This is a genomic window from Marivibrio sp., assembly GCF_040218065.1.
GTDB lineage: Bacteria > Pseudomonadota > Alphaproteobacteria > UBA8366 > Aestuariispiraceae > Marivibrio.
The window spans coordinates 167291-628663 of the sequence record NZ_JAVJQE010000013.1 but is presented as its reverse complement, the minus strand read 5'-3'; the positions used below and the strand labels follow the sequence as shown (position 1 = coordinate 628663).

402 protein-coding genes, 5 tRNA genes and 2 pseudogenes (2 of these 409 only partly in view) are annotated in these 461373 nt (G+C 67.9%); 225 read left to right on the top strand and 184 right to left on the bottom strand.

All coding sequences use genetic code 11. The features are described 5' to 3' along the window. Window positions 1-627, top strand: the 3' portion of a protein-coding gene (locus RIB45_RS14825) for a phospholipase D-like domain-containing protein (RefSeq protein WP_350051171.1). The gene continues 825 nt to the left of window position 1, outside the view; the window shows 627 of its 1452 coding nt (coding positions 826-1452); the start codon falls outside the window, past its left edge; its stop codon occupies window positions 625-627. Window positions 628-696: 69 nt separating this feature from the next. Here RIB45_RS14825 and RIB45_RS14820 read toward each other — a convergent pair whose 3' ends face one another. The 6 genes from RIB45_RS14820 to RIB45_RS14795 all read right to left on the bottom strand — a co-directional run bounded on the left by RIB45_RS14820 (window position 697) and on the right by RIB45_RS14795 (window position 7204). Next, window positions 697-2328 carry a hypothetical protein gene (locus tag RIB45_RS14820; protein WP_350051169.1) on the bottom strand — a complete coding sequence of 544 codons (1632 nt, stop codon included), beginning with the start codon at window positions 2326-2328 and terminating at the stop codon, window positions 697-699. Window positions 2329-2432: 104 nt separating this feature from the next. Continuing rightward, the gene (gene radC, locus RIB45_RS14815; protein ID WP_350051168.1) at window positions 2433-3140 is read right to left on the bottom strand and encodes a RadC family protein; all 708 of its coding nucleotides are present in this window, start codon (window positions 3138-3140) and stop codon (window positions 2433-2435) included. Between the two features lie 31 nt (window positions 3141-3171). Then, window positions 3172-3987, bottom strand: a complete 816-nt coding sequence (gene map, locus RIB45_RS14810) for a type I methionyl aminopeptidase (RefSeq protein ID WP_350051167.1) — start codon at window positions 3985-3987, stop codon at window positions 3172-3174. 89 nt (window positions 3988-4076) lie between these two features. Next, window positions 4077-4814, bottom strand: coding sequence for a DNA/RNA nuclease SfsA (gene sfsA / locus RIB45_RS14805; RefSeq protein WP_502882573.1), 738 nt, complete (start codon window positions 4812-4814; stop codon window positions 4077-4079). A 28-nt stretch (window positions 4815-4842) separates the two neighbouring features. After that, window positions 4843-5631, bottom strand: coding sequence for a DsbA family protein (locus tag RIB45_RS14800; RefSeq protein ID WP_350051165.1), 789 nt, complete (start codon window positions 5629-5631; stop codon window positions 4843-4845). 160 nt (window positions 5632-5791) lie between these two features. Then, the gene (locus tag RIB45_RS14795) at window positions 5792-7204 is read right to left on the bottom strand and encodes a M48 family metalloprotease (protein WP_350051164.1); all 1413 of its coding nucleotides are present in this window, start codon (window positions 7202-7204) and stop codon (window positions 5792-5794) included. A gap of 55 nt (window positions 7205-7259) precedes the next feature. On the opposite strand from RIB45_RS14795, the gene RIB45_RS14790 reads away from it, so the two are divergent. Both RIB45_RS14790 and RIB45_RS14785 read left to right on the top strand, forming a co-directional pair. Next, window positions 7260-8948: a gamma-glutamyltransferase gene (locus tag RIB45_RS14790; RefSeq protein WP_350051162.1), complete on the top strand. Its 1689-nt coding sequence runs from the start codon at window positions 7260-7262 to the stop codon at window positions 8946-8948. Window positions 8949-8982: 34 nt separating this feature from the next. Further along, complete coding sequence (locus RIB45_RS14785) at window positions 8983-10137, top strand: pyridoxal phosphate-dependent aminotransferase (RefSeq protein WP_350051160.1); 1155 nt, start codon at window positions 8983-8985, stop codon at window positions 10135-10137. Between the two features lies 1 nt (window position 10138). On the opposite strand, the gene RIB45_RS14780 is transcribed toward RIB45_RS14785, so the two are convergent. The 5 genes from RIB45_RS14780 to RIB45_RS14760 form a co-directional block, all read right to left on the bottom strand. Beyond that, window positions 10139-11254, bottom strand: a complete 1116-nt coding sequence (locus RIB45_RS14780) for an AI-2E family transporter (protein ID WP_350051158.1) — start codon at window positions 11252-11254, stop codon at window positions 10139-10141. Between the two features lie 152 nt (window positions 11255-11406). Further along, a complete protein-coding gene (locus RIB45_RS14775) occupies window positions 11407-11742 on the bottom strand; it encodes a GcrA family cell cycle regulator (protein WP_350051157.1) in 336 nt (111 codons plus the stop codon). Window positions 11743-12140: 398 nt separating this feature from the next. Then, window positions 12141-12443 (bottom strand): hypothetical protein, encoded by a 303-nt coding sequence (locus RIB45_RS14770; protein ID WP_350051156.1) that lies wholly within the window; start codon window positions 12441-12443, stop codon window positions 12141-12143. 148 nt (window positions 12444-12591) lie between these two features. Then, window positions 12592-12933, bottom strand: a complete 342-nt coding sequence (locus RIB45_RS14765; RefSeq protein ID WP_350051154.1) for a DUF2794 domain-containing protein — start codon at window positions 12931-12933, stop codon at window positions 12592-12594. A 136-nt stretch (window positions 12934-13069) separates the two neighbouring features. Next, window positions 13070-13399, bottom strand: a complete 330-nt coding sequence (locus RIB45_RS14760) for a hypothetical protein (protein ID WP_350051152.1) — start codon at window positions 13397-13399, stop codon at window positions 13070-13072. Between the two features lie 233 nt (window positions 13400-13632). Between RIB45_RS14760 and RIB45_RS14755 the strand changes: the two genes are divergently transcribed. The 4 genes from RIB45_RS14755 (at window position 13633) to RIB45_RS14740 (ending at window position 17747) form a co-directional block, all read left to right on the top strand. Then, entirely contained in the window at window positions 13633-14286 is a 654-nt protein-coding gene (locus tag RIB45_RS14755; RefSeq protein ID WP_350051151.1) for a tetratricopeptide repeat protein, read from the top strand. After that, window positions 14283-15611 carry an outer membrane protein assembly factor BamB family protein gene (locus tag RIB45_RS14750; RefSeq protein ID WP_350051150.1) on the top strand — a complete coding sequence of 443 codons (1329 nt, stop codon included), beginning with the start codon at window positions 14283-14285 and terminating at the stop codon, window positions 15609-15611. The genes RIB45_RS14755 and RIB45_RS14750 overlap by 4 nt, the downstream gene beginning before the upstream one ends. Window positions 15612-15662: 51 nt before the next feature. Next, window positions 15663-17258, top strand: coding sequence for a ribosome biogenesis GTPase Der (der, locus tag RIB45_RS14745; protein ID WP_350051148.1), 1596 nt, complete (start codon window positions 15663-15665; stop codon window positions 17256-17258). Between the two features lie 63 nt (window positions 17259-17321). After that, window positions 17322-17747, top strand: coding sequence for a hypothetical protein (locus tag RIB45_RS14740; RefSeq protein ID WP_350051146.1), 426 nt, complete (start codon window positions 17322-17324; stop codon window positions 17745-17747). Window positions 17748-17775: 28 nt separating this feature from the next. Here RIB45_RS14740 and RIB45_RS14735 read toward each other — a convergent pair whose 3' ends face one another. The 11 genes from RIB45_RS14735 to RIB45_RS14685 form a co-directional block, all read right to left on the bottom strand. After that, window positions 17776-18501, bottom strand: a complete 726-nt coding sequence (locus RIB45_RS14735) for an SDR family NAD(P)-dependent oxidoreductase (protein WP_350051145.1) — start codon at window positions 18499-18501, stop codon at window positions 17776-17778. Window positions 18502-18505: 4 nt separating this feature from the next. Continuing rightward, window positions 18506-19996, bottom strand: coding sequence for an amidophosphoribosyltransferase (gene purF, locus RIB45_RS14730; RefSeq protein WP_350051144.1), 1491 nt, complete (start codon window positions 19994-19996; stop codon window positions 18506-18508). Window positions 19997-20030: 34 nt separating this feature from the next. Further along, window positions 20031-20759 (bottom strand): CvpA family protein, encoded by a 729-nt coding sequence (locus RIB45_RS14725; protein WP_350051143.1) that lies wholly within the window; start codon window positions 20757-20759, stop codon window positions 20031-20033. 86 nt (window positions 20760-20845) lie between these two features. Beyond that, window positions 20846-22264 (bottom strand): DNA repair protein RadA, encoded by a 1419-nt coding sequence (radA, locus tag RIB45_RS14720; protein ID WP_350051142.1) that lies wholly within the window; start codon window positions 22262-22264, stop codon window positions 20846-20848. Window positions 22265-22451: 187 nt separating this feature from the next. After that, window positions 22452-22826, bottom strand: coding sequence for a hypothetical protein (locus tag RIB45_RS14715; RefSeq protein ID WP_350051141.1), 375 nt, complete (start codon window positions 22824-22826; stop codon window positions 22452-22454). A gap of 134 nt (window positions 22827-22960) precedes the next feature. Continuing rightward, entirely contained in the window at window positions 22961-23848 is an 888-nt protein-coding gene (yghU, locus tag RIB45_RS14710; RefSeq protein ID WP_350051140.1) for a glutathione-dependent disulfide-bond oxidoreductase, read from the bottom strand. Between the two features lie 130 nt (window positions 23849-23978). Then, on the bottom strand, window positions 23979-24608 hold the full coding sequence (locus tag RIB45_RS14705; RefSeq protein ID WP_350051139.1) for a class I SAM-dependent methyltransferase: 630 nt from the start codon (window positions 24606-24608) through the stop codon (window positions 23979-23981). A 55-nt stretch (window positions 24609-24663) separates the two neighbouring features. Next, complete coding sequence (locus RIB45_RS14700) at window positions 24664-25449, bottom strand: ABC transporter ATP-binding protein (protein WP_350051138.1); 786 nt, start codon at window positions 25447-25449, stop codon at window positions 24664-24666. Further along, window positions 25446-26219 (bottom strand): MlaE family ABC transporter permease, encoded by a 774-nt coding sequence (locus RIB45_RS14695; protein WP_350051137.1) that lies wholly within the window; start codon window positions 26217-26219, stop codon window positions 25446-25448. Before RIB45_RS14695 ends, RIB45_RS14700 begins: the two co-directional genes overlap by 4 nt. Continuing rightward, window positions 26216-27373, bottom strand: coding sequence for an alanine racemase (alr, locus tag RIB45_RS14690; protein ID WP_350051136.1), 1158 nt, complete (start codon window positions 27371-27373; stop codon window positions 26216-26218). The genes RIB45_RS14695 and alr overlap by 4 nt, the downstream gene beginning before the upstream one ends. Before the next feature lie 213 nt (window positions 27374-27586). Further along, a complete protein-coding gene (locus RIB45_RS14685; RefSeq protein WP_350051135.1) occupies window positions 27587-28399 on the bottom strand; it encodes a class II aldolase/adducin family protein in 813 nt (270 codons plus the stop codon). Window positions 28400-28525: 126 nt separating this feature from the next. On the opposite strand from RIB45_RS14685, the gene RIB45_RS14680 reads away from it, so the two are divergent. From RIB45_RS14680 to RIB45_RS14670, 3 genes are read left to right on the top strand one after another with little or no spacing between them, the layout of a single operon-like run. After that, on the top strand, window positions 28526-29233 hold the full coding sequence (locus RIB45_RS14680) for a GntR family transcriptional regulator (protein ID WP_350051133.1): 708 nt from the start codon (window positions 28526-28528) through the stop codon (window positions 29231-29233). After that, the gene (locus tag RIB45_RS14675; RefSeq protein ID WP_350051132.1) at window positions 29230-30813 is read left to right on the top strand and encodes a class I adenylate-forming enzyme family protein; all 1584 of its coding nucleotides are present in this window, start codon (window positions 29230-29232) and stop codon (window positions 30811-30813) included. Before RIB45_RS14680 ends, RIB45_RS14675 begins: the two co-directional genes overlap by 4 nt. Next, window positions 30813-32552 carry a 2-hydroxyacyl-CoA lyase gene (locus RIB45_RS14670; protein ID WP_350051131.1) on the top strand — a complete coding sequence of 580 codons (1740 nt, stop codon included), beginning with the start codon at window positions 30813-30815 and terminating at the stop codon, window positions 32550-32552. The genes RIB45_RS14675 and RIB45_RS14670 overlap by 1 nt, the downstream gene beginning before the upstream one ends. Window positions 32553-32688: 136 nt before the next feature. Here RIB45_RS14670 and RIB45_RS14665 read toward each other — a convergent pair whose 3' ends face one another. The 4 genes and pseudogenes from RIB45_RS14665 to rpsF form a co-directional block, all read right to left on the bottom strand. Then, on the bottom strand, window positions 32689-34251 hold the full coding sequence (locus RIB45_RS14665; protein WP_350051130.1) for a replicative DNA helicase: 1563 nt from the start codon (window positions 34249-34251) through the stop codon (window positions 32689-32691). 482 nt (window positions 34252-34733) lie between these two features. After that, a pseudogene (gene rplI / locus RIB45_RS14660) lies at window positions 34734-35294 on the bottom strand (50S ribosomal protein L9); the annotation flags it as partial. Between the two features lie 13 nt (window positions 35295-35307). Next, the gene (rpsR, locus tag RIB45_RS14655) at window positions 35308-35550 is read right to left on the bottom strand and encodes a 30S ribosomal protein S18 (protein WP_350051129.1); all 243 of its coding nucleotides are present in this window, start codon (window positions 35548-35550) and stop codon (window positions 35308-35310) included. A gap of 34 nt (window positions 35551-35584) precedes the next feature. After that, the gene (gene rpsF, locus RIB45_RS14650; protein ID WP_350051128.1) at window positions 35585-36052 is read right to left on the bottom strand and encodes a 30S ribosomal protein S6; all 468 of its coding nucleotides are present in this window, start codon (window positions 36050-36052) and stop codon (window positions 35585-35587) included. 515 nt (window positions 36053-36567) lie between these two features. Between rpsF and RIB45_RS14645 the strand changes: the two genes are divergently transcribed. Then, window positions 36568-37938 carry a pentapeptide repeat-containing protein gene (locus RIB45_RS14645; RefSeq protein ID WP_502882572.1) on the top strand — a complete coding sequence of 457 codons (1371 nt, stop codon included), beginning with the start codon at window positions 36568-36570 and terminating at the stop codon, window positions 37936-37938. Here the strand turns inward: RIB45_RS14645 and RIB45_RS14640 are convergent. Further along, on the bottom strand, window positions 37889-39133 hold the full coding sequence (locus RIB45_RS14640) for a hypothetical protein (RefSeq protein WP_350051126.1): 1245 nt from the start codon (window positions 39131-39133) through the stop codon (window positions 37889-37891). The genes RIB45_RS14645 and RIB45_RS14640 overlap by 50 nt on opposite strands. A gap of 53 nt (window positions 39134-39186) precedes the next feature. After that, the gene (locus RIB45_RS14635; protein WP_350051125.1) at window positions 39187-40218 is read right to left on the bottom strand and encodes a tyrosine-type recombinase/integrase; all 1032 of its coding nucleotides are present in this window, start codon (window positions 40216-40218) and stop codon (window positions 39187-39189) included. A 289-nt stretch (window positions 40219-40507) separates the two neighbouring features. Here RIB45_RS14635 and RIB45_RS14630 point away from each other — a divergent pair, with 289 nt between their 5' ends. From RIB45_RS14630 to RIB45_RS14595, 8 genes are all read left to right on the top strand, one after another. Continuing rightward, entirely contained in the window at window positions 40508-40909 is a 402-nt protein-coding gene (locus RIB45_RS14630; RefSeq protein ID WP_350051124.1) for a hypothetical protein, read from the top strand. Window positions 40910-41033: 124 nt separating this feature from the next. Further along, window positions 41034-41981, top strand: a complete 948-nt coding sequence (gene fabD, locus RIB45_RS14625) for an ACP S-malonyltransferase (RefSeq protein ID WP_350051123.1) — start codon at window positions 41034-41036, stop codon at window positions 41979-41981. A 34-nt stretch (window positions 41982-42015) separates the two neighbouring features. After that, on the top strand, window positions 42016-42753 hold the full coding sequence (gene fabG, locus RIB45_RS14620) for a 3-oxoacyl-[acyl-carrier-protein] reductase (protein ID WP_350051122.1): 738 nt from the start codon (window positions 42016-42018) through the stop codon (window positions 42751-42753). Window positions 42754-43101: 348 nt separating this feature from the next. Further along, complete coding sequence (locus RIB45_RS14615) at window positions 43102-43338, top strand: acyl carrier protein (RefSeq protein ID WP_350051120.1); 237 nt, start codon at window positions 43102-43104, stop codon at window positions 43336-43338. 228 nt (window positions 43339-43566) lie between these two features. Further along, a complete protein-coding gene (fabF, locus tag RIB45_RS14610) occupies window positions 43567-44829 on the top strand; it encodes a beta-ketoacyl-ACP synthase II (RefSeq protein WP_350051119.1) in 1263 nt (420 codons plus the stop codon). A 48-nt stretch (window positions 44830-44877) separates the two neighbouring features. Continuing rightward, entirely contained in the window at window positions 44878-45945 is a 1068-nt protein-coding gene (gene mltG, locus RIB45_RS14605) for an endolytic transglycosylase MltG (RefSeq protein WP_350051118.1), read from the top strand. Between the two features lie 190 nt (window positions 45946-46135). Beyond that, window positions 46136-47422, top strand: a complete 1287-nt coding sequence (locus tag RIB45_RS14600) for a class I SAM-dependent methyltransferase (protein WP_350051117.1) — start codon at window positions 46136-46138, stop codon at window positions 47420-47422. An 88-nt stretch (window positions 47423-47510) separates the two neighbouring features. Further along, the gene (locus RIB45_RS14595; protein ID WP_350051116.1) at window positions 47511-48599 is read left to right on the top strand and encodes a hypothetical protein; all 1089 of its coding nucleotides are present in this window, start codon (window positions 47511-47513) and stop codon (window positions 48597-48599) included. A gap of 4 nt (window positions 48600-48603) precedes the next feature. Here the strand turns inward: RIB45_RS14595 and RIB45_RS14590 are convergent, their stop codons facing one another. Further along, window positions 48604-49371 (bottom strand): SDR family NAD(P)-dependent oxidoreductase, encoded by a 768-nt coding sequence (locus RIB45_RS14590; RefSeq protein WP_350051115.1) that lies wholly within the window; start codon window positions 49369-49371, stop codon window positions 48604-48606. A 106-nt stretch (window positions 49372-49477) separates the two neighbouring features. Between RIB45_RS14590 and RIB45_RS14585 the strand changes: the two genes are divergently transcribed. The 3 genes from RIB45_RS14585 to RIB45_RS14575 are packed head-to-tail and all read left to right on the top strand — an operon-like array spanning window position 49478 to window position 51901. Then, the gene (locus tag RIB45_RS14585; protein ID WP_350051114.1) at window positions 49478-50353 is read left to right on the top strand and encodes a YicC/YloC family endoribonuclease; all 876 of its coding nucleotides are present in this window, start codon (window positions 49478-49480) and stop codon (window positions 50351-50353) included. A 49-nt stretch (window positions 50354-50402) separates the two neighbouring features. Then, the gene (gene gmk / locus RIB45_RS14580; RefSeq protein WP_350051404.1) at window positions 50403-51068 is read left to right on the top strand and encodes a guanylate kinase; all 666 of its coding nucleotides are present in this window, start codon (window positions 50403-50405) and stop codon (window positions 51066-51068) included. Then, window positions 51065-51901, top strand: a complete 837-nt coding sequence (locus RIB45_RS14575; protein ID WP_350051113.1) for a CE1 family esterase — start codon at window positions 51065-51067, stop codon at window positions 51899-51901. The genes gmk and RIB45_RS14575 overlap by 4 nt, the downstream gene beginning before the upstream one ends. A 7-nt stretch (window positions 51902-51908) precedes the next feature. On the opposite strand, the gene RIB45_RS14570 is transcribed toward RIB45_RS14575, so the two are convergent. The 6 genes from RIB45_RS14570 to RIB45_RS14545 all read right to left on the bottom strand — a co-directional run bounded on the left by RIB45_RS14570 (window position 51909) and on the right by RIB45_RS14545 (window position 62420). Next, window positions 51909-53963 (bottom strand): hypothetical protein, encoded by a 2055-nt coding sequence (locus RIB45_RS14570; RefSeq protein WP_350051112.1) that lies wholly within the window; start codon window positions 53961-53963, stop codon window positions 51909-51911. Window positions 53964-54039: 76 nt separating this feature from the next. Beyond that, window positions 54040-55356, bottom strand: a complete 1317-nt coding sequence (gene purB / locus RIB45_RS14565) for an adenylosuccinate lyase (RefSeq protein WP_350051111.1) — start codon at window positions 55354-55356, stop codon at window positions 54040-54042. A 76-nt stretch (window positions 55357-55432) separates the two neighbouring features. Continuing rightward, window positions 55433-56473, bottom strand: coding sequence for a sodium:calcium antiporter (locus RIB45_RS14560; RefSeq protein ID WP_350051110.1), 1041 nt, complete (start codon window positions 56471-56473; stop codon window positions 55433-55435). 379 nt (window positions 56474-56852) lie between these two features. After that, window positions 56853-57978 (bottom strand): peptide chain release factor 2 gene (prfB, locus tag RIB45_RS14555; protein ID WP_350051109.1). Its coding sequence is split into 2 segments (ribosomal slippage): window positions 56853-57908 and window positions 57910-57978, totalling 1125 coding nucleotides; the frame shifts between segments, so codons are not numbered across the junction. A gap of 518 nt (window positions 57979-58496) precedes the next feature. Next, window positions 58497-61028 (bottom strand): penicillin-binding protein 1A, encoded by a 2532-nt coding sequence (locus tag RIB45_RS14550; protein ID WP_350051108.1) that lies wholly within the window; start codon window positions 61026-61028, stop codon window positions 58497-58499. Between the two features lie 159 nt (window positions 61029-61187). Further along, complete coding sequence (locus RIB45_RS14545; protein ID WP_350051106.1) at window positions 61188-62420, bottom strand: N-acetylmuramoyl-L-alanine amidase; 1233 nt, start codon at window positions 62418-62420, stop codon at window positions 61188-61190. Window positions 62421-63279: 859 nt separating this feature from the next. On the opposite strand from RIB45_RS14545, the gene RIB45_RS14540 reads away from it, so the two are divergent. Next, window positions 63280-65946: an Rne/Rng family ribonuclease gene (locus tag RIB45_RS14540; RefSeq protein ID WP_350051105.1), complete on the top strand. Its 2667-nt coding sequence runs from the start codon at window positions 63280-63282 to the stop codon at window positions 65944-65946. A 220-nt stretch (window positions 65947-66166) separates the two neighbouring features. On the opposite strand, the gene RIB45_RS14535 is transcribed toward RIB45_RS14540, so the two are convergent. Beyond that, a complete protein-coding gene (locus RIB45_RS14535) occupies window positions 66167-66649 on the bottom strand; it encodes a YHS domain-containing (seleno)protein (protein WP_502882571.1) in 483 nt (160 codons plus the stop codon). A 143-nt stretch (window positions 66650-66792) separates the two neighbouring features. Next, the gene (locus tag RIB45_RS14530) at window positions 66793-68745 is read right to left on the bottom strand and encodes an ABC-F family ATP-binding cassette domain-containing protein (RefSeq protein ID WP_350051103.1); all 1953 of its coding nucleotides are present in this window, start codon (window positions 68743-68745) and stop codon (window positions 66793-66795) included. A 253-nt stretch (window positions 68746-68998) separates the two neighbouring features. On the opposite strand from RIB45_RS14530, the gene ndk reads away from it, so the two are divergent. Then, window positions 68999-69421: a nucleoside-diphosphate kinase gene (gene ndk / locus RIB45_RS14525; RefSeq protein WP_350051102.1), complete on the top strand. Its 423-nt coding sequence runs from the start codon at window positions 68999-69001 to the stop codon at window positions 69419-69421. Window positions 69422-69543: 122 nt separating this feature from the next. On the opposite strand, the gene RIB45_RS14520 is transcribed toward ndk, so the two are convergent. The 3 genes from RIB45_RS14520 to purM form a co-directional block, all read right to left on the bottom strand. After that, a complete protein-coding gene (locus RIB45_RS14520) occupies window positions 69544-69687 on the bottom strand; it encodes a hypothetical protein (RefSeq protein ID WP_350051101.1) in 144 nt (47 codons plus the stop codon). A 122-nt stretch (window positions 69688-69809) separates the two neighbouring features. After that, on the bottom strand, window positions 69810-70496 hold the full coding sequence (gene purN / locus RIB45_RS14515; RefSeq protein WP_350051100.1) for a phosphoribosylglycinamide formyltransferase: 687 nt from the start codon (window positions 70494-70496) through the stop codon (window positions 69810-69812). Between the two features lie 10 nt (window positions 70497-70506). Further along, window positions 70507-71601: a phosphoribosylformylglycinamidine cyclo-ligase gene (purM, locus tag RIB45_RS14510; protein ID WP_350051099.1), complete on the bottom strand. Its 1095-nt coding sequence runs from the start codon at window positions 71599-71601 to the stop codon at window positions 70507-70509. 106 nt (window positions 71602-71707) lie between these two features. Here purM and RIB45_RS14505 point away from each other — a divergent pair, with 106 nt between their 5' ends. From RIB45_RS14505 to RIB45_RS14490, 4 genes are all read left to right on the top strand, one after another. After that, entirely contained in the window at window positions 71708-72883 is a 1176-nt protein-coding gene (locus tag RIB45_RS14505; protein ID WP_350051098.1) for a DUF2066 domain-containing protein, read from the top strand. After that, window positions 72880-73572, top strand: coding sequence for an HdaA/DnaA family protein (locus tag RIB45_RS14500; RefSeq protein ID WP_350051096.1), 693 nt, complete (start codon window positions 72880-72882; stop codon window positions 73570-73572). The genes RIB45_RS14505 and RIB45_RS14500 overlap by 4 nt, the downstream gene beginning before the upstream one ends. Window positions 73573-73637: 65 nt before the next feature. Then, a complete protein-coding gene (locus tag RIB45_RS14495) occupies window positions 73638-74417 on the top strand; it encodes an SDR family oxidoreductase (protein WP_350051095.1) in 780 nt (259 codons plus the stop codon). A 242-nt stretch (window positions 74418-74659) separates the two neighbouring features. Continuing rightward, window positions 74660-76240, top strand: coding sequence for a CYTH and CHAD domain-containing protein (locus RIB45_RS14490; protein WP_350051093.1), 1581 nt, complete (start codon window positions 74660-74662; stop codon window positions 76238-76240). Here RIB45_RS14490 and RIB45_RS14485 read toward each other — a convergent pair. After that, window positions 76215-76745, bottom strand: coding sequence for a SixA phosphatase family protein (locus tag RIB45_RS14485; protein WP_350051092.1), 531 nt, complete (start codon window positions 76743-76745; stop codon window positions 76215-76217). The genes RIB45_RS14490 and RIB45_RS14485 overlap by 26 nt on opposite strands. 308 nt (window positions 76746-77053) lie before the next feature. Here RIB45_RS14485 and RIB45_RS14480 point away from each other — a divergent pair, with 308 nt between their 5' ends. The 6 genes from RIB45_RS14480 (at window position 77054) to RIB45_RS14455 (ending at window position 84906) form a co-directional block, all read left to right on the top strand. Continuing rightward, window positions 77054-79252 carry an RNA degradosome polyphosphate kinase gene (locus RIB45_RS14480; protein WP_502882577.1) on the top strand — a complete coding sequence of 733 codons (2199 nt, stop codon included), beginning with the start codon at window positions 77054-77056 and terminating at the stop codon, window positions 79250-79252. Between the two features lie 46 nt (window positions 79253-79298). Next, window positions 79299-80837: a Ppx/GppA phosphatase family protein gene (locus RIB45_RS14475; protein ID WP_350051090.1), complete on the top strand. Its 1539-nt coding sequence runs from the start codon at window positions 79299-79301 to the stop codon at window positions 80835-80837. A gap of 98 nt (window positions 80838-80935) precedes the next feature. Continuing rightward, window positions 80936-81832, top strand: coding sequence for a LysR family transcriptional regulator (locus RIB45_RS14470; RefSeq protein ID WP_350051089.1), 897 nt, complete (start codon window positions 80936-80938; stop codon window positions 81830-81832). A 96-nt stretch (window positions 81833-81928) separates the two neighbouring features. Continuing rightward, entirely contained in the window at window positions 81929-82576 is a 648-nt protein-coding gene (gene wrbA / locus RIB45_RS14465; protein WP_350051088.1) for an NAD(P)H:quinone oxidoreductase, read from the top strand. A gap of 159 nt (window positions 82577-82735) precedes the next feature. After that, window positions 82736-83659, top strand: coding sequence for an EamA family transporter (locus RIB45_RS14460; RefSeq protein WP_350051087.1), 924 nt, complete (start codon window positions 82736-82738; stop codon window positions 83657-83659). A 38-nt stretch (window positions 83660-83697) separates the two neighbouring features. Beyond that, entirely contained in the window at window positions 83698-84906 is a 1209-nt protein-coding gene (locus tag RIB45_RS14455; protein WP_350051085.1) for a pyridoxal-phosphate-dependent aminotransferase family protein, read from the top strand. 5 nt (window positions 84907-84911) lie between these two features. Here RIB45_RS14455 and RIB45_RS14450 read toward each other — a convergent pair whose 3' ends face one another. The 6 genes from RIB45_RS14450 to RIB45_RS14425 all read right to left on the bottom strand — a co-directional run bounded on the left by RIB45_RS14450 (window position 84912) and on the right by RIB45_RS14425 (window position 92221). Beyond that, window positions 84912-85757 carry a 23S rRNA (adenine(2030)-N(6))-methyltransferase RlmJ gene (locus RIB45_RS14450; protein ID WP_350051084.1) on the bottom strand — a complete coding sequence of 282 codons (846 nt, stop codon included), beginning with the start codon at window positions 85755-85757 and terminating at the stop codon, window positions 84912-84914. 11 nt (window positions 85758-85768) lie between these two features. Continuing rightward, on the bottom strand, window positions 85769-86863 hold the full coding sequence (locus tag RIB45_RS14445; protein WP_350051083.1) for an ABC transporter transmembrane domain-containing protein: 1095 nt from the start codon (window positions 86861-86863) through the stop codon (window positions 85769-85771). A 2-nt stretch (window positions 86864-86865) separates the two neighbouring features. Further along, on the bottom strand, window positions 86866-87705 hold the full coding sequence (locus tag RIB45_RS14440; RefSeq protein WP_350051082.1) for a ferritin-like domain-containing protein: 840 nt from the start codon (window positions 87703-87705) through the stop codon (window positions 86866-86868). A 102-nt stretch (window positions 87706-87807) separates the two neighbouring features. Next, complete coding sequence (locus RIB45_RS14435) at window positions 87808-88416, bottom strand: hypothetical protein (RefSeq protein WP_350051081.1); 609 nt, start codon at window positions 88414-88416, stop codon at window positions 87808-87810. Window positions 88417-88612: 196 nt separating this feature from the next. After that, window positions 88613-89074, bottom strand: coding sequence for a thioredoxin-dependent thiol peroxidase (bcp, locus tag RIB45_RS14430; RefSeq protein WP_350051080.1), 462 nt, complete (start codon window positions 89072-89074; stop codon window positions 88613-88615). 135 nt (window positions 89075-89209) lie between these two features. After that, on the bottom strand, window positions 89210-92221 hold the full coding sequence (locus RIB45_RS14425; protein ID WP_350051079.1) for a bifunctional [glutamine synthetase] adenylyltransferase/[glutamine synthetase]-adenylyl-L-tyrosine phosphorylase: 3012 nt from the start codon (window positions 92219-92221) through the stop codon (window positions 89210-89212). Between the two features lie 164 nt (window positions 92222-92385). Between RIB45_RS14425 and RIB45_RS14420 the strand changes: the two genes are divergently transcribed. Further along, on the top strand, window positions 92386-95868 hold the full coding sequence (locus RIB45_RS14420; protein ID WP_350051078.1) for an AsmA-like C-terminal domain-containing protein: 3483 nt from the start codon (window positions 92386-92388) through the stop codon (window positions 95866-95868). A gap of 13 nt (window positions 95869-95881) precedes the next feature. Here the strand turns inward: RIB45_RS14420 and tyrS are convergent, their stop codons facing one another. Beyond that, window positions 95882-97144, bottom strand: a complete 1263-nt coding sequence (gene tyrS / locus RIB45_RS14415; protein WP_350051077.1) for a tyrosine--tRNA ligase — start codon at window positions 97142-97144, stop codon at window positions 95882-95884. A 124-nt stretch (window positions 97145-97268) separates the two neighbouring features. Between tyrS and RIB45_RS14410 the strand changes: the two genes are divergently transcribed. Together RIB45_RS14410 and RIB45_RS14405 are read left to right on the top strand one after the other, a co-directional pair. Continuing rightward, window positions 97269-98384, top strand: coding sequence for an anhydro-N-acetylmuramic acid kinase (locus tag RIB45_RS14410; RefSeq protein WP_350051076.1), 1116 nt, complete (start codon window positions 97269-97271; stop codon window positions 98382-98384). An 86-nt stretch (window positions 98385-98470) separates the two neighbouring features. Then, window positions 98471-98890, top strand: a complete 420-nt coding sequence (locus RIB45_RS14405) for a hypothetical protein (RefSeq protein WP_350051075.1) — start codon at window positions 98471-98473, stop codon at window positions 98888-98890. A 32-nt stretch (window positions 98891-98922) separates the two neighbouring features. Here the strand turns inward: RIB45_RS14405 and RIB45_RS14400 are convergent, their stop codons facing one another. Then, on the bottom strand, window positions 98923-99591 hold the full coding sequence (locus RIB45_RS14400) for an alpha/beta hydrolase (protein ID WP_350051073.1): 669 nt from the start codon (window positions 99589-99591) through the stop codon (window positions 98923-98925). A 352-nt stretch (window positions 99592-99943) separates the two neighbouring features. Between RIB45_RS14400 and cysE the strand changes: the two genes are divergently transcribed. From cysE to RIB45_RS14330, 14 genes are all read left to right on the top strand, one after another. Then, window positions 99944-100714 carry a serine O-acetyltransferase gene (cysE, locus tag RIB45_RS14395; RefSeq protein ID WP_350051072.1) on the top strand — a complete coding sequence of 257 codons (771 nt, stop codon included), beginning with the start codon at window positions 99944-99946 and terminating at the stop codon, window positions 100712-100714. 214 nt (window positions 100715-100928) lie between these two features. Continuing rightward, entirely contained in the window at window positions 100929-101408 is a 480-nt protein-coding gene (locus RIB45_RS14390; RefSeq protein WP_350051071.1) for an Rrf2 family transcriptional regulator, read from the top strand. A gap of 86 nt (window positions 101409-101494) precedes the next feature. After that, the gene (locus tag RIB45_RS14385; RefSeq protein WP_350051070.1) at window positions 101495-102604 is read left to right on the top strand and encodes a cysteine desulfurase family protein; all 1110 of its coding nucleotides are present in this window, start codon (window positions 101495-101497) and stop codon (window positions 102602-102604) included. Window positions 102605-102614: 10 nt separating this feature from the next. Beyond that, a complete protein-coding gene (locus RIB45_RS14380; protein ID WP_350051069.1) occupies window positions 102615-103820 on the top strand; it encodes a cysteine desulfurase family protein in 1206 nt (401 codons plus the stop codon). A 141-nt stretch (window positions 103821-103961) separates the two neighbouring features. Next, complete coding sequence (locus RIB45_RS14375) at window positions 103962-104279, top strand: ferredoxin family 2Fe-2S iron-sulfur cluster binding protein (protein ID WP_350051068.1); 318 nt, start codon at window positions 103962-103964, stop codon at window positions 104277-104279. Window positions 104280-104359: 80 nt separating this feature from the next. Then, a complete protein-coding gene (gdhA, locus tag RIB45_RS14370; RefSeq protein ID WP_350051067.1) occupies window positions 104360-105742 on the top strand; it encodes an NADP-specific glutamate dehydrogenase in 1383 nt (460 codons plus the stop codon). 11 nt (window positions 105743-105753) lie between these two features. Beyond that, window positions 105754-105957, top strand: coding sequence for a hypothetical protein (locus RIB45_RS14365; RefSeq protein WP_350051065.1), 204 nt, complete (start codon window positions 105754-105756; stop codon window positions 105955-105957). A 320-nt stretch (window positions 105958-106277) separates the two neighbouring features. Beyond that, complete coding sequence (locus RIB45_RS14360) at window positions 106278-106757, top strand: SUF system Fe-S cluster assembly regulator (RefSeq protein WP_350051064.1); 480 nt, start codon at window positions 106278-106280, stop codon at window positions 106755-106757. Window positions 106758-106790: 33 nt separating this feature from the next. Further along, a complete protein-coding gene (sufB, locus tag RIB45_RS14355; protein ID WP_350051063.1) occupies window positions 106791-108257 on the top strand; it encodes a Fe-S cluster assembly protein SufB in 1467 nt (488 codons plus the stop codon). 154 nt (window positions 108258-108411) lie between these two features. Next, window positions 108412-109164 carry a Fe-S cluster assembly ATPase SufC gene (sufC, locus tag RIB45_RS14350; RefSeq protein WP_350051062.1) on the top strand — a complete coding sequence of 251 codons (753 nt, stop codon included), beginning with the start codon at window positions 108412-108414 and terminating at the stop codon, window positions 109162-109164. Between the two features lie 30 nt (window positions 109165-109194). Beyond that, window positions 109195-110505, top strand: coding sequence for a Fe-S cluster assembly protein SufD (sufD, locus tag RIB45_RS14345; RefSeq protein ID WP_350051061.1), 1311 nt, complete (start codon window positions 109195-109197; stop codon window positions 110503-110505). Further along, window positions 110502-111770, top strand: coding sequence for an aminotransferase class V-fold PLP-dependent enzyme (locus tag RIB45_RS14340; RefSeq protein ID WP_350051059.1), 1269 nt, complete (start codon window positions 110502-110504; stop codon window positions 111768-111770). The genes sufD and RIB45_RS14340 overlap by 4 nt, the downstream gene beginning before the upstream one ends. A gap of 30 nt (window positions 111771-111800) precedes the next feature. After that, window positions 111801-112283 carry a DUF59 domain-containing protein gene (locus RIB45_RS14335; RefSeq protein ID WP_350051058.1) on the top strand — a complete coding sequence of 161 codons (483 nt, stop codon included), beginning with the start codon at window positions 111801-111803 and terminating at the stop codon, window positions 112281-112283. Window positions 112284-112332: 49 nt separating this feature from the next. Further along, on the top strand, window positions 112333-112680 hold the full coding sequence (locus RIB45_RS14330) for a HesB/IscA family protein (protein WP_350051057.1): 348 nt from the start codon (window positions 112333-112335) through the stop codon (window positions 112678-112680). Window positions 112681-112840: 160 nt separating this feature from the next. On the opposite strand, the gene RIB45_RS14325 is transcribed toward RIB45_RS14330, so the two are convergent. The 4 genes from RIB45_RS14325 to RIB45_RS14310 all read right to left on the bottom strand — a co-directional run bounded on the left by RIB45_RS14325 (window position 112841) and on the right by RIB45_RS14310 (window position 116200). After that, window positions 112841-113314 carry a GNAT family N-acetyltransferase gene (locus tag RIB45_RS14325; RefSeq protein WP_350051055.1) on the bottom strand — a complete coding sequence of 158 codons (474 nt, stop codon included), beginning with the start codon at window positions 113312-113314 and terminating at the stop codon, window positions 112841-112843. A gap of 5 nt (window positions 113315-113319) precedes the next feature. Next, entirely contained in the window at window positions 113320-114606 is a 1287-nt protein-coding gene (locus tag RIB45_RS14320) for an MFS transporter (RefSeq protein ID WP_350051053.1), read from the bottom strand. A 72-nt stretch (window positions 114607-114678) separates the two neighbouring features. Next, window positions 114679-115524 carry a hypothetical protein gene (locus RIB45_RS14315; protein WP_350051052.1) on the bottom strand — a complete coding sequence of 282 codons (846 nt, stop codon included), beginning with the start codon at window positions 115522-115524 and terminating at the stop codon, window positions 114679-114681. A gap of 31 nt (window positions 115525-115555) precedes the next feature. Then, entirely contained in the window at window positions 115556-116200 is a 645-nt protein-coding gene (locus RIB45_RS14310) for an MlaC/ttg2D family ABC transporter substrate-binding protein (RefSeq protein ID WP_350051051.1), read from the bottom strand. A 254-nt stretch (window positions 116201-116454) separates the two neighbouring features. On the opposite strand from RIB45_RS14310, the gene RIB45_RS14305 reads away from it, so the two are divergent. From RIB45_RS14305 to bfr, 5 genes are all read left to right on the top strand, one after another. Then, window positions 116455-119049 carry an MMPL family transporter gene (locus RIB45_RS14305; protein WP_350051050.1) on the top strand — a complete coding sequence of 865 codons (2595 nt, stop codon included), beginning with the start codon at window positions 116455-116457 and terminating at the stop codon, window positions 119047-119049. 275 nt (window positions 119050-119324) lie between these two features. Continuing rightward, on the top strand, window positions 119325-120173 hold the full coding sequence (locus RIB45_RS14300) for a sterol desaturase family protein (protein ID WP_350051049.1): 849 nt from the start codon (window positions 119325-119327) through the stop codon (window positions 120171-120173). A 258-nt stretch (window positions 120174-120431) separates the two neighbouring features. Then, complete coding sequence (locus RIB45_RS14295) at window positions 120432-120614, top strand: 2OG-Fe(II) oxygenase family protein (protein WP_350051048.1); 183 nt, start codon at window positions 120432-120434, stop codon at window positions 120612-120614. A 129-nt stretch (window positions 120615-120743) separates the two neighbouring features. Continuing rightward, window positions 120744-120959, top strand: a complete 216-nt coding sequence (locus RIB45_RS14290; protein ID WP_350051047.1) for a (2Fe-2S)-binding protein — start codon at window positions 120744-120746, stop codon at window positions 120957-120959. A 168-nt stretch (window positions 120960-121127) separates the two neighbouring features. Continuing rightward, complete coding sequence (bfr, locus tag RIB45_RS14285) at window positions 121128-121613, top strand: bacterioferritin (RefSeq protein WP_350051045.1); 486 nt, start codon at window positions 121128-121130, stop codon at window positions 121611-121613. A 19-nt stretch (window positions 121614-121632) separates the two neighbouring features. On the opposite strand, the gene RIB45_RS14280 is transcribed toward bfr, so the two are convergent. After that, window positions 121633-122145 carry a PAS domain-containing protein gene (locus tag RIB45_RS14280; RefSeq protein WP_350051044.1) on the bottom strand — a complete coding sequence of 171 codons (513 nt, stop codon included), beginning with the start codon at window positions 122143-122145 and terminating at the stop codon, window positions 121633-121635. A gap of 379 nt (window positions 122146-122524) precedes the next feature. Further along, window positions 122525-123090, bottom strand: a pseudogene (locus RIB45_RS14275) (transposase); the annotation flags it as partial. 387 nt (window positions 123091-123477) lie between these two features. Between RIB45_RS14275 and RIB45_RS14270 the strand changes: the two are divergent. Continuing rightward, window positions 123478-124275 carry a tetratricopeptide repeat protein gene (locus RIB45_RS14270; protein ID WP_350051043.1) on the top strand — a complete coding sequence of 266 codons (798 nt, stop codon included), beginning with the start codon at window positions 123478-123480 and terminating at the stop codon, window positions 124273-124275. An 11-nt stretch (window positions 124276-124286) separates the two neighbouring features. On the opposite strand, the gene RIB45_RS14265 is transcribed toward RIB45_RS14270, so the two are convergent. After that, complete coding sequence (locus RIB45_RS14265; RefSeq protein ID WP_350051042.1) at window positions 124287-124769, bottom strand: hypothetical protein; 483 nt, start codon at window positions 124767-124769, stop codon at window positions 124287-124289. Between the two features lie 56 nt (window positions 124770-124825). On the opposite strand from RIB45_RS14265, the gene RIB45_RS14260 reads away from it, so the two are divergent. Then, window positions 124826-126067: an SEL1-like repeat protein gene (locus RIB45_RS14260; RefSeq protein ID WP_350051041.1), complete on the top strand. Its 1242-nt coding sequence runs from the start codon at window positions 124826-124828 to the stop codon at window positions 126065-126067. Between the two features lies 1 nt (window position 126068). Here the strand turns inward: RIB45_RS14260 and RIB45_RS14255 are convergent, their stop codons facing one another. Beyond that, window positions 126069-126932 carry a hypothetical protein gene (locus tag RIB45_RS14255; protein ID WP_350051040.1) on the bottom strand — a complete coding sequence of 288 codons (864 nt, stop codon included), beginning with the start codon at window positions 126930-126932 and terminating at the stop codon, window positions 126069-126071. On the opposite strand from RIB45_RS14255, the gene RIB45_RS14250 reads away from it, so the two are divergent. Then, entirely contained in the window at window positions 126914-128239 is a 1326-nt protein-coding gene (locus RIB45_RS14250; RefSeq protein ID WP_350051039.1) for a hypothetical protein, read from the top strand. The genes RIB45_RS14255 and RIB45_RS14250 overlap by 19 nt on opposite strands. On the opposite strand, the gene RIB45_RS14245 is transcribed toward RIB45_RS14250, so the two are convergent. Next, window positions 128214-129401 (bottom strand): hypothetical protein, encoded by a 1188-nt coding sequence (locus RIB45_RS14245; protein WP_350051038.1) that lies wholly within the window; start codon window positions 129399-129401, stop codon window positions 128214-128216. The genes RIB45_RS14250 and RIB45_RS14245 overlap by 26 nt on opposite strands. A gap of 250 nt (window positions 129402-129651) precedes the next feature. Between RIB45_RS14245 and RIB45_RS14240 the strand changes: the two genes are divergently transcribed. Further along, complete coding sequence (locus RIB45_RS14240; RefSeq protein ID WP_350051037.1) at window positions 129652-129918, top strand: hypothetical protein; 267 nt, start codon at window positions 129652-129654, stop codon at window positions 129916-129918. A 565-nt stretch (window positions 129919-130483) separates the two neighbouring features. Here the strand turns inward: RIB45_RS14240 and RIB45_RS14235 are convergent. From RIB45_RS14235 to mnmA, 3 genes are all read right to left on the bottom strand, one after another. Beyond that, a tRNA-Met gene (locus RIB45_RS14235) sits at window positions 130484-130560 on the bottom strand. A 62-nt stretch (window positions 130561-130622) separates the two neighbouring features. Beyond that, a complete protein-coding gene (locus RIB45_RS14230) occupies window positions 130623-132134 on the bottom strand; it encodes an adenylate/guanylate cyclase domain-containing protein (RefSeq protein WP_350051036.1) in 1512 nt (503 codons plus the stop codon). Between the two features lie 165 nt (window positions 132135-132299). Further along, window positions 132300-133460, bottom strand: a complete 1161-nt coding sequence (gene mnmA / locus RIB45_RS14225) for a tRNA 2-thiouridine(34) synthase MnmA (protein ID WP_350051034.1) — start codon at window positions 133458-133460, stop codon at window positions 132300-132302. A 373-nt stretch (window positions 133461-133833) separates the two neighbouring features. Here mnmA and chrA point away from each other — a divergent pair, with 373 nt between their 5' ends. The 8 genes from chrA (at window position 133834) to RIB45_RS14185 (ending at window position 140391) form a co-directional block, all read left to right on the top strand. After that, a complete protein-coding gene (chrA, locus tag RIB45_RS14220; RefSeq protein ID WP_350051033.1) occupies window positions 133834-135057 on the top strand; it encodes a chromate efflux transporter in 1224 nt (407 codons plus the stop codon). 100 nt (window positions 135058-135157) lie between these two features. Next, complete coding sequence (gene hisG / locus RIB45_RS14215; protein ID WP_350051032.1) at window positions 135158-135838, top strand: ATP phosphoribosyltransferase; 681 nt, start codon at window positions 135158-135160, stop codon at window positions 135836-135838. Next, window positions 135828-137135 (top strand): histidinol dehydrogenase, encoded by a 1308-nt coding sequence (hisD, locus tag RIB45_RS14210; RefSeq protein ID WP_350051031.1) that lies wholly within the window; start codon window positions 135828-135830, stop codon window positions 137133-137135. The genes hisG and hisD overlap by 11 nt, the downstream gene beginning before the upstream one ends. Window positions 137136-137219: 84 nt before the next feature. Beyond that, a complete protein-coding gene (locus RIB45_RS14205) occupies window positions 137220-137714 on the top strand; it encodes a UPF0262 family protein (protein ID WP_350051030.1) in 495 nt (164 codons plus the stop codon). 43 nt (window positions 137715-137757) lie between these two features. Further along, the gene (locus RIB45_RS14200; protein ID WP_350051029.1) at window positions 137758-138195 is read left to right on the top strand and encodes an arsenate-mycothiol transferase ArsC; all 438 of its coding nucleotides are present in this window, start codon (window positions 137758-137760) and stop codon (window positions 138193-138195) included. After that, window positions 138192-138785, top strand: a complete 594-nt coding sequence (locus RIB45_RS14195) for a Maf family protein (protein WP_350051028.1) — start codon at window positions 138192-138194, stop codon at window positions 138783-138785. Before RIB45_RS14200 ends, RIB45_RS14195 begins: the two co-directional genes overlap by 4 nt. Next, window positions 138782-140182, top strand: coding sequence for a ribonuclease E/G (locus RIB45_RS14190; RefSeq protein ID WP_350051027.1), 1401 nt, complete (start codon window positions 138782-138784; stop codon window positions 140180-140182). The genes RIB45_RS14195 and RIB45_RS14190 overlap by 4 nt, the downstream gene beginning before the upstream one ends. Before the next feature lie 14 nt (window positions 140183-140196). Then, complete coding sequence (locus tag RIB45_RS14185) at window positions 140197-140391, top strand: DNA gyrase inhibitor YacG (protein WP_350051026.1); 195 nt, start codon at window positions 140197-140199, stop codon at window positions 140389-140391. A 188-nt stretch (window positions 140392-140579) separates the two neighbouring features. On the opposite strand, the gene fdhF is transcribed toward RIB45_RS14185, so the two are convergent. The 4 genes from fdhF to RIB45_RS14165 all read right to left on the bottom strand — a co-directional run bounded on the left by fdhF (window position 140580) and on the right by RIB45_RS14165 (window position 146800). Next, on the bottom strand, window positions 140580-143393 hold the full coding sequence (gene fdhF / locus RIB45_RS14180; RefSeq protein ID WP_350051025.1) for a formate dehydrogenase subunit alpha: 2814 nt from the start codon (window positions 143391-143393) through the stop codon (window positions 140580-140582). A 152-nt stretch (window positions 143394-143545) separates the two neighbouring features. After that, the gene (locus RIB45_RS14175; protein WP_350051024.1) at window positions 143546-144661 is read right to left on the bottom strand and encodes a response regulator; all 1116 of its coding nucleotides are present in this window, start codon (window positions 144659-144661) and stop codon (window positions 143546-143548) included. An 85-nt stretch (window positions 144662-144746) separates the two neighbouring features. Then, complete coding sequence (locus RIB45_RS14170) at window positions 144747-146468, bottom strand: NADH-ubiquinone oxidoreductase-F iron-sulfur binding region domain-containing protein (RefSeq protein ID WP_350051023.1); 1722 nt, start codon at window positions 146466-146468, stop codon at window positions 144747-144749. 101 nt (window positions 146469-146569) lie between these two features. Continuing rightward, window positions 146570-146800, bottom strand: coding sequence for a DUF3553 domain-containing protein (locus tag RIB45_RS14165; protein ID WP_350051022.1), 231 nt, complete (start codon window positions 146798-146800; stop codon window positions 146570-146572). Between the two features lie 88 nt (window positions 146801-146888). On the opposite strand from RIB45_RS14165, the gene RIB45_RS14160 reads away from it, so the two are divergent. From RIB45_RS14160 to RIB45_RS14135, 6 genes are all read left to right on the top strand, one after another. After that, window positions 146889-147518, top strand: coding sequence for a histidine phosphotransferase family protein (locus RIB45_RS14160; protein ID WP_350051021.1), 630 nt, complete (start codon window positions 146889-146891; stop codon window positions 147516-147518). 139 nt (window positions 147519-147657) lie between these two features. Beyond that, a complete protein-coding gene (locus RIB45_RS14155; protein WP_350051019.1) occupies window positions 147658-150528 on the top strand; it encodes a hybrid sensor histidine kinase/response regulator in 2871 nt (956 codons plus the stop codon). A gap of 144 nt (window positions 150529-150672) precedes the next feature. Continuing rightward, window positions 150673-151038: a response regulator gene (locus RIB45_RS14150; protein ID WP_350051017.1), complete on the top strand. Its 366-nt coding sequence runs from the start codon at window positions 150673-150675 to the stop codon at window positions 151036-151038. After that, window positions 151038-152186: a protein-glutamate methylesterase/protein-glutamine glutaminase gene (locus RIB45_RS14145; RefSeq protein ID WP_350051015.1), complete on the top strand. Its 1149-nt coding sequence runs from the start codon at window positions 151038-151040 to the stop codon at window positions 152184-152186. Before RIB45_RS14150 ends, RIB45_RS14145 begins: the two co-directional genes overlap by 1 nt. Further along, on the top strand, window positions 152183-153019 hold the full coding sequence (locus RIB45_RS14140) for a CheR family methyltransferase (RefSeq protein ID WP_350051014.1): 837 nt from the start codon (window positions 152183-152185) through the stop codon (window positions 153017-153019). The genes RIB45_RS14145 and RIB45_RS14140 overlap by 4 nt, the downstream gene beginning before the upstream one ends. A gap of 53 nt (window positions 153020-153072) precedes the next feature. Then, on the top strand, window positions 153073-153351 hold the full coding sequence (locus RIB45_RS14135; RefSeq protein ID WP_350051012.1) for a hypothetical protein: 279 nt from the start codon (window positions 153073-153075) through the stop codon (window positions 153349-153351). Window positions 153352-153479: 128 nt separating this feature from the next. On the opposite strand, the gene ctrA is transcribed toward RIB45_RS14135, so the two are convergent. Continuing rightward, window positions 153480-154190: a response regulator transcription factor CtrA gene (gene ctrA, locus RIB45_RS14130; RefSeq protein WP_350051011.1), complete on the bottom strand. Its 711-nt coding sequence runs from the start codon at window positions 154188-154190 to the stop codon at window positions 153480-153482. A gap of 150 nt (window positions 154191-154340) precedes the next feature. Between ctrA and fliI the strand changes: the two genes are divergently transcribed. The 3 genes from fliI (at window position 154341) to RIB45_RS14115 (ending at window position 157756) form a co-directional block, all read left to right on the top strand. Further along, entirely contained in the window at window positions 154341-155732 is a 1392-nt protein-coding gene (gene fliI / locus RIB45_RS14125; protein WP_350051010.1) for a flagellar protein export ATPase FliI, read from the top strand. A gap of 14 nt (window positions 155733-155746) precedes the next feature. After that, window positions 155747-156175, top strand: coding sequence for a flagellar FliJ family protein (locus tag RIB45_RS14120; protein ID WP_350051009.1), 429 nt, complete (start codon window positions 155747-155749; stop codon window positions 156173-156175). 330 nt (window positions 156176-156505) lie between these two features. Further along, on the top strand, window positions 156506-157756 hold the full coding sequence (locus RIB45_RS14115; RefSeq protein ID WP_350051008.1) for a M24 family metallopeptidase: 1251 nt from the start codon (window positions 156506-156508) through the stop codon (window positions 157754-157756). Between the two features lie 6 nt (window positions 157757-157762). Here the strand turns inward: RIB45_RS14115 and RIB45_RS14110 are convergent, their stop codons facing one another. The 4 genes from RIB45_RS14110 to RIB45_RS14095 all read right to left on the bottom strand — a co-directional run bounded on the left by RIB45_RS14110 (window position 157763) and on the right by RIB45_RS14095 (window position 161390). Continuing rightward, window positions 157763-158260, bottom strand: coding sequence for a hypothetical protein (locus RIB45_RS14110; protein WP_350051006.1), 498 nt, complete (start codon window positions 158258-158260; stop codon window positions 157763-157765). Window positions 158261-158374: 114 nt separating this feature from the next. Beyond that, the gene (locus RIB45_RS14105) at window positions 158375-159079 is read right to left on the bottom strand and encodes an SDR family NAD(P)-dependent oxidoreductase (RefSeq protein WP_350051005.1); all 705 of its coding nucleotides are present in this window, start codon (window positions 159077-159079) and stop codon (window positions 158375-158377) included. 64 nt (window positions 159080-159143) lie between these two features. Further along, window positions 159144-160433, bottom strand: a complete 1290-nt coding sequence (locus tag RIB45_RS14100; protein ID WP_350051003.1) for a M24 family metallopeptidase — start codon at window positions 160431-160433, stop codon at window positions 159144-159146. 27 nt (window positions 160434-160460) lie between these two features. Next, entirely contained in the window at window positions 160461-161390 is a 930-nt protein-coding gene (locus RIB45_RS14095) for a HalD/BesD family halogenase (RefSeq protein ID WP_350051002.1), read from the bottom strand. Between the two features lie 136 nt (window positions 161391-161526). Between RIB45_RS14095 and RIB45_RS14090 the strand changes: the two genes are divergently transcribed. Beyond that, window positions 161527-162363, top strand: a complete 837-nt coding sequence (locus RIB45_RS14090) for a LysR family transcriptional regulator (protein WP_350051000.1) — start codon at window positions 161527-161529, stop codon at window positions 162361-162363. 140 nt (window positions 162364-162503) lie between these two features. Here the strand turns inward: RIB45_RS14090 and RIB45_RS14085 are convergent, their stop codons facing one another. From RIB45_RS14085 to flgF, 6 genes are all read right to left on the bottom strand, one after another. Next, window positions 162504-165047 (bottom strand): sensor histidine kinase, encoded by a 2544-nt coding sequence (locus RIB45_RS14085; RefSeq protein WP_350050999.1) that lies wholly within the window; start codon window positions 165045-165047, stop codon window positions 162504-162506. 234 nt (window positions 165048-165281) lie between these two features. After that, a complete protein-coding gene (locus tag RIB45_RS14080; protein WP_350050998.1) occupies window positions 165282-166046 on the bottom strand; it encodes a transglycosylase SLT domain-containing protein in 765 nt (254 codons plus the stop codon). Between the two features lie 175 nt (window positions 166047-166221). Beyond that, window positions 166222-166992, bottom strand: a complete 771-nt coding sequence (gene flgH, locus RIB45_RS14075; RefSeq protein WP_350050997.1) for a flagellar basal body L-ring protein FlgH — start codon at window positions 166990-166992, stop codon at window positions 166222-166224. Next, window positions 166989-168005 (bottom strand): flagellar basal body P-ring formation chaperone FlgA, encoded by a 1017-nt coding sequence (flgA, locus tag RIB45_RS14070; RefSeq protein WP_350050996.1) that lies wholly within the window; start codon window positions 168003-168005, stop codon window positions 166989-166991. The genes flgH and flgA overlap by 4 nt, the downstream gene beginning before the upstream one ends. A 52-nt stretch (window positions 168006-168057) precedes the next feature. Further along, window positions 168058-168843, bottom strand: coding sequence for a flagellar basal-body rod protein FlgG (gene flgG, locus RIB45_RS14065; RefSeq protein WP_350050995.1), 786 nt, complete (start codon window positions 168841-168843; stop codon window positions 168058-168060). 63 nt (window positions 168844-168906) lie between these two features. Next, the gene (gene flgF, locus RIB45_RS14060; RefSeq protein ID WP_350050994.1) at window positions 168907-169632 is read right to left on the bottom strand and encodes a flagellar basal-body rod protein FlgF; all 726 of its coding nucleotides are present in this window, start codon (window positions 169630-169632) and stop codon (window positions 168907-168909) included. Between the two features lie 336 nt (window positions 169633-169968). On the opposite strand from flgF, the gene RIB45_RS14055 reads away from it, so the two are divergent. The 8 genes from RIB45_RS14055 (at window position 169969) to RIB45_RS14020 (ending at window position 179028) form a co-directional block, all read left to right on the top strand. Then, window positions 169969-170499: a flagellar basal body-associated FliL family protein gene (locus RIB45_RS14055; protein WP_350050993.1), complete on the top strand. Its 531-nt coding sequence runs from the start codon at window positions 169969-169971 to the stop codon at window positions 170497-170499. A 145-nt stretch (window positions 170500-170644) separates the two neighbouring features. Continuing rightward, window positions 170645-171748: a flagellar motor switch protein FliM gene (gene fliM / locus RIB45_RS14050; protein WP_350050992.1), complete on the top strand. Its 1104-nt coding sequence runs from the start codon at window positions 170645-170647 to the stop codon at window positions 171746-171748. Window positions 171749-171946: 198 nt separating this feature from the next. Beyond that, on the top strand, window positions 171947-172411 hold the full coding sequence (locus RIB45_RS14045) for a DUF6468 domain-containing protein (RefSeq protein ID WP_350050990.1): 465 nt from the start codon (window positions 171947-171949) through the stop codon (window positions 172409-172411). A 34-nt stretch (window positions 172412-172445) separates the two neighbouring features. Further along, complete coding sequence (locus RIB45_RS14040) at window positions 172446-173153, top strand: MotE family protein (RefSeq protein ID WP_350050989.1); 708 nt, start codon at window positions 172446-172448, stop codon at window positions 173151-173153. A gap of 240 nt (window positions 173154-173393) precedes the next feature. After that, complete coding sequence (locus RIB45_RS14035; protein WP_350050988.1) at window positions 173394-173780, top strand: response regulator; 387 nt, start codon at window positions 173394-173396, stop codon at window positions 173778-173780. 139 nt (window positions 173781-173919) lie between these two features. Then, entirely contained in the window at window positions 173920-174762 is an 843-nt protein-coding gene (locus RIB45_RS14030) for a hypothetical protein (protein WP_350050986.1), read from the top strand. Further along, on the top strand, window positions 174759-175496 hold the full coding sequence (locus RIB45_RS14025) for an OmpA family protein (protein WP_350050984.1): 738 nt from the start codon (window positions 174759-174761) through the stop codon (window positions 175494-175496). Before RIB45_RS14030 ends, RIB45_RS14025 begins: the two co-directional genes overlap by 4 nt. Then, window positions 175480-179028 carry a hypothetical protein gene (locus RIB45_RS14020; RefSeq protein WP_350050982.1) on the top strand — a complete coding sequence of 1183 codons (3549 nt, stop codon included), beginning with the start codon at window positions 175480-175482 and terminating at the stop codon, window positions 179026-179028. Before RIB45_RS14025 ends, RIB45_RS14020 begins: the two co-directional genes overlap by 17 nt. A 219-nt stretch (window positions 179029-179247) precedes the next feature. On the opposite strand, the gene fliP is transcribed toward RIB45_RS14020, so the two are convergent. The 4 genes from fliP to RIB45_RS14000 all read right to left on the bottom strand — a co-directional run bounded on the left by fliP (window position 179248) and on the right by RIB45_RS14000 (window position 181330). Beyond that, the gene (fliP, locus tag RIB45_RS14015) at window positions 179248-180003 is read right to left on the bottom strand and encodes a flagellar type III secretion system pore protein FliP (protein ID WP_350050981.1); all 756 of its coding nucleotides are present in this window, start codon (window positions 180001-180003) and stop codon (window positions 179248-179250) included. Next, complete coding sequence (locus RIB45_RS14010) at window positions 180000-180404, bottom strand: FliO/MopB family protein (RefSeq protein WP_350050979.1); 405 nt, start codon at window positions 180402-180404, stop codon at window positions 180000-180002. The genes fliP and RIB45_RS14010 overlap by 4 nt, the downstream gene beginning before the upstream one ends. A gap of 39 nt (window positions 180405-180443) precedes the next feature. Further along, window positions 180444-180728 carry a hypothetical protein gene (locus RIB45_RS14005; protein ID WP_350050978.1) on the bottom strand — a complete coding sequence of 95 codons (285 nt, stop codon included), beginning with the start codon at window positions 180726-180728 and terminating at the stop codon, window positions 180444-180446. A gap of 164 nt (window positions 180729-180892) precedes the next feature. Then, window positions 180893-181330 (bottom strand): EscU/YscU/HrcU family type III secretion system export apparatus switch protein, encoded by a 438-nt coding sequence (locus RIB45_RS14000; RefSeq protein WP_350050977.1) that lies wholly within the window; start codon window positions 181328-181330, stop codon window positions 180893-180895. Between the two features lie 221 nt (window positions 181331-181551). Between RIB45_RS14000 and flgB the strand changes: the two genes are divergently transcribed. The 4 genes from flgB to fliQ all read left to right on the top strand — a co-directional run bounded on the left by flgB (window position 181552) and on the right by fliQ (window position 183167). Further along, window positions 181552-181965 carry a flagellar basal body rod protein FlgB gene (flgB, locus tag RIB45_RS13995; RefSeq protein ID WP_350050976.1) on the top strand — a complete coding sequence of 138 codons (414 nt, stop codon included), beginning with the start codon at window positions 181552-181554 and terminating at the stop codon, window positions 181963-181965. Window positions 181966-182013: 48 nt separating this feature from the next. Continuing rightward, complete coding sequence (gene flgC / locus RIB45_RS13990; protein WP_350051401.1) at window positions 182014-182424, top strand: flagellar basal body rod protein FlgC; 411 nt, start codon at window positions 182014-182016, stop codon at window positions 182422-182424. Window positions 182425-182501: 77 nt separating this feature from the next. Continuing rightward, window positions 182502-182837 (top strand): flagellar hook-basal body complex protein FliE, encoded by a 336-nt coding sequence (gene fliE / locus RIB45_RS13985; protein ID WP_350050975.1) that lies wholly within the window; start codon window positions 182502-182504, stop codon window positions 182835-182837. A gap of 63 nt (window positions 182838-182900) precedes the next feature. After that, window positions 182901-183167, top strand: a complete 267-nt coding sequence (fliQ, locus tag RIB45_RS13980) for a flagellar biosynthesis protein FliQ (protein ID WP_350050974.1) — start codon at window positions 182901-182903, stop codon at window positions 183165-183167. Here fliQ and RIB45_RS13975 read toward each other — a convergent pair. Beyond that, complete coding sequence (locus tag RIB45_RS13975) at window positions 183164-183943, bottom strand: transglutaminase-like domain-containing protein (RefSeq protein ID WP_350050973.1); 780 nt, start codon at window positions 183941-183943, stop codon at window positions 183164-183166. The two genes, fliQ and RIB45_RS13975, sit on opposite strands and share 4 nt — an antisense overlap. A 51-nt stretch (window positions 183944-183994) precedes the next feature. Between RIB45_RS13975 and RIB45_RS13970 the strand changes: the two genes are divergently transcribed. The 5 genes from RIB45_RS13970 to RIB45_RS13950 all read left to right on the top strand — a co-directional run bounded on the left by RIB45_RS13970 (window position 183995) and on the right by RIB45_RS13950 (window position 190718). Beyond that, entirely contained in the window at window positions 183995-184759 is a 765-nt protein-coding gene (locus RIB45_RS13970) for a flagellar biosynthetic protein FliR (protein WP_350050972.1), read from the top strand. Window positions 184760-184801: 42 nt separating this feature from the next. Further along, window positions 184802-185878, top strand: a complete 1077-nt coding sequence (gene flhB / locus RIB45_RS13965; RefSeq protein WP_350050971.1) for a flagellar biosynthesis protein FlhB — start codon at window positions 184802-184804, stop codon at window positions 185876-185878. Further along, the gene (locus tag RIB45_RS13960; RefSeq protein WP_350050970.1) at window positions 185875-188136 is read left to right on the top strand and encodes a hybrid sensor histidine kinase/response regulator; all 2262 of its coding nucleotides are present in this window, start codon (window positions 185875-185877) and stop codon (window positions 188134-188136) included. The genes flhB and RIB45_RS13960 overlap by 4 nt, the downstream gene beginning before the upstream one ends. A gap of 215 nt (window positions 188137-188351) precedes the next feature. Then, entirely contained in the window at window positions 188352-189449 is a 1098-nt protein-coding gene (gene recA / locus RIB45_RS13955; protein WP_350050969.1) for a recombinase RecA, read from the top strand. A gap of 1002 nt (window positions 189450-190451) precedes the next feature. Continuing rightward, on the top strand, window positions 190452-190718 hold the full coding sequence (locus RIB45_RS13950; RefSeq protein WP_350050968.1) for a hypothetical protein: 267 nt from the start codon (window positions 190452-190454) through the stop codon (window positions 190716-190718). A gap of 177 nt (window positions 190719-190895) precedes the next feature. On the opposite strand, the gene RIB45_RS13945 is transcribed toward RIB45_RS13950, so the two are convergent. After that, complete coding sequence (locus RIB45_RS13945; RefSeq protein WP_350051400.1) at window positions 190896-191438, bottom strand: tetratricopeptide repeat protein; 543 nt, start codon at window positions 191436-191438, stop codon at window positions 190896-190898. A gap of 17 nt (window positions 191439-191455) precedes the next feature. Next, complete coding sequence (locus RIB45_RS13940) at window positions 191456-191845, bottom strand: hypothetical protein (RefSeq protein WP_350050967.1); 390 nt, start codon at window positions 191843-191845, stop codon at window positions 191456-191458. 205 nt (window positions 191846-192050) lie between these two features. On the opposite strand from RIB45_RS13940, the gene alaS reads away from it, so the two are divergent. Then, entirely contained in the window at window positions 192051-194729 is a 2679-nt protein-coding gene (gene alaS / locus RIB45_RS13935) for an alanine--tRNA ligase (protein ID WP_350050966.1), read from the top strand. Window positions 194730-194736: 7 nt separating this feature from the next. On the opposite strand, the gene RIB45_RS13930 is transcribed toward alaS, so the two are convergent. Next, complete coding sequence (locus RIB45_RS13930) at window positions 194737-196512, bottom strand: PAS domain S-box protein (RefSeq protein WP_350050964.1); 1776 nt, start codon at window positions 196510-196512, stop codon at window positions 194737-194739. Window positions 196513-196706: 194 nt separating this feature from the next. Next, window positions 196707-196994, bottom strand: a complete 288-nt coding sequence (locus RIB45_RS13925) for a DUF1330 domain-containing protein (protein WP_350050963.1) — start codon at window positions 196992-196994, stop codon at window positions 196707-196709. 54 nt (window positions 196995-197048) lie between these two features. On the opposite strand from RIB45_RS13925, the gene RIB45_RS13920 reads away from it, so the two are divergent. Both RIB45_RS13920 and RIB45_RS13915 read left to right on the top strand, forming a co-directional pair. Beyond that, window positions 197049-198236: a cyclic nucleotide-gated ion channel gene (locus tag RIB45_RS13920; RefSeq protein WP_350050962.1), complete on the top strand. Its 1188-nt coding sequence runs from the start codon at window positions 197049-197051 to the stop codon at window positions 198234-198236. A gap of 95 nt (window positions 198237-198331) precedes the next feature. Then, entirely contained in the window at window positions 198332-199564 is a 1233-nt protein-coding gene (locus RIB45_RS13915) for a threonine ammonia-lyase (RefSeq protein WP_350050961.1), read from the top strand. A gap of 328 nt (window positions 199565-199892) precedes the next feature. Here the strand turns inward: RIB45_RS13915 and RIB45_RS13910 are convergent, their stop codons facing one another. Continuing rightward, window positions 199893-200117 carry a hypothetical protein gene (locus RIB45_RS13910; RefSeq protein WP_350050960.1) on the bottom strand — a complete coding sequence of 75 codons (225 nt, stop codon included), beginning with the start codon at window positions 200115-200117 and terminating at the stop codon, window positions 199893-199895. Window positions 200118-200386: 269 nt separating this feature from the next. Between RIB45_RS13910 and RIB45_RS13905 the strand changes: the two genes are divergently transcribed. Further along, on the top strand, window positions 200387-201328 hold the full coding sequence (locus RIB45_RS13905; protein WP_350050958.1) for a LysR family transcriptional regulator: 942 nt from the start codon (window positions 200387-200389) through the stop codon (window positions 201326-201328). Between the two features lie 205 nt (window positions 201329-201533). Here RIB45_RS13905 and RIB45_RS13900 read toward each other — a convergent pair whose 3' ends face one another. The 4 genes from RIB45_RS13900 to RIB45_RS13885 form a co-directional block, all read right to left on the bottom strand. Then, complete coding sequence (locus RIB45_RS13900) at window positions 201534-201917, bottom strand: cupredoxin domain-containing protein (protein WP_350050956.1); 384 nt, start codon at window positions 201915-201917, stop codon at window positions 201534-201536. A gap of 27 nt (window positions 201918-201944) precedes the next feature. Then, window positions 201945-203573 carry a multicopper oxidase domain-containing protein gene (locus RIB45_RS13895; protein WP_350050955.1) on the bottom strand — a complete coding sequence of 543 codons (1629 nt, stop codon included), beginning with the start codon at window positions 203571-203573 and terminating at the stop codon, window positions 201945-201947. A gap of 96 nt (window positions 203574-203669) precedes the next feature. Continuing rightward, a complete protein-coding gene (gene rimO / locus RIB45_RS13890) occupies window positions 203670-205055 on the bottom strand; it encodes a 30S ribosomal protein S12 methylthiotransferase RimO (protein ID WP_350050954.1) in 1386 nt (461 codons plus the stop codon). A 442-nt stretch (window positions 205056-205497) separates the two neighbouring features. Continuing rightward, complete coding sequence (locus tag RIB45_RS13885) at window positions 205498-205986, bottom strand: redoxin family protein (protein ID WP_350050953.1); 489 nt, start codon at window positions 205984-205986, stop codon at window positions 205498-205500. A 335-nt stretch (window positions 205987-206321) separates the two neighbouring features. Here RIB45_RS13885 and RIB45_RS13880 point away from each other — a divergent pair, with 335 nt between their 5' ends. Continuing rightward, entirely contained in the window at window positions 206322-207443 is a 1122-nt protein-coding gene (locus tag RIB45_RS13880; RefSeq protein WP_350050952.1) for a hypothetical protein, read from the top strand. Window positions 207444-207815: 372 nt separating this feature from the next. Here RIB45_RS13880 and RIB45_RS13875 read toward each other — a convergent pair whose 3' ends face one another. Then, complete coding sequence (locus tag RIB45_RS13875) at window positions 207816-209591, bottom strand: methyl-accepting chemotaxis protein (RefSeq protein WP_350050951.1); 1776 nt, start codon at window positions 209589-209591, stop codon at window positions 207816-207818. Window positions 209592-209923: 332 nt separating this feature from the next. Here RIB45_RS13875 and RIB45_RS13870 point away from each other — a divergent pair. The 5 genes from RIB45_RS13870 to RIB45_RS13850 all read left to right on the top strand — a co-directional run bounded on the left by RIB45_RS13870 (window position 209924) and on the right by RIB45_RS13850 (window position 214396). Continuing rightward, window positions 209924-209999: transfer RNA gene (locus RIB45_RS13870), tRNA-Phe, on the top strand. A gap of 218 nt (window positions 210000-210217) precedes the next feature. Then, window positions 210218-210994: an enoyl-ACP reductase FabI gene (fabI, locus tag RIB45_RS13865; RefSeq protein ID WP_350050950.1), complete on the top strand. Its 777-nt coding sequence runs from the start codon at window positions 210218-210220 to the stop codon at window positions 210992-210994. 218 nt (window positions 210995-211212) lie between these two features. Next, entirely contained in the window at window positions 211213-211662 is a 450-nt protein-coding gene (locus RIB45_RS13860; protein ID WP_350050949.1) for a hypothetical protein, read from the top strand. A 168-nt stretch (window positions 211663-211830) separates the two neighbouring features. Beyond that, on the top strand, window positions 211831-213840 hold the full coding sequence (locus tag RIB45_RS13855; protein WP_350050948.1) for a peptidoglycan DD-metalloendopeptidase family protein: 2010 nt from the start codon (window positions 211831-211833) through the stop codon (window positions 213838-213840). Further along, entirely contained in the window at window positions 213824-214396 is a 573-nt protein-coding gene (locus RIB45_RS13850) for a bactofilin family protein (protein WP_350050947.1), read from the top strand. Before RIB45_RS13855 ends, RIB45_RS13850 begins: the two co-directional genes overlap by 17 nt. On the opposite strand, the gene RIB45_RS13845 is transcribed toward RIB45_RS13850, so the two are convergent. From RIB45_RS13845 to RIB45_RS13835, 3 genes are all read right to left on the bottom strand, one after another. Then, a complete protein-coding gene (locus tag RIB45_RS13845) occupies window positions 214393-215319 on the bottom strand; it encodes an alpha/beta fold hydrolase (RefSeq protein ID WP_350050946.1) in 927 nt (308 codons plus the stop codon). The genes RIB45_RS13850 and RIB45_RS13845 overlap by 4 nt on opposite strands. Before the next feature lie 10 nt (window positions 215320-215329). Beyond that, complete coding sequence (locus RIB45_RS13840; protein WP_350050945.1) at window positions 215330-216022, bottom strand: haloacid dehalogenase type II; 693 nt, start codon at window positions 216020-216022, stop codon at window positions 215330-215332. A gap of 272 nt (window positions 216023-216294) precedes the next feature. Next, window positions 216295-218274, bottom strand: coding sequence for a lytic transglycosylase domain-containing protein (locus RIB45_RS13835; protein ID WP_350050944.1), 1980 nt, complete (start codon window positions 218272-218274; stop codon window positions 216295-216297). Window positions 218275-218629: 355 nt separating this feature from the next. Between RIB45_RS13835 and dapA the strand changes: the two genes are divergently transcribed. Together dapA and smpB are read left to right on the top strand one after the other, a co-directional pair. After that, window positions 218630-219508 carry a 4-hydroxy-tetrahydrodipicolinate synthase gene (dapA, locus tag RIB45_RS13830; protein WP_350051399.1) on the top strand — a complete coding sequence of 293 codons (879 nt, stop codon included), beginning with the start codon at window positions 218630-218632 and terminating at the stop codon, window positions 219506-219508. 68 nt (window positions 219509-219576) lie between these two features. Then, window positions 219577-220062, top strand: a complete 486-nt coding sequence (smpB, locus tag RIB45_RS13825) for an SsrA-binding protein SmpB (RefSeq protein WP_350050943.1) — start codon at window positions 219577-219579, stop codon at window positions 220060-220062. 36 nt (window positions 220063-220098) lie between these two features. Here the strand turns inward: smpB and RIB45_RS13820 are convergent, their stop codons facing one another. From RIB45_RS13820 to RIB45_RS13810, 3 genes are all read right to left on the bottom strand, one after another. Continuing rightward, on the bottom strand, window positions 220099-220641 hold the full coding sequence (locus RIB45_RS13820) for a PAS domain-containing protein (RefSeq protein ID WP_350050942.1): 543 nt from the start codon (window positions 220639-220641) through the stop codon (window positions 220099-220101). Window positions 220642-220755: 114 nt separating this feature from the next. Beyond that, window positions 220756-221406 (bottom strand): uracil-DNA glycosylase, encoded by a 651-nt coding sequence (locus tag RIB45_RS13815; protein ID WP_350050941.1) that lies wholly within the window; start codon window positions 221404-221406, stop codon window positions 220756-220758. 83 nt (window positions 221407-221489) lie between these two features. Continuing rightward, window positions 221490-222206 carry a LabA-like NYN domain-containing protein gene (locus RIB45_RS13810; RefSeq protein WP_350050940.1) on the bottom strand — a complete coding sequence of 239 codons (717 nt, stop codon included), beginning with the start codon at window positions 222204-222206 and terminating at the stop codon, window positions 221490-221492. A gap of 298 nt (window positions 222207-222504) precedes the next feature. Here RIB45_RS13810 and rpoZ point away from each other — a divergent pair, with 298 nt between their 5' ends. The 8 genes from rpoZ to era all read left to right on the top strand — a co-directional run bounded on the left by rpoZ (window position 222505) and on the right by era (window position 230466). Beyond that, window positions 222505-222942 carry a DNA-directed RNA polymerase subunit omega gene (rpoZ, locus tag RIB45_RS13805; RefSeq protein WP_350050939.1) on the top strand — a complete coding sequence of 146 codons (438 nt, stop codon included), beginning with the start codon at window positions 222505-222507 and terminating at the stop codon, window positions 222940-222942. 173 nt (window positions 222943-223115) lie between these two features. Beyond that, entirely contained in the window at window positions 223116-224525 is a 1410-nt protein-coding gene (locus RIB45_RS13800; protein WP_350050938.1) for an SGNH/GDSL hydrolase family protein, read from the top strand. A 189-nt stretch (window positions 224526-224714) separates the two neighbouring features. After that, a complete protein-coding gene (locus RIB45_RS13795; RefSeq protein WP_350050937.1) occupies window positions 224715-226886 on the top strand; it encodes a RelA/SpoT family protein in 2172 nt (723 codons plus the stop codon). A gap of 21 nt (window positions 226887-226907) precedes the next feature. Continuing rightward, window positions 226908-227534, top strand: a complete 627-nt coding sequence (locus RIB45_RS13790) for a DUF2062 domain-containing protein (protein ID WP_350050936.1) — start codon at window positions 226908-226910, stop codon at window positions 227532-227534. Between the two features lie 3 nt (window positions 227535-227537). Beyond that, window positions 227538-227975, top strand: coding sequence for a holo-ACP synthase (gene acpS, locus RIB45_RS13785; RefSeq protein ID WP_350050935.1), 438 nt, complete (start codon window positions 227538-227540; stop codon window positions 227973-227975). 115 nt (window positions 227976-228090) lie between these two features. Continuing rightward, complete coding sequence (lepB, locus tag RIB45_RS13780; RefSeq protein ID WP_350050934.1) at window positions 228091-228858, top strand: signal peptidase I; 768 nt, start codon at window positions 228091-228093, stop codon at window positions 228856-228858. Beyond that, entirely contained in the window at window positions 228845-229537 is a 693-nt protein-coding gene (rnc, locus tag RIB45_RS13775) for a ribonuclease III (RefSeq protein ID WP_350050932.1), read from the top strand. Before lepB ends, rnc begins: the two co-directional genes overlap by 14 nt. After that, window positions 229534-230466, top strand: coding sequence for a GTPase Era (gene era / locus RIB45_RS13770; RefSeq protein WP_350050930.1), 933 nt, complete (start codon window positions 229534-229536; stop codon window positions 230464-230466). The genes rnc and era overlap by 4 nt, the downstream gene beginning before the upstream one ends. 54 nt (window positions 230467-230520) lie before the next feature. Here era and RIB45_RS13765 read toward each other — a convergent pair whose 3' ends face one another. Both RIB45_RS13765 and RIB45_RS13760 read right to left on the bottom strand, forming a co-directional pair. Then, a complete protein-coding gene (locus tag RIB45_RS13765) occupies window positions 230521-232311 on the bottom strand; it encodes an EAL domain-containing protein (RefSeq protein WP_350050928.1) in 1791 nt (596 codons plus the stop codon). Between the two features lie 101 nt (window positions 232312-232412). Next, a complete protein-coding gene (locus tag RIB45_RS13760) occupies window positions 232413-233684 on the bottom strand; it encodes an NAD(P)/FAD-dependent oxidoreductase (protein WP_350050927.1) in 1272 nt (423 codons plus the stop codon). Between the two features lie 129 nt (window positions 233685-233813). On the opposite strand from RIB45_RS13760, the gene RIB45_RS13755 reads away from it, so the two are divergent. The 3 genes from RIB45_RS13755 (at window position 233814) to RIB45_RS13745 (ending at window position 236948) form a co-directional block, all read left to right on the top strand. Beyond that, window positions 233814-234743, top strand: coding sequence for an aminotransferase class IV (locus RIB45_RS13755; protein ID WP_350050925.1), 930 nt, complete (start codon window positions 233814-233816; stop codon window positions 234741-234743). Further along, a complete protein-coding gene (locus RIB45_RS13750; protein ID WP_350050924.1) occupies window positions 234740-235492 on the top strand; it encodes a sulfotransferase-like domain-containing protein in 753 nt (250 codons plus the stop codon). The genes RIB45_RS13755 and RIB45_RS13750 overlap by 4 nt, the downstream gene beginning before the upstream one ends. Window positions 235493-235721: 229 nt before the next feature. Continuing rightward, window positions 235722-236948, top strand: a complete 1227-nt coding sequence (locus RIB45_RS13745; protein ID WP_350050923.1) for an MFS transporter — start codon at window positions 235722-235724, stop codon at window positions 236946-236948. Here the strand turns inward: RIB45_RS13745 and RIB45_RS13740 are convergent. The 4 genes from RIB45_RS13740 to RIB45_RS13725 all read right to left on the bottom strand — a co-directional run bounded on the left by RIB45_RS13740 (window position 236902) and on the right by RIB45_RS13725 (window position 240054). After that, on the bottom strand, window positions 236902-237474 hold the full coding sequence (locus RIB45_RS13740; RefSeq protein WP_350050922.1) for a PAS domain-containing protein: 573 nt from the start codon (window positions 237472-237474) through the stop codon (window positions 236902-236904). The two genes, RIB45_RS13745 and RIB45_RS13740, sit on opposite strands and share 47 nt — an antisense overlap. A 109-nt stretch (window positions 237475-237583) precedes the next feature. Continuing rightward, window positions 237584-238651, bottom strand: a complete 1068-nt coding sequence (locus tag RIB45_RS13735; RefSeq protein ID WP_350050921.1) for an alcohol dehydrogenase catalytic domain-containing protein — start codon at window positions 238649-238651, stop codon at window positions 237584-237586. After that, window positions 238648-239073, bottom strand: a complete 426-nt coding sequence (hisI, locus tag RIB45_RS13730; protein ID WP_350050920.1) for a phosphoribosyl-AMP cyclohydrolase — start codon at window positions 239071-239073, stop codon at window positions 238648-238650. The genes RIB45_RS13735 and hisI overlap by 4 nt, the downstream gene beginning before the upstream one ends. Before the next feature lie 36 nt (window positions 239074-239109). Further along, window positions 239110-240054, bottom strand: a complete 945-nt coding sequence (locus tag RIB45_RS13725; protein WP_350050919.1) for a GNAT family N-acetyltransferase — start codon at window positions 240052-240054, stop codon at window positions 239110-239112. A 23-nt stretch (window positions 240055-240077) separates the two neighbouring features. On the opposite strand from RIB45_RS13725, the gene RIB45_RS13720 reads away from it, so the two are divergent. Further along, the gene (locus RIB45_RS13720; protein WP_350050918.1) at window positions 240078-240284 is read left to right on the top strand and encodes a hypothetical protein; all 207 of its coding nucleotides are present in this window, start codon (window positions 240078-240080) and stop codon (window positions 240282-240284) included. 9 nt (window positions 240285-240293) lie between these two features. On the opposite strand, the gene RIB45_RS13715 is transcribed toward RIB45_RS13720, so the two are convergent. Both RIB45_RS13715 and RIB45_RS13710 read right to left on the bottom strand, forming a co-directional pair. Continuing rightward, a complete protein-coding gene (locus RIB45_RS13715) occupies window positions 240294-240839 on the bottom strand; it encodes a CoA-binding protein (protein ID WP_350050917.1) in 546 nt (181 codons plus the stop codon). Between the two features lie 8 nt (window positions 240840-240847). Further along, entirely contained in the window at window positions 240848-241660 is an 813-nt protein-coding gene (locus tag RIB45_RS13710; RefSeq protein WP_350050916.1) for an enoyl-CoA hydratase, read from the bottom strand. Window positions 241661-241816: 156 nt separating this feature from the next. Between RIB45_RS13710 and RIB45_RS13705 the strand changes: the two genes are divergently transcribed. The 5 genes from RIB45_RS13705 to RIB45_RS13685 all read left to right on the top strand — a co-directional run bounded on the left by RIB45_RS13705 (window position 241817) and on the right by RIB45_RS13685 (window position 245883). Continuing rightward, window positions 241817-242257 carry a PaaI family thioesterase gene (locus RIB45_RS13705; protein ID WP_350050915.1) on the top strand — a complete coding sequence of 147 codons (441 nt, stop codon included), beginning with the start codon at window positions 241817-241819 and terminating at the stop codon, window positions 242255-242257. A 262-nt stretch (window positions 242258-242519) separates the two neighbouring features. After that, window positions 242520-242984 carry a 50S ribosomal protein L13 gene (gene rplM / locus RIB45_RS13700; protein WP_350050914.1) on the top strand — a complete coding sequence of 155 codons (465 nt, stop codon included), beginning with the start codon at window positions 242520-242522 and terminating at the stop codon, window positions 242982-242984. 1 nt (window position 242985) lies between these two features. Continuing rightward, complete coding sequence (gene rpsI, locus RIB45_RS13695; RefSeq protein WP_350050913.1) at window positions 242986-243486, top strand: 30S ribosomal protein S9; 501 nt, start codon at window positions 242986-242988, stop codon at window positions 243484-243486. 190 nt (window positions 243487-243676) lie between these two features. Continuing rightward, window positions 243677-244990: an aspartate aminotransferase family protein gene (locus RIB45_RS13690; protein WP_350050911.1), complete on the top strand. Its 1314-nt coding sequence runs from the start codon at window positions 243677-243679 to the stop codon at window positions 244988-244990. A gap of 14 nt (window positions 244991-245004) precedes the next feature. Then, window positions 245005-245883 carry a bile acid:sodium symporter family protein gene (locus RIB45_RS13685; protein WP_350050910.1) on the top strand — a complete coding sequence of 293 codons (879 nt, stop codon included), beginning with the start codon at window positions 245005-245007 and terminating at the stop codon, window positions 245881-245883. 21 nt (window positions 245884-245904) lie between these two features. On the opposite strand, the gene RIB45_RS13680 is transcribed toward RIB45_RS13685, so the two are convergent. Continuing rightward, on the bottom strand, window positions 245905-248118 hold the full coding sequence (locus RIB45_RS13680) for a SulP family inorganic anion transporter (RefSeq protein ID WP_350050908.1): 2214 nt from the start codon (window positions 248116-248118) through the stop codon (window positions 245905-245907). 201 nt (window positions 248119-248319) lie between these two features. On the opposite strand from RIB45_RS13680, the gene RIB45_RS13675 reads away from it, so the two are divergent. Then, on the top strand, window positions 248320-248772 hold the full coding sequence (locus RIB45_RS13675) for a GNAT family N-acetyltransferase (protein ID WP_350050907.1): 453 nt from the start codon (window positions 248320-248322) through the stop codon (window positions 248770-248772). An 81-nt stretch (window positions 248773-248853) separates the two neighbouring features. Here RIB45_RS13675 and RIB45_RS13670 read toward each other — a convergent pair whose 3' ends face one another. From RIB45_RS13670 to RIB45_RS13650, 5 genes are all read right to left on the bottom strand, one after another. Then, a complete protein-coding gene (locus RIB45_RS13670) occupies window positions 248854-250245 on the bottom strand; it encodes a peptidoglycan DD-metalloendopeptidase family protein (protein WP_350050906.1) in 1392 nt (463 codons plus the stop codon). 90 nt (window positions 250246-250335) lie between these two features. Next, window positions 250336-251559 (bottom strand): ribonuclease D, encoded by a 1224-nt coding sequence (gene rnd, locus RIB45_RS13665; protein WP_350050905.1) that lies wholly within the window; start codon window positions 251557-251559, stop codon window positions 250336-250338. A 43-nt stretch (window positions 251560-251602) separates the two neighbouring features. Further along, complete coding sequence (locus RIB45_RS13660; RefSeq protein WP_350050904.1) at window positions 251603-251998, bottom strand: DUF4870 family protein; 396 nt, start codon at window positions 251996-251998, stop codon at window positions 251603-251605. A 14-nt stretch (window positions 251999-252012) separates the two neighbouring features. Next, window positions 252013-252333, bottom strand: a complete 321-nt coding sequence (locus RIB45_RS13655) for a P-II family nitrogen regulator (RefSeq protein ID WP_350050903.1) — start codon at window positions 252331-252333, stop codon at window positions 252013-252015. Window positions 252334-252350: 17 nt separating this feature from the next. After that, window positions 252351-253328, bottom strand: coding sequence for a sodium-dependent bicarbonate transport family permease (locus RIB45_RS13650; RefSeq protein ID WP_350050902.1), 978 nt, complete (start codon window positions 253326-253328; stop codon window positions 252351-252353). 167 nt (window positions 253329-253495) lie between these two features. Here RIB45_RS13650 and RIB45_RS13645 point away from each other — a divergent pair, with 167 nt between their 5' ends. The 6 genes from RIB45_RS13645 to aspS all read left to right on the top strand — a co-directional run bounded on the left by RIB45_RS13645 (window position 253496) and on the right by aspS (window position 259531). Beyond that, a complete protein-coding gene (locus RIB45_RS13645; RefSeq protein ID WP_350050901.1) occupies window positions 253496-254335 on the top strand; it encodes a phosphodiesterase in 840 nt (279 codons plus the stop codon). A gap of 69 nt (window positions 254336-254404) precedes the next feature. Further along, window positions 254405-255586: an aromatic ring-hydroxylating oxygenase subunit alpha gene (locus RIB45_RS13640; RefSeq protein ID WP_350050900.1), complete on the top strand. Its 1182-nt coding sequence runs from the start codon at window positions 254405-254407 to the stop codon at window positions 255584-255586. After that, window positions 255537-256457 (top strand): ParA family protein, encoded by a 921-nt coding sequence (locus RIB45_RS13635; RefSeq protein WP_350050899.1) that lies wholly within the window; start codon window positions 255537-255539, stop codon window positions 256455-256457. The genes RIB45_RS13640 and RIB45_RS13635 overlap by 50 nt, the downstream gene beginning before the upstream one ends. Before the next feature lie 2 nt (window positions 256458-256459). Further along, window positions 256460-256942: a hypothetical protein gene (locus RIB45_RS13630; RefSeq protein WP_350050898.1), complete on the top strand. Its 483-nt coding sequence runs from the start codon at window positions 256460-256462 to the stop codon at window positions 256940-256942. Continuing rightward, window positions 256927-257622 carry a hypothetical protein gene (locus RIB45_RS13625; RefSeq protein ID WP_350050897.1) on the top strand — a complete coding sequence of 232 codons (696 nt, stop codon included), beginning with the start codon at window positions 256927-256929 and terminating at the stop codon, window positions 257620-257622. Before RIB45_RS13630 ends, RIB45_RS13625 begins: the two co-directional genes overlap by 16 nt. A gap of 121 nt (window positions 257623-257743) precedes the next feature. Beyond that, complete coding sequence (gene aspS, locus RIB45_RS13620; protein ID WP_350050896.1) at window positions 257744-259531, top strand: aspartate--tRNA ligase; 1788 nt, start codon at window positions 257744-257746, stop codon at window positions 259529-259531. Between the two features lie 115 nt (window positions 259532-259646). Here the strand turns inward: aspS and RIB45_RS13615 are convergent, their stop codons facing one another. The 6 genes from RIB45_RS13615 to RIB45_RS13590 all read right to left on the bottom strand — a co-directional run bounded on the left by RIB45_RS13615 (window position 259647) and on the right by RIB45_RS13590 (window position 265960). Next, entirely contained in the window at window positions 259647-260888 is a 1242-nt protein-coding gene (locus tag RIB45_RS13615) for a M24 family metallopeptidase (protein ID WP_350050894.1), read from the bottom strand. A 310-nt stretch (window positions 260889-261198) separates the two neighbouring features. Beyond that, window positions 261199-262047 (bottom strand): class II aldolase/adducin family protein, encoded by an 849-nt coding sequence (locus RIB45_RS13610; protein ID WP_350050892.1) that lies wholly within the window; start codon window positions 262045-262047, stop codon window positions 261199-261201. A gap of 14 nt (window positions 262048-262061) precedes the next feature. Then, a complete protein-coding gene (locus RIB45_RS13605) occupies window positions 262062-263546 on the bottom strand; it encodes a sulfatase family protein (RefSeq protein ID WP_350050891.1) in 1485 nt (494 codons plus the stop codon). 15 nt (window positions 263547-263561) lie between these two features. Further along, complete coding sequence (locus RIB45_RS13600) at window positions 263562-264434, bottom strand: alpha/beta fold hydrolase (protein WP_350050890.1); 873 nt, start codon at window positions 264432-264434, stop codon at window positions 263562-263564. A gap of 30 nt (window positions 264435-264464) precedes the next feature. Beyond that, the gene (locus tag RIB45_RS13595) at window positions 264465-265400 is read right to left on the bottom strand and encodes a DMT family transporter (RefSeq protein WP_350050888.1); all 936 of its coding nucleotides are present in this window, start codon (window positions 265398-265400) and stop codon (window positions 264465-264467) included. Window positions 265401-265495: 95 nt separating this feature from the next. Next, complete coding sequence (locus RIB45_RS13590; RefSeq protein WP_350050887.1) at window positions 265496-265960, bottom strand: CopD family protein; 465 nt, start codon at window positions 265958-265960, stop codon at window positions 265496-265498. Between the two features lie 408 nt (window positions 265961-266368). Here RIB45_RS13590 and RIB45_RS13585 point away from each other — a divergent pair, with 408 nt between their 5' ends. Together RIB45_RS13585 and RIB45_RS13580 are read left to right on the top strand one after the other, a co-directional pair. After that, window positions 266369-267940 (top strand): ATP-dependent nuclease, encoded by a 1572-nt coding sequence (locus RIB45_RS13585; protein WP_350051398.1) that lies wholly within the window; start codon window positions 266369-266371, stop codon window positions 267938-267940. Continuing rightward, window positions 267924-269003: an AAA family ATPase gene (locus tag RIB45_RS13580; RefSeq protein ID WP_350050886.1), complete on the top strand. Its 1080-nt coding sequence runs from the start codon at window positions 267924-267926 to the stop codon at window positions 269001-269003. Before RIB45_RS13585 ends, RIB45_RS13580 begins: the two co-directional genes overlap by 17 nt. Window positions 269004-269230: 227 nt before the next feature. Here the strand turns inward: RIB45_RS13580 and RIB45_RS13575 are convergent, their stop codons facing one another. Both RIB45_RS13575 and RIB45_RS13570 read right to left on the bottom strand, forming a co-directional pair. Further along, window positions 269231-270640: an L-serine ammonia-lyase gene (locus RIB45_RS13575; protein ID WP_350050885.1), complete on the bottom strand. Its 1410-nt coding sequence runs from the start codon at window positions 270638-270640 to the stop codon at window positions 269231-269233. Between the two features lie 54 nt (window positions 270641-270694). Continuing rightward, window positions 270695-273052 (bottom strand): penicillin acylase family protein, encoded by a 2358-nt coding sequence (locus tag RIB45_RS13570; protein ID WP_350050884.1) that lies wholly within the window; start codon window positions 273050-273052, stop codon window positions 270695-270697. 159 nt (window positions 273053-273211) lie between these two features. Between RIB45_RS13570 and RIB45_RS13565 the strand changes: the two genes are divergently transcribed. The 3 genes from RIB45_RS13565 to RIB45_RS13555 are packed head-to-tail and all read left to right on the top strand — an operon-like array spanning window position 273212 to window position 275863. Beyond that, the gene (locus tag RIB45_RS13565) at window positions 273212-274423 is read left to right on the top strand and encodes a type III PLP-dependent enzyme (RefSeq protein ID WP_350050882.1); all 1212 of its coding nucleotides are present in this window, start codon (window positions 273212-273214) and stop codon (window positions 274421-274423) included. Window positions 274424-274427: 4 nt separating this feature from the next. After that, window positions 274428-275348, top strand: coding sequence for an alpha/beta fold hydrolase (locus RIB45_RS13560; RefSeq protein ID WP_350050880.1), 921 nt, complete (start codon window positions 274428-274430; stop codon window positions 275346-275348). Further along, window positions 275345-275863, top strand: a complete 519-nt coding sequence (locus RIB45_RS13555; RefSeq protein ID WP_350050879.1) for a hypothetical protein — start codon at window positions 275345-275347, stop codon at window positions 275861-275863. The genes RIB45_RS13560 and RIB45_RS13555 overlap by 4 nt, the downstream gene beginning before the upstream one ends. A gap of 107 nt (window positions 275864-275970) precedes the next feature. Here RIB45_RS13555 and RIB45_RS13550 read toward each other — a convergent pair whose 3' ends face one another. Beyond that, window positions 275971-276690 carry a helix-turn-helix transcriptional regulator gene (locus RIB45_RS13550; protein ID WP_350050878.1) on the bottom strand — a complete coding sequence of 240 codons (720 nt, stop codon included), beginning with the start codon at window positions 276688-276690 and terminating at the stop codon, window positions 275971-275973. Between the two features lie 950 nt (window positions 276691-277640). Between RIB45_RS13550 and RIB45_RS13545 the strand changes: the two genes are divergently transcribed. After that, window positions 277641-278057 (top strand): helix-turn-helix domain-containing protein, encoded by a 417-nt coding sequence (locus RIB45_RS13545; RefSeq protein ID WP_350050877.1) that lies wholly within the window; start codon window positions 277641-277643, stop codon window positions 278055-278057. A 43-nt stretch (window positions 278058-278100) separates the two neighbouring features. On the opposite strand, the gene RIB45_RS13540 is transcribed toward RIB45_RS13545, so the two are convergent. Both RIB45_RS13540 and RIB45_RS13535 read right to left on the bottom strand, forming a co-directional pair. Continuing rightward, window positions 278101-279102 carry a cysteine synthase A gene (locus RIB45_RS13540; RefSeq protein WP_350050875.1) on the bottom strand — a complete coding sequence of 334 codons (1002 nt, stop codon included), beginning with the start codon at window positions 279100-279102 and terminating at the stop codon, window positions 278101-278103. Window positions 279103-279159: 57 nt separating this feature from the next. Beyond that, window positions 279160-279795, bottom strand: a complete 636-nt coding sequence (locus RIB45_RS13535) for an NUDIX domain-containing protein (protein ID WP_350050874.1) — start codon at window positions 279793-279795, stop codon at window positions 279160-279162. A gap of 96 nt (window positions 279796-279891) precedes the next feature. Between RIB45_RS13535 and RIB45_RS13530 the strand changes: the two genes are divergently transcribed. Continuing rightward, window positions 279892-280911, top strand: a complete 1020-nt coding sequence (locus RIB45_RS13530; protein ID WP_350050872.1) for an ornithine cyclodeaminase family protein — start codon at window positions 279892-279894, stop codon at window positions 280909-280911. 103 nt (window positions 280912-281014) lie between these two features. Here the strand turns inward: RIB45_RS13530 and RIB45_RS13525 are convergent, their stop codons facing one another. From RIB45_RS13525 to RIB45_RS13510, 4 genes are all read right to left on the bottom strand, one after another. Next, window positions 281015-281572: a cold-shock protein gene (locus RIB45_RS13525; RefSeq protein ID WP_350050871.1), complete on the bottom strand. Its 558-nt coding sequence runs from the start codon at window positions 281570-281572 to the stop codon at window positions 281015-281017. 229 nt (window positions 281573-281801) lie between these two features. Beyond that, window positions 281802-282044: a DUF1127 domain-containing protein gene (locus RIB45_RS13520; RefSeq protein ID WP_350050868.1), complete on the bottom strand. Its 243-nt coding sequence runs from the start codon at window positions 282042-282044 to the stop codon at window positions 281802-281804. Between the two features lie 312 nt (window positions 282045-282356). Continuing rightward, a complete protein-coding gene (locus tag RIB45_RS13515; RefSeq protein ID WP_350050867.1) occupies window positions 282357-283055 on the bottom strand; it encodes a glutathione S-transferase family protein in 699 nt (232 codons plus the stop codon). 113 nt (window positions 283056-283168) lie between these two features. Continuing rightward, on the bottom strand, window positions 283169-283774 hold the full coding sequence (locus RIB45_RS13510) for a glutathione peroxidase (protein WP_350050866.1): 606 nt from the start codon (window positions 283772-283774) through the stop codon (window positions 283169-283171). 560 nt (window positions 283775-284334) lie between these two features. On the opposite strand from RIB45_RS13510, the gene RIB45_RS13505 reads away from it, so the two are divergent. Next, window positions 284335-285027 carry a response regulator transcription factor gene (locus RIB45_RS13505; RefSeq protein ID WP_350050865.1) on the top strand — a complete coding sequence of 231 codons (693 nt, stop codon included), beginning with the start codon at window positions 284335-284337 and terminating at the stop codon, window positions 285025-285027. Further along, on the top strand, window positions 285027-287612 hold the full coding sequence (locus tag RIB45_RS13500; protein ID WP_350050863.1) for a PAS domain-containing sensor histidine kinase: 2586 nt from the start codon (window positions 285027-285029) through the stop codon (window positions 287610-287612). Before RIB45_RS13505 ends, RIB45_RS13500 begins: the two co-directional genes overlap by 1 nt. Window positions 287613-287614: 2 nt before the next feature. On the opposite strand, the gene RIB45_RS13495 is transcribed toward RIB45_RS13500, so the two are convergent. After that, entirely contained in the window at window positions 287615-288127 is a 513-nt protein-coding gene (locus RIB45_RS13495) for a PAS domain-containing protein (RefSeq protein ID WP_350050862.1), read from the bottom strand. 392 nt (window positions 288128-288519) lie between these two features. Between RIB45_RS13495 and RIB45_RS13490 the strand changes: the two genes are divergently transcribed. Continuing rightward, window positions 288520-289722, top strand: a complete 1203-nt coding sequence (locus RIB45_RS13490; protein ID WP_350050861.1) for an LL-diaminopimelate aminotransferase — start codon at window positions 288520-288522, stop codon at window positions 289720-289722. 96 nt (window positions 289723-289818) lie between these two features. Further along, window positions 289819-290823 (top strand): peptidoglycan-binding protein, encoded by a 1005-nt coding sequence (locus tag RIB45_RS13485; protein ID WP_350050860.1) that lies wholly within the window; start codon window positions 289819-289821, stop codon window positions 290821-290823. A 111-nt stretch (window positions 290824-290934) separates the two neighbouring features. Here the strand turns inward: RIB45_RS13485 and RIB45_RS13480 are convergent, their stop codons facing one another. Beyond that, the gene (locus tag RIB45_RS13480; protein WP_350050859.1) at window positions 290935-291714 is read right to left on the bottom strand and encodes a hypothetical protein; all 780 of its coding nucleotides are present in this window, start codon (window positions 291712-291714) and stop codon (window positions 290935-290937) included. 265 nt (window positions 291715-291979) lie between these two features. On the opposite strand from RIB45_RS13480, the gene RIB45_RS13475 reads away from it, so the two are divergent. The 3 genes from RIB45_RS13475 to recJ all read left to right on the top strand — a co-directional run bounded on the left by RIB45_RS13475 (window position 291980) and on the right by recJ (window position 296157). Then, on the top strand, window positions 291980-293284 hold the full coding sequence (locus RIB45_RS13475) for a homoserine dehydrogenase (protein WP_350050857.1): 1305 nt from the start codon (window positions 291980-291982) through the stop codon (window positions 293282-293284). An 85-nt stretch (window positions 293285-293369) separates the two neighbouring features. Continuing rightward, window positions 293370-294329, top strand: coding sequence for a class II fructose-bisphosphatase (gene glpX / locus RIB45_RS13470; RefSeq protein ID WP_350051397.1), 960 nt, complete (start codon window positions 293370-293372; stop codon window positions 294327-294329). After that, window positions 294322-296157 (top strand): single-stranded-DNA-specific exonuclease RecJ, encoded by a 1836-nt coding sequence (gene recJ / locus RIB45_RS13465; RefSeq protein WP_350050856.1) that lies wholly within the window; start codon window positions 294322-294324, stop codon window positions 296155-296157. The genes glpX and recJ overlap by 8 nt, the downstream gene beginning before the upstream one ends. A gap of 88 nt (window positions 296158-296245) precedes the next feature. Here the strand turns inward: recJ and RIB45_RS13460 are convergent, their stop codons facing one another. Then, on the bottom strand, window positions 296246-296662 hold the full coding sequence (locus RIB45_RS13460; protein WP_350050855.1) for a MerR family transcriptional regulator: 417 nt from the start codon (window positions 296660-296662) through the stop codon (window positions 296246-296248). An 86-nt stretch (window positions 296663-296748) separates the two neighbouring features. Between RIB45_RS13460 and RIB45_RS13455 the strand changes: the two genes are divergently transcribed. Further along, window positions 296749-297369 (top strand): cation efflux transmembrane domain-containing protein, encoded by a 621-nt coding sequence (locus RIB45_RS13455; protein ID WP_350050854.1) that lies wholly within the window; start codon window positions 296749-296751, stop codon window positions 297367-297369. Continuing rightward, entirely contained in the window at window positions 297366-297533 is a 168-nt protein-coding gene (locus RIB45_RS13450; RefSeq protein ID WP_350050852.1) for a hypothetical protein, read from the top strand. The genes RIB45_RS13455 and RIB45_RS13450 overlap by 4 nt, the downstream gene beginning before the upstream one ends. A 19-nt stretch (window positions 297534-297552) precedes the next feature. On the opposite strand, the gene RIB45_RS13445 is transcribed toward RIB45_RS13450, so the two are convergent. After that, entirely contained in the window at window positions 297553-298839 is a 1287-nt protein-coding gene (locus tag RIB45_RS13445) for a flagellar hook protein FlgE (protein WP_350050851.1), read from the bottom strand. 208 nt (window positions 298840-299047) lie between these two features. Between RIB45_RS13445 and RIB45_RS13440 the strand changes: the two genes are divergently transcribed. From RIB45_RS13440 to RIB45_RS13430, 3 genes are all read left to right on the top strand, one after another. After that, window positions 299048-299123 (top strand) — tRNA-Glu (locus RIB45_RS13440). A gap of 136 nt (window positions 299124-299259) precedes the next feature. Then, on the top strand, window positions 299260-299916 hold the full coding sequence (locus RIB45_RS13435; protein ID WP_350050850.1) for a Crp/Fnr family transcriptional regulator: 657 nt from the start codon (window positions 299260-299262) through the stop codon (window positions 299914-299916). Between the two features lie 69 nt (window positions 299917-299985). Beyond that, on the top strand, window positions 299986-300201 hold the full coding sequence (locus tag RIB45_RS13430) for a hypothetical protein (RefSeq protein WP_350050849.1): 216 nt from the start codon (window positions 299986-299988) through the stop codon (window positions 300199-300201). Here RIB45_RS13430 and RIB45_RS13425 read toward each other — a convergent pair. Next, complete coding sequence (locus RIB45_RS13425) at window positions 300192-301241, bottom strand: lipid A deacylase LpxR family protein (protein ID WP_350050847.1); 1050 nt, start codon at window positions 301239-301241, stop codon at window positions 300192-300194. The two genes, RIB45_RS13430 and RIB45_RS13425, sit on opposite strands and share 10 nt — an antisense overlap. Window positions 301242-301360: 119 nt before the next feature. Here RIB45_RS13425 and RIB45_RS13420 point away from each other — a divergent pair, with 119 nt between their 5' ends. From RIB45_RS13420 to RIB45_RS13385, 8 genes are all read left to right on the top strand, one after another. Further along, on the top strand, window positions 301361-303685 hold the full coding sequence (locus RIB45_RS13420) for a molybdopterin-dependent oxidoreductase (protein WP_350050846.1): 2325 nt from the start codon (window positions 301361-301363) through the stop codon (window positions 303683-303685). A gap of 181 nt (window positions 303686-303866) precedes the next feature. Continuing rightward, a complete protein-coding gene (locus tag RIB45_RS13415; RefSeq protein ID WP_350050844.1) occupies window positions 303867-305126 on the top strand; it encodes a hypothetical protein in 1260 nt (419 codons plus the stop codon). 111 nt (window positions 305127-305237) lie between these two features. Beyond that, window positions 305238-305990 (top strand): DNA repair protein RecO, encoded by a 753-nt coding sequence (gene recO / locus RIB45_RS13410; RefSeq protein WP_350050843.1) that lies wholly within the window; start codon window positions 305238-305240, stop codon window positions 305988-305990. Beyond that, window positions 305987-306628 (top strand): DUF1007 family protein, encoded by a 642-nt coding sequence (locus tag RIB45_RS13405; RefSeq protein ID WP_350050842.1) that lies wholly within the window; start codon window positions 305987-305989, stop codon window positions 306626-306628. The genes recO and RIB45_RS13405 overlap by 4 nt, the downstream gene beginning before the upstream one ends. Window positions 306629-306645: 17 nt before the next feature. Further along, window positions 306646-307668, top strand: a complete 1023-nt coding sequence (locus tag RIB45_RS13400; protein ID WP_350050841.1) for a nickel/cobalt transporter — start codon at window positions 306646-306648, stop codon at window positions 307666-307668. Between the two features lie 71 nt (window positions 307669-307739). Beyond that, complete coding sequence (gene parC, locus RIB45_RS13395) at window positions 307740-309983, top strand: DNA topoisomerase IV subunit A (protein ID WP_350050840.1); 2244 nt, start codon at window positions 307740-307742, stop codon at window positions 309981-309983. Window positions 309984-310042: 59 nt separating this feature from the next. Then, window positions 310043-311638: a glycosyltransferase family 2 protein gene (locus RIB45_RS13390; RefSeq protein ID WP_350050839.1), complete on the top strand. Its 1596-nt coding sequence runs from the start codon at window positions 310043-310045 to the stop codon at window positions 311636-311638. A gap of 23 nt (window positions 311639-311661) precedes the next feature. Next, window positions 311662-312522 (top strand): sulfotransferase, encoded by an 861-nt coding sequence (locus tag RIB45_RS13385; RefSeq protein WP_350050838.1) that lies wholly within the window; start codon window positions 311662-311664, stop codon window positions 312520-312522. Between the two features lie 29 nt (window positions 312523-312551). Here RIB45_RS13385 and RIB45_RS13380 read toward each other — a convergent pair whose 3' ends face one another. The 3 genes from RIB45_RS13380 to RIB45_RS13370 form a co-directional block, all read right to left on the bottom strand. Continuing rightward, window positions 312552-313451: a FecR family protein gene (locus RIB45_RS13380; RefSeq protein WP_350050837.1), complete on the bottom strand. Its 900-nt coding sequence runs from the start codon at window positions 313449-313451 to the stop codon at window positions 312552-312554. Window positions 313452-313496: 45 nt separating this feature from the next. After that, a complete protein-coding gene (locus RIB45_RS13375; RefSeq protein ID WP_502882570.1) occupies window positions 313497-314840 on the bottom strand; it encodes a hypothetical protein in 1344 nt (447 codons plus the stop codon). 474 nt (window positions 314841-315314) lie between these two features. After that, window positions 315315-316328: a TauD/TfdA dioxygenase family protein gene (locus RIB45_RS13370; protein ID WP_350050836.1), complete on the bottom strand. Its 1014-nt coding sequence runs from the start codon at window positions 316326-316328 to the stop codon at window positions 315315-315317. Between the two features lie 121 nt (window positions 316329-316449). On the opposite strand from RIB45_RS13370, the gene RIB45_RS13365 reads away from it, so the two are divergent. Both RIB45_RS13365 and RIB45_RS13360 read left to right on the top strand, forming a co-directional pair. Beyond that, complete coding sequence (locus RIB45_RS13365; protein ID WP_350050835.1) at window positions 316450-316824, top strand: cupin domain-containing protein; 375 nt, start codon at window positions 316450-316452, stop codon at window positions 316822-316824. A 55-nt stretch (window positions 316825-316879) separates the two neighbouring features. Then, the gene (locus tag RIB45_RS13360; RefSeq protein WP_350050834.1) at window positions 316880-317497 is read left to right on the top strand and encodes a biotin transporter BioY; all 618 of its coding nucleotides are present in this window, start codon (window positions 316880-316882) and stop codon (window positions 317495-317497) included. Window positions 317498-317564: 67 nt separating this feature from the next. Here the strand turns inward: RIB45_RS13360 and RIB45_RS13355 are convergent, their stop codons facing one another. From RIB45_RS13355 to RIB45_RS13295, 13 genes are all read right to left on the bottom strand, one after another. Further along, entirely contained in the window at window positions 317565-319160 is a 1596-nt protein-coding gene (locus tag RIB45_RS13355) for a TRAP transporter large permease (RefSeq protein WP_350050833.1), read from the bottom strand. Window positions 319161-319163: 3 nt separating this feature from the next. Next, on the bottom strand, window positions 319164-319670 hold the full coding sequence (locus RIB45_RS13350) for a TRAP transporter small permease subunit (RefSeq protein WP_350050832.1): 507 nt from the start codon (window positions 319668-319670) through the stop codon (window positions 319164-319166). A gap of 66 nt (window positions 319671-319736) precedes the next feature. Beyond that, on the bottom strand, window positions 319737-322409 hold the full coding sequence (locus RIB45_RS13345; protein ID WP_350050831.1) for a TRAP transporter large permease subunit: 2673 nt from the start codon (window positions 322407-322409) through the stop codon (window positions 319737-319739). Between the two features lie 73 nt (window positions 322410-322482). Further along, window positions 322483-323502 (bottom strand): TRAP transporter small permease subunit, encoded by a 1020-nt coding sequence (locus tag RIB45_RS13340; RefSeq protein WP_350050829.1) that lies wholly within the window; start codon window positions 323500-323502, stop codon window positions 322483-322485. Between the two features lie 150 nt (window positions 323503-323652). Beyond that, complete coding sequence (locus RIB45_RS13335; RefSeq protein ID WP_350050828.1) at window positions 323653-324756, bottom strand: TRAP transporter substrate-binding protein; 1104 nt, start codon at window positions 324754-324756, stop codon at window positions 323653-323655. A 391-nt stretch (window positions 324757-325147) separates the two neighbouring features. Continuing rightward, window positions 325148-325879 (bottom strand): arginyltransferase, encoded by a 732-nt coding sequence (locus RIB45_RS13330; RefSeq protein WP_350050827.1) that lies wholly within the window; start codon window positions 325877-325879, stop codon window positions 325148-325150. 72 nt (window positions 325880-325951) lie between these two features. After that, the gene (locus tag RIB45_RS13325) at window positions 325952-326908 is read right to left on the bottom strand and encodes an alpha-E domain-containing protein (protein ID WP_350050826.1); all 957 of its coding nucleotides are present in this window, start codon (window positions 326906-326908) and stop codon (window positions 325952-325954) included. After that, on the bottom strand, window positions 326905-328362 hold the full coding sequence (locus RIB45_RS13320) for a circularly permuted type 2 ATP-grasp protein (RefSeq protein WP_350050825.1): 1458 nt from the start codon (window positions 328360-328362) through the stop codon (window positions 326905-326907). The genes RIB45_RS13325 and RIB45_RS13320 overlap by 4 nt, the downstream gene beginning before the upstream one ends. A gap of 190 nt (window positions 328363-328552) precedes the next feature. Continuing rightward, window positions 328553-329089, bottom strand: coding sequence for an RDD family protein (locus RIB45_RS13315; RefSeq protein WP_350050823.1), 537 nt, complete (start codon window positions 329087-329089; stop codon window positions 328553-328555). Between the two features lie 102 nt (window positions 329090-329191). Then, on the bottom strand, window positions 329192-330100 hold the full coding sequence (locus tag RIB45_RS13310) for a flagellar motor protein MotB (RefSeq protein ID WP_350050822.1): 909 nt from the start codon (window positions 330098-330100) through the stop codon (window positions 329192-329194). 13 nt (window positions 330101-330113) lie between these two features. Beyond that, window positions 330114-331148, bottom strand: a complete 1035-nt coding sequence (locus RIB45_RS13305; protein ID WP_350050821.1) for a flagellar motor protein MotB — start codon at window positions 331146-331148, stop codon at window positions 330114-330116. 6 nt (window positions 331149-331154) lie between these two features. Further along, the gene (motA, locus tag RIB45_RS13300) at window positions 331155-332015 is read right to left on the bottom strand and encodes a flagellar motor stator protein MotA (protein WP_350050820.1); all 861 of its coding nucleotides are present in this window, start codon (window positions 332013-332015) and stop codon (window positions 331155-331157) included. A gap of 92 nt (window positions 332016-332107) precedes the next feature. Further along, complete coding sequence (locus RIB45_RS13295) at window positions 332108-332911, bottom strand: class I SAM-dependent methyltransferase (RefSeq protein WP_350050819.1); 804 nt, start codon at window positions 332909-332911, stop codon at window positions 332108-332110. 130 nt (window positions 332912-333041) lie between these two features. On the opposite strand from RIB45_RS13295, the gene RIB45_RS13290 reads away from it, so the two are divergent. After that, entirely contained in the window at window positions 333042-333554 is a 513-nt protein-coding gene (locus RIB45_RS13290; protein ID WP_350050818.1) for a flavin reductase family protein, read from the top strand. A 24-nt stretch (window positions 333555-333578) separates the two neighbouring features. Here the strand turns inward: RIB45_RS13290 and RIB45_RS13285 are convergent, their stop codons facing one another. From RIB45_RS13285 to dgcN, 4 genes are read right to left on the bottom strand one after another with little or no spacing between them, the layout of a single operon-like run. Then, a complete protein-coding gene (locus RIB45_RS13285; RefSeq protein WP_350050817.1) occupies window positions 333579-334469 on the bottom strand; it encodes a transglutaminase family protein in 891 nt (296 codons plus the stop codon). 28 nt (window positions 334470-334497) lie between these two features. After that, a complete protein-coding gene (locus RIB45_RS13280) occupies window positions 334498-335337 on the bottom strand; it encodes a transglutaminase-like domain-containing protein (RefSeq protein WP_350050816.1) in 840 nt (279 codons plus the stop codon). Between the two features lie 13 nt (window positions 335338-335350). Continuing rightward, window positions 335351-336337: an N-acetyl-D-Glu racemase DgcA gene (gene dgcA, locus RIB45_RS13275; protein ID WP_350050814.1), complete on the bottom strand. Its 987-nt coding sequence runs from the start codon at window positions 336335-336337 to the stop codon at window positions 335351-335353. A 2-nt stretch (window positions 336338-336339) separates the two neighbouring features. Continuing rightward, complete coding sequence (gene dgcN, locus RIB45_RS13270) at window positions 336340-337335, bottom strand: N-acetyltransferase DgcN (protein ID WP_350050813.1); 996 nt, start codon at window positions 337333-337335, stop codon at window positions 336340-336342. A 329-nt stretch (window positions 337336-337664) separates the two neighbouring features. Here dgcN and RIB45_RS13265 point away from each other — a divergent pair, with 329 nt between their 5' ends. From RIB45_RS13265 to RIB45_RS13255, 3 genes are all read left to right on the top strand, one after another. Then, complete coding sequence (locus RIB45_RS13265) at window positions 337665-338420, top strand: hypothetical protein (protein ID WP_350050812.1); 756 nt, start codon at window positions 337665-337667, stop codon at window positions 338418-338420. 73 nt (window positions 338421-338493) lie between these two features. Further along, on the top strand, window positions 338494-339936 hold the full coding sequence (locus tag RIB45_RS13260; RefSeq protein WP_350050811.1) for a DUF1800 family protein: 1443 nt from the start codon (window positions 338494-338496) through the stop codon (window positions 339934-339936). After that, window positions 339933-341183 (top strand): DUF1501 domain-containing protein, encoded by a 1251-nt coding sequence (locus tag RIB45_RS13255; protein ID WP_350050810.1) that lies wholly within the window; start codon window positions 339933-339935, stop codon window positions 341181-341183. Before RIB45_RS13260 ends, RIB45_RS13255 begins: the two co-directional genes overlap by 4 nt. Before the next feature lie 146 nt (window positions 341184-341329). Here the strand turns inward: RIB45_RS13255 and RIB45_RS13250 are convergent, their stop codons facing one another. After that, on the bottom strand, window positions 341330-342955 hold the full coding sequence (locus tag RIB45_RS13250; RefSeq protein WP_350050809.1) for a trimethylamine methyltransferase family protein: 1626 nt from the start codon (window positions 342953-342955) through the stop codon (window positions 341330-341332). A gap of 362 nt (window positions 342956-343317) precedes the next feature. Here RIB45_RS13250 and RIB45_RS13245 point away from each other — a divergent pair, with 362 nt between their 5' ends. Both RIB45_RS13245 and RIB45_RS13240 read left to right on the top strand, forming a co-directional pair. Next, window positions 343318-345762: a GcvT family protein gene (locus RIB45_RS13245; RefSeq protein WP_350050808.1), complete on the top strand. Its 2445-nt coding sequence runs from the start codon at window positions 343318-343320 to the stop codon at window positions 345760-345762. A gap of 304 nt (window positions 345763-346066) precedes the next feature. Next, window positions 346067-347299 (top strand): pyridoxal-phosphate-dependent aminotransferase family protein, encoded by a 1233-nt coding sequence (locus RIB45_RS13240; protein ID WP_350050806.1) that lies wholly within the window; start codon window positions 346067-346069, stop codon window positions 347297-347299. A gap of 3 nt (window positions 347300-347302) precedes the next feature. On the opposite strand, the gene RIB45_RS13235 is transcribed toward RIB45_RS13240, so the two are convergent. The 10 genes from RIB45_RS13235 to RIB45_RS13190 all read right to left on the bottom strand — a co-directional run bounded on the left by RIB45_RS13235 (window position 347303) and on the right by RIB45_RS13190 (window position 356414). Beyond that, on the bottom strand, window positions 347303-348223 hold the full coding sequence (locus tag RIB45_RS13235; protein ID WP_350050804.1) for a bifunctional 5,10-methylenetetrahydrofolate dehydrogenase/5,10-methenyltetrahydrofolate cyclohydrolase: 921 nt from the start codon (window positions 348221-348223) through the stop codon (window positions 347303-347305). Window positions 348224-348348: 125 nt separating this feature from the next. Next, window positions 348349-350280, bottom strand: coding sequence for a gamma-glutamyltransferase (gene ggt, locus RIB45_RS13230; RefSeq protein WP_350050803.1), 1932 nt, complete (start codon window positions 350278-350280; stop codon window positions 348349-348351). Window positions 350281-350330: 50 nt separating this feature from the next. Further along, a complete protein-coding gene (locus tag RIB45_RS13225; protein WP_350050801.1) occupies window positions 350331-350612 on the bottom strand; it encodes a hypothetical protein in 282 nt (93 codons plus the stop codon). Window positions 350613-350701: 89 nt separating this feature from the next. Beyond that, window positions 350702-351322, bottom strand: a complete 621-nt coding sequence (locus tag RIB45_RS13220; protein WP_350050800.1) for an HD family hydrolase — start codon at window positions 351320-351322, stop codon at window positions 350702-350704. Window positions 351323-351326: 4 nt separating this feature from the next. Next, complete coding sequence (gene otnI / locus RIB45_RS13215; RefSeq protein ID WP_350050799.1) at window positions 351327-352103, bottom strand: 2-oxo-tetronate isomerase; 777 nt, start codon at window positions 352101-352103, stop codon at window positions 351327-351329. An 11-nt stretch (window positions 352104-352114) separates the two neighbouring features. Then, window positions 352115-352945: a sulfite exporter TauE/SafE family protein gene (locus tag RIB45_RS13210; RefSeq protein ID WP_350050798.1), complete on the bottom strand. Its 831-nt coding sequence runs from the start codon at window positions 352943-352945 to the stop codon at window positions 352115-352117. Between the two features lie 8 nt (window positions 352946-352953). Beyond that, entirely contained in the window at window positions 352954-353817 is an 864-nt protein-coding gene (locus RIB45_RS13205; RefSeq protein WP_350050797.1) for a C40 family peptidase, read from the bottom strand. 108 nt (window positions 353818-353925) lie between these two features. After that, window positions 353926-354477 carry a protein phosphatase CheZ gene (locus RIB45_RS13200; RefSeq protein WP_350050796.1) on the bottom strand — a complete coding sequence of 184 codons (552 nt, stop codon included), beginning with the start codon at window positions 354475-354477 and terminating at the stop codon, window positions 353926-353928. Window positions 354478-354525: 48 nt separating this feature from the next. Further along, complete coding sequence (locus RIB45_RS13195; RefSeq protein ID WP_350050795.1) at window positions 354526-354765, bottom strand: Lrp/AsnC ligand binding domain-containing protein; 240 nt, start codon at window positions 354763-354765, stop codon at window positions 354526-354528. 143 nt (window positions 354766-354908) lie between these two features. Next, on the bottom strand, window positions 354909-356414 hold the full coding sequence (locus RIB45_RS13190; protein WP_350050793.1) for a DEAD/DEAH box helicase: 1506 nt from the start codon (window positions 356412-356414) through the stop codon (window positions 354909-354911). Between the two features lie 272 nt (window positions 356415-356686). On the opposite strand from RIB45_RS13190, the gene RIB45_RS13185 reads away from it, so the two are divergent. Genes RIB45_RS13185 through RIB45_RS13175 form a run of 3 tightly spaced genes read left to right on the top strand, consistent with a single transcriptional unit; the run spans window position 356687 to window position 357966 of the window. Continuing rightward, the gene (locus RIB45_RS13185; RefSeq protein WP_350050792.1) at window positions 356687-357256 is read left to right on the top strand and encodes an isochorismatase family protein; all 570 of its coding nucleotides are present in this window, start codon (window positions 356687-356689) and stop codon (window positions 357254-357256) included. Then, window positions 357253-357660 (top strand): alpha/beta fold hydrolase, encoded by a 408-nt coding sequence (locus tag RIB45_RS13180; RefSeq protein ID WP_350050791.1) that lies wholly within the window; start codon window positions 357253-357255, stop codon window positions 357658-357660. The genes RIB45_RS13185 and RIB45_RS13180 overlap by 4 nt, the downstream gene beginning before the upstream one ends. A gap of 27 nt (window positions 357661-357687) precedes the next feature. Further along, on the top strand, window positions 357688-357966 hold the full coding sequence (locus RIB45_RS13175; protein ID WP_350051395.1) for an alpha/beta fold hydrolase: 279 nt from the start codon (window positions 357688-357690) through the stop codon (window positions 357964-357966). Window positions 357967-357973: 7 nt separating this feature from the next. Here RIB45_RS13175 and RIB45_RS13170 read toward each other — a convergent pair whose 3' ends face one another. From RIB45_RS13170 to parE, 4 genes are all read right to left on the bottom strand, one after another. Beyond that, a complete protein-coding gene (locus RIB45_RS13170) occupies window positions 357974-358582 on the bottom strand; it encodes a hypothetical protein (protein WP_350050790.1) in 609 nt (202 codons plus the stop codon). Window positions 358583-359037: 455 nt separating this feature from the next. Continuing rightward, entirely contained in the window at window positions 359038-359442 is a 405-nt protein-coding gene (locus RIB45_RS13165; RefSeq protein WP_350050789.1) for a DUF995 domain-containing protein, read from the bottom strand. 156 nt (window positions 359443-359598) lie between these two features. Then, a complete protein-coding gene (locus RIB45_RS13160) occupies window positions 359599-360759 on the bottom strand; it encodes a helix-turn-helix transcriptional regulator (protein ID WP_350050788.1) in 1161 nt (386 codons plus the stop codon). 396 nt (window positions 360760-361155) lie between these two features. Continuing rightward, on the bottom strand, window positions 361156-363153 hold the full coding sequence (gene parE / locus RIB45_RS13155) for a DNA topoisomerase IV subunit B (RefSeq protein WP_350050787.1): 1998 nt from the start codon (window positions 363151-363153) through the stop codon (window positions 361156-361158). Between the two features lie 123 nt (window positions 363154-363276). Between parE and RIB45_RS13150 the strand changes: the two genes are divergently transcribed. Then, window positions 363277-363675 (top strand): acyl-CoA thioesterase, encoded by a 399-nt coding sequence (locus tag RIB45_RS13150; RefSeq protein WP_350050786.1) that lies wholly within the window; start codon window positions 363277-363279, stop codon window positions 363673-363675. Window positions 363676-364014: 339 nt separating this feature from the next. Beyond that, a complete protein-coding gene (locus RIB45_RS13145) occupies window positions 364015-364380 on the top strand; it encodes a hypothetical protein (protein WP_350050785.1) in 366 nt (121 codons plus the stop codon). A 130-nt stretch (window positions 364381-364510) separates the two neighbouring features. On the opposite strand, the gene xth is transcribed toward RIB45_RS13145, so the two are convergent. Then, window positions 364511-365314 carry an exodeoxyribonuclease III gene (gene xth / locus RIB45_RS13140; protein ID WP_350050784.1) on the bottom strand — a complete coding sequence of 268 codons (804 nt, stop codon included), beginning with the start codon at window positions 365312-365314 and terminating at the stop codon, window positions 364511-364513. 66 nt (window positions 365315-365380) lie between these two features. Then, window positions 365381-365803 carry an iron-sulfur cluster insertion protein ErpA gene (gene erpA / locus RIB45_RS13135; RefSeq protein WP_350050783.1) on the bottom strand — a complete coding sequence of 141 codons (423 nt, stop codon included), beginning with the start codon at window positions 365801-365803 and terminating at the stop codon, window positions 365381-365383. 161 nt (window positions 365804-365964) lie between these two features. Here erpA and RIB45_RS13130 point away from each other — a divergent pair, with 161 nt between their 5' ends. From RIB45_RS13130 to RIB45_RS13080, 11 genes are all read left to right on the top strand, one after another. Next, window positions 365965-367137 (top strand): deoxyguanosinetriphosphate triphosphohydrolase, encoded by a 1173-nt coding sequence (locus RIB45_RS13130; protein WP_350050782.1) that lies wholly within the window; start codon window positions 365965-365967, stop codon window positions 367135-367137. Window positions 367138-367189: 52 nt separating this feature from the next. Further along, window positions 367190-368941, top strand: coding sequence for an arginine--tRNA ligase (gene argS / locus RIB45_RS13125; protein WP_350050781.1), 1752 nt, complete (start codon window positions 367190-367192; stop codon window positions 368939-368941). A 66-nt stretch (window positions 368942-369007) separates the two neighbouring features. After that, a complete protein-coding gene (locus RIB45_RS13120) occupies window positions 369008-369970 on the top strand; it encodes an SPOR domain-containing protein (RefSeq protein WP_350050780.1) in 963 nt (320 codons plus the stop codon). A gap of 16 nt (window positions 369971-369986) precedes the next feature. After that, a complete protein-coding gene (gene nagZ, locus RIB45_RS13115; protein ID WP_350050779.1) occupies window positions 369987-371030 on the top strand; it encodes a beta-N-acetylhexosaminidase in 1044 nt (347 codons plus the stop codon). A gap of 57 nt (window positions 371031-371087) precedes the next feature. Next, window positions 371088-372083, top strand: a complete 996-nt coding sequence (locus RIB45_RS13110; RefSeq protein WP_350050778.1) for a segregation and condensation protein A — start codon at window positions 371088-371090, stop codon at window positions 372081-372083. A gap of 9 nt (window positions 372084-372092) precedes the next feature. Continuing rightward, complete coding sequence (gene scpB, locus RIB45_RS13105) at window positions 372093-372776, top strand: SMC-Scp complex subunit ScpB (RefSeq protein WP_350050777.1); 684 nt, start codon at window positions 372093-372095, stop codon at window positions 372774-372776. A 6-nt stretch (window positions 372777-372782) separates the two neighbouring features. Beyond that, window positions 372783-373202, top strand: a complete 420-nt coding sequence (locus RIB45_RS13100; RefSeq protein ID WP_350050776.1) for an SRPBCC family protein — start codon at window positions 372783-372785, stop codon at window positions 373200-373202. A gap of 326 nt (window positions 373203-373528) precedes the next feature. Then, complete coding sequence (locus RIB45_RS13095; protein WP_350050775.1) at window positions 373529-374623, top strand: quaternary amine ABC transporter ATP-binding protein; 1095 nt, start codon at window positions 373529-373531, stop codon at window positions 374621-374623. Window positions 374624-374697: 74 nt separating this feature from the next. Continuing rightward, on the top strand, window positions 374698-375639 hold the full coding sequence (locus RIB45_RS13090; protein WP_350050774.1) for an ABC transporter permease: 942 nt from the start codon (window positions 374698-374700) through the stop codon (window positions 375637-375639). A gap of 159 nt (window positions 375640-375798) precedes the next feature. Next, entirely contained in the window at window positions 375799-376674 is an 876-nt protein-coding gene (locus RIB45_RS13085) for a glycine betaine ABC transporter substrate-binding protein (RefSeq protein ID WP_350050773.1), read from the top strand. Between the two features lie 187 nt (window positions 376675-376861). Continuing rightward, window positions 376862-378229, top strand: a complete 1368-nt coding sequence (locus RIB45_RS13080) for an FAD-dependent oxidoreductase (RefSeq protein ID WP_350050772.1) — start codon at window positions 376862-376864, stop codon at window positions 378227-378229. 9 nt (window positions 378230-378238) lie between these two features. Here the strand turns inward: RIB45_RS13080 and RIB45_RS13075 are convergent, their stop codons facing one another. Both RIB45_RS13075 and RIB45_RS13070 read right to left on the bottom strand, forming a co-directional pair. Further along, complete coding sequence (locus RIB45_RS13075) at window positions 378239-378688, bottom strand: GNAT family N-acetyltransferase (protein WP_350050771.1); 450 nt, start codon at window positions 378686-378688, stop codon at window positions 378239-378241. Window positions 378689-378818: 130 nt separating this feature from the next. Next, window positions 378819-379478 (bottom strand): glutathione S-transferase family protein, encoded by a 660-nt coding sequence (locus tag RIB45_RS13070; RefSeq protein ID WP_350050770.1) that lies wholly within the window; start codon window positions 379476-379478, stop codon window positions 378819-378821. A 195-nt stretch (window positions 379479-379673) separates the two neighbouring features. Here RIB45_RS13070 and RIB45_RS13065 point away from each other — a divergent pair, with 195 nt between their 5' ends. From RIB45_RS13065 to RIB45_RS13050, 4 genes are all read left to right on the top strand, one after another. Further along, on the top strand, window positions 379674-380813 hold the full coding sequence (locus tag RIB45_RS13065) for an isobutyryl-CoA dehydrogenase (protein WP_350050769.1): 1140 nt from the start codon (window positions 379674-379676) through the stop codon (window positions 380811-380813). An 8-nt stretch (window positions 380814-380821) separates the two neighbouring features. Next, window positions 380822-381883 carry an enoyl-CoA hydratase/isomerase family protein gene (locus RIB45_RS13060; RefSeq protein ID WP_350050768.1) on the top strand — a complete coding sequence of 354 codons (1062 nt, stop codon included), beginning with the start codon at window positions 380822-380824 and terminating at the stop codon, window positions 381881-381883. A gap of 46 nt (window positions 381884-381929) precedes the next feature. Continuing rightward, entirely contained in the window at window positions 381930-382817 is an 888-nt protein-coding gene (gene mmsB, locus RIB45_RS13055; protein WP_350050767.1) for a 3-hydroxyisobutyrate dehydrogenase, read from the top strand. 135 nt (window positions 382818-382952) lie between these two features. Further along, complete coding sequence (locus RIB45_RS13050; protein WP_350050766.1) at window positions 382953-383411, top strand: MarR family winged helix-turn-helix transcriptional regulator; 459 nt, start codon at window positions 382953-382955, stop codon at window positions 383409-383411. A gap of 368 nt (window positions 383412-383779) precedes the next feature. Here RIB45_RS13050 and RIB45_RS13045 read toward each other — a convergent pair whose 3' ends face one another. Then, window positions 383780-386242: a GcvT family protein gene (locus RIB45_RS13045; protein ID WP_350050765.1), complete on the bottom strand. Its 2463-nt coding sequence runs from the start codon at window positions 386240-386242 to the stop codon at window positions 383780-383782. Window positions 386243-386532: 290 nt separating this feature from the next. On the opposite strand from RIB45_RS13045, the gene RIB45_RS13040 reads away from it, so the two are divergent. From RIB45_RS13040 to ugpC, 4 genes are all read left to right on the top strand, one after another. Beyond that, complete coding sequence (locus RIB45_RS13040; RefSeq protein ID WP_350050764.1) at window positions 386533-387849, top strand: extracellular solute-binding protein; 1317 nt, start codon at window positions 386533-386535, stop codon at window positions 387847-387849. A 90-nt stretch (window positions 387850-387939) separates the two neighbouring features. After that, window positions 387940-388818 carry an ABC transporter permease subunit gene (locus RIB45_RS13035; RefSeq protein WP_350050763.1) on the top strand — a complete coding sequence of 293 codons (879 nt, stop codon included), beginning with the start codon at window positions 387940-387942 and terminating at the stop codon, window positions 388816-388818. Beyond that, entirely contained in the window at window positions 388818-389732 is a 915-nt protein-coding gene (gene ugpE / locus RIB45_RS13030; protein WP_350050762.1) for a sn-glycerol-3-phosphate ABC transporter permease UgpE, read from the top strand. Before RIB45_RS13035 ends, ugpE begins: the two co-directional genes overlap by 1 nt. A 23-nt stretch (window positions 389733-389755) precedes the next feature. Continuing rightward, window positions 389756-390823: a sn-glycerol-3-phosphate ABC transporter ATP-binding protein UgpC gene (gene ugpC, locus RIB45_RS13025; protein WP_350050761.1), complete on the top strand. Its 1068-nt coding sequence runs from the start codon at window positions 389756-389758 to the stop codon at window positions 390821-390823. A gap of 18 nt (window positions 390824-390841) precedes the next feature. Here the strand turns inward: ugpC and RIB45_RS13020 are convergent, their stop codons facing one another. Then, the gene (locus tag RIB45_RS13020) at window positions 390842-392134 is read right to left on the bottom strand and encodes a TolC family protein (protein ID WP_350050759.1); all 1293 of its coding nucleotides are present in this window, start codon (window positions 392132-392134) and stop codon (window positions 390842-390844) included. A 362-nt stretch (window positions 392135-392496) separates the two neighbouring features. Here RIB45_RS13020 and RIB45_RS13015 point away from each other — a divergent pair, with 362 nt between their 5' ends. From RIB45_RS13015 to RIB45_RS12995, 5 genes are all read left to right on the top strand, one after another. Then, entirely contained in the window at window positions 392497-413082 is a 20586-nt protein-coding gene (locus RIB45_RS13015) for a LamG-like jellyroll fold domain-containing protein (RefSeq protein WP_350050758.1), read from the top strand. A 157-nt stretch (window positions 413083-413239) separates the two neighbouring features. After that, window positions 413240-415267 (top strand): peptidase domain-containing ABC transporter, encoded by a 2028-nt coding sequence (locus RIB45_RS13010; RefSeq protein ID WP_350050757.1) that lies wholly within the window; start codon window positions 413240-413242, stop codon window positions 415265-415267. A gap of 6 nt (window positions 415268-415273) precedes the next feature. Then, window positions 415274-416563, top strand: a complete 1290-nt coding sequence (locus tag RIB45_RS13005) for an HlyD family type I secretion periplasmic adaptor subunit (RefSeq protein WP_350050756.1) — start codon at window positions 415274-415276, stop codon at window positions 416561-416563. A gap of 43 nt (window positions 416564-416606) precedes the next feature. After that, complete coding sequence (locus RIB45_RS13000) at window positions 416607-417881, top strand: Zn-dependent hydrolase (protein ID WP_350050755.1); 1275 nt, start codon at window positions 416607-416609, stop codon at window positions 417879-417881. Beyond that, window positions 417878-419140: an alpha/beta hydrolase gene (locus RIB45_RS12995; protein ID WP_350050754.1), complete on the top strand. Its 1263-nt coding sequence runs from the start codon at window positions 417878-417880 to the stop codon at window positions 419138-419140. Before RIB45_RS13000 ends, RIB45_RS12995 begins: the two co-directional genes overlap by 4 nt. A 181-nt stretch (window positions 419141-419321) precedes the next feature. Here the strand turns inward: RIB45_RS12995 and RIB45_RS12990 are convergent, their stop codons facing one another. Then, on the bottom strand, window positions 419322-420548 hold the full coding sequence (locus tag RIB45_RS12990) for an NADP-dependent isocitrate dehydrogenase (RefSeq protein ID WP_350050753.1): 1227 nt from the start codon (window positions 420546-420548) through the stop codon (window positions 419322-419324). 192 nt (window positions 420549-420740) lie between these two features. On the opposite strand from RIB45_RS12990, the gene RIB45_RS12985 reads away from it, so the two are divergent. Further along, window positions 420741-421157 (top strand): DUF4149 domain-containing protein, encoded by a 417-nt coding sequence (locus RIB45_RS12985; RefSeq protein WP_350050752.1) that lies wholly within the window; start codon window positions 420741-420743, stop codon window positions 421155-421157. A gap of 4 nt (window positions 421158-421161) precedes the next feature. Here RIB45_RS12985 and RIB45_RS12980 read toward each other — a convergent pair whose 3' ends face one another. Both RIB45_RS12980 and RIB45_RS12975 read right to left on the bottom strand, forming a co-directional pair. Next, window positions 421162-421719, bottom strand: a complete 558-nt coding sequence (locus tag RIB45_RS12980) for a hypothetical protein (protein WP_350050750.1) — start codon at window positions 421717-421719, stop codon at window positions 421162-421164. 21 nt (window positions 421720-421740) lie between these two features. After that, window positions 421741-422328: an LOG family protein gene (locus RIB45_RS12975; protein ID WP_350050748.1), complete on the bottom strand. Its 588-nt coding sequence runs from the start codon at window positions 422326-422328 to the stop codon at window positions 421741-421743. Window positions 422329-422590: 262 nt separating this feature from the next. Between RIB45_RS12975 and RIB45_RS12970 the strand changes: the two genes are divergently transcribed. Genes RIB45_RS12970 through RIB45_RS12955 form a run of 4 tightly spaced genes read left to right on the top strand, consistent with a single transcriptional unit; the run spans window position 422591 to window position 425924 of the window. Then, on the top strand, window positions 422591-423772 hold the full coding sequence (locus RIB45_RS12970) for a LysM peptidoglycan-binding domain-containing protein (RefSeq protein ID WP_350050747.1): 1182 nt from the start codon (window positions 422591-422593) through the stop codon (window positions 423770-423772). Between the two features lie 43 nt (window positions 423773-423815). Beyond that, window positions 423816-424529 carry a phosphatidylserine decarboxylase gene (locus tag RIB45_RS12965; RefSeq protein WP_350050745.1) on the top strand — a complete coding sequence of 238 codons (714 nt, stop codon included), beginning with the start codon at window positions 423816-423818 and terminating at the stop codon, window positions 424527-424529. A 1-nt stretch (window position 424530) separates the two neighbouring features. Further along, complete coding sequence (locus tag RIB45_RS12960) at window positions 424531-425457, top strand: CDP-alcohol phosphatidyltransferase family protein (RefSeq protein ID WP_350050743.1); 927 nt, start codon at window positions 424531-424533, stop codon at window positions 425455-425457. A gap of 11 nt (window positions 425458-425468) precedes the next feature. Further along, complete coding sequence (locus RIB45_RS12955; protein WP_350050742.1) at window positions 425469-425924, top strand: GNAT family N-acetyltransferase; 456 nt, start codon at window positions 425469-425471, stop codon at window positions 425922-425924. Window positions 425925-425937: 13 nt separating this feature from the next. Here the strand turns inward: RIB45_RS12955 and RIB45_RS12950 are convergent, their stop codons facing one another. The 4 genes from RIB45_RS12950 to RIB45_RS12935 form a co-directional block, all read right to left on the bottom strand. Continuing rightward, window positions 425938-426375 carry a universal stress protein gene (locus RIB45_RS12950; protein WP_350050741.1) on the bottom strand — a complete coding sequence of 146 codons (438 nt, stop codon included), beginning with the start codon at window positions 426373-426375 and terminating at the stop codon, window positions 425938-425940. Window positions 426376-426402: 27 nt separating this feature from the next. Then, window positions 426403-427686: a TRAP transporter large permease gene (locus RIB45_RS12945; protein WP_350050740.1), complete on the bottom strand. Its 1284-nt coding sequence runs from the start codon at window positions 427684-427686 to the stop codon at window positions 426403-426405. Between the two features lie 12 nt (window positions 427687-427698). After that, entirely contained in the window at window positions 427699-428337 is a 639-nt protein-coding gene (locus RIB45_RS12940; RefSeq protein ID WP_350050738.1) for a TRAP transporter small permease, read from the bottom strand. 93 nt (window positions 428338-428430) lie between these two features. Further along, complete coding sequence (locus RIB45_RS12935; protein ID WP_350050737.1) at window positions 428431-429483, bottom strand: TRAP transporter substrate-binding protein; 1053 nt, start codon at window positions 429481-429483, stop codon at window positions 428431-428433. Between the two features lie 450 nt (window positions 429484-429933). On the opposite strand from RIB45_RS12935, the gene RIB45_RS12930 reads away from it, so the two are divergent. Beyond that, a complete protein-coding gene (locus tag RIB45_RS12930) occupies window positions 429934-432345 on the top strand; it encodes a thiamine pyrophosphate-binding protein (RefSeq protein ID WP_350050736.1) in 2412 nt (803 codons plus the stop codon). On the opposite strand, the gene RIB45_RS12925 is transcribed toward RIB45_RS12930, so the two are convergent. The 3 genes from RIB45_RS12925 to RIB45_RS12915 all read right to left on the bottom strand — a co-directional run bounded on the left by RIB45_RS12925 (window position 432342) and on the right by RIB45_RS12915 (window position 435737). Beyond that, window positions 432342-433169 carry a class I SAM-dependent methyltransferase gene (locus tag RIB45_RS12925; protein ID WP_350050734.1) on the bottom strand — a complete coding sequence of 276 codons (828 nt, stop codon included), beginning with the start codon at window positions 433167-433169 and terminating at the stop codon, window positions 432342-432344. The genes RIB45_RS12930 and RIB45_RS12925 overlap by 4 nt on opposite strands. 142 nt (window positions 433170-433311) lie before the next feature. Then, window positions 433312-434814, bottom strand: coding sequence for an aromatic amino acid ammonia-lyase (locus RIB45_RS12920; protein WP_350050732.1), 1503 nt, complete (start codon window positions 434812-434814; stop codon window positions 433312-433314). Window positions 434815-434882: 68 nt separating this feature from the next. Continuing rightward, on the bottom strand, window positions 434883-435737 hold the full coding sequence (locus RIB45_RS12915; RefSeq protein WP_350050731.1) for a fatty acid desaturase: 855 nt from the start codon (window positions 435735-435737) through the stop codon (window positions 434883-434885). A 257-nt stretch (window positions 435738-435994) separates the two neighbouring features. Between RIB45_RS12915 and RIB45_RS12910 the strand changes: the two genes are divergently transcribed. The 19 genes from RIB45_RS12910 to RIB45_RS12820 all read left to right on the top strand — a co-directional run bounded on the left by RIB45_RS12910 (window position 435995) and on the right by RIB45_RS12820 (window position 457421). Continuing rightward, window positions 435995-436876 (top strand): helix-turn-helix domain-containing protein, encoded by an 882-nt coding sequence (locus RIB45_RS12910; RefSeq protein ID WP_350050730.1) that lies wholly within the window; start codon window positions 435995-435997, stop codon window positions 436874-436876. Further along, a complete protein-coding gene (locus RIB45_RS12905) occupies window positions 436873-437733 on the top strand; it encodes a PhnD/SsuA/transferrin family substrate-binding protein (protein ID WP_350050729.1) in 861 nt (286 codons plus the stop codon). Before RIB45_RS12910 ends, RIB45_RS12905 begins: the two co-directional genes overlap by 4 nt. Window positions 437734-438159: 426 nt before the next feature. After that, window positions 438160-439878: an ABC transporter substrate-binding protein gene (locus RIB45_RS12900; protein WP_350050728.1), complete on the top strand. Its 1719-nt coding sequence runs from the start codon at window positions 438160-438162 to the stop codon at window positions 439876-439878. 305 nt (window positions 439879-440183) lie between these two features. After that, window positions 440184-441116 (top strand): ABC transporter permease, encoded by a 933-nt coding sequence (locus tag RIB45_RS12895; protein ID WP_350050727.1) that lies wholly within the window; start codon window positions 440184-440186, stop codon window positions 441114-441116. A gap of 16 nt (window positions 441117-441132) precedes the next feature. Further along, on the top strand, window positions 441133-442038 hold the full coding sequence (locus RIB45_RS12890) for an ABC transporter permease (RefSeq protein ID WP_350050726.1): 906 nt from the start codon (window positions 441133-441135) through the stop codon (window positions 442036-442038). Window positions 442039-442063: 25 nt separating this feature from the next. Beyond that, complete coding sequence (locus tag RIB45_RS12885; protein ID WP_350050725.1) at window positions 442064-444217, top strand: dipeptide ABC transporter ATP-binding protein; 2154 nt, start codon at window positions 442064-442066, stop codon at window positions 444215-444217. 138 nt (window positions 444218-444355) lie between these two features. After that, window positions 444356-445180, top strand: coding sequence for a SapC family protein (locus RIB45_RS12880; protein WP_350050724.1), 825 nt, complete (start codon window positions 444356-444358; stop codon window positions 445178-445180). 236 nt (window positions 445181-445416) lie between these two features. Next, window positions 445417-446235 carry a FadR/GntR family transcriptional regulator gene (locus RIB45_RS12875; protein ID WP_350050723.1) on the top strand — a complete coding sequence of 273 codons (819 nt, stop codon included), beginning with the start codon at window positions 445417-445419 and terminating at the stop codon, window positions 446233-446235. Continuing rightward, window positions 446232-447425: a thiolase family protein gene (locus RIB45_RS12870; protein ID WP_350050721.1), complete on the top strand. Its 1194-nt coding sequence runs from the start codon at window positions 446232-446234 to the stop codon at window positions 447423-447425. The genes RIB45_RS12875 and RIB45_RS12870 overlap by 4 nt, the downstream gene beginning before the upstream one ends. Before the next feature lie 129 nt (window positions 447426-447554). Next, window positions 447555-448871, top strand: coding sequence for an ABC transporter substrate-binding protein (locus RIB45_RS12865; RefSeq protein WP_350050720.1), 1317 nt, complete (start codon window positions 447555-447557; stop codon window positions 448869-448871). A 117-nt stretch (window positions 448872-448988) separates the two neighbouring features. Next, a complete protein-coding gene (locus RIB45_RS12860; RefSeq protein WP_350050719.1) occupies window positions 448989-449885 on the top strand; it encodes a branched-chain amino acid ABC transporter permease in 897 nt (298 codons plus the stop codon). A gap of 3 nt (window positions 449886-449888) precedes the next feature. Further along, window positions 449889-450890, top strand: a complete 1002-nt coding sequence (locus RIB45_RS12855) for a branched-chain amino acid ABC transporter permease (RefSeq protein WP_350050718.1) — start codon at window positions 449889-449891, stop codon at window positions 450888-450890. Next, window positions 450887-451681 (top strand): ABC transporter ATP-binding protein, encoded by a 795-nt coding sequence (locus RIB45_RS12850; RefSeq protein WP_350050717.1) that lies wholly within the window; start codon window positions 450887-450889, stop codon window positions 451679-451681. The genes RIB45_RS12855 and RIB45_RS12850 overlap by 4 nt, the downstream gene beginning before the upstream one ends. Beyond that, window positions 451678-452337 (top strand): ATP-binding cassette domain-containing protein, encoded by a 660-nt coding sequence (locus RIB45_RS12845; protein ID WP_350050716.1) that lies wholly within the window; start codon window positions 451678-451680, stop codon window positions 452335-452337. Before RIB45_RS12850 ends, RIB45_RS12845 begins: the two co-directional genes overlap by 4 nt. Continuing rightward, window positions 452334-453365 carry a phosphotransferase family protein gene (locus RIB45_RS12840; protein ID WP_350050714.1) on the top strand — a complete coding sequence of 344 codons (1032 nt, stop codon included), beginning with the start codon at window positions 452334-452336 and terminating at the stop codon, window positions 453363-453365. Before RIB45_RS12845 ends, RIB45_RS12840 begins: the two co-directional genes overlap by 4 nt. A gap of 47 nt (window positions 453366-453412) precedes the next feature. After that, window positions 453413-454675, top strand: coding sequence for an acyl-CoA dehydrogenase family protein (locus tag RIB45_RS12835; RefSeq protein WP_350050713.1), 1263 nt, complete (start codon window positions 453413-453415; stop codon window positions 454673-454675). Between the two features lie 18 nt (window positions 454676-454693). Then, window positions 454694-456265 (top strand): class I adenylate-forming enzyme family protein, encoded by a 1572-nt coding sequence (locus RIB45_RS12830; protein WP_350050711.1) that lies wholly within the window; start codon window positions 454694-454696, stop codon window positions 456263-456265. A gap of 31 nt (window positions 456266-456296) precedes the next feature. After that, window positions 456297-457280, top strand: a complete 984-nt coding sequence (locus RIB45_RS12825) for an NADPH:quinone oxidoreductase family protein (RefSeq protein ID WP_350050710.1) — start codon at window positions 456297-456299, stop codon at window positions 457278-457280. A 64-nt stretch (window positions 457281-457344) separates the two neighbouring features. Beyond that, a tRNA-Pro gene (locus tag RIB45_RS12820) sits at window positions 457345-457421 on the top strand. A 118-nt stretch (window positions 457422-457539) separates the two neighbouring features. On the opposite strand, the gene RIB45_RS12815 is transcribed toward RIB45_RS12820, so the two are convergent. Continuing rightward, entirely contained in the window at window positions 457540-457746 is a 207-nt protein-coding gene (locus tag RIB45_RS12815; RefSeq protein WP_350050709.1) for a hypothetical protein, read from the bottom strand. A gap of 204 nt (window positions 457747-457950) precedes the next feature. Here RIB45_RS12815 and RIB45_RS12810 point away from each other — a divergent pair, with 204 nt between their 5' ends. From RIB45_RS12810 to RIB45_RS12790, 5 genes are all read left to right on the top strand, one after another. Then, entirely contained in the window at window positions 457951-458256 is a 306-nt protein-coding gene (locus RIB45_RS12810; protein ID WP_350050708.1) for an ETC complex I subunit, read from the top strand. A 33-nt stretch (window positions 458257-458289) separates the two neighbouring features. Next, a tRNA-Arg gene (locus RIB45_RS12805) sits at window positions 458290-458366 on the top strand. Window positions 458367-458466: 100 nt separating this feature from the next. Continuing rightward, window positions 458467-458958 (top strand): PAS domain-containing protein, encoded by a 492-nt coding sequence (locus tag RIB45_RS12800; protein ID WP_350050707.1) that lies wholly within the window; start codon window positions 458467-458469, stop codon window positions 458956-458958. 250 nt (window positions 458959-459208) lie between these two features. Beyond that, window positions 459209-459418, top strand: a complete 210-nt coding sequence (locus RIB45_RS12795) for a cold-shock protein (protein ID WP_350050706.1) — start codon at window positions 459209-459211, stop codon at window positions 459416-459418. A 130-nt stretch (window positions 459419-459548) separates the two neighbouring features. Beyond that, window positions 459549-460751 carry a peptidoglycan-binding protein gene (locus RIB45_RS12790; protein WP_350050705.1) on the top strand — a complete coding sequence of 401 codons (1203 nt, stop codon included), beginning with the start codon at window positions 459549-459551 and terminating at the stop codon, window positions 460749-460751. A gap of 40 nt (window positions 460752-460791) precedes the next feature. On the opposite strand, the gene RIB45_RS12785 is transcribed toward RIB45_RS12790, so the two are convergent. Continuing rightward, window positions 460792-461373: the 3' portion of an NTP transferase domain-containing protein gene (locus RIB45_RS12785; protein WP_350050704.1), read on the bottom strand. 1047 nt of this gene lie beyond the right edge of the window; 582 of the gene's 1629 nt are visible here — the last part of the coding sequence; its start codon lies beyond the right edge, outside the window; its stop codon occupies window positions 460792-460794.

The following is a 461373-nucleotide window of genomic DNA, read 5'->3' as shown; positions in this document are numbered from 1 at the left end:
TTCGCCGCCGATTGGCGTTTCACCAGCGGCGAAAACTTGTCCGGGCCGGCGTGGTTCCCGACATTGTCGGCCGCCGGCGCCATGCTGGGCCGCGGGATCGAATCCGGGCCCGATTTCGACGAGAATCCGCTGCGCTGGACGCTGCTCAGCGCGATTACGACCGCGCGCCGGTCGATCCGGATCGCCACGCCTTATTTCCTGCCGGACGAGACGGTGTTGAGCGCGCTCCGCCTCGCCGCCGCCGGCGGGGTCAAGATCGACGTCGTGACGCCCGAGACGCTGGACCACAAACTGCTGCAATGGGCCGCACGCTCGGAGCAGGAGACGACGCTGGACGCCGGCGCGCGCGTCTGGCTCTCCCGTCCGCCCTTCGATCACGCCAAGCTGATGACGGTGGACGGCGCGTGGTCGCTGATCGGCTCAGGCAATTGGGACATGCGCTCGTTGCGCCTCAATTTCGAATATGTCTGCGAGGTCTATGACGAAGGATTCGCGCGGACGATCGACGATCTGATCGACGCCCGCATCGCCCGCTCCCGCCGCCTCGACCGCTCGGAGCTGTCCGAACGTTCGCTCCCGATCAAGCTGCGCGACGGGGCGGCCCATCTGCTGCAACCCTATCTCTGAGACGCCGAAAGAAGCGGGGGCGCGCGCCGAAGCGCGCGCCCCCTCAGTGCGTCGCAAGAGCTCCGCTTCTCAGTCGCCTGCCGTGGGCGTCAGCGGAATGATCTCCGAATAGATGTGCGAGAGATTGAACGGGGCGAAGCTGTTCTTCGGATAGCTGCCGCCCGACTTGAACAGCGCATGACAACTGAAGCAGTTAGGCGCGAAGCTGTCCATGTAGGTGTAGGTCTCCATCGTGGTGTTGTAGAGCTTCAAGGATCCGCGTAGATCGTCCGCGGTCGCCTTGTTGGGGATCGGGGCCAGCCCGTCGGTCGCGCGCGGGCTGTCGATGTTTGTCCAGATCCCGCCGTTCTGCACGTAGTTGGCCCGAACGTCGCCCGCGTCGGCCAGCAACGCGATCATGTCGGCGTTGAGCGTGATCAGGCGCGAGTTGTTTAGCGCGATCGCCGTCTGATCGGCGCTCGACATGCGGCTCATGTCGTTGGCGTTGGCGCTGCCCCAGGGGCTGTCGCGCACCGTGCTGGACGCGACGATCCCGCCTTCGCAGCGCGGACTGTGGTTCGTGCCGTAGACCGGCTTGCCGCCGGCGTCGACGGCGGCGATGCTGCCGGCGGGCACGCCGATCGCGGCCGCCTTCTTGGCGTCGAGCTGGATCATGCATTCCTTGTTGGCGTCGCTCGGCGTCGCGCCCGCTGCGCGCAGGATGAAATCGCCGCCGGCCTGATAGGCCTGCGTCTTCGGGGTCGGGTTCGCGAGCGAGCCGGTGTTGTAGACGAAGGCGTTGTTGGGCGCGTTGTCGACATGCTCGAAGGTCGCCCAGACGAATTCCGGATGATCCAGAACGGTGCCGACGACATGCACGCCGGTCAACGCCAGCTCCTTAGGTTCCGTCCCGTCCGGCGTCCACAGCGTCGTATCGCCCGAAGAGATCGGCGAGAACTTCGGCACGGTCGCCTGGATCGTGACGTACCGGTCCTTGTCGACCGTCGCGGCGTCCACCCAGGAGGTCTTCAGCTCCATCGTGAGCGTCTGCGGCGAGTTCAGCGTGACGCCTGGGAAGGCGGTTTGCATAAAACCCTGAAGCTGTGTCACGTCGTTCGGCCCGATGGCGAAATCCACGATCGATCCGAAATACGAGCCCCGATCGGCCGTCTTTTGGGCGGTGAGGAAGTAACCGTAGAACTCGTTCACGTGCACGCCGTAGTAGAGAAGCGATCCGCCCTGCGACATCAGCACGCCCGAGCTGCCGGCCTGCGCCAGCTCCTCGATCTCCTCGAACTTCTGGTTGCGCAAGGCCAGCTGCAGCGCGCTCGACCCGTCGTTCGGGATCAGCCGCCGCACGGTCTCCTTGCTGGCGGAATCGTACGTCTCCGGCGAGACGTCGAAGAACTCCGAGCCGGTCATGACGACTCCGTCAGCCTCCGGCGAGGCGAGCCAGAGAAACATCTGCGCGCCCCACTTGTAGAAGTCGCAGATATCGCTGTCGTTTGGGAACGTCAGGCTGTCGGCCGCGTTGACGGCGCCGTCGGCGGCGATCGTCCCATTCGCGAACCATCCGGCCAGGTCGCTCTCCGACAGGGTGCAGTCAGAGACGGCGTCAGACGGAATGGCTAATTGCGCCGCCGCTGGCGGTGCGCTCGCCACGCTGATCGCCAGGGCGGCGCCGGCCAGGGCGGTCGTGAGTCCGGTAAAGCGTTTGAACATCGGTCTTCCCCCACGGTTTCGAATATGCGGGAGAAGGGTACACGACTTTTAAGCGCGTTATCTGAAAAATACGCGATAAAGTGATATGCGCACGCGACTTCGCCTTAAATCAGCCCGTCGCTCCGCAGGCTGACGGTCTCCCGCCGGCCGATGATGATGTGGTCGTGCAGCCGGATGTCGATTTTCGCCAGCGCGTCGCGCACCGCGTGCGTCATGACGATGTCGGCCTGGCTCGGCGTCGGATCGCCGGACGGGTGATTGTGCACCATGATGAGCGCGCTGGCGCCGAGCTCCAGCGCGCGTTTCACCACCTCGCGCGGGTAAAGCGGGGTGTGGTCGACGGTGCCGGTCTGTTGGACTTCGTCGGCGATCAGCCGGTTGCGGTTGTTGAGGAACAGCAGCCGAAACCGCTCCACCTTGTCGCGACTCATCGCCGCCCGGCAATAGTCGACCACCGCGTCCCAGGATGACAGGACGTGCCCCTCTTCCACCTCATGCTTGAGCAGCCTTATCGCTGCCTGCTGCACCGCCTTAAGATGCACGGCCGAGGTGAAGCCCATGCCGTCCACGGCCTGCAAGGCCTTCAGATCCGCCGAGATCACATCGCCGAACCCGCCGAAGCGCTTCAGCAGGGCCTTGGCGATCGGTTTCACGTCGCGCCGCGGGATCGCGCCGCACAGCACCAGCTCCAGCAATTCGTAGTCCGGCATCGACGCGCCCGCATCCCCCGCAAAGCGAGCGCGCAACCGATTTCTATGCTCATGGTAGTGCGGCTTGGCGCGGCTCTTCTCGGGCTGGACGTCGTCGGCCATCGGGGCGCCTCGTCTCGTGCGGAAGCCGCGCTCAGCTCTCGTAAGGCGGCTGGCGCCAGCCCTTGGGGGAGAGCGTGAAGATCTCGTAGCCGTCGGCGGTCACGGCGATCGTGTGCTCAAACTGCGCGGAGAGCGACTTGTCCTTGGTCACCGCCGTCCAGCCGTCATTCAGGATCTTCACCGGATGTTTGCCGGCGTTGATCATCGGCTCCACCGTGAAGAACATGCCTTCCTTCAACTCCAGCCCTTCGCCGGCGCGCCCGAAATGCAGCACGCTGGGGGCGTCGTGGAACACGCGGCCGATCCCGTGGCCGCAGAAGTCCCGCACGACGGAGAAGCGGTGAGCCTCCGCGTGCTCCTGAATCGCGGCGCCGATGTCGCCGAGACGCGCGCCGGGCTTCACGACCTCTATGCCCTTCATCATGCATTCGTAGGTGACGCGGGTCAGATTTCGCGCTTTGACGGGCGCCTTTTCGCCGACGAAGAACATCCGGCTCGTGTCGCCGTGCCAGCCGTCGAGAATCACGGTGACGTCGATGTTAAGGACGTCGCCGTCCTTGAGCTTCTTGGCGTCGTCCGGAATGCCGTGACAGACCACGTGGTTGAGGCTGGTGCAGATCGATTTCGGGAAGCCGCGGTAGTTGAGCGGCGCGGGCGTCGCGCCGGCCGCGGTGATGTAATCGTGGCACAGCCGGTCGAGTTCGCCCGTGCTGACGCCGGGGCGAACATGTTCGGTGATGAAGTCCAGCACCTGCGCGGCCAACCGCCCGGCGCGGCGCATGCCGTCGAATTCGGCCGCGCCGTGAAGCTTAATGCGCCCCGCTTCGCTGTTGTATATCTTGTTCATCGACCGGTCTTTCCCGAAGCTTCTTCGGCGCGTCGTCGGTCCGCCGCGCCGTTCACCGTTGGTCCGCAGCCCGCAAGCCCGCCGGGCCGTTACAGCGCCGTTGCGAGCGGACCATTCAGTTCTATGCCCTCGGGCGCAACAAGACAATCGTAACACAAGACTTCGACGCCCGCCCCCGTCGCCTGGGCGAACGCGTGGGCGTAGGCCGGGTCGATGTCGTCGGCCAAGCGGAAATGGGCGCAGTCCGCCCGCTGGACAAGATAGACCATTACGGCGCGCTCTCCCGCTTGCGCGCGAGCGGCCAGCTCGGCCAGATGCTTGGCGCCCCGCGCCGTCACGGCGTCCGGAAACTCGGCTGCGGCAGGGTCAGGCCCTTCGGGCCGACGCAGCGTGACGCTCTTCACCTCGACATAGCAGGGCGGCGCGGTCCGGCTCTCCAACAGCAGATCGATGCGGCTGTTCGCGCCGTATTTCACCTCCCGGCGCAGGCTCTCATAGCCGGCGAGCGGGGCGATGCGGCCCGCCGCGATCGCCCCCTCCACGATCCGGTTGGCGAGCCCGGTGTTGATGCCCACCGGATGCGCCGCGCCGTCGATCGTCTGCGTCGCGATCTCCCAGCGCCAGTCGAGCTTCGCCTTCGGGTTCGCGTTGCGGGCGAGCCAAACGGCGGATCCCGGATCGGCCAAGCCGATCATCGAGCCCGGGTTGCCGCAATGGGCGACCACGCTCTCGCCCGCGCCGTCCGCCCCGAGCGCAACGTCGGCGAGAAAGCGTTTGTAGCGTCGCAGCAGCCGGCCTTCGACCAGAGGGGCGGGGTAGCGCAGCATACCGGCGGACGAGGCGACCCGGGGCGCGTCAGCCGTCCTTCTCGGCCTCGCGCCGCGCCTCTTCGGCCTCGATCAACTGCACCATCCGCTCGTAGCTGATAGCGCCGGGGATCAACGCATCGCCGACGATCAGCGCCGGCGTACCCGTCACGCCGATCTGTTGCGCCAGCTGGCGGTTGCTTTCCAGATAAGCGGCGATGTCTGGGTCGCCCATGTCGGCCTTCAGCCGCTCGACGTCTAAGCCGAGCGCCGCGGCCTCGTCGTAGAGCTTCTGTTCCGTCAGCTGCCCGCGCATCCCCATAACCGCGCGATGATAGGCGAAATAGGCGCCCTGCCTTTCGGCGGCCAGGGCGGCCCGCGCCGCCACCTCGGACATCGGCCCCAGGATCGGGAACTCCTTGAAGACGATCTTCAAATCCTCGCGCGATTCCGCCAGCTTCACCATGTCCGGCAGGATCTGTTTGCAGTAGCCGCACTGGTAGTCGAAGAACTCGACCAGCGTGATCGACGCGTCGCCGGGACCGTGCGTGGGCGCGCGCGGATCGGCGTACAGCTTGTCGGCGTTCTGCGCGAGCGCGGCCTGGCGGCGCGCCTGCTCCTCGGCTTCCTGGCGCGCTTGCAGACGATTGACCGCCTCAAGAATGATCTCCGGATTGTTGAGGATGTAGTCGCGCACCAGCGTCTCGATCTCCGTTCGTTCGGCGTCGGACAAACCTCCGGGCTGCTGCGCGACGGCCGGGCCGGCGGCCGGGGCGGCGAGCGTCGCGACGAGGGCGAGGGCGCCGAAGAGGCGGGGGAGGGGGCGGCGAAGGGGCATGGCTCTCGATCCTTGGCTGCTGCGGTGATCGGCCTGTGCAAGCTAAGCGAGCGCAGCCTCGCGGCCAAGCCGCTTCACGCAGGATTTACCGTGTCCCGCAAACGCGTCGCCCGACCGGGTCTCGGCGACTCCGACCCTCGCCGGACAGGCGCGAGGAGGCTCACTCATCGCGCCGCTGACGCTCTTCGACCTGCAACGCGATGTCCTGGGCGCGCAGCCAGCTTGCGCCGTGTTCGGGCAGCAACTCCATCGCGCGGTCGGCGTGCGCCTTGGCTTCCTGGTTTCGGCCGCCGCGAAAGCTGCGTTCCGCCTGGGCGAGCGCCACCTGTCCCATGTCGCCCAACCGATTGTAGGCGGCCGCGGTGAGGCGCCACAATTCGCTTGAGTCCGGTTCATAGCGGCGCGCCTTGATCAGATGGTCGAGCGCCTGCTCCTCCACGCCGCTGCGGTTCTGCTCCAGAAGCGCGCGGGCGAGCTGAATGCGGATCAGCGCCGCCCAAGGCAACATCTGCACCGCTTGCTCGTAGGGCTCTACCGCCTTCTCGACCTGGCCCGTGTTGAGGTAGATGTCGCCCTTAAGTTCGTAAAAGAACGGGTCGTTGGGGAAGTCGGCGATCAGCCCCTCCGCCAGCCGCAACGCCTCGTCCGGCTTATAATCGCGCATGTAGGCGACGGCGCGGGCGTAGCGCGCCGGCACGTCGTCGCGGGTCGGGCCGTAATCCTCCAATGTGCGTTGAGGGTCCTGAATGTAGCCGGCCAGCTTCGCCTTTATGCGGTGATGCAGGTCTATGTACTCCTGCGGCATGTCGGCGTTCTCGACGGGCCAAGTCTCCAGCTGATTGCGCACGAAGGCCAAACGGTCCTCGGTGACCGGGTGGGTCTGTTCATAGGGGTTCGCGCCCGCGCTGTAGAGCTTCGCGCGGCGCTGCAGCTTGACCAGGATTTGCTCGTAGCCTTTCGGGCTCAGGCCCGCGGCCTTCAGAAAGTCCATCGCCGCCTGATCGGCCGCCCGCTCCATGTCGCGGGTGTAGCTCAGCATTGAGCGTCGACCGATTTGATCGCCAAGCGAGACCGCCGCGCCGACGCCGCCCGGCTCGCCCGCCGCGATCGCCGCCGCGCCGCCCAGGATGAGGGCGGCCAGCGACTGAATCTGGGCGTTCTCCAAATTCTCGCGAAAGCGGGCCAGATGGCCGCCGGTGATGTGGCCGACTTCGTGCGCCAGCACGCCGATCACCTCGCCCGGCCCGTCCGCCGCCGTCAGCAGGCCGGTGTGGATGAAGATGTTCTGGCCGCCGGCGACGAAGGCGTTGATCGCGTCGTCCTTCACCAGATGGATGCGCACCGACGCGGGATCGAGGCCGGCCGACTCGAAGATCGGCGCCAGGTAGACGCGCATGGCGTTTTCGGTTTCCGTGTCGCGCACCAGACTCATGCTCCGGCCCTGCGCGTGCAGGTCGGCCGGCGCGGCGAGCGCGAAGGCCAACGCGGCGGCGGCCAGCGCGCTCAGCCGGCGCCGCCCGCGCCGCGCCGTTCGCGCATTGACTGCGCTCCGCCAGAAGGTAGAAAAGCGCATGAGTATCCAAGTCCCTGATTTCCGTCGCCGCCCCGCTAATCTAGTGTGTCCCGCGATGACCAGCAAACCGCGCCGCGAAAACGCCTTATTCGACCGCCTGAAGCGCGCGCGGCTGCTGCGCGCCGTTGTGCTGACGCTCGCGCTTCCCCTGGCCGCCTGCGCCGGGGACGGCGAGGAGAAGGCTTCTTTCGGCGAGGTCGGCTATATCGAAGGTTTCTTCGGCGGCCTCTCGGTCGACGAGCCCAACGCAGCCCTTGTCGGCCGCGACGTGCTGACCGCCGGCGGCACGGCCGCAGACGCGGCGGTCGCGATGGGCTTTGCGCTGTCGGTCACCTATCCGTCCGGCATAACGTTGGGCGGCGGCGGCTCGTGCGTGGTGCATGACGCGACCTTGGGCGTGACGGAGGCGCTGGATTTCATCGCGCGCCCCGGTTCCGGGCCGGCCGGCGATCGCCCGACCGCGGTGCCGGCCATGACCCGCGGCATGGTCGCGCTGCATGCGCGCTACGGACGACTCGATTGGCGTAGGCTGGTCGCTCCTGCGGAGCAGTTGGCCCGCCTCGGCCATCGCGCAAGCCGCGCTTTCGCGACCGAGTTGGCCCCGGCCGCGGGCGCGCTCTTCGCCGATCCCGACTTGCGCGAGATTTTCCTGCGCCCCGACGGCCGGCCGGTCGGCGAGGGGGATCGCTTCACGCAGCTTGATCTCGGGGGATTGCTCGCTCGCATCCGCACGCAAGGCGGCGGCGTGCTCTACACCGGCGCCTTCGCCGATCGTCTGGTCGAGGCCTACCGAGCCGCCGGCGGCTCTCTGACGCGCGAGGACCTGCGAAGCTTCATTCCCGAGTGGCGCAGCACGCTGTTGATTCCCTTCGGCACGGGGGAACTTCACGTCGCGCCGCCGCCTGCGCAGGCGGGTCCGGTCATGGCGCAAAGCTTCGCATTGTTGGCCGCGGACGATCGCTACGCCGACGCCAGCGACGGCGAGCGGCCGCATCTGCTGGCCGAGGTCTCCAAGCGCGCGCTGGCGGATCGCCGCCGCTGGCTGGGCGCGGATCTTTTCGCCGCCCCAGACGCCGCATCGCTGATCGCCGAGGCGCGCCTTGCGAGGCTTTTTGCGGGCTACAGTCCGATCGACGCGTCCGTACAGGCGCCCGACGGACCGCCCCGGGATCTGGTCGAAGCGCCGGCGGGCGCCGGCTTCGTCGTCGTCGATCGGGAGGGGATGGCGGTCGCCTGCGAACTGACCAACTATTATCCGTTCGGCACCGGACGGGTGGTTGAGGGGACCGGCATAATCCCGGCCGCCGCGCCGACGGGACGGGGCCGCAACCCGCTGTCGCTCGGACCGGCGGTCGCTGTCGACGCCACCAGCCTCGCCTTCGAATTCGCCGTCGCCTCCGTCGGCGGCGCCTTCGCCCAGGCGACGTCGACGCAGCTGTCCGCAGACGTGCTGCTGCGCGGCCTGGGGCCGCGCGAGGCGATCGCTCTGCCGCGCGTGCTGGGCGTCGATGCGCCGAACTTGACCGTTTTGGAGAGCAATGCGCCGGACGGCTCGCAGGAGGCCGCGATGGCGGAGGCGCTGCGCATCAGCGGCCACGAGGTGCAGCGCACCGACTGGCCGGCGCGCGCCAACCTGGTGCACTGTCCGTTCGGTCTGCCGAACCCGAACCGCGGGTCGTTTTGCGCGGTCGCGAACGATCCGCGGGGCTTCGGTCTGGCGGTCACCGCCGCGGACGAGAGCTGACGCGGCCCGCTCCTCTAATGCCGGAGGTCCTGCGATGGCGTTGAAGATCGGAAGCCGCGGCGCGATCCCGCCCTTCATCGTGATGGAGGTTATGAACGCCGCCGCCGAGCGCGAGGCGAGCGGCGGGGCCGTCTACCATCTCGAGGTCGGCCAACCGGGCACGCCCGCGCCGAAGGGCGTGATCGAGGCGGCTCACCGCGCCCTGGATCAGGAGCGCATCGGCTACACGGTGGCGTTGGGCGTGCCGGCGCTGCGTCAGGCGATCGCGCGGCATTACAGCGACTTCTACGGCGTCGACGTGCCGGCCCGGCGGGTGGTCGTCACCACCGGCTCCTCCGGCGCCTTCATTCTGGGATTTCTCGCCGCCTTCGATCCTGGCGACCGGGTCGCCTTGGCCGCGCCGGGCTACCCGTGCTACCGGCATATCCTGACGGCGCTGGGGATCGTGCCGGTCGAGATCGAGACGGGTCCGTCGGAGCGCTACCAGCCGACGCCCGAGAAACTCGACGAGGCCCGCGCCGAGGGCGAGATCGACGGCTTGATCGTCGCCAGCCCCTCAAACCCGACGGGCACGATGCTGGACGAGCCGGCGATGCGCCGCCTGGTCGACTATTGTCGCCGCGAAGGGATTCGCCTCGTCTCGGACGAGATCTATCACGGCGTCACCTACGACTTCGCAGCGACGACGGCGGCGGCGCTCTCCGACGAGGCGTTGATCGTCAACAGCTTCTCGAAGTACTTCTCCATGACCGGTTGGCGGCTCGGCTGGATGGTGGTTCCTGAGGATCTGCTGCGCCCGATCGAAAGCCTGGCGCAGAACCTCTTCATCTCGCCGCCGACCTTAAGTCAACAGGCCGCGATCGCCGCCTTTGACTGCCATGAGGAGCTCCAGGGAAACTTGCGGCGCTATGCTGAGAGCCGCGCCCTGCTTCAGCGCGAATTGCCGAAAGCCGGTTTTACGGAGCTCGCGCCCGGCGACGGCGCCTTCTATCTCTATGCGGACATCGGCCACCTGACCAACGACAGCCAGGATTTCTGCGCGCGCATGCTGGCGGAGACCGGTGCGGCGGCGACGCCGGGCCTCGATTTCGACGGCGCGCGCGGCCATCGCACCATGCGGTTTTCCTACGCCGGCGCGACCGAGGAGGTTGCAGCCGCCGCGCAGGCGCTCAAGCGCTGGCTCGCCTAGATCACGCCCGCTTCGAATCGGAGGCCTCGCCGGGCGCCGTCACCTTGCCGTCGGCCGAGAGCACCACAGCGATGGCGCGGGTCGGCTCGAACTGCGCGCAGATCAGCATCGCGATCGCCATGAACGGGATCGAGAGCACCATGCCGACGATCCCCCAGATCGATCCGAAGACAGCGAGCGACAGCAGGATCACCAGCGGGCTGAGATTGAGCGACCGGCCCATCAACCGCGGCTCGATCACATTGCCGACCGTCACCTGAACCCCCGTCAGCACGCCCGCCGTGACCAGGAAATAAACCGGATTCGGGAACTGGATCAGCGCCAAGACCGAGGGGAAGGCGACGCCGACCAGCGAGCCGACATAGGGGATGAAGTTTAGGATGAAGATCAGCACCGCCCAGAAGCCGGCGAAATCGACCCCGACGATCGCCATCACCGCATAGCTGAACAGACCCGTCAGCGCGCTGACCAGCGTCTTCAGGCCGATATAGCGCTGAATGTCGCGGCTGATGCGTCGCACCGTGGCGCGCACTCGCTCGGCGTCGTCCTCCTTGCGGAAAAGCGCGTTGATCTTGAGTTTGAAGGTCGCTTGCTCAAGCAGAATGAAGACGACGTAGAACAGGATCGTGAAGATGTTGCCGGCGACCGCCGTGATCTGCGAAGCGGCGGTGCGCAACACGCCCGCGACGTCGATTTCCTGCGCCAGGCTTTGCACGCTCGGCAGGGCGTCGACGCCGAGACGTTCGGTCCAGCTCTTAAGCAGCGCCTGGATGTTCTGCTGGTAGTTCGGGGCCCGCTCGGTGACGGCGGCGATGTTGCTCGCGACGATGTCGCCCAGCAGCACGAGGGCGCCGATCATCACGCAGATCGACACGCTCATCCCCGCCCACATCGGCAGACGGCGACCGCCGACCTCGAACGCGCAGAAGCGCGCCGTCATGCTGTCCAGCAAGATCACGATGAAAACGGCGATCACGAAGGGCAGCAGGATCGACTGCGCCTCCACCATGACGTAGATCGCCAGCGCCGCCAGCGCAAAGGAGGCGAAGACGGCCAGAACCGCGCTCTGGCGGCGGCCTTTCGCCTCGTCGTCGGAACTCGCCGGTGTGTCGCTCATGCTGTGCGTCGCCTTTGCGGACCGCCGGGTCTGGCGGATCTTTGCGGGTCGTCATGACGACCGGGGGCTCATGCATTCGGGCGGCGGGCCGTTTCGACCCGCCGCCCGCCGCAGAGCGTCATCCGCGCCCGCCTGGAGGATCGGTCGGCGGTTCAGCCGTTCGAATCCGAACTGCCGCGGCGATAGGCGACGCCGCAGTGTTTCTCGCAATAGGGCTTGCCCGAGACGGCCTCGCCGCCGCAGAAGTGAAATTCCGCGCTGCCGGGATGGCCGATCGGCCACTGGCAGGTGCGCTCCACCGTGCGGATCATCGGGGCCGGCTCATGCCGGCGGATCGGCGAGGGGCGGGTCGACAGGCCCAGCCGATGCGCCTTGCCGATCACCGCGTTGCGGGTGACGCCGCCCAGGCGCTCCGCGATCTGCCGGGCGGTGTACCCGCTCAGCCACATGCCCTTGAGGGTCGCTACGCGCTCGTCCGTCCATTCCATCGTTCGAAGACCTCGCCGTCGGTTGCGGGGTTCGGACGCGCCGCCTGGGCTGGCGGGCTTGTCGCCCCCTGGTCATTACGCGGGATCAGGCGTAAGACCGGCGCTTGGCCGGCGGGACGCGGGCAGACCTCTCCCGTTCGCGGACTCACCCCGCGTCCCCATATATAGTGTTGCCTGATCTGATGAGCACAATATACGGCGTGATTTCGAGTCTCAAGCGCTTTTCTGCGGAGTCGCGCCCAATTCCCGTATTTGCGCGCAAAGGGACGCCGCGATTCCGGCCGAAGGGTCAAGCGTCCGCGCGGCGAAATCGTGGCCGTGCTGCGGCGAAGTTCTGAATTCTCTCACTGAATCAAAATGTTGGCGCGGCGACTCGGCGGGCGAATCGCGCGCCGCTTTTACGGGTTCTCCTGGGGCTCCATCGCCTCATGGTGCGTCACTTGGCCGAGGGAGGGCCAATTTGGCCGCGTCGCCACGTCCTTGGAGCCGCAGCCGCCGCAGCGCAGATGCGCGCTCAGCCCCGGCACCTCCTGCGCCGGGCCGAATCGCGCGAGCATCGCCTCAAGCTCCAGAACCGCGTTATGGCCGCATCGATTGCACCAGCAGAACACGTCGGCGCCGTAGACGATCAGATCTCCCAGCACGGCGCGCCGGCGCGTCGCCTCCTCCCGCTCGATCGCCTGTCGTTTGATCCGCCCCATCGCGCCGCCGCCCGTGCCGTCGGTGATGCGGAAACGATAGGCCGTAGGCGATAGCCGAACAAGAAGCGAACATTCCTAGGGTAGGATGGATCGGCCCTCCGCCGGACCGACCGTCCCGACGTCGCGCTTTCAAACCTTAGATAGGATTTCAGCCGTCGATCAGCCGCAACGGCTTGTCGAAGACGCTGAGCACGTCCTGCAGCGCGCGGGCCCGTTTCAGGGTTCGCTTGCCGCTGCGCAGGATGAATTCGTCATCCTTGCCGTTGCGGCGCTTGGCGACGGCGTAGGCCGGCGCCTCGAGGCTGTGACGGAAGATCGAGAACACCGCGACCGGCCCGTATATATCGAGCGCGTAGTCTTTCCACTCTCCGGTCATGACCCGGCGCGAGTAGCAGTCCATCAACTGCCGGAACTCGTCGCGATCGAAGCGCACCCGCTGTTTCGGCGCGGCGCGGCGGCGGTAATCGGCGAAATCGATCAGCTCCGTCATGCGGTCGGCCGGCCTCCACGGTCAATCGGCGCGACAGGACGCTGTCCCGTCGCCGGGCGTTCGTCATCGAAGCGTAACCGAAAGAACTCGCCGCCGGAAGGATCGATTCCGGGAAACCGGGAGGGGCGGGGGGTCGTCAATTCACCGTGCGCTGGCCGATGCCGTACGGGTCGCGCTCCTCGAAGCATTCGATCTGGCCCAGCGTCCGGTAGCAGTAGAGCGGTCGCTCGATGACCTCGCGCCGCTCCGGCCGGCACAACGGGCCTTTGTCTTCCAGTTGGCGGATATAGCTGCAATCCTGGCCGGTCACCGCCTCGGCGATGAAGTCGCTCGGCAGCTTGTCCTCCAGCACCGTCGTGGTGGTCGCGCCGGCGGCGAGCAGCGCACCCGTCCCGACGCCGCCGATGCACCCCCCCAGCGTCAGGCTCGCGGCCAGCGCGGCGCCTCTCAAGCTCCATCGCACCATAGCGTTTGTTAATCCTCGTTCCTGGGGCGCGCGGCGGCGTCGCCGATCGCGTCCGTCCATCGTCTCGTCACGTCAGAAGCAAGATGCGCGCCAAAATCCACGGCCTGAGGCGCATCGTCGTCTGCGCGCGCCGGTTGCCCCGGCGGCTTGGGTTCCGTAAATACAGGCGACGGCGCGCGTTCGGCGCAATCACCGGACAGCGCGCGACGCCGCTTAGCAAGGACGAGGGCCCCGTGGCTGACATCTTCACCGAAGTCGAAGAGGATCTGCGGCGCGAGCGCGCCAAGAATCTGTGGACGCGCTATGGCCGCTATTTCATCGCTTTGGCGGTGATCGCGATCCTGGCTGCAGGGGCGCACACCTGGTGGCGCTCCTACGAGCGCTCGCAGCAGTTGGAGACCGCCGAACGCTATCAGGCCGCGCTGAGCGAGGGGTCGATCGACTCTGCGCCGGCGGAAGCGGCCGGACGGCTTGAAAGCCTGGCCCAGAACGCGCCCGGCGGCTATGAGCTGGCGGCGCTGATGCGCGCGGCCGGACTCTACGGGCAGGCCGGCGATCATGCCGCGGCGGCGCAGATCTACGAGGCGATCGCGGCGGATTCAGGCGTCGACGAGCTCTATCGCGACCTGGCGGAGGTGTTGGCGATTGCGCAGGCCGCCCAGGTCGACGGGCGCGATGCGGAAGATCTGCTGGCCCGCATCGCCCCGCACGAAGAGGCCGGCGCGCCGTGGCGCTTCACCGCGCTGGAGGCGGCCGCCGGTCTGGCCCTTCAGGCGGGCGATCCCGCCGGCGCGCGCGAGCGTCTGAGCGCCATCGCGGACAGCGCCGACGCGCCCCAGCAAAGCCGCAGCCGCGCCGCCGAAATCCTGCGCGCGGTGGGCGAATGACCCGGGGCGCTCTTCTGCGGGCGTCGGCGACGCTTATCGGCGCGGGCCTTTTGCTCGGGGGCTGCGGGTGGTTCGGCGACGAGGCGGATCCGCCGCTGCCCGGCGAACGCATCGCGGTCATGATCTCCGAAAGCGATGTCGAGCCGGACCCGCGGCTTTCCGACCTGACCGTCAAATTGCCCCCGCCTTACCTCAATGAGGGCTGGCCCCAGGCCGGCGGCTATCCGGATCACGCCATGCATCATCTGATGGCCGGCGACGATCTGGCGCCGATCTGGCGCGCCGACATCGGTTCGGGCTCCGACGACGACCAGCGCGTCCTTTCGGGTCCGGTCGTCGCCCAGGGGCGCATCTACACGATGGACAGCGATTTCGAGATCCGCGCCTTCGACGCCGAGACGGGCGCGCGGCTGTGGCGCTTCGACGCGGAGCCGCCGGACGAGGATGACGAAGCGTTCGGCGGAGGCCTCGCCTACGCCGACGGCATTCTGGTCGCGACGACCGGCTACGCGGAAGTGGTCGCCGTCAACGCCGCAGACGGCGCCGAGTTGTGGCGGCGCAACCTGTCGGGTCCGATCCGGGCCGCCGCCACGATCACTGACGGCCGCGCGGTCGCGATCACGCTGGACAACCAGGCGGCGGCGCTTGATCTGGAGAGCGGCGAGCAGGTCTGGAGCCACGCCGGCTTCGCAGAGACCGCCGGACTACTGGGGGCCGCCAGCCCCGCGATTTCGGATGCGACCGTGATCGTGCCCTATTCGTCGGGCGAACTGTTCGCGCTGCGCCTCGGCAACGGTCGGGTAAGCTGGCAGGAGAATCTGACCTCAACCCGTCGGGTCGACGCGCTGGCCAGCTTGGCCGATATTCGCGCGCGCCCGGTGGTCGATCGCGGCCTGGTCTATGCGGTCAGCCACGCAGGCCGCATGATCGCGATCGATTTGCGTACAGGCGCCCGGGCCTGGGACCGCCGCATCGGCGGCGCCGAGACCCCCTGGGTCGCCGGCGACTATCTGTTCATGCTGACCACCGATCAGATTCTCCTCGCCGTGACTCGCCAGGGCGGTCGGGTGCGCTGGGCGACGCCCATGCCGCGCTTCGAGGACGAGGAGGATCGCGACGATCCGATCACGTGGGTCGGCCCGGTGCTGGTCAAGGACCGGCTGCTGATCGGCAACAATCTGGGCGAGCTTTGGTCGATGTCGCCCTACACCGGCGACCCTCTCGGCAAGATCGACGTGGGTTCGGCGATTCGGATCGCCCCGATCGTCGCCGACGGGATCGTCTATCTGCAGACCGACGCCGGCGACCTGATCGCCTATCGGTGAGCGGGCGGGCCGCCGCGGCGCCTGGGCTCTGAAAGAAGGATCACCCGCGCCATGGCGCGTTCTCGATCATCGTCCCGCCGCGGCTCCCGCGCGCTCGACAAGGCCGGTCTCGCGACACCGTCCGCGGACCTTTTCACGTTGGCCATCGTCGGGCGCCCCAACGTGGGCAAGTCGACGCTCTTCAACCGGCTGGTGGGCAAGCGCTTGGCCATCGTTGACGACACGCCGGGCGTCACCCGCGACCGGCGCGAGGGGGAGGGGCGCATCGGCGATCTCGTTTTCCGAGTGATCGACACCGCCGGATATGAGGACGCCCACGACAAGAGCCTGGAGGCGCGGATGCGCCAACAGACTGAGCGTGCGATCCAGGAGGCGGATCTGGCCCTGATGCTGGTCGACGCGCGCGCCGGCCTGGCCCCCCTGGACGAGCGGTTCGCAGAGGTTCTGCGCCGCCATGGCGGGCGCGTCGCGCTGGCCGCCAACAAATGCGAGGGCGGCGCCGGCGAAGCGGGACGGATGGAGGCCTTCGCGCTGGGGCTGGGCGAACCGCTGCCGTTGTCGGCCGAGCATGGCGAAGGGCTTTCCGACCTCTACGACCTGATCGCCGAGGGCATGGCCGCGAAGCAGGCGCGCGCCGAGCGCGCCGGCGTTCGCGACGCCGAACTGACGCCGGTCGCCGCCGAGGGGGCGCCGGAACTTTTCCCGGACCTTGCGGCGGCGCTCGAGGAGGACGGGGAACAGGTCGGCGACGAAAGCGACGAGATCTTCGCCGTGCCCGAAGAGGCCGACCATCTGCCGGAGGAGGCGGCGGCGCTGGAAGAGGCGCTGCGGGCCAAGCCGATGCAGCTCGCGGTGGTCGGAAGACCGAATGTCGGCAAGTCGACCCTGATCAACCGCCTGATCGGCGAGGACCGGCTGTTGACCGGCCCGGAGGCTGGGATCACGCGCGATTCCATCGCCCTAGACTGGCTTTGGCGCGACCGTTCGCTGAAGCTCGTGGACACGGCCGGCCTGCGCAAGAAGGCCAAGGTGACGGACAAGGTCGAGAAGCTTTCGGCCCTCGACACCCGCCGGTCCATCGATTTCGCGCATGTGGTGGCGCTGCTGCTCGACGCCAACGACATGCTGGAAAAGCAGGACCTGACCATAGCCCGGCAGGTTCTCGAGGAAGGTCGCGCCCTGGTCATCGCCGCCAACAAGTGGGACAGCATCGTCGACAAGAAGGAGGCGATGCAGAAGCTGCGAGACCGCTTCGAGACCTCTTTGCCGCAAGCGCGCGGCGCGCCGATCGTGACCGTCTCGGCGCTCAAGGGCCGCAATCTCGACCAGCTGATCGAGGAGGCGTTCCGCGTCTACGACGTTTGGAACAAGCGCATCCCCACCTCCGCGCTGAACCGGTGGCTTGCGGACCGCACCGCAACCCACCCGCCGCCTCTTGTGAAGGGCCGGCGGGTCAAAATCCGCTACATGACCCAGGCCCGCATCCGGCCGCCGACCTTCATCCTTTTCGCATCGCAGGCCGCCGGCCTGCCGGAGAGTTATCTGCGCTATCTGGCGAACGGCCTGCGCGCGGACTTCGGTCTGAACGGGACGCCGTTGCGGCTCTCCGTGCGGCAGGGTAAGAACCCGTTCGCGCCGAAGCGCTGAGCCGGCGCGACGCCGCCGCGCAAACCGCCGACCGACGTCCGTTACGACGAGAAGGAGGAGCCGATGCCCGTTTCCCAAGCGTCTTTCCTGCGCGCGGCGGCGCTGACGGCGCTTGCGCTGGCGGCGCTCGCGCTCGTCGGTTGCACCGAGGCGATGCGCCAAATTCGGGGCGCCAGCGCCGCCTATGACGGCGCCTGGGTCGGCCATTTCGAGGTCGTCACCCGCACCCGATCCTGCGAGATCACGCGCGGCGGCCTGCGCGCGACGATCGAAGGCGGTTCGATAGACGGCATGGTGCGCCAGCGCACCGGCTCCAATCCTCTCACCGGCTTCATCTTGGAAGACGGCGACCTCGCCGACGGCCGGATGTTCGCGCGCTATGAGGTGGACTCGGCCGAGCTGGAGGGCGCCTTTGACGGCGATGAGGCCGAAGGGACGTGGCTGTCTGAGGAATGCACCGGCGTTTGGCGGATGCGGAAAATTCGCTAACCGGCGGCGCCGAAGAGCGGCGTCGGCGCTAGGGGGCCTCGCGGGTCAGCACGACGCCGTTCTCGACGCAGGACGCCTCCGCCAGACGGACATAGAGGTCGGTGACGGCCGGGTCGCTCGGCGCGATCTGGGCGTCCTCGGGCTCGCCCGGGAAGGCCTGGAAGCGCAGCCGCGTGGCGCACGGCCCGGGGTCCACCAGATTGGCGCGCAGCGCGGATTTCTCCAGCTCCTGGGCGTAGCTCTTGACCAGCGCCTCCAACCCCGCCTTGGCGGCCGCCATCAGCCCCCAGTACGCCTTCGGCTCGCGCCCGCGCACGCAGGTCGTGAAGATCGCGCGGCCCGCCTCGGCCTGGCGCAGCAGCGGATCGAAGGCGCGGATCAGACGATGATTGACCGTAAGGTCCAGGGCCAGCGTCTTGTCCCAGGTCTTCGGCGCCAAATGGTGCGCCGGCGACAGGCCGCCCAACTCTCCGGCCACGCTGGCCAGCACGTCCAGCCGCCCGAAACGCTCGTGCAGCGAGGCTCCGATCATGTTGATCTTGTCGAGATCGCGCAGATCGACGGGCACGAGCGTCGCGCCCTCGGACCGGCCGGCCGCCTTGATCGCATCATCCAGCTCTTCGAGCGCCCCGACGGTGCGCGCCAGCGCGACGACATGCGCGCCTTCTTGCGCGAAGCGTTCCACGACCGCGCGTCCGATTCCCCGGCTGGCGCCCGTTACCAGCGCGATCCGCCCCTCCAATCGACCTGACATGAGATTATCTCGCCTGTTCTCTCAATAGGGAAAGCTGCGCCGATTTGCCGGGCTGGCGCTCCTGGTCGGTCAGCGGGATCGGATACTCGCCGGAAAAGCAGGCGTCGCAGTATTGCGGGCGCGCCGCGTCCCGGCCGGCCAGCCCGACCGCACGGTAGAGCCCGTCCATCGAGATGAAGGTCAGGCTGTCGCAGCCGATCAGCGTGCGCATCTCCTCCAACGAATACTTCGCCGCCAGCAGCTTGTCGCGCTCGGGCGTGTCGACGCCGTAGAAGCAGCTGTAGGTCGTGGGCGGGCTGGCGATGCACATGTGCACTTCGGTCGCGCCGGCGTGGCGCATCATCTCGACGATCTTGCGGCTGGTCGTGCCGCGCACGATCGAGTCGTCGACCAGCACGATGCGCTTGCCCTCGACCACCTGTCGGTTTGCGTTGTGCTTCAGCTTGACGCCAAGATTGCGGATCTCGTCGGTCGGCTCGATGAAGGTGCGCCCGACATAGTGGTTGCGGATGATGCCGTACTGGAAGGGCACGCCCGACTGCTCTGCGTAGCCGATGGCGCTGGGCACGCCCGAATCCGGGATGGGGACGATCACGTCCGCCTCAATCGGCTTCTCGCGTGCGAGTTCACGGCCGATGGCGGTGCGCGCTTCATAGACGCTCTTGTCCTCGACCACGCTGTCCGGGCGGGAGAAATACACGTACTCGAAGATGCAGAACCGGGTCTTCAGCCGCGGGAAGGGGAAGGTGGAGTGAACGCCCTCGTCGTCGATCACGATCATCTCCCCGGCTTCGACGTCGCGCACCTTCTCCGCGCCGATGATGTCGAAGGCGCAGGTCTCGGAGGCCAGCATGTAGGCGCCGCCCAGCTTGCCGAGGACCAGCGGGCGCACGCCCAGCGGGTCGCGCACGCCGATCAGCTTCTTGCGCGTCAGGCAGACCAGACTGTAGGCGCCCTCGACCCGGCGCAGCGCTTCGGTCAACCGGTCGGTCACGCCGCCCTTGGCCTGGGCCAGCAGGTGGATGATGACCTCGGTGTCCGTCGTTGACTGAAAGATCGCGCCGCCGTGCACCAGTTCGCGGCGCAAATGGACGGCGTTGGTCAAGTTGCCGTTGTGCGAGACCGCCAGGCCGCCGAACTCGAAATCGGCGAACAGCGGCTGCGTGTTGCGGACCATCGGGTCGCCGGTGGTGGAGTAGCGATTGTGGCCGATGGCGGCCGAGCCTTTGAGCCGCTCCATCACCTGTTGGCGCCCGAAAACCTCGCCCACCTGGCCGAGCGCGCGGTGGGCGCGGAACTCCTCGCCGTCATAAGTGACGATGCCGCTCGCCTCCTGCCCGCGGTGCTGCAGGGCGTGCAGGCCGAGCGCGGTGTGCGCGGCCGCGTCCTCGGTGCCGAAGATGCCGAAGACGGCGCACTCCTCGCGCAGCTTGTCGTCGTCGAACGGATTGGTGGTGACGTCGGGTATGGGGTGCTGCGTGGCGTCGTGACTCATGGCGTCGGGGCCCTCGCGTCAGTCGATCCGATCATCACCGGTCGACCTGATCCAAAAGATTGTCCAACTGGTCGTTTTCAGCGGGCGCATAGCCCTGGTCGCCGCTCGCGCCGGCTGGGTCCGCGTCCTCGGTTCCGTCCGCGCCCTCCTGCGCCGGATCGTCTCCCGAGCGCGGTTTAGGGTTGTTCAGCGTATCGTAAAGCTCCTTGGCGCGCTGCGCGTCGTCGACCTGGGTCTTGGTTTTCTCAAGCGTCGAAAGACCTTCGGTCTTTAACTCATCGGGCACGGTCGCCAGCAGCGCCACGCCGCCGGCGCGCACCAGCGGGTAGAGCCGCGCGTCGGTGACGCTTCCCGGCAGTTCCTCTTCGGTGAAGACGAGGATCGAGCCGATCAGGAAGACGCAGGCGACGACGTATCCGAGCGCGACGCCCGACACGAAACCGAGCGCCCGATTGATCGATCCCAGCGCGCTTTCCTTCACCATATGGGAGAGCACGGCGCTCACCACCAGGAACAGGATCAACGCGCCTGCAAAAAGCCCGATTCCCGCGGCCAGATCGGCGAAAAGCTCGGTCTCGATGTGGCGTCGGGCCAGATCCTGGGCCTGCGGATAGTAGAGGATCGCGACCGCGCCCGCGCCGATCCAGGCGCCGATTCCGGTCACGAGCCCCATGAACCCCCAGAAACTCGCCAGAACAGCGAAGAGGAGGATCGAGCCGACGACTACGAGATCGACGATGGTGATGGGAAGACCGTCCAGCATGCTCTTCCGTCTTGGGAGCCGGGGACCTTCGTCCCGCGGCTTGAACCGCCTCGCCGCTTGAAGCGGCCCGCCGTCGGCCTGTCGGATCAGGCCGTCCGGCTCAACGCCGGCCCGTCGCCGGCCAACACCGCCGCCAGACGCCCGACGTCGGCGACCTCGCTCACGCGCACGCCGCCGCCGCCCGTCCGCCCGCCGCCCTTCTCGCCGGCGCGCCGCGGCGCGATCGCCCGCTTGAAGCCGAGCTTGGCCGCTTCCTTGAGTCGCGCGTCCGAGCGCCCGACGGTGCGCACTTCGCCGGAAAGCCCGATCTCTCCGAAGACCACCGTCTCTCCCGGCACCGGCTCGCCGGTCAGGGCGGAGGCGATCGCCGCCGCCACCGCCAGATCAGCCGCCGGCTCCGAAATACGAAGGCCGCCTGCGACGTTCAAGTAAACGTCGCGACCGGCCAAGTCCAGCCCCGCGCGCGACTCCAGAACCGCCAGCAACATGGCCAGCCGGTTCGAATCCCAACCCACCACCGCGCGGCGCGGCGTGCCGTAGGCGCTTGGCGCGACCAACGCCTGGATCTCCACCAGCATCGGACGGGAGCCTTCGATGCCGGCGAAGACGGCTGCGCCCGCCACATCCTCCTGGCGATCGGCGAGGAAAAGGGCGGAGGGGTTCTTCACCTCCTGCAGCCCCTGCTCGGTCATGTCGAAGACGCCGATCTCGTCGGTCGGGCCGAAGCGGTTCTTCACGCCGCGCAGGATGCGGAAGGGGTGGCCGCGCTCGCCTTCGAAATAGAGCACCGTGTCGACCATATGCTCCAATACGCGAGGTCCGGCGATCGCGCCCTCCTTGGTGACGTGGCCGACCAGCAGCATCGCGACGCCGCGCCGCTTGGCGACCCGGATCAACTCCTGCGCGGCCGCGCGCACCTGGCTGACGGTGCCGGGCGCGCTGTCCAGCAGATCGACATACATGGTCTGGATGGAATCGATGACGACGACCTTCGGCCCGTCCGGCCGGTCGATCGCCGCCAGAATGTCGGGGACGCTGGTCGCAGCGGCCAGTTCCACCGCCGCGTCCTTGACGCCCAGGCGGTCGGCGCGCATGCGCACCTGATCGATCGCCTCCTCGCCCGAGACATAGGCGACCCGCGCTTGCCTCGACAGCGCGGCCGTGACCTGCAGCAGCAAGGTCGATTTGCCGATGCCCGGATCGCCGCCGATCAGAACGGCCGAGCCGTCGACCAGCCCGCCGCCGAGCACGCGGTCGACCTCCGCCATGCCGGTCTTGAGGCGCGGCGCGCGTTGATTGACGCCGTCCAGCGCGACGAACTCCACCGCCTTGCCGCGACGCGCGGCCGCGCTCGTCCCTTTGGCCTTCCCGCCGATCGGGGGCGCGCTCTCGACCGCCTCTTCGGAGATCGAGTTCCATTCGTCGCAGGCCTCGCATCGGCCCTGCCAGCGCGGATAGACCGCGCCGCAACTCTGACAGATGAAACGGCTGGCGGAGCGGGCCATCGGAACTCCTGGGACGAGGCGTCGGGAACCGCCCGCACTGTGCCGCAGATTCGCGAGGCTGGCCAGCGGCGCGCGGGCCGGATTGGGCCGCTTCAGACGCGCCGATCCTTGTCGTCGCCCCGCATCCTGGTTCAAGGCCGAGCCGACAGTTTATGGTGGGCTATTTGGTCGCGCGGGCGCGCGCCCATCATCCGGAGCCGTGCTTCTTCAGCAGATCCTCGGCTTCGCCGACGGCTTCGTTGCAGGCCGCCTCGTCGCCCCGCTCGTTATGCTCGATCGCCGTCTCAAGATAGCCGAGCAGCGCGGAGAATTGCGGCGCGTCGCCGAACCAGTTCTCGCGCGGCACGGCGGGTCCGCTTTCGCTGTAGGTGGTGGTCCCGCCCTCGGTCTCGATCGCGTCGCCGCGCTTGACGACGGTCTCGCCGTCCACGGCGGTCTCGGTCTCGATGGCCGGATGGGCGGCCACCTGATTGATCCGCGCGCCGCAGTCCTCCGCCAACGCGCCCGCGGCGGGCGCGGCGACGGCGGCGGCGAGGGTCAGGGCGAAAGTCGTGCGTTTCATCGGGGATCCTCCTCTGCGTCGTGATGCGGGGTGGGGATAAAGAAACGCCCCGCCGGGAAGGCGGGGCGTCCGTCCCTAACGGCCATATTGTTAGGGGGCCGAATTAGTCAAGACGGGAGGGTTGACGTCGTCCGTCAGATCTTAACGCCCGCCTTGCCCTCGTAGTCGGCGGGACCGTGGCGTTCCAACATCTGCGTGTTCTCGTCGCCCCACTTGCGGTTGATCATGCGGCCGCGCTCGACCGCCGGGCGTTTGCCGATCTCCCGCGTCCAGCGCTGCAGGTTCTTGTAGTCCTGCACCTGCAGGAACTCGCCGGCGTCGTAGAGCTTGCCGAGCGCCAGCACCCCGTACCAGGGCCAGACGGCGATGTCGGCGATGGTGTAGGCGTCGCCGGCCAGGAAGCGGCTTTCGCCGAGGCGCCGGTCCAGCACGTCCAACTGGCGCTTGGCCTCCATCGCGAAGCGATCGATCGGGTATTTCTGGGGGAATGGCGCATAGGCGTAGAAGTGGCCGAAGCCGCCGCCGAGATAGGGTGCGCTGCCCATCTGCCAGAACAGCCAATTCAGCGTTTCGGTCCGCGTCGCGGGGTCTTTGGGCAGAAACTCGTCGAACTTCTCCGCCAGATAAAGCAGGATCGATCCGCTCTCGAAGACCCGGATCGGCTGATCTTGGCTGCGGTCAAGCAGCGCCGGAATCTTGGAGTTCGGATTGATCGCAACGAAGCCGCCGCCGAACTGATCGCCGTCGCCGATGTCGATCGTATAGGCGTCGTACTCGGCGCCCGTGTGGCCGAGATCGAGCAACTCCTCCAGCATGATGGTGACCTTCACGCCGTTCGGCGTCGCCAGCGAATAAAGCTGCAACGGATTGTCGCCGACCGGCAGTTCCTTCTCATGCGTCGGGCCGGCGATCGGGCGATTGGTCTTGGAGAATTTGCCGCCGTTTGCGTCGCTCCACTCCCAAACCTTGGGCGGCTGATAGCCGGGCGGCTGGGCGTCGGGATTGGCGTCGGTGTCGCTCATGCTGGTCATATCCCCTCTTGTTCGATGGCTGTCGGTTCGCAACCGATCGTTCCACTATCTGGCCCCGGCGACGCGCCAGACAAGCGCCGCCACGGCCTTGTGATCGAATGGAAACAATCACCGGCCGGCTTCAGCGCGCCCGCGCGATCACGAACAGGGCCGCTTTCCGGTCGGGTCGCCAAGTCTCCAGCACATGGAAGCCGGCCGCCTCGATCGCCGCGATCAACTCGGCTTCGCGCAGATGCGCGAAGCGGGGAAGCAGGCCCGCCGCCTGGAAGGGCCGCGACACCCACCGCAGCCACGGGTGGCTGTCGCGGAAACAGAAGGTGTTGGAGACGAACAGCCCGCCTGGTTTCAGCGATCGCGCGATCCCGGCCAGCGACTCGCGCCAGTCCGGCAACAGATGCAGCAGGCTGAGCGCGAGGATAGCGTCCGGGGCGTCAGTTTTGCGTCCGGCGTCCGCGATCGCCTCCTCGACGGTCTCGACCGCGAAGCTGAGGCCGGACGGTGAGTCGTCGGTCATCCTCCCCCGGGCGATGCGGATCATTTCGGGGGAGGCGTCCGTTGCGAGGTAGCGCGCGACGATTGGCGCATGACGACGGGCGGTTCCGCCCGTGCCGCAGCCGAGTTCCAGCACGACCATGTCGGGGCGCAGATGCGCCTGCGTGCGGCGCAGCTTCTCCTCGTAGGCCTGCGGGTCCGATATCTCCCGGGCGGCGTAGCGTTCCGCCCAACGGTCCCAAAAACGAGCGGCTGTCATCCGGCGGCTCCTCGCTGGGCCGATCAGGCTCGCCGACGCAGGCCGCGACGTCGGTTCAGAGTTTGCGCAACTCCATCTGGATCGGGCCCTCGGCCGACCCCCGGATGAATTGATCGACATAGGGGTTGCCGCTGTCGTCGACCTGGTCGGTCGGGCCTTCCCAGATGATCTCGCCCTTGTAGAGCATCGCCATGCGATCGGAGATGCGCCGGGCGCTCGGCATATCGTGGGTGATGGAGACGGCGGTCGCCCCGACCTGACGCACGCAATGGACGATCAGATCGTCGATGATGTGGCCCATGATCGGGTCGAGGCCCGTGGTCGGCTCGTCGAAGAAGATAATGTCCGGGTCGCCGGCGATGGCGCGGGCCAGCCCGACACGTTTGCGCATGCCGCCCGACAGCTCGGCCGGGGACAGATTGCCCACGTCCGAATCGAGGCCCACGTCGGACAGCTTCTTGATCGCGATGTCCTTGGCCTTCGCGCGGTCCATGCGCTTGCCCTGGATCAGGCCGAAGGCGACGTTCTCCCAGACGCTGATGCTGTCGAAGAGCGCGGCGTTCTGGAACAGCATGCCGATGCGGCTGTTCACCTCTTCGCGTTCGGCCGGGCTCAGCCGGGTCACCGGCCGGCCGTCCACTTCGATTTCGCCCGCGTCCGGCGCTATCAGACCCAGAATGCACTTGAGCATGACGGACTTGCCTGAGCCCGAACCGCCGATGATCACGAGGGATTCCTGCGGCGCGACCGAAAGGTCGACGCCGCGCAGCACGCGCTTCTCTCCGAACGCCTTGGCGACGCCCGTCAGCTTAATTTTCGGCGTGTCGGTCGCGGCGCTCATTGGGCGAAGAACATCTCGGTGATGAGGTAGTTGAAGATCAGGATCAGGATCGAGGCGCTGACCACCGCGTTGGTCGTCGCAGCGCCCACGCCCTGCGCGCCGCCGCGGCTGTTGTAGCCGTGATAGCAGCCCATCAGCGCCACCAGGAAGCCGAAGACCGCCGCCTTGGCGAGGCCCGATATGATGTCCATCGCCTCGACGAAATTCCAGGTGTTGACGATGTAGGTCTGCGCGTTGAAGCCCAGCTTGAACACGCTGACGACATACCCGCCGAACACGCCCATCACGTCGCCGATCAGGACCAGCAGCGGCATCATCGTGACGCCCGCGATCAGCCGGGGCGCGACCAAATACTTGTACGGATTGGTCGAAAGCGTCTCGAGCGCGTCGATCTGCTCGGTCACGCGCATCGTGCCGAGCTCGGCCGCCATGGCCGCGCCGATGCGCCCCGCGATCATCAGGCCCGCGAGCACCGGCGACAGCTCCCGCGTGATCGACAGCACGACCACCGAGGGGATCGCGCCCTCGGCCGAGAAGCGCGCGAAGCCGGTGTAGCTCTGCAGCGCCAAAACCATGCCTGCGAACAAGGTCGTCAGCCCGACCACCGGCAGCGAATAGTAGCCGATGTCGATCATCTGCTGGCCGATGAGGCGCGGGTAGATCGGCGGACGCACGCAGTGGCTGACGCCGTTGACCGCGAACAGCATGAGACGGCCCGTCGCCGCCAGGAAGCGGATGAAGGCGCGCCCGACCGGGCGAAACGGGTTCATGCCGAGAGGCCTTCCGCGCCCGCGCCGAGATAGGTGCGTCGATAGCGCGGGCCGAGCGAGGTCAGGATTTCATAACCGATGGTGCCCGCCGCGTCCGCCAGGTCGTCGACGGTGTTAAGCGGACCCAGCATGTCGATGACGTCGCCGACGCGCGCCTCGGGCGCGGCGCTGACGTCCAGCGTCGTCAGATCCATCGAGATGCGGCCGATCACCGGGACCTCCTGCTGGCCGATATGGGCGACGGCGCCCTTCGGGATCGGGCCCGCGCCGGCCGTGCGCAGATAACCGTCTGCATAGCCGACCGCTACGGTCGCCACGCGGGTCGGCCCCTCCACCCGATGCGCGGCACCGTATCCGACGGTCTGAGGGGCGTCAACGTCGCGGATTTGCAGGATTTTCGCCGCCAGCCGCACCACCGGCTTCATCGGGTTCGGGCCGAGATCGTTGGGCTTGCCGCCATAGATCGAAATCCCCGGCCGCACGCAGTCGAACAGCCAGTCGGCGCCCAGGAAGCAGCCGGAACTGTTGGCCAGCATGCGCCCGCGCCGGGGCGGGGCCAAGCGCGCGCAGATCGCGGCGAAATCCTCTTGCTGGCGCCGATTGATCGGCGCATCCGTCGCGTCCGCCATGACGAGGTGGCTCATCAGATGGTCGATCGCCAAGCCCTCCAGGCGCTCCGGCTCCGCGGTCAGGCGCTCGACTTCCTGCCCGGGCAAGCCCAGCCGGCACATCCCTGTGTCGACATGCAGGTTGGCGGGAGGCGCGCTCTCTTCGGCGCGGCAGAACGCCCGCCAGCGCTCGATCTGGCCGAGGTCGTTCAGCGTCGGCGCGATCCTGTGTTCGGCGTAGACGCTTTCCTCCCCCGCCATCAGGCCGTTCATCGCCGAGATTTCGACATCCGCGCCGGGCAGGATCGCGCGCAGGCGAATCGCCTCGTCCAGATGGGCGGTGAAGAAGCTGCGGCAGCCGGCGCGATGCAGCGCGCCCGAGACCGGCGCGATCCCCAGCCCGTAGCCGTCGGCTTTGACGACAGCCGTCGCGAAGGCGCCGCCCTCGGCCGCACGGTCGCGCAGCACGCGCCAATTGTCGGCCAGCGCGTCGAGATCGATGATGAGCTCGGTCGGCGAATGGGGGAAGGGCGCAGCGTTCGTCATCGCCGCTTGTTTAGCCCGATTGCGGGGGCGGGGGAAAGGGGCTCCCCGAATTCGTCGGCTGGGATCACAACGGTTTTGAATGAAGACGGGCGCCCCCGCGCAGGCGGGGGCCTCAGGCGGCGCGCTTCGACATTTGAGCCGGCCGAGAGAGGTCCCCGCCTTCGCGGGGACGCCCCAGGGCAGATGAAGACGGGCGCCCCCGGGGCGGGAGCGTCAGAGAAACATCTCCGGCTCGCGGCGGCAGAGATTGTCATAGATCGGCTGGAAGTGCAGCCAGCCGATATACTCGCTGCCCACATGCTCGCGGCTGTAGCGGGCCTTGTCGTCGGGGACCAGCGTCGGCTCGGCGCCGGTCGCCTCGACCGCGAGCTGCTGCTGACAGCAGCGTTCCAGCGCCATGAACCAGAAGGCGGCGGCGTCGATGCTGTGCCGGCTGGCGGTCAGCAGGCCGTGGTTCTGGTGGATCGCCGCCTTCACGCCCTTGAAGGCCTTCGAGACGTCCGTGCCGGCCAAGTTCTCGACCGCGACCTTTCCGCCCTCGGCGGCGATCACGACGTGATCCTCGAAGAAAGCGCAATGATCCTGCGTCATCGGGAGGAGCGGCTTGGCGAGCGACGCGAAGGCCGTGCCGTAGACCGTGTGCGCGTGGCACATGGCCAGGATGTCCGGATGCTCCTCATGCACGGCCGCATGCAGCACGAAGCCGGCGCGGTTCACCGCGTAGTCGCCTTCGACCACCTTGCCGTCGTGATCGACCAGGATCAGGCTGGAGAGCGTCACATCCGCGAAATGAACCGCCATAGGGTTCGTCCAGTAAAGCTCCGGGCGCTCCGGATCGCGGATCGTCAGGTGGCCGGCGAAGCCGTAGTCCAGGCCGTGCTTGGCGAAGGCGCGGCAGGCCGCGACCAGGCGGCGCTTGCGATCAAGCCGCTCCTCGGCCGGGCTCTCGAAGGCCGGTTCCTCCGGGAATTTCAGCCCCTGCTGTTCCGGCTGATAGATCGATTTGCGATTGCCCAGGTCGAGCATGGTCGGAGTCTCCTTCGCGTCTCTTTGCCTCTGCGTCTTGCAGCGGCCCCGTTATGAGGCCTGTTGACGGGGCGCGTCAATCGGAATATTGAATTCTGAATTCAGAATGCGAACTGGAGGCGCGCGATGTCCGTCATCCGAACCAGCCCCGGGCTGACCGATCAGGTTTATCAAGCGCTGCTGGACGAGATCTGCCGCGGCGCGCTGCCGGCCGGCGCGCATCTGGTGCAGGAGCAGATCGCCCGGCGGCTCGGGGTCTCGCGCCAGCCGGTGCAGCAGGCGATGGCGTTGCTGAAAGCCGACGGGATGGTCGAGGAAGGCGGCGGCCGGGGGCTGCGCGTCGCGCCGCTGGATCTGGAGCGGATGCGCGCGCATTACGAGATCCGCGCCAGTCTGGACGGGCTTGCGGCGCGCGGGGCGGCCCGGCGCGCGGCCGCCCGCGCCGATGTCGCCCGAGCGATCGAGGGGCGGGGTCGCGCCATCCTGGACGCCGGCGCGGCCGCGGTGGGCGCCGGCGACACGGCCGAACAGATCCGCCAGGACGAGGCCTTTCACGCCCTGCTTTACGAGATGTCGGGCAATCCGCTTCTGGCCAAGACGGCCGAGCCGCATTGGCGCTTCCTGCGCCGGGTGATGGGCGAGGTGCTGCGCTGCGCCGAGACGCCGGAGGACATTTGGACCCAACACGCCGGGATCCTGGCGCCCGTCGTCGCCGGCGACGCGGCCGAGGCGGAGGCGCGCGCCGTCGGTCACATTGAAAACGCGGCCGAGAAACTGGTCGCCGCCTTCCGCCTGGCCCAGGCGGAGGACGACGACGGGGCGCGTGCGTCATGAGCCCGGCGCCGCTGACCCTCGGCCAGATGTTGACCGCCCAGGCGCGCCTCCAGCCCGAGCGCATCGGCGCGCGCGATCTGGAGCGCGCGATGACCTTCCGACAGTGGGACGAGCGCGCGCGCCGTCTGGCGAACGGCCTGCTCGGCCTCGGCCTCCAGGCGGGCGACCGCGTCGCGGCGCTGGCCTACAACCGGGTGGAGTGGGCGGAGATCTACGCCGCCGCCGCCAAGGCCGGGCTGGTCGTGACGCCGATCAACTTCCGCCTGACGCCGGAGGAGGCGCTCTACATCCTGGAGGATTCCGGGACCGCCGCCGTGATCGTCGAGGACGCGCTGCTGGCGACGGTAGACGCCCTGCGCGATCGCCTGGCGCTTCCCGCGGACCGGTTTCTGCAGATCGGCGACGGTCCGACGGCTTCCGGCTGGCGCGACTATGAGGCGCTGATCGAGGCGGCGCGCCCCGACGCGCCGAGCGCGCCCGTCGATTGCGACGCCCCTTGGTGCCTCATGTACACCTCTGGCACCACGGGAAAGCCGAAGGGCGTGATCCGCGGCCATCGCGGCATGGCGATGCTGGCCCTGATGACGCAGGTCGAACTCTCGCTGAAGCGCGAGGACGACGCGCTCCTGGTCATGCCGATGCATCACGCCAATTCGCTCAACTTCTTCACCAGCTTCGCGATGATCGGCGCGACGGTGACGATCTTCTCGCGCAAGAGCTTCGACGCCTCGCTCGCGCTTCGGACCTTCGCGGAGACCGGGGCCACGTTCACCTCGCTTACGCCGACCCACTTCGCCATGATGCTGGACGCGCCGGCGGCCGATCGCCGCGGCGACTTCGGGCGGGTGGAGAAGCTGATGATCTCCTCCGCGCCGGCGCGCGCCGACACCAAGCGCGCGGTGATGGAGATGTTCCCGAACTCCGGCCTCTACGAGCTCTACGGCTCGACCGAACAGGGCTGGGCCACCATGCTCCACCCGCACGAACAGTTCGAGAAGCTCGGCACGGTGGGGCGCGAGGTCACGGGCTCCGCGCCGATCCTGCTGCTCGACGACGACGGAAACGAAGTGCCGGACGGCGAGCCGGGGGAGCTCTTCTCCTGCAGCCCCTACAGTTTCGACGGCTATTGGAAGCTGCCCGAGAAGACCGCGGAAGCGATGCGCGGCGACTATGTCAGCGTCGGCGACGTCGCCCGGCGCGACGAAGACGGCTACATCCAGCTGATCGACCGCAAGAAGAACCTGATCATCTCCGGCGGGGAGAACATCTATCCCTCCGAGGTCGAGGGCGTGTTGGGCGATCACCCGGCCGTGCGCGACGTCGCCGTGATCGGCCGACCCGACCCGAAATGGGGCGAGACGGTCTGCGCCGCGGTCGTGCTGCGGTCGGGGGAGAGCCTCGACGAGGCGAGTCTGATCGAGTGGGCGCGCGACAAGCTGGCCGGCTACAAGCGCCCGCGCGGCGTCGTCTTCCTCAAGCCGGACGAGATGCCCCGCAACGCGACCGGCAAGATCCTGCACCGCGAGTTGCGCGCGCTGTTGGCCGACAAGGCCGACGGCGGCGCAGAAGGAGAGAGTTGATGAGCGCCGACATCCCGAGACAAGACCTGAACGCCGATGAGACCAGCGCCGCCGCCTGGATCGCGAAAAGCCTGAAGGCCCGCGGCGTCGACCGCATCTTCGGTCTGCAGGGCGGGCATATCCAGCCGATCTGGGATCACGCCGCGCGGCTCGGCGTCCGCATTGTCGACGTCCGCGACGAACGCGCGGCCGTCCACATGGCGCACGCGCATGCGGAGCTGACCGGCGCGTTGGGCGTCGCGATGGTGACGGCGGGGCCCGGCGTCACCAACACGGTGACGGCGATCGCCAACGCCTCGCTGGCGCGCGCGCCGGTGCTGCTGATCGGCGGCTGCACCTCGCGCCCGCAGGCCAATATGGGACCGCTGCAGGACATCCCGCATGTCGACATCTTGGCGCCGGTTTCGCGCTACGCCCGCACGGCCCGCGTGCCCGAACAGACCTTGCGCGAACTCGACGAGGCGATCGCGCGGGCGCAAGGCGATCTGGGCGAGCCGGGGCCGAGCTATATCGAATTTCCGACCGACGTGCTGCGCGCGCCCGTGCCGTCGCAGCTCGTCCTCGACGATTGGATGCGGGCCAAGCCGCCGCGCCGCATCGCCCCCGATCCGGCGGCGATCGAGGCGGCGGCCGACGCGATCCGCGGCGCCAAACGCCCGCTGGTGATCAGCGGGCGCGGCGCGCGCGGGGCCCGGGACGCGCTCGCTCGCTTCCTCGAGGCGACGGAAGCGCTCTATCTCGACACCCAGGAAAGCCGCGGGCTGTTGGATCCCGATCACCCGTCCGTCGTCGGCGCCGTGCGCGCGGCGGCGATGGCTCAGGCGGATCTGGTGATCACGCTGGGGCGCAAGCTCGACTATCAGCTCGCCTACGGGTCGCCGGCCGTCTTCGGCGAAGCGCGCTTTCTGCGCATCGCCGACACGACGGGCGAATTGATCGACAACCGCCGCGGCGATCCGGAGATCCTGGCGCATGTGCCGAGCGCGCTGGACGCGATCACGGCTGCGCTGGGGAACGACGTCGGCGCGCGCGACCGGGATTGGCGCGACGGCCTTAGCGCCAAGCATCGCGAGCGGGTCGAGAAAGGCCGAGACCAGGCTGCGCCTAAGACCGGCCCCGACGGCAAGATCCACCCGATGGCGATCTTCGAGGCGCTGAACGCCCTCGTCGATCCCGACCATATCGCGATCGCCGACGGCGGGGACCTGCTGAGCTTCGCGCGGGTTGGGCTGACGGCGCGCACCTATATGGACGCCGGCGCCTTCGGCTGCTTGGGCGTCGGCACGCCCTTCGCGGTCGCCGCCGCGCTCGCCTATCCGGGCCGGCAGGTGATCTCGGTCAACGGCGACGGCGCCTTCGGGATCAACGCGATGGAGGTCGACACGGCCGTCCGCCACGGGGCGAAGGCGGTCTTCATCGTCTCCAACAACGCCGCCTGGAACATCGAGCGTTTCGATCAGGAATACAATTACGGCGGCCGCGTCGTCGGCACCACGCTGGGCAACGCCGATTACGCCGCCATGGCCCGCGCGCTGGGCGCGCATGGCGAGCGGGTGGAAGATCCGGCCGACCTGCCCGGCGCGATCGGCCGCGCGCTGCAGAACGCGCCCGCCGTCGTCGACGTCGTCACCTCGCGAGAGGCCGTCTCTTCCGACGCCTCGAAGGGCCTCGGCTTCGTCCCGGACTATCAGGCGCTGACCGCCTGGGACGAAGCGGAGCGCAAGCGGCGGGGGGAATAGGGGTCGGCCCCGACCTCACCCTCACGGAGTCCCCGCGACGGCGGGGACCCCCTCTAAGCGGGCTCCGACGCCCGTGCGATGATGACGAAGGCCCCGCCGTCGCGGGGGCGTCGTCCGACGACGGACGACGCCCGCCTCAATACATATCCCCGTCGTGATGCCGGTCGAGGTCGGAGAAGACGGTGAACTCGCCGGTGAACTGCAGCTCGACAGTGCCGACGGGGCCGTGGCGCTGCTTGGCGATGATCACCTCGGCGATGTTGCGGGCCTCGGCCAGGCGCTGGTTGTGGCGCTCGACCCGCTCCTGATACTTCTCCGGCGTCTCGTTGCCGCGCTGCTCGGGATGCTCTTTCTCCAAATAGTATTCCGGCCGGTAGATGAAGGTGACGACGTCCGCGTCCTGCTCGATCGAGCCGGATTCGCGCAAGTCGGCCAGCTGCGGGCGCTTGTCTTCGCGATTCTCCACCTGGCGCGAGAGCTGGGAGAGGGCGAGCACCGGCACGTCCAGCTCCTTCGCCAGCGTCTTCAGCCCGCGCGTGATCTCCGAGACCTCGTTGACGCGGCCCTCGACCCGCTTGTCGGCGGGCGGCTGCAGGAGCTGCAGATAGTCGACCACGATCAGATGCAGCCCGTGCTGCCGCTTCACCCGGCGCGCGCGCTGACGCAGGCCGGTGATGGAAAGGGCCGGCGTGTCGTCGATGTATAGCGGCAGGCGCGAGAGTTCTTCCGCGGCCGCGGCCACACGGTCGAACTCCTCATTCCCGATCTCGCCGCGGCGCATCTTGTCGGAGCTGACCCGGGCGCGCTCGGCCATGATGCGCGCCGCCAGCTGTTCCGACGACATCTCGAGCGAGAAGAAGAGGACGTGGCCGCCTTCCTCGATCTCCTGGCCGTCGTCCGTCTCGATCTTCTTGTAGGCGTGGGCCGCGTTGAAGGCGATGTTGGTGGCGAGCGCGGTCTTCCCCATCGCCGGCCGCCCGGCCAGGATCAGCAGATCCGACGGGTGCAGGCCGCCCAACATGTTGTCGACGTCGCGAAAGCCGGTGGTGACGCCGACGACGTGGCCTTCGCGCTGCATCGCCTTTTCGACGGCGGCGACCGCTTCGCCCGCCGCCCGGCCGATGGCCACCACGGTGCGGTCCGCCTCGCCCGAGACGGCGAGGTCGTAGAGCCGCTGCTCCGCCTTTTCGATCTGCTTTTCGGCGGTGAAGTCCAGGTCGGAACTGTCGTAGGCGTCGTTGACGACGTCCTCGCCGAGCCCGATCAGCTCGCGTTTGATGAAGAGGTCGCGCACCGTCTCGGCGTACTGCCGGGCGTTGATGATGGTCACCAGCCCGGCGTCGAGTTGATAGAGATACTCCCGCCCGCCGACGCCTTTCAGCAACTCGTCCTCGTCCACGATGTGGCCGAGCGAGGCGGCGTTCGCGACCTGCGCGCGGTCGACGATGGTGCGGATGTATTGAAAGAGGCGCTGATGCTCGGGGGCGTAGAAGTGCCGCGCCTCCAACAGGTCGCCCGCGGCTTCGTAGGCGCGGTTGTTGCGCAGAATGGCGCCGAGCAGCGCCTGCTCCACCTCGATATTGTGCGGCGGCTGGCGCAGCGAGACGGCGCGCGCCTCCCCCTCGCCGCCGTCGCGCAAGGGGGTGACGTTGTCGAGCCGCGGCTCGTCGGAGGCGGTGGGGGCGGGAGGATTGCTCATGCATCGGTTATAGGCGAGTCGGACCGGCGGCGTTAGGTGAACAAATGCGAACGCCGGCTGTGAATAGAGAGGATATCGGGCGCTTCAATCCCGGGGTCGGTTGCGCCCCCGCGTGCGTTCTCACCCGCCGGCCCGGCCGCAGAGCCGGGACGACCGGAGTCTGAGCGACGCCCGGCCTGCGGTTGGCCCGGATCAGGTCGGGCCGACGACAGCGCGTGCGGTCTTCTGTGGACGAGGCGGCAAAAGGAAAAACGCGCGCGAGCCTCCCGGACCCGCGCGCGCCTTTCATCGCGACCAAGAAGGAGAGGGGGTTAGCCCTTGTTCTCCTCCTCGCTCTCGTCGTCGTTGGGAAGCTCTTCGCCGGCGGCCTCGCGGACCTCTTCGACGATCTCCTCCGCTTCGGCTTTCGCCTCTTCGGCGGCTTCCTTCAGGGCCTCGGCGTTTTCGCCGCTCGCCATGTCGGCCGCGGCCTGGGCGATCGCGGCCGCCTGGGCCTCGGCCTCCTCGGCCATCTCGCGGGCGGCCTGCTCGGCCTCGGTGACGACCGCGTCCTCTCCGCGCGCTACGCGCTCGGCCTGGGCCTCGGCCTCTTCCTGCGACTGCGCGACGTTGATCTCGATCGTGACGATGATCTCCGGGTGCAGCTTGATGCGGAAGTCGAAGACGCCGAGCGTCTTCACCGGCTTCTCCATCAGCACCTGGGTGCGTGAGATGGTGACGCCGGCCTCGGTGACCGCATTGGCGATGTCGCGCGCGGTGACCGATCCGTAGAGCTGGCCGGTCTCGGACGCCGCCCGAATCAGGACGACCTGCAGGCCTTCCAGATCGGAGGCGACGCGCTCGGCCTCCTGCTTCTTCTCGAGATTTTCGGCCTCGAGCTGGGCGCGCTTGGCCTCGAATTCCTTCAGCGCGGTCTCGCTGGCGCGCACCGCCTTGCCCTGGGGCAGCAGGAAGTTGCGGGCGAAGCCCGGCTTGACGGCGACCACGTCGCCCATCTGGCCGAGCTTTTCGATCCGCTCGAGGAGGATGACTTGAACGCTCATGCTTCGATCCTCCTTAGCTGATGGTGTACGGCAGCAGGCCGATGAAGCGCGCGCGCTTGATGGCGCGGGCCAGCAGGCGCTGCTTCTTGGCGCTGACGGCGGTGATGCGCGAGGGCACGATCTTGCCGCGCTCGGACACGAAGCGCTGCAGCGTCTTCACGTCCTTGTAGTCGATCTCCGGCGCGTTGGGGCCGGAAAAGGGGCAGGTCTTCTTGCGGCGGAAAAAGGGGCGCCGCGGGGCGGGACGGGTGGCCATGTCGGTCTCTCCTTCAAGCTCTCGGGCGTCGTGTTCAGCTGCGCTCGGCGCGGTCGCCGCGGTCGCCGCGGTCGCCGCCGCGCGGACCGCGATCGCCGCGGTCGCCCCCACGGTCGCCCCCACGGTCGCCACGGGGGCCGCGGTCTCCGCGATCGCCCCGGTCGCCGCGCCCGCGCTCCTCGCGGCGCTGCATCACGATCGACGGCTCTTCCGGCAGATCCTCGGTGCGGGTCGTCATGTGGCGCAGGATGTCGTCATGCAGGCGCATCTTGCGCTCGACCTCATGCACCGTCTCCGGCTTGGCCGAGATGTTGAGGAGCACGTAATGCCCCTTGCGGTTCTTCTTGATGCGGTAGGCGAGATTGCGCAGGCCCCAGTATTCCTGCCGGGCGATGGTTCCGCCCTCCTCGGTGATCTGGGACTTGATCTCGTCGGTGATGGTCTCGACCGTGGTCGCAGACACATCCTGTCGTGCGATCAGCACGACCTCGTAATTCGGCATATCGCCACTCCCTTCGGCTGGTCCCGAGCCGCCGCGGTTGTCGACCTCCGTCCCCCCGAAAGGGACGGGACCCTCCGCCGCACGGCTCTAGCCGGCGGAACTTTTCCGTCGGCAAGGAGCTATGGAAACGCCCGACTGACGCCGAGCGGCGTGCTTGTAGTGGGAAAGACCCCAAAAAGCAACCGTCCGAATGCGCACGATCGATTTGGGGCGGAGAGATGATCGCCGTATGATTGCGATAGCTGATAAAACGCCATAAAGTAGAAAACTCATATAGATAACTGGGAATTACCATGCCTAATCGTGGGGAAGTACAGAAAGTTGTACAGAATCGGCACATTGATCACGATAACCTCAGTCATGGGGGCGTTGTAAGATCGCTCTCATTTTATAATTGTGTCTTTCAAAATACCGACTTATACGGAATTATTTTCTTAAACTGTACTTTTAATTTGGTTGAATTCGTTTCATGCGATCTAGGTGGCGCGCAATTTCTTAATTGCAGCTTCTCCAGAATGGCCGCCGCGCACAGCAATTTTTCGAGAACGCTGTTTGAACGCTGCAGTTTACAACGGACCACCAAAAGATGGGGCGCGCGCATTCAGGCGTGCAATTTTGACGGCGCCGTCCTGGACTTTAACGGTGCTTTGATCTCGCGGTGTTTACTCGACGACGTCGCGTTAAAGCGGCTCGTCGTGAGGGACGCCAAATTCAGCGCCTTGTACATGCGGCAGTGCGCCCTGGAGGAGGCGCGCTTCAAATCCTGTCGGTTCGCCAAGGTAAATCTGTTCAGCGCGTCCTTCCGGGGCGTTGTTTTCGAGAGCTCGAAAATAGACCGAATTGAAGCGTCGGTCTCAAAACTTTTGGGCCTTGCAGCCTGCGCCAACGCCCTCCTGCCAGAAACGTTGGATCTCCTTAGGCTTCGCGCTGACGCCGTCGTGAAGGATGCCGATTGGGGAGATCTGCACGCAGGGGTGTCCGAATACTTGCGGCGTAGTTTGGTCGGCTCGCGCCTAATCGAGCGCGTCAACGCTATCCTACTGGCGTCCCATGCGAGCCGGAGAGGTGAGCGCGCGATCTCAGTTCAGGAGCTTGACGTCGCCTCGTCCGACATAGCAGCTCTGTTCAACAGTAAATTGCCCAAGGAGGCTAACGCATCCGAGGAGGCGTTCGATCTGGCGCTCGCCCTGCAAACGCTGGCGCTCAACGAAAGGCTCGATCATTCAATCGTCCGTGCGGCGGCGCAGAGGATTTCAATTATCGCTTCCGGCAAACAGGGGCATCCTGACTATCTGCGATCGGCTCAAGCGGTGCTCGCCGAGGTCGCGCCTACCGTGCTTACGGAAAAATATCGTGTCATGGTCTCCATTCGCGGACCCTCGCACATAACGGCCTCATCGAAAGTTCGCGAGCTTTTGGAATCCGCATCCTATCGGGATCTTATAACCGTCGAGGCGATAACATCAGGATCCTCCAGGCTATTCCTTGTGCTGAAGAGCAGATGGGTTTTGGCTACATTCATCGCCAGCTTGCTGGTTCTTGGCGTCCAAATAGAGTTCGAGTTCAATGGACGTTCGCTCTCGAAAGCGCAGATCGGCTTTGACGCTGGCGGCGCGGTGGAAAACATCGTTCGGGCTGTGGGGGAGATCATCAGCGCACGCGAAGGCGGCCAGAGATTGAGCGACGTCGAGATCGCGGACGGCGCAAGCTTCTGCGTGCGGTGGGCCGAAGATATGAGTCACGCCATTTCGCAGCCCGTATCGCTAGCTATTGAGGCGCGGCGTGCATCAGCGGCGGACTTTTTGAGCGGAAGCGAGTCGCACTTAGCGCTTCCGGCTAGAATCGCGACAGCCCTGTCGCCTCCGCATAGGGAGAGGGGAACCTAACTGGAGCGACCAGAGTCTCCGCGGGGTCGGCGTCTAGTAACAGCATCGATGGCCCCGCATCCGTTGCGTCGCCTTTTGCGCCAAACAACGTGGGAAGATTTCGCACGAGAAGCAGCGTCGTGTAAGCGGGGCCGTCACGCGCCAGATCGAACCCGACGGCCCCCCTGGCGGCGGGGGAGGCCAAATCCATTGCAACCTCAGGCGGATCGGCGAACTGATGCGACCAAACATGCAGGAAAATCGGGTCGAGCATAATCCTGTCGGCGATCGTCCGACCTGCAAGACACGAGTGCGCGGCGCAAAGGGATAGAAAATGCGTTTCGCCGACAAACCTGGCGTTGAGTTCCATGAAAAAGACCCGATGATCCACAGGATCGATTACAAAATCGCAACCGAACGCGCCGCGGTATCCGAGGCCTTGCAAGGCGGCTCCCACAGAATGCATAAGCGAATTCATTTCTGAACAAGCGCTCTTCGAAAGCCGAGGGCTCCAAGACGTCGCACCGGCGTATCGAAGACGGCCTTCATATTCGACGACATACTGTATCTGCGGTTCGAACGGAACGACCGCGTTTGTAAAGCAAACGGCTAGTTGAGTGGCCGATATCATCGGGCGGTACGTCTCAAGTCGGACGAATGGTCCGCTTGGCCAATTCTTCACGAAGTTTGGACCTGTCGCCGACGTGAGAAGATGGACGCCATACCCGCCGACCGAGAAAAGGCTTGTCGCCACGCACGCTCCGCGCCGACCGATCGCTTCAAGGAGGCGCGCCGGTGTATTGGGAACCACTTCTGGTTCGAAGACGTCGCATCGGCCGGCGAAATGCCGCTTCAACGTATCATCTCCCGCGTCTTCGAGGACTTGTATTTGCGAAAATTTGTTGTCGAGCTTTTGGAAAAGCTCGGACGGCGCCGACAGCACCTTGCATCCGATATGCGCGAAGGCGTCGGCTTCCACGCAGGGCCAGAAACTGCACAACGCGCCTTTCCGTCGCAGCTCTTGCGCGGCCTGTTTGAAGCGCGCCGGGCTCCGAGAGCCGTGTCGTTCAAAGCCTTCCACCACGCCGACCAAGCCAGGCGCGGGAAGCGAAGCGGACGGAGGAAGAAGCGATGGAGCCAGTTGCTCGTCGGCAAACTCTCCAAGGGCCCTGAATGCTGGAGCGAGTGACAGACCGATGAAATAGGTGCGCTTCATGACGCTGAGGACACGTTCTCTCGCGTCTGAGTCTTTCATTTGGTAATTCCCAGTTATCGCACCCCCTTTCTCCCCATCGCGCGTTCAAGGCTTTCGTCGGAGACGCTGGTGTAGATCTCGGTCGTGGCGACCGAGCCGTGGCCGAGCAGGCGTTGGACGAAGCGCAGGTCTAGGCCGGCTTCCAGCAGGTGGGTCGCGGCCGTGTGGCGGAGCATGTGGGGAGTGACGGGCCGCGCGAGGCGGGCCGATTGGGTCAGGCGCTTGAGGCGCGCGCGGACGCTTTGCGGGGTGAGCGGGCCGCCGCGACGCGCGACGAGGAGCGGCGGGGCGACGGGATCGGCGGCGGCGCTGGGCTCGATCAGCCCGTCGCGCGCCTGGCGGTAGAGTTTGAGCAGCCGCGCGAGGCCCGGGTCAGGCAGCGGCGCGCGGCGCTCCCGATCTCCCTTGCCCTTGACCCGCAACACCGGGCCGCGCCGACCCTGGTCGATGTCGAGGTCGGAGAGCGTGCAAAGTTCCGTCACCCGCAGGCCGGTGGCGTAGAGCAATTCGACCGCCAGGAGCGTTGTCAGCCGGTCGAAGGCGCCCGGCCGCTCGAAGCAGCCGGCGGTCTGCAGCTGGACGCGCAGCGAGGGGCCGTTCTCCGCCGACGCCTCCCGCCAATCCTTGCCCAAAGCCAGAGGCCGCCGCGCCGCCGCCTGCAGGGCGCGCATCTCCGAGCGGCTCAAGCCGCGCGGCAGGCGCTTGGGCAGGCGAATGCGCAGGTCGAGGCGATGGAAGGGCGAGATCTCCAGCGCCTCCTCCATCTCCAACCAGCGGAAGAAGGCTTTTAGGCAGGCGATCCGGCGTTTCACCGACGCCGGCTTCAAGCCCCGCTCCTCGCTGAGATGCGCGAGATAGGCGCGCAACTCGCCCCGGCCGACCGCGTCGACCGCGAGATCGCCGCCGACGAACCCTTGAAACGCCTCCAAATCGATCGTGTAGGCCCGCAAGGTGTGACCGGACAACCCCTTGGCGACCCGGCAATGGGTCAAGAACTCCTCCGCCGCCGCGCCCACCGACGGCGCGCGCGTCTCACGTTTCTGCATCGACCCGCATCCTCAAGTCCCAGGGGCCCTACCGGCCGGCCAGGACTTTACGGGCGTCGCCTCGAGGATGCAGCGCGAATGGGAGACGGGCGATTCGGGTTTACGGCGAAGAGTCGGCGAATTGAGTAACGCACAAGCGTTCTGTAAAAAGGAATCCTGAAGCGGTCGAAAAAAACACAATGAAACGCCGTAAAAATTCGTATTCGTAAATAACAGCTATAAATAAGTTCTTGCGGCTTTTGGCGAATCGCCTGACCTTCGTGACGCAAGCAGAATTTGGAGAACGGTGATGCCGCAAGACCCCACCGCGCTGAAGGCGATGATGGAGGATCTGATCGCGAAGGAGCTGGCGCGCCTCGCGCGGTCGGCCGACCTGGTGGTCTTCGCCCTCTACGATCCCGAATCGCCCGACGAGCCGCAGGACTATCAGTTGGCCGAGCGCCCGGCCGACGGTTCGGCCATCGCGCTCGACGTGGCCTTCGATTTCGAGGGCGTCGGCGTCTGGTATCTCTGCTTCCGCGACGGCGAGACCTTTTCGGCGCGCAAGGTGTTGCTGCAAATGCGCGCCGGCCGGTACGTGCACGGGCAGGTCGGCTGGTTCGAAGGCTATTGGGACGAGTTCCCGCAATATGTCGCGCAGGACGGCTGGGTGCGCTCGGCGGTCCTCAAGGCGCCGGCGAACGCGCTCTGACGCGACGCCCTCGGGCGCGAGCGCTCCTGCGGCGGCTTGACACGGCCGCTCCCCGCCGTAATCACTGCCCCACCGTCAAGAAGAGCGCGCACGGCGCGCCGTTTCTAGGGGTGGAGTGACCGCCATGCGCGCATTCGTCTTTCCCGGACAGGGCTCACAGGCCGTCGGCATGGGCCGAGAGTTGGCCGAAGCCTTCCCCGCCGCCCGCGAGGTTTTTGAGGAGGTCGACGAGGCCCTGGGCCAAGCGCTCTCCCGCCTCATGCGCGAGGGGCCGGAGGACGAACTCACGCTGACCGAAAACACGCAGCCCGCGTTGATGGCCGTCAGCCTCGCCGCGGTCCGCGCGCTTGAGGCCGAAGGCGCTCGCCCGCTCGGCGACCTGTGCGGCTTCGTGGCCGGCCACAGTCTCGGCGAATATTCCGCGCTTTGCGCCGCGCGCTCGATCCCGGTCGCGGACACGGCGCGGCTGTTGAAGCTGCGCGGTCGGGCGATGCAGAAGGCCGTGCCCGTGGGCGACGGCGCGATGGCGGCCGTGCTCGGCCTTGACCTTGAGGAGGCGGAAGCGGCCGCCGTTCAGGCCTCCGAGGCGACGGGCGGCGCCGTCTGCGCCGCCGCGAACGACAATGCGCCGGGCCAGGTGGTGCTTTCCGGCGCGCGCGAGGCGGTCGAGAAGGCGGTCGAGATCGCCAAGGAGAAGGGCGCCAAGCGCGCGATGCTGCTCAACGTCTCCGCCCCGTTCCATTGCGACCTGATGGCCCCGGCCGCGGACGAGATGGCGGCGGCGCTGGCCGAGACCGACATCCTGCCGCCGGCGGTTCCGCTCATCGCGAACGTCAGCGCGCGCCCCGTCGTCGATCCCGCCGCCATTCGCACGCTCCTGGTGGAGCAGGTCTGCGGCCGCGTGCGGTGGCGCGAAAGCGTGTTGACGATGAAGCGGGAGGGCGTCGAGACGCTGGTGGAGCTGGGCGCCGGCAAGGTGCTGTCCGGCCTGGCCAAGCGCATCGATCGAGACCTGTCCGCCAGCGCGATCAATACGCCGGGCGATCTGGAAGCCTTCCTGAAGGCGGTCTGAGCCCGTCGCCCTCGCATAGCTAAGGAGCAGAACCATGTTCGATCTGACCGGCAAGAGCGCCCTCGTCACCGGGGCGTCCGGCGGGCTGGGCGCGGCGATCGCCCGGGCGCTGCACGCGCAGGGCGCCGCCGTCGCGCTGAGCGGCACGCGCACGGAGCCGCTGGAGGCGCTGCAAGAAGAACTCGGCGATCGCGCGCATGTCACCCCCGCCAACCTTTCTGACGCGGACGCGGTCGCCGCCCTGCCGAAGCAGGCGGAGGAGGCGATGGGCGGCCTGGACATCTTGGTCAACAACGCCGGGCTCACCCGCGACAACCTGGCCATGCGCATGAAGGACGAGGAGTGGGAGCAAGTCATGGCGGTCAACCTGACCGCCGCCTTCCGTCTGTCGCGCGCGGTGCTGCGCGGCATGATGAAGCGAAAATACGGCCGCATCGTCGGCATCGCCTCGATTGTCGGGGTCACCGGCAATCCCGGCCAGATGAATTACGCCGCCTCGAAGGCGGGGATGATCGGCATGTCCAAGTCGCTGGCCCAGGAGGTCGCGAGCCGCAACATCACCGTGAATTGCATCGCGCCCGGCTTCATCCGCACGGCGATGACCGACGCGTTGAACGAGGATCAGCACGAAAAGCTGATCGCCAACATTCCGGCCGGGCGCATGGGCGCGCCGGAGGACATCGCGGCGGGCGTGGTCTATCTCGCCTCCGAGGAGGCGGCCTACGTCACCGGCCAGACCTTGCACATCAACGGCGGCATGGCGATGATTTGAGACGCGCGCATCGGCCCGCAGGGCGTTGCCAGCGCGGCCGGAATCGGCGCAGCGTAAGAGCGGTTTCAAAGGCGCGTGCGGGTGCAAAAACGGACCGCGTACGGGCGCGCGCCGCAGGGCGAAAATAGCCGCGCATCGGTATGGCCCTTGTCTGTGAAGTGTGTTAGAGGGACCCGCCTTTTCCCCACCGTCGAAGCCCATGGGGGGGCGAAACACCCGCGAGCGATAGACGGGTCGGTCTTGCATCGGCGCCAAACGTTCGCATATTCGCGCGTCCGACGAGCCGTAGGGTTCGCGGACGAGATGAGCCAGCGTTGGAAACGAGTTACAGCGAAGGAATCAGAAGAAATGAGCGACGTTGCGGATCGAGTGAAGAAAATCGTCGTCGAGCACCTCGGGGTCGAAGAGGACAAGGTTAAGGACGAGGCCAGCTTCATCGACGACCTCGGCGCCGACAGCCTGGACACGGTCGAACTCGTCATGGCTTTCGAGGAAGAGTTCGGCTGCGAGATCCCGGACGACGCCGCGGAGAAGATCATGACCGTCAAGGACGCGATCGACTTCATCGAGAAGAACGCGAGCTGACGCGGCTCTGAGGGCGGCGCGGCCGACTTCGTCGGACGCGCGCCGCCCGCCTCGGCCGCGTCACCGCTTCGCGTCGACCGCCGGGATCCGGCGGTCGCGCCTTTTCCGCGACGGGCTGACGCGCCCGCGCGGTCAGCGCGTCGCCCGCGGGTCGTTCCGGCGGCCGCCGGCGCGGCGCAAACGATCGACGGACAGAACAAAAACGCCGTCGTTGGAGGGTTGGTTGTCATGAGACGCGTCGTCGTGACCGGGCTCGGCATCGTCTCGCCGCTCGGCGTCGGGGTGGACCACGTCTGGTCGGAACTGATCGCGGGGCGTTCGGGCGTCTCCCGCATCGAGAGTTTCGACGTCTCCGACCTGCCGGCGAAGGTCGCCGGCATGATCCCGCTGGGTCCCAAGGAAGAGGGCAAGTTCACGCTCGATGAGTGGGTGGACAAAAAAGACCAGCGCAAGATGGACGTCTTCATCAGTTACGCGATGGCGGCGGCGATACAGGCGGTTGAAGACAGCGGCTGGACGCCTCAAGACGAGGAGGGCCAGAACCGCACCGGCGTGATGATCGGCTCCGGCATCGGCGGCCTGCCCGGGATTTCCGAGGGGACGTTGACCCTGGCCGAGAAGGGGCCGCGGCGCCTGAGCCCCTTCTTCATCCCGGCGAACCTGATCAATCTCGCCTCGGGCTACATCTCCATCAAATACGGATATCGCGGCCCCAACCATGCGGTGGTCACGGCCTGCGCGACCGGCACGCACGCCGTCGGCGACGCCGCGCGCCTGATCGCCTTCGGAGACGCCGACGCCATGTTGGCCGGCGGCACGGAGGCGGCGGTCTGCCGTATCGGGTTGGCCGGCTTCGCGGCGGCGCGCGCGCTGTCCACCGGCTTCAACGAGACGCCTGAGAAGGCGTCGCGCCCGTGGGACAAGGACCGCGACGGCTTCGTGATGGGCGAAGGCGCGGGCGTGTTGATGCTGGAGGAGTACGAGCACGCGAAGAAGCGCGGCGCCAAGATCTACGCGGAGGTTCTGGGCTACGGCCTGTCCGGCGACGCCTATCACATGACGGCGCCGGCCGAAGACGGCAGCGGCGGCTTCCGCGCGATGGAGGGCGCCTTCCGCAACGCCGGCGTCCCGGTCGACAAGATCGACTACGTCAACGCGCACGGCACCTCTACGCCGCTCGGCGATGAGATCGAACTGGGCGCGGTCAAGCGCCTGTTCGGCGATCACGCCTACTCGATCGCGATGTCGTCGACCAAGTCCGCGATCGGGCATCTTCTGGGCGCCGCCGGCGCGGTGGAGGCGATCTTCTCCGTCAAGGCGATCGAGAACGGCGTGGCGCCGCCGACGCTCAACCTCGACAACCCCTCGGACAGTTGCGACATAAACCTCGTCGCGCACGAGGCCCAGGAGCGCAAGATTGATTATGCGCTCAGCAACTCGTTCGGCTTTGGCGGGACCAACGCCTCTGTTATCTTCGGGCCGAAACCGTAACGGCGGCCGCCGGATGACCCGGCGCGCCCGCGCGCCCGAGGCCGAAGCATGAGCGACCCGAGCGGCTCCCCCGACCCCTATGACGCGCCGCCCGAGCGGGTGGATCTCAAAGGGCGAACCCGCGTCCAGCGGATCGTGCGCCGGATCGAGGTCGCCTTGATCCTAAGCGTGCTGCTGGCCGCCGCCGTCATCGGCGGGATCGGCTATTGGGGATGGACCCACTACCAGTCCCCAGGGCCGCTGGCCGAGGAGCGCATCGTCGTCGTGCCGTCGGGGGCCGGGCTGCGCATGATCGCGCGCACGCTGGCGGACGAGGGCGTGATCGCGCGCCCGGAGGTCTTCATGGCGGCGGCGAAGCTGACCGGCCTGCACGACACGCTAAAGGCCGGCGAATACGGTTTCGAGCCGGGCGTCTCCCCGCAACAGGTGCTGGCCAAGCTGACGGTCGGGGAGACCGTCGACCGCTTCGTCACCATCCCCGAAGGCCTGACCAGCCGCCAGATCGTCGACCTGCTGGCGCAGACGGACGCCTTGACCGGAGAGGTCGCGGAGATCCCGGCGGAAGGGACGCTGTTGCCGGAGACCTACCATTATGAACGCGGCGTTTCGCGCGGGGAGATGATCCGGCGAATGCAGGCGGCGATGGAGGAGGCGGTGGACGCGCTGTGGGAGAGCCGTGCGCCCGACCTGCCCTTCGAGACCAAGCGCGAGGCGGTGATCCTCGCCTCGATCATCGAGAAGGAAACCGGCGTCGGGGCCGAGCGCGCCAAGGTCGGCGGGGTTTTCGTCAATCGGTTGGCGCGCGGCATGCGCCTGCAGTCGGATCCGACGGTGATTTACGCGCTGACAGAAGGCGCGGGGCCGCTCGATCGGGCGCTGACCCGCGCCGACTGGAAGGTGGAGCACCCCTACAACACCTATCAGAACGCCGGCCTGCCGCCGGGTCCGATCGCCAATCCGGGGCGCCAGTCGCTGCAGGCGGCGCTCAATCCCGCGGAGACGGACGCCCTCTATTTCGTCGCCGACGGCACCGGCGGCCACGCCTTCGCCCGGACGCTCGAGGAGCACAACCGCAACGTCGCGCGCTGGCGGCGCATCCGCGACGGGCGGGAGTGAGAGCGGCCCGCAGAGCGGCGCCGCGCGGGAAGAATTGACCCTGGGCTGTACTCTCGGGTTAACATACCCAGATAAGGAAAAGGGGAGGGAAGGCTCATAACGCCCGACGACCGCGTCGGGCCGCGTCGCAGAATCGGCTGCGCCGGCCTCGGCCGCCGTCCTAAGGGCGCGCGAAGAAGGGGTTGGCGCCATGCTGTTGGATACGATCCTGGGCAAGCTCATCAAACAAGGCCGGCTCGACCTGGTCGAAGCCGACGGGACCCGGCGCAGCTACGGCGACGCCGAGGCGGCCGCGGACGGCCCGCCCCTCACCCTGGTCATTAAAGATCCCGCGGTCGCGCGGCAGATCGCGTTCGACCCCGACCCGAAGCTCGGCGAAGCGTATATGGAAGGCAAGATCGCGTTCGAGAACGGGCGGGTCTGGGATTTCCTCGAATTGGTCGGGCGCAACGTCGTCGACGGTCGGCGCGACGCGATTCCGACCGGCTTCAGCCGCGCTCTCGGTTTTCTCTTGCGCACCTACCACCAGCTCAATCCGGCCCGCCGCTCGCGCAAGAATGTGGCGCACCACTACGATCTGTCCGGGGAGCTTTACGAGCTGTTTTTGGACGCCGACCGCCAGTACTCCTGCGCCTATTTCGCCCGGCCGGACATGACGCTCGAAGAGGCGCAGACCGCCAAGAAGCGCCACATCGCCCGCAAGCTCATGCTTCAGCCCGGCCACCGGGTCCTCGACATCGGCTGCGGCTGGGGCGGCATGGCGCTGACCATCGCCGAGCGGGCGGACGTCGAGGTGTTGGGCGTCACGCTTTCGACCGAACAGTTGGAGGTTGCGCGCGCCCGAGCCAAGAAGGCGGGCGTGGACCACCGGGTGACGTTCGAGTTGATGGACTATCGCGATCTGCAGGGCCGGTTCGACCGCATCGTATCGGTGGGCATGTTCGAACATGTCGGCGCGCCGCACTATCGTGAATATTTCCGGGCGGTGCGCGATCTCCTGCAGGACGACGGCGTCGCGCTTATCCACACCATCGGCCGTAACGAGCGGCCGGGCATAACCAGCCCCTTCATCCGGAAGTACATCTTCCCGGGCGGGTACATTCCGGCGCTGTCGGAAGTGGCCAAGCCGATTGAGCGGGAAGGTCTCTTCGTCACGGACATCGAGATCCTTCGCCTGCACTACGCCGAGACGCTGAAGAATTGGCGCCTGCGCTTTCTGGAGAACTGGGAGCGCGCCAAAGAGATCTACGACGAACGGTTCTGTCGGATGTGGGAGTTCTATTTGGCCGGTTCGGAGATGAGCTTTCGCTACGACAGCATGGTCAACTTTCAAATCCAGCTCGCAAAACGCAACGACGTCCTGCCGATGACCCGGGACTATCTCTACGTCTCGGATTCGGAGGTCGGCGGGCGCACCAAGTCTGAGACGCGACTGGAAGCGCAGGCCGCTCAGCCGGAGAAAAAAGAAACCGCGTAATCGAACCGACAATCCGTCCGTGCTATCGTCACGCTGAGGCGGGGCGTACGCGTACGTACCGCTCTCCTGGCGAAGGAGCGAGGCGAGGATGGAATCGATGATGCGGGGCGCACGGGCGATATGGCGGCGCACAGCCGGGGCGGGGGCCGCCGCCGCGCTGTTTCTGATCGCCGCCGGCCCGGCCGGGGCGGCGGATGCGATCGGCGCGCCGGATCAACCGCTGCGCTTCGCGGCGTTGGGCGACATGCCCTATCTCGGCTGGTCGGAGGACGGGGGCAGCGTCGTCGACGATTCTCAAGGACGCGTTCTCGTTCGTCAGATCATCCCGGCCGTCAAAGCGGCGCAGCCCGCCTTCACGCTGCACTACGGCGACCTCAAGGGCGGCTCGGCTAGTTGCACGGACGCCCTGCTGGCCGAGCGTCTGGCGCAAATTCGCGCGATCCAGCCCGGCCGCACGATCTTCACGCCGGGCGACAATGATTGGACGGATTGCGATCGCGACGGCCTGGCCCAGCCGATGTCGGAACTGGAGCGGCTGGACCGTCTGCGCGCGCTCGCCTACCGGCAGGAGGAGGCGGGCGCCGCCCTGAAGCCGTCGCGCCAGCCGCTTTATCCGGAGAACGCGCGCTTCCGCGCCGGCCCGGCGATCGTCGCCAGCCTGCACGTCGTCGGCACCAACAACGGGCGCCACCAGATCCTGCGCGACGACAAGCGGGCCGCGCTGGCGCAGGTCGACGCCCGCGACGCGGCCAATGAGGTCTGGCTCGCCGCCGCGTTCGACGAGGCCGCGGCGGCGGACGCCGATTTCGTCGTGCTGGTGTTCCAGGCCGACATCTTCAAACGCCAGGGCGCGCGCTGCACCGCGCTCAGCCGCGAGGCGTGCGACGGCCACGCCTGGCTGCGCGACGTCCTGAAGGCCAAGGCGTCGGTCTTCGACGGCCTCGTGCTTGCGATCCACGGGGACACAGACGATCACTGTCTCGACCGACCGATCGACGGGGCGGAGAATTTCTGGCGCCTGAACGGGCCGGGCGACCGCTGGGAGACGGCGGGCGGCGCGGTCGGCGGCGGCCTGCTGGACGCCGTCGAGGTGACGCTGACCCCGGGCGAACGCCCGTCGATCGCCGCGCGCTATCTGCTGGCGAACGAGCCGCCGCCGAGTTCCTGCGGTCCCTGAGGCCTCACCTCTTCTTGGGTCCGTTGGCCAGCAGCCGCGTCACTAGGCCCGAGGGCAGCACCCGCATCCACCAGGCGGCGAGGCGCATCGGAAAGGGGAAGGTGATGAGCGCCGAGTCGCGCGCCAGGCCTCGGCGTATGATCGCCGCCGCGCGCGCCGCCTCCATCAAGAACGGCATGGGGAAGTCGTTCACCGCCGTCATCGGGGTCTTCACGAAGCCGGGGCAGATGACGCTGACCGCGACGCCGTCGGAGGCTAAATCGCCGCGCAACGCCTCGCCGTAGGCCATCACCGCCGCCTTCGAGGCGGAATAGGCCGGCGCCCCCGGCATGCCGCGATAACCGGCGATGGAACTGACGAGCGCGATCTGCCCCGCCTTGCGCGGTCGCAGGACGTCGATCGCCGGATGCACGACGTTCAGCACGCCCGCCAGATTGACCGCGAAGACGTCGCGCGCCTGCTCTTCGGTCTCGCCGCCGGCGCCGGTTCCGGCTGAGACGCCCGCGTTGGCGATCAGCAGATCGATCGGCGCGACCTCGGCGGCGCCCTCGACCCAGGCGCGAGCGGCCGCCTTGTCCGTGACGTCCAGCGCCTGGACCGCGACCTCCGCGCCTTGCGCGCGGCACTCGACTGCGAGCGCCTCCAATCGATCGATCCGGCGCGCGGCGAGGCCGAGGCGCACGCCCGGCGCCGCGTAGGCCTGCGCCAGCGCCGCGCCCAGTCCGCTGGAGGCGCCGGTGATCAGGATGTGTCGGGGGGATCGCCTGGACATAGGGCGCAGAATGCGGCGGGTTCGGCCTGGGCGCAACGGCTTGGCGCCCGCGGACGGGCCGGGTAAACAAGCCCCCGATCGACGGTTCGCCCCGAAGGAGAGTGCGATGAGTCTCGCCAGCATGACCGGCTTCGCCCGCGTGAGCGGCGAGGACGACCGCGCCCAGTGGGTTTGGGAGGCGCGCAGCGTCAACGGTAAAGGCCTGGACGTCCGCGTGCGTCTGCCGTCCGGCTGGGATCGGCTGGACCCGATCGCCCGGGCCGCCACGCCCAAGCGCTTCAAGCGCGGCAATGTCAGCCTGACGCTGGAGCTTCGAACGCGACAGGCGGCGGGCCGGCTGGCCGTCAACGAAGCGCTCTTGCAGACGCTGATCGCGCGCTGCGAAGCGGCTGGGGAGAGCCCGCGGCTCGACCGCCTGCTGCAGGTTCGCGGCGTGGTGGAGCCGGCGGAGGAGGCGGCGAGCGAAGCGCTCGAGGCCGACGCGCGGGCCGAGGCGCTGGCCGCCGCCCTGGAGGAGGCGCTCGACGCGTTGGCGGCGGCGCGGGCCGAGGAGGGCGCACGCATCCGGACGGTGATCGAGGGCCAACTCGCCGAGATCGAGCGCCTCGTGGAGGCTGCGGCGGCCTGCGCCGACGCGCAGCCGGCCGCGATCCGCGAGCGCCTGGCCCGCCAGATCGAGGATTTGACCGACGGTCGCGGCGGCCTCGAGCCGGAGCGCATTGCGCAGGAGGCGGCTGCGCTCGCCGTTAAGGCCGACGTGCGCGAGGAGCTGGACCGCCTGCGCGGCCATATCGAGGCGGCGCGCGCCCTGATCGCGGAAGGGGCCGCGGTCGGGCGCCGATTCGATTTCCTCTGCCAGGAATTCAACCGCGAGGCCAACACGCTCGCCTCAAAGTCCTCGGCCTTGGCGCTCACCCGAATCGGGCTAGACCTCAAAGCCGTCATCGACCAGTTGCGCGAGCAGGTACAAAACGTCGAGTGATCGGTCCCTCCCGGTCGGAGGGCGTTGCCAGGGGGAGGTCAGGATGGCGATGTCGCAGCCCGCGCAGGACGGCGCGCACGATCCTTTCCGCATCAAACGCCGCGGCTTGATGCTTGTGCTCTCCTCCCCCTCGGGGGCGGGCAAGTCGACCATTTCACGGCAGATCTTGGACAGCGACGGTGAGATCGACATGTCGATCTCCGTCACCACCCGCCCGCGCCGGCCGGGCGAGGTGGACGGGACCGACTATCATTTCGTCGACGCGACCGAGTTCAATCTGATGGTCAATCGCGGCGAGCTGCTGGAGCACGCCAAGGTCTTCGGCAACTACTACGGCACGCCGAAGGCGCCGGTCATGGAGGCGCTGGCGCGCGGACGCGACGTGTTGTTCGACATCGACTGGCAGGGCACGCAGCAACTGGCCGAGCACGCCTCCGACGATCTGGTGCGGGTCTTCATCCTGCCGCCCTCGACCGCGGAGCTCGAACGCCGGCTCAAGACCCGCGCCCAGGATCCGGCCGACGTCGTCGCCCAGCGCATGGCCAAGGCCGCGGACGAGATGAGCCACTATTACGAGTATGACTGGGTGATCGTGAACCGCTCGCTGCCGGACAGTCTCGGCCAGGTGCGCGCGATCCTCACCTCCGAGCGGCTGCGCCGGCGCCGACAGACCGGCCTCAGCGACTTCGTCAAAGGGCTGAGGGAGGGGCGGTGAGGCTCGCGGGCGCGCTTCTGGCGGCGGCGTTCATCGCATTTGCGGTCCCGCCCTCCGCCGCCGCCTGCGGCCCGCAGAGCGACTGCGTCGTCGGCGATCGAGCCTATCGGATCGCCCTGCCGGACCGCCCGGCGCCGGCCTTGGGGGCGATCGTCCACGCCCACGGGTACAAGGGGACCGCCGCCGGCGCGATGCGTAATCGAAGCCTGCGCGACGCCGCCGCGGCCCTCGGCGTCGCCTTGATCGCGCTCCAGGCGCGCGGGGACGCTTGGTCGCTGCCGAACGGTCCGGGCGCGTTGCGCGCCGGCCGGCCGGCCGATCTGGACGGCGAGATCGCCTATATGGAGGCCGTCCTGCAGGACGCCGCGAAGCGCTTCGGGGTCGATCGCGGTCGCGTCATGGCGACCGGTTTTTCGGCCGGCGGCATGCTGATCTGGGAGCTCGCCTGCCGGCGCAGCGATCTCGCCGCGGGCTTCGCGCCGATCAGCGGAACCTTCTGGGCCCCGGTTCCCGCGAGTTGCCCGGCGCCGCCCGCCTCGCTCGTCCATATCCACGGGACGTCGGACGACGTCGTCCCTCTCGACGGCCGGGCGATCGGGCCGGCGCGACAGGGCCGGGTTCCTGAAGCGCTCGCCCTCTATCGTCGTCACGGCGGATTCGCGCCGGTCGAAGGCCGGACGGTCGACGGCCTCGAGTGCGCACGCTCCGTCGGCCCCGAGGGACGGCTTCTCGCCTTCTGCCGGCATGACGGCGGCCACCGCTTCGACGGCGCGCTGGTGAGCGTCGCGTGGCGGTTGTTGCGGGAGGCGGGCGCGATTCCGGCGGCGAAGTAGCGCGGCGTCACTCTCCGGGCAGCAAGCGTTGCGGCGCGCCGGGATCGGCGGACTCGGTCTCCGCCGGCGCCTGCGCGGGCTCGGGCTGACCGGCGACGGCCGGGGCGGGCGCGGGGCCCTCGGCGGCGTCAGGGGCGAGGGGCGGGGCCTCTCCCAGCGCCGGCGCTTCGCCAAGCGTCGGCGCGGCGCGCGGCGCCTCGACGCCGAAATCGGTGCGGCCGGCCTCGCCGACGATCTCCAACAGGTCCGACTGGGGCGCGGCCATCGCGACCGCGACCGCCGCCAACCCCGCGGCCCGGGCGGAGGCGTAGTCCATCTGCTGCGCCGCGCGGATCGCAAGGTCGGTCTCTCCCAGGCGCGCGGAGGCCGCGGCGACGCGGGTAAGCGCGCGAAAGCGCGGCTCCAGAAAACTGCCGTCGGGCGCGCGGGCGGGGCGCGCGTCGCCCGAATCGCCGTCACGCGGGTCTGGGATGCGGGCCGCGGTGTCGAAGGCGGAGAGCACGTCGCCGGCCGCGATCTGCGCGAGCGCGATATCCTCCAGCGCGGCGTTGAACCCCTCCGACGCGTTGTTCTCCCACGCGATGCGGTACGCGGCGCTGATCGTTTTCTGCGCGTTCCCGATGCGCCCGCGTTGGGCCTCGGCGATGGCGATCTGGACGAGCGCGCGCACCTTCTGAATGTCGCCGGGAATGAGATCGATCAGGTCTCGCGCGCGCGCGAAGACGGCCGCGTCGGCGGCCGGCTCCCCGGCGCGCGTCTGGGCCTGCAACACCCGGCGCAGCGCCTCCGGCAGTTGGTCGACCCGCGGCGCGAAGCCGGTCGCCTCCAGGGCCCGCGTCAGCAGCCCGCTCGCCTCTGAGGGCTCGCCCTCCAGGCCGCGATGCATGGCGACCGGCCCGAAGATCTGGGCGCGGAGCTCGATGAAGGGGATGTACTCGGTCAACACCAGCGCTTCAGAGTATTTCTCCTGCCCCAGCAGCACCTCGCCCATGTCGAGCAGCGCCTCGCTCTGCCGATAGCGGTCGTCGATCCCTCCGGCCAGCGTGAAGGCGTCGGCGAGCCTTCCGACCTTCGACATCTCCACCATCAGATGATGGATCGCGTCGAACCGCGCCTGTTTGTTGTCGATCCGCTCCGTCTCCTCCATCGCCAACCGGAACAGCGGGACCGCGCTGTCCAGCTCGCCGAACTCTCCGCGGGCGCGGGCGACCGAGCCGATCGCCTCCGCGCGCGCCGCTCCCTCCGGGATCAGGCGGACCACCTGCATCGCCTCTTCGGCGTCTTCGCCCTCGATCATGGCGGCGGCGAGTTCGGCGTAGGCGTCGAAGCGACCGGTCTCCGGTCCCTCGGTGATGCGCGCGCGCGCGGCGGCGAAGGTGCGCCGTGCGGCCGGGGTCGCGCCGGCCCGGGTCTGGGCGCGACCGATCGCGATCATCAGCCGCGCCGCGCCGTGCGGTTCAGCCAACGCCTCCTCGGCGATCGCCCGCGCCTGTTCAAAGGCCTCTTCGAGAAGGCGCGCCGCCGCCTGGCGGGCGGCGGCGTCGGCGTCGCCGACGACCAGCGAGGCGCTCGCCGTCTCCTGCAGCGCCTGGACGCGAAAGCGCGGATCGGGGATCAGGCGCGCAGTGGCGATGGCGCCGTCGAGGTCGCCGACCTCCGCCTGGCGCACGGCGACGACGCGCAAGACCTCGCCGCCGTCCCGGATCGGTCGGTCGGCCGCACGTTGGAAGCCCTCGGAGGCGCGGCGGAGCAGGGCGCGCGCTTCGTCCGGATCGCCCGCTTCGCGGTCAAAATCGGCGACGGCGACCAGCGAGCGCCCGGCCCAAATCGGATCGGCGATGCGGCTGATCTCGTCCATCGCCTCGGCCCGCTCGCCCCGGGCGAGGCGCGCGCGCACGATTCCGTTCAGCGCCTGACCCGTTTCATCCTCCCCCTCCAGCGAGATCGCCAAGAAGCGCAGTTGGGTGAAGGCGTTGGTCATCACCTCGCGGGTGACGGGGTCGAGGGTGAGGGGGTTGAATATCTCCTCGAGCTGCGCCGCCGCAGGCCGCGGAGTCAGCATCAAAGGCGCGGCCAGCAGCCCCGCCGCGGCGACCGCCAGGAGCGAGGCGCGCCCGCGCGCCGGCGCCCGGCGGGCCTCAGCCCGCCGCGCCGAACACGCGCGCGAAGATCGTCTCCACATGCTTCATGTGGTAGCCGATATCGAATAGATCGTCGATTGCTTCTTGGCCGAGCGGGCCGGCGACTTCCGGGTCGGCTTTCAGGAGTTCCTGGAAGCTCGTGCCGGTCCGCCAGCTCTCCATCGCGTTGCGCTGGACGAGGCGGTAGGCGTCCTCGCGGCTCACCCCGGCCTGCGTCAGGTTCAGGAGCACGCGCTGGGAATTGTGCAGGCCGCCGAGGCGATCGAGATTCGCCTGCATCTGCTCGGGATAGACCACCAGCTTCTCCACCACGCCGGCGAGACGGTTGAGCGCGAAGTCGAGGGTCACGGTCGAATCCGGCCCGATCATCCGCTCGACCGAGCTGTGGGAGATGTCGCGCTCATGCCACAGCGCAACGTTCTCCAGGGCGGGCAGCGCGTAGCTGCGCACCATCCGGGCGAGGCCCGTCAGATTTTCGGTCAGCACCGGATTGCGTTTGTGCGGCATGGCGCTGGAGCCCTTCTGGCCCTTGGAGAAGAACTCCTCGGCTTCGCGCACTTCCGTGCGCTGCAGGTGGCGGATCTCGACCGACAGATTCTCGATCGAGCCGGCGATCACCGCCAGCGTCGCGAAGAAGGCCGCGTGCCGATCGCGCGGGATCACCTGGGTCGACATCGGCTCGGGCTGCAAGCCGAGCTTCTCGGCGACGTGGACCTCCACGGCCGGGTCGATGTTTGCGAAGGTGCCGACCGCGCCGGAGATGGCGCAGGTCGCGATTTCGGCCCGTGCAGCCTCGAGCCGCGCGCGGCCGCGCGCGAAGGCGGCGTAGTGTCCGGCGAGCTTCAGGCCGAAGGTTGTCGGCTCGGCGTGGATGCCGTGGCTGCGCCCGATGGTGACGGTGAACTTGTGCTCCTCCGCGCGGTTCTTCAGCGCCGCCAGCAGCCGGTCCATGTCGGCCAGCAAAATCTCGGCGGCTTGGACGAGCTGCACGTTCAGGCAGGTGTCCAACACGTCCGAGGAGGTCATGCCCTGATGGACGAAGCGCGCCGGCTCGCCCACCTGCTCCGACAGCTCGGTCGTGAAGGCGATGACGTCGTGCTTGGTCTCCGCCTCGATCGCGTCGATGCGCGCGATGCGCTCGGGGCTGTAGGGCTTGTCGCCCTTCTCCCAGACGGCCGCCGCCGCCTCCTTGGGGATTACGCCAAGCGCCGCCAGCGCGTCGCAGGCGTGCGCCTCGATCTCGAACCAGATGCGGAACTTGTTCGCAGGCTCCCAGATGGCGGCCATCTCGGGCCGGCTGTAGCGCGGGATCATCGGCGGCTCTCCGTCCTGTCAGGGTGGGCGCGGCGGTTCTACCCCTCGGGGCGCGGCGCGACAAGGCTGCGGCGCTTCACCCCTCCAGCAGCACCTGCGCCGCGACCGCGCCGGCGTAGAGCGTCAGCAGCGTCACGCTCTCCAGCCCGATGCGGCCCGGCCCTTCGCGCTCCCGCACGATCAGGCCGCCCGTGACGACGCAGGTCATCAGCAGCGCGGTCACGACCCAGAAGTAATCCTGCAACTGCACCGCATGATAGAGCGAGCCGTCGCGATAGGCGACGTCGGCGGCCGACAGGAACAGGGTGTCGAAGGTGTTGCCGCCGATGATGCCGCCGACGGCCAACTGCAAGGCCCCGCGGCGGATCGCGATCAACGTCGTCACCAGTTCGGGCAGGGAGGTGATGACCGCCGTCGCCAGCACGCCCAAGAGCGTCTCCGAGACGCCGAGCCGCCCTGAGAGTTCGCCCGCGCTCACCGCGATCGCCCAGCCGGCCGCGCCCATCGCCGCCATGAGGCCCAGGAAGACGGCGACCAGCCGGGCGGTGGATTGGCGCCGGGTGGCTGCGCTCTCGTCCTCCGGCGCGTCGTCGCGGGTCTCGGCGGTGCTGACGGCGCGCCACATCGGCGCTTCGCGCACCGCCCGGCTCGCGATCAGCGAGCCGACGTAAAGCGCGGGGATGACGAGCGAGACCGGATGCACCGCCCACAGCGTCGCCTCCGGCAGGGTGAAGGCGAGGAACGGCAGCGCCAGCAGCACCACTAGGACCAGCGCCTGGAAGATGTTGGCGAGTTCCGCCGCCGCATGTTCCAGATTGGCCTTGCGGTAGGTGAGGTCGGCGATCGCCAGGAACGCCGTCTGCGCCGCGATCCCGCCGATGCTGTTGGAAAAGGCGAGCGACGGGCGCCCTTCGATCGCGCTGACGATCGAGACGACGACGCCGGACAGCGACGTCGCCGCGCCCAACAGCACCGCGCCCGCCAGCGCCTCGCCCAGGCCGGTCCGGTCGGCCAGCACGTCGGCGAGGCGCGTGATCTTCACGCCAGCGGCGAACACCACCGCCGCCGCCACGCCCAACGCGCCCACAAGCGCCGCCGTCGACAGATCCTCCAGCATCGGGGCCTCCCCCTCGCCGCCGCAGGCGCGACAGGCGCCCGCCGCCCCAGAAGGTCGGGGCGGACGGGGCGAAAGGCAAGGCGGGGGAGGCGGAGGACGCGGCCAGCATCGCCACCCCCGATCGCGCCGCCCAGGCGATCGGGGCCTTCCAGCGCAAGCGCGGCCTCACCGTCGACGGCTGGGCCAAACCGGGCGGGGAGACCGACCGGACGCTCGCCAACATTCGGCGGCGGCGCAAGCGCCTCGCCGCGCAGAACCGCCCGCCGGAAAGCGAGACGATCGACGATCGTCTGGCGGTCTTTCAGGAGCGGCGCGCGGAGGAGGCGCAGCTCCAGGCCGACGACCTCGCCGCCCTGCTGGCGACGACGGTCGGTCGGTTCTACGCCTCCGCCGCCTCGTCCTCGCCCTTGTCGATCTTGGCGGCGAGCGCGGCTTCGAGGAAGGGGTCGAGGGCGCCGTCGAGGACGGCGTCGGGATTGCCCGTCTCCACGCCTGTGCGCAGATCCTTCACCATCTGATAGGGTTGCAGCACGTAGGAGCGGATCTGGTGGCCCCAGCCGATCTCCGACTTCTCGTCGTAGTCGGCCGCCGCCGCCTCCTCGCGCTTCTTCAACTCCAGCTCGTAGAGGCGCGACTGCAGCATCTTCATCGCGGTCGCCCGGTTCTTGTGCTGCGAGCGGTCGTTCTGACACTGCACCACGATGCCGGTCGGGATGTGCGTCATGCGCACGGCCGAATCCGTCCGGTTGACGTGCTGGCCGCCGGCGCCCGAGGCGCGGTAGGTGTCGACGCGCAGGTCCTTATCCTCGATCGCGACCTCGATGTTGTCGTCGATCTCCGGCGAGACGGTGACGGAGGAGAAGCTCGTATGCCGGCGCGCTTGGCTGTCGAAGGGGCTGATTCGGACCAGGCGGTGGACGCCGGTCTCGGTCTTCAGCCAGCCGTAGGCGTTGTGGCCCTCGATCTTGAGGGTGGTCGACTTGATGCCGGCCTCTTCGCCCGGGCTCTCCTCGATCAGCTCGACCTTGTAGCCCTTCTTTTCGGCCCAACGGTAATACATGCGCAGCAGCATCGAGGCCCAGTCCTGAGACTCCGTCCCGCCCGCGCCGGCGTGGACTTCGAGGAAGGCGTTGTTGGAATCGGCCTCGCCCGAAAGCAGGCTCTCGATCTCCAGCTTCGCGGCGCGCTCCTTAAGGTCCTTGAGCGCGCTCTCCGCCTCGGCGAGCACGCTCTCGTCCTCTTCGGCTTCGGCGAGCTCGACCAGCTCTATATTGTCCTCAAGCCCCTGTTCGAGCGCGGTGAAGCCGTTGATCGCGGACTCGAGCGCCGCGCGCTCGCGCATCACCTTCTGGGCCTCGTCGGGATCGTCCCACAGCGTCGGGTCCTCGACCCGCGCATTGAGCTCCATCAGTCGCTTATTCGAGGCGTCCCAGTCAAAGATGCCTCCTCAGCAGGGTCAACGACTGCCGCAGCTCGTCGACCACCGCTTGGGTTTCCGCACGCATCGGATCCTCGCAGTCTTGCAAAATCGTACCGGCGCGGAAGGCCCGCACCATCGCGTTGGGGGATACGCGAAGCGGGGCGCGGCGTAAAGGGGCGGCGCGGGTAACGGCGCCGCTTCCTCCCACGCGATGAACGATAAGGCGGAGCGCCAAGCGGACGAAACCGTGCAGGTCCGCAGCCGGCGGACCGGCCGCGCGCGCGGCCTATCGGGAGCGGCTGAATGTCGGCTCCGCCTAAGCCCTGCATGGCCGCGCCTCAGCCCCGATGGTCTTCAGCGCCCCATGGCCGTCAGCCCGGACTTGATCCGGGCGACCCGGTGGGGGGGGGGTCGGCGCCGGCGCGGCGTATCGGCGCCGGCTCCCCCGGCGCTGCGCTGTCGCTCCGGCCGGGGTGACGCGCGTTTCAGTTTGCTTGGGCATGGACCCGCGCGCTGACGACCGTCAGCACCGATCGCGGCCGGCACGGACTGGCGGCGTGAGGTCGGGCGGACCTTGGCGCGAAAGCCGACGCTCTGTGACGCTCAGTAAAGCCCGCTCGGCGCGTCGTCGGTTGCAGGGGCGGGGGCGGCGGCGCTGGGGGCGGTCTCGTCGCCGGGCGCGCCGTCGCCGCCGTCCAGCAGGCGCCGCCCGCCGCTCGCCCCCGGCTCGGTGCCGACCTTGAAGGCTTCCGAGATGACCGAGCGGCTCGACGGCGAGGCGAGCGCGCCGGTGTCGGCGTCGATCCGCACCATGCGCACGCCCGGCGGGGTGCGGAAGGGGATCGCCGGCTGGTCGGCCAGAGCCTTCTCCATGAAGGCCTTGAAGATCGGCGCGGCGACCGAGGAGCCTGTCTCCTGTCCGCCCCAGGGCTGCTTGCCCAGCGGGGCGGGCGTGTCGAAGCCGACGAAGACGCCGAACACGAGATCGGGCGAGAAGCCCATGAACCAAGTGTCCTTGCTGTCGTTCGTCGTGCCCGTCTTGCCGGCGAGCGGCTTGCCGATCTCGGCGATGCGCCGGCCGGTGCCGCGTTGGACCACGCCCTCCAGCATGCTGACGATCTGATAGGCGCTGGTGGCCGAGACGAGGCGCGGGCGCGGATCCGGCAGCTCCGGGACGGCCTGACGATCCCAGAACTCCGCCCGGCAACCCGCGCAGTCGCGTTGATCGTGGCGATAGACGATGCGGCCGTGGCGGTCCTGCACCCGGTCGACCAGCGTCGGGGCGATCTTCTTGCCGCCGTTGACCAGGGCGGCGTAGGCGCTCGCCATGTCGATCACCCGCACGGTCCCGGCGCCGAGCGCCATGGCCAGTTGCTCCGGCATGCTCTCCATGATGCCGAAATCCTCGGCGAGGGCCGAGACCTTCTCCATGCCGACCGCTTGGGCGAGGCGCACGGTCATCAGGTTGCGCGACTTCTCGATGCCGAGGCGCATCGGGCTCGGCCCGTAGAATTTGCGCGAGAAGTTGGCCGGCTTCCACTTGCCCAAGCCCTCGCCTTGATCGATCACGAAAGGCGCGTCGAGGATGATGGTGGCCGGCGTGAAGCCGTTCTCCAGCGCGGTCAGATAGACGAAGGGCTTGAAGGCGGAGCCGGGCTGACGCTCGGCCTGGGTCGCGCGGTTGAACTGGCTGATCTCGAAGCTCCAGCCGCCGGACATCGCCAGCACCCGGCCGGTGTGGGGATCCATCGCCACGACGCCGCCGCTGATTTCCGGTATCTGCCGCAGGGCGTACGTCCCCTCCGGATACTCGACCGGCTCGCCGCCCTCTTCGCGGGGGCGGCCTTCGCGCACGGCTTCGACCAGCACGACGTCGCCGGGGCTCAACACCTGCTCGACCGAGGAGATCGTCGGGCCGAGATCCTCGTCATAGCCGTTGTGCGCGCGCGCCCAAGTCAGCTCGCGCCGAGGGATGCGGCCGGCCGCCACCCCCGAATCGTCGAGCCGGTTCAGGCCGAGCGTCGCTTCCTCCTTTTCGACCGCCAGCACGACGGCGAGACGCCAGCCGGGATTGCCCGGCGGGTTGGGAACCTCGGCCAGCGCCTGCGCCCAGGCGTCGGGGCCGTCGCCGAGCGCCGTGAGGTCGATGGCGGCCGCCGGCCCGCGCCAGCCGTGGCGCCGGTCGTAGGCCAGAAGCCCGTCTCGCAGCGCGTCGCGGGCGTAACGCTGTAGGTCGGCGTCGAGCGTCGTGTGAACGAACAGCCCGCCCTCATAAAGCCCGTTCTCGCCGAAGCGGTCGACCAATTCGCGGCGCACCTCCTCGACGAAATAGTCGGCGGCGACAGTGTCCAGATCCGTGCGCCGGCGCGCCTCCAGCGGTTTGGCGGCGGCGTCCTGTTCGGTCGCGGCGTCGATGAAGCCTTCTTCGCGCATCCGGCCCAGCACCCAGTTGCGCCGGGCGATAGCCGCCTCGGTCTTGCGGGTCGGGTGGTAGTTGTTCGGCGCTTTCGGCAGGGCGGCGAGGTAGGCGATCTCCTCGACCGTCAGCTCGTCCAGGCTCTTGTCGAAATAGTTGAGCGCCGCCGCGGCCACCCCGTACGAGCCCGAGCCGAGATAGATTTCGTTCAGATAGAGCTCCAGAATGCGCTCCTTGGAGAGCGCGCGCTCGATCCGGAAGGCGAGGATCGCCTCCTTGATCTTGCGCTCGATGGAGACCTCGTTGGTCAGCAGGAAGTTCTTCGCCACCTGCTGGGTGATGGTGGAGGCGCCGATAGGGCGCCGGTCCTCCAGATAATTCTGGACGTTGACGACCACGGCGCGGGCCAATGCGATGAAATCGACGCCGGAATGGCGGAAGAAGTTCTGATCCTCGGCCGCGATGAAGCCGTGGATCAGGCGCTTGGGCATGGCCTCGATGGGCACGAAGACGCGGCGCTCGGTCGCGAATTCGGCGATCAGTCGGCCGTCGCCGCCGTGGACGCGCGTCGCCGTCGGCGGCTGATAGTCGGCCAGCTGGCGATAGTCCGGCAAATCCTGGCCGTAATGCCACAGCCCGTAGACCGCCGCCCCGACGCCGGCCGCGCCGAGCAGAATGAACAGGCCCACCAGGACCCCGAAGAGCTTCAATGCACGCATGTGACCGCCGTCTTGCACCCTCGGTTCAGCGCGCCGACCGTCCGGCCGACGCGCCGCGTTCGCACGAACGCCCCCCAGCGATGTATAGCCAAACTAACCGGGAAAAGCGACCGTTCGGCGCCGGGATCGGGGCGGATTCTGCACCGTGACGCCGGGGCCTCACGACCGGCTCAACCGCTCCTGCCGTTCAAAATAGCGGTCGACGGCGCGGGTCAGCGCGCGGGCGACGCGCCCGCGGTAATCGTCCGTCTTCAACAGCCGCTCGTCGTCGCGGTTGGAGAGGTAGCCGAGCTCCACCAGCACCGACGGCACGTTCGGCGACTTCAGAACCGCGAAGCCGGCGAAACGGTGGGTGTTGTTCAAGACCCGAACCTCGCGCGCCAGATCGTCGACCAGCATTTCCGCGAAATGCCAGCTGTTCTCGTTGACGCTCTGTTGGGCCAAATCGATCAGGATCGAGGAGACCTCGGTGGTGTAGCCGGAGAGGTCGGCGCCCGCGATCACGTCCGATTTGTTTTCCTTGCGCGCGAGTGCGGCGGCCTCGGAATCGGAGGCCGTGTCGGACAAGGTGTAGACCGATGCGCCGCGCAAAGAGCGCGAGGGGTGCGCGTCCGCATGCAGGGAGACGAACAACTCCGCCTCCACGTCATGGGCGACCTGATACCGCTCGCGCAGCGGCAGATAGACGTCACGGTCGCGGGTCAGCACCACCTCGTAACGTCCGGTGCGCTCCAATGCGTCTTTCAACGCTTTGGCGATGCCCAGCACGATGTCTTTCTCATAGGCGCCCGAGACGCCGATCGCGCCCGGATCGACGCCGCCGTGGCCGGGATCCAGAACCACGATGCGCTTACCCGACGCCGCCGGCTCCGGCGGGGCGAGGCTGGCGGTGGCGGTGGAGGATTTCTCCAGCCGCTGGGCGTAATCGCTCCACCCGGCGGACGCGACCGGCTCCTGCGTCGCCGCCGCCTGGCCGGAATCGGGTTTGAGATCGACCACGATGCGCGGTCCCGAGCCGCCGCCTGCGTCGAGCGGGAAGGCGGCCGCGATCGTCGCCGGACCCTTCAAGTCGATCACGACGCGGCTGATGCCCGGTCGAAACAGGCCGTAGCGGAGATTGCCGATAAGTCCGACGCCTTGCTGCTGGTGCGGGGGGCTGCCGCGCCATTCGACGTCGGGCAGGTCGATCACCGCGCGGTGCGGGTTAGTCAGCACGAAGGCGCGAAAGGGCTGGGCGCTGTCCAATTCGATGACGAACCGGGTCTGCGCCTCATGCACCCCGCTGCGCACGTCGGTGATCGCCTGCGCGCCCGCCGGCGCGCCCGCGACGGCCCACAGCGTCAGCGCCGCGAGGGCGGTCGGCAGCGAAGAGAGCAGGTTTCGCCAGAACATATTGCGGTCCATTCCCCAAGGCGACGCTAGATATATGGCAGATTTGGCGCCGCCTTTCAAAGCCGATCCGCGCGGAATCGCGCGTGATCCGCGTCTTTTCGAGCAACATTCGGGCCAGAATTTGACGGCGACGCTCGATACTTGTGCGGCTGCGCTGCGGCGCGTAAAAGCATTTGTGTCGGCCCCCGCGCTGCGGATAGAGTACGCGCCGACGGAGTCCGGGTCCTGATTTGGGCGGGCGACGCGCCGCATTTCCCGCCGCCTTTCGAGATGAAGGCGCGGGACCGACGGCGGAGCCGATCGACGTCGGGTCGATGTCGATCGATCATGTCGCACGCATCCGGACGGTTCGCCGACCTTCGGGTCGGACCTGCAGTTTTCTTGCGGCGCGCCAGGGGCGGACCCCGGGGCGGCGCGGACGACGAACGAAGACGAAGATCGGATCCATCGGCCGGAAGGACGACGGGTCGCGGGTCGACAGCCGGGCGCTTCGGCCTCCCTCGCCAGAGCGGGGCGCGCCCAGGAAAGCGGCGCTTGGCGCCGGCGGCTTTCGCCGGGGTCAGACGCGGTCTTGAGATCCAGACGACGCGCCGCCGGCCCCGGACCTAACGGCTCCGATCGAGAGAGGCGGTTCTTTCAATGGCGATCGCAAGCCGCGCGCAGCCCTGCATCACCGACGCGCATCCTCGCGTCGGCGGGCGGGGCGCGTTTTCCGTCAACCGGTCGGGCGTGAAGCCGGCCGCGCAGCGTGCGCGGGCCGGCTCTCAGCGTACGGTCGGCGGCGGCGGCCTTGCCCAGAGAAAAGACCTGACGGCCCTGGCGCGACTCGGCGCCCGCCGTCGGGCAGAGGACGGAGTTAATGACGCGCAGAATGTTGATAGACGCGACCCACCCGGAGGAGACCCGGGTCACGGTCGTCAGCGGCAACAAGCTTGAGGAATTCGATTACGAGACCACCACCAAGGCGCAGCTGAAAGGCAATATCTACCTGGCGAAAGTGACGCGGGTGGAGCCGTCCTTGCAGGCGGCCTTCGTGGAGTATGGCGGCAACCGCCACGGTTTCCTGGCGTTCAGCGAAATCCACCCGGATTACTACCGGATTCCGGTCTCCGACCGTGAGGATCTCGTCGAGGATTCCCAGAACGGCGACGATGACAACGGCGACGACGATCGCCGCGGTCCCGACGGCGAGCCCGTGGAGGACATGGGGGGCGCCGAGGCGGTGGACGAGGCGGTCGAGGAGGCCCAGCGCCGGCGCCCGCGCCTGAAGCGCCAGTACAAGATCCAAGAGGTCATCAAGCGCCGGCAGGTCATGCTGGTCCAAGTGGTGAAGGAGGAGCGCGGCACCAAGGGCGCGGCGCTCACGACCTATCTCAGCCTGGCCGGGCGCTATTGCGTCCTGATGCCCAACACCTCGCGCGGCGGCGGGGTCAGCCGAAAGATCGCCAACGCCCAGGACCGCAAGCGCCTGAAGACCGTGATGTCGGAGCTCGAGACGCCGGAGGGCATGGCCGTCATCCTGCGCACCGCGGGGGCGGAGCGCTCGAAGGCCGAGATCAAGCGCGACTTCGAATATATTCTGAAGCTCTGGGACGACATCCGGCAAAAGACGCTGCAGTCGACGGCGCCGGCGCTGATCCATGAGGAGGCGAACCTCATCAAGCGTTCGATCCGCGACCTCTATTCGAAAGACATCGAGGAGGTGCTGGTCGCGGGTGAGGAGGCCTACAAGACCGCGAAGGACTTCATGAAGGCGCTGGTCCCCAGCCACGCCAAAAAAGTCCAACGCTACAAGGACGAGCAGGGCGTGCCGCTGTTCCATCGCTATCAGGTGGAGCAGCAATTGGCTCAGATCCACGAGCCGCAGGTCCAACTGCGCTCCGGCGGGACGATCGTCATCCACCAGACGGAAGCGCTGGTGGCGATCGACGTCAACTCCGGCCGCGCCACCAAGGAGCGGCACATCGAGGAGACCGCCCTCAAGACCAACATGGAGGCGGCCGAGGAAGTCGCTCGCCAGCTGCGGCTGCGCGATCTGGCCGGTCTGATCGTCATCGACTTCATCGACATGGACGACAACCGCAATATCGGCCAGGTCGAACGCAAGCTGAAGGAAAGCCTGCGCCGCGATCGCGCGCGCATCCAGGTTGGGCGCATCAGCGCCTTCGGTCTGATGGAAATGTCGCGCCAGCGGCTGCGTCCCAGCCTGATTGAGGCGATGAGTCAGCCCTGCCCGACCTGCGGCGGCGTCGGCTACATCGCCTCGACCGAGACCGCTGCGCTGATCTGCCTGCGTTCGATCGAGGAAGAGGGGTTGCGCAAGCGCTCGGCCGTGGTGAAGGCCCGCGTGCCGGTGGACGTCGCCCTGTACATTCTTAATCACAAGCGTGCGATCCTGAGCGACATGGAGGCGCAGTACGGCTTTCGCGTCACCATCGAGGCGGATTCGGAACTGCTGCCGCCGAAGTTCGAGCTGACGCGGACCGCGCAGGACGTAGAGGATGCGACCGAACAGCCGGTCGAAGACCTCGGACAGCAGAGCCGCGGCGGCGAGCGGTCCGGCTCGGATCGGTCCGGCGGCGATCGGTCCGGCGGCGATCGGTCCGGCGACGACAACGCGCGCCGACGCGGCAAGCGCGGCGGTCGACGGCGCGGCGGGCGCGACGAGGACCGCGGCGGCGAGCGCGGCGAGGACCGCGGCGAGGACCGCGACGACCAAGCCGCCGAAGCCGAAGAGGCTGTGGAGGACCGTCGCGACGCCGCTGAAGGCGAGGATGACAGCGAAAGCGATCGCAGCAAGCGTCGGCGCAAGCGCGGCCGGCGCGGCGGGCGCCGCCGCAACCGTCGCCCGGAAGACGGCGACCAGGACCAGCAGGCCTCTGACGACGCGGACGGCGACGGCTCTGAAAGCGCCGCCGACACCGCGGAAGAGGCGGCGGCCGAGCCCGGGCGAGACGAGGCGGAGAAGCCGAAGCGCCCGCGCGCCCGCCGCTCGCGGCGCAAGGCGCCGGAGGGCGAGGCCTCGGAGGCCGGCGACGGCGGCGAACGCGACCCCGAGGGCGAAAGCGCTCCCCAGGAGGTAGCGAAGGAAGCCGCCGCCGAAGCCGCGCCGAAGCCGAGACGCCGACGCGCCTCCAAGAAGCGGGAAGAGCCGGCGGAGGAAAACGCCGAAGCGGCGTCCGGTACGGGCGACGAGGGCGCGGACCCGGACGCCGAAGCGGCGCCCGAATCGGCGCCCGATGCGGCCCCCGACGCGGCGGAGAAGCCGGCCAAGAAAGCCCGCGCGAAGCGGCCGGGCCGTAAGCGTAAAACCGACGCGCCGGCCAAGCCCGAGCCGGCGGCGCCGGCGCCTGACGAGTCTGTAAATGAGCCGGCGGCCGATGCTGGGGCTCAGTCCGGCGACCAGCCGACGCCTGAGTCGGAGTCGCAGGCTGATCCGCTGGAGCAGTACGTCGTCACCGACGGCAGCGAGAAGAAGGGCGAGAAGCCCAAGCGAAAGGGCTGGTGGAATCGAATGCTCGGCTGAGGCCCGGATCGGCCGTCACAAGGAAGAAGGGGAAGCCGCCTGGCTTCCCCTTTTTCGTCGCCGCCTTCGCCTGTTCGCCTTCGCCTGGCCGCCTTTCCGCGTGCGAGGCCGGCCGGGGAGATCCCGGCAATGCCGACGATCCGGCCGGTTTGAGGGCTAAACGTCGTCACACCGGGCTTGTCCCGGGGAAAGGCCCGACCGCGCCGTCGGCGCCGCGGCCTCAAAGCTCTGACTTGATCTTCGGCCAATTAGCGTTCGCGGCCTCGATGAAGCCGGAGATGTCCGTCTCCCAGCGCTTTTGGATCTCGCGGTTGTAGTTGAGGTAGAGCGAGCCGTCGACGATCTTCCAGGCCTCGGGATCGATGCTGGCTGTGTAACCCTGGCTCACCGCCCAGGCGCAATAGCCGCCGTAGGCGGGCGCGTATTTCTCCGGATCCGCCTTGAACATCTCAAGATGGTCGGCGCTGGCGAAGCGCCACTCCGCGCCGTTCCAGTCGAAGGCGTGCGCCGAGGAGCCCTCAACCGGGGCGCCTTGCGTGAAGTAGGCGACGGGATCGTAGCCGTCGATCGCGACGCCGCCCAGCAGCGTCTGGTTGACCTGGTCGGCGGCGGCTGGGGCGGGCGTGAGCGTCCCGCTCGCGACCAATGCGGCCGCGGCGGGAAGCATCGCCAGAAGGGTGCGGCGGGAAAGGGGGGCAGTCATGGGCGTTCGCGCTCCTGTCGGTTGCGGCGCGCTCGACCTTTCCGCCGATGCGCGCGCTCGCTTCGCCATATTTGCCGACGGGGCGCGTCTGACAAGCGCGAGGCCGCATCGCTCACGCACTTGTCATCGTCGGTGAGGCTCGCCTACGCGTCGGCCTCGTCGGCCTGCGCGGCCTCCAACGCTTCATGCGCGGCGAGCCAAGCCTCCTCGGTCTTTTCGATCGCGCGGGCGAGGTCGCTCGAGAGTTTTGTGAGGTCGCTCAATCGAGCGGCCGGTCCGTCATAGGTGGCCGGATCGGCCAATTGCCCGTCGACGCGCGCCTTTTCAGCGTTCAGGCGGTCGAGCTTCGTCTCCAATTCCTTCGTCGCCTTGCGCAGCGGGGCCAGCTTTTCGCGCGCCTGCGCGCGGGCGCGGCGGTCGGCTTTCGGCGCCGCCGGCGCGGCGGGCGGCGGGGCGACGGGCTCGTCCGCCGGCGCGACGGCTTCCGCAGCGGCGGCCTTCGCCTCCGCCTTCTCTTCGGCGCGGGCGGCGCGGCGCTCTCGCTCAAGCATCGTGCGGTAATCGGCGACGTCGCCGTCGAACGGCTTCACGTCGCCGCCGCGCACCAACCAAAGTCGATCAGCCGTGGCGTCGACCAAATAAGGATCATGGGTGACGATCACGACCGCCCCCTCGTAGGCCGCCAGCGCCTGGATCAAGGCTTGCCGGCTGTCGATATCGAGATGGTTCGTCGGCTCGTCCAGCAGCAGCAGGTGCGGATGCTTGCGGCAGATCAGCGCCAGCGCGAGGCGCGCTTTCTCGCCCCCGGAGAGTTTGGCGATCTTGGTGTCGGCCATCGCTTGGGGGAAGCCGAAGCGGCCCAGATGCGCGCGCAGCTTGGTCTCGGCGGCCATAGGCTCCAGCGCTTGGATCTGCTCCAGAGCTGAGAGCCGCGGGTGGAGCTCCTCCATCGAATTCTGCGCGAAATAGCCGACCTCCAACTTGGAAGGCTTGCGCATCTTGCCGTCCAACGGCTTCAGCTTGCCGGCGAACAGTTTGAGCAACGTCGTCTTGCCGTTGCCGTTCGCGCCGAGGAGCGCGATCCGGTCGTCCATGTCGATGCGAAGGCTGAGCCGCCGCAGCACCGGCTTCGTCGGATCGTAGCCCACGCTCGCTTCCTCCAGCGCCACGATGGGCGGCGGCAGGATCTCCGGCGTCGGCAGGTCGAAGCTGACGGTCGGATCCTCGGCCGCGATGGCGATCGGCTCCATCCGCTCCAGCATCTTCAGGCGCGATTGCGCCTGTCGCGCCTTGGACGCCTTGTAGCGGAACCGGTCGACGAAGCTCATGATATGGCGGCGCTGAGCCTCCTGCTTCGCCTGCAAGGCTTTTTGGTGGGCCTGGCGTTCACGTCTGAGCGCTTCGAAATCGTCGTAGCCGCCGGTGTAGAGCGTCAGCTTGCCGTCGAAGAGGTGCAGGATTTCCGTCGGAATCCGGTTCAGCAGACCGCGGTCGTGACTAACCAGGATCAGGGTGCGCGGATAGCTCTGCAAGTAGCTCTCCAGCCACAGCGCGCTTTCCAAATCGAGATGGTTGGTCGGCTCGTCCAGCAGCAGGATGTCGGGCTCGGCGAACAGCGCGCCGGCCAACGCGACGCGCATGCGCCAGCCGCCGGAGAACTCGCGTACCGGGCGGGCCTGCGCCGCTTCGTTGAAGCCGAGGCCCGAAAGAATGCGCGCGGCGCGCGCCTCCGCCCGGTGCGCGCCCAGATCTGCGAGGCGCGCGTGCAGTTCGCCGATCCGATCAGGGTCGGTCGCCGTTTCGGCCTCGGCGGTCAACGCGGCCAGCCGCCGGTCGGCCGCCAGAACGTGGGCCAGCGGCGGACGATCGTCCGCCGGCGCCTCCTGCGCCACCGCGCCGACGCTTTCTCGCGCGCCGTAGGTCACCTCGCCGCCGTCGGCGGCGATATCGCCCAGGATCAGACGCAACAGGGTCGTCTTGCCCGTGCCGTTGCGCCCGACGAGGCCGATGCGGTGGCCGTCGGGGATCTGGGCGCTGGCGCCGTCCAGCAGCACGCGGCCGCCGACGCGCAGCGTGATGTCGCGCAGGATCAGCATGCGCCGGGGGATAGCAGGTTGCGCCGCCTTTGCAAGCGTCCGCGAAACCGGGCCGCGGCGCAGGGTCGCTCAAGCGCGCGCTCGGGCGAGGGCGATGCTGCGTTGCAACGCTTGCCCCGCTCGGACGCTGCGTCTATAAGGCGCGCGGCTTGCGGGGCGGGCCTGATCGGCCGGCCCCGCGTTCCCGGAATTCCACCAGAGCCGACGCGCCTTCACGGGACGTCCGCCGCGAGACACTGAGGACCGAGACGAAATGGCTGTCGAACGCACCCTGTCGATCATCAAGCCTGACGCGACCCGCCGGAACCTGACCGGCAAAATCAACGCGATGTTCGAAGAGGCGGGCCTGCGCATCGTGGCGCAGAAGCGCCTTTGGCTGACGAAAGAGCAGGCGGAGACCTTCTACGCCGTGCACAAGGAGCGCGCCTTCTTTAACGATTTGGTCGCTTTCATGACTTCGGGTCCCGTCGTGGTCCAGGTGCTGGAGGGCGAAGGCGCCGTCGCGAAGAACCGTGAAGTCATGGGCGCGACGAACCCGGCCAACGCCGACGAGGGCACGGTGCGCAAGCTGTTCGGCGAATCCGTCGAGGCGAACTCGGCGCACGGCTCCGATTCGCCGGAAAACGCGGCGATCGAAATCGCCTACTTCTTCGCCGGCGTCGAAATCGTCGGCTGACGCCGACGCGCACAAGTCGGCGTGCTGAACGAGAAAACGCCGCCTCGGGCTCCCGAGGCGGCGTTTTTCGTATCCGCAATCTGCGATCTGCGATCTGCGCTCGCCGGGCGGCGGGCGGCCGATCAGACCAGCCAGGCCGCCAGGATGATCAGCACCAGGCACGACCCCACAACGCCGGTTACGATCAGCTTCTTCATCCGCGCATAGGTCTGCAGATTTTCGCGCGGCGCGCGGGTGAACTCCAACTCGTCATGTGCCATGGCCATCGTCCCTTTCATCCTTCCCCCGAAGGTGTTGCGCGCGCGTCGGTTTTCTCCAACGCCTTGGTTCGGCGCGGCCGATTTTACCCATGCCGCGGCGGCGCTCAAGCAAACTCGGTCGTTCGACGTCAGCTCGCGCGGCCGTGAGGGTCGGCGGCGTCGACGCTCTCCCAGCCCAGGCGGAGAGGCCCGGGCGCGCCGTCGATCCGGACATGGTCGTCGACGACCTTCAGTCGCCCGTCGCCCAGAAGTTTCAGCGCCAACGGATAGATCGCATGCTCGCGGGTCAACACGCGCGCGGCCAGGCTGTCGACGTCGTCGCCGGGCTCGACCGGGACTTCCGCCTGCACGACAAGCGGGCCGTCGTCGAGCGCCGGGCGCACGAAATGCACCGTGCAGCCGTGTGTCGCGACCCCGTCGGCGAGCGCGCGGGCGTGGGTGTGCAGCCCTTTATAAGCGGGCAGCAGCGAGGGGTGAATGTTCAGCATCCGGTCGCGCCAGGCCTCCACGAAGCCTTCCGTCAGGACCCGCAGGAAGCCGGCGAGGCAGATCACCTCCACGTCATGCCCGCGCAGCAGTCGATCCAGATCCGCCTCGAACTCCTCGCGCTTGGCGTACGGGCGGTGGTCGAGAACCGCCGTCTCCACGCCGGCGCGCCGCGCTCGCGTCAGGCCGAACGCGTCCTCGTTGTTGGAGACGACGAGGGCGATTTCGGCCGGAAAGCTCGCATCGGCGCACGCGTCCAGCAGCGCCTGAAGATTCGTGCCGCCGCCGGACAGGAGCACGCCGACCCTGAGCTTGCGAGCCTGCGCCATGTCGTGCGGGTCAGCCGTCGATCCCGGCGATCGAGACCGCCGGGCCGTCTTCGCGCGCGACCAATTCGCCGATCCTTACGGGCGACTCGCCCGCTTCGACCAGGGCGGCGCTGACGGCCGCCTCACGCTCCGGCGCGACGGCCAAGACCATGCCGACGCCGCAGTTGAAGGTGCGGTGCATCTCGTGCGCGTCGACGCGACCGACTTCGGCGAGCCATTGAAAGACCGGCGGTTCGTTCCAACTCCGCTCGAGCCGACAGGACAGCGTCGCCCCGGTTACTCGCGGCAGGTTCTCGTAAAACCCGCCGCCGGTGATATGGCACAGCGAATGGACCCCGCCGGCGCGGATCGCGGCGAGGCAGCTTTGAATGTAAAGCCGCGTCGGCGTCAGCAAGGCGGCGCCCAGGCTCGTCTCCGGTTGGAACGGGGCCGAGTCGTCGAGCGCGAGACCGCTGCGCTCTACGATCCGGCGGATCAAGCTGTAGCCGTTGGAGTGCGGGCCGGAGGAGGGCAGGCCGATCAGCACGTCGCCTTCGGCCGTCTTCGAGCCGTCGAGCAACTGGTCCCGCTCCACCGCACCGACGGCGAAGCCGGCCAAATCGTAATGACCGTCGGCGTACATGCCCGGCATCTCGGCGGTCTCGCCGCCGATCAGCGCGCAGCCGGCCTCCTTGCAGCCGCCGGCGATGCCCTCGACCACTGCGGCGGCCGTATCGACGGCCAGGCGGCCGGTTGCGAAATAGTCCAGGAAGAACAGCGGCTCGGCGCCTTGGACGACCAGATCGTTGACGCACATGGCGACCAGGTCGATCCCGACCGTATCATGCTTGTCCGCCTCGATCGCGAGCTTCAGCTTGGTGCCGACTCCGTCGGTCCCCGCAACCAGGATCGGATCCTGATAGCCCGCCGCCTTCGGATCGAACAGCGCGCCGAATCCCCCGAGCGCGCCGTCCGCGCCGGCGCGCCGCGTCATCCTGGCGAATGGCTTGATCCGGTCGACCAGCGCATTGCCGGCGTCGATGTCGACGCCCGCGTCGGCGTAGGTCAGGCGCCCGGCGCCGGCGTCGTTGGGCTTGTTCGAAGCGGATCGGTCGTTAGGGTCCACTCTGGCGTCCTCGCCGGGCGGCGCGCTATAAATGGCGCGGGTCTGAAGGGGTGGGGACGTCCCGTCCCGAGTTCCGCGGACCATAGTGAATAGGGAGCGTTTTGCAATGCTGCTGGTAGGGCTGACGACGCATCGGCTATGGCGGACCTTCCGCAGGTGCGCGACGTGCGCCGCGCTGGCGCTGAGCGTCGTCGGCGCGTCGGCCGCCCTGGCGCAGGACGCCGGCGTCTACACCGTCGCCGGCGTCGAGGTCGACGCCACCGGCGAGAACGATGTGGCCGCGAAGGAGGCCGGCGTCGCCGAAGCCAAGCGCACCGCCTTCCGTCGGTTGTTCGAACGCTTGACGATCGAACGCGACGCAGATCGGCTCCCGCAGATCGAACCCGACCGGCTTGAAAGGCTGATCCGCGACGTGACGTTCGAGGAGGAGAAGTTCGGCGGCGGGCGCTATCTGGCCGAACTGACCGTGCGTTTTCAGGAGGACGCGGTGAGCCGTCTGATGCAGCGCGACGGGATCGCCTACGCGAAAACCCGCTCGCGCCCGTTGGTGGTGGCGCCGGTCTACGAGCCGTCGGGCGGCGCGCCGACGCTGTGGAGCGGGGCCAATCCCTGGCTTGACGCGTGGCTGGCCGAAGCGGCGCCGGGCGGCCTGGTTCCGGTGATCGCGCCGCTCGGCGACCTGGGCGATATCGGGGCGATCGACGCGCAGGGCGCGCTCGCCGGCGACTCTGAGGCCTTGGCGGCGTTGGCCGCGCGCTACGGCGCCGGCGGCGCGGTCGTCGCGCATGCGCGTGAGGGGGCGGGCGCCGGACTGTCGATTTCAATCGCCGTGTCGGCGCCGGGATGGCCCCCGGTCTCGACCGTAATCGGCGTCGACCCGCCGCCCGCCGAAAGCCTTGAGGCGCGCGCAAAAGAGGGCGAAGAGCCGCCCGACGTTGAGGAGGCGACGCGCGCTGATGCGGTCGCGCGCGTCGTCGACGTGCTGGAAGAGGCGTGGACCCGCGAGAATCTGCTGCGCTACGACCTGGGCGGCACCGTGCTTGCGATGACGGCGCCGATCGCCGGCCTTGACGATCTGGTCGCGGTCGAACGCGCGCTGGAGGGCGCGCCGCCCGTGCGCAGCGCGACCTTGATCCGCACCACGATCACCGAGGCGGCCTTCGACGTCGAGTATGTCGGGGACATCTATCAGCTGCAGACGGCCTTGTTGCAGCGCGGCCTGACCATCGCGCTGTCCGAGGACGCCGCCAGTTGGACCCTGCGCCGCACCGACGCGCAATGAGCGCGAAGCCCGCCAGACCCGAACAACTGCCCCTCGCTCTTCCGCACCGCCCTGCGCGCGGGCGCGAGGACTTTTTGGTTGCGCCCTGCAACGAGGCGGCGGTCGCCTGGATCGACCGATGGCCCGACTGGCCGGCCCCGGCGCTGACGCTTTACGGACCGGAAGGCTCCGGCAAGACGCACCTGCTGCACGTCTGGGCCGAGGCGGCGGGCGCGCCCGTCTGGTCGGCCGCCGATCTGCGGGTCGAGGGATTGGACGAACGCCTCGGCGCGCGGCGCTGGGTCGCCGTCGACGCAGCTGATGCGGCGGCGGAGCCGGACGCGCTGTTTCACCTGTTCAACATGTTGCGCGAGCGCTCTGGCGCGATGCTGGCGGGCGCGCGCGTCGCGCCGGCGCGCTGGACGATGGGGACGGCGGATCTGCGCTCGCGCCTGGCGGCGGCGCCGTCGGTCGCCCTCGGGACGCCGGACGACGCGCTGTTGGGCGCGGTGTTGATGAAGCTGTTCGCCGATCGTCAATTGCCCGTCGCGCCTGAGTTGATCGAGTATCTGAGCGCCCGCATGCCGCGGACGTTTGAGGCCGCGTTGTCGCTGGTCGACCGCTTGGACCGGATGGCGTTGGCCGAACGCAAGGGCCTCACGTTGCCGCTGGCGCGCCGCGCGTTGGAGAGCTTGGACGAGAGCGAATGAGCGGCGGATGAGCGGCCGCTTGCGCCGCATGGCATGGGAAAATCGGAACAGGAGGACGCGAGACAATGGATCTGGGACTGAACGGCCGCACGGCGATCGTCTGCGCGGCGTCGAAGGGTTTGGGGCGGGCCTGCGCCGAGGCGCTGGCGGCGGAAGGCGTCGATCTGGTGATCAACGCGCGCACCGCCGAGACGCTGGAGAAGACCGCCGAGGAGATCGCCGCCGCGCACGGCGTGAAGGTGACGCCCGTCGCCTGCGACGTGACCGCCGCCGAGGGCCGCGAGCAGGTGCTGGCCGCCTGTCCCGCACCGGATATTCTGATCAACAACGCCGGCGGTCCGCCGCCCGGCGACTTCCGCGATTGGGATCGGGAGGATTGGGTCAAGGCGGTCGACGCAAATATGCTGACCCCGATTCTCCTGATCAAAGCCGTCGTCGACGGCATGATGGAGCGTCGCTTCGGTCGGATCGTCAACATCACCTCGGCGGCGGTGAAGGCGCCGATCCCGATATTGGGTCTCTCGAACGGCGCGCGGGCGGGCCTGACCGGCTTCATCGCCGGGCTGAGCCGCGAGACGGTGCGCTGCAACGTCACCATCAACGGCCTGCTGCCCGGGCCGTTTGACACTGACCGGCTGAAAGGAACGCTCAAGGCGCGTGCGGAGAAGGAAGGCCGGTCGGTGGAGGACGTCCGCGCAGAGGTCAGCGCCACCAATCCGGCCGGCCGAGTAGGCGATCCGGCCGAGTTCGGTCAGGCCTGCGCTTGGCTGTGCGGCGCGCAGTCCGGCTTCATCACCGGTCAGAACATCCTGTTGGACGGCGGCGCGTTTCCGGGGACGCTTTAGGGCGACCGCCCCTGAATCTCGAAAAAGCCTGTCAGCCCGGTCGGCCGTCAGGTCGACCCGGGATATCCCGGGCCATGCACATGCGCCGAGATCCCGACTCTCCGTGTCGCTTCGGCTGGGATGACATGGTGCGGCCGGTCGCCCTCGAAGCTGGTCGCGGAAAGGTTTCAACCGCGTGAATTTTTCGTGACGCCGGCTTTTCCGTTTGATTGCAGGCGCGCGACCTTCCTATCAAAAGGGGTATGAGCGAGCAGGAAATTGAATTGAAGCTGGTGTTGGGCGCGCGCGCCGCCGCTAAATTGCGTCGCGATCCGCAGCTGCACCGGCTGAAGCGCGGGCGCGCGGCGAACCGGCGGTTGATTGCGGTGTATTTCGATACCGACGATCTGGCCCTGAAAGACGCCGGCGTGGCCCTACGCCTGCGCCAGGAGGGGCGCCGGCGCGTGCAGACCGTGAAAGCCCCGGCGGGGCCGGCGGGCGGAGTTCAGACGCGCGTCGAGGTGAACGCCCCGATCGCCGGCGACGCGCCGGATCTGGACCTGATCAGCGATGACGGCGTTCGCACGCGCGTGCGTAAGGCCTGCGCCGAGCGATCGCTGCGGCCGGTCTTCTCCACCGACGTCAAGCGCACGCTCTGGATGATCGAGTGGGGTGATAGCCTGATCGAACTCGCGCTCGACCACGGCGAGATCCGCAGCGACGGGGCGTCCGCGCCGGAGACGATCTGCGAGGCTGAGTTGGAGCTAAAAGGCGGCTCGCCCGCCGATCTCCTCGCCTTCGCCCATGATCTGCGCGAACGCGTCCGCTTCTCGGTCGGCGCGGCCAGCAAGGCCGCGCGCGGCTACGCGCTCTTTCTCGGCGCGCCGACCCCGCCCAAGAAGGCCGGCTCTCCCGACCTCGATCCGACGATGAGCGCGCGCCAGGCGTTGGCGACGATTCTGTCAGGCGGCGCGGCGCAGCTGCTGGCGAACGAGCCGGTGGTGCGCCGGGGCGAGGATTCGGAGGGCGTGCACCAGGCGCGCGTCGCAGTGCGCCGGACCCGCGCCGCGCTCAGCGCCTTCAAGCCGATCATCGAGGACGCGCACCGCAAGCCGCTCGCGAAGCGGCTGCGTTGGATGCAGGGGGCGCTCGGCCCGGCCCGCGACTGGGACGTCTTTCTGGAGGAGACGCTCGCCCCGCTGCTGCGGGAGCGCCCGGGCGGCCCTGGGCTTGAGGCGCTTCAGGCGATCGAGGCGCAGGCGCGCAAGCGCCGAAAGGCGGGTTACAAGCAGGCGGTGAAGGCGTTCGAGAAAAAACGCTGCCAGCGCCTGATCCTCGATCTGGACGGCTGGGCCTTCACCGACAATCCGAAGGCGCACGCGGTCGCGATCGGGCGTTTCGCCGCCGAGTTGCTGGACGCGCGCCATGCCAGGATCCTCGTCGACGCCAAGGGCGATCCGTCAGCGCTGCCCGTCGAGGAGCAGCACCAGCTTCGCATCGAGATCAAGAACCTGCGCTACGCCTTGGAGTTCTTTCAAAGCCTCTATCCGGCGGAGTCCCGCAAGCCGATGCTGAAGGCGGCGAAGAAGCTTCAGGACTGCCTGGGCGGCCTGAATGACGCGGCCGTTGCGCACGGCCTCTTGCAGGAGCTCGCCGGCGCAGATGATCCGCGTGAGGGGCTCGACGCGGAGGCGGTCGACCGGATCGAGGGATTTCAGGCCGCGCGGGTCGAAGCGGGCCTCGCCAAGCTGGCGGCCTGTTGGGAGACGTTCCAAGCGGCGCCGGCCTTCTGGCGCGACGACGCGCGCGAAGGCGGCGTCAGGTCAGCTCTTTCGGCCGAATGAAATGGGTGAGCAGGCCGGACTGCGCCGTCAGCCCCGTCCATCCCTGATCCGCATCGAAGGTCAGGACGGCGAGCGCGGCGGTCGGGAACTTCTCCGCCAACGCGGCGCGGTCGGCCTCCACGCCGCGGCCCGTCAGATGCAGCGCGAGGTCCTGCATCGCCGGGTTATGCCCGATCAGCAGCACGCGCGCGGGCGCCGGCGTCTCGCGGTCGAGGGCCGCGAGCTGCGCCAGCAGATCGCCTTCGTCGTCGGCCTCGTAGACGCCGCGCGTCAGGCGCGCCTCCGCGTCGCCGCCCAGATGCGGCAGCACGAGGGCCAGCGTCTCGCGGGTGCGTTGGGCGCTGGAGCACAGAATGAAGTCAGGCTCGAACCCGGCGCCGGCCATGAACGCCCCGATCTTGGGCGCGGCCTTTTCACCGCGCGGGGCCAGCGGCCGTTCGAAGTCGCTCAAACCCGTGTCGGTCCAACTGGATTTGGCGTGGCGGAGCAGGAAGAGCGTGAGCATGGGCGGCGCGTCTCGCGTCGAAAATCGAGGGCGGGGGCGGACCCCGGCGGGGAAGGCGTGTTAGACTGTGTGCATCAAGCTGTCACACATCGGCTTTACCTAAAGGCCCGTCAACCTTAAGCATAGCCGGATCGGGAGACGAAATCGTGACGTCCAGCGACAGCCCCATCGACGCCGCCGACGGCGCCGCCCAGAGCGCCGGGGTCTCCGCCGACCCGGAGGAGAAGGCCGTGCGCGCCGCCCATCGGCCGCCGCCCGCCGGCGCGGCGGACGGGCCGGTTCCGGCTCCCGGCGAGGTCGTCGAGCAGATCGAAGAGGCCGGACGCACGGTCAAGTCCGTTCAGGAGTTCGGCCCCAAGCGGTTCATCAACCGGGAGCTCAGCTGGCTCGCCTTCAACACGCGCGTGTTGGAGGAGGCGATGAACGCCCAGCATCCGCTGCTGGAACGCCTGCGTTTCCTGTCGATTTCGGCGAGCAATCTCGACGAGTTCTATATGGTCCGCGCCGCCGGTCTGAAGGGGCAGGTCGCCGCCGGCATCTCCACCCCCAGCCAGGACGGCCTGACCCCGGCCCAGCAACTGGCCGCCATCGCCGAAGAGGCCGGGCGGGTGATGAACCAGCAGCAGGAGATCTGGCGCGTCCTGACCAAGGAACTGGCCAAGAAGGGCGTTCAGATCCTGGAGGCCGACGACCTGACGAGCCGGGAGCGCACATGGCTCGACGGCTGGTTCCTTGAACAGATCTTCCCGGCGCTGACGCCGCTCGCGGTGGATCCGGCGCACCCGTTCCCGTTCATCCCGAACAAGGGGCTGGTGCTGGCGCTGGAGCTGTTGCGACCCGACGACGAAAAGCACATGAACGGCTTGTTGCCGATCCCGAGCAATCTGGATCGGTTCGTGCGCCTGCCCGGTCAGAAGATCCGCTTCATTTCGTTGGAAAAGGTGATCGGCCTCTACCTCGATCGGCTGTTTCCCGGCTTCGAGGTGGTGGGCAAGGGCATGTTCCGGGTGATCCGAGACAGCGACGTCGAGATCGACGAAGAGGCCGAGGATCTGGTCCGCACCTTCGAAAGCATGCTGCGCCGGCGCCGGCGCGGGCACGTCATCCGGCTGAAGATCGAAGCGGCGATGCCGGAGGATCTGCGCGACTTTGTGGTCGATCAGCTGGACGCCGACGCGGAGGACGTCTTCGCGTTGGACGGCATCCTCGGCCTGTCGGACGCCAGTCAGCTGATCGTCGACGAACGGCGTGACCTGCTGTTCGAGCCCTTCAACGCCCGCTTTCCGGAGCGCATCCGCGACTATGGCGGCGACTGCTTCGCGGCGATCCGGGCGAAGGACATCATCGTCCACCACCCTTATGAGAGTTTCGACGTGGTCGTCCAGTTCCTGCGCCAGGCGGCGCAGGACCCGGCGGTCATCGCGATCAAGCAAACCCTCTACCGCACCAGCAAGGACAGCCCGATCATCGCGGCGCTGAGCGAAGCGGCGGAGAACGGCAAATCCGTCACCGCGCTGGTCGAGCTGAAGGCGCGCTTCGACGAGGCGGCGAACATCCGCTGGGCGCGCGATCTGGAGCGCGCGGGCGTGCAGGTGGTCTACGGCTTCGTCGACCTGAAAACCCACGCCAAGGTCTCGATGGTGGTGCGGCGCGAGGGCTCGGGCCTGCGCACCTACGTCCATTACGGCACCGGCAACTATCACCCGATCACCGCCAAGATCTACACCGACCTCAGCTATTTCACCTGCGATCCGGCGCTGGGGCGCGACGCAGCGCGCACCTTCAACTACATGACCGGCTACGCCACGCCGGAGGAGATGGAGCGGCTGTCGCTCGCGCCGCTCACCTTGCGCAAGCGTCTGCTCGACGGCATCAAGGCCGAGATCGAGCACGCCAAGGCCGGCCGACCCGCGCAGATCTGGGTTAAGGTCAACAACGTGGTCGACGGCGACCTGATCGACGCGCTGTACGAAGCGGGCCGCGCCGGCGTGCAGATCGATCTGGTGGTGCGCGGCATCTGCTGCCTGCGCGCCGGGATCGAGGGGTTGAGCGAGAACATTCGGGTCAAGAGCGTCGTCGGCCGGTTCCTGGAGCACAGCCGCATCGTCTGCTTCGGGCGCGGTCACGGTCTGCCCTCGCTGGATGCGGAGGTCTTCATCTCCTCGGCCGATTGGATGCCGCGGAACCTCGACCGGCGGGTCGAGTCGTTGGTGCCGATCCAAAACCAGACCGTGAAGCGCCAGATCCTGGAGCAGGTGATGTACGCCAACCTCAATGACGAGGCGCAAACCTGGGATCTGGAGCCGACCGGCGAATACGAACGCCACGAGCCCGTCGGCAAGGGCTTCAACTGCCACGTCTTCTTCATGACCAATCCCAGCCTGTCCGGCCGCGGCAAGGCCATCCGCCGGGCGCGCAAGGCGAGCAAGGCCGTCGGCGCCAAGAAGGGGGCGGCCAAGGCCGCCGCCGGGCGCAAGCGCAAAGCCCCGGCGGCGAAGTCCGGCTGATCGCCTCGCCGTCCCGTCCCGTCTAAAGCGAGCAGTTTGCCCTACGATGAGCATCACCGCCCCATCGGCCAGCGATTCCCGAGACCGTCTCAAGGCGCCCAAGGCGCCGCCGTCCGCGGTGGTCGATATCGGGTCGAACTCGATCCGGCTCGTGGTCTATGAAAGCTCCGATCGGGCGCCCCTGCCGGTCTTCAACGAAAAGCTGCTCTGCGGGCTCGGCCGCGATCTGGACGCCACCGGCCGGCTGGACGGGCAAGGGGTCGAGCGCGCGCTGGAGGCGCTGCCGCGCTTCATGGACGTGGTTCGCGCGATGGGCGTGGGCAGGGTCGATCTGCTGGCGACCGCAGCGGTGCGTGAGGCGGCCAACGGCCAGGACTTCGTCGATCGGGCGCGCACGATCTGCGGGCACGACGTGGAGGTGCTCTCGGGCGAGGAGGAGGCGCGGCTTTCCGGTCTCGGCGTCCTCTCCGGAACGCCGGAGGCGGACGGCGTGATGGGCGATCTGGGCGGCGGCAGCGTGGAGCTGGTCGAACTCGGCGGGGGCGCGGGCGGGGGCGGCGAGACGGGCGCGCAGGCGACGCTGCCCCTCGGCCCGCTCAGGCTCGACGCCAAGCTCGTCGCCAAGCCCGCCAAGGCGAAGGAGCTGATCGACAAGCGCTTGCGCGACGTCTCCTGGCTCCCCAAGGCTAAGGGCAAGACCTTCTACGTCGTCGGCGGAGCCTGGCGCAGCTTCGCGCGCCTGCATATGGAGCAGGAGCGCTATCCGCTGCACATCATCCACCACTACCGCATCCGCGCGGAAGAGGCGGCGGAGTTTTCCGACTTCATCGCCAAGCTCTCGCCCGGCACGCTGCAGAAGATCCCCGGCGTCAGCAAGCGACGGATCGAGACCCTGCCCTACGCATCGATGCTGCTCAACCGCGTGATCGCGGCGATGCAGCCCAAGGACGTCGTGTTCTCCGCCCACGGCCTGCGCGAGGGCTGCCTGTTCGAGCGTCTCTCGCCGGCCGAACGCGCGCAGGATCCGCTGCTGACCGCCTGCCGGCACATCGTCCATCACGAACGCGCGCTGGTCGTCGGCGGCGAGGATCTTTTCTCCTGGATCGCCGCCCTGTTCGAGGACGAGAGCGCGGAACAGCGCCGACTGCGGCACGCCGCCTGCCTGCTCTCCGATCTGGCGCGGTGGGAGCACCCGGACTATCGCGCGGAACATGCGCTGATGCGCGTCATGCGCCTGCCGGTCGTCGGTCTCGACCATCCGGGCCGGGCCTTCATCGCGGTGGCCGTCGCCGCGCGGCACAGTCAGCCGGACGGCGACAGCCCGCAGATGGAGACCGTGCGCGCCCTGCTGCCGGGCGAGGAGATCGAGCGGGCGCGGGCCATCGGCCTCGCGATGCGTCTCGCCTACACGCTCTCGGGCGGGATCACGCGCCAGCTCAGCCGCTTCGAGCTCGCCCGCGCGGACGGCCTGATCCGCCTTCACGTTCCGGCCGACCAGCGCCACATGGCCGGCGAAGTCGTCGAGCGCCGCCTCGCCACGCTCGCCAAGGCGCTGGGCGCGGAGTCGGAGGTGGTGCGGGGGTGAGGCCGGGCGGGCGGGGCCGTATGCGTCCCGCCCCTTCAACATCACCTCCAATCTATCGCGACATTTCCTTGGGGGCGGGATCGTGCTTTGAATCGATCATGGACAAGCTGTCGGTCATGAACGCTTTCTGCCGCATCGTCGAACGCGGCAGCTTTGCGCGGGCCGCCGACGATCTCGGCGTCTCGCCGGCTTTGTTGAGCCGAGAGGTGAAGCTTCTTGAGGAAAGCCTAGGGGCGAGCCTACTCTCCCGCAGCACACGCAGCATGGCGCTCACCGAAAGCGGTCGGGTCTTCTACGACGAGGCGCTTCGGATCGTGTCCGCGGTCGGTCAGGTGGAGGACCGTATCCGCAAAGGCGCCGGCGAGGTCGGCGGGCATCTGAAGATCAACGCGCCGAGTTCCTTCGGACAGACGGCTATCGCTCCCTTGCTGCCCGGCTTCCTGCGCGCGCATCCCAAACTGCGGCTGACCCTGTCGCTCGACGACAGGGTCGTCGATATGATCGAAGGGGGTTTCGATCTCTCCATCCGCATCCGACCGACGATGCCGGATTCGACGCTGATCGCGCGGAAGATCGGAATCGTTCGACAGCGCATCTTCGCATCGCCCGACTATGCAGCCCGGAACGGGACGCCGGAAAGGCCTGAAGCGCTTGCTAGCCATCCGATCATCGGCTTTCTCCTCGCCGACCATCTAACGCAGTGGTCGCTTATCGGCCCGGGAGGCGTTATCGACATGACGCTGGATCCGGCGGTGCGCGTTGGAAACAGTCTCGTGCTTCGCGACCTCCTCGTCGCGGGGGAGGGGATCGGGACCTTGCCCGACTTTATTTCCAGGGCCGAAGAGGCGAAGGGGACGTTGGTTCGCGTCTTGCCCGATTACGAGCTTCCGGCGCCGTCGATCTTCGCGGTGACGGGCTCGCGTGTCGGACTGGAAGCGCGGGCGTCCGCTTTTATCGATCATCTCCGGGACGGCTTGCAGCGCGGTCATTCGTGAGCCCGCGTAAAGAGTGATCTCAGAGCGCGTCGGTTAATCCGGCGCGCGCCATGACCCATCCTGCCGACGGTTCAATCACAACCCGGCGAGGATCTCATGACCCGCATTCTTGTTCTCTACTATTCGAGCTACGGCCATGTTCGCGCGTTGGCGCAAGCGGAGGCCGAAGGGGCTCGCAGCGTGACCGGCGTCGCTGTCGATCTGCGCCGCGTCCCGGAAACGGTCCCGGCGGCTGTCCGCGAGCGGGCGGGTTACGCGCCCGACGATACGCCGGAGGCGTCGCCGACGGATCTCGCAGACTATGACGGATTTCTCTTCGGCACGCCCACGCGTTTCGGAATGATGGCCGCCCAGATGAAACAGTTCATCGACGAGGCCGGCGGGCTGTGGGCGCGCAATGCGTTGGTCGGCAAGGTCGCCGGGGTCTTTGCGTCCACCGGCTCCCAACATGGCGGCCATGAGGCGACGCTGCTCTCCACCCAGATTCCGCTCCAGCATTTCGGCATGCTCATAGTCGGCCTGCCCTACAGCTTCGCCGGCCAGACCGCCTCGCAGGGCGTCGTAGGCGGCGCGCCCTATGGCGCGGGGACGATTGCGGGCGCGGACGGGTCCTTGCGGCCGACCGAGACAGATATCGCCGGCGCCCGTTTTCAAGGCGCCCTCGTCGCCGGCTTGGCCGCGCGCCTGACCGCAGGAAACCGTTTCTTCCGACAGAGTGAAGAGGCGCTCTCATGCGCCTCCTGAATCGGCTCGCGGCCTTGCTCCAGGCGACAATGCGTCGTCGTGAGCTGATGCGTCCCGTTCCGCCCTGTCTGAGGCGCGACCTCGGTCTGGCGCCCCCGCCCGATATCCGTCGCACGCCCGCAGCGCTCCGGTGGTGAGCGCGCTTCCGGAGATCCGACCATGACCCGACCCGCCGATCTTCTGATCACGGCGCTGGCCCCCGCCGTTTGGGGCAGCACCTATCTGGTAACAACCGAATTCCTGCCCGAGGGGTATCCGATCACTCTGGCCGTCCTGCGCGCGTTGCCGGCCGGTCTTCTGCTCCTCGCCATAACCCGTCGTTTCCCGCCGCGCGCTTGGATAGGGCGCGTCTTTCTGCTGGGCGTGCTGAACTTCGCTGCGTTCTGGACGCTTCTCTTCGTCGCGGCGCAGCGTCTGCCGGGCGGCGTGGCCGCGACGGTGATCTCGCTTCAGGCGTTGCTGGCGATCGGCATGGCGTGGGGATGGCTCGGGACGCCGGTACGGCCCGTTTCTGTCGTCGCCGCGTTGGCGGGCGTCGGCGGCGTGGGCCTCTTACTGTTGGGACCCGGCGCTGCGCTCGATCCGCTAGGGCTTGCAGCGGCTTTGGGGGCGGCCGCGGCGATGGCCGCGGGCACGGTGCTCAGCCGAAAATGGCGCCCCCCGGTCTCGGCGCTGAGCTTCACCGCGTGGCAGCTCACCGCCGGCGGCCTTGCGCTGCTCCCGCTCGCCTTCTTCGCCGAACCCAAACCGCCGGCGCTCGATATGGTCCATTTGGGCGGTCTTCTATGGCTTGGGCTAGTCGGTGCGGCTGCGACCTATTGGATCTGGTTCAGAGGGGTCGAGCGGATCGAACCGGCGGCGGTTTCTATGTTGGGGATGATGAGTCCGGTGACGGCGGTGGCCCTCGGATGGATCTGGCTTGGCCAATCCATGACGCCGATCCAAGGGGTGGGCGCCGCGGTCGCACTTGGCGCTGTGTGGGTTAGCCAGGCGGCGTATCAGACGCCGAGGCGGTTGGCGTCCTCGGAACCTCCGCCTCCGCGCTCTTGCCGATTGACCCCCCGGCGGTGGGGCGTAAGTTGAGCCTGTCCGCGCGTTGTCATTCGAAGAAGGAAGCGGTCATGACCACCGTCAGACGGGGGCGGGATTTCCTGATGGTTCCGGGGCCGACGCCGGTGCCGGAGCGCATCCTGAACGCGATGCACCGCCAGCCGGTCGATTTCTCCGGCCCCGATTTCGTCGCCCTGTGCGATCGGCTGTTCGAGGAGGTGAAGCAGGTCTTCGAGACCGAGCACGCAGTCTTCCTCTACACCGCCAACGGCCACGGCGCGTGGGAGGCGGCGCTGGCCAACACGCTCTCTCCGGGCGATGCGGTGCTGATCCCGGAGGTGGGGCAGTTCTCGGAAGGCTGGCGCGACATGGCGCAGGCGCTGGGAGTCGAGGCTCGCACCATCCCCAATGACTGGCGGCGCCCGATCGACCCGAACAGGGTCGAGGAGGCGCTGCGCGCCGACGCCGACGGCGCGATCAAGGCGGTGCTGATGGTCCACACCGACACCGCCGCCTCCGTCACCAGCGACGTCGCGGCCGTGCGCCGGGCGATCGACGCGTCCGGCCGCGATCCTCTGTTCATGGTCGATACGATCGCCTCACTGGGGACGACCGAGTATCGCATGGACGCCTGGGGCGTCGACGTGACCGTCGCCGCCTCGCAGAAGGGGCTGATGCTGCCGCCGGGCCTCGCCATGGTGGCGGCGAACGAGAAGGCGAAGCGCGTCGGGCTGCAGGCCAAGACGCCGCGGCGCTACTGGGATTGGATCGAGCGCGAGAAGGGCCAGCACTATCAGCGCTTCTGCGGCACTGCGCCGGAATTGATGATCTTCGGCCTGGACGAGGCGCTGGCCATGCTGCGCGAGGAGACGCTGGCCGGCGCGGTTCAGCGCCACGGCCGCCTCGCCCGCGCGGTGCGCGCGGCGGTCGAGGCGTGGAGCGCGGGCGGCGTCCTGTCCTTCAACGCGCTGGAGCCGGCGAGCCGCGCCGACAGCGTCACCACCGTGCTGGTCCCCGAAGGCTTCGACCCCGAAAGCGTCCGGCGCCTGGCGCGCGAGAGTTTCGGGGTCTCGATTTCCGGCGGGCTGGGGCGCTTCCAGGGCAAGGCGTTTCGCATCGGCCATATGGGCGACATCAACGAGCCGATGGTCCTGGGCGGCCTCGCCGCGCTGGAGACGGCGATGCGCCGCCTCGGCGTCTCGATCGGCTCCGGCGCGCTCGACGCGGCGATCGAAAGCCTGGCGCAGGACCCGTTGGAGAGCGTCCGCGCGGCGGAGTAGGCTCCTTACGCGGGCGCGGCCAGCCAGCGTACGCGCGCATCCGCCCCGTCGCCGGCGGCGAGCGTCGCCGCCAGCCAGGGCAGACCCGCTTCGATCGTCTCCACCAGACCATAGGGCGGGTTGAGCAGCGTGAGGCCGCAGGCCGTCAGCGGGCCGTCGGCCGTCGGCGCGGCGACCGCGAGCTCGATCTGCGCCAGCCCGCCCTTGGGCCGCGGCAGGGCCGCCAGATAGGCGTCGACCGCCGCGCGGTCCTTGATCGGATGCCACAGCGCGAAGACGCCGTTCGCGAAATGCTTGACCCCCAGCGCCGCGGCGCGGCCCAGGCGCTCGAACTCGTCGCGCCGCTCGAACGGCGGGTCGATCAGGACGAGACCGCGGCGCTCCGTCGGCGGCAGCATCGAGGGCACGGCCGCGTAGCCGTCGCCCAGATGGTGTTTGGCGTTGGGGAAGGGGGCCAGCGTCTCGGCCAGCGTCGCGCCTTCGCCCGCCTCCAGATCGCAGGCGATCAGCCGGTCTTCGGGGCGCAGGCGCGCGGCGATCAGATAGGGGGAGCCGGGATACCAGCGCAAGGCCGGCTCGCCCTCGTTCAACGCGCGGACGGCGTCCAGATAGGGCTGCAGGCTTTCGGGCGCGTCCGCCGCCGCGGTGAGCAGGCGCCCGATCCCGCCGTCGGCCTCGCCGGTGCGGCCCGACGGCTCGCGCGCCAGATCGTAGAAGCCGGCCCCGGCGTGCGTGTCGAGCGCGAAGAAGGGTTTCGCCTTCGCCGTCAGCCGCTCGAGGGTGGCGAGCAGCGCCCAATGCTTGAGCGCATCGGCGAAGTTGCCGGCGTGATAGGCGTGGCGGTAGTTCATGGCGCGAGGCTTTAGCCCGCGCCGCGCGCGCCGTCCACCGCGCCGTCATCCACCGCGCGGCGCAGGATGTCGTACTGCACCCGGCTCTGGCTCAGTTGGCGGTAGAAGTTGAGGAGTTCGCGCGCCGGATCGGCAACCTTCTCGAGGCCTGAGAGGAAGGCGACCAGCACGCCGACCTCGGTCTCGCCCTGGATCACGAACCAGCCGCCGACGAACAGCACGGAGAGCCGCCCCAACTCGCCCATCAGATTGTTGAAGGCCTTGAAGCCGAACTTGTAGAGAAAGATGCACAGCCGCGCCTTCATGACGTCCAGCGTCAGGATCTCGGGCCGGTCGGCGTGGCGGGCGCGCAGGCCGCCCGGGGCCATTCCGTCCTCCGCGGCGTCCGTCCCGGCCGTGACGTCGCCCAGCCGGCGCATCAGGGTCGTCTTGCGCTGGACGTGGCGGTTGATGCAGCGCTGCACCATCGGGGCCAGCGCCGCGGCCGGGATGTAGACGGCGAGCGAGGCGGCCGCCGTGCGCCAGTCGATGTAGAGCATGTAGCCGAGGACGGAGAGCATGATGCCCGCCTGCATCAGCGGCTGAGAGATCGCGTCGCCGGCGAAGGCGCCGACCTTTTCGGCCTCCGCGGCGATCAGCGAGACGGCGGAGCCTTCGTGCCCGGTCTTGTCCTCCTTTTTCGTGACGGGCGCGCTGCGGTGTTCGATCAGACCGGTGCGTTCCAGGATGTGCAGGCGCAGGTCGCGGGCGGTGCGTTCCGCGATCGCGCCGACCGCCATGTTGCGGGCGAACTTGGTCAGGCTGTGGGCGACCGCCGAAGCGAGATAGATCAGGCACAGCGTCACCAGCAGCTCGACGTTCGGGTCCCGGATAGCGCCGTCGACGATGCGGCGCTGCAATTCGAGCGGCGCCAAGCTCAGCGGAAAGACGAGCGCGGTCAGCAAGCACAGCAGCACCTGACGCCGGCGGCTTTCGCGCCAAACGAAGCGGTAAAGCGATGCGGGAAGCGCTCGCAGGCCCTCGCGCTCCCGCTCGGCGCGCGCGTCGGCCGCGCTATCGCCGGTCGGGGGAGGCGCGGACCCGGCCGAGCCGTCGGCCGGGGGCATGGCTAGTCTCCCGCGCGGCCGGGATCGGCGGGCGGCTCGGCGTCAGCGTAATAGGCGGCGGCCATGCCCGCGCGGCTGCGGCTGGTCTCATTGAAGGGCGGCTTCAGCCCGCCGCGGAACCGCTCGGCCACAATCGCGCGCCAGGTCGCCACGGGTTCGCGCCCGCGGCGTCGGCACAGATGTTCGAACCAGCGCCGACCGGCGGCGACGTGGCCGATCTCCTCGTCGTGGATCAGGTCGAGGACTTGGGCGCTTTCTTCGTCGCCCGCGGCGCGCAGCTTGTCGATCATGGAGGGCGTGACGTCGAGGCCCCGCGCCTCCAGCACCATCGGCACGACGGCGAGCCGGCAGAGCAGATCGTCCGCCGTGTCCATCGCCGCCTCCCAAAGGCCGTCATGGGCCGGCAGGTCGCCGTAACGCGCGCCGAGATCCTCTAGGCGTCGGTCCAGCAGCTGATAGTGCCGGGCCTCGTCGTCGCCCACCGTCACCCAATCGTCGAAGAACGCCTCCGGCATGCCGGAATCGGCGAACCGCGCGATCATGTCGAAGGCGAGGTCGATCGCGTTCAACTCGATATGAGCGATCGCGTGCAACAGCGCGACCCGACCGTCGCGGTTCGCATTTATCTTGCGCCGCGGCATCTTTGCGGGGTGCAGCAGCTCGGGCTTGCCGGGTCGGGCCGGCCGCGCGGGCGGCGCGACCGCGCCCAACCCCGCCACGTCGCGCCGCAGCCAGCGGGCGGCTGCGAAGCGCGCCGTCTCGGCCTTGCGGCGGGGATCGGCGGTGGTCAGCACGAGCGCCGCGAGGTCGCTCAGGCTCGCCTTACCGAAGGCTTGGTCCATCGTCTCGTTCCGTCCGGGGACGGGGGTCTCGCCACGCATGTCAGCTTTTCGCCGCGCGCCTTGTCGGCCGCAGCGCCTCTCCGGGCGACCGATCAGGGACGCTCAGCCCTCGTCCGTCGCCATCTCCGACAGGCCGTCGACCTCCAGCGCCTTCAAGTCGGCGCGCGTCAGGCCGGCGGCTTCCAACGTCTGATCGAAGGCGGCGGTCGCCTGCTCCAATCCGGCTTCGCCGAACCGCATCGCGACCTCGCCGTCGCCGTTGCGATCCAACCCGTCGATCAGGGCGCCCGTCATGCGCTGCATCTGCTCGGCCGTCGCCTTTGCGGTCTCAAGAGTCGGCGCCTGGGCGGCCTGCCGGGCCAGAATGGCCGCGTCGCGCCCGCGGGACGACACTGTGGTGAAGGCCGTCGCCAAATCCGCCGCGCCGCTGTCGATGGACCCGCCTGGAACGGCCGTCGCGCCGGCCCGATAGCTTTCCGCGGTCGCGTCGCGCGCGGCCCGGATCAGACCGTAGCCGAGGCCCGGCCCGTCCAGCCTCGGGACCGCGGCGGGGTTGAGGGCGTGCAGCACGTGGCCGAGATGCGTGCGCATCGCGCCGAGCGTCTCGGCCTCGAGCGCGAGCACCGCGTGCCGATCGGCGACCGCCGCCTCGCGCCGAAGCACGTCGAACAGCCCGTCAGCCTTCGGCCAATCCGGCCAGACGGCGGACAACGACGCCAGCGCCTGGGCGCCGCGCGGCGGCGGATCGACGACGCGCGGCGCCGAGTCCGATTGCGCGGCTGCAGGCGCCCCCGCAAGCGCCGTCGCAACCGCACAGGCTGCGGCCAGCGTCGAGCGCGGACTTATGGGACTTTGGGCGGGCTGATGTCTGATGACGGGTCTCCTCTTCGTCTGCGTGTTGCGCGGATCAGGCCGCGATCGCCTCGCGCACCGCGTCCACATGGCCGGGAACCTTCACCTTGCGCCAGACTTTCGCGATCTTGCCGTCCGGATCGATCAGGAACGTCGAACGTTCGATTCCCATGCTCTTCTTGCCGTACATGTTCTTCTCGACCCACACGCCGTAGGCCTCGCAAACCGAGCCGTCCTCGTCTGCGCCCAGCGGGAAGCCGAGATCGTATTTGGCCTTGAACTTGTCATGTTTGGCGACGCTGTCGCGGGAGACGCCGATCACCTTTGCGTTCAGCTTCTCGAACGCCGGCAGGGCCTCGTTGAAGCCGCAGGCCTCCTTGGTGCAGCCCGGCGTGTCGTCACGGGGATAGAAGTAAAGCACGACCCACTCGCCCTTCAGATCGGACAGCGAAATCCGGCCGCCGCCGTCGGTGGGCAAGGTGAAGTCCGGGGCCTTGTCGCCTTCTTGAACCGCCATTGTTTTCAGCCTCTTTTTTGGTGTCGCGTCGCCGTTCTGTCGCCGTAACGGCGTTGCATCGGAAATAGGAAGGCGGCGCGCGCCTGCAAGGGGCGCGCCGGCGGCGTCGGCCCCGGGCGCGGGGCCTGCCGCCGCTCACCCGTCTTCCTTGTCGGCGTCGACCGCGCCGGGATCGGCGACCAGCTCCTTGAAGCGCGCGGCGACCGCGTCGGCCGTGCGCGCCATCCGGTCCGTCAGATCCTCGAAGCTGTCGGCGCGCGCGATGCGCGTCAGCAGGCGCAGCTGGCCTTCCGGCGCCGCGTCGGCGTCGAAGGCGCCCTCCGCCGCGCTCAGCCGCAACGCGATCTGCAAGCGCCGCCAAAGGCCGAGGCCGGCCTGCAAGTCGTCGCGCGCCGCGCCGTCCAGCCATCCGGCCTCGCACAGGCGATCCAGCGCCTCGGCCGTGTTCGCTGAGAAGACGGGTTTGTCGCTTCCGCCGCTCAGCAACTGGAGGTACTGGGCGGCGAACTCCACGTCGACCAAGCCGCCGGCGCGATGTTTGACCTCCCAGGGCGTCCTCCCGGGAAACTCCTTTGCCAGGCGCCGGCGCATGGCGGCGACGTCGCGCACCAGCGTTTGCGGATCGCGCTCCTGGTCCAGGTTGGCGGCGATCGCCGCATCGATCCGCGCGCAGAGCTCGGGCGGGCCGACGGCCGCGCGCGCCCGGGTCAGCGCCATGTGCTCCCAGGTCCAGGCGTCGCCTCCCGGCTTGTCTGCGCGATCGCGGTAGTAGGCCTCGAAGGTGGCGAACTGCGTCGCGAGCGGTCCGGATTTCCCGTCGGGCCGCAGGCGGTTGTCGACCTCGAACAGCTTGCCTTCGCCCGTCTCGCTGTTGATCGCAGTGACCAGGCGCTGGCACAGCCGCAAATAATAGACCGCCGGACCGAGCGGCTTCTCGCCCTCGGATCCCTCCGCGTCGGGCGCGTGATCGTACACGAAGACGAGGTCGAGGTCCGAGCGCGGCATCAGCTCGCGCCCGCCGAACTTGCCCATCGCGACGATCGCCAGACCGCCCCCCGGCACCCGGCCGTGGCTCTGCGCGAATTCGGCCTCCACCGCCTGCAGCAGCGCGTCGAGCGATACTTCCGCGATCGCGCTCAGGTGCCGGGCGGCCGCGTCCGGGTCGGCGGCCCCGCGCAGCAATTGTACGCCGTTCTGAAACTTGCGGTCGTTCGCCCAGCGCCGCGTCAGGTCCAGCACGTCCTGGAAGTCGCGCGCCTGGGAAAGGGCGTCGTCGAGTTCGTCCTTCAGGGCGTCGGCGTCGTCCAGGGGATCGAAGAAGTCCGGCGAGAGGACCGCGTCCAAGAGGATCGGCTTGCGCGACAGCCATTCGGCCAGCCGCGGCGCGGTCCCCATGATCTCCGCCACGAGGTCGAGCAGCTGCGGATTGGCGTAGAACAGCGAAAAAAGCTGCACCCCCGCCGGCAGACCCGAAAGGAAGCTGTCGAACCGCCCGAACGCCTCGTCCGGATCGGCCGTGTCCGCGAGCGCCTTCAGCAACCGGGGCGTCAACTCCGTCAGGATTTGGCGCGAGCGCTCGCTGCGCGTCGCGCGATAACGGCCGTGGTGCCAGATGCGGATCCGCCCCGCAACGCGCGACGCCTCCCGAAACCCCATGTCGCTCAGCGTCTTCAGCGTGTCCGGATCGTCGTCCGTTCCGGTGAAGGAGAGGGCGCCGCCGGCCCCCAACGCCGGCGCCTCTTCAAACAGGCGGGCGTAATGCGCCTCGACCGTCTCCAAGGTCCGACGAATTTCGGTCTCGAAGGCCTCCCGGTCCGCGAAACCGAGGAAGGCTGCGAGGCTCGCGAGTTTCTCAGGGTCCTCGGGCAGGCGCTGGGTCTGCTCGTCGTTCACCATCTGCAGCCGGTGCTCCAGCATGCGCAGAAAGCGATAGCACCGGTCGAGATCAGCCGCCGTTTCAGGCTTCACATGGCCTTGCTCGGCCAGCGCCTGCAGCCCGTCCAACGTCCGGCGCGTCCGCAGTTCCGACTCGCGCCCTCCCCAGATCAATTGCTGGGTCTGAACGTAGAACTCGATCTCCCGTATGCCGCCTCGACCGATCTTGACGTCATGGCCCGCGACGGCGATCCGACCGCCGCCTCGATAGGCGTTGATCTGGCGCTTGATCGACTGGATGTCGCTGATCGCCGCGAAATCCAGATGTTTGCGCCAGACGAACGGGCGGATATGGCGCAGGAACTCCTCCCCCAACCGACGATCGCCGGCGACCGGGCGCGCCTTGATCATGGCCGCGCGCTCCCAGTTTTGGCCCAGGCTTTCGTAGTAGGTCTCCGCCGCCCGAACGGTGAGCGCCAAGGGCGTGGCGCTGGGATCGGGGCGCAGACGCAAATCGGTGCGGAAGACGTAGCCGTCCGCCGTGCGTTCGTCCATCACCCGCATCACCGTGCGCGCCGCGCGCACCATGTCCTGGCGCATGCGCTCGGGGTCGGGCAACGCCAGCCGCTCCGGCTCGTAGAGCAGAATGATGTCGATGTCGGAAGAGTAGTTGAGCTCGCGCGCGCCGAGCTTGCCCATCCCCAGCGCCACGAAACCGCAGCCCTCGCCCGTCGCCGCGTCGGGCGACAGGTCCTTCAGCGCCCGGTCGATCGCGCTGTCCAAGGCCGCGTCCGCAAGATCGCTCAGCCCTTCGGTCACCTCCATCAGCGTGAGCGCGCCGGCCGCGTCGCCCAAGGCCAGCGCCAGCGCGGCGCGTCGTTTGGCGACGCGCAGGCGGCGCATCAGTTGCGCCACGCTTTCCGAGGCGCGTTCGGCCGGCTCGCCGGGGCCCAGCGCGCCAGGCTTCGCCATGGCGAGCGCCTCGGCGAGGACCGGTTGCGGCCCCTCGACCGCGATGCGCGCCGTAATCGCCGGCTCGCGCGCGGCGAGGTGCGCCAGGTAAGGGCTCGCCGTCGACACGCCGGTTAACAGCTCGGCAAGCGGGCCGTCGGGCGCGGCCTCCAAGGCGTCGGCGGTGCGCCTGGCCGCCTGGTCGTCCTCGACGGCGCGCATCGCCTCGATCAGACGCAAACGGGCTGCGTCCGCCGACGCCGGGTCGAGCGTCCGCGGCTGCGGGGGCGGGTCGTCAGGCAATAAAGCGAAGTCACGCATGGCGGCGGCGGGTCTCTTGCTGGGGCGAATCCTGAGACGAAGCGGGACCCGCGACGACGCGAGCCTGTCAAAGCTGGGGGAAGCCGTTATGATGGTCAAGCCGAAGCCCGGCCCGCCGAGGCCGCACGCGCCCTCATCATCAGACGAGACAGCCGCCTTAGCCGATGACCTTCAACCCCCGCCGCCTGCTGCTCGAAATTGCGGCCTTTCTCGTCGTCGGGACGCTTCTCGCGGCCGGCGCAGCGGTTTGGAAACTGTCCAGCGGGCCGGTTTCGCTGACCTTCCTCACCTCCACGATCGAAGACGCCGTCAATTCGCCGGACGCGTCCTATCGGATCGCCCTCGGCGACACCCAAGCGACGTGGGGGGGATGGGAGCGGGCGATCGACCTGGTCGCCACCGACGTGACGATCGCAGACGCTCAGGGCGCTGAGATCTTGACCCTGCCGCGGGTGGCGATCGGCTTGTCGCTCGCCGATTTGGGCAAGGGAGTCGTGCGGCCGACCAGCATCGACCTCCTGGACGCCGAGCTTCTGCTGATCCGGCAGTCGGACGGCGCCTTGGCGATCGCCGTCGCCGAGGGTGCGGAGGCCGGGCCGGGCGAGCCCGATCAGGGGACGCCGCCGGCCCCGCCGTCCGTCGAAGGCGCATTGATCCCCGCCCCGATCCTGGACGAGTTGGCGACGCCGCCGGACGGCCTCGGCCCGATCGGCGAGTTGACCCGCTTGATCCTGACCAATGCGCGGATCTGGTTCGACGACCGACGCACGGGCGCCCTGTGGCGGGGACGCGAGATCAATGCGGTCGTCGTGCGCGACGCCGGCGGTTTGAGCGCCAATCTCTCCGGGGTGCTGCTGGCGGAGGGCGCGCGAACGACCCTGACCGCCGGCCTCGACCACAGCTATGACAGCGACCGTTTCGATCTGTCCGCGAGCTTGCGAGACGCCCCGCTGGCGGTGGTCGCACGCTTCGCGCCGGCGGCTGAAAGCTGGTTGCCGATGCGCCAGAAGGCGAACCTCGACGTCAGTCTCGGCGTGGACCGGGCCGGACGACCCCTGGTCGCGACGCTGCGCGCCGAGACGCCCTACCTCGCGGTGAGCGCGCGCGCCGACGCGCTTCCCGCCGAGGTCGGCGACGCCGGCGCCGGTCCGATTGAAGCGGCGGTCGAAATCGAACGGCTTGAGCCGGCGCGGCTCTCCGAGGTCGTCCAGGGTCTGGCCCCCTTGGGGGCGTTTCAGGCGTCGATCACCGGGGAGGGCTCGGTCGCCTACACGCCCGGCGACGGGCTGCGCCGCGCCGCGCTGACCCTGTCGGCGGGCGAAGGCGTCGTGGTCGCGCCTGCGGTCTATCCGAACGGCCTGGTGATCTACGGGGCGGAGGCCGACCTGGCCCTTGAGCGCGGCGACGCCGGCGAGGTCGCGATCGAGGTTCGCGGCGCGTCGGTGGATCTGGGCGGGCCTCGCGCGCACGTCACGGGGCGGGCGGCGCTGGATCCGACGGCGGGATTGTCCGCGAACGCCGACCTGCTGCTGACCGACTTGCCGATGCAGCAGCTGAACAGTTTTTGGCCGCCTGGACTGGCGATCGACGCGCGCGAGTGGGTCGTTCCGAACATCCCGCGCGCCGACGTCGATCAGGCGAGCTTGTCGATCGCCGCGTCGGCCCCGAGTGCGGGCGACGTCGACGCGGTGCTGGCCCTGTTCGATCAAGCCGAACCGCCCGTCACGATCGATCGACTGGGGGGCGAGATAGAGTTTCGCGGCGCCGAGGTCGACTACCTCAACCCCCTGACCCCGGCCGAGGGCGTCGTCGGCCGCGCGACCTACGATCAGGACCGCTTCGCCATCGATCTCTTCGCCGGACGCGTGCGCGATATCGAGATCGAAGGCGGCCGCATCGAAATCACCGGCTTGCAGGCGGACGATCAGGCGATCGACATCACGCTCGATCTCGATGCGCCGCTGCCGACGGCGCTTTCGCTCCTAAATACGCCGCCATTCGGGTTTGTCGACGAACTCGGTCTCGACGCCGCCGCGATCCAGGGGGGCTCGAAGACCAAGGCGCAGTTCGGCTTTCCGCTGGTCGACGATCTGGAGGGCGAGGACGTGCGCTTCGAGGCCGCGGCGCGGCTGTCGGAGGTCATCGTTCCCGAGCCGTCGCTCGATATCGTCGCCGCTGCGCCGACCTTGGAGCTTTACATCGACAACCGCGGTCTGGATGTCGCCGGTCCGGTGACGATTGACGGCGTGCGCACCGTCCTTTCTTGGCGGGAGAGTTTCGAGCGGTCCGAGCCCGTCGCGCGACGTCTGCAGCTGGAAGGGCGGCCGACGGCGGCGGAGCTGGGTAAATTCGGTCTGGAGGCGATCGAGATCCTCGACGGCCGCATGGCGGCGACGCTGGACTATCGTCAATTGCGGTCGGGCGAGCAGCGCTTTTCGGCCAGCGCGGATTTGACGGAGACGGCGATCGCTCTCGATTCGTTGGCCTGGTCCAAGGCGTCCGGCCGCTCGGGTCGTCTGGAGATGGAGGCGGTGCTGCCGGCCGAAGGAGACGTTCAAGTTCCCCTGATAAGGCTAGACGCCCAGGGGGAGGAGGGAGAGCTCTCCCTAGACGCCTCGCTCGCCGCCTTGCGCGATTTCTCCGGTCTGCGAAGCGTCCAATTGCGCCGCCTGGACATCGGCCCGCACAGCGTGCGCGGGACGCTGGCGCGCGGCGAGACAGGGGTCTATGCGATCCAACTCTCGGGTCCGTCGATCGATATTTCCGGGTTGCTGGGCGACGAAGAAGACGAGGGCGCCGACCCGCCGCATGAAGAGGCGGCGCAGGAGGCGCCCGGCCCCCCGATCGACCTTAGCGCGCGGTTCGACGCCGTGGTCGACGCGCGCGGCCGTCGCATTGAGGAGGTGGCGCTTGACGTGCGCCATGACGGCGAGCATCTGCGCCAGCTGCATCTCGACAGCCGCGTGCCCGACGGGGGCGGTGCGGTGCGCATCGATTTCGCGCCCGACGCGCAAGGCGTCCAGCGCCTGCGGGTGATGTCTGAAGACGCCGGCGCGGCGTTCTCCGCGCTCGACTGGACGGCGCGCATTCGCGGCGGATCGCTGCTGGTGGAGGGCGAGCGGCCGGATATCGACGGCCCCCTGTCGGGCCATATGACGGTGGAGAGCTTCACGCTCGAAGAGGCGCCGGTCCTGGCGAAGCTTTTAGAGTTCATGTCGCTCACCGGCATCCTCTCCTCGCTCACCCAGTCGGGCTTGGATTTTGATCGCGCGGAAGCGGATTTCAGCTATCTCGACGGCACGCTCAGCCTCAGCAACGCGCGCGCCTTCGGCGGCGCGCTCGGCATCACAACTCAAGGCGACGTCAATCTCGATCGCGATTTCCTGTCGCTCGAAGGGACCGTCGCGCCGATGTACTCGATCCAGCGGGTGTTCAGCGCAATCCCGATTCTCGGCGACATTCTGGGCGGCGGGGAGGGGCTTTTCGCCGCGACCTACGCCGTGGAAGGGCCGATCGAGGAGCCGAAGATCGCGGTCAATCCGCTTTCCGTGCTGGCGCCGGGCTTCCTGCGCGACCTGTTCGGCGCGCCCAGCCCTGGCGGCGCGGACGCCGGCGACGCCGTCCCGCAGCGCCAGCAGGGAAATTAGGCTCGGAGCAGGATCAGTTCGGCTCCACCAAGGCGTGGCGTTTCTTGCCGAGGGAAAGTTTGATCCCGCCGTCGGGCCGCAGATCCCCGGCCCCAAGCATGCGCGCGGGGTCCCCCACCTTCTCGTCGTTGACCCGGACCGCGCCGCCCTGAACCTGACGGCGCGCGTCGCCGTTGGATTTGCACAGGTCGGCCTCTACGAGCGCCTGGAGGAGGCCGAGCGTTCCGGCTTCCAACGCCGTCCGGTCGACCGCCACGCGCGGGAGGTTCTCGCCGACGCCGCCTTCTTCGAAGGTGCGCCGCGCCGTCTCGGCGGCGTCGAGCGCTGCCTGCTCGCCGTGGCAGAGCGCGGTCGCCTCGTGAGCCAGGATTTTCTTCGCCTCGTTGATTTCTGCGCCTTCGAGCGCTTCCAGCCGGGCGATTTCCGCCAACGGCAACTCCGTGAACAGCTTCAGGAAACGGCCGACGTCGGCGTCCTCCGTGTTGCGCCAGTACTGCCAATAGGCGTAGGGGCTGAGCTTGTCCGAATTGAGCCAGATCGCGCCCTCCGCGCTCTTGCCCATCTTGGCCCCGCTGGCGGTGGTCAGCAGCGGGGCGGTCAGGCCGAACAACTCCGCTTGGTCGACGCGCCGGCCCAGCTCCACGCCGTTGACGATGTTGCCCCACTGGTCGGAGCCGCCCATCTGCAATCGGACGCCCAGCCGGCGATTGAGCTCCAGAAAATCGTAGGCCTGCAGGATCATGTAGTTGAATTCGAGGAAGCTGAGCGGCTGCTCGCGGTCGAGCCGCAGGCGCACGCTGTCGAAGCTGAGCATCCGGTTGACCGAGAAATGACGGCCGTAGTCGCGCAGGAAGCTGATATAGTTGAGGTCGTCCAGCCAGTCGGCGTTGTTGACCATCAGCGCATCGGTCGGCCCCTCGCCGAAGCTGAGATACTTTTTGAAGACCTGCTTGATGCCGTCCATGTTGCGTTGGATGTCGGCGTCGGTCAGCAGTTGGCGCGCCGCGTCCTTGCCGCTGGGGTCGCCGATCTTGGTGGTGCCTCCGCCCATCAGGACGATCGGCTTGTGCCCCGTCTTCTGCAGCCAGCGCAGCATCATGATCGGCAACAACGACCCGGCGTGCAGCGAATCCGCGGTCGCGTCGAAGCCGATATAGGCGGCGATCGGGGCCGTGTCGCTCAGCGCGGCGTCCAACTCTTCCGGATGGGTGGCGTCCTGGAGGAAGCCGCGCGCGCTCAAGGTCGTCAGGAATTCGGATCGGAAGCTCGTGCTCATCGCTCGCTAATCGCCTAAGGTTGCCGCCGGACGGGATGGGGCCTTTAGCACGGCTTTTCCGGGGGCTCAACGCGGCCCTACCCGGCCGCGCGTCCGCGCGCAGGGGCCAATGAGGAGCAGCGTAATGGCGATGCGCCGCGCGATCGGCTTGATGAGCGGCACCTCGATGGACGGGGTCGACGCCGCTTTCGTGGAGACCGACGGGGAAGGAAGCGTGCACGCCGGCCCCGGCTTGTCGGCCCCCTATCCGGCCGCGCTGCGGCGCGACTTGCAGGCCTTGCTCGGCGCGCGGGAGGCGAGCGCGGCGAGCGAGGCCGCGGCCGCCGCCGTCACCGAGGCCCATATTGCGGCGGTCGAGGCCTTACTGGCCCGCATCGGCCGAGCGGCGGAGGCGATCGACGTCGTCGGCTTCCACGGGCAGACGATCTTCCATCAGCCGCCGCAGGCCGGGCGCCCCGGCTGGACCTGGCAATTGGGCGACGGCCAGGCGATGGCGGATCGGCTGGGGATCCCGGTCGTCTTCGATTTTCGCAGCGCCGACATGGCGGCGGGCGGGCAGGGGGCGCCGCTCGCGCCGGTCTATCATCGCGCGCTGGCGGCGGCGATCGACGCCTTCCCGGCGGCGTTCCTGAATGTCGGCGGGGTCTCGAACCTCACCTTCCTGGCGGACGTCGACTCCCCGCCGATCGGTTTCGACACCGGCCCCGGCAACGCGCCGATCGACGATCTGGTGCACCGGCGCACCGGCGCCGGTTTCGACGAGAACGGGAGGCTGGCGCGCGCGGGCCGGGTCGACGAGCGGGCGTTGGCCGCGATGCTCGAGCATCCCTATTTCGGCGCGCCTTATCCGAAGTCGCTTGACCGAAACGCCTTCGACGTCGGGTCGGTCGAGGCGCTGTCGACCGAGGATGCGGCCGCGACCCTCGTCGCCTTCGCCGCCGAAGCCGTCGCCCGCGGGGCCGCGCTGCTGCCCGATCGCCCGCGCGCCTGGTACGTCACCGGCGGCGGGCGGCGCAATCCGGCGATCATGGCGGCGCTGGAGGCGCGCCTGGGCGCGCCGGCGGCGCTGGTGGAGGCGATCGGAACCGACGGCGACCTCCTGGAGGCGCAGGCCTTCGGCTATATGGCTGTGCGCCGTCTAAGGGATCTGCCGATCAGCTTCCCGGAGACGACGGGCTGCGCCGCGCCGACCGTGGGCGGGCGCTTGGCGGCGCCGAGCGCGCCGCGAAACTCTTGGTGACGATCCGTTAACCATTGGCCTTTAGCCTTCAGGGTCGATCCGGCGTCCGCGGAGGAGGGCGCGCGTCGGCGACAGAGGGAATGAACATGGCGAAGGCCAAATCGGCGGTGAACGACGGCGGCTCGGCGGAGGTCCTGGCTCGGCAGGCGGAGGCGCTCCGCGGCGTGATCGCCGACACCGAGGACGCCGCTCAGCATCTGTTGAGCGTGACCGAGCGTGTGGACCGCGCCCTTGACCTGTTGCGCGGTCGCCCGGGCTTGCAGGACGGCGCCGCGGCCGATGCGTTGGATCAACTGAACGACAGCCTTGTCGTGCTGATCGAAGGCTGCAGCTTTCAGGACCTCACCGGTCAGCGGCTTGAGCGGGTCGCCCGGGTGCTTGAGGGCGTCTCGGCCGGCCGCGGCGGCGCGGCCGAGGACGATCCGTTCGGCGACGCGCTGCTGCATGGCCCGCAGACCAACGGCGCCGGCCTGGATCAGTCGGCGGTCGATTCACTGTTCGACTGAAAGCGGGGCGAGGGGGCGCGCGCCGCCGGCCCTCACCCCGTTTTGCGTTTTGCCTTGGTCCCGCCGCCGAGACGCTCGTCGACATAGGCGCCGACGCAGGCGCCCAGCGTCTCCACCTGGTTCGTGAAGAAATGGTTCGCGCCCGGGATCACCTCATGGCCGATGGTGATGCCTTTCTGCTGGCGCAGCTTGTCGACCAGCTTCGTCGCCTGCTCGGGCGGGTAGTGCTGATCCTGGTCGCCGTTGATGATCAGACCCGACGACGGACAGGGGGCGAGGAAGCTGAAATCCTCCTTCCCCGCGGGCGGCGCCACGGCGACGAAGCCGCTGATCTCCGGGCGGCGCATGAGCAACTGCATGGCGATCCAGGCGCCGAAGCTGAAGCCGGCGATCCAGCAGGCGCCGGCGTTTTCGTTGTAGGTCTGCAGCCAGTCGAGCGCAGAGGCGGCGTCGCTCAGCTCGCCCTCGCCGCGGGCGAATTCGCCTTGGCTGCGTCCGACGCCGCGGAAATTGAAGCGCAGGCACGAGAAGCCGCGCTTGGCGAAGGTGTGATACAGCTCGTACACGACTTTGTTGTTCATCGTTCCGCCGTGAACGGGATGCGGGTGCAAAAACAGCGCGATGGGGGCGTCGGGCGTCTTGCCGTGGGTGTAGCGCCCTTCGAGGCGCCCTTCCGGACCGTTGATGATGACTTCAGGCATGGGCTCCCTTTCGACGAGGGCCGGCGCATTTGTGACGCGCAGATCGGGCGCTCTCGGCAACGTGTTGAGTTACCTAGGATTTCCAAGCGGCCTGCTTGACGCTTTTCACCGCCTGCGTATATGTAGTCGACGTGAGCCTATTTTGGAACCTTGTCGAAGAGGGGCGTTTCGGCAAGCCGCGCGAGGTGAGAGGCGAGGCCGTCACCCAGGCGCGCACGAACGCGAAGAAACCGAGCGCGGAACGCGCGGATCCGATCGGGGGCGATCGGGCCGGCGCCGCCAGAGAGGACCGGAGCCGCCCGACGTAGCGCGTCGATGCGACGGGCCGTAGACCGGCGAAGGCAAGGATCCGATGTTCGACAGGTTGCGCGCCGAAATCGACGGCATGATCGCCCGCGATCCCGCCGCCCGTTCGCGGGTGGAGGTTGCGCTGTTTTATCCGGCTTTCCACGCGGTCATCGCGTACCGGCTCGCCCACAAGCTCTACAAGAAGGATTGGCATCTGGTCTCGCGCGGGATTTCGCAAATCGCCCGGTGGCTCACCGGAATCGAGATTCACCCCGGGGCCGCGATCGGCGAGCGGTTTTTCATCGATCACGGCATGGGCGTCGTAATCGGCGAGACGGCCGAGATCGGCGATGACGTGACGCTGTATCACGACGTCACGTTGGGCGGCGTCTCGCCGGCCGAGTCGTCGGACGAGCAACGCTGCCAGAAACGCCATCCCACCTTGCGGGACGGGGTGATCGTCGGGTCCGGCGCGCAAATTCTGGGACCGATCACGGTGGAGAAAGGCGCGCGCGTGGGGGCCAACGCCGTCGTCGTGAAAGACGTGCCCGAAGGCGCCACCGTCGCCGGAATTCCTGCCAAAGTCGTCATCAGCAAGGCCAATCGGAAGTCGGACGGCTTCGCTCCTTACGGCACGCCGCTCCAGGATCTTCCCGACCCCGCGGCCCGGGCCATCGAAGGGCTGATGCAACAGGTCTCCACCCTTGAAGCGCAGGTCAAGGCGCTGGAGGAGCGGTTGGCGGAAACCGGCGGGTCCCAAGCCGGCTCCCCCGGGGCGCCCTACGCCGACGCGGCCCCGGACCGAAGCCGCGGCTCGCCCGGCGCGCGCAGTTGAACCGATCCTGCCGCGGCTGCGTATATCCTTAAAGTCATAAGGCTTTACTCGCGTTCAAGATGCGCTATTTGAAGGCTGGCGCGATGTGACCGAGTTGGTCGCATCGAGTTGGCTACAAGGCGGAGGCGGTTCGGGTCGTCAGGGCCGATCGCCGAGGGGTGGGACCATAGGCGGCCGACGCGGCGTCGGCGCACGGCAGGGGTTCGGAGGATCGATGAAGCTCACGACTAAAGGCCGCTACGCGGTGATGGCCCTCGCGGATCTCGCCTCTCGGCATTCGACGCGGCCTGTGCCCCTGGCCGAAATCGCCGAACGCCAGGACATTTCGCTGTCCTATCTTGAGCAATTGTTCGCTCGCATGCGCCGCGCCGGCCTTGTTAAGAGCGTGCGCGGTCCCGGCGGCGGCTATCTCTTGGCGCGCGGCCACACCGAGATCCCGATCGCGGAGATCGTGCACGCCGTCGAGGATTCCGGCCAACGCGCCCATTGCGCGCCGAGCGATCCGCGCGCGTGTAGATGCGCGGCCGAAGGCGGCGTCAAGAGCGCGGCGAGCTGCACCACGCACGATCTGTGGCATGCGCTTGGGGATGAGATCGAAGCCTTCCTCACCCGCGTATCGCTGGCCGACGTTCTGAACGGCGCGCTCGCCCGTCACCGAAGTTTCAGCCAAGAGATGCTCGCCACGGGCGAGTGAGGGGCCGCCTCGCTCTTGCATCTCTCGCTGCGGCTTAGCATGGTCGGGGTCGAACGACGCGTCTCAGCCAAGCGAGGCCGCCCGCCATGAGCGCTCCGGTCTATCTCGATTACAACGCGACCGCTCCGTGCCGGCCGTGCGCCGCGGCGGCTGCGGCCCGGGCGCTGGAGTCCGGCGGCAATCCTTCATCCGTGCATTCGGCCGGACGCGGCGCGCGCGCAACGTTGGAATCGGCGCGCCGCGCCGTGGCGGCCCTGGCCGGCGCCGCCCCGGAGGCTGTGCTGTTTACGGCCGGCGCCACCGAAGCCGACAATCTCGCCCTTCGCGCGGTCGATGCCGAGCGGGTTCTGGTAAGCGCGGTCGAGCATGATGCGGTGCTGGCCGCGCGCGCCGATCGAGAGATCGCGCCCGTGGATGGGCAGGGGCGTCTGGATCTGGCGGCGCTGGAGCGGGCGCTGTCCTCCGGCGCAGGGGATACGCTCGTCTCCGTGATGGCGGTCAACAACGAGACCGGCGTCGTGCAGCCGATCGAGGACGTCGCAGCCCTCGTGCGGGCGGCCGGAGCGCGCCTGCACGTCGACGCCGCGCAAGCGGCGGGTCGCATGGAGCTGGCGCCGGTTTGGTCGGCGGCCGATTATCTCAGCCTCTCGGCTCACAAAATGGGCGGACCGCCCGGCGTCGGCGCCTTGCTGATCCGTGCAGGCGCGCCGTTCCAGCCTGAAAGTTTGGGCGGCGGGCAGGAGCGACGGCGTCGCGCGGGCACCGAGAACCTTCCCGGAATCGCGGGCTTCGGTGCGGCGGCGCAGGAGCTTGCGGAGGGATGGCGCGCGGAGGCGGCGCGCGTCGAAGCCCTGCGCGATCGTCTGGAGGCCGGCGTGCGCGCGTCGGCGCCGCAGGTCGTGATCGCCGGCGCGGATGCGCCGCGGGTCGGCAACACCAGCTGCATCGCCTTGCGCGGCCTCCCGGCCGAGAAGCAGGTGATGGCGCTTGATCTCGACGGGGTGGCGGTCAGCGCCGGGTCGGCCTGCTCCTCGGGCAAGGTGACGAAAAGCCATGTATTGAGCGCGATGGGCTGGCCGGACGATCTGGCCGGCGCGGCCATCCGCGTCAGTCTTGGCTGGGCGACGCGCGACGACGACGTCGACCGCTTTCTGGCGGCCTATGAAAAACTGGCGGCGAAGGCGAAGGCCGCCTAAATCTAGCCCTATGAGCATCCGCCGCGACCACGAGACCACCAACCGCCCGGCCCAGCCGATCTATCTCGATTATCAGGCGACGACGCCGACCGATCCGCGCGTCGTCGACGCCATGACGCCCTGGTTTTTCGAGCGCTTCGGGAATCCGCATTCGGCCGAACACAAATACGGCTGGGACGCAGCCGAGGCGGTGGATCAGGCGCGAGACGCCGTCGCGGCCGAAATCGGCGGCAAGGGCCGCGACATCCTGTTCACCAGCGGCGCGACCGAGAGCAACAATCTGGCGATCAAGGGGGCGGGCCGGCGCCGACGCGAGGCCGAGGGGCGCGACAAAATCGTCACCGTGGCGAGCGAGCACGCCTGCGTCTTGGAAAGCGCCGCGCGCTTGGAGCGCGAGGGCTTCGAGGTGGTGCGCCTGCCCATCGGGCGCGACGGGCTGGTCGATCTGGACGCCGTGGAAGAGGCGCTGGACGAGCGCACCGCGCTGATCTCCGTCATGGCGGTGAACAACGAGATCGGCGTGATCCAGCCGCTCGGCGAAATCGGCAAGCGCGCGCGGGCTGCTGGCGCTTGGTTTCATACCGACGCGGCGCAGGGGTTCGGCAAGATCCCGCTCGACGTCGACGAGATGGCGATCGACCTGATGAGCGTCTCCGGACACAAGATCTACGGACCCAAAGGCGTCGGTGCGCTCTACATGCGGCGCAAGAAGCCGAAGGTGCAGGTCGAAGCGTTGATGGACGGCGGCGGGCAGGAGAAGGGCGTTCGCTCCGGCACGCTGCCGACGCCGCTCGTGGTCGGGCTGGGCGCGGCGGCGCGGATCGCCGGCCGCGAGCGCGAGCGCGAGGCCGAGCGCCTGAAAGGCCTGCGCGATCGACTCCTGGAGCGGCTGGAGGCCGAGATCGACGGTCTCTTCCTCAACGGCTCGCGCGAGGCGCGCATCGCCGGCAACCTCAACGTCACCATCCCCGGTCTGGAGGGGCAGGAGTTGATGGCGGCGCTCGACGGGATCGCGGTCAGTTCGGGGTCCGCTTGCTCCTCCGGCGCGCCGGGTGCGAGCCACGTGCTGCAGGCCTTGGGACTGGAGGCCGGCAAGGTCGCGGCGTCGATCCGCTTGGGTCTCGGGCGCTTCACCACGCAGGAGGAGGTGGAGACCGCCTCCGACCGGTTGATTGAGACCGTCGGCCGGTTGCGCAGCCGGCGCGGCGCCGCCTGAGGGCGCGTCAATGACCCGATTCCCTTTGACAGCGCTGATCGCTTTGACCATGTAGAGCGCGCTTCGCGCCGCGCTTGGCCGCGCCGGAGGCGGGTTGAGGTCCCTGATCCAAAACGCGTGAAAGAAGAGAGGTCGAGTCCCATGCCGAAGATCACCTTCATCAATCGCGACGGCAGCGAAACCGAGGTCGAGGCGCAGACCGGCCTGTCGGTCATGGAGGTGGCGACCGCCAACGACATCGATATCGAGGCGGCGTGCGAGGGCTCGCTCGCTTGCGCGACCTGTCATCTGATCGTCGAGGATCAGGACTGGTACGACAAGCTCGACGCGCCGAGCGAGGATGAGGAGGACATGCTCGATCTCGCCTTCGGACTGACCAAGACCTCGCGGCTGTCCTGCCAGATCCGCGTGACCGACGCGCTCGACGGCGTCAGGTTCCGGGTGCCCGAAGACAGCTGAGGCGCAATCCCGGTCGGCGTTTGATCGCGCCGGCCGCCCGCCTACATGCCTTGGAGCCCGAAACGACGAGAGGCTCCATAATGACGAACCGACAGGCGACGGACCGACAGGCGACGGACCAATCGGCGCTCGACGCCTTCATGCGCGACATTGAGGCGCGCAGCCCCCACGAGGACGAATTCCACCAGGCTGTGCGCGAGGTCGCGCGGCGCGTCCTGCCGATGCTGGACGACAAGCCGATCTACCGCGACCTGAAGATCCTGGAGCGGATGACCGAGCCCGACCGGGTGATCTCCTTCCGCGTCGTCTGGCAGGACGACGACGGCGCGGTGCGGATGAACCGCGGCTATCGCGTGCAGTTCAACAACGCGATTGGGCCCTACAAGGGCGGGGTGCGCTTCCACCCGTCGGTCAATCTCTCGGTTCTGAAGTTTCTCGGCTTCGAACAGCAATTCAAGAACGCGCTGACCGGCCTGCCGATGGGCGGCGCCAAGGGCGGCGCGGATTTCGATCCGCGGGGCAAAAGCCATGCGGAGATCATGCGCTTCTGCCAGGCCTTCATGACCGAACTGCATCGCCATATCGGCCCGGAGGAGGACGTCCCGGCCGGCGACATCGGCGTCGGCGAGAAGGAGGTCGGCTACCTGTTCGGTCAGTACAAACGCATCACCAATCGTTTCGAGGGCTCGCTCACCGGCAAGGGGCTGGCCTTCGGCGGCTCCGAATACCGGATGGAGGCGACCGGCTGGGGCGTGATCTTCTTCCTCGCCCACATGCTGGCCGCGCAGGAGGAGGAGATCGCGGGCAAGCGCCTGGTGATCTCGGGGGCCGGCAACGTCGCGCTCCACGCGGCCGAACAGGCGATCCGCCAGGGCGCCAAGGTGCTGACCCTGAGCGATTCCGGCGGGCATCTGCGCGTCGAGGACGGGCTGGACGAGGAACGCCTAAAGCAGATCGCCGACGCCAAGGCGCACGGGCGCGCGCTTGCGGACGTCGCGGACGAGATCGACGGCGCGGCGCATCACGACGGCCCGCCCTGGGAGGTCGCCTGCGATGTCGCGGCCCCCTGCGCGACCGAGAACGAACTGCAGGACGCCGGCGCCAAGGCGCTGATCGACGGCGGCGCGCGCTTCGTCGTCGAGGGCGCGAACATGCCGACTGACGCCGCTGCGCTCAAGCGCCTGACTGACGCCGGAATCGTCTTCGGCCCGGGCAAGGCGGCGAACGCCGGCGGCGTCGCGCTCTCGGGGCTCGAGATGAGCCAGAATTCCGTGCGCCGCGCCTGGAGCGACGAGGCGCTGTGCGAGGCGCTCGAAGAGACGATGCGGCGCATCCATGATCTCTGCTACGATTGGGGCGAGGCGGCCGACGGCGAGGACGGCCCGGTCGACTATCTGACCGGGGCTGACCGCGCCGGCTTCCGCAAGCTGGCCGAGGCCATGCTGGCCTACGGCGTGATGTGAGGCGAAAATTCATGGCGCGTGCGCCCGGACAGAGCGGCCTCCCGCCGGGACGCGAGCCCGCCGCCATCGATCCGCAGGCGATCGAGCGCGCCTACGCCCGCGGCGCGCTGAAGAGCCGCCGGATGGAAGAGGCGCTGGAGCGCATCGCCCGCCAAATGGAGCGCGACCCCGAAAGCCTCGCCCGCGTGCTGCGGCGCTGGGTGCGGGAGGGGTAGGAGGCGGGGGCGGGCGGGGGGCGGATCCTCCGGCAGCATTTGCCGCCCCGGGCTCGTTTCGGGGGAACGGCGGTCCGCTCCGTCTGCGCCTGCTGCGTGTCGGCCCGGAACAGGTCCGGGCCGACGGGATGATGCGCCCGCCTTCGCCGGACGCGTCACCCGGGGCTCGAGCCGGCGATCTCGTCGACCGGGCGGCGATCTCGCGCCATTCTCGCTTGCCTTTCCGCCGTCGCTTGCTACATAGTGTGTGAAAGAGGACGAATTTGGTCCTGATTTGAGAACGCCTCGCAATTGAAGGCGTTAGCAGGCGAGAGGCCCGCATGTTCAAGCTGAGCCGGATGGCGGATTACGGGGTGGTGGTGCTGAGCCGCATGGCGCGCGAACCGGGCACGGTCGTGACCGCCGTCGAGCTCGCCGAGCGCACGAGCCTGCCGCAGCCGACCGTCGCGAAGACGCTCAAGCTGTTGAGCCGCGGCGGGCTGATCGTCTCGCACCGGGGCGCGCAGGGCGGGTACAGCCTGGAGCGCGCGCCGGCTGAGGTGACGGTCACCGAGATCATCACCGCGCTCGACGGGCCGGTCGCTCTGACGGCCTGCGTCGACGGCTCGGACGACAACTGCGCGGTGGAGAGCCTGTGCCCGATCAGCGGGCACTGGCAGCGGGTGAACGAGGCGGTCAAAGGCGCGCTCGATTCCGTAAGCCTCGCCGATCTCACGGCGGCGCAGACGGAAGCGGCGATCAATTTCGGCCGGAAGCGTGAGGAGGCCGAAGACGCGGCCCCCGCGCCGGCGGACGCGTAAACGAGTTCAGGCGCTAGCGAAGGGTAAGGGACGATGGCGGCGACGACTGAAACCATCGAGAAGGTCGAAAAGCTCGGCCAGAAGTACGCAGCCGGCTTCTCGACGGACATCGAAACAGACCGTCTGCCCAAGGGGGTGGACGAGGAGATCGTGCGCATGATCTCCGCCAAGAAGGGCGAGCCGCAGTGGCTCACCGACTGGCGCCTCAAGGCCTTCGCCATGTGGAAGGAGATGCCGGAGCCCGATTGGCAGAAGGTCGACGTGCCGCCGATCGACTACCAGGACATCTACTACTACGCTGCGCCGAAGCAGGAGAAGCTCGAGAGCCTCGACGATCTCGACCCCAAGATCCGCGAGACGTATGAGAAGCTCGGCATCCCGCTCAAGGAGCAGGAGGTGCTCGCCGGCGTCGAGGGCGCGCCCAAGGTCGCGGTCGACGCGGTCTTCGACAGCGTCTCGGTGGCGACCACCTACAAGAAGACGCTGGAGGAGCAGGGCATCGTCTTCTGCTCGATCTCGGAGGCGGTGCAGACCCATCCGGAGTTGGTGCGGAAGTATCTCGGCTCGGTCGTGCCCTATTCGGACAACAAGCACGCCTGCCTCAACTCCGCCGTCTTCACCGACGGCAGCTTTGTCTATATCCCGCCGGGCGTCACCTGCCCGATGGAGCTGTCGACCTATTTCCGCATCAACGCCGAGGAGACCGGTCAGTTCGAGCGCACGCTGATCATCGCCGACAAGGGCTCCTACGTCAGCTACCTGGAAGGCTGCACGGCGCCGCAGCGCGACACCAACCAGCTGCACGCCGCCGTCGTCGAGCTGATCGCGCTGGACGACGCGGAGATCAAATACTCGACCGTCCAGAACTGGTATCCCGGCGACGAGAACGGCAAGGGCGGCATTTACAACTTCGTCACCAAGCGCGGCGCCTGCCGGGGCAAGAACTCCAAGATCAGCTGGACGCAGGTCGAAACCGGCTCGGCGATCACCTGGAAGTATCCCAGCTGCATCCTGCAGGGCGACAATTCGGTGGGCGAGTTCTACTCGGTCGCCATCACCAACAACCGCCAGCAGGCCGACACCGGCACCAAGATGATCCATATCGGGAAGAACACCCGCTCGCGGATCATCTCAAAGGGCATCTCGGCCGGCCGGGCGGATCAGACCTATCGCGGGCTGGTGCGCGTGCTGCCCAAGGCGCAAGGCGCGCGCAACTTCACCCAGTGCGATTCGCTGCTGATCGGATCGACCTGCGGGGCGCACACGATCCCCTATATCGAGAGCCGCAACCGGTCCGCCAAGCTGGAGCATGAGGCGACGACGAGCCGCATCAGCGAAGATCAGCTGTTCTACTGCCTCTCGCGCGGCCTCGGCGAGGAGGAGGCGATCGCGCTGATCGTCAACGGCTTCTGCAAGGACGTGATGCAGACCTTGCCGATGGAGTTCGCGGTCGAGGCGCAGAAGCTGATCGGGATTTCGCTGGAAGGCAGCGTGGGCTGACGGAGCGACGGCGCCCACGCCTCCTTCGAGACGCGGCCTCAGAGCGGCTGCTCGGGATAAGGTCGCGGGGCGGGGACATGAACGAAACGCTCACCCAGAGGAGGCGCCAAGCGCCTTCTCACGAGGTGGGGTTGAGAAAGCAGAGACGGAAGACATGGCGCTACTGGAGATCAAGAACCTGCACGCGGAAGTCGGCGGCCAGGAGATTCTCAAAGGCATCGACCTCACCGTGAATCCGGGCGAGGTGCATGCGATCATGGGTCCCAACGGCTCCGGCAAATCGACGTTGAGCTATGCGCTGGCCGGTCGTGAGGGCTATGAGCCCACGCAGGGCGGCGTCCTCTTCGACGGCAAGGACCTGATGGAGATGGCCCCGGAAGAGCGCGCCTGCGAAGGGCTGTTCCTGGCTTTCCAATACCCGGTCGAACTGCCGGGCGTCGGCGGCACCACGTTTCTGAAGCACGCCCTCAACGCAAAGCGGAAGTATCACGGCGAGGACGAGCTGGACGCCATGGCCTTCGTCAAGCAACTGCGCGCCAAGGCGAAGGAGCTCAACATGTCCGACGAGATGTTGAAGCGCCCGGTCAATGTCGGCTTCTCCGGCGGCGAGAAGAAGCGCAACGAGACGCTGCAGATGGCGGTGCTGGAGCCGCGGCTCGCGATCCTGGACGAGACGGATTCAGGCCTCGACATCGACGCGCTGAAGATCGTCGCGGACGGCGTCAACAAGCTGCGCAGCCCGGAGCGCGCGTTCGTCGTCATCACCCATTACCAGCGCCTGCTGGATTACATCGTGCCGGATCACGTCCATGTGCTCTCGAAGGGGCGGATCGTGTCTTCGGGCGGCAAGGAGCTGGCGCTCGAACTGGAGAAGAACGGCTACGCCGACTTTGTCGACGCGGCCTGAGCCTGAGGGTATGGAGCAAAGTTGAGCGCGATGAGCGATCAAGAGACAGTCGACCCCTTCCGCGACACGGTGCGAGCCGCCGCCGAGCGGCGCGACGCGCTGGCCAAGCTGCGCGTTCAGGCGGCGGAGGCCTACGATTCCGCCGGCCTGCCGACGCGTCATGTCGAGCGCTGGAAGTTCACCGACCTGCGCGGCTTGCGCCGGCTCGGCTTTGCTGAGGCGCACACCGTCGACGCGCCGCGCCTGCCCGACCACGTCCTGAGCGGCGAGGGCGTGCGCCTGGTGCTGGTGAACGGACGCGTCTCGCCCAGCCTGTCCCAGCTGGACGCGCTTCCGGAGGGCGTACGCGTACGCTCCATCGCCGCCGCCATCCAGGCGGAAGATGAAAGCGTCGCCGATCGGCTGACGCTGGACGCGGGGTTCACCGACGCGCCGCTCGCCGCCCTCAACACGGCCGCCCTGGAAGACGGCTGGATGATCGACGTCGCCCCCGGCGCGCGCGTCGAGGCGCCGCTTCATCTGATTTTTCTGGCCCAGAACGACGCGAGCGAGTCGGCCGCCGCCTGCCTGCCGCGCCTCGTGCTGTCGGTCGGCGAGGGGGCGTCGCTTAGCGTCCTGGAGAGCCATGTCGGCGCCGGCGTGGGCGCCACCTTCTCCAACAGCGTCAGTGAGATCGCCGTCGGCGCCGACGCGCGGCTCGGCCATTACGTCCTGCAGCACGAGCGGACGGACTCCTACCACATCGCCTCCACTGCGATCCGGCTGGACGAGCGCGCGGTCTATGACGGCTTCGTGTTGCAGCTGGGCGCGGCGCTGGCCCGGCGCGAAGTGCGCGCCCTGCTGGCGGGCGAAGCGGCGTCGCTTACGATCAACGGCGCCTATCTGGGCGACGGCGAGCGCCTTGTCGACAACACGCTCTACACCGACCACGCCGCCCCGGCGACCGTGAGCGCGGAGACCTTCAAGGGCGTGCTGGACCATCGCGCTCGCGGGGTTTTCCAGGCAAAAACCCGGGTGCAGCGCGCGGCCCAGCAGACCGATGCGCACCAATTGCACAAGGCGCTTCTGCTGGCCGACGGCGCGGAGGTCGACGCCAAACCGGAGCTGGAGATCTACGCCGACGACGTCGCCTGCGCGCACGGCGCGACCGCCGGCGATCTGGACCGCGACCAGCTGTTCTACCTGCGCGCTCGCGGCGTTCCGGAGAATCAGGCGCGCGCGATGCTGATCGAGGCCTTCATGCTGGACAGCGTCGAAGCGGTGACGGACGAGGCCGCGCGCGAGGCGCTGCGCGCCGCGCTGGCCGCGAAATTGAGCGATATGGAGGGCATCGGCGCATGACCACGACGGCCGACGCGATTATCCGGGATCCGGCGCCGAGCGACGCCTACGACGTCGAGGCGATTCGGCGCGACTTCCCGATTTTGAGCCAGCAGGTACATGGCAAGCCCTTGTGTTTCCTTGATAACGGGGCGTCGGCGCAGAAGCCGCGCGCGGTGATCGAGGCGATGCGCGAGAGCTTTGAGACCTGCTACGCCAACGTCCACCGCGGCGCATACGATTTCTCGGAGCGCACGACGGCGGCCTACGAGGGCGCGCGCGATACGGTGCGCCGCTTCCTCAACGCCCGCAGTGAGGCGGAGATCGTCTTCGCCAAGAACGCGACCGAGGCGATGAACCTCGTCGCCCACAGCCTGGGTCGCGGCCTATTGCAGGCCGGCGACAAGGTGGTGATCTCGGAGATGGAGCACCACTCCAACATCGTGCCCTGGCAGATGCTGCGCGACTCGCACGGGGTCGAGCTCGTCGTCGCGCCCGTCTCCGACGAGGGCGAATTCCTGATGGAGCCCTACCGGAAGATCCTCGCGAAGGGCGGCGTCAAGCTGGTGGCCGTGACCCACGTCTCGAACGTGATGGGCACGGTGACGCCTGCGAAGAAGATCGTGGAGGCGGCGCACGACGCCGGCGCATGGGTGCTTTTCGACGGCAGCCAGGCGGTCATGCACATGCCGGTCGACGTTCAGGACCTCGACTGCGACTTCTACGTCTTCACCGGCCACAAGCTTTACGGCCCCAACGGGATCGGCGTGCTGTACGGGCGGGAGAATCTCCTTGACCGCATGCCGCCGTTCTTGGGCGGCGGGGACATGATCTCCTCCGTCACGTTCGAAAAATCCGAATGGGCCGACCTGCCGGCGAAGTTCGAGGCCGGCACGCCGCCGATCACCGAGGCGATCGGCCTCGGCGCGGCGATCGACTACGTGCAGTCGATCGGGCTGGAGGCGATCGGCGCGCATGAGCGCGATCTGCTCTCCTACGCCATGCAGCGGCTGGCCGCGGTCGACGGCCTCAAGGTCATCGGCACGGCCCCGGAGAAGACGGCCGTCGTCTCCTTCACGATGGTCGGCGCGCATCCGCACGATATCGCGACCATCGTCGACCAGCAGGGCGTGGCCGTGCGCGCCGGGCACCATTGCGCGGAGCCGTTGATGCACCGGATGGGCGTCGCCGGCACGACGCGCGCCTCGATGGGCATGTACAACACCCGCGCGGAGATCGACCGCTTGGGCGAGGCGCTGGAGAAGGTGAACAAGATCTTCGGCTGAGGATCGGTTGGAAGAGGCGTGAGGGACGCAATGAGCGAGAACAGCGACGAGAAGACCCGCGACGTGATGGCGCCCGGGGGCGAGTCCCCCGGCGCGCCGGAGACGGGCGCCGATCTGGTGCACCCTTATCTCGGCATGATGGGGGCGGGTCCCGGCGCAGAGGAAGGCACGCAGGCGCTAGCCGGCGAGCCGTTGCCGGACGGCGCCGCCGTCGCCGAGCCGGCGGCGGTGGAGGCGGCGTTGCGCAGCGTCTACGATCCGGAAATCCCGGTGAACATCTACGATCTGGGGCTGATCTATCGTTGCGACGTCAATGACGAGGGCGACGCGGACATCGACATGACGCTGACGGCGCCGGCCTGTCCGGTCGCCGGCGAGATGCCGCAGCAGGTCGCCGACGCTGTCGCGGGCGTGGAGGGCATCGGCGTCGTGACGGTGACCCTGACCTGGAGCCCGCCGTGGCGCCCCGACATGATGAGCGAGGACGCGAAGCTCGCCCTGGATTTATTCTGAGCGCATCCTGATATAGGGTTAAGCTGGTTCTAGCGAGGATGGTGAGACGATGTTCGACCCCAACAAACCCCTGGTGAGCCTGACCGATCGCGCCGCCGACCGGGTGCGGCGGCTGGTCGAGAAGGGCGGCGACGGCGTCATCGGCCTGCGCGTGGGCGTGTCCAGCAAGGGCTGCTCGGGCATGTCCTACGTGGTCGAGTACGCGACTGAGAAGAAGCAGTTCGAGGAAGAGGTCGACATCGACGGGGCCAAGATCCTGATCGACCCGGCCGCGACCATGTTCCTGGTCGGCGCCGAGATCGACTACACCGAGGACAAGCTGAAAAGCGGCTTCACCTTCACCAATCCCAACGAGACCGCCCGCTGCGGCTGCGGGGAAAGCTTCTCGGTGGCGTGAGGGCGCTCTCTCCGCCTTTTTTGCTCGAAACAACGCCATCCCGGCCGCAGCGCAGCGGTGAACCGGACTCTCAAGGTCGACGCGGCGATCTGCGAGATCCCGGGTCGGCCTGACGGGCGCACGGGATGACGTTTTGATCCGCTAGGCCGCTCGGCGCGCCCTAAAGCCGCTTCTCGAAAAACAACGAGAACCCCTCGTCCGGATAGCCGGCGAAGGGGCCGCGCTCCTCGAAGCCCGCGGTCCGGTAGAGGGCGAGCGCCTCGGGCTGCAGCGTGCCCGTCTCGAGGAGCAGCCGCGGCAGATCGAGCGCGCGGGCGCGCGCCTCCAGCGCCTCCAACAGCTTGCGACCGAGGCCCGCGCCCCGCATGGCGGGGGCGACGTACATCCGCTTGATCTCTCCGTAGCGTGCGCCGGGCGTCTCATCGTCGTCGCGCACCGCGATCGCGCCGAAGCCGGCGACGACCCCGTCGCAGCGCGCGACCAGGAAGGTGACGCCGGGCGCGCTCAATTCGGTCGTGTCCAGAAGGTGGTTCTGCTCGGGCGGGTAGAGCGACGCGTAGTAGGCGTCGCTCTCTCGGATCAGGCAGCCGATCGCGCCTTGATCGGGGCTCTCCGCGGCGATTTCGACCGTCATCCGCCTCAATCCTCCACCAGTTGGCGGCAGCGCGTCTCGCGCATGATCAGCGTCGCGACGAAGCCCGCGGCCAGCATTGCGATCAGCGCGGAGAAGGCGAGGCGATAGCCGTCCTCGGAATAGAGCCGCGCGCCGTCGATCATCGCGCCTTCCCAGCGAAGGTCGAGCAGATAGCCGAGCAGCGGCTGGAAGATCGCGCCCGCGGCCACCACGCACATATTGACGAAACCGAGCGCCGCGCCGGCGTCGCCGGGCCGGTTGGTTTCCCGCACCAGGGCGAAATTCAAGACCATCGAGCAGCCGCCGAGCCCGACCATCAGCGTCAGCGTCGAGATCATCGTCGGCGTCAGCGTCGGCAAGTAGACTAACCCGCTGAGGCCCGAGGCCGCGATCGTGAAGCCGAGATAAAGCAGCGGCTTGCGCCGGCCGATCCGGTCGGTCAGCCAGCCGTAGACCGGCGCCATAGCGCCCCAGCCGATGAAGACCAGGGAGGCGGTCGCCGCCGCCTCCGCCTTGCTGTAGCCGTGCACCTGGGTGAGCCACGGCACCGCCCAAAGGCCGGAGAATGCGAGCATCGGCGCGCTCAGACTCAAGCCCGCGACCGCATTGGCCCAGGTGTCGCGCCGGCGCAGCACATGCCCGATCCCGGCCATGACGCCGCCGCCGACCTTGCGCTTGTCCGGCCGGTCGCGCAGCACGAGGAACAGCGCCGTCGCGAGCACGGCCGCCAGCGCGCCGACCATCATCAACGTCTCGCGCCAGCCCGCGACGTCGACCACAAGGCGCAGCGGCGCCTGTCCGGCGACGGCCCCCGCCATGCCGACCGCCTGCAGGATTCCCACCAGCAGCGAGAAGCGGGTCGCCGGGAACCAATGCGCCGCGATCGTCATCGCCCCGACATAACCGAAGGCGACCGCGCCGCCGATCAGCGCCCGGCCCAGCGAGGCGAGCGCCAGCGAGTCGCTGATCGCAAACACGACCGAGCCGATCGTGCACAAGGCCATCGCCCCCGCCATCAGCCGGCGCGGCCCGTAGCGATCGATCAGCAGTCCGACCGGCAGCTGCATGCCCGCATAGGCGTAGAAATAGAAGGCCGACAACGAGCCCAACGCCGCGCCGCCGACCGAGAAGGCGCGCATCAGCTCGTCCGTCATGACGCTGGGCGCAACGCGTTGCAGGAAGGCGTAACCGAAGAAGCAACAGCCCAACAGAAAGGCGAACCACGCCCGGGCCGACGGGCGGTAGCCGGGGTCGGCGGGCGTGCGGGTGAAGCCTGTTGAGCGCGGGGTCATGATAGCCGCAGAGTGTACGCGGTCCGGAGCGGCGTAAAAGACCCGGCTTGCGTTAATTCCTGTGACAGTGGGTCAAGAATGGCGCGGTCGTCGAACCAGCAGCAGCGCATAAGACAGGATCGCGAAAGAGACCACCTGCTCGAACAGCTCGTCGTAAAGGTGCGCGGGGATCAGCAGGACCGGCAGCCAGAAGAACCAGCCCCGCGGCGGCTTCAGCGTCTGGAGGCGCCCGCGCAGGCCCGGGATGCGGTCGTCCTCATTGAGCCAGATCAGCGCGGACAGAAGGCAGGCGATCAGCATCCGAAAGACCTCGTTCCATCCGACCGTCAGATTGTGCAGATTGATCTCGCCCTGGACGTTCTTTTCGGCGAGCGCCGGCGGCGTTTCGATGTCGAGGATGCGCTGGCCCCAACTGACCTCCTCCGCCGCGAGGAAGAACAGGCTGAGCGCGAAGGTCCACAATAGAACCCGCTCGGCCTTGTCGAGCCGGGCGCGATCGCGCCGCCAAGCCGCCAGCGCCAAGCCGCCGGAGACGACCAATAGCGCGACCGTCAGATATTCCATCGGCCCGTCTTCGGCCCAGATCCAGTCCGGCTTGCCGAGCAGCCCGTGATGGCCGATCCAGAAAGCGGGAAAGGCGATCAGCCCGAAGACGACATGCGGGCGCCAACGCCAGCGGGGCAGGGCGGCGGGATCGGGATGAAGTCGATGCAGCGCCGGCCCGGCCCAGAGCAGAAAAAGTCCGAGAATCGCGATCGAAATTTCAATTCGAAATGCGTCGTAGTACTGGTTCGTCGGCTCCAGCCAACGGGCGAAGCGATCGACGCTCGCGTCCTCGACCGGCAGGGCGAGCGCGATCAGCGCGGCCGCGAGCAGAAGGCCGCCCGCCGCGCTCACCGTTCGATAGCTCGTCCGCACGCCGTCGCTCCCTCGCTTCCGCCGCGCGCCGTCAGCTCTGCTTGGCGAGCAGCTTCTCGGTCTTCTCGCGCAGGATCGCCAGCAGACCGTCATACCCCTTTGATTTCAGCACCGAGCCGAACTCGGCCCGGCGCAGCTGCAATTGGCTGACCGCGCCGTCGACCACCAGATCGACGATCTGGAAGCGTCGCTCGGCGTTGCGCGCCAGCATGAAGTCCACGGTCGAGGCGCCGTCCGCGCCGCTGTAGGTCGTGCGCACCATGACCAAGCCGCTGGGGCCTTCCTGCACGGACTCGATCGCGAGCTTTTCCTGCTCGTATCGGGTCAGCGCGCCGGTCTGGCTCGCCAGCGTATAGCGGATGAAAGCGTCCACATAGTCGGCCCGTTGATCCTCAGTCCACTTCTCGAACCGGCTGGCGCCGACCGTCGCGGCGGCGATGCGCTCAAGGTCGAAGCTGTCGCGCAGGATGTCGCGGGCCGCCTCCACGGACTCGGCGCGCGACAGGTCCGCGGACCTGCTCGCCAAGGTCGAGAGATCGTCGGCCAGCTGCGTGACCACCGCGCGGGCCTGCTCGGCCTGCTGGGAGTCGAGCGCCTGAGCCGGCGCGGCGGCGAGCGTCAGGATCGCCAGCGCAACGGCGGCGAGCCGGCGCGGGCGCATCAGGGAAAAGGTCATCGGCGTACAGCTCCAAGTTCGCGCGCAAGAAGCGCGGGCGTCTCTATGAAACGCGCATGACGGGGACGGCGCGCACCCTCTCGCGCGCGCCGACGGCCGAACGTCCCCTCCCTTTACGGCGTCTTTTGGGTCGGCGTCCGACATTAATGCGGCGCCGCCGTGGCGCAGGGGTTTATCGCACCCGCCCAGGCGCATAAATACCCGATCGTCGCTTTTCGCGCAAAAACACGCAGGCTTCGGCTAGACTCATTACCGTGATCGATCGCTTCTCCCCTCGGCTGAAACGGTTCGCCGCCGCCTGCGCACGACGCGCGGCGGTGCGCCCCAAGGCCGTGCTGGCCGCCGCGTGGGGCCTGGCGGCGGCCTGCGTCGCCCTGGCGGCGGCGACGTTGGAGGTTGAGCCCGAGGCGACCGCCCTTATCCCCGCCGACACGCCGTTCCTTGAGACCTACGAGGCGTACAAGCGCGAGTTCACCTACGACCGCCGCACCAACATCGTGGTGATCGACGCGCCGGGCGCGGACCAGGCGGCGGCGGCGCAACTCAATCTTCAAAACGCCCTGGAGGAGCACGGCGCCCTTTTCAACGCCGTGCGCGCGCCGGATTCCAGCGAGTTCATGCGCCGCCGCGCCTTGCTCTACCTTGAGACGGAACGGTTGGAGACGTTGGCCGATCGGCTGCTTGCCGCCCAGCCGGCCATCGCGGTTCTGGCGAAGGATCCCAGTCTGCGCGGCGTCGCCGACATCTATGAGGGGGCGGTCGCCCGGGACGCCGCTGAAGCGCCGGATCTTGCCGAGTTTCTGGCCGATGCGGCCGAGCGCACGCTGGCGGATGCGCCGCCGGCGGCCTCCTGGTCCAGCCTGCTGTTGGGGGCGGAGGCGGCGCCCAGCCGCCGGCTTCTGCTGGTGCAGGGCCGGCTGGACGGGGCGGAGCAGGAGGTGGGCGGCGACACCAGCCGCGTGATCCGTTCCCAGGCGCAGGCGCTGGGCCTGACGGCCGAGAACGGCTATCGCGTCCGATTGACCGGACGCGGGCCGCTCTCGGCGGAGGAGGTGGACGGCATGATCGCCGACATTCAGCGCGCGGGGCTGATTTCGCTGGCCCTGGTTGCGGCTGTGATGTGGGTGGGGTTTCGCTCGAGCCGGATGATCGCGACCGGCGTGTTGACGCTGCTCACCGGGCTCGCCTGGACGGCGGGTTACGCGGCCTTGGCGGTGGGCTCGCTTAACCTGCTGTCGGTCGTCTTCGCGGTTCTTTTCATCGGCTTGGGGATCGATTTCGCGATCCATTTCGCGCTGCGTTATCGCGAGGAGGCGGCGTTCGCCGACGGCGCCGACCGGGCGGCCGCGCGCACCGGGGGCGCGGCGGCGGGCGCGTTGACCTTGTGTGCGATCACCTCGGCGGTGGGGTTTCTCGCCTTCCTGCCGACCGACTTTCGCGGGCTTGCGGAACTCGGTCTGATTTCCGCCGGCGGCATGGTCCTGGCGCTTGTCGCGAGTTACACCGTCATGCCCGCGCTGTTGACGCTGCTCGGCGCAGACGGGTTGGACGAAGATAAGGGACGGGTCACGCCGGGCGGGGTCAAGATCGCGCGCTGGATTGACCGCCGCGCCCGCGCCATTCGCCTCGGGGCCCTGGCGCTGGGGGTGGTCGCGGCCGGGTTGTCGACGCAAATCGCCTTCGATTTCAACACGCTGTCGCTGAAGGATCCGAACGCCGAATCCATCGCCGCCCTGCGCGATCTGCAGGAGGACGGGACCCTGACGGCCTATTCGCTGTCAATCACGGCCGAGACGCCGGAGGCCGCCAATGCGATCGCCAAGCGTCTGTCGGTGCTGCCGGAGGTGGCGACCGCGAAAGGACCGGCGAGCTTAGTTCCCGACGGCCAGGACGTGAAGCTCGCGATCGTCAGGGATCTCGCGGCGAGCCTTTGGCCGGCGCTCAATCCGGCGGAAACCCGGCCGGCGCTCGATGCGGCCGGGCGTCTGGCGGCTGTTCAGCGCCTGCGCGCGACAGCCGCCGCGGCGCAAGGCCCCCAGGTCGAACGTCTCGCCGAGGCGCTGTCCGCCATCGAGAAGGAAGGAGAGGCGGCGATCGCCGGCTACGCCGAGCGCTTGACCGACCGCCTGCCGGCGGTTCTACAGCGACTCAAGGATGCGTTGCAGGCCGAGCGGACGACGCTGGCGGACGTGCCCGACGCGTTGAAGGCGCGTTACGTCTCCGATCAGGGGCGCGGGCGGGCCGTGGCGACGCCGACGGAGGATGTGCGGGATTTTCGCGCGCTCCGCCGGTTTGTGGAGGCGGTGACGGCGCTCTATCCGGACGCAACCGGTCGGCCCGCGCTGGAGGCCGGCGTCGGTCGGATCGTGACGGACGCCTTCTTGCAGGCGGTCGCCACCGCGGCCGCTGCCGTCTTCCTGCTGGTCTGGGCGCTTTTGGGGTCGGCGCGCGCGGCCGGGGCGGTGATCTTGCCGCTGGCGCTGGCGGCGAGCGTGTTGGGCGGCTATTCGGTGCTGTTCGATCGACCCTTCAACAGCACGAACGTCATCGTCATCCCGCTGATTCTGGGGCTTGGCGTCGACAACGGGCTGCATTTCGTGATGCGCTGGCGGGAGGAGACCTCGCTTGCGCTGCTTATGCGCTCCTCGACGCCGCGGGCGGCGTTGCTGAGCGGCGCGACGACCATTGCGTCCTTCGCCACCTTGATGCTGTCCGATAATCGCGGCGTCGCCGGCATGGGTGAATTCCTGACGATCGGGGTCGCGGCGGTGCTGCTGGCCAGCTGCCTGGTGCTGCCGGCCTTGCTGTTGCGCGAAAACAGCGCCGAGCGCCTAAGCGTCTCACCGTAACCGATTAGACTTGAAAACGTCGCGCCGCCGCAACAGATAACCGCAGCGAGCGTGCACGCCCGACGGAGGCGCACGCCGAAGCGGGGCGGGATGGAGCCGGACGACGCAGACGGCCGCGACGCGCGGCGCCGTCGTCCTCATCACGAATACGCGTGCGAACGAGACTCACCCCCGGCGGTTTAAGAAGAACAATGCGATCAGCAGCGACCTTGCTTCGCCAATATCTGTTATGGCCCGGTCTTCTGGCGGCGTGTTTGGGCGCCGTCGCGTGGGGCATGGCGAATGATTACGCCTTCCTGGCCTTCAACGTCGCCTATCTCACCTTGGCGGCGGTTCTGTTTTGCGCCGAGCGGCTGTGGCCCTATGAGCGCGATTGGCTGAAGAACGACGGGCAGATCGGCGCCGATCTGGCGCACACGGTCCTGAACAAGAGCGCGGTGCAGGTCATGGTGGCCGTCGGGGCCGCGTTCGGACTGGCCGAGGTCGCGCTGCGCGACGGGGGCCTGCACGATGTCTGGCCGAGCGATTGGGCCATGCCGCTGCAGGTCGCGCTGGCGATGGTGCTGGTCGAGGCCGGACTCTACACCGCCCACCGCCTGGCGCATGAATGGCCGTTCCTGTGGCGCTTCCACGCCGTGCATCACAGTTCGACCCGACTGACCTTCGTCAATACCGGCCGCTTCCATGTGGTGGACACCACCGCCAGCATCCTGATGAGCCAGCCGATCCTGTTCCTGGCGGGCGCGCCGATCGAGATCTTCAAATGGGTCAGCGCGACCACCGCCTTCATCGGCATGTTAACCCACTGCAACGTCGACATGCGCTTCGGGTGGCTTAACTACGTCTTTAACACGCCGGTGCTGCATCGCTTCCACCATTCGCGCGATCTGGCGGAGGGGAACAAGAACTACGGCGAAAACCTGATGCTGTTCGACCTTCTGTGCGGCACGCACTATTACCGGCCCTACCGACCGTCGAGCCGCATCGGCATCGATCAGCCGATGCCGGCGACGTTCCTCGGCCAGTTGAAGCACCCGTTCCTGGGACTGAAGCTTTTCGGGCGGGAGATCGGCGCGACGCGTCGACGGGGGCGAAGCGCTCCCGCCGACGCCGCCGGCCTCTAGGCGCCGTCGCGCGCCGCTCAGCTGAGGGCGGGCGCCGCGATCTCGATCCGCGCGGCCGCGCCGTGCAGCAGCGGCGGGTTCGTCTCCACCGTCGTTGGCGGAGCCAGAGACGGCCGGGCCGGCTTCACCTCATCCACCTGGCGGCGAACGCCCTCGACGGTCTCCGCATCCGCGCCCGCCGCTTCAAGGCGGTCCGCCGGGTCGACGATCCTTTACCCCGCCACCGCCCTACATCGGGTCGCGCCGGTCGAGTGCGGCGTGCGCTACGCAGTCGTCCGCTGGGGACGCTCGGTCGCTCGTGCGCAGGCGGACCGGCGGAAGACCCTGTTGGATCTGGATCAGGCGGCGGTCGCGTTGCGCGACGGGGGCGATCGCGACCGCGCGCTGGACCTGCTGTTGAAGACGCAAAGCACCCTGATGCGCGCTTGGGTCGACGAGTGACAGGCGCGGCGCCTTTCGGTCGATTCCCCTTGCAATTCTGCGAATGCAAATGATATCCATTCTCATATCGAAAGGCGGCGCACCGGCGAATAGTCCAGGCTCGGCGGCGTCGAACAAGGATGAGCATCGATGTATATCTGTCTGTGCAACGCGCTATGCGACAAGTCGGTCGGTCAGGCCATTGAGGGCGGTGCGTCCGAACCTGAGGCGGTCTACGCCGCGCTCGGCTGCGCGCCGGTCTGCGGGCGCTGCAAGCCGACGATCGGCTCGATGATCAAAGAGCGCGGCGACGGCGAAGGCGTCGGCCTCGCCTCCTGCGGCGCGGCCGCCGCCCCGGCGGAGTAGAGCGGGCCTGAATGCTCGCCGCCCGCACCATGTCTCTATGGATAAGGCTGGCGCGCGAAGTCGCGAACCGGTACGGTGACGACGTTCACCGGACGGCGCGCGACTTCGACGACGCGTCGTCTCGACCCGTGTCAGACGACCGACGCCAGTCGGATGAAGGAGAGCCGCGTGAAGGGCGACAAGACCGTCATCCAGCATCTCAATAAGGTGCTCTACAACGAACTCACCGCGATCAACCAGTATTTCCTGCACGCCCGGATGCTCAAGGACTGGGGCTTCCTCGAACTGGGCGCGAAGGAGTACGAGGAATCGATCGACGAGATGAAGCACGCCGATTGGCTGATCGAGCGAATTTTGTTCCTCGAAGGCCTGCCGAACCTGCAAGACCTCGGCAAACTGATGATCGGCGAGAGCGTTCGCGAAGTTCTCGAATGCGACCTGAAGCTTGAGCACATCGCCCATCCCGACCTCACCGCCGCCATCCAATATTGCGAGCAGACCGGCGATTACGTCAGCCGCGCGCTGTTCCTCGACATTTTGAAGTCAGAGGAGGAGCATATCGACTGGCTGGAGACCCAAATCGGGTTGATGGACAAGATGGGCGAGCAGAACTATCTGCAATCGGCCAATCACGGGTTGGCGAGCGACGATTAAGCGTTCCGCCGTCCGCCGCTCAGCGCACCTTCATCGGCCGGATCTTCTCCGGCGCGATGAAGGGGTCGGCTGCGCCGTAGTCCTCCACCGCAATGCACTGATGGATCGCCGATCCGTCGTGACTGAGCGGGAAAATTCCGAACTCTTCGACCACCGCGCGCTCGGGGTCCCCGTCAAGCGGGATCTCGACCCGCCCGAAGACCGGCGCGCCGGTCGCCGCGATCTCCTCGTAGGCGCGCCGCCAGACGGTGGGATCTGCGGCTTGGAACTCGCACTCCTCCAGCGTCTTTCCGGTGAAGTCCAGGCGTGAGATGTCCACCACCTTGGTGCCGATCAATCGGTAGCGTACGCAGAGCGGCGCAGCCTGGAAATCGACGATGACGATGTGCGGCAACAGAGCGCGCAGATCGTTGGGATCGATCTCGCGGCGCAGCGGAGCGGCGATGTCGGGCGCCGCGCGCTCGCGCCAATAGGCTTCGAAGCCGCGGATTTTCTCCGACCTGATATCGTCAGACGTCCGCCATATCGGCATCGTCAGAATCCGCGCCCTCGACCAAGACCAACGAGGCGCGCGCGTCTAAACGGCGCGCTCGTCCGCGCCTCCGACGTCGCCCCCCTCCACGACTAAAAGCCTAGACTGATTATGGGGTCCTGGTAAACGCTTTGCAGACCTTTCGGCCGCTTTTCGTCTCAAAGGCGAAGGTCGCTCAAGGGGGCGCCTCCCTTGGCGTGTAAGGCCTCAGTCGGCTCGGCGCGCTGCGCATCTCGGGCGTCACATCGCGCATGGCGTTAATGCTTGGTCCCGCCGAGCGATGCGGCGTCGGCGCGCACACCGCCGTCGTCGTAGGCTCTCGGCTATGCGCTTTATGATTGTATTGACCGCGATCCTGCTGCTGTTCTTGTCGGGGCTCTCTGCGCCGCCCGCCGCGGCGACGCACCTGCAGCTTCTCCTCGCGATAGAGCCGCCGGAGCTTCTTCTGGTTCATGGAGATCCTCTCCCGATCGAGCAGCAGATGAAGACGCCGGTAGCCGAAGCGCCGCCGTTCCCGCGAGAGCGCCCGCAGGCGCTCCCTGACGGGCTCGTCATCCGGTCTCTGCGATCGGTAGCGGACCGAGGATCGATCCGCGTCGAGAACCTGACACGCCCGCCGCTCGCTCACCCCATGCGTTGAACGAAGGTGCGCCACGGCCTGCCGCCGAGCTGCGGGCGTCACCACTTTTTTGCAGCGACGTCTTTCAACATGGCGTTGTCGAGCATGGTCTCGGCCAGAAGCTTCTTCAGCCGGGCGTTCTCGTCTTCAAGCGCCTTCAGGCGCTTCGCCTCCGAGACCTCCAGGCCGCCATACTTGGCCTTCCACTTGTAGAAGGTGGCGTCGCTGATCCCGTGCCGACGGCACACATCCGCCGTCCTCGAGCCAGCCTCCTGCTCCTTCAAAATCCCGATGATCTGCTCTTCGGTGAACCGACTGCGCTTCATGAAACCCGTCTCCTCTCAGGTGACGGACGCTACCTCAAAATGGAGGAGAAAACGGGTCGCAGGTCAAGCAATCAGTCTTTGATCTTCTCCTCCGGCTCGTGGGTGAAAAAGTCGCGTCGCTTGTTCGGTTTCGAAAAGCCGCGGAGGGCTTCCGTCGCAAGCTCATAGAGAATCTCCGGATCCCGCTCATTGACGCCGCGCCGATCTCGCGGGCGGCGGCCTCCGGATCGATCGCGACCGCGCCGTCGAGGATGTCCTGGAAGCCGGAGATGTCGCTCGTGCGCGTCATGGCCTCGGCGGTGCGTTCAAGGTCGGCGACGCCTCGTCGCGAGCGGCTGAGTGCGTGGCCCCGATTGCTTCAGCTCAGCCGCCCGCTATAATTGCAAAATGTCGAAATCTTGTCTGATCAGCGCTGCCCTGGTCGCGGCGTTTCTCGTCCTCAGCGCGCCGAGCGCTGCGCAAGACCTTAGTGTGCCGGCCCTTGAAGCCGCCTTAGACGAAGCCTACGCGGCCGAGGATTGGGCGCAGGCGCGTGATCTTGCCCGCCGACTGGCTGACATGACGAATAATCCTTATTACGATGGTCTGTACGGCTTTTATCTGGTCTTCGGCTATGGCGGGCAGGCCGAGCCGGCGCATGGCGCCGCGCTCATCAAAGAGGCGGCGCGCGCGGGAGACCTCAGCGCGCAGACGTGGCTCGGCGAGCTTTACGTGCAAGGCCGGGGAGTTGATAAGGACATCGACAGGGGCGTCTGCGTCCTCCGCCACGCCGGGCTTCGCGGAAGCTTGGAGGCGATGCGGCAGTTTGTAGCGACCTATCGAAAGGCGACCACCGATTTCAGCGAAAGTCGGGACCTCTTCGGCAAAACGCTTAGGGCCGCCGGAGATCCGATGGCCCTGTTCGCCGACGCGTTGTATTTGCTTGGGAATGAGGTGGAAGCCGACGATCTGCAGGGTCTTACCCTGATGGTGCTTGCCGACCGAAGGATCTCCGAGCGTTTTGGACCGTGGGCGGTCTCTCTCATTCGCAATCAAGCTGACGCGACGATCACGGATTTCCATAAGCAGGAGAGAGCCGCTCTTGTGGACCAAGCAAGAAAGCAGGCCGACGCGCGCGTCTTCAAAAGCCCGAGCCAGAAACCGGATGATGAGAAGCGCTTTGCGGCCTGCTTTACCAAGCCGTGACAGAATTCTCTTCAGTCGACTCGCGGTGGGGGCTTCGATCGCCCCGAAGCATCCGGCGGCAATTTGCCGTGAGCTTCCATGATGAGATCGAAGATAATCTCCGGATCGCGCTCATTCACGCCGCGCCGGTTTCGCGCCTGCGCGGCCTGGTGGCGCAACTCCACGCTCATCATGTAGGCGTCGAGCAGCGGTTTGGGCGGTTCGAAGGCCGGGTCGCGCCGGTAGACGCGGCCGTCCGGCCCTAAGAAATACTGCTGCATGCCGAAGGAGTCTTCGTCGAAGAGGCGACCCGTCTCTTGCGTGCGCGCAAGCCACATCCGCGCCTCTTCGGGAGGGGCCGGTTCGGCGGCGTAGAACTGCTCCCGCGTGACCAGTTGGCGGTGCAGCCGCTTTTCGGCCTCGGTCCCGGGCAGGCTCTCCCAGACGGCGTCCGCATGTTCGATCATCTCCGTTTCGCTCAGATCGCCGCGTTTGAGCGCCGCAGGCGACTGCATCGCGGGCGGCGGAACCGCATTGCACGGGCGCGCGCCCTGTCGCTATCCTGTGCGCCATGCGCGCCGTGATTGCATTTTTTCTTCTCTTCGGTCTCGTCGTCGCCGGCGCGCCGCGCGCGGCTCATGCGGCCGAGCCCCTGCGCTACGGTCCGCTGCCGATCGAGCGGCAGATCGAGGTCTTGGCCGACGCCGGCGCGGTCGACGATCTGACGGCGCGCGCCTTGCGCCGGCGCGGCCTCTGGGCGGCGCGGGTGGGCGATCGCGTTACGATGGAGGCGACGCTTTTTCCCCTCGCCGAGGCGGGCGATCAGGAGGCGATCTTCGCGCTCGCCGATGCGGCGACGCGCAGGGACGCATTGCGGCCCGCCGTGTCGAGGATCGAACGATGGCTGGAGCCCTTTATCGAAGCGGGGGATTTCGAAGCCGTCAGGCTCTCCACGATGATCGGCCTCCGCCATATCGACGGCCGGGAGCAGGCGATCTACGACGCCATGGCCCGGCTGCAGCCGGGGGTGGACGCCGGCCACGCGCCCAGCATGCGCTCGCTCGGCGTGCTGCATCTGCATCCGCGGCCTGAGTATCGGCGCTCCTTCGCGCTCGGCGAAGAGCTGCTGGAGCGCGCCATCGCGCTCGGCGACGCGGAGGCGGCGGGGGAGTTGGGGGAGGCCTATCGCTTAGGCCGTCTTGGCGTGCGGCTATTCCAGGGGTCGAACGCTGAGAAACACTACCGCAAATCAATGGCGCTCGGCGGCAGCCGTAAGGCGCTTAGAGGACTGGCCGCCTTGACGCCCGACGACCATCCGTATGAACGCTTCGCCTACGCCAAGCGGGTCTTCGAGGAGTACGGGTCGCTTGAGGCGTCGTATCGCTGGGCCGATACCGCCGAGACGTCCTGGGACTTTCTTCAGATGGTGCATCGCGGCGCCTGGGACGGCTTTCAGACGGCCGCTTGGTTTTTGGCTGACTATTACACCAATCGTTTCAAGCGTTGGCGCCCGCCAGGCTCTGAGAAGTCGGGTCGGATCTTGACCTTCTGCAATTTCGTGCGGGGGGCCGGGTGGACCAAGATCGCGACGGGCGGCCTGCGGGTTCGCGGCGGCCACCCGTATTATGTCCCGAAAGACATCGACGAGGTGCTGGCGCTCGCGAAGCGGTTCGGCGGCTTCGAGCCGGCGCGCGTCGAAGCGGCGGCGGACGCGCTCTACGCCTGGTTCCAGGCCGGCGACCCGGCCGCGACCGACGGGCTGGAATGCCCGCCGATCGCGCCGGTGGCGCCGTTTGTCTGGAGCCCGCCTTAACTCACTTGGGCTTCGGCGATTCCACGGGAGGTTGGCTGCTCGGCGCCCAACTGCCGTCATGGCCGCCGCCGATCATCACGCCGTAGAGCGTGCCCAGCGTCGCTTGCATGCGCTCGCCCGCGAGGCGCGTCGGATCCGGTTTGACGTCGCTGCGCCAGAACGTGCCTTTTCGGTAGAGCGTCCCATCCGGCGTGAGCAGCAAGCCCTGCGCCGACAAGACGTCGAGCGTGCCCGCATCCGCCAGCGCCTCTAGTATCGCACCGGGATCCTCGACTTTCTTAAGACCGCTTAACGACTGACCCGGTGACACGTGTTGGGACCGCAGGAAGCGGGCCACCGCGGCCGGGTCCGACGTGTCCGGCAAAAGCTTCTTCAGCCCGGGGGGCAAGGGCGTTTCGGTCTGGGGCGTCCCGATTTGGGGCGTATCAGGCTGGGGCGTGGCCGACGGCGCCGATCCGTCGCCGGCGTCGCCGCGCGGATTGTTGAAGGACGGATCGTATCGGCTGACGACGGCGGCGGCGATGACGACGCGTTCCTCCATCGCGGCGTCCGGGTCGTCGAAGCGCTTCGAGACGCGCTCCAGCCATTGGTCCGTGTCTTCGCCGTCCTGCGGCGCGAAGGGGCTGTTCTCAAGATCGCGACCGAAGGCGTCGAAATAGGCGGCGCGGACGTCTTCACGCTCCGCCTTCGAGAGGGTGTCGTCGCGCAGATAGCCGGACAAGCGCGCCTCGCGCGAGGCCGGCGGCTCGCCCTCCCGGCCGTCGAGGTCCGTGATCTCCGGTTTGAAGGCGCCCTCGCGGAGCGTCTTGCTTGCGCGCCGAACAGGCGCCCAGTAGGCTTTCCGCCATGCCCGCCGTGCTTGCATTTTTTCTTCTTTTCGGCCTCGCCGTGGCCGGCGATCCGCGCGGGGCCCACGCGGCCGATGGCCTGCGCACCGGCTCGCTGCCGATCGAGCGGCAAATCGAGGTCTTGGCGCCGCTCGGGGCGCGGGACGCGCTGACGGCGCGGGCGCTCAGAGCCTATGGCTTTCAGGCGGCGAGGCGCGCCCGGGTCTACGAGGCGGCGCCGATTCTCCGCGCCTTGGTGGAGGCGGGCGACGTCGAGGCGCTATACGCCTATCTCGGTCTGCGAGGGAGCTACGCCTTACCTTATGATCATGCGGCGGAGGCGGACGCGCTGCTCCGCGCCGCCGCGGCGGCGGGCGACGCGCGCGCCGAAGCGTTGATCATCTGGCGCGCGCTCACCTCCGAGAAAGCGCTCGCGGCCTTCGACTACGATTTTTTTGAAGAGGCGCCGGAGCTCGCTCGACAGACCCTGGACGCCTTGCGCCGCCGGGCCGAGGCGGGCGAGCCTTACGCGCAGGCCTATTGGGGCGCGCTGCAGTTCTTCGAGCCGCCGGTCGCCTCGCGCTCGCACGAGACGGGTTTCGCCATGCTGCGCGCCGCCGCGGCCGAGGACGTGGCTTTCGCGCATGAGATGCTGGGGCGCCGGTTGCTCCTCGAGGCCGGCTATTTCTACGACCGCCGAGAGGAGGGGCGCGAGCATCTGCGCCGGGCGATCGAATTGGAGGGACGCGGCCGTGTCTACCGCCATTTGGTGGGATCGCTGATTCTCGCAGCAGACGGCGACCGCGACGACCCACGGTATCGCGAAGCCTTCCGGCTCGCGCGGGAGTCTCTCCTCGAATACAGCACGCCCTGGGTCGCCGGCTATCACATGAGCCTGTTCGAGGAGCCCGAGCGGCTTGACTTGCTGCAGCTGTTGGCGGTCGAGGCGGCCGATCGGGGGAACGGCTTCGCGCGAAATTATTTATCCAATTTTTACTGGGAAGCGGCTTACGAGTTTAAGGACGCGTCTCATGACGCATTTGGAAAGGACCCCGCGCATCACGTTGCTTGGACCCTCCTGATGTTCGACGACCTGCCGATCCCGCGCGCGCAGTGGCGGCCGGCGACGTCGGCGTTGAGCGGCGAAGATCGGCGGCGCAAGACGGATCGCGAGGTGATCGAAGGCCGCCGCGCCGCGCTGTCGCGCGGGTTGGAGAGCGCGGCCGTCGAGGCGGCGCTTCGGGAGGGAAAAGCGCTCGCCGACGCCTTTCGCGCCGGCGAGCGCAGGCCGCTTCTCGAACCGCTCGGTCACCCGGCCTTCAGCGGGGAGGCCACTCCCAACTGACGCCGTAGTCGAAGCGCATATCGTCCACAAGCACCTCATGAAGCGGGCGATTGAAGCGGATCGCATGGCGGCGCCCCAGTTCGAGAACGCGGGCGTGAACCGCCTGTCGATCGTGATAGCCTTCGACTTTGCGGTGATAGTAACCGTCCGGCGCCAGAAACACCGCAGCGCTCTCCAAGCTCGACAAGCCGCCGTCCTTCATGAGCGCGTCGACTTCTTCAGCGCTCAGTCGCGTTTCTGGCGTGATCTTGGCCGCTGGATCTACACCCTGGCCGCGCAACAGGCGGGCGACCGCTTCCTCTTCCGTGGGCACGACAAAAGTTTGAGGCATGTCCGATGCATTTGAACCTGTCTGAGGACCAGCGTGAGCTGGACTGCTTTCCTCCGGCTGATTGGGGGCCGGATCGCCCCAGCCTTTCTCCCACCGGATGAGATCGATACTCGACCCCAAGGCGGCTGCCGACTGAGGCTCTGAAATCTCATCGCCAAACAGCCAGTCATGCGCGCCTTCGAAGTATTCGCGCGGCTCTTCACCGGGCTCGATCGGCCGCCTGATGGGCGCGGGCGGCTCGGCTTCCGTCGCCGGGGCGCCGGATCGCCGCCCACCCAAAGCATGACGAAGGCGGTCCTCCTCCTGGCTAAGCGCGACCGGATCGGCGACCCGACCGTCCCTCTCCTTGCCTTGAAACGAGGCGGCGGCGGGCGTTTGGCGAGTTTTGGCGGCGGCGACCTTCGCGAAGAACGCGTCCTCGGCGGCCTCGCTCCCTCGGCTCAGGGCCTCGCCGGCGGGACCGGGGAGGAGATCGCCCTGCTCGGCGAGGCGCTTCTGGAACAGCGCGTCCTCGCCCGCCGCGATCCCCAAGGTCGAGGTCTCGCCGGCAGGGCCGGGGAGGAGGTCGCCTCGCTCGGCGACGACACGCTCGACTAAGTCATCCTCGCCGGCGCCGCCCGTCAGCGTCGCGGTCTCGCCGGCGGGCGGCGGGGCCGTGCCGACGCGCTTCATCATGGCCTGATGCAGTTGCGCGTCGAGCTGGCCTTCCAGGCCCGAGCCGGCGATCAGCTCGCGGATCGCGCCGATCTCGCGGGCGGCGGCGTCGGGATCGATGGCGACCGCGCCGTCGAGGATGTCCTGGAAGCCCGAGATGTCGGTCGTGCGCTTCATCGCCTGTGCGGTGCGCTCTAGCTCGGCCCAGTCCTCGTCGCTGAGCGTCTTTTGAGGGCTTGCGGGCTTGGCCGCGCTCGGGGCCTTTGCGGCGGCGGCGGAGGCGCTTGCGTGGGGCGCAGCGCCGGGACGGGGGCCGGTGGGGGCGGACGCGCGGCCGGCCGCGGCGGCGTCGTTGGCGCGGCGCTCGGCGGCGGCCTCGTCGCGGATCTTGCGGGCGCGGGCGACGTCGCCGGCGCCCCGGCCTGTGATGGGCCCGGTCGCTTTGCCGTCGCCGCCGCCGGAGCGGCTGCGGGCGGGGCCGGGCGCGGGTTTGCGCGCGCCGCCCGCGCCGCCGTCGCTGGCCAGGCTGACGCTGCGGCCGTCGCCCGTCGTCGGGCGCGAGGGCGCGGCCGGCGTGGCGGCTGCACGGTCATGGCCGGCGCCGGTGAAGGCGCCGGGGCCGGTGACGGCGCCCGCGCTCGGCGTCTGGACGCCGCCGCCGGCGCCGCCGCTGCTGGCGCCGGACGGGCGATAGGGGACGCCGGAGGACCAATCGCGCCAGGCGGCGGGGCGCGATGCGCCGCCGGACGCGCCGCCGCCGGCGTCGCCCGATCCGCCGCCGCGCGTGCCGTCGCCGTAGGCGCCGGGGCGTGTCGCGCCATGACCGGGTGAGGGGCCGGGGGATGGGGAAGGGTCGGGGCCGCGCGTGCCGTCGCCATAGGATCCGCCGCGGGCCGCGCCGGAGGCGTTGGAAGAAGAGGAAGCGGGGCTTTCGAAGGGTCCGCCCATGGGACGATCTCCTTTCATCGGTTGCAGGGCTCGAAACGCAAAACGGCCCGCCGAGCCGCCGCCCCGATCCGACGAGGGATCGAAAGGCGAACGGGTCCGCGGGCCGCAACGCACATCGCCGACACGAAAACCCCCCGCCGCCCGGGCGTCAGACGCCGGGCGCACGGGGGGTGTGTGTCGCAGAGATCACAATAAGGAAATGAGGGTTTATGTCAATAAAAAAGAACAAAAGAAGTCTAGAAATGACTGCGGTTGCAGCTGCAGAAAAGCAAAAAAGCCCGGAAAACCGGGCTTCTCAGCGTCTTCAGAGATGGTAGCGGAGGAGGGATTCGAACCCCCGACACATGGATTATGATTCCACTGCTCTAACCAACTGAGCTACTCCGCCCCAAGGGGCTTTGGCTTCGCCGTTTCAAGGCGCGGGTTAGATATTTCGGCCGGGCGCCGCTGTCAAGCGCGCGGGTTCGCCGTCAGCGCATAGACGTCGGCTGCGGCGCGCCGGCCCCGCAGACGCACCGCCGGGAAGCGGGTGAGACGCGCTTCGTCGAGCAGGTCGCCGGCTTGCGGATCGGCGGCGAGCGCGTCGGCGACCGCTTGGCTGATCAGCGTGTGCGTGCCCAACTCCTTGTTCAACGCCTCCAGCCGCGCGGCGACATTCACGCTGTCGCCATAGACGGTGTAGTGCAGCCGGTCGTCGCATCCGACGGACCCGGCGACGACGGGGCCGGTATGCACGCCGATCCGCGTCGCCAGTCGGACGCCGCGCGGACCGAAGCGCGCCTCGTCCAGCAAGCGCTGAATGTCGAGCGCGGCGCGCACCGCCGCTTCCGCATGGCGGGCGACCGGGTTGGGCGCGTTGAAGACCGCGTGCAGCCCGTCCCCGGTCAGATTGACGATGGCCCCGCCGCGCGCGGTGATCGGCCCGCTGATCGCGTCGAAATAGGCGTTCAGCATATCGATCGCCTGGTCGGCCGGGATCTCCTCGGAAAGCGCGGTGAAGCCCTCGATGTCGGCGAAGAGACTGGTCGCCTCGCGGCTTTCGCTGCGGATGCGCCCGTCGGCGCTGTCGGCCAGAATCGACCGCGCGACGGCCGGGGCGACGTACTTCCCGAACATCGTCTCCACCCGCCGCCGTTCGGCGAGGCCGCGCACCATCCGGTTGAAGCGCGACGCCAACGCCCCGAGTTCGTCGTCGGAGGCCGGCGTCAACCGGACGTCGAGCCGGCCGGCCGCCACCGCATCGAACCCGCCGACGAGGCGTGAGATCGGGCGCAGCAGGCTGCGTCCCACGAAGAACAGCGAGAGCGCGGCCGCCAACATCGTCGCCATCAGATCGAGCAGCACCGCATCGGTGGGCGTCAGGCTCTGGACGGCCCGAATCGGCGCAAGCCACGTGAGATCCTGCAGGATCAGAGCCGGCGGCATCAGGGCGAGCGCGAAGGCGACAAGCGCGAGCTTGAAGGCGAAGGGTTGGCGGAGCGTCGCCGCCGGCTCCTCCGGATGACGCAGACGGTAGGCGGCCAACGCGTCGCTCATCGCGAAGTAGAGGTAGAAGGCGAAATAGAAGCCGTAGACGAAGGCGAACCACACATAGGCGAAGAGCGCGCGGGTCGGATCGACCCCGGTCTCCGCGCCGAACCCGCCTGTGTAGGCGCCCGCAAGGAACACGCCGGCGCAATAGACCGCGCCCAACGCGAACGCCCACGCCGGCGCCAGCAACGGCAGCCGTGCGAGCCGGGCGCGGGCCTTGGCGCGGCGTCGGCCGGGCCCGTCGCTGAGCCAGCCGAGCGGGCGCACAAGCACCGACATGCCGATCGCGTTCACCACGACGAGGATCGCGAGATTGAGCGCGACGGCGAGCGGCGCGGCCTCCCACCGTCCGGAAACGGCGATGTAGGCCCCGGTGAACCCGAGATCGAGCGGCGCCACGCCCAACGCCGTCAACACGAGCTTGCGGCGCATCCAAGGCTCTGGCGCGCCGACGCGCGTCGGCGCGCGCGGCGGGGAAAGGGAAGGGTCGGGCGCGTCCGTCACAGGCAGGTCCGATCGTGCAAAGAAAACGGCGCGCGCCGCTGGTTTAGCATACGCCCGGCGGGCGCGCCTGGATCAAGACGCGCGCTCGGGGGCTCAGGCCGCGCTCGCGGCCGTCTTGCGGGCGATCCAGCCGCCGCCGAGAAGCCGTGCGCCGTCGTCCGGGGCGTAGAAGACGCAGGCCTGGCCGGGCGAGACGCCGTATTGCGGATCGTTGAAGCGCACCGCCACGTCGCCGAGCGCCGTCGCCTCAACGCTGGCCGGAATCGGCGCCATCGTGTTGCGGATCTTCACCGTCACCCGATGCGGCCCGTCCGACAGCCGGTCGGCCCCCAGCCAGTTGACGTCCGTCAGGAGAATGTCGGGGGTGGCGAGCGCGCTGCGCGGACCGACCACGACGCGCGCGGCCTCCGGCTCCAGACGCACGACGTAGAGCGGCTCGCTGTCGGTGGATCGCCCGCCGATTCCGAGGCCGCGACGCTGGCCGATCGTGTAGTTCGCCACCCCGTCATGCCGGCCCAGAACGGCGCCGTCCAGATGTACGATCTCGCCCGGCCGATCGGCGTCGGGGCGCAGGCGGCGCACGATCTTCGCGTAGTCGCCGTCGGGCACGAAGCAGATGTCCTGGCTGTCCGGCTTGTCGGCGATCGGCAGGCCGAGGCGCTGCGCCTGACGGCGCGTCTCCGCCTTGTCGAGGTCGCCCAGCGGGAAGCGCAGGAAGTCCAGCTGCGCAGCCGTGGTGGCGAACAGGAAATAGCTTTGATCCTTGCCGTCGTCTGCGGCGCGGAACAGCGCGGGCCGGCCGTCGGGTCCCGCCCCGCGGCGGATATAGTGGCCGGTCGCCAGGGCGTCGGCGTCGAGATCCCGGGCGGTCTGAAGCAGGTCGGTGAATTTCACCGTCTGGTTGCAGCGCACGCAGGGGATCGGCGTTTCGCCGCGCGCATAGGCGTCGGCGAAGTCGGCCATGACCTGGTCCTTGAAGCGGCTTTCGTAATCCAGGACGTAGTGCGGGAAACCGCGCTCCTCCGCGACCCGGCGCGCGTCGTAGATGTCCTGACCCGCGCAGCAGGCGCCCGGCTTCGCGAGCGCGAACCCGTGGTCGTAGAGCTGCAGCGTGACGCCGACCACCTCGTAGCCCGCCTCGTGCAACAGGGCGGCGGTGACGGAGGAATCCACCCCGCCGGACATCGCGACGACGATGCGGGTCTCTGCGCGCGGCTTGTCGAAGCCGAGGTCTATGTCGGGCGCGTAGGTCATGATGCGCCTCCTATATAGGAAAGCCTTGGGGGCGGGCAATCGGCGCGGAGCCGTCGCGTCCGCTAGCGTCCGCCTCCGCCGCGGCCCCATGCTGTTCCCATAGAGCGGCGATACGCCCCGTCATAGAGCGGATGGCGTTTTAGCCAGGCGTCATGAGCGGTCGCGGCCGCCTCGATCCTGGCGCGCGCGCCGATTGGAGCGTCGATGCGGGTGGCGGCGAGCGGTCCGTCGACGCGACTTGAAGGCGGCGGCTCATGGGCTCGTCACAGATCGGGCGCGTTGGTTTCCGGAGCGACCGGCGGCGGGCCGGTTCAGCTTGCAGGCCGGCAGGCTGTCATGAAACTGTCGCGCAGAATAGTCTAGGAAGCCGGCCATGAGCGATCTTTCGACGGGGCGACCCGACAGCGGGCGCACCAGCCCCTTTGAGCTTCTCCGGATTTTCTTCGTCCTCGGCTGCACCAGCTTCGGCGGCCCCGTGGCGCATCTCGGCTATTTTCGCGAGGCGTTCGTGGAGCGGCGCGGCTGGTTCACCGACCGCGCCTACGCCGACATCGTGGCGCTGTGCCAGTTCCTGCCCGGACCCGCTTCCAGCCAGACCGGCATGGCGATCGGGTTGGCCCGCGGCGGGCTGCCGGGGATGCTGGCGGCCTTCATCGGCTTCACCGCGCCGTCGGCGATCCTGATGGCCGCGGTCGCTTGGGGGGTCGTAAGCTTTGGAGACGCCCTCGGCGGGGGCTGGCTGGTCGGCCTTAAGGCCGCCGCCGCGGCCGTGGTGGCGCAAGCGCTGCTCGGCATGGCGAAAAGCCTCGCCCCGGACGGGCGGCGCGCCGGCGTCGCGGTCGCCGGCATGGCGGCGGCCACGGGCGGGGCGGTCCTTCTCGGCGCGCCGGTCTTGGCGCAGGTGGGGGCGATCGCGATCGGCGCGGCGCTCGGCTTCGCGCTGTGCGGCCCTTTGGCGCAGGATCGTCAGGCGGAGGACGAGGGCGCGGACGGCCTCGCCATTCGGGTTCCCTATGGGGCCGCCGTTGTCGCGCTGATGTTGTTTGCGGCGCTCTTGGTTCTGCCGCCCTTTCTGGCGCTGTCCGAGGAGCTGGATCTGGCTGACCGGTTCTATCGCGCCGGCGCGCTGGTGTTCGGCGGCGGGCATGTGGTCTTGCCCCTACTGCAGGCGGAGATGGTCGAAAGCGGGCTGGTGTCGAACGAAGTCTTCCTGGCCGGCTACGGTGCGGCGCAGGCGATGCCGGGGCCGCTCTTCACCTTCGCGACCTTTCTCGGCGGGGCGGGGGCGGGATGGACCGGCGCGCTGATCGCGACGCTTGCGATTTTCCTGCCGTCGATGCTGCTGACATACGGCGCGCTGCCGTTCTGGGCGGCGTTGCGGCACGCGCCGCTGATGCGCCGGGCGTTGATCGGCGTCAACGCGGCCGTCGTGGGCCTGTTGGCCGCCGCCTTCGTCGATCCGATCGCCGTCGCCGTCATCGAACGCCCGTTGGCTGCGCCGCTGGCCGCGCTGTGCTACGTGGCGATCGCGTTGTGGAAGCTCCCGCCTTGGGCGGTGGTGATCGCGGCGGGCGTGGCGGGGGGCCTGATCTTCTAGGCCCCGTGCGCGCCCGCCCAAGCGGCTGGAAACGCCGGCGCGGCTGTGTCACATAGAGCGCCGTTCGCGCCCCAGACCGCCAAAGACAGATCGAGTCGTCATGAGTTCCCCAGAGACCGTCGCCAACGAGCCGCTGGTGCTGGCCGTGCCCAAGGGCCGCATCCTGAAGGAATTGCGCCCGCTGTTGGACGGCGTCGGCGTCGAGCCGGAGGCCGCCTTCGACGATCCGGACAGCCGTCAGCTGCGCTTCGCCACCAATCTGACGGGCGTCGAGATCGTGCGCGTGCGCAGCTTCGACGTCGCCACCTTCGTCGCTTTCGGCGCGGCGCATCTGGGCGTCGCCGGCAACGACGTGCTGATGGAGTTCGACTATTCCGAGATCTACGCGCCGGTCGATCTGTCGATCGGCCATTGCCGGCTGTCGGTGGCCGAGCCGACGAGCCTCAGCGCAAGCGACGATCCCAGCCGTTGGAGCCACATCCGGGTCGCCACCAAGTATCCGAACGTGACGCGACGCCATTTCGCCCGGCGCGGCGTTCAGGCGGAGTGCATCAAGCTTAACGGCGCGATGGAGCTGGCGCCCTCGATGGGACTGTGTCGGCGGATCGTCGATCTCGTCTCGACCGGCGGCACGTTGAAGGCGAACGGTTTGGTCGAGGTGGAGACGATCGCCGAGGTGACCTCGCGCCTGATCGTGAACCGCACCGCGCTCAAGACCCGGCCCGATCAGGTGGGGGACTGGATCGGCCGCTTCCAGGAGGCCGCTCGCCATGCCGCATAAGCTTTCATCCCGCGCGCCGGATTTCGCGGACGCGTTCGAGCGCTTCCTGACCGCGCGCCGCGACGTGGAGGAGAGCGCCGATCGCGCGGCGGCCGACATTCTGGCCGACGTCCGCGCGCGCGGCGACCGCGCGGTGCTTGACCTGACCGCGAAATTCGATCGGTTGGCGTTGACGCCGGCGAGCATGCGGATCTCGGCCGATGAGATCGCCGACGCGGCCGGGAAGGTCGACGACGACACGCTGAGCGCGCTGAAGACGGCGGCCGAGCGAATCCGCGCCTTCCACGAAAAGACCCTGCCCGAAGGGCTGGACTATCGCGACGATCAGGGGGTTCGCCTCGGCGCGCGATGGCGCCCGGTCGCCGCCGCCGGTCTCTACGTTCCCGGCGGCACGGCGGCGCTTCCCAGCAGCGTGCTGATGAATGCGATACCGGCCAAGGTCGCCGGCGTCGGCCGGCTTGTGATGGTCCACCCCACGCCCGACGGCAAGACCAATCCTTTGAGCCTCGCGGCCGCGCACCTGGCCGGCGTCGACGAGGTCTACCGCATCGGCGGCGCGCAGGCCGTCGGCGCTCTCGCCTACGGCACGGAGACGATCCGTCCGGTGGACAAGATCGTCGGACCCGGCAACGCCTATGTCGCGGCGGCCAAGCGCCGGGTCTTCGGGACGGTCGGCATCGACATGATCGCAGGCCCGTCGGAGATCCTGGTTGTCGCCGACGGCGAAAACGATCCCGACTGGATCGCGATGGACCTGCTGAGTCAGGCGGAGCACGACGCTTCGAGCCAGTCGGTGTTGGTGACGGACGACGCCGACTTCGCCGCCGCGGTGGAACAAGCGGTCGCGACGGCGCTCACTCAGCTGCCGCGCGAGGCGATCGCGCGCGCCAGCTGGTCCGACCACGGCGCGGTGATCCTGGTCGACGACGTCATGCGCGACGCGCCCGCGATCGTCGATCGCATCGCGCCGGAGCATCTGGAACTCGCCGTCGGCGATCCGGAGGCGTTGTCGCAGCGGATTGAGAACGCCGGCGCCATCTTCCTGGGTCGCTACACTCCGGAAGCCGTCGGCGACTATGTCGCGGGGCCGAACCATGTGCTGCCGACCTCGGGCAGCGCACGGTTCTCAAGCGGGCTCGGCGTGCTCGACTTCATGAAGCGAACCTCGCTTGTCGCCTGTGATTCCGATAGTCTACGCGCCATCGGTCCGGCGGCCGTGAAGCTGGCGGAGGCGGAAGGTCTGGGCGCGCATGCCCGCTCGGTCGCGATCCGCCTCAACATGCCGGCGGTCGACTAGGGCCGACGCAAAACGCTCCGCGGCCGACCGATCGGGGAGGCGCGGGCTCCGCCATCCTGCGCGGCATCATGAGAAGGCGAGGCCATGGCCGACGACAACGGAACCCAGACGAGCGAGCGCATCGTCGACATCACTCTCGACGAGCAGTCGGTCGTGCGCCGTGCGCCGGAGATCGAGCACGAACGCGCGGTGGCGATTTACGATCTGCTTGACATGAACCGCTTTCGCCCAGTCGGCGACTACCAGGGGCCCTATAAGGTCACGCTTTCGATCGAGGACGGAAAACGCCTGCTCTTCACCATCCGAAGCGAGGACGAGCGGGATCTGACCTCGGTCACGCTGCCGCTCAGCCCCTTCCGGTCGCTGATCCGCGACTATTTCCAGATCTGCGAGAGCTATTTCGACGCGATCAAGAAGCTTTCTCCCAGCCAGATCGAGACCATCGACATGGCCCGGCGCGGTCTGCACAACGAGGGCTCGGATCTGCTGATGGAGCGGCTGAAGGACAAGATCGCCCTCGACAAGGCGACGGCGCGCCGGCTCTTCACGCTGATCTGCGTCCTCCACATTCGCGGGTGAGAGATGGGCGCGAGACGGCGGGACGGATAGGGGCGAGCGCGGCATGGATGCGGATCTGCCGGATGCGGTGATGTTCTGCTGCACGCTGAATTCTGTGCGCTCGCCGATGGCGGAAGGGATTTTGAAGAAATTGGTCGGCGCCAGCATCTATGTGGATTCCGTCGGCGCGCGCGAGGGCTTCACGGACCCGATGATGGTCGAGGTGATGAAGGAGATCGGCGTCGACATGTCGGGGCACAATCCCAAGACCTTCGACGAGCTTGAGGACACCTCCTTCGACCTGATCATCGCCCTCTCGCCCGAGGCGCAGCACCACGCCGTCGAACTCACCCGCACCATGGCCTGCGAGGTGGAGTTCTGGAACACCTTCGACCCGACTATCATCGAGGGCTCGCGCGACCAGCGCCTCGACGCCTACCGCCAGGTGCGCGATCAGTTGCAGGCGCGCCTCGCTAAACGCTTCGGGGGCGGGGAGGAATGAGTCCGACCGCCTGCGCGCCCCGCCTCATTCTCGCCTCCGCCAGTCCGCGGCGACTCGATCTGTTGGCGCAGATCGGCGTCGTCCCGGCCGCCGTGGCGCCGGCGCATATCGACGAGACGCCGAGGAAGGCCGAGCTTCCCCGCCATCTCGCCGAACGGCTGGCGCGCGAGAAGGCGCTGGCCGTCGCCGCCGATCAGCCCGGCGCGGCCGTCCTGGCGGCCGATACGGTCGTCGCGCTCGGGCGCCGCGCCCTGCCGAAGGCGGAGGATCGCGAGACCGCGCGCCGCTGCCTCGAGGCGATGAGCGGGCGGCGTCACACCGTCTATGGCGGGATCGCGCTGGCCGCGCCGGACGGCGAAGTGCGCACCCGCCTGGTCGCGACCGCGGTCGCCTTCAAGCGTCTGAGCGATCACGAGATCCGACGCTATCTCGATGGCGGCGAATGGGAAGGCAAGGCCGGGGGCTACGCCGTCCAGGGGCGCGCGGCGGCGTTCGTGCGGCACTTGAACGGCTCCTACAGCAACGTCGTGGGGCTTGGGCTGTTCGAGACGGCCGGGCTTTTGGAAAGCGCAGGGATCACGGTGCGATGAGCGAGCCGGCCGAACTTTATCTGGATTCCGTGCCTGGCGAACGGCGTGCGGCGCTGGTCGGCGAGGACGGACGGCTGTTGAAGGTGTCGATCGACCGCGACGGCCGGGCCTCGCATCTCGAGACGATCGTCCGCGCGCGGGTGGTCCGCGTCGACAAACAGACCGGGGCGGCCTTTTTCGACCTTGGCCCGGCGGGCGAAGGAATGCTGCCCAAGGCCGGAAAGCTGACGGAAGGGGCCGCCGCGAGCGTTCAGGTCGTCCGCGACGCGCATGCGGCGAAGGGGCCGGCGCTTACGCGCAACTACCAGCTGGCGGAGCGGTACTTGGCCTGGACCTTCGGTCGACGCGGCGTGGAGGTCGCCCGGGCGCTTGGGCAGGGCAAGCGGCGCGCGGAGTTGGAGGAGGCGCTCGCCGCCGCGCTGGACGCCGCGGACGTGGGCGACCTGGCCGAGGGGCTTTTACTGCGCGCGCCGGCGCTGGGCGCGGACGCGAAAACGCTGGAGCGCGACCTGAGGCGTCTCGCCGAACGCCGCGCGGCGATCCGTGCGGCCGAGGAAAGGGCGACGCCGCCCGCGACGCTGGAGACGCCGCCCGGCTTTCTGGAGCGCGCGGTCCGCGACGCCCCCGCCGGCGCCCGCGTCGCGACCGACGATCGCGCGCTGCACCAGCGCCTGAAGGCCCGGGTGCAGGCCGACTGGCCGGATTTGGCGGAAGGCATCGCCTTCTTCGATCCCGCGCGCGGCGCTTTGTTCGACAGTGCGGGCGTCTCCGACGCGCTCGCGGAAGCGACGGCGCGCACCGTCGATCTGGTCGGCGGGGGGCGCCTCGTCATCGACCGGACGGAGGCGCTGATCGCGATCGACGTGGACGGCGGCGGTTCGGCCGACGGCGGGGGCTTGAAGGAGGAGGCGGTCTTCCGCCTCAACCGCCGGGCTGTGGAGGAGGCGGCGCGCCAGATCCGGCTGCGCAATCTTTCCGGCCTGATCGTCATCGATTGCGTGACGCTGAAGACCAAGGGCCGCATCAAGGCGCTGGTCGAGCATCTGCGCGCCAAGGTGAAGGCCGATCCGGTCAAGACGGACGTCCTGGGGGCGACCGCGGCGGGGCTGATCGAGGTGACCCGTCAGCGCACCGCCCCGGCGCTGGACGAACTGATGGACGCGCCCGCCGGCGCGCCGCGCCCGGCGGCGGACGCCCAGGCCGTCGGGATCCTGCGCGCCGCCTTGGCGCTCAAGGGACCGGGCGCGCCGGTCGCCTGCGCCTCGAAGCCCGTGCAGGCGGCGCTCAAGGGGCCGCTGGCGGAGGCGAAGGCGGATGTGGACCGCCGGCTCGGTCGGCCGTTGGAGGTGCGCGACGGGGCTGATACGGTCCCGCCCGACGTTATTCTGGAGCGGTGAGGCGAAACGCGATCATGTTCGATTCCGAAAAGACGCCGAAGGCGAGCACCCGCAAGGCGCGCTGCCCGATCTGCCGCAAGGTCGCGCTTGCAGATTTCAAGCCCTTTTGTTCAGACCGGTGCCGGCAGGTCGACCTCAACCGCTGGCTGGGCGAACACTACCGCATCCCGACGGATGAGCCCGGCGCCCCGGAGGATTTCGAGCGCTAACGGCCTCAACGCGGCGCGCCCACTCTCGCCTCGATCCTCCCCTCAAGGGGGAAGAGAAAGAGCCTTTCCCCTTGAGGGGGTGGGGAGGATGGGGGTGAGGGGTCTTCTTGTCAGAAGATCGCCTCGGCGCTACGCGCCGAGAGGTTTGTCTCAAGCGCCTCTCGATACCCCCGAGGGGGTGAGAAAAACTACTCCGCCGCCTCCAGTTCGCCCGATTGATCGAGCTTGCCGACTTTGGCCGCGCAGAACTTGAACTCCGGAATCTTGCCGTAGGGGTCGAGCTGCGGGTTGGTCAGCATGTTGGCCGGGCTCTCAGCGAAGCAGAACGGGATGAAGACCATGTCCTCCGTCACGTCGCGGTCGGCGCGCGCCTTCAGGCGGACCGAGCCGCGGCGCGTCGCGACCGAGATGTAGTCGCCGGGCTTGATGCCGTTCTTCGCCAGATAGCGCGGGTGCAGATGGGCGACCCCCTCCGGCTCGAGCGTGTCCAGAACGGCCGCGCGCCGGGTCATGGCGCCGGTGTGCCAATGCTCCAGCAGGCGGCCGGTGGTCAGCACCATCGGATAGTCGCTGTCCGGCAGTTCGTCCGGCGGCAGCAATTCGGTCGGCACCAGCTTCACGCGGCCGTTGGGGGTCGGGAAGCTCTCCCAGAAGATCACTTCATGACCCGGCTGGTCGGGCGAGTCGCAGGGGTAGGTGACGGACTTCTCGCGCTCAATCCGCTCCCAGGTGATGTTCTTCAGGCTGCCCATGATCTGCGCCATCTCGCCGAACACGTCGCGCGGATGCTCGTAGCGCCAATCGAGGCCGATCCGGTTGGCGAGGTCCTGGATGATCGACCAGTCCTGGCGGGCCTCGCCCGGCGGATCCAGCGCGGGCCGCGCCATCTGGATCTGACGATTGGTGTTGGTGAAGGTGCCCCACTTCTCCGCCTTGGCGGTGGCGGGCAGAATCACGTCCGCGTAGGTGCAGGTCTCGGTGAAGAAGATCTCCTGCACCACAAGATGGTCGAGCTTGGCCAGCGCCTCGCGCGCGTGGCGCGCGTCCGGGTCCGACATCGCCGGGTTTTCGCCCATGATGTACATGGCGCTGATCTCGTCGCCGAGGATGGCGTCGATGATCTCGACCACCGTCTTGCCGCGCTGGGGGTTGAGCTCGGTCCCCCAGAAGTCCTCGTACATCGCGCGGATCGGCTCGGCGTCCACCGCCTTGTAGTCCGGAAAGACCATCGGGATCAGCCCGACGTCGGAGGCGCCCTGGACGTTGTTCTGGCCGCGCAGCGGATGCAGGCCCGTGCCCGGCCGGCCGATTTGGCCGGTGATGGCGGCGAGCGTGATGAGGCAGCGCGAGTTGTCCGTGCCGTGGACGTGCTGCGAGACGCCCATGCCCCAGAAAATCATGGAGCGCTCGGCCCGCGCGTAGTCCCGCGCGGCCTCGCGGATCGCGCCGGCCTCGACGCCGCAGACCGGGGCCATTTTCTCCGGCGAGAAGCGCTTCACGTTCTCCTTCACAGCCGGGTAGTTGTCGACGCGCGCCTGGATGAACTGCTCGTCCACCAGATTCTCGTCGATGATGGTGTAGATCATCGCGTTGAGCAGCGCGACGTCGCGACCCGGCTTGAACTGCAACTGACGGCCGGCCCCTTGGCGGGCGAGGTCCTGATTGCGCGGGTCCATGACGATGACCTTCGCACCGCGCTTGGCCGCCTGCTTGAAATAGGTGGCGGCGACCGGGTGGTTCTGCGCCGGGCGCGCGCCGATGATGATGATGCAGTCGGCCTTCAGCGCGTCGGTGAAAGGCGCGGTGACGGCGCCGGAATTGACCCCCTCCATCAGCGCGGCCACCGAACTCGCATGGCACAGCCGCGTGCAGTGATCGACATTGTTGGTGCCGAAGCCGGTGCGCACCAGCTTCTGGAAGAGATACGCCTCCTCGTTCGAGCCCTTGGCCGAACCGAAGCCGGCTAGCGCGGCTGGGCCCTGCTCGTCGCGCGCGCGCTTCAGGCCGTCGGCCGCGCGCTCCAGCGCTTCCTCCCATGTGGCCTCGCGGAAATGGGTCCAGGGGTTCAGCGGGTCGATCTCGTCGTCCCAGCGTTTGGGAGCGTCCTCGCGCCGGATCATCGGCTTGGTCAGGCGGCCGGGATGGCTCGCGTAATCCATGCCGAAGCGGCCCTTAACGCAAAGCCGGTTCTGGTTCGCCGGTCCGTTCTTGCCGTCGACCTGGACGATCCGGTTGTTCTTGACCGAAATCTCCGTCTGGCAGCCGACGCCGCAGAAGGGGCAGACGCTCTCGACCTTCTTGTCGGGCGCGCCCGCGTAGACCTGGTTCTCGTCGACCATCGCAGCCGGCATCAGCGCGCCGGTCGGGCAGGCCTGGACGCATTCGCCGCAGGCGACGCAGGTGCTCTCGCCCATCGGATCGTCCATATCGAAGACGATCTTCGCGCCGTGCCCGCGATAGGCCATGCCGATCACGTCGTTGACCTGAACCTCGCGGCAGGCGCGCACGCACAGATTGCAGTGAATGCACGCGTCCAGATTGACGCGCATGGCGATGTGGCTCGCGTCGGTCTCCGGGACGACCGCGGCCTCGCGCGCAGGCAGGCGGCTCGTCGCCTCCGGTCCCAGCCCGTCGACCCGGTCGATCCACTGCCAGAACTTGCTGTCGGTCTCGTGCGCCTGGGCGCGCGCAGGCTGATCGGCCAGCAGCAGCTCGAACACCATCTTGCGGCTGTCCTTGGCGCGCTCCGAGGCGGTTTTCACCACCATGCCGTCGGCCGGCTTGCGCAGGCAGGAAGCGGCCAACACCCGCTCTCCCTCGATCTCGACCATGCAGGCGCGGCAATTGCCGTCCGCACGATAACCGGGTTCCGGCTTGTAGCACAGATGCGGGATTTCGGTTCCGATCCGCTGGGCGACCTGCCAGATGCTTTCATCCGGAGCGGCCGACACCTCGCGGCCGTCGAGGGTGAAGGTGATGGTCGTGCTGTCAGCCTGGCTCATGGTCGCCTGGTCCCGCCCTGATCGAAATAAACCCGTTGGCCCGACGCCGCCTCGGCGCGTCCAGCCTGCAGCGCACCATGCCAAGTTCGGCCGGGGGACTATACCCAAAAAGCGGCGCCGCAAGAAACGAGAGCGTCAGGCGGCGAAAGGGTTCAGGCGGTCTCGTTTCGGTTCGGCGCCGAGTTCGACCCCGACGCGCCATCCGCCGGCGCGCTCGGGTCCGGCTCCAAGGCCCGGCGCTCCGCGGCGAGCGCCTCTAGCAGTGCGCGGCCGGCGTCGGCGCCGTCGCCGCGCATGTCCTCGCGGAGGATGCGTTTCATCGCCGTCGAATGGCTGCGCACCGCCTTGAGCGCAGCGTCGGAACGATCCCAACTATGCGCCGTCAGATCGAACAGCCCTTTTGCGACCGCCGAGATCAACGGGTAGCCGAACGTCGTGCCCATGCCGCGCAACTCGTGCGCGATCATGTTGATCCGGCTGAATTGGGTGCGCCGATCGCCGACGGCCCGCTTGGCGGCGCTCTCGCGCTCGAGATCCAGGCGAGCCAGCGTCTCGCGGGTCCAGTCGAGGAAGGTCTCGCCGCGCTGCTCGATCACCTTCTGAATCGCCATCAACCGCTTGGCGTCGACGCCGCCGCCGGGGACGACCCGCCCTTCATGCAGTTGCGGGGGCACGAAGAAACGCACGCCTTTTTCCCGATCCGAGTGATCGAGGTCGCGGCGTTCCTGCTCGCTTAATTCGGCGGCGCGTTTGCGGCGGTCAGGGCCGAAATACTCGCCCACTTCGACGAAACGCCGCGCGTCGGAGAGCGCGGTGGAGAGATACCGCGCGACCGTGTCGGCGGTGAAGGGTTTGGCGATGAAGGCCGTGACGCCGAGATCGCGCGCCTTGCGCACCCGCGCCGGATCCGCGTAGGCGGAGAGCATCAGGAAGGGGACGAAGCGGTTCGGCGAATCGTCGTGCCGCCTGATCCACCGCAACAGCGCCGTCCCGTCGCCTGGATGCATCACCCAATCGGACAGAACGGCGTCGATCCGATCGGGCGCCGCGTCGTCCGCGCCGTCTTCGGCCCCGTCGCCGCGCTCCCCGTCGGCGTCTTGCGCGGCCGCCCTGGCCGAGACGGCGCGCATAACGCGGATCGCCTCTTGCCCGTTGGCGGCGGCGACGACGCGACCGACGCCGATCGCCCGCAAGACGGCCGTCAGCAGCCGGCGCACCAGCGCATTGTCCTCCACCACCAGGACGGTTGCATTGTCGAACTGGGTCATCCGCCAAGTCTATCGAAGGCGCCCGGCGGAGTCTTGTGCGGCGTGCGATTTCGCGTCGTCTGCTCCGGGGGGCGCGTCTGGTCGTTCACGCTGCGCCTGGAACCTCGTCGGGGAAGTATTTGACCAGACAGCGGATCGGGTTCGGCGCCGCCTGGCCCAGGCCGCAGATCGAGGCGTCGGCCATCACGCGGCAGAGTTCTTCCAGCAGGTCCGCATCCCAGCGTTCGCGCTCCATCAGCTTGACCGCCTTCTCGGTGCCGACGCGGCACGGCGTGCACTGCCCGCAGCTCTCGTCTTCGAAGAAACGCATGAGATTGAGCGCCGCGTCCGCCACGCTGTCCTGATCCGACAGCACCACGATCGCGGCCGAGCCGATGAAGCAGCCGTGCGGCTGAAGCGTGTCGAAGTCCAGCGGCACGTCGTCCATTGACGCCGGCAGGATGCCGCCGGACGCCCCGCCCGGCAGATAGGCCTTCAACTCATGGCCGTCGGCCATGCCGCCGCAATACTCGTCGATCAGGGCGCGGATGGTGATCCCAGCGGGAGCGAGCTTGACCCCCGGCTGCTTCACCCGGCCGGAGACCGAATAGCTGCGCAGGCCCGTGCGGCCGTTCGCCCCGAAGCCTTTGAACCAGGCCGCGCCCTTTTCCAGGATTTCCGGCACCCAATAAAGGCTTTCGACATTGTTCACCAAGGTCGGGCGGCCCCACAGGCCGTTCTGCGCGACGAAGGGCGGGCGATGGCGCGGCAGGCCGCGCTTGCCTTCGATCGATTCGAGCATCGCGCTCTCTTCGCCGCAAATATAGGCGCCGGCGCCGCGGCGCAGGATCAGCTTGGTGTGCGGCGACAGACCGGCCGCCTCCAGCGCCTTGATTTCCTTGGCCAAAATCTCGTGGATGTCCGGATATTCGTCGCGCAGGTAGATGTAGACTTGCGCGGCTTCAACGACCCAGGCGCCGATCAGCGTCCCTTCCAGGAACTGATGCGGGGCCTTGGCCATGTAGTGCCAGTCCTTGATCGTGCCGGGCTCGCCCTCGTCGGCGTTGACCGCCATCAGGCGCGGGGCCGGCTCCATGCGCACGAAACGCCATTTCTTGCCGGTCGGAAAACCGGCGCCCCCCAAGCCGCGCAGGCCGCTCTCCTCCACCTCGGCGGCGAGGCTCTCGCGCTCGCGCGCGCCGGTCAGGCATTCCGACAGCGCGGCGTAGCCGCCGCGCGCTCGGTAGGCGTCGAGAGCCTCGTACTCGGGGACGACCGGATGATGATCCGCGCCCTCGGCCGCCGCCGTCAGCGTCTCGACGGTGGCGTTGCAGACATGGCGGTGGCCGACTTCGGCGACCGGCGCCTGGTGGCAGCGCCCCATGCAGGGCGCGCGCAGGATGCGCACGTCGTCGCTGAGCGCTTCAGGCAGATCGGCCAGAAGCTGCTGCGCGCCCATCATCTCGCAGGTCAGCGAATCGCACACCCGGATGGTCAGCGGGGGCGGCGGCTCCTCGCCCTCCAGCACCAGGTCGAAATGCGCGTAGAAGCTGGCCACCTCGTAGATCTCGGTCTGGGCGAGCCGCAACTCCTTCGCCAGCGCCGCCATATGGCGGGCGTGCAGGCAGCCGAATCGATCCTGAATCTTATGCAGAAACTCGATCATCAACGCGCGGTCGCGCGGGGCGTCGCCGATCAGCTCCTGCACCTCCTCCAGCGCCTCCGGCTCCACCTGTCGACCCTTGGTGAAAGGCGTGGTTTTGCGCCGGCCGAAGCCCGGGTTGCGGAAGCTGCGGGGTTCGGACTGTCCAGGATCGTGTTCGGCCATGGCGGATAATCTCTCTTCAACCTGTAAAGGCGCGCGGGCGATCGGTCGCCGCCGGCGCCATCGGAGCTGACATCGCAAATTTACGACGCGGCGGCTGGCCTTCAGGCGTCATCGCCTGCGCTCGCAGCGACCAGTTCGACGACTCCGGTATTTATCAAGACCTTGCCGCGCTCCTCGAAATTGACCGTGACGTTGGGGCCGACGACGCTTTGCACTTGGCCGAGACCCCAGTCGGGCGCCTGCGGGTTGCGCACGAAGTCGCCCGGGTAAAATCCATGATCGGCGCCGGGGCCGCCGCGGTCGCCTGGCGCGCCGGAGGGGGCTGGGGGCATGCGGGCGGTCCTTTTCCGTGCGGGGGCGGCTGGGCTAGGCTGCTCGCCCGTCGCGCGAGTCGCTGTCCGTCTGAGGAGCCTAGCCGCCATGCCGAACGCTGTCGATCACGCCCTGCGAATCAGCGAATTGGTCGCAGCCCGTTTCGCGCACGAGCTGGTCGGGGCCGCCGGCGCCATCGCCAACGGCTTGGAGCTGATGGAGGAGCTGGGCGAGGACGCCGGCCCCGATGCGGCCCAGCTGGTCAATCGAAGCGCCGGCAATTTGAAGGCGCGCCTGCAGTTCTATCGCATGGCTTACGGTCGCGCCGGGCGTGAGAGCGCCGGGCTGCCGGAACTGCGTGCGCTGACGGTCGGCTTCTTCGATCATGTCGACGGCGTGACGCTGGATTGGCCGATGGCCCCGGTGGTTCCGACGCTTGAGGGCGGGGAAGGCAAGCTTATCCTGAATCTGGCCGCCCTGGCCGCCGACGCGCTGCCGCGCGGCGGGACGGTCCGGATCGCGCTCGACGACGAGCGGTTCGAGGCGCGCGCGAGCGGGCAGGACGCGCGCTTGCGCGACGATCTGGCCGCCGCGCTGACGGCCGAGGCTGCGGCCGAGGAACTGAGCCCCCGCACGGTGCACGCCCACCTGACGGCGGTTCTCGCCGCCGACGCAGGCCGGCGTCTTACGCTCGAACGCTTGGACGAGAACGCTCTTGCGTTGTGCGCCGTGCGGTAAGGCCGCCGCGGGAGCGTTAAAGCGTTTCTTAACCTTTACCCCGTTACCTTCACGGCGGATGCACCGGCGAAGCGCCGGTCGATTGTGGTCAACCGAACGCCGCGAGCGCGCGGCGCGCCAGTGAAACAAGGGGCGGTCCATGGACGACTTGCTGAACGAATTCCTGACCGAGACGGCGGAGAGCATGGACAAGCTCGACGTCGAGCTGGTGAAGCTCGAGCAGAATCCGAACGATCAGGCGATCCTGAGCAGCATTTTCCGCATGGTGCATACGATCAAGGGCACCTGCGGCTTTCTGGGCCTGCCGCGACTTGAATCGGTGGCGCACGCGTCTGAGAACGTGCTCGGCAAAATCCGCGACGGCGAGTTGGAGGTGCGTGGCGAGCGCATCTCTTTGGTCCTCGAATCGCTTGACCGGATCAAGGAGCTGCTCGGCGCGCTGGAGGCCACGGAGCAGGAGCCTGAAGGCGACGACGGCGATCTGATCGATCGCTTGAACCATCTGGCCGACACCGGCGAAGTGATCGACGGCGACGCCCCGGCCGCGCCCGAGCCCGAGCCCGAGCCCGCCGCGGAAGGCGGCGAGCCCGAGGACACGGACGAGCTGCAGCGCATCTTCGACGAGACCCCCTATACCGGCCCGGGCGACCCGCTGGCCGCGAAGAAGAAGGCCGAGGCCGAACAGGCGGGACCCGGCGAGGCAGAGGGGGCGGGCGAGCCCGAGGACACGGACGAGCTGCAGCGCATCTTCGACGAGACTCCCTATAACGGCCCGGGCGATCCGCTGGCCGCGAAGAAGAAGGCCGAGGCCGAGGCCGAGGCCGGCGACGCCGCGCCGCCTGCGCCGGCGGCCTCCGTCCCCGCCGCAGCCGCCAAGCCGCCCGCGGTCAAGGAGGAAGACGAGAAGAAGGGCGAGGCCGTCGCGGCCGAGAAAAAGGACGGGTCCGGGGTCATTCAGACCATTCGGGTCAATGTCGATCTGCTGGAAAACCTGATGACCATGGTCTCGGAGCTGGTGCTGACGCGCAACCAGCTGCTGCAGATCTTGCGCAGCCAGTCCGACAGCGAATTCGGCGCCCCCCTTCAGCGCCTCTCCCACGTCACCTCCGAGCTGCAGGAGGGGGTCATGAAGACCCGCATGCAGCCGATCGGCAACGCCTGGGCGAAACTGCCGCGCATCGTGCGCGACCTGTCGGTCGAACTTGGCAAGAAGATCGACCTTCAGATGATCGGTGCGGAGACCGAACTCGACCGTCAGGTGCTGGAGATCATCCGCGATCCGCTCACGCACATGGTCCGCAATTCCGGCGACCACGGCATTGAGACGCCGGACATTCGCGCCGCGGCGGGCAAGCCGGAGACCGGCACGATAACGTTGAACGCCTATCACGAGGGCGGCCACATCCTGATCCAGATCAAGGATGACGGCAAAGGCCTCGCGCTTTCCAAGATTAAGGAGAAGGCCCTCAACAACGGCATCGCGACCGAGGCTGAGCTGGAGCAGATGACGGATCACCAGATCCAGCAGTTCATCTTCAACGCCGGGTTCTCGACCGCCGCCCAGGTCACCTCCGTCTCCGGCCGCGGCGTCGGCATGGATGTGGTGAAGAGCAACATCGACAAGATCGGCGGAACGGTCGAGCTGACCTCGGTCGAGGGGCAGGGCACGACCTTCACTATCAAAATCCCGCTGACCCTGGCGATCGTCAATGCGCTGATCGTGGAGTGCGCCAGCGAACGCTTCGCCATTCCGCAGATCAGCGTGGTCGAACTGGTGCGCGCCTCCAGCGACGGCGAACACAAGATCGAGCGGATCCACGGCACGCCGGTCCTGCGCCTGCGCGACAAGCTGCTGCCCCTGGTGACGCTGCGCAAACTGCTCGACATGCCGGGCGACGATTCGGCCTACGGGCGCGAAGCCTACATCGTGGTCAGCCAGGTCGGCGCCTACACCTTCGGCATCATCGTGGACCGGATCTACGACGCCGAGGAGATCGTGGTGAAGCCGACCGCGAGCATCCTGCGCAATCTGCCGATTTTCGGCGGCAACACCATTCTCGGCGACGGCAGCGTCATCATGATCCTGGATCCCAACGGCATCGCGCAGACCACCGGCGAGATCTCGGTCGCCGATCAACGCAGCGAAGTTCGCGACGAGCAGGCTGACGAGACCGAGGGGGAGCGGGTTGCGCTGCTGCTGTTCCGCGCCGGCGGCGACAAAGCGCCGAAGGCGGTGCCGCTCGGCTTGGTCGCGCGGCTTGAGGAGGTCGACTTCGCGAACGTCGAATACAGCGACGGCCAGGCGATGGTTCAGTATCGCGGCGTCCTGATGCCGCTGCTGCCGATCCGCGACGGCGTGGAGTTCCCGCAGGAGGGCAAGCGCCCGACGCTGGTCTTCACGGACCGCACCCGCTCGATGGGGCTTGTCGTGGACGAGATCCTGGACATCGTCGAAGACCAGCTCGCCGTCGAACTGGGCGGCGCGTCGACCGGCATGCTGGGCAGCGCCATCGTGGCCGGCAAGGCGACCGAGATCATCGACACCACCTTCTACCTGACCAAGGCCTTCCCGGACTGGTTCGCGGCCGACCAGAAGGCGATCGAGACCAAGGGCAAGCGCTCGCGCCTGTTGCTGGTCGACGACAGCGCCTTCTTCCGCAACCTGCTGGCCCCGATGCTGTCGGTGGCGGGATACGCCGTCACCTCCGTCGAGAGCGCGGAAGAGGCGCTTGATCTCTACGAGCGCGGCGATAATTTCGACGCCATCGTAAGCGACATCGAAATGCCGGGGATGAGCGGCTTCGATCTGGTCGAGAAGCTCCGGGCCGGCGGGCGTTGGGCGAAGACCCCGATCGTGGCGATGTCCTCCCACACCGAGCGGTCCGACCTTGAACGCGGCCACGCGGTCGGGTTCACCGACTACGTCGCCAAGCACGATCGCGACGGTCTGCTGGCCGCGCTGGCCGAGACCGCGCACGGCGGTTTCGAGGGCGGTTCGCGTCACGGCTGAACGAACGGCGAAAAGGGCGCGCCGCATCGGGTTGATCCGTTGCGGCGCGCCGGCATCGCGGGTAGTGTCCGACTGAATTAAAAAGAGGCGGGATCGCCCGCGTCGCCCGGCGCAGGCCCGGTCCGTGATCGAGGGTGTCTTTCCATGAAAACCTGTCTTGTCGTCGATGATTCGCGCGTCATCCGGACGGTGGCGCGACGCATCATCGAGGAGCTCGGCTTCCAGGTGGTCGAGGCCGAAGACGGTCGAATCGCCTTGGACAAGAGCGAGGAGGCTCTGCCCGACGCTGTGCTGCTCGACTGGAACATGCCGAACATGGACGGGCTGGAGTATTTGCGCGCGTTGCGCCAGCTCCCCGGCGGCGATCAGGTCCGGGTGGTTTTCTGCACCACCGAGAACGATTTGCGCCACATTCAGGAAGCGCTTGCGGCGGGCGCGGACGAATACATCATGAAGCCCTTCGACGCCGAGATCGTGAAGACCAAGTTCGACCTTTTGGGATTGCTCTGATGACCACAGCCCCCGCCAGCGGCGCGGCGCGCGAGGGGACGACGGAGAGCCCGATTCGGGTGTTGGTCGTCGATGACGCGTTGGTGATCCGCGGGCTCATCAGCCGCATGCTGGAGGCCGCCGGCGGGATCGAGGTGGTCGCTACGGCCTCCGACGGCAGGCGCGCCCTGCAGTTGTTGGAGCGCAACCCGGTCGACGTCGTCGTTCTCGACATCGAGATGCCGGTGATGGACGGGCTGGAGGCGTTGCCGCGGATCGTCGCCGACCATCCGGGAACCCAGGTCGTCATGGCGTCCACGCTCACTCAGCGCAACGCCGAGATCTCTCTCAAGGCGATGGAGCTCGGGGCCGCCGACTATATCGCCAAGCCCGGCAGCAGCGGCGAGCTGCGCTCGGCAGACGACTTCAAACGCGATCTGGTGGACAAGGTGCGCGCGCTCGGCAAGGTCGCCAAGCGTCGACCCAACCGCCCCGCCACCAAATCGGGCGAGCGCGCGCCGCGGGTCGCGGCCGTTCGTCCTCCCCCCAAGGAGATCAAGCTGCGCGCCGCGCCGGCGGCCTTCCGGCCCTCGGTCGTGGCGATCGGCAGCTCGACCGGCGGCCCGCAGGCCTTGTTCAAGGTGCTGGGGGATCTCGGCCGGCTCGAAATGCCGGTCTTCATCACCCAGCACATGCCGCCGACCTTCACCCGCATCCTGGCGGAGCACATCGCCCGCAGCACCGGGCTCAGCGCCGGCGAAGCGCAGGACGGCGAGCCGGTTCAGGCCGGGCGTCTCTACGTCGCGCCGGGCGGCAAGCATCTGACCGTGGAGGCGAAGGGCGTGCAGAAGGTGATCCGTCTCGACGACGGCGCGCCTGAGAATTTCTGCAAGCCCGCCGTCGATCCGATGCTGCGCAGCCTGATCAAGGCCTATGGCGGCAATAAGGTGCTGTGCGCCATTCTGACCGGCATGGGCTCCGACGGGGCGAAGGGGGCGGAGCAACTGGCCGACGCCGGCGGGCTGGTCCTGGCACAGGACGAGGCGACCAGCGTCGTCTGGGGCATGCCGGGCGCGACCGCGCAGCGCGGGGCGGCGCACAACGTGCTGCCGGTCGGCGAGATCGGCGCGGCGCTCAAGCGCTTCGCCGGCGGGGGAGGCCGGGCATGAAGGTCGAGGATTTCGAGTTCCTCTCGCGCCTGTTGAAGGAGCGCTCCGGTCTGGTCGTCACCAAGGACAAGGTCTATCTGCTCGAGACGCGGCTGATGCCTGTCGCCCGGCGCTCCGGGCTTAAGGATCTGGACGAACTGATCCAGAAGCTGCGCACCGGGCGCGACGACAAGCTGTTGAACGACGTCACGGAGGCGATGACGACCAACGAGTCGTTGTTTTTCCGCGACACGCGGCCCTTCGACATCTTCCGCGACAACGTGCTGCCGGGGATGATGAAGGCGCGCGCCGGACAGAAGAAGATTCGCATCTGGTCGGCCGCCTGCTCAAGCGGGCAGGAGCCCTATTCGTTGGCGATCCTCTTGAAGGAGAACCAGGCCAAGGTGACGGGCTGGCGCTTCGACATTGTCGCGACCGACCTGTCGAAGGAGATCGTGGCCAAAGCCAAGGCCGGCCTCTACACCCAGTTCGAGGTGCAGCGCGGTCTGCCGATCCAACTGCTGGTCAAATATTTCAAACAGACCGGCGACAAGTGGCAAATCGACGCCGGTCTGCGCTCCATGGTGCAGTACGGCGAATTCAACCTGCTGACGCACCCGCGCTCGCTCGGCCAGTTCGATGTGGTGTTTTGCCGCAACGTGCTGATCTATTTCGACCAGCCGACCAAGAAGAAGGTTTTGGAGGGTATCGCCGACGTGATGGCGAAGGACGGCGTGCTCTATCTTGGAGGCGCGGAGACCGTCCTCGGCGTGACCGACCGCTTCAAGCCCGTCCAGGGCCTGCGCGGCGTTTATCAGCGCGTCGACGGCGAGGCGGCGATCGAGATGGGCTGACGCCCGCGATCCGTGCTGTTCTATCGCACAACCTCTTTTGCGGGAGCGGCGCCGTGACCGACGGCGTCGCCGAGCGCGGGCCGGACGCCGAGCCCGATTCCGTCATCGACACGCTGATCGCGTGCCAGGAGGCGCTGGAGCGGCGCGAAGGCGGGCTGGTCGGCGTCTTGCGCAAGGCCGGTCTGCCGATCGGCGAGGGATTGGCGGAGCGTCTCGCCCTCGTCGAGGGCGAAGGCGGCGCTCCCAACGGGTCCGAAGAGGCCTGCCGCCTGGCGGAACGCGCCATGAGCGACGCTGGCGAGGGGGGGGGGCGACGCCTGGCCCGATCTTGACGGCTCGCCGAGCGACCTCGCGACGCCGCGGGGCGACTGCCCGTCCGGGCTCCAGGTCTGGTGAGACGCCGCGCGAGGCCTTCCCGTTCAAAACGTTGAAGACGCGGCGCCCAGCCGGGGCCGGCCGCTCAGCTCGCCTTCTTCTTTTCCGCCTTCGCGGCGCCGTCGGGGTCCTGCAGCACGTACCCGCGACCCCAGACGGTTTCGATGAAGTTGGCGCCGTCGGCGGCCGAGGCGAGCTTTTTGCGCAGTTTGCAGACGAAGACGTCGATGATCTTCGCCTCCGGCTCGTCCATCCCGCCGTAGAGATGGTTGAGGAACATCTCCTTCGTCAGCGTCGTGCCCTTGCGCAGAGCCAATAATTCCAGGATGCCGTATTCCTTGCCGGTCAGATGGACCGGCCGGGCGTCGACCTCGACGGTGCGGCTTTCCAGATTAACGCTGAGGCGGCCGACCTCGATCTTCGACTGCGAGTGGCCGCGCGCGCGGCGCACGATCGCCTGGATCCGCGCGATCAGTTCGCGCTTGTCGAACGGCTTTGTCAGATAGTCGTCCGCGCCGTAACCGAGCCCCTTGATCTTGTCATCCATCTCGGAGAGGCCGGACAGGATCAGCACCGGCGTTTCGATCCGGCTGTCGCGCAGCCGGCGCAGCACTTCGTAACCGTCGATGTCGGGCAGCATGATGTCGAGAATGATGAGGTCGTACTCGTAGATCTTGCCGATCTCGAGGCCGTCCTCGCCCATATCGGCCACGTCGACCACGAATCCTTCGCTCTGCAGCATCATCTCGATGCTGCGCGAGACCAATTCGTCGTCTTCGACCAGTAACACCCGCACGCTTCAGCTCCCTGATGGTGCACGACGCCGCCATTGTGCGCGCCCGGATCGGTCGCATCAAGGAAAAGCGCGAATCGAGCGGCTACAGCCGCCGGCCGCTCGCCTTTTCCCTACGAAGGCCGCGAATCTTCAGGTAAGGTGCGCCCCGCAATGACCGATCTCCTCGACCATCTGGCGAGCGACATTCGCCGCGTGTCCGACCGCCGCGTCTACGGCCGTGTCGCGGGCGTGCAGGGTATGCTGGTGGAGGTGGCGGGGCTCCAGGGCCATCTGTCCATCGGAGATCGCTGTCGCATTCGCGCGCGCGCCGGCCGCGTCGTGATGGCCGAGACCGTCGGTTTCCGCGACGGGCGCGCGCTGGTCATGCCCTATCAGGCGCTGGAGGGCGTGGCCCTCGGCGCGCGGGCGGAGGCCATCGCGGCCGAGCCCGCGGTGCGCCCGACGCCCGCTTGGCTCGGCCGCGTCGTCAACGCCTTCGGCGAGCCGATCGACGGCGGCCAGCCGCTCGCGCAGGGCGACGAGGCGCAACCGATCCGCGGCGCGCCGCCGCCCGCCCACGCGCGCAAGCGCATCGGCGAGAAGATCGATCTGGGCGTACGCGTCCTCAACACCTTCACCACCTGCTGTCGCGGCCAGCGGATGGGCGTCTTCGCCGGGTCCGGCGTCGGCAAGTCGATCCTGATGGCGATGATGGCCCGCTTCTCGGAGGCCGAGGTCATCGTCATCGGCCTGATCGGCGAGCGAGGGCGGGAGGTGCAGGAGTTCATCCAGGACGAGCTGGGCGAAGAGGGACTCGCCCGGTCCGTCGTCGTGGTGGCGACCTCGGACGAAAGCGCGCTGATGCGCCGCGAGGCGGCGCATATGACGCTGGCGCTCGCCGAATATTTCCGCGATCAGGGCAAGGACGTGCTCTGCCTGATGGACAGCGTCACCCGCTTCGCCATGGCCCAGCGCGAGATCGGGTTGAGCGCGGGCGAGCCGCCGGCGACCAAGGGCTACACCCCGACCGTCTTCGCCGAGTTGCCCCGGCTTTTGGAGCGCGCCGGCCCCGGCGCCGGACCGGAAACAGGCTCGATCACCGGCCTCTTCACCGTGCTGGTGGAGGGCGACGATCATAACGAGCCGATTTCCGACGCCGTGCGCGGCATTCTGGACGGGCATATCGTGCTCGACCGCACCATCGCCCACCGCAATCGCTATCCGGCGGTCAATGTGCTGCGCAGCGTCTCACGCACCATGCCGGACTGCAATTCGGAGCCGCAGAACAAGCTGGTCGACCGCGCGCGTCAGCTGCTCTCCGCCTATGACGACATGGCGGAGTTGATCCGCCTCGGCGCTTACCGTAAGGGCTCGGACCCTCAGGTGGACGAGGCGATCCGCTACAACGAGCCGATCGAACGGTTCATCTCGCAGGGCAAGGAGGAGCGCGCGACGCTGGAGGAGGGGTATCAACGGCTCGCGGAATTGCTGGGCGAAAGCTACGGCGAACCGCCGCCGGACGATCCCGCGGCGGACGGGCCGGACGCCGCGGCCGCCGGCTGACCGGATAGGCGGCCATGGCGCGTCAGACCCTGCAGACGCTGATCCGTCTCAACCGATTTGAGGTGGATGAGAAGCGCCGGGCGCTTGCCGCCCTGCTCGATCAGGAGGCGGAGCTGCAGCGCCGCATCCGGCGCATCGACGCCGAGCTGCAGGCCGAGCGCGAGGCTTTCGCCAGCGCGGACATCCAGCAGCTGGGCGCCGCCTTCGGTCCCTACGCCGCCGCGTCGAAGGCCCGCAAGGCGGCGGTGCTTGAGACCCTCGCCGATCTTTATCCCCAAATCGAACAGGCCCGCGCCGATCTCGCCGACGCCTTCGCCGAGTTGAAGAAATACGAGATCGCCGAGGCGAACCGCACCGCCGAGGAGGCGGCCGAGGAGGCGCACGCCGAAGGCTTGGAGCTCGACGAAATGGGCCTCGCCGCCTATCGGCGCGGGGAGGGGTGAGGGGCCGCCCGTCGGACCCGCGCTTTCGCCTTCACCTTGCCGTCACGTCGCCGCAAGCTTGTTGCGAGAGAACGGCGGGGCGGGGGACCGGCGGGGCGGGGGAACGGCGGGCCGCTTGGCGGTTGCCGGCCGCTGTTGGGCCGGAACAGGTCCGGCCCGACGGTTTCTCGCTAAATCTCGGTCCCCTCGTCACCCCGGGCTCGGCCCGGTGGAACGGCGGGTCGCTGTCGGGCTGGAACAGGTCCGCGCAATCGCGCGGCTGTCCCGTTGCGCTCGTCGCGCGGCGCCGCCATGCTGCGGATTCACGCCGTCGCTCAGAGGAGGTCGGGCATGTCAGCCCTATCGCACGCCGCCGCCCCGGCCCCATTCAGCCCGGAAGACCTGACGCTGACGGCGGAGGAGATTTCAGGCGTCCGGCTCGCCCGTCTCGCCCGACTGCGTGCGGAGATGGCGAAGCGCGACGTCGCCGGTCTGGTGCTGACCGATCCGGTCAACGTGCGCTACGCCTGCGACGCGCGCAACATGCAGATCTTCACCGCCCGCAATCCGGCGCGCTATCTGTTCGTCGCCGCCGACGGGCCGGCGATCCTGTTCGACTTCGCCGGCTGCGAGCATCTCGGGGCGGGGCTTGAGACGCTGGACGAGATACGTGTCGCCAAGACCACCTCCTACGTCGCCCAGGCCGAGCGCCAGCCGGAGGTGGTCGCGGCCTTTGCCGACGAGCTGGCCGACCTGATGCGCGCTCACGCCGGCGGCGCCAAGCGCGTCGGGATCGAGCGCTTTGCGCCGGAGGTCGCCTACGCCGTCCAGGCCCGCGGCTTCGACGTCGTCGACGCGCAAGAGCCGGTCGAGCGCGCCCGCGCGATCAAGGTCCCCAACGAGATCCGCATGATGCGCGCCTCCATCGCCGCGGTGGAGGAGGGGGTGGCCAAGCTGGAAGGCGCCATCCGCCCCGGCGCCAGCGAGAGCGAGGTTTGGGCCAGGCTCTGGGCCCATGTGATCGAGACCGACGGGGATTACGTGGAAACGCGCCTTCTGAATTCCGGACCGCGCACCAATCCCTGGTTCCAGGAATGCGGCGCGCGCCGGATCGAGGCGGGCGACATGGTCTGCCTGGATACCGACGTCGTCGGGCGCTTCGGCTACTACGCCGACTTCTCGCGCAGCTGGATCTGCGGCGACAGCAAGCCGACCGGCGCGCAGCAGACGCTCTACCAGCTGGCGCACGAGCAGATCCACCGGAACTTGGAGCTGATCCGGCCCGGCGTCACGTTCCGGGAGCTGAGCGAGACCGGTTGGACGATTCCTAAGAAGTACGAGCGCAACCGCTACTATCTTCTCGCCCACGGCATCGGCATGACGGGCGAGTATCCCTACATCCTCTACAAAAAGGATTTCGAGGCGGGCGGCTATGACGGCGTGATCGAGCCCGGCATGGTGCTGTGCGTGGAGAGCTTCATCGGCGCCGACGCCGGCGGCGAGGGCGTAAAGCTGGAGCAGCAGGTCGAAATCACGGAAGACGGCTGGCGCCTGATGAGCCGCTATCCGTTCGACGAGCGGCTGTTGGGGCGCGCCGTCTGAGGGGCTTTATTCCGTGAACGCCTCGCTGAGCCGGCGGTGCAAGGCCAGGCACGCGTTCAGATCCTCCTGCATCAACGCGCGCGGCTCCTCGGGCAAGGCGGCTTCTCCGTCGGCCGTTTCAATCGGTTCGCCGCCGTAGTAGAAGGCGAAGCGCCGCACGGCCTCGTCGACGCTTGTTCGCGCCCCTTGCGGGTCTTCGCTTTCCGCCGTGCGCAGGATGATCGCCCGGCGCACCATCGCCTGCATGATCGGCTGCAGGCTCATCAGCTCGGGGGCGGGCTCTTCTCCTTTCGACTTCGCCGTCACCTGATGCATGGTCAGCAGATTGAGTTTGAGGCCGGCGCAACGCTCGTGGACGCGCGCCAGCAGGCCGGTCTCCGCCAAGCGTCCCTCGTCGATCGCCTCGCGCAGTTGCCGGTCGACGGGCTCCAACGGCGCGGCGAGCGCCGGCGCGGCGACGGCCAGACTGAGCAAGGCGACGAACGGACTGAGGCGGCGGGACATGCGGGCGCTCCTATCTCGTAAGCCCTCACGCCTAGCAGTCGGAACGGCGCGGGGAAAGGGCGCGGCCTGGGGGCGGGGTTGAGCGCCGGCGCCTCCACCGTCGCGGGCGGCCTCCTAAAAGCGCTCCGTCCACGGTCGCAATTCAATCTCCCACGTCCAGGCTGATCGGCGCTGGCGATGGGCGAACAAATAGGTCTCGGCGATCGCGTCGGGGTCCAGCATGCTGTCCGGCCCCCATTCCGCCTCAAGCTCCGCCTTGCCGGGATCGCTCTGGTCGCGAATCGCGCCGTCGATGACGAAATGCGCCACGTGGATGTTCTGCGGGGTCAGTTCGCGCGCCATCGATTGGGCCAGACCGCGCAGGCCGAACTTGCCCATGGCGAAGGTTGCGGACTGCGGGAAGCCCTTCACGCTGGCCGACGCCCCGGTGAGGAGAATCGTGCCCGAGCCGCGCGGGACCATGCGCTGGGCCGCCTCGCTCGCCACGTAGAAGCCGGCGAGGCAACTGACCTGCACCGCGTGCGCGGCCTCCTCGGCCGTCACGTCGACGAAGGGTTTGCGCACCCGCGCGCTGGCGTTGAAGACGACGAGGTCGGGGACGACGGGCAGCGCCTCGAACAGGGTTGCGACCGCCGACGGGTCGGTCGCGTCGCAGGCGTGCGCCCGCGCGCCCGTCTCCTCGCACAGGGCGGCGAGTTTGTCGGGGGTGCGGGCGGCCAGGTGGACGGCCATCCCTTCGCGCGCGAAGAGGCGCGCGCAGCTGGCGCTCAGGCCCGCACCCGCGCCGACGATGAGGGCGGTTTCCTGTGGGTCGGTCATGCGGGGAGCGTGACCCAAGCGCGCCGCGACGGCAAGGCGCGGCGACCCTTGCGACGCGCTGCGCTCAGAGCGCGCGCTCCAGCAACGCCTCGTCGAACGGGTAGCGCGAGATCAGCTCGGCCCCCGTCTCGGTGATCACGACCTCTTCTTCCAGCTTCACGCCGTCCTTGGCGCCGACTTCGCCGATGTAGCTTTCGACCGAGACGGTCAGCCCCGGCTCCAGCACGTCGTCGGTGGAGAATTTGTCGAAATCGCCCCAGTGCGCGACCAACGGAGTCTCGCCGTGCATGCCGACGCCGTGGATGATCGAGGGGTAGCGGCGGTCGTAGAAGCGATCCGGGATCTTCCAGGCCCGCTCCGCGACCTCGCGATAGGTCATGCCGGGCTTCAGGATCGAAAGGTTGTGCTGGATCTGCTCCCAAGCCATTGAATAGAGGCTCTTCTGATAGCCCGACGGCCGCCCCGGTCCGCAAAAGAAAGTGCGGGAGAAGTCGGAGTAGTAGCCGTTGTTCCCGATCGTGTCGGTGTCGAGCGCGATCAGATCGCCGGGCCGCACCGTGCGCGCGCCGGCCTCGTTGAACCAGGGGTTCGTGCGCGGGCCGGAGTTCAGAAGCCGCGTTTCGATGAACTCGCCCCCCTGGCGGATCACCTCGCCGTACATCTCGGCGAACAGGTCGTTCTCGCTGACGCCCGGCCGGATCGCGCGTTCGACCGCGGCGACCGCGGCCTCCGTCCCGGCCATCGAGATTCCGAGGCAGGCCAGTTCGTCGCGCGTCTTGAGCCGGCGGGTGTAGAGCATGTCCTGCATCACGTCGCGCGGGACGGCGCCTTCGGCCTCCAGCGCTTCAGCGTGCAGATGCGACAGCCGGTCGATCCCGATGACCGGATTCTTTTCGCCCGAATGATTGCGGGCGAGATCGGCGATCTCCTCCGCGAAGGGTTTGGCGACCTTGCCGTCGCGACTGTTGACGGCCGACCAGACGACCTTGGAGGTGCGGTTCTCGTCGATCGTCTCCAGCCAGGTCGAGACGTGGGCCGAGCCCGGATATTCGAACAGGATCACCGGGCCGGAGCGCGGCACGTAGACGTAGCGCGTCGAGTTGCGCAGGAAATAGCCGAACATGTTGCGCGAGCCGGTGGCGTAGCGCTGGTTATAGGGGTCGAACAGAACGACGGCGTCGACGCCCTGCTCGGCCATCATGGCGCGGGTGCGGGCCAGGCGCTCGAGGCGCATGCGCTTGGGCTCGAAGCCGCCCGGCTGGCAGTCGCTGACGCCGGTCATGCCGTCGCTGTCGCCCTTGAAGTCGGCCGGCGTCTCGGCGTGCGCGGCGGGGGTGAAGAAAGGGGTGTCCATCTCTCAGGCTCTCCTAAAGGCTCGAAATCACGCGTCGACGGAGTCGCGGGTTCGGCCTGCGGCCTCGGCCTCGCGGTGGGCGTCGTGGATGCGGCCGAACAGCCGCTTGGTGCGCGCGGCGTCGGCGATCTGGCCCGGCGCGTCCGTGTAGCCGAGGATCAGCGTGTGCCGTTCGCGCGGGCCTTCGACCTTGGTCACACGGTGCAGCGAATTGCGGCCGTAGAAGACCTGCAGATCGCCGGGACGCAGCTGCAGGCTGGTCACGGGCTCACGGTCGCCCTGCAGGACGCCCTTCACGCCCGCGATGTTCTGGTCGTCGGCGCTGCGCAGGCCGGGGCAGTATTCGAACAGCCCGCCGCTCTCCGGCGCCTGCGTCAGCAGGCTGACGATGAAGTCGTTGTTGTCGAAGTGCCAGGGATGCTGGCAGCCCGGGCGCAGCACGTTGACCACAAGGCCGGCCAGCGGGTCGGCGTACTCGTAAAGCCGCTCGACGCCCATGCAGCGGGCGATGAAACCGCGCAGGCTCTCGTCGTGATAGAGCCGGCGCATCGCCGTCTCCGGCTCCAGCAGATCGCCGGCGACGAAGCCGTTGGTGCGCTCCAGGAAGCGGTTGACCGGATGGCCGCTCGGCAGCGACGGATCCGCCTCGCTGCTGTAGGGGTTGGTGCGCGTGCGGTTGAAATGCGCCTTGTCGACCCGCGCGCGTCCTTCTTCCGTCATCCGGGCCAGGGCGTCGGGCCGGACGAAGTCGCGCAGCACGACGCAGCCTTCGCGCTCAAGCGCGGTGCGGCAGCGCGCCAGCAAGGCGCGCCCGCCCGGGCCGTCGAGATCATGGATCGGATAGCGCGCGACGTCGATCAGCGCGGCCGTGCCGCACGGCGCCGGCGCGCCGGGTTTCGAGGCTTCGGGGTCGTCGGTCCGCGCATTTTCAGGCGCGGCGTTCGGTTGGTCGAACATGGGAAACGAAAGTCCTCTTTCGGTTGGCGTGTCGCTCGGGCCGTCCGCCCGACGCCCTGAACCTAGGACTCTCGCGTCCAGTATATAAACGAATTGTTTTGGTTGTTACTATCGCAAACGGTTATAGATGGCGGTCATGGACTTCGATCATCTGAGAGCCTTCGTCGCGGTTGCGGAGACCGGCGGGTTCAGCCGCGCCGGACAGGCGCTCAATCTCACCCAAAGCGCCGTCAGCGCGCAGATCCGTCGGTTGGAGGAACGCCTCGAGGTGCGGCTGTTCGAGCGGACCAGCCGCTCGGTTCAGCTGACGGAGGCCGGCGGCGCGCTGCTGCCCTACGCCCGGCGCATGCTGCACATGGACGAGATCGCGCGCACCGCCGTCGGCGAAAGCCAGGTCGCGCCGGCGCTTCGCTTCGGCATCACGGATGAGCAGGCGGACCGCCACCTGTCGCATCTGCTGCAGGCGTTCTACGAAGACTTTCCGGACGAGCGGGTGGAGATCACCTGCGATGTCTCGACCGTGCTGTTGGAGAAGATGCGCGCAGGCCTGCTCGACCTCGCGCTCGTCGTGCGCCACGGATCTGAGCCGGGCGGGGAGCGCATGCGGCAGGAGCCGCTGGTCTGGACAGCGCGCGCGGATTTCGACTTGGCCGAAGGCGAGGCGGCCCCGCTCGCCTGCAATCCGGAGGGCTGCGTGCACCGCGCGCGCGCCGTCGACGCGCTCACCCGCGCCGGGCGGCGCTGGCAGGTGCGCTACACCAGCCAGAGCCCGGCGGGCGTCAACGCGGCGCTGAACGCCGGCCTCGCCATCGCGGTCAAGGCGGAGCGCTCGATCCCTGAGGGCTGCGTCGACGTCGGCCCGCGCCTCGGTCTGCCGCCGCTGCCGCCGGTCCAGATCGACCTCCACCGCGCCCCGACCGCCGTCTCGCCCGCGGCGGAACGCTTCGCGGCGCTGGTGGCGGGGCGATACTGAAGTCCCCGCTTCGATCGGGGACCGGCCCGCCCCCCCCTTAAGCCGGCCCATGAGATAGAGCCGAGAGGAGGCAGGATCCGGGCGCCGAAGGCTTTGGCGAGCGCTCGCTCCGCCCGCCTCGCCGTTGCGTCCTCCGGGACCTATTCCCCCGCCTGCTTGAGCGGCGCGCGGTCCGCCCCGAGGACGCGCTCGGCCGGGAAGACGAGCGTCACGGTCGTGCCTTCTTCCGGGACGCTGTCGATTTCCAGCCGCCCGTCATGCAGCTCGATCAAGCTTTTCACCAGCGGCAAGCCGAGGCCGGTTCCCTGATGCCGGCGCGACAGCGCGGAATCGATCTGTTGGAACGGCGCGAGCGCGATCGGGATTTCCTCTTCGCGCATGCCGACGCCGTCGTCGGCGACGATCAGATGCAGCGCGCCGTCCGCCGTCTGCTCGGCGCGCACGACGACGCGCCCGCCTTTCGGCGTAAACTTGATCGCGTTGGACAGCAGGTTGATCAGCATCTGGCGCATCGACTTGTCCTCCGCGTAGAGGTCCGGCAAGGCGCGCGGCAGGTCGCGATGAAGCCGAACGCCGGCCTCGGCGGCGCGCTGGCGCACCATGCGCATCACGCCGTCGATCAGCGCGGGAAGGGTGATCGCCTCGCTGGTCAGCTCCCGCCGGTTCGCTTCGATCTTGGAGAGGTCGAGGATGTCGTTGATCATTTCCAGCAGATGCTGGCCGCCTTGATAGATGTCGTTGGCGAAGTCTCGGTACTGGCGCGCGCCAAGCGGGCCGTAGAGCTCGTCTCGCAAAACTTCTGCGAAGCCGATCACGGCGTTGAGCGGCGTGCGCAACTCATGCGTCATGCTGGCCAGAAACTGTGACTTCGCATGGTTGGCGATCTCCGCCTCCTCTTTCGCCTTGATCAATTGGCGCTCGGCCAATCGGCGTTCGGTGACGTCCGTGTAGGTGACCACGAGCCCGCCGCGTCCGTCGGGGTGAATCTCCATCTCGATCACGCGCCCGTTGGTCGGATGCAGCTCTTCGCGATGATAGGCGCGGGCTGCGTAGACCTCCCGGCGCCGGCGCAGCCGCTCGGCCAAATCGTCGCCCTCCAAGGTGATCCAGCCGCGCTCGATATTGTGCCGAACGATCGCGTCGAGCGGCGTGCCCGGCGCGGCCAAATCCTCCGGCAGATCGAACAGATCCACCAGCCGCTTGTTGCAGGCGCGCAGGCGCAGGTCCTGGTCGTAGACCGCGATGGCCTGGATCATGGCGTTGAACGTCGTCATCAGAAGGCGCGACTGCGCCTCGGCCTGGTCGGCCGCCGCCTGCATGGCGGTGACGTCGGTCTGGATGACCAGCCGGCCGCCGTCCGGCAGGCGATGCGCGCGCACCTGCAGCCAGGTCTCCTCGACCTTGCGCAAATCGCGTGCGCCGTCGCCGGCGCGGTGCCGCGCGAGATCGGCGGCCGCCCACTCCGTTTCTCGGCCGTGCGCCTGCTCGATCAGGCCGGCTTTGAGCGCCGCCCAGACGATCTCTTCGTAGCCCGCGCCGGTCACGATCAGCGAAGCCGCCGGCTTGTACAGCTCGACCAGCCGGCGATTGAACAGCGCCAACCGATTGTCCGCGTCGTAGATCTCGATCGCGCCCGTCATGGCCTCCAGAGCCGAGGCGAGACGGGTTTCCGCGGTGCGGGCGGCGGCCTCGGCGCGCACCTCATCGGTGAGGTCCGCAGTCGCGCCCCGATAGCCGCAAAAGATCCCGTCCTCGTCATATACCGGCTGGCCGCTGACCGAGACGATCCGGGTTTCGCCGTTCGGCAGACGGGCCTCGTACCGAAAGTTGCGGAAGGGCCGCCGGGCGTCCAGATCGAGGAGGTGCGCGGCGATTTCCGGTTGGTTCAAATCGCCCAGCAGCTCCGTGCGTCGCATGCCGATCAAACGCGCCGACGGCAAATTGACGATCGGGTGCAGATCGCGGCTGAAATAGGTGAACCGGCCCTCGGCGTCGGTCTCCCAGAACCAATCCGCGGCCGCGGAGGCCATTTCCCGCAGCCGGGCCCGGCTCTCCTCCAATTCGCGTTCGTTGCGCTTGATGTCGCTGACGTCGCTGCGCAATCCCACCGTCCAGCCGTTGTCGAGCCGCATGTCGGTGAAGCGGATGATCCGTCCGTCGGCCAACGTCACGTCGAAGGGCTTGTCCGACGGCGCGTCGCGCCATGCGATCAGGCGCTCTCCGAAGCGCACCAGATCGTCGCCCTTCGGCGGCTTGTAGACGCCGGCCGCGATGTTGATCCGCACCAATTCCGCAAACGTCTTCTGGGCGCACCCCCGCACGTCGGAAAGCGGCGGGAAGAGCGTGCGCAAATAGGGGGTGGCGTAGACCAGTCGATCGCTTTCGTCATAAACGATCAGCCCGAATTCGGCCCGGGCGATCGCGTCGTAGAGCGGATCGCGACCGATCGCCGTTTCGGCTCGACGCGGATCCGTGATGTCCGCGCGCGGGCGATCGGCCAGCGCCTGCCAGCCTCGCCACAGCCCGCCGGCCGCGGCCGCCGCGCCGCCCGTAAGGATCAAGCCTGCGGCTGTCGGCGCGAACAGCGCCCCCCCGAGGCACGCGGCGCCGCCGGCCAGCGCCAGGGCGCTCGGCCCCCATATGCGCAGCGACGATCTGGTGCGGCCGTCGGGGCTGCTCGGCATGGATCGATCTCCTGAAACGCGCTTCGCGCGCCCTAGCAGCATCCGCTAATCGGATCGACGGCGCAACGGGACCGGGCGCCGCACGGCCGGCGCCCGGAGAGGGCGAGCGGCCCGCCCCGCAGGCCGGGGATCCGCACGGCCCTCTGAAAGACGGGTTAGAAAAGAGGGGGCGGGGAAAAGGCCGCGCTCGGGATGCGGGGTGCGACAGGAGCAGCGGGCGGAGCGGTTCTGCGCTCAGAGCTGCGGGCTCATCACCAGAGCGCGCATGCGGTTCTCCAAGCGCTGCTGGTCCGCGTAACTCTTAGGAGGCCAAGCGGCGCCCGCACCGGTCGGACGGCTCAAGGCGCCGGGCGCTGCGACCGGCGCCGGCTGCGGCGAAGCGGACGGCTGCGGCGCGGCGGCCGCGACCGGCGCGGGCGGGACGCCGTGCTTCAACGCCCGCCATTCGCGATAGACGCGGGCGCGGTAGGCGAACTGACGTTCCCGGTTCCGGGAGTGATACTGCTTGATCGCCTTGGTCCAGCTGTTGCTGGTGCGCCGCAGATCGAGCAGGAACGCGGTCGCATAGGCCACGTTGTGAACCGGATCGAACGCGTCTTCCAAGCTCGCGAACGCGTCCCCGTGATAATAGAGGTTCACCTGCATGCAGCCGACGTCGATATTCTCGACGCCGCGGGCCTGCAGACCGCGGACCGCGGCCAGCGCCTCTTCCTTGCTTTCGTAGTAGCGCCCGCGCCCCTCCGCCATCACGGTCCAGGGCCAGGCCACGCGTTCGCCGTGGCGTGCGCTCATTCGGCCGGATTCGACGAAGGCGATGGCCTGCAGAAGATGCAGGGGCAGGTTTCGGGCGCGTTCGGCCGCCCGCACGGCGATCTCGCACAATTTGGGCGGGGTCGCCGCCTCCGGGCCTTGTCCGCCGCTGGCGTGCGCGGGCGCGCCGGCCGGCAAGGCCAGCAGCAGGACGCCGACGATGGCGGCGAGGGGCAGCTTTTTCCACATGACGCCGGTCTCCTCTCTCCGACAGACCCGGTCAGCAAGCCGCGTGCCAAAGCCGCCCGGCCAAAGAAAAGGGGCCCGGCGATCGTCTCGCCGGGCCCGTCGCGGTTTACGCCCGATCCCTTTGGGGAGAGAGGAGAGGAGAGAGAGGGAGGGCGTAGACCGGATCTTGCGTCGCTCAGAAAGGCATCAGCACGTCGACCAGCTGCGTGCCCCAACGCGGTTGATTGAAGTCGGTGATGTGGCCGCGCCCGCCGTAGGCCAGCCGCGCCTCCGCGATCTTCTCGTAGGAGACGGTGTTCTGGTTGGTGATGTCCTGCGGGCGGATGATGCCGGCGATCTGAAGTTCGCGGACTTCGAAGTTGACCCGCGTCTCCTGCCGTCCGTGCAGCACCAGATTGCCGTTCGGCAGCACCTGGGTGACGACGGCGGCGATCTGCAGTTCGATCTCCTCCTCCCGGTCGATGGAGCCGCCGCCGGTGTTGTTGGTCTGCCCGTCGAAGGCCAGGATGTCGGCCGGGTTGACGGCCTCCGGCAAGATCGTGTCGAGCGCCGCCCCGTAGCCCAGCAGCGCGTCCAGATCGACGTTCTCGGAGGTGTTGCGGGTGCGCGTCGTGGTGTTCGACATCTCGGCGTTCTCGTCGATCGAGATCACCACGGTCACGATGTCGCCGATCTGGCTGGCGCGCAGATCCTTGAAGAAGGCCCGGCTGCCCGCCCGCCAGAGCGAGTTGGGCTCGCGCGTCGCGGTCATCGGCTGAGGCATCGGCATGCTGACCGGCTTGTATCCGGGCTGATGGGTCGGGTTGGCGATCTCGGCCATGCCCGGCTCCTCGCCGACCTTGGTCAGGCGCTCAAGCGTGTTGCAGGCGCCCAATGACAGCGCGATCGTTGCGACGGCGCCGGCCCGCAGCAGGGCCTCGCGGGAGAGTCGGAAAGACGGGCTCATTGCAGGCCTCCGTTAGCGGCCAGGCGATCGGGAACGATCACGCTGACCATGTTTTCGCCGACCACGACCGCGTCGATCGTGATCCGGCTGTGCAGGTTCTGGACGCGCACGGCCTCTCCCTTCGCGCCGCTCTCAAGGGCGCGGCCTTGAGCGGTCAGACGCATATTGGCCGTGCGGAGTTCGATGGTGACGGCGGCGTTTCGCGCAACCAGCTGGGGCGCGTCGACGCTGGCGGCGGCGATCGGCCGTCCCGCCGTCAGGGTGCGCCGGGCCTGCTGGCCGATCAGTTCGTCGGCGTGGACGACGGCCGTTCGGCTCACCCGCGCCTCCGGCATCAGGACGATCTCCAGGTCGCGTTCTCGAATGATCGCGCCGGCGCTGATGCGCGCGGTCGGCACGGCGACTTCGACTTGGCGAACCGCCCGGCCGGTGAGGGTGAGGCTGCGCGCCTCCTCCGGCCCTTTCGGGCCGGTGATCTGGGCGTTGAAGCGCCCGGAGGTTCGGTCGAGCGTGAATCGGGCCAGCTGCGGGCCGCCCGTCGCCTCTTCGGCGATGTGGAGCGCCACGTCCTGCTGGTCGAAGTCCAGCGCGATGAACTCGTCCGCGCCGGTCTCCTCAAAATAGGCCTGCCGGACCAATTCGTGGATGGTTTCGCGGTCGATGACGCGGCTCGGCCGCAACACCAGGGCGCTGTCGAGCGTGCTGGTCGGCTTCCAGTCGAGGCCGAAGCCTTTCGCCAGCCGCCACAGCCAGACGGCGTCCAACTCCGCCGCCTCGCCGGGGGCGGGCGCCCGGGCGACCTTGCGGTCGGCGTAGTCGCCGGCCGGCTCGAACAGATCGCGCAAGCGCACGAAGTCGTCGCGGACCTCGACCCGGCTCATCAGGCGAACCGGTGCGTCGGGCGCGTCGAGGTCGCTCTCGGCGCCCCAGGCGGGGAGCGCCCGCGCGGTCAGCGCCAGCATCAGCCCGGCGAGCACGAGGGCGTAGATCAGGCTCAGTCTCTCTCGTCGCATAAGGCGCATCATGGCGTCGTCTCCCGGCCGGGCGCGCGGCCCGGACCCTTCATCACCGCAGGTTGGTCACGGTGGCCATCATCTGATCGGAGGTCTCGATCACCTTCGAATTCATCTCGTAGGCCCGCTGGGCGGTGATGAGATTGGTGATCTCCTCGACCACGTTGACGTTCGAGGTCTCAAGAAATCCCTGTTGGATCGAGCCGTATCCGGCGGTCTGCGGCACGGCCGTCTGCGGCGCGCCGGAGGCCGGCGTCTGCAGAAACAGATTGTCGCCCACGGCGAGCAGGCCGGCGTCGTTCGGAAAGCGCGCCAGCTCCAATTGTCCGAGGTTCTGCGGCTGGACCTGACCGTCGATCGAGACCAGCACCTGGCCCGATCCGTTGATCGAGATGTCCACCGCGTTGGCCGGAATGGTCAGACCCGGCTGCACGGTGTAGCCGTCGACCGTCACCAGGTCTCCGTCGCCGTCGAGCTGGAAGGAGCCCGCGCGGGTGTAGGCGGTGTCGCCGTTCGGCAAGGTGATCTGAAAGAAGCCTTCGCCGTTGATCGCGAGGTCGAGGGGGTTTTCGGTCAGCGTCAGATTGCCCTGCTCGGTGATCCGGTAGACCGCGGCCGTCTTGACGCCGAGGCCCACCTGCACGCCGGCCGGCACGATGGTGTTGGCGTCGGAGCTGTCGGCGCCGACGCGGCGTTGATTCTGATAGAGGAGATCCTGAAACTCCGCGCGCCGCCGCTGATAGGCGGTGGTGTTCATGTTCGCGATGTTGTTCGAGATCACCTCGACGTTGAGCTGCTGGGCGAGCATGCCCGTCGCTCCGATATTCAAGGATCGCATGGCGTTTCCCTGCCTCCTCTAGGGCGCGTCGGGTCCGCCTCGGCGGTCCCGCGCGCGGATCGCTTAAGCGCCGGGCGCCTTGCCCAGCGTCGTGATCATCTGGGTGATGCGCTCGTCTTCCTTCTCCAGGAAGCGGCCGGCGCTCTGGTACGAGCGGCTGACCTGCATCATGCGGGTGAGCTCAATGATCGACTGGACGTTCGACCCCTCGATCATGCCTTGCGAGAGATTGGGGCGCGCCACGTCCTGCGGGTTTTGATCTTCGGCGGTGTAGAGCCCGTTCGCCGCCTTGCGCAGGGCCTGCTCGTCCTCGAAGTTCACGACGCGCAGGACGCCGACGACTCCCTGCTCGTTAGAGATCGTGCCGTCGGAGGCGATCGAGACGTCGCCGCCGTCGATCGGCAACGTGATTTCGCCCCCTTCGCCCTGTACGGGATGGCCTGCGCTGGTCACCAAGCGGTTTTCGGCGTCGAGCTGAAACCGGCCGTGACGGGTGAAGCGCTCGCCGAGCGGCGTGTCGACGACGAAGTACCCCTCGCCGTGGATCGCCACGTCCAGCGGGTTGCCCGTGGGCTCCGCCGGCCCTTCGCGCAAGTCGCGGGCGAGCCCGACGTCCTGAACGAGGGAGATGCGCTCATCGCGCTCCGGCTCCCGGACGAATTCGCGGAAGACCATTTTCTCCGCCTTGTAGGCGGGGGTGTTCACGTTCGCGATATTGTTGGCGACGATGTCCATCTCGCGACGGAGCGCCATTTGTCGGGACAACCCGACATAGACCGAATTCTCCATGACTGCGTCTCATCCTCTCTTCCTCTCCGCGCGACGCGGCCCGCTTGGGGTCGGGACAGGCGGTCTCTCCTCGCCTCCCTACCGGCAAAAGCCGTGCCAACTTAGGAAAGTGAGGAAAAACAGCGGCTTGGCGTTCGCCGCCCGTCGAGTGCGCCTGGGCAGAACCTGCCGCGCCGCGGATTCTCGCGAAGGTCGCGGCCATTATTTCGCCAAGTCTTGGAGTTATTGGGGACGGCGTCTGGGGCCGCCTGTACTTTTCGGGCGATTACGGCTATTTACCCTTTGGAAACCGGAAGCGTTTACCCTTCCGGCTCGGGTTCGAGCGAGGCGCGGGATATGGCGGACGACACCGACGACGACGATGACGGCGGCGCGCCGAAGAAGAAGGTCAGCGGCAAGAAGCTGATCCTCTTCATCGTGCTGCCGATCCTGATCCTCGCCGGCGCCGGGGCAGGCGTCTATATGAGCGGTTTGCTGGATCCGCTGCTCGGCGTCGGCGGAGAGGAGCAGGCGGCCGAGGGCGAGGCGGCGCCGGAGGAGGCGCAAGCGGAGGCGGCCGCGCCCGGGCATTATCTGCCGCTCGACGAAATGACGGTGACGCTGCGGTCCACCGGCGGGCGCGCGCGGTTCTTGAAGCTGCAGCTCACCCTGGAGCTCGAGCAGGCGGCTGACGAAGAGCGCGTGCAGGCGGTGATGCCGCGCATCATCGACAATTTCCAAGTCTTCCTGCGCGAGTTGCGGGTCGAAGAGCTGGAGGGCAGTCAGGGCATGTACCGCATCCGCGAGGAGCTGCTCAAACGGGTCAATCAGGCCGCCAGTCCGGTTAAGATCAAGGAGGTCCTGTTCACCGACATGCTGATCCAATAGCGCGGCGCGCGCCCGGCGCCGGGGCCGAGTGGCCTCCTCCTTGCATGGGGAGCCGCGCATGGAGTGTCGAGGATCGGCGCGTCCGCAAGGTCGGGCGCTGACGGATGGGCGCGGATCGAGCGCGACGGAACAGGCGTGAAAAGCGATGGCTGACGACGATCAGGACAAGATGGCCGACGAGTGGGCCGCCATGGCCGACGAAGATGTCGGCGAAGGCGCGGATTCCGCCGACGATCTGGCCGCCGAATGGGCCGCCATGGCCGAGGACGGCGACGGCGGCGGCGGCGGTGCGGCGCGCGTCCTCAACCAGGACGAGATCGACAGCCTGCTCGGCTTCCAGGAAGGCGGGGAGGGCGACGAGCAACGCTCCGGCATCGAGGCGATCATCGATTCCGGCATGGTGTCCTACGAACGCCTGCCGATGCTGGAGGTGGTCTACGACCGCCTTGTGCGCATGATGTCGACGAGCTTGCGCAACTTCACCTCCGACAACGTCGAGGTCAGCCTCGACAACATCACCTCGATCCGCTTCGGCGACTATTTGAATTCGATTCCGCTGCCGGCCATGCTGACCGTCTTCAAGGCGGAGGAGTGGGACAATTACGGCCTGGTGACGATCGACAGCTCGCTGATCTACTCAATCGTCGACGTGCTGCTCGGCGGCCGGCGCGGCACGGCGGCGATGCGCATCGAAGGCCGCCCCTACACCACGATCGAGCGCAATCTGGTCGAGCGGATGATCAACGTCGTGCTGGCCGATCTGTCGGCCGCCTTCGACCCGCTGTCGTCGGTCACCATGCGGTTCGACCGGCTGGAGACGAACCCGCGCTTCGCGACCATCGCGCGACCCGCGAACGCTGCGATCCTGGCGCGGCTGCGCATCGACATGGAGGATCGCGGCGGCCGTCTGGAACTGCTGCTGCCCTACGCCACGCTGGAGCCGGTGCGCGAGCTCCTGCTGCAGATGTTCATGGGCGAGAAGTTCGGCCGGGACAGCATCTGGGAGAACCACCTGGCGACCGAGCTTTGGTTCACGGACGTCGACATCGAAGTCGTGCTGGACGAGGTGACGAGTTCGCTCGGCGAGGTGTTGGAGTGGGAGAAGGGCACTTTCCTGCCGCTGCAGGCGACCCCCGACAGTCCGGTCGAACTGCGCTGCGGCAACATCCCGATGTTCACCGGCTCGATGGGCCGTAAAGGCAACCGCATCGCAGTGCGCATCGATCGCAAGCACGAGCCGGAGCCGTAAGGGCCTCGCGCATTCGTCCGTCCGGCCGATGCGCGCATGCGGCAAGGCGTATCGGGTCCGGCGCAGTTGGCGACGCTGATTTCCGGGCCGCGCCCGTTGTCGCCGGTCGCGAAGCAGCGTATTTTGCACGCTGGGCGGCGTTCCGGGCGCGCGTTGCGCCCGCCGCTCGAACAGCCCTATGGGAGATCGGACGCGCCGATGGAATCGCATCTCTTGACCATCATCTTGGATGTGGTGCTGGTCGCGCTGTTGGCGGCGGCGATCCTCTTCGGGCTCAAGCTCAACCGCCATCTTTCGGCGCTGCGGCAAAGCCGGGAGGAGCTGAAAGGTCTGCTGGAGGAGTTCGCGCGCTCGACCGATCGGGCGGAAGCGGCGCTCGACGGGCTGAAGCGCGGCGCGCGCGAGAATATCGCGGCGGTTAAGGAGACCGTGGATCAGGCCGAGCGGCTGAAGGACGATCTGGTCTTTCTCACCAAGCGGGGGGAAGAGGCGGCGGATCGGCTGGAATCCGGCATCACCGCCGCACGAAAAGGCGGCGCGGCGCCGAAGGAGGGCGGCGCGGCGGCGGCGAGCGACGAGGAGCCGCCCCCGCCGAAAGGCGGCGCGCGCGGCAAGGCGAAAAAGAAATCCGATTTGTTGCGGGCCCTTCAGGGCATGCGATGACGCGCCTTCCGGCGCGAAGACGAGGCGAAGACTGATGCGGTTGATCCCGGTCGCGCTCGCGGTGGCGTTTTTGATGCTGAGCCTTCGTGTCGGCGATATTTGGTTCTCGTTGAGCGGCGGCGAGGTCGCCGAAAGCGAGCGGCCGACCGCCGGTCGGGCGCTGGCGCAGAGCGAGGCGGATCCGGCTGACGCCCTCGACGAAGGCGCCGCCGGTGAGGGCGCGCCGGCGAACGGCGCCGCCGATCCGGCCGCTCCGCCGCCCGGCATGGCGCCGCTGCCCACCACGGACGAAGCGGCGCCCGACTTTCAGACCGAAGCCGGGGATCTGCGGCCAGGCGAGTTGCGCCTGATGCACGATCTGGCCAAGCGCCGCGAGAAGTTGGACCAGCGCGAACGGCGGGTTGAAGAACGCGAGGCGTTGCTGGCCGCGGCCGAGCAGCGTCTCGTGACCAAGCAGCAGCAACTGGAGCAGCTGCGCCAAGAGATCGAAGAGCTGGTCGCGCGCTACGACCAGAACCAGGAGGAGGAGACCAACGTCCTCCGCCAGACCTATGAGACCATGAAGCCGAAGGACGCGGCCGCGATCCTGAACGATTTGGAAATCGACATCCTGCTCGACGTGGTGCGCGGCATGTCGGCGCGCCGTCTGGCCCCGATTCTGGCCGCCATGAATCCGGAGAAAGCCCGGACCGTCACCGAAGAGCTGGCGCTGCGCGAAGAGCTGCCCAATTTGGGGCAGTAAGGCCGGTCCGCCTGCGGTCCGCGCCCCGGCGGAGCGCTCGGCCTCCCGGGGCCGGGCGTGCGCCGGTAAATGATTGATTTCGATGCGCGCGTTAACTTTGATTAAACCAATCCCCGCTTATAAGGTACCGCGGAAGGGCGGGTACCAGGGTAAGGCCTGCGGCCGCCGTCAGGATCAACAACCAGACCGCCGGGCGCATGCGCGTCCGGTCGGCGCGGCCAAAGAGAGTGAGGGCGCTTCATGGCGGTCGATATGAACATGCCGGTGCTCATCGTCGATGATTACAAGACGATGCTGCGCATCATCCGGAATCTTCTGAAGCAGCTCGGCTTCAACAATGTGGACGAGGCTTCTGACGGCAGCGAGGCGTTGCAGAAGATCCGCGCCAAGGAATACGGCCTCGTCATCTCCGACTGGAACATGGAGCCGATGACGGGGATCCAGCTGCTGCGCGAGGTGCGCGCGGACGAGAAGACGCAGAACCTGCCCTTCATCATGATCACCGCCGAGAGCAAGACCGAGAACGTGATCGCGGCGAAAGAGGCGGGCGTCAGCAATTACATCGTCAAGCCCTTCAACGCACAGACCTTGAAGCAAAAGCTGACCAGCGTGATCGGCCAGTTCTGAGCCCGGCGCGCGGCCCCGCCCACGACCGTCGAACGCCGCCCTGACCGGGGCGGCGTTCTGCGTTTCGGGCGGGGCCGGAGCGACGGGCGAGGCCGCAGGATGCTTTGCCAGACGCGACAGAATCCGGCATGATGCGGTGATGGATTACGACGATGATCTCAAGCCGGCGCCAAGAAAAGAGATGGGAACGCTTCTGTTCCTCAGTCTTTTTCTTTTGCTGCTCGCGTTTTTTATTCTGCTGAACTCGTTGGCGACCTTCACTGAGACACGCTCGCGCGCCGTGCTGAGCTCCGTCGCCGCCACCTTCCAGACCGAGGACATTTCGGAAATCTCAGCCGAAATCCTCGTCTCCACTCTCGGCGCGACGCCCGAACCGGCCGAGGTGATCGAGGAGGTGGAGCGGCTTTGGATCACCGCGGTGCCGGTGACCAAGGTCGACGTCGTGTCGCCCGGCGACGACATGATCATGGAGGCGCCGGTCACCCAAATTTTCGTCGGGGCCGAGGCCCGGGTGCGCGGCGACCGATCCGATCTGATCGATGCGACCGCCGGCGCGCTGGCGGCGCGGATCGAGGGGGCCGTGGTCATCACGTCGATCATCTTCTTCGTCGAGGATCTGACCGACGACTTTACGCCTCCTGCGGCGGCGCGCGAGGCGGAGGGGCCGGAGGACGGTCTGGTCGATCTCGACGATCCCGCCGCCTCTATCCTGCCGGCCTCGGCGATGGACGGCATGCCGCTCGCGATGGCGCGGGCGGACGCGATCGCGCGTGCGCTGGTCGACGCCGGCGCCCCGCCGGACGGACTTCAGGTCGGCTTGCGCGAAGGCGATCCGCGCAAGCTGCAAATCCGCTTCTTCGTGCGCCAAGCGGAAAGCGCGCGCTTGTCGTTCTCCGATCTTGTCCCGGGCGACTCGGCCGGCGGCGCCGGCGCCGACGTCTTGCCGGGCGCAGGCGGCGGCGCGGGGGAGGCGGAGCGATGAGCGCGCGCTACGATCCGGAGGAGTTCGAAGCGGACGACGCCGCGCCGGAGGACGATGTGGAGCGGGCGGCGCCGTGGCTCGTCAGCTTCGGCGACGTGACCGCGCTGATGCTGACCTTTTTCGTCATGCTGTTTTCGATGGCGGACATTCCCTCCGAGAAATGGGATCAGACCATTCCGCTGATCTCGACCAGTTTCACGCCGGAGGAGTCGGAGCAGATCCGGCCGTCGAGCGAACTCAACATCGACAATGTCAGCCTCGTGAACGCCCTGCCGACCGCCTATCTCAACCGCATCTTCACCGACAAGCTGAAGCGCGATCCGGTGCTGGCCGACGCGACGGTGACGGAGTTAGACGCCCAGGTGGTGATCTCCCTGCCGAGCGACGCGCTCTTCCGTCCCGGCCGGGCCGAACTGCTGCCGGAGGCGGGGGAGGCGATCTTCCGGCTTTCCGGCGTGTTGCGTCAGATCGGCAATCGGATCGACGTGCAGGGCCACACCGATCCCGATCCGCCGCGTGCGGACGGCTTCGAGAGCAACTGGTCGCTGTCGTTGGCGCGTGCGCTGAACGTGTCCAACGCGTTGGAGAGTGCGGGCTATCCGGGCCGGCTGACTGCGGTGGGGCTGGGCGATTCCGGCTATAAGCATCTCGACGAGGACCTGAGCGAAGCCAGGCGATATCGCCTCGCCCGCCGGGTCGACCTGGTGATCCTGCCCGATGCGGACGGTCAGTGACGTGACGGCGCGCCGGATGATCTCGACCCTGGCGCTGGCGTTGGCGCTTATGGGCGCCGCCCTGGGCGCTGCGTCGGCGCAGACCGAGGTCCGCGCGCGCGCCTGGCAGCATTCGGATTTCGGCCGCATCGTCTTCGATTGGCCCCGGACGGTGGAGTACGGGGTTGCGCTCGACGGCGAGACGCTGGTCCTGAGTTTCGCCGAACCGTTGTCGAGCGACGTCTCCGCGGCGGTCGAGCGGCTGCCGGCCTATCTCAGCGCAGGGCGCGTCGCCGCCGGCGGACGCGAGGCGCGCTTCGATTTGGCCCGAACGGTTCGGGTCGAAAGCTTCCGCAACGGACCCGCCGTCGTGGTCGATCTGCGTCCGACGGAGGGGCCGTCGGAGGTCGCCCAGGGGGCGAGCGCCGACCCGCCCTCCGCCCCGCCGCCGGCCCCGGCCTCGCAGGAAGAACCGGCGAGCGCGCCGCGCCCGACCGCGTTGGTGCCCGTTTCGGTCGAACCTGGACCCGACGGCGGCCATCGGGTGATCTTTGACTGGCCCGTGCCGGCCGCGGTGGAGACGGCGCTCGACGGCCGACGCCTGCGTCTCTCGTTCGACCGGCCGGCGGCGATTGATCGCTTGGCGCTCGCCGGCGCCTTGCCGGCGACGCTGAGCGATCCGGAGGTCCGCAGCGAAGCGGGCGCGACCAGCGTCTTCCTGACGCTCGCCGAGGGGGCGGTCTTCCGCACGGCGAGCGAAGCCGACGGCGCGGTCGTTCTGACGGTGACGCCGGAAGCTGACGCGGCGGCGCCCGAACCGGTCGCCCAGGCGCCGCAGCCCGAACCGGAGGCTCCGACGACGGACCCAGAGCGAACGGCCGCGACCCCGGAGCCCGATCCCGCGCCCGAGCAAGCCCCCGCGCGCGAGGCCGAGCCGGACGCGGAGACCGTCGAGCCTGAGCCCGAGCCCTCGCCCTCGCCCTCGCCCTCGCCTTCTCTCGAGTCCGGGGCCGAGTCCGGGGCCGAGGCCGAACCGACCGAGGCGGCGGAAGAGGCGGCGCCCGACGACGGATTGAGCGACGAGGAGCGTGCGCTCCGCGCCGCCGAGGACGCCGCGGCGGCCGAAGCGATGGCCGAGGGCGCGCTGACCCTCCGCCGCAATCAGGACGATCGGCTGAGCGAGGACAAGGGGCCGGCGCTCGTCAGCTTCTCGTTCCAATGGCCGGAACCGGTCGGCGCGGCCGCCTTCCGGCGCGCCGACGACATCTGGATATTCTTCGACATCCGCGCGCCGATCGACCTCGCGCCGATGCGCCAGATGGGCGAGCCGATGGTGGAGCGGATCGAGCAGCTGCCGGTAACCGGCGCCACCGTGGTGCGCATGAACGTGCCCGACCGCTCCTTGAATCCGACCGCCCGGCGTGAAGGGTTTGACTGGGTGATCGATTTGCGCAAGGCGCCGCAGAGCCCGCGCCGCCAGGTCGAAATCCGCGCCGAGGCGACGGCCGACCAGGGCCCGGTGCTGCTGTTTCCGACCGAGGAGCCGGCGCGCATCATCACGGTCCCCGATCCCGATGTCGGCGACATGCTGAAAGTCGCGACCTACAAGGGCTCGGGCCACGGGATGGACGGGCTGCGGCGCTATCCGGAGTTCGATCTGCTGCCGACCGCCCAGGGCGTTGCGGTCGCGACGCGCGCGGACTACGTCCGTCTCGACCGGCACTTCGACGGCTACCAGTTGTTCAGCCCGGACGGGCTCCATATCTCCGCCGTTTCTCCGGAAACGCCGGTCTCGGAGGGTCCGGCGCTCAGCGCCAATCGGCTGTTCAATTTCGAGCGCTGGAAACGCGGCGAGCCGGGAGAGTATGTCGAGTCGCGCCAAGCCCTCTACCGCACCGTCACCGAAGTGCCGGAGAGCAAGATCAACGACGCGCGACTGGACATCGCGCGCTTCTATCTGGCGCGCGACTACGGGCCCGAGGCGCTGGGCGTCCTCAACGTCGTCGCCGACGCTGCGCCGGAGCGCGCCGAGGGCGCCGAGTTCCGGGCGCTGCGCGCCGCGGCGGCCGTGCTGGCCCGCGATTTGGAGCGCGCGCAAAGCGACTGGTCCGACCCGCGGCTCGACGGTTTCGCGGAAAGCGCATTGTGGCGCGGCGCGACGCTCGCCCGGCTGGGGCGCTACAAGGAGGCGCACGATCGCTTCCGCAACGGCGAAAGCTTGCTGCGCCGCTATCCCTATCCGATCAAGGGCGAGTTGGGGATTTTGCGGGTCGAGGCCGCGCTCGCCAATCGCGACCTGCGCACGGCCACCAGTTGGATCAATCATTTGGACGAGGAATCGGAAAACCTGACGCGCGGGCAGTTCGGCGATCTGCGCTACCATCAGGCCCGGGTCGCGGCCGCCCGCACCGACTTCGAGCAGGCCACCGACATTTGGCGCGATTTGGCCGAGGGGCCCGACACGAAGAACGCCGTGCGCTCGGAGCAGGCGTTGATCAATCTCGGCCTGCAGCAAGGTGAGGTGAGCCGGGAGGAGGCGATCGATCGGCTCGAGGATCTGCGCTTCCAGTGGCGCGGCGACCGGTTCGAGCTGATGGTGCTGCGCCGGCTCGGCGAGCTCTATCTGGAGGAGAACGACTATTTCAACGGGCTGGGCGCCTACCGCACGGCCGTCTCCTATTTTCCCGAGGATCCCGTCTCCGAAGAGATCGCCGCCCGGATGGAGGACATCTTCCGCCGTCTCTACCTGGACGGTGAGGCGGACGAACTGCCGCCGTTGCGCGCGTTGGCGCTTTACGACGAATTCCGGGAACTGACGCCCGCAGGCCCGGACGGCGATCGGATGATCGAGAATCTCGCCGATCGGCTCGTCGCGGTCGACCTGCTGGAGCGGGCGGCGCGCGTGCTGGAGCAGCAAGTGGAGTTCCGCCTGCAGGGGGACGAGCGCGCGCGCGTCGGCGCGAAGCTGGCTTTGATCCGGCTGCTCGACGACAAGCCGACCCAGGCGCTCGACGCGCTGAACAGGACGGCCATCATCGGCCTGCCCGAGGCGCTGCAGGCCGATCGGCGCCGGATCCGCGCGAAGGCCAATTTCGAGTTGGGCGACGAGGCGGAGGCGATCAAGCTGCTAGCCGGCGACACCAGCCGCGAGGCCGACCTGCTGCGCCGCGACATCTTCTGGGACGCAGAGGACTGGTCGGAGGTCGCCAAGGTGCTGCAGCGCCTGGCCGGCGACCCGCCTGACAATCCGGGCGAGGGGGTCGACCTGGAGCGCGCCCGTCATGTAGTGAACTGGGCCGTCGCGCTTTACTTCGACGACGACCGCCGCGGCCTTCAGGATATCGAGGAGATCTGGGGCGACGCCATGGCGAACAGCGAGCTGGCCGGCGTCTTCGACTTCATCACGACGGAGCCGGAGACCGGCGGAACCCAGGATCTGAGCGCCACCGTCGCCCGCCTCGCCTCCGGCGACGGCTTCAACGCCTTCCTGGAGGAATACCGCGACAAGCTCCTCGCCCCGCCGCCCGACCCGGCGGATCAGCCCCAGGGGTAGGGACCAAGAGAGGCGCGCTCGGGCGCTCGCGCATTGTCCGAAAAGGTTTCCGGCGAAAAAGGCAAGGACGTCATCCCGGCCGCAGCGTAGCGCAGAGCCGGGAACTCGACGGCGGCGCGAGGACGGCGAGACCCCGGGGCGGCCGACAGGCGGCCCGCGACGGCATGCTTCGCCGCAAAGGGGTGCTCCGCCAGACGGACTCCGCCCCTGAACCGCCGCCTAGACCGGATTGAAGCTCTGCACCAGCGAGCCGACGACCATGTACCAGCCGTCGACGAGGACGAAGAAGATCAGCTTGAAGGGCAGCGAGATCATCACCGGCGGCAGCATCATCATGCCCATCGACATCAGCACCGAGGCGACGACGAGGTCGATCACCAGGAAGGGCACGAACAGCAGGAAGCCGATCTCGAACGCCCGCTTCAGCTCCGAGATCATGAAGGCCGGGATCAGCGCGCGCAGCGGGGTCTCGCTCGGGTCCTCCACCGCCTCGATGCCGCCGATGTCCATGAACAGCGTCAGATCCTGCTCGCGCGTGTGGCGCAGCATGAATTCGCGCATCGGCCCGACCGAGCGTTCGTAGGCCTCGGCCTCGGTGATCTCCTCGTTGATCAGCGGCTCTATCCCCTCGACATAGACCTGCTCCAGCGTCGGCTGCATGATGAAGAAAGTCAGGAACAGCGCCAGCGAGATCAGCACCGCGTTGGGCGGCGTCTGCTGCGCGCCGAGCGCGGTGCGCAGGATCGAGAAGACGACGACCAGACGCGTGAAGCTGGTCACCATCACCAGCAGGCTCGGCGCCAGCGACAGCACCGTGACGAGCGCGACCAGCTGCACGAGCCGCCCGGTCACGGTGCCGCCTTCGCCGAGGTCGATGTTGATCGACTGCGCCGCCGCCGGGCCGGCGAGCAGCGCGAGCGCGCCCGCGCCGACCAGCGCGGCCCCGACGCCGAGCGCGAGCCGCCGCGCGGTCATGAGCCCTCGCCCCCGCTGAGGCGCGAGACGAGCCGCTTGAAGCGCGCCTCCGTCGGATTGCTCGGCGCGTCCGGGGGCGGGCCGCCCGCCTCCGCGCCTTCTCGCAGCGGGCCGATGCGCCCGGCGCCCGGCGCGTCGGCGTCGAAGCCGCTCTCCACCACCCGATCGTCATTGGCGCCCAGCAGCAGAAGATGGGCGCGTTCGTCGCGCCGCACCATCACCAGGCGGCGGCGCCCGTCCAGCGGCAGAACCTCCAGAACCTCCAGCCGGCGCCCGCCGCTGTGGCGACGCATTCCCTGCATTCCGGGTCCGAAGCGACGCAGAGCCGCCGCGCTCAGCAGGATCAGGCCGAGCACGAAGGCGAGCGCGAGCAGGAATTGCAGATAGCCGCCTAGATCCATGGCTCGTTTCGCCCGTCAGCCGCCTCGCCGCAGCGTCATTTAGCGATCCGCCCCGTTGTCGGAGGCCTCGTCGTCGTTGGCGGCGTCGTTTTCAGCCTCGATCGCCTCGCCCAGCAGGTCGGAGACCCCTTGCAGATCGTCGCGCACGCGCGACATCAAAGGCTGCAGCGCGGCCACGTCCTCCGGCGGCAGTTGCATCGCCGCTTTAACCAGTCGTTCGATGCGCGGTCCGACATTCTCAAGACCGATGTCGTCCTCGCCGCGCGCCAACGCCTCGCGCGCTGCGGCCGCCTCGTCCGCCAGGGCCTGGAGACCTGCTTCCACCTCATTCCTGCTCATCACACGGCTCCGCGCTGTCGGGTTGGTCTGAAGGGCGTCGGCCGACGCGTCCGCCTGACGGGCGTCGCGCGCCGGGCCGGCGTCAGCGGGACGCTGCCACGATTCGCGCGCTGTGCAGCCTTAAAAGGGCGCGCAGGCGCGTCCTTGCGTCACACCGTTCCGTCAGGGACGTCGGTTCGCTCGGAAGAGGAAGGCGAGTCGGTCGAAACGGCCGCATCCCGCCCGGCGCGGGAGGGCTGCGGCGCGGTTCGTCCGTTCGCCTGATAGACGTAGCGCAGGATCTCGGCGACGGCGATGAAGGCTTCAACCGGAATCTCCTCGCCCACCTCCGTGGCGGCGAGGAGCTCGACCAGATCCGGGTCCTCTTGGATCGGCACGCCGGCCTCGCGTGCGGCCTCCACGATGCGCTCGGCGAGCGCGCCCCGACCCGAGGCGCTGACCACAGGGGCGCTGTCCGCCGTGTCCGGCTTGTAGGCGAGCGCCACCGCCTTGCGGTTCGGGTCCGCGGCGCCTGGCGCGTCGCCCTGCGCCGCCGCCGGCGTCGCCTTCGGTCGGTCGGATTTGCCGAGTTTCGAGCGTTCGACCATGTGCGCCGCCTGTCATCGCTCCGCAATCCCCGCCCCTCGTTCTCAAGCTAAGGCCAAAGGGTTAACGGGCCAACACTTTCCGAGGGCGAAGCGGCCGCGACCCGGTCTTGGCACGCTGGTTGCTTTACTTGCTGCGAGGAGAGAGGCGGCGCCGGCCGCACGGGGCTTTGGGAGAGGCCTTTAGCCGGCGCCGACGACAGCGAGGAGAGAGGAGGGCCGTCATGGCCATCGGCGACACCCCTATCGTCGGCATGCTGACTCATCAGATGGACTGGCTGACCCAGCGTCAGCGGGTTATCGGTCAGAACATCGCCAACGCCGACACGCCCGGCTACCGAGCGATGGACATCGAACCGATCGATTTCGAACGGGCGATGCGCAATCAGCAAGGTCAGTTGAAGCTGGCCCGCACCAGCGCCAGCCACATCGCGAGCCCCGGCGACGCGGAAACCTTCCGCACCGCCCGCGAGCGCACGCCGTACGAGACGGCGCCGGCGGGCAACCAAGTGGTGCTGGAAGAGCAGATGATGAAGATGAGCCAGACCGCCGGCGACTACGAATTCGCCACCAACATGTACCGTAAGTACATGGGTCTCTACCGCATGGCCTTGGGCCGCGGCGGCGGCGGCGGCTGATCGGCGCGCCCGGGATAGCAATTCGAGACATCAGGAGAGAGACCCATGATGGACGATCTCAAAGCCACCATGTTCATCGCCGGCTCGGGCATGCGCGCGCAGGGCGTGCGCATCAAGGTGATTTCCGAAAACCTCGCCAACGCCGACTCCACCGCCAACACCCCCGGCGGCGATCCCTACCGCCGCAAGGTCGTGACCTTCGCCAACGAGATGGACCGCGCGCTGAACGCCGACGTGGTGCGGGTGAACGAGGTCGGCGAGGACGACGGCGCGTTCGGCCTGCGCTTCGACCCGGCGCACCCGGCCGCCGACGAGACCGGCTACGTCAAGACGCCCAACGTCAATTCGCTGATCGAAATGACGGACATGCGCGAAGCGAACCGAAGCTATCGCGCCAACCTGCAAGTCATCGAAACCACCAAGACCATGTTGTCGCAGACGGTCAACCTGCTGCGCTGACGGGTTAGACTTGGGAGCGCGCTTGCGCTATACAGACGAGGTCTAGGATCGCGTCTGAAGCGGGAGCAGAAAAGGCTATGGCCCTCGACCCGATGAACGCCGCCGCCGCCTACCGCAATGCTGCGGTCGGTCAGCCGCTCGGCCTTGCGCCGGGAACGGCCCCGACGCCGATCGGCGGCGAGGAGGCCGGCCCCGGCTCGCGCTTCGTCGACATGGTGCGCACGGCCGCACAGGACGCCATCGACGCCAACCGCAACGCCGAGCAGCTCGGCATGGACGCGGTCGCCGGCAAGGCCAGCGTGCAGGAGGTGGTGACCGCCGTCAGCGAGGCGGAGGCGACGTTGCAGACCGTGGTGGCGGTGCGCGACCGAATCATATCCGCTTACCAGGAAATCCTGCGCATGCCGATCTGAGGCGGTGCGTTTTGACGGCGGTGCGGCCGACCCCGATCCGCCGCGCCAGGAGGCGGGCTTGCGATGAACGCCGAACAGGTTCTCGATTTCGCGCGGGAGGCGATCTACATCCTCCTGCTGGTCTCCAGCCCGATCATGTTGGTCGGTCTTGCCGTCGGCCTTACGGTGGCGGTCTTTCAGGCCTTGACGCAGATCCAGGAGATCACGCTGACCTTCGTCCCGAAGATCATCGTGGTCTTCCTGTCGATGTTGCTTTTGCTTCCCTTCATGCTGCAGCAGATGGAAGGCCTGATGCAGGTCGTCGCCGACCGGATCGTGGCGATCAATTAGCCGCGTCCCTCGGTCTCCGCCGCCCAGCGGTCGGCCTCCGCCTCGGCGCGCGCGTCGAGGCGCCGCAGCCAGGCGGCGCATCGCCAGCGATCCCACTCCGAGACCAGCCGGTCCGTGCGCGCTAACTGGTCGCGGGCGAGATTGACCCGGACGAACCAAGCGCCCACGGCCTCCTCGCCATGCCGGAAGAGGGCGGGCTTTGCCGCCCCGCATCGGATGCGCCGCCACGCCTCCGGGCCGTCGAGAAAGGTTTCCGGCGGCAGTTCGCTTGGATCGAAGGAGGTCGCCAGCGCGGCGCGATGTGCGGCGTCGAGTTGCGCGTCCAGCCGCCGCCATGCGCCCTGGTCTTCGATTTCGCAGATCCAATGATCTTCCCAGAAGCCCGGGGCGAGGTAGGCCGCGAAGCCGCATCGCACCCGGGCGGCGCGGCCCGCCGAGCGCGCCAGCGCCGTGACCAGCAGCGCCATGTCCCGGCAGGTTCCCACTGATCGATCGAACGGCGCGCGCGGTTGATCGAGCGGTCGCGGATCGGCCGCAAGGATGCGCTCCAGCCGCTGCGCCGTCGGAAGCGTGGTTCGGTCGGCGTCGAGGACGTGCGCCGGCGGCGGACCGTACAGGCGCGACCCCGCCCAATCGTGCAGCAGCAGCCCTTGGGCCACCCGCACCAGCGTCGACGGCGCGCCGTCGCCGCAGGCGGCCTTCAGGGCGCTTCGGTGCGCGCCGGGATCGCTCATTGCGGAGTGACGGCGCCAGTGGGTGAAATCGATCGCGGTCATCGCCGGGAAGCGTAGACCGTCACGGCAGAATCGCGCGAGCCTTCGCGCGCCATGCTGAGCGATTTTTTGCAGAGCGAATTGTTCGCGACCTTTCTGGTGTTCGCCCGCGTGGGAGCCGCGTTCATCACGCTGCCCACGATCGGCGAGACCTTTTTGACGCCGCGCGCCCGGCTCGCGCTGGCGCTGCTGTTGAGCGTCATCGCCGCGCCCGTGGTCGCGCCTCTGCTGCCGGAGATGCCGCCGCGGTTCGGCCCGATGGCGCTGATGATCCTGGGGGAGATCATCTACGGCGTCTTCATCGGCGCGGTCGCGCGCATCCTGTTCAACGCGCTGGCGATCGCGGGCGTCGTCTGGGCGTTTCTCAGCGGTCTGGCGAGCGCGTTGCTGTTCAATCCCCTGCTGTCGGACCAGGGCGCGCTGCAATCGGTCTTCTTCACCTTGCTGGGCCTCGCGCTGCTGTTCGCGACCGACATGCACCATCTGCTGATCCTGACAGTGGTCGAAAGCTACATGATCTTCGAGCCCGGAACCGCCCCGATGCTGGGCGACATGGCCGAGGTGATCGCCCGCACCGTGGCGGACAGCTTCATGCTGGGCATCCAGCTCTGCGCCCCCTTGATCGTCGTTGCGATGATGTTCTACGTGCTGCTCGGCCTGTTGGCCCGCTTGATGCCCCAGCTGCAGGTCTTCTTCATCGCGATGCCGCTGCAGATTTTGATCGGGCAGGGCGTGATGTTGGTGGCGCTGGGCGGCATGATGCTCTGGTTTCTGGAGCAGTTCCGGGACATGCTGGACATGTTCCTCATGTCGCGCTGAGCGGCGCGCGGCCCGACGGGCGATTAGACGAGGCGAGGCGGCATGTCCGAACAGCCGGACGAGAGCCAAAAGACAGAAGAGCCGACCAGTAAAAGGCTGCGCGACGCGCGCCAGAAGGGTCAGATCGCGACCAGCCGGGAGGTCAACACGTGGCTGTTGCTGTTCGCCTTCGGCGCGATGATGGCCTTCGGCGGGCCGGCGTTGATGTCGGATCTGGTGCTGACCATGAGCCCCTTCGTGCGCAGCCCGCACGATATCGACATGAGCCTGGGCGGCTTGAGCCCCGTGCTCGGCGATTTCATGCTGGACGTCATCCTGCTGATGTCGATCCCGATGGGAGTTTTCGTCGTCTTCGCGATCGCGGGCGGCTTGGGCCAGAACGGCGTCCTGTTCACGGCCGAACCGATCAAGCCCAAGCCCGAAAAAATCTCGCTGATCAAGGGCGTGAAGCGCATGTTCTCGGCCAAGAGCCTGGCCGAGTTCGCCAAAGGGCTTCTGAAGATCAGCCTGATCGGCGCGGTGGGCGTGATCCTGCTGCTGCCGGAGCGCGATCGGCTGGACATCTTGCCGCAACTCGCCGTCGGGCAGTTGCTGCAGGAGTTGCTGGCGTTGACGCTGCAGCTGCTGGCGGCCGTGCTCGCCATTCTTCTCGCCATCGCGATCGCCGACGTTTTCTTCCAGCGCTATCAGCACCGCAAGCAACTGCGGATGACGAAGCAGGAGGTGAAGGAGGAGTTCAAGAACACGGAGGGCGATCCGCAGATCAAGGCGCGGCTGCGCCAAATCCGCAACGAACGCGCCCGCCAGCGCATGATGCAGGCGGTCCCCCAGGCGGACGTGGTGGTGACGAATCCGACCCACTTCGCCGTGGCGCTGCAGTACGATCCGGAAGAGATGGAGGCCCCGAAGCTCGTGGCCAAAGGCCAGGACAACGTAGCCCAGCGTATCCGCGAGCTGGCCGAGGAATTGGATATCCCCTTGATCGAGAACCCGCCGCTCGCCCGCGCGCTCTACGCCGGCGTCGAGATCGACGACTTCGTCCCGCCTGAGCATTACGAGGCTGTCGCAAAGATCATCTCCTACGTCTTCAGTCTGAAAGGCCGGAGGATGCCCGGGTGAGCGCTTTCTCGGAGACGCCTGAGCCGCGCAACTCCGCGGCGCGGCCGGACGGGGACGGGCCGGCGGAGACGGGCGCGCCCCCGGGTCTCGCCGTCCCGCGCGAGCCGCTCACGCGGGATCGTCCGATCGACCGCCTGATGCTGCCGCTAAGCGCCGTCGCCGGCGCGGGCGTGGCGGCGGGGGCGACGCTGCTGGCTGGCGGCGGCGCGCTCCTGCCTCAGGTCATCGGGGCGGCTCTCGTTGCGGCCGCGGGCGTCGGCCTCAGCGCGGGCGTCGCCGGTTTGCGCTTGAAGCGTGCGACGGCCGCGCGTCGGCGGTTGGCGGCGCGGCTGGAAGCGCTTGAAACGGCGGCCGAAGGACGCGGTCTCGGCGTCCTGGTGGCCGATGGAGAGGGGCGCGCGCGCTACGGCGTCGGACTTGAGGCGTTTGCGCCTGATGCGGCGGCGGCGGCGGCGCCGCTTGGCCGGCGCGCCGGCGATGCGCCTATGTTGGTCGCCCAACTGATCGAGCCGGCGGACGACGCGCTTCCCGCCACCGTCGCCGCGATGGCTGAGCGCGTCGGCGCCGAAGAGCCGCAGGTGCGGGATTTCACGAGCGTCGACCCGCGCAGGGGCGATCGGGCGCGCGTCATCGAGTTGCGTCTTCAGCCCTTCGGCGAGGGCGTGGTCTATCTGATCGAGGACGTCAGCGAGCGGAAGGCGGAGGCCGACCGCGCGTTGGAGCGCCTTGCGCTGCTGACCCGGGCCCTGGACCGGGCGCCGTTCGGGATTCTGGTGATCGACGAGGCGGGTGCGGTTCAAGAGGCGAACAGCGCTTTTCGCCGGTTCCTGGCGGGGTCGGCGCCGATCGGTCGACCGGTGCTGGAACTGGTCGCGGCGGCGGATCGGCCGCTGCTGCAGGCGGCGATCGATCGCGCGGCCGAAAGCGGCCAGCCGGCTGCGCCGGTCGATGTGCGGCTCGACGGCGACGCCGAGCGCACGGTCGCCGTCTACGCCAATCAGGCGGTGCTGCCGCGCGGCGGCGGGCGCGGGTTCGTCCTCCACGCGGTCGATGCGACGGAGCGAAAACGCCTCGAAGCGCAGTTCGCCCAAAGTCAGAAGATGCAGGCGGTCGGGCAACTCGCCGGCGGCATCGCGCACGACTTCAACAACATGCTGACCGCCATCATCGGCTTTTGCGACCTCATGCTGCAGCGCCATCCGGTGGGCGAGCCGAGCTTCGCCGACGCGATGCAGATCAAACAGAACGCCAACCGCGCGGCCGGCTTGGTGCGGCAATTGCTCGCCTTTTCGCGCCAGCAACCGCTGGCTCCGCGTGTGTTGGACATGACGGACCTGCTCGCCGAACTCTCCAACCTGCTGCGCCGCCTGCTGGGCGAGCGGGTGGAGCTGACGGTCGTGCATGAGCGCGACCTCTGGGTCGTGCGCGCCGATCCGGGACAGATCGAACAGGTGATCATCAATCTCGCCGTGAACGCGCGCGACGCCATGGTCGAGGGCGGGCGGCTCACCATCCAGACCAGCAATTTCACCGCCGATCGGGCCTATACGATCGGCGACGAGAGCATGCCGCCCGGGGATTTCGTCGCCGTCACCGTCTCCGATACCGGCGCGGGCATGAGCCGCGAGGTGCTGGACCGTGTGTTCGAGCCCTTCTTCACCACGAAGGAGGTGGGCATGGGGACGGGGCTCGGCCTCGCCATGGTGTACGGCTCGATGCGCCAGCTGGGCGGATTCGTGCACGCGCATTCGGACGGGCCGGGAAAGGGGGCGAGCTTCACGCTCTATCTGCCGCGCTCGGACGGGCAAGCGGTCGCCGCGTCGGACGAGGCCGATGTCGACGGGGCGCCCGCCGACACCACCGGCGGCGGGCAGATCCTGCTGGTCGAGGACGAGGACGCCGTGCGCCTGTTCGCCGCGCGGGCGCTGCGCGCGAAAGGCTACGAGGTGACCGAGGCGCGCACCGGCGAATCGGCGTTGGAGATCCTGGCCGCGCGCACGCCGGACAGTCCGCCGCTCGACCTCCTCGTCACCGACATGGTGATGCCGAAGGTGGACGGCGCGACGCTGATCCGCGAGGCGCGTAAGCAGTTGCCCGACCTGCCGGTCATCTGCATCTCCGGCTACACGCAGGAAAGCGTGGCGCAGGAGGTGGAGGCGCTCCCCCAGGTTTATTTCCTGCCCAAGCCCTTCTCGCTAAAGCAGTTGGCGGGTAAGGTGAAGGCCGCCGTCGAATCGGCGGCCAAGAGCCGGGCCTGAAAGCCTTCGGGCGGGCCTCCGACGGCGGGAACGTCCTGCCCGCCGCGATGAGAACGCCGACGGATCGTTAACCGATCAAAGCCCAAGTCTTTGTTCTCTCGCATGAATTCGAATGAGAAAAAAGAGAACTAAAAAAGAACTTGCGGAAAAGAACAAAGGCTGTACGATCCTGCCAATTGCATCGCCTTCGGGGCTATGGGAAAAGGAACGGACAGATGGCTCAACCGGCGCTTCACCTGGTGGACAAGGATCAGATGGATAAGCAGAAGGCACTCGAAGCCGCGCTGACGCAGATCGAGCGCTCGTTCGGCAAGGGCTCGATCATGAAGCTCGGCGAACAGCGGGCGATGGACATCGAATCCATCCCGACCGGCTCGCTCGGCCTCGACATCGCGCTTGGCATCGGCGGCCTGCCGAAAGGCCGGGTGATCGAGATCTTCGGGCCGGAAAGCTCCGGCAAAACCACGCTGGCCCTGCATGCGGTGGCCGAGGCCCAGCGCCAGGGCGGCGCCTGCGCCTTCGTCGACGCGGAGCACGCGCTGGACCCGGTCTACGCCAAGAAACTCGGCGTCGACATCGACGAATTGCTGATCTCCCAGCCCGACGCGGGCGAACAGGCGCTTGAGATCGCCGACACGCTGGTCCGCTCCGGCGCGATCGACGTGCTGGTGGTCGACTCGGTGGCGGCCCTCGTGCCGAAGGCGGAGCTCGAGGGCGAGATGGGCGACAGCCATGTCGGCCTGCAGGCCCGTCTGATGAGCCAGGCGCTGCGCAAGCTCACCGGCTCGATCAAGCGCTCCAACTGCATGGTCATCTTCATCAACCAGATCCGGATGAAGATCGGCGTGATGTTCGGCAGCCCGGAGACCACGACCGGCGGCAATGCGCTCAAGTTCTACGCTTCCGTGCGCCTCGACATCCGGCGTATCGGCCAGATCAAGGAGAAGGACGAGGTCGTCGGCAACCAGACCCGCGTCAAAGTGGTGAAGAACAAGGTCGCGCCGCCCTTCCGCATGGTCGAATTCGACATCATGTACGGCGAGGGCGTCTCGAAAACCGGCGAGCTGCTCGACCTCGGCGTCAACGCCGGCCTGATCGAGAAGTCGGGCGCCTGGTTCTCCTATAACGGGGAGCGCATCGGCCAGGGCCGCGAGAACGCCAAGCGCTTCCTCAAGGAGCACAAGGACACCGCAGGCGAGATCGAGAACAAGATCCGCGAGAACGCCGGCATCGTCGCCAACAAGATGCTGGAAGGCCCCGACCCCGACGAGGCGAAGGAGGCCGAACTCGGCCCGGAGGACGCGCCCGAGTGATCCTCGCGCCCGGTCCCTCTATCACCTGCTAGATCGAAATCCGCCCCGCCCCGGACCGCCGACGTCAGATCGGCGGCCGGGGCGACGGCGTGACGCCGGGGAGCGCCGGCAAACCCGGCCCGTCGGATCGCTCCGACGGGCCGGGTTCTTTTCTGAGCGCGCGCACCCGCCCGCCGGCTAAGACCCGGGCCGGCTTTTTCCGGGCGCCCCCGCGAAAGCGGGGGCCTCCTTTCGGCGCGCTCGGGCGCGGGTGCGGGCTTTGAAGGGGCCTCGATTTCGCGGGGACGCGCGCTGAGACGGCCGGCTTTTTTGGGCGCCCCCGCGAAAGCGGGGGCCTCCTTTCGGCGCGCTCGGGCGCAGGTGCGGGCTTTGAAAGGTCCCCGCTTTCGCGGGGACGCGCGCTGAGACGGCCGGCTTTTTCCGGGCGCCCCCGCGAAAGCGGGGGCCTCCTTGCGGCGCGCTCGGGCGCGGGTGCGGGCTTTGAAAGGTCCCCGCTTTCGCGGGGACGCAAGCGGCGTCAGGCCAGCAGCGCCGGCCCGCCGAAGCCGTCGCGAGGCTTGCGCGGCGACAGGGCCGCCGGCGCCGCGACCCGCGCGGGCCAAGGCGCGTCGGGTCGCCGCCGCAGTCTTCGGCCCCAGAATCCCGTCCTCCTTCAGGCGTTTGTCGGCGCCGGGCGCGCCGACGGGGCGGCGCCGCTGGCGTTTGGCCGCTCCGGGCGCTCCGGGCGCTCCGGCGCCGCCGGACGCCCCCGGACGATTCGACCGGTTCGGCCGGCTCGGAGGGCGTGGAGGGGCTTTCCGGCGCCGGCTCGTCGCCGGTAAAATTCCGCCAAGCGTCTAGAGCCTGCTCCCAGACGGTCGGATCCTCGCGCGTCCCGTCATCGGGCGCGGCGCCCTCCGCCGGCGCGTAGCGGGGAAACGTCATCCGTCCATAGGCGCTTTCGGCCTTTTCGACCGCAACATCAAGGCTGTCGCCATTGTCCAGCGCCTCGCGTATCTTTTCTTGGACGAGCGCCAGTTTCCCTTTCTCGGACTCAAAGAGCTCGCGCCGCATATGTCGGCGCATGTCTCCGTTCCGTTGAGAGGGAATCGCGCCGCGAGCAAGCGCCGTGGCAAGGTTGTTGGCGATCGTCTGACCCGCGATACCAAGTCCTGTACCGCTCTTGGGCCGGTTGGTCGGGAGCGCTTTGCCGGATTTGCGGTTGTCCGACGCTGGCTTTTCGGCGCCGTCGCGATGTGGCGCTTTGCGCTCCGGCAAAATCTCTTCTAACGCGCGTCCGAGTTCCTCAATGGGGTCGGAAGGAATCTCGCCGCTCAGCCTTTTTTCGCCGCGCCACTGAGTTTCGACGGCCCTATAGAAGCGGTCTAGGATTTGTGCTTCTCGCATTCGCCGGTGGTCCATTCTACGGCCGATCGGCGAGCGGTGCATTCGGGGACGGGACATTGGTCACTCCTGATTGGGTTGGGGGGAACAATCGGGGGGACGGCCGTGCAGCTCTTCGGAGTAGGCTCTTCCGAACGCACCGCCCATGCAGAAGAATCGTTCCGATTCCTCGACATTCTTTTCCACGTGGAATCCGTCCCCGTAATATGTCCCAACCTCGACCGCCGCATTCTTATGTCCCTTCCTTGCGGCGCGCTTGAACACCTCCATGACTGTCTCAATATCCGCGAGCCTGGCGTCCCGCATAAGGTAGCCCTTCATATAGAGCCCGTGTGCGGCACCCTCCTCGGCGGCGCGCTTGATCAGCGCAAGTCCTTCACGAACATCCGATTCAGGTGCGCCGCGAAACATCGGCGCTCCAACGAGCGCATGCCCGAGATACGCTAAGACCTCAGGATCGTCGGAGCGGGCGGCTTTCCGAAGCCATTTTACCGCCGCGCCTCGATCCTCGGGCACATGAAACCCGCTCATGTACGCTTTCCCGAGGAAAAATTGCGTGAGGGTCGACCCCGCTTCCGCCGCCCGATGGCCGTAGTCGAACGCCAGTGATATGTCCGGCGCGATCAGGGTCTTTTCGCCATCTTCGACTCGCCATCTTCGACGCCGGAGATGCGCCAGAAGAAAAGCGCTTCCAGCGCCAGGCGCTGCCCGCGTTCGGCGACGCGCTCCAGCAACCCTCGACCGTTCTCCGGCCCGGCCAGGATGCGCATCACGCCGACCGCCGCCATCAGGCTCGCATCCTCCGGCGTCGCCTCAAGCCGCGCTTCGCAGGCGGGGAGCCCCAGCGCCGCCAGATCGCCGCGCTCGTAAAGCGGGCGCGTCCAGGCGTCGACGTCGCGCGCGCTGTCGACGAACGCCGCGCAGGCGGCCTCGCGCGAGGGCGGCGCCTCGGCCCAAGCCGTCGCGGCGAGGGCGATCATGAGCGGCGCCAGGATGAGCGGTTTCCAGTGCATATTGCACGTAGCGGGCGTTAAAGGAGGTCATTTGTCAACTCGTGCAAATTTTGAATTAAAAAATAGGAAAAAAAGCCGATTTCTGCTATCTCGTATCTAAAGGCCCCTCCGCTGGACAGACGGGCTCGCGCTCGCTACATCAACCCTCGCAGCGCGGGACAGGAATTCCGCGGGATTGCAGCCAGGGAAAAGGGTAGGCGAGCCGATGGCGAGCGCGAACGAGATCCGGTCCAAATTCCTCGACTACTTCGCGAAGACCGGGCACGAGGTGGTGCCGTCCTCGCCGCTCGTCCCGCGCAACGACCCGACCCTGATGTTCGTGAATTCGGGCATGGTCCAGTTCAAGAACGTCTTCACGGGCGCGGAGCATCGCGACTATGCGCGCGCCGCCACCTCCCAGAAATGCGTGCGCGCCGGCGGCAAGCACAATGATCTCGAGAATGTCGGCTACACCGCCCGCCACCACACCTTCTTCGAGATGCTGGGGAACTTCTCCTTCGGCGACTATTTCAAGGACGTCGCGATCGAGCACGCCTGGACGCTGGTGACGAAGGAGTTCGGCCTGGATCCCGCGAAGCTGCTGGTCACCGTCTACGCCGACGACGACGAGGCGGCGGGCTTGTGGAAAAAGATCGCCGGCCTCGACGACGACCGGATCATCCGCATCGCGACCTCGGACAATTTCTGGCAGATGGGCGACACGGGCCCCTGCGGGCCGTGTTCCGAGATCTTCTACGATCACGGGCCGGAGATCCCCGGCGGCCCGCCCGGGAGCCCGGACGAGGACGGCGACCGCTTCATCGAGATCTGGAACCTCGTCTTCATGCAGTACGAGCAGGTCGAGGGCGGCGAGCGCACCAGCCTGCCGCGCCCGTCGATCGACACCGGCATGGGGCTGGAGCGCATCGCGGCCGTCCTGCAGGGCGTGCACGACAATTACGACACCGACCTGCTGCGCGCGATCATCGAGGCCTCGGCGGACCTCACCCACGTCGATCCCGACGGGCCGCAGTCCGCGAGCCACAAGGTGATCGCCGACCATCTGCGCGCCAGCGCCTTCCTGATCGCCGACGGCGTGCTGCCGTCGAACGACGGGCGGGGCTACGTGTTGCGCCGGATCATGCGCCGCGCCATGCGCCACGCCCACATGCTGGGCGCGAAGGATCCGCTTATGCACCGCCTGGCGCCGACGCTGATCGCCAAGATGGGCGGCCACTTCCAGGAGTTGCACCGCGCCGAAGCGCTGATCACCGAGACGCTGAAGCTGGAGGAGAGCCGCTTCAAGACGACGCTCGATCGCGGGCTGAAGCTGTTGGAGGAGGAAACGACCAAGCTGGGCGAGGGCGAGACGCTGTCGGGGGAAGTCGCCTTCACCCTCTACGACACCTACGGCTTTCCGGTGGACTTGACGCAAGACATCTTGCGCGGCCAGGGGCGGGCGCTGGACCAGGCCGGCTTCGATGCGGCGATGGAGCGCCAGCGCGCCCAGGCGCGCAAGGCCTGGGCCGGCAGCGGCGAGGCGGCGACCGACCGCGTCTGGTTCGACCTGAAGGAGGAGGTCGGCGCGACCGATTTCCTCGGCTACGAAACCGAGCGGGCGGAGGGCGCGGTCACAGCGCTTGTCGCCGACGGCAAGCCGGTCGACGGCCTGTCCAGCGGTCAGGAAGGCGCGGTGGTGGTCAACCAGACGCCGTTCTACGGCGAAAGCGGCGGCCAGCAGGGCGACGTCGGGCTGATCGTCACGGCGGACGGCGCGCGGTTTCGGGTGACCGACACGCAGAAGAAGCTCGAGTCCCTGCACGTCCATCTCGGCGTGCTGGAGGAAGGGACCCTCAAGGTCGGCGAGGCGGTGGAACTCACCGTCGAAGGGGATCGCCGGCGACGCCTGCGGGCCAATCACTCGGTCACCCATCTGACGCATCAGGCGCTGCGCGAGGTGCTGGGCGATCACGTGACGCAGAAGGGCTCCCTCGTGGCGCCGGACAGCATGCGCTTCGACTTCTCCCATCCCAAGGCGATGACCGCGGAGCAGATCGACGAGGTCGAGCGCCGCGTGAACGCGCAAGTGCGCGCCAACGCCGACGTGACGACGCGTCTTATGACGCCCGACGACGCGGTCGAGGCCGGCGCGCTCGCGCTGTTCGGCGAGAAGTACGGCGAGGAAGTGCGGGTCGTCGCCATGGGCGACGCGGCTGCGACCGGAACCGACGGCGGGCGGCCCGGCGGCTTCTATTCGGTGGAGCTGTGCGGCGGCACGCACGTGCGCCGCACCGGGGACATCGGCACGTTCAAGATCGTCGACGAGCAGGCGGTCTCCTCCGGCGTGCGGCGCATCATCTGCCTGACCGGCGAGGCCGCGCTGAGCCACATCCGCGCCGAAGAGCGCGCATTGAACGAGGCCGCCGCGGCGCTGCGCAGCGCGGTCAACGACGTCCCCAACCGCGTCGTCACCCTGCTGGACGAGCGCAAGAAGCTGGAGCGCGAGATCTCGGAGCTGCGCCGCAAGCTCGCCGCCGGCGGCGGAGGCGGCGGTGCGGGGGCGAGCGCGCCGGCCGCCAAGGACGTCGCCGGCGTCAAGTTCGCCAGCCGCGTGCTGGAGGACGTGCCGCCGAAAGAGCTGAAGCCGCTCGCCGACCAGCTGAAAAAGGAGATCGAGTCCGGCGTGGTCGCGGTCGTCGCGGTCAACGAGGGCAAGGCCTCCCTCGTCGTCGGCGTGACGGAGGATCTGACGAATCGCTACGACGCCGTCAGCCTCGTCAAGGTCGGCGCCGAAGCGATCGGCGGCAAAGGAGGCGGCGGCCGGCCCGACATGGCCCAGGCCGGCGGGCCTGAGGGCGCGGCCGCGCCCAAGGCGATCGAGGCGATCGAGGCGGCGCTTAGCTGAGGCGCGCTCAGACCGGCTCCGCTCGCTCGCTCGCCGGCGTATGCGGCGGCTCGCCGGACGGCTCGCCTTCCAGGAAGGCGTAGAAGGTCTCGCGCGGGGCGTGGTGCGAGGCGGGCGGCGCGGTCGCCGTTATCCGGTTCGAAAAGGCCGCGCCGTCCTTGCGCCGATTGGCCAGCACGACCGAGGCCTCGCCGCAGCGTTTCAGGCGCTGAAAGAAAGCGGCGGCGCGCCGGCGGTCGGTCTCATCGCACTGCAGCCGCTTTACCGGTTCGCCGATCAACTCGTCGCGCGCGTAGCCGGTGAGCTCCTCCGAATTCGGCGACAAATAGTAGAAGCAGGGCTCCCCCGCCGCGTTTGGTTTGGTGACCGCGAAGGTTACGTTGAAGTGATCGGCGATCGCCTGCATCCGCGCCTTCTCGAAAGCGGCCACCTTAGCGTAGGCGAGCGCGCAGGCGCCCGGCCGCTCGAATTCCGAAAAGGCGGCGGCGTAGGGGCGAACGTGACGCGTGTAGGGGCCGCCGAACAACGGTCCGAAGGCGTAGGAAACGCCGAGCTCCTTCAGCCGTTGGGCGACCGCCGGCGTGCAGACGTTTCCGGCGGTGAAGGTCACGGATTTCCAAAAGCCGCCGTGCTGAACGGCGGTGAGCCAGCTCTGATCACCCGGCTCCAACGTCTCCGGGAAGGTGAGGATCACCCGCGTGATCCCGTGACCGGCCAGCTTCAGGATATGAGCTGGCAGACGGGCGCGGTAGTCGCGCGGATCAAGGCTGACCGCCACCTCGCTCATCACCTGCAGCAAGGGCGCGAACAAGTCCTGCACGCGGGTGTCCGTCACGCCGGCGGGTACGCCGTGAATGACGGGGACCAGCGTTCGCTGCAAGGAGGCGGGCGCCTGGCGCAGCAGGCTCATGATGCGCTCCCGGCAGCGCTTCGTGCTCAAGGTCTCGAAGTGGATGTTGACGCCGGTGCGCATGCTCAGGCCGCGGCCCAGACACTCGGCGTGCTCCCGCAGGGCCGTCTCGAAGGCCGTCATGTCGAGGGCGAGCAGCGCCTCGTCCCCTCCGCCCATCGGTAAGGCCTCGTAGGCCAGGTACTGGGTGCTGGTCAGGGGATCCTGACGGACGGGCAGGCAGAGGAAGCGGTCGACCGCCTCGCGCTTCAGATCATAGATCGGCAAATAGCCTACGCCGACGCGCGCCTCTCCCTCAAGACGGATCGCCTCGAACATCTCCGCCGGGTCGAAGCCGTCGGCGAAACCGCGCGCGGGTCCGCTGTCCGGCATCGCCCGCTCGGTCTCGGAACGCTCTCCGGACGGCGCGCTGCGCTCGCCGCGCTCGGCGCTCAGCATATGGGTGCGCGCGCGCTCGGCCAGGTCGGCGATCAGGTCGCCGGGTTTTCGGGTCTCGCCGGGGGCCAGACCCTCGTCGCTCGCCACAAAACCTGCGACCTCGACGCCGTCGACTCCCTCCTCGCCGAACAGCCGTTTATTGACCATGTCGGCGATCCGGATCGCCTTGGCGGTCGCTTGCAGCGGGTCGGGCGAACTGAAGACGATGACGTAGGAGCCGTCGCGACTGCGCATATAGCGGTCGTCGGCGTCCAATTCGCTCTGCAGCGCGGCGTGCAATTGCCGGTCGATGAAATCGGCGGCCTTGCGCCACCGGGCTTCGCCGAGCCGCGCCTTCAGCGCATCCAGGCCCAAATTCATGACCTGTCCGACGTGAAGCGGCTTCTTGGGGTCGCTGTCGGTAATGAGGGTTCGAATGTCGTCCAGAGTGCTCAATCGCCGGGAATCCGCCACAAACGCGTCCTTTCAACAGTAACGCCGGGGCGGTCGCTCGACGCGGTGCGCGCGGGGGCGCCGGCCCCGGAACGGGCCTCACTTGCGGGGATAGACTAAGCGGGTAATGCTTAAGGCGTAATTAAGAACGAAGCGCGAATATTCGACCGCTTCGGTCAGGCAGTCCGTAGTACTGCTCAGACCCCCTCGACCACCACCATCTGCATCTCGGCCGCGCCCTCGCGTTCGGCCTTGGCCGCTTGGTATTGGGCCGAGTCGTAGCAGGCCTTGGCCCGCGCGATGTCGGGAAACTCGACCACGACGAGGCGGCCGGTCTCCGCCGGTCCCTCCAGCGTTTCATGCGCGCCGCCGCGCACCAGGAAGCGCCCTTCGAAGGCGGCCAGGGCCGCCGGGCTGAGAGCCTTGTAGTTCTCGTATTTGGCCGGGTCGGTGACTTCGACGCGGGCGATCAGGTAGGCGGGCATGCGCATTCTCCGGCTGTGCGGCGGGCTGGGACTCGGGCTATAGAGTGAGCCGTCATGACCCGATTGCGCAAACAGGTATTTTCCCTCTTGGAAGGCTGGGGCCGGGCCGACCGCCTGGGCCGGACGATTGATCGCGCGCTGGTCGCGCTGATTCTGGTGAATGTCGCCGCCGTGACGCTGGAGACGCTGCCCGGCTGGGACGCGGCCTACGGCGCTTGGTTTTTCATGCTGGAGATCGTCTCTGTCGGGGTCTTCACGCTCGAATATCTTGTGCGCCTTTGGGCGGCGGCGGAAGATCCGGATCAGGGCGGGGGCGGGGGCGCGGCGGGCGATTGGCGCCGACGCCTGCGCTATGCGGTCCGCCCGATCGCGCTGGTCGATCTGGCGGCGATCCTACCTTTCTATCTGACGCTGTTCGGCCTGATTCCGCCGATGGACGGCCGGGCGCTGCGGGCGGTGCGGATGCTTCGGATCCTGAAGCTGACCCGATATTCCGTCGCGATCCAGTCGATCGCCGCGGTGTTCCGCAACGAGCGGCGGACGATGGCGGCCGCCTTGCTGATCGTCTTCATCGCACTGCATTTGTCGGCGACAGCCGCCTATCTCGCCGAAAGCGCGGCGCAACCGGACAAGTTCGGCTCGATCCCGCAGGCGATGTGGTGGGCGCTGGCGACGTTGACCACGGTCGGATACGGCGACGTGGTGCCGGTCACGCCGGTCGGTCGAGTCGTCGGTTCGGCGGTCATGGTTCTTGGGATCGGCCTGTTCGTGCTGTGGACGGGGCTGTTCGCCTCAAGCTTCGTGGACGAGCTGCGCCGGCGCGACTTCAAGGTGACTTGGCAGATGGTGGGCCAGGCGCCTGTCTTCGCCGATTTGGACGCCGCCGACGTTGCTGAAATCGCGCGCCTGCTGCGGCCGTTGATCGCGCCGGAACGCACGATGATCGTGCGCGCCGGCGAGCGGGCGGAGAACATGTATTTCGTCGTTTCCGGCGAGGTGGAGGTGGAATTGCCGCCCAAACCGCAAAAGCTCGGCCCCGGCGACTTCTTCGGGGAAGTGGGGCTGCTCTACGGTCCGACGCGCGACGCAACCGTCGTCGCGCTCTCCGATACGCGCCTTCTCGTGCTGGACCATGAAAGCCTGTTCGACGTGATGGAGAAGCACGCGAGCGTCGCGGCGACGATCCGTCAGACGGCGCGAACCCGCCGCGCTGAAAGCGGGGTCGTCGACGCCCTCGGCTGAGCGGATCGCCGGGCGCGCGTAGGGCTGGACGGGCGCATCCGGCGGGTCTATACGGATCCTCGTTTGTTTTACAGCGCGAGAGTGGAGAATAGGCGATGCCCGCCGACGCCGTCCGCACGCCGATCACCCTCGACGACATCCGCGCGGCCGCCGACGCGATCAAAGGCGCCGTGGTCCAGACCCGTCAGCGCCCCAGTTGCACCTTGAGCGAGATCCTCGGCTGCGACTTGATCCTGAAATTCGAAAACCGGCAGTTCACCGCTTCCTTCAAGGAGCGCGGCGCGCTCAACAAGCTGCTGAGCCTGAGCGCGGCCGAGCGCAAGGCGGGCGTCATCGCCATGTCGGCCGGCAATCACGCGCAGGGCGTGGCCTATCACGCCAGCCGCCTCGCGATTCCGGCCACGATCGTCATGCCCAGGGCGACGCCCAACGTGAAGGTGCAGTTCACGAAGACGCACGGCGCGCGCGTGTTGCTGGAGGGGGACAGCCTGTCGGAAGCGGCGGCCTTCGCCCACAATCTGGCGGAGCGGGAGGATCTGGTCTTCGTCCACCCCTACGACGATCGCCATGTGATCGCGGGGCAGGGAACGATCGCGCTTGAGCTTCTGGGGGCGTGGCCCGAGCTTGATTGTCTCGTGGTCCCGATCGGCGGCGGCGGGCTGATCGGCGGGATCGCGACCGCGGCGAAGGCCTTGAGGCCCGAGATTGAAGTGATCGGGGTCCAGACCGCCCTCTACCCCGCCATGAAGCAGGCTTTGGCGGGGGAGGAGATCCGCGTCGGCGGCGCCACGATCGCGGAAGGGATAGCGGTCAAGCAACCCGGCCAGCTGACGCGCCAGATCGTCCGCGCCCATGTCGACGACATCGTCCTGGCGGAGGAGCAGATGATCGAGCGCGCGATCGCGCTTCTGGTCAATGTCGAGAAAACCGTGGTCGAGGGCGCGGGCGCCGCAGGGCTGGCCGCGATCCTCAGCGACCCGGAACGGTTCCGCGGGCGACGCGTGGGAACCGTGCTGTGCGGCGGCAACATCGATCAGCGGCTGCTCGCCTCCGTCCTGTTGCGCGATCTGGTGAGCCAGGGACGGCTCGCTCGGCTGCGTATTCGACTCGGCGACAAGGCGGGCGAGCTCGCCCGCGTCGCCGGCCTGATCGGGGATGCCGGCGGCAACATCGTGGATGTCGCTCACCAACGCGTCTTCAGCCATCTGCCGGCCAAGGACGCGCTGATCGAGGTGGCGGTCGAGACCCGCGACGACGCACAACTCGCCGCCGTCATCGAACGTCTGGCGGCGGCCGGCTACACCGTCACGCGGCTTGCGGACGACTGAGCGCCCGTCGGAAAAAAGAACCCCGCCGCAAGCAGGCGGCGGGGTCGAAGAGGCCATGGGGAGACCCTTCCAGGGAAGAGGGTCTCATGGCGCCCGCGCCCGATCTACGGGGGCGGGCCCGCTCCATCCGTAGCGCCGCAGGGATCGGCGGGGGCGGATGGAGGTCGTCGCCGTCGCGGCCGCCTGGGGGCTTAGGGCGGGCGGCCGTCAGTAGGGGGCTGGCCGCATGAAACATCGCCCTTGGGGGTCAGGCTTGGGGGCGAACGCCGCGACGGCGTCTCGGGGACGGGGATGTTGCGCTTTCGCTCCTTCCGTCTTCGTTTTCTCGTCAGCCGGCGCAGGGGTGAGCCGCGCGGCGCGGGATGAAGTGACGCTGCATCGACAGGCCGCCGACGATCCCTCGCTCGAGACCGTTCTGCAGGCCAAGCCGCAGCGCCGTGAAACTCCGCCGGAACGCTTCGCTCCGGGCTTTGCGACCCGCTTCGATCCCGGCCGCGATCTCCTGCGGGCTGGGGGTGCGGATCAAGTCGGCGGTGGTCGCCATCGTGGACATCTGCTCGCTCCTTCAAGATCGGGTTCCGCGGCGTTTCCTGACCCTGTCGGTGCAGGTCCGCCGGGACCGTCTGCAGCGGCGCGCCCCCGTGTGCGTCGTCAGCCGGCCTTTTCTCAGCGTGTCGTTGAAGAAAAGGTATATTCTATTCTCTTGCTTTGTAATCCGTCCGATGATCCAATTACTTTTGAGCCGACGGCACGAATAAGACCGAAAAACGTCACAGTCGATCGGTGTCAGGGGCTTGGCGCGGAGCCTGGGGAGGAACTTGGATGGATCGATCCACCGAAATGGCGGTGTTCGCGAAGGTCGTGGAGGAGGGCAGCTTCTCGGCCGCCGCGCGGGTCTTGAAGCTGACGCCGTCGGCGGTCAGCAAGCAGATCGCGCGGTTGGAGGACCGCCTGGGCGTGCGGCTTCTGAACCGCACCACCCGCCGCCTTTCGGCGACGGAGGAGGGGTCGGCCTTTTATCAGCGCGCCGCCCGCATCCTGGCCGACATCGACGAGGCCGAGACCGCCGTCACCCAACTGCACGCCGCGCCCCGGGGGACCTTGCGGATCAATTGCGGCATCGCCTTCGGCAAGCATCAGATCGGCCCGCTGATTCCTGAGTTCCTGGCCCGCTATCCAGAACTGACCGTCGAGATGACGCTGACTGACGCCTTGTCCGATCTGGTGGAGGAGGGGCACGACGTGGCGGTCCGTTTCGGGCCGCTGCAGGACAGTTCCATGGTCGCGCGCCAGTTGGCGGTAAGCCGTCGGGCGATCTGCGCCTCTCCCGCCTATTTCGAGCGCTGCGGCGTCCCGAAGCACCCCAGCGAGTTGGCGGAGCACAACTGCCTCACCTTCTCCAACATGCCCCATTTGAACGATTGGATCTTTCGCCTGCCGGAAGGCGGCGAGTACCGCATAAAGGCCGACGGCAACTTCTCGGCCAGCAACGGCGAGACGATTCATGAGATGGTCCTGGCCAGCCTAGGGGTCGCCCGGCTGGCGGAGTTTCTGGTCGGCCCGGAAGTGCGCGAGGGCAAGCTGATGCGCGTGCTGCAGCCTTTCTATCGGGACATCGAGGTGCCGATCAACGCGGTCTATCCGACGCGACGGCACCTGAGCCCCAAGGTCCGCGCTTTCGTCGACTTCCTGGTCGAGAAGTTCCAGCCGATCCCGCCGTGGGAAAGCGCCGACGCCGGTCCGAAGCCTTGGGAGGCGGCGTGACGCCCGCCGGCGCGCCGAAAAATTAACCCCGCGCGAAAACCGCGCGGGGTCAAGTTGGGATGGGATAGAAGAGTCTGCAGGGAAGGAAAATCCTTCCGCCAACGCTTCGCGTCGCTTGCGAGAAGCAACGTCTCAACGCTACCGCCGCCCGCGGAGGCGCCGTTTGATCTAGATCAAGTCGGGCGCCTTTTTCCATTGAGCGCGCTCAGGTCTCCTCGCCGCCCAGGATTTGAATCAGCTCCATCATGCCGTTGTCCTCGTGCAGCACGTTATGACAGTGCAGCACCAGCGGCCCCTGATATTCCTCATCGCGCCAGGGCTCGTCCGGATCGCCGATCGGCCGGGTCAGAAACTGGAGCACTTCGCCGTAGACCAGCGGCCACCCCTGCATCGTCCCCACGGCGGGGGTCGGCGGATCGACCAAGCCGCCGGGAAAGGTGCATTCGATCTCGGTCGGATCGCCCTTCTTGTCCGGGTCCCGGATCTTGCCGGGGCAGTTGATCAAGGCCGTGTCCCGCCAGATCGGCATATCGTAATACCACACCCCGCGCGCGACGATCTGAAACGGATTGATGTGGATGTGGAACATGTGCGCGTCGGCGGCGCTTTGGACCGCCTAGAGATCGGTCTTCCCGAACTGGAGGGTGCGCTGCATCTCACCGCCGTTGAACACGCGGCCGTTGATTGTGGAGCCGCCGCCCGCGGCGGCCCCGTAGGTCAGGGTCGAGAATCCGAACGCCACGCCCTGGGTCGGGATCGGATTGCGCGGCGGCTGGGGGTTGTAGACGGGATCGCCCGTCAGATCGCTCGGCGAAACCAAGTTCGCCACCTCCACCGGCGTCGGCGGCGCAATCTCCGGCGGCCGATCGCCGAAGGCGGGCAGCACGTTCACGTACATGACGGCGCGCTTGTGCGCCTCCGCCGGGTCCAGGCGTTTCGGGCACAAGTCGCTCATGCGGATCGGATCGGCCGTCGGATCGTCCGGGTGATAGGCGTGCAGGATGGCGTAGCTGCCCACAGCCGGCGCGCTCACCAGCACGTCCATGCGCTGTCCGGCCGCTAGGAAAGCCACCTCGTTGCGCACGACGTCCCGGCTGGTCGGCTTGACCTGCGAGGGGTCGGTCGGCGCGCCCAGGTCGGGCGTCGGCGGGCCGACGCTCAACAGCTCCTTATATGTCGACGGGTACTCCACCGGATTGCCGTCGACGGCGAGGACCCGCATGTCCGGCGCGGCGTCTGGGCTGATTCCGATCGGGACGCGGCACAGCGCCAGCACGTCGCCGGCGCCGGCGTTCACCATCCGCCACAGCTGAGTCTCGTTCCGATCCATGGTGACGATCGGGCGTTCCTGGCCGTTGACGGTCATGCGCTGGTTGATCTGATCCGCGCGGCGCTCGACCGGCGTCGAGCCGTCGAAGCAGTCGGTCGAAAAGCTGTAGACGGTGCTGCAGTCGACGACGTTCCGGCCGCTTTCGGTCTCGTAGAGGATATGCTGGAACACCATGACGCGCTCCGCCCGCCCCTTGTAGTTCGCCGCCTTCAGACGCTTGACCGTCTCAAGGCTCTCGATCCCTTTCTCCTCATCCTCCACGATCAGCGCGCCGCCCATGCCGCTCGCCAGATGCAGCGCCACCGCGCCGTGCTTATGCGGATGGTACCAATAGGTCCCGGACGGGTGGGTGCGCATGACCCAGTAGCGATAGGGATGATTTCCGACAACGCACGGCGCGTCGCCGTAGGTCTCCTCGTTGCAGCGCGCCACCACATCCGTCGGCGCGCCTTGGCCGAAGACGTTGATCAGCACGTTGTCCTGAAGATTGGCGACGTGCATCCCGTGCGTGTGCAGGTTCATGACGTTGAAGCCGTGGGGCAGGGTGGCGCTCATCCGGTCGTCGCCCGTCGCCGGGCTGTAGGGCATCGCGTTGACCAGATCGAAGCCGAAATCGGCGCCGGTCTTCACCCGCACCGTCGGGGCGACCGCGCGCTTGTCCGCGTCACCGGTCGCGATGGCGCGGATTTGCGGCAGCGGGATCGCACCGAACGCGTGGCGGATCTCGCGATCCTCGAAGCCGGCGACGATCTGAAAGACGCCGTCGCCGTCCGGCGTGAGCTCTGGGGGATTGAGCAGCTCAAACGACGGGTCGACGCCGCTGGGGAGCGCGCTTGCGCTCGTATCGGCGGGCGTGCAGCCGCCCGCGGCGGCGAGGGTCGCGCCGAGCAGCGCGACGGAAAGAAGGGATCGCATGGGACGGCTCCTTTCACGTGCTGGCGAACCAGAATACACGCAAAAAGATTGTTCCGGGAGATTTTCTCGGGCCGTCGACGCCCCAGCGCTCTCCCGTCAGCCAGCCGTCAGCCGTCCGTAGAGATCATAGTCGCTCGTCTCGTCGATCGCCACTTGGGTGAAACGGCCGACCGGCAGCGCGTCCGCGCCCGGGCCGTCGATGAAGACCTGGCCGTCGATCTCCGGCGCGTCGGCCATGGAGCGGCCGATCGCGCCGTCGCCGTCGACCTGATCGATCAGCACGTCGAGGGTGCGGCCGACGAAGCGCTCGAGGCGCTTTGCGCTGATCGCGCGTTGATGCTCCAAAAGCCGCGCCTTGCGCTCCTCGCGCAGCTTGGCCGGGACGTGGCCGGGCAGGTCGTTGGCGGCCGCGCCGGCGACGTCCTCGTAGGCGAAGCAGCCGACGCGGTCGAGTTCGACCTCCGAGAGCCAATCCAGCAGCAGCTGGAAGTCCGCCTCCGTCTCGCCCGGGAAGCCGACGACGAAGCTCGACCGGATGGTCAGGTCCGGCTGCGCCGCGCGCCAGGCGTGAATGCGATCGGCCGTCTTCTCCTGATGCGCCGGGCGCTTCATGGCCTTGAGGACGCGCGGGCTGGCGTGTTGGAAGGGAATGTCGAGATAGGGAAGGATCTTGCCCGTCCCGGCGCGCGCCTGGGCGGCGTCCATATGCTCGATCACCCGGTCGACATGCGGATAGGGGTAGACGTAGTGCAGTCGCACCCAGGCGCCGAGACGGCCCATCGCGGCGGCCAGGTCGGTCATGCGGGCCGCCACCGGCTCGCCCCGCCAGTTGCTCTCGGCGTGCTTCAGATCGACGCCGTAGGCGCTGGTGTCCTGCGAGATCACCAGCAACTCCTGCGCGCCCGCCTGCACCAGCCGTTCGGCCTCATACATAATTCTAGCGGCAGGACGACTAACGAGCCGGCCGCGGAACGACGGGATGATGCAGAAACTGCAATTGTGGTTGCAGCCTTCCGAGATCTTTACGTAGGCGTAATGACGCGGCGTCAGCTTCAGTCCGCCGGGCGGGGCCAAGTCGATCAGCGGGTCGTGAGCCGGCGGCAGCACGTCGTGGACGGCTTCGACGACCTGCTCGTACTGGTGCGGCCCTGTGACGGCCAGGACGCTGGGGTGGACGGCGCGGATCGCGGCTTCATCGGCGCCCATGCATCCGGTGACGATGACGCGGCCGTTCTCCGACAGGGCCTCGCCGATCGCCTCCAGCGATTCCGCCTTGGCGCTGTCCAGGAAGCCGCAGGTGTTCACCAGCACTACGTCCGCCCCGTCGTAATCGGGCGCGATCTCATAGCCTTCGGTGCGCAGCTGGGTCAGAATCCGCTCGCTGTCGACCAGCGCCTTGGGACAGCCGAGGCTGACCATCCCGACCTTCGGAATGCGCCCGCCGCGCTTGCTCGCGCTTCTATCGATCATGGCGTCGCTCATGGGCGCGAGCCTATAGGGCAGGTGAGGCGCTTTGGGAAGGGGGCGCGTGAACTGACGCTTGGCTTCGGACGGCGCCGCCGCGCTTTGGGCGGCGCGGGAGACGTCAGGTGAGGCGGTCGCGATAGAACGCCGTGGCGCATGGGGCGCTGGAGCGTTGCTGCGCCACGGGACCCGGCGGCGGGGCCGCCCCTGACAGGTTTTCGCCGCTTGCCGGGCGTCGGAAACGCCGGTTCGAACCGGCTGTTCCTAGCCATCTTCAACTCAACCGGCCGGGGCCGTGAAAGGCCCGCCCTCGGTCGAAGGCGGGCCAAAGCGCCGATGCGCTGGGCCGAATGGCTTCACGTCTCTAAGGACCTCAAGCGCGCGGCCTCGCTTTACCCCTCTGCAAGGGAATAGACGACGCCGCCAGTGCGGCGAGGGAAGCGCCGTCGTCCGGGCTCTTCTAGGTAGAGGACGCGATCATTCTGGCGGCCGACGTCTCGTCGACCTGAAACGGATCGGGCTCCACCGTAAGGCGTTCGACGACGCCGCCCCTGAAGATGAGGATGTAGCGCTGCGAGCGGTTTCCCATCCCGATGGAATCGTAGTTGGCGGCGAGGCCGCATTGATCGGTGAAAGCGCCGACCGGATCCGCGTACATGGCGATCTTTCCGTCGCATCCCATCGCCTTTCCCCAGGCGCTCACGACGAACGGATCCGCGACGCAGACGCTCGAGATCGAGTCCGTATTTCCGAAGTCCATGAGGGTTTCGAAGAGGCGCACATACTCGGGAAGATGAGTGACGCCGCAGATCGGAGTGAACGCCCCTACAACGCCAACGATGATGTGCCGTCCGACGCCGAACAGATCACGGGAATCTAAAGTATGCACCGCTCCGCCGCTGAACTGCATGAGAGGTCCGGGCGGAACAGGATCGTCTTTTTTGATCATTTAACACCTCCGCGTACAGTACGGCGGAAGGGCGATACCGGATTTAGAGGGCTTAAATTAAGCGGCTGCGTTTTTTGAAAAGACAACGTAAGGTAAATATTTCGTCGACCGTTTTCCGACAAAGGCCGATGCATCTCTTGTGCCGATGGAATAAATGTTCGGCGAGTGGAAGGAACTAAAAAGACCGCCCGCCTTTCATCAGATGCGGCCACGGTGTGATACGGGTTCCTTTTGCTGTTTCATCAAGACTTGGCCGTGCAATACTCACCTCTGGTCCAAGAAAGCGGGTCGTGATAAGGGGGCGGGCGTTTAATCGTTGAGGCGTCCGGACAGCCATGGCGCAGGATGCGCTTGATTACCGAAGTATTGTGTCGCTGTGCCGCACGTCGTCCTCGGCGCGCGTCCTGAATCTGTTTCAGAAGACGCAGAAGCTGCGCGCTGCGGCTGTGAAGCCGGATGGCGAGCCGATCTTCAATAACGCCAAACTCAACAGCTCAATAATCCTGAAGGCCCGGTTGTCGGCGTCGGAACGCGCGCTTTTCCAGGAGTCACGCTTCCAGGGCACAAAGATCTTCATCCTATATGATGAACGCGATCTGCGCGTCGGCGGGAAATCGCTGTTCATTAATGAAATCACCTTCTACGACCTGCTTCAGGACAATTTCGGCATAGACTATTACGCCGATGACGTCGCCGCGCGCACTGACCTCGAGGCGCTGAACCTTATCGAGCGGTCGCCCGCCCTTGACCCGTTTCTCTTGCGAGAGCGGCTGCGTATGGCGGGCCGTAACGTCAGTCCGGACTATTTCGACATCTCGAACGGCGACTATCTGCGGATCAAAGATTTTGTAGTCCAGGAGTTGAAGCCCTTAGCCGAGCTCTCCGCAGAAAACGATTACGAGGCCGCCCGCTTCGCCAACGTCATCGCAGAGAAGCTCTGGGACGGCGCGGACACCGCGACGCTGCGTCCATTGCTCCGCTCGGTCGAAATCGCCGAAGAGGACGCGCCCGAGACGCTCTTCGCATGGAAAGGGCTAATCTACTATAAGTTCACGCTCCAGGGTTTGGCCGAACGCTTCACCGGGATGCGCCGGGATTTCGGGCGCCTGAAGCTGGTCAAATATGGCGAAGCCAAGGACCGGGAAACGATCGAGGCCCTTAAGGCGGACGTCCTGGACATGCTGGCCGACAATCTGCGCACGGGCCAGCAGGCGTTGGCGCGCTACGACGAGATCTACCACCAACAATTTCTGGGACGACAAGACGCCGCCGCTCTGAAGGACTTTCTGCGAGACGCGCCCGCGATCTTCAACAGCATCGGGCCCTCGATCTCAGCTGTTTCGCACGCCGTCTCCTATTGGACTTACCGCTTTCGAGGGGACCGCATCCTGGTATGTGAAGCGAGCGAATTTGAAGACATCCTGATGGATTTCGTTGAAGGAAGTCGGGCCGGCTGACCCGCTCCGTTCAGAGAGCGCGGGTGAGGGCGTTTTTCGCCCCCGAGAGATGGCGTGAGAGGCCGGGCGGGGGAGCTTATTGACCGAGCGGAGCGCGCGGCGCGCCTGGTGACCGCCGCGGTTCTTTTGGGTCCGAGGCGGGGCGCGAACGGCCGTTTCGCCACGGTTGGACGAATGTCCGATCGGGGCCGGTCGGCGGGCGAGGGGCGGACCCGTCGGTCGACCCTTGATCGGGCGCTCGAGGCCTGCCGGTTCGGCGCCCTGTCCCCTCACAGCGCGCGCGATCGGCGCCGGCCAAAAAAATCGGCCGGAGGCGTCGCCGCCCCCGGCCAGTTCCTTGGGATGGAACGGGATGGTGGAAGACGCGGCGCGTCAGGCGTTGCGCACCTCGTGCAGGAAGCCGTCCACGGTGGTGCGCAGCGTCTCGGCCCGGGTCGAGAGGTCTGTGGCGACCTCCTTCACCTGGCCGGCCGCCTGACCGGTCTCCCCGGCCGCCTGGCTGACGCCGGAGATATTGCGGTTCACCTCCTGCGTGCCGGTTGCGGCCTCCTCGACATTGCGGGCGATCTCCTGGGTGGCCGAGGTCTGCTCCTCGATCGCGGACGCGATGGAGGTCGAGATCTCGTCGATCCGGTCGATCGTGACCGCGATGGTCTCGACCGCGGTGACCGCTTTGCGGGTCGCGCCCTGCATGTCGCCGACCTGACCGGCGATTTCTTCCGTCGCCTTGCTGGTCTGCGAGGCGAGGCTCTTAACCTCGTTCGCGACCACCGCGAAGCCCTTGCCGGCCTCGCCGGCGCGCGCCGCCTCGATGGTGGCGTTGAGGGCGAGCAGGTTGGTCTGCTCCGCGATGTCGGAGATCAACTGGATCACCTGACCGATGCGGTCGGCCGCCTGGGTCAGCTCGCGCACGTCGTCGTTGGTCGAGCGGGCGGCGCTCACCGCCTCGCGCGCCGTGGCGTTGGCGTTCGCGATTTGGCCGGATATCTCGGCGATCGCGTTGGAGAGTTCCTCCGCGGCGGCCGAGACGGTCTCGACATTGCTCGACGCCTGCTCGGACGCGGCCGCGACGGTTGAGGCCTGATTGCTGGTCTCCTCGGCCACGGCGGCCATGCTGTCGGAAGTCTGCAGCATCTGGGTGGAGCCGGCGGCGACCGCCTCCAGCACCGCCTGCACGTCCTTCTCGAACTGCGCGGTCAGCTTCTCGATATGCTTGGCGCGCTCGGCCTGGCGGCGCTCTTCGGCGAGGCGGCGCTCCTCCTCGCGGCGTTGTTGCTCGGCCAATTCGTTCGCCTCGATCGTCTTGCCGCGGAAGTGCTCGATCATCCGGGCCAGCGTGCCGACCTCGTCGGTCGTCTCCGCCTTCAGCTCGACCGAGGTGTCGCCCTCGCTCAAGGCCTTCATGGTGGCGACGGCCCGGGACAGCGGCTTGGTGATCAGCCCCGACATATAGAGCGCGAGACCGGCCCCGGTCGCCAGCGCCGTCGCGGAAAGCGCCGCGATCAGCATCAGCGCCGCCTGCTCGGCCGCGTATGCGCGCTCGACGGCCGCCTGCGAGGAGGCTTCGGCCTTCTTCAAGAGCCCGTGAAGACCGTCCTGGATCTCCTGCTGCTCCTGCTGCACCGTCCCCAGATTCTGCATGACGGCGAAGGCGTTTCCGGCCGCGACGCCGTCGAGAATTTCCTGCGCGTGCTTCTCATAGGCCTGGATGTCAGCGTAGATCGCCTCGAGGCGCGTCGACATCTCCTCGCCGAAGGCGAGACGCGCCGGGCTCGACGCGTGTTCCGAGATGGCGTGGTCGAGTTCGATCAACTCGGTGTAATAGGCGGCGATTCGGCCGGTATAGGTCTCGTACCGCTCCCGGAGGTTGGCCTCCAGCGTCTCGTTGCGCTGGGCGTCGCCGACCATGCCGGTCAATTGGTTGAAGACCAGCGCGCGCTCCAACTGCGTAACCGTCAGTTCGGCCGTCAGGTTGGTGAGCGGCATGTCTTCGTCCGCGACCGTCTTGATCTCCTTCCCGATGAGATCGAGCTTGTAGAGACCGACGCCCGCATTGGCCGCCAGCAGCACCAGCAGCACGCCGGTCAGCGTCATCAGCTTGGCCCGAATTTTGGCGTTCTTGAACCAGCCCAGGGGTGAAACAGACATCCCATCACCCTCCCTTCTTCGTCTTCTCGGCCTGCATGCGGCCGGGTCGTTCTCGCTTGCGGCGCGCACCCGACGGCTCATCCGACCGGGGCCGCCAGGTAAGAAAACTGCGCGTCCGACATTGAGGTTGATACTTAAGATTTAATAATTCCTTACTGAGGGCGGGGCGAATGCGCGCTAGGCTGGTAATTTCAGGGCGTCTCGCGCTTTGGCGGGCGGGGGCGCGTCATTTTCCTGCAAAATCGCTCTGGACAGGGCGGGTGCGATTTTCTATGTATCGCGCGCTCCCGATGAGGGCGGGCCGGTACGCTGACCCGTCGCACGCCGGAGACGCCCAGGTAGCTCAGTTGGTAGAGCATGCGACTGAAAATCGCAGTGTCGGTGGTTCGATTCCTCCCCTGGGCACCACTTCTCCTAAAGTCGAACTGTCGCCCAGATTGTTCGATTTCGCTCCGCGACGGGGCGCCGCCTCTCCATCATTCTAACGCCTGCGACATTTAGGTTGCGCGTCGGCCGGCCGGCCCCTCGGCGTGCGCCATGAAATTGTCATCGGCGCGCCCCTTACGCCGCCCGCCGGCGTCTGCTAGCGTTGCTGCAGTGCAGCATCGAAAAGGAGAGGGCGCGTGATGGGTCCCCAATCCCTGTCGCTCGAGGGCAAACGCGGCGTCGTTCTGGGCGTGGCCAACGACCAGTCCATCGCCTACGGCTGCGCCAAGGCGTTTCGTGCGCTGGGCGCCGATATCGCGCTCTCCTATTTGAACGAGAAGGCGAAGCCCTACGTCGCGCCGCTGGCCGACGGGTTGGGGGCCGAGATGCTGTTGCCCCTCGACGTGCGCGAAGAGGGGGCGGTGGAGCGGTTCTTCGAGCAGGTGGGCGCGCGCTGGGATCGGATCGATTTCGCCCTGCATTCGATCGCCTTCGCGCCGAAGGAGGATCTCCACGGCCGCGTCGTCGACTGTTCGCGCGAGGGCTTTCAGCTCGCGATGGACGTCAGCTGCCACAGCTTCATCCGCATGGCGAAGGCGGCCGAACCGCTGATGACCGACGGCGGGGCGCTGTTCACCATGAGTTATTACGGCGCCGAGAAGGTGGTCGAGCACTACAATCTGATGGGCCCGGTGAAGGCCGCGCTGGAGGCGTCCGTGCGCTACATGGCGCATGAGCTGGGGCCGAAAGGAATTCGGGTCCATGCGATCTCGCCCGGGCCGGTCAAGACGCGCGCGGCTTCCGGCATCGAGCGCTTCGATGAATTGATCGCCCGTGCGGCGCGTGAAGCGCCCGCGCACAAGCTGGTCGACATCGACGACGTCGGCATGGCCACCGCCTATCTGGCGAGCGACGCGGCCCGGCTGATGACCGGCGACACGGTCTATGTCGACGGCGGTTTTCACATCGTCGCCTAGGCGCGGGCGCGGCCTAGGGGACGGCGATGGGGGAACGGCGACGGGGGAACGGCGACGGGGGGACGGCGACGGCGGACGGCGACGGCGGACGGCGACGGGGGACGGCGACGGGGCGCCCTGTTACCGCATTGCGATTAGGGAGTTTTTAACGCTCTCCGACTAGCCTCTCAAAACAAGCGGCGCTTGCGCCGCCCCCCTTGTGCGGAGAGCGTCGAGTCGTGATTGAGCGCCGGAAAAATCCCCAGCCCGTCAGCCGCGCCGGCTCCTCCGTCGCCCCCGCCGCTGCGCCCGGTGGGGGGAGCGCCGCGGGGCGGGCGACGCCCTTTGCGCCGTCGGTCCGTCGCCAACGCGGGGCGCTCGGCTTCATTCGCATCCCCAAACCCGCCCCTGGCGAACGATTCGGATGGACCTTTGAACAGGGCGATCGGCTCGCCTTCGATTTCAATCCGGACGCCGGCGACGGGCGGCGGTTCGAGGACCGGGTGGTGTTTCGCATTGACGGCGGCGAGGTGACGCTGCTCGGGCCGTGCGATTCGGCGAGCCTCGCGGGCGTGTCGGTGCGGCTTCCGGACGGCTCGGTCATGCCGCTCGAGACGCTCGTCTCCGATGACGAGACGATCGACAGGATCGCCGAAACTCTTCTCGGAGAGTCCGGCGGGCGGGGCTGAGAGGCGGCGCGCCGGCCGCCTCAGTCGCCTCGGCGAGCGCACCCGCCGGACAAGGGACTCGCAAGCGCCCCTTCGATCAGCTAGAACGGGTCCCGGAGATGGAGAGGGGAGCGGGCCGACGCCGTCAGGCGCGCCGGTCCGTCCCAGCACAACGCTGACGGGGAGCGCGTGGGGAGCCGATCGGACCGCCGCCATCACGAAGTGTCGTCGCCGACGGACGCCGCCCTCGGGACCGGCGGACGTGCGCCGGGGCGTTTGCGCCGGCGTGTCGCGCATCTTTTCCGCGAGCGCGAGCTGTTGCTGCGCAGCGACGATCGGGTCCGATATGTTCGGCTCAAGCCGTGGCTTCAGATGACCGCGGCCGGCTGCGCCTTTGCGGTGCTGGGCTGGGGCCTCGCCGGGACGGGGCTGTCGCTTTGGCAAAAACATCGGCTGGCCGATCAGCAATCCGAAATCGTCGAAGCCAAAATCGCCTATGAGCGCGTACGCGGCGATCTGGAAACCTACCGCTTGCGTGTCGGCGCGCTCGCCCGGGACATCTTCGCCCGCCAGGACGCGCTCGACGCCCGTCACGACGGCGCCGTCTCGGAAGTTGCGGACGGTCGCAGCGCGGAGACGCTGGAGGTCGATCTCGAGGAGCTGGCGGAAATCAGCGCCCGGATCGAGGGGGCTTTCGATCGCATCGCCACCGATCTGGATCTGACCGAGGCGGACCGGCGCCGCATCGTGCAGAGCCGCGCTGCGCTGCATGAGCGAATCGCGGCGTTGGAGACCGCTCTCGCGCGGGCCGAAAGCCGCGCCGCCGGGTTGGATGAGGCGCGCGCGGCGTTGGCCGCGGATCTCGCGGCGGCGCGCGCGGCTGGGGACGAGGCGGCGCAGCGCGCCGACTCGCTCGCTCGCTTGTTGAGCGATGCGCAAACCGTGCTGGCCGCCACGGAACGTCGCGAGTCCGCACTGCGCGGCCGCGTGACGGCGCTGGCGGCCGCGCTCGAAAGCGCCGAGCGGGAGACCGTCGTGGTCGAGGAAGAGCGTGACGCTCTGTCGAACCAGTTGTCTGACGCGCGCGCGGCGCTTGCGGACAGCCGGGCGCTGCACCGCGCCACCGGGCAGCGGATCGAAAGCGTCGTCCGACGGCTGGCGGAGGTCTCGGCGCGCGGTCTGGCGCTCGATGCGGATCGGCCGCTGGTCCAGGCGCTCGAAGTGCAGGCGCGCGGGGTCATGCGCGATCTCCAGACCGCGCGCCGCCGCGCCGATTCGGCCGAGACCACGCTCTCCGAGGTCGTGCTCGGTCTCGCCCGGCTGGCGCAGGAATCCGGCGCGGTCGAGCGGATCGCCGCGTCTGACGGCGACAGCGCGCGGGCCGAGCGGATTTCCGCCTCGCCCGATCTCTTGGCCGCCATCGCGCCGCAAAGCGGCGGGGGCGGGGCGGATGCGATCGCCGCCGCGGAGGACGCCGCCGACCCGGTTCGCAGGGCGGAAACGCTGTTGGGCGAGATCGCCGGCCTACATGAGAGCCAGCGCACCTTGGTGGAGCGTCTGTCCGAGGAGACCAAGGCCAATCTGCAGCAGACGGAAGCGGTCTTGAAGCTGGCCGGCCTAGACGTCGAGGCGATGCTGAAGCGGGTCGGCTACGGCGGCGGCCAGGGCGGCCCGCTGGTGCGCGCCGATTTCGCGTCCGCCGAGCTGGGGGAGAGTTTCGCCGACGACGTCAAAGCGCTGGAAGGCCGCATCCAGCGCTGGCGGGCCTTGCAGGAGGTGGTGCGCTGCACGCCCTTGATCGCGCCGGTGGACAATTATCACGTCACCAGCAGTTTCGGGAAGCGCAAGGATCCGTTCACGGGCAAATGGGCGCAGCATGAAGGCGTCGATCTGGGCGGCTGGCCCGGCACGCCGGTGATGGCCGCCGCCCCCGGCGTGGTCACCTATGCGGCGCGCCAGAACGGCTACGGCAACAAGGTGGTGATCGATCACGGCTGCGGGGTGAAGTCGATCTACGCCCATCTGCGCAAGATCACCGTAAAGAAGGGGCAGCGGGTCGATCACCGCGATCTGATCGGCAAGCTGGGCAGCACCGGGCGGTCCACCGGCCCGCATGTCCATTATGAGATCCAGGTCGACGGGGAGCCGCTGGACCCCGAGAAGTTCATCGAGGCCGGAAAGCATGTTTTCAAAATCTAAGCCCGAGGCGCCCGCAACGCCGGCGCCGCGCTCGCTCGGGGCCGCGGCCGCCGCGGATGGGGCCGCCGGGGCGGCGAAGAACGCGCCGCCGTCGATCATCTCCGGCTCGCTTACCGTCACCGGCGATCTCGATTCCACCGGCGACATCCAGGTCGACGGCGCGGTGGAGGGCGACATCCGGTCCCATAAGGTGACGATCGGCGAGGCGGCGCGCGTCCGCGGCGCGGTGATGGCCGACCATATCCGCATCGCCGGCGCGGTTGAGGGGCAGATCACCGGGCGCGAGGTCACGCTGACCGCCAGCGCCAAGGTTCTCGGCGACATCTATCACGACCGGCTGGCGATCGAGGCGGGCGCCCACATGCAGGGGCTCTGCCGCCGGGTGGAGGATGTAGAGGCGCGCCTCAAGGCGGCGCGAGAGGAGAAGGGCGCCGCGCCCGATCCGGCGCCTGCGCCGGGCGTATCGGACGCGCCCGCAAAACCGGCCGGCCCCGCCCCGCAACGCGCCGAGGCGTCGGCGCCGCCGCCCGGCGGCTCGCCCGGCGCCGACGTCTAGCGGGTGTCGCTCGCGCCCGCGACGCGGGCCAGGAGCGCTTCGATCGCCGCCAGGCTCTCCGGTTCGTCCAGCGTCGGCGTGTGGCCCTTGTGCGGCAGGGTCAGCGCGCTCAAAAGGGGATGCGCGGCCTGCATGCGCTGCAGGGTCTCAGCGCTCAAGATGTCGGACTTTCCGCCGCGGATCGCCAGGGCGGGCGCCCGCCGGGCGCTGCGAAACAGCGGCCAGAGGTCGGGGATCGCGGCGTCGGTGCCCATGCTCTCCGCGATCGCCGGGTCCCACATCGGATGCAGGCGCCCGTCGGCCTCGCGCCGGAAGGTCGCCTCGGCGACGCGCCGCCAGTCGTCCTCACCCGCCGTCTCGCCCGGTCCGGGGTTGAGATCCGGCATCAGGTCGCGCATCGCCGCCGCCGCGTCGTCCCAATCGGCGTAGCTGGGCGCCGCCTTGATGTAGTCGACGACCCGGCCGAGACCGCCCAACGAGACGTCCGGCCCGATATCGTTCATCACCAGGCCTTTTAGAGCGCCGGGCGCGGCGACGCCGAGCGCGCAGCCCAGCAGGCCGCCGAGCGAGGAGCCGATAACCACGGCCGGCCCGAGGCCTAGCGCGACGCGAATGTGGCGAAGATCCTCCAGATAGACCTCCGGCCGGTAGCGCCGCGGCGCGCTGCGGGCGGAGCGGCCGCGCCCGCGATAGTCCGGCGCGACGACCCGCCAGCCCTGTGCGGCGAGGCGCTGGGCCAGATCGTGGAAGTCAGCCGAGGTGCGCGCGACGCCGCCGAGACACAGCACCACCGGCCGATCCCCGGGCGGCCGATCCCCGGGCGGTGGGGCGACCGGTCGATAGTCGCGCACGAACAGCCGGCAGCCGTCCTGCGCGCGGACGGTCTGAGCCAAGAAGGGGGAGGGGGCGTCCGCGCCGCTCACAGGCGGGGCCTCAGACGCCCAGCAGCGCCGGCAATTCGTCCAGCGTCTCGATCACCGCCTTGGGCGCGCCGGGCAGTCGCTCACGCGGCTGACCGAAGCGGTTGATCCAGACGACCTGAAAGCCGAAATGCGCCGCCCCCGCCACGTCCCAGGCGTTCGACGACAGGAAGCAGATCCGGTCGGCCTCCGCCCCCAGCCGGTCGCAGGCCAGCTGATAGACCCGCGGGTCGGGCTTGAAAATCCCGATCTCCTCGACCGACAGCACCGCGTCCAGCCGATCGGCGAGGCCCGCGTTGGCGACCGCGCTCTCCAGCATCTCGGGCGCGCCGTTGGAGAGGATGGCGGTCGCAAGCCCGCTCGCCTTCAGCCGGTCGAGCGTCGCGGGGACTTCGCCATAGCAGTCGAGCCGCAGATAGAGGTCGAGCAGCTTGGCGCGCAGATCCGCGCGGTCGATCAGCCCTGTCGCCTCCATCGCATAATCCAGCCCGTCGGCTGTCAGGCGCCAGAAATCCGCATGACTGTGCATCAGGCTGCGCAGCCAAGTGTATTCCAGCTGCTTCTGGCGCCAGATCTGGGAGAGGCGCTCCGCCTCCGGCCCGATCTCCGCCTTCACCGCCCCGACGGCGGCGTGCACGTCGAATAGCGTGCCGTAAGCGTCGAAGACGCAGGCGTCGGCGCCGTGGATCTCCGGGCGGTCGGTCATCGCGGGCCTCTCCTGTCGCGCCGATGATAAAGACGACGGGGTTGTTATGGGGCGAGGGGGCGCGCTTTGTCTAGGCGAGGTTTAGGGAACAGGGTTCGGGGATCCGATACTCAATTGATCTGGAAAGAGCGCAAGGCGGGCGCTCCCGGGGGCTTGTCGTGCGGCGGCTTGTCGTGCGGCGGCTGGGACGGACGGCTGAAGGACGTGAAGTATTGCCTCCCCTTAACCCGCCGAAACTCAGAAGACGCTCCGGCTCCGAGCGCCTTCGCCCCCTAATTCGCCGCCGCCGAGAAATTCAGCGCCACATGCCGGCCGGCGGCGCGTTGGCGGTAGACGGTGACGCCCTCCATCACGCGCTGGACGTAGTTGCGGGTCTCGGGGAAGGGGATGCTCTCCATCCAGTCGATCTGGTCGTCGAGCGTCATGGTGCGCGGGTCGCCGTATTCCGCGACCCAGCGCTTAACCCGGCTGGGCCCGGCGTTGTACGCGGCGAGCGCCATCGGCAGATAGCCGTCGTAATCGTCGAGCAGATCGCGCAGATAGACTTGGCCGAGGCGCATGTTGAACTGCGGGTCCTCGGTCAGCTTCTCCCGGCGGTAGCTGACGCCCTCCATTCGGGCCAGCACCTGGGCCGTCGCCGGCATCAGCTGCATCAGGCCGCGCGCGCCCGCGTGGCTTTCGGCGTCGACGTCGAAGCCGCTTTCCTGACGGATCAGGCCGTAGACGATGGTGGGGTCGACAATCGCGCCCGGGCCCAGCGGGATCACCGGATAGCCGCTGCCCGACAGCACGACGTGCTTCTTCAAGGCCTCCCGCGCGACGCGCACCGAGTAGTCGGGCCGCCCGATCTCGCGCGTCAGCCGGCCGAGCAGGGCGAGGTTCACCGGGTCGGTTAGCTGATCGGCGAAATGGTCGGTGAAGACGCGCGCGGTCTGGTCGGCGCCGGCGGCCTCCAGCATGCGGATCAGCCGCGGGAATTCGCCGGCCTCGAAGGCGCGGGCTTCGGCGTCGCTCGGCGTCGGCTCGGTCGGGATCGGCGGGCGCATGGGGGCGGGCAGCTTCAAGGCCGCCATCTGGCCGTAGAAGTTGGCCCCGTGCTGGGCCGCCTCGGCGTACCATTTCGAGGCGATCTCCTTATGGCCCGCCTGATCGGCCGCGCGTCCCGCCCAATAGGCCGCGCGCGACAGGCTGACGGGGAAGGAGACCCGCTCGTGCATGCGCCGGAAATGCGGAAAGGCCAGCTCCGGATCGCGCAGATAGCGCAGCGCGACCCAGCCCGCGAACCATTCGGCCTCGGCGAAGTCTGCGCCGTCGTCGCTGCCGTGATCGGCGGCGAGGCGATAGGCGCGGCTGATCTGGCCGTCGTTGAAGGCGCGGCGGGCCAGGATCGCGCGCTCGGTCCACCAAAGGTCGGGGCGCGTCGCCTGCATGTCCGGCCAGGCCAGCAGGTCCAGCGCATCGTCGTTGCGGTCTTTGCGCCGACGCCAGCGCAGCCGCTCGTAGATCAACCCCGGATCGTTGACGAGGCCGGGCGCCACCCGCGCGATCGCCCCGTCGACCCCGCCTGAGAGCGTGCGCAGCGCGATGCGCGCCTCCGCCAGGTCCCGATAGGCGCGCGGCACGCGGCGGGCCTGCCGGCGCGCGCTTTGGATATGGCCGTCCCATAGCAGGCGATCGAGTCGGGAGATCTCCTCCTCCATCGGGATCAGCTGTCGATAGCGCTGGCGGAAGCTGCGCTCTTCGGCCGGTCCCATCACGACCTCGCCCCAGACCTGGCGCGCGGCCTGCTGCAGGGCCGCCCGGTCGCCGCGCCGCTCAAGGGCGGCCAGCCACCGCAAGGCCCCGGTCCCGGTCTGCGGCCGTCGCTCGCCGGAGAACCAGTCCAGGATCCGTTCGTCCGTCACGGAAGCGTCGAGTGCGGCTTCCGCGCGCCGCGCGAGCCGGTCGAGACGCGGCCAGGTGGGATGGCGTTCGATGAAGGCGGTGATCTGGGCGAAGCTGGATGGGCAGTCGCTGGATTGATGGCAGAGCCACAGCACGGCCTGCAGCGGCAGATCCTCGTTCGCGCGCCGGGCGTGGCGCAGCGCAGCCTCCCAGCGCCCGGCGTCGATCGCCCGGAAGGCGAGCTCGTACTCCTTGCGGTCGCCCGGCTCCAAGGCCGCGCGCGCCGGCGCCGCCGCCGCCGCGACCCCGCCCGACACGGCCAGCGCGACTAGCGCGACCGCCGCCCATCGTCTCAAAAAATGCGCCATGATGCGCGTTGCGGCTCCCGGACCGTCACCCGTCAGCCGACCCGTCTTTACGCGCCGCTGAGCGCGCGCGTCGCGTCGGCGATCCCATAGCCCCCCGCTTCATCCCGCCGACGAGCCTGCCTCGCAGGCGGTGAACCGCGAGTGTACGGGCGCGCGGGTCCCAGGCCAAGCGGATGCGTTAAAACCGCGGCTTTGCGGCTTGTTCCGCAGCCGAGGCGGCGATAAAGTCCGCGCCCATTCGCCGGAGCGCCGCGAATCGCAGTCCGCCGCCCGGATTTCCGACGCTCTCCGGCGGCGCGCGTCAGGCGCGCAGCGCCGATTAATCAGTCGATGGAGCCCGATAGCGATGAGCCCGATGTTCACCGGTTCGATGACCGCGCTGATCACGCCCATGGACAAGGAGGGGACGGTCGACGAGACCGCCTTCCAGGAGTTCGTGGCCTGGCAGATCGAGGAGGGGAGCGAAGGCGTCATCCCCACCGGCACGACCGGCGAATCCCCGACGCTGAGCCACGCCGAGCATTGCCGGGTGGTGGAGCTCTGCATCGAGGTGGCGAAGGGCAAGGTTCCGGTTATCGCCGGCACCGGCTCCAACTCGACCCGCGAGGCGATCTGGCTCACCACCCACGCCCAGGAGGCGGGCGCGGACGCGGCGCTGGTCGTCACTCCCTATTACAACAAGCCGACCCAGGAAGGCCTCTACCAGCATTACAAGGCGATCGCGGAAGCCGTCGACATCCCGATCGTGATCTACAACATCCCCGGACGCAGCGTGATCGACATGTCGGTCGACACGATGGCGCGGCTTGCGCGCGACTTCGACAACATCGTCGGCGTCAAGGACGCCACCAATGATCTGACCCGTCCGCTCAAGACCCGGCTCGCGCTCGGGCCTGAGTTCTCCCAGCTCTCGGGCGAGGACGCGACGATCGCCGCCTATCTGGCTCAAGGCGGACACGGCTGCATTTCGGTCAGCGCCAACATCGCGCCGAAGCTGTGCGCGCGTCTTCACAACGCCTGGCGCCAGAACGATATGGAGACCTTCGGCGAGGTGCGCGATCTATTGATGCCGATCCACGACGCGATGTTCTGCGAATGCTCGCCCGGGCCGGTGAAGTACGCGGCCGAACTGCTCGGCAAGGCGACGTCCCGGGCGCGCCTGCCGATCGTGGAGATCGCGGACGAGAGCAAGCGCAAGGTCGAGGCCGCGCTAAAGCACGCGCAGTTGATCTGACGCCCGGTCCCGGGCCGCCGCGCTCTCACAGGGCCGGGGCCGGCCCAGTTTTAGGAGAGCGAGACGTCATGGCGAAGACGAAACGCAGCCCGCTGACCTCGACCGGCACGGTCTCGGTCAATCGCCGGGCGAAGTTCGACTTCGAGATCGAAGAGGAGATCGAGGCCGGCCTGCAACTGCTGGGGACGGAGGTGAAGAGTCTGCGCCGCGGGCAGATCAGCCTGTCCGACGCCTACGCCGGCCCCAAGGAAGGCGAACTCTACCTTTTCAACGTCCATATCGGCGAGTACCCGAACGCGCCGGCCAAGTTTCAGCACGAGCCCAAGCGCCCGCGCAAACTGCTGGTCCACAAGCGCGAGCGCGACCGCCTGTTGGGGGCCCAGAAGCAGGGCGGCTATACGCTGGTTCCGCTGCGCCTCTACTTCAACAATCGCGGCATCGCGAAGCTCGCGCTCGGCCTCGGCAAAGGCAAACGCAAGATCGACAAGCGCGAGACCATCAAGGAACGCGACTGGCAGCGCCGCAAGTCGGGGCTGTTGAAGGAGTACGGCTGAGCCGGACGTCTCGACGTCGGCCGGTCCGGCCTGGCCTCAGAGATAGGGGGCCGGCGCCCGTTTAAGACCCAGCGGCGCTTCGATCGCCACCAGTTGGTCGATTGTCGCGCCGCTCAGGGTCAGCGGGAAGCAGAGGCCTTCCACGCGCCGGGCGTAGGCGCGCTCCGCTAAATCGTGGGTGAAGCGAATCGCCGCGCCGTGCGTGAGGGCCGCGTCGAAACAGCGACGGTGAAGCGTCCCCGCCGCCGACGTGAGAGCCGAGACCCGCCAACCCGTCAGGTCGGCGCCGTAAAGCTGCGCGAGACCGGTGCCGTAAACCCGGAAGCGGTAGTCGCTCCGACCCGAGGACGCTCCGGCGTCCCGCAGCACGTCGACCAGCATCACCAGATCGAGGAAATCGCGCATCGCGCCGACGTCGAGGAGCGCGCGCGGCGGCGCAGGGCCGCGCGCGCCTTGGGCGCGCCACATCGCCTCGAGGCGGCCCCACAAGAGCGCCGCGGCGGCGAGCGACGCCGGCTGAAGCGCCGGCGCGTCCGCGAGCGGGCGGGAGACGATCTCGGTCGGCGCGCAGGGCGACATGATGCGTCGGCCTCCTCATCGGGCGGCGAGGTTATTCCCCGCCGATGAAGAATAGTTTCAAGCGAAACCGTTAACCGATTGCTAACCGTTGGATTTGAGACGAACGCGCTGCAATCAGACCGAGCGACGCATGTCGGCGAGCACCGCCTCGAACATCTCCGGCGTCAGGCGCCCGGTGTTCGTGTTGTAGCGCGAGCAATGATAGCTGTCGAAAAGCATGAGCGGCCGGCCGGCGGGACCGCTCAGATCGTGGCGCGCGCCGTGCGCGAAGGGATGGTCCTTCAGCTTCGCGCCCACGGTGCGGAGCAGGCTCTCATGCGCGATGCGGCCCAGCGCCAGCACGGCCTGCAGCGCGGGCATCGCAGCCAACTCGCGCTCCAGGAAGGGTCGGCAGGTCGCGATTTCTTTCGGCGTCGGCTTGTTCTGAGGCGGCACGCAGCGCACCGCATTGGCGATGCGGCAGTCGACCAGTCGCAGCCCGTCGTCCGGTCGCCTGTCGTAGACGCCCGTCGCCAGCCCCTGCTTCAGGAGGGTGGCGTAGAGTAGGTCGCCGGCGAAATCCCCGGTGAACGGCCGGCCCGTAGCGTTCGCGCCCTTCAGACCCGGCGCCAGGCCCAACACCAGGATGCGCGCGTCCAGCGATCCGAAACTGGCCACCGGCGCGTTGTGGAAATCGGGATGGGCGCAGGCGTTCTCCGCCCGGAACGCGGCCAGACGCGGGCAGAGCGGACAATCGGCCGGCGGATCTTCGAAGGGGGCGATCATGGGCCTTCGATCGTTAGCGCGCGGCCCGAGCCGAGAGATCGGCGCGGGGTCCCGGCGCAGCGGAGGCGAGGAGGCGCGCCGGTCTAGGACTTGGGTCCGGTGCGCTCGACCACGACGTCTTCATCGTCGTCGTCGTAATCCTCGTCGTCGTAATCCTCGTCGTCGTAGTCGTCCTCCTCGTCGTCGTAATCGTCCTCGAATTCATCCTCGGGCTCGGGCGAAGGACGCGACGGGGCGGGTCGCGCGTTTGGGCGCGGTTGGTTGTGGAAATGACGCGCGATCAGATCGGCGAGGTCGCGCAGTTCGATGAAGTGGTCGGCCTGACGCCGAAGCTCGTCCGCGATCATCGGGGGCGAGGTCTTGATCGTGCTGACGATCGAGACGCGAACGCCTTTGCGCTGAACCGCCTCCACCAGGCTGCGGAAGTCGCCGTCGCCGGAGAACAGGATCACATGGTCGAGATGCTCCGTCATCTCGAGCATGTCGATCGCCAGCTCCATGTCCATGTTGCCCTTGACCTTCCGGCGACCTTGGGAGTCGGTGTACTCCTTCGCCGGCTTGGTCACCATCGTGTAGCCGTTGTAGTCGAGCCAATCGACCAGCGGACGGATGGGGGAGTACTCCTGATCCTCGAACAGCGCGGTGTAGTAGAAGGCGCGCAGCAAGCGGCCTTCCTCGCGAAACAACTCCAGCAGCTTTTTGTAGTCGATGTCGAAGCCGAGCGATTTGGCGGCGGAGTAGAGGTTCGCGCCGTCGATGAAGAGGCCGATCTTCTCAAACGAATAAACACCGAGTTTCATAGCGGTTTTCCCTTATGGTTCAACACAATGACTTATCACCAATGACGCGGCCGGCGCGCCGGCGCATAACCTCAGGGTTGTGGCGCGCGCACGGGTTCACCACCGCGTTCCCTCTGTTATCCCGCGGCGCCGGCCGATACAAGAGAAACCGCCCGGGCTTGCACCCGCGCGACGCGTTCCCTATAGTCGCTCGCCTTGCGGGGAAGCGGCGCTTCATCCGCCGCTTCACCTTGCGCATTGTGCGATTTTCCGTCCCGCCCATCGGCCGGACGATCGAGCCCGAGAGGATAGAACCGACATGGCGCGCGTTACCGTCGAGGATTGCGTTGATAAGGTGCCGAACCGCTTTGAGCTGGTGCTGCTGGCCGGCCAGCGCAGCCGGGACATCGCCAACGGCTCCGAGCTGCAGCTTGATCGCGACCGCGACAAGAATCCGGTCGTCGCGCTGCGCGAGATCGCCGAGGAGAAGCTGGACGTCGACGGCCTGAAGGACAGCCTGGTGCGCGGCCTGCAGCGCCATGTCGAGCAGGACGAGCCCGAGGAAGAGGACATGCTGGAGATGGCCGCGGCCGCGCTGTTGAGCGAGGAGAGCGAGGGCACCTCCGGCGCGTCGCGTCCCGAAGGCGAAGAGGACGCCGGCGAAGCCGAAGGCGGCGAGGAGCCGTCCGCCGAAGAGGCCAAGGCCGCCGCCGAAGCGATGTTCGAAGACGTCGACGCGAGCGAGCGCGAGGACTGACCGCGGCCGGCTGAAACGCCCCGTCCAACACTCGAAACGATTAAGAGACCCGGGCCTCGCGCCCGGGCTTTTTTGTCGGCGGAGCGTATGTTGCGCGCATAAATTTTTCTTAGGCGTTTCCGCAACCTTGGATATCCTGTTCGTCTTTGGTGACGAAACTGAGGGGATGTCAGATGGTTGCGAGAGAGATCGGCCGCCTGTGCGCGGCGGCGGTGTGCGCGGGTCTGCTGGCGGGTTGCGTGCACGAGCGCGGTCCGCGGTTGGCGGTCGCGATGGGCGACAGCTTCATCAGCGGCGAAGGCGCGGAGGATTTTATCACGGGCGACGGCTTTGACGCCTATTCGCCGGTTGACGGCTCGACCCCGCAGGCGGGCGAGTTCTTCAATCCGGAAGTTCAGACCGATCCCTATTTTTGCCACCGATCCGACGCCTCGTCGATTTACGAAGCCGACTTGCCGACCATACCGGCGCGGCGCAACATCGCGTGCAGCGGGGCGACGCCGACGGACGTCAACGAGCCTCAAGAAGCCTTCGTGACGCCGAACGGCCCGAACCTGCCGCCGCAGAGCGAGCAGCTCTGGGATGCGATCGAGGGACACGATCTCAAGCTGCTGAAGGCCAGCTTGGGCGGCAACAATTTCATCAGCCGGTTCGGCGAGTTGGTGGCCTATTGCTACGCCGCCTTCATGACCGACGCGGCCGGCGGGCCGGCGGCGTCTATCGCGGTTGGCCAGGTAAACGGCACATTCGATCCGGACGACGGCTTCTTCCCGCGCGTTCAGGAGGCGATCCGCCGGAACACCTGCTTCGCCGATCAGTTCTACACGCCTGGACGCGACGTCGACGGCGACGGCGTCTCCGACCTGGAAGAGGTCACGCGCCGCCTCGTTGACAACATGACGCCGGTGATCGAAGGGCTGCGCGAGCGCGGCTATGAGCCGGGCGAATGGACGCTGGTCATGCAGGGCTATGTGAGCCCGTTCTCGACCGATCCGGCGGCGCGTTTCATCAGCCCGGGCGAAGAGACCGAGAATGAGCGCCGGTTCGCCGACCTCGCACGGGCGCGCTACCGCGCCGGCTGCCCGGTTCACCTGCGCTCGATGCAGGACGCCGACGGCCTGGCGATCCGCATGTCCCAGGCCCCGAGGGAAGCGGCCCGGCGCCTGCGGGACGCATTCCCAGGCGAGCGAATCCTCTTTTTGGACGTGGCGCGGTCGATGGACGGGGTCCGGCTGTGCGATCAACCGTCGAGCCCGCGCGGCGCAGCGTTCAATCCGATCTGGTTCCGGGATCCGAACAATGGCGAACGCATCGTTCGCGATCTTCCCGCCGGCGGTCTGCGGAACTTCGCCAACACCTGGGCCAATCTGGCGCGCGCTTGCCGAAGCGACCGCGAAGACGCCGCCTTCGCGCGCTGTCAGGAGAGCGCCCATCCGAACGCGCTCGGCCACAAGATCCTCGGTCAGTGCCTGGACAAGCTGTACGACCAAGCCTGGCGGGCGCCTGAGGTGAACGAGATGCGCTGCGTCCGATCGCCGGACAACGGCCTGATCTCGGTCGCGCCCGTATCGGCGGAGAGCTGACGGCGGGGGGAACGGGCGGAGCGGCGCTGAGGGCGGGGCGGTCGATCCGGATGACGATCTCAATTCCGGGGCGATCGCCGCCGCGCGCCTCCTGGTTTCGCAAGTCTTGCAGGCCCATTTGTTTGCGTGTCTCCTTGCGGGGACGACGCGCTCTTCAAACAGTGTATCAATCGGTCCTGCGACACCGCCATGCTGCGCCAATACGAACTCGTGGAACGGGTGAAGACCTATGAGCCCGGCGCGGACGAAGACGCGCTGAACCGGGCCTATGTCTTCTCGATGCGCGCGCACGGCACCCAGAAGCGCGCCTCCGGCGACCCCTATTTTTCGCACCCGGTCGAAGTGGCGGGGTTGCTCAGCGAAAAGCGGCTCGACTGCGCCTCGATCATCACAGGCCTGCTGCACGACACGGTCGAGGACACCGACACCACGGTCGAGCAGATCGACCAGCTGTTCGGCTCGGAGATCTCGTTGCTGGTGGACGGCGTCACCAAGTTGAGCCAGTTGGAGCTGCAGTCCGACCGCTCCAAACAGGCCGAGAATTTCCGCAAGCTCGTCCTCGCCATGTCGCAGGACATCCGCGTGTTGGTCGTGAAGCTGGCCGACCGGCTCCACAACATGCGCACCCTGCATTTCATCAAGGCGGCCGAGAAGCGCCGGCGCATCGCGCGCGAGACGATGGACATCTACGTGCCGTTGACCGAGCGCATCGGCATCCGCGACTGGAAGGAGGAGCTCGAAGACCTCGCCTTCCAGGAGTTGAACCCCGACGCGCGCGCCTCGATCATCACGCGCCTCGACTTCCTGCGCGCCGAGGGCGGCGATCTGATCGGCCGGGTGCGCAAGAGCCTGGCCGATCTGATGGCGGCCGAATCGATCGCCTGCGAGGTGAGCGGGCGCGAGAAGTCGCCCTATTCGATCTGGCGCAAGATGCAGCGTCAGAATGTCGGTTTCGAGCAGCTCTCGGACATCATGGCCTTCCGGGTGGTGGTCGATAGCGTCGCGGACTGCTACCGCGCGCTCGGCGTCATCCACGGGGCCTATTCCTCGGTGCCGGGTCGCTTCAAGGACTATATCTCGCTGCCCAAGCCGAACGGGTACCGCTCGCTCCACACCGGCGTGATCGGACCGGAGAACCAGCGCATCGAAATTCAGATCCGCACCCGCGAAATGCATGAGATTGCGGAGCTCGGCGTCGCGGCGCATTGGCGCTACAAGGACGTCGGCGGGCGGGCCGACGCGCCGATCACCGAGGGTCGGCAGTACAAATGGCTGCGCGAGCTTTTGGAGATTCTGGAGAACGCGGCCGGCCCTGAAGACTTCCTCGAGCACACCAAGATGGAGATGTTCGCGGATCAGGTCTTCGTCTTCACGCCGAAGGGCGATCTGTTCGCGCTGCCGCGCGGCTCGACGCCGGTCGACTTCGCCTATGCGGTGCACACCGACATCGGCGATCGCTGCACGGCCGCGCGCATCAACGGACGGATTATGCCGTTGCGCACGCAACTGCGGAACGGCGACCAGATTGAGGTCGTCACCTCCAAGGCCCAGACGCCGAGCCCCAGTTGGGAAAGCTTCGTCGTCACCGGCAAGGCGCGCGCCTGCATCCGCCGTTTCATCCGCTCGCAACAGCGCGAACAGTATCTGCGTCTGGGTCGGGAGATCGTCGAGAAGATTTTTCACCAGACGAATTACGAACTGACGGAGAAGGCGCTGAAAGGCGTCCTCAACCGGTTCCGGGCGGAGAGCGTCGACGACCTGTATGTCGCCGTCGGCGAGGGCCGCCACACCGGGCGCGACGTGCTCTACGCCGTCTATCCTGGCGCGAAGGACGCGTTGGCGCCGGCGCGCAAGGGTAAGGCGAAGGGACCGAGCGAAAGCCCGGCCGCCCGCGACGACGGCAAGGGCAGCGTGCCGCTGCGCGGTCTCATCCCGAATATGGCCGTGCATTACGCCAAATGCTGCCATCCGCTCCCCGGCGACCGGATCGTCGGCATCGTGACCACCGGCAAGGGAGTGACGATCCACACGGTCGACTGCCCCACGCTTGAGAGCTTCTCCGACATGCCGGAGCGCTGGCTCGACGTCGGCTGGGAGGAGGGCGCGGAGGAGCGCAACGCCTTTACCGGCCGGATCAAGGCGGTGCTCAGCAACGAGCCGGGCGCGCTTGCGGCGCTGACCAGCGTGATCGGCCGCGACGGGGGCAACATCATCAACTTGAAATTCACCGACCGCAGCGAAGATTTCTTCGATCTGCTGGTCGATATCGAGGTCAAGGACGTCCGCCAGCTCAGCAACATCATCGCCGCCTTGCGGGCGTCGCCGTTGGTCAATTCGGTCGAGCGGGCGCAGAGCGGATGAAGGGCGCAACGTAACGACACCATGTTCAGACGGCGAGAAAAACGACCGATCGGCATCCGCGTACGCGAGGCTGTGTGGCCCTCCATCGGCTGGCGGCGTTGGTTCGACTATTTCAAGCATCGCGTCGGCCGGCTGCCCGGCACCCCCTACGCCATCGCAGCCGGCTTCGCCTTCGGGGCGGCGGTCAGCTTCACCCCTTTCATGGGGCTGCACATCGCGGTCGGGGCGGGCCTGGCCTATCTCTTCCGGGCCTCGATGCTGGCGGCGGTTGTGGGCACGGTTGTCGGCAATCCCTGGACCTTCCCGTTCATTTGGGTCGGCATTTTCAAGCTCGGCAACCTGCTGCTCGGCGTCAGCGCGGAAGAGCTCCAGACGCATCGCCTCAGCTTCGGCTATCTTTTGGAGCATCCGTGGGAGGTGTTCCTGCCGATGGCGGTCGGAGGGGTCGTCTTGTTCGCGCCGGTTTGGGCGGCGTTCTATTTTCCGCTGCGGCGCGCCATCGCCGGCTATCAGCATCGCCGTTTCCTGCGTCGCCAGCGCAAGCAGATGGAGCAGGAGGGCGCGCTCGCCCCGCATCGCGGGCGCTTGAAGCCGGCGGAGAACGCCGCCCGCCATCCGCGCGTTCCCTTTCGACGGAAGGACAGCTGACCCATGATTCTCGGCCTCGGCGTCGATCTGTGCGATATCGCGCGGATCGAGGCGACCCTCGCGCGCTTCGGGGAGCGCTTCCTCAACCGTCTCTACACCGAGGCGGAGCGTGCGCGGGCCGAACGTCGGCCGGCGAAGCGCGCCGACCGGCTTGCCCAGATGTTCGCGGCCAAGGAGGCGTGTTCCAAGGCGCTTGGCACCGGCTTCCGGCAAGGCGTGTTCTGGCGCGACATGGAAGTGCGTCCGATGCGCTCGGGCAAGCCGACCTTGATGCTGCACGGCGGGGCTCACGCGCGGATGATGAAACTCGTCCCCCCTGGCTACGCGCCGCTCGTCGACGTCTCGCTGACCGATGAGAGCGGGCTCGCGCAGGCGACCGTCATCCTCTCGGCCGTGCCGGAGAGCGAGCGCGCGGCGTTCGAGCGGGTGCGGGCGCTGTAGGGCGTTGCACGGTCTGGCGCGCCTCGGGCGGGCCGCTTGACTTCGGCGCGCCCGGCTGTCCATATCCGGCCGGTTTCCGGCATGGCAATTGGGGCGACCCCACAGGACGGCGGCGATGAGCGAGGATCCGAGCGAAGGCCAGGGCGTGCGCGCCAAGCAGAGCGCCGGAGGCGGCTGGGGCGACACGGCGCTGACCATGATCTATGCGATCATCATCGCGGTCGGCGTGCGCACTTTCCTCTATGAGCCGTTCAACATCCCGTCGGGCTCCATGATCCCGACGCTGGTGGAAGGCGATTACGTCTTCGTCTCGAAGCTCAGCTACGGCTACAGCCGCTACAGCTTTCCCTTCTCGGCCGGTCCGTTCGACGGGCGAATCCTCTCCGACGAGCCCGAGCGCGGCGACGTGGCCGTCTTCCGCCAGCCGACCGACGTGCAGGTCGACTACATCAAGCGGATCGTCGGGCTGCCGGGCGATACGATCCAAGTTCGCCGCGGCGTATTGCACATCAACGGCGAGGCGGTGAGCCGCCGCCGGATCGAGGATTACCGACTGCCGTCCGGCCGCGGCGTCCCGCAATATGTCGAAACCCTTCCAAACGGCGTTGAGCATCGGATCATCGAGCTGCGAGGCGACATGGGCCGCCTGGACGATACGCCCGTCTTCACAGTGCCGGCGGGCCACTATTTCGCGATGGGCGACAACCGCGATTCCTCGCAAGACAGTCGCGTGCTGAGCCAGGTCGGCTACATCCCGAAGGAAAACCTGATCGGCCGCGCCGACGTGATCTTCTGGTCGGTCGAGGAAGAGGTCGTTCTCTGGAAACCGTGGACCTGGCCGACCGGCATCCGCTACGGACGGTTGTTCGATGGCGTCGATTGAAGACGATTTCGACAGGGCGGCGGTCGAAGCGCTGCTGGACCACCGGTTCCAGGATGCGACCTTGATCGCGCGCGCGCTCACCCACCGCAGCGCGGTCGACAGCGACGCCGCCGCCTATGAGCGTCTGGAGTTCCAGGGCGATCGGGTGCTGGCTCTGCTGATCGCCGACATGTTGATGAGCGCCTACCCGAACGAGGCCGAGGGTGCGCTGTCGAAGCGCCTCCACGCGTTGGTCAGCGGCGAGATGTTGGCGGACATCGCGCGGGAGATCGGTCTCGGTCCGCGCCTGCGCCTGGGCGGGGGAGAGGGGGCCGCGGCCGACCAGCGCGACAACCCCTCGATCCTGGCGGACGCGATGGAGGCGGCGATCGCAGCGCTCTACCGCGACGGCGGGTTGGAGGTCGCACGGCGCTTCGTGGAGCGCCATTGGCGCGATCGGCTGGCCCGCGCGGCGCAGCCGCCGAAAGATCCGAAGTCCGGTCTGCAGGAATGGGCGATGGCTCGGGGACTGGGGCTGCCGGAATACCGGGTCGTCTCGAGCGAAGGGCCGCCGCATGCGCCGGTTTTCACCATCGAAGTCGCGGTCGAGGGCCGCAGCCCGGCCCGCGCGCAAGGCTCCAGCAAACGCATGGCGGAGCGTCTGGCGGCCGAGCGCCTGTTGCAGGAGTTGACCCGATGAGCGAGACGCCCGGGAGCGACGATCAGACCCGCGCCGGCTTCGTCGCCGTGATCGGCGCGCCGAACGCCGGCAAGTCGACGCTGGTCAACCGACTGGTCGGCGCGAAGGTCTCGATCGTCACCCACAAGGTGCAGACGACGCGCGCGCGTGTGCTCGGCGTGGCGTTGCACGGGGCGAGCCAGATCGCCCTGATCGACACGCCCGGCATCTTCCAACCGAAGCGGCGGCTGGACCGCGCCATGGTCTCCGCCGCCTGGTCGGGGGCCGACGACGCGGACGCCGTGCTGCTGTTGATCGATGCCGTCGGCGGGCTCGACGACGAGGTCCGCGCGATCCTCGACGGTCTCGCCGATCACGGCTACGGGGCCGGCCGACGTCAGGCGGTCCTGGCGCTGAACAAGACGGACGCGATCAAACCGCCCGTGCTGCTGAAGCTGGCGGACGAGTTGAACGCCACGGGCCTGTTCTCGGAGATCTTCATGATCTCCGCCCTCAAGGGCGACGGGGTCGCGGATCTCGCCGCTCGGCTGGCGGCGCTGATGCCGGAGGGGCCGTGGCTCTATCCTGAGGACCAGCTTTCCGATATGCCGCAGCGCCTGCTGGCCGCCGAGGTGGTGCGCGAGAAGCTCTATCTGAACGTTCACCAAGAGGTTCCCTACGCGCTCACCGTCGAGACCGAAAGTTGGGAGTCGACCAAGGACGGCGGCGCGCGGGTCGAGGCGGTGATCTATGTCGAGCGCGAAAGCCAGCGCTCCATCATCCTGGGCAAAGGCGGACAGCGCATCAAACGGATCGGCCAGGCCGCGCGCGAGGAGCTGCAGGAGATGTTCGAGCACCCGGTGCACCTCTTCCTCTTCGTGAAGGTGCGCGATCGCTGGCAGGACGATCCCGAGCGCTATCGGATGTGGAATCTGGACTTTAACGTCTGAGCGAGGGGTCGCCGACCCGCGGCGGCGTGATCGATTGAGCTTCCGTCCCGGGCCTCATCCCTTCAGCGTCTCCGCCGCCAGCGGATCTCGGCCGCGCTTCGCCGCTTTCTTCAGATCCGCGAAGCGTCGCATCAGGCGGTCCAGGCTGGGGCGTGGGGCGTGCCCCGGCAGGTGGATCGCCGCGCAGCAGGCGCTCAGGAGGCCGTACCGCGCGAGGCGGCCTTCCCGGTCGCGCGCAGAGAAGCCGCCGGCCGCCCGGTGTTCGGCGGAATAGAAGCTCTCCACATCCGACTTGAAGCGCTGCATCAACTGGCGGGCGCGATGCTGCGCCTCCTCATGGGGCACGCCCTCGAGCGCGGCGAAGAAATCGTCGCCGCCGACATGGGCGATGAAGCCGGAGCCGTCCCGGAAGCTGCGGCGCAGCAACTCGGCGAACAGCACGATCACCCGGTCGCCCTGACGAAAGCCGTAGGTGTCGTTGAACGGCTTGAAGTCGTTGAGGTCGAAATAGAGCAGCGTGTAGTCGCCCGCCGCTGTCTCGAGGGCGGTTGCGATGTAGGCGTCGATCGAGTTGTTGCCGGGAAGGTTGCTGAGCGGATTCTCGTCCCGCGCGGCCGCGATGTTCTTCTCGTTGACGAGGCGCAGCAGCCGGTCGGCGGTCAGGAAGCCCAGGTAGCGGTCGCCTTCCGTGATCATCACGCCGTCGCTCTCGCCGGCGATGGCGTAGATCTCCAGGATCCGCTCGACGCTGCATTGCACGTCGGCGATTGGGCATCGGCGCGCGAACTGGGTCAGCCGCTTGGCGTAGGCCTTGTTCTGCAGCAGGTCGCGGCCGTATTGCAGGTAGACGAAGTCCTTCACATCCGTCTCACGCACCACGCCGAGCGGTCGGCCGGCGGGGTCCAGCAACGGGAACAGCGTCTGCTCCTTGTGCGCCCGGAAGGCCTCCAGCATCTCGGTGACGCTCTGGTCCGCATCCAGGCTCTCCAGCGCGGCGACGTGGTCGCGCACCAGCAGCGAGTCGGTCTGCTTGCGCCGTCGGTCGCGTTGGTTGGCCTCTTCGACGGCGGCGTAGGTCTCGCGCAGATCGCTCATCTCCTGGGTCGGGCGGGCGACATAATAGCCCTGGACCAGGTCGCAGCCGGCGTCCTTGCAGGCCAAGAACTCCTCCGCCGTCTCGACGCCCTCGGCGACGACGCGGGTGCCCAGCACGTGCGCCAGATTGACGATGGTCGAAACCATCAGCCGCTTCTTGGAATCATCCTCGATCCCGCTGATGAAATAGCGATCGATCTTCACGAAGTCCGGCTGATGGTCGTAGAGCATCTTCATCTCGGAGAAGCCGCGGCCGAAATCGTCGATGGCGAGCTTGTAATCGTGCTCGCGGCAGACCCGCAGCGTCTCGTTCAGATGCCGGGCCGACGCGTTGTCGTAGCGTTCCGAAAGCTCCAGGCACAGCGCATGCGGCGAGACGCCGTGATGGCTCAGCAGCGCGACCGTCTGATGCGGATGATAGTCCTGGCTTTCGAAGATGCGCCCGTCGAGATTGAAGAACAGCAGCGTGCGCTCGGCGTGCGGAAGCTTCGCGAACTGGGCGATCGCGCGCTCCCGCAGGATGATGTCGGCGCGGTGCAGGACGCCCAGCCCGTGCGCCCGGTCGAACAGCGCGGCGATCGAGGAGACGCCGACCGCTTCGTGATGGCGCAGCAGGGCCTCATAGCCGAAGACGGCGCCCGTCTGAATGTTGACGATCGGCTGGAAGGCGTAGCGCACGCCCGCGTTGAGCGCGGCCAGGAAGGTCTCCTGATCGTCGGCCGGTTCGGCTTTGACGGCGCGGTTGTCCACGGGGCGGCCCCTCTTTCGTAACCCTGCGTGAGGACGGTAGAGGGGAGTCCTAAAGATTCCGTTACGATAGGGGTCGTGAAAGTTTCATGACCGTCGAACAATCACGCCCAGCGCGCAGGCGAGAGCGCGCCGAGATCGATCGCGGGCCGCTCGCCCGCGGCGAGATCGGCGATCACCTCGCCCGTGCGGGCGGCCAGGCTCAAGCCGTAATGCTGATGGCCGAAGGCGAAGAGGGCGGCTTTCGCCCGCGGGCTGGGGCCGACCACGGGCCGCGCGTCCGGCAGGCTGGGACGGAAGCCGAGCCAGCGGTCCCAGGGCGCCCCGCTCTCGGCCAGCGAAGGCAGCATCTTCTGCGCCATCGGGATCATGCTCTCAATCCGGCGATAGTCCGGCGGCGCCTTGAGGCCGGCGAGCTCCACCTGCGAGGTCATGCGCAGCCCGTGCTCCATCGGGCAGAGGACGAAGCTCTTCTCCTCCCAGATCACAGGGCGCGACAGCGACTTCTCCGGCGTCTCGAACATCAGGTGATAGCCGCGCTCGGTGTCGAGCGGCAGCGTGACGCCCAAGCGCGCCGCCAGATCCTTCGACCAGGCCCCTGCGGCCAGCACCAGCCGGTCGGCCGCCAGCACCCGCCCGTCGGCCAGCGTCGCCCGGCCCTTCTGATCGTCCGCCGAGACGTCGGCGACCTCCGCCTCCAGGATCTCGACGCCGAGGTCTCGCGCGGCGTCGGCGCAGATCTCCACCAGCCGGCGCGGGTTGCGGGCGAACAGGGCGTCGGCGTGCAGCGCGCCGCGCGCGAAGATCGGGGCCAGGTTCGGCTCAAGCTGGCGCAGTTCGTCCTTGGTGAAGGTCTCGATCGCCGCGCCCTTGTCGGCGTAGACGGCGCGGCCGATTGCGGCCTTCTCAAAGGCTTTCTCGGTCTCGTAGACCTTCAGCCAGCCGACCGGGCGCAACAGCTCTTCGGCGCTCGTGCCGCGGACCTGTCGGCGCCAGGCGTCGGGGGCCTGATCGCCCAATTGCCAGATGGCGTCGCTGTTGGCCCGGAAGCGCTCGGCCCCGCTTTCGCGCAGGAAGCGGATCAGCCAGGGCGCCAGCGCCGGCAGATGGCGCCAGCGCACGGTGAGCGGCCCCATCGGGTCGAGCAGCATCGAGGGGACCTTGCGCCAAATCCCCGGCTCCGCGATCGGCGAGGCCGCGCGCAGCACGGCGCCCGCATTGCCGTGGCTGGTCCCGCCGCCGACCGGGCCGCGGTCGATCAGCGTCACCTTGATCCCGCGCTTGGCCATCTGCAGCGCGCAGGAGACGCCGACGGCGCCCGCGCCGATGACGATCGCGGTGCGGGCGGCGGCGGGGCTGTCGGCGCGGGCGGGCATCGTGGGACCTCATCTTGGGGACGGCGCGGTTAAGCTTCCATCGCGCGCCCGCCCTGGCAAGGGGGCGCTTTATCGTCCGGAGGGGGCCGTCTAAGGTTTCCGCCCGGTTCCAAGAGACGAGGCCCCATCATGCAGTCCGGCTCCCACGCCCACGCCGCCGATCCGCGCAACGAGGCGGTCAAGATCTGGGTCAACGGTCGTATCGTCCCGCGCGGGGAGGCGGTGGTCAGCGTCTTCGATTCCGGCTTTCTGCTGGGCGACGGCGTGTGGGAGGGGATCCGGCTGCACAACGGTAAGCTCGCCTTCATCGACCGCCACATGGCGCGGCTCTATGAGGGGGCGAAGGCGATCGATCTCGACATTGGGATGAGCGCGGCCGACCTGCAGGCCGCGATCCTGGAGACCTGCCGCGCCAACGCGATGGAGAGCGGCGTTCATATCCGCCTCGTCGTCAGCCGCGGCCTCAAATCGACGCCGTTCCAGAGCCCGCGCGCCAATGTCGGCGGGGCCACGGTCGTCATCATCCCGGAATGGAAGGAGGCGGACCCGGCGGTCCTCGAGCGAGGTCTCTGCCTCCACACCGTCCACGTCCGCCGGGGCGCGCCGGACGTGCAGGACCCGCTGTGGAACAGCCTTTCCAAGCTGAACTGCATATCCGCCTGCATCCAGGCCGAGAAGGCGGGCGCGGACGAGGGGCTGATGCTCGATCCGCACGGCTTCGTCGCCACCTGCAATTCGACCCATTTCTTCATCGTGCGCGAGGGGGAGATCTGGACCTCGTCCGGCCTCTATTGTCTCGCCGGGATCACGCGGGCGAACGTGATCCAGCTGGGGCGCGACCTGGGGATGACCGTCCACGAGAAGAGCTTCCCCCTGACCAAGGTCTATTCCGCGGACGAGGCCTTCGTGACCGGCACCTTCGCCGGCGTCATCCCAGTGCGCGCGGTCGACGGGCGGGTGATCGGCGAGGGCGCGCGCGGGCCGACGGTGGAGCGGTTGCAACAGGCCTATCGCGCGCTTGTGGATCGGGTATGCCCGCCCGAGACGTTGTCGGCATGACCGCAACTGCGCGGGACCCGGTCGCCCGCATCGCGATGTGGTCGGGGCCGCGAAACATCTCGACCGCGATGATGCGCAGCTTCGAGAACCGCGCCGACGCCTGCGTCTCCGACGAGCCGTTCTACGCCTGCTATTTGGCGCGCACGGGGGTCGATCACCCGATGCGCGAGGCGGTGCTGGAGAACCAGCCGCAGGACTTCGACAGCGTCGCCGAAGCCATGCAGGGGCCGCCGCCGCGGGAGGGCGCGCGGATCTGGTATCAGAAGCACATGTGCCAGCATATGCTGGGCGGCGACCCGCTCGACTGGGCGGGCGGGCTGGCCAACGCTTTCCTGATCCGCGACCCCCGCGCCGTGGTCGCCTCCTTTGCGAAGAACCGCGGAACGCCTGAGGCGTTCGAACTCGGTTTCGAGCGCCAGCGCGAGATTTTCGATCACGTCCGCGCCGCGGCTGACGCGACGCCGCCGGTGCTCGACGCCGAAGACGTGCTGGGCGATCCGGAGCGGGCGTTGCGCGCCTTGTGCGCCGCGCTGAACGTCGCCTTCGACCCCGCCATGCTGGCCTGGCCCGCGGGCCGGCGGGACAGCGACGGCGTCTGGGCCCCGGTTTGGTACAAGGCGGTCGAGGCCTCGACGGGTTTCGCCGCCGCCGGCGCCGCGCCGAGCGACCTGCCGGCCGACCTGCAGCGTCTGGCCGACGCCGCGCGCCCGTCCTACGAGGCGATGGCGGCGCATCGGCTGCTGGGGTAGCGCCGACCCGTCGGCGCCGATCGGCGCTCGAGCCGCTCTCATGCTCCGGTTCCGCCGACTCTTCGACCTGGATGGCGGGTTCGCCTACGGCGCCCTTATCGAGACGCGTCATGGCCGGGCTTCGCCGGACCGTCATCGCGCCGCGCGCATCTATTCCCGGCTCGCCAAGCACTCATGGCCGCGCATGCGCTTGTGGGGCCTCGGGAACCGGCGCATCATCGCGCCCGCCATGACAGATGACTCCGACAGCCTGCGCAAGGGGCGGCTGGCGCTGGGATTCAGCGCCGCCGGTCATTTCGCGTTCCATTACTTCGCGGCCATGTACTTCACGCTGGTGCTCGCCATCGCGAAGGACTGGACGGCGAGCGACTACGAGGCGCTGATCGCGCTGTGGACCCCGGCGAGCGCGCTGATCGGGCTGGCCGCACTGCCGGCCGGGCGCCTCGCCGACAAGTGGAGCGCGCCGGGCATGCTGGCGGTCATGTTCATCGGCATGGGCGCGGCCGTCGCCGCCTGCGGCTTCGCGTCCGAACCGGTGATGCTGGGCGGCATGCTGGCGGCGATCGGGCTGTTCGCCGCGATCTACCATCCTGTTGGGATACCGTGGTTGATTCGAACCTCCGTCGGTGCGACCGGCCAGAAACTGGCCGTAAACGGCATATTCGGCGGTCTGGGCTCTGCCGCGGCGGGCGCGCTGACGGGCCTGCTGATCGAAGCGATCGGCTGGCGCGGCGCCTTTATCCTGCCGGGCCTCGCCTGCGCCGCGGCCGGAGTCGCGCTGATTTGGTGCCTGCGCACCGGACGCGTGGTGGAGGGGGCGGCGGCGGCCTCCGACGCCGTCGGCGGCGTCGACGGGCGCGGGCGACTGACCGCCTTCGCGGCGCTGCTGTTCCCGATGTTCGCAATCGGCTTGATCTACAACACCACCCAGACGGCCATGCCGAAGCTGTTCGAAGAGAACATGCTGGGATGGCTCGGCGGCGACATCTCGAAGATCGGGCTGGCGGTGGGCGGCGTTTATACGGCCGGCGCCCTGATGCAACTGGTCGGCGGGCGGCTTGCCGACCGCTATTCGCTGAAGCTGGTCTACGCGCTGGGCTGGGCGATGATGGTCCCGTTGCTGTTCGCCATGGCGCTGTTCGGAGAGGGGGCGTTGTTCTTCGCGGCCGTGGGCCTCGTCGTGGTCAACACATCGGCCCTGCCGGCGGAGAACATGATGCTCGCGCGGTTCGCGCCGAAAGACCATCAGGGCCTCGCCTTCGGGCTCAAGTTCGTCCTCGCCTTCGGGGCGGGGCCGATCGGGGTGCTGTTGATCAAGTACGGCCGCGAGTGGTCGGGCGACTTCACCGCGATCCTGCTCGGACTCGGCGGGCTTGCCGCTGCGGCTTTGTTGACGGCGTTGCTGCTGCCTAGGGATCCGGCTCAACGCCGACCGGCGTCGGCTGCGGCGGCGTAACGGCGAACGGCGGATCGGTCGCTTTCATAACCTTGCCCGTGCTCTCGTAGAAGAAACTGACGCAGCAGACGAGCTGCACGACCTCGTCCGTCCCGTCGCGCACGACGGGGGCGAAGACGTACTCCAGCATGAGATGGTCGCGCCCTTGCCATTCGACGCTGCAAACGCCGCACGTCGCGAGTCGCTCGCGCGCCGGCCGCCGCACCGCCTCGAGCCAATAGTCCCGCCAATCGCCGAGTTCCAGTTCGTCGACATAGCGGCCTTTGAGGGGTTCGTAGTACTCGGCGATATGCTCGCCCACCAACGTATAGCGCAAACGCGGCGGCGCGCCGGGCGCGTCCGCCGGCTCTACGGCCATCAGCATAAGATGGGGCAGGATGTCGCGCAGCCGGTGCGGATCGACCTGCGACTTCGGCGCCGCGTCGTCGTCTCGGTCCTGATCGCCCAGCCATGCGGCGAACCTGCGGCATGGCGCGCTCTGGAACGTCGCGGCGTCGCGCAACAGCCGCGGCTCAGCCCTCGTCACAAAGCCTCCTTTCCGCCCCGCCTCTTAGGGTAGACCGTCGGGGAGTCGAATCAACACAAAATCATTCAAAAAGTTTAAGCCAAAAGGACTAAGCCGCGCGCGGGCGCCGTCACGCTGGCGGCAGCAGCACGATTTTCCCCGACGTCGTCTTTTCCTGGAAGGCCTTTTGGGCGGCGACGATCTCGGCCAGCGGATACGTGCACGCGACGTTCGGGCGGAGGCCGCCGGCGTTGATCAGATCGACCAGCTCCCGAAACACGGACTTCGGCGTGTACGTGCAGCCGAACAGGGTCAGATCGCGGAGATAGAGCGTGCGCAGATCCATTTCGACGACCGGCCCGCCGATGGCGCCTGAGGCGGCGTAACGCCCGCCCGGGGCCAGCGCGTCGATCACGCCGGCCCAACCCGGTCCGCCGACCAGGTCGAGGGCGGCGGTGAAGACGCCCGCCGGGGGCGTGTCCTGGCGGTCGAGGCAGCGGACCGCGCCGGCCGCGACGACCGCGGCTTGCTTGGCCGCGCTTGCGACGCCGGTCACCTCGGCCCCGCGCAAGGCGGCCAGCGCGACCGCCGCCAAGCCGACGCCGCCCGACGCCCCGGTGATCAGCACGCGGTCTCCCGGGCCGATCGCCGCACGGCTGACCAGGTTCATCGCCGTGCCGTACGCGCAGGGCATGGCCGCGATCTCGACGTCGGACAGCGGCGAGGCGCTGACGTCGAAAAGCTGATCGGCCGGGACGACGCAATATTGCGCGAAGGCGCCGTCATATTCCGATCCGATGGCTTGGTAGCGGGTCGGCGCGTCGGGAGTGGGTATCGGCTGATTGGTCGCGCAGGTCACCCGCGCGCCGAGCCGGACCCCGCCCGCGCCCGGGCCGAGCGCCGCCACCTCGCCGCACAGATCGGCGCCCTGAATCCGCGGGAAGGCGAGCGCGCCGGCCCAACCGCCGTCCTCGACCTCTTCGGCCCCATCCCGTTCGTCGGTGGCGCCGGTCACGCTCTTCGAATACCAGCCGACCCGGGTGTTGATGTCGGTGTTGTTGACGCCGGCGGCCGTCACGCGCACCAGAGCCTCGCCCGGACCCGGGTTCGGAACCCGCACGTCGTCGCGCACCGACAGCTTGTCGTACCCGCCGTGGCCCGTCAGCAGGACGGCGGTCATGGTCGCAGGCGCGCTCACCCCGCCGCTCCGAGGGGCGCCGCAATCGGCGTCAGCGCGCCGTCGCCGGCGGCCTTGCGGAAGAAGCAGGCGCGGTAGCCGACATGGCAACAGCCGCCGTCGCCGCCGACCGTCACCTTCATCAGGACCGCGTCCTGATCGCAATCGACGCGCAGCTCGCGCACCGTCTGGATCTGGCCGCTGGTCGCCCCCTTGCGCCAGATCTCGGCGCGGCTGCGCGACCAGTAATGCGCCTCGCCGGTCTTAAGCGTGGCGGCGAGCGCGTCGGCGTTCATATAGGCGAGCATCAGCACCTCGCCCGTCTCGGCGTCTTGGGCGATCGCCGGAATCAGCCCGTCGGCGTCGAAGCGCGGCGCCAGCCGCAGGCCTGTCTCAAGCGCTTCGCGGTCGAGCGCGGCGGGGTCGGTGAAGGGGGCGGCCATCGGCGGACCTCCGTCTTGGGCGGGCTATAGACCCGGTTATACGAAGGTCCCGGCGAGCGTGAAAGACTCGCCCCCCAGCCCCCGCTTGAAATGCGCCGGCCCGGCCGCGTCCGTCTCGTCCAGACCGCCGAGATCCAAACGACGTGCGCCGGCCTTCTTCAAGGCCAAAAGGCCGTTCCAGAGCAGAAGGTTATGGGCGTTTCTCGCGCGTCCCTCATAGCCGATCCAGCCGACCTCGTAGCTCGCCGTCGCGCCGTGGCGCAGGAACAGCGCGCCAGCGACGGGATCCTCTTCGCCCTCGACCCGGGCTGTGAGCACGAGCAGCTCTTCCAGCGGCAGGGCGCGCAGAAGAATTGGGCTCGGCCCGCTGTAGCGGCCGGCGCGGCGGTGCGCTGCGTGGCGATTCAGCAGCCAGTCACGCTCAGGATCGCCGCCAAACTCTACTGATAAATCAGTGGCTTCTTCCGCTTTCTTGAGTTGATTTCGGAAGTTCGGTCGGAGCCCGCGCCGCAGCAGTCTTTGATTCGGGGTGAGATCCAGCCAGGCCGAGCTGTAGCCGGTCTTCACCTTGCGGAAGCCTGCCTCGTCGAGAAACTTGTCCGCGACCGGTCCCTCGTCGAGCTCCGGCGTCAGCGCCAGCAAAGAGAGCCTGGTCGGCCGGTAGCGCTTGCGCAGATGGCGAAACACCAGCGGGGCGGCCGCCGCCGTCTCCGGCCCGCCGACGAAAAGCGGCCCGCGGATCAATTGCGCGAAGGTGGCGAGGCCGAGATAGCGGCGCTCGGTCACTTGCATCAGCCCGATCGGCCGCGCGCCCGCCAGGATGACCGCCCGCCGGTTGACGCTGGCGTGGACGACCGCGGTCGCGGCGCCCCACGACCAGCTCTGGAACGGATTGGCGCGCGGGCACCGGGCCAGCAGCGCGTCCCAGCCCTCTTGACCCATCGCCGCCGGCCGGTCCCAATCGACCGTCAGTTCAGCCATCGACGAGGGAGCCGGTCGCGATCATGGGGGAGAAGAAGCGCCGCAAGGCGGCCGGAGCGGATTCCGGCGTGCAGACCCCGTCCGGACGGGGACGCAAAAGCCGCGCGCCGCGCATCACGGGGCGCACGATCGCCTGGTTTCTCGGCGGCTGCCTCATGCTGGACGTCATCCTATGGGCGGTGTTCCATTTCGGGCTGGCGCGCTGCTACGGCGTGCTGTGCCTGCTGTAAGGGCGCGGCTCAGATCCCGCGCTTCTTCGCCGAAATCACCCGGCTGTTGATCCCGTTCCAGCTCAGTTCGCCCGACAGCCGCGCGTACTCGATCTTGGGGCAGCGATTCATGACGACGCGCACGCCGGCGGCCTCCGCCCGGGCGGCGGCGTCGTGGTTGACTACGCCGAGCTGAAGCCAGACCGCCTTGGGCGGCGGCGAAAGGGTCAGGGCCTGGTCTACGACCGCGCCGGCGGCGTCCGAATTGCGGAAGACGTCGACCATGTCGACCGGCCCCGGCAAGTCCGCCAAATCGGCCAAGACGGGCTCTCCCAGCAAGGTTTCGCCGGCCGCGCGCGGATTTACCGGGATCACCCGATAGCCCTTTTTCTGAAGATATTTCATGGCGAAGAAGCTGGGCCGGTTCTCGTTGGTGCTGGCGCCGACCACGGCGATGGTCTTAACCTCGCGCAGAATGTCGCGCAGAAACGCGTCGGCGTAGTAATCGGCCGCATGATCGGCGTCCGGATCGACGCCCGCGGAGGCGGCGGCTAGACCGGCGGCGTCGGCGCTCATGCCCGCGTTCACTCCCCGGTCCAGATCGGCTTGCGCTTTTCAAGGAAAGCGCCGATGCCCTCCTGGGCGTCGCGATAGCCCATGTTCTCGACCATGATGGCGGAGGTGTAGTCGTACGCCTCCTCAAGGCCCATCTCCACCTGACGATAGAACGCCTCCTTGCCGGTCTTGAGCACCTTCGAGGATTTGCTCGCAACCAGTTCGGCGAGACGCGAGACCTCAGCCTCAAGCGCCTCGTCGCCGCCGGCGACGGCGCGGTTGATCAGGCCGTAGGCTTCGGCCTTGTCGGCGGCGACCATTTCGCCGGTCAGCAGCATCTCCATCGCCTGCTTGCGCGGCACGGCCCGGCTTAGCGCCACCATCGGGGTCGAGCAGAAGAGGCCGATATTGACCCCCGGCGTGCCGAAGCGCGCGTCCTCGGCTGCAACGGCCAAATCGCAGCTCGCCACCAATTGGCAGCCGGCGGCGGTCGCGATGCCGTGCACCTTGGCGATCACCGGCTGACGCAGGCCCACGACCGCGGTCATCACGCGCGAGCACAGGCTGAAGGTCTTCTCCCGGAACGCGGTCGCGGGATTGGCCTTCAACTCCTTCAGGTCGTGACCGGCGCAGAAGCCGCGGCCCGAGCCTTCCAGCACGACGACGGCCACGGCGGGATCGCGATCAAGGCGCTGCAGCTCTTCCAAGAGCGCCTCCATGAGCGCGACCGACATGGCGTTGTAGGCCTGCGGGCGGTTCAGTGTCAGGCGCGCCACGGGCCCTTCGTCCCGGCGCAGGACCATCGGCGCGTCTTCGGCGGGCTTCTCGGCGACGGCGGACATCGGTGCGCCCTCCTTCTATGACATGGGCTATGACATGGGTCTGTCGGGACTCTAACGATAGGTGCGCCCCGCGTCGAGACGGCGCGGCGTTGCAAGCCGGGGACGCTCGGGCCAAACTCCGCGCCTTCCAAAGCGCCATCCGGACGAAAGACGCCCATGCCCGCCAACCTGACCCGCGCCGAGCTCGACGCCATCCTGGCCGAGGACGCCCCCTTCGCCGATCTGTTCGGTTTCGTGGTCGAAGAGATCGGGGAGGGGCGGGCGCGCTGCCGTTTGCCGTTTTCCGACGTCTCGATCCGCCCGGGCGGCACGATCAGCGGCCCGGCGATGTTCGCGCTCGCCGACTTCACGCTGTGGATCGCAGTGATGGCGGATGTCGGGCCGGTCCCCTTGGCTGTCACTACGGATATGACGATCCACTTCCTCTCCAAGCCCGGCGGAGGCGAGGATCTGATCGCGGAGGCCGCGCTTTTGAAAAGCGGCAAGCGGCTCTGCGTCGGCGACGTGCGGATCTTCGGCGCGGCCGACCCCGAGGAGACGCCGGTGGCGCATGTCACCGGCACCTATTCGGTGCCGCCGACGGCGAAGCGCCTCTAGAATTCTTGCGTGAAATCAGAGTGTTGGCGGGGAGGTTGTCGAAAGCGATTTTTCCTTGCGGCGCAGCAGGTTAAATTAGCGGTAAAATAATACCGCGACAACAAACATTTGAAAAATAAGCATAATCTCAAATTCATGCATCAAAAAACAGATTGACCGACCCCGCCGCCGGGCGTACAACCCGCGCCGGCTGGACGCGGCCTGCTCACGCATCGGGCGGCGTCCTCATAAGACAGACCCTTCAACGAGACGGAAACGGGCGATGAAGACCTATTCCATGAAGGCGTCCGAGGTGGACAAGAAGTGGTACCTCGTGGACGCCGAGAACTTGGTGCTCGGCCGCATGGCGGCGGAGATCGCCAAGATTCTGCGCGGCAAGCACAAGGCCGGCTTCACCCCGCATATCGACTGCGGCGACAACGTGATCGTCATCAACGCCGACAAGGTGAAGCTGACGGGGCGCAAGCGGGTGCAGAAGACCTATTACTGGCACACCGGCTACCCGGGCGGCATCAAGAGCCGGACCGCCGAGGAAATCCTCGACGGCCGCTTCCCGGAGCGCGTGGTCCAGAAGGCCGTCGAACGCATGGTCCCGAAGGGTCCGCTCGGCCGCCAGCAGATGAAGAACCTGCGGGTCTACGCCGGCGCGGAGCACCCGCACGAGGCGCAGCAGCCGGAGGCGATCGACATCGCCGCCCGCAACGCGAAGAACAAGCGGAGCTACTGAGATGGCTGACGAAACCCAGACCCTGAACGACCTGTCGCAGCTGGGCGGCGCCGTCAGCGGTACGCCCGCGGCCGGCGGCGAAAGCGCGCCGACTTACGAGCCGAAGATCGACGAGCACGGCCGCTCCTACGGCACGGGCCGGCGCAAGAACGCCGTCGCCCGCGTCTGGATCAAGCCGGGCTCCGGAAAGATGACGGTCAACGGCAAGGAGCTCGGCGCCTATTTCGCCCGGCCGACGCTGCAGATGATCGTCCGTCAGCCCTTCCAGGTGGCTGAGCGCGCCGACCAGTTCGACGTCTACTGCACCGTCTCCGGCGGCGGCCTGTCGGGCCAAGCCGGCGCGGTGCGCCACGGCGTCAGCCGCGCGCTGGTGGCCTATGAGCCGGCGCTGCGCGCCGCGCTCAAGCCGGCCGGCTTCCTGACCCGCGACGACCGTAAGGTCGAGCGCAAGAAGTACGGCCGCGCCAAGGCCCGCCGCAGCTTCCAGTTCTCGAAGCGTTAAGCGGCCGCCCGGCGACGCGCCGATCGATGAGAAGGGCCCGCGCGGGAAACCGTGCGGGCCTTTTCTTTTCCAAAGAGCGCCCTGCAGGCCGAGACCGCGAACGCTGGCGCGTAAAGGCGGGGCTGGCGGGACCCGGATCGTTCCGCCTATGCTTCGCCCAGCGTGCGAGCGGGTGGGGGAGAGAGGCGTCTTGAGGAACTTGGATCTGGCGGCGGCGATCGAGCTGGCCGAGCGGCGCTTCGCCGAGGCGCATCCGGCGAGCCGGACCCATATCGAGCGGGCCGGCGGTTTCCTGCCCGGCGGCAACACCCGCACGGTCATCCACGTTCGGCCCTTTCCCGTCGTGGTTGAACGCAGCGATGGCGCCTCTCTCCACGATGTCGACGGCCACCGCTATCGCGACTTCCTGGGGGAGTACACGGCCGGGCTTTTCGGCCATTCCGACCCTGTCATCAAGCAGGCGGTGCGCGACGCGCTCGACAAGGGGTGGGTGCATGGCGCCCATATCCGGGAGGAGAGCGCGCTCGCCGAGGCGCTGACCGCGCGATTTCCCTCTCTTGATCTGGTGCGCTTCTGCAACTCCGGCACGGAAGCCAATCTGATGGCGATCGTGACCGCGCGAGTCTTCACGGGCCGTGAGAAGGTCATGGTCTTCGAGGGCGGCTACCACGGCGGGGTGCTGAAGTACGGCGACGGGCCCGCGCCCACCAACGCGCCCTTTCCGATCGTGATGGGGGCCTACAACGACGCGGAGGGCGCGGCCGCGCTGATCGCCGAGCATGGCGACGATCTGGCCGCCGTGCTGGTCGAGCCGATGCAGGGCGCGGCCGGCTGCATTCCCGGGGACCCGGACTTTCTGGAAGCCTTGCGCGAGGCCTGCACGGCCCGGGGCGTCCTGCTGATCTTCGACGAGGTCATGACCTCGCGCCTCGGGGGCGGCGGTCTGCAGGCGGCGTTGGGGGTGACGCCGGATCTGACGACGCTCGGCAAATATATCGGCGGCGGGTTGCCGCTCGGGGCTTTCGGCGGGCGCGCCGACGTGATGCGGCTCTACGATCCGAGCGACCCGAAGGCGCTGGGCCACGCCGGCACCTTCAACAACAACCAGCTCAGCATGGCGGCCGGCGCCGCGGCGATGACGCAGGTCTATACGCCGGAGACGGCCGAGCGGCTGAGCGGCGAGGGCGAGGCTTTCCGCGCGCGCTTGAACGAGCGGGCTGCGGCGGCCGACGTCCCGGTCCAAGTCACCGGCCGGGGCTCAATGATGAGCGTGCACTTCACCCGCGCGCCTATCCGCTCAGTCGCCGACGCGCGCGGCGCGCCCGACGGGGCCGCGCATCTCTTTCATCACGAAATGCTGGCCCGCGGCCTCTACTGCGCCGATCGCGGCATGATCAACCTGTCCCTGCCCATGACGTCGGAGGATCTGGACGCCTTCGCCGCCGCCTTCGGCGACTTCTTGGAGGAGCATGCGCCGCTGTTGAGAAGCGCGGCCAAGCGCTAGAGGGGAGCCGACGCATGGACGACAGCAGCCTCATCACACAGCTTTTCCTGCCCGCGGCCTTGGCCTTCATCATGGTCACGGTCGGGCTGGAGTTGTCGCTCGCCGATTTCCGGCGGGTCGTGACGCAGCCCAAGGCGGCGCTTGTGGGCGCGGCCTGTCAGGTCTTGTTGCTCCCGGCGGTCGCCTTCGCGCTGGTCTCGGCGGTCGACATGGCGCCGGCGCTGGCGGTCGGCGTGATGATCCTGGCGGCCTGCCCGGGGGGCGTGACCTCCAATCTTCTCACCTATCTCGCGCGCGCCGACACGGCGCTGTCGGTTTCGTTGACCGCGGCGATCAGCCTTCTCTCCGTCGTTACGCTGCCGCTCATCGTGGGGCTTGCGCTCGCCCATTTCACGGCGGCGAACGAGGGGCCGGAGATCGCGGTCGCGCGGACGGTGATCGGCGTCTTCACCATCACGACGGTCCCCGTCTTGATCGGCATGGCGGTCAAGTGGCGCTTTCCCGACGCCGCGCGGCGGATGGACCGGATCGGTCGGCCGGCGGCGTCCGTGTTGTTCGTCGTCATCGTCGCGGGCGCGATCTGGAGCGAACGCGCGAACGTCGCTGCGTACTTCGTCCAGGCCGGGCCGGTGGCGCTGGCGTTGAACCTGTGCATGCTGGGACTGGCGGCCGCGATCGCACGGGCCGCCGCCCTCGCGCCAGCCCAGCGCGCCGCGATCACGCTCGAATGCGGGCTTCAGAACGGAACGCTGGCGATCTTCGTGGCGCTGACCCTGCTGGGCAGCCGCGAGATGATGATCCCCGGCGCGATCTACAGCCTGATCATGTTCCCGACGGCGCTCGCCTATCTGCTGATCGCGCGGCGGGTGCGGGGGCGCGCGCACGGGGCGTAGGCGCGCCGATAAGCGCCGCCGTCAACTCACCTGCCTAAGCTCCCGGTTCGCGCGCTCAAGCCGTTCGGCGAGCAGTCGGACGACATAGGCGTGGAACAGGCCGGCGGCCTGGGGCGCCTCGCGCTGCATGGCCTCGAAGGACTCGCGCGTCAGGCGGAACAGCAGGCACGGCTCGTCGATCCGCACCGAGGCCGTGCGCGGCCCGTGCGTGTAGAGCGCCATCTCGCCCAGCAGCGTGCCGCGCTGGAAGATCCGGATCGCGCGCTCCGCCTTGCCGTCGGGCGAGATCACCACCGACGCGACGCCTTCGCTCAAGAGATAGAGGCTGTCGCCGGGGTCGCCCTGGTGGAAGAGATAGGCGCCGGCGTCCGCGTCGCGCCGCTCGAAATAAGGGACGATCGCCGCGGCGGCGGTGCGGCTCTCGAGCACGGCCGCCAATTGATCCTCGAGCGTCGCGCCCTCGCTTTCCTCGCGCACGCCGCCGGCGCGCAGAATGTCCATTTCGCACCAGGCGACCCCGTCGTCGAGATAGGAGAGCGACAGGCGCGGCGGTCGATCCGGATCGCGCGGCGCGCCGTCGCCGGCCGAGCCGCGGAAGAATCCGATCGCCTCCAGTCGACGATGTTCGGGCGGGCGCAGGTCGGTCAACACGACCGCGACGTCCTCGCGGTCGGCTAGGCGTTTCAGCTTGGCGAAAGCCTGTACGGCGGAGCTGTCCAGGCGGCTGACGTGCTTGAAGTCGAGGACGAGATAGTCGAAGCGCGTCGCCTCGTCGGCCAGCCGGGCGCGGACCCTCTCAAGCAAGCTGTCGGCGGTGCCGAAGAAGATGAAGCCCTGGAGCTTCAGGATCCGCACCCGGTTCGCCTCGCGCTCCAAAACGGCGCGGGCGTCGGCGCTGCGCACGACGTGGCTGGCGTGATCGCGCGCGGTCATCTCTCCTTTGACGATGCTGAGGCGGCTGTAGCTGACGACGAACAGCACCGTCGCCACCGCCAGCCCGAACGCCACCCCTTCCAGCAGCCCGACTGCGCCGATCACCGCGAGGATCGCCACCATCGCGGCGTAGTCCGCCCCCGGCATGTCGCGCCTGCCGGTCCAAAGCCAGTCGATCAGGAAGTTGAGCCCGAGAAAGACCAGCAAACCGCCGAGCACGAAGTTCGGCACGTAGCCGATGAAGTCGGTTCCCAACGCCAAGGTCGCCAGAACCACGGCGGCGAACACCGCGCCGACGACCCGGCTGCCGGCGCCCATCTTCACCGCGAGCGCGGCCTCGGACGCGCTGTGCGCCGCCGCGAACCCGGCCAGACCGCCGTTCGCCAGATTGATGAGCCCGGCCGCCTTCAGTTCGCGATTCGGGTTCAGTTCGCATTCGCCGACGATCTCGATGCCGGACACCTCGAGCAGCAGGATGATCGCCGCCAGCATGGCGATCGCCCCGATCGCCGCGGCTTCGCCCAGCACGGCGCCCCAATCGACGCCGGACAGATCCGCCGGGGTGAAGGCCGGCCAGCCGCCGGTCTCGCCGCCCACCTGGGGCAGCCAGCCGGCGGCGGCGGCTTCGGCCGGGCTCATCTCCATCGTCCACAGGGCGGCGTAGAAAAGGACGAGCGCGCCGAGGATCACGCCGGGCGTCACCGTCCAATGGCCGTTCAGCCGCTGCAGCAGGTAGGCGATCACGCCGAATGCGAGCGCCGGCGCCGCCAAGGTCATGGCGGACGCGCCGACGAAGTCGGGCAGGTCGGCGAGGGCTATCTCCGCGCCCGCCGCCACCTCCACGCCGCCGCGCAGAAACAGGAAGCCGATGCCGGCGAAGAAGCCGCCCATTACGGGATAGGGGATGTAACGGACGAGGCCGCCCAGGCGAAACCAGCCGAGCGCGAACAGAATGACCCCCGTCGCCAAGGTCGCCGTCATCATCGCGGCGACGATGGTGGCGAATTGGTCGACCCCGGCTGCGCCTGGGGACGCGCTCGCCGCGACGCCGGCGACCAAACCGGCATAGGCCGGCGCCAGTCCGCTGCGCGGGCCGATGGCGGGCGCGTAGAAGCCGCTGAGGATCGCCCCGCCGACCGCGCCGATCAGCGTCGCGACCAGCATCAGCGTGACGCCCGTCAGAAAATAAGAAGGCGGCAGTCCGGCGAAGATGAGCGCGGCGTTCGAGACGGCCGTCGTCACGAACAAGACCGCAATCAATCCCCCGGCCGCCACATCCGACAGCCCGACCCGTTCCGCCATACGCGTAACGCCCCTCTCCCCGCACATCCGGCCGCAAACGCCGCTCTCCCCAGGACGGCGCGCCTATTACAAGGCGTCGACAGGCTAGCACTTCGCGCTTCGGACGCAATGCAAGACGGCTGTAATTCGGTAGTTCTACCAAGGGAGCCGGCGCCGGCGAGCGCGCTTGGCGGTCCCGCCGAAGGCGGTCACACTGATCCCATGATCCGTCTTCGACCCGCCCGACCGGGGGAAGAGGAAAGCCTCTCCGCCCTGTGCCTGCGCTCGAAGGCTCATTGGGGGTATGACGCCGACTTTCTTGCGGCGTGTCGCGCAGAGCTGACCCTGTGCGCCGACGATCTCGCCGCGCCGGGTCTGGCGGTCGCCGAACGCGCCGGCCTCGTCGTCGGGCTCGTCCAAATCGCCTCGGCGGGCGAAGACGCTGACCTCGCGAAGCTGTTCGTGGAGCCGCAGGCCATGGGCCAGGGCGTCGGACGCGTGTTGTTCGCCTGGGCGCTTGAGCGCGCGCGCGAAGCGGGCGCGCGCCGTTTGCGGGTCGAAGCGGATCCGGACGCCGCGCCGTTCTACGAGCGAATGGGCGCCCTCCGCATCGGGAATGCGCCGTCCGGATCGATCCCGGGCCGCCGTCTGCCGCTGTTGGCGGTCACGCTTTAGACCTCTTCGCCAGCATGGGGGTAGGCTTGGCGTCGGGGGTAGGCTCGACGTCGGCGCGGCTTGCGTTTCGGGCCGGGCGCGTCATTCGACCGCGACGGTTTCGCTCGCTTGGAACAGTTCCACAGGGCCGGCTTCGCCAGCGCGCAGATAGCGCAGTTCGCCGCGGTAGAGGCCGGGGGCCGGCGGAGCGTCCAGCTCCTTTTTGCCGACCCGCAGGATGCGGGACTGCGCCGCCTGGTCGACGTCGACGCCGGCCTGGGCGAAGATTTCGCCGTCGGGGCCGAAGATGCGCACCTCGATCCGATCGCCTTCCAGCAGGCCGGTCAGATGGGCGTGCAGGATCAAGGCGCGGTTCGAGGCGGGAACGCCGTCGGACTTGAACAGCATGTATTCGACCGCCGGCTTGTTCAGCACTTGATCCGAGAAGCCGAGGCGCAGCAGCATGGTCCGCGGATGTTTGACCGCCTCGCGCGCGCCCGCCGCCCAAAGGCTGGTTCCCTCGACCCCGCAGCCGCTCTCCAGGCCCATGCCGGTGTAGGGGTCGATCGGCCGATCGTCCTTCATCACCTGGAAGTGCAGATGGGGAAATTCGGTCAGGCCGGACAGTCCGATCTGGCCCAGCGCCTGACCGGCCTGGACCTGCTGGCCTTCGGCGACCGCAACGCTCCCGCGGCGCATGTGGCCGTAAAAACTGCGCCAGCCCTGACCGTGGTCGATCGCGACCACGTTCCCCAGGCCGCGATCGTTTACGGCCGCCCGGCCGAAAAGGTTGAAGTTCGCGTCGGGCAATCCGTCGCGCACGGCGACGACCACGCCCGGCGCAGCGGCGACCACGGGATAGCCGCGCTCCATCTCGACGTAGCTGGGCAGACGGATGTCGGTGCCCTTGTGCTCGTTGTAGCTGAGGGCGCCGCAGGTGTAGTCGCGATAGGCCTCGCCCGCGGCCATGTCGACGAAGCTCTGCACCATGCAGTCGACGCCGGGCCGGCACACGACGGGCATGGCGAAGACGGGCGGCGCGCCGTCCGGCCCGGCGCCGCGCGCTTCCGCACGTCCCGGCACGCCGAACAGCGCCGCGTCCTCGGCCGCGGCGGTCGAGGTTTGGCCGGGCGAGGTTCCGTCCGCCTGGGCCGTTTGCGTCGGCCCTGCGGCGGGCTCCAGGGCGTTGAGCGCGCTTTGCGCATCCAGCGTGGGCGGCGTTTCCTGGGAGGCCGATTGGGACGGCGCGGCCAGGCTCGCCTGCGCCCCGGTCGCGCCGGCGGGCGCGGCGTCGGACGCCTCGGCGGTCCGCTCGGGCGTAGGCGGCGCGATCGGCCCGTCCGGCCCGCGCTCCTCGATCCATCCGAATTCGAGGGCGACCCCCTCCAATCCCGGAATCATCGACAGGTCCATCTTGCCGCCGCCGGCCAGATGGGTGGCGGTTCCCGCCCCGGCGACGAACAAAGAGAATAGGATGACGGCGACGGTGCGCATCTTTGGGGCGGCTCTCCCTCAGGCTCGGTCAGCGACGATGCGCATGCACTTTAGCACGCGCGAAGTGCGTCGCCACAGTAGCAGGCCGGGTCACCCGCCCGACGAGGGCGGCGACCGTTCGATCGTCTCGACCCCCTCGGGCCCGGCGGTCAACGCGATGCGGCCGTGTTTCAGCGCCAGCGCCTGCTCTCCGAACAGCTTGCGCCGCCAGCCTTTCAGCGCCGGCACGTCGGCGCGATCGTCAAGCGCGATGCGCTCCAGATCGTCGGCGTTGGCGATCAATCGGCCGGCGACGCCGGCCTCAGCCGCGTTCGCCTTCAACAGCACCTTCATCAAATCGACCAGCGGCTGCAGGGTGGTCGGCAGCGGTTCGCTTTTCGGTAGGACCGGACGTCGGTCCTTCGGCAGGTCGAGGCCGCGGTTGACCGCTTCGATCAAGGCGGTTCCGAACTTGCCTTCGGCGAAGCCGCTGGGCAGCCCGCGGATGCGGCGCATGGCCTTCACGTCGGTCGGCGCGCTGGCGGCGATGTCCATCAGCGAATCGTCGCGCACGATGCGGCTGCGCGGCACGTCGCGGCTCTGGGCCTCGCGTTCGCGCCAGGCGGCGACCTCCTTCAGGACGGCCAGCATGCGCGGCTTGGCGTTGCGCGCTTTCAGGCGCCGCCAGGCGTCGGCCGGGTCGTTCTCATAGGTCGCCGGATCGGCCAGGATCGCCATCTCCTCGGTCAGCCAGTCGGCGCGGCCGCTGTCGTCCAGCATGTCGGCGAGGTGGCGGTAGATGCGGCGGAGGTGGGTCACGTCGGCGAGCGCGTATTTCAGCTGCTTCGCCTCCAGCGGGCGCGCCGCCCAGTCGGTGAAGCGCGAACTCTTGTCCAGCTCCGCCTTGCAGATCTTGCGCACCAGCGCCTCGTAGCCGACTTGGTCGCCGTAACCGCAGACCATCGCCGCCACCTGGCTGTCGAACAGCGGAGCGGGGACTCGCCCCATGCGGATGTAGAAGATCTCCAGATCCTGACGGGCGGCGTGGAAAACCTTCAGGATCTTCTCGTCCGCCAGCAGATCGTAGACCGGCTGCAGATCGAGCCCTTCGGCCAGCACATCGACGCAGGCGGCCGGTCCGTCGTCGGGATCCTCCGAATTGTCCTCGCGCCGCGCCGGCGCGGAGAGCTGGATCAGGCAGAGTTGCGGCCAGTAGGTCTTGTCGCGGATGAATTCGGTGTCGACGCAGATCCAATCGCTCTTCGCCAACTCGGCGCAGAAGGCGGCCAGATCGTCGCTGTCGGTGATCGGGTCGGGCGGGGCGGTCATATCCATGGCCCGCGGGTGTACCCGGTTTCCAGGCCTTTGGGAAGGCGGCTCACCAGAGCCAGCTCTGCTCGGTTGCGATCGTCTCGCGTCTGGTTGCGCCGATCCACATCTTCACAAGCCGCACGATGTACCAGATCAGCAGCGGGATATAGAGGATCAAGCCGATCCCCATCGTCGCGAAGGCCAGGAAATAGAACAGCGCGGCGTAGAGCATCGACATCCAGAAGGTGCGGATCTGGTAGGTGAGGACTGAGCGCTCCCAGTCCTCGTCGGCCGACCCGCGCGCGACATAGGCCCAGATCGCGCCCGCCAACGTCGCCAGAAACGGCAGGATGAGAAGGCCGGCCGTGTAGAGGGCTGCGACGATGATCGGGGCGTTGGCGTCTCGACCGCCGCGGGTTCCCGAGGGCTTGGTTCGGACGGGCGGAGGCGTCTGGTCGGTCATGGCGGGGGCCTTCCTCAGAAATGCTCCGGGCGCAGCACCTGAACGTCGCCGATGGTCACGATTCCCATCTGGCGGTCGAGGACGCGCTTCACCTCCTTGAGCACCGCGGCCACGCGCTTTTCGTCGAGCACGACCAGAACCTGGACCATGCGGCCGGCGTCGGAGGAGAGCGAATCGCGTCGCCAACTGCCGCTGTTCCCGCGACCCGCCAAGAGCGGCAGCGCTGAATAGCCGGGCACGTCCAGCCCGTCCAGAAGGTCGAGGAGGCGATTCAGGAACGGCGCTTCGATGATGATCGACAGCCGCTTCTTCGGATATGTGGGCAGGTCGTCCATGAGATACCAAACCTCCGTCAGCCGCCGGCGAGCCAGCCGCCCAACTTGATGTAGAGCGGAATGCCGACCGTCAGATTGAACGGGAAGGTGATCGCCAGGGAAAGGGTGAGATAGAGCGACGGCTTCGCTTCCGGCAGCGCGAGGCGCATCGCCGCCGGCACCGCGATGTAGGACGCGCTCGCCGCCAGCGTCGCCAACAGCGCGACGCCGCCCGGCTCCAACCCGATCGCCCAGCCCGTCGCCGCGCCGATCGAGCCGCCCAAAGGCGGCATGTAGAGGCCGAAGCCGAGCAGCGCGGGCGTGAGCCGCTTGCGGATCTGACGCAGTTCGCGCCCGGCGACGAGGCCCATATCCAGCAGGAACAGGCATAAGACGCCTTTGAACGGATCGACGATGAAGGGGGAGATGCTGGCGAATCCCTTTTCGCCCGTGGCGATTCCGATCACGAAAGCGCCGACCAGCAGCACGACCGAGCCGTTCAGCAGCACCTCTCGCCAGGGCGTCTCCCCCTGCACGGTCTCGCCGGACTTGGCCCCGCTGCGCGCCAGCAGAAGCGCGGTGGCGATCGCCGGCACTTCCATCGCCGCGGCGGCGGCGACCATGATGCCGGGGAAGGGGACGCCGGCGCTCTCCAGCGCCGTCGTGGCGGCGATGAAGGTGACGATGGAGATCGAGCCGTAATGGGCCGCGATTGCGGCCGCGTCGATCCGCCCCAGTTTCGTCGTGAGCCGCAGCAGCGCGAAGGCGATGAACGGGATGACGAAGCTGAGCGCGGCGGCCGCGCCGATCACCAGCACGAGGTCGAGGCCGAGCCCGTGCTCGCTGGCCGCCGCCCCGCCCTTGAAGCCGATCGCCAGCATCAGATAGAGCGACAGCGCCTTGGCGACCGCCTCCGGCACGCTGAGGTCGGAGCGCGCGAGGGCGGCGGCCAAGCCCAGCGCGAAGAACAGCACCGGCGGCGAGATCAGATTGGCGGCGGCGAGGGAGAAATCCATGATCCGTCTGTCCAAGAGGGCGCTGACGACGGGGCCGTCATAGCGAACACGCCGGCCGCGTCAACGCCTCAAACTGTCGGAGCGGCGCAATCGCGCCGTCATAGAACGGTGGTAAGGCCCCAAGACCAAGCCGCCAGACCGCGACGCCAAGGAGGCGCGACCCGCCAATGTTCAAGTTGATCCACCTGACCGATCCGCACTTCGTCCCGCCAGGCGAGACGCTGTACGGCCGCGATCCCTCGAATCCGTTGGCCGCCGCGGTCGCCGACATCAACGAAAACCACGCCGATGCGGACCTCGTCGTCGTCACGGGGGACCTGACCCATTGGGGGGAGGCCGAGGCGTTTCGCCATCTGCAGCGCACGCTCGCGCCGCTGGCGCCGCCGCTCAGACTCCTGATCGGCAATCACGACGACCGGTCGCGCTTCGCGGCCGCCTTCCCCGGTCAGCCGCGCGACGCCGACGGCTTCGTCCAAAGCGCGCTGCGCACGGGCGAGGGGCGGATGCTCTTTCTCGACACGGTTCTCGAAGGAACCGATGCGGGCTGGTATTGCGAGACGCGCCTCGCTTGGCTCGGCGATCAGTTGGATCAGGCGGCGGCGAAGGACGAGGACGTTTTCCTCTTCATGCATCACCCGCCGTTCGACGTCGGCGTCGCGCCGATGGACCGGATCGGCTTGATCCAACGCGACGCCTTCCGCGCCGTGGTCGAGCCGCACCGCGCGCGCATTCGCCACCTGTTCTTCGGCCATCTGCATCGACCGATCTTCGGAACCTGGCGGGGGATCGGGCTCTCCACCATCCGGGCGCTCAATCATCAAGTCGCGCTGGATTTCTCGACAGACGGGCACGCGCCCGGCTGCTTCGAACCGCCGGCCTACGCGATCTGCCTGATCGAGGCTGATCAGCTCGTCATCCACGTCCACGACTTCCTCGACGAGAGTCCGCGCTTCTCGTTGGACGACAGCCCCGTCGACGATTGGGCCAACGCCTATCCGGCGGCCTGAGGAGGGCGCTCGCTTCCCTTGCGGCGCGGCCTTGTTCGCCCCTAGACTGCCGGCGGCCCGGGACGGCGAGTGGGACGCCGGGGCGGGCCGGAGCATCTGTCGCCGATGGGGGATGTCGAGCGGACCCTGGCCGAGATCGACGCCGCGTTAAGCGCGTCGAACGCGCCGCGCACGGTGATGCCGCGCGCCGCCTATGTTGATCCTGATTTTCTGAGGCTGGAGCGCGAACGGATTTTCGCGCGCGAGTGGCTGTGCGTCGGCTGGGCCGGCGCGATCGCCGAGCCGGGGCAGTATTTGACCTATCAGATCAACGACCAGCCGGTCTTCGCCATGCGCCAGGCGGACGGCTCGATCCGCGCCTTCTCCAACGTCTGCCTGCATCGCCTGATGCTGCTGCTGCCCGACGGGCCGGAGGCCGGGCGCTGCGGCAAGCGCTTCTCCTGCCCCTATCACGGCTGGACGTACGAGCGGGACGGACGCCTCGTCGGCGCGCCGCAGATGCCTGGCCTGGATAAGGCCGACATGCGCCTGCCGGAAATCGCCTGCGCCGAGTGGTCTGGCTTCGTCTTCGTCAGCCTCGCCGCCGACCCGCCGGACCTGGCGGCGCGCCTCGCGCCGCTCACGGAGGCGGTCGCGCCCTACCGGCCGGAGGGCTACCTCCAGGCGGTGACGCAGGACCATGTCTGGCGCACCAACTGGAAGCTGCTGGCCGAGAACTTCATGGAGAGCTACCACCTGCCGGTCGCGCACCGCCGCACGGTCGGCGCGTGGTGCCCGGTCGACCAGGTGCGCTTCCCCCATCCGCCGCACCCCGCCTACACCTGCCAGACCTTCCCGAAGGACCCGGACGCCAAATACGGCGTGGCGCCGCCGGAGAACGAGCATCTGTCGGGCGATCTGCGCTGCACCTCGATCATGCCGACGGTCTTCCCGGCGACGATGTTCGTGCTCGCGCCCGATCATCTGTGGTGGCTCTCCCTCATGCCGCGGGCGGTCGACCAGGTCCATGTCCGCTTCGGCGCGTCGATCGCGCCGGAGCGCCTGCGCGCGCTGCCCGACGTCGAGACCTACCTGCGCGAGACCGTCGCCTTCTTCGACCGGGTGAATGACGAGGACCGCGGCTTGGTGGAAAGCATCCACCGCGGAACCCGCGCGCCGCTGGCGAAGCCCGGCCCGCTCAGCTGGATGGAGCAAGGGTTGTGTGAATACCAACAATACATCTATGATACGCTCTCCGAGAGGCAAAAATGATCTGATCTTTATGGGGCGAGTGATGGGAAAAGTTGTTTCAGTGCTGAACATGAAAGGTGGCGTAGGGAAGACGACCATATCGGCGCACGTTTTTAGAAACTTTTATTTTCGAAGAAGAAAAAACGTTCTTCTAATCGATATGGATGCTCAATTTAACCTAACTCAAGCAGTAATTGGTAGGGATCAATATGAAGAGCTTGTCGATGAGCAAAGAACGATACTGAGGTGTTTTGAGCCTGCGCCTGCAGATGATTTTTTTAAAGTTAAGAAATCGGATTCCCCACCTCCAGATTCAACAGAAATCGCCAAAACGTTAAAAAGAATTAAGGGGGGTATTCCATGTCGTATAGACTTAATAGTCGGAGATTTCACTTTGGTAAAATACTCTTTAATCGATGACCCTCAACAGCTTAACGTGGCGAGCACTTTCTTTAAAAGATTCATTAACGAATGCAAAAAAAGATATGATCTGATAGTGCTAGACTGCAATCCGAGCAGTTCATTCGTAACAAAGTGCGCTTTGGAAAATTCAGATGCAATTCTTTCACCAGTAAGGCCGGACAGATATTCCGTCCTCGGCATTGAACTCGTAAACAAATTGCTAGCGCATCTTAAAATTGCCCCTCCCCACTATACGGTAATAAATGGTGTTCAGCGAGGCTCTTCGCCTTCGTCCGCAGAGGCAGAACTGCGCGCACATCCGATCTATGGCCCGAACGTATTGTATGAGCGTTTGGTGTACTCCCGTCTCCTCGCAGCCGATCCGCAATACACTGGCTTCGCTACGGATAAGAAAGTATCGTGGTCTGGTGTTCTGCGCCGAGAGATTAATGCGCTTTGCGACGAAATAGGCACGCAACTGGGAGTGTGAGTATGAGCAGTAGGCACGGCGAATTTCGCATTATAAGTGCATTGGCGCTGCTTGACTTATCAGAGCGTGACTTGAAGCAGTTTTATGTTCTAATGCAGTCGCTTGGGTTTGAAGCCTTCGTTGATATTGTGCGCCATGCAGAGGATGAAGTTGTTGCAAGTTTTGATTTCATTGAAGGAACAGTCAGTGAGTCTAATAGCATGTTTGAGGATAAAGAAGAGGATCTTGTTGAGTATATAAATAAGTCCAGACGAAGTGACCTTCGATTGACGGTCTCTGATTTTGTCGACTATATGACCTTTGAATTAAAGAAACTGGAAAAAGAAAGGCCAATACCTCGATTTGATAACCGCCGTGGTATCAAGCCCTGGCTTAAAAAGATTATTAATTTGTTTGGTCAAAGCGCTGTTTTACATTGCTATCACTCCATTTCTGAGAACATCAATTATAGAAAAGAACACCAAAATATGTGGAGGCTAAAGTGATAAATAATATAAGTGAATGCTTAATAAGTATAGACCGAGATTTGAAAGAAAGAGAAAAAGTTCTAGAGAAAGCAGGGGATAGTTTGAAATTATCACTCGCTTGGTTAGAGTACTTTCTGAAATATTATGATGATCGGGATATAAAAATACTGGTCGAAGGTGCAAATTCTGCTGCGATTGAGTCCTTTACTCTATTTGCGTTCGGGTTTTTGAGACCTTCTGCGCTATCGCTGCGTTTGTACTATGAGCTTTTTCATCAATTTCTATACTATAAGGATCATAATTTGGAGTGGACAGCTGCTAGAGACTTCCGAGCGCAGGCAAAGCTACCAAAAGAGGTTCGTAATACATTTGTTAACTTTCATGCTACATTTGACAAGAGAATGAATCGGCTTCTGAAAAAGAGAAGGAGAATAAATGAGAATCCCTATAATGTTCTATCTCCGATAGCGCACGGCTCGGCTTACGCAACTTTGACAGCTGTTAGTCAGCCTGTGGATATTGTTTGTCAAACTAGTAAGTTGGAAGATTGTGTTTTTATATTTTCCGAGGTAGACGAGTATTTAAGCGATATTTGCGCATCTTCGTTTGATGCGAATATTTTATCTTTGCCCATAGCCGTTCGTGATGATCTCGATGAGCGCCTAGAGGGAAAGGCGGCAAGTGTACTTGAGATGTAAGAGGTCATTTTAATCAGTGGCATCCGTTCTTTTCGGAGCGCGCCCGCCCTTGACAAACGCCCCCCGAACGGGCCCTTTCCGCCCGGTTTTTCAGCCCTCGCAAAAGTCGGAGCGTTTGTCGATGCATCCCTATCGGTCTCACACCTGCGGTGAACTGCGCCTGTCCCACGCCGATGCGGAAGTCCGCCTCGCCGGCTGGATCCACCGCAAGCGCGACCACGGCAATCTGCTGTTCGTCGATCTGCGCGACGATTACGGGATCACGCAATGCGTGATCGACACCTCCAGCCCGCTGTTCGCGGAGCTCGAGGGGCTGAGCCTGGAATCGGTGATTTCGGTCTACGGCAAGGTCGTCAAACGCTCGGCCGAGACGATCAACGCGAAGGTCCCGACCGGCGAGGTGGAGCTGCAGATCCAGTCGATGGACGTCCTCTCCAAGGCGGCCTCGCTTCCGATGCCGGTCAACCAGGACGCCGGCTATCCGGAGGAGATCCGCCTCAAGAACCGCTTCCTCGACCTGCGGCGCGAGCAGATGCACGAGAACATCAAGCTGCGCGCCGACATCATCTCCTCCATCCGCCGGAGGATGGTGGAGCAGGGCTTCCGCGAGTTCCAGACGCCGATCCTGACCGCCTCCAGCCCCGAGGGGGCGCGCGACTTCCTGGTCCCCTCGCGCCTGCACCCGGGCCAGTTCTACGCGCTGCCCCAGGCGCCGCAGCAGTTCAAGCAGCTGCTGATGATGGCGGGCTACGACCGCTACTTCCAGATCGCGCCCTGCTTCCGCGACGAGGACGCGCGCGCCGACCGCAGCCCGGGCGAGTTCTATCAGCTCGACTTTGAGATGAGCTTCGTCACGCAAGACGATGTTTTCGCTGCGATTGAGCCGGTTTTGCACGGCGTTTTCGAGGAGTTCGCGGACGGCCGTCAGGTCACCGCGCCGCCCTTTCCCCGCATCGCCTATGACGAGGCGATGCTGAAGTACGGCTCCGACAAGCCGGACCTGCGCAATCCGATCGTCATCGCCGACGTGTCGGAGGCCTTCGCCGGCTCCGATTTCAAGATCTTCGCGAAGCTGGTCGCCGAAGGTTCGGTCGTGCGCGCGATCCCGGCGCCGGGGACCGCCGGTCAGCCGCGCAGCTTTTTCGACAAGCTGAACAGCTGGGCGCAGAAGGAAGGGCAGGCCGGTCTCGGCTACATCGTCTGGAAGGAGGACGGACCCGCCGGGCCGATCGCCAAGAATTTGGACGAAGGCCGCATCGCCAAGATCGCCGAGGCCGCCGGCGTCGGGCCGGGCGACGCCTGCTTCTTCGTCTGCGGCAAGGAGAAGGCCGCCGCCCAGTTCGCCGGCGTCGCGCGCACCAAGATCGCCGACGAGCTGGATCTGATTCCGGAGGGCGCGTTCAAGTTCTGCTGGGTCGTCGATTTCCCGATGTTCGAATTCGACGACAACCAGGGCAAGGTCGACTTCTCGCACAACCCCTTCTCGATGCCGCAAGGCGGCTTGGAGGCGCTGGAGACCCAGAACCCGCTGGAGATCAAGGCCTTCCAGTACGACATCGTCTGCAACGGGGTGGAGCTCAGCTCCGGCGCCATCCGGAACCATCTGCCCGAGGTGATGTACAAGGCCTTCGAGATCGCAGGCTACGGACCCGAGGTGGTTGATGAGCGCTTCGGCGGCATGATCAGCGCCCTCAAGCTGGGCGCGCCGCCGCACGGCGGCTCGGCGCCCGGCATCGACCGGATCGTGATGCTGCTGGCCGGCGCCGACAACATCCGCGAGGTCATCGCCTTCCCGATGAACCAGATGGCCCAGGACCTGATGATGGGCGCGCCGTCCAATGTCTCGGAGAGCCAACTGCGCGACGTGCACATCAAGGTCCAGCTGCCGCCGGAGGTGAAGAAGGGGTAGGGCCCCGCAAGAGCGCGCCCTGCGCCTTCGCGAAGGCGGGGGTTTGCTCAGCCCGCCCAAAACGCTCGAGAGGGCCGAAGGAGGCCCCCGCCTGCGCGGGGGCGCCTCAGGAAGCTCAGCCCATCTCGAAGCCGAGCGGCAGGGCGGAGAGGACCTCGACCCCGTCCTCGGTGATCAGCACCTGCTCCTCCAGCTTCACGCCCTCCTTGCCCCCTTCGCGCCCGATGTAGCTTTCGACGCACAGCGTCATGCCGGGGACCAGCACGCCGTCATAGCCCTTGGCGTCGAAATCCTGGGCGTGTTTGATCGACGGCCATTCGTCGGCCAACCCGACGCCGTGGATCAGGCTGGGATAGCGGTTCGAGAGAAACGCTTCGCCGACGTCGAAGGCCTCCATCGAGACCTCGCGGAAACTCTTGCCGGGTTTCAGGATCGAGATGTTGTGGGCGATCTGATCTTGCGCGCGCGCCATCAGGTCGGCCTGCTCGGGCGACGGCTCGCCGCCGCCGCAGAGCCAAGCGCGGCTGATGTCGGCGCAATAGCCGTAGGGGCCGATCAGGTCGGTGTCGAAGCTCATCACCTCGCGCGCCTCGATCGCGCGCATGGAGCATTCGCGGAACCACGGATTGGTCCGCGGGCCGGCGGACAGCAGGCGGGTCTCGATCCACTCCCCGCCGAGCCGGATGTTCGCCTCGTGCAGCTTGGCCCAGAGCGCGTTTTCGGTGATCCCCGGCTCGAAGGCCGCGTACATCGCCCGGCAGGCCTCTTCGCACGCCGCGATCGCCGCGCGCATCAGCATCAATTCCTGCGCGGACTTCACGGCGCGCGCCTGTTCGGCGACGGCTTCTCCCTCCACCACCTTGATCCCGCGACGGGCCAGCGCCGCGCAGCCAAGCGCGCTCAACCGATCGACCGCGAGGCGCCGGTCGCCGGCGCCGTGCGCGGCCATCAGATCGGCGATCTGATCGGCGAACCGGCCCGCGCGCTCCTCCGCCCGCGCGCCGGCGGTGAAATAGTAGAAGGTCGGCATCGGCCGGTATTCGTCGATCGTCGGCAACCCCTCGGCCAGATGGGGCAGGTCGGCGTAGTCGAACAGGATGCACGGCCCCTCGGCCGCCACGAAGACGGCGCGCGCCTCGTAATGCGCGCACCAGATCTGCATGTTGGTTGCGTCGGTGGCGTAGCGGCAATTGATCTGGTCGAAGAACAGCGCGGCCGGCAGGCCGCGGCGCGTCAGTTCGGCGCGGATGCGGCCCAGCCGCTCCAGCCGTACGGCGTCGAGATCGACGGGCGGCTCGCTGTACTCCATCGCGCCGTGCTGGCGGGCGGGGCGAACGGGATCGGTCTCCAACGGCATGGACGCCTCCGGATCGATTTTCGATCAGGATGCGCGGCGCGCGCGCCGTCGGCGGCTCTAGCCGCGACGCGATTTGCGCTGGATGTGCCGAAAATCGGCGGATGCGGCGGTCTTCGCGTCCTCGCTTCCCCCAAGCGTCGGGCCGGACATGTTCCCGCCCGACAGCGACAGGCGCCGTACCGGCGGGCCGCCGTTCCCCCGGCCCAAGGCTGGGGTGACGGCCGGGCGAAAGACCAGCCGGCGCCTACCCACGGATCGACGTGGCTTTAGTCATGGAGCGGGCGGAGATGTCGGCCTCTGCGAGGCCGCGTCACTCCCGGTAACCCGGCTCCTCCTCATCCAGGATCGCGCGGATCGCGCCCAGGTGCTTGTCCGAGAAGCCGGGGTAATCCGCCCATTGCTGCGCCGTTTTGGCGGCGACCGCGTGCGGGGCGACGCGCAACTCGCGGCCGGTCATGTAGGCCGTCACCACGGTCTCGCAGGCGCGCTCCAGATAGATCATCTCATCGAGTGCGCGGGCGACGGTCTCGGCGACGACCATGACGCCGTGATTGCCCATCATCAGCACCTGCTTGTTGCCCAACGTGGTGGAGAGCCGCTCCGCCTCGTCGCCCAGGCCCATGCCGTCGAAGTCTTCGTCGATCGCCACGCGCTCGTAAAAGCGCATGGTGTTCTGGTCGATCGGCGGGATCGAACTGTCCTTCAAGGAGGCCAGGACGGTCGCGTATTTCGGGTGCAGATGGATGATGCAGCGCGCCTGGGGGACGTTCCGGTGCAGCGCGCCGTGGATCGCGATCGCCGTCGGGTCAAGGCGATCGTCCGCCGGGTCCGGCGTCGCGTGCGCATTGACCAGCATGAGGTCGGACGCCCGCATCTTGCTGAAATGCACCCCGAACGGGTTCAGCAGGAAATCCGCCCCGTCGTCCGAGACGGCGAGCGAGAAATGGTTGGCGATCCCCTCGTGCATATTGAGGCGCGCGGTCCAGCGGAAGGCGGCGGCGAGATCTTCGCGCTCCTGCTGGAAGGCCGGCGACGCGGCGTCGCCTTCGCGGCGCGGGCCTGTCCGCCGGTCGGCGCTCCGCCGGTCGGCTTGGCGACGATCGCTCGTCCGGCGGTCCTGGCCTCGGCGCTCTTCGTCGGTGCGTGCAACCCCGTCCATGAATTTCCTCCCTATCAGCCGGTCGCGCCGGTTGCGCCGGTCGCGCCGGTCGGCGCCGGCGTATGGTCGAACCCGCGTCGATTGATGATCGCCTCGACGCCTCCCAGGGCCTCGATCCGCGCCGCCTGGTCGGCGAAGGCGCGGGCGTCGATCCGATCCGGATCGTCCGCCCTCTCGGCCAGCAATGCAAGCAGGCGCGCGCGCGTCTCGGCGTGCGCCGCGCTGAGCCCGAGATCGCACCGCTCATGTGGGTCGGCCTCAAGATCGAAGAGCTGCTGCGGAAATCCGGGGTAGGCGACAAGCTTCCATCGGCCCGCCCGCAGCATGATCGCGCCCGCGACCGCCCCGCCGTCGTGATATTCGCTGATGATCGGACGCTCACGGTCCGCCGGCGCCGCGGCCAGATCCTGCAGCGGCCGGGCGCCGAAGAGGGCGCCGCTCGGCGGCAGGCCGGCCGCAAATCGGATCGCGGGCGCGACGTCGGTCAGGCTCGCCGGCGTCTCCACCGTCGCGCTGGCGGGCAGGTCGGGGCCGGCGGCGATCAGCGGGATCCCGACCGACTCCTCATACATCACCTGCTTGGTCCAGAAGCCGTGATGGCCGTTCATCTCGCCGTGGTCGCTGCACAGGATCACCAGCGTCTCATCCAGCGCGCCCGCCGCCTCCAGCGCCTTGAGCGTCCGGCCGATCAGGGCGTCGACGAAGCTGCACAGCCCGAAATAGGCGGCCCGCGCCTGCGCCCGGCCCGCGGCGTCGAAATGGTCGTCATAGGCGAAGTAGCGACGCAGGCCGTTGACGACGGGGTGACGGTATTCGACCGCCTCGCCCGCGAAGCGGATCGGCGGCAGGCGCTCGGGATCGTAGAGCGCCAGGTAATCCGGCGGACAGGTCAACGGGTAATGCGGGCGCAGATAGGAGACGAAAAGCGCCCACGGCGCATCCGACGCGCGGCGCCCGCCGTTCGCCGCAAGCCAGGCCTCCGAGGCCGCGCAGACGCGCCGGTCGTAGGCGCTGTAGGGGTCGTCCGCGCCGTCCTGCGCGGCCGGGCGCACCTCACAGGCCAGACCGGCGGGGTCGTAGGCCGTGTGATGCTGGCGGCGCAGCAGCGCCTTTTCCCAGCCGACGCCGTCGACGACGTGCAGCGGCTCGATCTCGCGCGTGAAGCCGTGATCGTTGCCCGGCAGGCCGCGGTGATGCAGCTTGCCGATCGACGCCGTCTCGTAGCCGGCCTCGCGCAGCGCGTGACCCCAGCCGGGCGGATCGCCGGCCCAGGGCTCGGCGCTCGACCACAGGCGGTGGGCGTGGACGGGCAGGCCTGTCATGAAGCTGGTGCGCGCCGGCACGCAGATCGGCGAGGGGGTGTAGGCGTTCGTGAAGCGCGCCCCGCGCGCCGCCAGTCGATCGATCGCCGGCGTCAGCGCCGGCCCGCCGTAACAACCGACGCCTTCGCGCGCCAGCTCGTCCGCCATGATCACCAGGATGTTGCGGCGCTCGGCCATGGGCGCGCGTCCGCCTCAGCTCTCGAAGAAGGAGTCGAAGGCCGCAAGCGTCTCGGCCGGGCTTTCTTCGACCAGAAAATGGCCGCCGGGGACGGCGCGCGCCGTGACGTCGGAGGCCTTCGCGCGCCAGCTGTCGGCGACGTCGTAAAGCTTCTCCATCAGCCCGTTCGCGCCCCACAGGACCAACAGCGGGCATCGGATATGGGTTCCCTCGTCGGCCGCGTCGTGGGCGAGGTCGATGGTCGCGGCCGCGCGGTAATCCTCGCAGGTCGCGTGGATGGCGGCGGGGTCGCGGAAGGCCGTCTCGTACTCCGACACGGCCTCGGGGGCGTAGGCGTCGAGCCCGGTGCCCCAGGCCCCCAGCTTGTGATGCAGGAAATAGATCGGGTCGCCGCCGATCAGCGTCTCCGGGAAGGGCGCCGGCTGGATCAGGAAGAACCAATGATAATAGGCCGTCGCCAGTTTCTTGTCGGTGGTGGCGAAAACCGTCGCGGTCGGCACGATGTCGAGCACCGCCGCCCTTGTCACGCGCCCCGGATGATCCAGCAGCAGGCGGTGCAGCACCCGCCCGCCGCGATCATGCCCCGCGGCCTGGAAGGTTTCATGGCCCAGATGATCCATCAGCCGGATCATGTCGCCGGCCATCGCGCGCTTGGAGTAGGGGGCGTGCTCGGCGTCGCTCTCCGGCTTGTCGGACCGCCCGTAGCCGCGCAGGTCCGGAATCACGACGGTGAAGCGCCGGGCGAGGTCTTCCGCGATCGGCGCCCACATGGCGCCCGTCTGCGGATAGCCGTGCAGCAGCAGCAGCGCCGGCCCCGCCCCGCCCACGCGCACATGAAGCGAGACCTCGCCGACGTCGATGCGGGCTTCCGAAAAGCCTTCGAACATGGATGCATCCTCCGCCGGCGGTTCCGCAGCCTAGGGGCGTCGCGTGGCCAGATAGATCCCGGGCAGAACCAGCGCGGCGCCGATCAGATGGTAGGACGCCAGCCGCTCGTCGAGCAACGCCCACGCAAGGGCGGAGTTGTAGACCGGGATCAGATACATCAGCAGGCTCGTCCGCCCCGCGCCCAGCGCGCGCTGCACGAAGGCGTAGATCTGATAGGCCAGGAACGAGGCGGCGACGGCCAGGAACAGCACCGCGCCGACGCTCTCCCAGGTGATCTCCGGCGGGCCGACGACGACCGCCTCCCAGATCGTGAAGGGCGCCAGCGCCAGACAGCCGCCGCCCACCGTGGCGGCGAGGCGCGTCATCAGCCCCATCGCGCTCGGCCGGTGGCGTTGCAGCACGGAGTAGAGCGCCCAGCCGATCATCGCCGCCACGATCCAAAGGTCGCCCGTGGTGAAGTCCAGATTGAGGAAGGTGGCGGGGTCGCCCTTGGCGATGATCCACAAGACGCCGCAGAGGCTGGCCGCGACGCCTGCGGCCTGCCGAAGGCTCAACGGCTCGCCGTAGAAGACGCCGGACAACAGGATGATCAAGACCGGCGCGGCCGAGTAGATGAGGCCTATGTTGGTCGCCGTCGTGGTGTCGGCGGCGATGTAGACGAAAGCGCCGCACACCCCCATGCCGAGCGCGCCGAGGATCAGCAGATCTTTCCATTCCCGCGCGATGTCGGCGCGCCGCGCCCACAGCCTTGGGCCGACGAAGGGCAGGAACAGCGCGAAGGTAAAGGCCCAGCGCCAGAAGGCCAGCGCCGTGGGCGGCACGAGGTCTGCCACCGCCTTCGCGACGATGATGTTGGAACTGAAAAGCAGCGGGACCGCGAAAAGCAGCGCGCCCGCCAGCTTGTCCTCCGGCAGGCCCAAGACGCGGCCCTGCGCCGCTGCGTCGGTCGAGCTGTTTCCCGTCATGATGGCGCGGAATTTATCGATGGCGCGGCGCGGGGCAACCCGCCTCTCGGATCAGCACTTGCGCCGGCGCGGACGAAGCGCGCCGACGGCCGGCCTCAGAACAGGTAGCGCCCGCCGCCGGCGACCGCCAGCACGATGACGCCCAGCGTCAGATTGATCGTCACCAGGATGCGGATCTGGTTGAGCTGCGCGCCGGCCGCCTGCCAGTCTTCGCCGTCGACGGCCCGGCGCATGCGCTTCCAGGGCGCGAAATAGAGATGCGCGAACAGCGCCATCATCAGCAAGCCCAGCCCGTTCATCAGATGGATGTGCAGGCCCGATCCCGCAAAGCCGCCATAGACGCCGAAGATCAGCCCGTACCCGGTGATCAGCAGCGTCAGCACCGACACCCAGACCCAGGGGAAGAACTTCTGGAACGTCCCGCGCACGAGCGGAAAGCGCTGCGCCGGCTCCAACTGCGGCAGGTTTGGCCGCAGGCAGACGAGCAACAGGAACATGCCGCCGACCCAGACGGCGGCGGCGACGACGTGAAGCGCGAGGAGAATGGCGGCTAAGGTCATGAGCGCGAGACTATCCAAGCCGAGCGCGCGCGCCAAGCGAAAGCGGCGGGGTGGGGCGCAGACTCTATGAGACTCCGGCCCAAGATCCCTGAGGCAGGTGCCGAGAGGCAGGGTGCGCCTCATTTTAGCCAGAATCTGTCATGCTGTGATACCGTAACTGGTGTCTGGTTCGAGCATGTCTAGGACGTATGCTGTGGTTCGCTCGATTCGGAGTTTGGGCGAGGGAAACTGCGGTTCGTTGAATTTCGGATAGGTGGGTAAGCTTCTGCGATATTTGAACGTTCGTATCCGCTGAAGAGGCAGTGTCAAAGAACTCTAGGAAATGCGTACTACTACCCAGACGAGCAATTAAATGTCAGTATATCCCGGTTAGCAAAGCGGAGAAACGCATTGCCCATCCAGCGAGCAGTGATTAAGAACTATCGAGCTCTGAGGACGGCCGACGTGACCTTCCATGAGGGCATGAACGTCATGGTTGGCGACAACGAAGCGGGCAAGTCGACGCTTCTTGAAGCTGTCAACCTTGCACTCCGTGGGCAGCTAAACCGGCGCGCCGTTCAGTACGAACTACACCCGTTCCTGATTAATGCGGATGCCGCCGCCGAGTTCATAGAGGCCCATAGACAGGGCAACCCGATTCCTCCACCTGAGATAAGTGTTGAGGTATTCCTGGCGGACGCCCCCGAAGTCGCTGAGCTTCGCGGTTCCAACAACAGCGAGAAGGCCGACGCTTGTGGTATCGCTCTTACAATTGGGCTTGATGAAGCCTTCCAAGAGGAATTCGCCTCGTATGTCGCCGATCCAGCGACGTTGAACAGTGTTCCGATTGAATACTACAAAGTCCTCTGGGAGTCATTCGCTGGCGCACCGATGAGCGCTCGGTCCGTGCCGTTGAAGACAGCCCTGATTGATCCAAGCAGCATCTCGAACTCCTATGCGGCGAACAAGTACGTATTGGAGATTGTCCGGGACTACCTCACCAAGCCGCAGTCGGTCGACCTTGCCCTCGCCTACCGGAGCATGCGTGACGAGTTTCAGAGTGATGCGCGGATTAAGGCTATCAATTCCGATCTCGCTGCCAAGCAAGGGGTCGTTTCGGACAAAGTTCTCTCTGTCGCGATGGACACCACCACACGCGCAAGCTGGGAAACGGGTGTTCTGCCGCATTTGGATAGCATCCCGCTAACGCTCGTTGGAAAAGGCGAGCAAAACTCGGTGAAGATTAAGTTGGCCATCGAGGCAGCAGAGAGCTGCGACGTGTTCTTGATGGAGGAACCCGAGAACCACCTTTCGCACACCAATCTGGGCCGGCTCGTGTCGCACTTAGCGGACCGGTGCGAGGGAAAGCAGCTCATCGTCAGCACTCATAGCAGCTTTGTCCTGAATAAGCTCGGGATCGACCGCGTAATGATGTTCAATGGTGAAAACGCCGTAACATTGGATGACCTCCCAGATGCAACGAAGGTGTTCTTCCAGCGTCTGCCGGGCCATGACACGCTCAGGCTGATTCTCGCAGCGCGTTCAATTCTGGTTGAGGGACCATCGGACGAGCTCATTGTGCAAAAAGCTTACCGCCAGCGGCATGGCTGCTTGCCTCTTGCACAGGGTGTGGAGGTGATCTCTGTTGGCACCTCTTTTAAACGGTTCTTGGACATTGCACGGCTTTTGAAGCTGGATGTCAGCGTTGTCCGCGACAACGATGGCGATCCTGCCGGAAAACGGTCCCTTTATGATGACTATCAGGCTGAAGAAACAATCCGCGTTTACATTGACGGTGACGCGAACGCACGCACTCTTGAGCCGCAACTCGTCAAATCGAACGGGTTGGTGAAGTTGAATCATATGCTGGGGACCACCTTTGCGACGGAGATTGAGCTATCAGATCATATGAAGGCAAATAAGACGGACACGGCGCTCAGGCTCTTTGAGCACGCGGATGAACTTATGATCCCGGAGTACATAAGTGGCGCAATTCGATGACCGCATCATTCTCGCCGCTGCTGGCTCAGGAAAAACTACGACAGCAGTAAAGCGGGCTTGTGAGGACCCTGGGAAGCGAACGGCCTTAATAACATATACACTGAACGGCCGGAGGGAGCTCGAGGCTCGCGCATACAATGAGTTCGGGGCGGTCCCGCCATACGTGACGATATCCACTTGGTACTCGTTTGTTTTAACGCACTTTGTCCGCCCCTATCAAAATCACCTTCACACGAGCCGTGTAGAGACAATCAATTTCGAGCGTGCCCCTATCTCCCGGCGACGCTTCCGGAAGGACCAAGTTGCCAGCTACTTTTTCTCGTCTCCCAACCGGATATGGTCGGATCGCACAACTGACTTTGCATACCAACTCATCAACGCGACCGACGGCCTGCCAATCAGTCGCATTCAGAGTATATTTGACCGCATTATTGTGGACGAGGCGCAGGACTTGGCGGGCTGGGACCTTGAGCTGATTGACCACCTCCTGAAATCGGCCGTAGAAGTGGCCCTGATTGGGGACCACCGGCAGGCGACATTTTTGACTAACGACAATCCAAAAAACAGGCAGTTCGCTGGAGAGAAAATCATCAATAAATTCGGTGAGTGGGAACACGATGGTTTGGTTAAGATCGAACATCAGTCCCACTCCCACCGTTGTGTGCAGGGGATTTGCGACTTCGCAGATCAGTTCTTTCCTGACTGCGAACCGACGATGTCTCGGAACCCGGAGGTAAGCGGTCATGACGGAGTTTGCCTCGTCCGCGAAGGGGACGTAGAGCGCTACTTTGAGACCTTCGCACCACAGACCCTACAGTGGTCTAAGGCCGGGGGAAAAAGGGTCGGGAGTCCCCTCAACTTCGGCGATTCCAAAGGGATGACGTTTGAGCGTGTCCTGATCTACCCGCACGCAAAGCTCCAAAAATTCCTAAAAACCGGTAAAATGGAACTGGAAGGGCACTCCAAGACGAAGACCTATGTGGCAGTGACCCGCGCACGTCAGAGTGTCGCCATTGTCGTGCCAAACAACTTCACTCCCGAGGTAGGTGAATTCTGGAACTAAACAACATCGCCCGCCTACTTTTGACAGATTAGATTTCAAGCCCGAAATGACACTAAACTTATTCAAACTTCTGGTTTGGGTTCTCAATCAACCAGCATTTCTATAAGCTTCGAAATGATGCAAAGGGTCAGGCGCAGACAAAGACGATGCGCTCCCTGAACGGGGAGGCGAAGAGAAAACGGCCGCCTCGCACGGCTCGCTCATCCTGTTAAAAAGCCCGCGCCCCCTCAGCACTCCACCACGTTGATGGTCGGGCGCAGCTCGTCCCGTGCGGCGAGGCCGCCGAGGCTGGTTTCCTTGTATTTGGAGAGCATGTCGATCCCCGTCTCGCGCATCGTCTGGATGGCGGTGTCGAGGGGGACGAAATGCGTGCCGTCGCCCTTCATGGCGAGCGAGCAGGCGTTGACCGCCTTGACCGAGCCCATCGCGTTGCGCTCGATGCAGGGGACCTGCACCAAGCCGCCGACGGGGTCGCATGTCATGCCCAGGTGATGCTCCAGCGCGATTTCGGCGGCGTTCTCGATCTGCATGTTGGTGGCGCCCAGCGCGGCGGCGAGCCCCGCCGCGGCCATCGCGCTCGCCGAGCCGACTTCGCCCTGACAGCCGACCTCGGCGCCGGAGATCGAGGCGTTCGACTTGATGATCCCGCCGATGGCGGCCGCCGTCAGCAGGAAGTCGTGCACCCCCTGGCGGCGGCTGTCGTCGTCCAGACTGCAGAACTGCTCGTAATAGCGGATGGTCGCCGGGATGATGCCGGCGGCGCCGTTGGTCGGCGCGGTGACGACGCGCCCGCCGGCGGCGTTCTCCTCATTCACCGCCATGGCGTAGAGGCTGAGCCAATCCATCACGTCGTGCTGGAAGCGCTTGTTGCTGGGGCCCAGCATCTTCTCGTAAATGCCCTTCGCGCGGCGCTTCACCTTGAGGCCGCCGGGCAGCACGCCGTCCTGCGACAGGCCGCGGTCGATGCACTCGCTCATCACCGCCCAAAGGCGGTCCAGGCGCTCCACGACCTCCGCCTCGGAGCGCATGGAAATCTCGTTCTCCCATTTCATCCGCGCGATGGTCTTGCCGGACGCCTCGCCCATTTCCAGCATCTGCTGGGCGGTGGCGAAGGGATAGGGGACGTTGGAGGCGTCGGAGCCCGGCTGCTCGCCCGCCTCCAGCTCCGCGGCGGTCGAGACGAAGCCGCCGCCGACGGAGTAGTAGATCTCCTCGACCAGAGCAGCGCCCTCGGCGTCGAGCGCGCGGATCGCCATGCCGTTGGCGTGGCCGGGCAACGCGACCTCATAGTCGAATTCGATGTCGCGCGCCCGATCGAAGGCGATCTCCTTGTCGCCGCCCAGGATCAGACGGCCGCTCTCGTCGACCGCGCTGAGGCGTCGCGCCGCCTCGTCCGGATCGGTCTCGGCGGGGTGAAGGCCCATCAGACCCAGCATCGAGGCGCTGTCGGAGGCGTGCCCCTTGCCGGTGAAGGCGAGGCTGCCGTGCAGGCGCACGACGACGCGCTCCGTCCGCTCGAAGCCGTCGCCCGCGCGCAGGCTTTGCAAGAAACGCAGACCCGCCATCATCGGCCCCACGGTGTGCGAGCTGGACGGGCCGATGCCGATCTTGAAGAGGTCGAAGACGCTGAGGAACATGGGCGTGCGCGCGCTCCCGAAGGCTCGATCGAGCGGGCCGCGGCGTATGCGACCCTACTCAGGCCGTAGGATTAGGCGCGAAAAGCCCCGCTCGTCGATATCGTCGCTGCGTCCGGGAATTCGGAAATAGCGACCGTCGCGCCAATCCACCAGGCGATCGGCGTAGTGCGGCGACAGGAAATGACCCGACTGGCCGCCCGCCAGCGCGAAGTCCGAGCGGTCCAGATCGGCCAGATCGTAGATCACCCGCATGCCCGCGCCGTGGACATGAGAGAAGGCGTCGTCGCTCGCCGGCCCGCGGGTCTGGCCGCGGTTCGGGGTGTGATCGCCGCCCGGCGTCTCCAGAGGTCGGTCGGTCAGCCAATTGACGACCGGGATGAAGGTCAGCGTCGTATGGCCCATGCGCGCGACGTGCAGATCGCCCCAGCGCCAGAGCGCCACGTCCTCGCCCAGCCGCTCCGCGAGCCGCGCGGCCGCCCGGTCGACCGCCGCCGACAGGGCCCAGATGCAATCCTCCGTCCCCGGCGTGCGCAGGTCGTCGCACCAGTCGCGCTTGTCGGTCAGCGCGGCCTCGAGGAACCCCGGCTCCGCGCGCCACCAGTCCATGAAGGCGGGTCCCAGATCGTCTTCCGCCAAGACGCGGGCGAGTTCGTCCGCCGCGGCCGCGAAGATCGCCGGCCCGGCGGCGTCGACCGCCATGACGTGATCCCATGCGGCGAGACGGGCGAGCGCGCGCCTCCCCGCCTCCGTCGTCGGCTGGGCGCGCAGCAGATGCGGAACCAGAGCGCTTGCAAAGCGGCTGGTCGCGTCGGTCTGCACGGCGGCGCTGAGCGCCGCGTCATGCGGGCGCTCAGCGCTCTCCAGCATCTCGCGCACGCGCGCGTAGCGGTGCGGCGGCTGCCAGTCGCCGGCGATGCGATAGGGGCTGGCCTCGGCTGTCAGGATGCGGTTGTTCGCGTTTGCGATCAGCCCGTTCGGGGGATCAATCGCGACGGGGACAGCCTCCGGCGCCGTGATCCCCAGCCAGCGCGCGTCTTCGGCCGTGCTGATGCGCGGCAGCGCGCCGTTTCGCCCCTCGGCGCGGATGGGAAAGCGGCCGACGACGGCGGTCGCGACGCTCTCGCCGTTCGCCCAGAACAGGTTCTGCACCGGCGCGTCGAACAGACGGGCGGCCGCCTGGAACGCCTCGACGCTCTTGGCGCGGTTCAGGCGATAGAGGGCGCTCGGCGTGTCGTCCCGGTCGCGCAGCGCCGACCACTGCAGGGCGACGTCGCGTTGCTGGTCGGGCAGCACGGGGCCGAACAGGGTCCAGCGCCGCTCGAAGGTCTCGCTCTCGCCGCCCCGCAACGGGATCTCTTCGGTCTCCGTCCGGTAGAGGCGGCTTCCCTCGGCCGTCAGGTAGCGCTGTTCCGGGGCTTCCGGATCGGGGGCGAGCGCGATCAGATCCATCGTGTCGGCGTGGGTCGTGGTCAGGCCCCAGGCGGCCTCGCCGTTATGGCCGATGATGTGGAAGGGCACGCCCGGCGCGGTGGCGCCGACCAGCGTCAGTTCGGGCGTCTCGATCCGCGCCAGGTACCAGGGCGGCGGCAGCGCGAGGCGCAGATGCGGGTCGTTCGCCAACATCGGCGCGCCGCTCTCGGTGCGCGATCCGGCGACCGCCCAGGCGTTCGACGCGCTCTCGGCCGTCAGACCGTCCGGCGGGAAGGGCAGGGCGGCGACGCGCTCCAACGCCGGCCCTGCGGCCGCGACCTCCTCGGCGGTCAGGCTGGCGGGGCTGTCCGAATAGCTCGGCATCAGGTCCGCGACGCGCGCCGGCGGCAGGCGCTGCAGGAGCTTCGATTTCTCCTGCTCGGTGCGCCAATCGCCGGACAGCTGCAGCGCCATCAACTTGCCCCACAACAGGCTGTCGAGGGGCTCCCACGGCGCGGGCTCGACCCCGGTCAGCAGGAATTCGGGCGGCAGCGGGCCGTCAGGCGCCGCCAGAAAGGCGTTCACGCCTTCAGCGTAGGCGTCGACGGCGACTCTCACCTCGTCCGGCAGGCCGTCCATCTGCCGACGCGTCATCCCCTCCAGATCGAGGGCTCGGGCGAATCGGTCGATGCGCAAGGTGGCGCGGCCGGCGACTTCAGACAGCGTTCCGCGGCCGAAACGCCGCGCGGTCTCCATCTGCCACAGCCGGTCCTGGGCGTGCAGGAAGCCGAGCGCGCGGTACGCGTCGGCCATCCCCTGCGCCCGGATGGTGGGAACGCCGTGCGCGTCCCGCGTCACCTCCACGGCCGCGTCGAGGGCCGCGAGGCCCCGCTCGCCCTCGGTTTGAGGCAAGCTTTGGCGCAGATAAAGGAAGCCGCCTGCGGCCGCGATCGCGAGCAGCAGGAGGAAGGCGAGGAGAAGGCGTCCGGTCCAGCGCAGCATGCAGGTGAGATCGGGTCTTTCACGCCCGGCGGCAAGGCCTGTCGCGCCTGTCTCGTCGTCGCCGGGCCCTCCGCTTGACCGCCGGCCCTATTCTGGCATGTTCAATTCACGGTGCGCCGCCCGCCTGGCGAACGCCCGTCCTTCAAAAGGAAGCCGCCGATGGCCGCCAAGCTCAGCCGATTCGACAGCGTCGACGCGATGGTCGCGAAGCTGAAGCCGGGCTATCCCGTCTACTGCCTGCGCCCGCACGAGCTGGAGCGGACCGCCAAGCGCTTCTTGGAGCTGTTTCCGGGCCGGGTCCTCTACGCCGTCAAATGCAATCCGCACATTGAAGTGCTGCGCGCGCTGTACCGCGCGGGCTTGCGCCATTTCGACACCGCCTCGCTCGCCGAGATCGCGCTGATCCGCGAGAACTTCCCCCACGCCGACTGCTATTTCATGCACCCTGTCAAGGCGCGCAGCGCCATCCTTTCGGCGCATGAGGTCTTCAATGTCGACCACTACGTCGTCGACCATGAGGCGGAGCTGAAAAAGCTGCTGGACGTCACCGGCGGCGGCGACGGGCAGGTCTGTCTGGTGCGGCTGGTCACCCCGCAGCACGATGCGATGTACAAGCTCTCGGAGAAGTTCGGCGCGACGCCGGAGGAGGCGGCGCGGCTGCTCAAACTCGCCGACAAGGCGGGTTTCCAGACCGGCCTCGCCTTCCATGTCGGCTCCCAGGTGCGCAGCCCCCAAGCCTTCCGCGACGCCATGCAGGTCGTAGGGGAGGTCGTGGAGAAGGCCGACGTGCCCTTGCATTACCTGGATGTCGGCGGCGGTTTCCCGGCGGCTTATGTCGGCGACGATCCGGCGCCGCTCGAGCATTTCATCGACGCCATCAAGGAAGGGCGTCGCGCCATCAAGCTGCGCGGCGACTGCGTGCTGATGTGCGAGCCCGGGCGCGGCATGGTGGCGAGCGGCATGTCGCTGGTGGTCCAGGTCCAGCTGGTCAAGGACGGCGCGGTCTACATCAACGACGGCGTCTATCACAGCCTGTCGGAGACGATGACCGCCGGGGTGCGCCTGCCGATGCGCCTTATCCGTCCCAACCGCGCCGTCGCCAGGCAGACCAAGCCGGTCTCGGTCTTCGGGCCGACCTGCGACTGCACCGACGTCTTACCTTACAAGGTGGACCTGCCGGCGGACATTCAGGAGGGCGACTGGATCGAAATCGGTCAGGCCGGCGCCTATTCCAACGCCATGACCACCCACTTCAACGGCTTCACGCCCGAGACCTTCGTCATCGTCGACGACGAACCGCTCTACCCCGAGCGGCCGATCGAGACCCGAGGCGGCGCGAGGACCGAGACGACGGAAGCGGGGGCCGCCTGATCCGATGGGCGAGATCGCGCGCGATCGCGAGGGCGAAGCTCGGCTGAAAAGCGTGCGCTGTGCGGGCCGCGGCGGCTTCCACCGCGTCGTCTATCGCGAGTTCGGCCCGGCCGACAGCCCGCACGCCGTCTTCTGCGTGCATGGGCTGACCCGGAACGGGCGGGACTTCGCGCGGCTCGCCCGGGCGCTGGCGGCTGACGGCTGGCGCGTGATCTGCCCGGACGTCGCCGGCCGCGGAGAAAGCGAGCCGCTGGTCGAGGCCGAGCACTACGGCCTGCCGCAGTATGTCAGCGACCTGACGACGGTGCTGGCGCATGCGCGGGTCGAGAGCGTCGATTGGGTCGGCACCTCGATGGGCGGGCTGATCGCGCTGCTCACGGCGGCCACGCCCGGCCATCCGATCCGCCGGCTGGCGCTGAACGACGTCGGACCGATCGTGCCGCGGGAGGCGTTGCAGCGCATCGCCGACTATGTCGGCGTCGCCTGGCGGTTCGAGAGCTTCGATCAGGCGCTCGGCCACCTGAAGAAGGCCTACGCCCCCTTCGGCCTGACCGAGGAGGCGGACTGGCGCGAAATCGCCGAGGTCAGTCTCAAGCGCGCCGACGACGGAAGCTACTCAAACAATTACGATCTGCGCATTTCCGAGCCGTTTGCGGCGCTGGCGGGCGAGGATCTCGATCTCTGGGCGCTCTGGGACGCGGCGCAGCTCGCCGAGCCCGCCCTGCTGATTCGCGGGGCGGAAAGCGACCTGTTGCGGCGCGCGGACGCAGAGGCGATGACCGCGCGGGGGCCGGGCGCGCGCCTGGTCGAGGTTCCGAACGTCGGGCACGCGCCGACCCTGATGCCGCCGGACGAGATCAGACTTGTGCGCGACTGGCTGGCCGAAGCGCCGGCGCCGGACGTGCGCGGGGAGGGCGGACGGTGAGCGCTCGCCCTCTTATCCGCGCCTTTGCGGCGTTGGCGGTCTTGGCTTTGCTCTCGCCGCTCGCGGTCGGCGAGGCGCTCTCGCAGAGCGGACGCGATCGCGCCTACGCCGAACTGGTGCGCCAGTCGGAGGCGCTGGCCGCGATCGAGCCGACCGACGCCGACCGCCGCCAACTCATGCGGGCCACCGCCGTCACGCTGGCCGAGCGGCTGAAACGCTTCGTGATCGCCGAGACCGAGGCGCGCGACGACGACAAGGTGGTCCCGCCTCCCGCCGCCAGCCTGCGCCCCGGCGAAGGCGGAGACGAGGGTGCGCGCGCCCCCGGCGACGACCGCGAGGCGCTGTCCGACATCCCCAACCCCTGGTTCGCGCGCTATGCGACCGACGCCCGGCGCGAACTCTCCTCTCTCATCGAAGCCCTCGACAGCGGCCAAGCCGCCGCCGCCGACCTGATGCTGAAGGCGGACACGGTGAATCTGCTGCTGCGCGATCTGGGCCGGCCGCCGGAGGGGTAGGGCGAGGGGCGAGGGAAGCAAATCGACGCGCCCCGGACTGGAGGGGGCTGCGGATCGACGCGCGGCCGATCGACGGACAGACCACGGCCTCGCCGCCGACGTCGCGCCTAGGCGCGACGACCCTCCGCGGATCCGCGAACGGCCTTGGCGACTGCGCCCGCGAAGCTTGAGACGCCGAAGCGTTTGGCGATCTGGCTGTGCCGCTTCTCCAGCATGCGCGGCGAAATGCCGAGCATCGCCGCCTGCTCGGCCCGGCTGGCGCCGGGCTGCTCGATCGCAACCTGCAGGACCGCCCGCATCGCCTGCGATAGGGAAGCCGGCGCGCGGGACGTGGAGACGAGTTGCTCGTCCGCCTCCAGCAGGAACTGATCGAGGAGCGCGGCTGCATAGCGCAGCACCGATTCATCCGCCGGCCGCAGCCGCTTGGCGTCGCCCCCGTCGTCGAAAGCGATTGCGGTTACCGTATCGACATTGCGCCGACCGCCTGTGATTGCGACGCCGTCTCGGATCCCGAAAGCCTCCCACACGCGCACCGCCAGGGGCGGGGCGGTCTGAGGCCGATCGATCTGCGCACGCGCATCCGAAAAACTGAAGACCGGCCAGCGCAACCGAACCGCCTTGGCGACCGCACAGTCTCGATCGGCGTCTGTGCCGTAGTAGTGCTCAAAGAAGCCGGACGGAAATCGGTCCCATGTCCGAACGAAGTCCGGGTCGAATCGCTGCCAGACCACGTAACGCGCGCCGAACGCGCGGACGATCGCTTCGTGAACTTGCTCCGGCGTTTCTAGGTCGAGAAACAGTTTCAAAGAGCCCGCCTGTCGATCCATCAAACCGTCTCCCTTCATCGGGCCGCCGCCGGCTTTCTCGTGCGACCGGAAGGCCGCGGATCGAAGCCGCCCGGCTGGAACGCGCCGCAGTCGAGTGCGTCCAGCACTCGGATCCGCCTCCCCCCGAGGGCGCTCCTACGTCCGATCCGCGATCGCGCGGCGGCGCCGGAAGCATCGCCGCGAGGCCGCGCGCCTTGCGACGCGCAGCCGTCGCCCGGGCAAGCGGCGGTCCCGTGGTCGTGCGCACCCTCAACGCGTCGAACGCGGCGGCGGCAGGGGACGCCGACCCGGCGAAGATCGCGTGCGAGCGGCGCACGTTCCCGGCCCTTCGCCCGTCATCAAGGCGGTCTGCGCCGCGCCGCGTCGGGTTGCGGCGTTTGATAGGTATAGAGGATATTGAGCGTCTATGCGCCTCTTAGGTTGCTGGTCCGTGGATTTTTTCGGTACTATCCGAACAACTCCGTGGGTCGAATACGGCGTCGCCGGCTCGCCCGTTCGGGGTCCCGCTTCGAGCGTTCGCTCGGTCTGGCGGTCATTTCGCACAGTCTGACGTCTTCGGCTTACAGGCGGGGCGCGCCTCCACGCGCCTTTCCGACAGGGCCGACGCGTCTGCGCAGCGGAGTCCGCGATGTCCGACCGTGGCTTCAACGAAGAGATCGGCATGCGCCCGAAGCGGCCCCGGACCGCCGACAGCCCGGCTCGCGATCCGCTCGGCCCCGACATACTCGACAGGACGACAACGGAAGCGCTCGCAACCCGCCGACGAACGGGGGCGCTCAGGTCTCCGCGCCGCTCCGATCCGCCGGCCGAACGGTGCGTGCGCCATGACGGCGAGCCCCGCAGCCGGCCGGCGAGGCTGTCAGGGTCGGGCCGGCCTATCCCGCGGTTGACGGGGGAGGTTTGAATCGGCCGCCGACCCTCGGCCTGACAAGAGACGGAGGACCCTGGAGATGCCGCATCCCATAGACGTTCAGGTCGGAGCGCGTGTGCGCGAGCTTCGGATACGGGCGGGGATCAGCCAACAGACCCTCGCAGAGGCGTTGGGCGTCAGCTATCAGCAAATCCAGAAATATGAGACCGGGCTGAACCGGATGGGCGCGAGCAGATTGGTCCAGGTGAGCCGGGCCGTCGGCTGCAGCGTGCACGCCTTGTTCGACGGCGTCGTGTCGGAGGCGACGACCGCGGCGGCGCTGGACGTGGAAGCGGCCAAGGTCGCGCGCGACTGGGCGCGCATCGACGACGCGGCCGTGCGCCGCGTGATGCAGGAGGTCATCCGCAGCCTCGCGGCCGCCCGGCCTGACGGCGCCGACGCGGCCCCCGCGCGATCGGCCGCCGCCCGCCAGGCGTTTGCGCCTGCCGACGACTAGTCGGGCCGTCTTGCGGTCGCAGCCGGGACGCGGTCGCTCCCCCTCACAACCACCCCGGCGTCGGCAGCCCCTTTTCGCGCAGGAACTCCGGATTGTAGAGCTTCGACTGATAGCGTTGGCCGCCGTCGCACAGGATGGTGACGATGGTGTGGCCGGGGCCCATCTCGCGGGCGAGGCGGATGGCGCTGGCGACGTTGAGGCCCGACGAGCCGCCGAGGCACAACCCCTCATGTTCCAGCAGGTCGAAGGTGACGGGCAGCGCCTCGGAATCCGGGATCTTGTAGGCGTCGTCGATCGGCGCGCCGTCGATGTTGCCGGTGATGCGGCCCTGGCCGATCCCCTCGGTGATCGAGCCGCCGTCCTCGCCCTTCAGCTCGCCGTGCTTGATCCAATTGTACATGGCGGCGCCCCAGGGGTCGGCGGCGACGATGCGGACGTCCTTGTTCTTCTCCTTGAGATAGAGGCCGACGCCCGCCAGCGTGCCGCCCGTACCCATCGCGCAGGTGAAGGCGTCGACCCGGCCCTCCGTCTGCTCCCAGATCTCCGGACCGGTGGAGCGGACGTGTCCCTCGCGGTTGGAGAGATTGTCCCACTGGTTGGCGTAAAGCGCGCCGTGCGGCTCGGATTTCGCGCGCTCCCCGGCGGTGCGTTTTGCGACGTGGACGTAGTTCTCCGGGTTCTTGTAGGGGACGGCCGGGACCTCCATCAGTTCCGCCCCGCACAGCCGCAGCATGTCCTTCTTCTCCTGGCTCTGCGTCTCGGGGATGACGATCAGCGTGCGGTAGCCGCGCGCGTTCCCGACCAGCGCCAGGCCGATGCCGGTGTTGCCGGCCGTCCCTTCCACGATTAGGCCGCCGGGTTCCAGATCGCCGCGCGCCTCGGCGTCGAGAATGATGTATTTCGCCGCGCGGTCTTTGACCGACCCGCCGGGATTGAGGAACTCCGCCTTGCCCAGGATGGTGCAGCCGGTCTCTTCCGACGCGCGCTTCAGCTTGATGAGAGGAGTATTCCCGATCGTGTCGACGAAGCCGTCGCGGATGTTCATGACATTATCTCCGGCTGAAGTGTGTAAATTGCCGACGCTTACGCAACCGAACCGTATTTAGGGCGCGGACCAGGCCTTTCGCAAGGCGTCGCGCTTCGCCGCCGTCTGCAGGATCGCAAGCGCCGTCATCGCGTTGCGGATCCGCCCGTCGAGCGCCATCGCGTGCGCCTCCGCGAAGGGCGTCGCGAAGACCCGGATGTCCTCCCCCTCGTGGTCCAGGCCGTGGAGGCCGCCGACGCCCGCGCTGTCGCATTCGCCGACGAAGAGGGCGATGCTCTCGCTTGAGCCGCCGGGGGACATGTACTGCGTCGTAAGCGCCTCGAGGCGGCCCAGCGTCAGGCCGGCCTCTTCCTCGGCCTCGCGACGGACGACGTCCTCGGCGCTTTCGCCCGCGTCGATGATCCCGGCCACCGTCTCGATCAGCCAGGGCTCGGCGTCGCCGGCGGCAAAGGGGCCGGGGCGGAATTGTTCGATCAGGACGGCCTGATCGGTCGCGGGATCGTAGGGCAGCACGCAGACGGCGTGACCCCGTTCGAAGATCTCGCGCGTGACTTTGGGACCCAGGCCGCCCTGGAACTGTTCGTGGCGCAGAGTGTGACGGTCGACGGCGAAATAGCCTTGGAAGACGCGTTCGCGCGCCAGCCTCTCGACGCGGCTGGGACGGGGCGCCGACGGCGTTCGGGATGACGGCATGGCGAGCCTCTTCTATCGACATCGATCGGCTGGACAGCCGGGCGCGGCTGCGCTCCACTCCCGACCGGCGCGCGGGACGCGGACGGGAGAGAGATCATGACGGACGGCGACGACGGGGCCAAGATCGGCTTCACCTATTTGAGCGGCTTTGACGTTGAGCGCCTCATGCTCACCGATGCGGAGATTCTGGCCGCGGTCGAGGCGAGCCTGGCGGCCCAAGGGCGCGGCGAGACGGTGGTCGAGCCGCGAACCCACCTGATGCCGGGCGGCGGGATCGACGGGCATTTCAACGTGCTGCGCGGCGTCATTCGCTCGGCCGGTTACGCCGGCGTGAAGGTGGTCGGCGACTTCGTGCAGAACTATCAGCGCGGTCTGCCCTCCGAGATGGCGATGCTGATGCTGTTCGATCCCCAGACCGGGGTTCCCAAGGCGATGATCGACGCGACCGCGATCACGGAGATGCGCACCGGCGCGCTGACCGCGATCGGCGCAAAACATCTTGCGCCGGCCGCGCCCAAGGTGCTGGGTCACATCGGCGCGCGGGGGACGGCCTATTGGAACGTGCGGCTGCTCGACCGGCTGTTCGATTTCGAGGAGATCCGCGTCCACTCCCGCCGCGCGGAAAGCCGCGAGCCCTTCGCCGCACGCCTGTCGGAAGATCTCGGCAAGACGGTCGTCGCGACCGACGATTGGGAAAGCTGCCTCGACGGCGCCGACGTGATGGTCGAGGCCTCCCGCCTTTCCAAGCCGGAGCCGCTTTTCAAGACGCGCTGGATCAAGCCGGGCGCGCTCGTCGTCCCCTACGGCACGATGAGCGCGCTTGAGCTCGACATCGTGGACCGGGTCGCGAAGATTGTGGTCGACGACCGCGGCCAGATGCGCGCCGGCCCGTTGGGCGCGCTGCGCCCGCACATCGACGCGGGCCTCGTCTCTGAGGACGCGGTGCATGCGGAGCTGGGCGAGATCTGCGCCGGCGCCAAGCCCGGGCGAGAGAACGCGTCGGAGACGATCCTCTTCTGGCACCGCGGGCTGCCGACCAGCGACATCGCGCTGGGCGCGGCGCTTTTGGAGAAAGCGGCGGAGGCGGGCGTGGGGCGGCGCCTCCCTTATCGGTGAGCCGTCGGAAGAGCGGAAGACGCCGCGACCGGTCGCGCGGCGAGCGCGCCCCCGCCTGGGCGGGACCGCGCGCTCGACCGTTCTGACCCGAGGCGCAAAGCCCTCAGATCAGTTCCACCGACTCGGCCATCGGTCCCTTGTCGCCCGGACGCGTGGTGATGCGCACGCGCTGGTCGCTGTCGATCGCGGGGACGCCGCACCGTTCCAACGTGCGGATCGAGACGAAGACGTCAGGACCGCCATTGTCCGGCACGATGAAGCCGAACCCCTTGGCTGCGTTGAAGAACTTCACGGTCCCTTCGAACGGGTCGCTGACCGGACCCGGCGGCGGGCGGCGCGGACCGCCGCCGAAACCGCCGCCCCCGCCGCCGCCTGGGGCGCCGCCGGGGCGACCGCCGAAATTCGGATCGGCGGTCGAATGGTCGATGTCGTAGACGGTCGACACCATCAGCCCCTTTTGTCCCTGGGCCAGATCGCAAATCACCGTCGCGCCCGTCGGCAGGTCCTGCGCGGCGTCATGCGGCAGGACGGAGGCGTGCATGAAGGCGTCCGGGTCGCCGGTCTCGGTCTTGACGAACCCGAAGCCCTTGGTCGGGTTGTACCATTTCACCCGGGCGGACACGCGCTCGTGCACCACGGCGGGCGGCAAGTTACGGTTCATGGGTACGAACGAAGCTCCCTGACAAATCCCCAAGGGGTCGCGACGCTGGCAAAAGGACCCCATACAGCGAAAAGTTTAGAAGCAAAACGGGGCCGGCGTCTATGGGAATAGCGGGAGGCGGATCAGCTTTTCTCCCGGAAATCTCCCGAGTCGCGGTCCGGAAAAGCCACGCCCCGCCGACCAGGGTCGGCGGGGCGTCTGCAATCGGCAGCGTCGAACGGCTGAGGCGTTAGCGCCCCGGCGTGTGCAGGTCGGAAATCTGACGCCCGACGTCCGCGCGCTCCAGGCCGATGTCCTGCAGCATGGCGTCGGACAGGCGGCTCAGCTGGCGCTGGGTCTCGCGACGGGCGCGGTGCTCCTCCGCAGCTTCCATCACGCGATAGATCTTGGAAACGAGGACATAGGCGGCGCGCGCGATCAGGTCTTTGTTGGTGACTTCCCCGCGGCCCGCGTCGAACATCGTGACAGCCATGGCGGCAACTCCTTCTCGAACTCTTGGGTGATACACTGCCGATCGGCGCGCCGTCCGCGTCGTCGGTGAGCGGGAAATAGTCGGGCTAAGGACCTGGGAAATGCGTATTTTTTGCTCGGGGGGAATGCATTTTCCGCATGTCTCCCAGAGACAAAAAAAAGCCGCCGGCGAACCAATAAGGGGCTCGGCGGCGGCGTTGGTTAAAAATTCGTCACCGCAGCGGCGCTGACGGCGCGCCGTCGCCCGCCGGGGGCGGCGCGTGACCGGGGCGCAAATCGACCAACCGCTTCGCGCCGGGCCGTCAAGTTGCGGTCAGGCGGCCTCTTTGCAGGGCGCGCGGCGCGCGGCGCCGTCATGGGCGTCCAGCAGCCGACGCCGCCAGGCCTCCACCGGATCGTCGGCCGGCAGCAGTTGAACGTCGGAGACGCAGCGCGCCCACATGAAGGCGCCGAACGGGACGTAGTCCATGTAAGTCGGCGCGTCCCCGCCCAAATAGGCCTGCCCCTTCAGAATCTGCCGCATCGGCGTCAAAGCCTGAATAAGACCATGCTTCGCGGCTTCCGGGTCGGGGCACAGTTCTTCCAGGGTCTTGCCGAAGCGCTCTTCGCGCGTTGTGCGGAAATAGCGTCGGTCCTTCTCGTCCAACAGGTCGTGCACGTCCTTGATGACCAATTGAGCGAAGAACTTCATCACGCCGGTCTCGAACCAGCTCTGTACGAAGCGGGCGCCCTCGCGCCCGCCAGGGCCGTCGAACAGGCTGGGACGGTCGGGATAGGCGGTCTCCAGATGGTCGGCGATGACCCAACTGTCCGCGATCCAGCGCTCGCCGTCGACCAGCACCGGGACCTTCCCTTGACCCGACGGCTCAATCGCCTCCTTCTCGGTGAAACGCCACGGGCGTCCCTCATAGTCGAGCCCCTTGTGCGCCAGCGCCATACGGATGCGCCACGCAAAGGGACTGAAGCGGACGTCAGGATCCGCGCCGGCCAGTTCGTAGAGTATGATGCTCATCGATCGCCCTTTTGCTGCTGTTCCACGCGGCCGTTCCGTTTATTGGAACGGGCGTTCCAGACTATAGGAGGGGCGGTCGGCCGGTGAAAGCCCGGCTGATCGGGGCGGTGCTTTCAGCCCTCGGCCGGAGGGAGCAGGCGTTCGATGGCTTGCAGCAGCTCTGGCGCGTCCGGACGGACCCGGCTGGGGAAAGCGGCTGCGAGGGCGCCGTCGGGCCCGACGAGGTACTTGTGGAAGTTCCAGCGGGGCGCGTTCTCCGGCCCCAGCGCGTCGCGCGCCCAGAGATAGAAAGGATGGGCGTCGGGGCCGCGCACCGTCTGCTTGTCGGCCAGCGGAAACTCCACGCCGTAGACGCCGGTGCAGAACGCCTGGATTTCCTCCGCCGTTCCAGGCTCCTGACGCCCGAAGTCGTTGGACGGCACGCCCACCACGGCGAAACCGCGGTCGCGATATCGGGCGTAGAGCGCCTGCAACGCCTCGTACTGGTCGGTGAAGCCGCAGAAACTGGCCGTGTTCACCACGAGGATCGGAGCGCCGGCGAAGTCCGCAAGCGAAAGCGCCCGGCCGTCGATGCCCGGAAAGGAAAACGCGTGGGCCCCGTCCGCCGCGCGCGCGGGCGCGACGCCAAGCGGGATCGCAGCCGCGGCCGCCGCCGCCAGCGTCCAGACGATCGCCGCGCGTCGGCTCGTCGCGTCGTCGAAAGGCGGCCGGTCCGGCATCTGGACTCGCTCCTCAAAGTTTGTCTCGCCGGCGCTTGGGCCGTTAGGTCCGGCGGAGTTTTGCAACACCGACCTTTTACGCTGAGGGTCGATCCTGCGGATCACGCGCCTGGAGATAAGGTATGGGGCGGGAGCCGGTAGAGCGAGCGCGCGCTCGGCGGCGCACGCGGTCGTATAGGGATTCGCCGGCGGGCCGGCGGGCCGGAGAGCGCGGGCTTTGCTCAATAAAGGTGAGGCCGGAACGGTCGGAACGGTGAGGAACGGGCGCGCATCGAATTGGCGCTGCGCCGAACGATTGGGCGCTGCGCGGTCTTTCGTCCGACCGCGGCGGAGATGACAAAACGCTAGAAAAATTGTGGAATAATTATTGACCTATTTACAGGAAGATGGCTTACAATACTTTGCGGAATTAAAGTTCGCGCTTAAGGTGTACATGATGTATTGGAACATCTTTTAAGCCTTCTTGAGGTTTGCCTGAAGCTTGGCTTATATACTCAAGATGGTAGGGCGGCTTGGGCGATGACGCGTGCGCCAGGTCGAAGACAGGAGAGAGCCCAGTGATGACGCAGGCTGTGGTGGAGCGGGACGAGACATTGACGTCCCGCATTTTGGTTGTCGACGATCACCCGATGGTGCGCGCCGGATTGGCGAGCGCGGTCAAGGCGGTTTCGCCTGACGCCGACGTTGTCGAATGCGATCGACTCGAAACGGCTCTGGAGCGCCTCGCGGCGGAGGATTACCGCCTTGTGCTGCTTGATCTGATGCTCCCCGACGCGAGCCCGGACGTCTTGCGCACGGTCGCCGGCGCGGCCGGCGACGCGCCTGTTCTCGTCGTCTCCATGTTGGACGACCCCAAGTGGGTTCGCCAAACCTTGGCCGACGGGGCGGCCGGCTTCCTGCCGAAATCCTCCTCGCCTTCGGTCACGCGGCACGCTCTGACCTTGGTGATGGAGGGCGAGACCTACGTGCCGCCGCAAGCGTTGAGCGAGGAGACGGGCGGCGGGTCCGCGGGCGGCGCAGCGGGCGCCTGGAGCGCGCCGGATCCTGACGCCTGGCGTCGCTTCGGCCTATCGCCCATGCAGCGCCGCGTGCTGATCGAACTCGGGAAGGGCGTCTCGAACCAGCAGATCTCCGAGGATCTCGGCATCGCCTTGTCGACCGTGAAGGCGCATGTCGGCGCCGTCATCCATAAGTTGGGCGCGCGCAATCGCACCCACGCGGTGCTCATCGCGCGCGAGGCGGGATTGCTGTAATGGACGGCGGCGCGGCGCGGCGACCCGCGTCGGTCGGCCGGTTGATTCCCTTCGCGCTCGCGCGGGAGCCGGGGCGCCCGGATCCGGCGTCCATCGACGATCCGCTGGCGCGCGCCGCTCTCGACGAGGCTGGTTCCGACGCCTGGACCGCGGCGCTCGAGACGCTGGAGCGCTGCGCCTCGGGGGCGCAAGCGAGCGTCGACAGCGTTTTGCCCTCGGCCGACGGCGTTCTCTGGCGGCTGAGCGCGCGTCGCACGGACGACGGCGCCGTGCAGGCCGTCTTGGCGGAAACCCCGCCGTCGCAGCGCATGGCCCTGCATTTCCAGGCCCTGGTCGAGAATGCGCCGTACGAGATATCGCTGCGCGACCGGGAGCGCCGCTTCATTTACGTCAATCCGACCTATGCGGCTGTTAACGCCGTCGACGCCGGCGCCGTGATCGGCCTGCGCAGCGACGAGACGGACCAAGTCGGCGGCCCGCGATGCGACGAGGACAGTCGGCGCGTTGTCGAAGAGAACGCCGTCGTCCGCTATGTCGAGGTCGCCTACGACGCCTCTGACGCCCGCTGGCGGCGTTATCTGACGACCAAGTTCCCGACGTACGACGGCTCGGACGCCGCGTTCGGCGTAGGGACGTACAGCATCGATCTCACAGAGATCGACGAGGACGGCCACCGGCTCCGTTCGGTGATGGACAGCTTGCCGGACGCGGTCTTCGCAATCGACGCCGACGGCGGCGTCGTAAGCGTCAACCGCGCCGCATGGCGGCTTTTGGATCAGGCGGATCTGGATGAAGCGGATCTGGATGAAGCGGATCTGAATCAGGCGGGGACCGCGGACGCGGGCGGTCCGGCGAGCGAGCGGCGGCGTTTCGAGGCGCTGCCTTGGATCGCGGAGGACGGGGGCCGGCTTGAGGGATCGCCGCTGTCGGCTGGCTTGCGGCCGCCCCGGTTCTTGGGTCTCGACAAGGGCGCAGGAAGACGCGCGTGGTTTGAGGTCGAAACGCGCCCGTTGGAGCGAGAGGCGCCGTTCGAGCCGACGCGGCTGCTGTTCTTGCGACCGTGCGACGAGACGATGCGCCTGCGCGCCGCGAAGCGCGAGAGCGAGCGCTGGTATCGGCTGCTGGCGGAGAATGCGGTTGATATGGTCGCGCTGATCAGCAGCGACGGACGCTTTCGCTACGCCTCGCCGTCGTTCCGCCGCGGTCTCGGATACGCGCCGGAGGAGTTGATCGGCCGCCGTATTTTCGAGCTGTTCGACGCCCGGGATCATGCGCGGTTGCAGGCCCGGTGCGCCCATGTCGCGGGCGGCGTCGACCTCGGGCCGACGGAACTGACGATTCGCGACCGCGCGGGCGGCCCTCGGGTGATCGAGTGCAGCGCGCGATGCGTATCGCCCCCCTACGCGTCGAGAGACGTTGCGGTGGTGGTCTCCATGCGCGACATCACCTCGCGCCGCAAGGCGGAAGGGGATCGCCAGATTCTCCAGCGGGCGCTTGACGACGTGATGCAGGCCGTCGGCCTTTTCGACGCGGAACAAGACGAGTGCCTGCATTTCAATCCGGCCTTTAGGGACCTGCTGGGGCCGCCGGGCGGCGGCTGTCGCGCCTTTTGGCGGCGAATTTTGGCGACGCCGGAAGACGACGCCGCTCGCGGATTGCTTGAGTCGATAGACCGGCGCGTCCCCTACGTCGGGGTCGTCGGCGTGCGCTGGCCGCGCACCGGCGCGGTGACGCCGGTGCGCGCGATGATTGATTGGACGCGCGACGACGAAACCGGCGCGCCGCGCTACATCGTCTGCCAGTGCTCCGACTACAGCCGGGAATACGCGCGGTTCGAAGCGCTCGAACGGGCCTACGCCCGAGAGCGCGACGCGCATGTGGGCAAGGCGGAGATGATGAAGGCGCTCGGTCACGATCTGCGCCAACCGATCTTCGCGCTGGGGCTGATCGCCCAAGCGGTGAGCCCGATCATCGAACGCGACGACGCGGAGATGGCGATTGCGCTGACGCGCTCCGTCGACTCCTTGCGCAAGATGTTGGGCGATTTGGCGGAGGCGAGCGCGCTTTCCGCAGGGGGCGTCAGCGTCCAGCCGCGTCGCTTCGCCGTCGCGCCGTTGCTTGCGCGGTCGGCGGAAGAGTTTACGCCGGCGGCCAAGGAGGCGGGGATCGCCTTGAGCGTCGAGCACGGGGACGATCAGGCCGCGTTGACGAGCGACCCGGATCTTCTGGGGCGGATTCTGCGCAATCTTATCGCCAATGCGCTCGACCATTCCGGGGGGACGCACGTCTGGTTGAGCGCGCGTCGAGAGGTCGAAGGCGTTCGGATTGAAGTCACGGACGACGGGCGCGGCGTGCCGGCCGACTTGGCCCCGCGGATTTTTGAGGACTACGTTCGGCGCGGGCACGGTCGAGAGGGGCTGGGGCTCGGCCTTTCAATCGTCAAGAGTTCGGTCGATCTGCTGGGCGGGGCGGTGGAGCTGGTCTCGCCGGAGGAGGGCGGCGCGCGCTTCGTCATCAGGGCGCCGGACCTGCCGTCGAACCAAGCCGCGCCGCAGCGCGGGCGAGCGGGCGCGCGGGGTGCGTGAAGTCAGGGGCGTCGCGGCTGATGACTGTAGCAAATGACGCGCGTCACGGACCCGTCGTCGCCGGCGAAGGGCAGAAACAGGGAAATATCATAGACCCGGAGCCTCGAGGCCGTGGTCAACAGATCGCATTCGATGAGGATCGGCGTTCGCTCGGTCTGGGCGCGCCGGTAGTAGGAGAGAACTTCCTCGGCGTCGACGCCGAAGAACCCTTCCGATACCAGGCGGCCCGTCGGGTCGAAGCCGCGTAGGGCCGCCTCGCGCGTGCCGACCAGCCGATATCTGAAGGCGCCGGCGTCGTCGATCTCGACGAGTTGCACGCCGGGCAGGGCGCGCGGATGCGCGCTCGGATCGAAGGCGGCGTAGGGGGGCGGGGATCCGTCCGCAGGTTGAGAGCCGCGCCATGCGAGGAGCAGCGCCAGGCCGGGGGCGTCCAGGACCCGATCGGCCTCCTCGAGTGAAAGCGCGTTCGGTGCGGCTTTTCGGCCCTGGGACGCATAGTAAGATGTGACGCTCACCGCCGCCGTCTCCCTTTGCGTCTCATGTCTCCGCCCGGCCGCCCCGACAGATTGAGACTTTACTATAAGTCGGGCGGGTTGCGTGAAATGAATCGTGAAACGCGCCAGCCCGCCGCTAGGGGTCCCTTTCTTGGAGGGCCCTTGGCGACCGGCGCGCGGGCTGGCGTCTGTCGATATAGCCGCGCATCAATCGCTTGCAGTGCGCGCCCGATCATTGGAAAAGGCTCGCTGCCGTCGCGCCCGTCCTCCATCGGCGCGGAAAGGCGGGTCGAGCGCATCGGCCCGGGATAGCCGGCCGAAGAGGCGGATGGAGTGAGAATCGTTTCCTTGAGACCGGCGGGCCGACGGCGTTGACGGCGCGCTGCCGGACTCCGATTTGAAAGACTGACGCGATGGAAACCCCCGATTTTCACCGGATCAAACGCCTGCCGCCCTACGTCTTCGCGGAGGTCAACCAGGCCAAGGCGAAGCTGCGGCAGGCCAACGTCGACGTGATCGACTTCGGGATGGGCAATCCCGACACGCCGACCCCGAAGCACATCGTCGACAAGCTGACAGAGGCGGTTCAGGACCCCAAGACCCATCGCTATTCGACGAGCCGGGGCATCCCCGGCCTGCGCCGGGCGCTCAGCGCCTATTACGCACGCCGTTTCGGCGTCGAGCTCGATCCGGAGCGCGAGGTGATCGCCACGCTGGGGTCGAAGGAAGGGCTCGCCAATCTCGCGCAGGCGATCACCAGCCCCGGCGACGTGGTGCTGGCGCCCAACCCCTGCTATCCGATCCACAGCTTCGGTTTCTTGATGGCGGGCGGGGCCGTGCGCTCGCTGCCCGCCGGCGGCGATCCGGGCTTGAGCTTTCGGGAGGGGTTCATGGCGGCGTTGGAGCGCGCGGTGGCGCATTCCATTCCCAAGCCGCTCGCCGTCGTTCTGAATTTTCCGCAGAATCCGACCGCTCAGTGCGTCGATCTCGACTTCTACGCGGAGGTCGTCGATTTCTGCCGCCGGCATGAGATCTGGGTGCTCTCCGACATCGCCTATGCGGAGATCTATTTCGAGGAACCGCCGCCCAGCGTGCTGCAGGTCCCCGGCGCCAAGGAGGTGGCTGTGGAGTTCTCCTCGCTCAGCAAGACCTACTCGATGCCGGGTTGGCGGATCGGGTTCGCGGCCGGCAATCCGAAACTGATCGCGGCGCTGGCCCGGATCAAATCCTATGTCGACTACGGGGCCTTCACGCCGATTCAGGTTGCGGCGACGGCGGCCCTGAACGGCCCGCAGGACTGCGTCGAGGAGATCCGCGCCCTCTACAAGGAACGGCGCGACGTGCTGTGCGACGGGCTCGCCAAGGCGGGGTGGGAGGTTCCGGTTCCGCAGGCGACGATGTTCGTCTGGGCGCCGCTGCCGAAGGCGTTCCATAATCTGGGCTCGCTCGAGTTCTCCAAGCGGCTCTTGCAGGAGGCGAAGGTCGCGGTCGCCCCGGGCGTCGGCTTCGGCGAGTACGGCGAGGGCTATGTGCGCCTCGGCCTCGTCGAGAACCTTCATCGCACGCGCCAGGCGTTGCGCGGGGTGAAGAGCTTCCTGGCCGCGCACGCCGGCTGAGCCGGTCCCGAAAGCGCCGTCACGGCGCTCCCTTGATCCCCGGCCGATCGACGCCAAGTGCCGTCGAAGAGTGCGATCAATTCGAGGGAGCCGATCATGCTGACTAAGATGAGAACGCGCGCCGCCCCGCTCGCGCTGGCCCTGGCGGCGGGTGCTGCGCTCGCGGGATGCGCGCAGACGAACGAGGCGGCGGAGGAAGCGGCCGACGCCCTGGCCGCCGGCGTCGACGGCGCGGTCGAGACGGTCGAGACCGCGCTTAAGTCGCCGCGCGAGCGGTTTCGCTCCGCCCAAGAGATGGATGAGATCGGCAAGGACGCCGATGCGGTCGCAATTTATCGCGATCTGGCCGAGGACGGGTACGGCCCCGCCGCCTATCAGATGGGCGAAGCCTATGAGAGCGGCGAGGGCGTCGCGCGCGATCTCGACCGAGCGGCTCGGTGGTACAATCGCGCCGCCGAGGCCGGCGCGCCGCGTGCGCAGTTCCTCGTCGCGCGCGCCTACGCCGAAGGCGCAGGCGTCGAGCAGGATATGAACCGGGCGGCGGAACTCTTCGGAAAGGCGGCCGTTCAGGGCTACGCGCCGGCGCAGTATCGCCTCGCGCGGGCGTTCGCGAACGGCGAAGGCGTGCCGCGGGACCGGCTCTGGGCCGGGCGCTGGTACGGCAAGGCGGCGCGTCAGGGGAACGCGGACGCGCAATTCGCCTACGGCGCGATGCTGGCCGCCGGATCAGGCGTGCCGCGGGATCGCCCCCTCGGGCAGGCCTATCTGAGCGCGGCGGCCGACAACGGCGTCAATCAGGCCGCGGCCTTGGCCGAGCGGGTGGGCCGCAATCTGAGTTCGGCCGAACAGGCCGCCGCAGATGATCATCTCGCCGCGATCCGAGGCGACGCGTCGCAGGATTTCGCCGATCGGCCCACCGTCCGTTTCGTCCAGGCCGCGCTGCGCGAAGAGGGCGTCGACGCCGGGCCGGTCGACGGTCTGCTCGGCCCGGCCACGCGCCGCGGCGTGGAGACGTTCCAGGGCCGCCGCGATCGGACGAGCGACGGCCGGATCGACGCGGCGCTGCTGGAGACGTTGCTGGAGGCGCGCCGCGCCGGGTGACCGGCCTTTGGGCGGCCTCCACAATAAGGCGCACGCAATAAAGGGGAAGGCCCGCAGGCCTTCCCCTTCTTGTTCCGCGAGCGTCTTCGTCAAGCAACGCCCGTCGACCGATTAGCCGGTGGTGTCGCCATCATCGGTCGTATCACCGTCGTCCGTGGATGCGGTGTCCTCCGAATCCTCGGTCGTCGTATCGCCGTCATCCGTGGACGCCGTATCCTCGCCGCTCTCGTCGGCGTCTTCGCTTTGCGAGGCGTCGGCGACGGCCTCAGCGTCGGCGTCAGCGTCCTCGATCCCGAGGAGCTCGTTCACGGCCTCGACGGTCGCCTCGTCGAGACTTTCCGTCTGCGCCGCTTCTGACAGCGCTTCCGCGGCGTCTTCCGCGTCGCCCTCTTCGGCGGCGTCGGCGTAGGCGCCCAACTGGCCGACGACGGACTGGTCAGACGCCTGCTCGCGCGCCGTGTCGGAGGCGTGCGCGGCGTTCAACCGCCCCAGCGCCTCGGCGCTCAGACCCTCCTCGCTCTCGGCGTCGCCGTCGATTTCGCCGGCGGCGTCGGGCGCGGCGGCGTTGGTCACGCCGCTCGCCGCGTTTGCGGCCGCAGCCTCGGATTGACCCGGCGCGTCACCCTTTTGACCGGGCGCACCGTCCGGGCCGAGGCCGCCCGCATTCGCCGACGCGCCTCCAGCGTTACCGCCTGCGTTACCGCCGGCGTTACCGCCGGCGTTGCCGCCTGCGTTGCCGCCGGAGGCGCCCTGAGCGGCTGCGGTTTGCGGCGCGACGGGCGGATCGACGCCGCCCTGCAGGGCGAGCGGGCTAGCCGCCATCAGCGCGGCGGCTGCGGCGGTCGCCATCAATTTCGGGCGGAAGGTGGTGTAAAGCGTGTTTCTCATCATGGCGGCCTCCTTTCGGAGGATGTTTGAGGTCTTGGTTTCCTGTCCCCTTGCGCTGCCATATGATGGCCTGCGTCTTAGCCGCAACCCCCTCCGTTTAGGAAATTATCTTTTATTGTAGGCAGTTGCCTTGGTTTCGGCGCCGTTCCGCGGATCTTTGAAACCGCGATCCGGGACACAGCCCTTGTCACGGGCGCCGCGTGCGGGTAACGGAAAGTCCGCTGCGGCGCGCCGGTCGGGACGCCGCCACCATACGCGCGTCCGGGGGATGATGATGGCGAACGGCGAGGCTGTGAAACTGGCGATCGCGGGGCTCGGCACCGTCGGGGCCGGCGTGATCGCCTTGATCGAGGCGCAGGGCGCCCTGCTGACGGATCGCGCCGGTCGCGGCGTGCAGGTGACGGCCGTCTCGGCCCGCGACCGCGCACGCGATCGCGGCGTCGACCTCTCGAGTTTCGAGTGGTGGGACGATCCCGTCGCGATGGCGCGCGAGGCGGATTGCGACGTGGTGGTGGAGTTGATCGGCGGCTCTGACGGCGTCGCCAAGGCGGTGTGCGAAGCCGCGCTTGACGCCGGGCGTCATGTGGTGAGCGCCAATAAGGCCCTGATCGCCCACCACGGAACGGCGCTGGCGGAGCGGGCCGAGCGTACCGGGGCGGCGTTCGGATTCGAGGCCGCGGTGGCCGGCGGCGTTCCGATCGTCAAGGCGTTACGCGAGGGCTTGGCCGGCAACCGCATCAGCCGCGTCCACGGCATTCTGAACGGCACCTGCAACTATATCCTGACCGAGATGCGCGAGACCGGCCGGCCGTTCGAGGACGTCTTGGCCGACGCCCAGGCGCTGGGCTATGCGGAGGCGGACCCGAGCTTCGACGTCGACGGAGTCGACGCGGCGCACAAGCTCGCGATCCTTTCGAGTCTCGCTTTTGGCGTCGCGGTCGATTTCGCGGGCGTCCATGTCGAGGGGATCCGCCGCATCGCGCCGCTGGATTTGGAATTCGCGCGCGAACTGGGCTTCAAGATCAAATTGCTCGGCATCGCCGAGAAGACGGCCGAAGGCGTCTCGCAGCGCGTCCATCCCACCATGGTGCCCGTTGACGCGCCGATCGCCGCCATCGAGGGGGTGACCAACGCGGTCGAGACCGAGGGCGACTTCGTCGGCTCCGTCGTGCTGCAGGGGGCCGGCGCGGGCGGCGGGCCGACCGCCTCGGCCGTTATCGCCGACGTGTTGGATGTCGCGGCCGGCCGGCGCGCGCCGATCTTCGGCGTGCCGGCCGACGCCCTGGCGACGGCGCAGAGCCTGCCGATGAGCGTGCATGAAGGGGCCTACTACGTGCGCCTGCGCGTGATCGACCGCCCCGGCGTCATCGCGGACGTCACCGCCGTTCTGCGCGACCAGGCCGTGTCGATGGAATCGATCATTCAACGCGGCCGCGATCCCGAGGAGCCGGTGGATGTGGTCATGACCACCCACGACACGACGGAAGCCGCCATGCAGCAGGTGCTGGCCGGCATCGACGCGCTCGACGCGGTAGTCGAACCGCCGACGGTGATCCGCATCGATCGGACCTGAACGGGACGGTTGGCGTTTACCTCGCAAGCGACTCCGCTTAAGACGACGTGAAAGACGGTCTCGGGAGGAAACTGGACCCATGCAGATGCATCGCAACCTGGTGCTGGACGCCGCCCGCGTGACCGAGGCGGCCGCCATCCGCTGCGTCAAATGGCGCGGCCTGGGCGACGAGAAGGCGGCCGACCAGGCGGCCGTGGACGCCATGCGCACGGCGCTGAATGAGCTGGCGATCAAGGGGACGGTCGTGATCGGCGAGGGGGAGCGCGACGAGGCGCCGATGCTCTATATCGGCGAGGAGGTCGGAACCGGCGAGGGGCCGGAGATCGACATCGCCCTCGACCCGCTGGAAGGCACGACGATCTGCGCCAAGGGGCTGCCGAACTCGCTGGCCGTGCTGGCGCTGGCCGAGAAAGGCAACTTCCTCAACGCGCCCGACGTCTATATGGACAAGATCGCCGTCGGCGGCGGCCTGCCCAAGGGCATCGTGGACCTCGACAATACGGCGGCCGAGAACCTGAAGAACGTTGCGGACGCGAAGGGCAAGTCGGTCAAGGATCTGACCGTCTGCATCCTGGACCGACCGCGCCACGCCGACCTGATCAAGGCGGTGCGCGAGGCCGGCGCCCACATCCAGCTGATCGGCGACGGCGACGTCTACGGCGTCATCCAGACCTCCGAGCCGGATAACGGCGTCGACGTCTACATGGGGTCGGGCGGCGCGCCGGAAGGCGTGCTGGCTTGTGCGGCCCTGCGCTGCATCGGCGGACAGTTCCAGGGACGACTGCTGTTCCGCAACGACGCGGAGCGCGAGCGCGCCGCCAAGTGGGGCATTGAAGACCTGAACCGCAAATACGACCTCGACGAGTTGGCGACCGGCGATGTGATCTTCGCTGCGACCGGCGTCACCGACGGCTCATTGGTCCACGGCGTGCGGATCGACGGGCCGAACTGCCGGACCAACACGATCGTGATGCGCTCGGGCACGGGCACGGTGCGCAAGATCGAGACGCTGCACAATTTCGATCGGAAGGACTGGCTTGGCTGAGGACGCCCAGACCCTCGCGCCTGCGTCGGCGCCGCGTGAGGAGGTTTATCTCGGCGTCGCGCGCTCGGCGTCCGGCAAGCGCTGGGCGCTCCGGGCCTCGGACGAACGGCTCGCCCTCGCCTTATCCCAGCGCTTCGATCTGCCCGAAGTCGCGGGACGGGTCCTGGCGGCCCGGGGCGTAGGCCTGGAGTCGGCCGAAGGCTTTCTTGAGCCGACGCTGCGGCGCGATCTGCCGGACCCCTTTCACCTCAAAGACATGGACCGTGCGGTCGAGCGTATGGTCGAAGCGCTGAAGCGTCGGGAGAAGATCGCCGTCTTCGGCGATTACGACGTCGACGGCGCGACCTCTTCGGCCCTGCTGCTGCGCTTCTTCCGCGCTGTCGGCGGCGATATCGAGGCCTATATCCCGGATCGCCTCACGGAAGGCTACGGTCCCAACGCAGCCGCGCTGGAGCATCTGAAGCGCGAACGCGGCTGTGCGCTGGCGATCACGGTCGATTGCGGGATCACGGCGTTCGGCGCGCTCGACCATGCGGCGTCGATCGGCCTCGACATGGTCGTGGTCGACCATCACGTGGCCGAGCCGCGCCTGCCCAAGGCCGTCGCCGTGGTCAATCCCAACCGCCTGGACGACGACAGCCCGCACGGGGCCATGGCGGCGGTGGGCGTCGCCTTCCTGCTGGTCGTCGCGCTGAACAAGCGGCTGCGGGAGGTCGGCTGGTACGCCGACGGTCGGGCCGAGCCGGATCTGCGCCAGTGGCTCGACATCGTGGCGCTCGGGACGGTGTGCGACGTGGTGCCGTTGACCGGCGTCAACCGGGCGCTGGTCGCGCAAGGCTTGAAGGTGATGGCGATGCGGCGCAGCGCCGGCCTGCGCGCTCTGTCGGACGTGGCGCGGGTCGATCAGACGCCCGGGACCTATCACGCCGGCTTTCTCATGGGGCCGCGGGTCAACGCCGGCGGCCGGGTGGGGGAATCGGACCTCGGCGTGCGGCTGCTCTCCACCGAGGACGAGGCGCTGGCCGCCGATCTCGCGCGCCGTCTCGACGCCTACAATCTGGAGCGTCAGGAGATCGAGCGCCAATGCCTGGAACAGGCGTTGGAGAGCGTCGAGGCGGGAGACGGCCTCTCTGAAGGCCTTGTCTACGCCAGCGCGCCCGGCTGGCACCCCGGCGTCATCGGCATCGTCGCCGGACGCTTGAAGGAACGCTACAACCGCCCGGCCTGCGTGGTCGCCGTGGACGATCAGGGGATCGGCAAAGGCTCCGGCCGGTCGGTCGAGGGGGTGGATCTCGGCGCCGCCGTGATCGCGGCGCGCCAGTCGGACCTTCTGCTCAACGGCGGCGGGCACAAGATGGCCGCCGGCTTCACCGTCGCCGCAGCGCGGCAGGATGAGTTCCGGGCGTTTCTGGCCGAGCGGATTCTTGCAGACGTCGGCCCGGGCGGCATCACGCCCGAGCTGCGCCTCGACGGCGCGTTGCATGTAGCGGGCGCCTCCGTGTCGCTCGCCCGCGCGCTGGAGCGCCTGCAGCCCTTCGGTCCGGGCAACGCCGAGCCGCGCTTTGCCTTCCCCAACGCCCGAGTGGTTCAGGCCGACGTCGTCGGCAAAGACCATGTGCGCGCCATTCTTTCAGGCGGGGACGGCGGACGGGTGAAGGCGATCGCCTTTCGCTGCGCCGACCAGCCGCTGGGCGAGATGATCCTGCGCGCGCGGGGCGGCGCGCCGATCCACCTCGCCGGACGCGTGCGGATCGACAGTTGGCAGGGACGCGAAGACGTGCAGTTGATGGTCGACGACGCCGCCGACCCGGCCGCGGCGCGCGGTTGACGCGCTCCCCCTCGCCGACCCGCGGCGGTTCGGCCCGGACGGAACGTCGCGCGACCCCGGGATCGGAGCGACACGCCGGCGTCAGCCGTCAGCGATGCTCCGTCTCGCACAGCGCATGATCGCCGAGCGCCTGGAGGACCGAGCAATCGCCGACGGTTCCCCGGCTGCAGGATTGGACGATGCGGCCCAGTTCCCCTTCGAGCCGCTGCAACTGTGCGATGCGCGCGCGGATTTGGTCCAGGTGCCGTCGGGCGATGGCGTCGACGTCGGCGCAGGAGCGCTCCGGCTCCTCGCTGAGCGCGATCAACTCTCGGATCGCGTCCAGCGACAAGCCGAGATCCCGGGCGTGGCGGATGAAGCCCAGCCGATCGCGTTCAGCCGTCGTGTAGCGCCGCTGGCCGCCTTCCGAACGGCTGGGGGCGCTCATCAGGCCCATCTGCTCGTAGTACCGGATGGTCGGGACCTTAACCCCGGTTGCGGCCGATAGGTCGCCGATCGAAAACATCAATAATTCCCCTTGAAGCTATAGCCGCTAGAGACATTAGGTATGGGGTCTCCCATCGCGGATGTGAAGACGGGCGGAGGAGACCGATGGGCGCCTGCTGCGGCGGCGACGCAAAATTCGACGGGCTGTCGGACGCCTACAAGCGTCGGCTTTGGGCGGTGATCGCAATCAACGCGACCATGTTCGCGGTTGAGATGATCGCCGGCCACCTGGCCGACTCGAAGGCGCTGCAGGCGGATGCGCTCGATTTCCTGGGGGACACCCTGACCTACGGCCTGTCGCTCGCCGTGATCGGGGCGAGCCTGCGGGTGCGCGCCAACGCCGCGCTTTTCAAGGGCGCGACGCTGCTGCTGTTGGGCCTCTGGGTTTTCGCGAGCGCGGCTTACAGCGCCTTCGTACTGGGCGAGCCGCAGGCGGGCGTAATGGGGACGGTTGCGCTCGCCGCGCTGGCGGCGAACGCAACCAGCGTGTTGCTGCTGCTGCGCTACAAGGACGGCGACGCCAATGTGCGGTCGGTCTGGCTGTGCTCGCGCAACGACTTGGTCGGCAACTTGGCCGTCGTTGCGGCGGCGCTCGGCGTGTGGGGCAGCGCCAGCGCCTGGCCGGATGTGATCGTCGCAGCGTTGTTGGCGGGTCTGTTCGTGACCTCGGCGGTTAAGATCATGCGCCAAGCGCTGGAGGAGCGCCGGGAAGCCGCGCCGGCGTGACCGCGGCGGCGCTGGGGCTGGGCGCGGCGGCGGCGGCGATGATCGTCGCGGCGGGCGGCGTTGCGGTCTTGCTCTGCGCGCCGCTCGCCGAGGAACCCTGGCTTGAGGTGCAGTACGGCGAGGCGTATCGACGCTGCCGCGACCGGACGCCGCGCTGTTTCTAGCCGTTCAAGCGACCGGGCCTCAGTTTTTCAGGTTGGTCGCGGTCTGGGTCATCTCATCGACCGTGCGCACCGTAGTGGCGGCCGAGCTGTAGGCCCTCTGGGTGATGATCAAGTCGCTGAATTCACTTGCGAAATCGACGGTGGACTGCTCCAGCGCCGCCGGCGAGAATGTGGCGCGGGTCGTCGTCGCGAAATCGTAGAGCGTGATGTCGCCGGAATTTTGGCTGACCGTGTAATGCGTGCCCTGAACGACGTTGAGCCGTTCCGGCGCGACCACGTCGCCCAACGCCGCCTGGGCGATGGGGCGGGAGACGCCGTTCGAGAAGCTGCCGATGATCTGGCCGTTCTGACCGAAGAAGATGTCGCGCAGGCGCCCGTCGACATTGCCGTCGATGTCGACCGTGTCGATCGCGCCCGGACCCGCGAATTGCGTGAAGCCTGAGAGATCGAGCGTGATCGTGTTGCTGGCGGTCGGACCGGTCCAGTCGACGGTGAAATCTTGCGTCCCGCCCGCGGTCCCGTCGATCGAGGCCAGGCGGCCTTGCGCGTCGAAGACGACTGGGAGCGGCTGCGCCGCCGGCGCGCTCACCGTCCCGCCGGTTCCGCCGATCGTCATGTTCCAGGTGTTGTTCGTCGCGGTCTTGGCGAAGGTGAGGGTGACCACCCGTTCGTCGCCTACATTGTCGGCGTCGCCGGTGCCGTCGACGACGGTGAAGTCGAACTCGAACTCCTCGCCGGTCGCGGTGTCGGGCGGAATGTTGCCGACGACCTCCATACGCGTCGTCGCGTTGGCTCCGAGAAGGGCGGATTCGCGCGTCACGTCGATCGGCTCCAACGCCGTGACGCCAGAGGTGTCGACGGTGATCTGACCGGTCGTCGGATCGGCGTTGTAGCCCAGTAGGAAGTTGCCCTTGATGTCGGTCAGATAGGTCCGCTCTTCGCCGCCGACAGTGACCAGGGCTTCGGAGAAATTGCCCGCGTCGGTCAGCTCGTAGGCGCCGGTCTGGTCGGAGCTCGTGTTGGTCACGAAGAAGCCGGAGCCGGCGATCGCGCCGTCAAGCTGCCGCCCGGTGCCCGTGATGATGCCTTCCTTGCCGATGAAGACCTGCTGAACGGCGTTGACGCCTGAGAGCTGCTCGATCCCGCCGCCGTTGTTCTTGGAGGCGACCAGATCCTGGAAGCGCACCGAGCCGGCCTTGAAGCCGGGTGTGGTGGCGTTCGCGATGTTGTTCGAGATGTTGTCGAACGCGACGCTCTGCGCGCGCAACGCCGTCAGACCCGAATTGAACAGGAACCACTGCGGCATTTTCTTCCCGCCTCCAGCTCTTGAAACCGCGCCGACCCCGTCGGACGCACGTCGCCGCGTTTTTTTATGCAAGTCCGATGCCAGCATCGGCGACGGGAACCTGCAGATTATCGAACCGCCGATGCGCCCGCCCGCTTGACGGCGCTCCCCGCCGTCGCTAAACGAGGGACCGCACAGCAAGGCGGGACCGCCCGCCGGCCGCGACAGCGACCCCTTCGTCTAGTGGCCTAGGACATCACCCTTTCACGGTGAAGACACGGGTTCGAGTCCCGTAGGGGTCGCCACTTCCATAAAGATCTACGAACGACCGTCGGGCTCTTTCGCCGGCGCGCGGGGCGGCGCCGGATAAGGTTGTCTTCGGCCGGATCGGGTGCGCACACTCGCGGCCTGGGATGTAACGGGCGAGGCGGGGCGAGGGGCGTGCCGGCGATCGAGATTCTGGGCTATGCGGCGTCGGGGGTCGTCTTTGCGACCTTCTGGATGCGCACGATGATCCCGTTGCGGATCGTCGCGATCGTCAGCAACCTCCTGTTCTTCGGATACGGTCTGTGGGGCGACCTGGCCCCGATCGTGATCTTGCACGGCGCGCTCCTGCCGTTGAACGCGGTGCGGCTGCATCAAGCCGTCAGGCTGCGGCGCCGGCTGCGTCAGATCGCCCACGCCGCCTTCGATCCGCAGGCGCTGGCCCCCTTCATGGGCGAGCGTCCGACGCCGGCCGGCGCCGTGCTGTTCGAGCGCGGCGACGCGGCGGACGCCATCTATTACCTTGCGAGCGGACGGGCCCGGGTCGTGGAGTTGGACGTCCCGTTGCCGCCCGGCAGTCTTGTGGGCGAAATCGCGTTGTTCGCCCCGGACCGTCGGCGCACCCAGACCGTGCGGTGCGAGAGCGACTGCCTGTTCCTGCGGATATCCGAGGAGCGCGTCTTGCAGCTTTTTGCGGAGAACCCGGAGTTCGGCTTGTATCTGGTGAAGATGATGGTGGCGCGCCTGCTGGAGAACAAGGCGCGCGATCCCGCGCGCCTGGAGGCCGTCGCTGGCGGCGTCGACAGAAAAAGATCAAATGCCGGAGACGATTAACCCGCTCTTAAGGGACGCCCTGTAGCGTCCGGCCTCATGACGCCCCGTCGCACAGCCATGAGGCCCGCCATGTCGCAGCAGCCGACCCACGTTCCCCGACGCGCGCCCGCGCCCGTCTCTCTGGCGCTGCCGGAGGCGGCGGACGAGGACGCCGGGACGTCGTCGGACTTCTGGTCCGTCTGGCGGGACGCCGCGATGCGCGGAGCGCCGATTGAGACCGGCGAGGAAGCGGCCGTCTTTCGCCGTCTCGCGCGCCCGCGGCAAACCGGATCAGATCAGAACTGATAGCTGAGGCTGAGAGCGCCGAAGCGGTCGGGCGTGTTCTGTCCCTCGAACTCTTCCGTCCGAAGGATGTGGGTGTAGGCGAGACGCCACCCGTCATACTGGATCGCCAACCCGCCCTGAAGGTCCCCAACCAGATATTTTTTGTCCACACTGTGGCTGTCGGAGAACGTGTTGCCGTCGAGAAAGATGTTATGCGCGACGGCGCGCGCCCCGACCGAGGCGAAGACATACCAGTTGAATCCCGCCGACCGGTGCAGAAATCCCCCCGTCGGCAGGCTGGGGCGGATGCGCGGCGGGCCGTAATCGACGCTCAGATCGTCGCCGATCCGCACCGTCGCGCCGAGGGAGGCGTAGGTCATCACGTTGCCGGCCGCGAATCCGAAGCTGGGCAACAGTTCCGCCTCCACGCCCATCGGCAGTTCCAGCGCGTCGAAGGCGCGCTGCTGACGCTCGAACAACACCATCACGCCCGGCTCGTTCTCCAACTGATTGTCCCAGCCCTTCGGATCCTGGAAATCGAACCAGCGGTGCCACTGCTCCTGCGTCGAATCCGCTTTCGACCACGGGCCGACGACGCCGATGTCGATCTCCAGATTGTCGATGCGCCGCGCCTTCGGATCCTCCGCGACCAGCCCGAAGCCGGCGTAGAGCCAGCCGGCGTAAGGTCGGTCGTCTTCGATCAGCGCCGCCTGGGAGATGTCTTCGGGCGTGTACATGTTCTGACCCAGGGCGTAGGTCGCGCGCGCGCGCGCGCCGTCTGGGAAGAACGGTACGTAGGCGGCCGCGTCCGCGATCAGATCGTTCTCCTCCGGCGTGCGCTCGGCCGTGACGTAGGAGATCTTGGTGCCGTGGGTGAAGTGCCGGTCGGTGCGCGAAAAGAAGTCGTTCTCGAACTGGAGCGTCAGCGTGCCGCCCTCGCGCCCGGCCGCCTCGGCCGACGGCGCGCGCGCCTCGGCGAGCGGACCGATCGCTTGGGCCGCGGCCGGGACGGCGGTAAGCGACAGAAACGCCGCGGCGGCCAGCAGGGGCGTAGGCTTCATCGGCGGACGGCGCCTTTCTCGCGACGAGGGCATCGCTCTCTTCTAGCGGGCGCTGCGGCTTGTGTCACCCGATGGAGGCGATATTGTGACCGCCCACCGGCTTTAAGGAGGCGTGCGCCATGAGCGAAATCCGCACCGTCATGAGCGGCCATCATTGGGGCGCCGTGCGCGTCGACGTGCGCGACGGCGCCGTCGCGGGCGTGCGGCCCTATGAAGGCGACGCCGAGCCGGCGGCCATGGTCGCGTCGATGCAGGATACGCTGTCCGGCCCTGTGCGAATCCGCCAGCCGTACGCGCGTACGACGTGGTTGGAGGCCGTACGCGCCGGTCGCGAGCCTGGTGCGCGCAACGGCGGCGCGCGCGGGGCGGACGGGTTCACCGCGATCGGTTGGGACGAGGCGTTCGATTTGGCCGCGGCCGAGATCGCGCGCGTCAGCGAGACCTACGGCAATGAGTCGATTTACGCCGGCTCCTACGGTTGGGCCAGCGCCGGGCGCTTCCACCACGCGCAAAGCCAAATCCACCGATTCTACGCGCTGACTGGCGGCTATGTGAAATCGGTCAACGCCTATTCCTACGCGGCCGCCGAGGTGATCTTGCCGCATGTGATCGCCAGTCTGCGCGAGCTCACAGCCGGTTCGACCAGTTGGGCGTCGATCGCCGAGCACGCCGAGTTGGTCGTCGCCTTCGGCGGCCTACCGCTCAAGAACGCGCAGAATAACTCCGGCGGACTGGGCGTCCACACGACGGGGAGCTGGATGCGCCGCTGCGCCGAGGCCGGCGTACGCTTCGTCTCGATCTCGCCCTTGGCCGACGACGCGCCGGATTTCGTCGCGCCGGAGTGGATGGCGATCCGCCCTAATACGGATTCGGCGCTGATGCTGGGTCTGATGTACGTGCTGGAATCGGAAAGGCTCGCCGACCAGGCGTTCCTGCATCGCTACACCGTCGGCTATGAGCGCTTCCGCCCCTATCTGATGGGGGAGGCGGACGGAATTCCGAAGACGCCGGAATGGGCCGCGGAGATCTGCGCGCTGGAGGCGGAGGCGATCCGAACGCTCGCCCGGCGGATGGCGGCCGAACGCACGATCGTCAATGTCAGCTGGTCGCTTCAGCGCGCCGAAAACGGAGAGCAACCCTACTGGATGGCGGTCGTCCTGGCGGCGATGCTGGGCCGGATCGGAACGCCTGGCGGCGGCTTGACGGTGGGGTTGAGCGCCTTGCACGGCGTCGGCGACCCTGCGCCGCAGTCCGGCTGGGGCGCGGTGCCGCGTCCGCAGAACCCTGTGAACCGGTTCATTCCGGTCGCCCGGATTGCGGACATGCTGCTGAACCCCGGCGCGCCCTTCGATTATAACGGGACGCGCCATACCTATCCGGACATCCGGCTTGTGCATTGGGCGGGCGGCAATCCCTTTCATCATCACCAGGACCTGAACCGCCTGCGCCGCGCCTGGGCGAAACCGGAGACCGTGATCGTCAACGAGATCTTCTGGAACCCGCTGGCCCGGCACGCGGATCTGGTGTTGCCCGCCACCACCGCAATGGAGCGGAACGATTTCATGGCGACCAGCTTGGCGGGGCATGCGGTGGCCCTTAAGAAGGCGGTCGAGCCCGTGGGGGAGGCCCGTGACGACTACGCCATCTTCACCGGGATCGCCGAACGGTTGGGCGTCGCCGAGGCCTATACCGAGGGACGCGACGAAATGGGCTGGCTGCGCCATCTCTGGGACGTCTCGCGTCAGCGCGGCGGCAAGGCGGGCTTCGAGATTCCCGACTTCGAGACCTTTTGGGAGCAGGAGATCTTCGAGTTGCCGGGCGATCCGGTCGCGCGCGTCTTCGCCGCCGGCTTCCGCGCCGATCCGGAGGCCGCGCCCCTGATGACGCCCAGCGGCAAGATCGAGATCTTCTCCGAGACGATCGCCGGATTCGGATACGAAGAAATCGCGGGGCATCCCCGCTGGGTTCCGCCCAAGGAATGGCTCGGCGCGGAGACGGCGTCGCTCTATCCGCTGCATCTGATCTCCAATCAGCCGAGGAAGCGTCTGCACAGCCAACTCGATCACGGCGCAGCCAGCCGAGAGTCGAAGATCGCCGGACGCGAGCCGTGCCGGATCAATCCGCAGGACGCCGCGGACCGGGGGATCGAGACCGGCGACATCGTGCGGCTCTATAACGACCGCGGCGCCTGTCTTGCCGGCGCGCAAGTCGAACCGGCCGTCATGCCCGGGGTGATCGAACTGGCCACCGGCGCCTGGTACGATCCGGCGGAACCGGGCGCGCCGGCCAGCCTCGACCGCCACGGCAATCCGAACGTGCTGACCGCCGATGTCGGAACCTCGCGGCTGGCGCAGGGGCCGTCGGCCCATTCCGCGCTGGTCGAGCTCGAAAAGGTCGCCGCGGCGGACGCGCCGCCCGTCGGCGCATTCGATCCGCCCGTCTAGCGCTCCCGCATCGCGAGCCCGGTCGCGTCGAACGCCCTGTAACCGAGGTCACAGTCGCGCCGGACCCGGGAATGCTATCCCTTTGACGCTTGGGGGCGTTCAGGCGTTCAATAGACGGCGGGCGTCTAATAGACCGGGAGCGTCCGCGCGCGTTCGCAGACCGCACAGCCAGGGAGCCTCGATGGCGGTTCAGTACAAGAGCTTCCGGGATCGCGGCGTCTATGTGGGCTTCCACGGGCGCATGGTGGAATTGTGCCGATGCCGCATCCCGCGACGGAGCGACGCCGACGACTATGAGGCGCTGATTCCCAACTGGGCGGGATCTGACCTCGGCCGATCCAACGATCTGGTCATGATGTTCGCGGACTTGAGCAAATGGACCGACCTCATCGGCCGCGATGAGATTCTGCACCAGCGGGTGCTGGAGGGACGGGCGAAATACGAAGGCCACCTCGACCCCATAATGATGCGCGAACTGCGCCTGAGCGTCGACGCCGAAGCCGGCGACGAGACCGACAAGCGCCAGGCCGCGCAGGAGATGCGGATCGCCGCCCAGGACGTCCAGAACTGCTTCCTGGAGGTCTTGGCGATGTTCGGTCGACGCTACGGCGCGTTGATGGAGAACCGCGAGCTCGCTTCGGTCGACCGCACCGTCCTGCTGTCGCTCAGCGAGCAATCGCCGGAGCATATGCTGCGTCTCGTGCGCATCATCGTGGGCGCCGTGGTCAAGGGCGCGAACATGAGCCGCGAGAAGCTCCAGGCGCGCCTTGATCGGCTGAGCGAGTTCGCGGCGCCGATATGCTCCATCGTGGTCGAGGACCGCTCCCGCTCGATCGGCTTCCTGAGCCGTCAGCTGATGTTGTTGGAGGCGTTGCAGCGCGGCGTCGCGGGCTACACGGCCGAGCACACACAGGAACTCCGCGAGGCGGGCGAGGTGATCGACTACAACCTCTCCAGCTTCGTCGACTACGCGCTGTCGCGCGCGGAGAACATCAAGCAGGCGATGCTCGACGAGAGCTACTATCTGGACGACGATCGCTACGAGGGTTTGTTGGCGTTGATCCGGGAGGAGCGGATCAAGATCTCCTTTGCGCTCGACGGCTGGGCCAGTCACGCGACGCGCTGGCTGACTGTTGATGAAGACGACGTCGCCGCGCGCAACGCCGTGATCGCCTACATCCTGCGCCAGATGCCTGCGCCGCCGACTGAGCTGGACGAGGATCCCGCCGTCCAGGCCCGGCGCGAACGCAACCCGATGGTGCTCAAAGCCGGCACGGTGAAGGAATTCCATTCCTGGATGGACGACAGCATCGACGCCGAAATCTACAAGCGCGTGATGAAGACCCGCGGCGCCGAAACCCAGGTCGTCGGCAACGTCATGGCGACCCAAGGCGCGAAGCGCGTCGATCGGGCGATCGAACAGGCCTTCCAGGGCGGCTGATGCGCGCCCATATCTGCCTCCACGGGCGGCGTGCGGGGTGTTATGGCGCTCGCGCCGCGGCACTGAATCGGTTAAACGACCGCCCAGGACAACTTGGGAGCCTGCGCCGCGATGGAGTGGCGGGACGACGCGATCATCCTGAACGTCAGGCGGCACGGCGAAAATGCGGCCGTGCTGTCGGTGCTGACGCGCGACCACGGTCGGTATGGCGGTCTGGTGCGCGGCGGTCAGTCGCGTCGGCTGAAAGGCGTGCTCCAGCCGGGTAACTGCATCGCCGCCCATTGGCGTGCGCGTCTGGAAGAGCATCTCGGGACCATGACGGTCGAGCCGGTGACGAGCCACGCCGCCGGCCTGATGCTGGACCCCGGTCGGCTGGCGGCCCTGTCGTCCGCCCTCGCGGTGGTCGAGGCCGGCCTGCCGGAGCGTGAGGCGCACCCGGAGGTCTTTCAGGATCTTGCGGCCCTGTTGGTGGCGCTTGAGAGCGACAGTTGGGCCGAGACCTATGTTCGGTGGGAGGTGAGCGTGCTGGCCGATCTCGGCTTCGGCCTCGACCTATCGGCCTGCGCCGCGACGGGGGTGACGGAGGATCTGGTCTTCGTCTCCCCGCGCACCGGACGGGCGGTGTCGCGTGAGGCCGGGCGACCCTATCAGGAGCGCCTGCTGCCGCTGCCGGCGTTCCTCGCCGCGCCTCTCAGCGAGAGCGTAGCCGGCGGGCGCCGCCGGGCGAGCGCCGAGGAGCTGGGCGCCGCGTTGGCTCTGACCGGCCATTTCCTCGCACGCCACATCTTCGCCCCCCACGGTCGGCCGCCGCCTGACGCCCGGGCGCGGCTGGCGAACCGATTCCGACGGGAGGCGGCGGCGTGAGCGCATGGATCAAACTGCTGAGCGTCGCGGCTGCGCTGTTGGCGGCGGCGACCCTGCCGTCCGGCGGCGAGCGCGGCGCCAAAGCCCATCCGCATGTTTGGATTCTGGCCCAGGCGGCGATGCTGCATGACGGCCAGACGGTCACCGCCGTGCGGCTCGATTGGCGCTTCGACGAGTTCTTTTCCGCCATCCTGTTCGAGGATTTCGACTGGAACGGCGACGGCGCCTTTACGCCCGACGAGGTGGAGGCGATGCGCGCCGGGGCTTTCGCGGGGCTCTCGGAGGTCGGCTGGTTCACCGACTTGCGCGCGGACGGGAAGCCGCAATTGTTGAGCGACGCCAAGGATTTTTCAGTCTCCGTCAGCCCCGACGGCGCCTTGGTGACCTACAGCTTGACCTTGGCGCTGGAGACGCCGATCGATCCGGTCGAGCGCACGCTCAGCCTGTCGATTTACGATCCGGAATATTACGTCAGCTTGGAGTTCGACGAGATCGCGCAGCCGATCCGCATCGCCGACGGCGCCGGTTTCTCCTGCACCGCCCGGATCGAACGCGACGCCGCCAACCGGCTCTATTTCGACCTGTTCGAGCCGCCGATCGCCTATTTCGATTGCGCGCCCCGCGCAGCCGAAGGCTGAGGAAAGGCGGGCGGTTGATGCGGCGGTTTCTGGCGGCGTGTTTAATTCTCATCGCAGCGGCTCTGAGCCCGTTGGCTGCGGCCGACGCCTCGCTGTTGGGCGGCGATAGGTCCGGGGGGGCGGGCCTCGGGGCCGCGCCGCCGGAGAAAAGCTGGATATCGGATCTGCCCGCGCCGATCCGCGGCGCTATTCTTTGGACCGCGCAGAAGCAGCAGGCGTTCAACAAAGCGCTGCGCGATCAGATCGCCGCCTATCGCGACCAGGGGGCGCTGGCGCCGGCGCTGGCGCTGATGGGCTTGAGCTTTCTCTACGGCGTATTTCATGCGGTCGGCCCGGGGCACGGCAAGGCGGTGGTCTCGACCTATTTCCTGGCGCGCGAAGCGACGATCCGACGCGGTATCGCCTTGGGCGCGCTGATCGCCGGCATTCAGGCGGTCTCCGCCATCGTCATCGTCGGCGGGCTGGGGCTCGTCCTCTCGACCAAGCGAACCGCGATTCTGGGGGCGATGCCGCTCGTCGAGGCGGTCTCTTATGCGCTCGTCCTGGCGCTCGGCCTCGCCATGACCTGGGCGGCGCTCAGGGGCAAGGAATGCGACCATGATCACGGACACGGACGAGGACACGGACACGGATACGGGGCCGCCTGCGGTCGCGGCCATTCGCATGAGCGTAATCACGCAGGTCCGGGCAAGCGGTGGGAGTTCCTCTCCGCCGCCGTCGTCTCAGGCCTCAGGCCCTGCACGGGCGCGCTGATCGTGCTGTTCTTCGCGCTCGGGAACGGGATCTTCCTGATCGGCGCGGCCTCCGCCTTCGCGATGGCGGCGGGGGTGGCGCTCACGGTCTCAGGCATCGGCGTGGCGGCGATCCTGGCCCGCCGCGGCCTGCTGCGCCTGAGCCTGCTCGGCGCGGACGGCGGTGCGGCGACCGGACGTCGCGCGGAGCTTGCGTTGCGCGCCTTCGCGGTGCTCGGCAGCCTCTCGATCGCCGCGATCGGCGCGCTGCTGCTGCTCGGCGCGACCAGCCGCGGCGGCGCGCTTTAGGCGCCGTCAACATCTTGCGCCATCATGTCGCTTCGCTACACTATCCGGTAGCGACTTAGGAGCATCCGATCATGGCCGACGACATCACCGACTCCGACGGCGCGCCCGCCGCGGAGGTGCGCCGCGCGCCCTTCGACGAGGCGTTGAGCGAGCGGTATCTCGCCTACGCGCTCTCCACCATCACCAGCCGCTCTCTGCCCGACGCGCGCGACGGGCTGAAGCCGGTCCACCGCCGGCTGCTCTACGCCATGCGGGAGTTGAAGCTGAACCCGCAGAGCGGCTTCAAGAAATGCGCGCGCATCGTCGGCGACGTGATGGGTAAATATCACCCGCACGGCGATCAGGCGATCTACGACGCGATGGTGCGCTTGGCGCAGCAGTTCGCGGTCCGCTATCCGCTGGTGGACGGGCAGGGGAACTTCGGTTCGATCGACGGCGACAACCCGGCGGCCATGCGCTACACGGAAGCGCGCCTCACGGCGATCGCCGACCTGCTGCTCGACGGCATCGACGAAGACGCCATCGACTTCCGCGGCACCTATGACGGGGAGGGGCAGGAGCCCGTCGTCCTGCCCGCCGGCCTGCCGAACCTGCTGGCGAACGGCGCGTCCGGCATCGCGGTCGGCATGGCGACCTCCATCCCCCCGCACAATGCGGCGGAACTGTGCGAGGCGCTGATCCATCTGATCAAGCACCCGAAGGCGACAATCGAAAAGCTGATCGACTTCATACCCGGACCGGATTTCCCGACCGGCGGGGTGCTGGCCGAGGATCGCGCCACGATCGCCGAGGCCTACGCCACCGGCCGCGGTTCTTTCCGCGTGCGCGCGCGGTGGGAGAAGGAGGAGCTGAAAGGCGGTCAATATCAGATCGTCATCACCGAGATTCCCTATCAGGTGCAGAAGTCGCGCCTGGTCGAGCGCATCGCCGAACTGGTGATGGACCGCAAGATCGCCATGCTGGCCGACATCCACGACGAGTCGGCCGAAGACGTGCGCATCGTGCTGGAGCCCAAGTCGCGCAACGTCGATCCCGACGTGTTGATGGAGACGCTTTACCGCCAGACCGATCTGGAGACGCGCTTTTCGCTCAATATGAACGTGCTGGTCGACGGCGGGCGCACGCCCAAGCTGGTCAATCTGCGCGAAGCGCTGCAGGAGTTTCTCGATCATCGGCATGAGGTGCTGATCCGCCGTTCGGAGCACCGCAAGGCGCAGATCGAGCGGCGCATGGAGATCCTCGAAGGGTATATCGTCTGCTACCTCAATCTCGACGCGGTGATCCGCATCATCCGCGAGGAGGACGAGCCCAAGCAGGTGATGATGCAAACCTTCGAACTGACGGAACTGCAGGCGGAATCGATCCTCAACATGCGGCTGCGTTCCTTGCGCAAACTCGAGGAGTTCGAGATCCGCAAGGAGTACGACAAGCTTGCCGAGGAGTTGGAGGGCCTGATCGCGCTGTTGGGCGAGGAGGACTTGCGCTGGAAGACGATCGCGGACGAGCTGCGCGCCCTGAAGAAGACCGTCGGGCCGGACACCGAACTCGGGCGCCGCCGCACCGAGGTGGCCGAGGCCCCGCAGACGGTCGAGGTGCCGCTGGAGGCGATGATCGAGCGCGAGCCGATCACCGTCGTCTGCTCGGCCAAGGGCTGGATCCGCGCGATGAAAGGGCATCTCGCCTCAGACGCGGACGTTAAGTTCAAGGAAGGGGACGGCCCCAAATTCATGCTGCACGCCCAGACGACGGACAAGCTTCTCGTCTTCGCGACCAACGGGCGGTTCTACACGGTCGGTTGCGACAAGCTGCCAGGCGGGCGCGGCAACGGGGAGCCCTTGCGTCTCATGCTCGACCTTTCGAACGAGCATGAGTTCGTCCAGCTGATGGTTCACGATCCGGCGCGCACCCTCCTCGTCGCGTCAAGCGACGGGCGCGGCTTCCTGGTCAAGGAGACCGACGTCGTCGCCCAGACCCGCAACGGCAAGCAGGTGCTCAACGTCTCCGGCAAGGTGGAGGCGGCGGTGTGCAGGCCGGCCGAGGGGGACCATGTCGCCGTTATCGGGCGCAACCGCAAACTTCTGGTCTTCGAGCGCGAGGACCTGCCTGAGATGACCCGCGGGCGCGGGGTGATGCTGCAGAAATACCGCGACGGCGGCCTGGCGGACGCGAAGCTCTTCACGCTGAAGGAGGGCCTCACCTGGCGTATCGGCGAGCGCACCCGAACCGAGACGGACCTGACCGCCTGGATCGGCAAACGCGGCCAGGCCGGGCGTCTGCCGCCCCCTGGGTTCCCGCGCTCCAATAAGTTTGACTGAGGGCGTCGAGGCGGAGGCTAACCCTCGCTGCGGCGGATCCGGGAGCTGAGGAGGAGGCGGTGAGCGAGGGCGCGACGGATCGCGGGGCGTCGCGCGACGGGGTCAGCGTCGTGGTGCGGGTGCATAACCGGCGCGATACGGTCGCCGCGGCGCTGGACTCGATTCTGGCGCAAACCAGCCCGCCGGCCCGCATTCTGGCGGTCGACGACGCCTCCGACGACGGCTCCGCCGATTTTATCGAACAGACCTACGGCGACGCGGTCACGCTTGTGCGCCGCGCGGCGCGGGGCGGGCCGGGCGCGGCGGCGAACAGCGGCCTCGAGGCGGTCGAGACGCCTTTCGTCGCCTTTCTCGACAGCGATGACGTCTGGCATCCTCTGTTTCTGGAGCGCATGACCCTGGCCCTCGGCGCGGCGCCCGAGGCTTCGCTGGTCTATTGCGATTTTCGCCGCCGCTTTGCGCGTTACGGGCTGGACGCGCCGGGTCTTTGCAGCGTGCCGAGCGTGCTGGACGAGGACGTGCGCACGCCGATCCTGAGCCTCAGCCTCATCCTCGCGCGGACGCGGGCCTTGCGGCGCATGGGCGGGTTTCGCGAGGACGTGCGCATCGGCGAAGACCTCGATATGGCGTTGCGCCTCGCCGCGGAACGCCCTGACGCGTTGGCGCACCTGTCCTTGTCGCTCGCCACCTATCGGGTTGGGGCCGACAATATCACCCACGATCATGAGCGCCTTTTAAAGGACTACGCGCGCGTTCTCGACGACCTGTTGGAACTGCCCCGTTTCAGCGAGCGCCGCGAGCGCCGCGCCGAGATGCTGAGACGGCGCATCATCGGCGGCCTGAAGCGTCGCGCGGTCGCGCGATGGCTCGCCGCCGAGCCGACGCGCCCGGCCTCCCTGATCGTAGTCGCTGGGCCGGGCGGCGAAGAGGCCGTGCGTCGTTCGCTCGACAGCGCGGCCGCCCAACGCTCGCCGCCGATTGACGCCGTCGTCGTGCACCCCGCAGACGCCGTCGTCCCGAGCGCGTCGCGGGCTGAGCTGCCGTTCCCGGTGCGCGACTATGCGCGCGCGCCCGGGGTCGGGCTGGCGTCGGCGCTGCAGCACGCCGCCGCCGCCTGCATCGGGGAGATCGTGCTGTTTCTCATCGCAGGCGATCGCCTGACGGGGGATGCGTTGGATCGCCATCGCCGGGCGTTCAGCGCCAGCGCCAGCCCCGTGCATCTGAGCTATGGCGGGCTGCCGGATCGGCCGACGCCGCCGCCGTTGGGCCGGGCGCCCGCGCGCGCCGCCTTGCAGGCGGCCAAGCATGCGATCCCGGGGCGATTGTCGACGATCGCCGTCTCGCGCCGCGTCCTCACCGGACTTCCGTCGTTGCCTGACGGCGCGGACGGGACCGCATGGCTGGCGGTGACGGCGCGGGTCCTCGCCGAAGACGGCTTGGCCGTTCGCCTGACCGGACCCGTTTTGGCCGAGGCCGGGTCGCTGCAACCGGTGGAGACGCCTGCCGTCGCGGCGCTCTTCGACGCCCTATGCGACGGTGCCGCTGGGCGCGTTCTGCGCGGTCTGGCGGACGCCGCGGCGGACGACGCGGCCGCCGGACGCACGGCCTTCGAGGGCGCGTATGACGGGCCGGCCGCGTTCGACCCGATCTGGTGACCGGCGGGCGAGGGGAGGAACGCATGCGTGATCGCGACGCGGACAAAGGAACGCCGGCCGGTCCGGTTCGACCGATCCTGATCCGCGCCTTGCGCGGGCGAAGCGGGACCAATCATCTCGCCGATCTGCTCGCCCGCCATCCTGACGTGGCGTTGTGCGAGGTCGCCGAAGACATGCTCTCCTTCCAGGCGGGCAAGCTGGTCGAGTACGCTGATGGGCTGTTCGGCGTCTTGTCCGAGATCGGTCGCGCGCAGGACCTGCCGCCGGCCCGACGCTCCGCCGACGCGCTGACGGCCGGATTGGGGGAGGCGCTCGCCGCCTATCTCGGGGCGCCGGCGGTCCCCCGTCCGCTGTTCAAAAGCCCGGCCTTCCAGGATGAACGTGCGGCGTTGCGGCTGATGCCGACGGCGAGCCTCGTGGTGCTGCTGCGCGATCCGCGATCGATCGCCGAGAGCGCGGTGCGCGCGCACTGGGGCCAAGGGCGCACGCCCGTCGCGGTCGGCGCCGATTGGGCCAAGGCGGCGCGGCGCTTGGATCGGTTCCTTTCGGACTCTGCGGATCTGACGCGCGCGGGTCGCGTCCATCTGGTCCGTTTCGAAGCCTTGGCGGAGCGCCCGCGCAAGACGTTGGCCGCGCTGCTCGGACAGCTCGACCTCGCGGCCACGGCGGAGGTCTTGGACTATGCCGAGGCGGCGCCCGTCATCGGGTCCAGCTATCTGCCGCGCGACCCGAGCGGCCTCACGGACTTTCGCCCGCAGCCGCGCCCGGAGGGCTTCGACCCGCGGACCCGCTGGGCGCATTGGGGGCCGAAGGAGCACAAAGCCTTCAACCGCGTCTGCGGGGTGATGATGGAGCGCTTCGGCTACAAGATGGCGCGGTTCTGAACGGATCGGGGCGGGCCGAGCGGCGCCCCCTAGGTCAGCACCTCTTCTTGCTCGTCCTGGTCGCTCAAGTCCTCGAAGACCTCCCGGGTCTGCTCTTCATTCAGAAGATCGACGCCTAGCAGGTCTTCCAGTTCCTCCAACGTCACCGCATCCTCTCCGCCGGGCGGATCCCCGCCGCCGTCCTGATCGTCGAAACCGTCGTCCGTTTCGCCGCCCTGCCGCTCCAGCCGATCGATCAGGTTGGTCAGGACGGCGTCCGGGACTTCGACGCGCTGCTGCTCGCCCGGGTTCGAGTCCAGATCGTTGAGCGCCTCGTTCAACTCGGCGGGTTCGTAGGGTTCCGGCTCGCTGATCGCACCGTCAGCCGAAATCGTGATGGCGGTGCTGATCTGCGTGGTGTTCACCGTCTCGCCGTCGTCGCCCGCGACGCTGAGCGATTGACCGAACACGAAGAAGACCCGCCATCCGCCTGCGCCGTCGGAGACGATCACGGCGATGCCGCCGCGGATGCCGATCGTGGCGTTGGTCGCGCGGACGCTGACATCGCCGGACTTGGTCAGCTGACCGCCGATAAGGCGCATGACGCCGCTCACCTGTTCGAGCGCAAGCTCGCCGGTTCCGGTGTCCGGGTCGTAGAGGAACGAGTTGACCACGATCTCGGAATTCGGGCCTAGAGTCAGGCTGGTCTCGTCCAGCAGCAGCACGTGCAATTGGCCGTTCGGGCCGGTTTCGATCCGCTCGTCGCGGAAAATCGGGTTGCCGACGGCGATCGAGCGGACGTCGCGCCCCTCCAGCAAGGCGCGGATAGAGGGGACGGCTGCAGTCGCGACCCCGGCCTGCTCCGGCGCCGCGAAGGCGGGCGGCGCCGCGCCCTGCGCCAACAGGATGGCGATGACGCTCGCGGAACTGAGAAACTGGAACCGGTTCATAGCCTTTCACCCCCGGGGTCGCGGGGTCCTTTTTTACATGCGGCCTCAAAAACGAGACGAGACGCTCAAGACAAGATCAAGACCGTCTCGGTCGTAGTTCGCCAGATTGGACTGCCGCCGGCTGTAGGTCGCGTCGGCGTGGAGCGCGGCGTCGGCGCCCAGCGGCAGGCTGTGCGACGCCGACGCCCGCCACTCGTTGTCGCGCCGCGCCGTCGCGGCCGAGATGGCGGGGTTGGGCTCGTCATAGACCGTCCGGATGTAGGTCACGTCGAAACCGATGCTGGACGGACGATCGGTCTCGAGCAGGGTGGTCGGGTAGGCTTGGCTGACGCCCGCGCCGATGCGTTGACGGAACCGGTCGTTAAAGGGCGCGGCCGCGTCGCGGACGCTCGCCTCATAGCGGGCGCTGACGCCGAGCCCGTCGCCCAAATCGCGCAACGCTCGCAGATCGAGGCTCGCCTGCGTTGCGTCCTGATCGTCGGCGTTCGGGCTGTCTTCGCCGGCGCGGTAGTTGTAGCGCGCGATCTCGAAGCGCTCGGTGAAGCGCCAGAGCGAGCCGAGTTGCTGGACCCCGTCGACGCCGACCGCGCCCGTCTGAAGCGCGAGGTCTGTTTGCGCGGTCGCGGCCGAGACGGCGGCGTAGGGGCGAAGCGTCGCCGAGAGGTCGCCGCGTGAGCCGAGATCGATCACGATCCCCGGCTCCAGACGCCCGGCCAGCACGTCGCTCTCGGACAGGTCGCTGTATTTGCGGGCGAACAGAAAACCCTGCGTGTCGAGTTGAAGGCGCTCGGAAAGCGGCGCGCGGAGCCGGCCGTAGAGTGTGGCGAAGCCGTCGAAGTCCTCCTCCGCCTCGCTCGCGTCCGGCGTCGCGATGGCGCGGCCGTTGACCAGCACCGAGTCCTCTGACGTCCCGCGGTTGGCGTTGCTGCTGTAGCGCACACCCGCCCTGACGCGACCGTCAAGGACCAGTCCGTCGCTCGCACGCGGGTCGGGGGTGCGCGCGGCGCTGACCAAGCGATCGGCGCGGCGGCGTTGCTCCGCGCTCGCGCCGTCGGCGCCCCGCGCCTGCTCGGCGTAGAGCGCCGCTTGGTTGGGAACGTCCAGCGCCAGATAAAGCTGCGCCAGCAGCAGTTTGACCTCGACATTGTCCGGCGCGCGGATCAGCAGGGAATGGAGCAGCCCCGCGGCGCGCTCGTAGCGTTCCGCGTCGACCAACAGCTGCACATGGGCCAGGACGTCCTCGACCGAGCCGGTCTGGAGAAGATTCAGAAGACTGCTCCGGTGGGCGGCGTCCGTCATCGGCTCGCTCGCCTGCGCCGTCTGCACGATATGGGCGACACCGTCCGCGGCCGAGGCGCGCGAGTCGCCCGCCGCCGGCGTCACCGCCAACGCCGCCCCCAACGCCGCCCCCAAAAAGGCCGTAGGATACGGCCGGCGCGGACGCTCCCTCGCTCGGTCCCAGATCCGCAATAGATCGCTCCCCGATACACAGACCGCGACGCCGACCCCGCATCGGCGACGCACCCGCCGTCCGTCTCGCACTGGGCGCAGTGTAGGGAAGACGGGCCTGCGCTTGAAGCGGCAAATGAAGCGCGGGCCGCACGACGCCCGTCACAGATCTCGCGCGCGCCGGGCAGGAAATGCGGCGGCGGGCGCGGACGCCCCGCCGCGAGCCGAGAATCCGCCTTGTTGCGGCGGCTTTTAGGCCGCCCCCTGGCGAATTCGTCATGTTTGATAGAGCCTCCTGGGCGTCGGTTCCCGATTGAGCCGAGGAGGGCGCCGCCCGAGCGCGCGGCCGACCCGGCGGGCGGCGCGCACATCGGGAAGAGATCCGATCCGCCGATCGATTCGCGCGCCGGCCCGTCAATTCTGCATCGGGATGCCTTCTTCCCAACGGAATCCAAGGCCGCCGCCGCGCCAGACGCCGTCGCCCAGCGGGCTGGCGCCGTAGATGTCGAGCTGCAGCGGCAGGCCGAAGCCCGGGGCCAGATCCTGGACGCCGCGCACTGTGCTGCGATGCATGATGCGCAGGCCTTGCTGTTCGGCCGGAAGGTGCGCTTCGGGCGCGGCCCGGTGCGCGACCGCCAGGTTGTCGATGAAGACGCAGTCGTTCTGCTGGTACTCGAAATTGATCGCGTAGCCGTTCTCAAGGCCGGCGTTCAGGATCTCGTTGTACTGGCGGCAAAGCTCCGTCAGCTCCTCGGCGTCCAGCAGGCGAAAGCCGTGTTGATCGGCCGCTTTCTCGATGACGGCGCCGGTCATTCCCAGATGCAGCCAGATGCATTTACGGCCCGAGACCGGATGCTCGTGCACCAACGGGTGGACGACGCCCGAGGCGGAGTTGACGGACGACAGACGCTCCCAGAGTTCTTTCCGGGCGTCCGGCAACGCATCGTAGGCCGCGCCCTGATGCGCGAAGTAGGTGCCGCCGCCGCGCTCCGCCGGGCGGATGATGTGGTAGCCCGAATGCGAGAAGGTGTCGGTGTTGAAGCTGCCGTCATTGTGCCATTGCGGCCCAACGCCGGGAATGCCGTGGCGCTTGTCGTTGGAGAGGCGGAAAATGTGGTGGTTGTTGCCCGGCGTCGCAGGGTGAACCCCGTGCGTGCTGTGCAACCGACGCCCGCCCCACCAGCAGCTGGCTCGCAGAAAATCGTCCGGTTCGATCTGGGCCTCGTTCTTGAAGACGAGGAAGCCGCGCTCCGCCATCTCGCGCTCCAGCGCGGCGCGCGCCGCCTCGTGCGGCGGTTCCGGCCGGCGCAGGTCGATCCCGCGGACTTCCGCGCCGAGCGGCTCGAGCGGGGTGATCTCGCCGCCCGCCGCCCGGATCTCGGCGATGCGGGCGGGGTCGAGAGGGGGAATGGTCGCGGCGTCTGTCATGGTGCGCCTCCTTGGTCTATGAGGCATGTAAGGACCAACGTTGCGTTGTCAAAGGGGGCCTCGACCCTGTCGGCGGCGCGGCCTACTGTGCGGGAACGATCAGCGCCGGAGGAGGATGATAATGCGCTTTTCCGTGCAGCACGCACAGGACGCGGCTTTCGAAGGAGACGGACTGCGCAGTTTCTTCGAGTATCGCGATCTGGGGATCGACGCGGCGACGGACGGCAAGTTCCACGCGCAGGTGATTCGCGCTCGCGAAGCCTGCACCGGCGGGACCGGCCGTCACACCCATGCGCTGGATTTTCAGATGGTCTATGTCCTGAACGGCTGGGTCGAATTCGAGTATGAAGGGCGGGGGTTGGTGCGTCTGGAGGCGGGAGCCTGCGTCCACCAGCCGCCGGGGATTGCGCATGAACTGCTGCGCTGCTCGGACGATTGCGAGTTGTTGGAGATCACAAGTCCTGCGGCCTTCGAAACCCATGACGCACCGGGTTGAGTGCGCTATAAGCGCACACAGCGGTTCTATTCGGGACAAGGAGTAGGGAATTCCCATGGCCCACACGACGACGATGCACCCCACCCTGGTCGATAGCCTTTGGCGCGCCGAGGGGGCGAGCCGGCTGTCGCGCAACATCATCCTGGTGTTGGCCGGCACGGCGCTGATCGCGCTCTCCGCCAAGATCAACGTGCCGATGTTCCCCGTGCCGATGACGATGCAGACCTTTGCGATCTTGGTGATCGGCATGGCCTACGGCTGGAAGCTGGGCGGGGCGACGGTGCTCGCCTATCTGGCCGAAGGCGTGATGGGGCTGCCGGTCTTTGCCGGGCCGGGCGCGGGACCCGCCTATATGATGGGCCCGACGGCCGGCTATCTGGTCGGATTCGTCTTCGCCGCCGCCGCGGTCGGCTGGTTGGCGGAGCGCGGCTGGGACGCCTCGCCCCTTCGCACGCTGGCGGCGAATGCGCTGGGCACGGCGATCATCTTCGGTTTCGGCGCGCTGTGGCTGACCTCCTTCCTGATGGCGGCCAAGGGGCTCGACGTAGCCGGCGGCGTCCAGGCGGCGGTCGCCAGCGGCGTGCTGCCCTTCCTGATCGGGGCCGCAGCCAAGATCGCGCTGGCCGCGGCCGTGCTGCCGCTGGCGCGCAAGGCGGTTACGCGCCTGCGCTGAGCGGCCCGCGCGAGCGGCGGAAATCGGGCCCGGGCGAGTGGATCGCCCGGGCCTTTTTTCGGCCCTGCTACATCGGAAAATCGCCGCCGAAAAGCCGCGCCGGCAGCCAAGTCGCGAGGGGCGGCGCCAGCGCCAGCACCCCGAGCGCTGCGATCTGCAGTGCGACATAGGGCAGGGCGCCGCGGTGGATCGCGGCGGTCGCAACCTCCTCCGGCGCGACGCCGCGTAGATAAAACAGCGCGAATCCGAAGGGCGGCGTCAGGAACGAACTCTGCAACGCGACGGCCATCATGACGCCGAGCCAGATCGGGCTGACGACGTCGTTGGCCAGCAGCATCGGGGCGGCGATCGGCACCACAACAAAGCAAATCTCGACGAAATCCAAGAAGAAGCCGAGCGCGATCATCACGCCCAGCACCAGCGCCGTCGCGCCCCAAACGCCGCCCGGCGCGCTGTGAAGCGCGTCCGCGACAAGCTCCTCGCCGCCGAGTCCCCGAAACACCAGACTGAAGACGGACGCGCCGATCAGGATCGTGAAGATCATGGCGACAAGGTCCAGCGTCTCCCGGTTGACGGCCGTCAGCACGCCGGCCCGATGCAGCCGCCGAACGGCGTCGCCGAGGCCGAGCGCGACGGCGAGGCAGGCCGCCGCCGCCCCCCATATCGCGACCTGATCCGCGATCGGCGGATCCTCCCGGCCGAGCCGCAGGTCGAACGCCGCCTCCAGCGCCAACGCCGCGATCAGGCCGAGAACGCCGATCCCAATCAGGCGGGCCGGCGCGCGCCGCTCCCAATCGACCCGGGCGCCGGCCAAAAGCGTCGCGCCGGCCGCGCCCAGCGCCGCCGCTTCCGTCGGCGTGGCGAGGCCGGCCAGGATTGCGCCGAGCACCGCCAGGATGAGGCCCGCCGTCGGGACGAGCGCGCGCAGCAGCTCCCAGGGCGCGGGGGGGCGCGCGCGCGCATCGGTCCCGTCCGGTGCGACCTGCGGGCGGAGACGGGCGTAGACGAACTGAAACAGCAGGTAAAGCGCGACCAGCAACAGCCCCGGGAGTAGAGCGCCGGCGAACAGGTCGCCGACCGACATCGGCTCGGGCGCCAGAACGCCGATCTCGCGCTGGGCGCGGGTCCAGGCGGCGGTCAACTGGTCGCCGAGTATCACGAGCACGATGGAGGGCGGAATGATCTGGCCCAGCGTTCCGGCGGCCGCGACCGTTCCGCAGGCGAAAGACGGCGCGTAGCCGCGCTGCAGCAGGGTCGGCAACGCCAGTAATCCCAACGTCGCGATGCTGGCCCCGACGACCCCGGTGGACGCGGCGAGCAGCATGCCGACCAGTGTGACCCCGAGGGCGAGGCCGCCCGGCGCCCGGCCGATCAGCGCGTCGATCGCCTGCAACAGGTCCTCGGCCAGCCGCGAGCGTTCAAGCATCAGTCCCATGACGATAAAAAGCGGGATCGCCGCCAACACCTCGTTCCACAGCACCGCTCCGAACAGACGCGAGGGCAGGGCGCCCAGCAGGGCGAGGTCGAAAACGCCGAGCGTCGCGCCCAGGCAAGCGGCGAGCAACGCTCCTCCGCCGAGCGTGAAGGCCACGGGAAAGCCCAGCAGGAGGGCTGCGACGACCCCGCCGGCGAGCGTGAGGGTGAGAAGCGTGTCGACCCCCATCGTTCAGGCCTCGTCGCGACGGCGCAGCACGTCGAGCGCGCGCAACAACGAGGCCGCGCCCTGCAACGCCAGCAGGAGCGCGAAGAGCGGGATCAACGTCTTCAGCGCAAAGCGCGCCGGCACCCCCGCCGTTTCGGTCGAACCCTCCAAGGCGGCCCAAGCGGCCGCGACATAGTCCAGGCTGAACCAGAGGATCGCCGCGCAGAACGGTAGGAGGAGAAGCAGCACGCCGGCGATCTCGATCCAGGCCCGAGTGCGGGGGCGGGCGGTCTTGACCGCCGCATCGATCGGAACGTGCCGATCCCGGGACAGCGCCGCCGCCGCGCCGAGTGTGATCAGCACAGCGTGGGCGTACAGCGTGAGTTCTTGCGCGAAGACGCTCGCCAGGCCGAAAAGATGCCGGGCGAGCACCACGGCGGTCTGCAGAAACACCATGCTCAAGGCCGCCCAGGCGGCGACCGCGCCGATGCTTCGGCTGACGCGGTCGATCGCATGTGCGGCTTTCGCCAAGCGGGTCAACGGCCCTCCCGCGCCGCCGCCCCGGGGCCGTCTTCGGGTCCCGGGGCGTCGGTTCGGTTAGAAGTAGACCGAGAGATCCTGATGCTCGGCCCGACAGGTCGCGACGAACAACGCGACCTCGCGCGGCAGACGATCCTGCTGACGCAGGCCGATGGTGCCCGCGATGGCGTTGCGGTAGCCCTCGATCTGAGGCAGCAGATCCTCCTGGGCGGCCGACCGCCAGGCGATCTCGTCCTCCAGCATCGCGACGCCTTGGCGATGCAGTTCAAGCGCCGCCTCCGGGTCAGGCTCGGTGGAGCTCGAGGACCGGATGGCGCGGCGCATGTCGGAGAAGACGGCGGCGGCGTCGCTCGTCTCCGTCAGGCTGCGCAGATCGCCTAGCAGATCGCCGATCGCCTCTTCGGCGGCGGCGTAGTCCCCGGCGCGCACCGGGTCGGCCAAGGCGTTGGCCTCATCGAGCAGTTCCGCCAGACGGTCCGCTTCCCGGATCGCGTTGATCACGGTCACGATCGGCTCGTAAGCCCCGTCGACGGTGCGTCGATAGGTGAGATAGGCCCGATTTTCCTGCGCCAGGAGTTTCTTCATATCGGCGTGGGCCTGCTCCCACTCCGCGGGAATCTGCGAGGTAAGATCGTCGACTTCCGCCTTCAAGTCGGCCAACCACTCCTCGAGGTCCTCGATCCGCTCGGCGTTGTCGGGCTCGAAGCGCTTGGTGCGGTCAAGCTGCGTCTCGGTCTCGTCGATCAGCTCGACGTCGCGGCGCATGCGCGCCTGCAGCGTGCGGACGCGGTCGCGCAGCGGGCCGTATTCCTCCGCCGCTTCGTCGATTGCGGCGCTCGCCTCCCGCGCCTCCTCGAACAGCGTGAAGGCTTGGCCGGCGTCTGAAATCGCCTTGGACACGTCGCCGCGCAGACCTTCGGGCAGCGAACTCAGGTTCCAATTCTCCGCGTTCGCGATGGCGGCGCGAATATTGTCGCCGTCGCGGGCGATCTCCTCGGCGATGTAGTCCTCGATGCAAGCCTGCAGGCGCGGGTTCGACGGCGGCGGCGACGTCTCCGAGAGGAGCGACATTCGCGTCGGCAGATAATTCACCATCGGCGGGTTGTAGCCGACGATGGCGAGCGCGATCAGCTGCAGGACGATGAAGGGGATCACGCCCTGATACATCTGGATCGTCTTGACCGTTTTGCTGGCCACGCCGCGCAGATAGAACAGCGCAAAGCCGAAAGGCGGCGTCAGGAACGACGTCTGGATGTTCAGGCCGATCATCACGCCGAGCCACACGGCGGTGATGTTCGCCTGCGGATCGGACAGCAGGATGGGAGCCACGATCGGCACCACGACGACCGCGATCTCGATGAAGTCCAGGAAGAAGCCCAGGACGAAGATCACCAGCATCACGATGATGAACTGCGTCCAGAAACCGCCCGGCAGGCCGGTCAGGAAGTCCTGCACCAGATGCTCGCCGCCGAAGGCGCGGAAGGCGGAGGTCAGCATCGCCGCGCCGAGCAGAATGATGAAGACGAGCGAGGTGGTCTTCGCCGTTTCGATCAGCACGCCGTAAAGCGTGTTCCCTTCCGTCAGCGTGCGCCGGAAGCTCCAGCCGATGGCGACGAGGAAGACCAGAGTCGCGACGCCTGCGATGGTCAGCGCCAGCACGTCGGTCGAGGTCTGGATCGACTTCACGTTGATGGCGTGAATGTTGGTCGTCACCAGGATCACGATGACGGACAGCAAGGCCAGGATGCCGGGGATGAAGGCGCCTTTCTTGCCTTCATAAAGGCGGTAGCCCGCCATGATGGTCGCGCCGATGGCGCCGATGGCGCCGGCCTGGTTCACGGTCGCGATGCCCGCGATGATCGAGCCCAGCACGACGAAGATCAGCGTCAGCGGCGGCACGAGGGCCAGCGCGACGCGCGCGAAGAACTTGCGGTCGAAGCCGCCCTCATAGGGCACGGGCGGCGCGATGGAGCGCTTGATGAAGGCGGCGCTCAGCATGAAGACCATGTAGACGCCGACCAGCACGAGGCCCGGCACCATGGCCCCCATGAACATGTCCCCGGCGCTGGTGGAGATCACGCCGAACTCGCTCGGCATCGAGAAGTTGCCGGTGAGCTCCTTGTAGAGGTTCGTGCGCAGGGCTGAGGCCTGGTCGACCGCGTTGGAGAGCTGGTCGGCCAGAATGATCAGCACGATCGAGGGCGGGATGATCTGCCCCAGCGTGCCCGAGGCCGCGATCGTGCCGGTGGAGAGCCAGTTGGCGTAGTTGTTCCGGATCATCGCCGGCAGCGAGATCAGGCCCATCGCGACCACGGTCGCGCCCACGATGCCGGTGGTGGCGGCCAGCAGCGCGCCCACGAAGATGACCGAGATGCCGAGGCCGCCGCGCACCGGGCCGAACAGCTGCGCCATCGAGATCAGCAGATCCTCCGCGATCTTCGAGCGCTGCAGCATGATGCCCATGAAGACGAACAGCGGAATCGCGATCAGCGTGTCGCGTTCGACCTCCCAATAGATTCCTCGGAAGTTGGTGACGCCGGCGCTGAGCCAGTTGGTGGGGCCGCCCTCGCTGAAATAGGCGGACGGGTCGCCGGCGAAGAAGTAGCCGGTCCCCGCCGCCAAGAGGATGGTGATGATCGCCGCGCCCGGCAGCGAGAAGGCGACCGGGAAGCCCGACGCCAGCGCGCCGGCCATGATCACCAGCAGAATGACGAGAAAGAGAATTTCCATGTCGTCCCCGTGCCCCTAGAAGCCGGCCCCCGGCTTACGTAAAACCCCGTTGCGCGCGTCGTCCGCCGGCGGATCAGTGCCCGCCGGACGGCGTCGGTTCGCGCTTGCCCGGCTCGCCGCGATAGTTGGCGAAGCCTTCGACGAAGGTGCTGCTGAACTGGATCGCCATGGTGACGGCGAACACCGCCAGGAACGTCGCCATCCAGTATTTCACATACATGCCGAAGCCGGCCTGCGAGACCTCGAAGGTCATCAGCGCGCTGTTGATGATGTCCGACTTCCCGCCCATGCCGAAGACCAGCACCATCCAGCAGACCGACAGGCCCAGCGTCATCGAGCCGATGGCGTTGACGAGCCCCTTGGTGCGGTCGTCGAAGCCGGCGTAGAGCACGTCGACCCGCACATGCCCGTCGTCGAACAGCGTATAGGCGCTGGCGAACAGGAACAGCGCGCCGTACCAGAAGCGCACGAGGTCGCCCTGGAAGGCCTGCTCATAGGAGAAGACGAAGCGGCCGATCACGATCAGCAGTTCGGCCAACACCACCAGCAGGCCCAACCAGTGGAAGCCCAGCGTCTTGCTGCGGATCGCGATCAGGAAGCCGAGGATGATGAGCGGCACATGCACGAACGGTCCGCGGAAGCGCGACCGGCCGAGATCGCCGGAGAGTTGCTCGCCCACCACCGCGTCGAGGAAGCCCTCGACCCGCAGGAACGAGATCGCCGCGTCGACCACGCCGATGAACACGACGGCCCAGAAGCAGCCGCGGATGATGTAGGTGACGATCCCATTGAGGGCCATCGCGTCCTGGCGCAGCGAGCGAGCGGGCGTCTTGATCACGAAGGCGATCGGCCCCGCGATCGCGGCCAGATAGATCAGCATCTGGACGATCGAGGAGACGCCGCCCTCCGCGTCCGCCTGGAAAAGCGCAAACGCGCCGGGCAGCTCGAAATAGACCGTGCAGACGATGTTCGCCAGATAGGCGAAGACGAGCACCGCCGATATCCAGCCGATCGCCCGGATCACCAGGCCGCTGCCCACACTTCCCGTCTGGCCGATCGCCGTGTCGGCGCGGTCGGCGGAAAAGTCGCTCATGGCGTCACCCCTTCACCCAGAACCCCGAAAAAAGGTTTAAAGGAAATAGCCGAAAGCCTGGAAGAAAAAAGGGAAAAAAGAATGCCTTACGGTACGGGGCGCCCCCGAAGGGGCGCCCCGTCCGTCGATCTCGTCCAATCAGGACAAGACTTACACGCCCAGCACGCGGTTGCGCTGCGCGACGTAGGCGGTCTCCGCGAGGTTGCCCCACGCGCCGACCTCGGCCCGGGCCTGCGCGAAGCTCTCGTGGGTCCGCGCGGCCAGGTCGCTGTGCGCGCGCGTCTCCTCGAACACCTCGGCCGACGCCTCGCCGAACGCGTCGTAGACGTCGTCGTTGAAGCGCTTCAGCTCGACGCCCTGCTCGTTGATCAGGCGGGCGAGGTACTGACCGTTCTTCGCGTTGTACTCCGACATCATCACGTCGTTCTCCATCGCGGCGGCGGCCTCGATGAGGAGTTGGTCACTGGCCGACAGGCTGGTGAACCACGACTTGTTGCAGGTGGCGGAGAGCATCGCGCCCGGCTCGTGGAAGCCCGGGTAGTAGTAGTACTTGGCGGCCTCGTAGAACTTCATGGCGTAGTCGTTCCAGGGGCCGACCCACTCGGTCGCGTCGACGGCGCCGGAAACCAGGTTCTCGTAGATCTGGCCGCCCGGCAGCGAAACCGGGGACGCGCCCAGCTTCGCCATCACGTCGCCGCCCAGGCCCGGGATACGCATCTTCAGGCCCTTCAGGTCCTCGGCGGAGTTGATCTCCTTGTTGAACCAGCCGCCCATCTGGACGCCCGTGCTGCCGCACATCATGCCCTTCAGGCCGAACTCGTCGCCGAGCTCGTCCCACAGCTCCTGGCCGCCCATGAAGCGGATCCAGGCGTTCAGCTCGATGTAGGTCAGGCCGAACGGCACCGCGGTGAAGTAGGCCCACGCGGGGTGCTTGCCTTTCCAGTAGTACTCGGCGCCGTGGTAGCACTGCGCGTTGCCCGAGGCGACCTCGTCGAACGCGTCGAAGGCGCCCACGCGCTCGCCGGCGGCGTAGTACTCGACCTGGATGCGGCCGTCCGACATGTCGCTCACCCGCTGGGCGAAGCGCTGCGCGCCGGTGCCCAGACCCGGGAAGTCCCGCGGCCAGGTGGAGACGACCACCATCGGAATACGCTCCTGCGCGACGGCCGGAGCGGCCAGATTGCCCGTGGCCGCGGCGGCGACGCCGGCCCCGGCGGCGATGCCGGCGCCTTTGATGAAGTCGCGACGTTTCATGTACTTCTCCCTTTCGTTTAGTCCCTGGATTGTCGCGCCGACCGCGTCGGCGTGCGCCGAAGCGCAGACCGTCCCGTCCGGCGCTGCAACCCCCGTGGTCTTCACCCCGCCAGTGGCGCGGAGCAAGCCGAACGGTTGCCGCAAGAGCCCGTCTTTATCGAATGAGAACGGTTCGGAAGGTTGTTGCGCCCCCTGACGTTCAGCGTTCCCTATCGCCGCGCCCGGCCTTGTTATCGCGGTTTGCCGGGTCCCGTGCGCCGTTCAGGCTCGGTCTTATTCGCAACCGATTGCCAGGATTTATAGCGCATATCTGTGCCTGCGCAACAGCTTGTCTTTGCCCTCCGCGACGAAATCCGCGGAAAACCGCCGATCAAAAACTCGCCCGAGCCTCTCAAGGGGCGAGAGGCGGCGCGTCGCGCCACCCCTCGGGGCCGAAGCACTCCAGCGGCCGGAACCGCGCCTTGTAGGCCATTTTGGGGCTGTGCGGCACCCAAAAGCCTAGATAGACGTGCGGCAGCTGCGCGGCCGCCGCCATCTGCACCAGGGAGAGAATCACCTGGGTGCCCAGGCTGCGCCGGTCGGCCGACGGGTCGAAGAAGCTGTAGACCGCCGAGTAGCCGTCGTTCAGGCGATCGGCGATGCAGCCGGCGCGCAACAGGCCGTGAGAGTCGCGCCATTCGAACAGCGTGGTGTCCACCGGGCTCGCCACCACCAGATTGGCGTAGTCGCGGAAGGTCATGTCCGCCATGTCGCCGTCGCCGTGGCGCACCCCGACATAGCGGCTGAACAGCGCATACTGCTCCTCCGTCGCGTTGGGACCTACGTCGGCCACCCGCAGATCCGCATTCCGCTTCGCCAGACGCCGAAACGTGCGGGTCCAGGCGAAGTCGGCGGCGCGAATTCGAACCGGGATGCATTGCTCGCACCCCCGACAGGCGGGGCGGTAGACGATGTGGTGGCTGCGGCGGAAGCCGTGACGACTCAGATGCTCGAACTGCGCCTGAGCGTCCGGTCCGCTCAACTCCGCGAACAGCTGTTGCTCCACCCGGGCGGGCAGATAGGGGCAATGCATCGCGCCGGAGCGGTGGAACAGCAACATCGTGGGGCTGCGCTGCAGCGTCATGATCGCATCCCATTCGCCGCCCGCTCGCCTTGGCGGGATGTTTCGCGCGCCGCCAGCCGACCCGACGGCCGCTTAACCGTCGGCGCCGAAATAGGCGCGGCCCATGGCCTCGCTCACCGAGATCAACTCCAGCTGCACCGCGTCGAGATACTCGTGCAGGCCGGTCGTTATGATGCTCTCGATCTCCGATTCTTCCAAGCGTTGATGCAGCGCGTCGAGAGGCTCCGTCACTTCGATTCCGCGCGGCAATTGGAAGGCGCCGATCAGGGTCGCAAGATGCTTTGAACCTTCCGCTACGCAGTAGCGCACGGATCTCGGAAACTGCGCGTTCAACAGCATGAATCCCGCCACTTTGGCGGGGGTCAATTCACGCGGATGGACCCGGCGATAGGCGTGGTAGCCGGCGGCCGAGCGCAGCAGCGCGTTCCATTGGCTCTCGTCCAGCGGCGAGCCGACGTCTTCGGACGAGGGCAGCAGAGCGTGGTACTTGGCGTCGATCAGCCGCGTCGTCTGGTCGGCCCGCTCAAGATATTTGCCGAGCTGATAGAAGCTCCAGCCCTGATCGCGGTAGAACGTGCCCTCGGTGATGCCGGCGTGCGCCTGGGCGCCGTGTTTGATCAGCGTGCAGAACTCGGCGACGTTCGGCAATTGCTCGGGGCCGCGCTCGTACGAGCGCACCTTGTTGAAGACGCCGTTCATGTGCGTCCACATTTCGGTCGAGATGAACGGACGCAGAGTCCGAGCGTTCTCTCGCGCCATCTTGACCGCATTCGCGATCGAGCCGGGATGCTGCGGGTCCAGCATGTAGAAATACGTGATCCGCTCTTCCGTCGGCTCGCCGTAGCGTTTGCGGAAAACGTCCCAATCGGCGTTGAGCCGCAGGATGGCGTCCCAGTTGTGGCTGCCGCGGCGATCGCGCGCGAACACCTCGTTCACCTCCAGCAGGCGGGCGAGATTTTCGGCGCGCTCCATATAGCGCCCCATCCAGAAAATGCATTCGGCGTAGCGGGCGAGAAGCGGCTGGCTCATTCGGTCAACACCCAGGTGTCCTTGGAGCCGCCGCCCTGGCTCGAATTGACGACCAGCGAGCCTCGCTTGATGGCGACGCGCGTCAGCCCCCCGGGCAGCACCCAGCTGTCCGCGCCGGTGATGCAGAAGGGACGCAGATCGACGTGCCGCGGCTCGATCTTTCCGTCGACCAGGGTCGGGCAGACCGACAGGCTGATCACCGGCTGGCTGATGAAGTTATGGGGATCCGCCTTCAGCTTCTCACGGAATTGGGCGAGTTCCTCTTTGCTGGCCTGCGGGCCGATCAGGATCCCGTAGCCGCCGGATTCGCCGACCGGCTTAACCACCAACTCCTCCAGATTGTCGAGGGTGAATTTAAGGCCCTCCTCCTCGCCGCAGATATGGGTCTCGACATTCTCGATGATCGGCTCTTCGTCGAGATAGTAATCGATCACCCGCGGCATATAAGCGTAGACGGCCTTGTCGTCGGCCACGCCGGTGCCGACGGCGTTGGCCAGCGTCACATTGCCCTTGGCGTAGGCCTCGAACAGGCCGGGCACGCCCAGCATGCTGTCGGGGCGGAAGGTCTTGGGGTCCAGGAAATCGTCGTCGATCCGGCGGTAGATCGCATGCACCGGGGCGCGGCCCGCCGTGGTGCGCATGAAGACTCGGTCGTTCTCGACCTCTAAATCGCGCCCTTCGACCAGCGGGACGCCCATCTCGCGGGCGAGGAAGATATGTTCGAAATAGGCCGAATTGTAGATCCCGGGCGAAAGCAGCACGACCTGCGGCTCGCTCAGATCGGGCGGGGCGACCTCGTGCATCGCCTGATGCAGGCGCGCGCCGTATTCGTCGACGTCGCGCAGTCCGATGTCGCGGGCCAGATCAGGGAAGGCGCGCAGCATCATGTGTCGGTTCTCGATCACGTAGGAGACGCCTGACGGTGTGCGGGCGTTGTCCTCCAGAACCCGAAAATTGCCGTCCGAGCCGCGCACTAGATCGATGCCGCAGACATGAACGTAGGTGCCGTGCGGCAGATCCACCCCCTTCATCTGCGGCCGGTAGTTCTTGTTGTTCACGATCAGGTGCTCCGGGACCACGCCGTCCTTTATGATTTTCTGGTCGTGATAGATGTCATGCAGGAACAGGTTCAGCGCCGTCACGCGCTGTTTCACGCCCGCCTCCATGCGCGTCCATTCCTGCGCGCCGATCAGACGGGGTATCACATCGAACGGCAAAATGCGGTCGATCGCTTCGCGTTCGGTGTAGACGGTGAAGGTGATGCCCAGATTGTACAGCTCGTCCGCCGCCGCTTGCGCGCGCGAGGACAGGTCGCGCGTATCCAGCGCGCGAAGCCGCTTCTGAATCGCGGGGGAGGGGGGGGCGGCGCCCCGCGGCCCGCCGAAGATTTCGCAATAAAACCCTTGCGGGTCATAGCCAGGCAAGCCGATCTCGGCGCCGATGCTGTCGTTCATATCGCCCCTGTCGTCGGTCGAGGAGCGCCGTCCGGGACGGTCGTCCCGGCGCCGCCGTTCCGCCCCGGCCGCGTGACCTGGGCGCTCGAACCCCGCCGTCTTTATAACGGGGCGCCTCTCGTTCGGACGCCCTCTCGGGGAAAGCTAAGCAGTCGCCGCCGGTTGACGCAAGCCGTCAGGCCGACGCGTCTCACCCGGCCGCAGGCGCCGCAAGCCGGTCGCTGCGAATGACAAGCGTGCCGGAGAAGATGTCGTGCAGGCATCGGGCGCGATCGTCGATCAGGCACCAAAACAGCAGCAGACCGCTGGTGAGAGTGAGCGTCATGTAAAACAACGCCACCATCACGAAGGCCTGCAGCAGACCGGGCTTGCCGCCGTCGAGCCGCCGAACCTCCAGGCCCAAAAGCCGCTGACCCGGCGTCGCCGAGGCGGCTGAGGCCACGAAATAGGTGTGATAGGCGAGCGGCAGCACCACCAACAGCGGGTAGACCAGCCCGGCGGCCAGTCCCAGCGTCATGAAGACCAGCAGATGGCCCGCTACGCCGACTGCACCCAGGAGGAGCACGTCGACCAGATAGCCCAGAATCCGGCGGGCCGTGATCCCGTCGACCAACGCCGGATCGTTCAGCCGGTCGTCGCCGAGGCCGTCGGACGCCTCATCGTCGGGACCAAGCCGGAAGCCGCGGGGGCGGCCGCCTGCGGGGGTGATGTCGCGGTGATCGTTCACGCCTGTCGCGCTCCTCGTCTCGTGTCCGTCCCAAGCGTAAGCGGCATATGGCGGCCCGGCGCGCGGTCGGCAAGGGAGCGGACGCGCGAAGGGCGGCCCGCGTCACTCGACCGGATTGACGATGGAGGGGGGCGCGGGCCGGTCGTCCGGGTAGGGCGCGCGGCGCAGCAGTACGATCGAAATACGGCGGTTCTGCGCGGCCGTCGGCTCATCCGGCACCAGCAAGTCGCTGTCGGCCTTGCCGACGACCGTCTCGAAGCGTTGCTCCGGCAGGCCCTGGGCGGCCAGTTCGCGTCGGCCCGAATTGGCGCGCTGTGCGGACAGCCGCCAATTGTCGCTGGGCAACTCGTCCGCATCCGTATGGCCGGTGAGCGAGAGCTGGTTGGGCAACCGTTCGATGTACTGCGTGGCGAAGCGCAGCGCCTGTCGGGCCTGATCGGTCAACTCCGGCGTCCCGCGCACGAAACCGGACTTTCGTCGATTATCCAGGATCTGGATGCGCAATCCTTCTTCGGTGACGTCGATCTTGATCGTCTCCTTCAGGTCCTGCAGTTCCGGCGGCAACTCGTCAAGCGACTTCTCCATCAATCGCTTGGTGGTGTTGAAAGTCTTTTCCTCGCGCTCGAAGTCGACGTCGCCGGCGCTGCCGGTGCTGACCTCCTGGCGGGCGCCCTCCCCGGGGTTGGGGGCCTCGAGTTCGCCGGTCGCGGTCGACTCCTCGGTCAGGATCGAGGTCTCCTGGTTTTCCTGCACCGGGCCTGGATTGGTGGCCGTCGCGCCGCCGAACAGCCCGCCCGAGCCGGAGGAGCCGGAGCTCGTGATAGCGGTCGGCGTGAAATAGTTTGAGATGCCGTCTAGCACTTCCTGTTCGGTGGCGTTGAGCAGCCAAAGCAGCAGGAAGAAGGCCATCATGGCGGTGACGAAGTCGGCGTAGGCGACCTTCCAGGCGCCCCCGTGGTGGGCTTCGACCACCACCTTCTTCTTTTTGACGATGACTTCCTGGTCGGCCATGGCTGCGGCCTCCCTAACCGTCGCTCGCGGGGAGGGGCGGGGGCGCGGCTCCGTCCGGCGCGCGGGCCGGCGCCGCAGGCGCGGCCGGCTGCCCGGCGCCCGCGGCCGGGGCCGCGCCGTCGGCCGGGGGCGCCGCCATGGCGGCCGGCGGCGGCTTGTCGCGGACGATCAGGATGCTGATCCGCCGGTTGGCGACGGCCTCCGGCTTTTCGGGCTCCAGCAGTTCGCTGTCGGCTTTGCCGGCGACCTGGACCACCTGTTCGCGGGCGAGGCCGGCGTCGACCAACCATTTGCGCGAGGCCGCGGCGCGGTCCGCCGACAACTCCCAATTGCTGTAGCCGGAGCCGGCGTCCGGCGGGGGCGTCGCATCGGTGTGGCCGGTGATGGTGATCTCGTTCGGCAGGGTCGCGATGATCGAGCCGATCAACGCCAACAGACGAATCGCCCGACGGGTCAGCTGATCCGAGCCCTCTTCGAACATGCCGCGATCCTCGCGGTCGAGGATCTGGATGCGCAGTCCTTCGGCCGTGTTCTCCAGCATCAGATTTTGCGCCAATTCCGCCATGTCCGGCGATTCGAGGACCGATTGGCGCAGCTTGGCCATCGCTTCGTCCAACATCTGCTGCTCTTCGAAGGTTTCGCTGGCCTGACCTTCGTTCACCTTCGTAAGGCTGGCGTCCTCTCGCTGTTCGCCGTCCTGATCGCCTTCCTCCTCCTCGCCGAAGGAGGGAATCGCGACGGAGACGGCGGGGCGCGCGGAATCGCTGCGCATCGCCCCTTCCGCCGCAACGGCCAGGCCCGAGAGCGCCTGCCCCAGACCCTGCCCGTCATCGGCCAGACTGGTCGGCGCGAAATAGTCGGAAAGGCCGTTCATCTGCTCTTCCGTCGTCGCGTTGAGCAGCCAAAGCAGCAGGAAGAAGGCCATCATGGCGGTGACGAAGTCGGCGTAGGCGACCTTCCAGGCGCCCCCGTGATGGCCGCCCTCGATCTTGACCTTGCGGACAAGGATCAGGGGTTCTTGCTCCTCCTGTCCGAAGGCGTCCGACATGGCGGCTTACACCGGCGGCAGGTTGGAGCAGGCGTCTTCGAGCTCGGCGAAGGTCGGGCGGTTGTGATCCATCAGCACCTTGCGCGCGAACTCGATCGATATCGCGGGCGCATAGCCTTGCATGTGGGCGATCAGACCGGCCTTCATGCTGTTGAAATAGGTGCTTTCTTCCTCGATCAACGTCTTCACGTGGTTCGCGAACGGCGCGAAGAAGCCGTAGCAGAGCAAGATGCCGAGGAAGGTGCCGACCAGCGCGCCGCCGATCAGCTTGCCGAGGACCTCCGGCGGCTCGTTGATCGAGCCCATGGTCTTGATGACGCCCAGCACGGCCGCGACGATGCCGAGCGCCGGGAAGCTCTCCGCCAGGGCGACGAGCGAATGGCTCGCCTGATGGTCGTGCATGTGGAGCGCCTCGAGATCCGCGTCGATCAGGCCTTCGATCTCGTGCGGATTATCCGTGCCCATCGTCAGGAGCCGCAGATAGTCGCAGAAGAAATCCAGCGCGTGGTGGTCGCCGTGGAATTTGGGAAAGGCCTGGAAGAGCGTGCTGTCGTGCGGGTTCTCGACATGCTGTTCGACCGCCAACGCGCCCTTCTGCTTCATCAGCTTGAAGACCTGATACTGCATGGTCAGCAGTTCGAGATAATCGTCCTTTTTGTACTTAGGGCCCTTGAAGATCTGGGCCAGACGGCCGAACGCGCCTTTCACCACCCGCATCGGGTTCATGATGACGAACGCGGAGAGGCCGGCGCCGAAGATCAGCGTCACCTCGAACGGTTGGTTGAGCACCGCCAACTTGCCGCCCATCGCCATGTAGGATCCGAGGACGCAGACGATGACGGCGATGATTCCGATAATGACGAACATAGATAGGTGCTGCTCTCTCCGCCGGTGCGCGCGGCGTCAGGATATTCGCAACCTCCAGCCCAAGTCCATGCCGAACCCGTGCGCTGCGTCGATCAGTTCGCGGCGACGGGCCGTATCGGGGCCCGCCAGAGGTTGAGACGCCGGCCGGCCGGGCCGTTCGGCGTCAACTGCTGATCCGCAACGTATGCCGGATCGGTAAACTCATTGCTAACGAAAAGCGCGCCGTCGGTCATTTCCGCCGCGGCCTTCGCCAGCAGGCGCGGCATCGGCTCGGGGCTCAGGAAGGCGTAGACGAGATCAAAGCCGCCGAGGTCCACCCGCCATAGGCTCCTCCAGCAGATCGATATCCGCGGGTCACGCGCCGCCTTCGCCCGCAGCCAAGCGGCGGCGAAGGGCAGGGGGGCGGTCTCCACGCCGAGGAAGCGGCTTTGCGGATGACGGTTCGCCGCCGCCAGCGCAAGGATCGGCCCGCCCGTCCCGCATCCGAGATCGACGGCGCGCACTGGCGCATCTTGGGCGATCAGGCCGCACAACGCCCGGCGCGTCGCCGCTCCGGTCAGGTAAAGCGGCACGCGTTCGCCCGGACTATTCGCCGCCAGCAGCAGACACAGCGTCAAGGCGAGAGCGTAGACCCAGCCGGGCGCGTCCAGCGCCAGCGCGCCAATCAGCGCCGCCGGGGCGCTCGCCAGGATCGCGAGCCACCAGCGCGGCAGCGACAGGGCCGCGCCGATCGCGACCGCGACCGCCCCTGCGAAGAGGAGCTTCGTCCAAAGCGGCGGATCGCTACCCGCTAGGCGCCAAAGCGCCTGCACAAAGCCCAGCGTCGCGAGCGCAGAGCCCCCCAGCGCGAGCAGCGCGCGCAGAATCGGCGGGCGGAGAAAGGGAGGGGGAGTCACGGCTTTTTCCGTCCTTCGGTCTCGCCACGGCGGATGACTTGCGCTAGATAGCGCCCTGCGGCGCGTGACGCCACGACGAAAGCTCAAGCGCGTGCAACACTTATCGTTGGGACAGGAAGAGCCGGTCCGGATGAGCGACAGTTTGACCGACGAGGGGATCACCGAAGCGGCCTTCAAGGCGGCGTGCGGACGCTATGCGACCGGCGTCTCCATCGTGACCGCGGCCGGCGAAGACGGCAAGAAGGAGGGGCTGACCGTCAACAGTTTCACCTCGCTGTCGCTGGAGCCGCCGCTGGTGCTGTTCTGCCTCGACAAGAACGCCGGCAGCTTCGAGCCCTTCGTCAAGACCGACCGGTTCGCTGTGAACGTGTTGAGCGACGAACAGGCTGCGATTTCCACCCATTTCGCAAAGCCGGGGATTCCTGACAAGTTCGCCGGGATCGCGCACCGTGTCGACGCCGACGGTCTGCCGCTTCTGGACGGCGTTCTGGCGCGCATCGTCTGCGGGGTCGAGGCGCATTATGACGGCGGCGACCATGTCATCCTGGTCGGGCGGGTCGAGCGCATCGACTTGGGCGAGGACGACGGTAAGCCGTTGGTCTATTTTCGCGGCGGGTACGGCAAATTCTCGGCCGGGGCCTGAGGCTCGCTTCAGGTGTAAGGCCGGCTACGCCGCCTTCTGCACGCGGCGGACGCTGACCTCAACGGTCATCGGGCCGGCGGCGTCGGCCGGGCCGAAATAGCTTCCTTCGATCGGCTTCACCTGTTCCGGCGTGCGGCCGGCCCCGATGCGGATCAGGTTGCCGCCGCCGTAGCGGCCGTTGGTCGGGTCGAACTCAGTCCATCCGGAACCGGGCAGGTAAATCTGACACCAGGCGTGCGTCGTGCCCGCGCCGATCACCCCCGCCGCGGCGCCGCCGTCCAACGCGGGATCGTACAGATAGCCGGTGACGAAACGCGCCGCCATGCCAAGCGAGCGCACCGCCTCCATCATCAGGAGCGCGAAATCGCGACAGGAGCCGGAGCCGAGACGCAGCGTCTCCTCCGCCGTCTGAACGCCGTGCTCGTCGCGGCGATTGTAGAGGAAATCGCGCTTGATGGCGGCGTTCATCGCCTGCAAGCCTTCGGCGGTGTCCATTCGGCCGTTCTCATCCAGAAAACTGCGCGCCCAGTGGGCGACGCGCTTTTGCGGATCGCCGGTGTGGCGCATCATGTCGGCCAGCAGGTCGGGCTGTTCCTCGGGCGCGTAGACGAAGGGCGTGGTGCGCGCGTACTCCTCGATCCGGAATTCGGGATCGGACAGTCCGTAATGGTCGATCGTGATTTCGCTTTCGAAACGCAGCCGGTCGCTCCATTCCTTGAAGTTCGCGATCGCGACCGAATTGCCGAACGGATCGTGCAGCCATCGTAGGCTGGCCGGCGGCGTGATCTTCAGGCCCGACGAGACCAGACGCAGATCGTGGCTGTCGCGCGGGCGGAACAGCAACCGGTGCTCGCCGAACCGCACCGGCTGCGTGTAGCGATATTCGGTGACGTGGGTGATCGACAGGCGCGACATCGTTTGCGATCCGGTCCTCCGCGCGCGTTCAGGCGCTTGAGACCGCGAACTCCTTCCATTCTTTCGGCGCGCGGTCGCTTTCCGCGTCGCCGGCTTCGGCGTGCACCGCCATATGGGTCATCCGCGCCGGTCCGAAGATCGACGCGAAGCTGACGTCGGCCGCATCGCGGCCGGCGCCGATGCGCACGAACCCGCCCGGCGACGCTTGGCGCGTCGGGTCGAAGAGATACCATCGATCGCCGAGTTTGGCTTCGAAAACCGCATGGAAATCCCGGGGCCAGAGATCGTAGGCGTAGCAGCTGACAAAGCGCGCCGGAATGTTAAGCGCGCGGCAGAACGCGATCCCAAGATGCGCGAAATCCCTGCAGACGCCTGCGCGGGACGTGGCGATGTCGAAGGCGCTCGTCAATGGGGTGGTGGTCCCGACGAGGTAATCGACGTTCGCGTGAATCCATTCGGCGATCCGGCGCGGCTGTTCGAAAGTGCGCGGCGCCCGGCCGAACTCGCGGTAGGCGAGGCGCATCAACTGGTCCGACTGGCAATAGCGGCTGGGGACCACGTAGAACAGGTCCTGCAGCGGGATGTCCGCCGGCGGAATCGGCGCGATCAACGCCGGATCCCGCACCGTGGGCTCAAGCGTCACCGTCGCCTCGTAATGCAGCGAGAGGTGCGGCCCCTGGACGTCGACCCGGTGGTACCGCGCGCCGGTCTCCGGCTCCACCCAGCCGTCGACCGGCAGATCGGGGCTGAAACGCAGCGTCTCGTACTCCACCGTCTGAAAGACGGTGTTCGAGGCGGCCACATTGAAGACGAACACCGACGGGCTCGGGACCGCGTATTCGAGCGTGCAGCCGACGGTGTATTGCATCGGCCGCGTCCCCTTAGCCCCAAAGCGCAGGTTGCGGCGGGTGTATGACGCTGCCCTCGAAGCGAAGCGCCGGGTCGCGGTCCTGGGAGAGGAGGAGGGGGCCGTCCAGATCGACGACCTGCGCGCCCTGCGCGACGAGAACCGCCGGCGCCATGGCGAGCGAGGTGGCCAGCATGCAGCCGACCATGATCTGCATTCCCGCCGCCTCGGCCGCCTGTTTGAGCGCCAAGGCTTCCGTGATCCCGCCGGTCTTGTCGAGTTTGATGTTGATCATCTCGTAGCGCCCGACGAGCGCGTCGAGGCCGCCCCGATCGTGCGCGCTCTCGTCGGCGCATAGCGCGACCGGATGCGCGATCTCGGACAGCATCGCGTCGTCGCCGGCGGGCAGGGGCTGCTCGATCATCTCGACGCCCAGCGCCGCCAGTTTCTCCGAATAGGGCTCGACCATCTCAGGCTTCCAGCCTTCATTGGCGTCGACGATCAGGCGGGTCTGCGGCGCCGCCTCCTTGACCGCGGCGACGCGCTCCAGATCGCCCTCGCCGGTCAGCTTCAGCTTGAAGAGCGGCCGCTCGGCGTTGGCGCGCGCCTTCTCGGCCATCTTCTCCGGCGTATCGAGGCTGAGGGTGTAGGCCGTCGTCACCGGGCCGGGGGCTTGCGCCAGGCCCAGGATCTCCCAGGCCGTGCGGTCGGTGCGCTTGGCCTCCAGGTCGGCGAGCGCGCAGTCGATCGCGTTGCGCGCCGCGCCGGCGGGCAGGGCGGACTGCAACTGGTCGCGGGTCAGCCCGGCCTCCAGCCGGTCCTTCAGCCGCACGATGTCGGCCTCGACGCCGTCCAGGCTCTCGCCGTAGCGGGCGTAGGGCGTGCATTCGCCGCGCCCGACCTGGCCTTCCGCGGCGAGGGTGACGACCAGCACCTCAGCGGCGGTCTTGGCCCCGCGCGAGATGGCGAAGCCGCCTTCGATCGGCCAGGACTGGCGCTCGACCTCCAGTTTGATCCGCACCGTCAAAGCGCGTCCACCAAGCGCCCGGCCCCCTGACGGAAGGCGTCGACCGTCGGCAGGCCGGTCTCTTTCTCGATCTCTTCCAGCACGGCGTCCTGGCGGGCCTTCTCCACCTTCGAGCTGTTGACCGAGATCCCGATCACGCGCGCCGCCGGATTGACCATGCGCGCCATCTCCTCATTGACCTGGATGCAGTGCTTCAGGTCGGGCAGCGGGAAGTCGGGCAGGCCGCGCAGATGGGTGCGCGTCGGCTCGTGGCATAAGACCAGCGCGTCCGCCTGCGCGCCGTGCAGCAGGCCCAGGCTGACGCCCGCGAAACTGGCGTGGAACAGGCTGCCCTGGCCCTCGACCACGTCCCAATGATCCTCGTCGTTGGGGGGGCAGAGCCATTCGGTCGCGCCGGAGATGAAGTCGGCGATCACCGCGTCGACCGACACGCCCCCGCCGGCGATGAAGATGCCGGTCTGGCCGGTGGCGCGGAAACTCGACTTCATCCCGCGCTCCCGCATCGTCTTGTGCACCGCCAGCGAGGTGAACATCTTGCCGACCGAACAATCGGTGCCGACGGTAAGCAACCGCTTGCCCGGGCGCTTGGAGCCCTTGGCGACGTCGAAATCCTGCGTCGGATGGCGCACGTCGAAGAGCTGGCGGCCATGCTCAGCAGCCAAGCTCGACAGCGTCTCGATGTCGGCCAGCTTGTTGTGCAGACCCGACGCGATGTCATAGCCCATCACCAGCGCCTTCTCCAGCGTGTCGCGCCAGTTCTGCGGGATCTTGCCGCCGCGGTTGGCGACGCCGACCACCAGCGTCCGGCAGCCCGCCTCGCGACCCTGCTCCAGCGTCATGTCGGGCAGGCCCAGATCGGCCTGGCAGCCCTCCAGCCGCAGCTGTCCCTTGCACCAGTCGGGGCGCCATTTCGCCACGCCGTCGGCGACCTTCGCCGCCAAATCGTCCGGCGCGTCGCCCAGGAACATGAGATAGGGGTTGCGGATGTCCATGATCGCGTCGTCCTCGCTGTGATCGGGTATGCGGAGACCCGACGGACCCCGCGCCGCGCGCACTCTACACAGCCGCGCCCGGCGCGTCACGGGGGAGGGCGCGGCGGTTTGAGAGTAAATTTGTTCGTGTAATTTTTTTTATATAGTGATTGAGGGCGGAGTTGGCGCACTTTCAATTGAACAAAACAAGAGTTATGCGCCTCTCTTCCGCTTTCGCAGGATCGTGCGCCGCGCCTGACGCGCGCTGATCGCGGTTTGATCCCGTCCGCCTGCATGTCGCGCCGAAATCCTCTAGGCGCGCCCGGCGGCGCCCGCTATAGGGGCGTTTCATGGGTGATTCTTATCAAAGCGCGGCCGAGCGTCAGCGGGAAGACCGCCTGAAGGCGCTGGCGCGCCGCAACGCCGCCCAAGCCCCGCAGCGGCCGAGTCCCCGCGAAGGCGGGGACCTCCGCGAAACCGCGCAAGAGCCGCCCGGCTCAGCGCCCCTGACGCCCCAAGGCGCCGCCGTCGACGATCGCATCCGCTCGCTGATGCGCGACCCGCGCACTTGGCGCGAGCGCGATCCCGGCCTGCTCGACCACGTCACCCGCCAATGGGCGCGCGCCTATCCGGGGATGAGCCTGCACACGGGCTTTAAGCGCCTCGACCCTCAGCGCGCGATCCGGCCGATCGACGTCGAGCCCTGGCCGCCGCAGCCGCCCCAGGCGACCACTCTGGAACGCCGCTGGGACGACCCGTCCGCGACGGTTCGGACTTCGGAGCGGCGGCCGTATGGCCGGGAGGAAGCGCCCATTTACCTGACCGAGCTGGATTCGAGCGCGGAGACCGACGCGTCCCGACCCGCGCGCGCCGGGCGGGCGGGGAATGCGGAGACCGACGGTCAGCCGGGGTCCGCGTCGGACCGTCACCCACGTGGCGGCCGCGCCGAAGGCCGCTTTCCCTGGACGCTGCACGATCCCGACGCCGGCGCGCCCTCGACCCTCGACCCGTCGAACGGGACGAATGGTGAGCGGCCCTATAAGGGGTTCGACGCACCGGCTGAGATCGCGGTCTTGACCGATCCGCGCACGGACGAGCGGGGGTGAGCGCGGGGCGCCGCCGGGGGAGGCGTCGCAACGCCGCGCTTTTCGGGGCTATGAATCGCGCTATCGTGACTGCATGGCGCTGACCTATCCCACAGAGATTTCGCAGGCGCGGCTGGCGGCGGCCGTGGCGGCGACGCGTTTCGGATACGGCGCCCGGCCGGGCGAAATCGATTGGATCGCGGACGACCCCGCCGGCTGGCTGATCCGCCAGTTGCCGGAGGCGGGCGAGGAACCGCCGCCGGCGCTGCAGGGCCTGCCGTCGAGCGCCGAAATCTGGCGCGAGATGAGCGCCGCCCGCGCGCAAGGCGGGGCCGCGCTGATCGCCTTCCGCCAGAAGGTTGAAGAGGCGCGCTGGAGCGAGGCCGCGCGCCACATTCTGCCCGCCGCCCGGGGCGACGCGCCGTTCAGGGAGCGGCTGGTGCGCTTTTGGGTCGAGTTCTTCGGCGTCGGCGCCAACGATCCGGTCGCCGGTCCTTTCGCCCACGCCTTCGAGCGCGAGGTTATCAGGCCGAACCTGATGCGCCGCTATTACGACATGCTTTTAGCCGCGGTGCGCCACCCGGCGATTTTGCTGACGACGGGCAACACCGCCTCGCTCGCCAAACGCTCGCCGGCCGGCCGCGATCGGGCGGGCGATTTGCGCCTTGATCTGGCGGAGCGGATCCTCGGCCCGTACGCCTTCGGCGCGGTCGGCGGGGCGGGGGTGGGGCCGGGCCGGGACCGGGTCTATGGAGGACCCGACGTGCGGGCGTTGGCGGAGATGCTGACCGGCTGGGGCGTGCGGCCGATGGAGGAGGGGCCGCCGAGCGCCCCGGCGGTCGAGCGCGCGCCCGCCTTGCCGACGGCCTTCCGCTTTGAGCCGCGCGTCCACGCGGAGGGGCCGAAATATTTCCTCGGACGCAACTATCCGGAAGCGGGCGTGCTGGAGGCGGAGGCGGCGTTGGACGCCCTGACGCGAACCCCCGTGGTCGGCCGCCGTCTCGCCTTCGAAATGGCGCGCTGGTTCGTCGCCGACGATCCGCCGGAGCGCCTGGTCGACGACCTGACGGCCGGCTACGCCCGCAACGGCGGGGCGCTCGGCGGGATGGCGGCGGCGCTCGCCGCCTCCAACGCCGCATTCGAACCGTCTTTGCGGAAAGTGAAGCGTCCGGACGATCTGGCGCTTTCGGTGCTGCGCGCCTTCGGCGATCGCACGACGGACGGCGCGGCGATCGTCGGCGCGATCGCCGCGCTGGGGCAGGGGCCGATGGATTTTGAAGGCCCCTTGGGCGCGCCGACCTCCGCCAACCATTGGCTGGAGCCGGGCCGTTTCCTTGACCGGTTCGAGTGGACGACGGGGGAGGCGGTGCGGCGTCTGGCCGGCGATTCCTCGGGTCCGGAGGCCGGGATCCGTCTCGGCTTCGACGTGTTGGGGCCGCTCGTCTCAGAGCAGACCTTTCGGCGCCTCGCCGTCGCCTTGGACGCGGGAGAGAGCGCAGCCTTGCTGTTCGCCTCGCCGGAGTTTCAGACGCGATGAGCTCAGGCTCGATCCTCACGCGCCGCGCGGCGCTCGCCGGGCTGGCGGCCGGCGTCGCCTTGGCCCCGACGCGCCTCGCCTTCGCCCAGGCGGCCGGAGCGACCGCGGCGGCCGGCAATAAGCTGGTGCTGGTCCTGCTGCGCGGCGGGCTGGACGGCCTGGCGCTGCTGCCGCCCTACGGCGATCCCGACTATCGCGCGGCGCGCGGGGCATTGGCCTTGCCGCCTCCCGGGGAGCCGGGCGGGGCGGTTCCGTTGGACGCCCGTTTCGCGTTGCATCCGGCCGCCGGCGCGCTGTTGGCGCCCTGGCGGGCCGAACGTCTTGCGATCGCTGTCGCGGCGGCGGGACCCTACGTCCCGGACGGGGGCGCGGCGGCGCATGCGCGCGCGCGCCGAGCCTTCGCCGCGGGCACGGGCCGCGCGGACGGACCGGGGGCGCAGAGCGGCTGGCTCAACCGCGCGCTTCAACTGCGCGGCGAGGGCCCCCCGACATTGGCGCTCGCCGGCGCCGGTCGGCCGGAGGTGTTGGCCGGCCCGGCGGCGGTGGAGACCGCGCCCCCCGCGGTCCTGGGCGCGCCGGTGACGGGGCTGTTGGAGAAAGCGCAGGCGATGTACCGCGGCGACGCGCTGCTGGGACCCGCGTTGCCCCGCGCGCTCGACGTCCGCGACCGGCCGGCGGAGACGCTGGGCGGCGAGCATGTCGCAGAGGCGGCCGCCGGCGCGCGCGGCCCGTTCGATTTCGCCGCCGCCGCGCGCGAAGCGGGCGGTCGTCTGGGCGCGGCCGACGGTCCCGACGCGGCGGTGCTCGAGGTCGCGGGTTTCGACCTGCATTTCCAGGCCGGCGCGCGTGAGGGAGTGCAGGCGCGCCGGCTCGCGGCCTTGGCGACCGGCCTGACGACGCTGGCCGACGCCCTGGGACCCGCCTACGGGCGCACGGTGATCATGGTCGTGAGCGAGTTCGGCCGGTCGATCGCACCCAACCGCGCCGGCGGGACCGATCACGGCCGTGCAGGCCCGGTGTTGCTGATGGGCGGCCCGGTGATCGGCGGGATCAAGGGCGGCTGGCCGGGCTTGGCGGTCGACAAGCGCGCCGAGAACGGCGGCCTCGCGCCGGCAGTCGACGTGCGCGGCGTCCTGAAGCGCGTGCTGGGCGATCATTGGGGGCTTAGCGCCGCGCAGCTCGACGGCGCGGTGCTGCCGGACGCGGGCGGGGTCGCGCCGCTGAAAGGCTTGATCCGGGAGGGGTAGCAGCGCGAGGCCGTTGCGGAGGCCCTGCCTCTTTATGGGAGAGTGGGGGGAACCCGGCGCTTCGCGCCGAGGCGATTTCCTAATCGGAAATCGCGCCCCCCTCCAACCTCCCCCCATGAAGGGGGGAGGCTTTTGAGGACGAAAGTTTATACGTTCGAATCCGGCGCCGCCGCCTTGCGCTCGGCCACGAAGGCGTCGAGGGCCTCCAGCACGCCGGGATCGATCGCCGGCGCCTCGTACTGCTGCAGCAGCTTCTTCCAATAGGCGTTGGCGCGCGCGGTCATATCGAGGCCGCCTTCAGCGTCCCACTGCTCGAAGCTGTTGTTGTCGGCGAGCGGCGAGCGATAGAAGGCGTCCTCGAAGTTGCGCTGGGTGTGGGCGCAGCCGAGATAGTGCTGGCCCGGGCCGACCTCGAAGATGGCGTCCATCGCCTGGCCGTTCTCGCTCATGTCCGGGCCGGCCAGCAGGCGACCGATCATCGCGGCCTGGTCGGCGTCCATCACGAACTTCTCATAACCCATCACCAGCCCGCCTTCGAGCCAGCCGGCCGTATGCAGCATGAAGTTGACCCCGCCCAGCGCCGCCGTCTGCAGCGTGTTGGCGGCCTCGTAGGCGGCTTGCGCGTCCGAGATCTTGGCGCCGCACAGCCCGCCGCCCGAGCGGAAGGGCACGCCGAGCCGGCGCGCCAGCTGCGCCGCGCCGTAGAGCACCAACGACGGCTCCGGCGAGCCGAAGGTCGGGGCGCCCGACTGCATCGAAATGGAGCTTGCGAATGTGCCGAAGATCACCGGCGCGCCCGGACGCACCAGCTGGGTCAGCGCCATGCCGGACAGCGCCTCGGCGTAGAGCTGGGTCAGCGTGCCGAGGACGGTCACCGGGCTCATCGCGCCGGCCAGGATGAAGGGCGAGATCACGCAGCCCTGATTGTTGCGCGCATAGACCTTGAGCGCGCCCAGCATGGTGTCGTCCCACACCATCGGCGAGTTCGCGTTGATCAGGTTCATGACGACGCAGTTCTGATCGACGAATTCTTCGCCGAACGCGATCTTCGCCATGTCGACCGTATCCTGCGCGCGCTCCGGCGCAGTGACGGAGCCCATGAAGGGTTTGTCGGAATAGCGCAGATGGCTGTAGACCATGTCCAGGTGGCGCTTGTTCACCGGCAGGTCGACCGGCTCGCACAAGGTGCCGCCCGAATGATGCAGGCCCGGCGACATGTAGGCGAGCTTCACGAAGTTCCGGAAATCCTCGATCGTCGCGTAGCGCCGGCCCTTATCCAGGCAACGCACGAAAGGCGGGCCGTAGGCGGGGACCAGGACGGTGTGGCCGTCGCCCATCTTCACGGTGCGCTCCGGATTGCGGGCGTGCTGGGTGATGCAGCTGGGCGCGCTCTGCTGGATGATCTGCTTCAGCATGCCGGGCTCGAAATGCACCCGTTCGCCGCGCACGTCGGCGCCGGCGTCGCGCCAGATCTGCAGCGTCTCCTCGTCGCCGCGGAATTCGATGCCGACTTCCTTCAGCACCCGGTCGGCGTTGCGCTCGATCAGGTCGAGGCCTTCCTCGTCGAAGACCTCGAAATAACCGATCTTGCGGGAGATGTAGGCCGGCGCCTTGCCCGCCGCGCCGGCGCGCTTGGCCTGACGGGCGGCGCGACCGCCGCCCTCTCCGCGGGCGCGGCGGCCTTCGCGGCGGCCGCCGCCTTCCGCCGCGCCGGCCCCGCCGTCGCCCAGATCCGTCAAACCGTCCGTCGCCGCGCCGTCGGTGTCGCTCATCTCTATCCGCTCCAGAAGACGTGCCCCGGAAGAGCCCCGGGAGGCAGGTGAAGGCGTCGGGCGTGGTGCGCCCGCTCTCTCATGTCCATCGCGTCAAGCGCGGGGAGCCCCAAGCGCCGCCCGCGTCTTGAAACGGGACTATCCGCCTGTTCGCGGCCTTCCGAATGCACGTGAGCGACATTCGATTGGACTAGGAGCGGCGCCCGCGGCGGCGATCGACGCCTGCGATGTTCCAGGACCGACGCCGCCGGCGAAAACGGAGCAATTGGCGTCGCACGCAGCGCCTTGGTTCGGGGCCGTGGGTGAGACTGTGCGGCCCTAGGGGGCGACGACCGGCCGTCCCCGTTCAAGGCTTATGACGCGTGAAGGACGAAGCGGCGATGAAGAGCGACGTGCAGGTGGCGGTGATCGGCGGCGGCGTGGTCGGGTGCAGCGTGCTGTACCATCTGACCAAGGCCGGCTGGAAGGACGTGGTGCTGATCGAGCGTTCGGAGCTGACCTCCGGCTCCACCTGGCATGCGGCCGGCGGGTTCCACACCATCAACGGCGATCCCAACGTCGCCAAGCTGCAGCAGTACACGATCGGCCTCTACAAGGAGATCGAGGAAATCTCGGGCCAGTCCTGCGGCTTCCACCTGACCGGGGGCGTGCTGCTGGCCGGCACCGAGGACCGCGTCGACTTCCTCAAGATGATGCGCGCGAAGGAGAAGCTGCTCGGCATCGACTGCGAGATGATCTCGCCGCAAGAGGCGGCCGAGTTGTTCCCGCTGATGGACCCGAAGCACTTCAAGGGCGCGATGTACAGCCCGCTGGAAGGCCACCTCGATCCGTCCGGCACGACCTACGCCTACGCCAAGGCGGCGCGGGTCCAGGGGGCCGAGATCTATTTGCGCAACCGCGTCGTCGACCTGCAGCACCGCCCGGACGGCAGCTGGGACGTGGTGACCGAGGAGGGGACCATCCACGCCGAGCATGTGGTCAACGCCGGCGGTCTGTGGGCGCGGGAATGCGGGCGCATGGTGGGCCTCGAGCTGCCGATCCTGGCGATGGAGCATATGTATCTCCTCACCGAAGACATGCCCGAGGTCGCCGAGATCAACGAGACCACCGGCAAGGAGGTGCTGCACGCCGTCGATTTCGAAGGCGAGATCTACATGCGTCAGGAGCGCGGCGGCATGCTGATGGGCACCTACGAGCGCGCGGGCGAGCCCTGGTCGGTCAAGGAGACGCCGTGGGCGTTCGGCCACGAGCTCCTCCAGCCGGATTTGGATCGAATTGCGCCGTCGCTGGAGGTCGGGTTCGAGCATTTCCCCGCCTTCCAGACCGCCGGCATCAAGCAGATCATCAACGGCCCCTTCACCTTCGCGCCCGACGGCAACCCCCTGGTCGGACCGATCCGCGGCCTGAAGAACTACTGGGTCGCCTGCGGCGTGATGGCGGGGTTGAGCCAGGGCGGCGGCGTGGGTCTGACGCTGGCCAACTGGATCACGGAAGGCGATCCCGGCTTCGACGTCTGGGGTATGGACGTCGCGCGCTACGGCGATTGGACGACGATGGCCTACACCCAGGCCAAGGTGCGGGAGAACTACTCGCGCCGCTTCCGCATCCGCTATCCGAACGAGGAGCTGCCCGCCGCCCGGGGGCTGCGCAAGACGCCGATCTATGAGCGCCTCAAGGCGCGCGGGGCGGTCTTCGGCGCGTCCTTCGGCCTGGAGGTGCCGCTGTGGTTCGCGCCCGAGGGGACGGAGCCGGTGGAGCAGGTGACCTTCAAGCGCTCCAACGCCTTCGGGCCGGTCAAGGCCGAGTGCAAGGCGGTGCGCGAGGGCGTGGGGTTGGCCGAGATCTCAAGCTTCGCGAAATACGAGGTGACCGGTCCGGACGCGGAGGCCTGGCTCTCGCGCCTGCTCGCCAACAAGCTCCCGAAGGAGGGGCGCCTCAGCCTCGCGCCGATGCTGAACGAGAAGGGCAAGCTGATCGGCGACTTCACCGTCGCCAAGGCGGGGCCGGAGCGGTTCTATGTCTTCGGCACCGGCGCGGCCGAGACCTATCACATGCGCTGGTTCCAGGAACACCTGCCGGAGAGCGGGGTCTCGCTGCGCGCGCTCGGGCTGGATCTGGTCGGCCTTTCGATCGCGGGTCCGAAGGCGCGCGACGTGCTGGCGGCCGTGACCGACGCCGACGTCTCCAAGGAGAGCTTCCGCTTCATGGACTTCCGCGAGATGGAGCTGGGCGTGATCCCCGCGATGGTCGGCCGCGTCACCTTCACCGGGGATCTCGGCTATGAGATCTGGGTGAAGCCGGAATTCCAGCAGCAGTTGTTCGATCTGCTGATGGAGGCGGGCGCGCCGCACGGCATCACGCTGTTCGGCGGGCGCGCGCTGCGCTCGCTGAGCCTGGAGAAGGGCTTCGGCTCCTGGGCGAGCGAATACCGCCCGATCTACGGCCCGTTCGAGGCGGCGATGGACCGTTTCGTCGACCTCTCCAAGAACGACTTCATCGGCCGCGCGGCGGCGGCGAAGGAGAAGGCCGAGGGGCCGAAGCGCCGCCTCGTCACCATGACCGTCGAGGCGGAGGACGGCGACGTCTTCGGCGACGAGCCGATCTGGCGCGGCGAGGACATCGTCGGCTGGGTCACCTCCGGCGGCTACGCCCACCACGCGGATCGCTCGGTGGCCATGGGCTACGTCACATCCGACCTCGCCCAGGACGGCGAGACCTTCGAGATCGAACTGCTGGGCCGCCGCCTCGCCGCGACCATCCAGGCGGAACCGCTGTTCGACCCGCAGGCGGAGCGGATGCGGGGGTAGGGGGCGCCGCGCTCTCGACAAACCCCGATCTCCTTCGGAGAGAGGGGGGAGGGTGAGGGGCCGCGCCGCACGGTCGAGGACGATCGAGAGGGCAGCGCCCCGCACCTGACCGCTGTCGCGGCCGATCTCTCCGGAAAGAGAGGGTTGGTGCGCGAGAGCTGAGTCCGCAATTTCGCTATAAAAAGTCTCCCTTGAGACGTTGTTTTCCGTCACGGGCGGGCTATTTCATGGTCGAAAATTGCGCGGCCGCACGGGTGCGGGCGCGACCTTTTTGCGTTCCGTTCGAACCTGTGGAGGCCGCCCGATGACCCAGTTCCAGCCGCTCGTGATTCCTGAGACCCTCGCCGCCGGCCCGGGGCCGGGCAACACCGACCCGCGCGTGCTGCAGGCCTACGCACAGGCCGGCGTCGCCGACCACATGCAGGCGGACGTGATCCGCGGCATGCGCGAGATCAAGCAGATGCTCCGCCAGATGTGGGGCACCGACAACACCTACACCTACGCGATCGCCGGCACGGGCTGGAACGGGCTGGATTGCCTGCAGGGCGCGATCCTGCCGGGCGACACGGTCGTCGCCTTCAACAACGGCACCTTCAGCGGCATCGATTGTCAGACCATCCGCATCAAGGCCTCGACGGCGGCCGATCTCGCCGCCGATCCGATCCAGCCGACGCCCGCCAACGTCGTGGTGATCGACGTGCCGCACGGGACCTCCGTGACGGGCGAGATGGTCGAGGCGGCGCTCGCCGAGCACAAGCCGATGTGGGCCTTCATGTCCCATTGGGAGACGGGGAGCGGCCGGATCAACGATCTCGCCGGCTTCAACGCCGCCTGCGCGAAGCACGGCGCGATGGGCCTGATCGACGCGGTCAGCAGCCTGGGCGTCGCCGACTTCTCGATCGACGACTATCCGGCCGTGGTCGGCTGGGCCTCCTGCCCGCAGAAGGGCGTCCTGGGCCTGCCGCTCACCTACGCGCCGGTCAGCTTCCGGCAAGAGTACATCGACCTGGTCGCCAAGCGCGGCTGCTACTCTTACGTCCACCATCCGATCCTGGCGGCGCGCCATTGGGGGATCGTCGACGGCGCGGATCAGGACGCGGCCGTCTACCACCAGACCCATAGCTGCTACGCCGTCGCCTCCTTCCACGAGGCGCTGCGCTTGAGCTTGGCCTACGGCCGCGCCAACAAGGCGGCCGATTACGCCTTCCACGAAGGGGTGCTGCGTGAGGCGGTGGAGGCGATGGGCTGCAAAGTCACCTCCAACATGACGAGCCTGATCGTCTGCAACCTGCCCGACGCGCTGGCCGGCCGAGAGAAGGAGCTGGTGCAGGGCTGCCGGGCCGAGAATTTCGCGATCTGGCCGACCCTGTCGGAGCCGGTGCAGATCCGCATCGGCATCCTGAACCAGCTGACCGCCGAGCGGATCGAGGAGATCGCCGACAAATTCGCCGACGCCGTCCTGGCGATGGCGCCGGGCCTGTTCGACAAGGACGCCGTGATCGGCGGCCTGCGCCAGCGTTATCTGGCTGCGGCGTGAGGGCTATTCGGCCGCCGCTTCACCAGCTCCGACCCGACCGCGCCCGAACTGCGCGTCGTAGGCCGCTTTCTGGCGCTTTAGGGCCGTGATCGTGTTGCGCATCAGGACCGCGACCGTCACCGGGCCGACGCCGCCGGGGACGGGGGTGATCCAGCCGGCGACCTCGGCGGCGCTGTCGTAATCGACGTCGCCGCAGATCGTCTCCCGGCCGTCCGCGTCTGTCACCGCGTTGATGCCGATGTCGATGACGGCCGCGCCGGGCTTGATCATGTCGCCGGTCACCAGTTTCGGCCGGCCGACGGCCACGAAGATCGCGTCGGCGCGCCGCGAATGGACGCTGACCGCGCGGGTCATGTGGTGGCAGACGGTGACCGTCGCGCCGGCCGCCATCGCCAGGAAGGCGATCGGTTTGCCGACGATCTCGGAATGGCCGATGACAACGACCTCGAGCCCTTCCAGCGGCAGGCCGGTGTGCTTCAACAGCTCGACCGAGGCGGCGGCGGTGCAGGGCGCCAGATCCAGCTCGTTATAGACGATGTTCCCGATCGAGGTCGGGTTCATCCCCTCCACGTCCTTGAAGGGGTGGACGGCGGTCTGCAGCGCCTTGATGGAGATCTGCGGCGGGACCGGGCGCTGGATGATGATCCCGGTGACCCGCGGGTCGACGTTCATGGTCTCGATCGCGGCCTCCAGCTCGCGTTGGGTGACGTCGGACGGGAAGGCGCGCTCCTCGAAAGCGACGCCGGCCTTCTCGGCGACGCGCTTCTGGTTGCGCACATAGACGTCGACGGCCGCGACGTCGCCGACCGTGATCGACATGAGCCGCGGGCGCCAACCGGTCTCGGCCAGCCGTTCGGCCTCCGCGCGCACCTCGCCCAGGATGCGCTCGGCCACCGGTTTGCCGCGCAGATCGCGATCGCCCATGCTCTCTCCCCTTGCAGTCTGCGGGTTCCTATTCGGCGTGTGGTACCGGCTCGCGGCGCCGCGCCCCTGCCCGCAAGCGACCGGCCTCGGCTTCTGGGCGACGCGCCGGCGCGTCGCGCCGGCGCTCACTCGGGCGCGGTGTAGTCGGGAATGATCGCCTCGAAGCCGCCGAACAGGCGCGGGTCCAGCTGACGCTCCCCGATCGCACGGCCTTCGCGGCGGGGGTCCGCGCCGCCGATCAGCTGACCGGCGATGATCTCGATCCCGTGCAGGCCGCTGGTCATCGACTTGACCTCCACCTCATAGCCGCGCGCCGCCATTTCGTCGGCCAGCGTCGCGGCGTCGGTGCCTTCCTCCAACTCCAGCGGTCCGTTTCGGTTGAGGTAGTGGGGCAGTTCCACGGCCTCCTGGATCGTCAGGTCCCACTCCAGAACGCCGAGCACGGCCTGCGCCGTGTAACCGATGATGCGGCTGCCTCCCGGCGAGCCGACGGCCAACCGCGGGGACCCGTTCGGCCCGAAGACCAGGGTCGGACTCATCGAGCTGCGCGGACGCTTGCCGCCCTGCATTTCGTTGGGGTGAACGCCGCTCTCCGGCCGCGGGGTCGAGGGCCAGGCGAAATCGGTCAGTTGGTTGTTCAGCAGAAAGCCCCCGACGAACAGGCCGCTGCCGAAGGCGAATTCGATCGAGCTGGTCATCACCGCGACGTCGCCGCTTTCGTCCACGATCGTAAGATGGGTGGTCGAGGGCGGCTCGTCCCCGTCGTCGGATCGCGGATCGGGGCCGGCGGGCGCGCCGGGCGGACGCCCGAAAGCGGCCTTGCGCTTGGGCCCGTCGGAGAGGTCCATCAGCGTCGCGCGCTCGACCAGATAGTCGGGGTCGAGCATCCCGGCGACCGGAATCTCGGCGAAGTCCGGGTCGCCGATATAGCGATCCCGATCGGCGTGCGCGAGCTTCATCGCCTCCGCGAAACGCTGCACGCTCTCGGCGTGCACCGGCGGGAACAGGCCGATGCGCTGCCCTTCCAACAATTTCAGGATCTGCAGCACGGTCAAGCCGCCGGATGAGGGCGGCGGCATGCCGCAGACCTGAAAGATTCGGTAGGGCGCGCACAGGTTGGGGCGCACCTTGGCTTCGTAACCGGCCATATCCTCCAGGCTCAGCACGCCGGGATTGATCGGGCTTTCCTGCACGGCCGCGACGATCGCCTCCGCGATCGGACCTTCGTAAAAGGCGTCGACGCCGTCCGTCTGGATCGTGCGCAGGGTCTCGGCGAAGGCGGGATTCTTCAGGACGCGGCCGACGGGCCAGGGCGCGCCGGCGTCGTCGTAGAAGAACGCCTCTGCCGACGGCAGCCGCTTCATGGTCGGGACCGCGCCGAGCAGCGAATTGAGGCGGGGCGAGACCGGAAAGCCCCGCTCCGCCATCCGGGCGGCGGGATCAAGCAACGCGGCGAAGTCTTTATTCCCGTGCGCGCCGTGCGCGGCCTCCAGCATACGCAGCAGGCCCGGCGCGCCGACCGAGCGGCCGCCGGTCAAGGCGTCGAAATAGCCGTGCGGCTCGCCGTCGGCCCCGTAGAACAGCGAGCCGTCGGCCGCGGCCGGCGCCGTTTCGCGCCCGTCATAGGTGGTGAGCGTCTCGCTTTCGGCGTCCCAGTAGAGGAGGAAGCCGCCGCCGCCGATCCCGGAACTCTGCGGCTCCACCAGATTGAGCACCATTTGGGCGGCGATCAATGCGTCGATCGCGGCGCCGCCGTCCTCTAGGACGCGCGCCGCGGTCTGGGCGGCGGCCGGATGGGCGACGGCGGCCATGTAGCGCTCGGCGAAGGCGGGCGCGGGCGCGGCGTGCAGGCTGTCCTGCACCTCGGAGAACAGGCTTTGGCTGATCGGCAGTCGGCTGCTGCGCCGCTCGTCCGCGACTTGAGCCTCGCGGTCGCCGAAGATCCCGCCCAAAAGCGCGGCCAGCATCCATCCGCCGAGCAACGCCGCGCCCCCCAGCAACCCGGCGCCGACGCCGGCCGCCAGCGCCGTCTTCGCGGTCCATTTCGGATCGGTCATACTCTCTCGCTTCCGCGACGCTCAAGGGGACGGCGGGACGGGAAGGGCGCTTACCCGCGTTCGGCCGCGATGCGCCCCGACGGCGTCAGCTTGCAGACCAGCCAGTCCGGCTTCAAGGGATTGTTGAACCAAGGCGTCGCCCAGCCTTGCTCGATGCAGCTTTGCACTGTTCGCTCATTGATGCGCTGACCGTAGGCGTCGAACAACGGCAGCTTGCCGCCGGGCTGGTCCAGGCCGCGACGGAGATAGGCGAGCTGCGCCTTTGACGGCCGCGACCCGCCGCCAGTCGGCGACGAGCCGCCGGCCTCCCGCGTTTGCGGCTGATCTCGCATCGTTGCTTCCGATCCCCTCGTGCGGCGGTCCGTTGGCGGTATGGTAGCCGGATGCGCGCTCGGCGCAAGGGCGCGCGCTGCGGCGCCGGCTAGGGCGCCTTCCGGCCCATGGCGGCGCTCAGCGCCCCGAAGCGCTTGAGGAACAGCGCCTTGGCCGCGTCCGGCGGCAGCGGCGTCGCGTCGAACGGCCCGGCGATGCGCACCTTGGGCGGCGCGCCCCACAGGCGCCGGGCTTCCGCGGGGCTGAAGCCGGCGATCTGGACGGCCTCCAGCGAGGCGCCCTTGCGGTCGGCGCGCTTGATCGCAGCCTCCACTCGCGCCGGCAGGTCGGCGGGCAGCCCGAAGCGCAGGTGAACGGCGCGCTGCAGGCGCTGCTCCAGATCCTTGTAGCCGTAGCCGACGGCCGCCTTGAAGGGAGAGATCATGTCGCCCACGACGTACTCGCTGGCGTCGTGCAGCAGCGCGGCGAGCCGCCAGGCGGGACTAAGGCCCGGATCCGCCTCCACCGCCAAGGCCTCGACCATGACCGAATGCTGGGCGACCGAGAAGGCCCATTCTCCATGCGTCTGGCCGTTCCAGCGCGCGACCCGGCTCAAGCCGTGGGCGACGTCCTCGATCTCCACATCCATCGGCGTGGGGTTCAAGAGGTCGAGCCGTCGCCCCGAGAGCATGCGCTGCCAGGCGCGCGGCGGATCGGCCGGTTCCGCCATCGGGTCAGACGTAGTCCGTCATCCAGCCGAGGCCTTCTTCGGTCCGGCCGGCCGGAAAATACTCGCACCCGATCCAGCCGTCGTAGCCTGCCTCGTCGAGCGCGGCGAGGACGGGGCCGTAGGCGATCTCGCCTCGGTCAGGCTCGGATCGGTCGGGCGCGCCGGCGATCTGGACGTGACCCAGGAAGGGCGCGGCGCGTGCGATCGTGCGGATCAGGTCGCCCTGCATCACCTGGCGGTGATAGAGGTCGAGCTGCAGGCGGATGTTGTCGCGGCCGATCGCCTGGATCAGAGAGAGCGCCTGTTCGGTGCGGCTGAGCACGTAGCCCGGCATGTCGCGGCTGTTGATCGGCTCCAGCAACAGCGTGCAGCCGGCGGCCTCCGCCTTGGGGGCAAGGCGGCGCAGGTTGGCCCCGAAGGCGCTCAGATAGGCGGCCTTGTCGAGATTCGGGGGCGCCAGCCCGGCCATGACATGCAGTTTCGCGCACTCGAGGGTCTGCGCATAGGCCAGCGCGCGGTCGAGACCGGCGTCCAATTCCTTCTCTCGGCCGGGCAGGGCGCCGAGGCCCCGATCGCCGTCTTCCCAATCGCCGGGCGGCAGGTTGAAAAGAACGAGCGACAGGCCGGTCGCGTCCAGCCGCTCTCGGATCGTCTCGGCCGGATGGTCATAGGGAAATTGGATCTCGACGCCCTTGAAACCCGCGTCGGCCGCCGCCTGGAAACGATCCAGGAAGTCGCGTTCGGTAAAGAGCGTCGACAGGTTGGCGGCGAACTTGACCATCCGTTCCTCGTTCAGACCGCGAGTTCGTAGATCATGCGCAGCGCGGTCACGAAAAGAAAGAGCGCGAAAGCCTTGCGCAACAATCCCGTCGGGATCGCGTGCGCGATTTTCGCCCCCAGCGGCGCCGCCAAGACGGTCGCCGGCACGATTAAGGTGAAGCCTAGCAGATTGACGTAACCGAGCGAAAAGGGCGGCAGATCGGCTGCGTTCAAGCCGTTCCAAACGAAGCTGGCCGCCCCCGGAACCGCGATGATCAGCCCGATCGCCGAGGCGGTTCCGACCGCGCGTCGGATCGGGAAATTGCACGCCGACAAGATGGGCACCGACAGCGTGCCCCCGCCGATGCCCATCAGCGTCGAGAAGGTCCCGATCAGCCCGCCGAGACCGTATTTGGCCGCGCCCGTCGGCAGGCTTTCGCGCACCGTCCACCCGTCGGGGCGAAGCGCCATGTTCGCGGCCACGACCAGCGCCACCGCGGCGAAGACGCCGGTCAGCACCTGACCGCTGACGACCAGCGAGATCGCGGCGCCCAGCAGCACGCCGAGAAAGATCGGGACGCCCCAGCTTCTCAGCAGGGCCGTGTCGACGCCGCCGCGCTTCCAGTGGGAGTGCGCCGAGCTGATCGAGGTCGGGATGATCGTCGCCAGCGACGTGCCGACGGCCATATGCATCCGCAGGCCTTCCTCGACCCCCATTCCGGTCAAGATATGGAACAGCACGGGTACGATGACGATGCCCCCGCCGACCCCGAGCAGGCCCGCCATGATTCCGGCGGCCACGCCGGTCCCCAGCATCGCCGCCGCCAGCGGGGCGAGCGTCGCCAGATCGAACGCCGCATTCATCGGATTACTCAGAACTCCACGCGTTTGATGGTTGTCAGGCGACTCCCCTCCGCCCGCTGGATGTGACCGTCCAGCGTCTCCAGATCCCAGACGCGGGTCGCCATGTCGGTCGCGTTGGCGTGCACGATGCGCGCGGGATCAACCATGATCCCGACATGACCCGGCCAGAAAACGACGTCGCCGCGCCGCAGCGCTTCTGCGGCGGGGTCGACGCTGCGGCCCAGCGCGGCCTCCTGCATGTCGCTGTCGCGCGGGCAGTCGATCCCGCAGCGTTGAAAGGCCAATTGCACCAGACCCGAACAGTCCAGTCCGACGCTGGTCTTCCCGCCCCAGAGATAGGGCGTCTCCAGGAACAGCTCGGCGACGCCGGCCGGGTCGTCGTCGACGCGGCTCAACGGCGCCAGATGGGCGGCGTGAACGAACCCGCCGCCGCTCTCCGGCGTCAGCTCGGCCCAGCGGCCTTCGGTCGCGACGACGGTTGCGGCGCTCTCTAGGCTGAGCAAATCGCGAGGCGGCGCCTTCAGGCTGGCCTCCGGGTAAAGAAAAGTGCGCACCACCGCGACGCGGTGCGTCGCCTCGGGTCCCGGCGCGCTCAGCCGATCCTCGCGGCAATAGCCGACATAGCCGTCGCGCTCGGCCTGGACCCACGCCCAGCCGTCTCGCCGGTCGAAGACGCGCACTCGCTCGCCGAACAGCAACTGGGTGTCCTGCGGCGCGTCGTCGGCCGGTCGGCGGCGCAGAGCGGCCGCGCCGACGGTGAGTTGCGCCGTCTCGCCCTCGACATACCGCCCGGCCTCGACGCGGCCCTTCAGGCGGGCGTCGGCGAGGTCGTCGCGAACGGCGTTGAGACGCGGGTCGAGGGAATCGGCCATCGCTATAGCGCGCTCCGTGCGGCGGATGAAAGAGCGCTAGAGTGATAGGGGAGCGCGAGGCCCCTGGCAACGCCCGCGCCCTTTCGGCCGGCGGCCGGCGGGCGCCGGTCAGTCGAACAGCTTGTCGATCTCGTCCTGCGATATCGACGCGTCGGACGGCAGGGCGGGTCCGTTCAGCAGTTGCTCGTCCGCGTCCTTGGCGTCGGCTTCGGATTTGTACTTCTGAGCCATCTCCTCGATGGCCTCCGCCCCCCACAAGGCGACCATCGAATTCACCCGTTCTTCGACGAACTTCATGGAGCGCACGATCTTGGTGACGCGCTGGCCGGTGATGTCCTGAAAGGTGCAGGCCTCCATAGCCTGCATGGTCTCTTCGTTCAGTTTGTCGCAGAGCGCGGCGCGCGCCTTCGGATCGTCGGCCGCGCGCACCTCCTCCACCAGTCCGTCGACATTCTCCATGCGCTCCAGGATCGAATGGGTCGCGCGCTCGGTCGCGGCCATGATCTCGTCCAGCTGGTCGGACATTGTCTGAAAGCGGGTGTTTTCGCCGTCGTGCGAGACCATTTGGGCGATCTCTTCGCGGAAGCGGCGGATGTACTGGACGAGGCTGACGACCTCGGCCTTCAATTGATCGTCTGACGCGGCGGCGGATGAGGGCATCTCTGAGCGGGACCTCGGTTTGGGGCGCGGCCCCGGAATGAAGAGGGCTCAGAACGCTTTAAAGGCGATGATGGTAAAAGTATCCTTAACGCCCGGCAGCGTTTGGATGTTCTCGGTCACGAAATGGCCGATATCCGCGTCCTCCGCGAGATAGACTTTCATCATCAGGTCGTAGTGGCCCGAGGTGGAATGCACCTCCGAGACCTGCTCGACCTCCTGGATCGCCGCGTCGGCGACCTCGTAGGCGCGGCCGAGTTCGCATTTCACCTGAATGAAGATCGTCTGCATGGCGGCGGATCCTGTCCGATGTGTGCATGGGCTGACCCGCCGCAACTCTGCCTCGCCAGATTGGGGGAGGCAAGGCGCAGGTGATTTCCGGGACTCGATATAGAACTCGACGGAATTAAGGATCGCGGCGCCGAAATCGGGGATCAGCCGCGCAACAGGAAGGCGGGGACCAAATCCGTCTCGCCGAAGGGCTTGTCCAGATCCTCGGGCCGCACGTCGCGGGGCTGACGCTCGCCGCGGCGGTTGCGCTTGGATCTGTCCTCCTGGCGCGCGCGGCCCTTCGACGGCGCGGGCTTCGACGCTTCGGCAGGGGCGGTCTCGTCGTCGGCCCCTTCGTCATTGGCGGGCTCGGCGGACGCCTGATCCGCCGGGGCCTGATCGGCGGAGGCGGCCTCGGCCCGCGCGGACTCTGCCGGTTTGCTCTCAGCCTTGCGCGCCCGGGAGCGCTTGGCGCGCGCCTTCTTCGGCTTCGCGTCGGCGGCGTCGGCTTCGGACGCGTCTTCGGCCGGCGTCGCGGCGGCCTCGTCCTTGGGCGCGTCGCCTTCGCGCGGAATCTTGCGTCCGATCAGCTTCTCGATCTCCGCCATTTGCTTCTCGTCGTGATCGGTGACCAGCGTGATCGAGGCGCCTTTGCGCCCGGCGCGACCCGTGCGCCCCACGCGGTGGACGTAGTCCTCCGAGTGGGAGGGGACGTCGTAGTTGAAGACGTGGCTGACGGTCGGGATGTCCAGCCCGCGCGCCGCCACGTCGGAGCAGACCAGCACGTTGATCTCGCCGTCGCGGAACTTGGCCAGCCACTCCATGCGCTTGTACTGGTCCATATCGCCGTGCAGCGCGCCCGCGCTAAAGCCGTCCTTCTCAAGCGAGCGATAGAGCGTCGCGACGTCGCGCTTGCGGTTGCAGAAGATCAGCGCGTTGGTGACGGCCTCTTTACGCAGCTGCTCGACCAGCGTCTTGCGCTTGCTGCGCGGGCTCACATGGATCGCCTTCTGGTCGATCGTATCGGCCGTGGTGGCCGGCGGGGCGACGGTGATCTCTTTCGGGCTGTCGAGGAATTTGTCGGCGAGGCGCCGGATCTCTTTCGGCATGGTGGCCGAGAACATCAGCGTCTGACGCATGCGCGGCATCAGAGAGACGATGTGTTCGACGTCGGGAATGAAGCCCATGTCGAGCATCCGGTCCGCCTCGTCGATCACCAGCAGCTTGGCGTCGGTCAAGATGACCTTGCCGCGTTCGCAATGGTCCATCAGGCGCCCGGGCGTGGCGATCAGCACGTCGACGCCGCGGGTGATCTTGGCCTCCTGCTCGGAGAAGCTCACGCCGCCGATCAGCAGCGCCATCTCCAGTTTGCAGTACTTCCCGTAGATCTCGAAATTCTCAGCAACCTGAGCGGCCAGTTCGCGCGTCGGCTCGAGAATGACCGAGCGAGGCATGCGCGCACGGCCGCGCCCCTGACTCAGAATGTCGATCATCGGCAGGGTGAAGGACGCGGTCTTTCCCGTCCCCGTCTGGGCGCACCCCAGAATGTCCTTGTTCATCAGAACGGGGGGGATCGCCTTCTCCTGAATTGGAGTCGGCTGCTCGTAACCGGCGTCGGTCACGGCGCGCAGGACGTTGTCTGACAGTCCCAGGTCGGCGAAAGTCGTCATGGAGTCGGCGCTAAATCCTAAGCGTTGCGGGCTGCGGCGGTTCGCGTGCGCCTTTGCGCGGCGGCGAAACGCCCCTCGAACCCGATGGCCGGCCGTCAATTTCTCCGCCCGGCCGCGGTTTCGGCGAAGGGCGGCGGCCGGCGGCGCACCGCGGCGGACTATAGGGGTTGCAGGGTCCAAGTCAACGCCGCTGATCCGCGCGCGCCGGGCGAAACGCCTTTTCCCCACGCGCCGTTGCCGCGCGGTCACGTCGAGGGCTAGAGTCGTCGGCGGTGAGGCCGATTTTGGAGGACGAGGCCATGCTGATCGCGCGCGACCGTTCGGCGCTCGTGTTGATCGACTGGCAGGCGCGGCTGTTGCCCGCGCTGGAGGGCTCGGAAGCGGCGCTGGCGACCGCCGGGCGGCTGCTCGCGGCCGCGCGTCGGCTCTCTGTGCCCGTGCTGGCGACGGAGCAGTATCCCAAAGGCCTCGGGCGCACCGATCCCCGCCTGGGCGAGGCGCTGCAGCCCGACGAGGTGCTGGAGAAAACCTATTTCAACGCGGCTGCAGAAGCGTCGATCGCAACTGCGGTGGAACGCCTGCGTCGGCCGTTGTTGGTTCTGGCCGGCGCGGAGGCGCATGTCTGCGTGCTGCAGACGGCGCTCGGCTTGACGGCCCGCGGCTATCAGGTGGCCGTGGTCGCGGACGCGCTCGCCAGCCGGCGCGCGTCCGATAAAGAGTTGGGGGTGGAGCGGATGCGCCAGACGGGCGTCCAGATCGTCTCGGCTGAGATGGTCCTGTTCGAATGGATCGGCGAGGCCGCAACGCCTGAGTTCCGCGACTTGCTCGATCTGATCAAATGAAGGCGGTCGAGCGCGTCCCGCTTGTTCTCGTCCCCGGCCTGCTGCTGACCGAGGGGCTCTTCGCGCACCAGATCCGGCATCTGGCGGATCTGGCGGACATGCAGGTCGCCGATACGCTGCAGGACGACGACGTCGACGCGATGGCGGAGCGATTGTTGGCCGCCGCGCCTCCGCGCTTCGCGCTCGCCGGTCTGTCGATGGGGGGCTATGTGGCGCTGGCGGTCATGGCCAAGGCCCCGGAGCGGGTCTCCCGCCTGGCCTTGCTGGATACGCAGGCCTGCGCCGATTCGCCGGAGGCGAAGCGCCGTCGCCGTGCGCTGTTGACCTTGTCGAAGCAGGGGCGGTTCCGGGGCGTCACCCCGCGGCTGCTGCCGCAGTTGATCCATCCCGAGCGGCTTGAGTAGGCGGCGCTTTCGGACCCGATCGTGCAGATGGCCGAGGCCGTCGGGCGCGACGCCTTCGCGCGCCAGCAGACGGCGATCATGACGCGTCCGGATCGTCTCGACCTGCTGCCGTCGATCCGTTGTCCGACCCTTGTGATGGTCGGTCGACAAGACGCGCTCACCCCGCTCGCCCGGAGCGAGGAGATGGCTGCGGCGATCCCTGGGGCCCGTCTCGCCGTGATTGAAGACTGCGGCCATTTGCCGACGATGGAGCGGCCGCAGGCGGCGACGGCGCTGCTGCGCGACTGGGCGCTCTACGACCGGTGAGCGTCGCTCAGTTCCGCATGCGCCAGAACGGGTCGGGGTCGTCGTTCGGATCGCGGATGGGAAACAACAGGCGCGCCGCCAACTGCGCGCCGCGCCGGAAGGCCGGCGCCGCCAGGCCGCGTCGATCGCGGCTGACGTCGACCGTCAGGCGGGTCGCGCTCAACACGTGATCGCGGTTGCAATAGGCGATGAGCAGCGTCGCCGCGCCGGCCGCCGTTTTCTCAGCACTCTCGTCCAGCCGCTCGCCGGCGCACAGGCTGCGCGCGCTCATGTCGATCGGCGGGTCGGCCTTGACGGCGAGCCGGCTGGCGTCCGCCGGGACGTCTGGCCGGTAGACGAACTCGGTGCGTCCGGCCGGCGTGCGGCCCGTCATATGGTCGGCGAGCGCCTCGCCCAGCGCCTGCGGGCTCTCGCCCAGCACGCCGCCGGCGACGGCGACCGGCATCTGCTGGTTCGCGTGCAGAAAGCGGAAATTGCCGACGTCGTAGGCCGGCTGGACCTGCGTCTTCGTCAACACGTAGTCGTTGAAGGCCCCGATCGGCGCGCTGGTGCAGGCGGCGAGCGCAATGAACGCAGCAGCGGCGGCCGCGAGGGGGCGGATCAGGCGGATGGTCACGTCGTTCGTCCTCCGGCGCTTAGCGGGCGTTTGAAGACCACCCCCGCAGGCGGACCCCGCTGCCTGTCCCCCGGTCGCGCCCGGCGGATCGTCACCGTCAACGGAGAGCGCGCCCTGCGATCGCCAAGCCCGGCGAGCCGCCGGTGTGAAATGACACATAGCCTTGAACCGGCGCCGCATAATTCTGGACGAAAATGACACATTTCCTAGGAAAAATATGTACCGATCAGACGGTTTCGGGATGCGTCGACCCGTCCGATCATGATCGCAGAAGAGACGTTTGATGCGTAGTGGCTGATGGGCCGCGTGTAGCCAATCGCAGAAATTCGCCTGCCGTCTGCGGAAAGGCCGAACGGCATGGATTGATAACGCCCGGGCCAAGCGCTGGCGACGCCAAAAAAAAAACCTCGGCGAGGCCGAGGCTTTATGGAGTTTGGGTCGCAGGGAGATCGAGGTCAGAGGGTATTTCCCTCCTGGTAAGCGCCGAGCTTGTGCTCCTTACCTTTCGGACCAATCGAGACGATCTGGCCATCCGGCTTTTTATACATCGTGTAGCACTGCTCCACGCCGTTGAACCATTCGTCGACCGTGAAGCACATCTGGTCCGCGTCGTTGACGCGCCAGGTGCCGTCGCCGGTCGTGCCGTTGTTCATCTTCCACAAATAGGCCCCGTCGGGCGCGTAGTAGGAGTGACCGTTGCCGCTCGCCCATTCGCGTGTGGAGTCGTTCAGCGTCGCCTCGATCTCCCACTTCGCGAGCTGCGTCGCCCCTTCTTCCTGCATCGCCTCTTCCGTCGTCCCGCAGGCCGCCAGCGCCGCAAGGGCGGCTGCGCCGATAAGCGCCTTCTTCAAGATACCCATGGTGAGAGTCCCCTCATTCGCTCTGATCGTCATCGTTCTGGATCGGACTGTGCGGCCGATCCGCGTGGCCGCATCGACGCTGCGTCGAGGCGGTGAGCGAAGAATAAGAGGGCGTAACGGACCGGGTCATATCCCCTATGGGATATGGGGCCAAATTTATCCCGTTTTCGGCGCATCATCCTTTCTGATAGGCAGATGGGCGGAGAGCGCGCGTCGGACCAAATCGGTGCGAGTCGCGCAGCCGGTCTTGGAGAGTATGGACTTGATCTGAAGGCGCGCCGTGCCGGGCGTGGTGCCGCGGATCTCGGCGATCTCCTCCGTGCCGGCGCCGTTCACCAGCAGCATCGCGACGCCCATCTCGCTGTCGGTCAGGCCGTAGACGCTGGCGAAGGCGTCAATCCGAATGATCGGGTGATAGGTCGGGTCGTAAATTTTGACCAAAGCGCCGACGAAGCCGCGCCCGATCTCCCGGTCCGTGTCGCGCAGCGGAGAGACCTCAAGGCAGAAGGGGTCTTCGCCGCTGCGTCTCGGGGCGTTGAAGATCGCCTCAGGGGCGTCGCCTTCGCCTGCGCCCGTGGCCGCGGCCGCGCGCACCGCGTCGAGCAATCGGGCGTGAGCGTCCGGATCGCTGAGCCGGATGCGTCCCGCCAGATCGCGGTCGAGCCCGCAATCCTTGGCCATGATGACGTCCGCGGATTCGTTCGCAACCGCGATCCGACCCGCCGGGTCAACGATCGCCACCGGCACGGCGAAGCGGTCCAGCGCGCCCAGCACCGCCCGGAACCGGGCCTTCAACTGTGTGAAGACGTTCGCGAGCTTTACCGTCTGCGCGACGAAGGGCAGGTAGGCTGAGAACGCCGCGCGCTCCGCCTCCGTCGCCGGACCGCGCCCTACGGCGAATTGGACAGTGTAGGTGTTGAACCAGCTCATGTCTTCATTGAGGCGCGCCACTATCCTGTGATCTATGCCGAGCATCTCGCGGAGCCCCACGAAATCGGGCCGTCCCCGTAGGTCATGTTCTTCCGGCCAGAGGTCATCTTCACTCAGAACCTGAAACCGTTCACTGGAGCGGATGATAGGGATGCCAGACGCCTCGAACTGAGAGAAGCGTTCGTTGTAAGCCTTTATGACGTCTGTCGTTAACTTGCTAGAACCCCAAACTGCCTGAAATCCTCCAGCGCCGGCCATGCTGACGGAAATGACACCGCCCGACAAAGCGCCAACCTGGTCGTTCAATCGATCGAGCAGGCTAACCCAGCGGCTCTCATCGATCGCCGCGTCGAAAAGATCGCTCGCGATCTTTCGATCAAAGCTCAATACCCCCTCCTGGCGTCTGTTCTCGCGTCGGGCGCTCCGCCATCTTCCTCGACGGCGATGCATTTGGCTCGCGCGCAACTTGGAGGGTAAAAAGATACCGTGCAGGTGGGAAGCTTAAATTGGGAGTTTTGGTTGCGCAGTAACTATCGGTAGAGACTTGGCGCATTGGGTGCGCGGGGGGAAAACTGCGTAGACCACACCCGTAAAGGGTCATCAATCGCCATCCTAGTACGCGCGGCTGATCGTCGGATAGGCCGCTGCTAGCGGACGGTTTAGTGACTGCTAGGCCCCGCGCGGTCTCTACGCGCCGGCAAGTTCAGTTCTATACGTCAGGAATTCCAATTATACGCATCAAACGTCCAGGACTCCGTGTCATTTCCACCGCCGGGGCGGGTCTCACACGTCGATGTCCTCGACGAACTTCGCGTTGTCCTGGATGTACTTGAAGCGCAGTTCGGGCTTCTTGCCCATCAGGGTCTCGACCAGCATTGCGATGTTGCGCGCGGCGCCCAGATTGGCTTCGTCGCTGCGGTCGGGCAGCTGGATTTGCAGCATGGCGCGCTTTGACGGGTCCATCGTGGTTTCGCGCAGCTGCTGCTGCGGCATCTCGCCCAAGCCCTTGAACCGGCTGATCTCAACCTTGGCGTTGGGCTTGAACTCGCTCTTCAGCAGCTCGTCCTTATGGACGTCGTCGCGCGCGTAGAGGGTCTTCGCCCCCTGCGTCAGCCGGTAGAGCGGCGGCAGCGCCAGATAGAGCCGCCCGGCCTCGATCAGGCCCGGCATCTCGCGATAGAAGAAGGTCATCAGCAGGCTGGCGATGTGCGCGCCGTCGACATCCGCGTCGGTCATGATGATGACCCGCTCGTAGCGCAGCTTTTCGAGCTTGAACTCCCCCCGCGTGCCGCAGCCGAGCGCCTGGCAGAGATCCTTGATCTCCTGGTTCTGCTGCAGTTTTTCCACGCTGGCGCTGGCGACGTTCAAGATTTTGCCGCGCAGCGGCAGGATCGCTTGGGTCGTGCGCTCGCGCGCCTGCTTGGCGGAGCCGCCGGCGCTGTCGCCCTCGACCAGGAAGATCTCGGTGCCCTCCTGCGCGCCGGAGGTGCAGTCGGCCAACTTGCCGGGCAGCCGCAGCTTGCGAGTGGGCGCCTTGCGGCGCTGCTCCTTCTGCTGGCGGCGCTTCAGGCGCTCGTCGACGCGCTCCAAGACCCGCTCCAGCAGGTCGTTGGCGCTGCGCGGATCTTCCGACAGCCAATGGTCGAAGCGATCCTTCATCGCGGTTTCGACCAGCTTGCCGGCCTCCGGGCTCGCCAGCTTCTCCTTGGTCTGGCCCTGGAACTGCGGCTCCGGGATGAAGACGGAGAGCATGATGCAGGCCTCGCCCGTCACATCCTCGCCGGTGACGTCCTTGGCCTTCTTCGCGCCCACCAATTCGCCATAGGCGCGGATCGAGCGGCCGAGGGCCGAGCGCATCGCGCTTTCGTGCGCGCCGCCGTGGATCGTCGGCACCGTGTTGCAGTAGGTGTGGCAGAAACCGTCGCCGTCGGCCGGCCAATGGATCGCCCATTCGACCCGCCCGACGCCGTCCTCGGCCTTCATCTGGCCGGCGAAGGGGCGCGGGGTCAGCGTCGCGCGCCCGCCGATCTGCAGGGTCAGGTAATCGAGGATGCCGCCGGGGAAGTGCAGCGCCTCCTGTTCCGGGACGCCGTCCTGTTTGTCGGCCTCGCTCAACAGCGACGGCGCGCACTTCCAGCGGATCTCCACGCCCTTGAACAGATAGGCCTTGGAGCGCGCCATGCGATAGAGCCGGCCCGCCTTGAAGCGCATGGTCTCGCCGAAGATCTCCGGATCCGGCGAAAAGGTGACTTGCGTGCCGCGACGGTTCTGCGCCTCGCCCACTTTCTCCAGCGGGCCGGCCGGCGTCCCCTTGGAGAAATGCTGGCGCCAGATCTGACGGTCGCGCGCGACCTCGACGGTCAGGTTTTCCGACAGCGCGTTCACGACGGAAATGCCGACGCCGTGCAGGCCGCCCGAGGTGGCGTAGACCTTGCCGGAGAACTTGCCGCCCGAATGCAGCGTCGTGAGGATCACCTCCAGCGCGGACTTGTCGGTGTATTTCGGGTGCGGGTCGGTCGGAATGCCGCGGCCGTTGTCGGCCACTGTGACAGAGCCGTCCTCCGACAGCGTCAATTCGATGCGGCTGGCGTGACCCGCCACCGCTTCGTCCATCGCGTTGTCGAGAATTTCGGCGACCAGATGGTGGAAGGCGCGCTCGTCGGTGCCGCCGATATACATGCCCGGGCGATGACGGACGGGCTCCAGCCCCTCCAGGACCTCGATGTCCTTCGCGGAGTACCCGCTCTCAGCCTCGCCGGTGTTTTTGAAAAGGTCGCTCATCGCGCTTCGCTTTTCCGTCGCTTGAGGTGGCGGAGGGGCGGAGACCCTGGCGGACCCCCGACAAGGGAGATAGAGTAGGGGATACGCGCCGCCACTACAAGATATAGAGGATGCACCGCCGCCATGCCGCAAGATTCCGCAGCCCAGCGCGCGCCGCAGGGCGAACTCGCGATCCGCACGCTGGCCATGCCGGCCGACACCAACCCGGCCGGCGACATTTTCGGCGGCTGGGTGCTGTCGCAGATGGACGTCGCCGGCGGCCTGATCGCGCGGGTCGAAACCGGCGGGCGCGTCGCCACCGTGGCGGTCGACAGCATGACCTTCCATCTGCCGGTCTTCGTCGGCGACGCGATCTGTTGCTACGGGGCGGTCAAGCGGATCGGCCGCACCTCGATCGCCATCCATGTGGAGACTTGGGCGCTGCGCGGCGGCGCGGGCGAGCGAGTGCTGGTGACCGAGGGCCTCTTCACTTACGTCGCGATCGACGACGCCCGGCGCCCGCGGGTCATCGGGAGCGGGTGAGCGGCGGCGCCCTGCAGGCCGCAAAGGGCGCCCTCCTTGCGGCGCGCTCGGGCGCAGGTGCGGGCTTGAGGCAGGTCCCCGCTTTCGCGGGGACGCGCCCTGAGACGGCCGGCTTTTCTTGGGCGCCCCCGCGAAAGCGGGGGCCTCGCTCGGTCCGCTCCTGCGCCGGCGCGGACTTGAGGCAGGTCCCCGCCTTCGCGGGGACTCCGTGGGGGCTCAAGCGCAGCGAGAACGGGAACGCCTCGCGGCGCAAGAGAGCCCTCCCACTCTTTAAAGGTGGCGCCGCGCACGAAGCGTCTTAGGTGGAGGGGTGTGGATCAACGGACCGAAGGACGGATTATGCTGCGCCGCCTGACGCTCGCCCTCGCTTTCAGCCTCATCGCCGCGCCCGCCGTCGCCGGCGGCGCCGCCGTGAGCGGCGTCGAGATCGAGAAGACCGGCGAGCGCACCTACCGCGTCACCGCCACCGTCCGCCATGACGACGAGGGATGGGAGCATTACTCGAACGCCTTCACGGTCGAGACCATCGACGGCGAGGTGCTGGGGGTCCGCACGCTGCACCACCCGCATGTCGACGAGCAGCCCTTCACCCGCTCGCTCGACGGCGTCGAAATCCCGCCCGACGTCAACACCGTCACCGTCCGCGCCCGCGACAGCGTCCACGGCTTCGACGGGCGGGGCATGACGGTGATCGTGCCGGATTAAGAGTTCGGCGCGGTATGATTTGGGCGCCCCCGCGGAAGCGGGGGCCTTACTCCACCCGCTCCTACTGCGGCGCGGGCTTGAGACGGGTCCTCGCTTCCGCCGGGGGGCCGGGAGGCCGCGCCGCCAGGCTCTAAACCCGCAGCTCCACCACCACCGGCGTATGGTCGCTCGGCTTCTCCTTGCCCCGGGGCGTGCGGTCGATCTCGCAGGAAACGAGCCGGTCGGCCGCCTGGGGCGAGAGCAGGAAGTGGTCGATGCGCAACCCGTTATCCTTCTGCCAGGCGCCGCCGCCGTAGTCCCAGTAGCTGTACTTGCCTTCGGCGTTCGGGTGCAGCGCTCGCCAGGCCTCCGTCAGGCCGAGATTGAGGAGCGCGCGGAACCGGTTGCGGCTTTCCGGCCGGCACAGCGCGTCGTCGGCGAAGCCCTTGGGGTCGTAAACGTCGGCGTCGGTCGGGCAGACATTGTAGTCGCCGCCGAGGACGATCGGCCGTTCGCTCGGGAGCAGGCTGTCGGCGATGTGACCGCGCAGGCGCTCCATCCAGCGCAGCTTGTAGTCGAACTTCCCGCCCGGTCTCGGGTTGCCGTTGGGCAGATAAATCGAGGCGATGCGAAAGCCCTTCACCGTCGCCTCGATATAGCGCGCCTGATCGGCCTCTTCGCCCAACTCGTCGGCGCCGGGCAGACCGCGGCGCACCTCCTCAATCGGGTGGCGCGAGAGGATGGCGACGCCGTTGTAGCTCTTCTGGCCGTAGATTTCGGCCCTGTAGCCGGCCGATTCGATTTCCAGGTGCGGGAAGGCGTCGTCGGCGCATTTCAACTCCTGCAACAGGGCGACATCCGGTTTGGCCTCGTCCAGCCATTCCGTCACGCGCGGCAGGCGCGCCTTGATCGAATTCACGTTGAAGGTGGCGATGCGGATCGTCTCGGTGCTCATGGCGCGGAGACTAGCCGCAGCGCGCGCGCCTCGCCAGAGGCGATCGCCGCGTCAGCGCGAAAAACACTAGATCGAAAAGCTGACGCCGCAGCCGCAGGACGAACTGGCGTTGGGATTGTTGACCGTAAAATAAGCGCCGACGAGATCGTCGATGTAATCGACTTGGCCGCCCGCCAGCAGGTCGAGCGAGGCGCGGTCGGTGACGACGGTCACCCCGTCGCGTTCGAAGGTCACATCGTCCGCCGTCGTCTCGGCGTCGAAGCCGAACGCGTACTGATAGCCGGAGCAGCCGCCGCCGGAGACGGTGACGCGGAGCATCAGACCCTCGTCCTCTTCCTGCGCCAGAAGTTCGCGCAGACGCTTCACGGCCGCGTCGGAGACGCCCAATTCGCGCGGCCCCGAGGCGCCGGCGCTGGCGAACGGATCGTCGAAGTCGTCGATTTGGGGCTCCGCCTCGCTCGCTTGGGCGGTCTGGGTGCTGTCGGCCATAGCGGCGTCCTTCCTGAAACGAGCGCCTGATGAGACGCCTCCAGAAGGTAAGGATGCGCGCGGAAAAGTCAATTTCAGCGCGCCCGTCGCCGCCGCGCTCGATTGCCTTTTCACGCCCCCGCCTGTAGAGGGTGGCGCACGTCTCCAACGAGGTGACCGGGATGACGCCCGAGCGCGCGCCGTACGCCACATATTGGGAGGAAAGCCGCGGGCGCTTCCATCAGGAGGCGCCGTCGGAGACCCGCACCCCCTTTCAGCGCGATCGCGACCGGATCGTCCACTGCTCCGCCTTCCGGCGGCTCGGCCACAAGACGCAGGTCTTCATCTCCCCGGAAGGCGATCATGTGCGCACGCGCCTCACCCATTCGCTGGAGGTGGCGCAGATCGCGCGCTCGCTCGCCCGCGCGCTCGGCGCCGACGAAGATCTGACGGAGGCGATCGCGCTTGCTCACGATCTCGGCCACACCCCCTTCGGCCATGTCGGCGAGGACGCGTTGGACGATCTGATGAAGCCCTTCGGCGGCTTCGATCACAATGATCAGGCGTTGCGCATCCTGACCCGTCTCGAGAGCCGCTATCCGACGCATCCCGGGCTGAACCTGACCTGGGAGACGCTGGAAGGGGTCGTGAAGCACAACGGGCCGGTCACGGCCGATCCGCCGCCGGCGACCCTGGCCGAGGTCACCGCCAAGTTCGACCTGGAGATCGACACCCACGCCGGCCTGGAAGCGCAGATCGCCGCCATTTCCGACGACATAGCCTACAATCATCACGATATGGACGACGGCCTGCGCGCGCGGCTCTTCACCATCGGCCAGGTGCGCGAGGCGGTGCCGCACGTCGACGCGGCCTTCCGCGTCGTCGACGAGACCTATCCGGATCTGGCGCGCCCGGTGCGCATCGCCGAAGCCGTGCGCCGGCTGATTGGCGATATGACGGCCGACGTCTTGGCGGAGACGAGACGGCGTCTCGCCGAGACGAATCCGACGGACGCCGACGCGCTGCGCCGGGCCGGCCGACAAACGGTCGGCTTCTCGCCCGAGATGGCGGCCCGCGAAAAGGCGTTGAAGGCCTTCCTGTTCGCGAATATGTACCGAGCGCCTCAGGTCAACGAGGAGCGCGCGGACGGCGTGCAGGTCGTCGGCGATCTCTTCCGCTATTACGTCAATCGGCCGGAGCGGCTGCCGGAAATCTGGCGCGCGGGCTGCGACGGCCCCTATTCGGCGCAGACCGCCCGGACGGTCGCGGATTATGTCGCCGGCATGACCGACCGCTTCGCGCGCCGCCAGCACGGCCACCTCTTCGCCGGTTCGACCCGCCGGCGGCCCGGCTAGATTTTGGGCGTTCGAGCAGAAGGGCGAGCAGAAGGGCGAGCAGAAGGACGATATGAACGTTTTCAAAGAGATGAAGCGCGAGGTTCAGGGGGCGCTAGAGCGGCTGCAGGAGGCGGGGAGACTGCCCGCCGACGCCGATTTCGCGCGCCTGTCGGTCGAGCCGCCGCGCGATCCCGCCCATGGCGACATGGCGACCAACGCGGCGATGCTGCTGGCGAAGCCTGCGGGGCTGAAGCCGCGCGCCCTGGCGGAGGCGATCGTCGCCGAACTGACCCGCGAGAGCGCCTGGATCGAGGGGGCGGAGATCGCCGGACCCGGTTTCATCAATTTGCGCCTGAAGGCCGAGGTCTGGCGGCGGGTCGCGGCCGAAATCCTGCGCGCCGGCGCGGCCTACGGCGACGGCGACGCCGGCGGCGGGCGCCCGGCGCTGGTCGAATACGTCTCCGCCAATCCGACCGGTCCCTTGCATATCGGCCACGCGCGCGGCGCGGTCGTCGGCGACGTGCTGGCGCGGCTTCTGTCCAAGGCGGGCTATGCGGTCACCAAGGAATACTGGATCAACGACGCGGGCGCGCAGATCGAGACCTTGGCGGACAGCGCCTATCTGCGCTACCGCGAAGCGCTCGGCGAGGAGATCGGGGCGATCCCTGACGGCCTGTATCCCGGCGACTATCTGATCCCGGTGGGCGAGGCGCTGAAGGCCGAGCATGGCGACGCGCTGCTGTCGATGGAGGAGGCGGCGCGCCGCGCGATCGTCCGCGACAAGTCGATCGCGATGATGATGGACTTGATCAAGGGAACGCTCGCCGATCTCGGCGTGGTGCAGGACGTCTTCACCTCAGAGCGCGAGATCGTCGCCAGCGGCAAGATCGAGGCGGCGCTCAGCTATCTCGACGAGCAGGGCTTGATCTATGTCGGCGTCCTCGACCCGCCGAAGGGAAAGACGCCCGACGATTGGGAGGAGCGCCCGCAAACCCTGTTCAAGGCGACCGAGTTCGGCGACGACGTCGATCGGCCGATCAAGAAGTCGGACGGCAGCTGGACCTATTTCGCGACCGACATCGCCTATCACCGGGAAAAGTACACCCGCGGCTTCACCCACATGATCGACGTGCTGGGCGCCGATCACGGCGGCTATATGAAGCGCCTGCAGGCGGTTGTGAAGGCGGTCAGCGGCGGCGAGGCGTCGCTCACCGTGAAGCTCTGCCAGATGGTCCGGCTGATGGACCGCGGGCAGCCGGTGAAGATGTCGAAACGCGCGGGTTCGTTCGTCACGCTGCAAGACCTGATCGATGCGGTCGGGCGCGACGTCGTGCGGTTCTATCTGCTGACCCGCAAGAACGACGCGCCGATGGACTTCGATCTCACCGCGGTGAAGGAGCAGAGCCGCGACAACATGGTCTTCTACGTCCATTACGCCCACGCGCGCTGCCATTCGGTCTTCCGCCAGGCGCGCGAGGCGGGGATCGAGCCGTCCGTGTCGGCGTTGCAGGACGCGGACCTCACGCTGTTGGACGCGCCGGAGGAGTTGGCGCTGATGAAGCGGCTGGCCGAATGGCCGCGCCAGGTTGAGGCCGCCGCCGAGGCGGAGGAGCCCCATCGAATCGCCTATTATCTCTACGAGGCCGCGTCCGACTTCCACGCGCTGTGGACCAAGGGCAAGGAGGACGTCACCTTGCGCTTCATTCAGGCGGACGACGCGGCGCGGACGATGGCGCGGCTGGCGCTCGTGGAGGCGCTGCGCACGGTGATCGCCTCCGGGCTGGACGTGTTCGGCGTGACGCCGGTGGACGAGTTGCACTGACGGCGGACGGCCGCAGTGAGGGGCGGGTGACGCGGACCGACATCCGCGAAGGAGCGAAGAGACGCCATGTCGCGGGAACTGGACGATCTGGAGCGGGAGTTCGCCGATCTCGAGCAGGAGGCGGCCCCTGACGCCGGACCCGAGCGGCGCCTGAGCCGCGAGGGCGGCGAAGGCCTGCGCACCTTACCCATCGCGGTGGCGGTGATCGCGCTTTTGGCCTTCGGCGGGATCATCTGGTACGCCTATAATCAGGGCGTGCGCTCCGGCAGCGAGGAAGCGGCGCCGCTGTTGGCGCCCGAAGGCGAGGCCAAGGTTCAGCCGACCGACCCCGGGGGCATGGAAATCGCCCACACCGACAAGGAGGTGTTCGATCGCATCTCCGGCGACGAAGCGCCGGCGGGGGAGGTCGAACGCATTCTGCCGCCCCCTGAAGATCCGATGCAGCCGCCGGCGCCCGCGCCGGAGAGCGCGCGGCAGGAGGCCGCGCCGCAACCGGTGGAGGAAGGACCCACGCCGCCCTCCATCACTGAGCCGATCGCCGAACCGGGCGCCCAAGCGTCGGCCGAGCCCGCGGAACCCGCCGCGCCGCCGCCGCCGGACGAGCGACTGGCCGCGCCGGTTGAGGAACCGCCGACCGCCGCGCCGGCGCCCGCCGAAACGGCCCGGCGGGCCCCGGCCGAGCCCCAGGCGGCGCCGGATCCCGCGCCTGAGCCGGCCCCCGAGCCTGAGCCCGCGCCGGAGCCCGCCCCCGCGCAGTCCGCCGCCGCGGATCCGTCGAGCGGGTGGCAGGTGCAGATCGCGGCGCTGCGCAGCGAAGACGCCGCCCGGACCGCATGGTCCCGCCTGCAGCAGGCGCACGCCGAGCAGTTGGGCGATTTGTCGTTGGCCGTACAGCGCGCGGTGGTGAATGGGACGACCTATTTCCGCGTGCGCGGCGGCCCGCTGTCGAGCCGCGACGCGGCCGCCGCCGTATGCGACGCCTTGAAGGCCAAGGATCAGGGCTGCCTGGTCGTGCGGCCCGGCGGCTGACGGGGCGAGGGCGGGGATGAGCGATTTCGACGCCTTCTCCGGCGTGCGCGCGGCCGCCATTTTCGGCTGCGGCGGCCCGGGGTTGCAGGCCGAGGAGCGGGCGTTCTTCCGCGACGTCAGACCGCTCGGCTTCATCCTGTTCGCGCGCAATGTCGCGAGCCCTGACCAGCTGCGCCGCCTGACCGCCGATCTGCGGGAGACGGTCGACGACCCGGCCGCCCCGATCCTGATCGACCAGGAAGGCGGGCGCGTGCAGCGCCTGAAGCCGCCGTTGTGGCGCGCGATGCCGGCGATGGCGCCGATCGGGCGGCTCTATGAGCGCGATCCGGCGGCGGGAGAGGAGGCGTTGGGCCTCGACGTCGCGCTGATCGCCGCCGAGCTGCGCGCCGTCGGCGTCGACGTCAATTGCGCGCCGGTGCTGGACGTCCCCGCGCCCGACGGGCATGAGATCATCGGCGACCGCGCCTTCTCGAGCGAGCCCGAGACCGTCGCAGCGCTGGGTCGTCTGTCGATTGACCTTTGGCTGCAGCAGGCGATCCTGCCAGTCGCCAAGCATATTCCAGGACACGGGCGGGCGTCGGCCGACAGCCATCACGAACTGCCGCGGGTCACGGCGTCGCGGGCCGAGTTGAACGCGCGGGACTTTCCGCCTTTCGCGGCGGCGTCGCACGCGCCCCTCGGCATGACGGCTCACATCGTCTATGACGCGCTTGATCCCGACCGACCGGCGACTGCGTCTTCGGCCGTGCTCGGCGATCTGGTGCGCGGCGCCTGGGGCTTTGACGGCCTGTTGATGACCGACGATCTGTCGATGAAGGCGTTGAGCGGGGACTACCGGGAGCGCGCCCAGACGGCGCGCGCGGCCGGCTGCGACGTGATCCTGCACTGCAACGGCCGGATGGACGAGATGCGCCCTGCGGTCGAGGGCGCGGGCGCGCTCGACGCCAACGGTGCGCGCCGCTGGCTGGCCGCGCGGGTCCGCAAGGCGGCCGCGCCGGCGGCCTTCGACGCCGACGCCGCGCAGGCGCGCCTGGACGCCCTGCTTGCCGGGGACGGCTGATCGGGCTAAGCCGAAGCCGCAGGGGACTCCGGCCGATCGGGAGCTTGAGCGAAAGCGGTGAGCGACGAACGCCACGCCGATGCGACGACCGAAGCCGCGCCCTCCTTCGAGGAGGACGCGGCCGACGCGCGCCTCAATCCCGACGACGCGCTGGTGGTGGAGCTCGACGGCTTCGAGGGGCCGATTGATCTGCTGCTCACGCTGGCGCGCGATCAGAAGGTGGACCTCGCCAAGATCTCGATCTTGCAGCTGGCGGACCAGTATCTCGGCTACATCGATCGCGCGCGGGCGCTGAAGCTCGAGATCGCGGCCGACTATCTGGTCATGGCGGCGTGGCTCGCCTACCTGAAGTCGCGCATCCTGCTGCCCAAGCCGGAAAGTTCGGACGAGAGCGAAGATCCGGCCGAGATGGCCGCGCGTCTCGCCTTGCAGCTGCAACGGCTGGAGGCGATGCAGAACGTCGCCAAGGTGCTGATGCAACGCCCGCAGCTGGGCCAGGATTTCTTCCCGCGCGGCGAGCCGGAGGCGCTGAAGGTCGAGCGCACGCCGAAGTTCGACACCGACCTCTACGAGCTCTTGAAGGTCTATGGCGACATCCGGGCGCGCCAGCATCACGGCGGCCAGTTGCGCATCCTGCCGACGCGGCTCTATTCGATGGAGCAGGCGCTGACCCGTCTGCGTCACATTATCGGCGAGCGCACGGATTGGCAGACGCTTGAGATGTACCTGCCGCCGGAGACGCAGGGCGACGATCCGCTTTTGACCCGCTCGGCGTTGGCCGGCACCTTCGCGGCGATGTTGGAGTTGACCCGCGAGGGGCTGGCCGAGGTGCGCCAATCGGGCGTCTTTCAGCCGATCTACGTGCGCGGAGTCGCGCGCAAGGAGAACGACGCGTTGAAGGGGGAGGAGGCGGAGGATCCGCCGCGCTCGGACGCGGACTCCTTGGCCGATCTCGACGACGAGGCGGTGAGCGCGCTCCTGGATGAGGAGGAGTGGGAGGACGCTGAGGCGCCGGGCGACGGCGCGGACGCCGCGCAAGGAAAAGACGAGTAGGGGACGCCGATGGACCATTTTCAGCAAATCCGCCTGCTTGAGGCGCTGCTCTTCGCGTCCGAGAAGCCGCTGGGCGTTCCGCTGCTGGCGGAGCGACTGCCTGAGGGCGCGGACGTGCCGGCGTTGCTGGAGGAGTTGAAAGGGCTGTACGCCAACCGCGGCGTTCATCTCGTCGAAGTGGGCGAGGGCTGGGCCTTCCGCACGGCCGACGACCTCGCCCCTTACATGACGGTCGAGCGGGAGGTTCCGCGCAAACTGTCCCGCGCCGCGATCGAGACGCTGGCCATCGTCGCCTATCACCAGCCGGTCACCCGCGCCGAGGTCGAGGAGATCCGGGGCGTCGCGCTTTCCCGCGGGACCATCGACACGCTTTTGGAAGCAGGCTGGATCCGCCCGAAAGGTCGCCGCCGCGCGCCGGGGAAACCGGTTACATGGGGGACGACGCCGGCCTTTCTCGACCATTTCGGGCTGGAAGATCTGACGGCGCTGCCGGGCGTCGACGAGCTGAAGGCCGCCGGCCTGTTGGATCTGCGGCCCGGCGCCGGCTCGATCGCCATGCGCCAGGAAGACGCTGACGCCGGCGAGGAGGAAGATGAAGACCGCGACGACGCCGCCGAGCGTGCGGCCTTCCTGGAGAATGACGAGATCTTCGATCCGGTCGAAACCGACGACTCCATCGCTTTGGACGAGTGAGACGCTATGCCCAGCGCCGAAGCTGAGAAGCCGATTCCCGCCGCGCCTGAGATCGTCTGGCGCCTAGCCGGCGCGTTTGACGCTTTGGGTGCTTGGCATCCCGCCGCGTCGGCCTGCCGAACCGAGGAGGGCGGTCGCACGCGCCGCGCCCGCTTGGTCGACGGCGCGCAGTTGGTCGACGTGCTGCTGCAGCATGACGAAGCCGCGCGCGCTTACAGTTACAGGCTCGCCGAAGGACCGTGGCCCGTCTCCTCGTTCCAGGCGTTGTTCCATGTCGAGGAGGACGGCGCAGGCGGCGCCGTCGCGCGATGGTCAGCGCGCTTCGATCTGAGCGACGACAGCGATCCGCAGGAGACGGCGCGTCAAATTCAGGGATTCTTCGAGAGCGGGCTGGAGCATTTGGCCCAACTTGCGAGCCTCGAATAAACCTTAGCGCGAATTAATTCCTGAAAACTCTAATAATTCGTTACCCGAAGCATTGGCGTTCCCGTCGGTTTTAACAATTTTTCGCCACTGTTATCAAAAAGATACCAAAATTACTCTCAGGCGGCCTTGAAGAATCGAAGGCGGCGGCACAGCTCCCACGAGTAGCATTAGCGGCGCGGCGACGACGCGCGCCGCTGCGGCCGAAAAGGCTGAGTCGGAACAACGATGATTTCGGCTCGGTCGTCGCTAGAGAGTTCGACGGGCGTCCGTCATGACAGAGAGCGCCCCGCCGGCCGCCACGAAGCAAGAAGAACGGAACAGGTGACATGACGGACGCTGCCACTCAGCAGACGAACGACGCTGCGCGCGCCGAGCCGGGGTCGCCGGCCGAGGCGGAAGAGCGGGAAGACCGCATCGTCGTCGAGGACGTCTACAAAATCTTCGGCGGAAAAGCGGACGACGCCTACAAGCTGCTCCAGGACGGCAAATCGAAGGACGAAATCTTCGCCGAGACCGGCGCGACGGTGGCGGTGCAGGACGCGTCCTTCACCGTCTACAGCGGCGAGGTCTTCGTCATCATGGGGCTTTCCGGCTCCGGCAAGTCGACAATGGTCCGGATGCTGAACCGGCTGATCGACCCGACTTACGGGACGGTTAAGATTAACGGTCAGGACATCACCGCGATGGACCGCAAGGCGCTGATCGACATGCGCCGGCGCGACATGAGCATGGTCTTCCAGAGCTTTGCGCTGATGCCCCACCAGACGGTGCTTGAGAACGCAGCCTTCGGCCTGACCATCTCCGGGCGCGACAAGGCGGAGCGCGAGAAGCGCGCCCAGGAAGCGCTCGATTCCGTCGGTCTCGGCCCCAACGCCAACAGCTATCCCTCGGAGCTCTCCGGCGGCATGAAGCAGCGCGTGGGTCTCGCCCGGGCGCTCGCCAACGATCCGCCGGTGCTGCTGATGGACGAGGCTTTCTCGGCGCTCGACCCGTTGATCCGCACCGAGATGCAGGACGAACTGCTGCGCCTGCAGCAAGAGCATCGCCGCACCGTGGTCTTCATCAGCCACGATCTGGACGAGGCCATGCGCATCGGCGATCGCATCGCGATCATGCAGGACGGCCGTTTCGTGCAGATCGATACGCCCGACGAGATCGTGTCCAACCCGGCTAACGACTACGTCCGCTCTTTCTTCCGCAACGTCGACGTGACCCAGGTCTTCAAGGCCGGCGACATCGCGCGCCAGCACGTCGAGCCGGGCGAGGGCGTGCCCGAAGTCTCGGCCGAGGCTTCGTTGGACGAAGTGTTGAGCGTGGTCGCCGACGCCGACGGGCCTGCGCCCGTGGTCGACGAAAACGGCAAGCGCGTCGGCGCGATCAGCAAGACCGCGTTGCTGAAGACCTTCGACCGCGCCGGATAAGGACGCGACCCCTATGCGGGCGCGCGGAGCGAACGCTGCGCCCGGTAAGCCAAGCCCCAAGGAGGCTTTGAGCCATGGAGTTCAACATCGAAATCGGCGACTGGATCGCAGCCGGCGTCGACTATATCCGCGACAATTTCCCGGAGGGCCTGGACGCCATTGCGATGGTGATCGAGTGGGTCGCCGACGGCACCTTCTTCGCGCTCGACGTGCTGCCCTGGTGGCTGTTGACCGGCGTGCTGGTGGCGCTCGGCCTGTGGCGGGTCAGTTGGCGCTTCGGTCTGTTCACGCTGGCGGCGATGCTGCTGGTGGTCGGCATGGGCTTGTGGGAGGAGACCGTCTCCACGCTGGCGCTCGTGCTCTCCGCCACGTTCATCGCCCTCGTGATCGGCATTCCGATCGGGATCGCCATGTCGCGCAAGGATACGCTCGAATCGGCGATCCGTCCGATCCTTGACCTGATGCAGACCCTGCCGCCCTTCGTCTATCTGATTCCGGCGGCGATGTTCTTCGGCCTCGGCAAGGTGCCGGGCACGATCGCGACGATCGTCTTCGCGATGCCGCCTGTGGTGCGGCTCACCAATCTCGGCATCCGCCAGGTTTCTGAGGAGAACGTCGAGGCGGGTCTCGCCTTCGGCTGCACGGATCGGCAACTGCTGACCAAGGTTCAGTTCCCGCTCGCCCTGCCGACCATCATGGCGGGCGTCAACCAGACGATCATGTTGGCGCTGTCGATGGTGGTGATCGCCTCAATGATCGGCGCCGGCGGTCTCGGCAACACGGTGTTGACGGGGATTCAGCGTCTTGACGTCGGCCTCGGCTTCGAAGGCGGGCTGGGCGTTGTGGTGCTGGCGATCCTGCTGGACCGCATCACGCAGAGTTTCGGCTCCGGCCCGACCGGCGGCTTGCCCGACTTCGTGAAGGGCCTGTTCGCGAGTCGCGCCGAAGAGAGCCGCGAGAGTTCGCAGGACGACGCTTCGAGCGAGGCGGCGCCTGCGCACGGCCGCGGCGGGTGATCCGCCCGCCACGCGGCCCTACGCCAAAAGCGGCTGCGCAATGAGGCGCGGTCCCGTCGCGGCGGCGATGGTCAAGATCAAGATCGGCGATCAATGAGCCGACGCCCGCCCGACGCCACTCACGCTTCGCAACTCAGATGAGAAAAGGAGCGTAACACGATGAAACATCGTATGCTTAAGACCCTTACGGGCGCCGTCGCCGGCGCGACCATGATGACCGGCGCCGCCGCCGCCCAGGACGTCACCATCGGCTGGACCGCCTGGTCGGACGCCGAGTTCGTCACCAAGTTGTCCCGCACGATCATGGAAGACCGCATGGATCTCGAGGTCGAGCTGGTGCAGACGGACATTGCGCCGCAGTACCAGGGCGTCGCCGACGGCGACATCGACGCCATGCTGATGTCCTGGCTGCCCGCCACGCACTCCGACTACATGGATCAGGTTGGCGACGACGTGGTCAATCTCGGCATCCTCTACACCGGCGCGAAGCTGGGTTGGGCCGTGCCGGCCTATATTCCCGAGGATCAGCTCAGCTCGATCGAGGACCTGAAGAAGGAAGGGGTCCGCGACAAGCTTGAGGGCAAGATCCAGGGCATTGATCCGGGCGCCGGTCTGATGCGCCTGTCGAACAAGGTGATCGATGAGGACTACAACCTGGACTACAACCTCATCTCCGCCTCGGGCGCGGCCATGACCGCGGCGCTCGACCGCGCCGTCAACCGCGACGAGTGGATCGTCGTGACCGCCTGGAGCCCGCACTGGCTCTTCGGCGCGTATGAGATGCGCTATCTCGAGGATCCGAAAGGCACCCTGGGCGGTCCGGAGCGCGTGCACGCGATCGCGCGCCAGGGCTTCTACCAGGACCAGCCTGATGCGGCGGCCTTCCTGGCCCGCATGTCGATCCCGATCGACGATCTGCAGGCGGCGATGTACGACGCCAACGAGAACGGTTACGACACCGCCGTTGACAACTACATCAAGGCCAACGAGGGCCGCGTGAACTACTGGGTGACCGGCGACATGCCGAGCTCGTAAGACGCGAGGCCGGTTAAACGGATAAAGGGGAGCAACCCTCTCCCAAAGAGCGAATAAAACAATAAGGAACGCCCTCAGGCCGCGCAGGCTCGTCCTGCGCGGTCTTTTTTTTGTCGCCTCGATCCGGCTTCGGAGTAAGCTTCGCGCGCGACGTCCGCAGGCGTCCTTTACCAGGGGGAAACCAACCATGATTCGCAGCGCGCCGAGCCGGCGTCACGTCCTGAAACTCGCCGCCGCCGCGGCGGCGATCGCAGCCGGCCCGATTGGGCGCGCCAAGGCGAATGCGCTGGAGGGCTATTGGGTCACGGTGATTGGCGCAGGCTGCGCCGGTCTAGCCGCGGCCCGCGCTCTCGCCGACAAGGGCGCGACGGTCACCGTGCTGGAGGCGAAGCCGCACATCGGCGGCCGGCTTCTGACCGATTGGTCGATGGGCGCGCCGTTCGAGGTCGGCGCTGGGTGGATCCACGGCCCCGAAGGCGGCAATCCGGCGACCGAGTTGGCGCAGACTATCGGCGCGGAGCTGTTCGTGACCGACGACGACAATCTCGTCGTCTACGATCAGGCGGGGGCGCCGGTCCCCGATGCGGCGCTCTACCAGTTGGACGAGGATTACTGGGCGCTGTTGGAGAAGATCGACGAGACGCTGGAGACGCGCGATCGACGCAGCCTGCGGGATGCGATCGAGGACATCTCGCCGAACAGTCTGAAGGATCCGCTGATCCGCTGGGCGCTGAGCGCCTTCACCGAGTTCTCGACCGGCGGGCCGATCGAGAAGCTGAGCGCCACCCAGTTCGACGAGGACGACGTCTACCCGGGCGCGGACGTGATCCTGGCCGGCGGCTATGACAAGATCCTCGGCCCGCTCGCAGACGGGCTCGACATTCGGCTCAACACCAAGGTGACCGGCGTCGAATACGAAAAGGGGGAGGGCGCCTACATCTTTACCGACCAGGGGCGCTTCGAGGCGGACTTCGTCGTCTGCACCGCGCCGCTCGGCGTGCTGAAGGCCGGGACGATCGCCTTCGACCCGCCCTTGCCGAGCAGTCACCAGAAGCGCATCGACCGATTGCCGATGGGCAATGTCACCAAGGTCGCGCTCAAGTTCCCGACGGCCTTCTGGCCGGTCGACGTGCAGTATTTCGGCTTCATGGACGCGGTGAAGGGAAAATGGCCCTACTTCCTCAGCTACCGCACCTTCACCGACGCCAACATCCTGGTCGCGCTCAGCTTCGGCGACTACGCCGCGGTCGCGGAAGCGAAATCCGACGCCGAGATCTGGGCGGAGATCAAGCAGGTGATGAGCCGCGCCTGGCCCGGCGTGGTCGACCCGGAGCAGATGATCGTCACCCGCTGGAGCCAGGACCCGGAGACCTTGGGCGCCTACTCCTACACCGGCGTCGGCGTTTTCGAGGATGATTACGATGATTTGCGCGAGCCGATCGAGGACGTCGTCTTCCTCGCGGGCGAGCACACCTACTTCGACTTTCACGGCACCACCCACGGCGCTTATATGACCGGGCTGATGGCGGCGGAGGAGATCCTGGACCAGGTGTGAGCGCCGGCCCTAAAACTCGATTCGATAGCGGATGTGATTGTCGTCGCGCGCGAGCTTGTCGTAGAGCGTGCGCGCGGTCTTGTTGGAAATCTCCGTCATCCAATAGACGCGGTCGTATTTTTCGGCCTTGGCGGCCTCGATGATCGTCTCGATCAACGCGCGCCCGACGCCTTGGCCGCGGGCGTCCGGATCGACGTAGAGATCTTCGAGATACATGTCGCCGACCGCGCACCAGCTGCTGGGATGGGGCCAATGCAGCGCAAAGCCCGCCGCGCGGCCGCCCTGCGCCGGATCGCGGGCGATGTAGCAGCGGAAGATGTGCTCTGGATCAAGGATTCGTCGCCACGTGGCGCGGGTCACGCCGTCGGGCACATGGCTTTTGTAGAAGCGCACATAGGCGCCCCAAAGGCGGGTCCAATCGGCTTCGTCGGCGGCGGTCGCGTGGGTGATCTCAATCATGCGCCCGAAAATTCCACGCGCGACGCGATCGCGCAAGCTGTGAGGGCGGGCTCGAAAGGCGCGGCGGCGGACGCCCGCCCTCCGTCCCGGCCCTCCGTCCCGGCCCTGCGTCGCGGCCGTCGCGCCGCCGTCAGAAATACGGTCCGTGCCCTTCGATCCGATAGGCCTCCACCGCGGCGGGGGTTTGCTGCATCCCTCGAAGGTAGGACAGCAGGGTGGGGCGGATTGAGGGCGGGTCCGGAATCTCGAACTGCTCGCACCAACCGGCCAGCATCAGAAGGAAGTAGTCGGCCGCCGTCGGTCCCGATCCGACGAGAAACGGGCCGCCCGACGCCTTCAGATGCCGGTCGATATGGCCCAGCATGGAGCCGATGCGCGCCGCGCTCTCCGCCTTCACCTGTTTGATCCCGGCGGGGGTCGAAGCGTAGCGCCGCGCGTAATTGAAGACCATCAGGTCCGCCTGCAGCGTGTTGGTGAGATAGATCAGCCATTGCTGCGTCTGGGCGCGCTCTTTCGTCCCCGCGGCCGGCAGAAGGCCGCTCTCCGGGAAGTCCTCGGCGATCTTGAGGCAGAGCGCCGCCGCCTCGATCAGGGCGTAGCCGCCTTCCTCCGGATCGCCGACGAACATGGCGGGCACGCGGCCGTGCGGGCTGATCGCGCGGAAGGCCGCGGAATCGAGATCCCCCTTCGACTGGTCGACCAGCGCGAGCCGATGGGGCGCGCCCGCCTGCAGCAGGCACATGTGAGGGGCGAGGCTGGCGGTGTCGGGGTAATAGTAGAGCCTGTACATCGCGAAGCGGATCTCCCGGCGGAACGGCGCGAACCGGGGCCACGCTACCGCGCGCCCCGCGCCCTGAAAAGCGGGGCCGTCCGTCGCCCTGTCGGCTTGTTGACGGAAGGACCGCGGCGGCTATGCTCTCGCCCGAAAGTGTGGAGGCCGGCGGCGGGTCCGCGCCCGGAAACCGGCCCGGAGAGGATGCGGGCGATGGATTTCACCCTGAACGAGGACCAGACCGCGTTCCAGGATATGGCGCGGCGCTTCGCCGAAGACGCGATGGCCCCGCACGCCGCCGACTGGGACGAAAACAGCGTCTTCCCGGAAGAGACGCTGCGCGCGGGCGCGGCGCTGGGCTTCGGCGGGATCTACTGCTCCGGCGAGCACGGCGGCTCGGAGCTGACGCGCCTCGACGCCGCCATCATCTTTGAGGAGCTGGCCGCGGCCTGCCCCTCCACCGCCGCCTATATCTCGATCCACAACATGGCGGCCTGGATGATCGACAGCTTCGGGGACGACGGCGTGCGCGCCAAGTTCCTGCCGAAGCTGATGACGATGGAGTGGTTCGCCAGCTACTGCTTGACCGAACCCGGCGCCGGCTCCGACGCCGCCAGCCTGAAGACGCGCGCGGTGCGCGAGGGCGATCATTACGTGCTGAACGGCGCGAAGGCCTTCATCTCCGGCGGCGGGCGCTCGGACGTTTATGTCTGCATGGTGCGCACCGGCGACCAAGGGCCCGGAGGGATCACCTGCCTGGCGGTCGAAGCGGGAACGCCCGGCCTCTCCTTCGGCGGGCAGGAGCGCAAGCTGGGCTGGCATTCGCAGCCGACCTCGGCCGTGATCTTCGAAGAGTGCCGCGTGCCGGTCGAAAACCGGATCGGCGCGGAGGGCGAGGGCTTCAAGATCGCCATGAAGGGGCTGGACGGCGGGCGGATCAACATCGCGGCCTGTTCGCTGGGCGGCGCGCGCGCCGGTCTGGACGCCGGCCGCGCCTACATCAAGGAGCGTAAGCAGTTCGGCCGCGCGCTGGCGGAGTTCCAGGCCCTGCAGTTCAAATTGGCCGACATGGCGACCGAACTCGAAGCGTCGCGCCTGATGGTGCACAAGGCGGCCAGCCTCTTGGACGCCAAGGACCCGGGCGCGACCCAGGCCTGCGCGATGGCCAAGCGCTTCGCCACCGACGCCTGCTTCGCCATCGTCAACGAGGCCCTGCAGCTGCATGGCGGCTACGGCTACCTGCGCGATTTCCCGGTCGAGCGCTGGCTGCGCGATCTCCGCGTCCACCAGATCCTGGAGGGCACTAACGAGATCATGCGCCTCATCATCTCCCGCACCCTGTTGAAGGATTGATCCGCCCCATGAGCGACGAGGATAGCATCCTGTTCGAGCGCAAAGGCGACCTGGCCGTCGTCACCCTCAACCGGCCGAAGGCGCTGAACGCCCTCGATCTGGCGATGATCGAGAAGATGGACCCGCAGCTGAAGGCCTGGGAGGGCGACCCGGCCGTCGCCGCCGTGCTGATCAAGGGCGCGGGCGAGAAGGCCTTCTGCGCCGGCGGCGACGTGCGCGCCGTGTGGCAGGCGGGCAAAGACGGCGGCGAGCTGACCAAAACCTTCTTCTATGAGGAATACCGGCTCAACCGGCGCATCCATATGTTCCCGAAGCCCTACGTCGCGATCCTGGACGGGGTGACGATGGGCGGCGGCGTAGGGCTGTCGGTCCACGGCGATTTCCGGATCGCCACCGAAAAGCTGATGTTCGCCATGCCGGAGACGGGCATCGGCCTGTTTCCGGACGTCGGCGGGACGTGGTTCCTGAACAAATGCCCGGGCGAGACGGGCCTCTATCTGGCCCTGACGGGGGCGCGCATCGGCGCGGCCGACGCCGCGGCGCTTGGCCTCGCCACCCACGTCGTGCCCAGCGAGAAGACCGAGGCGCTGGAGGCGGCGCTGGCGGGAGCCGCGCTCGACGCCGATCCGCACGGCGGCGTCGCCCGCGCGGTCGAGCCGTTCGCCGTCCATGCGGGCGAGCCGACGCTCGCCCCGCACCGCGCCACGATCGACCGCTGCTTCGCCTACGACCGGCTTGAGGAGATCTTCGCCGCGCTCGAGGCCGACGGCTCCGTCTTCGCGGCCGAGACGCTGGCGACCCTGAAAAAGAAGTCGCCCGCCTCGATGAAGGTCACGCTGGCCCAGCTGCGCCGCGGCCGGGACATGGACTTCGATTCGGCGATGAAGATGGAGTATCGGCTGAGCCAGGGCTGCCTGCGCCCGGGTTCGGACTTCTACGAGGGCATTCGCGCGGTCCTGGTCGACAAGGATCACGCCCCGCAATGGCGCGCGGCGCGCCCCGAGGACGTGAGCGACGAGGAGGTCGAGGCCTATTTCGCGCCGGTCGCGCGGGAATTGCAGTTCGACTGAATGCGCCGGTAGAGTGCTGAAAAGACACGCAGGGAGGAGTTAACTCATGGCCGCAATCGCATTCATCGGCGTCGGCAATATGGGCGGGCCGATGGCGCGCAATTTGATCAAGGCGGGGCATGATCTGACGGTCTTCGACCTGTCGCAGGAGCTGCTCGACGCGATGGCGGAGGCGGGCGCGTCGATCGCCGGCAGCGCGGCCGAGGCGGTGCTCGACGTCGACGTCGTGATCACCATGCTGCCGGCCGGCCCGCATGTTAAATCGGTCTATGAGGGCGAAGTGTTAGGGCACGCCAAGCCGGACGCGCTCTTGATCGATTGTTCGACCATCGACGTCGAGACCGCGCGGGAGGTCGCCGCGACGGCGGCCGAGAAAGGCTTCGCGATGGTCGACGCGCCGGTCTCCGGCGGGGTCGGCGGCGCGGAGGCCGGGACGCTGACCTTCATGGTCGGCGGACCGGAGGAGGCCTACGAGGCCGCGCGCCCCTATCTCGAGGTGATGGGCAAGACGATCGTGCACACCGGCGGCTCCGGCAACGGCCAGGCGGCCAAGATGTGCAACAATATGATGCTGGGCATCCAGATGATCTCGGTCGCCGAGGCCTTCGTGCTGGCGGAGAAGTTGGGGCTCGATCACCAGAAGCTGTTCGACGTCTCCTCCAAGGCGTCGGGTCAGTGCTGGTCTCTGACCACCTACTGCCCGGTGCCCGGCCCGGTTCCGACCTCGCCCGCGAACCGCGACTACCAGCCGGGTTTCACGGCGGCGATGATGCTGAAGGACCTGAAGCTTTCGCAAGCCGCGGCTGAAAGTTTCGCCGCCGACACCCAGCTCGGACGGCGCGCCATGGCGATCTACGAGGCGTTCGCCGAGGGCGGGTCCGAAGGGGTCGATTTCTCCGGCGTCATCAACATGATCCGCGAGGCCAAGAGCTGAGCGGCGCCGCGCATTCGCAACTGGACAGTAAGCCTCTCTAGAGGCTAGTCTTTCCAAGCGTTTTCGGGGGGAAGGCGCATCGCGCGGCTCTGCGCGGTCGGTCGTTTGGCTTTTCCAGTTCGAGAGACACCATCCGTGAAAGACGACTATCTCACCGTCATCCGGCTTATCGAACGCCTGCACCGACAGTTTCTGGAGGTGATCAAGGGGGAGATCGATCGCCTGGGGATCCGCGACATCAACAACATTCAAGCGCTGATTCTTTACAACATCGGCGAGGATGAATTGACCGTGGGCGAGTTGACCCACCGCGGCTACTATCTCGGCTCCAACGTCTCCTACAACGTCCGCAAGATGGTCGAGAACGGCTATTTGATCCAGGAGCGCTCGACCCATGACCGCCGCTCGATTCGCGTGCGGCTGTCCGATAAGGGCTTGCAGGTCCGCGACAAGGTCGAGGAGATCTTGAACGAGCAAGCGGGCAAGCTGGGCGAGACCGGCATCAACGCCGAACAGCTCGAGTTCACCGGCCAGGTGCTGAACCGGCTGGAGCGCTTTCTTCTCCACACCTACGGCTACGGCCCGGTGCGCTGAGGGGCGGGCGACCGGCCCGCAGCGACGCTAAGGCCTCCTCCAGTCCGTCCCTGCGCGAGGGGAAAGCCCAACCCGCCGACCTGCTATGGCGTCGGCCCGGACTTCGTTTCGGGCTGACAGCGTCTCGCGCCCGACGGCGCGCGCCGCTTTTCCCCTGGGACGAGCCCGGGGTGACGGCGGACGGCCCTTGGCGGGGGCGCCGATCTTCAGATCGGGTGTCGTCCCGGCCGGAGCGCAACGCAGAGCCGGGCTCTCGACGGGCGGCGCGCCGGCAGCGAAATCACGGGTCGGCTTGACGGCCGCCCGGGGTGAGACCCGAGCCCTGTCCTCTTGCGCGGGAGGCGGGACGGGGCGGCGGCCGCGAGACCTCACCCCTTCATCCGCTCCGCCTTCGGATCGTACCAGGGGGCGAACTGCACCCGGACCGGATGCGCCTCGCAGGCGACCTCGACCTCCCAGCGTCCGCTGTCCAGCCAGTCCTTGGTGACGCCGGCCGGGTGATGGGCGTAGCCCATACCGAGCGACGCCCCGATCCGGTGCCCCCAGGCGCCGGATGTGACGGAGCCGACAATCTCGCCGTCGCGCAGGATCGGCTCCTCGTGATAGAGCAGGGGCGCCGCCTCGCTCTCGTCCTCAAGGCGCAATTGGATCAGGCGTTTCGGCCGAACGCCGCCTTCCTTCTGCTCCAGCAACGCATCTCGCCCGATGAATCCGCCTGGCTTGTCCCAGGCGACGGCGAAGCCGAGGCCGGCCTCCAGCGGCGTGTCCTCATCCGCGATGTCGTGCCCCCAATGGCGGAAGCCTTTTTCGACCCGACAGGCGTTCATGGCGTGAACGCCAGCGTGCCGCAGGCCGAAGTCCGCGCCGGCCTCGATCAGGCGGTCATACACATAGGCTGACAGCTCGGTCGGAACGTATAGCTCCCAGCCCAGCTCTCCGACATAGGAGACCCGACCGGCCTGAAGTTTGGCGTAGCCGATCTCGACGTCCTGCATGGATCCAAAGGGAAAGGCGTCGCGCGACCAATCGGCGTGCGGCGCCAGAGCGGCGAGCAGATCGCGGCTGTTCGGCCCCATCACCCCCAGCATCGGCAGGCCTGACGTGACGTCGGTTGCGAAGCAGTGCGCATCCTCGGGAATGTTGCGGGTCAGCCACGCGAAATCGCGAACCTGCGCGCCCGCGGCGGTGATCACCAGGAAGTCGGTCTCGCTTTGCCGGATGACGGTGAGGTCCGCTTCAATGCCGCCGCGCTCGTTCAGCCACTGAGTGTAGGTCAGCTTGCCGATAGGCCCGTCGATCTGATTGGCGCTGATCCGGTTCAGGACCGCGGCCGCGTCGCGGCCCTGGACGCGGAACTTGGCGAAGCTGGTCTGATCGTAAAGGGCGACGGCGTCCCGGGTCGCCTCGCATTCCGCTTGGGTGTGGGGGTGCCAGTTCTGGCGCCCGTAGCTGTAGTCATAGCGCTTTTCGACGCCGTCGGGCGCATACCAGTTGGGCCGCTCCCACCCCATCGTTTCGCCCATCACGGCGCCGGCGGCGAGGAACCGGTCGTGCAGCGGGCCCCGGCGCAGGTCGCGCGCCGTGCGCATCTGATAATGCGGCCAATGCATGGCGTAGAGCAGGCCCAGCGTCTCCGTCGTGCGGTCGCGCAGATAAGCCCGCGCGCTTTGCGCCGGATGCAGGCGGCGCACGTCGACGTCGGCAAGATCCATCGGCGGCCGTCGGTCGCGGATCCAATCCGCCAGCACGCGCCCCACGCCGCCGGCCGATTGGATGCCGATCGAATTGAAGCCGCAGGCGACGAACAGGTCGCGCACCTCCGGCGTCTCGCCCAGCAGATAGCGATCGTCGGGCGTGAAGCTTTCCGGCCCGTTAAAGAACAGCTGGACGCCCGACTCCGCCAGCATCGGGAAGCGCTTGACCGCCATCTCCAGGATCGGCTCGAAATGGTCGAAATCTTCAGGCAGCGCATCGAAGCAGAAGTCGGCCGGAACCCCCTCCATGCCCCAAGGCTTGGCCTCCGGCTCGAAGCAGCCGAGCAGCAGTTTGCCGGCGTCCTCCTTGTAGTAGGCGTGCTCGTCCGGGACGCGCATCACCGGCAGTTCGGGGGACAGGCCCTGCATCGGTTCGGTCACGATGTAGAAATGCTCGGCCGCATGCAGCGGCAGACTGACGCCGATCTCGCCGGCCAGCTCGCGCGACCACATGCCGCCGCAGATCACGACCGTGTCGGCCTTGATACGCCCGCGCTCGGTCTCGACGCCCACGGCGCGGCCGTCCTCAACCAGAATCTTGGTGACCAAGGTCTCTTCGAAGATCTTGGCGCCGCCTCGCCGCGCGCCTTTGGCGAGCGCGGTCGCCGTGTCGATCGGGTTGGTCTGGCCGTCCTTCGGCAGGAAGACGCCGCCGAGCGCGTCGTCGACGGATATGTGCGGGTACATCGAGGCGATCTCGTCCGGACCCAGCACTTCCACCTCAAGGCCGAAGTTGCGACCCATCGAGGCGCCGCGCTTCAACTCCTCGAAACGCGCGTCGGTGAGCGCCAACGCGATCGACCCGTGCTGCTTGAAGCCGGTCGCCTGGCCGGTCTCCGCCTCCAATCCGGCGAAAAGTTCGGAGGTGTACTTGGCGAGCTCCGTCATGTTGCGCGTGGCGCGCAGCTGGCCGACCAGACCGGCCGCGTGCCAAGTCGTCCCGCAGGTCAGCTGCTTGCGCTCCAGCAGCGCGACGTCGGTGATCCCGATCTTGGTCAGATGATAGGCGATCGAGCAGCCGGCGATTCCGCCGCCCACGATCACGACGTCGGCTTCGCTCGGCAAAGGCTTGCTCATACGCGCGTCTCCCAGGCGTTCACTGTCTATCCGTTCAGTCAATTTTTCATTGTAACGAGGCTGCAGTCGAGAGGCGAGGGGGAATCGCGCCCGCCGGCGCGCGCGCGTCGCGTAACCGTTGCGCAACGCAGCGGTAAGCGAACTGTCGCGCCGGCTAAACCGGGACGTCACGGAACGGCGCTACCTACCGTCGGTCGCCGGGCGTCACGCTTGCGCCCGCCGCCGAACGCTTCATCCGAGCCGGTCGTCAGGGGACGGCCGCCGGTTCAACGACAACATGGAGACTTTGCATGCGACGCAAGCTTCTTTCCGCCGCGATGGGCGCGGCGATGGCCGTCTCGGCCTTTTCCGCCGGCCCGGCCGCCGCCGAGCCCGTGGAGGTTCAGTTCTGGCACGCCATGGGCGGGCGCCTGGGCGAAGTGGTCAACGAACTGGCCGACCGGTTCAACGCCAGCCAGTCCGACTACAATCTGATCGCCACCTACAAAGGCGGTTACGAGGACACGATGACCGCCGGCATCGCCGCCTTCCGCGCCGATGAGCAGCCGCACGTCATCCAGATCTTCGACGCCGGCGCGGCGACGATCATCAACGCGCCCGGCGCGGTCTACCCGGTCGAGGATCTGCTGACCGAGTACGGCGTGGGCTTCGACATCGAGGACTACATCTCCGGCGTGCGCTACTTCTACGCCGACAGCGACGGCAAGATGATCGGCATGCCGTTCAACAGCTCCACCCCGCTGCTCTACTTCAACAAGGAGGCCCTGGCCGCCGCGGGCGTCGAGCCGCCGACCACCTGGGAGGAGTTCGAGGCGATCGCGCCGAAGCTCAAGGAGGCCGGCTACACCGCGCTGTCCCAGTCGCACAGCCCCTGGATTTGGTCGGAGAACTTCCACTCCCGCCACAATCTGCAGATGGCCACCGCCAATAACGGCTTCGACAGCACCGACGTCGAGATCCTGTACGACAACGAGGCCATGCGCATGCATTGGTCGAACGTGAAGGAGTGGCTGGACGCCGGCTACTACGGCTATTACGGCCGCGCCTGGGGCGACAACCAGGACGCCTTCGTGCAGCAGGAGACCGCCATGTGGCTCGGCTCCTCCGGCTCGTTCGGCGGCCTGTCGCAGAGCGCCGAGTTCGAGTTCGGCGCGACCTATCTGCCCTACTGGTCGTCGATCGTCGACAAGCCCTACGGCACCTTCATCGGCGGCGCGGCGCTGTTCACCATGTCCGGCCATTCGCCGGAGGAGTACGAGGGCGTCGCGGCCTTCTTCGAGTTCCTGACGAACCCGGAGATCCAGTACTTCTGGCACCGCGAGACGGGCTACGTTCCGATCACCGAGGCGTCCTACGAGTTGGCCAAGGAAGACGGCTACTACGAGCGCACGCCGGACGCCGAGGTCGGCATTCTGCAGCTGATGCAGCCGGCCGGCGAGTGGACCCGCGGCTACCGCCTCGGCTACTACGTCCAGATCCGCGAGGTCATGTACAAGTACTACGACCAGATGCTCTCGGGCGACGCGTCGATCGAGGAGGGCTTCGACCGCATCGAGGCCGAAGCGAACCAACTGCTCGATCGGTTCCACGACACCTACTCGGGCTGATCCAGGCCTGACGCGCCGCGCGCAGCGGCGGTCGGGGAGGGGGGACCCTCGCCGGCCGCCGCCGTGCGGGCGCCGAGAAGCGGTCCCCTCATGAAACGCACCCAGTTCCAGAACTCGCCGATCCCTTATCTGTTCGTTGCGCCGCAGATCGCGATCATCGCGATCTTCTTTCTGTGGCCGGCGGCGCAGGCGGTCTATCAGTCCTTCTTGCTCGAGGACGCTTTCGGGCTGTCCAGCCGGTTCGTCTGGTTCCGCAATTACGAGGACACGATCTTCAACAGCGTCTGGCTGGAGACGGCGGGGTTCACCATCGTCTTTTCTGCGCTGGTCAGCTTCTTCTCGCTGGCGATCGCGTTGATCCTGGCGGTCCGCGCCAACGAGGTCCTGCATGGCGCGGGGCCATACAAAACGCTGTTGATCTGGGCCTACGCGGTCGCGCCGCCGGTGGCGGGGCTGATCGGCAACCTGCTGTTCAATCCGCTGATCGGCGACATGTTCCAACTGCTCAACGCGACCGGCTGGGACTTCAACCACAATCAAGACGGCTCGGACGCGGCCTTCATGGTGATCCTGATCGCCGTGTGGAAGCAGGTCAGCGTCAACTTCATCTTCTTCCTGGCCGGCTTGCAGGGCATCCCGAAGTCGGTACAGGAGGCCGCGCGCCTCGACTGCAAGAGCGCGGAGCGCCGCTTCTGGACGATCACCTTTCCGCTTCTCGCGCCCACCAGCTTCTTCCTGCTGGTGATCAACGTCACCTACGCCTTCTTCGAGACCTTCGGCATCATCGACGTCACCACCCGCGGCGGCCCCGGCGGGGCGACCGACACGTTGGTCTACAAGGTCTATGTCGACGGCTTCCTGGGGGCCGACCTGGGCGGCAGCTCGGCGCAGTCGGTCGTCCTGTTGCTGATGGTCCTCGCGCTGACGGTCTTCCAATTCAAATTCATCGAAAGAAAGGTGCATTACTAATGGCTGTCGACGCCGCCGACGCCCGGGCCGCCGAGCCCGCCCGCGCCAAGCGCAAGCGCCGCCGTCCGATCGACTGGCGCCAGGTCACCTCGCATCTGATCCTGATCGCGGGCGCGGCGTTCCTGATCGCGCCCCTGTGGGTCGCCTTCATGAGCTCGACCCATTCGGCGGAGACGCTGTTCCGCGAGGGCCTGCAGCTCTGGATCGGCGATCATTTTTGGGAGACCTACTCGGCCGTGATGTTCGAGACCGGCGGGGTGACTAAGAACTCCACCGCCCTCACCATGCTGTGGAACAGCACCGTGCTCGGCCTCGGCTTCGCGGTGGGCAAGATCGTGATTTCGATGATGGCCGCCTACGCCATCGTCTATTTCCGCTTTCCGCTGGCGGAGTTCTTTTTCTGGATGATCTTCCTGACGCTGCTGCTGCCGCTGGAAGTGCGCATCGTGCCCTCCTACGAGGTGGTCGCGAAGCTCGGCATGCTGAACAGCTACACCGGCCTGATCGTGCCGCTGATCGCGTCGGCGACCGGAACCTTCTTCTTCCGGCAGTTCTACAAATCGGTGCCGGACGAGCTGCTGGAGGCCGCGCGCCTGGACGGGGCGGGCACGGTGCGCTTCTTCATAGACATCCTGGTCCCGCTGTCGCGCACCATGATCGCCGCGATCTTCATCATCATGTTCGTGGTCGGCTGGAACCAATATCTCTGGCCGCTGATCATGACCACCGACGACCAGCTCTACACCATCGTCATCGGCATCAAGCAGGCCTACCAGATCCTGTCCGAGGGCGGCGAGCTGCCGCAGTTCCAAGAGGCTTTCGCGCTCACCATCCTGGCGATTCTGCCGCCCGTGGCGGTGGTGATCGTATTTCAGCGCTGGTTCGTCAAAGGCCTGCTCGAAAGCGAAAAATAGGAAAAGGGAGGGGGTCGACCGTCATGGCCGAAATTCGCATCGACGGCGTACATAAACGCTATCCGAACGGCGCGCATGCGGTGCGCGGCGTCGACGTCGCGATCGAGGAAGGCGAGTTCGTGGTGCTCCTCGGCCCCTCCGGATGCGGCAAGTCGACCTTGTTGCGCATGGTGGCCGGTCTCGAGGAGGTCACCGAGGGCGAGATCGCGATCGCCGACCGGGTCGTGAACGACGTCTCTCCCGCCGATCGCGACATCGCGATGGTGTTCCAGAACTACGCGCTCTACCCGCATATGAGCGTCTACAAGAACATGGCCTACGGTCTGATGAATCGCGGCTTCCCCAAGGAGGAGATCCGCGAGAAGGTGCGCAAGGCGGCGGAGCTCCTGCAATTGGAGGAGTATCTCGAGCGCCGACCGCATCAGTTGTCCGGCGGGCAGCGCCAACGCGTCGCCATGGGCCGCGCCATCGTCCGCGAGCCGAAGGCGTTTCTGTTCGACGAGCCGCTCTCGAATCTCGACGCCAAGCTGCGCGTCCACATGCGGGTCGAGATCAAACAGCTGCAACGCCGCCTCGGCGTGACCTCGCTGTACGTCACGCACGATCAAGTGGAGGCGATGACGCTCGCCGATCGTCTGATCGTCATGAACGGCGGGGTCGCGGAGCAGATCGGCCCGCCGCTGGCGGTCTACGGCCGGCCGGCCAGCACCTTCGTGGCGACCTTCATCGGATCGCCCGCGATGACCTTGATGCAGGGTCGCGTCGAGAGCGGCGCGGTGACGCTGGACGGCGGCGAGGGACGCGCCGCGCCCGGCGCGATCGATCTGCCCGACGGCGCCGTCACCGTCGGCGTGCGGCCGGAGGATCTGCGCGTCGCCGATGACGGGTGGATTTTCGGCGACGTGGAGCTGGCGGAGCATCTCGGCGCCGATCAGGTGCTCCACGTCGCGCTGAAAGGGCAGGATCAACGCCTGACCGCACGCTTCGCCGGGGCGTGCGACGTGCCGTCCCGCGGCCCGATCCGGCTGAGCGCGCCGGCTGAAGCGCTGCATCTGTTCGATCCGCAGACCGGGCGGCGGCTCGGGTCCTAAGACGGCGGGCGGCGCCGCTTACTGCGCCGGCGTCTCAGGCGGAAAGATCGTATCGTCCATGCCGATATTGGTCGGCGTCAGGTCGCCCACGGTCAGCAGCAATTGATAGGCGGAAAGCCGCGCTTGGGTCTCCAGCGCGACGAGCTGGCGCTGGCGCAGAAAGAGCTCGATCTCGGTATCGAGCAGCACGAGTTGCGTCTCCCGGCCCGCTTCGACCAGTTCGCGGCGCGCGGCGACCGCCTCCTCCGTGATCTCCAGAAGCTGGGAGCCGGTGTCGATCGCCTCGCGATTGAGCCGCAGCGTGTTCCAGGCGCGCTTTACCCGCTCGACGATGGTGCGGTGGGTCAACAGATTGCGGTCCTGGGCCGCCGACTTCTGAAAAGCGGCGGCGTCGGAGGCGGAGCCGGTGGCGAAGCCGTCGAACAGTTGCCAGGTGCCGCGGACCACGACCGAGAGATCGCGGCGGATCCCGCGGGTCGCGTCGACATTGTTCTCCCAATTGGCGGACCCGACGACGTCGAGGTCCGGGTACCAGCCCGATTCCGCCTGGCGACGGCTTTCGCCGGCGCGGTCGACCTGGACGGCGGCGGCCTCGATGTTGGGATTGCGGCTCAGCGCTTGGTCGAGCGCGCGCTCCAGGTCGATCGGCAGGCGGTCTCGCACCGCCGGCGGCGCCGTCATGCGCTGATAGTCCGGGGGCTCGCCGAAGACCCGTTCGTACTCCGCCTCGGCGTTCACCAACTCGGTCTTCAACAGGATCTGCTCGTTGATCGTGTTCTGCAGCCGGCCTTCCGCCAACAGACTGTCGATGGCCAAGCCGGAGCCCTGATCGACCAGTTGGCGCTGGAGATCGGCCTGCTGGCGGATGGCGTCGATCTGGCGGTCCAGAATCCCCAACTGTCGGTTGATCTGCAGAACCCGCCAATAGACGGACAGCGCCTCGAAGATCACCCGCTGGCGGACCGCGCGAACGTTCAACTCGGCGATGCGGGCGTCGGCCCTGGCGATCTCGCGGCCGGCGTCCTTGGCGTATCCGTCGAACAGGTTGTAGCGCATCTCAATCGTCACCTTCTCGCGGGCGAGACTTGAGTCCTCCGCCGGCGGATCGGCGCGGCGGGTCGGATTGTCGATTCGCTCATAGCCCTTGTCGCCGGTGATCGAGACCTGCGGGAGGAACGGCGCCTCCGCTTGGCTTATGCGCTTTTGGGCGGCGCGCCAGTCGTTGGCGGCGGCGCGGATTTCGGGATGGGAGTCAAGAACGCGGGCGAGTTCCAGATCCAGCGGTCGCGCGATCGCGGACCCTGTCGCCAACAGACAAAATGCGATCGCCGACGCGGCGCTGCGTCGGAGCTTGCGCCTGATCACACAAAAACTCCCCTGTCCGGCCGAATTCGGGACGGTGGACGTCGTCGGCCGGCCTGCCCCGTCCTTGTACTTGCCGCCCCCGTCGATACGCAAGGCGTGCGGGCGCGACGCGACAACTTTTCCGGCATTCGTGTGCGCTGGATCACAGTCTTATGGTGCGCGCGTCGATAGAACAGGATACAAGTTTCTTCATATTAATGCGGCATTGTACGCGTTTCCCCTGAGGCGGGGCTTCGGCTCGCTCGGGGCGGCGGGAAACCTCAGGCGCGGCGATATAGAGCGCGTCGGAAGCGAGGGACGGAGGCTCGGTGGCGGCGCGTTTCGACAGCGATGACGGCGGACCGGGCGGCGCGGCGTCGACTGCGCCGTTCTCCCTGGACGCGCGCGTCGCGCTCGGCGATGCGCCGTTGTCCCTGCCGACCGGCGTCGACGGGACGCTGCCGGAACGGTTTCTCCTCGACGCCCGCTACGCCCGCGACGGGCTCGATCTCGTGATGCAGGCGTCTGGCGGTCTGACCGATTCGGGCGAACCGGCGACGCTGCGCCTGGTCGGCTATTTCGACGGCGCGGCGTCGGCGCTGGAGGATGCGGCCGGGCGCGTTCTTCAGGGGTCGGTCGTCTCCGCCTTGGCGGGGCCGCGGGCGTCGGCGCAATTGGCGCAGGCCGACGCCGCCGGGGCCGACGCAGCCCTTGGACCCGTGATCGGGACGGTGACGGAGACGACCGGGACGGTCGTCGTCGTGCGCGCCGACGGCCGCACCGTCGCGGCCGAAGCCGGTCTGCCCGTCTACCAGGACGACCAGGTGGAGACCGCGCCGGGCGGCGCGGTCGGCATGCGCTTCGAAGACGGATCGACCTTCTCGCTCGGCGCGGACGCGCGGGTGGTTTTGGATGCGCTGATCTACGATCCGGGCGCCGACAGCTCGATGACGCTCAACCTGGTGAAAGGCTCATTTTCTTTTGTCTCGGGTCAGATCGCGAAGAGCGGCGACGAGAACATGCAGATCAACACGCCGGTTGCGACCATCGGCGTGCGCGGCACCGCCGGCGCGGGCGACGAGAACGAGGTTGTGCTGCTGCCGGAGGAGGGGCCGGACGGCCAGCCGCAATTGGGCGAGATCTCGTTCCGCACCCAGGGCGGCGAGACGATCCTGAATCAACCCTATCAAGGGACCTCCGCAAACAGCCCGTTCGACGCGCCGAGCACGCCTCAGACCTTCACCGACACCGACGTCGCGGACCGCTTCGGCGACGCCCTTGGCTTCTTGCCGAGCGATATTCCGGCCAACCGCACCTTGCGTCAGAACCGTCAGCGAGACGAGAGCGGCGGCGAGGACGGCGGCGGCCCCGGAGACGAGGGCGGCGAGGGGGCCGCGCCCGAAGGCGAGGCCGAAGCCGACGGGGCGGGCGGCGAGGCCGGCGGCGAGGGCGACGGCGAGGAAGAGCCCGAGGCCGAGGCCGAGGAGGAGGCGCCCGAAGAGGACGAGCCTGAGGAGGGCGACGACCCGGAGGCCGACGAGGCGGACGCAGGCGACCTTGAAGACGATCCGGAAGGCTTCGGCGCGGCGGAGGGCGAGGGCGATCCTCAAACCCAGCTGGCCGCCGCGACGGGCGACGGCCAGGACGGCGGTGAGCCCGCCGATCAGCAGCAGGACGGGCAGCCCGACCCAGACGCGCAAGAGGCGACGGAGGACGGCGACCCGGAAGATCTGGTCGACGATATCGACTTCGGCGAGGCGGGGGCCGAGAGCCCGGAGGGAGTCGATCAGGGCGGCGATCAAGGCGGCGACCAGGACGGCCCCCAGACCGGGGACGGTTCGCCGACGCAGACCGCCGGATCCGGAGCGACGGCGGGCCCCGGCGGCGCGAGCGGGACGAACACCAATACCAGCGTCAGCGGCGCCGGCGGCGGCGTCAGCGGCAACGCCGGCGGCGGCGTCAGCGGCGAGGGGGCCGCCAAGTCCGGCGGCGACGGAGCGAGCGCGACCGTCTCCGGCGGCGGCGAGGGCGGCGGATCCGGCGGAACGAGCGCCGGCGGCGGGGCGGGCGACCCGGACGAGAGCGGCGCCACCTTGCTGGGCGAGGCGGACGAGGAGCTCCTCGACGAAGAGCGAGACGACGGCGCGCTCGCAGGCGACGGCGACGGCGAGAGCGCGAGCGCCCCGATCATCGCCACGGGGTCGACCGGCTCGGACACGATGGTCGGGGCCGGCGGCGACGACTCGCTCGACGGCGGGGCCGGAAACGATCAGCTGTTCGGCGGCGCCGGCGCCGACAATCTGACCGGCGGCGCAGGGAACGACGTCGTCTCCGGCGGATCGGGCGGGGACACGATCGTCGGCGGCTCGGGCGAAGGCGACGATATCTATGTCGGCGGCGATATGACGACCGCCGGCGGCGAGGTGACGGCGCTGGGCGCGGACGACAGCGCCGACGACGCGGTCGTCTACACCAGCGCGACCCAAGGCGTGACGGTCAATCTCGGCGACGGCTCGGCGGTCTTCAATCTGGCGGGGGCGACCACCGCGGCGCTGACCGATTTGCTGGGCGGCTCGTTGAGCCTGTCGCAGTTCGGCGGCGCCTACGGCCCGCAAACCGGCACCGACGCGCTTTACGGGGTCGAACATATCGAAAGCGGCGTGGGCGACGACCACCTGACCGGCGACGGCGCCGCCAACAGCATTACGGCCGGCGACGGGGCGGATTACATCGACGGCGCCGGCGCGTTCGACCGCCAGTCAGGATCGCCCGGCGCGGATGTGATCGACGCGGGGGCCGGCGACGATACGGTGCTTTACGACACGGCCTACGCCTCGGTCTCGGGGGCGAGTTTCGACGGCGGCGCCGGCGTCGACCGCCTGCGCATCGGCGCCTATCAGGCGGCTGATTTGTCCGACATCGCGGCCCAGGCGTCGAACTTCGAAATCATCGAGCTGCAGGACGGCGACAGCTCGCTTGCGATCGACAGCGCGTCGGTTGAAAGCCTGGTCGGGGCCGGCGGCACGCTGACCGTGACGGGCGCCGACGGGTTCGCCAACTTCGACGCGGAGATCTGGAGCGCGAGCGAGACCGGCGAGGAGAGCGACGGGACCGCCTTCGCGCTGTTGAGCGATGGGACGACCACCGTGCGCGTGACGGGCGGCGTCTCGATCCCGGGGATCAATTTGCCGCCGAGCTACGCCTCGGTGCAGGGCGATGCGTTGCGGTTCGACGCGTCGCTGGATCAGGTTCACGGTCCGGACGCGCTCATCCAGAGCGACGACGTCACCCTCGAGGCCTGGATCGAGTGGGACGGCACCTTCACCGAAGCAAACCAAGTCGTGGTCTATAACGGCGACGCGGGTCCCGGCGACGGCTTCGGCTTGGCGTTGATCGCCAGCGGCTCGGGCTACAATGTCGGCGGACTCGTCGACGGGTCGACCGTGATGCTGAGCAATGCGAGCGTGAGCGCGGACGCCCCGACCCACATCGCGCTGGTCCGCGAGAGCGGCGTCTTCACCCTCTATGTCGACGGGCGGGCCGAGCCGATCACGAATCCGACCGCCGCCCCCAGTACGCCGACGAGCGCGTTTGCGATCGGCGGTTTGCCGCTCACCAGCGCGTTGCACTTCACCGGCGCGATCGACGATGTGCGCGTCTGGTCCGTCGCGCGCAGCCAGGCGCAGATCGACGCGGCGCGGTCGGTCCACCTGAGCGGCGCGGAGGACGGGCTTTTCGCCTGGTACCCGATCGTCGGCGCGGCGGGCGTCGCCGATCGAACCGACGGCTCGACCCTCACCGTCTCCGGAGTGGATTTTGAGACGTCGAGCGCGCCCGTCGCCTCCTTCGCCGCGCAGGAGGACGGATCGTTCGTATTGTCGCTGGGGGTCTTCACCGACCCCGACGCGGACGGCGAGGGGGAAGCCTCGGAGCCGCCGCTCGGCCAGGAGGGGGGCGAAGGAGGCGGCGCGCTGCAGCCGCCTAACTCGTCCGTGCTCACGCTCAGCGTCAGCGACGGCGTCCTCAGCGTCAACACCGGGATCGCCGGCGGGGTCGGGTTGCTTGGGGCGTCGGGCGGCGGCACGTCGACGCTGACGTTGAGCGCGACGCTCGCGGAGATCAACACCACCTTGCGCAGCGGCGGGATCACCTTCACGCCGAGCGCGGACCGGAGCGGTCAGAGCGTACTGACCCTCGCCTTCACCGACGCCGATCTGACCAATCCGCAGACGATCACGCAAACGCTGACGATCGACGTGGCGGCGGTCGCCGACGCGCCCTTCTTCAGCCTGACGCCGAGTTTCAGCGGTCATCCGGGCGCGCCGATCACGATCTCGCCGCTCGCCTCGTCGCAGGACGCGGATTTCTCTGAGACGCTGCAGTTGACCATCACCGGCGTGCCGACGGGCGGCGCCTTCAACGTCGGCAGCGATCTGGGCGGCGGGACCTTTGTGGTCGATGAAGGCGATTTCTCGAGCCTCGCCTACATCCCGCCGGTCGACAGCCTGGATACTGCGACGCTCAGCTTCACCTTGTCGGTGACGGACGGCGAGGATGTGCGCACGACCGTGGCGACGACCTCGATCAGCCTGTCGCTGATCGACATCGCCTTCGACAACGACTTCGAGACCGGCGACCTGCTGACCGCGGAGAACTGGGCCGGCGACATCCAGCCGGGACAGGCCTACAATGCGCAAATTCCCGACGAGCAGAGCGGGCGCCTGACCACGGGCCAGTCGCTGACCCTCGGCGCGATGGATTTGGGCGCGGGGACCATGTCGATGGACGGGGGGCTGTTGCAGATCAATGGGGCGTTGACGACCGAGGGCGACGGTTTCGGCGCCTTCGGCGCGCTCGACCTGTCGGGCGGGACGCTGGCGCTGGGCGGCGGCGCGCTGGACGGCCCCTTCACCTGGACCGGCGGCGCGCTGACCGGAACGGGGACGTTGGCGACGGCGTCAACCCTGACGATCCGGGACGGCGGCTCGAACGAGGCGGGCGCGCTCGACGTCAGCGGGACGGTGACGCTGGATTCGGTGATCGAGATCGAAAGCGGATTCAATCACGCCTTGCAGGGCGGCGCGCGTCTGCTGGGCGACGGCGCGCTGCGGGTCGGCGGAACGCTGGCCCTCGCCGAGGGCGTCTCCATCGCCCCCAGCTTCGACATTCTGTCGGGCGGTCGGGCCGCCTTCATAGCAAGCGGGGCGACCGGGCCGGCGCTTGATCTGCTCGGCGGCGGGTCGAACGCGGGCGTCTTGTACCTCGCCGGCGCGAACAGCAATCCGGGCTCTCAGTCGCCGACGCTGGTCGTCGGCGACGGCGAAAGCTTCACCAACCTGAGCGGCGGCGTCGTGCAGACGGGCGGCGATTCGGCCCAGGACGTGTACGCCTTCCGCGGCGCCTTCGTGAACCAGGGAACCTGGGATGTGAACGCCCGCGCGCGGTTCGAGGACGGATCGGGCGTCACGCTCGTCTCGCTCGACAACACGCAGGGGACGATCGACGTCGCCTCCGGGTCCGCGCTCAGCTTCGACGACGGAAGCGTGCTCCGGCTGGGGTCGCTGAGCGCGCTGAACGGCTCGGGCACGATCGGCTTCGACAGCGGTCAGGCGACCATTGCGCTCGACGAGGACTTCACCTGGACCGCCTCGTCGTTGAAACTCGACATTTCCTCGGCCAGCGTCACGGTCTCCGGTCCGGGCGACTTCGTGAATCAATCCGCGCTCACAATCGCCGCCGAAACCGGCGATGTATTCGACGCCCGCTTCGTCAACATGCCCGGCGGCGTGCTGGTGTTTGACAGTTTCAGCAGCAATCAGTTGGTGGAGTTCAACGGCGGTATCGACAACCACTGGCTAATGCGACTGGACGGCGGATCGGCCTCTCCCGGCTCGCAGGCCGTCACGCTGGCGATCGGCGACGGGGAGAGCTTGACGGTCCGGTCCGGCGGACGGCTGGTGACGACCTCCGCACAATCCGGCGACGTCGCGAAAATCCGCGGCGATATCGATCTTCTCGGCGAACTCGACGTCAACGGTCATGCAGCGATCGAGGCCGTCAGCGTCAGCAGCGCCGTTCTGGACGCCGAGAACGGGACGATCGACGTCCTGTCCGGCCGGACTCTGACGATCGAAGACGGCGCGGTGCTGCAGGTGGGGACGGGCGCGACTCTGTCGGGCGGCGGCGTCCTCGCCCTGCAGGGACCCGGGACGGTAATGGAGCTCGTCTCCGACTTCACCTGGACGGCGACCTCTCTCGACCTAGACATCGGCGGGACGAACGCCAGCACCGGCCAGGTGACGATCGGCGGTGCGGGGGATTTCTACAACACCGGCGCTCTGACGATCGCGCAGGAGGACGACGTCTTCGCGGTCGACGTCTTCAACGCAACCGGCGCGACGCTCGCCTTCGTCAATTCGGCGGATACCGGGCCGGACGTCCGCTTCACCGAAGGCCTGCAGAACGACGGCCTGCTGAAGCTGGGCGGCGCCAACAGCAATCCGTCCAGTCAGGCCGCGACCCTGACGGTCGACGCCGGCGTGACGTTGCAGAACAACGGCGTCATCGAGTTCTCGACGAACAGCCAGGACGATCTGCACACGATCCGCGGCGACGTGCATCATCTGGGCCAGCTCAACGTCTTGGGCAGCGGCCGCTTCCAGGCCGGCGGCGCAAGCGCCAGCGTGATGGACAGCGAGAACGGCGCGATCTTGATCCAGTCGGGCCGGACGCTGACGATGGAGAACGGGGTCACGCTCAAGCTCGGCTCCGGCAGCACGATCAGCGGCGCCGGCACGCTCGCCTTCGACGGGTCGGGCGCGGGAATCGACGTCGCCAGCGATTTCACCTGGACCTCGAGCGACACGAAGCTCGATCTGACCCAGACCAGCGTGACGGTGGCCGGCGAAGGGTCCTTCACGAACGCCGGCCGGCTGACGCTGCAGCCGGATTCGGACGTCTTCGACACCGGCTTCGTCAATGCGGCCGGGGGGACGCTCGTCTTCAACAGCAGCACCGTCACCGGCCCCGACCTGACGCTCAATCAGGGGCTGGTCAATCAGGGGCTGATCACCCTGACCGGCGGCAGCACGAATCCGGGCAGCCAGACCACGACCTTGAGCGTGGCCGAGGGGCAGACGCTGACCAACGCGGCCGGCGCGATAATCGAGACGACCAGCACGTCGAGCCAGGACCGCCATAAGATCGAAGGCGATCTGCTGAACCTCGGCACGCTGCAGGTGGGCGGCCTCACGGCGCTGGAGGCCGGCGCAACCACGCAAGGGCTCCTGGATACGGAAAACGGGACGATCACCGTCGGCTCGGGCCGCACGCTTGAGATCGGCGGCGACAGCGTGCTGCGCGTCGGAACGGGCTCGACGCTGGACGGGTTCGGGACGATCCAATTCACCAGTTCGTCGGCCAGCCTGGACGTGGCGAGCGACTTCACCTGGAGTTCGACCAACCTCGCGCTCGACGTCACGCAAGCCCGGGTGACGATCGGGGGGACGGGAACCTTCTCCGTCGACGGCGATCTGACCATGGCGGCCGACGACGACGCCTTCGCGACCGACCTGGCGGTGCTGAGCGGCGGGACGCTGACCTTCACCAACGCAACCGCTACAAACCCGACGGTAAGCCTGCTGGACGGCGGCTTGAACGCCGGCCTGATCGTGCTCGCCGGCGGCAATGCGAACCCGGGCACGCAGGCGCCGACGATGGTCGTCGCCGACGGCCAGACCTTCACCAACCTGGCCGGCGGGGTCTTCCGGTCGGCGCACGGCGATTCGGCCCAGGACGTCGCGTCGGTCGAGGGGACCTTCGTCAATCTGGGAACGCTCGAGGTCAACGCCGCCCTCGAATTCGACCAAGTCGGGACCGTTTTGGACACCCGCGACGGCACGGTGACCGTCGCTTCCGGCGACGTGCTTCGCATCGACGACGGCGCGCTGATGCAGGTCGGCGCCGGCACGGTGCTGGACGGCTTGGGGACGATCCGCTTCGTCGAAGCCTCCCGCACCTTGGAGGTGGTGGAGGACTTCACCTGGACGGCGAGCGACCTCGCCCTCGACCTCACCCAGACCAATGTCACCATCACCGGCGCGGGCACGACCTTCACCAACGCCGGGACGCTGACGCTCGCCGTCGGCGGGGACGATCTGGCGCTGGATTTCGTCAACGCGAGCGGCGCGTCCCTGGAGTTGACCAGCAGCAGCGCGACCTCGGCCTCTGCGCTGGACGTGTTGGACGCCTTCACCAACGCCGGCCAGCTGACGATCACCGGCGGCCACAGCAATCCCGGCAACCAGGCCGTGACGATCGACGTGGCCTCCGGCGTCACCTTCACCAACGCCGGCGGCGCGACGCTGCGGATCGATCATGCGAATGCGAGCCAAGACGAGGTCGAGCTGCGCGGGACCTACGTCAACAACGGCACGGTCGAAATCGCCGGCCGCACCGAGATCGAGGACAGCTTCACCAACGCGGGCGTCCTCAGTATCGAAGCGGGCCGGACGCTCACCGTCGACGGCGGGACGCTGATCAACAGCGGCACGCTGCAGGGCGAGGGGACGATCAGCTTCGTCAACGGCGCGACGTTCGACAATCAGGGAACGATCGACGTCGGCGGCGGGGCTGTCGGGTCTCTCACCATCCTGGGCGACGGCCTCGACCTGAGCGACGAAACGCTGATCCTCAACATCGCGAACACCGGCAGCTTCGATCAGTTGGACGTGACAAGCCTGGATTTGACCGGGTCCGAGACGCTGGAGCTCAGCTTCCAGAACCCCGGCGCAGCGCTCGGGACCTATCGGATCGTCACCTACGATTCGCACGACACCCAGAGCGCGGGCGTGTTCGAGACGGTGACGAGCAATCTCGACAGCGCGCTCTACGACGCCTCGCTGGTCTATCAGGCGGACGGGATCGATCTGCTGGTGCGCGCGAAACCGCAGCTTTCCGGGGCCGCCGACCTGTCGGCGCGGGAGGATGAGGGCGTCGCGATCACCGGCCTGTCAGTCAGCGACGCCGACGCCGGCGGCAGCGAGGTCCTGACCTTCGACCTCACGGTCGACGCCGGGACGCTCGCCTTGACGGACAACGCGGCCTCCGGCGCGACGATCGTGACCGACGACGCCGGCGCGGTGCGCCTTACCGGCACGATCACCCAGCTGAACAGCTTCCTCGGCGCGGCGAACGCGGTGCGCTTCAACCCGGCCGCGGACGCTTCCGGCGCGGTGACGCTGACGCTGACGCTGACCGACGGGGACGGGGTGCAGTCGACGACGACCCAGACCGTCACGGTAAGCCCCGTCGACGACGGCGCGTCGGCGAGCCTTTCTTACCTGACCTTCGACGGCGCGGACGACTATCTCGACGCCGGCGATGCGGCCGCCTTCGACCAGACCGGGGCCATGACGCTCGAGGTGCGCGCCAATATGGAGACGGCGCCCGGGGCCGGCGACTTGGCGACGCTGGCCTCCAAATGGGGCGCGTACGGCGAGCGCGCCTACTGGTTCGGCGTCGACGGCGATACCGGGCAGTTGAAACTGATCCTCTCGCCCGACGGCGGCGCGACGGAGCGCACCTTCCTGTCCGGCGAGACGCTCGCCGCCGGGCAGTGGGCGCACGTCGGCGTCACCGTCGATCCGGACGACGACGCGGTGCGCTTCTATGTCGACGGCGCGCCGGTCGGGACGCCGCAAAGCTTCACCGACGCCGGCGCCTATGGCGGCGCCAGCCGCTTCCTGATCGGCGCGAACCAGGGCTCGGGCGCCGCGCCGGTTCATCATTTCGACGGCGGGATCGCCGAAGTGCGGCTGTGGAGCGCCGCGCGCAGCGCCGAGGCGATCGCCCAGAAGCACAATCAGCTGCTGCAGGCGGGCGAAAGCGACCTGGCCGGCTATTGGCTGCTGAACGGCCTGAACGACGGGGCGGTCGCCGACCGCAGCGCCAATTCGAACGCCGCCCTGGCGCAGCACGGGCCGGCGCCGGACCCGGGCTCGGCCTATCTGTCCTTCGACGGCGTCGACGACGTGATCGACCTGCCGTCGAGCGCCACCGGAATTCGCACCGGAACCGGCGCCTTCACTTGGGAAGGCTGGGTCCGCGCTGACGTCTCCGACGTCGGGGGCGAGCCGACGCTGATGATGATCGGCGGCCCCGCAACGGGTCAGCGCGGCAACCTTCGGATCGACAGCGACGGCAATCTCTCCTTCGTCAGCTACAATCAGGAGAACCTGGAGGCGACCAGCGCCGACAGCGTCGCGACCGGCGCCTGGACGCACGTCGCCGTCACCTATGACGGCTCCCAGGTGCAGCTCTATGTCGACGGCGTCGCGTCGGGCGCGGCCCAGACCGTGGGGCTCGACATCACCGGCGGCGACGCGACGATCGGCGCGGCCGTCGATAACGCAAAATACTTCGAAGGCGATTTGGCCGAGTTCCGGGTGTGGAGCGAGGCGAAGAGCGCAAGCGATCTCGCCGCCTTCAAGGACGGCCGCCTGACGGGCGAGGAGGCGAACCTCGAAGGCTGGTGGCCGCTCGACGAAGGGGTCGACGCGAGCGTCTTCGACCGCAGCGGCGCCGGTAGCCATGGGACGGTCGACGGCGCGACTTGGCGGAACGCCGCCGGCGGTCCGCCCTTCGCGCCGGGCGAGGCGGCGTTGTCGCTCGACGGCGTGGACGATCGCGTGAACCTTGGCGCGGACGCCGCGCTGTTCAGCGGGACGACCAGCTTCACGCTGGAGAGTTGGATCAAGATCGACGCCGCCGCCATCGCCTCGAAGAACGCGCAGATCTTCACGCTCGGCGCGGATGCGGCCGGAGAGCGCGCGGACCTTCGGGTCGATCAGACCACGGGCGAGTTGCACTTCACGACCTACGGCCTTTCGCCTGCGACGAAGTCGGGCGTCAGCGTTGCGGACGGAACCTGGAAGCATATCGCCGCCGTCTATGATGCGGCGGCGCAGACGATGCAGCTCTATGTCGACGGCGCCGCCGCCGGCGCGGCGGTCAGCTACGCCGCCAAGCCGCCGGACATCTCGGCGGGCGTCGCCTATCTCGGCCCGCCGGCGGGTGCGTCGAGCTTTTTCGAGGGAAGCGTCAGCGAAGCGCGGATCTGGTCGGGCGCACGCAGCGCTGCGGAGATCGACGGCGCGCGGCTGTCGCGTCTCTCCGGCGCGGAGGAGGGGCTCGTCGGCTACTGGCCGCTCAATGACGGGGCGGGGACGGCCGCGGCCAGTCTGGCGCCCGGCGGAAGCGACGCGACGCTGGAAGGCGGCGCGGGCTGGACCGAGGTGGCGGACTCCGCCCCGGGCGTGGCCGACAGCGGCGGGCCGAACGTCGGCGCCGCCACGGCCGACGCGAGTGAAAGCGAGGAGCCCGGAACCTTCTATCTGCCTGAGGATCAGACGCTCTCCGGCGTCATGTCGAGCGCGGACGTGGAGGGGACGCCGACCTACGCGATCTCCGGCGAGACGTCGAACGACGGGAGCTTCTCGATCCGCAGCACCGAGTTGGGCGAGGCGCGGATCAACATCACGACCGGCGAATGGACCTATACGCCCGACCCGGATCAGACCGGGCCGGACGACTTCACCATTCAGGTGACCGGCGCGACCAGCGGAACGGACAGCCAGCAGATTACGATCGAGCTGGATCCGGTCGCCGACGCGCCGCAGCTGGGCGCGACGCACGGCAAGGCTCTAAGTATGGCCGCGGGCGAGGACATCGTCGTGCCGAATGACCCGGGTTTGGAGCCAGGGGCCGGGAGTTTCACCGTCGAGGCCTGGGTCAACCTGTCGACGGTGGCCGCCGACGGCGATCAATATGAGTACATCGTCTCAAAGGGCAACATCACCTCGGGCGAAGCAGGCTGGTCGATTTCCAGCATCGGCAACCAGCTCTTCGTTCGGGTCAACGGGAACGACGGCTTCAGTCAACGAGCGAGCCAACGCATACCCGACGTCAGCGATCTGGAAGGCTGGCACCATGTCGCTCTCGTCGTCGATCGGGATGCGAACGAGCTCCGGGGCTATCTCAACGGCTCGAACGATCGGTGGGTTGACGGGGGCGCGGGGCCTAGCAGCAACAGCATCGCGGGCTTCGACCCGATCGACAGTACGACGGATATGCTGATCGGCGGCGTGCGCAACGGCTCGAACGCCACCGAGACCTCCTTCTCCCATGTCGGGCAGGTTGATGAAGTCCGTTTGTGGAGTACGGCGCGCACGCCAGAGCAACTGGCGAGCTTCAGCCAGCTTCGCCTGAACGGTCCGGAAGACGGGCTGATTGCCGCCTACGACTTCGAGGACCCGAACAACCTGGGTCTCGACGTCACCGGCAACGGCTATGACGGCGCGCTAACGGGTTCGCCCGGCCAAGTCGACAGCGGGGCGCCCGCCGGCGGCTTCGACATCGAGGAGGACGCCGGCTCGGTCGCGCTCACGGGCATCACCGTGGCCGATCCGGATACCGACGGCGACATCACCGTCGTGATGGAGGTCGAGCGCGGGACGCTGACGATCGACGACTCCGTCTCCGGCGGGATCGGCGCGAGCGGGATCGTCGGCAACGGCACGGCCAAGCTGATTCTGAGCGGGACGGCCTCGGCCGTCGCGACCACGCTCGCGGCGGCCAACGGGCTGCTCTACGCCGCGGCGGCGAACGCCTCGGGCCTGGAGCGGCTGCAGGTGACGGCGAATGACGGGCAGGGGATCTCGACCCGCAGCTACGACATCGCGATCGACGCCGTCGACGACGCGATGACGGGCGCGGGCGGCGCGCTGCAGTTCGACGGGGTGGACGATTTCGCCGAGGCGGCCGAGCTTTCCGCCTTCGACGGCGCGACCAGCCTGACGCTCGAAGGCTGGATCAACACCAGCCGGCCCGGCGGAACGATCCTGCAGCTGACCGGGAATGATTCGTTGGAGCTGAAGCTCGACGGCGCCGGCGCTCTGGAGCTGAGCGGGACGCTGGGCGACGGCGGCTCCGTCGTGGGCGCGACGGCGATCAACACGGGCGAGTGGGTGCATGTCGCGGCCGTCCTGGAGGGCGGGCAGGCGCAGCTCTACGTCAACGGCGAGGCGGCGGGGAGCGGGTCCGTCTCGGCCAACCTGGCGGATCCTGACCTGCTGATCGGCAAGACGCAGTTCGGCGGCGACTATTTCCGCGGCGCGATGGATGAGATCCGCCTGTGGACGACGGCGCGCAGCGAGGCCGAGATCCAGGGGGCCTATCAGCGCCAATTGACCGGTGATGAGGCGGGGCTCGCCGCCTACTACCGCTTCGACGAGCGGCTGATTGAGGAGCTGACCGACAGCAGCGGAAACGGGAACACGGCGCGTCTTGGCGGCGTCGACCGCAGCGCTTCGGGCGACGCCGCCGCAAGTCGCCTCAACGACCTCAACGGCGCCCTCAGCTTTGACGGGACGGGGGAGGTCGAGATCGCGCACGATCCGGCGCTGAGCCCCGCCAGTTTCACGGTCGAGACCTGGGTGCGCGCCGACAACGGGACGCGCAGCGCCGACCAGCGGCTGCTGATCAGCCCCGACAGTTTCAACGAGGCGACGGCCTATGCGCTCACCCTCAACAACGGGGCGCCGAGCTTCACGGTCTCCGGCGGCGCATCGGGGGCGGAGGTGGTCACGATCGGCCACGGCGCGAGCGTGGACGACGGGCTGTGGCGCCACGTCGCCGGCGTCTATGACGGGGCGACGGGGACGGTTTCCTTCTACGTCAACGGCGAGCTTTCCGGCACAGGTCAGCTGACCGGCGCGCTGTTGACCTCGACCGACGCCCTGAAGCTTGGCGCGGACGGTTTCGTCGGCGATCTCGCCGAGACGCGGCTGTGGAACGTCGCGCGCAGCCGGCAGGAGATCCAGGATTCCTTCGAGCTCGCCGCGCGCGGCGACGAGAGCGGCCTCGTCGCGCTGTGGCGCGGGGTGGAGGATCCGGATGACGGCGGGTCCAGCCTCACAGACTTCGCCGGCGGCCATGACGGCACGATCGTCGGCGGGGTGAGCTTCATCGATCCGATGGCGCCGATCGAGGGGCCGGCCGGCGGGACGCTGGAGGTGGAGGCGTTGGAAGGCCGGACGGTCACCGGCGTCGCCAACCCGGGCGATGTGGGCGCGCCCGTCAGCTTCGCGATCACCAGCGCCGGCGCGATCACGACCGACGGCGACTGGCGGGAGCAGAGCCTGAGCGCGGGCGTCCTGCGCCTCAACAGCGTGACCGGCGAATGGGTGTTCGAGGCCGGCTACGACGTGACCGGGCCGCAGAGCTTCGAGATCACCGCGATCGGCGACGATGGGAGAACCGACGCGCAGACGGTCTCCGTGACCGTCCAGGATTTTGATTTCGACCCGCAGGTTCAGGGCGGCGCGTTGTCCTTCGACGGAAGCTCGCTGATCGACGTGGGCCGCGGCGTCGGCGACAGCCTGGCGATCACCGGCGACCTGACGCTTGAGATGTGGGTCAATCCGACGAGCCTCGACGGCGGGCGGCTCCTCTCATTCCACAGCGGGACCGGCGACGGGGAGTCGGAAAACGCGCTCTACACGCTGTTCGTCGGCTCGGGGGGCGTCCTCACCTTTAGTTCCGAGACGGGCGACGGGACGAACCACGACGTCGCCTTCCAGGACGCGAGCCTTGAGAGCGGCGCTTGGCGCCATGTCAGCGTGGTGCGCGACACGGCGGCCCAAGAGTTGCGGCTCTATATCGACGGCCAGTTGGCGGACGCCGTTGATTACGCGATCACGCCGACGGGCGGTGAAGACTCCCGCTTGGTCATCGGCGCGAACACCCCAGAAGGCGGCAATTATTTCAACGGCTTCATGGATGAAGTTCGCGTCTGGTCCGAAGCACGGAGCGCGGCCCAGGTCGAGTCCGCCTGGGATCGCCAGATCGCGAACCCGACCGGGGAGAGCGCGCTGCAGGCCTATTGGCGCGCCGACGACCGCGACGGCCTGCAGCTGACCGACGCGTCGGCCGACGGCAACCACGCGGCGCTGGGCGGGGTCGCGTTCACCGACGTCGCCTCGCGGACGCTGAAGTTCGACGGCCAGAACGATTACGCCGAACGCGACAGCGTCGTGCTCAACACGGCCTCCCCCTACACCGTGCAGACGCGCTTCAAGTGGGACGGGTCGGATTCGTTGGCCGATATGTTCCTCGCCTACAACGGGACCTTCGATCAGGCGGGGCAGACGGGCGGGGCCGGCTTCGGCCTCGGCCTCGTCAAGACCGGCCCCTCCAGCTTCCAGATCGGCGCCTTCGGCGGGGACGGGGCGATCGCGACCGGCCCGCCGGTCGTCGCCGGTCGCTGGTACGATGTGGCGGTGACCAATGACGGCGGTACGCTCCGCCTCTATGTCGACGGGGCCGAGCGGGCCGCAATGAACGCGCCGCCCGGTAATCCGCCCGCGGGCGAGTTCCTGGTCGGCGCGGCGCTGACGCCCGGCGGCCCGGGCGGCCATTTCGCCGGCGAGATCGAGGAGGTGGCGGTCTGGAGCGACGTGCGCACCGCCGACGAGGTCGCCGCCGACGCCGCCGGCCCGATCAGCCCGGGGGCCGCCGACCTCGCCGCCTATTACCGCGCCGACGCCGCCACGAGCCAGGCGGTCACGGACCTGACGGGCGGGACGGCGCTGACCCTCGACGGCGCGCGGCTGGAGAATGATCCGGGTCCGCAGGTCGAAGGCGCCCACGTCGTCGTCACCGCCGACCGCTTGGCGGCCGGGACCTTCCAGACTCATGAGATCGAAGGCGACGGAACCTTCGCCGTCGCCGGCGGGACGACGGCCGCCGGCCTCAACAGCCTGAACGAGGCGGGCAAGGGCACGCTGCGCATCGACCCGGACAGCGGCGGCTGGATCTTCGAGCCGGCGACCGGCTTTGCGGGGGAGGTCAGCTTCACCGTCACCGCGACCGGCTCGCTCTCCGGCTCGGACAGCGAGACGCTGACCTTCCAGGTGCTGCCGCCGGCGGTCGATCAGACGCCGCCCAACGTCGCGGGCGCGCGCCTCGCCTTCGACGGCGGGGACGTCGCGGTCACCGCCGCCGACCCGGTGCTGGCGCATACTGACAACCTGACGATCGACCTTGCGGTGAAGCCGGTCGCGCTGCCGGGCGTCGGGCAATCGCAGACGCTGCTGTCCCATACGGGCGACGGAACGGGCGACGGCGCCAACACGCTCTACAGCCTCGTCATCAGTCAGAACGGCGAGATCGTCTACACCCATCAGACGACGGGCGGCGTCGCGGCGAGCCACAGCTTCACCGGCGCCGCACTGACGGAAGGCGCGTGGGCGCAGCTGAGCCTCGTGCGCGACATCAGCGACTCCACGGTCGAGCTCTTCAAGGACGGCGTCTCCGTCGGGAGCTACGACTATTCCGGCGTCGGCGCTCCGGCCGACGGCGCGGACGGCCGGCTGCTGCTGGGCGCGGCGGACGGCGCGGGGACCGACGGCTTCATCGGCGAGATGGACGAAGTTCGCCTCTACAGCGCCGTTCGCACCGACGACGAGATCGCCTACTACGCCGATCGCCAGGCCCCGGCCGCCGACGGCGATCTGCTTGTCTATTATCGGGGAGAGACGACCGCGGACGGTCTGCTCGACGATGTCAGCGGCCACGGGCGCGACGCGGTCCTGGGCGCGCCGGGGGGCGCCGACAGCCTCGCCCCGCGCAGCATCGAGCCGCCCGCGCGCGCTCTCAGCTTCGACGGGACGAATGATTACCTGTCGGTTGCGAGCGACGCGGCGCTCGATCCCGCCAGCTTCACGATCGAGGCCTGGTATCGCACCGAGTCGACAGGCTCTCGCCTGCGGATCCTGACCCGCTCCGACGACAACAGCTCGTTCAACCGGTACGGCTTGCGGCTTGAGAACGGCGAGCCGACCTTCAGCATCGGCTTCGAGGGCGGAAGCGTGAGCGGTGAGGCGCTGACCGCCGCCGGCGTCGTAAATGACGGGCTGTGGCGGCATATCGCCGGGTCTTACGACGCGGCGACCGGGCTGATGCGCCTCTATGTCGACGGGGAGCTGGCGGCGGAGAAGAGTGTCGACGGGACGCTGTTGTCAACGACCTCGCCGCTCTTCATCGGCGCATACGACGAAAGAACTCTTGTCGCGGATCAACGCTGGGACGGCGACCTCGCCGACGTGCGGCTGTGGTCCGAGGCGCGCGGACTCGACGACATCCGAGCGAGCATGAATGAGCGCCTCGCCGGCGACGAAAGCGGGCTCGCCGCCTGGTGGCCGCTGGACGACGGGGCGGCCGGCGATACGCCCGCCAGCTTTGCAGACGCCGCCGGCTCGAACGATGCGAGCCCGACCGGCGCGCCGGCCATCGTCGAGACCGCGCCGGAGATCGGCGGCGGCCTCGTCGCGACGGAGGAGAACCAGACGGCCTCAGGCTACTGGGACGCCTCTGGGATGGTGGAGGGATCCGTCACCTACGGGATCGAGGGCGCGACGGTCGCGAACGGCCTCGCCACCCTGTCGACCGCCAACGGGACCGCGACGGTGGACGTCTCAAGCGGCGCCTGGAGCTTCACGCCTGGCGCCGGGTTCGCCGGGACCGACGGCTTCACGCTGACCGCCGCGGGCGCGACCAGCGGCGCGGTGCGTCAGGCCATGACGGTCGAGGTCGAGGAGACGCCGGCCGAATTCGCGGCCGGCGGCGACGCGCTTTCCTTCGGCGGCGGTGCGGACTCGGTCGCGGCCCCGGCCGTCACCGGGCTCTCCTCCGGCGCGCTGACGGTGGAGCTTTGGCTCAACCCGGCGGAGACGGCGAACGCGTCGACCTACCCGATCAGCTACGCCGCCGGCGCCGAGAGTGACGCCTTCGGCATCGTGCTCGACGATACCGCCGGCCCGCGCTTCTACCTCAATTTCGGCGGCGGGCCGAACGCCGGCGCCTATTTCGACGCGGGCGTCGATCAACTGACGCCCGGCGAGTGGGCGCATCTCGCCGTCACCTGGGATCAGGCCACCGGCGCGACGGCCTTCTACGTCAACGGCGTCAAGACCGCCGAGGGAACCTATCAGACGGGCGAGGCGCTGGGGGCCGGCGGGACGCTCGTCCTCGGGCAGGATCAGGACAGCGTCGGCGGCGGCTTCCAGCCGGGGGAGGCCTATAGAGGCCTGATGGACGAGGTGCGCGTGTGGAGCGCGGCGCGCAGCGCGGAGCAGATCGCCGCCTCCTACGACGCGCAGGTCGCGACCGACGCCGCCGACCTCGTCGCCTATTACCGCGCCGACGGCTATAACGGCGGAAACCTTCTTGATGGCGCGGCGAACGGCAATGACGCGAGCGTCTCCGGCGCCGCGGTCCTCGCGCCGCCGGCGAGCGCGGCCGATTTCGATCGCTCGACCGCCGACAGCCACATCGCGATCGACGTCGGCGGCGCGGCCAGCGCCCTCGACCTGACCGAGCGGGTAAGCGTTGAGGCGTGGGTGAAGCCCGCGGACCTCGCCGCCGATCAGGCGATCTTCTCGAAATTCGACGGCGCCAGCGGGTTCGAGCTCGGCCTCGATACCGCCGGACGGGTGACGTTCTCGGGCTCGGACGGTTCCAACACCGCAAGCGTCGCGAGCGGCGGCTCGCTCAGCCTCGGCGCGCAGCAATGGGCGCATGTCGCCGCCGTCTTCGACGGCGGGACCGTCCATTTCTTCATCGACGGCGAGGCCGCCGGCTCCGCCGTCATGCAGGACGACGGCGACATCACTGCGCTGGCGACCAACACGCTGGACGCCCTGATCGGCGCGCGCGCGGACGCCGGGATCGTGCGCGAGTTCGACGGCGCGATCGGGGAGGTCCGGGTCTGGTCCGACGCGCGCAGCGCCGACGAGATCTTCGCCCATCGCGACCGCTCGATCGCCGATCCGGCCGGCGAGGCGGAGCTTGCGGGCTATTGGCGCCTCGACGACGTCGCCGGCGGCGGCCCGCGCGATCTCGCAGGCTCGCTCGACGGGCTGGTGCAGAACGCGGTCTCGGCCGTCGCCGGCGCGGCTCCGATAACCGGGAGCGTCATCACCTTGGTCGAGGGTGAAGCCTACGCCGGGCGCTTCACCGCCGAGGTCGGCGGGGCGGCGACCTACAGTCTCGACGGCGGGACGATCGAGGGCGCCTACAGCGTCCTGACCCTCATCGAAGGCGTCGCGCGCATCCATCAGCAGACGGGCGCCTTCACCTTCACGCCGGCCGCCAACTACGCCGGGACGGCGACGAACCTCTTCACGCTGCAGGCGACCGGCGCCGGCGGAGCGAGCCAAAGCGTCCAGATCACCGCGGCGGTCGAGGCGGCGCCGACGCTTGAGATCAACGCCGCCGGGTCCAGCCTGCGCTTCGACGGGGACGACAGCGTCACGCTCGCGGACGCGCCGGCGAACGACATCGCCGCCGGTCAGGATTTCACGCTGGAGGCCTGGGTCTATCGCCAGGGAAGCGGCGTGCAGACGTTGATCGAGAAGGGCGACGCCGACGGCGCTTCCGGCGGCTTCAGCTTGGGTCTGGACGTGATCAACCGGCCCCAGTTCCGCATCGGCGACGGCGGATCGAGCGTCTCGGTCAGCCGTACCGACTTCGTCGGTCTGCCGGAGAACGAGTGGTCCCACGTCGCCGTTTCGGTCGACCGGAGCGGCTTGGCGACGCTTTATCTGAACGGCGTCGATATCGGGTCCGGCAACATCGCCGGCTACGGCTCGGCAGGGCTGGCGACCGGCGATCTGGTCTTCGGCGACGGGTTCGACGGGCTGCTGGACGAGGTGCGGCTGTGGACCAAGGCGCGCAGCGCCGACGAAATCCAGGCCGACTATCAGCGCCAGTTGAGCGGGGGCGAGGCGGATCTCGCGGGCTACTGGCGCCTCGACGATGCGGTCGATGACGGCATGGCGGACGCGACCGGCGCCAACGCGGACGCCAGCGTCTCCGGCGCGGCGGCGGTGCGCTTCCTCGGCCGTGCGGCTGAGTTCACAGGCGCGGCCGACGAAGAATTCAGCAACCCCGGCGCGTTTGATCCCGGCGCGGGCGATCTCTCCGTCTCCGCCTGGGTGCGGCTCGACGACGTCAATTCGGCGCAGACGATCGTCGGCAAGGGCGATCCGGACGGCGCCGGCGGCTGGTCTATCGAATTGGATGGAACGGGCTATCTGGTCGTGTCCGTCGGCGACGGGTCTACGGAGATTTCTCAGCGCGTGGACGTGAGCGGCCTGGACGGGTGGCGGCATGTCGGCTTCACATTCGAGCGCGGCGCGACGGACAGCACCGTGCGGGGCTATCTCGACGGCGCCGCCGGCGGATGGGCCTCGCCGCCGGACGGGTTCGATACGGCTCCGAGCAACCTGCTCGCCTCCCCGCTGACGTCGAGCGCGCGCTTCGCGGTCGGCGCGCAGCATGACGGGTCCTCCTACAGCCAGCGCCTCGACGGCGCTGTGGACGAACTGCGAATCTACAACGCGTCGCGCACCGCCGCCGATATGGCCGCCGACATGAGCGCCGCTACGGCGAACCCCGCAGCGGCGAGCGGCCTGATCGGCTATTTCGGCTTCGAGGAGCAGAGCGGCGCCGCCTTGGACGCATCCGCCGGGAACGCCGATCTGACCGCCGGGGCGGCCGCCCAGCGCAGCGACGCCGCGCCCGCCTTGTCGGGAACGCTGTTCATGGTGGACGAGGACCAGATCCTCTCCGGGGTGCTGGAAAGCGATTCCGCCGACGCCACGCCCTACAGCCAGGGCGACGGGCCGGATCACGGCGCGCTGGAATTCGACGCGGCGAGCGGGCGCTGGACCTACGATCCCGATCCGAGCTACACCGGCGAAGATAGTTTCAGTTTCCAGGCGACCGACTCCTCGGGCAACGTGACCGAGAAGAAGATTACGGTCACCGTCGAAGGAGCTGGCGGCGTAGCCTGATCGGGCGTGCTGCCGGGCGATGATGGCGAGCGAAAGCGGGCAGGCTTCAGAGACGACGGCGACGCGCGACGGCGCGGATCCGCTCGGCCCGGGCGGCGGCGCGCGGCCGGGAAGCGACGGATTCCGCCGCCGGCTTTTCGCGCCCCTTATGGCGCGGATGCCGGAACTGGCGTCGACCAGCCTCTTCATCAACATCCTGTCGATCGCAGTGCCGATCTTCGTCTTGCAGGTCTACGACCGCGTGGTCTTCCAGGCCGGGCTCACGACGCTGCAGGGCCTCGTCGCCGGCGTGCTGCTGGCGGTCGCCTTCGATTTTCTGCTGCGCCAACTGCGCGGGCGAATGGTCCAGCGCATCGCGATCCGCGTCGACGCCGACGTCGGCCGGATGCTGTTCGGCAAGCTGGCGCGCCTGCCCCTGTCGGTTCTAGAGACGCGCACGACGGCGCAATGGCACGCGCTGCAGCGCGACGCGGAATTGGCGCGCAACGTCGTCGCCGGGCCGCCCCTCGTGATGCTGATCGATTTGCCGTTCGTCGCGCTGTTCGTCGCGGTGATCTGGATTATCGCGGCGCCGATCGCCTGGGTGCTGTCGGTCGTGGTCGGCGTCTTCCTGCTGCTGGCCTTGGTCTCGCAGCGGCTCATTCAGCGCTCCAGCGAGGCGGAGCGGCACGCCCAGGCCGACCGCGACGCCGTCACGACGGAGATGTTCGCCGGGCGCACGACCATGAAGGCGCTGGGCCTCGCCCCGGCGCTTTCCGACCGGTGGGAGGACCGTCAGGCGACTCTGGTCGAGCAGTCGCTGCGCCGCGGCGTGCTGACCGACGGCTTCACCAACGGGGGCATGGCGCTCAGCCTGCTGGCGACGGTCGGCATGACCAGCGTCGGCGCGCTCGCCATCATCAATCAGGAAATGACGATGGGCGCGCTGATCGCCGCCAACATGCTGACCAACAAGGTGATCCAGCCGATGAACCAGCTGGTCGGCATGTGGCGCCAGCTTGTCGGCTTCCGTCAGGCGCTGGATCGGTTGTCGGAACTGTTCGCCGCCGCCGACGAGCCCGGCGCCGGCGCGCTCGAGCGCCCGCGACCCAAGGGTCTCATGAAGGTGGAGAGCGCGCGCTTCGCCTACGGCGGCGGCGCCCCGGTGCTGGACGGCGCGACGCTGGAGCTGCGGCCCGGCCAGGTGCACGGGCTGATCGGACCGAACGGCAGCGGAAAGACGACCTTCCTTATGCTGCTCCAGCGTCTCTATCAGCCGCAGGAAGGCCGCATCACGCTGGACGGCGCGGACTTGAGCCAGTTTTCGCGCCCGCAGCTCGACCGCTGGATCGGTTACGTGCCGCAGGATCCGTTCTTCTTCACCGGCTCGATCGCAGAGAACATCGGCAACGGCGCGGCCCAGCCGGATGACGCGGCCGTGTTGCGCGCCGCGCAGATGGCCGGAGCGGACGCTTTCGTCGACGAATTGCCGGAAGGCTACCTGACCCGGATCGGGGAGGGCGGGCGGCGTCTGTCGACCGGTCAGCGTCAGCGCCTCGCCATCGCCCGCGCGCTTTACGCCGATCCGCCCGTGCTGCTGATGGACGAGCCGAGCTCGAGCCTCGATCGCGCGGCCGAACAACAGTTGGCCCGCACGCTGGCGGCGCTTGCGCGCGAGCGCACAGTCGTCGTGGTCACTCACAGCCCCGGCCTGTTGGGCGTGTGCGATGTCGTAACGGCGTTCCAGAAAGGCCGCATCATGCTGACCGGCCCGGGCCGCGAGGTGCGCGCTCAACTGCTGGGGGAGCGGACGGCCGCCGCCTCGCCGACGCAACAGTCGCCGGCCTCGGCGGCCGCCGGGACTGCGCCCCCAGCTCCCGGCGCCCCGATCCCGCGTCCCCCCGTTCAGCGCGCGCCCCTCAAGCGCCCGCCGTTACGCGCCGTCGTGACGCCCGCCGGGCCGGTCGAACCGAGCGCGCCGGGCGCAGCCGAGCCGCCGGAGGGCGCGCTGTCCAAGAAACCGCCTGCGAAGAAAACGTCTGCGAAGAAAACGTCTGCGAAGAAAGCGAGCGCGAAGAAGAGCGCTGCGAAGAAGGCGGCGGCTAAGAAGGCCGGGGCGAAGAAGACGGCAGCCAAGAAGACCGGCGCGAAAAAGCCGCCGGCGGCGGGGCCGTCCCCCAAATCCTACGGCGAAGCGGCGGAGTAGGCGGCGATGGCGACCCTCGACGACGTGTTGCAGCGCTATCCCGCGCCTCGCTTTCAACCGCTGGCCTGGGGCGTGATGGCGCTGTTGGCGGCCGCTGCGGTCTGGGCCTGGCAGGCCCGGATCGACACGGTCGCGGTTGCCGAAGGCTCTGTCGTGCCGCAGGGCGAACTGAAGGTGGTTCAGCATCTGGAAGGCGGCGTGATCGAGGCGATCTACGTCCGCGAAGGGGCGAGCGTGGCGGCCGGCGAGCGGCTGATGCAGCTCGACGTCAGCACCAGCGCCACCAATCTGGAGGAGCTGGAAGTGCGCCTGGACGGGCTCTTGCTCAAGCGCGCGCGCCTGTCGGCCGAGGCGCAGGGCGATCCCTTGAGCTTTCCGCCCGATCTCGCGGCCCGCCGACCCGCGCTGACGGCGGCGGAGCAGCGCACCCACCAAAGCCGTCTCGAAAATCTGCAGGGTAAGATCCGGGTTTTGGAGCAGCAGGCGGCCCAGCGTCGGCTGGAGATCGAGGAGCTGCAGGTGCGCCGCCGCTCCGTCGCTGCGGACCTGAACCTGGCGCAGGAGCGCCTGGAGCTCTCCGCCCCTTTACTGGCGAACCAATTGGTCACCCGTGTCGAGCTGAATGAGATCGAGCGCGACGTGCAGCGCCTGCGGGGCGAACTGCAGACGATTGAGGCGGGGCTGCCCAGAGCGCGCGCCGCGCTGGACGAGGTGACGGAGAAGCTGGCCTCCGCCCGGCAGGAGTTCCGCACCGACGCCTCCGGCCAGCTCTCGGAGGTTGAGCTGGAGGTGCGCCGGCACGAGAAGCTCTTGGCCCGCGCCCAGAGCCAGGAAGGCCGGATGGAGATCGAGAGCCCGATCGACGGCGTGGTGAAGACCCTGGTTCACAACACGGTCGGCGGCGTCGTCCGCCCGGGCGAGCCGATCCTGGAGATCGTCCCCACCCAGGATCGCCTGGTGGTCGAGGCCAAGATCGACCCGATGGACATCGGCCATGTCGCCGCCGGCATGCCGGCGACGGTCAAGATCACCACCTACGACTTCGTCCGCTACGGCGGACTGGAGGGCAGGGTGGTCAGCGTCGGCGCCGACATCGAACAGGGCGAGCAGGGCGAGCAATTCTTCACCGCCGAAATCGAGACCGACAACGCGTATCTGGAGCGCGACGGCCGGCGCTATCCGATCCAGCCGGGCATGCAGGCGACCGTCGACATCCATCTCGGCGAGAAGACGGTGCTGGACTTTCTGATCCAGCCCGTGCTCAAAATGCGCTACGAGGCGTTTCGCGAACGCTGAGCGCTTTTCGCGTAAAAACAATTTGTTATGAGGGGGATTTGAGATGGCGGCTGCGAGCGCCGGTCTCGATCGAACCGCCGCGCCGACGCTTCGGGTCGACGGCGCGCGCCTGTGGGGCAGCCTGATGGCGATGGCCGAGATCGGCGCGACGGCGAAGGGCGGCAGCTGTCGCCTGGCGCTGTCGGACGAGGACCGGGAGGGCCGCGATCTCTTCCGTCGCTGGGCGGAAGAGGCCGGCTGTTCGATCGTGATCGACAGCATGGGCAACATCTTCGCCCGACGCGCCGGGCGCGACGCCTCGGCCGCGCCGGTCGCAACGGGCAGCCACCTCGACACCCAGCCGACCGGCGGCAAGTTCGACGGCGTCTACGGCGTGCTGGCGGGGCTTGAGGTCATCCGACGTCTGAACGAGTTGGGGATCGAGACCGACGCCCCGATCGAGGCGATCGTCTGGACCAATGAGGAAGGCGCGCGCTTCGCTCCCTCGATGATCGGCAGCGGGGTCTTCGCCGGCGTCTTCGATCAGGCTGAGGCCTATGCGACCCGCGATCTAGACGGCAAGAGCCTGGGCGAGGAGTTGGCGCGCGTCGGCTACCGGGGCGAAGAGCCCTGCGGCGCCCATCCGATCGGAGCCTTCTTCGAAGCCCATATCGAGCAGGGTCCGGTGCTCGAGGCCGAGGGACGCACGATCGGCGCGGTCGTCGGGGCCCAGGGCATGAACTGGTACGATGTCGAGCTGTCCGGCGCGGAGGCCCACGCCGGAACCACCCCGATGGCGCGTCGGCGCGACGCCTATCTGGCGGCCGCGCGCGTCGCCGACCGGCTGGCGGCGATCGCCCACGCCCACGGACCCCACGGCGTCGCGACGGTGGGACAGGTGCAGGTCTTTCCCAACTCGCGCAACACCGTGCCGGGCCGCGTCGCCTTCTCGGTCGATCTGCGCCACCCCGAGGCGGACGCGTTGGCGGCGATGGAGGCGGCGATGGCGCGCGCGCTGGCGGAGATCTGCGATCCGGTTGGGATTGAGCGGCGGATCGAGCGGATTTCAGCCGAGGCGCCGATCGGCTTCGACCCCGACTGCGTGGAAGCCGTGCGCGCGGCGGCGCAGGCGTTGGGGTTCGAACCGAAGGAGATGGTCTCCGGCGCCGGGCATGACGCGTGCTTTCTCGCCAGCGTCGCGCCGACGGGAATGATCTTCGTCCCCTGCGCCGACGGGATCAGCCATAACGAGGTTGAAAGCGCGACGCCTGAAGATCTGGCGGCCGGCGCCTCGGTGCTGCTGAACGCGATGCTGGAGCGGGCGGGGAGGGCGGCATGAGCCGGGTTTTCCTGCTGTCCTATGCTGACGCGCCGCTGACCGCGCCCGCCGAGCCGGCGGGCTGGCGGCGCGTAGCGGTCGGGCCGCTCGCTGAGCCTGCGGAGGGGCGGGATCTGCCGCTCCCCGATCGGTTCGGGCGGCTGCTGACCGAAATCGCCCGCGCGCTCGCCGCCGAAAAAGCCGGGCCGCCGCATCTCAGCGCGCTCACGATCCGCAGCCCCGATGCGCAGGCGCTGCTTGATCAGGACCCCTGGGCGCTGGAGTTGATCTATCGTGAAAGCCTGGGCGGGAATTTCTGCGATATGGCGGTCGTCAGCGACCCCAAGGCGGAGGGGCTGGCGGCGGAGGCCGTGGCCTTCGTCCCGCCGGCGCCGGAAGGGCCCGTCTATGCCGACATGGATGCGGCCACGCTGAACTTTCAATATTCCGCCCGCGCCCAAACGCCGGAGCATATGGACCACATGACCGCCTGGCGCCGCGAGGGCGCGGCCTTCCGTGAGGCGCGCACGCCGATCGTCCTGACCCACGGCGACGGGCCGGGCGGTGAGATTGATCTTTATCCGCCGACCGAGCCGCAGACCGGCTCCGGGGGCGCGCCGATCCACCTGTTCATCCACGGCGGCTACTGGCAGGCGCTGGACAAGAGCGATCAGGGCCATCTGTTCGAAGCGATGCTCGAAGCGGGGGTCGCCGTCGCTCTGCCGAACTACGACCTGCTGCCGAAGGACGATCTCACGCTCGCCGATCTGTCGGAGCAGGTGCGCTGCGGGCTTGAAGCGCTGTGGGCCGCCGCGCCGCTCTACGGGCTCAATCGCGACCGGTTGACCGTCTCCGGCCATTCCGCCGGCGGGCATCTGGGCGCGGTCCTGGCGGCGACCGACTGGTCGGCCCGCGACGCCGGCCTGCCGCGCGACGCGGTCAAGGGCGCGGTGCTGATCTCCGGCCTCTACGACCTCTCGCCCCTGGTCGCGACGGGAATCAACCACGCTGTCGGGATGGACGAGGATCTGGCGGTGCGGGAGAGCCCGCTGCATATGCGGCCTGCGCACGCGCTGCCGGCGCTCGTCGCCGTCGGCGGCCTCGAATCCGAGGAGTTCCAACGCCAATCACGCGAGCTGGCCGAGGTCTGGGGCCGGCGCGGCGCGGCGACGGAGCTCCTCATCCTCGACGGCCTCAACCACTTCACCGCGCTGGAGGCGTTGGGCGATCCGGCGTCGGATCTCGGCCGCCGCGCGATGCGGCTGATCGCAGCGGTTTAGGGCGCGGGAGGAAAGGCTTTCCGGTCTCTATCAGGGAGCCGAGCCTCTTTTCCTCCCCCTGGAGGGGGGAGGATAAAAGGCGGGGGTGGGCGCGCCGTCAGGCGATCCTCCGTTCGAAGATCGCGCGCCCCTTCCACCCTCAAGGAAAAACCCCGCCGTCGCCGGCGGGGTTTTCGTCAGGTCACCATTCGGCGTCCATTTTCGCCTTCAATCCCTGGTCCAGCTTGTCGAGGAATTGGTTGGTGGTGAGCCAGGGCTGGTTTTCGCCGATCAGCAGGGCGAGATCCTTGGTCATGTGGCCCTGCTCGATGGTCTCGACGCAGACCTTTTCCAGCAGCTGGGCGAAACGCACCACGTCGGGCGTATCGTCGAACTCGCCGCGCGATTTCAAGCCCCGGGTCCAGGCGAAGATCGAGGCGACCGGGTTGGTGGAGGTCTCCTTGCCCTGCTGGTGCTGGCGATAGTGCCGCGTGACGGTGCCGTGGGCCGCCTCGGCCTCGACCACGTCGCCGTTCGGCGTCATCAGCACGGACGTCATCAGGCCGAGCGAGCCGAAGCCCTGCGCCACCGAGTCCGACTGCACGTCGCCGTCGTAGTTCTTCGCCGCCCAGACGAAATCGCCGGAGCTCTTCATCGCGAAGGCGACCATGTCGTCGATCAGCCGATGCTCGTACCAGACGCCGGCCTCCTCGAACTTCTCCTTGAACTCCGTCTCGAAGATCTCCTGGAAGAGGTCCTTGAAGCGGCCGTCATAGGCTTTGAGGATCGTGTTCTTGGTCGAGAGATAGACCGGATAGCCGCGCATCAGGCCGTAATTCATGCAGGCGCGCGCGAAGCCGCGGATCGAGCTGTCGAGGTTGTACATCCCCAAGGCGATGCCCGGCCCGTCGAAGCGGAAGACCTGGTGGCGGATGGTCTCGCCGTCCGGATCCTCCGGCGTGAAGGTGATGGACAAGAGCCCGGCGCCCGGGATCAGGAAGTCGGTCGCGCGGTACTGATCGCCGAAGGCGTGGCGGGCGACGACGATCGGCTTGGTCCAGGAGGGGACCAGTTTCGGCACGTTCTGGCAGACGATCGGCTCGCGGAAGACGGTGCCGTCCAGGATGTTGCGGATCGTGCCGTTGGGCGAGCGGTACATGCGCTTCAGCCCGAACTCCTCGACCCGCTGTTCGTCCGGCGTGATGGTGGCGCACTTCACGCCGACCCGGTGCTCCAGGATCGCATTGGCCGCGTCGACCGTGATCTGATCGTCGGTCTCGTCGCGCTTCTCGATGCCCAGATCATAGTATTTCAGGTCGATGTCGAGATAGGGCAGGATCAGCTTGTTCTTGATGAAGTCCCAGATGATCCGGGTCATCTCGTCGCCGTCCAGCTCGACGACCGGGTTTTTGACTTTGATCTTCTCCATGGATCGGCGGCTCCCCTGACCGGTGCGTTGGGCGGGCGTCGCGGGTCCGGCCCACATCTCCGACCCCCGTCTTCAGCCCCTCTGGCGAAATCGCGCGGACCATACAGCGGGGAACGGGGGCGGGCAATATCCGGCGGAGAGGGGGCGGGACCGCTCTTTTCACGCCGATCGCTTACTCTATCCTTGTCGCCCATGACGATCCATCTCGCGCTCGCCTCGGCGCTTTTCGGGGCCATGCTGTTCTTCGCCGCCGTCGTGGCGCCGTCGGTCTTCTCGTTCCTGGAGGGGGAGGCCGCGGGTCGCTTCCTGCGCGGGATCTTTCCGCGCTACTACATCGCCGGGCTCGGCGTGGCGGCGTTCGGCGTGCCGGTCTCGGTGTGGGAGGGGGGCTTTCTGGCGGCCGGCGTGTTCGCGGCCGTGGCGGCGGGCTTCGCGCTGTCGCGCTTCGTGCTGGTGGACCGGATCAACGCCGCGCGCGACGCCGATCTGGCCGGCGAGGCGGGCGCCAAGTCCCGCTTCACCTGGCTGCACAGGTTGAGCGTGCTGATCAATCTCGCCCAGATGATCGCGCTGCTGGCGCTGATCGGCCGCGGTCTCGCGCTGCTCTAGGCGGCTAGTCGAACAGCTTGTCGATGTCGGACTGGCCGAGAACGCGCTCGCGCGCGGAGCTCGGCGCCGCCTCTTCGGGCTGATCGGCCTCGGCCGCGGCGGCGAGCGCCTCGGCCTCCTCAACCGTGACCGCGCCGTTTATGACGGCGCTCATGGAGTCGGAAACGCGGGCGAGATCGCGGGCGAGCGCGCGCGCCGCCGCGGCCATGGCGGCGTCGTCGCCCGCGTCATGCAGGGCCTTCAACTGCGGCAGCGCGGCTTCGACCCGCGCTTTCAGGACGGCCGTGCAGCGATCCAAGGGCCCGCGATAGGCGTCCGGCGCGTTCTCATAGGCCCAGACCGCGAGATCCTTGTGCTGGAAGACGCTGTCGGCGAAGTGGGCCTGATAGCTCTTGAAGCGCCAGTCGAGCGCTTCCTCGAGCATCTCCGGCATGTCCGCCGCCATCTCAACCATCATCGTCAATTCGTTGAAATGATTGAGATAGTCGGTCGACAAAAGGGTCAGATCATTGATCGTCGTGTCGCGGACGAGCCGCCGGTAGGTGCGGGTGAGCTTGACCATGTTCCGCGCCCGTTCGGCCCCTCACGTCCATTTACTGCGCACGTCGTCCGACGCGGGCGGGTTGGCCGCCAGAGCGGGCAGCACGTCGTCGACCGCGTCGACGATTTGAAACAGCTCAAGATGCTGCGGCTTCACGAAACCCTCGGCGGCCTGATGCTCCAGCAGATGCACGAAATGGTCCCAATAGCCGGCGATGTTGAGCAGCAGGATGGGCTTCTGGTGCAGCTGCAATTGGCGCCAGGTGAGAATCTCGAAGGTCTCGTCCAGCGTCCCCAGGCCCCCCGGCAGTACGACGAAACCGTCTGAGAGCTCCGCCATGCGCTGTTTGCGCTGATGCATGTTCTCGGTGCGGATCAGCTCCGTCAGGCCGGTCATGCCGACTTCCAACTCGTCCAGGAAGGTGGGGATGATGCCGGTGACGCGTCCGCCGGCGCCGAGGCAGGCCTGCGCCGTCGCCCCCATCAGACCGATGCTGCCGCCGCCGTAGATCAGCGTGATCCCGGCTTCCCCCAAGGTGCGGCCGAGGGCGACCGCGGCCTCGCGATAGATCGGCCGCGCGCCCATTGAGGAGCCGCAATAGACGCAAAGACTTGAGACGGGTGGCTGCACGGCGGCGGGTTCCTAGATCTGAAGGCGCGAGACGACCGCGCGGACGACGGCCTTGGGGCGGAAGCGCCGCCCGCACGCTTGGCGATAGCGCATCCGCGCGTCTGCGTCTAGGGCGCGGCGCGCCGTCCGCGCTCCCGCCGGCCGCGGGACTCCGGACCCCTTGCGTTGCGCCGCGCCCGGCGGACGGGTAGGATCGCGCGGAGAGAGTACGGCGCGCCGCATCGCGCAGGCCGCGCTGTTGACTGCGAGGGGTGCAGCGAGGGTGAATCGGACCGTTCTGATCGGAGTGGCGGGCGCAGTGATCGTGCTGCTCGCTCTGTTGCTGAACGACGTGCTGAACGAGACGCCGCCGGAGCAGGCTGATCCCGCCGAGGCGACCGGCGAGAGCGTCGCGGAGGGGCCGAGCGACGGCGGCGCGGCGGATGGCGGCGCGGCGGATGCGGCGACACGCGACGAGTCGACCGCCCGCGCCCCGGAAACGAGTTCGGCCGAAGACGCCGCACAAGACGCCGCCGGGGAGGCGGCCGGGGCGATCGACCGCGCGGCCGAGACGGCCGAACAGCTGGCGGCGCCGCCTGACGATGCGGGCGCCGACGCCGAAACCGGTCCCAGCTTCGACGTCGTGCGCATCAGCAAGGACGGCGACACGGTCATCGCCGGGCGCGCGCCGCCGGGATCGGAGGTGACGATTCTGGACGGGGGCGAGCCGATCGGTACCGTGACGGCCGACGGCCGCGGCGAATGGGTCTATCTGCCGAGCGAGCCGCTGGCTCCGGGCAGTCACGACCTCAGCCTGCAGGCTGTGACGCCGACGGGAGAGACGCTGGAGTCCGACAGCAAGGTGGTGCTGGTGGTCCCCGAGCGCGGCAAGGACATCGCCGGCCGCCCGACGGCGCAGCCGCAGGAGCCGTTGGCCATGCTGGTGCCGAAGGACGGCGGCGAGGTGGGCGCGCGGGTGCTGCAGAAGCCCTCCGTGCCGGGCAGCGTCGAGTCGGAGGCGGGCGACCTCGCCCTCGACAGCGTCGATTATGACGAGGCGGGCGAGGTGAGCCTGGGAGGGCGCGGGCTGCCGGGGACGGAAGTCAGGGCCTATCTCAACAATGATCTGATCGGCCGCGCCGAAGTGCCGCCGACCGGTCTATGGCGCATCACGCCGGACGGGGCGGTCGAGCCGGGAGGCTACCAGCTGCGTCTGGACATGGTGCGCGAGGGCGGGGCGGTCGTCAGCCGCATCGAACTTCCCTTCAGCCGCGCCGAGCCGATGCGTGATTTCGACGGCGGCGCGTTCGTGGTGGTCCAGCCGGGCAACAGCTTGTGGCGCATCGCGCGGCGGACGCTCGACAGCGGCTTCAACTACACGGTGATCTACGAGGCCAACAAGGAACAGATCCGCGACCCGGATCTGATCTATCCCGGCCAGATTTTCGAAGTGCCCGCGAACTGATATCGGCGCGGGACGCGTTCCTCTGACGAGACGAGAGACGGCTTTGAGCCTACAGGACTCCATCAAGCAGGTTTTGGTCCCGCTCCACCGCGAAGGGCTGGCCTTCATCGCGCTGTTCGCCATCGTCACCATCGTGGCGGGTCTGTTCTGGACGCCGCTGTTCGTCATCGGCGCAGTGCTGACGGCGTGGTGCGCCTACTTCTTCCGCGACCCGCCGCGGGTCACGCCGGTGCGCGAGGGGCTGGTGGTGAGCCCGGCCGACGGCGTCGTCCTTCCGGTTGTCGAGGCGAAGCCGCCGGAAGAGCTCGGCATGGCCGACCGGTCGGTGCCGCGGGTCTCGATCTTCATGAACGTCTTTGACGTGCATGTGAACCGCGCGCCGATCGACGGAACCATCCTGAAGATGGACTATCGGCCGGGCAAGTTCCTGAACGCCAGCCTCGACAAGGCCAGTACGGACAATGAAAGGCTCAGCTACCGCATCGAGACGCCGGCCGAGAAGGAGGTGGCGATGGTCCAGATCGCCGGGCTCGTCGCGCGGCGCATCGTCGCCGACGTGGAGCAGGGCGACGATTTGAAGGCGGGCGAACGCGTCGGCATGATCCGTTTCGGCAGCCGGGTCGACGTCTATCTGCCGCGCGGGACGAGCGTGTTGGTCTGCGCCGGCCAACGCTGCGTCGCCGGCGAGACGGTGCTCGCCGACCTTGGCGGCGGTCCGCGAGGCAAGGAGAAGGCGCGCAAGGGCGAGGTGCGGTGAGATGCTGAGCCCCCGGCGACACAAGCGGCGCGACGCCGCCCGGACCCCCCGCCTGAAGGGCATGACGCTCACCAAGATGATTCCCAACATGATCACCGTCGCGGCGACCTGCGCCGGCCTGACCGGGGTGCGCTTCGCGATCGACGGGCGGTGGGAGTTCGCGGTCGGCGCCATCATCGTCGCCGCCATCCTGGATGCGTTGGACGGGCGCATGGCGCGGATGCTGAAGGCGCAAAGCGATTTCGGCGCGCAGATGGATTCGCTCTCCGATTTCGTCGCCTTCGGCGTGGCGCCGGCGCTGATCGCCTGGTTCTGGATGCTGAACGGGCTGGGCGGGTTCGGCTGGGCGGCGTGCCTGTTCTTCGCCGTGTGCTGCGGGCTGCGTCTGGCGCGTTTCAACAGCCGCCTCGATACGCTGCCGCCCTACGCCTACAACTACTTTCAGGGCGTGCCGGCCCCGATGGGCGCGGCGATCGGGCTGTTGCCTATGATTCTCAGCTTCGAGACCGGCCCGATCGCCCTGATCAACCCGGTCGTCGTCGCCGTCTGGATGGTCGGGACGGCGCTGCTCATGGTCAGCGAACTGCCGACGTTCAGTTTCAAGAAATGGAAGCTGGCGCCGCGCTACATGCTGCCCTTCATGGCCGCGGTCGGGTTGGTGTTGGCCGGACTGGCCGGCGCGCCTTGGTTGACGCTGTCGATCGCGCTCGGCGTGTATCTCCTCACCATGCCGTTTTCTGTGCGCAGCTTCGCCATGCTGCGCGCCGAAGCCGAACGGCTCGCCGAATTCGAGGAGGAGACCGAAGGCGGGCTCAAACCGCCGATGCGCGCGGACGCAGACGATGCGGCGCCCCCGGGTGATGCGCCGAACGCCGGCGCGGACGGCGCGGAGGCGGGGCGCGTCCACACCCTGCGGCCGAAGAGCTGACGCCTGCGCCGGTGTCGCTCTCTCGCCTGACGATCCGCGAGGCCCGGCGCGCAGACCTGGAGGCGATTGTGGCGTTGTTGGCCGAGGATTTTCTCGGCGCAGGCCGCGAAGACGCTGCGCCCGAAGCCTACGCCGCGGCCTTCGCCGCGATCGAGGCGAGCCCGGACAACCGGCTGTTCGCGGCCGAGGCGGACGGAGCGGTGATCGGCTGCTTCCAACTGACCCTGATTCCCAATATCAGCCTTGGCGGCGGAACCAGAGCGCAGATCGAAGGCGTCCGCACCGCCGGACCCTGGCGCGGGCGGGGCGTGGGCGCGGCGATGATGCGCTTTGCGATTGCGGAGGCCCGGGCCGCGGGCTGCGTCCTGGTGCAGTTGACGACCAACGCCGAGCGCAAGCGGGCGCGCGCCTTCTATCAACGGCTCGGCTTCGTCGCCAGCCATGACGGCATGAAGCTCGCGCTGTGAGCCGGCGCCGAGCTCAGACCACAAGCACCGGGCACCCCGCCAGACTCGTCACCTTGTGCGAGACGCTGCCCAGAAGATAGCCCTCCAGATCGCCGGCGCCTCGGCTGCCGAGCACGATCAGGTCGCAGTCCTTCTCCTTGGCGAAGGAGACGATGGTGCGCGCAGGCGGCCCGCGTTTGACGAAGGCGCGAATGCGTTCCACGCCCAGATCCTGCGCGCGGGTCTTGGCCGCCTCGCTCACCCCCATCGCGTAGTCGCGCAGCGCGTCGTCCATGCTCGCCGGGTCCTCGGGTCGGACCATCGACATCGACGCCTCCAGCAGGCTGTGGTGCCGGAAGACGGTCAGCAGCAGCAGTTCCGCGTCGTGTTTCTCGTGCAGGCGGATCGCCATCTCCATCGCGCGCTGCGCGTTGGGCGAGCCGTCGACGGGACAGAGGATTCGCGAAAACATGACGGAGAAGCTCCCGGTTTAGGCGCGTCAGCGGAAGGCGAGGTCGCGCAGGAACAGCGCGATCTCGGGGAAGAAGATCAGCGCGACCGCGACGGAGACGAGGATGATCGTGAAGGGCGGAATCCCGCGGATCACATCTATGTAGGGCTTCTTGAAGACGGCGATCGCGGTGAAAATGTCGCAGCCGAAGGGCGGCGTCGCCGAGCCGATCGCGACCTGCAGGGTGATGACGGTGCCGACCAGCACAGGGTCGAGGCCGACTGATTCGACCACCGGCGCGAAGATCGGCACCAGCACCAGGATCACGACGATCGGGTCGACGAACATGCAGCCGATGAAGAAGGCGACCGAGATGACGCCTAACACGCCTTTCGGTCCCATCTCCGCGATGCCGATCGAGCCGAGGATCTCCTGCGGGATCTGGGCGAAGGAGATGACCCAGCTGAAGGCCGCGCCGGCGGCGACAAGGATGAACACCACGGCGGTGATCAGGCCGGTCGACTTGGCGATGCGGTAGACGTCGCGGAAGCTGAGCGAGCGGAAGACCAGGAACTCCAGCACCAGCGCGTAGAGCACGCAGGCGGCGGCCGCCTCGGTCGGGCTGAAGATCCCGCCGTAGATGCCGCCGACGACGATCACCGGGAATCCGAGCGGAAAGAGGGCGCGGCGCGCCGCCTGCGCGCGCTCGGTCCAACTGGATTTCTCCTCCGTCGGCACGCCCTTGATGTGGGCGTAGAAGATGGAATAGGCGCTGAAGAGCAGCAGCAGCAGGAGGCCCGGCCCGACGCCGGCGATGAACAGCTCCGAGATAGAGGTGGAGGAGATCACCCCGTAAATGATCATGCCGATCGAGGGCGGGATCAGGAAGGCGATGTCGCTGGCGTTGATGATCAGGCCGAGGGTGAAGCTGTCATTATAGCCCGCCTTCAGCATGCGCGGGCGCAGCGGGCTGCCGACCGCGACCACCGTCGCCTGGGTCGAGCCCGAGACCGCGCCGAACAACGTGCAGGCCGTCGCGGTTGAGACCGCCAGACCGCCCTTGATATGGCCGATGAAGCGCATCACCAGATCGATCAGCCGGCCCGCGCTCTCACCGCGGGTCATGATGTCGGCGGCCAGGATGAACATCGGCACCGCGATAAGCGAGGCCGGCCGGATGCCGGCCATCATCTGCTGCACCATGAAGTCCATCTTCTGAAAGCCGCCGAACAGCTCGTAGAAGCCGTAGAAGGCGCCCGTCAGCAGCGGGATCATCATGGGGAAGCCCGCGAGCAGCAACACGACCATGATGGTGAAGAGTTTGGTTCCCATCAGATCGCCCCCTCAGACTTCCGTTTCATCTTTTTCGTAGCCCTCCAGCACGCTGGTGGAGAGGTAGACGTCGCGCGAGGTCAGATTCTTGACCGCCGTCAGCGCGTACTGAATGCCGGTGATCGCGAAGCCGACCGGCGCCCACAAATAGATCCAATAGACGGGGATCTGCAGCGCCGGCAGGACCCGGCCGCTGCTTTGCACCTGGCCGATATAGCCGACCGAGAAATAGCAGAGCGCGAACATCACGATCGAAGTCACGCAGGCGATGAACACCATCATCCCCTTGCGGCCGGGGACGTTCATCACGTCGAACAGGGCCGACATCCGGATGTGCCGGCCCATGCGCGCCGCGTAGCCGAGGCCGGCGAACGTGATGAGGATGATCAGGATGCGGTTCACCTCGCCGGTGAAGTAGAGACCGTATTGAAAAACGAAGCGGCTGACGACGTTGGCGATTGTGTTCGCCGCCATCAGCAAAACGCCGGCCGCCAGCACCAGGGCTTCGACCCGCGCAATGATCGTGTCGATCGTCCCCAGAAAGCCGGGCAGCGCGGAAGGCGGCTCCTCCTCGCGCTCGGTTCGGTCCTGGCGGCGCTTGGCCGAGGACGACGAGGTCTCGTAGGGATCCGGTTCGCCCTGATCTGCCATGCGCTCTTCGCCTTTGCGGGTCTTAAAAAAGGGCTTACCCAAAGAAACCGGCCGGGCGGTGAGGCCGCCCGGCCGGAGCCTTGGCTCAGGCCATCAGTTGCTGACGGCTTGGCGCGCTTCCTTCACGTCTTCCTTGATTTGGGCGAGGATCTCCTCGCCGCTCTCGCCGGTCATCTCGATGAAGCGCTCTTCGACCTGCTGGGCCGCCTGCTTGAAGGGCTCGCGCTCCTCCTCGCTGAGGCGCACGACGTTGATCGAAGGCTTGGCCTCCTTGATCTTCGCCAGCGATTCCTCGGACAGGCCCTTCTGATACTCAAGGATGTAGTCGAAGGCGACGTCGATCGCGTCTTCGATCATCTTTTGCTCGCCCTGGGGCAGGCCGTCGTAGAACTCCTTGTTCGCCATGACGGCGGTCGTGAAGATGTTGTGGCCAGTGAAGGTGATGTAGTCCGTCACCTCATACATCTTGGTCGACCAAACCCAGAACATCGGGTTCTCCTGGCCCTGAATGATGTCGGTCTGCAGACCGCCGTAGACCTCGCCCCAGGGCAGCGGCGTCGGGGTCGCGCCGAAGGCCTTGTAGCTCTCCACCAGAAGCGGGTTGGTCATGGTCCGGAACTTGACCCCGTCGAGGTCCTGCGGCGCCTTGACCGGCTCCTTGGTGGTCATGACGACCTCCCCTTCGGGAAACATGGCGAGCAGTTCAAGTCCCTTTTCGGCGTAAAGCCCCTCGAACATCTGATTGACCGCCTCGCTCTCCGTGAAGAAGCGGCTCGCGACCTCCTGATCGGTCGGCATCAGATAGGGGACGAAGAAAACCTGCGCCTCCGGGATCATCGACCCGGTGAAGCCGGGCGACTGATCGACGAACTGCAGAATGCCGGCGCGCGTCTGCTCCATGATGTCGGCGCTTTCGCCCAACGTACCGAAGGGGAAAAGCTTGATGGTGTGGTCGGAGTTGGCCTCGATCTCGGCCTTGAACTTCTGGGCGAATTTGCCCTGGACGTCCTCCATCGCCTCTTCGAAGGCGTAGCGCCATGTCTCGGCCTGGGCGACCGCCGGGGCGAGGGCGCCGCCGGCCAGCGCGCAGGCCGCCACGGCGGCCGTCGCCGTGCGGCGGAGGAGGGTGGGGGATCGATTGGTCATCGCATGTCTCCCTGTTTTTCGTCGGCGGCGCCCGACCGCCTGACCCCGGAGATTGATCCCGGAGATTGATCCCGGAGACTGTTTCCTGGGACCGGGGCGCGGCGGGCGCCGGGTGATTCAGACGCACGCTCCGTCCGCCCGCCTCGGGCGGCGCGCTGGGCGGATCATGCTTCGGCAACCGAAACGGTATCGGGCGGTGCAAAAGCCTGTCAACGAAACCGGGGCGCGCGGTCACGGATTCGCAACAAAATATCAATCGGACGCCGGCTCACAGAAAAACCCACGGATTCTATAGGCAATCACCAAATAAAATTCGGCTGTCGAAAGTTCATCTCGCGCCGTGCGCCGGGCGTTTGCGTCGGAAGGTCTTTCAGCCGCGCGGGCGCCCGGCTATTGTCCCGCTCTGCGGCGCCGACCGCTTTTCACCGACAGCGAACAGGACCGACGCGGATGACCCCGGACGACGTGACCCCGCAGCCCGCAAACCCCGCGAGCGATCACACGCTCGGCTATCTGGGCGCGGCCGACGACCACGAAATCGCTTTGCTTGAAGCGCTGGAGCGCAAGGTGCGTTGGCTGTCCGCCTGGACGATCCACAACGCCAACCATCTGCGCGAGAGCCGCGACGGCCTGAAGGTCGGCGGGCATCTCGCCTCCTGCGCCTCGGTGTCGGCCATCATGACCGCGCTCTACTTTCATGAGCTCAAGGCCGAAGACCGCGTCGCGGTGAAGCCGCACGCCAGCCCCGCCTTCCACGCCGTCCAATATCTCATGGGGCAGCAGAACCTGCAGAAGTTGAAGGATTTTCGCGCCTTCGGCGGGGCGCAGTCCTATCCCTCGCGCACCAAGGACGGCGCGATGGTCGACATCTCCACCGGTTCGGTCGGGCTGGGCGCCGCCTTCACCAATTTCGCGGCGCTGACACAGGATTACCTGCGCCTGAAGGGCATGACGCCGACCAGCGGCGATCCCGAGGGTGCGGATCGCGGCCGGATGATCGCGCTCGTCGGCGACGCGGAGCTCGACGAGGGCAATGTCTACGAAGCCCTGATGGACACCTGGAAGCATGACGTGCGCAATGTCTGGTGGATCATCGACTACAACCGCCAAAGCCTTGACGGCGTGGTGAACGAGCATCTGTTTCGCATCATCGGGCGCTTTTTCCGCGCGGTCGGCTGGAACGTGCTGACGCTGAAATACGGCTCGAAGCAGATGGCGGCCTTCGCCAAGCCGGGCGGCGGCGCGCTCAAGCGCTGGATCAACAATTGCCCGAACGACGTCTACTCCGCGCTCAGCTTCCAGGGCGGGGCGGCCTGGCGCAAACAGATCAAGGCCGACGCGACCGACGACGGCGCGCTGCACGCGCTGCTCGACAGTTACGACGACGCCGGGCTGCACGAGGTGATGACCAATCTGGGCGGCCACGACGTGAAGGCGCTGCTGCACACCTTCAAGTCGGTTCCGGACGACAAGCCGACCTGCATCATCGCCTACACGATCAAGGGCTGGGGCCTGCCGCTGGCGGGCCACAAGGACAACCACGCCGGCCTGATGAACCCCCAGCAGACCGCGGCCCTGCGCGAGAGCATGGCCGTCCCGGAAGGCGCGGAGTGGGAGCGCTTCGCGGGCCTGCCCTTTGCGGAAGAAGAGCTCGCGCGCTTCATCGAGACCGTTCCCTTTCTCAAGCGGCGCGAGCGCGTGATGCGGGCCGAGCCCGTGCCGGTCCCCGACGCGCTGACCTTCAAGCGGGCGGAGCGCGGCTCGACCCAGGAGGCCTTCGGCAAGCTCTTGCACGAGATCGCGCGCGAGGGCGGGCCGCTCGCCGACCGGATCGTCACCACCTCGCCGGACGTGGCGCAGTCGACCAATCTGGGCGGCTGGATCAACCAGCGCGGCCTGTTCTCCCGCCAGGAGCGCGGCGACGAATTCAAGGCGCGCAACGTGCCCTCCGCCCAGAAATGGGTGAAGAGCCACGAGGGCCAGCATATCGAGCTCGGCATCGCCGAGAACGATCTGTTCCTCAATCTCGCCGCCCTCGGCCTGTCGGCGAAGCTGTTCGGCCAGCGTTTGCTGCCGATCGGCACGCTCTACGATCCCTTCATCCAGCGCGGCCTCGACGCCTTCAACTACGCCTGCTACCAGGACAGCCGCTTCATCCTGGCGGCCACGCCGTCCGGCGTCTCGCTGGCGCCGGAAGGCGGCGCGCACCAGTCGATCTCGACCCCGATGATCGGCATGGGCCAACCCGGCCTGATGTCCTTCGAGCCGAGCTACGGCGACGAGCTGGCGGTCATCCTGCGCTGGGCCTTCGCCCACATCCAGGACGAGGAGCAGGGTTCGGCCGTCTATCTTCGGCTTTCCACCCGCCCGATCGACCAGCCGGAGCGCAGGATCGACGCTGATCTCGCCGACCAGATCGTCAAGGGCGGCTATTGGGTGGAGCCGCCCAAGCGCGGCGCGAAGAGCGCGATCGTCTATATCGGGGCCGTCGCCCCCCAGGCGACGGAGGCGTTCGAGCGGCTGCGCGCCGATTATCCCGACGCCGGGCTGTTGGCGATCACCTCGGCCGATCGGCTCTACAACGACTGGCAGCGCCTGGAGCGCGCGCGCCTCGACGGGACCGACGGCGGCGCGATGGCCCATGTCGAGGACCTGTTCGAGCCGTTGGCCGACGACGCCCGCCTCGTCTCCGTCATCGACGGCCACCCGGCCGCGGTCGCCTGGATGGGCGCGGTGCGCGGCCACTCAGTCGCGCCGCTCGGCGTCGAGACCTTCGGCCAATGCGGCGACCTGATCGACGTCTACCGCCATTACGGCATCGACGCCGACAGCATCGAAAAGGCCGCGCGGCGGATGCTCTAAGCGGGCCGCGCGCCTGTCGCCAGGCGCAGATGGACGCGCATCCGATAGGCTGAACCGTCCTCGGTCTTGAGCGGGGCGAGGCGCTCGCGGATCGCCTCGTCGAGGCGGCGCAGCAGCGCCTTGTCTTCCATATCGACCCGGTGCCCGAAACTCATCGCCAGCTGCGGGCGCCAGAAGGGGCGGTCGGCGGGGGCGGTCGGGGTGAAGGCGAGGGGGCGCTCCTGCACCTCGCTCAGCCCGGCGGTCTCCATCGCGCGGGCGAGCGAGCCGGCCTCGCCATAGGTAAAGATCTGGAAGTGCGGGTCGTCGTCGGGCAGGCCCGCGATCGCGGCCACCGCGTCGCCCAGCACGGTGAACAGCGTCTGGTCGGCGCGCGGACCCCAGACCAGGAAGCCGCAGGTCCCCCCGGGTCGCAGCACGCGGCGCACTTCCGCCAGCGCCAGCGCCGCGTCGGGGACGAACATGATCCCGAAGCGGCAGGTGACGCGATCGATGCAGGCCTCAGCGATCGGCAGGCGCTGCATGTCGGCGGCGGCGAGGTGCAGGCGCGCCGCGCCCTCGCGCTTGGCGAGACCGGCCAGCATTTCGGGCACGAGGTCGGTGGCGATGACGCAGCCCGTCTCGCCGACCCGCGCCGCGGCGCTCAACGCCGGCTCGCCCGCGCCGGCGGCGAGGTCCAGCACCCGATCGCCCGCGCCTGCGCCGACGGCGTCCAAGAGCGGCTGGTTGAAGCGGTCCGCCATCGCAGCCATCGTATCCGCCCAGCCGCTCCAGGCCGGGGCCTTCTCGCGCCAATGGGCGCGCACGGCCTCGTCGTCGGTCATGGTCATCGTCCCCGCTAAATCGTCAATGCGCGGTCATAGCACGCCGCCGTTCCCCCGGGCCAAGCCCGAGGTGACGGGTCCACAAAAGCGGGAGACAAGCGTCGGGCCGGACCTGTTCCGGCCCGACAGCGGGCGGGCGCCGTCACGCGCCGCTTGGCGTCAGGGCGTCCGCGATCGCTTCCACCTCGCGTCCCAGCGGCCGGTCGTCCGCCTCGAGCGGCGGGCACAGCGGCGTCAGGCGCTCGATCCAGGGAATCAGCGCCGCGCCCGGGCGCGCGACCCCGCGCAGCTGCAGCGCCTGCATGGCGATGCGCAGTTCGAGGGCGGTCATCAGGCGGAAAGCGTCGGCGCTTTCCTGCAATTTTTCAGCAGCTTGCGGCGCGAAGCTCATGCTGTCTTCAAGCGATCCGCCGGCCATCGAAGGCAGCGCCGCCGCCGGCTGCGCCGCGCGCGTCAGCCGATGCATCAGCGCCTGACCCACCTTGTACAGCGGGGCGACGCCGGCGCTGCCGACGCCGCCGGGCGACAGCAGGCGCGGCAGGTCCGTGAACTCCGCCCGGCCCAGGATCTGACAGCGCGCCAGCGCGCCGGCGCCCAGGCTTGCGATCGCCGCGGCCAGTTGATCGCAGGCGAGCGCCAGGCCGGGGCTGTGGAAGTTGGGCGTTGCGACCAGCCGGTCGCCGGCGACGTCGACCATCGGGTTGTCGCCTGAGCCGTTCAGTTCGGCGTCGATCGCCGCGCGAGCCGCGTCGAGCGCGGTCAGCGCGGCCCCGAGACTGGGGGCAGCGCAGCGCAGGCTCAGCGGATCCTGCAACCGGCGCGGGGCGTCCGGATCGGTCGCCAAGTCGCCGCCCGCCAGCAGATCGCGCAGGCGCCGAGCGGCCTCCGCCTGGCCGGGCTGCGGGCGTGCTTCGGCGCAGGCCGGGTCGAGCGGGCTGGGATTGGCGCGAAACGCCTCCAGTACTAGGGCGCTCGCCACGGTCTCGAGGGCGACCGCGCGCTCCAGCGCCTCGAAGGCGAGCGCGGCCTCGGCGATTGCGATCGAATTGTGGGAGATGAGGGCGAGACCGTCCTTCGGGCCTGGGGCGAGCGGGGCGAGGCCGGCGCGTTTGAGCGCCGCGTCGGCCGGCGCGATCGCGCCGTCGATCTCGGCGCGGCCGTCCGGATCGCCGATCAGGGTCAGCGCGAGGGCGGCCGTCACGCAGAGGTCCGCTTCGCCGATCGAGCCGATGCGCGGGACGACCGGCGTCAGCCCGGCGTTGAGCGCGGCTTGCAGCGCAACGGCCGCCGCCTCGCTCAAGCCGGCGCGGCCGGTAAGGGCGCCGTTTAGCCGCACGGCCATTGCGCCGCGCACCACCGCGCGCGGCAGGGCCGCGCCCACGGCCATCGCCCGGCCGCGGATGGTGCGCCGGGAAAAGTCCGCCAGCATTTCCGGCGGCAGGCTGTCGCCGACCTGATCGCCCAGGCCGCGGGTCAGGCCGTAGACCGGACGGTTCTCGGCGATCGCGCGCTCGACGACCGCGCGGCCTGCCCGCAGGCGCGCGAGCCCGTCGTCGCTGATCGCGACGGGCGCATCGGCGGAGGCGATCAGGGCGAGGGCGGCGGGCGTGAGCGCGGCGCCGGATAGGACGACGGGGTCGGACATCGGAGCTCGGGCGTCGTGGGATTGAAGATCCTCGCCCCTAGCACGGGCAGCGGCGGGGCGGAAGCGCTTCAGCGCGCGCTCGGGTGGATCGGGCTGTCCTTCGGTCGCAGGAAATGGCGGCGCGCGACGTGCAAATAGTCCCGGTATCGGTAGCCCCCGTTCCGGGCGAGCCACCCGGCCCGATCGGCGCGCCAGGCGGCGGGGATCTTGTACCACGGCAAGCCGGGGCGGCTGTGATGGATCAGATGGAAATTGTTGTTGAGAAAGAGCAGGCGCATCAGCGGCCCGCCTTCCACGATCGCGCAGCGCTCGTCCTGTTCCGCGCCCGGGCGATGCTCGACATAGGAGCGCAGCAGGCCGAGCGAAAGCGCCGGATAGACGATCCCCGCCAGATAGAGCCAAAGCGGCATGCCGCATACGGCGCCGACCCAGATCAGCACCAGCGCGGCGAGCGCGAGATGGGCCGCCCAGACGCCGAGATAGGCCCGGTCGCCGCGCCTGAATCGGCGGATTTCGCCGGCCCAGAAGCGCGTCACCATCAGCGCCGGCCCGACCGTCATGCGACCGACGAAGCTCTGATTGAAGGTCAACAGCGCGCGCAGCGCCGCCGGCTTCGCCGCCCAGCGCGCGGGCGTGTGATAAAAGCTTTCCGGATCGTCGATCGGGCAGGTGAGGGTCCCGATGCGGTGGTGCGCCAAATGGCTGTCGCGGTATATCGGGTAGGGCAGCCACAGGGTGAGCGGGGGCCAGGCGAAGAGCTCGTTCACCCAACGTCGCCGGGTGGGGTGGCCGTGCAGGATCTCATGGGCGAGGTGCGCCTGCAGGCACAAGAGATAGGCCCCGGCCGGCGCCAGAAGATAAAGCGGAACCTCCCGCCACCACCAGGTCAAGGCCGCGAAGCCGCCGTAACAAAGCGCGATCACGCCCCAGGTGGGGGCCTCGACTGCGTCAAGGGCGCTCGCGGCTCGGGTTCTGAATTTCTCGGGGCCGGGGCGGCCGGCGGGCGCCGACGATCGGCCGAAAGGAACGTCGCTCATGGCGCATAGGGTTGCGCTGGAAAAACCCGGCCCGCAACGAGGGGGTTGTCACATTAAGTCACCAGACCCGACATAACAGGATATAATGTTGTCTTCATAAACATATGTGATAATTATCAACAAATTTTGAAAGGAAGGACGGCATGAGCCTTGATCGCCGCGCCACGGTTCGGCTGTTTCGTGAGCGGCTGACGCATGCGATGCGGCGCGCCGAGACGAATCGCTCTCGGTTGGCGGCCGATGCGGGGATCGATCGTTCGACCCTGTCGCAATTATTGTCAGAGGATGCGGATCGTCTGCCGCGCGCGGATACGGTCGCGGCGGTGGCCCAGGTGCTGCAGGTCAGCCTCGATTGGCTGATGGGGCTGACCGCGCAGGAGAAGCTGGGGGCCGACATCCTGCGCGAGTCGGTCGAGGTGGCGCTGAGCCGCCCGACCGCGCCGTCGGACGAGAACCTGCAGCGCTGGCATCGCGAGGCGGCGGGCTACAAGATCCGCTACGTGCCGGCGACCTTGCCCGACCTCGCCAAGACCGAGGCGGTCCTGACGTACGAGTACTCGGGCTACGCGGCGAAAAAGCCGTCGGAAGCGATCGCGGCGGCGAGCCGCAAACTGGATTACAGCCGGGCGCCGGACGCCGATTTCGAGATCTGCTGCTCGCGTCAGGTGATTGAGAGCTTCGCCGACGGCTGCGGCGTCTGGTCGGGGCTGTCGCGCGACCAACGGGTTGAGCAGTTGGAGCATATGGCGGCGTTGAGCGACGAGCTGTATCCGCGTCTGCGCATCTTCCTGTTCGACGGGCTGCGGCATTACGCGACGCCCTACACCGTCTTCGGCCCGAAACGCGCCGCTCTGTTTCTGGGCGAAATGTACTTCGTCTTCAACACGACGGAGCATATCCGGCTGCTGACCGAGCATTTCGACCGGTTGATCCGTGCGGCCGTGGTCCAGGCGCACGAGGCGCCGCAGTTCCTGCGCGAAGTGGCCGCCCGGACGGCCGCCGAGCCCCAGGAGGCTGGGACGTGACCGCGGGTGGCGTCGCGGCGGCGGGGCGTGCGGGACTGTTCATGTACGCGCCCGAGGAATTGCGGCCGACGGTCGAAGCTTGGTGGGCGGGTCTGCGCGGCCATCTGGCGGCGGCGGGCGCGGCCGCGCCGGAGACGCTGGAATGGCCGCGCGACGCGCACGAGCATTGGACCGCGCCGGATCTGGTGCTCTCCCAAACCTGCGGTTATCCGCTGACGCATGCGCTGGCGGGGGCGCTCATCTACGTCGCCACGCCGCGCTATCGGGCGCCGGGGTGCGCCGGCGCGGACTATTGCAGTCTGATCGTCGCGCGGGCCGTCGACGCGGGGGCCTCGCTCCTCGACTTCGAGGGGCGGCGGCTCGCCGTGAACGGTCTGGATTCGCAGTCGGGCCGGCACGCCCTGAGGGCGGCGGCGGCCGACGCGCTGCGGGCGGCCGGCCGCGCGGCCCCGACAGCGCCCTTTTTCTCCGGCGTAGCGCTAACCGGCGGTCATCGGGAAAGCCTGGCGACGGTGCGCGCCGGCGGGGCCGATCTTTGCGCCGTCGACGCGGTGACGGCCGCGTTGATCCGGGACGTCGCGCCTGCGGAATGGTCGGGATTGGTCGAGATCGCCCGGACCCCCTTCGCGCCCGGCCTGCCGCTCGTCACCGCGGCGGGAACGTCGCCGGAAGGCGTGGCGGCCTTGCGTCGCGGGTTGGCCGCCGCGGTCGCCGACCCGGCGTTGGCGGCGACGCGCCGGCGGTTGCGGATCGACGCTCTGGAGGTCCTGCCGCCGGACGCCTATGCGCGGGTGACGGAAATGGAGCGAGACGCCGCTCACACCTTGCCGGAACGGCTGTTTCATCCGCGACAATAACTTGCCGAAAATTACCGGCAGGGGAAGGCAAGCTCCAGATTTTCCAAGCCCTTTAGCATTTGACTTTGAAAAGCCGCACCGGCCATACTTTCGGCACAGGCGCATGCAAAATGTTGCGCGGGAAGAAAAAATCACCGTCCGGGGAAACGGACGGGTACGGTGACCGAGCCGCGGCGCGCACAGGGTTCGCGTGGTCGGGGTGAAGGGGGCTTACCAGGCGCATTCGATCCGGATCCCGCCCGTTTTTGGGCGCGAGTCATAAGGCGAAGCGCCGAAAGGACAGGGAAGTGCTTGTGTCGCCAAGCGAGAGCACCGCGCACGGCGCGAATTTTTTGAAATGACGTCCGGCTTGCGCTCCGTCGCCGTGCGGCGGCGGGGCTGCGCGCATTCGGGCGCTTGGGCTTAGGCAAAGGGAGACGGTAGACCATGTTCAAACGCAACAGCCTTTTGGGGAAGAAGCGCTATATCGGGCCGGAGGCTAAGAAGCTCGGCTACGAGACGCACCCCTATCTGCCGGAATTGGCGGATCTGCTTCGTCAGGGCCGCGTCAATCGGCGCGACTTCTTGCGCACCGCGACGCTGCTCGGCATGTCGGCCACGGCGGCCTACGCCATGGCCGGTTCGATCACGGGCGAAGGTGCGGGCGTCAAATCCGCCATGGCCCAGACGCCGAAGGCGGGCGGCAGCCTGCGCGTCGCGATGGCGGTGCAGGAGATGACGGACCCCGCGACCTTCGACTGGGTCGAGAAGTCCAACGTCGCGCGCTTCATCGTCGAGCATCTGACCCGCACCGGCGCCGACAACATCACGCGCCCCTACCTGGCCGAGGGCTGGGAGGCGTCCGAGGATCTGAAGACCTGGCGCTTCACCGCGCGCAAAGGGATCAAGTGGTCCAACGGCGACGAGTTCGGGTCGGCCGACATCGCGCACACGGTCAATCGCTGGCTCGACCCGGCGACCGGCTCCTCCAACCTCGGCCTGTTTTCGCCGATGGTCGAAGAGGTCGACGGCAAGAAGCAGGGCATCCCCGGCGCCGTCGAGGTGGTCGACGACTACACGGTGCAGTTCAACCTGAACTCCGCCGCGCTCGCGATGCCGGAGAACTTCTACAACTATCCGACCGCGATCACGCACCGCGGCTTCGGCACGGACTACGAGGCGGATCTGTCGGCCAACCCGATCGGCACCGGCGCGTTCGAGCTGGCCGAGTTCTCGGTCGGTCAGAAGGCCGTGCTGCGCAAGGCGCGCGACTGGTGGGCCGGGCCGTTCTATCTGGATGAGATCCAGTACATCGACCTCGGGAACGACCCGAACGCGCAGATCGGCGCCATCGCGTCCGATCAGGTCGACATGACCTACAACACGCCGGTGGATCAGCTTGACGTCGTCCGGCGGCTGCCGAACGTGGAGCTCCATGAGGCGGTGACGGCCCAGACCGGCGTCATGCGCATGCGCACGACCGAGGCGCCGTTCGACAACATTCACGTCCGCAAGGCGGTGCAGCTCTGCGCCGACCGGGCTCAGATGCTGGAGATCGCGCACCGCAACGCCGGCCAGGAGGCGGCGGACTACCACGTCTGCCAGATCCATCCGGAGTATTTCGACCTGCCCGGGCCGACGCGCAACATCGAGGAGGCCAAGGCCGAGCTGGCGAAGGCCGGTTACGAGGACGGCATCTCCTTCGAGATCGTGGTCGGCGACACGCAGGGTCCCTGGGAGACCGCGCAGTGCGAAGCGCTGGCCTCGCAGTGCCGCGCCGCAGGCATCGATCTGCGCATCAACAAGATGCCGGCCAACCAGTATTGGGAGGTCTGGGACAAGGCGCCGTTCGGCCTCACCAGCTGGACGCACCGTCCGCTCGGCACCATGGTGCTCAGCCTCGCCTACCGCACGGGCGTGCCTTGGAACGAGTCGGCCTACAGCAACCCGGAGTTCGACGCGGCTCTGGACGCGGCCGAGGCGACGCTCGACGTCGAGGAGCGCCGCAAGCTGATGGAGAAGCCGGAGCGGCTGCTGCGCGACAGCGGCGTCATCATCCAGCCGTTCTGGCGGTCGGTCTTCAAGGCGGCCAACAAGCGGGTCAAGGGGCACGTCACGCACCCGACCTTCTACCACCAGTTCCACAACGTCTGGCTCGACGCGTAAGCGAGCCGTCGGGGTCGGCCCCGTCGCCCTTTCGGCGGCGGGGCCGGAGCCCGCCTGGGAAGGGGCGACGGCGCCGGATTGTTCGCGCCTGAGCCTTGCGGCCCCGCGCCGCAGCCATTGGTTTGTGATTTTTCGACAAGCGGTTTCCGGCCGGCTCACGCACACGCCGGCTGTTCGGACCGCCCCGGCTGGAGAACAAGGGCCGCCGAAGGGCCCGGACCGGGGACTCCATCCGATTGAGAACGCGCTCGCGGCGCTCGGGGCGTCAGACTGCGTTCGGGGGACGATAAAGGGGGACGGCGGTTATGACTCGTCTATTGGTCCGACGGATCGGGCTGATGCTGCTCATCATGCTGGTGGTGGGGTTCATTCTGTTCATCGTCAACGAGGGCGATCCGCGCAAGGTGGCGCGCGGCGTGCTCGGACCCTACGCTCAGGCGGAGCAGCTGGACATCTGGATCGAGGAGAACGGCTACGATCGGCCGATCCCGGTGCGCTTCCTGGACTGGGTCGGCGGGGTCGCGAGCGGCGACCTGGGCGAATCGGTGCAGTACAAGCGACCGGTGAACGAGTTCTTCTGGGACCGATTGGGCAACACCGGAATCTTAGCCGGCATCACCTTCGCGATCATGGTTCCCTTGGCGCTGTTCCTCGGCGTGTTGGCGGGGATGAAGGAAGGCTCGCTGCAGGATCGAACGATTTCGGTCGTCTCGATCGTGACGACCTCCGTCCCGGAATTCGCAAGCGCGGTCATTCTCTCCACCATCTTCGTCATCCAGCTCGGGTGGCTGCCGGGAACCAGTTCGATGGCGGCGGGATGGAATTGGATCGAGCTGATTCTGCCCGTCTCGGTGCTCGTGCTCTACGGCTTCGGCTACATCGCCCGCATGACGCGCGCCTCGATGGCCGAGGTTATGACGACCCACTACATCCGCACCGCGGTCCTGAAAGGACTGCCCTACAAACGGGTGATCCTGAAGCACGCGTTGCGCAACGCGCTGATCGCGCCGTTCACGGTCATCATGCTGCAGCTCAATTGGCTGCTCTCGGGCGTGGTCGTGACCGAATACGCCTTCGCCTACAAAGGCTTCGGGACCTTGCTGCTGGAGGCGGCGCTTAGGCGCGACATCTTCGTGATCGAGGCGTGCGGTCTGGCGGCCGTTTTCGTGGCCGTGCTCAGCCAGACGCTGGGCGATATCGGCTACACGTTCCTCAATCCACGCATCCGGTTCAGTTGAGGGGGAGGGACGCATCATGACCGACGCGAGCAACACCGACGGCACCGTCGCCGCCTCCGACCGCCCGAAGGGCACGATGGAGCAGATCATCGGCTCCTTTCTGCTGCTGAAGGAAAGCCCGGTCGGCGTCATCGGCATGGCGCTGGTCGTCTTCTTCGTTTTTGTGGCGATCTTCGCGCCCTTGCTGGCGCCCTATCGCTACGACGCCTTTTTGGAGCCGTTCGCCGCGCCGATGACGACGACGGCGAACGGGGAGTTCCTGCTGCTGGGCGCAGACCAGAAAGGGCGCGATATCTTCTCGCGGCTGATCTACGGCACCCAGCGGGTCGTCTTCTACGCCTCGGTCGCGACATTCAGCGCCTATGTGGTGGGCATCCTGATGGGGCTGGCGGCCGGCTACTTCCGCGGCTGGGTGGACGAGCTGCTTTCCTTCCTGGCCAACGTCATCCTGTCCTTCCCGGTCATGGTGCTGTTCGTGCTGATCATCACCACGGCGGGCGCCTCGGGCCTGACCATCGTCTTCGCGGTGGTCTTCGCCTCCGCGCCGGGCATCATGCGCATCGTGCGCGGGCTGACGCTGGACATCGCGACGCGCGACTACATCGCCGCCGCCCAGACCCGGGGCGAGAATCCCTGGTACATCATGTTGGTCGAACTGCTGCCGAACGCCCGCGGGCCGCTGATCGTCGAGGCCTGCCTGCGCATGGGCTACACGACGATCACCATCGGGGCCTTGGGATTCCTCGGCCTGGGGCTGCCGCCGCCCTTCCCGGATTGGGGCGGGATGATCAACGAGACCCGCTCGCTCGCCATGGGCGGCTTCTGGTGGATGCCGTTCTTCCCTGCGCTCGCGGTTTCGCTGCTGGTGCTCGGCTTCAACCTGCTGGCCGACGGCCTGCGCGAAGTGTCGCTGCGCGACTGACCTCTGGGGTAAGGGAGAAAGAAGCATGAGCGACACGCTGCAACAGGCCGAACCGGTCAAGGCCCCGCCCAAGGGAGAGGCGGTGCTGGAGATCAAGGATCTCTCGATCTCCTACTTCATCCGCGCAGGCGAAGTGCCGGCCGTGAAGGACTTCAACCTCACCCTGATGCCCGGCGAGGCCGTCGGCATCGTGGGCGAATCCGGCTGCGGGAAGTCCACGGTCGCCATGGCGATCATGCAGTATATGGGCGGCAACGGCGGCATCGTCGGCGGCTCCATCAAGTTCATGGGCCGGGACATGGCGCAGATGTCGACGGAGGAGCTGCGCCAGCTTCGCGGCTCCGACATCGCCATGATCTACCAAGAGCCGATGTCGGCCCTGAACCCCTCTATGCTGATCGGCAAGCAGCTGATGGAGGTTCCGCTCTTCCACGAGCCCGGCATCAGCGAGGACGACGCCTGGCGGCGCGCCGAGGAGATGCTGGCGAAGGTGAAACTGCCCGATCCGGCGCGCGTCATGAACGCCTTCCCGCATCAGATCTCGGGCGGTCAGCAGCAGCGCGTCGTCATCGCGATGGCGCTGCTGTCCAACCCGACGCTGTTGCTGCTGGACGAACCGACGACCGCGCTCGACGTGACCGTGGAGGCCGGCATCGTCAAGCTGATCAAGGAGATCAGCGAGGAGTTCGGCACCTCCATGATCTACATCTCCCACAATATGGGGCTGATCCTGGAGACCTGCGATCGGGTTTGCGTGATGTATTCGGGCGTCGCAGTCGAGACGGGCACCGTGAAGGAGGTGTTCGACATGATGCGCCACCCCTACACGCGCGGGCTGTTCGGCTCTATCCCGCTGCCGACGGCGGACAAGAACGCCAATCCGCTGGTGCCGATCCGCGGCCAGTTGCCCTTGCCCTACAATCGGCCGGAGGGCTGCTATTTCGGCCCGCGCTGCGATTTCTTCGAGGCCGGGCGCTGCGACGATCCCAAGGGCATCCCCTGGCTGACGGTGGACGAGGCGAGCGGCCACGCCGTGCGCTGCGTGCGCTGGACCGAAATCGATTGGGACAACTACAGCCCCGACATCGAGCAGCATCCGCCCAACGAGCCGGGCGACGAGGTGCTGCATGTCGAGAACATGCGCAAATATTTTGAGATCCGCGACAGCTCCATCAAGGCGCTGCTCACCGGCAAGAAGTCGCGCTGGGTGAAGGCGAACGAGTCGATCAGCTTCTCCGCGCGCAAGCGCGAGACGGTCGCGATCGTGGGCGAGTCCGGCTGCGGCAAGTCCACTTTCGCCAAGGTGCTGATGGGGCTTGAGACCTCGACCGACGGCAAGATCGTCTACAACGGCGAGGAGATCTCGCAGCTTCCGGTGACCCGCCGCACGCCGAAGCAGATCTCCAGCCTGCAGATGGTCTTCCAGAACCCGAACGAGACCCTGAATCCGTCGCACACCGTCGGCGGTCAGATCACGCGGGTTATCCGAAAGTTCGGGGTGACCCAGAACGAGGAGGAGGTCAACAAGCGCCTCGACGAACTGCTCGATCTCGTGAAGCTCCCGCGGGCCTTCAAATACCGCAAGCCGCGGCAGCTCTCCGGCGGCCAGAAGCAGCGCATCGGCATCGCGCGCGCCTTCGCCGGATATCCGCCGATGGTGATCGCGGACGAGCCGGTCTCGGCGCTCGACGTTTCGGTTCAGGCGGCGGTGACAGGGCTGCTGATGGACATCCAGCGGCAGTACGACACGACGCTCCTGTTCATTAGCCACGATCTGTCGGTCGTCCGATATCTCTCGGACCGGGTGGTGGTGATGTATCTCGGCATGATCATGGAGCAGGGAAACGTGGAGGAGGTCTACGCGCCGCCGTACCACCCCTACACCGAGGCGCTGCTCTCGGCCGTGCCGATCGCCGACACGTCGATCGAGAAACGCGAGATCGTGCTGGAGGGCAATCTTCCATCCGTGTTGAATCCGCCGAAGGGGTGCCCGTTCTCGACGCGTTGCCCGCGCAAGATCGGCTCGATCTGCGACGACGAGCGTCCGCCGTTCCGCGACGCCGGCAACGGTCACGTCATCACCTGCCATATCGAGTTGGAGGAGCTCTCGAAGGTCGCGCCGGTGATCGTGACAAAGAACCCCGGCGGGGACGCGACGGCGCCCGAACCGGCTGAGTGATCGATTTCATCGTTTCTCCGGGGGGAGAAGGGGCGGGAACGGGGTCGTAGGGCGGAAACGCCCTCGACCCCGTCGCCTTTTGCGCGCGATGATGGTAGGCGGGAGCCGCCAGACTTCAGAGGCACGGACCGTAGAATAATGAGCGACGCCGCCGCACCAGACCGCCCGCCCGCCGACGGGCAAGGACTTCGCGGCGGGGGCAAGCCGATGTTCTTCCGCCGGCTTGAGGTGTTGGAGGCGTCGGCGCACGGCGATCTGCGCCTGAAGCAAACGGCGGACTACGGCTTCGCGCGCGACAGCCACATGATCCCGCTGAACGCGGTCGAGTTCATGGCGGCCGCACGTCACTATCCGATTCTGTTCAATGGCGATCAGACCAGCATGCCGGTCGTGCTGGTCGGGGTTCGTCAGGCCCAGAACCTGTTCGTCGAAGCGGATGGAAGCTGGACCGTCGGCTGCTACGTCCCCGCCTTCGTGCGCCGCTATCCGTTCGTGCTGTTACGCGATCGCGCGTCGGAGCAGGCGGGCGGGCCGGCGATTCGGCTCGGCCTCGACGTCGACGCCCCGATGCTGACGAGCGCCGAGGCTGCCGCGCCGCTGTTCGTGGACGGCAAGCCGAGCGACGTCATGAAGCGGCGCGGCCGCTTCGCCGGCGCTTTCGCGCGCGAACAAGCGCGCACGCGCCGCTTCGTCGAGGCCTGCCTGGAGCGCGACCTGCTGATCGAGCGCGCAGTGGACGTTGAATTGGCGGACCAGCGTCATATGGCCATTCGCGGCTTCAAGGTGATCGATGAAGAACGTCTGCGAGCCTTGCCGGTCGAGGATATGGAGCCATGGTGGCGCAACGGCTGGTTCGCCCTGGCGGTCGCTCATTTGGTGTCGCTCGGCAATTTCGGACGGCTCTTCATGAAGGACGAGAAACACGCCGACGCGCCGATGGATTTTTCGCCGCGCGAAAGGTGAAGAGGCCCGGTAGGCCGGCGCCGCGCTCCGCGAGAATCCGGATCTCTCACAAGACCCCGCGCGGACGCGCAGCGCCGAGGAGCGGCCGGCAGGGCGCGTCTCGGCGCATGCGCGAAGCCGTTTGACTCGGACGACAGGCGCCCCCTAAACTCCAATTGTCCGACAAACGGACGGAAGCCGTCGACACAAGGCGGTCACGAGGCGGCGGGGCCGCCGCAAGGGCAGGGTGGAGCGCTATGACAGCAGACGACGCCGCGCGCGCCGCCTTGGGCGAGCGACCCCGCAAAGCGGGCGAAGAGGGCATGAGTCTGCGTAAGCTCGCCGTTGCGCCCACCTACCGCGTGGTTGCTGAGACGATTGAGCGCGAAATCATGGAAGGACGTCTGAAGCCGGGCGATCGGCTGCCGTCTGAGACGGCGCTGGCGGACCAGCTCGGCGTCAATCGCTCGACCGCGCGCGAGGGGCTGCGGCTCCTCGAACAGACCGGCCTGGTGGAGCGCAAGTCGGGCCGGCGCCTGCACGCGGCCGTGCCTGGGCATCAGGAGCTCAGCAGCCGCGCGAGCCGCGCGCTGTTGCTGCAACAGGTGACCTTCATCGATCTGCACCAGCTCCTCATGGTGTTGGAGCCGAGCGCCGCGGCGCTGGCCGCACGGGCGATCGAAGAGACCGACCTGCGGCACCTTGAGGATAATGTCGAGCGGACCGAAGAGGCCGTCGCTCGGGGCGAGAGCGTGACCCAGCTCGATCTAGAGTTTCACGACATCATCGGGGCCGCGGTCGGAAATCCGGCTTGGCTGATGGCGCGGGAGCCGGCGGCGAACCTGATGTTCCCGGCGGCCGATCCGATGATGAACGCGCTGCCCCAAGCGCCCAAGCGGCTGGTGGACGCCCATCGCGAGATCCTCAACGGCCTCAAGCGTCGCGACGCCGATCATGCGGAGCTGTGGATGCGCAAGCATATCGTGGACTTCAAGCGCGGCTACGAGCTCGCCAAACTGGAGATGGATCAACCGGTGCGCGCCGCCGGTTTGTGGAGCAAGGATCAGGATCAGTGACGACGCAGCAGATCTGCATCGCGGGCGGCATGCGCACGCCCTTCGGCGACTACGGCAAATCGCTCAAGAACACGCGCATGATCGATCTCGGAATCCACGCGGCAAAGGCCAGCGTGGAGCGGGCGGGGATTGCGCCGGAGAAGCTTGACCATTCCGTCTGGGGCAACGTGCTGCCGGTCGACCATGACGGCTTTTACGCCAGCCGCGCCATCGCGCTTGGGATCGGCATGCGCGAGGAGAGCTGCGCGCTCAACGTCAGCCGCGCCTGCGGGTCGGGCACGCAGGCGATCATCACCGCGGCCGAGCAGATCCTGAGCGGCCACGGCAAGCTGGCGCTGGCCGGCGGCGGCGAGAACTTCTCGCGCGGGCCCTATATGGACACCGCGAGCCGCTGGGGGGCGATCCGCGGGCCGAAGGTGATGGAGGACAGCCTGGACTGGGCTTACCGCGACCCCTTTTCGCGCGAGTTGATGGGCGAGACGGCGGAGAACCTCTCCGACGACTTCCAGTACACCCGCGAGCAGATGGACGAATACGCGCTGATGAGCCAGCAGCGCGCGGGCGCGGCGATCGAAAGCGGCTTCCTGGGCCGCCAGATTGCGCCGATCGAGGTGAAGGAGGGCAAGACGACCCGCCTGATGGAGGTCGACGAGTTCCCGCGCCCCACAGTGACGGCCGAAAAGCTCGCGAAACTGAAGCCGGTCTTCCGCGAGGGCGGGCGGGTTACGCCCGGCAACAGCTCCGGCGTGACCGACGGGGCGGCGATGGTCGTCGTCGGCGATCGCGCCGCGCTGGAGGCGGAGGGCGCCGCGCCGCGCGTCATCCTGAAGGATTGGGCGATCGTCGGCGTCTCCCCCCGGATCATGGGCTGCGGGCCGGTCCCGGCGATCCGCGCGCTTTTGGAGCGCAACAACATGTCGCTCGGGGACATCGACTACTTTGAGATCAACGAGGCCTTCGCGGCCGTCAACCTGCACACCGAACGGGAGCTGGGGATCCGTCGCGACAACACGAACCTCTATGGCGGCGGCATTTCACTGGGACATCCGCCGGGCGCCACGGGCGCGCGGATGACGCTGGTCGCCATGGAGCACCTGGAGGAGACCGGCGGCCGTTACGCCGTCGTCAGCATGTGCATGGGCGCGGGCCAAGGCATGGCCGTGCTGCTGGAGAATATCGGCCGGGCATAAGGCCGGTTATCGGATCGTCCGGGGCGCGTCGGGAGAAACCGGCGGCCTCCGCCGAGAAAACGGACGATCGACGCGCCCCGCACCCGCAAAGCCGGGTCGGGCGCAGACCAAAAGGGAGGAGTAGCGTAAATGTCTGGAGTATCCTTCAAATCGGCCCTCAAGGGGCTGATGGCGGGCGCGGCGCTGGCCGCGTTCGGCGTCGGCGCCGGGGCGGGAACGGTCTCCGCGCAGGAGACCTATAAGATCGGCGTCGTGACCTTCCTGTCCGGTCAGGCGGCCGAAAGCTTCGGCGTGCCGGCTTGGGACGGCGGGCGTCTGCTGATCGAGAAGCTGAATGCGGGCGAAGTGCCGGCGCCGTACGATACGGTCGGCTTCGGCGGCATGCAGATCGAGGCGATTCCGATCGACGAGGCCGGCGGCGCCACCAAGCAGGTGCAGGAATTCCGCAACCTGGTGCAGCGCGAGAACGTCGACGCCGTCGTCGGCTACGTCTCCTCGGGCGACTGCCTGGCGATCGCGCCGGTGGCGGACGAACTGCAGGCGCTCACCATCCTCTACGACTGCGGCACGCCGCGCGTCTTCGAGGACGGTCAGTACGAGTACGCTTTCCGCACCGCGGCCCACGCCACCATGGATAACGTGTCGATGGCCCGTTACCTGAAGGCGCGGGGCGTCGACGTGGACAGCATCGCCGGCCTCAACCAGGACTACGCCTGGGGCCATGACAGCTGGCGCGATTTCACGGCCGCGATGGATCAGCTCTACCCCGAGGCCGAAGTGGTGGCCGAACTGTTCCCGGCCTTCGGCGCCGGTCAGTACGGCACCGAAATCTCCGCCCTGATGCGCGAGCGTGCGGACGTCGTCCACAGCTCCAACTGGGGCGGCGACCTGCAGTCCTTCATTCTGCAGTCGATGCCGCGCGGGCTGTTCCAGCGCAGCCAGGTCGTGCTGTCCGCCGGCGACCACGTCATCCCGGCGCTCGGCAACAACTTCCCCGAGGGCGTCGTGCTCGGCGCGCGCGGGGCCTACGGCCTGATGTCGCCGGACACGCCGCTTAACAACTGGTGGTTCGACACCTACCAGGAGCGCTACGGCGTGATCCCGGTGCAGGCGCCCTACCGCATGGCGCAGGCGATCCTCGGCCTGAAGTCGGCGATCGAGAAGGCCATGGCGGCCAACGGCGGCGAGCGTCCGACCAAGGACGAGATCCGCATGGCCCTCAAAGGTCATGAGTGGGAGTCCCCCGGCGGCCTGATCCAGATGAAGCTGGGCAACGGCCACCAGGCCATCCAGCCGACCGCCATCGGCACCACCGCGAAGGACGAGAACGGGAACATCACCGTGACCGACATCGAGCGCTTCGCGGCCGAGTGCGTGAACCCGCCCCCGGGCCAGAACAGCGTTGATTGGATCAACGCCGGCTTCCCGGGCGCCAAGTGCGAGTGATCGAAGCCGCGCTTGGTTGAATGAAGAGGGGACGGGCGCGTCCGACGGGCCGAGGCGGTCCGCCGGGCGCGCTCCGAACCCCGCTCCTGCGGGCAGTGAAGGGGATGGGTCCCAGCGATGCTTGACGTCATAACAATCCTGGTCGACGGCGTGGTCTACGCCTCGTACCTGTTCATGGTCGCCCTCGGGCTGACCCTGATCTTCGGGGTGCTGCGCATTCTCAACATCGCGCACGGCAGCCTCTACGCCTTCGGCGCTTATGCGGCGGCCACCTTCACGACCTTCGTGCCGGCGCTCGGCCTGCCGCCCGAATTCTCGCTGATCGCGATGTTCTTGGCGGCGCTGGCGGTGGCGATCGTGCTGGCCCCGATCCTGGAGCGCGGGCTCTTGCGGCTGTTCTACGGCCGGGACGAGGTGCTGATCCTGCTGATCACCTACGCGGTCTTCCTGGTCCTGGAGGACGTCAGTAAGCTGATCTGGGGCGTCCAGCCCTATTACGTGTTCGAGCCGCGCAATCTCTTCGGGAACGTCGAGATCGGCGAGCTGTTCTACGTCGGCTACGATCTCATGCTGATCGCGCTGGCGGCGGTCGCAGGGCTGGCCGTCTGGCTCGGCCTCAACAAGACCAAGGTCGGCAAGATCGTGCTGGCCGTGATCCACAATCCCGACGTCAGCGCCTGCATGGGCGTGCGAGTCAACTGGGTCTATCTGCTGGCCTTCTTCGTAGGCGTCTTCCTGGCGGCGCTGGCCGGCGCCTTCACCTCGCCGCTGATCTCGGTTCAGCCGGGTATCAGCATCCCGATCATCATCGCGAGCTTCGCGGTGGTCATCATCGGCGGCCTCGGCTCGATCCCCGGCGCGGCGATCGGGGCCTTGATCGTCGGGATCGCGCGGGCGACGGCGATCTACGAGTTCCCGGCCGCCGAGGTCTTCATCATCTATTTCGTGATGGCGATCGTGCTGGTCTTCCGTCCGGAAGGCCTGTTCCAGCGCACGCAAGCGAGGAAGATCTGAGCCATGCACGCCTCGACCAAGAAAACCTATCTCGCAGGGCTGCTGTCCGGATTGGCGCTGATCGTTCTCGGCTTCGCGCTGCCTGACTGGCTGCTCTTCACCGTCACCAAGGCCTTCGGCTACGGGCTGGTCTCGCTCGGCATCATCACGCTGATGCGCGGCGGGCTGGTCTCCTTCGGCCAGGGGCTCGTCTACTGCATCGGGGCTTACGCCTCCGGCTTGCTGGCGGTGCACGCCGGCGTCACGGAAGCGCCGCTGCTGCTGTTGATCGGCATGGCGGCGTCGACCGTCGTCGGTCTGATCGCAGGACCGCTGATCGCGCGCTATCGCGGCATCTTCTTCGCGATGCTGACGGTGGCGCTCTCCATGGTGCTGTACGGCCTGCTGGTGAAGATGAACTCGATCGGCGGATCCGACGGCTTCACCTTGCCGGAGCCGACCTTCTTCGGCTGGCAGCCGACGGTGGAAACCTCCGATCTTGCGCTTTACGTCCTGGCGGCGATCGTCGTCGCCGTCGCCGCCACTGCTTGCCGGCTCTATTACGACTCGATGGCCGGCATGCTCGCGCTCGCCGTGCGGGAGAACGAACTGAGGGTGGAGTATCTCGGCTCCTCGGTCTTCAACGTGACCGTGCGCAACTTCACGATTGCGGCCGCGCTGGCGGGCCTGGGCGGGACGCTCAACGGCATGGCGTTGGGCCATATCGACCCGCTGTTCAGCTTCTGGACGACGTCGGGCGAGTTCGTGTTCATCGCGGTGCTCGCGGGCCATCTCAGCGTGTCGGCGGTGTTCGTCTCCTCGCTGATCCTGGAACTCGTGCGGTCCTTTTCGAACCGCTATTTCCCGGAGACCTGGCAGTTGGTCCTGGGCTCGTTCCTGATTGCCGTCATCATCTTCCTGCCGGGCGGCATCGGGTCCTTGTGGGAGCGCATCAAGGGCGGGCGTAAGCCGACCGGCCAGAAGGCCGCCGAACGCGCCGCCGAAGAGGGGAGGGCCGCGCCGTGAGCACACCGTCGAACGCACCGACCATTCTGGAGGCCAAGGACCTGCAAAAGCGCTTCGGCGCGGTGGTCGCGGCCCAGGACATCAACATTGCGGTGGGCCTTGGCGACAAGCTGTCCCTGATCGGGGCCAACGGCGCCGGCAAGACCACTTTCATGAACATCGTGACCGGTTACCTGAAGCCGGACTCCGGGTCGATCCTGCTGGAGGGCGACGACGTCACCAAGCTGAACCCGCGCCAGATCACCCAGCGCGGCGTCTGTCGGTCGTTCCAGATTCCGCAGCTCTACGAGCCCATGACGGCGCTGGAGAACATCATGGTCGCCTTCGGGGCGTCCGGCCGGCGGTTCTCCATGCTTCGTCCAGCCGATGACGCCGAGACGGTCGATCAGGCGCATGCGATGCTGAAGCGCTTCGCGCTCGACGACTACGCCGACCGCAAGGTGAGCGAACTGCCGGGCGGCGTGCGAAAGCTCCTCGACATCGCGATGGCGCTGGTGCGGCGGCCCAAGGTTCTGCTGCTGGACGAACCGACCTCCGGCGTCAGCGTGGACGAAAAGTTCCCGCTGATGGAAACGGTAATGGAGGCGCTGTCGACCGAGGAAGTGACCGTCATCTTCGTCGAGCACGACATGGACATCGTCACCCGCTATTCGGATCGGGTGCTCGCCTTCTATCAGGGGCAGGTCATCGCCGACGACGATCCGGATGAGGTGCTCTCCGACCCGGCCGTGCAGAAATACGTCACCGGCTCCGCCAAAGGCGGCGCCGCGAAGGAGGAGGCCGAGGCATGACGATCGCGGTCGAAAACGCCCACGTGAAGATCGGCGCGATCGTCGCGCTGCGCGGTTTCAGCCTAAGCGCCGAGACCGGCCAGATGATCGGCCTGACCGGCCGGAACGGCGCCGGCAAGACGACCTTCATGAAGGCGATCATGGGCCTGCATAAGCTGACGGAGGGCAAGATCGCCTTCGACGGGCAGGACCTCTCCAGCGTGCCGATCCACCGCCGGGCCAGCCTGGGCATCGGCTATATGCCGGAGGATCGGGGCCTGATCCCGGAACTGACGGTGGAGGAGAACATCCTGCTGCCGACCTGGGTGACGCCGGCGCTGGATGCGGACGAGCGTCTGTCAGTCGTCTACGACATCCTGCCGGAGTTGAAGGAGATGCGGCAGCGCAAGGCCCTGCTGCTTTCGGGCGGGCAGCAGAAGATGGCGGCGCTGGCCCGCGCGCTGGCCGCCGGCACCAAGCTTCTGCTGCTGGACGAGCCGTTCGAGGGGGTGGCGCCCGCATTGTCCGAGCGTCTTGCGGAAGTCATCGGCAACCTGCGCGGCGGCGGGCTGACGGTGATCCTTAGCCAATCGGAACTCAATCACTCCTTCGACATCTTCGACCGCGACTTCGTCATCGAACGCGGCGCCAACGCGGATGTGACCGAGCCGGCATGAGCGATTTTGACGATACGACGTTGGAGTTCGACCCGGATCGCCTGGCCGATTATCTGAAAGGACGGTTTGACGATCTAGGGGATATGACCGGTATCGAGCGATTCTCCGGCGGCCAATCGAACCCGACCTTCAAGCTGATCGGGACCAAGGGAGCGGTCGTGCTGAGAAAGCAGCCGCCCGGGGATATCCTTCCCTCGGCCCATGCGGTCGACCGCGAGTATCGGGTGATGAGCGCGCTCGCCGAGACCGACGTGCCTGTGCCGCGCATGCTGCATTTCTGCGAGGACCGCGAGATCGTCGGGACTCCCTTCTACGTCATGGGCTTCCTGGAAGGACGGGTCTTCCATGACGGAGCGCTTCCCGATCTGTCGCCGGAGGAGCGCGCGCAGGCCTATGACGGCATGAACCGGGTGATGGCGGCCTTGCATCAGGTCGATCCTGAGGCCGTGGGATTGAGCGATTTCGGAAAGCGCGGGGGCTATTTCGAACGCCAGATCCGGCGTTGGTCGAAGCAACTCGAGCTCTCAAAGACCCGCGACGTCAGCGTGCATGAGCGGGTGCGGGATTGGCTGACGGCCAATATGGAGCCGGACGAGGAGACGCAGATCTGTCACGGCGACCTGCGCATGGGGAACCTCCTGTTCGCGCCCGATCGGCCCGAGCCGATCGCGTTGCTCGATTGGGAGCTCTCGACGCTCGGTCATCCTCTGGCCGACGTCGCCTTCAACTGCATCGCCTACCATTCGACCCCGGACGAATATGGCGGACTTCTCGGCCTCGACCTTGAGACGATGGGAATCCCGAACGAGCGGGATTATCTCGCTCGCTATTACGAGCGCACGGGGCGCAGCGAGACGGTGAAGACTTTTCATCTCGCTTTCTCGCTATGGCGTTTCGCGGTGATCTTCGAGGGGATCTCCGCGCGCGCCGCCTCGGGCAACGCGGCCGCCGAAGATGCGGAGAAGGTGGGCGAGCTTTCCGGCTCCTTCGCCCAGCGCGCGGCCGATTTGATCGACGCCGACGGCTGAGGCCGTCGACCCCTGTTTGACTGAGCTTGGAAGGAAGAGCCTGAGCGATGGATTTCGCCTACACCCCGAAGGTTGAGGAGTTGCGCGAGCGCGTGCAGCGCTTCATGGACGACCATATCGTCCCCGCTAATCCCGAATGGCTCCGCGAGACGGAAAAGGGCGTCTACCCGCCCCAGATCGTCGAGGACCTGAAGGAGCGCGCAAAGGAGCAGGGGCTATGGAACCTGTTCCTGCCTGACCTGCGCGACGACGAGCCCGGCACGCGGCTCACCAATCTGGAATACGCGCCCCTGGCTGAGATCATGGGCCGGATCTTCTGGGCGTCGGAGGTCTTCAACTGCAACGCGCCGGATACGGGGAACATGGAGCTGCTGCACCTGTTCGCGACGGATCAGCAGTATCAGGACTACCTCAAGCCGCTGCTCCACGGCGAGTGCCGGTCCAGCTTCTCGATGACGGAGCCGGACGTCGCCTCCTCGGATGCGACCAACATCCAGACCACCATCCTGCGCGACGGCGACGACTACGTGGTCAACGGGCGCAAATGGTTCATCACCGGCGCGGCCGATCCGCGCTGCAGGTTCACCATCGTCCTCGGCGTTTCGGATGACGGCCCGGACGCCGACCCGCACAACAAGCACTCCATGGTCATCGTGCCCATGGACGCGGAAGGCCTTGAGGTCGTGCGCAACCCGCCCATCATGCATCATGTCGCGCCCGAGGGGCATTGCGAGTTGGTCTTCAAGAATGTCCGCGTGCCGAAGGAGAACCTGCTGGGCGAGGAGGGCAAGGGCTTCATGCTGGCCCAGGCGCGTCTCGGGCCGGGGCGCATTCACCATTGCATGCGCTCGATCGGCCAATGCGAGGTGGCCCTCGAACTCGCCTGCGAGCGGGCGCTGGAGCGCAAGACCTTCGGCAAGTCGCTGTCCGAGCACGGCCAGGTCGCCGAGTGGATCGCACTGTCGCGCATGGAGATCGATCAGGCGCGCCTGATGGTCCTGCAGGCCGCCTGGAAGATCGACAAGTTCGGCGCCAAGGCCGCGCGCACCGACGTCTCGGCCATCAAGGTGGTGGTGCCGCGTCTGCAGACGACGGTGCTGGACCGCGCGATCCAAATCTTCGGAGCGGCCGGGCTGACGCCGGATACGCCGCTCAGCTTCCTGTGGACCTGGGGGCGGGCGCTGCGCTTCATCGACGGGCCGGACGAGGTGCATATCCGCTCCGTCGCGCGGCGCGAGCTGAAGCACGCGAAGGAGCATCGCGGCCGCTCGCTGCCCTACATGACCACGCCGGACATGCTGCACGGCTGACCGGGGGCGAGGGCGCAGGTGGCTGAGGGCATCCGGCATGAGGCGCATTTCGGGCGCGTGATCCGCTGCTTCGCGGATCGCGCGGCGAACGCCGACGCCATGCTGCGCGCGGCCGCCGCCGCCAACCCTGACGGCGACGCCGTGGTGGACGGCGATGTGCGTCTCAGCCACCGGACGCTCGACGACCTCGCGACGCGCATCGCGGCCGGGCTTCAGGCGCAGGGCTTGAAGACCGGCGACCGCGTCGCGCTTCTGATCGGCAATGAGCGGCGCTTCGTCGCCTGCCTGATGGGGATCGTCCGGGCCGGGATGATCGCCGCGCCCGTCAGCGTTCGGGCCTCTCGCCGCGAGCTTGCCTACATCCTGGACGACTGCGGCGCGGCGGCGCTGATCCACACCCCTGATTTGGCCGAGGCGGCGCCGGAGAAGGGGGCGTTCGCCGCTCTGTCGCATGTCATCGCCACGGACGAAGACGCCTTCGCCGCGCTGGAGGAGGCCGATCCGGCCGCCTTCGAGCCGCCGCCGCTGGGGGAGGACGATGCGGCCGTCATTCTCTACACGTCCGGCACCACGGGCGACCCGAAAGGGGCGATGCTGACCCACCTCAACATCGTTCATTCGGCCAAGCATTTCGAGGTCTGCTTCGAGATGACCGCCGCCGACCGAAGCGTGCTCGCGGTGCCGGCGACGCATGTGACCGGCTTGGTCGCCAATCTCTTCGCGATCCTGTCGGTCGGCGGCGCGCTGTTGATTTTGCCGAAATTCGACGTGGCGGGTTTTCTGGATCTCGCCGCGCGCGAGCGGATGACGCACACGCTGATGGTCCCGGCGATGTACAATCTCTGCCTGCTGCGCGCCGAACTCGGCGACTACGACCTGTCGCGCTGGCGGATCGGCGGCTTCGGCGGCGCGCCGATGCCGGAAAGCACGATCCGACGGCTGGCGGAAAAGCTGCCCGATCTGCAGTTGCTGAACGCCTACGGCTCGACGGAGGTCACGTCGCCCGCGACCATGACGCCGCTCGGCGTGCGGGATCGCGCCGACAGCGTCGGCCGCGCCGTGCCCTGCGGCGACGTCCGGATCATGGATGCGGACGGCCGGGAGGTTCCGCCCGGCGAGACCGGCGAGGTCTGGATCGGCGGGCCGATGGTCGTCCCCGGCTATTGGAACAAGCCGGAGAGGACGGCCGAGAGCTTTGTCGGCGGCTACTGGCGCTCGGGCGACGTCGGATCGATGGACGCCGAGGGCTATCTCAAGGTCTTCGACCGTCTGAAGGACATGATCAACCGCGGCGGCTACAAGATTTTCTCGGCCGAAGTGGAGAACGTGCTGGCCTATCATCCGGACGTCGCTGAAGTCGCTGTCGTCCCCCAGGCCGACCCCGTGCTGGGCGAGCGCGTGCACGCCTTCATCCACCCCAAAGCCGGCGCCGCGATCGACGAAGAGGCGTTGCGCGCCTTCTGCGCGGAGCAGCTCGCCGACTACAAAATCCCCGAAGGCTTCACGCTCTCGGCGGAGCCCTTGCCGCGCAACCCGAACGGCAAACTGATGAAACGCGAGCTGCGCGCGCGGGTCGCGCCGCACGCCTGACGCCTCATTCGTCGAGAAAAGGAGACGCCCCATGCGCGCTCTGCTCTGCAAGGATTACGGCGGGATCGACGCGCTCGTCGTGGACGAGACGCCGAGCCCCGCGCTCAAACCGGGCGAGGTGCGCGTGCAGGTCGAGGCCTGCGGCGTCAACTTCCCCGACACGTTGATCGTCGCGGGCAAATACCAGTTCAAGCCCGAGCCGCCTTTCAGTCCCGGCGGCGAAATCAGCGGGATCGTGGTCGAGTTGGGAGAGGGGGTCGAGGACGTCGCCGTCGGCGACGCCGTCATCGCGATCACCATCTGGGGCGGCTTTGCGGAGGAGATCGCGGTCCCGGCCGCGCAGCTGCTCAAGCGCCCGCCCTCGATGGACCCGCGCGTCGCCGCGGGCTTTTCCATGACCTACGGCACGGCCATGCATGCGCTGGTCCAGCGCGCCGATCTGCAGGCGGGCGAGACGCTGCTGGTTCTGGGCGCGGCCGGCGGCGTCGGCCTGGCGGCGGTGGAGATCGGCAAGCGATTGGGCGCGCGCGTCATCGCGGCGGCGAGCAGCGCCGACAAGCTCGCCGTCGCCGCAGAGGCCGGCGCGGACGAGGGCGTCAACTACGCAGAGACCGGCCTGAAAGACGCGGTCAAGGACCTGACGGGCGGCAAGGGCGTCGACGTCGTCTTCGACCCGGTCGGGGGCGAGCTGACGGAGCAGGCGTTGCGCGCGACCGGCTGGCGCGGCCGTCACCTGATTGTGGGCTTCGCCGCCGGCGAGATTCCGAAGATCCCGGCCAATCTGACTCTGCTGAAAGGCTGCGCCGTCGTCGGCGTCTTCTGGGGCGATTTCGTAAAGCGCGAGCCGGACGCAAACCGCGCGAATTTCGACCGCTTGTTCGGCTGGGCGGAGACGGGGGCGATCAAGCCCTTGATCTCCGAGACCTTCACGCTGGAGACCGCGTCCGACGCGCTTCGCAAGCTGGCCGCCCGCCAGGCGCTCGGCAAGCTGGTGGTCGACCTCGCGAAAGGATGAGGGGCCGCGTCGGCGCCATTCCGGTTGATCGCCGCCCCCGGCCTCGCTAATGCTTCGCCTCAGTCGGGGCGTAGCTCAGCCTGGTGGAGCGCCTGCTTTGGGAGCAGGAGGCCGTTGGTTCGAATCCAGCCGCCCCGACCATCTCCATCGTCCCTAAACTCTCTGGTCAAGGAGACGCGGGCCCCCAGTCGCTCACGGGGGCGCGAGCCGCGCGCCTGACGGGCCGCGGCGCTGGATTTTGACCGAAAAGCGGCTGGAGTCAGCGCGCTTCCGTCTCCTCGCGCATGGCGTGCTGGACCAACTGCAGCAGCCCGTCGATGCGATCGCGACAGGCGACGGCGTGTTGGCAGCCGTCCGTAATGGCGCATTGCATGAGGCGGCTGAGTTCTTGCGTAGCCCCTTCGAGCAGGGCTTCTTCGATCAGGTCCTCGCCCGCGTCGGCGATCCTGGCGCAATCGGCAAGCATGGCGGTCCGTCATCCTTCACGTCGCGGCCGCCCCCTAACGTCGACCGTCAGTCTTTCGATAGCCGAAACATAACGCAAGCAAGGGCCCATTTAAAGGCCCCGACAGGGCGGTGCGACGGAACCGCGCGTCTTTTCAGGCGCGGCAAGGCGCGCTAAACAGACGACGCATGCTATTCGCTCAGGGCACTTCAGGGGTCGCGCGCCATGGAAGTCAGGATCTACAAACCCGCCAAGACCGCGATGCAGTCGGGCCGCGCCAAAACCAAGGACTGGGTCCTTGAGTTCGAGCCCGCGGACGGCGGCAGACCGGATCCGCTGATGGGCTGGTCCGGCTCTCGGGACACCCGCAAGCAGGTGAAACTGCGTTTTCATTCCGAGGAAGAGGCGATCGCCTACGCCCAGAAGCACGGCTACACCTACACGGTCGAAAAGCCGAAGGCGCGCACGATTCGCCCCAAATCCTACGCCGCCAATTTCGCTTATGACCGCGTGCGCCCCTGGACGCATTGAGGAGCGCGGCGAGCGAGGGCGGCGGCCCGCGTCGGCCCCGTAGCTCAACCGGATAGAGCAGGCGCCTTCTAAGCGTCAGGTTGCAGGTTCGAGTCCTGCCGGGGTCGCCATCCGCCGCCTTTCGTGCGCCCTGGACAGCGTCGGGCGGCGCGGTAATGTGCCGTACTGGACCGGCCGTGAGTGCAGGGCCGACGGGCGGGGGCGGCGATGATGGATTTCTCCTCTTTCAAGCATGCGCAGGCGTTTGAGAGCTTTTTTGCGCATGTCTCGCAGACGGCGCCGTTCGACGTGCTCACTGTTCCCCCGGACCTGTGGGAGAACCTGTATCTCCTCGAGGTGCGCCAGGACGGGGGGCTGATCGTTCGTTTGGCGGGCGCGCAGGTGCGCGACGTGTTCGGCCGGGACCTGCGGGGTCTCGACCTGCGTCAAGTCTCGCACGGCGGCGATTCGGCGCGGGTGACGGCGGCCTACGACCAGGTCGTCGCCGAACGGCGAGCGGCCGTCATGCGCCGGCGGGTGCATCTTCCGACCAAACGCGTGACCCGTGTCATCGAGTGCGGTTTCGCGCCGCTCTTCGACGCGGCGGCGCCGGATCGCTCCACGGCGCCGGTCAACCGCATTCTGGGCTGCTTCTTCGCCTTAGAGGCGGGCGTTCGCAGCGCGGATTACGGTAAGGACGACTTCGCCCTGCACCTCGGATAAGCGATATGGGCCTTAAGATTTCCCTTTCGCGCCAGCGATTTCTCGCGTAAAAGGGGCGCGTTAGGACCGAACGTCGGTCGCGGCCCGAAAAATAGCGCCGCGTTGTACGACCGACGTTTCCGTGTCAACGGCTCCACCCTGGTACTCGTCGAGATCTATCGAGGACGACCCTGAGGTTTAGGCGTCCCGACACCGCCGCGTGCGCGTTGCGCGCGGCGGACACAGACTCGAAGAGAAGGCACGAAAAGCTATGGAAGCTGGCACCGTTAAGTGGTTCAACCCGACCAAGGGCTATGGGTTCATTCAGCCGGATGCGGGCGGCGCGGATGCGTTCGTTCACATCTCCGCCGTCGAGCGCGCGGGCCTCAACTCGCTGAATGACGGCCAGAAGGTCGAGTACGAGCTCGTCCAGGGCCGTAACGGCAAGTACGCCGCTGAGAACCTGAAGGTCGTCGGCTAAGCCGCTTTTCTCTCCGCCCGGAGAGACGAGAGACCAGGAAGGCCCGCGCCGCATGCTCGGCGCGGGCCTTTTTCTTGCGCGGAATCCGGCTAAAGTCGCGATACGCGGTGCACTTGATGCGGGAGGGGCGATGCGCGTTTCGCGGTGGGCGGCCACGGCCGCGGCGGCTGTTTTGACGGTCGGTTGCGCGCAGATCGAAGGCGTGCTCGAGGAGGCGGATCGGCGGTTCGTCCGAACCTTCGAAGGCCTCCCGGCGGCGCTTCCCTTATGGCCCGCGGATCAGGAGGCGAGCGCCGGCGCCCGACCCCGGGAGCCGTCCGACGACGGCGGCGGGCGCAACGCGCCTGCAGCCGCAGCCGAAGGCCCCGGCCTGCAGGCCGCCAGCGCCTTGGCGCACGCGCAGAGCGACGGCGCGCGCGCCCGCGCCATCGCCGACTTGGAGCGGTTGGCGCAGGCCGGCGACGCCGAGGCGCAATACGCCTTGGGTCGCGCCTACGGGGACGGGCGCGGCGTCCCGCAGAACCTGTCCGAGGCCAACCGGCTGTTCCTGGCCGCCGCCGACCAGGGCCATATGCGCGCGGAGGCGATGGCGGCGCGGGCCGCCTATTTCGGCTACGGCCGTCCGCGCGACCGGATCGAGGCGGCGCGCCGGTTCGACCGGGCGGCCGCGGCCGGCGTGCCCGAGGCGGAATATCAGTTCGGCCTGATGCTGATGCAGGGCGGCGCCGTCAGCGCCGATCCGCCGCGCGGCCTCGCCTTACTGGAGCGCGCGGCCGAGGCGGGTCACCCGCAGGCGCAGTACGCCGCCGGGGTTGCCGTCAGCGAAGGGCGCGGGGGGCCGGCGAACGCGGCCTGGGCCGCGCGCTGGTACGCCAAGGCGGCCGCCCAGGGCGTGCCGACCGCGCAATACATGATCGGCCTTTACAGGATTGTTGGAGAGGCTCTGCCGCGCGACTGGACCCGGGCCTACGGCTGGCTGACCCTGGCGGCGCGCAACGAGGTGGAGGCCGCAGAGGCCATGCGCGCGGATCTGGCGGCGCGCCTCGACGGCCCGGCTCGCGAGCAGGGCCTCGCCTTCGCCGAGCGCTTCGCAGCCGCACCAAGCGCGGGCGGCGTTCACGACGATCCGCCCAGCGTCACCTTCGTCCAATGGGCGCTGCACGGCGCCGGCTTCGACCCGGGGCCCGTCGACGGCGCCTTGGGTCCGATGACGACGGCGGCGCTCAAGGATTTCCAGCGCTCTGTCGGCCTCGCGCCCGACGGCGTCCTCGGGCCTCGGACGCTCGCCGCCTTGCGCCGCGAGACGGACGGGTCGGCCGAGGCGGGACGGTGAGGGGAGGCGTCCTGCTGATCCAGGCCGTTGAAAGCGGCCGTCACCCGCCCGCGCGGTAGCGCGCCAGCGCGTCCGGCGTATCGATGTCGGTCAGGACGCCGGCGTCCTCCATCTCGACCTCGACCGCCAAGTCCTCGTACGCGCCGATCAGGACTTTGGCGCCGGCGTCGCCGGCCAGATCCTGCATTTCCGCGAAGAAGCGCCTTGCGAACAGCACCGGATTCCCCCGCTTGCCGCGATAGGTGGGCACGCAGATGGCGCGTCCTTCGGCCGGATCGAAGGCGGAGATCAGGCGGTCGATCGTCGTCGCCGTGACGCCCGGCATGTCGGCGAGGCAGACGACGACGCCGTCGACATCGTCGGGCAGCGCCGCGACGCCGCGCTTCAGGCTGGCGCTCAATCCATCGGCGTAATCGGGATTGTGCACGTACTCGGCCTCGCACGGCTGGATCGCGGCGCGCAGGCGTTGCGGCTCCGCGCCGGTGACGATCGTCAGGCCGTCGACCGACGAGGCGGCGAGCGCCTCCGCCGCGTGCGCCGCCATCGGCTTGCCGGCGACGTCGGCCAGCAGCTTGTTCTCGGCGCCCATGCGGCGCGACTGTCCGGCGGCCAGCAGCAGACC

Coding starts and splice junctions, on each gene's coding strand:
- RIB45_RS14820 (WP_350051169.1), bottom strand. CDS start 2,328: ATGTTCAAACGCTTTACCGGACTCACGACCGCCCTGGCCGGCGCCGCC.
- radC (WP_350051168.1), bottom strand. CDS start 3,140: ATGGCCGACGACGTCCAGCCCGAGAAGAGCCGCGCCAAGCCGCACTAC.
- map (WP_350051167.1), bottom strand. CDS start 3,987: ATGAACAAGATATACAACAGCGAAGCGGGGCGCATTAAGCTTCACGGC.
- sfsA (WP_502882573.1), bottom strand. CDS start 4,814: ATGCTGCGCTACCCCGCCCCTCTGGTCGAAGGCCGGCTGCTGCGACGC.
- RIB45_RS14800 (WP_350051165.1), bottom strand. CDS start 5,631: ATGCCCCTTCGCCGCCCCCTCCCCCGCCTCTTCGGCGCCCTCGCCCTC.
- RIB45_RS14795 (WP_350051164.1), bottom strand. CDS start 7,204: ATGCGCTTTTCTACCTTCTGGCGGAGCGCAGTCAATGCGCGAACGGCG.
- RIB45_RS14790 (WP_350051162.1), top strand. CDS start 7,260: ATGACCAGCAAACCGCGCCGCGAAAACGCCTTATTCGACCGCCTGAAG.
- RIB45_RS14785 (WP_350051160.1), top strand. CDS start 8,983: ATGGCGTTGAAGATCGGAAGCCGCGGCGCGATCCCGCCCTTCATCGTG.
- RIB45_RS14780 (WP_350051158.1), bottom strand. CDS start 11,254: ATGAGCGACACACCGGCGAGTTCCGACGACGAGGCGAAAGGCCGCCGC.
- RIB45_RS14775 (WP_350051157.1), bottom strand. CDS start 11,742: ATGGAATGGACGGACGAGCGCGTAGCGACCCTCAAGGGCATGTGGCTG.
- RIB45_RS14770 (WP_350051156.1), bottom strand. CDS start 12,443: ATGGGGCGGATCAAACGACAGGCGATCGAGCGGGAGGAGGCGACGCGC.
- RIB45_RS14765 (WP_350051154.1), bottom strand. CDS start 12,933: ATGACGGAGCTGATCGATTTCGCCGATTACCGCCGCCGCGCCGCGCCG.
- RIB45_RS14760 (WP_350051152.1), bottom strand. CDS start 13,399: ATGGTGCGATGGAGCTTGAGAGGCGCCGCGCTGGCCGCGAGCCTGACG.
- RIB45_RS14750 (WP_350051150.1), top strand. CDS start 14,283: ATGACCCGGGGCGCTCTTCTGCGGGCGTCGGCGACGCTTATCGGCGCG.
- der (WP_350051148.1), top strand. CDS start 15,663: ATGGCGCGTTCTCGATCATCGTCCCGCCGCGGCTCCCGCGCGCTCGAC.
- RIB45_RS14740 (WP_350051146.1), top strand. CDS start 17,322: ATGCCCGTTTCCCAAGCGTCTTTCCTGCGCGCGGCGGCGCTGACGGCG.
- RIB45_RS14735 (WP_350051145.1), bottom strand. CDS start 18,501: ATGTCAGGTCGATTGGAGGGGCGGATCGCGCTGGTAACGGGCGCCAGC.
- purF (WP_350051144.1), bottom strand. CDS start 19,996: ATGAGTCACGACGCCACGCAGCACCCCATACCCGACGTCACCACCAAT.
- RIB45_RS14725 (WP_350051143.1), bottom strand. CDS start 20,759: ATGCTGGACGGTCTTCCCATCACCATCGTCGATCTCGTAGTCGTCGGC.
- radA (WP_350051142.1), bottom strand. CDS start 22,264: ATGGCCCGCTCCGCCAGCCGTTTCATCTGTCAGAGTTGCGGCGCGGTC.
- RIB45_RS14715 (WP_350051141.1), bottom strand. CDS start 22,826: ATGAAACGCACGACTTTCGCCCTGACCCTCGCCGCCGCCGTCGCCGCG.
- yghU (WP_350051140.1), bottom strand. CDS start 23,848: ATGAGCGACACCGACGCCAATCCCGACGCCCAGCCGCCCGGCTATCAG.
- RIB45_RS14705 (WP_350051139.1), bottom strand. CDS start 24,608: ATGACAGCCGCTCGTTTTTGGGACCGTTGGGCGGAACGCTACGCCGCC.
- RIB45_RS14700 (WP_350051138.1), bottom strand. CDS start 25,449: ATGAGCGCCGCGACCGACACGCCGAAAATTAAGCTGACGGGCGTCGCC.
- RIB45_RS14695 (WP_350051137.1), bottom strand. CDS start 26,219: ATGAACCCGTTTCGCCCGGTCGGGCGCGCCTTCATCCGCTTCCTGGCG.
- alr (WP_350051136.1), bottom strand. CDS start 27,373: ATGACGAACGCTGCGCCCTTCCCCCATTCGCCGACCGAGCTCATCATC.
- RIB45_RS14685 (WP_350051135.1), bottom strand. CDS start 28,399: ATGCTCGACCTGGGCAATCGCAAATCGATCTATCAGCCGGAACAGCAG.
- RIB45_RS14680 (WP_350051133.1), top strand. CDS start 28,526: ATGTCCGTCATCCGAACCAGCCCCGGGCTGACCGATCAGGTTTATCAA.
- RIB45_RS14675 (WP_350051132.1), top strand. CDS start 29,230: ATGAGCCCGGCGCCGCTGACCCTCGGCCAGATGTTGACCGCCCAGGCG.
- RIB45_RS14670 (WP_350051131.1), top strand. CDS start 30,813: ATGAGCGCCGACATCCCGAGACAAGACCTGAACGCCGATGAGACCAGC.
- RIB45_RS14665 (WP_350051130.1), bottom strand. CDS start 34,251: ATGAGCAATCCTCCCGCCCCCACCGCCTCCGACGAGCCGCGGCTCGAC.
- rpsR (WP_350051129.1), bottom strand. CDS start 35,550: ATGGCCACCCGTCCCGCCCCGCGGCGCCCCTTTTTCCGCCGCAAGAAG.
- rpsF (WP_350051128.1), bottom strand. CDS start 36,052: ATGCCGAATTACGAGGTCGTGCTGATCGCACGACAGGATGTGTCTGCG.
- RIB45_RS14645 (WP_502882572.1), top strand. CDS start 36,568: ATGGCCGCCGCGCACAGCAATTTTTCGAGAACGCTGTTTGAACGCTGC.
- RIB45_RS14640 (WP_350051126.1), bottom strand. CDS start 39,133: ATGAAGCGCACCTATTTCATCGGTCTGTCACTCGCTCCAGCATTCAGG.
- RIB45_RS14635 (WP_350051125.1), bottom strand. CDS start 40,218: ATGCAGAAACGTGAGACGCGCGCGCCGTCGGTGGGCGCGGCGGCGGAG.
- RIB45_RS14630 (WP_350051124.1), top strand. CDS start 40,508: ATGCCGCAAGACCCCACCGCGCTGAAGGCGATGATGGAGGATCTGATC.
- fabD (WP_350051123.1), top strand. CDS start 41,034: ATGCGCGCATTCGTCTTTCCCGGACAGGGCTCACAGGCCGTCGGCATG.
- fabG (WP_350051122.1), top strand. CDS start 42,016: ATGTTCGATCTGACCGGCAAGAGCGCCCTCGTCACCGGGGCGTCCGGC.
- RIB45_RS14615 (WP_350051120.1), top strand. CDS start 43,102: ATGAGCGACGTTGCGGATCGAGTGAAGAAAATCGTCGTCGAGCACCTC.
- fabF (WP_350051119.1), top strand. CDS start 43,567: ATGAGACGCGTCGTCGTGACCGGGCTCGGCATCGTCTCGCCGCTCGGC.
- mltG (WP_350051118.1), top strand. CDS start 44,878: ATGAGCGACCCGAGCGGCTCCCCCGACCCCTATGACGCGCCGCCCGAG.
- RIB45_RS14600 (WP_350051117.1), top strand. CDS start 46,136: ATGCTGTTGGATACGATCCTGGGCAAGCTCATCAAACAAGGCCGGCTC.
- RIB45_RS14595 (WP_350051116.1), top strand. CDS start 47,511: ATGGAATCGATGATGCGGGGCGCACGGGCGATATGGCGGCGCACAGCC.
- RIB45_RS14590 (WP_350051115.1), bottom strand. CDS start 49,371: ATGTCCAGGCGATCCCCCCGACACATCCTGATCACCGGCGCCTCCAGC.
- RIB45_RS14585 (WP_350051114.1), top strand. CDS start 49,478: ATGAGTCTCGCCAGCATGACCGGCTTCGCCCGCGTGAGCGGCGAGGAC.
- gmk (WP_350051404.1), top strand. CDS start 50,403: ATGTCGCAGCCCGCGCAGGACGGCGCGCACGATCCTTTCCGCATCAAA.
- RIB45_RS14570 (WP_350051112.1), bottom strand. CDS start 53,963: ATGCTGACTCCGCGGCCTGCGGCGGCGCAGCTCGAGGAGATATTCAAC.
- purB (WP_350051111.1), bottom strand. CDS start 55,356: ATGATCCCGCGCTACAGCCGGCCCGAGATGGCCGCCATCTGGGAGCCT.
- RIB45_RS14560 (WP_350051110.1), bottom strand. CDS start 56,473: ATGCTGGAGGATCTGTCGACGGCGGCGCTTGTGGGCGCGTTGGGCGTG.
- RIB45_RS14550 (WP_350051108.1), bottom strand. CDS start 61,028: ATGCGTGCATTGAAGCTCTTCGGGGTCCTGGTGGGCCTGTTCATTCTG.
- RIB45_RS14545 (WP_350051106.1), bottom strand. CDS start 62,420: ATGTTCTGGCGAAACCTGCTCTCTTCGCTGCCGACCGCCCTCGCGGCG.
- RIB45_RS14540 (WP_350051105.1), top strand. CDS start 63,280: ATGACGCGCAGAATGTTGATAGACGCGACCCACCCGGAGGAGACCCGG.
- RIB45_RS14535 (WP_502882571.1), bottom strand. CDS start 66,649: ATGACTGCCCCCCTTTCCCGCCGCACCCTTCTGGCGATGCTTCCCGCC.
- RIB45_RS14530 (WP_350051103.1), bottom strand. CDS start 68,745: ATGCTGATCCTGCGCGACATCACGCTGCGCGTCGGCGGCCGCGTGCTG.
- ndk (WP_350051102.1), top strand. CDS start 68,999: ATGGCTGTCGAACGCACCCTGTCGATCATCAAGCCTGACGCGACCCGC.
- RIB45_RS14520 (WP_350051101.1), bottom strand. CDS start 69,687: ATGGCCATGGCACATGACGAGTTGGAGTTCACCCGCGCGCCGCGCGAA.
- purN (WP_350051100.1), bottom strand. CDS start 70,496: ATGGCGCAGGCTCGCAAGCTCAGGGTCGGCGTGCTCCTGTCCGGCGGC.
- RIB45_RS14505 (WP_350051098.1), top strand. CDS start 71,708: ATGCTGCTGGTAGGGCTGACGACGCATCGGCTATGGCGGACCTTCCGC.
- RIB45_RS14500 (WP_350051096.1), top strand. CDS start 72,880: ATGAGCGCGAAGCCCGCCAGACCCGAACAACTGCCCCTCGCTCTTCCG.
- RIB45_RS14495 (WP_350051095.1), top strand. CDS start 73,638: ATGGATCTGGGACTGAACGGCCGCACGGCGATCGTCTGCGCGGCGTCG.
- RIB45_RS14490 (WP_350051093.1), top strand. CDS start 74,660: ATGAGCGAGCAGGAAATTGAATTGAAGCTGGTGTTGGGCGCGCGCGCC.
- RIB45_RS14485 (WP_350051092.1), bottom strand. CDS start 76,745: ATGCTCACGCTCTTCCTGCTCCGCCACGCCAAATCCAGTTGGACCGAC.
- RIB45_RS14475 (WP_350051090.1), top strand. CDS start 79,299: ATGAGCATCACCGCCCCATCGGCCAGCGATTCCCGAGACCGTCTCAAG.
- RIB45_RS14470 (WP_350051089.1), top strand. CDS start 80,936: ATGGACAAGCTGTCGGTCATGAACGCTTTCTGCCGCATCGTCGAACGC.
- wrbA (WP_350051088.1), top strand. CDS start 81,929: ATGACCCGCATTCTTGTTCTCTACTATTCGAGCTACGGCCATGTTCGC.
- RIB45_RS14460 (WP_350051087.1), top strand. CDS start 82,736: ATGACCCGACCCGCCGATCTTCTGATCACGGCGCTGGCCCCCGCCGTT.
- RIB45_RS14455 (WP_350051085.1), top strand. CDS start 83,698: ATGACCACCGTCAGACGGGGGCGGGATTTCCTGATGGTTCCGGGGCCG.
- RIB45_RS14450 (WP_350051084.1), bottom strand. CDS start 85,757: ATGAACTACCGCCACGCCTATCACGCCGGCAACTTCGCCGATGCGCTC.
- RIB45_RS14445 (WP_350051083.1), bottom strand. CDS start 86,863: ATGCCCCCGGCCGACGGCTCGGCCGGGTCCGCGCCTCCCCCGACCGGC.
- RIB45_RS14440 (WP_350051082.1), bottom strand. CDS start 87,705: ATGGACCAAGCCTTCGGTAAGGCGAGCCTGAGCGACCTCGCGGCGCTC.
- bcp (WP_350051080.1), bottom strand. CDS start 89,074: ATGGCGGTTCAAGAAGGCGACAAGGCCCCGGACTTCACCTTGCCCACC.
- RIB45_RS14425 (WP_350051079.1), bottom strand. CDS start 92,221: ATGCGTGACTTCGCTTTATTGCCTGACGACCCGCCCCCGCAGCCGCGG.
- RIB45_RS14420 (WP_350051078.1), top strand. CDS start 92,386: ATGACCTTCAACCCCCGCCGCCTGCTGCTCGAAATTGCGGCCTTTCTC.
- tyrS (WP_350051077.1), bottom strand. CDS start 97,144: ATGAGCACGAGCTTCCGATCCGAATTCCTGACGACCTTGAGCGCGCGC.
- RIB45_RS14410 (WP_350051076.1), top strand. CDS start 97,269: ATGGCGATGCGCCGCGCGATCGGCTTGATGAGCGGCACCTCGATGGAC.
- RIB45_RS14405 (WP_350051075.1), top strand. CDS start 98,471: ATGGCGAAGGCCAAATCGGCGGTGAACGACGGCGGCTCGGCGGAGGTC.
- RIB45_RS14400 (WP_350051073.1), bottom strand. CDS start 99,591: ATGCCTGAAGTCATCATCAACGGTCCGGAAGGGCGCCTCGAAGGGCGC.
- cysE (WP_350051072.1), top strand. CDS start 99,944: ATGTTCGACAGGTTGCGCGCCGAAATCGACGGCATGATCGCCCGCGAT.
- RIB45_RS14390 (WP_350051071.1), top strand. CDS start 100,929: ATGAAGCTCACGACTAAAGGCCGCTACGCGGTGATGGCCCTCGCGGAT.
- RIB45_RS14385 (WP_350051070.1), top strand. CDS start 101,495: ATGAGCGCTCCGGTCTATCTCGATTACAACGCGACCGCTCCGTGCCGG.
- RIB45_RS14380 (WP_350051069.1), top strand. CDS start 102,615: ATGAGCATCCGCCGCGACCACGAGACCACCAACCGCCCGGCCCAGCCG.
- RIB45_RS14375 (WP_350051068.1), top strand. CDS start 103,962: ATGCCGAAGATCACCTTCATCAATCGCGACGGCAGCGAAACCGAGGTC.
- gdhA (WP_350051067.1), top strand. CDS start 104,360: ATGACGAACCGACAGGCGACGGACCGACAGGCGACGGACCAATCGGCG.
- RIB45_RS14365 (WP_350051065.1), top strand. CDS start 105,754: ATGGCGCGTGCGCCCGGACAGAGCGGCCTCCCGCCGGGACGCGAGCCC.
- RIB45_RS14360 (WP_350051064.1), top strand. CDS start 106,278: ATGTTCAAGCTGAGCCGGATGGCGGATTACGGGGTGGTGGTGCTGAGC.
- sufB (WP_350051063.1), top strand. CDS start 106,791: ATGGCGGCGACGACTGAAACCATCGAGAAGGTCGAAAAGCTCGGCCAG.
- sufC (WP_350051062.1), top strand. CDS start 108,412: ATGGCGCTACTGGAGATCAAGAACCTGCACGCGGAAGTCGGCGGCCAG.
- sufD (WP_350051061.1), top strand. CDS start 109,195: ATGAGCGATCAAGAGACAGTCGACCCCTTCCGCGACACGGTGCGAGCC.
- RIB45_RS14340 (WP_350051059.1), top strand. CDS start 110,502: ATGACCACGACGGCCGACGCGATTATCCGGGATCCGGCGCCGAGCGAC.
- RIB45_RS14335 (WP_350051058.1), top strand. CDS start 111,801: ATGAGCGAGAACAGCGACGAGAAGACCCGCGACGTGATGGCGCCCGGG.
- RIB45_RS14330 (WP_350051057.1), top strand. CDS start 112,333: ATGTTCGACCCCAACAAACCCCTGGTGAGCCTGACCGATCGCGCCGCC.
- RIB45_RS14325 (WP_350051055.1), bottom strand. CDS start 113,314: ATGACGGTCGAAATCGCCGCGGAGAGCCCCGATCAAGGCGCGATCGGC.
- RIB45_RS14320 (WP_350051053.1), bottom strand. CDS start 114,606: ATGACCCCGCGCTCAACAGGCTTCACCCGCACGCCCGCCGACCCCGGC.
- RIB45_RS14310 (WP_350051051.1), bottom strand. CDS start 116,200: ATGACCTTTTCCCTGATGCGCCCGCGCCGGCTCGCCGCCGTTGCGCTG.
- RIB45_RS14300 (WP_350051049.1), top strand. CDS start 119,325: ATGGCGAATGATTACGCCTTCCTGGCCTTCAACGTCGCCTATCTCACC.
- RIB45_RS14290 (WP_350051047.1), top strand. CDS start 120,744: ATGTATATCTGTCTGTGCAACGCGCTATGCGACAAGTCGGTCGGTCAG.
- RIB45_RS14280 (WP_350051044.1), bottom strand. CDS start 122,145: ATGCCGATATGGCGGACGTCTGACGATATCAGGTCGGAGAAAATCCGC.
- RIB45_RS14270 (WP_350051043.1), top strand. CDS start 123,478: ATGTCGAAATCTTGTCTGATCAGCGCTGCCCTGGTCGCGGCGTTTCTC.
- RIB45_RS14265 (WP_350051042.1), bottom strand. CDS start 124,769: ATGCAGTCGCCTGCGGCGCTCAAACGCGGCGATCTGAGCGAAACGGAG.
- RIB45_RS14260 (WP_350051041.1), top strand. CDS start 124,826: ATGCGCGCCGTGATTGCATTTTTTCTTCTCTTCGGTCTCGTCGTCGCC.
- RIB45_RS14250 (WP_350051039.1), top strand. CDS start 126,914: ATGCCCGCCGTGCTTGCATTTTTTCTTCTTTTCGGCCTCGCCGTGGCC.
- RIB45_RS14255 (WP_350051040.1), bottom strand. CDS start 126,932: ATGCAAGCACGGCGGGCATGGCGGAAAGCCTACTGGGCGCCTGTTCGG.
- RIB45_RS14245 (WP_350051038.1), bottom strand. CDS start 129,401: ATGAAGCGCACGACCGACATCTCGGGCTTCCAGGACATCCTCGACGGC.
- RIB45_RS14240 (WP_350051037.1), top strand. CDS start 129,652: ATGGGCCCGGTCGCTTTGCCGTCGCCGCCGCCGGAGCGGCTGCGGGCG.
- RIB45_RS14230 (WP_350051036.1), bottom strand. CDS start 132,134: ATGCGCCGCAAGCTCGTGTTGACGGCGTTGGGCGTGGCGCCGCTCGAT.
- mnmA (WP_350051034.1), bottom strand. CDS start 133,460: ATGACCTACGCGCCCGACATAGACCTCGGCTTCGACAAGCCGCGCGCA.
- chrA (WP_350051033.1), top strand. CDS start 133,834: ATGAGCGATCTTTCGACGGGGCGACCCGACAGCGGGCGCACCAGCCCC.
- hisG (WP_350051032.1), top strand. CDS start 135,158: ATGAGTTCCCCAGAGACCGTCGCCAACGAGCCGCTGGTGCTGGCCGTG.
- hisD (WP_350051031.1), top strand. CDS start 135,828: ATGCCGCATAAGCTTTCATCCCGCGCGCCGGATTTCGCGGACGCGTTC.
- RIB45_RS14205 (WP_350051030.1), top strand. CDS start 137,220: ATGGCCGACGACAACGGAACCCAGACGAGCGAGCGCATCGTCGACATC.
- RIB45_RS14200 (WP_350051029.1), top strand. CDS start 137,758: ATGGATGCGGATCTGCCGGATGCGGTGATGTTCTGCTGCACGCTGAAT.
- RIB45_RS14195 (WP_350051028.1), top strand. CDS start 138,192: ATGAGTCCGACCGCCTGCGCGCCCCGCCTCATTCTCGCCTCCGCCAGT.
- RIB45_RS14190 (WP_350051027.1), top strand. CDS start 138,782: ATGAGCGAGCCGGCCGAACTTTATCTGGATTCCGTGCCTGGCGAACGG.
- RIB45_RS14185 (WP_350051026.1), top strand. CDS start 140,197: ATGTTCGATTCCGAAAAGACGCCGAAGGCGAGCACCCGCAAGGCGCGC.
- fdhF (WP_350051025.1), bottom strand. CDS start 143,393: ATGAGCCAGGCTGACAGCACGACCATCACCTTCACCCTCGACGGCCGC.
- RIB45_RS14175 (WP_350051024.1), bottom strand. CDS start 144,661: ATGACCCAGTTCGACAATGCAACCGTCCTGGTGGTGGAGGACAATGCG.
- RIB45_RS14170 (WP_350051023.1), bottom strand. CDS start 146,468: ATGGCCGAACACGATCCTGGACAGTCCGAACCCCGCAGCTTCCGCAAC.
- RIB45_RS14165 (WP_350051022.1), bottom strand. CDS start 146,800: ATGCCCCCAGCCCCCTCCGGCGCGCCAGGCGACCGCGGCGGCCCCGGC.
- RIB45_RS14160 (WP_350051021.1), top strand. CDS start 146,889: ATGCCGAACGCTGTCGATCACGCCCTGCGAATCAGCGAATTGGTCGCA.
- RIB45_RS14155 (WP_350051019.1), top strand. CDS start 147,658: ATGGACGACTTGCTGAACGAATTCCTGACCGAGACGGCGGAGAGCATG.
- RIB45_RS14150 (WP_350051017.1), top strand. CDS start 150,673: ATGAAAACCTGTCTTGTCGTCGATGATTCGCGCGTCATCCGGACGGTG.
- RIB45_RS14145 (WP_350051015.1), top strand. CDS start 151,038: ATGACCACAGCCCCCGCCAGCGGCGCGGCGCGCGAGGGGACGACGGAG.
- RIB45_RS14140 (WP_350051014.1), top strand. CDS start 152,183: ATGAAGGTCGAGGATTTCGAGTTCCTCTCGCGCCTGTTGAAGGAGCGC.
- fliI (WP_350051010.1), top strand. CDS start 154,341: ATGACCGATCTCCTCGACCATCTGGCGAGCGACATTCGCCGCGTGTCC.
- RIB45_RS14120 (WP_350051009.1), top strand. CDS start 155,747: ATGGCGCGTCAGACCCTGCAGACGCTGATCCGTCTCAACCGATTTGAG.
- RIB45_RS14115 (WP_350051008.1), top strand. CDS start 156,506: ATGTCAGCCCTATCGCACGCCGCCGCCCCGGCCCCATTCAGCCCGGAA.
- RIB45_RS14110 (WP_350051006.1), bottom strand. CDS start 158,260: ATGTCCCGCCGCCTCAGTCCGTTCGTCGCCTTGCTCAGTCTGGCCGTC.
- RIB45_RS14105 (WP_350051005.1), bottom strand. CDS start 159,079: ATGACCGACCCACAGGAAACCGCCCTCATCGTCGGCGCGGGTGCGGGC.
- RIB45_RS14100 (WP_350051003.1), bottom strand. CDS start 160,433: ATGGACACCCCTTTCTTCACCCCCGCCGCGCACGCCGAGACGCCGGCC.
- RIB45_RS14095 (WP_350051002.1), bottom strand. CDS start 161,390: ATGTTCGACCAACCGAACGCCGCGCCTGAAAATGCGCGGACCGACGAC.
- RIB45_RS14090 (WP_350051000.1), top strand. CDS start 161,527: ATGGACTTCGATCATCTGAGAGCCTTCGTCGCGGTTGCGGAGACCGGC.
- RIB45_RS14085 (WP_350050999.1), bottom strand. CDS start 165,047: ATGCCGAGCAGCCCCGACGGCCGCACCAGATCGTCGCTGCGCATATGG.
- RIB45_RS14080 (WP_350050998.1), bottom strand. CDS start 166,046: ATGTGGAAAAAGCTGCCCCTCGCCGCCATCGTCGGCGTCCTGCTGCTG.
- flgH (WP_350050997.1), bottom strand. CDS start 166,992: ATGAGCCCGTCTTTCCGACTCTCCCGCGAGGCCCTGCTGCGGGCCGGC.
- flgA (WP_350050996.1), bottom strand. CDS start 168,005: ATGCGACGAGAGAGACTGAGCCTGATCTACGCCCTCGTGCTCGCCGGG.
- flgG (WP_350050995.1), bottom strand. CDS start 168,843: ATGCGATCCTTGAATATCGGAGCGACGGGCATGCTCGCCCAGCAGCTC.
- flgF (WP_350050994.1), bottom strand. CDS start 169,632: ATGGAGAATTCGGTCTATGTCGGGTTGTCCCGACAAATGGCGCTCCGT.
- RIB45_RS14055 (WP_350050993.1), top strand. CDS start 169,969: ATGGCGGACGACACCGACGACGACGATGACGGCGGCGCGCCGAAGAAG.
- fliM (WP_350050992.1), top strand. CDS start 170,645: ATGGCTGACGACGATCAGGACAAGATGGCCGACGAGTGGGCCGCCATG.
- RIB45_RS14045 (WP_350050990.1), top strand. CDS start 171,947: ATGGAATCGCATCTCTTGACCATCATCTTGGATGTGGTGCTGGTCGCG.
- RIB45_RS14040 (WP_350050989.1), top strand. CDS start 172,446: ATGCGGTTGATCCCGGTCGCGCTCGCGGTGGCGTTTTTGATGCTGAGC.
- RIB45_RS14035 (WP_350050988.1), top strand. CDS start 173,394: ATGGCGGTCGATATGAACATGCCGGTGCTCATCGTCGATGATTACAAG.
- RIB45_RS14030 (WP_350050986.1), top strand. CDS start 173,920: ATGGATTACGACGATGATCTCAAGCCGGCGCCAAGAAAAGAGATGGGA.
- RIB45_RS14025 (WP_350050984.1), top strand. CDS start 174,759: ATGAGCGCGCGCTACGATCCGGAGGAGTTCGAAGCGGACGACGCCGCG.
- RIB45_RS14020 (WP_350050982.1), top strand. CDS start 175,480: ATGCGGACGGTCAGTGACGTGACGGCGCGCCGGATGATCTCGACCCTG.
- fliP (WP_350050981.1), bottom strand. CDS start 180,003: ATGACCGCGCGGCGGCTCGCGCTCGGCGTCGGGGCCGCGCTGGTCGGC.
- RIB45_RS14010 (WP_350050979.1), bottom strand. CDS start 180,404: ATGGATCTAGGCGGCTATCTGCAATTCCTGCTCGCGCTCGCCTTCGTG.
- RIB45_RS14000 (WP_350050977.1), bottom strand. CDS start 181,330: ATGGTCGAACGCTCGAAACTCGGCAAATCCGACCGACCGAAGGCGACG.
- flgB (WP_350050976.1), top strand. CDS start 181,552: ATGGCCATCGGCGACACCCCTATCGTCGGCATGCTGACTCATCAGATG.
- flgC (WP_350051401.1), top strand. CDS start 182,014: ATGGACGATCTCAAAGCCACCATGTTCATCGCCGGCTCGGGCATGCGC.
- fliE (WP_350050975.1), top strand. CDS start 182,502: ATGGCCCTCGACCCGATGAACGCCGCCGCCGCCTACCGCAATGCTGCG.
- fliQ (WP_350050974.1), top strand. CDS start 182,901: ATGAACGCCGAACAGGTTCTCGATTTCGCGCGGGAGGCGATCTACATC.
- RIB45_RS13975 (WP_350050973.1), bottom strand. CDS start 183,943: ATGACCGCGATCGATTTCACCCACTGGCGCCGTCACTCCGCAATGAGC.
- RIB45_RS13970 (WP_350050972.1), top strand. CDS start 183,995: ATGCTGAGCGATTTTTTGCAGAGCGAATTGTTCGCGACCTTTCTGGTG.
- flhB (WP_350050971.1), top strand. CDS start 184,802: ATGTCCGAACAGCCGGACGAGAGCCAAAAGACAGAAGAGCCGACCAGT.
- recA (WP_350050969.1), top strand. CDS start 188,352: ATGGCTCAACCGGCGCTTCACCTGGTGGACAAGGATCAGATGGATAAG.
- RIB45_RS13940 (WP_350050967.1), bottom strand. CDS start 191,845: ATGCACTGGAAACCGCTCATCCTGGCGCCGCTCATGATCGCCCTCGCC.
- alaS (WP_350050966.1), top strand. CDS start 192,051: ATGGCGAGCGCGAACGAGATCCGGTCCAAATTCCTCGACTACTTCGCG.
- RIB45_RS13925 (WP_350050963.1), bottom strand. CDS start 196,994: ATGCCCGCCTACCTGATCGCCCGCGTCGAAGTCACCGACCCGGCCAAA.
- RIB45_RS13920 (WP_350050962.1), top strand. CDS start 197,049: ATGACCCGATTGCGCAAACAGGTATTTTCCCTCTTGGAAGGCTGGGGC.
- RIB45_RS13915 (WP_350050961.1), top strand. CDS start 198,332: ATGCCCGCCGACGCCGTCCGCACGCCGATCACCCTCGACGACATCCGC.
- RIB45_RS13910 (WP_350050960.1), bottom strand. CDS start 200,117: ATGTCCACGATGGCGACCACCGCCGACTTGATCCGCACCCCCAGCCCG.
- RIB45_RS13905 (WP_350050958.1), top strand. CDS start 200,387: ATGGATCGATCCACCGAAATGGCGGTGTTCGCGAAGGTCGTGGAGGAG.
- RIB45_RS13900 (WP_350050956.1), bottom strand. CDS start 201,917: ATGTTCCACATCCACATCAATCCGTTTCAGATCGTCGCGCGCGGGGTG.
- RIB45_RS13895 (WP_350050955.1), bottom strand. CDS start 203,573: ATGCGATCCCTTCTTTCCGTCGCGCTGCTCGGCGCGACCCTCGCCGCC.
- rimO (WP_350050954.1), bottom strand. CDS start 205,055: ATGAGCGACGCCATGATCGATAGAAGCGCGAGCAAGCGCGGCGGGCGC.
- RIB45_RS13885 (WP_350050953.1), bottom strand. CDS start 205,986: ATGATCAAAAAAGACGATCCTGTTCCGCCCGGACCTCTCATGCAGTTC.
- RIB45_RS13880 (WP_350050952.1), top strand. CDS start 206,322: ATGGCGCAGGATGCGCTTGATTACCGAAGTATTGTGTCGCTGTGCCGC.
- RIB45_RS13875 (WP_350050951.1), bottom strand. CDS start 209,591: ATGTCTGTTTCACCCCTGGGCTGGTTCAAGAACGCCAAAATTCGGGCC.
- fabI (WP_350050950.1), top strand. CDS start 210,218: ATGGGTCCCCAATCCCTGTCGCTCGAGGGCAAACGCGGCGTCGTTCTG.
- RIB45_RS13850 (WP_350050947.1), top strand. CDS start 213,824: ATGTTTTCAAAATCTAAGCCCGAGGCGCCCGCAACGCCGGCGCCGCGC.
- RIB45_RS13840 (WP_350050945.1), bottom strand. CDS start 216,022: ATGACCGACCGCCCGGAGATCCACGGCGCCGACGCCTGCGTCTTCGAC.
- RIB45_RS13835 (WP_350050944.1), bottom strand. CDS start 218,274: ATGGCGCATTTTTTGAGACGATGGGCGGCGGTCGCGCTAGTCGCGCTG.
- dapA (WP_350051399.1), top strand. CDS start 218,630: ATGTTCACCGGTTCGATGACCGCGCTGATCACGCCCATGGACAAGGAG.
- smpB (WP_350050943.1), top strand. CDS start 219,577: ATGGCGAAGACGAAACGCAGCCCGCTGACCTCGACCGGCACGGTCTCG.
- RIB45_RS13820 (WP_350050942.1), bottom strand. CDS start 220,641: ATGTCGCCCTGCGCGCCGACCGAGATCGTCTCCCGCCCGCTCGCGGAC.
- RIB45_RS13815 (WP_350050941.1), bottom strand. CDS start 221,406: ATGATCGCCCCCTTCGAAGATCCGCCGGCCGATTGTCCGCTCTGCCCG.
- RIB45_RS13810 (WP_350050940.1), bottom strand. CDS start 222,206: ATGAAACTCGGTGTTTATTCGTTTGAGAAGATCGGCCTCTTCATCGAC.
- rpoZ (WP_350050939.1), top strand. CDS start 222,505: ATGGCGCGCGTTACCGTCGAGGATTGCGTTGATAAGGTGCCGAACCGC.
- RIB45_RS13800 (WP_350050938.1), top strand. CDS start 223,116: ATGGTTGCGAGAGAGATCGGCCGCCTGTGCGCGGCGGCGGTGTGCGCG.
- RIB45_RS13795 (WP_350050937.1), top strand. CDS start 224,715: ATGCTGCGCCAATACGAACTCGTGGAACGGGTGAAGACCTATGAGCCC.
- RIB45_RS13790 (WP_350050936.1), top strand. CDS start 226,908: ATGTTCAGACGGCGAGAAAAACGACCGATCGGCATCCGCGTACGCGAG.
- acpS (WP_350050935.1), top strand. CDS start 227,538: ATGATTCTCGGCCTCGGCGTCGATCTGTGCGATATCGCGCGGATCGAG.
- lepB (WP_350050934.1), top strand. CDS start 228,091: ATGAGCGAGGATCCGAGCGAAGGCCAGGGCGTGCGCGCCAAGCAGAGC.
- rnc (WP_350050932.1), top strand. CDS start 228,845: ATGGCGTCGATTGAAGACGATTTCGACAGGGCGGCGGTCGAAGCGCTG.
- era (WP_350050930.1), top strand. CDS start 229,534: ATGAGCGAGACGCCCGGGAGCGACGATCAGACCCGCGCCGGCTTCGTC.
- RIB45_RS13760 (WP_350050927.1), bottom strand. CDS start 233,684: ATGCCCGCCCGCGCCGACAGCCCCGCCGCCGCCCGCACCGCGATCGTC.
- RIB45_RS13755 (WP_350050925.1), top strand. CDS start 233,814: ATGCAGTCCGGCTCCCACGCCCACGCCGCCGATCCGCGCAACGAGGCG.
- RIB45_RS13750 (WP_350050924.1), top strand. CDS start 234,740: ATGACCGCAACTGCGCGGGACCCGGTCGCCCGCATCGCGATGTGGTCG.
- RIB45_RS13745 (WP_350050923.1), top strand. CDS start 235,722: ATGACAGATGACTCCGACAGCCTGCGCAAGGGGCGGCTGGCGCTGGGA.
- hisI (WP_350050920.1), bottom strand. CDS start 239,073: ATGGCCGCCCCCTTCACCGACCCCGCCGCGCTCGACCGCGAAGCGCTT.
- RIB45_RS13725 (WP_350050919.1), bottom strand. CDS start 240,054: ATGGCTGAACTGACGGTCGATTGGGACCGGCCGGCGGCGATGGGTCAA.
- RIB45_RS13720 (WP_350050918.1), top strand. CDS start 240,078: ATGGGGGAGAAGAAGCGCCGCAAGGCGGCCGGAGCGGATTCCGGCGTG.
- RIB45_RS13715 (WP_350050917.1), bottom strand. CDS start 240,839: ATGAGCGCCGACGCCGCCGGTCTAGCCGCCGCCTCCGCGGGCGTCGAT.
- RIB45_RS13710 (WP_350050916.1), bottom strand. CDS start 241,660: ATGTCCGCCGTCGCCGAGAAGCCCGCCGAAGACGCGCCGATGGTCCTG.
- RIB45_RS13705 (WP_350050915.1), top strand. CDS start 241,817: ATGCCCGCCAACCTGACCCGCGCCGAGCTCGACGCCATCCTGGCCGAG.
- rplM (WP_350050914.1), top strand. CDS start 242,520: ATGAAGACCTATTCCATGAAGGCGTCCGAGGTGGACAAGAAGTGGTAC.
- rpsI (WP_350050913.1), top strand. CDS start 242,986: ATGGCTGACGAAACCCAGACCCTGAACGACCTGTCGCAGCTGGGCGGC.
- RIB45_RS13685 (WP_350050910.1), top strand. CDS start 245,005: ATGGACGACAGCAGCCTCATCACACAGCTTTTCCTGCCCGCGGCCTTG.
- RIB45_RS13680 (WP_350050908.1), bottom strand. CDS start 248,118: ATGGCGGAACGGGTCGGGCTGTCGGATGTGGCGGCCGGGGGATTGATT.
- RIB45_RS13675 (WP_350050907.1), top strand. CDS start 248,320: ATGATCCGTCTTCGACCCGCCCGACCGGGGGAAGAGGAAAGCCTCTCC.
- RIB45_RS13670 (WP_350050906.1), bottom strand. CDS start 250,245: ATGCGCACCGTCGCCGTCATCCTATTCTCTTTGTTCGTCGCCGGGGCG.
- rnd (WP_350050905.1), bottom strand. CDS start 251,559: ATGGATATGACCGCCCCGCCCGACCCGATCACCGACAGCGACGATCTG.
- RIB45_RS13660 (WP_350050904.1), bottom strand. CDS start 251,998: ATGACCGACCAGACGCCTCCGCCCGTCCGAACCAAGCCCTCGGGAACC.
- RIB45_RS13655 (WP_350050903.1), bottom strand. CDS start 252,333: ATGGACGACCTGCCCACATATCCGAAGAAGCGGCTGTCGATCATCATC.
- RIB45_RS13650 (WP_350050902.1), bottom strand. CDS start 253,328: ATGGATTTCTCCCTCGCCGCCGCCAATCTGATCTCGCCGCCGGTGCTG.
- RIB45_RS13645 (WP_350050901.1), top strand. CDS start 253,496: ATGTTCAAGTTGATCCACCTGACCGATCCGCACTTCGTCCCGCCAGGC.
- RIB45_RS13630 (WP_350050898.1), top strand. CDS start 256,460: ATGAGCAGTAGGCACGGCGAATTTCGCATTATAAGTGCATTGGCGCTG.
- aspS (WP_350050896.1), top strand. CDS start 257,744: ATGCATCCCTATCGGTCTCACACCTGCGGTGAACTGCGCCTGTCCCAC.
- RIB45_RS13615 (WP_350050894.1), bottom strand. CDS start 260,888: ATGCCGTTGGAGACCGATCCCGTTCGCCCCGCCCGCCAGCACGGCGCG.
- RIB45_RS13610 (WP_350050892.1), bottom strand. CDS start 262,047: ATGGACGGGGTTGCACGCACCGACGAAGAGCGCCGAGGCCAGGACCGC.
- RIB45_RS13605 (WP_350050891.1), bottom strand. CDS start 263,546: ATGGCCGAGCGCCGCAACATCCTGGTGATCATGGCGGACGAGCTGGCG.
- RIB45_RS13600 (WP_350050890.1), bottom strand. CDS start 264,434: ATGTTCGAAGGCTTTTCGGAAGCCCGCATCGACGTCGGCGAGGTCTCG.
- RIB45_RS13595 (WP_350050888.1), bottom strand. CDS start 265,400: ATGACGGGAAACAGCTCGACCGACGCAGCGGCGCAGGGCCGCGTCTTG.
- RIB45_RS13590 (WP_350050887.1), bottom strand. CDS start 265,960: ATGACCTTAGCCGCCATTCTCCTCGCGCTTCACGTCGTCGCCGCCGCC.
- RIB45_RS13575 (WP_350050885.1), bottom strand. CDS start 270,640: ATGTTCCTCAGCGTCTTCGACCTCTTCAAGATCGGCATCGGCCCGTCC.
- RIB45_RS13570 (WP_350050884.1), bottom strand. CDS start 273,052: ATGCTGCGCTGGACCGGACGCCTTCTCCTCGCCTTCCTCCTGCTGCTC.
- RIB45_RS13565 (WP_350050882.1), top strand. CDS start 273,212: ATGGCCGCCAAGCTCAGCCGATTCGACAGCGTCGACGCGATGGTCGCG.
- RIB45_RS13560 (WP_350050880.1), top strand. CDS start 274,428: ATGGGCGAGATCGCGCGCGATCGCGAGGGCGAAGCTCGGCTGAAAAGC.
- RIB45_RS13550 (WP_350050878.1), bottom strand. CDS start 276,690: ATGGATCGACAGGCGGGCTCTTTGAAACTGTTTCTCGACCTAGAAACG.
- RIB45_RS13545 (WP_350050877.1), top strand. CDS start 277,641: ATGCCGCATCCCATAGACGTTCAGGTCGGAGCGCGTGTGCGCGAGCTT.
- RIB45_RS13540 (WP_350050875.1), bottom strand. CDS start 279,102: ATGAACATCCGCGACGGCTTCGTCGACACGATCGGGAATACTCCTCTC.
- RIB45_RS13535 (WP_350050874.1), bottom strand. CDS start 279,795: ATGCCGTCATCCCGAACGCCGTCGGCGCCCCGTCCCAGCCGCGTCGAG.
- RIB45_RS13530 (WP_350050872.1), top strand. CDS start 279,892: ATGACGGACGGCGACGACGGGGCCAAGATCGGCTTCACCTATTTGAGC.
- RIB45_RS13525 (WP_350050871.1), bottom strand. CDS start 281,572: ATGAACCGTAACTTGCCGCCCGCCGTGGTGCACGAGCGCGTGTCCGCC.
- RIB45_RS13520 (WP_350050868.1), bottom strand. CDS start 282,044: ATGGCTGTCACGATGTTCGACGCGGGCCGCGGGGAAGTCACCAACAAA.
- RIB45_RS13515 (WP_350050867.1), bottom strand. CDS start 283,055: ATGAGCATCATACTCTACGAACTGGCCGGCGCGGATCCTGACGTCCGC.
- RIB45_RS13510 (WP_350050866.1), bottom strand. CDS start 283,774: ATGCCGGACCGGCCGCCTTTCGACGACGCGACGAGCCGACGCGCGGCG.
- RIB45_RS13505 (WP_350050865.1), top strand. CDS start 284,335: ATGACGCAGGCTGTGGTGGAGCGGGACGAGACATTGACGTCCCGCATT.
- RIB45_RS13500 (WP_350050863.1), top strand. CDS start 285,027: ATGGACGGCGGCGCGGCGCGGCGACCCGCGTCGGTCGGCCGGTTGATT.
- RIB45_RS13490 (WP_350050861.1), top strand. CDS start 288,520: ATGGAAACCCCCGATTTTCACCGGATCAAACGCCTGCCGCCCTACGTC.
- RIB45_RS13485 (WP_350050860.1), top strand. CDS start 289,819: ATGCTGACTAAGATGAGAACGCGCGCCGCCCCGCTCGCGCTGGCCCTG.
- RIB45_RS13480 (WP_350050859.1), bottom strand. CDS start 291,714: ATGATGAGAAACACGCTTTACACCACCTTCCGCCCGAAATTGATGGCG.
- RIB45_RS13475 (WP_350050857.1), top strand. CDS start 291,980: ATGATGATGGCGAACGGCGAGGCTGTGAAACTGGCGATCGCGGGGCTC.
- glpX (WP_350051397.1), top strand. CDS start 293,370: ATGCATCGCAACCTGGTGCTGGACGCCGCCCGCGTGACCGAGGCGGCC.
- RIB45_RS13460 (WP_350050855.1), bottom strand. CDS start 296,662: ATGTTTTCGATCGGCGACCTATCGGCCGCAACCGGGGTTAAGGTCCCG.
- RIB45_RS13455 (WP_350050854.1), top strand. CDS start 296,749: ATGGGCGCCTGCTGCGGCGGCGACGCAAAATTCGACGGGCTGTCGGAC.
- RIB45_RS13445 (WP_350050851.1), bottom strand. CDS start 298,839: ATGCCGCAGTGGTTCCTGTTCAATTCGGGTCTGACGGCGTTGCGCGCG.
- RIB45_RS13430 (WP_350050849.1), top strand. CDS start 299,986: ATGTCGCAGCAGCCGACCCACGTTCCCCGACGCGCGCCCGCGCCCGTC.
- RIB45_RS13425 (WP_350050847.1), bottom strand. CDS start 301,241: ATGAAGCCTACGCCCCTGCTGGCCGCCGCGGCGTTTCTGTCGCTTACC.
- RIB45_RS13420 (WP_350050846.1), top strand. CDS start 301,361: ATGAGCGAAATCCGCACCGTCATGAGCGGCCATCATTGGGGCGCCGTG.
- RIB45_RS13415 (WP_350050844.1), top strand. CDS start 303,867: ATGGCGGTTCAGTACAAGAGCTTCCGGGATCGCGGCGTCTATGTGGGC.
- recO (WP_350050843.1), top strand. CDS start 305,238: ATGGAGTGGCGGGACGACGCGATCATCCTGAACGTCAGGCGGCACGGC.
- RIB45_RS13400 (WP_350050841.1), top strand. CDS start 306,646: ATGCGGCGGTTTCTGGCGGCGTGTTTAATTCTCATCGCAGCGGCTCTG.
- parC (WP_350050840.1), top strand. CDS start 307,740: ATGGCCGACGACATCACCGACTCCGACGGCGCGCCCGCCGCGGAGGTG.
- RIB45_RS13385 (WP_350050838.1), top strand. CDS start 311,662: ATGCGTGATCGCGACGCGGACAAAGGAACGCCGGCCGGTCCGGTTCGA.
- RIB45_RS13380 (WP_350050837.1), bottom strand. CDS start 313,451: ATGAACCGGTTCCAGTTTCTCAGTTCCGCGAGCGTCATCGCCATCCTG.
- RIB45_RS13370 (WP_350050836.1), bottom strand. CDS start 316,328: ATGACAGACGCCGCGACCATTCCCCCTCTCGACCCCGCCCGCATCGCC.
- RIB45_RS13365 (WP_350050835.1), top strand. CDS start 316,450: ATGCGCTTTTCCGTGCAGCACGCACAGGACGCGGCTTTCGAAGGAGAC.
- RIB45_RS13360 (WP_350050834.1), top strand. CDS start 316,880: ATGGCCCACACGACGACGATGCACCCCACCCTGGTCGATAGCCTTTGG.
- RIB45_RS13355 (WP_350050833.1), bottom strand. CDS start 319,160: ATGGGGGTCGACACGCTTCTCACCCTCACGCTCGCCGGCGGGGTCGTC.
- RIB45_RS13345 (WP_350050831.1), bottom strand. CDS start 322,409: ATGGAAATTCTCTTTCTCGTCATTCTGCTGGTGATCATGGCCGGCGCG.
- RIB45_RS13340 (WP_350050829.1), bottom strand. CDS start 323,502: ATGAGCGACTTTTCCGCCGACCGCGCCGACACGGCGATCGGCCAGACG.
- RIB45_RS13335 (WP_350050828.1), bottom strand. CDS start 324,756: ATGAAACGTCGCGACTTCATCAAAGGCGCCGGCATCGCCGCCGGGGCC.
- RIB45_RS13330 (WP_350050827.1), bottom strand. CDS start 325,879: ATGACGCTGCAGCGCAGCCCCACGATGTTGCTGTTCCACCGCTCCGGC.
- RIB45_RS13325 (WP_350050826.1), bottom strand. CDS start 326,908: ATGAGCCAGCCGCTTCTCGCCCGCTACGCCGAATGCATTTTCTGGATG.
- RIB45_RS13320 (WP_350050825.1), bottom strand. CDS start 328,362: ATGAACGACAGCATCGGCGCCGAGATCGGCTTGCCTGGCTATGACCCG.
- RIB45_RS13310 (WP_350050822.1), bottom strand. CDS start 330,100: ATGGCCGACCAGGAAGTCATCGTCAAAAAGAAGAAGGTGGTGGTCGAA.
- RIB45_RS13305 (WP_350050821.1), bottom strand. CDS start 331,148: ATGTCGGACGCCTTCGGACAGGAGGAGCAAGAACCCCTGATCCTTGTC.
- motA (WP_350050820.1), bottom strand. CDS start 332,015: ATGTTCGTCATTATCGGAATCATCGCCGTCATCGTCTGCGTCCTCGGA.
- RIB45_RS13290 (WP_350050818.1), top strand. CDS start 333,042: ATGAGCGACAGTTTGACCGACGAGGGGATCACCGAAGCGGCCTTCAAG.
- RIB45_RS13285 (WP_350050817.1), bottom strand. CDS start 334,469: ATGTCGCGCCTGTCGATCACCCACGTCACCGAATATCGCTACACGCAG.
- RIB45_RS13280 (WP_350050816.1), bottom strand. CDS start 335,337: ATGCAATACACCGTCGGCTGCACGCTCGAATACGCGGTCCCGAGCCCG.
- dgcN (WP_350050813.1), bottom strand. CDS start 337,335: ATGGACATCCGCAACCCCTATCTCATGTTCCTGGGCGACGCGCCGGAC.
- RIB45_RS13265 (WP_350050812.1), top strand. CDS start 337,665: ATGGGTGATTCTTATCAAAGCGCGGCCGAGCGTCAGCGGGAAGACCGC.
- RIB45_RS13260 (WP_350050811.1), top strand. CDS start 338,494: ATGGCGCTGACCTATCCCACAGAGATTTCGCAGGCGCGGCTGGCGGCG.
- RIB45_RS13255 (WP_350050810.1), top strand. CDS start 339,933: ATGAGCTCAGGCTCGATCCTCACGCGCCGCGCGGCGCTCGCCGGGCTG.
- RIB45_RS13250 (WP_350050809.1), bottom strand. CDS start 342,955: ATGAGCGACACCGACGGCGCGGCGACGGACGGTTTGACGGATCTGGGC.
- RIB45_RS13240 (WP_350050806.1), top strand. CDS start 346,067: ATGACCCAGTTCCAGCCGCTCGTGATTCCTGAGACCCTCGCCGCCGGC.
- RIB45_RS13235 (WP_350050804.1), bottom strand. CDS start 348,223: ATGGGCGATCGCGATCTGCGCGGCAAACCGGTGGCCGAGCGCATCCTG.
- ggt (WP_350050803.1), bottom strand. CDS start 350,280: ATGACCGATCCGAAATGGACCGCGAAGACGGCGCTGGCGGCCGGCGTC.
- RIB45_RS13225 (WP_350050801.1), bottom strand. CDS start 350,612: ATGCGAGATCAGCCGCAAACGCGGGAGGCCGGCGGCTCGTCGCCGACT.
- RIB45_RS13220 (WP_350050800.1), bottom strand. CDS start 351,322: ATGGCGGAACCGGCCGATCCGCCGCGCGCCTGGCAGCGCATGCTCTCG.
- otnI (WP_350050799.1), bottom strand. CDS start 352,103: ATGGTCAAGTTCGCCGCCAACCTGTCGACGCTCTTTACCGAACGCGAC.
- RIB45_RS13210 (WP_350050798.1), bottom strand. CDS start 352,945: ATGAATGCGGCGTTCGATCTGGCGACGCTCGCCCCGCTGGCGGCGGCG.
- RIB45_RS13205 (WP_350050797.1), bottom strand. CDS start 353,817: ATGGCCGATTCCCTCGACCCGCGTCTCAACGCCGTTCGCGACGACCTC.
- RIB45_RS13200 (WP_350050796.1), bottom strand. CDS start 354,477: ATGCCCTCATCCGCCGCCGCGTCAGACGATCAATTGAAGGCCGAGGTC.
- RIB45_RS13195 (WP_350050795.1), bottom strand. CDS start 354,765: ATGCAGACGATCTTCATTCAGGTGAAATGCGAACTCGGCCGCGCCTAC.
- RIB45_RS13190 (WP_350050793.1), bottom strand. CDS start 356,414: ATGACGACTTTCGCCGACCTGGGACTGTCAGACAACGTCCTGCGCGCC.
- RIB45_RS13180 (WP_350050791.1), top strand. CDS start 357,253: ATGAAGGCGGTCGAGCGCGTCCCGCTTGTTCTCGTCCCCGGCCTGCTG.
- RIB45_RS13175 (WP_350051395.1), top strand. CDS start 357,688: ATGGCCGAGGCCGTCGGGCGCGACGCCTTCGCGCGCCAGCAGACGGCG.
- RIB45_RS13165 (WP_350050789.1), bottom strand. CDS start 359,442: ATGGGTATCTTGAAGAAGGCGCTTATCGGCGCAGCCGCCCTTGCGGCG.
- parE (WP_350050787.1), bottom strand. CDS start 363,153: ATGAGCGACCTTTTCAAAAACACCGGCGAGGCTGAGAGCGGGTACTCC.
- RIB45_RS13150 (WP_350050786.1), top strand. CDS start 363,277: ATGCCGCAAGATTCCGCAGCCCAGCGCGCGCCGCAGGGCGAACTCGCG.
- RIB45_RS13145 (WP_350050785.1), top strand. CDS start 364,015: ATGCTGCGCCGCCTGACGCTCGCCCTCGCTTTCAGCCTCATCGCCGCG.
- xth (WP_350050784.1), bottom strand. CDS start 365,314: ATGAGCACCGAGACGATCCGCATCGCCACCTTCAACGTGAATTCGATC.
- erpA (WP_350050783.1), bottom strand. CDS start 365,803: ATGGCCGACAGCACCCAGACCGCCCAAGCGAGCGAGGCGGAGCCCCAA.
- RIB45_RS13130 (WP_350050782.1), top strand. CDS start 365,965: ATGACGCCCGAGCGCGCGCCGTACGCCACATATTGGGAGGAAAGCCGC.
- argS (WP_350050781.1), top strand. CDS start 367,190: ATGAACGTTTTCAAAGAGATGAAGCGCGAGGTTCAGGGGGCGCTAGAG.
- RIB45_RS13120 (WP_350050780.1), top strand. CDS start 369,008: ATGTCGCGGGAACTGGACGATCTGGAGCGGGAGTTCGCCGATCTCGAG.
- nagZ (WP_350050779.1), top strand. CDS start 369,987: ATGAGCGATTTCGACGCCTTCTCCGGCGTGCGCGCGGCCGCCATTTTC.
- scpB (WP_350050777.1), top strand. CDS start 372,093: ATGGACCATTTTCAGCAAATCCGCCTGCTTGAGGCGCTGCTCTTCGCG.
- RIB45_RS13100 (WP_350050776.1), top strand. CDS start 372,783: ATGCCCAGCGCCGAAGCTGAGAAGCCGATTCCCGCCGCGCCTGAGATC.
- RIB45_RS13095 (WP_350050775.1), top strand. CDS start 373,529: ATGACGGACGCTGCCACTCAGCAGACGAACGACGCTGCGCGCGCCGAG.
- RIB45_RS13090 (WP_350050774.1), top strand. CDS start 374,698: ATGGAGTTCAACATCGAAATCGGCGACTGGATCGCAGCCGGCGTCGAC.
- RIB45_RS13085 (WP_350050773.1), top strand. CDS start 375,799: ATGAAACATCGTATGCTTAAGACCCTTACGGGCGCCGTCGCCGGCGCG.
- RIB45_RS13080 (WP_350050772.1), top strand. CDS start 376,862: ATGATTCGCAGCGCGCCGAGCCGGCGTCACGTCCTGAAACTCGCCGCC.
- RIB45_RS13075 (WP_350050771.1), bottom strand. CDS start 378,688: ATGATTGAGATCACCCACGCGACCGCCGCCGACGAAGCCGATTGGACC.
- RIB45_RS13070 (WP_350050770.1), bottom strand. CDS start 379,478: ATGTACAGGCTCTACTATTACCCCGACACCGCCAGCCTCGCCCCTCAC.
- RIB45_RS13065 (WP_350050769.1), top strand. CDS start 379,674: ATGGATTTCACCCTGAACGAGGACCAGACCGCGTTCCAGGATATGGCG.
- RIB45_RS13060 (WP_350050768.1), top strand. CDS start 380,822: ATGAGCGACGAGGATAGCATCCTGTTCGAGCGCAAAGGCGACCTGGCC.
- mmsB (WP_350050767.1), top strand. CDS start 381,930: ATGGCCGCAATCGCATTCATCGGCGTCGGCAATATGGGCGGGCCGATG.
- RIB45_RS13045 (WP_350050765.1), bottom strand. CDS start 386,242: ATGAGCAAGCCTTTGCCGAGCGAAGCCGACGTCGTGATCGTGGGCGGC.
- RIB45_RS13040 (WP_350050764.1), top strand. CDS start 386,533: ATGCGACGCAAGCTTCTTTCCGCCGCGATGGGCGCGGCGATGGCCGTC.
- RIB45_RS13035 (WP_350050763.1), top strand. CDS start 387,940: ATGAAACGCACCCAGTTCCAGAACTCGCCGATCCCTTATCTGTTCGTT.
- ugpE (WP_350050762.1), top strand. CDS start 388,818: ATGGCTGTCGACGCCGCCGACGCCCGGGCCGCCGAGCCCGCCCGCGCC.
- ugpC (WP_350050761.1), top strand. CDS start 389,756: ATGGCCGAAATTCGCATCGACGGCGTACATAAACGCTATCCGAACGGC.
- RIB45_RS13010 (WP_350050757.1), top strand. CDS start 413,240: ATGCCGGAACTGGCGTCGACCAGCCTCTTCATCAACATCCTGTCGATC.
- RIB45_RS13005 (WP_350050756.1), top strand. CDS start 415,274: ATGGCGACCCTCGACGACGTGTTGCAGCGCTATCCCGCGCCTCGCTTT.
- RIB45_RS13000 (WP_350050755.1), top strand. CDS start 416,607: ATGGCGGCTGCGAGCGCCGGTCTCGATCGAACCGCCGCGCCGACGCTT.
- RIB45_RS12995 (WP_350050754.1), top strand. CDS start 417,878: ATGAGCCGGGTTTTCCTGCTGTCCTATGCTGACGCGCCGCTGACCGCG.
- RIB45_RS12990 (WP_350050753.1), bottom strand. CDS start 420,548: ATGGAGAAGATCAAAGTCAAAAACCCGGTCGTCGAGCTGGACGGCGAC.
- RIB45_RS12985 (WP_350050752.1), top strand. CDS start 420,741: ATGACGATCCATCTCGCGCTCGCCTCGGCGCTTTTCGGGGCCATGCTG.
- RIB45_RS12980 (WP_350050750.1), bottom strand. CDS start 421,719: ATGGTCAAGCTCACCCGCACCTACCGGCGGCTCGTCCGCGACACGACG.
- RIB45_RS12960 (WP_350050743.1), top strand. CDS start 424,531: ATGCTGAGCCCCCGGCGACACAAGCGGCGCGACGCCGCCCGGACCCCC.
- RIB45_RS12950 (WP_350050741.1), bottom strand. CDS start 426,375: ATGTTTTCGCGAATCCTCTGTCCCGTCGACGGCTCGCCCAACGCGCAG.
- RIB45_RS12945 (WP_350050740.1), bottom strand. CDS start 427,686: ATGGGAACCAAACTCTTCACCATCATGGTCGTGTTGCTGCTCGCGGGC.
- RIB45_RS12940 (WP_350050738.1), bottom strand. CDS start 428,337: ATGGCAGATCAGGGCGAACCGGATCCCTACGAGACCTCGTCGTCCTCG.
- RIB45_RS12935 (WP_350050737.1), bottom strand. CDS start 429,483: ATGACCAATCGATCCCCCACCCTCCTCCGCCGCACGGCGACGGCCGCC.
- RIB45_RS12930 (WP_350050736.1), top strand. CDS start 429,934: ATGACCCCGGACGACGTGACCCCGCAGCCCGCAAACCCCGCGAGCGAT.
- RIB45_RS12925 (WP_350050734.1), bottom strand. CDS start 433,169: ATGACCGACGACGAGGCCGTGCGCGCCCATTGGCGCGAGAAGGCCCCG.
- RIB45_RS12920 (WP_350050732.1), bottom strand. CDS start 434,814: ATGTCCGACCCCGTCGTCCTATCCGGCGCCGCGCTCACGCCCGCCGCC.
- RIB45_RS12910 (WP_350050730.1), top strand. CDS start 435,995: ATGAGCCTTGATCGCCGCGCCACGGTTCGGCTGTTTCGTGAGCGGCTG.
- RIB45_RS12900 (WP_350050728.1), top strand. CDS start 438,160: ATGTTCAAACGCAACAGCCTTTTGGGGAAGAAGCGCTATATCGGGCCG.
- RIB45_RS12895 (WP_350050727.1), top strand. CDS start 440,184: ATGACTCGTCTATTGGTCCGACGGATCGGGCTGATGCTGCTCATCATG.
- RIB45_RS12890 (WP_350050726.1), top strand. CDS start 441,133: ATGACCGACGCGAGCAACACCGACGGCACCGTCGCCGCCTCCGACCGC.
- RIB45_RS12885 (WP_350050725.1), top strand. CDS start 442,064: ATGAGCGACACGCTGCAACAGGCCGAACCGGTCAAGGCCCCGCCCAAG.
- RIB45_RS12880 (WP_350050724.1), top strand. CDS start 444,356: ATGAGCGACGCCGCCGCACCAGACCGCCCGCCCGCCGACGGGCAAGGA.
- RIB45_RS12875 (WP_350050723.1), top strand. CDS start 445,417: ATGACAGCAGACGACGCCGCGCGCGCCGCCTTGGGCGAGCGACCCCGC.
- RIB45_RS12865 (WP_350050720.1), top strand. CDS start 447,555: ATGTCTGGAGTATCCTTCAAATCGGCCCTCAAGGGGCTGATGGCGGGC.
- RIB45_RS12860 (WP_350050719.1), top strand. CDS start 448,989: ATGCTTGACGTCATAACAATCCTGGTCGACGGCGTGGTCTACGCCTCG.
- RIB45_RS12855 (WP_350050718.1), top strand. CDS start 449,889: ATGCACGCCTCGACCAAGAAAACCTATCTCGCAGGGCTGCTGTCCGGA.
- RIB45_RS12845 (WP_350050716.1), top strand. CDS start 451,678: ATGACGATCGCGGTCGAAAACGCCCACGTGAAGATCGGCGCGATCGTC.
- RIB45_RS12840 (WP_350050714.1), top strand. CDS start 452,334: ATGAGCGATTTTGACGATACGACGTTGGAGTTCGACCCGGATCGCCTG.
- RIB45_RS12835 (WP_350050713.1), top strand. CDS start 453,413: ATGGATTTCGCCTACACCCCGAAGGTTGAGGAGTTGCGCGAGCGCGTG.
- RIB45_RS12825 (WP_350050710.1), top strand. CDS start 456,297: ATGCGCGCTCTGCTCTGCAAGGATTACGGCGGGATCGACGCGCTCGTC.
- RIB45_RS12815 (WP_350050709.1), bottom strand. CDS start 457,746: ATGCTTGCCGATTGCGCCAGGATCGCCGACGCGGGCGAGGACCTGATC.
- RIB45_RS12810 (WP_350050708.1), top strand. CDS start 457,951: ATGGAAGTCAGGATCTACAAACCCGCCAAGACCGCGATGCAGTCGGGC.
- RIB45_RS12800 (WP_350050707.1), top strand. CDS start 458,467: ATGGATTTCTCCTCTTTCAAGCATGCGCAGGCGTTTGAGAGCTTTTTT.
- RIB45_RS12795 (WP_350050706.1), top strand. CDS start 459,209: ATGGAAGCTGGCACCGTTAAGTGGTTCAACCCGACCAAGGGCTATGGG.
- RIB45_RS12790 (WP_350050705.1), top strand. CDS start 459,549: ATGCGCGTTTCGCGGTGGGCGGCCACGGCCGCGGCGGCTGTTTTGACG.